Annotated in this window: 405 protein-coding genes, 43 tRNA genes, 1 pseudogene and 1 riboswitch (2 of these 450 running past the window's edge); of the genes and pseudogenes, 200 read left to right on the top strand and 249 right to left on the bottom strand. The window is 41.7% G+C overall.

Features of this window, described 5'->3' with window-relative positions; all coding sequences use genetic code 11:
• Nucleotides 1-661 carry the 3' portion of an ion transporter gene (locus ACH784_RS04855; protein ID WP_404393868.1) on the top strand. The gene continues 284 nt to the left of window position 1, outside the view, so only the last 661 of its 945 coding nucleotides appear in the window; its start codon lies beyond the left edge, outside the window; the stop codon is at nucleotides 659-661.
• 27 nt (nucleotides 662-688) lie between these two features.
• On the opposite strand, the gene ACH784_RS04850 is transcribed toward ACH784_RS04855, so the two are convergent.
• The 3 genes from ACH784_RS04850 to ACH784_RS04840 are packed head-to-tail and all read right to left on the bottom strand — an operon-like array spanning nucleotide 689 to nucleotide 5,826.
• Nucleotides 689-5,188, bottom strand: a complete 4,500-nt coding sequence (locus ACH784_RS04850; protein WP_404393867.1) for an EAL domain-containing protein — start codon at nucleotides 5,186-5,188, stop codon at nucleotides 689-691.
• A gap of 21 nt (nucleotides 5,189-5,209) precedes the next feature.
• Complete coding sequence (locus tag ACH784_RS04845) at nucleotides 5,210-5,614, bottom strand: GNAT family N-acetyltransferase (protein ID WP_404393866.1); 405 nt, start codon at nucleotides 5,612-5,614, stop codon at nucleotides 5,210-5,212.
• Between the two features lie 5 nt (nucleotides 5,615-5,619).
• Nucleotides 5,620-5,826, bottom strand: coding sequence for a DUF3283 family protein (locus ACH784_RS04840; RefSeq protein ID WP_404393865.1), 207 nt, complete (start codon nucleotides 5,824-5,826; stop codon nucleotides 5,620-5,622).
• 112 nt (nucleotides 5,827-5,938) lie between these two features.
• On the opposite strand from ACH784_RS04840, the gene ACH784_RS04835 reads away from it, so the two are divergent.
• Nucleotides 5,939-6,625, top strand: coding sequence for a hypothetical protein (locus ACH784_RS04835; RefSeq protein WP_404393864.1), 687 nt, complete (start codon nucleotides 5,939-5,941; stop codon nucleotides 6,623-6,625).
• Between the two features lie 14 nt (nucleotides 6,626-6,639).
• On the opposite strand, the gene ACH784_RS04830 is transcribed toward ACH784_RS04835, so the two are convergent.
• From ACH784_RS04830 to zntR, 4 genes are all read right to left on the bottom strand, one after another.
• Nucleotides 6,640-6,882: a DUF1289 domain-containing protein gene (locus ACH784_RS04830; RefSeq protein ID WP_404393863.1), complete on the bottom strand. Its 243-nt coding sequence runs from the start codon at nucleotides 6,880-6,882 to the stop codon at nucleotides 6,640-6,642.
• Between the two features lie 168 nt (nucleotides 6,883-7,050).
• Entirely contained in the window at nucleotides 7,051-8,151 is a 1,101-nt protein-coding gene (locus ACH784_RS04825; protein WP_404393862.1) for a 1-acyl-sn-glycerol-3-phosphate acyltransferase, read from the bottom strand.
• Between the two features lie 95 nt (nucleotides 8,152-8,246).
• Nucleotides 8,247-9,554 (bottom strand): SO_0444 family Cu/Zn efflux transporter, encoded by a 1,308-nt coding sequence (locus tag ACH784_RS04820; protein WP_404393861.1) that lies wholly within the window; start codon nucleotides 9,552-9,554, stop codon nucleotides 8,247-8,249.
• The gene (zntR, locus tag ACH784_RS04815) at nucleotides 9,538-9,951 is read right to left on the bottom strand and encodes a Zn(2+)-responsive transcriptional regulator (RefSeq protein WP_404393860.1); all 414 of its coding nucleotides are present in this window, start codon (nucleotides 9,949-9,951) and stop codon (nucleotides 9,538-9,540) included. Before zntR ends, ACH784_RS04820 begins: the two co-directional genes overlap by 17 nt.
• 75 nt (nucleotides 9,952-10,026) lie before the next feature.
• Between zntR and ACH784_RS04810 the strand changes: the two genes are divergently transcribed.
• Together ACH784_RS04810 and ACH784_RS04805 are read left to right on the top strand one after the other, a co-directional pair.
• On the top strand, nucleotides 10,027-10,974 hold the full coding sequence (locus ACH784_RS04810; RefSeq protein ID WP_404395189.1) for a D-2-hydroxyacid dehydrogenase: 948 nt from the start codon (nucleotides 10,027-10,029) through the stop codon (nucleotides 10,972-10,974).
• A gap of 163 nt (nucleotides 10,975-11,137) precedes the next feature.
• A complete protein-coding gene (locus ACH784_RS04805; protein WP_404393859.1) occupies nucleotides 11,138-11,518 on the top strand; it encodes a DUF3192 domain-containing protein in 381 nt (126 codons plus the stop codon).
• A 34-nt stretch (nucleotides 11,519-11,552) separates the two neighbouring features.
• Here ACH784_RS04805 and ACH784_RS04800 read toward each other — a convergent pair whose 3' ends face one another.
• Both ACH784_RS04800 and ACH784_RS04795 read right to left on the bottom strand, forming a co-directional pair.
• Complete coding sequence (locus ACH784_RS04800; RefSeq protein WP_404393858.1) at nucleotides 11,553-12,455, bottom strand: diguanylate cyclase domain-containing protein; 903 nt, start codon at nucleotides 12,453-12,455, stop codon at nucleotides 11,553-11,555.
• Nucleotides 12,456-12,467: 12 nt separating this feature from the next.
• On the bottom strand, nucleotides 12,468-16,193 hold the full coding sequence (locus ACH784_RS04795) for an ATP-binding protein (protein ID WP_404393857.1): 3,726 nt from the start codon (nucleotides 16,191-16,193) through the stop codon (nucleotides 12,468-12,470).
• A gap of 162 nt (nucleotides 16,194-16,355) precedes the next feature.
• Here ACH784_RS04795 and ACH784_RS04790 point away from each other — a divergent pair, with 162 nt between their 5' ends.
• The gene (locus tag ACH784_RS04790; protein ID WP_404393856.1) at nucleotides 16,356-16,739 is read left to right on the top strand and encodes a hypothetical protein; all 384 of its coding nucleotides are present in this window, start codon (nucleotides 16,356-16,358) and stop codon (nucleotides 16,737-16,739) included.
• Between the two features lie 222 nt (nucleotides 16,740-16,961).
• On the opposite strand, the gene ACH784_RS04785 is transcribed toward ACH784_RS04790, so the two are convergent.
• The 3 genes from ACH784_RS04785 to ACH784_RS04775 form a co-directional block, all read right to left on the bottom strand.
• The gene (locus ACH784_RS04785) at nucleotides 16,962-22,493 is read right to left on the bottom strand and encodes a collagenase (RefSeq protein WP_404393855.1); all 5,532 of its coding nucleotides are present in this window, start codon (nucleotides 22,491-22,493) and stop codon (nucleotides 16,962-16,964) included.
• Nucleotides 22,494-22,893: 400 nt separating this feature from the next.
• Nucleotides 22,894-23,619, bottom strand: coding sequence for a substrate-binding periplasmic protein (locus ACH784_RS04780; protein WP_404393854.1), 726 nt, complete (start codon nucleotides 23,617-23,619; stop codon nucleotides 22,894-22,896).
• Nucleotides 23,620-23,689: 70 nt separating this feature from the next.
• Nucleotides 23,690-23,827 carry a hypothetical protein gene (locus ACH784_RS04775; protein ID WP_404393853.1) on the bottom strand — a complete coding sequence of 46 codons (138 nt, stop codon included), beginning with the start codon at nucleotides 23,825-23,827 and terminating at the stop codon, nucleotides 23,690-23,692.
• Between the two features lie 209 nt (nucleotides 23,828-24,036).
• Between ACH784_RS04775 and ACH784_RS04770 the strand changes: the two genes are divergently transcribed.
• Nucleotides 24,037-24,804, top strand: coding sequence for an NBR1-Ig-like domain-containing protein (locus tag ACH784_RS04770; RefSeq protein ID WP_404393852.1), 768 nt, complete (start codon nucleotides 24,037-24,039; stop codon nucleotides 24,802-24,804).
• 124 nt (nucleotides 24,805-24,928) lie between these two features.
• Here ACH784_RS04770 and yiaY read toward each other — a convergent pair whose 3' ends face one another.
• The 3 genes from yiaY to ACH784_RS04755 all read right to left on the bottom strand — a co-directional run bounded on the left by yiaY (nucleotide 24,929) and on the right by ACH784_RS04755 (nucleotide 28,681).
• A complete protein-coding gene (gene yiaY / locus ACH784_RS04765) occupies nucleotides 24,929-26,077 on the bottom strand; it encodes an L-threonine dehydrogenase (RefSeq protein ID WP_404393851.1) in 1,149 nt (382 codons plus the stop codon).
• Nucleotides 26,078-26,249: 172 nt separating this feature from the next.
• Nucleotides 26,250-27,119, bottom strand: a complete 870-nt coding sequence (locus ACH784_RS04760) for an MBL fold metallo-hydrolase (protein WP_404395188.1) — start codon at nucleotides 27,117-27,119, stop codon at nucleotides 26,250-26,252.
• 161 nt (nucleotides 27,120-27,280) lie between these two features.
• Complete coding sequence (locus ACH784_RS04755; protein WP_404393850.1) at nucleotides 27,281-28,681, bottom strand: PhoH family protein; 1,401 nt, start codon at nucleotides 28,679-28,681, stop codon at nucleotides 27,281-27,283.
• A gap of 349 nt (nucleotides 28,682-29,030) precedes the next feature.
• Between ACH784_RS04755 and rapA the strand changes: the two genes are divergently transcribed.
• A complete protein-coding gene (gene rapA / locus ACH784_RS04750) occupies nucleotides 29,031-31,925 on the top strand; it encodes an RNA polymerase-associated protein RapA (RefSeq protein WP_404393849.1) in 2,895 nt (964 codons plus the stop codon).
• 73 nt (nucleotides 31,926-31,998) lie between these two features.
• Here rapA and ACH784_RS04745 read toward each other — a convergent pair whose 3' ends face one another.
• Entirely contained in the window at nucleotides 31,999-33,225 is a 1,227-nt protein-coding gene (locus ACH784_RS04745) for a PleD family two-component system response regulator (RefSeq protein WP_404393848.1), read from the bottom strand.
• A gap of 240 nt (nucleotides 33,226-33,465) precedes the next feature.
• Between ACH784_RS04745 and ACH784_RS04740 the strand changes: the two genes are divergently transcribed.
• The 3 genes from ACH784_RS04740 (at nucleotide 33,466) to rluA (ending at nucleotide 37,218) form a co-directional block, all read left to right on the top strand.
• Nucleotides 33,466-34,380 carry a DMT family transporter gene (locus ACH784_RS04740; RefSeq protein ID WP_404393847.1) on the top strand — a complete coding sequence of 305 codons (915 nt, stop codon included), beginning with the start codon at nucleotides 33,466-33,468 and terminating at the stop codon, nucleotides 34,378-34,380.
• A gap of 189 nt (nucleotides 34,381-34,569) precedes the next feature.
• On the top strand, nucleotides 34,570-36,438 hold the full coding sequence (locus ACH784_RS04735) for a methyl-accepting chemotaxis protein (protein WP_404393846.1): 1,869 nt from the start codon (nucleotides 34,570-34,572) through the stop codon (nucleotides 36,436-36,438).
• A gap of 126 nt (nucleotides 36,439-36,564) precedes the next feature.
• Nucleotides 36,565-37,218: a bifunctional tRNA pseudouridine(32) synthase/23S rRNA pseudouridine(746) synthase RluA gene (gene rluA / locus ACH784_RS04730; protein WP_404393845.1), complete on the top strand. Its 654-nt coding sequence runs from the start codon at nucleotides 36,565-36,567 to the stop codon at nucleotides 37,216-37,218.
• 76 nt (nucleotides 37,219-37,294) lie between these two features.
• Here the strand turns inward: rluA and ACH784_RS04725 are convergent, their stop codons facing one another.
• From ACH784_RS04725 to nudF, 8 genes are all read right to left on the bottom strand, one after another.
• Complete coding sequence (locus ACH784_RS04725) at nucleotides 37,295-38,602, bottom strand: M20 family metallopeptidase (RefSeq protein WP_404393844.1); 1,308 nt, start codon at nucleotides 38,600-38,602, stop codon at nucleotides 37,295-37,297.
• Nucleotides 38,603-38,708: 106 nt separating this feature from the next.
• Nucleotides 38,709-39,179, bottom strand: coding sequence for a helix-turn-helix domain-containing protein (locus ACH784_RS04720; RefSeq protein WP_404393843.1), 471 nt, complete (start codon nucleotides 39,177-39,179; stop codon nucleotides 38,709-38,711).
• Nucleotides 39,180-39,430: 251 nt separating this feature from the next.
• Complete coding sequence (gene parC, locus ACH784_RS04715) at nucleotides 39,431-41,731, bottom strand: DNA topoisomerase IV subunit A (RefSeq protein ID WP_404393842.1); 2,301 nt, start codon at nucleotides 41,729-41,731, stop codon at nucleotides 39,431-39,433.
• A gap of 108 nt (nucleotides 41,732-41,839) precedes the next feature.
• Complete coding sequence (parE, locus tag ACH784_RS04710) at nucleotides 41,840-43,729, bottom strand: DNA topoisomerase IV subunit B (RefSeq protein WP_404393841.1); 1,890 nt, start codon at nucleotides 43,727-43,729, stop codon at nucleotides 41,840-41,842.
• Entirely contained in the window at nucleotides 43,710-44,330 is a 621-nt protein-coding gene (locus ACH784_RS04705) for a YqiA/YcfP family alpha/beta fold hydrolase (protein ID WP_404393840.1), read from the bottom strand. Before ACH784_RS04705 ends, parE begins: the two co-directional genes overlap by 20 nt.
• The gene (locus ACH784_RS04700; protein WP_404393839.1) at nucleotides 44,315-45,088 is read right to left on the bottom strand and encodes a metallophosphoesterase family protein; all 774 of its coding nucleotides are present in this window, start codon (nucleotides 45,086-45,088) and stop codon (nucleotides 44,315-44,317) included. The genes ACH784_RS04705 and ACH784_RS04700 overlap by 16 nt, the downstream gene beginning before the upstream one ends.
• Entirely contained in the window at nucleotides 45,075-45,530 is a 456-nt protein-coding gene (locus ACH784_RS04695; protein ID WP_404393838.1) for a DUF1249 domain-containing protein, read from the bottom strand. Before ACH784_RS04695 ends, ACH784_RS04700 begins: the two co-directional genes overlap by 14 nt.
• A gap of 12 nt (nucleotides 45,531-45,542) precedes the next feature.
• Nucleotides 45,543-46,166, bottom strand: coding sequence for an ADP-ribose diphosphatase (gene nudF / locus ACH784_RS04690; protein WP_404393837.1), 624 nt, complete (start codon nucleotides 46,164-46,166; stop codon nucleotides 45,543-45,545).
• Nucleotides 46,167-46,332: 166 nt separating this feature from the next.
• On the opposite strand from nudF, the gene tolC reads away from it, so the two are divergent.
• From tolC to ACH784_RS04675, 3 genes are all read left to right on the top strand, one after another.
• Complete coding sequence (tolC, locus tag ACH784_RS04685) at nucleotides 46,333-47,673, top strand: outer membrane channel protein TolC (protein ID WP_404393836.1); 1,341 nt, start codon at nucleotides 46,333-46,335, stop codon at nucleotides 47,671-47,673.
• 121 nt (nucleotides 47,674-47,794) lie between these two features.
• Nucleotides 47,795-48,721 carry an LpxL/LpxP family Kdo(2)-lipid IV(A) lauroyl/palmitoleoyl acyltransferase gene (gene lpxL / locus ACH784_RS04680; RefSeq protein ID WP_404393835.1) on the top strand — a complete coding sequence of 309 codons (927 nt, stop codon included), beginning with the start codon at nucleotides 47,795-47,797 and terminating at the stop codon, nucleotides 48,719-48,721.
• Between the two features lie 14 nt (nucleotides 48,722-48,735).
• Entirely contained in the window at nucleotides 48,736-49,350 is a 615-nt protein-coding gene (locus ACH784_RS04675; protein ID WP_404393834.1) for a TcpQ domain-containing protein, read from the top strand.
• Nucleotides 49,351-49,481: 131 nt separating this feature from the next.
• Here ACH784_RS04675 and glnE read toward each other — a convergent pair whose 3' ends face one another.
• Nucleotides 49,482-52,277 carry a bifunctional [glutamate--ammonia ligase]-adenylyl-L-tyrosine phosphorylase/[glutamate--ammonia-ligase] adenylyltransferase gene (gene glnE, locus ACH784_RS04670; protein WP_404393833.1) on the bottom strand — a complete coding sequence of 932 codons (2,796 nt, stop codon included), beginning with the start codon at nucleotides 52,275-52,277 and terminating at the stop codon, nucleotides 49,482-49,484.
• An 81-nt stretch (nucleotides 52,278-52,358) separates the two neighbouring features.
• Between glnE and ACH784_RS04665 the strand changes: the two genes are divergently transcribed.
• The 6 genes from ACH784_RS04665 to ruvX are packed head-to-tail and all read left to right on the top strand — an operon-like array spanning nucleotide 52,359 to nucleotide 56,640.
• Nucleotides 52,359-53,252, top strand: a complete 894-nt coding sequence (locus ACH784_RS04665; RefSeq protein ID WP_404393832.1) for a hypothetical protein — start codon at nucleotides 52,359-52,361, stop codon at nucleotides 53,250-53,252.
• 34 nt (nucleotides 53,253-53,286) lie between these two features.
• Nucleotides 53,287-53,763, top strand: a complete 477-nt coding sequence (locus tag ACH784_RS04660; RefSeq protein WP_404393831.1) for a hypothetical protein — start codon at nucleotides 53,287-53,289, stop codon at nucleotides 53,761-53,763.
• A 57-nt stretch (nucleotides 53,764-53,820) separates the two neighbouring features.
• Nucleotides 53,821-54,555, top strand: a complete 735-nt coding sequence (gene rsmE / locus ACH784_RS04655; protein ID WP_404393830.1) for a 16S rRNA (uracil(1498)-N(3))-methyltransferase — start codon at nucleotides 53,821-53,823, stop codon at nucleotides 54,553-54,555.
• A 55-nt stretch (nucleotides 54,556-54,610) separates the two neighbouring features.
• The gene (gshB, locus tag ACH784_RS04650) at nucleotides 54,611-55,567 is read left to right on the top strand and encodes a glutathione synthase (protein WP_404393829.1); all 957 of its coding nucleotides are present in this window, start codon (nucleotides 54,611-54,613) and stop codon (nucleotides 55,565-55,567) included.
• Between the two features lie 47 nt (nucleotides 55,568-55,614).
• The gene (locus tag ACH784_RS04645; RefSeq protein ID WP_404393828.1) at nucleotides 55,615-56,175 is read left to right on the top strand and encodes a YqgE/AlgH family protein; all 561 of its coding nucleotides are present in this window, start codon (nucleotides 55,615-55,617) and stop codon (nucleotides 56,173-56,175) included.
• A 15-nt stretch (nucleotides 56,176-56,190) separates the two neighbouring features.
• Nucleotides 56,191-56,640, top strand: a complete 450-nt coding sequence (gene ruvX, locus ACH784_RS04640) for a Holliday junction resolvase RuvX (protein ID WP_404393827.1) — start codon at nucleotides 56,191-56,193, stop codon at nucleotides 56,638-56,640.
• A 14-nt stretch (nucleotides 56,641-56,654) separates the two neighbouring features.
• Here ruvX and ACH784_RS04635 read toward each other — a convergent pair whose 3' ends face one another.
• From ACH784_RS04635 to ACH784_RS04620, 4 genes are all read right to left on the bottom strand, one after another.
• A complete protein-coding gene (locus ACH784_RS04635; protein WP_404393826.1) occupies nucleotides 56,655-57,062 on the bottom strand; it encodes a hypothetical protein in 408 nt (135 codons plus the stop codon).
• A 98-nt stretch (nucleotides 57,063-57,160) separates the two neighbouring features.
• Nucleotides 57,161-57,571 (bottom strand): hypothetical protein, encoded by a 411-nt coding sequence (locus tag ACH784_RS04630; RefSeq protein WP_404393825.1) that lies wholly within the window; start codon nucleotides 57,569-57,571, stop codon nucleotides 57,161-57,163.
• Nucleotides 57,549-58,667 carry a PilT/PilU family type 4a pilus ATPase gene (locus tag ACH784_RS04625; protein WP_404393824.1) on the bottom strand — a complete coding sequence of 373 codons (1,119 nt, stop codon included), beginning with the start codon at nucleotides 58,665-58,667 and terminating at the stop codon, nucleotides 57,549-57,551. Before ACH784_RS04625 ends, ACH784_RS04630 begins: the two co-directional genes overlap by 23 nt.
• 11 nt (nucleotides 58,668-58,678) lie before the next feature.
• On the bottom strand, nucleotides 58,679-59,725 hold the full coding sequence (locus ACH784_RS04620) for a type IV pilus twitching motility protein PilT (RefSeq protein WP_404393823.1): 1,047 nt from the start codon (nucleotides 59,723-59,725) through the stop codon (nucleotides 58,679-58,681).
• Between the two features lie 30 nt (nucleotides 59,726-59,755).
• Here ACH784_RS04620 and ACH784_RS04615 point away from each other — a divergent pair, with 30 nt between their 5' ends.
• The 7 genes from ACH784_RS04615 (at nucleotide 59,756) to ACH784_RS04585 (ending at nucleotide 65,906) form a co-directional block, all read left to right on the top strand.
• Nucleotides 59,756-60,439, top strand: coding sequence for a YggS family pyridoxal phosphate-dependent enzyme (locus ACH784_RS04615; RefSeq protein ID WP_404393822.1), 684 nt, complete (start codon nucleotides 59,756-59,758; stop codon nucleotides 60,437-60,439).
• A 14-nt stretch (nucleotides 60,440-60,453) separates the two neighbouring features.
• Nucleotides 60,454-61,275 (top strand): pyrroline-5-carboxylate reductase, encoded by an 822-nt coding sequence (gene proC, locus ACH784_RS04610; protein WP_404393821.1) that lies wholly within the window; start codon nucleotides 60,454-60,456, stop codon nucleotides 61,273-61,275.
• Nucleotides 61,276-61,284: 9 nt separating this feature from the next.
• Nucleotides 61,285-61,818, top strand: a complete 534-nt coding sequence (locus ACH784_RS04605; RefSeq protein ID WP_404393820.1) for a YggT family protein — start codon at nucleotides 61,285-61,287, stop codon at nucleotides 61,816-61,818.
• A 12-nt stretch (nucleotides 61,819-61,830) separates the two neighbouring features.
• Nucleotides 61,831-62,265 (top strand): DUF4426 domain-containing protein, encoded by a 435-nt coding sequence (locus ACH784_RS04600; protein WP_404393819.1) that lies wholly within the window; start codon nucleotides 61,831-61,833, stop codon nucleotides 62,263-62,265.
• A 7-nt stretch (nucleotides 62,266-62,272) separates the two neighbouring features.
• Nucleotides 62,273-62,860 (top strand): XTP/dITP diphosphatase, encoded by a 588-nt coding sequence (locus ACH784_RS04595; RefSeq protein ID WP_404393818.1) that lies wholly within the window; start codon nucleotides 62,273-62,275, stop codon nucleotides 62,858-62,860.
• 2 nt (nucleotides 62,861-62,862) lie between these two features.
• A complete protein-coding gene (gene hemW / locus ACH784_RS04590; RefSeq protein WP_404393817.1) occupies nucleotides 62,863-63,999 on the top strand; it encodes a radical SAM family heme chaperone HemW in 1,137 nt (378 codons plus the stop codon).
• A gap of 80 nt (nucleotides 64,000-64,079) precedes the next feature.
• Entirely contained in the window at nucleotides 64,080-65,906 is a 1,827-nt protein-coding gene (locus tag ACH784_RS04585) for a DUF885 domain-containing protein (protein ID WP_404393816.1), read from the top strand.
• Between the two features lie 151 nt (nucleotides 65,907-66,057).
• Here ACH784_RS04585 and ACH784_RS04580 read toward each other — a convergent pair whose 3' ends face one another.
• Nucleotides 66,058-67,881 (bottom strand): ATP-binding protein, encoded by a 1,824-nt coding sequence (locus tag ACH784_RS04580; protein WP_404393815.1) that lies wholly within the window; start codon nucleotides 67,879-67,881, stop codon nucleotides 66,058-66,060.
• 308 nt (nucleotides 67,882-68,189) lie between these two features.
• On the opposite strand from ACH784_RS04580, the gene ACH784_RS04575 reads away from it, so the two are divergent.
• The 4 genes from ACH784_RS04575 to ACH784_RS04560 all read left to right on the top strand — a co-directional run bounded on the left by ACH784_RS04575 (nucleotide 68,190) and on the right by ACH784_RS04560 (nucleotide 72,038).
• Nucleotides 68,190-68,939 (top strand): SDR family oxidoreductase, encoded by a 750-nt coding sequence (locus tag ACH784_RS04575; RefSeq protein WP_404393814.1) that lies wholly within the window; start codon nucleotides 68,190-68,192, stop codon nucleotides 68,937-68,939.
• A 69-nt stretch (nucleotides 68,940-69,008) separates the two neighbouring features.
• A complete protein-coding gene (locus tag ACH784_RS04570) occupies nucleotides 69,009-69,353 on the top strand; it encodes a phasin family protein (protein ID WP_138567068.1) in 345 nt (114 codons plus the stop codon).
• Nucleotides 69,354-69,452: 99 nt separating this feature from the next.
• The gene (gene phaC, locus ACH784_RS04565) at nucleotides 69,453-71,219 is read left to right on the top strand and encodes a class I poly(R)-hydroxyalkanoic acid synthase (protein WP_404395186.1); all 1,767 of its coding nucleotides are present in this window, start codon (nucleotides 69,453-69,455) and stop codon (nucleotides 71,217-71,219) included.
• 156 nt (nucleotides 71,220-71,375) lie between these two features.
• Nucleotides 71,376-72,038 carry a hypothetical protein gene (locus tag ACH784_RS04560; protein WP_404393813.1) on the top strand — a complete coding sequence of 221 codons (663 nt, stop codon included), beginning with the start codon at nucleotides 71,376-71,378 and terminating at the stop codon, nucleotides 72,036-72,038.
• A 99-nt stretch (nucleotides 72,039-72,137) separates the two neighbouring features.
• Here ACH784_RS04560 and lpdA read toward each other — a convergent pair whose 3' ends face one another.
• The 4 genes from lpdA to pdhR all read right to left on the bottom strand — a co-directional run bounded on the left by lpdA (nucleotide 72,138) and on the right by pdhR (nucleotide 79,126).
• The gene (gene lpdA, locus ACH784_RS04555) at nucleotides 72,138-73,565 is read right to left on the bottom strand and encodes a dihydrolipoyl dehydrogenase (RefSeq protein ID WP_138482652.1); all 1,428 of its coding nucleotides are present in this window, start codon (nucleotides 73,563-73,565) and stop codon (nucleotides 72,138-72,140) included.
• Between the two features lie 179 nt (nucleotides 73,566-73,744).
• The gene (aceF, locus tag ACH784_RS04550) at nucleotides 73,745-75,637 is read right to left on the bottom strand and encodes a pyruvate dehydrogenase complex dihydrolipoyllysine-residue acetyltransferase (RefSeq protein ID WP_404393812.1); all 1,893 of its coding nucleotides are present in this window, start codon (nucleotides 75,635-75,637) and stop codon (nucleotides 73,745-73,747) included.
• Between the two features lie 12 nt (nucleotides 75,638-75,649).
• On the bottom strand, nucleotides 75,650-78,316 hold the full coding sequence (gene aceE / locus ACH784_RS04545) for a pyruvate dehydrogenase (acetyl-transferring), homodimeric type (RefSeq protein WP_404393811.1): 2,667 nt from the start codon (nucleotides 78,314-78,316) through the stop codon (nucleotides 75,650-75,652).
• A gap of 51 nt (nucleotides 78,317-78,367) precedes the next feature.
• Nucleotides 78,368-79,126 carry a pyruvate dehydrogenase complex transcriptional repressor PdhR gene (gene pdhR / locus ACH784_RS04540; RefSeq protein WP_138567073.1) on the bottom strand — a complete coding sequence of 253 codons (759 nt, stop codon included), beginning with the start codon at nucleotides 79,124-79,126 and terminating at the stop codon, nucleotides 78,368-78,370.
• A 365-nt stretch (nucleotides 79,127-79,491) separates the two neighbouring features.
• Here pdhR and ACH784_RS04535 point away from each other — a divergent pair, with 365 nt between their 5' ends.
• On the top strand, nucleotides 79,492-80,781 hold the full coding sequence (locus ACH784_RS04535) for an MFS transporter (protein WP_404393810.1): 1,290 nt from the start codon (nucleotides 79,492-79,494) through the stop codon (nucleotides 80,779-80,781).
• 14 nt (nucleotides 80,782-80,795) lie between these two features.
• On the opposite strand, the gene ACH784_RS04530 is transcribed toward ACH784_RS04535, so the two are convergent.
• The 5 genes and pseudogenes from ACH784_RS04530 to speA all read right to left on the bottom strand — a co-directional run bounded on the left by ACH784_RS04530 (nucleotide 80,796) and on the right by speA (nucleotide 85,390).
• The gene (locus ACH784_RS04530; protein WP_404393809.1) at nucleotides 80,796-81,557 is read right to left on the bottom strand and encodes a transporter substrate-binding domain-containing protein; all 762 of its coding nucleotides are present in this window, start codon (nucleotides 81,555-81,557) and stop codon (nucleotides 80,796-80,798) included.
• 86 nt (nucleotides 81,558-81,643) lie between these two features.
• Nucleotides 81,644-81,967 (bottom strand): response regulator, encoded by a 324-nt coding sequence (locus tag ACH784_RS04525; protein ID WP_404393808.1) that lies wholly within the window; start codon nucleotides 81,965-81,967, stop codon nucleotides 81,644-81,646.
• Nucleotides 81,898-82,299, bottom strand: coding sequence for an MASE1 domain-containing protein (locus tag ACH784_RS04520; protein WP_404393807.1), 402 nt, complete (start codon nucleotides 82,297-82,299; stop codon nucleotides 81,898-81,900). Before ACH784_RS04520 ends, ACH784_RS04525 begins: the two co-directional genes overlap by 70 nt.
• Before the next feature lie 234 nt (nucleotides 82,300-82,533).
• Nucleotides 82,534-83,466 (bottom strand): agmatinase, encoded by a 933-nt coding sequence (gene speB, locus ACH784_RS04515; RefSeq protein ID WP_404393806.1) that lies wholly within the window; start codon nucleotides 83,464-83,466, stop codon nucleotides 82,534-82,536.
• Between the two features lie 10 nt (nucleotides 83,467-83,476).
• A pseudogene (gene speA / locus ACH784_RS04510) lies at nucleotides 83,477-85,390 on the bottom strand (biosynthetic arginine decarboxylase).
• Between the two features lie 217 nt (nucleotides 85,391-85,607).
• On the opposite strand from speA, the gene ACH784_RS04505 reads away from it, so the two are divergent.
• A complete protein-coding gene (locus ACH784_RS04505; protein ID WP_404393805.1) occupies nucleotides 85,608-86,402 on the top strand; it encodes an RMD1 family protein in 795 nt (264 codons plus the stop codon).
• 57 nt (nucleotides 86,403-86,459) lie between these two features.
• Here ACH784_RS04505 and serB read toward each other — a convergent pair whose 3' ends face one another.
• Nucleotides 86,460-87,470 carry a phosphoserine phosphatase SerB gene (gene serB / locus ACH784_RS04500; RefSeq protein WP_404393804.1) on the bottom strand — a complete coding sequence of 337 codons (1,011 nt, stop codon included), beginning with the start codon at nucleotides 87,468-87,470 and terminating at the stop codon, nucleotides 86,460-86,462.
• Between the two features lie 65 nt (nucleotides 87,471-87,535).
• Between serB and ACH784_RS04495 the strand changes: the two genes are divergently transcribed.
• Nucleotides 87,536-88,165: an AhpA/YtjB family protein gene (locus ACH784_RS04495; RefSeq protein ID WP_404393803.1), complete on the top strand. Its 630-nt coding sequence runs from the start codon at nucleotides 87,536-87,538 to the stop codon at nucleotides 88,163-88,165.
• Here ACH784_RS04495 and ACH784_RS04490 read toward each other — a convergent pair.
• Entirely contained in the window at nucleotides 88,132-88,896 is a 765-nt protein-coding gene (locus ACH784_RS04490; RefSeq protein ID WP_404393802.1) for a TatD family hydrolase, read from the bottom strand. The genes ACH784_RS04495 and ACH784_RS04490 overlap by 34 nt on opposite strands.
• Before the next feature lie 84 nt (nucleotides 88,897-88,980).
• On the opposite strand from ACH784_RS04490, the gene ACH784_RS04485 reads away from it, so the two are divergent.
• Nucleotides 88,981-89,178, top strand: a complete 198-nt coding sequence (locus ACH784_RS04485; RefSeq protein ID WP_404393801.1) for a hypothetical protein — start codon at nucleotides 88,981-88,983, stop codon at nucleotides 89,176-89,178.
• 67 nt (nucleotides 89,179-89,245) lie between these two features.
• Here the strand turns inward: ACH784_RS04485 and pdxH are convergent, their stop codons facing one another.
• From pdxH to prfC, 3 genes are all read right to left on the bottom strand, one after another.
• On the bottom strand, nucleotides 89,246-89,887 hold the full coding sequence (pdxH, locus tag ACH784_RS04480) for a pyridoxamine 5'-phosphate oxidase (RefSeq protein ID WP_404393800.1): 642 nt from the start codon (nucleotides 89,885-89,887) through the stop codon (nucleotides 89,246-89,248).
• A 125-nt stretch (nucleotides 89,888-90,012) separates the two neighbouring features.
• On the bottom strand, nucleotides 90,013-91,755 hold the full coding sequence (gene argS, locus ACH784_RS04475) for an arginine--tRNA ligase (protein WP_404393799.1): 1,743 nt from the start codon (nucleotides 91,753-91,755) through the stop codon (nucleotides 90,013-90,015).
• Nucleotides 91,756-91,824: 69 nt separating this feature from the next.
• Nucleotides 91,825-93,414 carry a peptide chain release factor 3 gene (prfC, locus tag ACH784_RS04470; protein WP_404393798.1) on the bottom strand — a complete coding sequence of 530 codons (1,590 nt, stop codon included), beginning with the start codon at nucleotides 93,412-93,414 and terminating at the stop codon, nucleotides 91,825-91,827.
• 251 nt (nucleotides 93,415-93,665) lie between these two features.
• On the opposite strand from prfC, the gene ACH784_RS04465 reads away from it, so the two are divergent.
• Both ACH784_RS04465 and ACH784_RS04460 read left to right on the top strand, forming a co-directional pair.
• A complete protein-coding gene (locus ACH784_RS04465) occupies nucleotides 93,666-94,352 on the top strand; it encodes a 4'-phosphopantetheinyl transferase (RefSeq protein WP_404393797.1) in 687 nt (228 codons plus the stop codon).
• Between the two features lie 130 nt (nucleotides 94,353-94,482).
• Nucleotides 94,483-97,152 (top strand): ATP-binding protein, encoded by a 2,670-nt coding sequence (locus ACH784_RS04460; protein WP_404393796.1) that lies wholly within the window; start codon nucleotides 94,483-94,485, stop codon nucleotides 97,150-97,152.
• Between the two features lie 16 nt (nucleotides 97,153-97,168).
• Here the strand turns inward: ACH784_RS04460 and rimI are convergent, their stop codons facing one another.
• The 5 genes from rimI to guaB form a co-directional block, all read right to left on the bottom strand.
• On the bottom strand, nucleotides 97,169-97,621 hold the full coding sequence (gene rimI / locus ACH784_RS04455; protein ID WP_404393795.1) for a ribosomal protein S18-alanine N-acetyltransferase: 453 nt from the start codon (nucleotides 97,619-97,621) through the stop codon (nucleotides 97,169-97,171).
• Nucleotides 97,611-97,928: a hypothetical protein gene (locus ACH784_RS04450; protein ID WP_404393794.1), complete on the bottom strand. Its 318-nt coding sequence runs from the start codon at nucleotides 97,926-97,928 to the stop codon at nucleotides 97,611-97,613. Before ACH784_RS04450 ends, rimI begins: the two co-directional genes overlap by 11 nt.
• Before the next feature lie 65 nt (nucleotides 97,929-97,993).
• Nucleotides 97,994-98,070: transfer RNA gene (locus tag ACH784_RS04445), tRNA-Trp, on the bottom strand.
• A 148-nt stretch (nucleotides 98,071-98,218) separates the two neighbouring features.
• Nucleotides 98,219-99,793 (bottom strand): glutamine-hydrolyzing GMP synthase, encoded by a 1,575-nt coding sequence (guaA, locus tag ACH784_RS04440; protein WP_404393793.1) that lies wholly within the window; start codon nucleotides 99,791-99,793, stop codon nucleotides 98,219-98,221.
• A gap of 113 nt (nucleotides 99,794-99,906) precedes the next feature.
• The gene (gene guaB / locus ACH784_RS04435) at nucleotides 99,907-101,376 is read right to left on the bottom strand and encodes an IMP dehydrogenase (protein WP_404393792.1); all 1,470 of its coding nucleotides are present in this window, start codon (nucleotides 101,374-101,376) and stop codon (nucleotides 99,907-99,909) included.
• Between the two features lie 132 nt (nucleotides 101,377-101,508).
• Between guaB and xseA the strand changes: the two genes are divergently transcribed.
• Nucleotides 101,509-102,879 (top strand): exodeoxyribonuclease VII large subunit, encoded by a 1,371-nt coding sequence (xseA, locus tag ACH784_RS04430; protein ID WP_404395184.1) that lies wholly within the window; start codon nucleotides 101,509-101,511, stop codon nucleotides 102,877-102,879.
• 27 nt (nucleotides 102,880-102,906) lie between these two features.
• On the opposite strand, the gene cysE is transcribed toward xseA, so the two are convergent.
• The 5 genes from cysE to ACH784_RS04405 all read right to left on the bottom strand — a co-directional run bounded on the left by cysE (nucleotide 102,907) and on the right by ACH784_RS04405 (nucleotide 108,157).
• Nucleotides 102,907-103,728 carry a serine O-acetyltransferase gene (gene cysE, locus ACH784_RS04425; protein ID WP_390441724.1) on the bottom strand — a complete coding sequence of 274 codons (822 nt, stop codon included), beginning with the start codon at nucleotides 103,726-103,728 and terminating at the stop codon, nucleotides 102,907-102,909.
• 217 nt (nucleotides 103,729-103,945) lie between these two features.
• Nucleotides 103,946-105,136, bottom strand: a complete 1,191-nt coding sequence (locus tag ACH784_RS04420) for an amino acid aminotransferase (protein WP_404393791.1) — start codon at nucleotides 105,134-105,136, stop codon at nucleotides 103,946-103,948.
• A 120-nt stretch (nucleotides 105,137-105,256) separates the two neighbouring features.
• A complete protein-coding gene (locus tag ACH784_RS04415) occupies nucleotides 105,257-105,925 on the bottom strand; it encodes a GAF domain-containing protein (protein ID WP_404395182.1) in 669 nt (222 codons plus the stop codon).
• A 240-nt stretch (nucleotides 105,926-106,165) separates the two neighbouring features.
• On the bottom strand, nucleotides 106,166-107,830 hold the full coding sequence (locus ACH784_RS04410) for a SpoIIE family protein phosphatase (RefSeq protein WP_404393790.1): 1,665 nt from the start codon (nucleotides 107,828-107,830) through the stop codon (nucleotides 106,166-106,168).
• Between the two features lie 21 nt (nucleotides 107,831-107,851).
• Complete coding sequence (locus tag ACH784_RS04405) at nucleotides 107,852-108,157, bottom strand: STAS domain-containing protein (RefSeq protein WP_058030687.1); 306 nt, start codon at nucleotides 108,155-108,157, stop codon at nucleotides 107,852-107,854.
• A gap of 202 nt (nucleotides 108,158-108,359) precedes the next feature.
• Here ACH784_RS04405 and yciH point away from each other — a divergent pair, with 202 nt between their 5' ends.
• Nucleotides 108,360-108,689, top strand: a complete 330-nt coding sequence (gene yciH, locus ACH784_RS04400) for a stress response translation initiation inhibitor YciH (protein WP_404395180.1) — start codon at nucleotides 108,360-108,362, stop codon at nucleotides 108,687-108,689.
• A gap of 12 nt (nucleotides 108,690-108,701) precedes the next feature.
• On the opposite strand, the gene ACH784_RS04395 is transcribed toward yciH, so the two are convergent.
• Nucleotides 108,702-111,551 carry an EAL domain-containing protein gene (locus ACH784_RS04395; protein ID WP_404393789.1) on the bottom strand — a complete coding sequence of 950 codons (2,850 nt, stop codon included), beginning with the start codon at nucleotides 111,549-111,551 and terminating at the stop codon, nucleotides 108,702-108,704.
• Between ACH784_RS04395 and ACH784_RS04390 the strand changes: the two genes are divergently transcribed.
• Entirely contained in the window at nucleotides 111,550-111,753 is a 204-nt protein-coding gene (locus ACH784_RS04390) for a hypothetical protein (RefSeq protein ID WP_404393788.1), read from the top strand. The two genes, ACH784_RS04395 and ACH784_RS04390, sit on opposite strands and share 2 nt — an antisense overlap.
• A gap of 255 nt (nucleotides 111,754-112,008) precedes the next feature.
• Complete coding sequence (locus ACH784_RS04385) at nucleotides 112,009-113,160, top strand: chorismate mutase (RefSeq protein ID WP_404393787.1); 1,152 nt, start codon at nucleotides 112,009-112,011, stop codon at nucleotides 113,158-113,160.
• Between the two features lie 250 nt (nucleotides 113,161-113,410).
• Here the strand turns inward: ACH784_RS04385 and tyrA are convergent, their stop codons facing one another.
• The 6 genes from tyrA to ffh all read right to left on the bottom strand — a co-directional run bounded on the left by tyrA (nucleotide 113,411) and on the right by ffh (nucleotide 118,480).
• Entirely contained in the window at nucleotides 113,411-114,547 is a 1,137-nt protein-coding gene (gene tyrA / locus ACH784_RS04380; protein ID WP_404393786.1) for a bifunctional chorismate mutase/prephenate dehydrogenase, read from the bottom strand.
• A 360-nt stretch (nucleotides 114,548-114,907) separates the two neighbouring features.
• Complete coding sequence (gene rplS / locus ACH784_RS04375) at nucleotides 114,908-115,267, bottom strand: 50S ribosomal protein L19 (protein ID WP_058030692.1); 360 nt, start codon at nucleotides 115,265-115,267, stop codon at nucleotides 114,908-114,910.
• A gap of 33 nt (nucleotides 115,268-115,300) precedes the next feature.
• Entirely contained in the window at nucleotides 115,301-116,068 is a 768-nt protein-coding gene (trmD, locus tag ACH784_RS04370; protein ID WP_404393785.1) for a tRNA (guanosine(37)-N1)-methyltransferase TrmD, read from the bottom strand.
• Nucleotides 116,069-116,602 carry a ribosome maturation factor RimM gene (rimM, locus tag ACH784_RS04365; RefSeq protein ID WP_404393784.1) on the bottom strand — a complete coding sequence of 178 codons (534 nt, stop codon included), beginning with the start codon at nucleotides 116,600-116,602 and terminating at the stop codon, nucleotides 116,069-116,071.
• A 17-nt stretch (nucleotides 116,603-116,619) separates the two neighbouring features.
• On the bottom strand, nucleotides 116,620-116,868 hold the full coding sequence (gene rpsP, locus ACH784_RS04360; protein WP_017216164.1) for a 30S ribosomal protein S16: 249 nt from the start codon (nucleotides 116,866-116,868) through the stop codon (nucleotides 116,620-116,622).
• A gap of 238 nt (nucleotides 116,869-117,106) precedes the next feature.
• A complete protein-coding gene (gene ffh / locus ACH784_RS04355; protein WP_404393783.1) occupies nucleotides 117,107-118,480 on the bottom strand; it encodes a signal recognition particle protein in 1,374 nt (457 codons plus the stop codon).
• 167 nt (nucleotides 118,481-118,647) lie between these two features.
• Here ffh and ACH784_RS04350 point away from each other — a divergent pair, with 167 nt between their 5' ends.
• Nucleotides 118,648-119,454 carry an inner membrane protein YpjD gene (locus tag ACH784_RS04350; RefSeq protein WP_404393782.1) on the top strand — a complete coding sequence of 269 codons (807 nt, stop codon included), beginning with the start codon at nucleotides 118,648-118,650 and terminating at the stop codon, nucleotides 119,452-119,454.
• Between the two features lie 61 nt (nucleotides 119,455-119,515).
• Nucleotides 119,516-120,787 carry an HlyC/CorC family transporter gene (locus ACH784_RS04345; RefSeq protein ID WP_404393781.1) on the top strand — a complete coding sequence of 424 codons (1,272 nt, stop codon included), beginning with the start codon at nucleotides 119,516-119,518 and terminating at the stop codon, nucleotides 120,785-120,787.
• Between the two features lie 72 nt (nucleotides 120,788-120,859).
• Here ACH784_RS04345 and ACH784_RS04340 read toward each other — a convergent pair whose 3' ends face one another.
• From ACH784_RS04340 to ACH784_RS04330, 3 genes are all read right to left on the bottom strand, one after another.
• Nucleotides 120,860-121,468 carry a transglycosylase SLT domain-containing protein gene (locus tag ACH784_RS04340; protein WP_404395178.1) on the bottom strand — a complete coding sequence of 203 codons (609 nt, stop codon included), beginning with the start codon at nucleotides 121,466-121,468 and terminating at the stop codon, nucleotides 120,860-120,862.
• 124 nt (nucleotides 121,469-121,592) lie between these two features.
• Nucleotides 121,593-123,170, bottom strand: coding sequence for a glutamate--cysteine ligase (gene gshA / locus ACH784_RS04335; protein ID WP_404393780.1), 1,578 nt, complete (start codon nucleotides 123,168-123,170; stop codon nucleotides 121,593-121,595).
• Between the two features lie 71 nt (nucleotides 123,171-123,241).
• Nucleotides 123,242-124,180, bottom strand: coding sequence for an NADP-dependent oxidoreductase (locus tag ACH784_RS04330; protein ID WP_404393779.1), 939 nt, complete (start codon nucleotides 124,178-124,180; stop codon nucleotides 123,242-123,244).
• Between the two features lie 79 nt (nucleotides 124,181-124,259).
• On the opposite strand from ACH784_RS04330, the gene ACH784_RS04325 reads away from it, so the two are divergent.
• On the top strand, nucleotides 124,260-125,807 hold the full coding sequence (locus ACH784_RS04325) for a methyl-accepting chemotaxis protein (protein ID WP_404393778.1): 1,548 nt from the start codon (nucleotides 124,260-124,262) through the stop codon (nucleotides 125,805-125,807).
• Nucleotides 125,808-125,946: 139 nt separating this feature from the next.
• On the opposite strand, the gene ACH784_RS04320 is transcribed toward ACH784_RS04325, so the two are convergent.
• The 10 genes from ACH784_RS04320 to pspA form a co-directional block, all read right to left on the bottom strand.
• The gene (locus tag ACH784_RS04320; RefSeq protein ID WP_404393777.1) at nucleotides 125,947-126,804 is read right to left on the bottom strand and encodes a tetratricopeptide repeat protein; all 858 of its coding nucleotides are present in this window, start codon (nucleotides 126,802-126,804) and stop codon (nucleotides 125,947-125,949) included.
• Nucleotides 126,805-126,859: 55 nt separating this feature from the next.
• Nucleotides 126,860-128,806, bottom strand: a complete 1,947-nt coding sequence (locus ACH784_RS04315; RefSeq protein ID WP_404393776.1) for a DNA topoisomerase III — start codon at nucleotides 128,804-128,806, stop codon at nucleotides 126,860-126,862.
• A 130-nt stretch (nucleotides 128,807-128,936) separates the two neighbouring features.
• Nucleotides 128,937-129,281, bottom strand: a complete 345-nt coding sequence (locus ACH784_RS04310) for a 4a-hydroxytetrahydrobiopterin dehydratase (protein ID WP_130255287.1) — start codon at nucleotides 129,279-129,281, stop codon at nucleotides 128,937-128,939.
• Nucleotides 129,282-129,291: 10 nt separating this feature from the next.
• Nucleotides 129,292-130,089 carry a phenylalanine 4-monooxygenase gene (phhA, locus tag ACH784_RS04305; protein ID WP_404393775.1) on the bottom strand — a complete coding sequence of 266 codons (798 nt, stop codon included), beginning with the start codon at nucleotides 130,087-130,089 and terminating at the stop codon, nucleotides 129,292-129,294.
• Between the two features lie 221 nt (nucleotides 130,090-130,310).
• Complete coding sequence (gene megL, locus ACH784_RS04300; protein ID WP_404393774.1) at nucleotides 130,311-131,489, bottom strand: methionine gamma-lyase; 1,179 nt, start codon at nucleotides 131,487-131,489, stop codon at nucleotides 130,311-130,313.
• A gap of 133 nt (nucleotides 131,490-131,622) precedes the next feature.
• Entirely contained in the window at nucleotides 131,623-132,648 is a 1,026-nt protein-coding gene (locus ACH784_RS04295; RefSeq protein WP_404393773.1) for a TIGR01620 family protein, read from the bottom strand.
• A complete protein-coding gene (locus tag ACH784_RS04290; RefSeq protein ID WP_404393772.1) occupies nucleotides 132,645-134,048 on the bottom strand; it encodes a YcjX family protein in 1,404 nt (467 codons plus the stop codon). Before ACH784_RS04290 ends, ACH784_RS04295 begins: the two co-directional genes overlap by 4 nt.
• A 177-nt stretch (nucleotides 134,049-134,225) precedes the next feature.
• On the bottom strand, nucleotides 134,226-134,630 hold the full coding sequence (gene pspC / locus ACH784_RS04285) for an envelope stress response membrane protein PspC (RefSeq protein WP_404393771.1): 405 nt from the start codon (nucleotides 134,628-134,630) through the stop codon (nucleotides 134,226-134,228).
• On the bottom strand, nucleotides 134,627-134,860 hold the full coding sequence (gene pspB / locus ACH784_RS04280; RefSeq protein ID WP_130255293.1) for an envelope stress response membrane protein PspB: 234 nt from the start codon (nucleotides 134,858-134,860) through the stop codon (nucleotides 134,627-134,629). The genes pspC and pspB overlap by 4 nt, the downstream gene beginning before the upstream one ends.
• 61 nt (nucleotides 134,861-134,921) lie before the next feature.
• Complete coding sequence (gene pspA / locus ACH784_RS04275) at nucleotides 134,922-135,584, bottom strand: phage shock protein PspA (protein ID WP_349285637.1); 663 nt, start codon at nucleotides 135,582-135,584, stop codon at nucleotides 134,922-134,924.
• Between the two features lie 184 nt (nucleotides 135,585-135,768).
• Between pspA and pspF the strand changes: the two genes are divergently transcribed.
• From pspF to ACH784_RS04245, 6 genes are read left to right on the top strand one after another with little or no spacing between them, the layout of a single operon-like run.
• Nucleotides 135,769-136,851 (top strand): phage shock protein operon transcriptional activator, encoded by a 1,083-nt coding sequence (gene pspF, locus ACH784_RS04270; RefSeq protein ID WP_404393770.1) that lies wholly within the window; start codon nucleotides 135,769-135,771, stop codon nucleotides 136,849-136,851.
• Nucleotides 136,852-136,854: 3 nt separating this feature from the next.
• Entirely contained in the window at nucleotides 136,855-138,462 is a 1,608-nt protein-coding gene (locus tag ACH784_RS04265) for an ABC transporter substrate-binding protein (RefSeq protein WP_404393769.1), read from the top strand.
• Nucleotides 138,462-139,493, top strand: a complete 1,032-nt coding sequence (locus tag ACH784_RS04260; protein ID WP_404393768.1) for an ABC transporter permease — start codon at nucleotides 138,462-138,464, stop codon at nucleotides 139,491-139,493. Before ACH784_RS04265 ends, ACH784_RS04260 begins: the two co-directional genes overlap by 1 nt.
• The gene (locus tag ACH784_RS04255; protein WP_404393767.1) at nucleotides 139,480-140,373 is read left to right on the top strand and encodes an ABC transporter permease subunit; all 894 of its coding nucleotides are present in this window, start codon (nucleotides 139,480-139,482) and stop codon (nucleotides 140,371-140,373) included. The genes ACH784_RS04260 and ACH784_RS04255 overlap by 14 nt, the downstream gene beginning before the upstream one ends.
• Nucleotides 140,373-141,380 (top strand): oligopeptide/dipeptide ABC transporter ATP-binding protein, encoded by a 1,008-nt coding sequence (locus ACH784_RS04250; protein ID WP_404393766.1) that lies wholly within the window; start codon nucleotides 140,373-140,375, stop codon nucleotides 141,378-141,380. Before ACH784_RS04255 ends, ACH784_RS04250 begins: the two co-directional genes overlap by 1 nt.
• Nucleotides 141,365-142,126 carry an ATP-binding cassette domain-containing protein gene (locus tag ACH784_RS04245; protein ID WP_404393765.1) on the top strand — a complete coding sequence of 254 codons (762 nt, stop codon included), beginning with the start codon at nucleotides 141,365-141,367 and terminating at the stop codon, nucleotides 142,124-142,126. The genes ACH784_RS04250 and ACH784_RS04245 overlap by 16 nt, the downstream gene beginning before the upstream one ends.
• A gap of 34 nt (nucleotides 142,127-142,160) precedes the next feature.
• On the opposite strand, the gene ACH784_RS04240 is transcribed toward ACH784_RS04245, so the two are convergent.
• The 12 genes from ACH784_RS04240 to ACH784_RS04185 form a co-directional block, all read right to left on the bottom strand.
• Nucleotides 142,161-142,709 (bottom strand): YkvA family protein, encoded by a 549-nt coding sequence (locus ACH784_RS04240; RefSeq protein ID WP_404393764.1) that lies wholly within the window; start codon nucleotides 142,707-142,709, stop codon nucleotides 142,161-142,163.
• A gap of 170 nt (nucleotides 142,710-142,879) precedes the next feature.
• Entirely contained in the window at nucleotides 142,880-144,790 is a 1,911-nt protein-coding gene (gene ppiD / locus ACH784_RS04235; RefSeq protein ID WP_404393763.1) for a peptidylprolyl isomerase, read from the bottom strand.
• Between the two features lie 159 nt (nucleotides 144,791-144,949).
• The gene (gene hupB, locus ACH784_RS04230) at nucleotides 144,950-145,222 is read right to left on the bottom strand and encodes a nucleoid-associated protein HU-beta (protein WP_125253533.1); all 273 of its coding nucleotides are present in this window, start codon (nucleotides 145,220-145,222) and stop codon (nucleotides 144,950-144,952) included.
• A 200-nt stretch (nucleotides 145,223-145,422) separates the two neighbouring features.
• Nucleotides 145,423-147,792 (bottom strand): endopeptidase La, encoded by a 2,370-nt coding sequence (gene lon / locus ACH784_RS04225; protein WP_404393762.1) that lies wholly within the window; start codon nucleotides 147,790-147,792, stop codon nucleotides 145,423-145,425.
• 119 nt (nucleotides 147,793-147,911) lie between these two features.
• Complete coding sequence (gene clpX / locus ACH784_RS04220) at nucleotides 147,912-149,195, bottom strand: ATP-dependent protease ATP-binding subunit ClpX (RefSeq protein WP_138484083.1); 1,284 nt, start codon at nucleotides 149,193-149,195, stop codon at nucleotides 147,912-147,914.
• A 125-nt stretch (nucleotides 149,196-149,320) separates the two neighbouring features.
• On the bottom strand, nucleotides 149,321-149,938 hold the full coding sequence (gene clpP, locus ACH784_RS04215; protein ID WP_058030725.1) for an ATP-dependent Clp endopeptidase proteolytic subunit ClpP: 618 nt from the start codon (nucleotides 149,936-149,938) through the stop codon (nucleotides 149,321-149,323).
• A 144-nt stretch (nucleotides 149,939-150,082) separates the two neighbouring features.
• Nucleotides 150,083-151,387: a trigger factor gene (gene tig, locus ACH784_RS04210; RefSeq protein WP_404393761.1), complete on the bottom strand. Its 1,305-nt coding sequence runs from the start codon at nucleotides 151,385-151,387 to the stop codon at nucleotides 150,083-150,085.
• 255 nt (nucleotides 151,388-151,642) lie between these two features.
• Nucleotides 151,643-151,719, bottom strand: a tRNA-Pro gene (locus ACH784_RS04205).
• A gap of 22 nt (nucleotides 151,720-151,741) precedes the next feature.
• Nucleotides 151,742-151,818 (bottom strand) — tRNA-Pro (locus ACH784_RS04200).
• A 17-nt stretch (nucleotides 151,819-151,835) separates the two neighbouring features.
• Nucleotides 151,836-151,911: transfer RNA gene (locus tag ACH784_RS04195), tRNA-His, on the bottom strand.
• Between the two features lie 25 nt (nucleotides 151,912-151,936).
• Nucleotides 151,937-152,013, bottom strand: a tRNA-Arg gene (locus tag ACH784_RS04190).
• A 45-nt stretch (nucleotides 152,014-152,058) separates the two neighbouring features.
• Nucleotides 152,059-152,135: transfer RNA gene (locus tag ACH784_RS04185), tRNA-Pro, on the bottom strand.
• Between the two features lie 351 nt (nucleotides 152,136-152,486).
• On the opposite strand from ACH784_RS04185, the gene folD reads away from it, so the two are divergent.
• A complete protein-coding gene (folD, locus tag ACH784_RS04180; protein ID WP_404393760.1) occupies nucleotides 152,487-153,341 on the top strand; it encodes a bifunctional methylenetetrahydrofolate dehydrogenase/methenyltetrahydrofolate cyclohydrolase FolD in 855 nt (284 codons plus the stop codon).
• Nucleotides 153,342-153,399: 58 nt separating this feature from the next.
• On the opposite strand, the gene aroC is transcribed toward folD, so the two are convergent.
• Both aroC and prmB read right to left on the bottom strand, forming a co-directional pair.
• Nucleotides 153,400-154,503, bottom strand: coding sequence for a chorismate synthase (gene aroC, locus ACH784_RS04175; RefSeq protein WP_404393759.1), 1,104 nt, complete (start codon nucleotides 154,501-154,503; stop codon nucleotides 153,400-153,402).
• Between the two features lie 50 nt (nucleotides 154,504-154,553).
• Nucleotides 154,554-155,489 carry a 50S ribosomal protein L3 N(5)-glutamine methyltransferase gene (prmB, locus tag ACH784_RS04170; protein ID WP_404393758.1) on the bottom strand — a complete coding sequence of 312 codons (936 nt, stop codon included), beginning with the start codon at nucleotides 155,487-155,489 and terminating at the stop codon, nucleotides 154,554-154,556.
• 89 nt (nucleotides 155,490-155,578) lie between these two features.
• Between prmB and smrB the strand changes: the two genes are divergently transcribed.
• The 3 genes from smrB (at nucleotide 155,579) to ACH784_RS04155 (ending at nucleotide 157,442) form a co-directional block, all read left to right on the top strand.
• The gene (gene smrB, locus ACH784_RS04165) at nucleotides 155,579-156,133 is read left to right on the top strand and encodes an endonuclease SmrB (protein ID WP_058030729.1); all 555 of its coding nucleotides are present in this window, start codon (nucleotides 155,579-155,581) and stop codon (nucleotides 156,131-156,133) included.
• A 94-nt stretch (nucleotides 156,134-156,227) separates the two neighbouring features.
• Nucleotides 156,228-157,028, top strand: a complete 801-nt coding sequence (locus ACH784_RS04160; RefSeq protein ID WP_138484071.1) for a response regulator — start codon at nucleotides 156,228-156,230, stop codon at nucleotides 157,026-157,028.
• A gap of 174 nt (nucleotides 157,029-157,202) precedes the next feature.
• Complete coding sequence (locus ACH784_RS04155) at nucleotides 157,203-157,442, top strand: hypothetical protein (RefSeq protein WP_404393757.1); 240 nt, start codon at nucleotides 157,203-157,205, stop codon at nucleotides 157,440-157,442.
• A gap of 212 nt (nucleotides 157,443-157,654) precedes the next feature.
• Here ACH784_RS04155 and ACH784_RS04150 read toward each other — a convergent pair whose 3' ends face one another.
• Entirely contained in the window at nucleotides 157,655-158,260 is a 606-nt protein-coding gene (locus ACH784_RS04150; protein ID WP_404393756.1) for a peroxiredoxin C, read from the bottom strand.
• 237 nt (nucleotides 158,261-158,497) lie between these two features.
• On the bottom strand, nucleotides 158,498-159,211 hold the full coding sequence (gene fadR, locus ACH784_RS04145) for a fatty acid metabolism transcriptional regulator FadR (RefSeq protein WP_404393755.1): 714 nt from the start codon (nucleotides 159,209-159,211) through the stop codon (nucleotides 158,498-158,500).
• A gap of 619 nt (nucleotides 159,212-159,830) precedes the next feature.
• Here fadR and ACH784_RS04140 point away from each other — a divergent pair.
• The 3 genes from ACH784_RS04140 (at nucleotide 159,831) to ACH784_RS04130 (ending at nucleotide 163,069) form a co-directional block, all read left to right on the top strand.
• Nucleotides 159,831-161,708, top strand: a complete 1,878-nt coding sequence (locus ACH784_RS04140; RefSeq protein WP_404393754.1) for a GSCFA domain-containing protein — start codon at nucleotides 159,831-159,833, stop codon at nucleotides 161,706-161,708.
• A 536-nt stretch (nucleotides 161,709-162,244) separates the two neighbouring features.
• Entirely contained in the window at nucleotides 162,245-162,763 is a 519-nt protein-coding gene (dsbB, locus tag ACH784_RS04135; RefSeq protein WP_404393753.1) for a disulfide bond formation protein DsbB, read from the top strand.
• 6 nt (nucleotides 162,764-162,769) lie between these two features.
• Nucleotides 162,770-163,069, top strand: coding sequence for a DUF6170 family protein (locus ACH784_RS04130; protein WP_404393752.1), 300 nt, complete (start codon nucleotides 162,770-162,772; stop codon nucleotides 163,067-163,069).
• A 52-nt stretch (nucleotides 163,070-163,121) separates the two neighbouring features.
• Here the strand turns inward: ACH784_RS04130 and ACH784_RS04125 are convergent, their stop codons facing one another.
• Entirely contained in the window at nucleotides 163,122-163,412 is a 291-nt protein-coding gene (locus ACH784_RS04125; protein WP_404393751.1) for a ComEA family DNA-binding protein, read from the bottom strand.
• 218 nt (nucleotides 163,413-163,630) lie between these two features.
• Between ACH784_RS04125 and ACH784_RS04120 the strand changes: the two genes are divergently transcribed.
• Nucleotides 163,631-163,948 (top strand): YebG family protein, encoded by a 318-nt coding sequence (locus ACH784_RS04120; RefSeq protein ID WP_404393750.1) that lies wholly within the window; start codon nucleotides 163,631-163,633, stop codon nucleotides 163,946-163,948.
• 90 nt (nucleotides 163,949-164,038) lie between these two features.
• Here ACH784_RS04120 and ACH784_RS04115 read toward each other — a convergent pair whose 3' ends face one another.
• Nucleotides 164,039-166,918 (bottom strand): M16 family metallopeptidase, encoded by a 2,880-nt coding sequence (locus ACH784_RS04115; protein WP_404393749.1) that lies wholly within the window; start codon nucleotides 166,916-166,918, stop codon nucleotides 164,039-164,041.
• A 466-nt stretch (nucleotides 166,919-167,384) separates the two neighbouring features.
• Between ACH784_RS04115 and ACH784_RS04110 the strand changes: the two genes are divergently transcribed.
• The 3 genes from ACH784_RS04110 to ACH784_RS04100 all read left to right on the top strand — a co-directional run bounded on the left by ACH784_RS04110 (nucleotide 167,385) and on the right by ACH784_RS04100 (nucleotide 170,634).
• Entirely contained in the window at nucleotides 167,385-168,341 is a 957-nt protein-coding gene (locus ACH784_RS04110) for a methylenetetrahydrofolate reductase (RefSeq protein ID WP_404393748.1), read from the top strand.
• Between the two features lie 362 nt (nucleotides 168,342-168,703).
• On the top strand, nucleotides 168,704-169,018 hold the full coding sequence (locus tag ACH784_RS04105; RefSeq protein ID WP_404393747.1) for a hypothetical protein: 315 nt from the start codon (nucleotides 168,704-168,706) through the stop codon (nucleotides 169,016-169,018).
• Nucleotides 169,015-170,634: a PepSY-associated TM helix domain-containing protein gene (locus ACH784_RS04100; RefSeq protein WP_404393746.1), complete on the top strand. Its 1,620-nt coding sequence runs from the start codon at nucleotides 169,015-169,017 to the stop codon at nucleotides 170,632-170,634. The genes ACH784_RS04105 and ACH784_RS04100 overlap by 4 nt, the downstream gene beginning before the upstream one ends.
• An 85-nt stretch (nucleotides 170,635-170,719) precedes the next feature.
• Here the strand turns inward: ACH784_RS04100 and ACH784_RS04095 are convergent, their stop codons facing one another.
• Nucleotides 170,720-171,559, bottom strand: coding sequence for an HDOD domain-containing protein (locus ACH784_RS04095; protein ID WP_404393745.1), 840 nt, complete (start codon nucleotides 171,557-171,559; stop codon nucleotides 170,720-170,722).
• Between the two features lie 211 nt (nucleotides 171,560-171,770).
• Here ACH784_RS04095 and ACH784_RS04090 point away from each other — a divergent pair, with 211 nt between their 5' ends.
• Nucleotides 171,771-173,450 carry a Zn-dependent hydrolase gene (locus ACH784_RS04090; RefSeq protein ID WP_404393744.1) on the top strand — a complete coding sequence of 560 codons (1,680 nt, stop codon included), beginning with the start codon at nucleotides 171,771-171,773 and terminating at the stop codon, nucleotides 173,448-173,450.
• 31 nt (nucleotides 173,451-173,481) lie between these two features.
• Here ACH784_RS04090 and ACH784_RS04085 read toward each other — a convergent pair whose 3' ends face one another.
• Entirely contained in the window at nucleotides 173,482-173,877 is a 396-nt protein-coding gene (locus tag ACH784_RS04085) for an HIT domain-containing protein (RefSeq protein WP_404393743.1), read from the bottom strand.
• 129 nt (nucleotides 173,878-174,006) lie between these two features.
• Between ACH784_RS04085 and ACH784_RS04080 the strand changes: the two genes are divergently transcribed.
• Together ACH784_RS04080 and ACH784_RS04075 are read left to right on the top strand one after the other, a co-directional pair.
• Nucleotides 174,007-176,208, top strand: coding sequence for a DPP IV N-terminal domain-containing protein (locus ACH784_RS04080; protein WP_404395177.1), 2,202 nt, complete (start codon nucleotides 174,007-174,009; stop codon nucleotides 176,206-176,208).
• Nucleotides 176,209-176,351: 143 nt separating this feature from the next.
• A complete protein-coding gene (locus tag ACH784_RS04075) occupies nucleotides 176,352-176,807 on the top strand; it encodes a HugZ family protein (protein ID WP_404393742.1) in 456 nt (151 codons plus the stop codon).
• A gap of 49 nt (nucleotides 176,808-176,856) precedes the next feature.
• Here ACH784_RS04075 and ACH784_RS04070 read toward each other — a convergent pair whose 3' ends face one another.
• Both ACH784_RS04070 and ACH784_RS04065 read right to left on the bottom strand, forming a co-directional pair.
• A complete protein-coding gene (locus ACH784_RS04070) occupies nucleotides 176,857-178,632 on the bottom strand; it encodes an ATP-binding protein (protein WP_404393741.1) in 1,776 nt (591 codons plus the stop codon).
• Nucleotides 178,633-178,696: 64 nt separating this feature from the next.
• Nucleotides 178,697-179,344 carry a glutathione S-transferase family protein gene (locus tag ACH784_RS04065; RefSeq protein ID WP_404393740.1) on the bottom strand — a complete coding sequence of 216 codons (648 nt, stop codon included), beginning with the start codon at nucleotides 179,342-179,344 and terminating at the stop codon, nucleotides 178,697-178,699.
• 320 nt (nucleotides 179,345-179,664) lie between these two features.
• On the opposite strand from ACH784_RS04065, the gene ACH784_RS04060 reads away from it, so the two are divergent.
• The gene (locus ACH784_RS04060) at nucleotides 179,665-180,519 is read left to right on the top strand and encodes a LysR family transcriptional regulator (protein ID WP_404393739.1); all 855 of its coding nucleotides are present in this window, start codon (nucleotides 179,665-179,667) and stop codon (nucleotides 180,517-180,519) included.
• A 149-nt stretch (nucleotides 180,520-180,668) separates the two neighbouring features.
• Entirely contained in the window at nucleotides 180,669-181,265 is a 597-nt protein-coding gene (locus tag ACH784_RS04055; protein WP_404393737.1) for a porin family protein, read from the top strand.
• Nucleotides 181,266-181,326: 61 nt separating this feature from the next.
• On the opposite strand, the gene uvrB is transcribed toward ACH784_RS04055, so the two are convergent.
• Nucleotides 181,327-183,333, bottom strand: coding sequence for an excinuclease ABC subunit UvrB (gene uvrB, locus ACH784_RS04050; protein WP_404393735.1), 2,007 nt, complete (start codon nucleotides 183,331-183,333; stop codon nucleotides 181,327-181,329).
• Nucleotides 183,326-184,708: an MATE family efflux transporter gene (locus tag ACH784_RS04045; RefSeq protein WP_404393733.1), complete on the bottom strand. Its 1,383-nt coding sequence runs from the start codon at nucleotides 184,706-184,708 to the stop codon at nucleotides 183,326-183,328. Before ACH784_RS04045 ends, uvrB begins: the two co-directional genes overlap by 8 nt.
• Before the next feature lie 1,037 nt (nucleotides 184,709-185,745).
• Between ACH784_RS04045 and ACH784_RS04040 the strand changes: the two genes are divergently transcribed.
• From ACH784_RS04040 to ACH784_RS03980, 13 genes are all read left to right on the top strand, one after another.
• Nucleotides 185,746-185,822, top strand: a tRNA-Asn gene (locus tag ACH784_RS04040).
• A gap of 20 nt (nucleotides 185,823-185,842) precedes the next feature.
• A tRNA-Asn gene (locus tag ACH784_RS04035) sits at nucleotides 185,843-185,919 on the top strand.
• A 16-nt stretch (nucleotides 185,920-185,935) separates the two neighbouring features.
• Nucleotides 185,936-186,012, top strand: a tRNA-Asn gene (locus ACH784_RS04030).
• Nucleotides 186,013-186,035: 23 nt separating this feature from the next.
• A tRNA-Asn gene (locus ACH784_RS04025) sits at nucleotides 186,036-186,112 on the top strand.
• Between the two features lie 266 nt (nucleotides 186,113-186,378).
• A complete protein-coding gene (locus ACH784_RS04020; RefSeq protein WP_404393731.1) occupies nucleotides 186,379-188,322 on the top strand; it encodes an EAL domain-containing protein in 1,944 nt (647 codons plus the stop codon).
• A 194-nt stretch (nucleotides 188,323-188,516) separates the two neighbouring features.
• The gene (gene rsxA, locus ACH784_RS04015; protein WP_404393729.1) at nucleotides 188,517-189,098 is read left to right on the top strand and encodes an electron transport complex subunit RsxA; all 582 of its coding nucleotides are present in this window, start codon (nucleotides 188,517-188,519) and stop codon (nucleotides 189,096-189,098) included.
• Nucleotides 189,099-189,100: 2 nt separating this feature from the next.
• Entirely contained in the window at nucleotides 189,101-189,655 is a 555-nt protein-coding gene (gene rsxB, locus ACH784_RS04010) for an electron transport complex subunit RsxB (protein WP_404393727.1), read from the top strand.
• A gap of 8 nt (nucleotides 189,656-189,663) precedes the next feature.
• Nucleotides 189,664-192,483: an electron transport complex subunit RsxC gene (gene rsxC / locus ACH784_RS04005; protein WP_404393725.1), complete on the top strand. Its 2,820-nt coding sequence runs from the start codon at nucleotides 189,664-189,666 to the stop codon at nucleotides 192,481-192,483.
• Entirely contained in the window at nucleotides 192,480-193,538 is a 1,059-nt protein-coding gene (gene rsxD, locus ACH784_RS04000) for an electron transport complex subunit RsxD (RefSeq protein ID WP_404393723.1), read from the top strand. Before rsxC ends, rsxD begins: the two co-directional genes overlap by 4 nt.
• Nucleotides 193,535-194,173, top strand: a complete 639-nt coding sequence (gene rsxG, locus ACH784_RS03995) for an electron transport complex subunit RsxG (protein ID WP_404393721.1) — start codon at nucleotides 193,535-193,537, stop codon at nucleotides 194,171-194,173. The genes rsxD and rsxG overlap by 4 nt, the downstream gene beginning before the upstream one ends.
• Entirely contained in the window at nucleotides 194,170-194,868 is a 699-nt protein-coding gene (locus tag ACH784_RS03990; RefSeq protein WP_058030776.1) for an electron transport complex subunit E, read from the top strand. Before rsxG ends, ACH784_RS03990 begins: the two co-directional genes overlap by 4 nt.
• 14 nt (nucleotides 194,869-194,882) lie before the next feature.
• Nucleotides 194,883-195,515, top strand: coding sequence for an endonuclease III (nth, locus tag ACH784_RS03985; RefSeq protein WP_404393719.1), 633 nt, complete (start codon nucleotides 194,883-194,885; stop codon nucleotides 195,513-195,515).
• A gap of 180 nt (nucleotides 195,516-195,695) precedes the next feature.
• A complete protein-coding gene (locus ACH784_RS03980; protein ID WP_404393717.1) occupies nucleotides 195,696-197,606 on the top strand; it encodes an aminotransferase class I/II-fold pyridoxal phosphate-dependent enzyme in 1,911 nt (636 codons plus the stop codon).
• Between the two features lie 236 nt (nucleotides 197,607-197,842).
• Here ACH784_RS03980 and katG read toward each other — a convergent pair whose 3' ends face one another.
• Nucleotides 197,843-199,990, bottom strand: coding sequence for a catalase/peroxidase HPI (gene katG, locus ACH784_RS03975; protein ID WP_404393715.1), 2,148 nt, complete (start codon nucleotides 199,988-199,990; stop codon nucleotides 197,843-197,845).
• A gap of 118 nt (nucleotides 199,991-200,108) precedes the next feature.
• Here katG and ACH784_RS03970 point away from each other — a divergent pair, with 118 nt between their 5' ends.
• Nucleotides 200,109-200,432 carry a tetratricopeptide repeat protein gene (locus ACH784_RS03970; protein WP_404393713.1) on the top strand — a complete coding sequence of 108 codons (324 nt, stop codon included), beginning with the start codon at nucleotides 200,109-200,111 and terminating at the stop codon, nucleotides 200,430-200,432.
• 217 nt (nucleotides 200,433-200,649) lie between these two features.
• Here the strand turns inward: ACH784_RS03970 and ACH784_RS03965 are convergent, their stop codons facing one another.
• The 9 genes from ACH784_RS03965 to ACH784_RS03925 all read right to left on the bottom strand — a co-directional run bounded on the left by ACH784_RS03965 (nucleotide 200,650) and on the right by ACH784_RS03925 (nucleotide 203,729).
• Nucleotides 200,650-202,230 carry a PAS domain-containing methyl-accepting chemotaxis protein gene (locus ACH784_RS03965; RefSeq protein WP_404393711.1) on the bottom strand — a complete coding sequence of 527 codons (1,581 nt, stop codon included), beginning with the start codon at nucleotides 202,228-202,230 and terminating at the stop codon, nucleotides 200,650-200,652.
• A gap of 249 nt (nucleotides 202,231-202,479) precedes the next feature.
• Nucleotides 202,480-202,555 (bottom strand) — tRNA-Glu (locus ACH784_RS03960).
• A 161-nt stretch (nucleotides 202,556-202,716) separates the two neighbouring features.
• Nucleotides 202,717-202,792, bottom strand: a tRNA-Glu gene (locus ACH784_RS03955).
• Between the two features lie 85 nt (nucleotides 202,793-202,877).
• Nucleotides 202,878-202,953, bottom strand: a tRNA-Glu gene (locus tag ACH784_RS03950).
• A gap of 86 nt (nucleotides 202,954-203,039) precedes the next feature.
• Nucleotides 203,040-203,115, bottom strand: a tRNA-Glu gene (locus ACH784_RS03945).
• An 86-nt stretch (nucleotides 203,116-203,201) separates the two neighbouring features.
• Nucleotides 203,202-203,277, bottom strand: a tRNA-Glu gene (locus tag ACH784_RS03940).
• A gap of 86 nt (nucleotides 203,278-203,363) precedes the next feature.
• A tRNA-Glu gene (locus ACH784_RS03935) sits at nucleotides 203,364-203,439 on the bottom strand.
• Nucleotides 203,440-203,539: 100 nt separating this feature from the next.
• Nucleotides 203,540-203,615 (bottom strand) — tRNA-Glu (locus tag ACH784_RS03930).
• 38 nt (nucleotides 203,616-203,653) lie between these two features.
• Nucleotides 203,654-203,729, bottom strand: a tRNA-Ala gene (locus ACH784_RS03925).
• 614 nt (nucleotides 203,730-204,343) lie between these two features.
• Here ACH784_RS03925 and ACH784_RS03920 point away from each other — a divergent pair.
• The 8 genes from ACH784_RS03920 (at nucleotide 204,344) to ACH784_RS03885 (ending at nucleotide 206,745) form a co-directional block, all read left to right on the top strand.
• A tRNA-Val gene (locus ACH784_RS03920) sits at nucleotides 204,344-204,419 on the top strand.
• A gap of 22 nt (nucleotides 204,420-204,441) precedes the next feature.
• Nucleotides 204,442-204,517: transfer RNA gene (locus tag ACH784_RS03915), tRNA-Val, on the top strand.
• A 17-nt stretch (nucleotides 204,518-204,534) separates the two neighbouring features.
• Nucleotides 204,535-204,610: transfer RNA gene (locus ACH784_RS03910), tRNA-Val, on the top strand.
• Between the two features lie 22 nt (nucleotides 204,611-204,632).
• Nucleotides 204,633-204,708, top strand: a tRNA-Val gene (locus ACH784_RS03905).
• 16 nt (nucleotides 204,709-204,724) lie between these two features.
• Nucleotides 204,725-204,800 (top strand) — tRNA-Val (locus tag ACH784_RS03900).
• A 29-nt stretch (nucleotides 204,801-204,829) separates the two neighbouring features.
• A tRNA-Val gene (locus tag ACH784_RS03895) sits at nucleotides 204,830-204,905 on the top strand.
• A 21-nt stretch (nucleotides 204,906-204,926) separates the two neighbouring features.
• A tRNA-Val gene (locus ACH784_RS03890) sits at nucleotides 204,927-205,002 on the top strand.
• A 111-nt stretch (nucleotides 205,003-205,113) separates the two neighbouring features.
• Entirely contained in the window at nucleotides 205,114-206,745 is a 1,632-nt protein-coding gene (locus ACH784_RS03885; protein WP_404393709.1) for a response regulator, read from the top strand.
• Between the two features lie 10 nt (nucleotides 206,746-206,755).
• On the opposite strand, the gene msrB is transcribed toward ACH784_RS03885, so the two are convergent.
• The 6 genes from msrB to ACH784_RS03855 all read right to left on the bottom strand — a co-directional run bounded on the left by msrB (nucleotide 206,756) and on the right by ACH784_RS03855 (nucleotide 214,918).
• Nucleotides 206,756-207,196 carry a peptide-methionine (R)-S-oxide reductase MsrB gene (msrB, locus tag ACH784_RS03880; protein ID WP_138567009.1) on the bottom strand — a complete coding sequence of 147 codons (441 nt, stop codon included), beginning with the start codon at nucleotides 207,194-207,196 and terminating at the stop codon, nucleotides 206,756-206,758.
• Between the two features lie 3 nt (nucleotides 207,197-207,199).
• Complete coding sequence (locus tag ACH784_RS03875) at nucleotides 207,200-207,685, bottom strand: DUF2919 domain-containing protein (RefSeq protein WP_130255033.1); 486 nt, start codon at nucleotides 207,683-207,685, stop codon at nucleotides 207,200-207,202.
• Nucleotides 207,686-207,781: 96 nt separating this feature from the next.
• Nucleotides 207,782-209,800 carry an NAD-dependent DNA ligase LigA gene (gene ligA / locus ACH784_RS03870; RefSeq protein ID WP_404393706.1) on the bottom strand — a complete coding sequence of 673 codons (2,019 nt, stop codon included), beginning with the start codon at nucleotides 209,798-209,800 and terminating at the stop codon, nucleotides 207,782-207,784.
• Between the two features lie 70 nt (nucleotides 209,801-209,870).
• Nucleotides 209,871-210,557, bottom strand: a complete 687-nt coding sequence (gene zipA, locus ACH784_RS03865) for a cell division protein ZipA (RefSeq protein ID WP_390441875.1) — start codon at nucleotides 210,555-210,557, stop codon at nucleotides 209,871-209,873.
• A gap of 17 nt (nucleotides 210,558-210,574) precedes the next feature.
• The gene (locus ACH784_RS03860; RefSeq protein WP_404393703.1) at nucleotides 210,575-213,967 is read right to left on the bottom strand and encodes a chromosome segregation SMC family protein; all 3,393 of its coding nucleotides are present in this window, start codon (nucleotides 213,965-213,967) and stop codon (nucleotides 210,575-210,577) included.
• A 204-nt stretch (nucleotides 213,968-214,171) separates the two neighbouring features.
• On the bottom strand, nucleotides 214,172-214,918 hold the full coding sequence (locus tag ACH784_RS03855) for a TrmH family RNA methyltransferase (protein ID WP_404393701.1): 747 nt from the start codon (nucleotides 214,916-214,918) through the stop codon (nucleotides 214,172-214,174).
• 270 nt (nucleotides 214,919-215,188) lie between these two features.
• On the opposite strand from ACH784_RS03855, the gene ACH784_RS03850 reads away from it, so the two are divergent.
• From ACH784_RS03850 to cysZ, 3 genes are all read left to right on the top strand, one after another.
• Nucleotides 215,189-217,261, top strand: coding sequence for a TonB-dependent receptor (locus ACH784_RS03850; protein WP_404393699.1), 2,073 nt, complete (start codon nucleotides 215,189-215,191; stop codon nucleotides 217,259-217,261).
• Between the two features lie 127 nt (nucleotides 217,262-217,388).
• Nucleotides 217,389-217,685, top strand: a complete 297-nt coding sequence (locus ACH784_RS03845; protein ID WP_404393697.1) for a hypothetical protein — start codon at nucleotides 217,389-217,391, stop codon at nucleotides 217,683-217,685.
• A gap of 115 nt (nucleotides 217,686-217,800) precedes the next feature.
• Nucleotides 217,801-218,532, top strand: coding sequence for a sulfate transporter CysZ (cysZ, locus tag ACH784_RS03840; RefSeq protein WP_404393695.1), 732 nt, complete (start codon nucleotides 217,801-217,803; stop codon nucleotides 218,530-218,532).
• A gap of 83 nt (nucleotides 218,533-218,615) precedes the next feature.
• Here the strand turns inward: cysZ and ACH784_RS03835 are convergent, their stop codons facing one another.
• Nucleotides 218,616-219,944 carry a hypothetical protein gene (locus tag ACH784_RS03835; protein ID WP_404393693.1) on the bottom strand — a complete coding sequence of 443 codons (1,329 nt, stop codon included), beginning with the start codon at nucleotides 219,942-219,944 and terminating at the stop codon, nucleotides 218,616-218,618.
• A 209-nt stretch (nucleotides 219,945-220,153) separates the two neighbouring features.
• Here ACH784_RS03835 and ACH784_RS03830 point away from each other — a divergent pair, with 209 nt between their 5' ends.
• Together ACH784_RS03830 and ACH784_RS03825 are read left to right on the top strand one after the other, a co-directional pair.
• The gene (locus ACH784_RS03830) at nucleotides 220,154-222,154 is read left to right on the top strand and encodes a spermidine synthase (RefSeq protein ID WP_404393691.1); all 2,001 of its coding nucleotides are present in this window, start codon (nucleotides 220,154-220,156) and stop codon (nucleotides 222,152-222,154) included.
• An 11-nt stretch (nucleotides 222,155-222,165) separates the two neighbouring features.
• Complete coding sequence (locus ACH784_RS03825; protein WP_404393689.1) at nucleotides 222,166-222,891, top strand: SIR2 family NAD-dependent protein deacylase; 726 nt, start codon at nucleotides 222,166-222,168, stop codon at nucleotides 222,889-222,891.
• 100 nt (nucleotides 222,892-222,991) lie between these two features.
• Here ACH784_RS03825 and rlmM read toward each other — a convergent pair whose 3' ends face one another.
• From rlmM to hemA, 12 genes are all read right to left on the bottom strand, one after another.
• Complete coding sequence (rlmM, locus tag ACH784_RS03820) at nucleotides 222,992-224,077, bottom strand: 23S rRNA (cytidine(2498)-2'-O)-methyltransferase RlmM (RefSeq protein WP_404393687.1); 1,086 nt, start codon at nucleotides 224,075-224,077, stop codon at nucleotides 222,992-222,994.
• Between the two features lie 22 nt (nucleotides 224,078-224,099).
• On the bottom strand, nucleotides 224,100-224,468 hold the full coding sequence (locus ACH784_RS03815) for a DUF423 domain-containing protein (RefSeq protein ID WP_404393685.1): 369 nt from the start codon (nucleotides 224,466-224,468) through the stop codon (nucleotides 224,100-224,102).
• On the bottom strand, nucleotides 224,461-225,087 hold the full coding sequence (locus ACH784_RS03810; protein ID WP_404393683.1) for an alpha/beta family hydrolase: 627 nt from the start codon (nucleotides 225,085-225,087) through the stop codon (nucleotides 224,461-224,463). Before ACH784_RS03810 ends, ACH784_RS03815 begins: the two co-directional genes overlap by 8 nt.
• Nucleotides 225,084-225,980: a transcriptional regulator GcvA gene (locus ACH784_RS03805; protein ID WP_138480362.1), complete on the bottom strand. Its 897-nt coding sequence runs from the start codon at nucleotides 225,978-225,980 to the stop codon at nucleotides 225,084-225,086. Before ACH784_RS03805 ends, ACH784_RS03810 begins: the two co-directional genes overlap by 4 nt.
• Nucleotides 225,981-226,031: 51 nt before the next feature.
• Entirely contained in the window at nucleotides 226,032-226,886 is an 855-nt protein-coding gene (gene kdsA, locus ACH784_RS03800; RefSeq protein WP_390441897.1) for a 3-deoxy-8-phosphooctulonate synthase, read from the bottom strand.
• Nucleotides 226,887-226,900: 14 nt separating this feature from the next.
• Entirely contained in the window at nucleotides 226,901-228,151 is a 1,251-nt protein-coding gene (locus tag ACH784_RS03795) for a DUF819 domain-containing protein (protein ID WP_404393680.1), read from the bottom strand.
• A 20-nt stretch (nucleotides 228,152-228,171) separates the two neighbouring features.
• Nucleotides 228,172-228,972: a tetratricopeptide repeat protein gene (locus tag ACH784_RS03790; protein ID WP_404393678.1), complete on the bottom strand. Its 801-nt coding sequence runs from the start codon at nucleotides 228,970-228,972 to the stop codon at nucleotides 228,172-228,174.
• A 173-nt stretch (nucleotides 228,973-229,145) separates the two neighbouring features.
• Complete coding sequence (locus ACH784_RS03785) at nucleotides 229,146-229,520, bottom strand: SirB2 family protein (protein ID WP_404393676.1); 375 nt, start codon at nucleotides 229,518-229,520, stop codon at nucleotides 229,146-229,148.
• 3 nt (nucleotides 229,521-229,523) lie between these two features.
• Nucleotides 229,524-231,077, bottom strand: coding sequence for a DUF3369 domain-containing protein (locus ACH784_RS03780; protein WP_404393674.1), 1,554 nt, complete (start codon nucleotides 231,075-231,077; stop codon nucleotides 229,524-229,526).
• Nucleotides 231,078-231,108: 31 nt separating this feature from the next.
• Nucleotides 231,109-231,960, bottom strand: coding sequence for a peptide chain release factor N(5)-glutamine methyltransferase (gene prmC, locus ACH784_RS03775; RefSeq protein ID WP_404393672.1), 852 nt, complete (start codon nucleotides 231,958-231,960; stop codon nucleotides 231,109-231,111).
• Between the two features lie 2 nt (nucleotides 231,961-231,962).
• Complete coding sequence (gene prfA / locus ACH784_RS03770; RefSeq protein WP_404393670.1) at nucleotides 231,963-233,048, bottom strand: peptide chain release factor 1; 1,086 nt, start codon at nucleotides 233,046-233,048, stop codon at nucleotides 231,963-231,965.
• Nucleotides 233,049-233,052: 4 nt separating this feature from the next.
• Complete coding sequence (hemA, locus tag ACH784_RS03765) at nucleotides 233,053-234,312, bottom strand: glutamyl-tRNA reductase (RefSeq protein ID WP_058030805.1); 1,260 nt, start codon at nucleotides 234,310-234,312, stop codon at nucleotides 233,053-233,055.
• 85 nt (nucleotides 234,313-234,397) lie between these two features.
• Here hemA and lolB point away from each other — a divergent pair, with 85 nt between their 5' ends.
• From lolB to ACH784_RS03680, 17 genes are all read left to right on the top strand, one after another.
• Nucleotides 234,398-234,991, top strand: coding sequence for a lipoprotein insertase outer membrane protein LolB (lolB, locus tag ACH784_RS03760; RefSeq protein WP_404393667.1), 594 nt, complete (start codon nucleotides 234,398-234,400; stop codon nucleotides 234,989-234,991).
• Nucleotides 234,984-235,832, top strand: coding sequence for a 4-(cytidine 5'-diphospho)-2-C-methyl-D-erythritol kinase (gene ispE, locus ACH784_RS03755; protein ID WP_404393665.1), 849 nt, complete (start codon nucleotides 234,984-234,986; stop codon nucleotides 235,830-235,832). The genes lolB and ispE overlap by 8 nt, the downstream gene beginning before the upstream one ends.
• An 83-nt stretch (nucleotides 235,833-235,915) precedes the next feature.
• Nucleotides 235,916-236,863, top strand: coding sequence for a ribose-phosphate pyrophosphokinase (locus tag ACH784_RS03750; RefSeq protein ID WP_404393663.1), 948 nt, complete (start codon nucleotides 235,916-235,918; stop codon nucleotides 236,861-236,863).
• A gap of 149 nt (nucleotides 236,864-237,012) precedes the next feature.
• Nucleotides 237,013-237,624 carry a 50S ribosomal protein L25/general stress protein Ctc gene (locus ACH784_RS03745; RefSeq protein WP_058030809.1) on the top strand — a complete coding sequence of 204 codons (612 nt, stop codon included), beginning with the start codon at nucleotides 237,013-237,015 and terminating at the stop codon, nucleotides 237,622-237,624.
• A 19-nt stretch (nucleotides 237,625-237,643) separates the two neighbouring features.
• Nucleotides 237,644-238,228, top strand: coding sequence for an aminoacyl-tRNA hydrolase (gene pth / locus ACH784_RS03740; protein ID WP_404393660.1), 585 nt, complete (start codon nucleotides 237,644-237,646; stop codon nucleotides 238,226-238,228).
• Between the two features lie 43 nt (nucleotides 238,229-238,271).
• Entirely contained in the window at nucleotides 238,272-239,363 is a 1,092-nt protein-coding gene (gene ychF / locus ACH784_RS03735) for a redox-regulated ATPase YchF (RefSeq protein WP_404393658.1), read from the top strand.
• A 224-nt stretch (nucleotides 239,364-239,587) separates the two neighbouring features.
• Nucleotides 239,588-239,664: transfer RNA gene (locus tag ACH784_RS03730), tRNA-Met, on the top strand.
• Between the two features lie 47 nt (nucleotides 239,665-239,711).
• A tRNA-Leu gene (locus ACH784_RS03725) sits at nucleotides 239,712-239,796 on the top strand.
• A 43-nt stretch (nucleotides 239,797-239,839) separates the two neighbouring features.
• Nucleotides 239,840-239,914, top strand: a tRNA-Gln gene (locus ACH784_RS03720).
• Nucleotides 239,915-239,919: 5 nt separating this feature from the next.
• Nucleotides 239,920-240,004 (top strand) — tRNA-Leu (locus ACH784_RS03715).
• Between the two features lie 38 nt (nucleotides 240,005-240,042).
• A tRNA-Gln gene (locus ACH784_RS03710) sits at nucleotides 240,043-240,117 on the top strand.
• Nucleotides 240,118-240,120: 3 nt separating this feature from the next.
• A tRNA-Met gene (locus ACH784_RS03705) sits at nucleotides 240,121-240,197 on the top strand.
• A 19-nt stretch (nucleotides 240,198-240,216) separates the two neighbouring features.
• A tRNA-Leu gene (locus ACH784_RS03700) sits at nucleotides 240,217-240,301 on the top strand.
• Between the two features lie 40 nt (nucleotides 240,302-240,341).
• Nucleotides 240,342-240,416 (top strand) — tRNA-Gln (locus ACH784_RS03695).
• 19 nt (nucleotides 240,417-240,435) lie between these two features.
• Nucleotides 240,436-240,520 (top strand) — tRNA-Leu (locus ACH784_RS03690).
• A gap of 160 nt (nucleotides 240,521-240,680) precedes the next feature.
• A tRNA-Gln gene (locus tag ACH784_RS03685) sits at nucleotides 240,681-240,755 on the top strand.
• Nucleotides 240,756-240,777: 22 nt separating this feature from the next.
• A tRNA-Leu gene (locus ACH784_RS03680) sits at nucleotides 240,778-240,862 on the top strand.
• Between the two features lie 148 nt (nucleotides 240,863-241,010).
• Here ACH784_RS03680 and ACH784_RS03675 read toward each other — a convergent pair.
• Nucleotides 241,011-242,174, bottom strand: a complete 1,164-nt coding sequence (locus ACH784_RS03675; protein WP_404393656.1) for an FAD-dependent oxidoreductase — start codon at nucleotides 242,172-242,174, stop codon at nucleotides 241,011-241,013.
• Nucleotides 242,175-242,408: 234 nt separating this feature from the next.
• Here ACH784_RS03675 and miaB point away from each other — a divergent pair, with 234 nt between their 5' ends.
• From miaB to ACH784_RS03645, 6 genes are all read left to right on the top strand, one after another.
• Nucleotides 242,409-243,842, top strand: a complete 1,434-nt coding sequence (gene miaB / locus ACH784_RS03670) for a tRNA (N6-isopentenyl adenosine(37)-C2)-methylthiotransferase MiaB (protein ID WP_404393654.1) — start codon at nucleotides 242,409-242,411, stop codon at nucleotides 243,840-243,842.
• Nucleotides 243,843-243,896: 54 nt separating this feature from the next.
• Complete coding sequence (locus tag ACH784_RS03665; protein ID WP_404393652.1) at nucleotides 243,897-244,940, top strand: PhoH family protein; 1,044 nt, start codon at nucleotides 243,897-243,899, stop codon at nucleotides 244,938-244,940.
• Nucleotides 244,941-244,945: 5 nt separating this feature from the next.
• Entirely contained in the window at nucleotides 244,946-245,407 is a 462-nt protein-coding gene (gene ybeY, locus ACH784_RS03660) for an rRNA maturation RNase YbeY (protein WP_138480338.1), read from the top strand.
• A gap of 43 nt (nucleotides 245,408-245,450) precedes the next feature.
• Complete coding sequence (corC, locus tag ACH784_RS03655; RefSeq protein ID WP_404393650.1) at nucleotides 245,451-246,329, top strand: CNNM family magnesium/cobalt transport protein CorC; 879 nt, start codon at nucleotides 245,451-245,453, stop codon at nucleotides 246,327-246,329.
• Nucleotides 246,322-247,884 (top strand): apolipoprotein N-acyltransferase, encoded by a 1,563-nt coding sequence (gene lnt, locus ACH784_RS03650; protein WP_404393648.1) that lies wholly within the window; start codon nucleotides 246,322-246,324, stop codon nucleotides 247,882-247,884. The genes corC and lnt overlap by 8 nt, the downstream gene beginning before the upstream one ends.
• A 97-nt stretch (nucleotides 247,885-247,981) precedes the next feature.
• Nucleotides 247,982-248,170 carry a hypothetical protein gene (locus ACH784_RS03645; protein WP_404393646.1) on the top strand — a complete coding sequence of 63 codons (189 nt, stop codon included), beginning with the start codon at nucleotides 247,982-247,984 and terminating at the stop codon, nucleotides 248,168-248,170.
• 42 nt (nucleotides 248,171-248,212) lie between these two features.
• On the opposite strand, the gene ACH784_RS03640 is transcribed toward ACH784_RS03645, so the two are convergent.
• The 6 genes from ACH784_RS03640 to ACH784_RS03615 all read right to left on the bottom strand — a co-directional run bounded on the left by ACH784_RS03640 (nucleotide 248,213) and on the right by ACH784_RS03615 (nucleotide 255,820).
• Entirely contained in the window at nucleotides 248,213-249,394 is a 1,182-nt protein-coding gene (locus ACH784_RS03640) for a heparan-alpha-glucosaminide N-acetyltransferase domain-containing protein (protein WP_404393644.1), read from the bottom strand.
• A 394-nt stretch (nucleotides 249,395-249,788) separates the two neighbouring features.
• Nucleotides 249,789-250,013, bottom strand: a complete 225-nt coding sequence (locus tag ACH784_RS03635; protein ID WP_404393642.1) for a hypothetical protein — start codon at nucleotides 250,011-250,013, stop codon at nucleotides 249,789-249,791.
• A gap of 74 nt (nucleotides 250,014-250,087) precedes the next feature.
• Nucleotides 250,088-250,570, bottom strand: a complete 483-nt coding sequence (locus ACH784_RS03630) for an FKBP-type peptidyl-prolyl cis-trans isomerase (protein WP_404393640.1) — start codon at nucleotides 250,568-250,570, stop codon at nucleotides 250,088-250,090.
• A gap of 5 nt (nucleotides 250,571-250,575) precedes the next feature.
• Nucleotides 250,576-252,990: a Lon protease family protein gene (locus ACH784_RS03625; RefSeq protein ID WP_404393637.1), complete on the bottom strand. Its 2,415-nt coding sequence runs from the start codon at nucleotides 252,988-252,990 to the stop codon at nucleotides 250,576-250,578.
• Between the two features lie 38 nt (nucleotides 252,991-253,028).
• Nucleotides 253,029-253,487 (bottom strand): hypothetical protein, encoded by a 459-nt coding sequence (locus ACH784_RS03620; RefSeq protein WP_404393635.1) that lies wholly within the window; start codon nucleotides 253,485-253,487, stop codon nucleotides 253,029-253,031.
• 197 nt (nucleotides 253,488-253,684) lie between these two features.
• Nucleotides 253,685-255,820: a TonB-dependent receptor gene (locus ACH784_RS03615; RefSeq protein WP_404393633.1), complete on the bottom strand. Its 2,136-nt coding sequence runs from the start codon at nucleotides 255,818-255,820 to the stop codon at nucleotides 253,685-253,687.
• A gap of 269 nt (nucleotides 255,821-256,089) precedes the next feature.
• On the opposite strand from ACH784_RS03615, the gene leuS reads away from it, so the two are divergent.
• From leuS to ACH784_RS03540, 15 genes are all read left to right on the top strand, one after another.
• On the top strand, nucleotides 256,090-258,678 hold the full coding sequence (gene leuS, locus ACH784_RS03610; RefSeq protein WP_404393630.1) for a leucine--tRNA ligase: 2,589 nt from the start codon (nucleotides 256,090-256,092) through the stop codon (nucleotides 258,676-258,678).
• A 1-nt stretch (nucleotide 258,679) separates the two neighbouring features.
• On the top strand, nucleotides 258,680-259,174 hold the full coding sequence (gene lptE, locus ACH784_RS03605) for an LPS assembly lipoprotein LptE (RefSeq protein WP_404395175.1): 495 nt from the start codon (nucleotides 258,680-258,682) through the stop codon (nucleotides 259,172-259,174).
• Nucleotides 259,174-260,211, top strand: a complete 1,038-nt coding sequence (holA, locus tag ACH784_RS03600; RefSeq protein ID WP_404393628.1) for a DNA polymerase III subunit delta — start codon at nucleotides 259,174-259,176, stop codon at nucleotides 260,209-260,211. Before lptE ends, holA begins: the two co-directional genes overlap by 1 nt.
• A gap of 5 nt (nucleotides 260,212-260,216) precedes the next feature.
• A complete protein-coding gene (gene nadD, locus ACH784_RS03595) occupies nucleotides 260,217-260,846 on the top strand; it encodes a nicotinate-nucleotide adenylyltransferase (protein WP_404393626.1) in 630 nt (209 codons plus the stop codon).
• A 56-nt stretch (nucleotides 260,847-260,902) separates the two neighbouring features.
• Nucleotides 260,903-261,220, top strand: coding sequence for a ribosome silencing factor (rsfS, locus tag ACH784_RS03590; protein ID WP_058031648.1), 318 nt, complete (start codon nucleotides 260,903-260,905; stop codon nucleotides 261,218-261,220).
• A 2-nt stretch (nucleotides 261,221-261,222) separates the two neighbouring features.
• A complete protein-coding gene (gene rlmH / locus ACH784_RS03585) occupies nucleotides 261,223-261,693 on the top strand; it encodes a 23S rRNA (pseudouridine(1915)-N(3))-methyltransferase RlmH (RefSeq protein WP_404393624.1) in 471 nt (156 codons plus the stop codon).
• Nucleotides 261,694-261,703: 10 nt separating this feature from the next.
• Nucleotides 261,704-263,575, top strand: a complete 1,872-nt coding sequence (gene mrdA, locus ACH784_RS03580; RefSeq protein ID WP_404393622.1) for a penicillin-binding protein 2 — start codon at nucleotides 261,704-261,706, stop codon at nucleotides 263,573-263,575.
• Nucleotides 263,575-264,681: a rod shape-determining protein RodA gene (gene rodA / locus ACH784_RS03575; RefSeq protein WP_404393620.1), complete on the top strand. Its 1,107-nt coding sequence runs from the start codon at nucleotides 263,575-263,577 to the stop codon at nucleotides 264,679-264,681. Before mrdA ends, rodA begins: the two co-directional genes overlap by 1 nt.
• Nucleotides 264,678-265,439: a septal ring lytic transglycosylase RlpA family protein gene (locus ACH784_RS03570; RefSeq protein ID WP_404393618.1), complete on the top strand. Its 762-nt coding sequence runs from the start codon at nucleotides 264,678-264,680 to the stop codon at nucleotides 265,437-265,439. Before rodA ends, ACH784_RS03570 begins: the two co-directional genes overlap by 4 nt.
• Nucleotides 265,440-265,486: 47 nt before the next feature.
• Complete coding sequence (locus tag ACH784_RS03565) at nucleotides 265,487-266,650, top strand: serine hydrolase (protein ID WP_404393616.1); 1,164 nt, start codon at nucleotides 265,487-265,489, stop codon at nucleotides 266,648-266,650.
• Between the two features lie 131 nt (nucleotides 266,651-266,781).
• Complete coding sequence (ybeD, locus tag ACH784_RS03560; RefSeq protein WP_404393614.1) at nucleotides 266,782-267,060, top strand: DUF493 family protein YbeD; 279 nt, start codon at nucleotides 266,782-266,784, stop codon at nucleotides 267,058-267,060.
• A gap of 9 nt (nucleotides 267,061-267,069) precedes the next feature.
• Complete coding sequence (gene lipB / locus ACH784_RS03555; protein ID WP_404393612.1) at nucleotides 267,070-267,723, top strand: lipoyl(octanoyl) transferase LipB; 654 nt, start codon at nucleotides 267,070-267,072, stop codon at nucleotides 267,721-267,723.
• Nucleotides 267,720-268,685 (top strand): lipoyl synthase, encoded by a 966-nt coding sequence (gene lipA / locus ACH784_RS03550; RefSeq protein ID WP_404393610.1) that lies wholly within the window; start codon nucleotides 267,720-267,722, stop codon nucleotides 268,683-268,685. The genes lipB and lipA overlap by 4 nt, the downstream gene beginning before the upstream one ends.
• A gap of 181 nt (nucleotides 268,686-268,866) precedes the next feature.
• Complete coding sequence (locus ACH784_RS03545) at nucleotides 268,867-270,072, top strand: aromatic amino acid transport family protein (protein WP_404393608.1); 1,206 nt, start codon at nucleotides 268,867-268,869, stop codon at nucleotides 270,070-270,072.
• Between the two features lie 54 nt (nucleotides 270,073-270,126).
• Nucleotides 270,127-270,990 carry a hypothetical protein gene (locus ACH784_RS03540; protein ID WP_404393606.1) on the top strand — a complete coding sequence of 288 codons (864 nt, stop codon included), beginning with the start codon at nucleotides 270,127-270,129 and terminating at the stop codon, nucleotides 270,988-270,990.
• A gap of 25 nt (nucleotides 270,991-271,015) precedes the next feature.
• Here ACH784_RS03540 and ACH784_RS03535 read toward each other — a convergent pair whose 3' ends face one another.
• From ACH784_RS03535 to pomA, 3 genes are all read right to left on the bottom strand, one after another.
• Entirely contained in the window at nucleotides 271,016-271,522 is a 507-nt protein-coding gene (locus ACH784_RS03535; RefSeq protein ID WP_404393604.1) for a hypothetical protein, read from the bottom strand.
• 213 nt (nucleotides 271,523-271,735) lie between these two features.
• Nucleotides 271,736-272,665 (bottom strand): flagellar motor protein MotB, encoded by a 930-nt coding sequence (locus ACH784_RS03530; protein WP_404393602.1) that lies wholly within the window; start codon nucleotides 272,663-272,665, stop codon nucleotides 271,736-271,738.
• A gap of 1 nt (nucleotide 272,666) precedes the next feature.
• Nucleotides 272,667-273,434: a flagellar motor protein PomA gene (gene pomA / locus ACH784_RS03525; RefSeq protein ID WP_404393600.1), complete on the bottom strand. Its 768-nt coding sequence runs from the start codon at nucleotides 273,432-273,434 to the stop codon at nucleotides 272,667-272,669.
• 325 nt (nucleotides 273,435-273,759) lie between these two features.
• Between pomA and ACH784_RS03520 the strand changes: the two genes are divergently transcribed.
• The 3 genes from ACH784_RS03520 (at nucleotide 273,760) to dxs (ending at nucleotide 276,864) form a co-directional block, all read left to right on the top strand.
• Nucleotides 273,760-274,002 (top strand): exodeoxyribonuclease VII small subunit, encoded by a 243-nt coding sequence (locus ACH784_RS03520; RefSeq protein WP_404393598.1) that lies wholly within the window; start codon nucleotides 273,760-273,762, stop codon nucleotides 274,000-274,002.
• Nucleotides 274,003-274,011: 9 nt separating this feature from the next.
• Entirely contained in the window at nucleotides 274,012-274,899 is an 888-nt protein-coding gene (gene ispA / locus ACH784_RS03515; RefSeq protein ID WP_404393596.1) for a (2E,6E)-farnesyl diphosphate synthase, read from the top strand.
• Nucleotides 274,900-275,004: 105 nt separating this feature from the next.
• Nucleotides 275,005-276,864, top strand: coding sequence for a 1-deoxy-D-xylulose-5-phosphate synthase (gene dxs / locus ACH784_RS03510; RefSeq protein ID WP_404393594.1), 1,860 nt, complete (start codon nucleotides 275,005-275,007; stop codon nucleotides 276,862-276,864).
• Between the two features lie 81 nt (nucleotides 276,865-276,945).
• On the opposite strand, the gene ACH784_RS03505 is transcribed toward dxs, so the two are convergent.
• From ACH784_RS03505 to ACH784_RS03440, 14 genes are all read right to left on the bottom strand, one after another.
• Entirely contained in the window at nucleotides 276,946-280,041 is a 3,096-nt protein-coding gene (locus ACH784_RS03505) for a diguanylate cyclase domain-containing protein (protein WP_404393592.1), read from the bottom strand.
• Between the two features lie 22 nt (nucleotides 280,042-280,063).
• A complete protein-coding gene (locus ACH784_RS03500) occupies nucleotides 280,064-280,549 on the bottom strand; it encodes a phosphatidylglycerophosphatase A (RefSeq protein ID WP_404393590.1) in 486 nt (161 codons plus the stop codon).
• 8 nt (nucleotides 280,550-280,557) lie between these two features.
• Nucleotides 280,558-281,520, bottom strand: coding sequence for a thiamine-phosphate kinase (gene thiL / locus ACH784_RS03495; protein ID WP_404393588.1), 963 nt, complete (start codon nucleotides 281,518-281,520; stop codon nucleotides 280,558-280,560).
• Between the two features lie 44 nt (nucleotides 281,521-281,564).
• Complete coding sequence (gene nusB / locus ACH784_RS03490) at nucleotides 281,565-281,975, bottom strand: transcription antitermination factor NusB (RefSeq protein ID WP_058030845.1); 411 nt, start codon at nucleotides 281,973-281,975, stop codon at nucleotides 281,565-281,567.
• 11 nt (nucleotides 281,976-281,986) lie between these two features.
• On the bottom strand, nucleotides 281,987-282,451 hold the full coding sequence (ribE, locus tag ACH784_RS03485) for a 6,7-dimethyl-8-ribityllumazine synthase (RefSeq protein WP_138480280.1): 465 nt from the start codon (nucleotides 282,449-282,451) through the stop codon (nucleotides 281,987-281,989).
• A 153-nt stretch (nucleotides 282,452-282,604) separates the two neighbouring features.
• Nucleotides 282,605-283,717 carry a bifunctional 3,4-dihydroxy-2-butanone-4-phosphate synthase/GTP cyclohydrolase II gene (ribBA, locus tag ACH784_RS03480; RefSeq protein ID WP_404393585.1) on the bottom strand — a complete coding sequence of 371 codons (1,113 nt, stop codon included), beginning with the start codon at nucleotides 283,715-283,717 and terminating at the stop codon, nucleotides 282,605-282,607.
• Between the two features lie 23 nt (nucleotides 283,718-283,740).
• Nucleotides 283,741-284,397, bottom strand: coding sequence for a riboflavin synthase (locus tag ACH784_RS03475; RefSeq protein WP_138480276.1), 657 nt, complete (start codon nucleotides 284,395-284,397; stop codon nucleotides 283,741-283,743).
• A 5-nt stretch (nucleotides 284,398-284,402) separates the two neighbouring features.
• A complete protein-coding gene (gene ribD, locus ACH784_RS03470; RefSeq protein ID WP_404393583.1) occupies nucleotides 284,403-285,521 on the bottom strand; it encodes a bifunctional diaminohydroxyphosphoribosylaminopyrimidine deaminase/5-amino-6-(5-phosphoribosylamino)uracil reductase RibD in 1,119 nt (372 codons plus the stop codon).
• Nucleotides 285,521-285,970 (bottom strand): transcriptional regulator NrdR, encoded by a 450-nt coding sequence (gene nrdR / locus ACH784_RS03465; protein ID WP_058030850.1) that lies wholly within the window; start codon nucleotides 285,968-285,970, stop codon nucleotides 285,521-285,523. Before nrdR ends, ribD begins: the two co-directional genes overlap by 1 nt.
• Nucleotides 285,971-286,053: 83 nt before the next feature.
• On the bottom strand, nucleotides 286,054-287,310 hold the full coding sequence (gene glyA, locus ACH784_RS03460) for a serine hydroxymethyltransferase (RefSeq protein WP_390441979.1): 1,257 nt from the start codon (nucleotides 287,308-287,310) through the stop codon (nucleotides 286,054-286,056).
• Nucleotides 287,311-287,563: 253 nt separating this feature from the next.
• Nucleotides 287,564-288,847 (bottom strand): threonine synthase, encoded by a 1,284-nt coding sequence (gene thrC / locus ACH784_RS03455; RefSeq protein ID WP_404393580.1) that lies wholly within the window; start codon nucleotides 288,845-288,847, stop codon nucleotides 287,564-287,566.
• 3 nt (nucleotides 288,848-288,850) lie between these two features.
• On the bottom strand, nucleotides 288,851-289,789 hold the full coding sequence (thrB, locus tag ACH784_RS03450) for a homoserine kinase (RefSeq protein ID WP_404393578.1): 939 nt from the start codon (nucleotides 289,787-289,789) through the stop codon (nucleotides 288,851-288,853).
• A gap of 9 nt (nucleotides 289,790-289,798) precedes the next feature.
• Nucleotides 289,799-292,213: a bifunctional aspartate kinase/homoserine dehydrogenase I gene (gene thrA / locus ACH784_RS03445; RefSeq protein ID WP_404393576.1), complete on the bottom strand. Its 2,415-nt coding sequence runs from the start codon at nucleotides 292,211-292,213 to the stop codon at nucleotides 289,799-289,801.
• Between the two features lie 298 nt (nucleotides 292,214-292,511).
• Nucleotides 292,512-292,877 (bottom strand): response regulator, encoded by a 366-nt coding sequence (locus ACH784_RS03440; RefSeq protein WP_404393574.1) that lies wholly within the window; start codon nucleotides 292,875-292,877, stop codon nucleotides 292,512-292,514.
• A gap of 225 nt (nucleotides 292,878-293,102) precedes the next feature.
• Here ACH784_RS03440 and ACH784_RS03435 point away from each other — a divergent pair, with 225 nt between their 5' ends.
• Together ACH784_RS03435 and rdgC are read left to right on the top strand one after the other, a co-directional pair.
• Entirely contained in the window at nucleotides 293,103-294,866 is a 1,764-nt protein-coding gene (locus tag ACH784_RS03435; protein ID WP_404393572.1) for a sensor histidine kinase, read from the top strand.
• 115 nt (nucleotides 294,867-294,981) lie between these two features.
• Entirely contained in the window at nucleotides 294,982-295,893 is a 912-nt protein-coding gene (gene rdgC / locus ACH784_RS03430) for a recombination-associated protein RdgC (RefSeq protein WP_058030857.1), read from the top strand.
• Nucleotides 295,894-295,996: 103 nt separating this feature from the next.
• On the opposite strand, the gene ACH784_RS03425 is transcribed toward rdgC, so the two are convergent.
• Nucleotides 295,997-297,151: an iron-containing alcohol dehydrogenase gene (locus ACH784_RS03425; RefSeq protein WP_404393570.1), complete on the bottom strand. Its 1,155-nt coding sequence runs from the start codon at nucleotides 297,149-297,151 to the stop codon at nucleotides 295,997-295,999.
• 166 nt (nucleotides 297,152-297,317) lie between these two features.
• Between ACH784_RS03425 and ACH784_RS03420 the strand changes: the two genes are divergently transcribed.
• Nucleotides 297,318-298,190: an AraC family transcriptional regulator N-terminal domain-containing protein gene (locus ACH784_RS03420; RefSeq protein ID WP_404393568.1), complete on the top strand. Its 873-nt coding sequence runs from the start codon at nucleotides 297,318-297,320 to the stop codon at nucleotides 298,188-298,190.
• Here ACH784_RS03420 and ACH784_RS03415 read toward each other — a convergent pair.
• The 4 genes from ACH784_RS03415 to tkt all read right to left on the bottom strand — a co-directional run bounded on the left by ACH784_RS03415 (nucleotide 298,187) and on the right by tkt (nucleotide 303,229).
• Nucleotides 298,187-298,636 (bottom strand): GNAT family N-acetyltransferase, encoded by a 450-nt coding sequence (locus ACH784_RS03415; RefSeq protein WP_404393566.1) that lies wholly within the window; start codon nucleotides 298,634-298,636, stop codon nucleotides 298,187-298,189. The two genes, ACH784_RS03420 and ACH784_RS03415, sit on opposite strands and share 4 nt — an antisense overlap.
• A 147-nt stretch (nucleotides 298,637-298,783) precedes the next feature.
• The gene (locus tag ACH784_RS03410) at nucleotides 298,784-299,278 is read right to left on the bottom strand and encodes a hypothetical protein (protein ID WP_404393564.1); all 495 of its coding nucleotides are present in this window, start codon (nucleotides 299,276-299,278) and stop codon (nucleotides 298,784-298,786) included.
• A gap of 9 nt (nucleotides 299,279-299,287) precedes the next feature.
• Nucleotides 299,288-300,979, bottom strand: coding sequence for an LruC domain-containing protein (locus ACH784_RS03405; protein ID WP_404393562.1), 1,692 nt, complete (start codon nucleotides 300,977-300,979; stop codon nucleotides 299,288-299,290).
• Nucleotides 300,980-301,234: 255 nt separating this feature from the next.
• Nucleotides 301,235-303,229, bottom strand: a complete 1,995-nt coding sequence (tkt, locus tag ACH784_RS03400) for a transketolase (protein ID WP_404393560.1) — start codon at nucleotides 303,227-303,229, stop codon at nucleotides 301,235-301,237.
• Between the two features lie 263 nt (nucleotides 303,230-303,492).
• Between tkt and metK the strand changes: the two genes are divergently transcribed.
• Nucleotides 303,493-304,680, top strand: coding sequence for a methionine adenosyltransferase (gene metK, locus ACH784_RS03395; RefSeq protein ID WP_404393558.1), 1,188 nt, complete (start codon nucleotides 303,493-303,495; stop codon nucleotides 304,678-304,680).
• A gap of 284 nt (nucleotides 304,681-304,964) precedes the next feature.
• Here metK and ACH784_RS03390 read toward each other — a convergent pair whose 3' ends face one another.
• Genes ACH784_RS03390 through ACH784_RS03380 form a run of 3 tightly spaced genes read right to left on the bottom strand, consistent with a single transcriptional unit; the run spans nucleotide 304,965 to nucleotide 308,069 of the window.
• Nucleotides 304,965-305,810 carry an HDOD domain-containing protein gene (locus ACH784_RS03390; protein ID WP_404393556.1) on the bottom strand — a complete coding sequence of 282 codons (846 nt, stop codon included), beginning with the start codon at nucleotides 305,808-305,810 and terminating at the stop codon, nucleotides 304,965-304,967.
• Between the two features lie 51 nt (nucleotides 305,811-305,861).
• Entirely contained in the window at nucleotides 305,862-306,545 is a 684-nt protein-coding gene (locus ACH784_RS03385) for a hypothetical protein (RefSeq protein ID WP_404393554.1), read from the bottom strand.
• A 3-nt stretch (nucleotides 306,546-306,548) separates the two neighbouring features.
• Nucleotides 306,549-308,069 carry a CYTH domain-containing protein gene (locus ACH784_RS03380; RefSeq protein ID WP_404393552.1) on the bottom strand — a complete coding sequence of 507 codons (1,521 nt, stop codon included), beginning with the start codon at nucleotides 308,067-308,069 and terminating at the stop codon, nucleotides 306,549-306,551.
• Between the two features lie 164 nt (nucleotides 308,070-308,233).
• Here ACH784_RS03380 and ACH784_RS03375 point away from each other — a divergent pair, with 164 nt between their 5' ends.
• Nucleotides 308,234-308,845, top strand: a complete 612-nt coding sequence (locus tag ACH784_RS03375; protein ID WP_404393550.1) for a TIGR04211 family SH3 domain-containing protein — start codon at nucleotides 308,234-308,236, stop codon at nucleotides 308,843-308,845.
• An 87-nt stretch (nucleotides 308,846-308,932) separates the two neighbouring features.
• Here the strand turns inward: ACH784_RS03375 and ACH784_RS03370 are convergent, their stop codons facing one another.
• Both ACH784_RS03370 and ACH784_RS03365 read right to left on the bottom strand, forming a co-directional pair.
• Complete coding sequence (locus ACH784_RS03370) at nucleotides 308,933-309,496, bottom strand: phosphoribosyltransferase (RefSeq protein WP_404393548.1); 564 nt, start codon at nucleotides 309,494-309,496, stop codon at nucleotides 308,933-308,935.
• A 123-nt stretch (nucleotides 309,497-309,619) separates the two neighbouring features.
• Complete coding sequence (locus tag ACH784_RS03365; RefSeq protein ID WP_404393546.1) at nucleotides 309,620-310,330, bottom strand: tRNA1(Val) (adenine(37)-N6)-methyltransferase; 711 nt, start codon at nucleotides 310,328-310,330, stop codon at nucleotides 309,620-309,622.
• A 68-nt stretch (nucleotides 310,331-310,398) separates the two neighbouring features.
• Between ACH784_RS03365 and srmB the strand changes: the two genes are divergently transcribed.
• Together srmB and ACH784_RS03355 are read left to right on the top strand one after the other, a co-directional pair.
• Nucleotides 310,399-311,631, top strand: a complete 1,233-nt coding sequence (gene srmB / locus ACH784_RS03360; protein WP_058030869.1) for an ATP-dependent RNA helicase SrmB — start codon at nucleotides 310,399-310,401, stop codon at nucleotides 311,629-311,631.
• A 69-nt stretch (nucleotides 311,632-311,700) separates the two neighbouring features.
• Nucleotides 311,701-312,486: a hypothetical protein gene (locus tag ACH784_RS03355; RefSeq protein WP_404393543.1), complete on the top strand. Its 786-nt coding sequence runs from the start codon at nucleotides 311,701-311,703 to the stop codon at nucleotides 312,484-312,486.
• 3 nt (nucleotides 312,487-312,489) lie between these two features.
• Here ACH784_RS03355 and ACH784_RS03350 read toward each other — a convergent pair whose 3' ends face one another.
• Together ACH784_RS03350 and yaaA are read right to left on the bottom strand one after the other, a co-directional pair.
• On the bottom strand, nucleotides 312,490-313,659 hold the full coding sequence (locus tag ACH784_RS03350) for an MFS transporter (RefSeq protein WP_404393541.1): 1,170 nt from the start codon (nucleotides 313,657-313,659) through the stop codon (nucleotides 312,490-312,492).
• 96 nt (nucleotides 313,660-313,755) lie between these two features.
• On the bottom strand, nucleotides 313,756-314,535 hold the full coding sequence (gene yaaA, locus ACH784_RS03345) for a peroxide stress protein YaaA (protein ID WP_404393539.1): 780 nt from the start codon (nucleotides 314,533-314,535) through the stop codon (nucleotides 313,756-313,758).
• 246 nt (nucleotides 314,536-314,781) lie between these two features.
• Here yaaA and tal point away from each other — a divergent pair, with 246 nt between their 5' ends.
• Together tal and ACH784_RS03335 are read left to right on the top strand one after the other, a co-directional pair.
• Nucleotides 314,782-315,732: a transaldolase gene (tal, locus tag ACH784_RS03340; protein ID WP_404393537.1), complete on the top strand. Its 951-nt coding sequence runs from the start codon at nucleotides 314,782-314,784 to the stop codon at nucleotides 315,730-315,732.
• A 414-nt stretch (nucleotides 315,733-316,146) separates the two neighbouring features.
• Complete coding sequence (locus tag ACH784_RS03335) at nucleotides 316,147-316,335, top strand: DUF3545 family protein (protein WP_404395173.1); 189 nt, start codon at nucleotides 316,147-316,149, stop codon at nucleotides 316,333-316,335.
• A 45-nt stretch (nucleotides 316,336-316,380) separates the two neighbouring features.
• Here the strand turns inward: ACH784_RS03335 and ung are convergent, their stop codons facing one another.
• From ung to ACH784_RS03230, 21 genes are all read right to left on the bottom strand, one after another.
• Complete coding sequence (ung, locus tag ACH784_RS03330) at nucleotides 316,381-317,040, bottom strand: uracil-DNA glycosylase (protein ID WP_404393535.1); 660 nt, start codon at nucleotides 317,038-317,040, stop codon at nucleotides 316,381-316,383.
• Nucleotides 317,040-317,924 carry a cobalamin-binding protein gene (locus ACH784_RS03325; protein WP_404393533.1) on the bottom strand — a complete coding sequence of 295 codons (885 nt, stop codon included), beginning with the start codon at nucleotides 317,922-317,924 and terminating at the stop codon, nucleotides 317,040-317,042. The genes ung and ACH784_RS03325 overlap by 1 nt, the downstream gene beginning before the upstream one ends.
• Nucleotides 317,924-318,517 (bottom strand): cob(I)yrinic acid a,c-diamide adenosyltransferase, encoded by a 594-nt coding sequence (cobO, locus tag ACH784_RS03320; RefSeq protein ID WP_404393531.1) that lies wholly within the window; start codon nucleotides 318,515-318,517, stop codon nucleotides 317,924-317,926. The genes ACH784_RS03325 and cobO overlap by 1 nt, the downstream gene beginning before the upstream one ends.
• 10 nt (nucleotides 318,518-318,527) lie before the next feature.
• Complete coding sequence (locus ACH784_RS03315; protein ID WP_404395172.1) at nucleotides 318,528-320,000, bottom strand: cobyric acid synthase; 1,473 nt, start codon at nucleotides 319,998-320,000, stop codon at nucleotides 318,528-318,530.
• Nucleotides 320,001-320,009: 9 nt separating this feature from the next.
• Nucleotides 320,010-320,543 (bottom strand): bifunctional adenosylcobinamide kinase/adenosylcobinamide-phosphate guanylyltransferase, encoded by a 534-nt coding sequence (gene cobU, locus ACH784_RS03310; protein WP_404393529.1) that lies wholly within the window; start codon nucleotides 320,541-320,543, stop codon nucleotides 320,010-320,012.
• A gap of 17 nt (nucleotides 320,544-320,560) precedes the next feature.
• Nucleotides 320,561-321,334 carry an adenosylcobinamide-GDP ribazoletransferase gene (locus ACH784_RS03305; protein ID WP_404393527.1) on the bottom strand — a complete coding sequence of 258 codons (774 nt, stop codon included), beginning with the start codon at nucleotides 321,332-321,334 and terminating at the stop codon, nucleotides 320,561-320,563.
• Nucleotide 321,335: 1 nt separating this feature from the next.
• Nucleotides 321,336-322,397 carry a nicotinate-nucleotide--dimethylbenzimidazole phosphoribosyltransferase gene (gene cobT, locus ACH784_RS03300; RefSeq protein WP_404393525.1) on the bottom strand — a complete coding sequence of 354 codons (1,062 nt, stop codon included), beginning with the start codon at nucleotides 322,395-322,397 and terminating at the stop codon, nucleotides 321,336-321,338.
• 3 nt (nucleotides 322,398-322,400) lie between these two features.
• Complete coding sequence (locus ACH784_RS03295) at nucleotides 322,401-323,378, bottom strand: FecCD family ABC transporter permease (protein ID WP_404393523.1); 978 nt, start codon at nucleotides 323,376-323,378, stop codon at nucleotides 322,401-322,403.
• Nucleotides 323,379-323,386: 8 nt separating this feature from the next.
• Nucleotides 323,387-324,202: an ABC transporter ATP-binding protein gene (locus ACH784_RS03290; RefSeq protein ID WP_404393521.1), complete on the bottom strand. Its 816-nt coding sequence runs from the start codon at nucleotides 324,200-324,202 to the stop codon at nucleotides 323,387-323,389.
• Nucleotides 324,203-324,287: 85 nt separating this feature from the next.
• Nucleotides 324,288-324,432: riboswitch (cobalamin riboswitch) on the bottom strand.
• Nucleotides 324,422-325,024: a histidine phosphatase family protein gene (locus ACH784_RS03285; protein WP_404393519.1), complete on the bottom strand. Its 603-nt coding sequence runs from the start codon at nucleotides 325,022-325,024 to the stop codon at nucleotides 324,422-324,424. (Overlaps the previous riboswitch by 11 nt.)
• A 61-nt stretch (nucleotides 325,025-325,085) precedes the next feature.
• Complete coding sequence (gene nqrM / locus ACH784_RS03280; RefSeq protein ID WP_404393517.1) at nucleotides 325,086-325,298, bottom strand: (Na+)-NQR maturation NqrM; 213 nt, start codon at nucleotides 325,296-325,298, stop codon at nucleotides 325,086-325,088.
• 121 nt (nucleotides 325,299-325,419) lie between these two features.
• Entirely contained in the window at nucleotides 325,420-326,436 is a 1,017-nt protein-coding gene (locus ACH784_RS03275) for an FAD:protein FMN transferase (RefSeq protein ID WP_404393515.1), read from the bottom strand.
• Between the two features lie 93 nt (nucleotides 326,437-326,529).
• Complete coding sequence (gene nqrF / locus ACH784_RS03270; protein ID WP_404393513.1) at nucleotides 326,530-327,756, bottom strand: NADH:ubiquinone reductase (Na(+)-transporting) subunit F; 1,227 nt, start codon at nucleotides 327,754-327,756, stop codon at nucleotides 326,530-326,532.
• Nucleotides 327,757-327,773: 17 nt separating this feature from the next.
• The gene (gene nqrE, locus ACH784_RS03265; RefSeq protein ID WP_404393511.1) at nucleotides 327,774-328,382 is read right to left on the bottom strand and encodes an NADH:ubiquinone reductase (Na(+)-transporting) subunit E; all 609 of its coding nucleotides are present in this window, start codon (nucleotides 328,380-328,382) and stop codon (nucleotides 327,774-327,776) included.
• Between the two features lie 10 nt (nucleotides 328,383-328,392).
• Nucleotides 328,393-329,025: an NADH:ubiquinone reductase (Na(+)-transporting) subunit D gene (locus tag ACH784_RS03260; protein WP_349285502.1), complete on the bottom strand. Its 633-nt coding sequence runs from the start codon at nucleotides 329,023-329,025 to the stop codon at nucleotides 328,393-328,395.
• Complete coding sequence (locus ACH784_RS03255; protein ID WP_404393508.1) at nucleotides 329,025-329,771, bottom strand: Na(+)-translocating NADH-quinone reductase subunit C; 747 nt, start codon at nucleotides 329,769-329,771, stop codon at nucleotides 329,025-329,027. The genes ACH784_RS03260 and ACH784_RS03255 overlap by 1 nt, the downstream gene beginning before the upstream one ends.
• A complete protein-coding gene (locus ACH784_RS03250) occupies nucleotides 329,764-330,963 on the bottom strand; it encodes an NADH:ubiquinone reductase (Na(+)-transporting) subunit B (RefSeq protein ID WP_404393506.1) in 1,200 nt (399 codons plus the stop codon). Before ACH784_RS03250 ends, ACH784_RS03255 begins: the two co-directional genes overlap by 8 nt.
• Before the next feature lie 4 nt (nucleotides 330,964-330,967).
• Nucleotides 330,968-332,311: a Na(+)-translocating NADH-quinone reductase subunit A gene (locus ACH784_RS03245; RefSeq protein ID WP_404393504.1), complete on the bottom strand. Its 1,344-nt coding sequence runs from the start codon at nucleotides 332,309-332,311 to the stop codon at nucleotides 330,968-330,970.
• A gap of 390 nt (nucleotides 332,312-332,701) precedes the next feature.
• Nucleotides 332,702-333,892, bottom strand: coding sequence for an enoyl-ACP reductase FabV (gene fabV / locus ACH784_RS03240; protein WP_404393502.1), 1,191 nt, complete (start codon nucleotides 333,890-333,892; stop codon nucleotides 332,702-332,704).
• Nucleotides 333,893-334,019: 127 nt separating this feature from the next.
• Nucleotides 334,020-334,334, bottom strand: a complete 315-nt coding sequence (locus ACH784_RS03235; protein ID WP_404393500.1) for a BolA family protein — start codon at nucleotides 334,332-334,334, stop codon at nucleotides 334,020-334,022.
• 49 nt (nucleotides 334,335-334,383) lie between these two features.
• Complete coding sequence (locus ACH784_RS03230; protein ID WP_404393498.1) at nucleotides 334,384-334,971, bottom strand: alpha-ketoglutarate-dependent dioxygenase AlkB family protein; 588 nt, start codon at nucleotides 334,969-334,971, stop codon at nucleotides 334,384-334,386.
• Between the two features lie 40 nt (nucleotides 334,972-335,011).
• Here ACH784_RS03230 and ACH784_RS03225 point away from each other — a divergent pair, with 40 nt between their 5' ends.
• The 4 genes from ACH784_RS03225 to ACH784_RS03210 are packed head-to-tail and all read left to right on the top strand — an operon-like array spanning nucleotide 335,012 to nucleotide 338,758.
• Complete coding sequence (locus ACH784_RS03225) at nucleotides 335,012-336,160, top strand: methyltransferase (protein ID WP_404393496.1); 1,149 nt, start codon at nucleotides 335,012-335,014, stop codon at nucleotides 336,158-336,160.
• Nucleotides 336,161-336,162: 2 nt separating this feature from the next.
• Nucleotides 336,163-336,714 (top strand): YajG family lipoprotein, encoded by a 552-nt coding sequence (locus ACH784_RS03220; RefSeq protein ID WP_404393494.1) that lies wholly within the window; start codon nucleotides 336,163-336,165, stop codon nucleotides 336,712-336,714.
• 2 nt (nucleotides 336,715-336,716) lie between these two features.
• Nucleotides 336,717-337,346, top strand: coding sequence for a peptidylprolyl isomerase (locus ACH784_RS03215; protein ID WP_404393492.1), 630 nt, complete (start codon nucleotides 336,717-336,719; stop codon nucleotides 337,344-337,346).
• 14 nt (nucleotides 337,347-337,360) lie between these two features.
• Nucleotides 337,361-338,758, top strand: coding sequence for an AmpG family muropeptide MFS transporter (locus ACH784_RS03210; protein ID WP_404393490.1), 1,398 nt, complete (start codon nucleotides 337,361-337,363; stop codon nucleotides 338,756-338,758).
• A 26-nt stretch (nucleotides 338,759-338,784) separates the two neighbouring features.
• Here the strand turns inward: ACH784_RS03210 and ACH784_RS03205 are convergent, their stop codons facing one another.
• Nucleotides 338,785-339,027 carry a helix-turn-helix domain-containing protein gene (locus ACH784_RS03205; protein ID WP_404393488.1) on the bottom strand — a complete coding sequence of 81 codons (243 nt, stop codon included), beginning with the start codon at nucleotides 339,025-339,027 and terminating at the stop codon, nucleotides 338,785-338,787.
• 535 nt (nucleotides 339,028-339,562) lie between these two features.
• Nucleotides 339,563-339,901: an iron-sulfur cluster insertion protein ErpA gene (gene erpA / locus ACH784_RS03200; protein ID WP_058030898.1), complete on the bottom strand. Its 339-nt coding sequence runs from the start codon at nucleotides 339,899-339,901 to the stop codon at nucleotides 339,563-339,565.
• A 183-nt stretch (nucleotides 339,902-340,084) separates the two neighbouring features.
• Here erpA and ACH784_RS03195 point away from each other — a divergent pair, with 183 nt between their 5' ends.
• From ACH784_RS03195 to ACH784_RS03175, 5 genes are all read left to right on the top strand, one after another.
• Entirely contained in the window at nucleotides 340,085-341,761 is a 1,677-nt protein-coding gene (locus ACH784_RS03195; RefSeq protein ID WP_404393486.1) for a chloride channel protein, read from the top strand.
• Between the two features lie 12 nt (nucleotides 341,762-341,773).
• On the top strand, nucleotides 341,774-342,208 hold the full coding sequence (locus ACH784_RS03190; protein WP_138480189.1) for a CopD family protein: 435 nt from the start codon (nucleotides 341,774-341,776) through the stop codon (nucleotides 342,206-342,208).
• 306 nt (nucleotides 342,209-342,514) lie between these two features.
• Nucleotides 342,515-343,531 carry an aspartate carbamoyltransferase gene (locus tag ACH784_RS03185; protein ID WP_404393484.1) on the top strand — a complete coding sequence of 339 codons (1,017 nt, stop codon included), beginning with the start codon at nucleotides 342,515-342,517 and terminating at the stop codon, nucleotides 343,529-343,531.
• A gap of 15 nt (nucleotides 343,532-343,546) precedes the next feature.
• On the top strand, nucleotides 343,547-344,827 hold the full coding sequence (gene hemL, locus ACH784_RS03180; protein WP_404393482.1) for a glutamate-1-semialdehyde 2,1-aminomutase: 1,281 nt from the start codon (nucleotides 343,547-343,549) through the stop codon (nucleotides 344,825-344,827).
• Nucleotides 344,828-344,963: 136 nt separating this feature from the next.
• Complete coding sequence (locus ACH784_RS03175) at nucleotides 344,964-346,805, top strand: methyl-accepting chemotaxis protein (RefSeq protein ID WP_404393480.1); 1,842 nt, start codon at nucleotides 344,964-344,966, stop codon at nucleotides 346,803-346,805.
• A 38-nt stretch (nucleotides 346,806-346,843) separates the two neighbouring features.
• Here the strand turns inward: ACH784_RS03175 and mrcB are convergent, their stop codons facing one another.
• From mrcB to ACH784_RS03160, 3 genes are all read right to left on the bottom strand, one after another.
• Entirely contained in the window at nucleotides 346,844-349,204 is a 2,361-nt protein-coding gene (gene mrcB, locus ACH784_RS03170) for a penicillin-binding protein 1B (protein ID WP_404393478.1), read from the bottom strand.
• Nucleotides 349,205-349,428: 224 nt separating this feature from the next.
• Nucleotides 349,429-350,658: an ammonium transporter gene (locus ACH784_RS03165; RefSeq protein WP_138480180.1), complete on the bottom strand. Its 1,230-nt coding sequence runs from the start codon at nucleotides 350,656-350,658 to the stop codon at nucleotides 349,429-349,431.
• 11 nt (nucleotides 350,659-350,669) lie between these two features.
• On the bottom strand, nucleotides 350,670-351,008 hold the full coding sequence (locus ACH784_RS03160; protein WP_130254678.1) for a P-II family nitrogen regulator: 339 nt from the start codon (nucleotides 351,006-351,008) through the stop codon (nucleotides 350,670-350,672).
• 278 nt (nucleotides 351,009-351,286) lie between these two features.
• On the opposite strand from ACH784_RS03160, the gene ACH784_RS03155 reads away from it, so the two are divergent.
• The 5 genes from ACH784_RS03155 (at nucleotide 351,287) to serA (ending at nucleotide 356,033) form a co-directional block, all read left to right on the top strand.
• Nucleotides 351,287-352,792: a S10 family peptidase gene (locus ACH784_RS03155; RefSeq protein WP_404393475.1), complete on the top strand. Its 1,506-nt coding sequence runs from the start codon at nucleotides 351,287-351,289 to the stop codon at nucleotides 352,790-352,792.
• Between the two features lie 106 nt (nucleotides 352,793-352,898).
• Nucleotides 352,899-353,438: a hypothetical protein gene (locus ACH784_RS03150; RefSeq protein WP_404393473.1), complete on the top strand. Its 540-nt coding sequence runs from the start codon at nucleotides 352,899-352,901 to the stop codon at nucleotides 353,436-353,438.
• 1 nt (nucleotide 353,439) lies between these two features.
• Nucleotides 353,440-354,045, top strand: coding sequence for a 5-formyltetrahydrofolate cyclo-ligase (locus ACH784_RS03145; protein WP_404393471.1), 606 nt, complete (start codon nucleotides 353,440-353,442; stop codon nucleotides 354,043-354,045).
• A gap of 92 nt (nucleotides 354,046-354,137) precedes the next feature.
• On the top strand, nucleotides 354,138-354,794 hold the full coding sequence (rpiA, locus tag ACH784_RS03140; protein ID WP_138480172.1) for a ribose-5-phosphate isomerase RpiA: 657 nt from the start codon (nucleotides 354,138-354,140) through the stop codon (nucleotides 354,792-354,794).
• Nucleotides 354,795-354,803: 9 nt separating this feature from the next.
• Nucleotides 354,804-356,033: a phosphoglycerate dehydrogenase gene (gene serA, locus ACH784_RS03135; RefSeq protein WP_404393468.1), complete on the top strand. Its 1,230-nt coding sequence runs from the start codon at nucleotides 354,804-354,806 to the stop codon at nucleotides 356,031-356,033.
• A gap of 90 nt (nucleotides 356,034-356,123) precedes the next feature.
• Here serA and ACH784_RS03130 read toward each other — a convergent pair whose 3' ends face one another.
• Nucleotides 356,124-356,396, bottom strand: coding sequence for an oxidative damage protection protein (locus tag ACH784_RS03130; RefSeq protein ID WP_058030911.1), 273 nt, complete (start codon nucleotides 356,394-356,396; stop codon nucleotides 356,124-356,126).
• Between the two features lie 40 nt (nucleotides 356,397-356,436).
• A complete protein-coding gene (mutY, locus tag ACH784_RS03125; RefSeq protein WP_404393465.1) occupies nucleotides 356,437-357,495 on the bottom strand; it encodes an A/G-specific adenine glycosylase in 1,059 nt (352 codons plus the stop codon).
• 125 nt (nucleotides 357,496-357,620) lie between these two features.
• Here mutY and trmB point away from each other — a divergent pair, with 125 nt between their 5' ends.
• The 5 genes from trmB to arcA all read left to right on the top strand — a co-directional run bounded on the left by trmB (nucleotide 357,621) and on the right by arcA (nucleotide 362,826).
• On the top strand, nucleotides 357,621-358,346 hold the full coding sequence (trmB, locus tag ACH784_RS03120; protein ID WP_138629563.1) for a tRNA (guanosine(46)-N7)-methyltransferase TrmB: 726 nt from the start codon (nucleotides 357,621-357,623) through the stop codon (nucleotides 358,344-358,346).
• Between the two features lie 170 nt (nucleotides 358,347-358,516).
• Entirely contained in the window at nucleotides 358,517-359,554 is a 1,038-nt protein-coding gene (locus ACH784_RS03115) for a methyltransferase (protein ID WP_404393462.1), read from the top strand.
• A gap of 314 nt (nucleotides 359,555-359,868) precedes the next feature.
• On the top strand, nucleotides 359,869-361,491 hold the full coding sequence (locus ACH784_RS03110) for an ATP-binding protein (protein ID WP_404393460.1): 1,623 nt from the start codon (nucleotides 359,869-359,871) through the stop codon (nucleotides 361,489-361,491).
• Nucleotides 361,492-361,535: 44 nt separating this feature from the next.
• The gene (locus ACH784_RS03105) at nucleotides 361,536-362,003 is read left to right on the top strand and encodes a YfiR family protein (protein WP_404393458.1); all 468 of its coding nucleotides are present in this window, start codon (nucleotides 361,536-361,538) and stop codon (nucleotides 362,001-362,003) included.
• Nucleotides 362,004-362,109: 106 nt separating this feature from the next.
• Nucleotides 362,110-362,826, top strand: a complete 717-nt coding sequence (gene arcA, locus ACH784_RS03100) for a two-component system response regulator ArcA (protein ID WP_404393456.1) — start codon at nucleotides 362,110-362,112, stop codon at nucleotides 362,824-362,826.
• 287 nt (nucleotides 362,827-363,113) lie between these two features.
• Here arcA and arcB read toward each other — a convergent pair whose 3' ends face one another.
• A complete protein-coding gene (arcB, locus tag ACH784_RS03095; protein ID WP_404393454.1) occupies nucleotides 363,114-365,438 on the bottom strand; it encodes an aerobic respiration two-component sensor histidine kinase ArcB in 2,325 nt (774 codons plus the stop codon).
• Nucleotides 365,439-365,647: 209 nt separating this feature from the next.
• Between arcB and folE2 the strand changes: the two genes are divergently transcribed.
• From folE2 to ACH784_RS03075, 4 genes are all read left to right on the top strand, one after another.
• Nucleotides 365,648-366,568 carry a GTP cyclohydrolase FolE2 gene (folE2, locus tag ACH784_RS03090; protein WP_404393452.1) on the top strand — a complete coding sequence of 307 codons (921 nt, stop codon included), beginning with the start codon at nucleotides 365,648-365,650 and terminating at the stop codon, nucleotides 366,566-366,568.
• Nucleotides 366,569-366,643: 75 nt separating this feature from the next.
• The gene (locus ACH784_RS03085; protein WP_404393450.1) at nucleotides 366,644-367,240 is read left to right on the top strand and encodes a DUF2726 domain-containing protein; all 597 of its coding nucleotides are present in this window, start codon (nucleotides 366,644-366,646) and stop codon (nucleotides 367,238-367,240) included.
• 375 nt (nucleotides 367,241-367,615) lie between these two features.
• Complete coding sequence (mtnN, locus tag ACH784_RS03080; protein WP_404393448.1) at nucleotides 367,616-368,323, top strand: 5'-methylthioadenosine/S-adenosylhomocysteine nucleosidase; 708 nt, start codon at nucleotides 367,616-367,618, stop codon at nucleotides 368,321-368,323.
• Nucleotides 368,323-369,288, top strand: a complete 966-nt coding sequence (locus tag ACH784_RS03075; RefSeq protein WP_404393446.1) for a cobalamin biosynthesis protein — start codon at nucleotides 368,323-368,325, stop codon at nucleotides 369,286-369,288. The genes mtnN and ACH784_RS03075 overlap by 1 nt, the downstream gene beginning before the upstream one ends.
• 75 nt (nucleotides 369,289-369,363) lie before the next feature.
• On the opposite strand, the gene tyrS is transcribed toward ACH784_RS03075, so the two are convergent.
• A complete protein-coding gene (gene tyrS / locus ACH784_RS03070) occupies nucleotides 369,364-370,563 on the bottom strand; it encodes a tyrosine--tRNA ligase (RefSeq protein WP_349285742.1) in 1,200 nt (399 codons plus the stop codon).
• A 149-nt stretch (nucleotides 370,564-370,712) separates the two neighbouring features.
• On the opposite strand from tyrS, the gene ACH784_RS03065 reads away from it, so the two are divergent.
• Both ACH784_RS03065 and ACH784_RS03060 read left to right on the top strand, forming a co-directional pair.
• Entirely contained in the window at nucleotides 370,713-372,047 is a 1,335-nt protein-coding gene (locus tag ACH784_RS03065; protein WP_404393444.1) for a peptidoglycan DD-metalloendopeptidase family protein, read from the top strand.
• 319 nt (nucleotides 372,048-372,366) lie between these two features.
• Nucleotides 372,367-373,698, top strand: coding sequence for an IS4 family transposase (locus tag ACH784_RS03060; RefSeq protein WP_404389461.1), 1,332 nt, complete (start codon nucleotides 372,367-372,369; stop codon nucleotides 373,696-373,698).
• 44 nt (nucleotides 373,699-373,742) lie between these two features.
• Here ACH784_RS03060 and mdh read toward each other — a convergent pair whose 3' ends face one another.
• Nucleotides 373,743-374,684, bottom strand: a complete 942-nt coding sequence (mdh, locus tag ACH784_RS03055) for a malate dehydrogenase (protein ID WP_058030924.1) — start codon at nucleotides 374,682-374,684, stop codon at nucleotides 373,743-373,745.
• Between the two features lie 297 nt (nucleotides 374,685-374,981).
• Here mdh and argR point away from each other — a divergent pair, with 297 nt between their 5' ends.
• On the top strand, nucleotides 374,982-375,449 hold the full coding sequence (argR, locus tag ACH784_RS03050; protein ID WP_058030925.1) for a transcriptional regulator ArgR: 468 nt from the start codon (nucleotides 374,982-374,984) through the stop codon (nucleotides 375,447-375,449).
• Here argR and ACH784_RS03045 read toward each other — a convergent pair.
• From ACH784_RS03045 to ACH784_RS03025, 5 genes are all read right to left on the bottom strand, one after another.
• A complete protein-coding gene (locus tag ACH784_RS03045; protein ID WP_404393441.1) occupies nucleotides 375,446-376,363 on the bottom strand; it encodes a Dyp-type peroxidase in 918 nt (305 codons plus the stop codon). The genes argR and ACH784_RS03045 overlap by 4 nt on opposite strands.
• Nucleotides 376,364-376,390: 27 nt before the next feature.
• On the bottom strand, nucleotides 376,391-377,422 hold the full coding sequence (locus ACH784_RS03040) for an ABC transporter ATP-binding protein (RefSeq protein WP_404393439.1): 1,032 nt from the start codon (nucleotides 377,420-377,422) through the stop codon (nucleotides 376,391-376,393).
• On the bottom strand, nucleotides 377,419-379,053 hold the full coding sequence (locus tag ACH784_RS03035) for an ABC transporter permease (RefSeq protein ID WP_404393437.1): 1,635 nt from the start codon (nucleotides 379,051-379,053) through the stop codon (nucleotides 377,419-377,421). The genes ACH784_RS03040 and ACH784_RS03035 overlap by 4 nt, the downstream gene beginning before the upstream one ends.
• Nucleotides 379,053-380,057, bottom strand: a complete 1,005-nt coding sequence (locus tag ACH784_RS03030) for a Fe(3+) ABC transporter substrate-binding protein (protein ID WP_404393435.1) — start codon at nucleotides 380,055-380,057, stop codon at nucleotides 379,053-379,055. The genes ACH784_RS03035 and ACH784_RS03030 overlap by 1 nt, the downstream gene beginning before the upstream one ends.
• A gap of 689 nt (nucleotides 380,058-380,746) precedes the next feature.
• Nucleotides 380,747-381,415, bottom strand: coding sequence for a tRNA-uridine aminocarboxypropyltransferase (locus tag ACH784_RS03025; protein WP_404393433.1), 669 nt, complete (start codon nucleotides 381,413-381,415; stop codon nucleotides 380,747-380,749).
• A gap of 68 nt (nucleotides 381,416-381,483) precedes the next feature.
• Here ACH784_RS03025 and ACH784_RS03020 point away from each other — a divergent pair, with 68 nt between their 5' ends.
• Nucleotides 381,484-382,020, top strand: a complete 537-nt coding sequence (locus tag ACH784_RS03020) for a GNAT family N-acetyltransferase (protein WP_404393431.1) — start codon at nucleotides 381,484-381,486, stop codon at nucleotides 382,018-382,020.
• A gap of 949 nt (nucleotides 382,021-382,969) precedes the next feature.
• On the opposite strand, the gene ACH784_RS03015 is transcribed toward ACH784_RS03020, so the two are convergent.
• From ACH784_RS03015 to rplU, 11 genes are all read right to left on the bottom strand, one after another.
• A tRNA-Arg gene (locus ACH784_RS03015) sits at nucleotides 382,970-383,046 on the bottom strand.
• Between the two features lie 37 nt (nucleotides 383,047-383,083).
• Nucleotides 383,084-383,160, bottom strand: a tRNA-Arg gene (locus ACH784_RS03010).
• 37 nt (nucleotides 383,161-383,197) lie between these two features.
• Nucleotides 383,198-383,274: transfer RNA gene (locus tag ACH784_RS03005), tRNA-Arg, on the bottom strand.
• A 59-nt stretch (nucleotides 383,275-383,333) separates the two neighbouring features.
• Nucleotides 383,334-383,410: transfer RNA gene (locus tag ACH784_RS03000), tRNA-Arg, on the bottom strand.
• A gap of 59 nt (nucleotides 383,411-383,469) precedes the next feature.
• A tRNA-Arg gene (locus ACH784_RS02995) sits at nucleotides 383,470-383,546 on the bottom strand.
• 123 nt (nucleotides 383,547-383,669) lie between these two features.
• Nucleotides 383,670-383,762 (bottom strand) — tRNA-Ser (locus ACH784_RS02990).
• A 241-nt stretch (nucleotides 383,763-384,003) separates the two neighbouring features.
• The gene (locus ACH784_RS02985) at nucleotides 384,004-384,330 is read right to left on the bottom strand and encodes a DUF3718 domain-containing protein (protein ID WP_404395170.1); all 327 of its coding nucleotides are present in this window, start codon (nucleotides 384,328-384,330) and stop codon (nucleotides 384,004-384,006) included.
• 127 nt (nucleotides 384,331-384,457) lie between these two features.
• A complete protein-coding gene (gene folA / locus ACH784_RS02980) occupies nucleotides 384,458-384,949 on the bottom strand; it encodes a type 3 dihydrofolate reductase (RefSeq protein WP_404393429.1) in 492 nt (163 codons plus the stop codon).
• A gap of 58 nt (nucleotides 384,950-385,007) precedes the next feature.
• Nucleotides 385,008-386,165 carry an Obg family GTPase CgtA gene (cgtA, locus tag ACH784_RS02975; RefSeq protein ID WP_404393427.1) on the bottom strand — a complete coding sequence of 386 codons (1,158 nt, stop codon included), beginning with the start codon at nucleotides 386,163-386,165 and terminating at the stop codon, nucleotides 385,008-385,010.
• 149 nt (nucleotides 386,166-386,314) lie between these two features.
• Nucleotides 386,315-386,572, bottom strand: a complete 258-nt coding sequence (rpmA, locus tag ACH784_RS02970; protein ID WP_058030934.1) for a 50S ribosomal protein L27 — start codon at nucleotides 386,570-386,572, stop codon at nucleotides 386,315-386,317.
• 19 nt (nucleotides 386,573-386,591) lie between these two features.
• Complete coding sequence (gene rplU / locus ACH784_RS02965) at nucleotides 386,592-386,903, bottom strand: 50S ribosomal protein L21 (protein ID WP_058030935.1); 312 nt, start codon at nucleotides 386,901-386,903, stop codon at nucleotides 386,592-386,594.
• Between the two features lie 389 nt (nucleotides 386,904-387,292).
• Here rplU and ispB point away from each other — a divergent pair, with 389 nt between their 5' ends.
• Nucleotides 387,293-388,264, top strand: coding sequence for an octaprenyl diphosphate synthase (gene ispB / locus ACH784_RS02960; RefSeq protein WP_404393424.1), 972 nt, complete (start codon nucleotides 387,293-387,295; stop codon nucleotides 388,262-388,264).
• 64 nt (nucleotides 388,265-388,328) lie between these two features.
• Here ispB and lptG read toward each other — a convergent pair whose 3' ends face one another.
• Together lptG and lptF are read right to left on the bottom strand one after the other, a co-directional pair.
• Entirely contained in the window at nucleotides 388,329-389,396 is a 1,068-nt protein-coding gene (gene lptG, locus ACH784_RS02955) for an LPS export ABC transporter permease LptG (RefSeq protein WP_404393422.1), read from the bottom strand.
• Nucleotides 389,393-390,505, bottom strand: coding sequence for an LPS export ABC transporter permease LptF (gene lptF, locus ACH784_RS02950; protein ID WP_404393420.1), 1,113 nt, complete (start codon nucleotides 390,503-390,505; stop codon nucleotides 389,393-389,395). The genes lptG and lptF overlap by 4 nt, the downstream gene beginning before the upstream one ends.
• A 195-nt stretch (nucleotides 390,506-390,700) precedes the next feature.
• Between lptF and pepA the strand changes: the two genes are divergently transcribed.
• From pepA to ACH784_RS02930, 4 genes are all read left to right on the top strand, one after another.
• Complete coding sequence (pepA, locus tag ACH784_RS02945; RefSeq protein ID WP_404393418.1) at nucleotides 390,701-392,209, top strand: leucyl aminopeptidase; 1,509 nt, start codon at nucleotides 390,701-390,703, stop codon at nucleotides 392,207-392,209.
• 110 nt (nucleotides 392,210-392,319) lie between these two features.
• The gene (locus ACH784_RS02940) at nucleotides 392,320-392,766 is read left to right on the top strand and encodes a DNA polymerase III subunit chi (protein WP_130257318.1); all 447 of its coding nucleotides are present in this window, start codon (nucleotides 392,320-392,322) and stop codon (nucleotides 392,764-392,766) included.
• Nucleotides 392,767-392,788: 22 nt separating this feature from the next.
• On the top strand, nucleotides 392,789-395,644 hold the full coding sequence (locus tag ACH784_RS02935) for a valine--tRNA ligase (RefSeq protein WP_404393416.1): 2,856 nt from the start codon (nucleotides 392,789-392,791) through the stop codon (nucleotides 395,642-395,644).
• Between the two features lie 117 nt (nucleotides 395,645-395,761).
• Nucleotides 395,762-396,211, top strand: a complete 450-nt coding sequence (locus ACH784_RS02930; protein ID WP_404393414.1) for a hypothetical protein — start codon at nucleotides 395,762-395,764, stop codon at nucleotides 396,209-396,211.
• A 391-nt stretch (nucleotides 396,212-396,602) separates the two neighbouring features.
• Here the strand turns inward: ACH784_RS02930 and ACH784_RS02925 are convergent, their stop codons facing one another.
• The 7 genes from ACH784_RS02925 to ftsY all read right to left on the bottom strand — a co-directional run bounded on the left by ACH784_RS02925 (nucleotide 396,603) and on the right by ftsY (nucleotide 404,378).
• A complete protein-coding gene (locus ACH784_RS02925; protein WP_404393412.1) occupies nucleotides 396,603-397,835 on the bottom strand; it encodes an HD-GYP domain-containing protein in 1,233 nt (410 codons plus the stop codon).
• 169 nt (nucleotides 397,836-398,004) lie between these two features.
• A complete protein-coding gene (rraB, locus tag ACH784_RS02920; protein WP_404393410.1) occupies nucleotides 398,005-398,340 on the bottom strand; it encodes a ribonuclease E inhibitor RraB in 336 nt (111 codons plus the stop codon).
• The gene (locus tag ACH784_RS02915) at nucleotides 398,318-399,052 is read right to left on the bottom strand and encodes a 1-acylglycerol-3-phosphate O-acyltransferase (protein ID WP_404393408.1); all 735 of its coding nucleotides are present in this window, start codon (nucleotides 399,050-399,052) and stop codon (nucleotides 398,318-398,320) included. Before ACH784_RS02915 ends, rraB begins: the two co-directional genes overlap by 23 nt.
• Nucleotides 399,053-399,184: 132 nt before the next feature.
• The gene (rpoH, locus tag ACH784_RS02910; protein ID WP_404393406.1) at nucleotides 399,185-400,048 is read right to left on the bottom strand and encodes an RNA polymerase sigma factor RpoH; all 864 of its coding nucleotides are present in this window, start codon (nucleotides 400,046-400,048) and stop codon (nucleotides 399,185-399,187) included.
• Between the two features lie 280 nt (nucleotides 400,049-400,328).
• Entirely contained in the window at nucleotides 400,329-401,315 is a 987-nt protein-coding gene (gene ftsX / locus ACH784_RS02905; protein WP_404393404.1) for a permease-like cell division protein FtsX, read from the bottom strand.
• Nucleotides 401,312-401,989, bottom strand: coding sequence for a cell division ATP-binding protein FtsE (gene ftsE, locus ACH784_RS02900; protein WP_404393402.1), 678 nt, complete (start codon nucleotides 401,987-401,989; stop codon nucleotides 401,312-401,314). Before ftsE ends, ftsX begins: the two co-directional genes overlap by 4 nt.
• Nucleotides 401,990-402,062: 73 nt before the next feature.
• A complete protein-coding gene (gene ftsY, locus ACH784_RS02895; RefSeq protein ID WP_404393400.1) occupies nucleotides 402,063-404,378 on the bottom strand; it encodes a signal recognition particle-docking protein FtsY in 2,316 nt (771 codons plus the stop codon).
• A 183-nt stretch (nucleotides 404,379-404,561) separates the two neighbouring features.
• Here ftsY and rsmD point away from each other — a divergent pair, with 183 nt between their 5' ends.
• The 12 genes from rsmD to ACH784_RS02835 all read left to right on the top strand — a co-directional run bounded on the left by rsmD (nucleotide 404,562) and on the right by ACH784_RS02835 (nucleotide 417,405).
• Complete coding sequence (rsmD, locus tag ACH784_RS02890) at nucleotides 404,562-405,149, top strand: 16S rRNA (guanine(966)-N(2))-methyltransferase RsmD (protein WP_404393398.1); 588 nt, start codon at nucleotides 404,562-404,564, stop codon at nucleotides 405,147-405,149.
• 139 nt (nucleotides 405,150-405,288) lie between these two features.
• Entirely contained in the window at nucleotides 405,289-405,504 is a 216-nt protein-coding gene (gene rpsU / locus ACH784_RS02885) for a 30S ribosomal protein S21 (RefSeq protein WP_010362466.1), read from the top strand.
• 21 nt (nucleotides 405,505-405,525) lie between these two features.
• A complete protein-coding gene (locus tag ACH784_RS02880) occupies nucleotides 405,526-405,972 on the top strand; it encodes a GatB/YqeY domain-containing protein (protein WP_404393395.1) in 447 nt (148 codons plus the stop codon).
• Between the two features lie 74 nt (nucleotides 405,973-406,046).
• Nucleotides 406,047-407,786 (top strand): DNA primase, encoded by a 1,740-nt coding sequence (gene dnaG, locus ACH784_RS02875; protein WP_404393393.1) that lies wholly within the window; start codon nucleotides 406,047-406,049, stop codon nucleotides 407,784-407,786.
• Nucleotides 407,787-407,905: 119 nt separating this feature from the next.
• A complete protein-coding gene (gene rpoD, locus ACH784_RS02870) occupies nucleotides 407,906-409,741 on the top strand; it encodes an RNA polymerase sigma factor RpoD (protein ID WP_404393391.1) in 1,836 nt (611 codons plus the stop codon).
• Between the two features lie 68 nt (nucleotides 409,742-409,809).
• A complete protein-coding gene (gene prmA / locus ACH784_RS02865; protein WP_404393389.1) occupies nucleotides 409,810-410,688 on the top strand; it encodes a 50S ribosomal protein L11 methyltransferase in 879 nt (292 codons plus the stop codon).
• 278 nt (nucleotides 410,689-410,966) lie between these two features.
• Nucleotides 410,967-411,938 carry a tRNA dihydrouridine synthase DusB gene (dusB, locus tag ACH784_RS02860; protein ID WP_404393387.1) on the top strand — a complete coding sequence of 324 codons (972 nt, stop codon included), beginning with the start codon at nucleotides 410,967-410,969 and terminating at the stop codon, nucleotides 411,936-411,938.
• Between the two features lie 15 nt (nucleotides 411,939-411,953).
• Nucleotides 411,954-412,244 carry a DNA-binding transcriptional regulator Fis gene (gene fis, locus ACH784_RS02855; protein ID WP_005491017.1) on the top strand — a complete coding sequence of 97 codons (291 nt, stop codon included), beginning with the start codon at nucleotides 411,954-411,956 and terminating at the stop codon, nucleotides 412,242-412,244.
• Nucleotides 412,245-412,664: 420 nt separating this feature from the next.
• On the top strand, nucleotides 412,665-414,251 hold the full coding sequence (gene purH / locus ACH784_RS02850; RefSeq protein ID WP_404393384.1) for a bifunctional phosphoribosylaminoimidazolecarboxamide formyltransferase/IMP cyclohydrolase: 1,587 nt from the start codon (nucleotides 412,665-412,667) through the stop codon (nucleotides 414,249-414,251).
• A 95-nt stretch (nucleotides 414,252-414,346) separates the two neighbouring features.
• On the top strand, nucleotides 414,347-415,180 hold the full coding sequence (locus ACH784_RS02845; RefSeq protein WP_404393382.1) for a class I SAM-dependent methyltransferase: 834 nt from the start codon (nucleotides 414,347-414,349) through the stop codon (nucleotides 415,178-415,180).
• Between the two features lie 15 nt (nucleotides 415,181-415,195).
• On the top strand, nucleotides 415,196-416,479 hold the full coding sequence (purD, locus tag ACH784_RS02840; protein WP_058030957.1) for a phosphoribosylamine--glycine ligase: 1,284 nt from the start codon (nucleotides 415,196-415,198) through the stop codon (nucleotides 416,477-416,479).
• 110 nt (nucleotides 416,480-416,589) lie between these two features.
• Nucleotides 416,590-417,405, top strand: a complete 816-nt coding sequence (locus ACH784_RS02835) for a DUF2797 domain-containing protein (RefSeq protein WP_058030958.1) — start codon at nucleotides 416,590-416,592, stop codon at nucleotides 417,403-417,405.
• A 30-nt stretch (nucleotides 417,406-417,435) separates the two neighbouring features.
• On the opposite strand, the gene ACH784_RS02830 is transcribed toward ACH784_RS02835, so the two are convergent.
• Entirely contained in the window at nucleotides 417,436-419,970 is a 2,535-nt protein-coding gene (locus ACH784_RS02830) for an EAL domain-containing protein (RefSeq protein WP_404393380.1), read from the bottom strand.
• A gap of 76 nt (nucleotides 419,971-420,046) precedes the next feature.
• Between ACH784_RS02830 and ACH784_RS02825 the strand changes: the two genes are divergently transcribed.
• Entirely contained in the window at nucleotides 420,047-420,364 is a 318-nt protein-coding gene (locus ACH784_RS02825; protein ID WP_404393378.1) for a hypothetical protein, read from the top strand.
• Here the strand turns inward: ACH784_RS02825 and ACH784_RS02820 are convergent.
• The 6 genes from ACH784_RS02820 to ACH784_RS02795 all read right to left on the bottom strand — a co-directional run bounded on the left by ACH784_RS02820 (nucleotide 420,361) and on the right by ACH784_RS02795 (nucleotide 425,579).
• Complete coding sequence (locus ACH784_RS02820; RefSeq protein WP_404393376.1) at nucleotides 420,361-421,278, bottom strand: histone deacetylase family protein; 918 nt, start codon at nucleotides 421,276-421,278, stop codon at nucleotides 420,361-420,363. The genes ACH784_RS02825 and ACH784_RS02820 overlap by 4 nt on opposite strands.
• Nucleotides 421,279-421,619: 341 nt before the next feature.
• The gene (locus ACH784_RS02815) at nucleotides 421,620-423,179 is read right to left on the bottom strand and encodes a serine hydrolase (RefSeq protein ID WP_404393374.1); all 1,560 of its coding nucleotides are present in this window, start codon (nucleotides 423,177-423,179) and stop codon (nucleotides 421,620-421,622) included.
• A 22-nt stretch (nucleotides 423,180-423,201) separates the two neighbouring features.
• Nucleotides 423,202-423,702 carry a gamma-glutamylcyclotransferase family protein gene (locus tag ACH784_RS02810; RefSeq protein WP_404393372.1) on the bottom strand — a complete coding sequence of 167 codons (501 nt, stop codon included), beginning with the start codon at nucleotides 423,700-423,702 and terminating at the stop codon, nucleotides 423,202-423,204.
• A gap of 2 nt (nucleotides 423,703-423,704) precedes the next feature.
• Nucleotides 423,705-424,331, bottom strand: coding sequence for a LysE family translocator (locus ACH784_RS02805; protein WP_404393370.1), 627 nt, complete (start codon nucleotides 424,329-424,331; stop codon nucleotides 423,705-423,707).
• On the bottom strand, nucleotides 424,315-425,106 hold the full coding sequence (locus ACH784_RS02800) for a hypothetical protein (protein WP_404393368.1): 792 nt from the start codon (nucleotides 425,104-425,106) through the stop codon (nucleotides 424,315-424,317). Before ACH784_RS02800 ends, ACH784_RS02805 begins: the two co-directional genes overlap by 17 nt.
• A gap of 2 nt (nucleotides 425,107-425,108) precedes the next feature.
• Nucleotides 425,109-425,579 carry a CreA family protein gene (locus tag ACH784_RS02795; protein ID WP_404393366.1) on the bottom strand — a complete coding sequence of 157 codons (471 nt, stop codon included), beginning with the start codon at nucleotides 425,577-425,579 and terminating at the stop codon, nucleotides 425,109-425,111.
• Nucleotides 425,580-425,645: 66 nt separating this feature from the next.
• Between ACH784_RS02795 and ACH784_RS02790 the strand changes: the two genes are divergently transcribed.
• From ACH784_RS02790 to ACH784_RS02780, 3 genes are all read left to right on the top strand, one after another.
• Nucleotides 425,646-425,975 carry a 5-carboxymethyl-2-hydroxymuconate Delta-isomerase gene (locus ACH784_RS02790; RefSeq protein ID WP_404393364.1) on the top strand — a complete coding sequence of 110 codons (330 nt, stop codon included), beginning with the start codon at nucleotides 425,646-425,648 and terminating at the stop codon, nucleotides 425,973-425,975.
• A gap of 56 nt (nucleotides 425,976-426,031) precedes the next feature.
• Entirely contained in the window at nucleotides 426,032-426,736 is a 705-nt protein-coding gene (locus ACH784_RS02785) for a pseudouridine synthase (RefSeq protein WP_404393362.1), read from the top strand.
• Nucleotides 426,737-426,866: 130 nt separating this feature from the next.
• Nucleotides 426,867-428,495, top strand: coding sequence for a methyl-accepting chemotaxis protein (locus ACH784_RS02780; RefSeq protein ID WP_404393360.1), 1,629 nt, complete (start codon nucleotides 426,867-426,869; stop codon nucleotides 428,493-428,495).
• A 70-nt stretch (nucleotides 428,496-428,565) separates the two neighbouring features.
• Here the strand turns inward: ACH784_RS02780 and ACH784_RS02775 are convergent, their stop codons facing one another.
• The 4 genes from ACH784_RS02775 to ACH784_RS02760 all read right to left on the bottom strand — a co-directional run bounded on the left by ACH784_RS02775 (nucleotide 428,566) and on the right by ACH784_RS02760 (nucleotide 431,572).
• Nucleotides 428,566-429,741 carry a mandelate racemase/muconate lactonizing enzyme family protein gene (locus tag ACH784_RS02775; RefSeq protein ID WP_404393358.1) on the bottom strand — a complete coding sequence of 392 codons (1,176 nt, stop codon included), beginning with the start codon at nucleotides 429,739-429,741 and terminating at the stop codon, nucleotides 428,566-428,568.
• Nucleotides 429,742-429,749: 8 nt separating this feature from the next.
• Entirely contained in the window at nucleotides 429,750-430,517 is a 768-nt protein-coding gene (locus tag ACH784_RS02770) for a class II aldolase/adducin family protein (RefSeq protein ID WP_404393356.1), read from the bottom strand.
• A 133-nt stretch (nucleotides 430,518-430,650) separates the two neighbouring features.
• Nucleotides 430,651-430,971: a c-type cytochrome gene (locus tag ACH784_RS02765; RefSeq protein ID WP_404393354.1), complete on the bottom strand. Its 321-nt coding sequence runs from the start codon at nucleotides 430,969-430,971 to the stop codon at nucleotides 430,651-430,653.
• A gap of 58 nt (nucleotides 430,972-431,029) precedes the next feature.
• Nucleotides 431,030-431,572: a DUF2058 domain-containing protein gene (locus ACH784_RS02760; protein WP_404393352.1), complete on the bottom strand. Its 543-nt coding sequence runs from the start codon at nucleotides 431,570-431,572 to the stop codon at nucleotides 431,030-431,032.
• A 264-nt stretch (nucleotides 431,573-431,836) separates the two neighbouring features.
• Between ACH784_RS02760 and ACH784_RS02755 the strand changes: the two genes are divergently transcribed.
• Nucleotides 431,837-432,979, top strand: a complete 1,143-nt coding sequence (locus ACH784_RS02755) for an MFS transporter (RefSeq protein ID WP_404393350.1) — start codon at nucleotides 431,837-431,839, stop codon at nucleotides 432,977-432,979.
• Here ACH784_RS02755 and ACH784_RS02750 read toward each other — a convergent pair.
• Both ACH784_RS02750 and ACH784_RS02745 read right to left on the bottom strand, forming a co-directional pair.
• Nucleotides 432,952-433,467: a prolyl-tRNA synthetase associated domain-containing protein gene (locus ACH784_RS02750; RefSeq protein WP_404393348.1), complete on the bottom strand. Its 516-nt coding sequence runs from the start codon at nucleotides 433,465-433,467 to the stop codon at nucleotides 432,952-432,954. The two genes, ACH784_RS02755 and ACH784_RS02750, sit on opposite strands and share 28 nt — an antisense overlap.
• Nucleotides 433,460-433,855 (bottom strand): hypothetical protein, encoded by a 396-nt coding sequence (locus ACH784_RS02745; protein ID WP_404393346.1) that lies wholly within the window; start codon nucleotides 433,853-433,855, stop codon nucleotides 433,460-433,462. The genes ACH784_RS02750 and ACH784_RS02745 overlap by 8 nt, the downstream gene beginning before the upstream one ends.
• A 137-nt stretch (nucleotides 433,856-433,992) precedes the next feature.
• On the opposite strand from ACH784_RS02745, the gene ACH784_RS02740 reads away from it, so the two are divergent.
• Together ACH784_RS02740 and ACH784_RS02735 are read left to right on the top strand one after the other, a co-directional pair.
• Nucleotides 433,993-434,068: transfer RNA gene (locus ACH784_RS02740), tRNA-Ala, on the top strand.
• Between the two features lie 243 nt (nucleotides 434,069-434,311).
• Nucleotides 434,312-436,159 (top strand): cation:proton antiporter, encoded by a 1,848-nt coding sequence (locus ACH784_RS02735; RefSeq protein WP_404393344.1) that lies wholly within the window; start codon nucleotides 434,312-434,314, stop codon nucleotides 436,157-436,159.
• Between the two features lie 37 nt (nucleotides 436,160-436,196).
• Here the strand turns inward: ACH784_RS02735 and ACH784_RS02730 are convergent, their stop codons facing one another.
• The 11 genes from ACH784_RS02730 to ACH784_RS02680 form a co-directional block, all read right to left on the bottom strand.
• Entirely contained in the window at nucleotides 436,197-436,820 is a 624-nt protein-coding gene (locus tag ACH784_RS02730; protein WP_404393342.1) for a tetratricopeptide repeat protein, read from the bottom strand.
• Between the two features lie 120 nt (nucleotides 436,821-436,940).
• Nucleotides 436,941-438,257 carry an adenylosuccinate synthase gene (locus ACH784_RS02725; protein WP_058030976.1) on the bottom strand — a complete coding sequence of 439 codons (1,317 nt, stop codon included), beginning with the start codon at nucleotides 438,255-438,257 and terminating at the stop codon, nucleotides 436,941-436,943.
• A gap of 171 nt (nucleotides 438,258-438,428) precedes the next feature.
• Complete coding sequence (hflC, locus tag ACH784_RS02720; RefSeq protein WP_404393340.1) at nucleotides 438,429-439,310, bottom strand: protease modulator HflC; 882 nt, start codon at nucleotides 439,308-439,310, stop codon at nucleotides 438,429-438,431.
• Nucleotides 439,311-439,315: 5 nt separating this feature from the next.
• Nucleotides 439,316-440,482 (bottom strand): FtsH protease activity modulator HflK, encoded by a 1,167-nt coding sequence (gene hflK, locus ACH784_RS02715; protein ID WP_404393338.1) that lies wholly within the window; start codon nucleotides 440,480-440,482, stop codon nucleotides 439,316-439,318.
• A 99-nt stretch (nucleotides 440,483-440,581) separates the two neighbouring features.
• A complete protein-coding gene (hflX, locus tag ACH784_RS02710; RefSeq protein ID WP_404393336.1) occupies nucleotides 440,582-441,871 on the bottom strand; it encodes a ribosome rescue GTPase HflX in 1,290 nt (429 codons plus the stop codon).
• 19 nt (nucleotides 441,872-441,890) lie between these two features.
• Nucleotides 441,891-442,160, bottom strand: coding sequence for an RNA chaperone Hfq (gene hfq / locus ACH784_RS02705; protein ID WP_404393334.1), 270 nt, complete (start codon nucleotides 442,158-442,160; stop codon nucleotides 441,891-441,893).
• 74 nt (nucleotides 442,161-442,234) lie between these two features.
• Nucleotides 442,235-443,128 (bottom strand): tRNA (adenosine(37)-N6)-dimethylallyltransferase MiaA, encoded by an 894-nt coding sequence (gene miaA / locus ACH784_RS02700; RefSeq protein ID WP_404395169.1) that lies wholly within the window; start codon nucleotides 443,126-443,128, stop codon nucleotides 442,235-442,237.
• 23 nt (nucleotides 443,129-443,151) lie between these two features.
• Complete coding sequence (mutL, locus tag ACH784_RS02695; protein ID WP_404393332.1) at nucleotides 443,152-445,014, bottom strand: DNA mismatch repair endonuclease MutL; 1,863 nt, start codon at nucleotides 445,012-445,014, stop codon at nucleotides 443,152-443,154.
• Between the two features lie 6 nt (nucleotides 445,015-445,020).
• Nucleotides 445,021-446,364: an N-acetylmuramoyl-L-alanine amidase gene (locus tag ACH784_RS02690; protein WP_404393330.1), complete on the bottom strand. Its 1,344-nt coding sequence runs from the start codon at nucleotides 446,362-446,364 to the stop codon at nucleotides 445,021-445,023.
• Complete coding sequence (tsaE, locus tag ACH784_RS02685) at nucleotides 446,339-446,824, bottom strand: tRNA (adenosine(37)-N6)-threonylcarbamoyltransferase complex ATPase subunit type 1 TsaE (RefSeq protein ID WP_404393328.1); 486 nt, start codon at nucleotides 446,822-446,824, stop codon at nucleotides 446,339-446,341. The genes ACH784_RS02690 and tsaE overlap by 26 nt, the downstream gene beginning before the upstream one ends.
• Nucleotides 446,825-446,826: 2 nt before the next feature.
• Nucleotides 446,827-448,305 carry an NAD(P)H-hydrate dehydratase gene (locus tag ACH784_RS02680; RefSeq protein ID WP_404393326.1) on the bottom strand — a complete coding sequence of 493 codons (1,479 nt, stop codon included), beginning with the start codon at nucleotides 448,303-448,305 and terminating at the stop codon, nucleotides 446,827-446,829.
• 12 nt (nucleotides 448,306-448,317) lie between these two features.
• Here ACH784_RS02680 and queG point away from each other — a divergent pair, with 12 nt between their 5' ends.
• Nucleotides 448,318-449,451 carry a tRNA epoxyqueuosine(34) reductase QueG gene (gene queG / locus ACH784_RS02675; RefSeq protein WP_404393324.1) on the top strand — a complete coding sequence of 378 codons (1,134 nt, stop codon included), beginning with the start codon at nucleotides 448,318-448,320 and terminating at the stop codon, nucleotides 449,449-449,451.
• Between the two features lie 47 nt (nucleotides 449,452-449,498).
• Here the strand turns inward: queG and ACH784_RS02670 are convergent, their stop codons facing one another.
• The 3 genes from ACH784_RS02670 to ACH784_RS02660 all read right to left on the bottom strand — a co-directional run bounded on the left by ACH784_RS02670 (nucleotide 449,499) and on the right by ACH784_RS02660 (nucleotide 453,223).
• Nucleotides 449,499-450,626, bottom strand: coding sequence for a two-component system response regulator (locus ACH784_RS02670; RefSeq protein ID WP_404393322.1), 1,128 nt, complete (start codon nucleotides 450,624-450,626; stop codon nucleotides 449,499-449,501).
• Nucleotides 450,627-450,694: 68 nt separating this feature from the next.
• Nucleotides 450,695-452,647: an ATP-binding protein gene (locus ACH784_RS02665; protein ID WP_404393320.1), complete on the bottom strand. Its 1,953-nt coding sequence runs from the start codon at nucleotides 452,645-452,647 to the stop codon at nucleotides 450,695-450,697.
• A gap of 90 nt (nucleotides 452,648-452,737) precedes the next feature.
• On the bottom strand, nucleotides 452,738-453,223 hold the full coding sequence (locus ACH784_RS02660; RefSeq protein WP_404393318.1) for a GNAT family N-acetyltransferase: 486 nt from the start codon (nucleotides 453,221-453,223) through the stop codon (nucleotides 452,738-452,740).
• Between the two features lie 100 nt (nucleotides 453,224-453,323).
• Here ACH784_RS02660 and ACH784_RS02655 point away from each other — a divergent pair, with 100 nt between their 5' ends.
• From ACH784_RS02655 to ACH784_RS02640, 4 genes are all read left to right on the top strand, one after another.
• Nucleotides 453,324-453,839 carry a glutathione peroxidase gene (locus ACH784_RS02655; RefSeq protein WP_404395168.1) on the top strand — a complete coding sequence of 172 codons (516 nt, stop codon included), beginning with the start codon at nucleotides 453,324-453,326 and terminating at the stop codon, nucleotides 453,837-453,839.
• Between the two features lie 82 nt (nucleotides 453,840-453,921).
• Nucleotides 453,922-454,203: a peptidylprolyl isomerase gene (locus tag ACH784_RS02650; protein ID WP_404393316.1), complete on the top strand. Its 282-nt coding sequence runs from the start codon at nucleotides 453,922-453,924 to the stop codon at nucleotides 454,201-454,203.
• Between the two features lie 93 nt (nucleotides 454,204-454,296).
• Nucleotides 454,297-454,878 (top strand): glutathione S-transferase family protein, encoded by a 582-nt coding sequence (locus ACH784_RS02645; protein WP_404393314.1) that lies wholly within the window; start codon nucleotides 454,297-454,299, stop codon nucleotides 454,876-454,878.
• A 21-nt stretch (nucleotides 454,879-454,899) separates the two neighbouring features.
• Nucleotides 454,900-455,250: a DUF2750 domain-containing protein gene (locus ACH784_RS02640; protein WP_404393312.1), complete on the top strand. Its 351-nt coding sequence runs from the start codon at nucleotides 454,900-454,902 to the stop codon at nucleotides 455,248-455,250.
• On the opposite strand, the gene ACH784_RS02635 is transcribed toward ACH784_RS02640, so the two are convergent.
• Both ACH784_RS02635 and panP read right to left on the bottom strand, forming a co-directional pair.
• Complete coding sequence (locus ACH784_RS02635) at nucleotides 455,227-455,616, bottom strand: VOC family protein (protein WP_404393310.1); 390 nt, start codon at nucleotides 455,614-455,616, stop codon at nucleotides 455,227-455,229. The genes ACH784_RS02640 and ACH784_RS02635 overlap by 24 nt on opposite strands.
• Nucleotides 455,617-455,889: 273 nt before the next feature.
• A complete protein-coding gene (gene panP / locus ACH784_RS02630) occupies nucleotides 455,890-457,515 on the bottom strand; it encodes a pyridoxal-dependent aspartate 1-decarboxylase PanP (RefSeq protein ID WP_404393308.1) in 1,626 nt (541 codons plus the stop codon).
• A 253-nt stretch (nucleotides 457,516-457,768) separates the two neighbouring features.
• Here panP and ACH784_RS02625 point away from each other — a divergent pair, with 253 nt between their 5' ends.
• On the top strand, nucleotides 457,769-459,646 hold the full coding sequence (locus ACH784_RS02625; RefSeq protein ID WP_404393306.1) for an EAL domain-containing protein: 1,878 nt from the start codon (nucleotides 457,769-457,771) through the stop codon (nucleotides 459,644-459,646).
• Nucleotides 459,647-459,842: 196 nt separating this feature from the next.
• The gene (locus ACH784_RS02620) at nucleotides 459,843-461,168 is read left to right on the top strand and encodes an IS4 family transposase (RefSeq protein WP_404389411.1); all 1,326 of its coding nucleotides are present in this window, start codon (nucleotides 459,843-459,845) and stop codon (nucleotides 461,166-461,168) included.
• 50 nt (nucleotides 461,169-461,218) lie between these two features.
• Here ACH784_RS02620 and ACH784_RS02615 read toward each other — a convergent pair whose 3' ends face one another.
• On the bottom strand, nucleotides 461,219-461,373 hold the end of the coding sequence (locus ACH784_RS02615) for a tRNA (guanine(46)-N(7))-methyltransferase TrmB (protein ID WP_404393304.1). It continues 517 nt past the right edge of the window; only the last 155 of its 672 coding nucleotides appear in the window; the start codon falls outside the window, past its right edge; its stop codon occupies nucleotides 461,219-461,221.

Raw genomic sequence — 461,373 nt, 5'->3', positions numbered from 1 at the left:
CTTAAAGTACGCACTCTCTCCGCTTGCCGTTATCGACTTATTGGCTATTGCACCTACTCTACTGATGATGTTCTTCACCTTTGATTTAAGGTTCTTGCGCGTCATTCGATTATTAAGAATATTCAAACTCACCCGTTATTCTAAAGCCATGCAGTTATTACTGGCGGCATTTAAAGAAGAAGCCAGCAGTTTAATGGCGGCCTTTTTTATTATGTCTGTGGTGCTGATCATGGCGTCATGCGGTATTTATCTTATTGAGCACGATGTTCAACCTGATAAGTTTGGCTCAATACCCGATGCTATGTGGTGGGCAATGGCCACCCTTACCACAGTGGGTTACGGTGATGTGGTGCCAATTACACCACTAGGACGCTTTTTTGGAGGGGTCATTACCATGTTAAGCATGGGCATGGTCGCCATACCAACCGGTTTATTGGCATCGAGTTTTGCAGAGCAATTACGTAAGCGCCGCGAAGTCTTTCATGAAGCGGTGTTACACAGTTTAATAGACGGTCATGTCGATGAAGAAGAACGCGCGCATCTTGAGGCTCTGAGAGTCGAATTAGGCTTAAGCGCAGCAGAAGCTAATCAAGCAATCAAAGTCATGACAAGCAAACGGGTGCATAGCCAATATTGCAGACACTGTGGCCACAAGCTTTAAGGCCACAGTAACAAAGCCCAACACGCCCTACTGTGCTAATTCAATGTCTTCAGGTGTGAATACGTGCCACGCTTGGTTTAATAACTCTGACACATAATCTCCCGTAACCGCTTCGCCGTAAATCGGTCCTTGGAAAATATGACAACCAATTTCTATAAGCGTATTTACCTGCTCACCATTTTGCACGCCCTCTGCGATACAGCGTTTATCTAGAAGATTTGCAACACTAATTACCGCATGAGCAATGATGGCTTGTTCACCCTCTTTTTGATTGATAAGCGTGGGTGCTATTTTGAATGCATCGACAGGTAAACTTTGCAATGAAGCCAGAGAAGCAAATTCAGAGCCAAAACCATTAATGTGTAACTGGCAGCCAATAGATTTTAGCTGTGTCATAAGGTGAATCGTTTGCTCTGAATTAACCACTGTCAGCGCTTCTGTAATTTCAAACACCACATGCTTGGCACTGACATTACAACGAGAAATCACATTAGCAATACGGCTTAACAAATCACTTTGCACTAAATCCGCAGCGGTTAGATTTATCGCCAAATAAAGCTCTGGGTGTTGTAAATGCCATTGCTTTAATTCTATTAAGCCCGCACTTAAAGCTTGCAGTAATAAGCGATGACTTGCACCTATTTGCTTGGCAACCGCATTCACATCTTGCTTAGAATAATTATCAAGAGATGGCCATTTTAATGAAACCTCAAGCCCTTCTACCTGTTTCGTTTGATAGTTCAAAATAGGTTGATACTGATTTACAAAATTACCATCTTTTAACGATGTCATCAGCGTTTGTTCTATCGCAAAAATACGCTCGGCTCTGGTTTGCATAGCTCGAGTAAAGAACTGGTAATCACGGCCATGCTCATCCATGGCATGATTAAGAGCCATTCTCGCTTTTTGACATAATTCGTCTGCATTCTCAGCATCTTCTGGAAAGCTAGCAACCCCAATAAAAGGAGCAAGTTGAATGTTATGGCCGTCTATCATTTGGGCCTGTTCAAACTGCTGTTTAATTTTGGCAATACATTGAGTGACTTGAGCTGGTTCTTCTAACCTTTCTAGTAACACCATAAATTCACGTCCATTTGCAAAGGCAAGGTTAACCTGCTGCCCAAGACTCACTGTGAGTTGCTTAGCAATATGCTTTATTAAGCTTTCAAAAAACTGTTTACCGTAAATGTCGTAGAAGTGCTTTAGTCTATCGACTCTAACAGCCATAACTGCCAAGCTTTTTCCTGGTTCTTTTTGGCTAATCGCATGCTCTACCCAATCAATAAACCGTGCTTTACTCGCTAACTGAGTGACCGCATTTATATTTTCTGACTGCTGTATGGCGCGCTCAGACTCTTTTTGAGCACTGATATCTGTTAAAGCAACAACGTAGTTACTCAACTCTCCATGGCCATCAGATACCGCAGTTACCTTGATAAGTACATGACATTGCTTGCCATTAGCTAAACCAACACGCTCTTCACCAACAAAGTGCTCTGAAACCTTAAGCTGGCTGATCTTACGCAAGTAATGCATACGCGTGGCAATCGGTAAGCCAAAGTTCAATGAAGAACTCGACTTAGGCTCTTCTGCAATATTAAAAGCTTGCTGTATTGCTGCATTACAAGCTTTGATCCTAAGCTGCCTATCGAGAATAAATACCCAATCTCGTGCTTGTTCAAAAGCAGCACCGAATAGTCTTGCTCGCTCAGCAAACATTTTTTCTCGAGTTAAGTTAGTGTATGTACCTGTGACACGCTCTGGCACATCACTGGTCCAAGCCATCACTTTGCCTGAGTCTTTATACCAGCGCCAATGTCCATCTTTGTGTTGTAAGCGATAAGTGCAATTGAAATAGCCTTTATTTGTTGTAACAAATTCAAGCCATTCAAGCCTGAACATAGTACGCTCTTGCGGGTGAATTTTTTGCAGATATTCATCTAATGTGACGGCCTCGTTATGGTAGCCAAGCTCTGCAATAAGTCTTGGTTGATAGATCAAGTGGTGATCTAACTGCCAATCCCATACGCCCGAATCACTACTTTCGAGCGCGAGTTTTAGTCGCATTTCACTATTTTGGGTTTCTTTATGCGCTGCTAGAAGTATTTGTTCGATACGCTGCTTACGACGTAGCCAAAGTGCAAATAGCACTGTAATAATGAAAACATAACTCGCAATGGCTAACGGTGAACGCCAAATAGGGTAATGCACTTTTATGCTCAATGACGCAGGGGGAGTATAGTCGCCGGTGAGCGGATCTTTCGCCCATATTTTTAACTGATAGTTTCCTGGATTTAGCTTAGGAAAAACGACGCGATTGTTGCCTCGAGTCAGAATTCGCTGACCACCTGAGATTTGATATTCATACACGATACGATCTTGATAGATAAAACTCATCGCAGAAAATGAGACTTCTAACCCTATATCGTCATGTTCTAATTCGATTGACTCGAACACTTTAAGGCCACTATCAGTGAGCTTTCGGGACATTAATTCAACTGACGTAATATTTACTTTGTCTAGCAGGTTTTGGCTAGGTCGGTTTACTTTAGGGTCAAATATTGTAAACCCTTTCACCGAGCCATAAGCGATGTTGCCGTTTGCTAACTTTAACGCAGCACCCCCATTAAACTCATTGCTTAGCAAACCATCTCCGGTCGTGAATTGCTGCAAATGCAAGTTATCAGGGTCTAAACGCCAGATCCCTTTATGCGATGACATCCATATCATGCCTTCGTCATCTTCTTGCATGCCATACATCAAGGTGCCTAAATTATTTTCTTCTAGATCAATTGTGTGCACTCTTTCTGAGCTTTGAGGGTCAAGACCTATCAAGCCATAATTTGACAAAGACAACCACAGCACATTGTTTTTATCGATAATGTAAGACTGCACTATGATTGGGATATCTTCATGGGCATCGGGAACAGCATAGATTGTATGCAGCTTCTGAAAAATAGGATCGAATCGATAAAGCGTGCCACCAGTAAAAAATAATGGGTGCGTTGGATGGCTTGGTAACGGTTTTAAAAAAGAAAATGATAAGAATGGATCAAACTTCTCAAATTGCCCTTCTAATTTGTGTAACGTTTTGTCTTGAATGTTGTACTTGAAAAAGCCTTGCTCAGCATGGATAAAATACACAAATCCGTCTTCAGAGACATAAACGCCATAAAGCCTGTCATGCAATATTTTTGTATCTGAGTCAGTCAGCCCGACTAACTTAGTGGCTTCATCTTTAATCGGATCATAAACAAAAAAGCCTCTGTTGGTTTCTAACCACAATTTATCTTGATAAAGATGCAGGGTGTAAATCGAAAACTCTGGATAAACATCTTCACCCAAATGGCCTTTCAAGAAGATTTGCGTTTCATTCTTTTTAGGATCATAGCGGGTTAATCCATCATTGGTTGCAGCCCAAATATAGCCATCCAATTCAACCATTCGCCACACTGTATTATGCGAAAAGCCAGACCCTTTTACATTTAAGTTGCTGACATTTTTGAACCTATCAACTTGCTCTGAAAGATAAAATGCGCCATCGCTTTTAGTTGCTAACCACAAGCCCTGATGACTGTCTTTGACAATGTCTAAGATGCTACTATCGGCTAACGTAAATTCACTATTTAAGATCCTTTGATCTCGAACCTTTTCTCCCGTTTCAGGCCAAAAATGCAGTAACCCCTTGTCTGTCGCCAATAATAAATGGTCGTCTTGCGGCTCTATATCCCAGACATTAATATCAGCAAACAAGGTTTTATATTGCCAATCAAATACATTATCGCTGAATTGTTTCTCTAAATTGCTAATGTCGATTTCATACAACCCCTTCACAGCACCAAGCAATAAAGTCGAGCTATCTTTCAAGTAAAGACGTTTAGTATTACTTTGATACTCATGGGTAATTTCATCTATATAGTGAACCTTTTCAACGCGCTTCGAGCCTTGTTTATGAACATAAGCGCCATCTGATGTGGCAATAAACAAGAACTCTCCCACATTTAGCATTGCTCTGACTATGGTTCGCTGGTTATCTACTGGTAGTTTAATTTCATCAACAATATTACCGGTTTCGATATGCATTACCGCAACGTTGTCACCTCTTCCCAACCAGATATGTTCTGCATCTTTTTCTAAAATTTGAAACACCGAATAGCTGAGATAGTCCTCTTCGGTTTTTGGGGAAGGAAAATAACTTTTATAGCTGTCTGTTTTCACATCATAGCTGAACAGTCCAACATTCTGAGTGGCAATCCAGATCCTCTGTTGAGAATCTTGGTAAATTCTATTAAGAACGACTTCTTCCAGAACACCATCAGGCCCAGAAACATTGAGGACCTGATAGCCATCATAACGATTTAATCCGGCCTCTGTTGAAAGCCACAAAAAGCCTTGGCTATCGAGTAAGAGCGTGTTGACATAGCTTTGCGATAAGCCTTCAGCAGGAGATAAACGACTAACACTGGCTTGCGAGATATTGCTCAATATCAGTAATAGCCAAGTCATGACGATTGTACACAGTCTCATTTTAAATCCTTCAACAACTCTTTAATGCTGATATTTCATAGCTAGTATATCTCGTCCTTGCTGCTTATAAGCTGAAAACATAGACGCCAGTTCTGCTGGTAGCTTTTCTTCAATCTTAAAAGCCAATGCGCCATAAAATTGCGCAAGGTGGCAATAAGCAAAGGTATAAATAGGTTGTGTTTGCAGACTAAGTATTTCTTTGATAAGTCTTTGCGCGATACCTTGTCCACGATAATCTGCGTCTACAAACAGAGTGGACAAAAATAAAGAGCCTGCCCTATTTTGAATTCTACAAGCCGCAATGATCCCTTTATCTCTTACCACCCAAACCTGATCTTGCTTATTAGCTCGACCTCGAACGTTATGGACTTGATAAAACTTATTAACCAAAGGAATGGCGATTTGCTCTAGACGCTCAATCTTCACACAAATTAGCCTGCAAGCATGATACTTAAATAATACTCAAACTTTTGCTTTAAAATTTGCTGTTCCGAAAGTGGGCGATTATTGATAGTATCGTAGATCGTCTCGCGAGAATTCTTACCGCGCTTAATCTGGTAAGCCCAAAACGAGGCTTCATAGTCCAACTGAATTTGGTATTTTTCTTGTCTTGGTAATTTGCACAAGTTAAAACTCATAGTGGTATCGCTAAATTTAAGTACTTATTGATAAGACTGTGTACCATACTATTTTTGACTATAATTCGCTATATTTTGCCAAACCGTGAAATAAGATATTTAAGGAATGAATTTGTTTTTCGCACAACGATGTCTTCTTCTGCTAATGCTATTTTCATCAATGCTGCATGCAAGCACAGATAAAATAACTTTCAATCGTCCCGCCGATACTCCGCAGTCCAGATATATCGTTGAACTTATGACGCTTGCCTATAAAGAATTAGGGATCAATTTAGAACTCATTGAGTTTAATCAAGACAGTGCGCTCGTTGCAGCTAACGAAGGTTTATTAGACGGGCAGTTAGGAAAGATCTCAGGCTTAAAGCAAATGTATCCTAACCTTCACCGTATTCCGGTGCCTTTGTTTGAGTTTAAATTAAAATTAATCAGTTTCAGCAATAACCAAGTTTTAAATGACATGCCCACCTTGGTTATTCACTCCACCTATCCAGCCGCATCTCAATACTTAAAAACGACCCCTTACAAGGGCCAATTGTACAAAGTAAAGAGCGTTTCAACCTTGCTAAATTTATTAATGCAAAAACAAGTCGCTGCAGCATTAGTTATTGATTTCTATTTAGACCCTTACTTACAAAAACTACAGACTGCAGGTGTAAAGATGACAACCGTCAATTCGCAGTTTGTTTATCATTACATTCATAAAAAGCATCAACATTTAATACCTGAGTTAACAGCAACGCTCGAGCAATTTAAGGTTTCGGGAAAAATGCAAACTCTTCGCTCTAAACACAATTTATAAAACGCATTAAAATTTTAGAAATCAAAGGGAGTTTGTTGCTCGGTGTGCCCGTCGGATGATTTTTTCTTGCTGGCTAAGTAGCGTTTATAGCGTTGCTGGCACAAGGCTATCACTTTTCTTTTTTGTTGATCGGTTAATGTATTCCAAGCAAAACGCTCCTCTCTACTGCGATAACAGCCCTTGCAGTAGCCGCGATTATTAACTTGGCAGATCCCCTTACATGGACTAGGGATCTCAAAAATCTCGATTTGTTCCATCAACAAAAGTTAAAAATGTATGGTATTTAATCTATTTTTAGATTTTTTGACCTATGTTTGTCAACTAATACCACATCGCTTAATCAAGTGAGCTATTTTGAGATCGGCTTATAAAGCAATAAAAAAGGGAGCATTAAGCTCCCTTCTCAAAACCATGATAGCTAAAGTTTAGACAAACTCGCCTTTACGCTTTAGTGGCTCAGCGTACATGGCCAATATCTGTTGATGTAACTCACTTGGGATGGATTCAAGTTTAGTCTGAAACTCGCTTTTAAGCTCCGCAGATACCGCTTCTTCTTGGCCACCGGCAATGTAATTAGTTGAATGTAAATAATATTGGCTAATGATTTGTTTATCTATGCTCGCAGCCAATGCTTCTGGTGTATCACACTCTTCTGTAATTGGCGTACCAAAAGACACGTGTACATGACCTTTGTCTGAGCGCATGCCTTCGATGATGCTTTCTATGTCTTCACCTTGGGCTTTTACGTATGCACCGTGATTTTTCTTATGCACTAACTCTTTAGCTTTCGCGACTGCACACGGCTCATATTGATAAGAAATCGACACAGGCACAATTTTTAACTGCTTTACATAGTCTTCAAAAGACAGCTTTAAACGGCGACCTTGCAGTTGTAGCATTTTTAAAAGCGCAGGATCAGTTTGGTCCACGCCATCTTTCGCTCTACCTTCTTTTTGCGCAATCCAAATTGAATTACCCGTATCTAAAGAGTCGTAGATGTAAGCCGAAAGCTGGCTCAATGCTTTGAGCATTTCTTTTGGTGCTTTCACTGAGCGCTTTACGATAAAACTCTTGTTTAAGCGCATGAGTTCATTGATATAAGGCACTTGTAATAAGTTATCGCCGATTGCAATACGCACTGTTTGCATATTATGCGAGTGCAAACCCCAGTTCATGATGGCAGGATCTAGCGCAATATCGCGGTGGTTTGAGATAAATAAGTACGGGGTAGATTTATCGAGCTTTTCTAAACCAGAAAAAGTCACTTTACTGGTTGTACGCTTGATTAATAACTCTAAATAGCCCGCTACTTCTTGCTGAACTTGTTCAACCGTTGCGATATTGCCCCACTTCTTTCGTAGTTGGCTACGCACTAAAGGTCTTGCAATGAAAGGCCATTTATTTAACCAACTTGGCGCATTATGCTTGGCGATAACATCAATAAAGTCATTGTCTTCTAGAAGACGAGACAGCGCGGCTGGTACTTCTTCATCATTGTAAGGTCTTATATCTGCGTATTTATCCACAAAACTACTCATTGTTACTGGGTAAAAAAAACGACGTATTTTATCTTGCTAATCAGTCGGATGCTAAGGTTATCAACTCCGACCAGATAAGCCTATCATTTCATTCGTTGTTTTAACGATATCAAAACTAAACGCAACATTAAAATCAACAATATGATGCCCAAACCTTGAGTTAACCAGTTCGGCATTAGCTCATGTTCCATGGCGTGCGCAGGATTAACAGTAAAGCCATATTGTTCAACTAAATAATCAGTTAAAAAACCAAAAGCAATCGCCACACCAATCACACCAGTTAAGTAGGCGCTCACGGCTCGTTTGCCTAGTTCAGTTGCAACCACACCCAAAGTGGCAATGTTGGTTGCAGGGCCTGCCAACATAAACACCAATACTGCACCGGGTGATACGCCAGCCATCAATAAGCCCGCAGCAATTGGCGTAGAAGCAGTCGCACAGATATACATTGGAATACTCACCAAAATCATCACAACCATTGCGAGAATGCCGTCCCCCCATTGACTCAAGAACGACGTCGGAACATAAGTTTGTACTAGTGCAGCGAAAAACAGTCCTATCATTAGCCAACCCATAGTGTCACTGAGAAGCTTATTGCAGCTAAAATGCACAGCTTGCTTTACCTTCGACAAGAAAGATTCTGTTTGTTGTGCACTTTCTTTGCTGTCACAACATGATGACTCTGTGTTTGCAGGCTTTACTTGACTCGCTGTACTACAACAACTAGAAGTTGAATCCATCGCACCTTCTGTGCTTTTTAACTCCTTAGATTCTGAGCCTGTCGAACAACATGATGATTTTACTGAATTGACTGACTCAGTCGATTTACTGCTGCAGTTTGCTTGCTTTTTAGTGTCTACTTTGGGCTGCTTTGATGCACAGCAACTTGATGTAGCATGTTTCTCCACATTGTTTTCGGCTGCTGATGGTGTGGTTGCACAACAGCTTTTAGTGGTGGCTTTATTTTCGTTTTCTGAGTGTGTACTGTCAGAGCTCTCTTCTCTACCGACCAATAACCCAGCCACAATAGCACTCGATACGGCTGCAATCGGCCTGATAATAGCCATAAAAGGGCCTAGTAGAACATACGACACCGATACTGAATCGACGCCAGTTTCAGGGGTTGATACAAGAAACGCGGTCGTCGCACTTTTCGAGCCTCCCGCTCTTCTTAGCCCTACCGCTGCAGGAATAACACCGCAAGAACACAAAGGCATAGGTGCGCCAATCAAGGCTGCTTTTATCGTGGTCCAAACTCCCTCTTTACCTAAATGTTTTTGTAAAAAGTTCTTTGGAATGAAAACATTTAATAAACCAGCTAATAATAACCCCAGCATCAACCAAGGCGCTGAGACTAAAAATAAAGACCAAAAGTTAGAAAGTAGCGTCATCTGCCGTCTCCAAAGTGGTTAAAATAGAACAGTCTGTCGCAAGCTCAGAGCCGCCACAACAAGCATCAGCTAACAATGAAAGTGACTTTTCAAAACGTTGTAATTCAGCAATTTTGTCTCGAACTAACTGCCTTTTCTGTAGCGTAAGCTGTTTAACTTCACCACAACTGTGTTGCTGTTTTTCTACTTTTATCGCTAACAGCTCCTGAATTTCTTTTAAACTAAAACCGACCGCTTTCGCTCGAAGAATAAACTGCATTTGCTGTTCATGTTTATCGTTATAAATACGATAGCCCGCCTCACTGCGCTCACTAAAACTTAATAGCCCATGCTTTTCGTAATACCTTAATGTGTCGGTACTTATATCTAAACGCTTTGCTAATTCGCCTATTTTCATCTTACACTCCCAGTTCAATAAGCACAGTATAAACCTTTGAGTAAACTCTAAGGTCAAGGGATGAGATTAAATTTTATGAAAATTGCCTTACTCGATGCCGCTACACTCGCAAATACAGACTTAACACCTTTATCTAAACTCGGCGAACTCAACATTCATCAACACACAAGCGAGGAGCAAATACTTACTCACAGTGAAGGGGCTGATGTTATTATTTCAAATAAAGTGATTCTAAACGCATCAACTTTAGCCAAGCTTCCCGCTCTAAAACTCATCTGCGTTGCAGCTACTGGCACAAATAATATTGATCTTGATGCCGCTAAACAATTAGGCATAAAAGTATGTAATGTTGCCGGTTACTCTACACCGTCTGTGGTGCAGCATACCTTTACCTTGCTGGGCAATTTAATGACCAACATTCATCGCTACCAACAAGATTGTGCGAACGGCCGTTGGCAACAAAGCAATATGTTTTGTCGACTTGATTATCCTATTACAGAATTGGCGGGTAAAAACTTTGTGATTTTTGGTCACGGCAGTTTAGGTCAAGCTGTTGGCAAAGTTGCTGAAGCATTTGGCGCACAGGTTATTATTGCGGAAAGACCAAACGCCACTCACATTCGTTCTGGTCGCACAGAGTTTACCAAAGCATTGAAGGTTGCAGACGTGTTATCTATTCATTGTCCGCTGAATGATGAAACCCGAAATTTATTCAATAAAGAAACGCTAGCCTTGCTCAAGTCCACCAGCTTTGTGATAAATACTGCTAGAGGTGGCATAGTTGACGAAGTGGCTTTAGTTGAAATTCTCAATAACAATCAAATCTCGGGAGCGGGCTTTGATGTGTTATCTGTTGAACCTGCACAAGCAACAAATCCACTGGCAAACTATCAAGGCCACAATTTAATACTGACCCCGCATACAGCTTGGGCGGCGAAAGAATCAATTGAGCGATTAGTGAACGAGATCGCAAAAAATATCATTAACTTTACCCATGGCACGCCAAGTAATGTTGTTGTGTAATTCGCGAAAAGTTGGTGAATAATCCTAAAATATAGAAGTGTTTACACTTTAAAAATTGTATGAAAAACAGCATGCAATTGTAAAATATAGACTTTTAAAATTGGCAACTATTTTGCTCTAGTTAAACCAAATTATCCGAAACGAATTTTTAAGGAAATCTACAATGAAAAAATTATTACTTATTGCTGCGCTAAGTGCGCCATTACTTTCAGGCTGTATTGTGGCTGTTTCAGATGATGGCGTTGAACATGGTTGGGCGTCTGAATACAACAGTGGTAACTGGCAATCACAGCACAAAGAAAACCGCAAAACAATTGCAAAACTTGACCTAGGTGATGACTACAACCAAGTTTTAGCACAGTTTCCAACACCTGACTTCACAGAGCTGGTGAAAAAAGATGAAGCAGTCTACAAAGTCATTTACATTGCAACCAATAGCAAACACTCAGATGGCAAAGTAACAAAAGACGAGTGTACGCCATTAGTATTTAAAGATGGAAAATTGATCGGCTTTGGTCAATCTGCATTACAACAGATTTTATAAATACTGCATTAAGCCGTTAAACTAGCTTACTAGTTTAACGGTTTAAAATCGTTACCCTTTCTTGCTGCAAATGCGATTTAACCAATGCATCATCAGCTAGCCTCAAAACGTCTTGCTCACTACCACTAAAATCTTTAGCAACATGTACAATACCAATACTAATACTGACATGAGCACAGATAGGCGAACTTTTATGTGGTATTTTTAGCGCATCAATCACATCGTGCATCTGTTTAGCTAATACAGTTACCTGCTCGTTGGTTTTACCTTTTTGTAAAGCCGCAAAACGAACGCCATCATATCGAGCAACAAAACCATCGTACTTGCGACTGCATTCATCCAATGCTTGCGCAATTTTTATTAAACATTCATCCCCAGCAGCATAGCCATAGGTATCGTTAAATTCTTTAAAGTAGTCAATATCAACTAAAAATAATGACAGTGACTCATTACTTTGCGCGCTACCTTGCCAAGATCTAAGCAAAGTTTCATCTAATAAACGGCGGTTAGGGATCTCAGTCAAACCATCTATTGCTGCAAGTTTCTCGAGAAGATCATTTTTTTGCTTAATGGCTAGATGGTTTTTTACTCGCGCTCTGACAATAACAGGGCTGAATGGCTTGGTGATATAATCCATCGCCCCCATTTCGAGACCTTTTGCTTCGTCGTTATAACTATTACTTGCTGAAATAATAATAAATGGGATGGAATAGGTACTTTGATTTTCTTTTAGCTTTTCGAGTAGGTCATAACCACTCATGCTCGGCATTCTAATATCTGAGATAATCAAATCGACAGTATGTGACTCTAAAAAATCCAGTGCAGCCTCGGCGGTTGCACATAAAGATGTCGTATATTCATCCGCCAGGGTATTTTCTAACACAACACGATTAAGCGGGTCATCATCCACGATTAATATATGCGCACTTTTTGCCATTTAACACCCACTTTATCTTTTATTTAGAAACGCTCGTACTTTTAATAATTGCGTTTTAAGTTCAACTACCAGTTCTGGGTTTGCTATTTTTTGTTCTTGCTTTAAATGTAGTTCTAGCTGTTTTGCTGATTCTGCCAGCTGTTCAAACCCTAATCCAGCTGACGCTCCTTTAATACTATGAGCCAGTAAAATGAGCTCTTTAACAACAAAATCAGTTTCTAATTGCTGAAGGTACTTTTCACACATTTCAGCAAACTTACTCATCATATTATCTAAAAATGAGGGCTCATCCATCATCTGTTGAAGCGCGAACGCCTCATCAAAAAACTTCCGCTGTGGTTTTACGTGTTTAATCAAAACACTCTCTAATACTTCTAGGGTAACAGGTTTATTAATATATCCATGCATCGAAGAATGCAAATATTCTTGTTGATGGGCAATCTCAGTATTGGCTGTCAGGGCAAAAATAGGAATATGAGAAATACTATCACACTGAGAAAGTAACTCAGCAGCCTGAAAACCATCCACCTCAGGCATATGGATATCCATAAATATCAGCTCGGGTCTTAATTTATCGACAATTTCACATATGTCTTTAGCGGTATGGCTTGTAACCGTATTAACTCCCAGTTGCTGCAACATGTTTTTTGTAATTTCAAGATTCACCTCATTGTCGTCAACAACTAAACACAGCGCTCCGCGATACCAGCAATTAGATTGCACAGCTAAACCTGACTGGCTTTGGGTTTTCAAGGCTGGGAGATTGCCTTTTTCACGCTCCCAAATATACGCTAGACATGATTGAAGGTAAGCTTGGTTTTCACACACGGTTGTCATTGCCAATAAATCATTATGCTCGATTGGTAGCTCCGAATCACTCACGTAAATAAATTCGATATCTGAGCGAAGCGAATCAGTCAAAAATTGCCCTGATAGCTCAGCTAATTGCCCATTGGCAACAATTAAGTGTTTAGTCCCCTTAGGCAGGGTCGAGATATCTTGTACTAAAGAAATACCCAGCTCTTGCATTAATTTAGGCAAATAATCTCCGAAATAAACACAAGATAACTGCTCAAATGGCGTTGCGAAATGTTGTTTGCAAAGAGACAAAGAAAAGAAAAACTCACTGCCCTTCCCTAACTCACTCTTTAATCCAATAGTGCCCCCTAATAACTCAACTTCATGCTTAACGATCGCTAAGCCCAAACCAATTCCTTCATGCTCACGAGACAAACTATCATCGACCTGAGTGAAAGCATCAAATAACTTACCTTGATCACTTTCTTTAATCCCTATTCCGGTATCTTTTACAGAAAATCGGATTTGCTGAATTTCAGTCTCGCTTTTATCTAAACTAAGACTGAAGCTAACTGCCCCATGCGTCGTATATTTAACAGCATTATTTAACAGGTTTAACATGATCTGAGTGAGTTTTTGTTTATCACCCAATAAGCAAGGCCAAATGGCGTCATCAACTTTGAAAGAAATATCTAAACCTTTCTTCTTCGCCAATGGTTCTATTAACTCAAACAAATTCTCGCAAAACTGGCTCACCCCTATATCTTGGTTTTTTATGCTTACTTCATGGCTTTCAACTTTGGCAAAGTCCAAAATATCATTCAACATATCAAGCAAAGTTTGCGCTGCATGTGTCACCGTTTCTAGGCGAGTTTGTTGGTGTCGTTCAGTGACTGACTGCTTCACCATTTCCACCAGCCCCATAATTACATTGAGTGGTGTTCTTATTTCGTGACTTAAATTAGCAATAAAACGGCTTTTTGCTAGGGTCGCTCTTTCAGCCTCGAGGCGCGCGGTGGTGATTTCGGTCACATCTTGAATATGGATGACAAAATACTTAGGCATCTTGTCACTATCACACACCAAAGACACCCTCAAATCGAGAAACCGATAAACGCCTGATTGAGTAAGGCTTAGCTTTTCAACTCGCAGTTTTTGTTTGGTCAGGTATTCAAGCACTTGGGCCATTTGCTGATAATTTTCATGACCGAATAATGTCGAAACATGTTGCCCTGGACGCTTCTCACATCCCAAATACTGCTCAGCAGCTTTATTTAACATCATCACACTGCCATCCACTTTTACCAATACAACGCCATTCGGCGCATATTCAATGGCAGACTTAAAATTCGATTCTGAAACTTGTAATAGCTGAAGTGCTTGCTGATGCGCGGTTATATCTCTTAAAACACCTACACACCCCATAACACCATGTTGTTCGCTAAAAAAGGGGGCAACCGTCGTGTGATAGCTGTTGTTATCGAGGTTGATCTGCTGCGTGAAAGGTTTATGCTGACTTCTCACCTTTGTTTCGATATGACTCATTTCGCAAAAGTGCGGTGCAAAGTCTTTAAAATCTTTCCCCAAAAAGTGGACTTTACCTGCTTTAACTAATCGTTCAAAAGCCCTATTACAACCAATCAACGCCCTATCACTGTTCTTGTAGTAAATTGCATCGGGTACCGCATCTAATACCCCTTTCAGTACGGCCCCTTGGCGTTCTTTATCTTGCCCTGCAAGCTCTAAGTATTGCTGTTTTTGCAGTAGTTGATCTGATAGTGCTTGGTGGTCATCTTTAACACGTGCAAACAATTGCTCGCGATGTTTATGAATAGCCTTTACCTGTTTAAATTCATCAAGCCAAAGTTTAGGAACGATATAATTATTTTGTGTATTTTCTGGGTTTTGAATAAAAGAGAATAATTCTTTTAAGGGCCGTACAAAAATTTGCTCACATAACCAGTGCAAAGGAAAATAAGTTGCAAAAATAAATAACAAGATGAAGCTAAACTCTAGTCCTAAACTATAAATAATCGCATGTGAAAAGCCTTGCTCTGAGACGGTCATTACTAAGTCTAAAGGACGTGAATCGACACTTTTATAAAAAGTCACGCCATCATGCCAAGGTGCCAGTTCCCCAATTTCAGGATATGAAGACGCAATTAAGGCTGCTGAATTTATAAGATTTCGGTTCAATTTATCTGTTAAATAAATTTGCGCTTCTGGTAATGACTTATCGTAAAATAAGATTTGAAACTTTTGCGCATCAAAAACCATTAAAGTGTGGTCGCCCGAGCTGGAGATACGCTTATTCGACAAAGCAAAGTAGCTTTTTCCTGCAACTTCAATACGCTGGCTGGTCATTAACCTCGATAGATCTGTATTTTGCTTAAAACCACCTGAAACTATTTGACTCAGCAATTCACTGTGCTGATGATTTCTTCTTTGCACATAAACCAAGCCACTTTCACTGACATAGGCTATGGCTTCCAAGGGCTCTAACAAAGCCAATGAAGTATTGAATACTCCGCCAAGCGCCATGACTCTGCGCCAGTATGGAAGAGATAAATCAACCCCTTGTAAGTTTCCATAACCCACTAACTCTCCTGAACTTTTACCTAGTGATTGATAAAAATAATTTGAACGCTGTACGACTGGTGATAAAACGGGCCGAGTAAATTCATAGCTCAAAGGTTGCTCTAGACTAACGTTGACGGCGAGAAAGATATTATCAATTGCCGTGATGGTTTTATCTAATTGACTATTAAGTCTTTGGTAGTGGGTTTCAAACTGAGTAAAGGTTTGTTGTAACTTTAAATTATATAAATGCAACGTCAGTGTTGCTGCCAGCATAATAGTAATTGTGAGCGCAACCCAGAAGGCTCGCCGATAAAATTGCAGCGGTGATGTAGATAACTGTTCTTCCGTGTGCATCATCATGCACTAATTCCTTTGTGATAATGAACTAAGTTAATACTAGCAAGCAATTTTACTTAATGGTGACTTTTTATCATTCATATTTTTACAATTTTATACATGCCAACCTTGGATTAACTAACAGCTAGTGATACCTTGACGGTATACAATATTCAGAGGTGTCATATGAATAAAATTGTCATTCCAATTGCGTTAATGGCGGTGTCTAGCATCATTATTTTCCAACATGATCAAGATTCAAATAAGGCTGAGCCAAAGCAAGCATCAGTTGTTAAACAACAAGAAAGTTTGCCACCGAGTACCTTACCAACAGTACAGGCTGAAATAGGCCAAACACTGACCATGTCAAATGTATCAGCAGACGTCAAACAGGCTCCAGCTATCAAAGCTGTGCCAGTAAGCCCCATTATGACGGCTCCCCCTATACAGCCAAACCAGCAAACAAGAAGTCGTCATGGTCACCATGAACAGCTTACCCATGGTCATGAAGTTCATACTAAACCTGCCGTTCAGAATGGAAAAATTCCACCTACAGGTGCTAATTTTTAAATACAAACTAAGCAAAAAAGAAAGCATATGCTTTCTTTTTTTATGCCTGTTTTATACTGCTCTTCCTTAACCTCTTTGCAAACTTACATTAATTAACCTGAGCTCAGGGTAATTAATCTATCTCCATCGGCAGCTACAAAAGCTGAAAACAAAAAAGCCACTCTTGCAAGTGGCTTTAGGGACGTATCAAATAATGAAACTGATTTTACTTCTGTTGTAGGGTTACTCAACAATCTCCACTGTCATCTTGGCGCCGCCAAATTGACCGTCAAGAGAAAAGTAGTGCCAGTGTTCATTGGCATCGATTTGTAGGTCAATCGATTCTGTATTGCCGTGACCACCCGATTTAGCTGTGTAGTCACTGCGTGTTGGCCAGTTACCGCCTTTGTATAGGATATCTAGATTACCCCAACCACCTTCTGTGGTAATACGCAGCGTTAACGGCTCTGAGCCTGAATTTGCAAACACAAAGTTTGCACTCGATGTGCTTGGAGAAATACATTCCACCACAGTCACACCTTTACTTAACTGGTTGTTACTTGGATCAAATGCGTTTGCTGCATCCGTTGCCAAACACGGTGTGAAATCAGTATCAATCGTTTCTGGCTCACCTGCCCAGTTACCAGCATCACCTGAATTTACAGCCACCGAATCATCAGGGCCTCTTTCAACAATACCGCTTACGCCTTCAGCTAATGACGCAACCCAATTTGCAAACTCGTTGTCATAACGTGTACCAATGTCATCAATGTATTGCTGATAAGCTTGATATTCGCCACTACGTAAGTAAGTAAGGATTTCTGCCACATCACTTGAATGACGCTCATGCATGAATCGTACGGCTAAATAACCCCAGCGATAGATGCGATCTTGGCCTGACTCATAGGTGTTTGTGAAAATAGTAGACAGTGCTACGTTGCCCGCTTTACCAACATTAATTGCGTGGTTATAGCCGTCTTGATATGCAATGTACTCACCTAAACCTTCTGTCCACCAAGTTGTAGCAGCGGTTAAGCCCTGGGCAAAGTCACCGTATAAATCAAAGCGACCATCTAAGTAGTGAACATATTCGTGTTGTAGGTTCCATACATGGAAATAGTCATCACCATTTTGCTCATAAGCAATAAAACGCGCTTGGTTATTCGGATCATTCGGCGCACCTTCTAAATACATACCACCATTGTTGGTATCCATGTTAAAGAATGTGCCGGCATAGTCGCGATAATCTTCTGACGAGTTAAAAATAACTAACTCAAGTGCATCATTATAGTCATCTGCCACAGGGATGTTGTAAGTCTTTAATACATTATGGAAGTGCGCTTCTTGCTTACCTAATACTTCACAGATCCACTGAGCTTGATCGTTATACATCTGCTGAGCACGGATCTTTAATGTATCTGAACACTGATAGTTAAACTTTAAGGTTTCTTTTTCTAAGTAATATGCAAAGCCACAGATGTCATAGTAACCACAATCTTGACGGTCAAATGTATCTGCCATGCTGCCCGCTTTTACCCATAACGATGCAGTTTCATCATATTGACTGGTTGATGCCAAAATATTTTTAACCATTGGCTTAACCTGATCTTTTAATGACGGCACACTTAAGAAACGTGCAAGCTCATTCACCACATTTTTAATGAAGTAGTTATCGTCTGCTTGTAGTAAATAACGATTATCACGTTGGAAGCGATATAGGGTATCGAGTAAACGGTCATCTTGCATACGTGCGATGAAATCTGCATCACCATTTGGCGCTGCTTGTGAAGCACGGAAGAACGCCGTCATCATGGCATTAGCAGCTGCCATACGGCTTCGCTTAGCCGCCCATGTTTCATCAAACATCTCTAAAATATTGATGTAGTTATCATAGAATGGCGCACGTATCTCAGCTGAATCAGTCAGCGTTAATAGCTCTTGTAATGCTAATGCTTGGTCGTTTGACTCACCGTAAATGCCAGTGCTTGCAAATAAGTCCTGCATTGCCGCTTTTAGGTTTACTTCAATAGATGAAGAGTATGCCGGCACAAGATCTGGATTAAAGAACTGCACAAATAACCCACCACGTAAGAAGTAAATTAAACCTTGTACTTTATAGGCATTGTACTCATCAATAGTACGCGCTTGACGACGAAGCTCACTTATCACCGACATCATATTAGATTCGCTGAATAAGTATCTCGCCTGACCCGATTTAATGTTGAATACGGCACCCACATGTTGCGGGTTAGACGCCATAATACGCTCAACCAAAGCCTGACCATCTAAGCCTAAGAAGCGAGACTCATCTTCAGGTAGTCCATCATTTAATTCTGGGTGGTTATTTACAAATGGGTCATTTGGATCAGTTGGTGTTTGATCTGTGTTGCCACCACCTTGCTCATTACTTTGCACTAAGGCATGGAAAGTCACCCCTGTAAACTGGCCATCAAGCTGAAGCATGATCTGCTGGCCTGCATTGGCAGTAAACTGAACTGATTGAGATGTACCCGCATTGGTACTCGATAAATCAGCTGCAGCAGACGTCGGCCAAGCATTACTTTCATTGTTCACATATAGGTTTACATTACCTTCACCGCCCATAAGACCGATAGTAACGGTTGAAGCATCCCAAGGTACTGTCATTGTGAAGTACTTAGGCGCTGAGCCCGTCATACAGATCTTTTCATTAATTGCGATGTCATAGGCACTATTTGTTTCAGTATTTGGACAGTTCGCAATTGGCGTCCAAGGGTTTTCACCTGTGCCAGAACCAGTGTCTGTACCAGAGCCAGTGTCTGTGCCAGAGCCATTATCTGTGCCAGAACCATTGTCTGTGCCAGAACCATTGTCTGTACCAGAACCATTGTCTGTGCCAGAACCATTGTCTGTGCCAGAACCATTGTCTGTGCCAGAACCGTTGTCTGTGCCAGAGCCATTATCTGTGCCAGAGCCATTATCTGTGCCAGAGCCATTATCTGTGCCAGAATCTGTCGTTGGTAGCATAGCTTTCGTGATCACATAATCACTATTTAGCTCTGTTAACGCCACCACACCTAAACAGCTATTTTGACTATCCATTACTGCCATACGGTCGCCTTGAGACCAAAAATCAGCGCTATATACTTCGCCATTACTCAAGGTTGCATATGGGTTAGTTAAATCAGCCACACCTGTGGCTGGGTTAACCCAGTATAAAGTCACAGGCTCAGCATAAGGGTTAGTGATTGAAACTGTTGCTTTTGCGGTGCCGCGCTCATAAGTGGTCAATAACTCACAACCAGAGAATACACCCGCAACAGGATCTGGTAATTCGCCCGGCGCAACCGCATCGGTGTTAGCAACCATCCAATTGATAAAGTCATCGTTGTGCTCGGTCGCAATTTGGCCAAGTAATGCTTCAAACTGCGTGCTGTCACTTAGCTTCAATGCATTTGCAAGGGCCAAAACACTTTGTTTATGGTTTTCAGCCAAGTAGCGCATGGTTAAGTAGCTCCATGGATATAAGTTATCAAACCCATATTCCATGAATAAAATACTGCGCAAAGACGGAATAGTCTTGCCCACAATGGCATCAAAGTTACGCTTGTTATACTGACCTTTGGTTAAGAATTCAGCCCAGCCCTCGGCCCAAGAAACGGTGTTGTTATGGTGTGCGAACATGCCATATAAGTTGTAACGACCATCTAAGTAGTGAACGTATTCATGCTCTAAGTTATAGACTTCGCCTGCGGTGTCACATGAAAAGCCAACCCAGCTTTGTGGACATTGCATGGCATGGAAACGCGGAATATTGCCCGTTACACTTGGATCGCCTTCAAGGTAAATACCGCCATTATTGGTATTGTGACCAAAGAATTGATAACCATATGCTTCATAGTCTTCAGGCGTTGCATACACAATGACTTCAAGCTTGGTATTGTTATCGTTGCTCACTGGTTGCATATTGGTGTTGAAGAATTGATGGAAGTTGGTGCCTACCTTCTCCATTTGACTACATGCTGTTGCAAGTTGCTGGTTTGTCATCGCTTGTGCGCGAATGGTAATAGCGTCATTACATTGGTAGGTAATAGTTAAAATATCTTCTACCTTTTTCGGTACAGCGCAATAACCGTTCAGTGCATCGCTACTGTCACAGCTGCGGTTTACGGTTTCAAGATAGCTTTCTGTGATCTTCTTCTTCACTGCTTCTGCATCAACTTGTGCCGATGTTACGTCGAAGATTTCTTTAACAATTCTATCAATACGAGTCTGAACAGCAGGTTCTGCTAGGTTTGCAACATGGCCTAAGGCTAAAAACTCATGCGGAACAATCCATAGTCTATCTGCATCTGTGTTCCAGCGCATATCTAAGCCTGTTTCACCGATTGCATAACTGCGTAGTACAGACATGACAGCAAGCATATGCTCATTAAATGCCGCTTTAATCACCGCGTTTTGCTGGCCAATGTAAGCTAAATCATAAAATGCTTTTAAGATTTGATTAGTGCTATAGCCAAAGTTGTCGTTCACGTATGGGTTAGATAGACCCGCATAGAACTGAGTTAATGCCATTAAGTGTGGTAATTGCTCAGTAATTAACTGCGCGCCTTCGGCTGTAGTTAAATTAATCAAAGCAGTTGCATAGCTTTCATGAATTAAGCCTGCAGGCGCACCTGTGGTATAAAACTCGGTCATCATAGCAACTGCATGAAGCGCATCACTGATTAACTTAGCATCAGTTTGAGTAAACTGAGTAAAATCGCCATTGGCGGCAAAATTACGTAAGAAATACAGGAGTGTATCTAGGTCTTTGTCTTTTATATCATCTTGCTGCGCAAGGAAATGAATGGCTTTGGCAACATCCGCAACCACGCCTGGGGAATTTGCTGAAATCTCCCCCCACTGCGCCCAAGTCGAGGCTAGAACCTTTTTTACATCAGCAGAGAATTCTGATTTTGAACTCAGCTCAGCAGTTGGAATTGTGACGATGACAGGCTCGACTACCACAAAGTCAGCTGTTGCAGGATCTGTTGGATTGACTGGATCTGGCGTTGAAGCACCGGTTTTAACCGAGAAACTCACACCACTATTTTGCCCCATGACACTGACGTAAAATAACCCTTTATTGGCAGTTACTTTTAAAGTTTCATTGGTACCAGTATTAACTGAAGAAGCAATGTAACTGCTACGTGTTGCCCAGCTATCCCGGTTTACAAAAATATCCGCTTCGCCTTCACCACCTTGGGTTTGAATCGTCAGCTCGGTATTGTCTTCTGGTACATCTACATAATAATAGAGGCCATTACCTCCAATACACACAGTTTCGTTCAACGCTAAGGCACCACTTGGCTGTGTTTGCTCTGAGCAAGATACCGAGCCGTTGTCACCACCGCTAACAGCCTTTGTTAAAGCCAGTGAGACTTGTTCATGTGCGCCAAAAACACTGATGTACAAGCGACCTTTGTTAGCCGTTATCGTTAATTCATCGTTTGTACCCGCTGTTTCTGTGCGCGCCGAATAATTACTTGATGTTGCCCAGTTGCCAGTATTTACAAATATATCAGCTTCACCCGAACCGCCAGAAGTCACAATATTGAGTGCCGTGTTGTCTTGCTCAATATCAACATAAAAATAAAGTCCATTTCCTGAAATACACTCAGTTTGTCCAAGTGTTAAAGCATTGCCTGTTGTTGTCGTTGCACCGCACAATGCGGCTGCTGAGGCATAGGTTGGAAGAGTTGCAGCAGCAAATAGGCTTGCCCCTACAAACAACTTTTTCGATTTATACATCATACTTCTACTTCCAGATAATCAATTATTACCATTGCGTTGGAAACGGATTAAGCCAATAACCTGCTGATCTGACGCAAAAAAAAGACTGGCTCAAGTTGCACGAAAGCCAGTCCAAAAATACAACAAAGAATATTGTATGCAATAAATTCTAATTACATTTACAAATATGTAAACAAGATGAATCTTTTATGACAAGTCAATTCCCAATAAAGCGTTTATAAAAACCTTCTAATGCGCTGTTTTAGTTAAAGTAAAATCACAGAGAAGCTCGTGTAAAGAAATGTAAATGAATGGTAGTGGCGGTAGATAAATTAAGCTAATTAAATCTGGTAATACCAGGTGAATAGAAAAGAATATTTGAATATCAAAAGTAGCTGCATACAAAATGCAAACTATAAAATCAGTCAATCAACAATCCAGGATCAATTGACCACTTGTCTGCCAGCTCAATATAATCTTTTGATTTTAAAAATTGATTTAATTCGAGATTGAATGACCTTTTGATAGCTTCATCTTTAACTAATAGGCCATAAGTGGTTAGTGGAAATATTTTGTGGATATCGACTTCTAACTCATGAAATTTATTAAAATAATTAAAAATGTTTATATCCATAACCAATACTTTTACCTTCCCCCTTCTCAGCATATGAAGCTGCTGAGACTGATCTGAAAGCTCAATATAGTGGTTTGATTTTTCTACAGCTTGTTCAAAGTTTTTGCCTAATATCGTCTTTGCATTAAGAAATGTTGCTATTGAGTAGTGCTCAAGTTCAGAAAGTGTCTTAATTTTTAAGTTGTCAGCCTTTAAAGTAACAGCAATATTTTGATACTTAATATAAGGCTCACTCACCTTGCCTGATGCGTTATAAAGAGAAATGCTCGCTGTCGTCATTGCATCAATATTCTTTACATCAAGTATTTTCAAAGAGCGCCCATAAGGTGCAATAACGAATTCATGCTTCTCAACAACATTGTCTAAAACCGCACTAAGCAAGTCGATTTCGAAGCCTGTTTTTCCTCGTTGCATCGAATAAGGCGGTCTATCAACCCCTGTCACAACATTAAATGACGTTGAGTTTGCATAAAATGAAAAGAGTAAACATACAAAAAGTAATGATAGCCGCATGCAAGGATCCGCTGACTAAATAAATTTAATATTGTCACTAAGTATAATTCAAACTCAGAGTTTTGAAGGCTTAAATATCACGCCCAGCCTCAGATTGAGAAGCTTGCTCAGAACGCCTAGCCAAACACTTCTCACACATCAGCTGGTTTTCTGAATCTGGTCGAAACTCCAAAGTACACTCTGCACAGATCCGCTTTCTCTTGGTCATGCTAATTACAAGATTATATAACCATTTCATCTCGTTAACTTTCTTTTTAGATTTAACACGCAAAACAACGATTATGATTTTTAAGAAAATTTTCTTACTAAAAATCTATTAAGGACTCTATGATGAGAAGAAATTCTGTACAATAGAAAGATTGTCTCTGAGACAAATTAATGAAATCGGTTACAAAAATAAATTAAAAAGGAATAATAATGACCCCCCTTAGACGCCAAATTAAACGTGTCTCGGAGACAAAAGGACTCACTATTAAGCAAATAGTGAACTTATGTGAGTGCAGTCGCTCGCATTTTTATAAGGTTTTGGATGGTCAAAGAACACCGAGTAAAGATTTACAGAACAAGTTAATGGATGTTCTAGAATTAGATAGAACTGAATTCGATGCACTACTTAATTCGCCTGAATCGTCTGAGATTCGAAGTTCTGAGGCCGCTAGTCATGATAAGAGCACGAAAAAGAACTCTTTTATTTTAACTACCGCTCAATATTTAAAAAGCCACGCCATTCTATTCACAGCGTTAACCTTACTCACAGTTATCAGTTTAGGGGTTTACTTTAAAGGGGCCACCCTGACCAGTAACACGGTGGATCTCGAATTAAAGACTGGTTATGGAACTAAGTTCATAAAAGATGTCACTATTCCAGATGGCTCTCCCATTGCAGTAAATACGAGCTTTATAAAAACCTGGCGAGTTCAAAATGTTGGTACAATTGCTTGGCAAAATAAACGCCTGCAACGTGTTACACCTCAAGACCCCAATTTATGCTACTCAGTTAACAGTGTGGAACTTCCCACTGTAAGACCAGGTGAAGTCATTGATATATCAGTAGAGTTTACAACGCCTCCTTATCCAGGCACTTGCCGTACAGATTGGAAAATGGTTGATTTAAATGGCAACTTCACTTTTCCAAGTAAACAGGGGCTTTACAGTATTATCCATGTAGTGGAAGCAACTCTTTAAGTACACACAGAAATACTCTGCTTTTTACGTATCCATAAAAAAGCCCTAACGGTTACCTAGGGCTTTGACATCTAATTTAATAAAATGAAATCTATACTCAATCACTCAATTAAGAGCATTGGTATTACATGGCAGCACGGAAGATTTCTGAAATTTCTTCTGCAGTAGCCTGAATTGGATTGGTAAACCCACACGCATCTTTTAATGCATTTTCAGTTAAGGTTGGAATGTCATCAGCTTTCGCACCTAGCTGCTCAATACCTGAAGGAATACCCACATCAGATGCTAATTTAACGATGGCATCAATCGCCGCTTCTGCGCCCTGCTCTACAGTCAATGAACTTACATCAACACCCATGGCTTTTGCCACATCCGTTAGTCGCTCAGGGCAAGCCTTGGCATTAAAGCGCTGTACGTGAGGTAATAAAATTGCGTTACATACGCCATGTGGTAAGTCATAGAAACCACCTAATTGGTGTGCCATGGCATGCACATAACCAAGTGATGCATTATTAAATGCCATCCCCGCCATAAACTGTGCATAAGCCATTTGCTCGCGCGCTTCAATGCTTTCACCGTTTTGTACAGCTTCACGTAGATTGGCTTGGATTAATTCAATGGCTTTAATTGCAACTGCATCTGTAATTGGCGTAGCTGCGATTGATACATACGCTTCAATGGCATGTGTCAGTGCATCCATTCCCGTTGCAGCTGTCAATGACGCTGGTTTTGCTAGCATCAGCTCTGGGTCGTTTACTGAAATAAGCGGCGTAGTATGTTTATCAACAATCGCCATTTTTATGTGGCGCGCCTCATCGGTAATGATACAGAAGCGCGTCATTTCTGATGCCGTTCCTGCTGTGGTGTTAATTGCAATCAGCGGTAACATCGGCTTTGCAGATTGATCAACGCCTTCATAGTCAGCAATTTTTCCGCCATTAGCGGCAACTAATGCGATGCCTTTTGCACAATCATGCGGAGAGCCACCACCCAGTGATATAACAAAATCACATTGGTTGTCAGATAAGATTTTTAACCCTTGCTCAACATTGCCAATGGTTGGGTTTGGTTGCGTGCCATCAAAAACAGCCGTTTGCACGTCACGTTCAGTTAATAAAGCTTGTACTTGAGCCACAACACCAATTTTATTTAATACTTGGTCGGTAACGATAAGGCCCTTTTTAAAACCTTGTGCTTGAATGCTGTCGGCGGCATCCTTCAAACAACCTGCACCCATAAGATTTACTGTTGGAATATAAAACGCTGAAGTCATAATGTGAATTTCCCATTCAATTAGATTTGATCTCTTACTACTGTTTTGAGTGTGGCAGGGTACAAAGAAAAATAATTGATCTAAAACAAGGTTTTAAATTTAGGAACGTAAACTTTAGTCGTAGTGATTATAAAACATACCCATCCTGATGGATGGGTATGTTTTATTTTATTTAATGGCTGTGGATTGGCGCACTCAAGCTTCTATAAAACAAAGTGGTCACTCGCTCTTCTGGTAACCAGTTTGAATAAGTTAAATTCAACACTGAGAGCGGCTTCTCAGCAAGCACCTCTTCAAGCGATTTTCCACCGCTCATTGCTGATACCATGGCACTTTTAGCTTGTAATAGTAATGCGCGATACGTTTCGAGTGCCTGCTTGTCAGTAACTGGGCCGTGACCTGGGATCACTTTAGTATCGCTATTTATTCTTGATAAGGTTTGCTCTACCGCGTTTATCACCCCATCGAGAGAACCACCACTGTCGACATCTACAAAAGGTAAACTGCCTAAATTAAAGAAAATATCTCCCATGTGTACTGCATTGGCATTCTTGTAAAAAATAACAGCATCGCCATCTGTGTGAGCATGGGCGTAGTGCCAAAGCTGCGCATGCTCATTGTTAAAATGAAGCGTCATATCTTGGCTGAAACTTAAAACAGGCAGATATTTAGACCCTTCACCATGCTTTTCTTTCAAACGGCTATAAACATTATGATGAGCAATGACATGACTCCCAGCTTTGGCAAAGTTCTCATTTCCACCAGTGTGATCGCCATGATGATGTGTATTAATTACAAACTCAGGCGCACCGGGTTTTAACTGACTAATTTGTTTTTTAATGTCATCACTGAGCTTGGCGAATTGGTCGTCTACCAAATAAATACCATCATCGCCCGTGCTAATTGCAATATTACCGCCTCGCCCATAAAGCACATGTAGGTTTTCAGACAATGCCTCTAGCTTAAACTTGACGTTTGCGATGCTTGTAAACGACGCGCTGAGTAAAGACGCCGCGATTAATATCGGTAATGTTTTCATGATGACTCTCAGTTTTCGTTATTATTAATAATTCACTACTTAAGTTTAAGCAGCCTGTATCAAAATATAGCTACGAAATAAAAACATAAAAGGATTGATTAAAACTGCTATAAAAAATGCCCACCGAGGTGAGCATTGATTTGAATGGAAAATATTTAGTTAAACTATAAGTTTTCTTCGGCAAATGAGGCCAAACGACTTCTCACCACACCATTAAGATTGATGGTGGCGCTGCCTTCAAAATGTTTAAACCGTTCAACTAAGTAGGTCAACCCCGAGGTCACTGGGGTTAAATAATTACTATCTATTTGTGCCAAGTTACCTGTACAAATGAGTTTTGTGCCTTCACCGCATCGAGTAATGATGGTTTTCAATTGTGAAGCGGTTAAGTTTTGGCTCTCATCTAAAATCACCACCGCATTTTGGATACTGCGGCCTCGCATAAAGTTTACTGACTTAAATTGAATGTTAGCCTTTTCCATAATGTAGTTACGGCTTGAAATAGGACTTTCATCATTCTTGTGTAGCACTTCAAGGGTATCGGTAATAGCCGCAAGCCAAGGTGCCATTTTTTCTTCTTCTGTGCCGGGAAGAAAACCTATACTCTCTGCGATTTCAGGAGTATTACGAGTGACAATAACCTTGTCATAAACCTTCTTCTCAATCACCATCTCCAACGCACAAGCCAAAGCAAGGAGTGTCTTACCGCAACCGGCTGGGCCTGTGAGAATGACCAGTTCTATTTCTGGGTCTAATAAAGCATCAAGTGCCATGCCTTGATAAATATTTTTCGGTGAAACGCCCCAAGCTTGTTGATGCATAAGGCGCTCTACCCCGAGATCTTTGAGAGTAATATGTTTTTCGTCATACCCCACCACTCGCGCTGCAAAGTGATCAGTTTCATCAACGATGTACTCATTGCTGAAAACGTCTTCAATGCGCTCTTTAGGTATATGATGCAAGGTGTAGCGCCCTTGCTGCTCTGAGCTACATTCGCCAACACTTTGCCAAAAGTCACCTTGGAACTTTTTAAATCCAGAGCTGAGCAATTTAATATCGTCAATGAGTTGGTCTGTTCGATAGTCTTCTACAAACTTTAGTCCGGCCCCTTTTGCTTTGAGGCGCATGTTAATGTCCTTGGTGACCAGCACAACCTTAGTATTGCTGTACTGTTGTTGCAGATGAATTGCACAGTTAATGATCCTGTGGTCGTTTTCATTGCCCGGTAAACCAGAGACATTATCTGGGAATAAATGGTCGTTAATAATAATAAGTCGGCCACATTTTTCTATTGTGTCCTCCCCAGTGGTATTTGGCAGCTTCACCCCTTCTAACATTTGCTCAGGAGAAGCATCTCTTAAAATATCTTCAAGACCGCGTATAGCAACACGTGCATCACGGCTTACATCACGTTTTCTGTCCTTAATATGATCAAGCTCTTCTAACACTGTCATGGGGACGACTACATCGTGCTCTTGGAAAGAGAGGTATGCGAGGGGTTCGTGGAGTAGTACGTTAGTGTCGAGCACGTACATTTTTTTATCGACATCTTGAGCTTTTACCATAGCATCTTCCTATCGTTGCATTGATACCGCGACAGCCATGGCGTTTGATGACGTTGCCATCAAAAACTCATGGCCACACTGTAAGTTTAGCCTATCTGTCATAAAAGTCTGTTTTATGACAGAAATAGAGTGTGTTTATCTTTAAGGCGTAAATTTTGTTCAAACCAAAGTTCAATACACCGCTCAATTCCCTTCACTAAATCAAAAGATTTCGACTATCTTAAAAGGCAGTGATTTATCTGCGCGCTACTGGATCCTCAAAAGCATAAAATTGCCTGATAAACAAGATTGAATAGGCCCTTGCTTACGGTTAACATAGCCGCCTTTTTTCTGCTAAGTCGAGACAAACATGAATTTTTCCTTAGGTCAGCGCTGGATCAGTGATACTGAATCAGATTTAGGATTAGGTACCATCGTAGCTTTAGAGGGGCGACAGCTTACGATTTTATTCCCTGCCAGTGGAGAAAACCGCGTTTACTCAGTACAAGAAGCACCGGTGACTCGTGTAATTTTTAATCCCGGTGATGTTATTCGCAGTGTCGAAGAGTGGGAACTAGAGGTAGAAACCGTTGAAGAACAAAATGGCATTCTGAGCTATCACGGTATTCGCCTCGATACAGAAGAAAAAACCACGCTAAAAGAAACGTTTTTAGACCACTTTATTAAATTTAATAAGCCACAAGATCGCTTATTCGCAGGTCAAATTGATAGATTCGACCGTTATACCTTGCGCTATAACACATGGCAGCACCAGTTCACCCGTCAGCAATCGCATTTAAAAGGTCTAATTGGCCAACGTGCCAGCCTTATCCCACACCAGTTATATATTGCAGATGAAGTGGGCCAACGTCACGCGCCACGCGTTTTACTTTCAGATGAAGTAGGTTTAGGTAAAACCATCGAAGCGGGCATGATTTTACATCAACAAATTTTAACTGGCCGTGCTAGTCGCGTTTTAATCGTTGTGCCTGAAAACTTACAGCACCAATGGTTAGTTGAAATGATGCGTCGTTTTAACTTGTACTTCTCTATCTTCGATGAAGAACGTTGCGACGAAGCTTTTGCCGACTCTCCAAACGTATTTGAGACTGAGCAACTGGTATTGGTGAGTCTTGAGTTCATCACTAAAAAACGCCGCTGGTTTGAACAAGCCACTTTGGCTGATTGGGATCTATTGATCATCGATGAAGCCCACCACTTAACAGTAACTAAAGAAAAGCCAAGCACAGAATACCTGCGTATTGCGGAGCTTAGCCAAGATATTCCGGGTTTAATTCTTCTAACAGCTACCCCAGACCAACTTGGCCACTACAGTCACTTTGCTCGTCTGCAGCTGTTAGACCCAGATCGCTTCTACGATTACGACGCTTTTGTTGAAGAAGAAAGCCACTATAAAGAAGTCGCTGATGCCGCTAACCAGCTATTACAGCAAGGCGAGCTAGATGAAAAGAATCAGACGACTTTAAAGACTCTGTTAAAAGAAACTGACATCACTGAATTACTAGCCAAAGCGCAAAGCGGTGATGACGCAGCAAAGCAAGAAATCTTGTCGATGCTATTAGACCGCCACGGTACAGGTCGTATCTTATTCCGTAATAGTCGCAGTGGCATTGATGGTTACCCAAGCCGAAAGCTACATAGCTACCCAGTTGAATTACCTAAGCAATACAAAACCGCCATGTCTGTGATGGGTAATATGGGTGGCATTCAAACACCTGAAAAATCTGCATTACGCGCTCTGTTCCCTGAAAAAATCTTCCAAGAGTTCGAAGGCGCTGGTAGTAGCTGGGCGGGTTTCGACCCTCGAGTTGAGTGGTTAATTGCCAAACTCAAAGAGCTTAAGCACGAAAAGGTGTTATTGATCTGTGCCGAAGCACAAACCGCCATCAACCTTGAACAAATTTTACGTGAGCGCGAAGCCATTAAGTCAGCGGTTTTCCACGAAGGCATGAGCATTGTTGAACGTGACCGTGCAGCCGCTTACTTCGCCGACGAATACGACAGCGCACAAGTATTACTATGTTCTGAAATTGGTTCTGAAGGCCGCAACTTCCAATTCTCACACAACATTGTGCTGTTCGATTTACCGCTGAACCCAGACTTACTAGAGCAGCGTATTGGCCGCCTTGACCGTATAGGTCAGAAATTCGACATCAACATTCATGTGCCTTACTTTGAAAATACCGCGCAAGAAGTGTTATTGCGTTGGTACCATGAGGGCCTAGATGCATTCGAAACCACCAGCACAACAGGTCAGCTTCTTTACAAAGAGTTCAGCGATGACTTATTAGAGTTTATCAGTGAGCATAACTGTGACGAAGAAGAACTAGACCCACTTTTAGAGCAAGCGGCAAAACAAAACGCACAACTGCGTAAACAAATGGAACAAGGTCGTGACCGTTTATTAGAGCTACACTCGAGTGGTCAGGGTAAATCAGATGCATTAGCTGCTGAAATTGAACAGCTTGATGACGATGTTGTACTACCTGCTTACATGATCAATGTATTTGATATGTTTGGTGTTAACCAAGAGGATAAAGGCGAAAACACCATTATCTTGAAGCCAACAGAGCACATGCTTAACCCGTCTTTCCCATGTTTGCGCGATGATGGCATTACTGTGACGTTTGACCGTGCAACCTCTCTTTCACAGGAAGATGCGCAGTTTATCAGTTGGGATCACCCTATGGTACAAGGCACCATGGACATGATCTGTGACGATGACTTTGGTTGTGCGTCTGTGGCATTACTGAAAAACAAAAAACTACCTGCAGGTACCTTCTTTGTTGAGTTAATTTTTGTCGCTGAAGCCTCTGCACCAAAAGCGTTGCAAGTTGGTCGTTTCTTACCGCCAACACCTATTCGCGTATTACTCGATAAAGCAGGTAATAACCTAGCTGAAAATGTGGCCTTTGATGCATTCAACAACCAGCTTTCGGCAGTTGGTCGCCAAACGGGTAGTAAACTGGCAAATGCGTTACAGCCAGCTATTCACCCACTCATTACTAAAGCAAATGAATTAGCGGGTGCTGAGTTAGTAACGCTTAAAGCGGCTGCACAAGAGAAAATGCAAACCTCGTTAAACGAAGAGCAAGGTCGTCTTGTGGCACTAAAAGCCATCAACCCGAATATTCGTGATGAAGAAATTCAGGTTTTCGATAAGCAAAAAGCGCAATTAGATGAGTTTATTGAAAAAGCGCAATTGAAACTCGATGCGATCCGCTTAATTGTGGTGTCTCACTAATATCAGTGTGTTTTCATTTAAACCTAAAACGCCCAGTTTATTCTGGGCGTTTTTAAATATAACAAAAAGCCAACTAAAATAACTCTACATCCATTTGATAGCCGTCTTCATCGTCAATATCTACCTCAGCACCTTGCATAAAGCAGATGTCTTGCTGCGTTGCTGAAATGACGCCTTCTAAATCTCCAACTAATGATTTCATTTCTTTTAAAATATGCACAAAAGTAATGTTCACTTCATTAGAGTTGCTCAAGTGCTCAGAGACTTCATCAAAAGTGTCGGTTATTGAATCGATTATAAATTCCTCTTGATCTGGTTCAAGAGCCAGTTTTGGTAACTGCAACTGCATATTTGTCGCCAAACGTTCGATGCTTTCTCCCGCATCAGCTTGATGTCCGTGCAAACTTTTAACTAAATCCTGTAATGAATGGCGAATATTCGTAAAAGCAAAATGGGTTTTCTCGCCTTGTTTGACTAACATGTCATTGGTTTCCATTAATCTCATTTTTGCATCTGTGGCACCAAGGACTGTAGGTAAAACATCTTTGAAACGACCATACTTTTCTGCATTGTGCAAAGGCATGTTTTTCACTAAAAGAGTTACTTTTGGATAATTAATAATCGTACGGCAGCCAAAATCTATAAAGCGCTTATTAGTTCTACAACTCTCTAATAACTCTTGCTCAATGGGCGATAACAAGCCTGAACTACAAAAAGTATGATTTTTACCATTGAAGTCAAACAATACAGAACAGTTCAAACCAAGGTGAGAAGTTAAATCAAGCAATTGTTTTGCTAAAGAGTCTAATTGACGAATACCGTAGGTCATCTCTACAAAGCGCATGACTAAACCCAGTTCACTATTCCCTGTCATCACATCCATTGCCGTGCTGTGGACACTTTGAATCTCTGTTTTAAGTGAATCTCGCTCTGTCTTATATTTTGCAGACACTTTAAGCTTAGCAATTAGCTCAACCGTATCGAAAGGCTTAAGTTGGTAATCATCCGCTCCAGCTTCATAACCTAACATTCGCTCTCTAAGCGTGGTTTTGCCTGATAGAAATACAACGGGGATGTCTTTGGTTTCTGCCGTCGATTTTAAAATCTCACAGCATTCGTAACCATTTTGCCCAGGCATTTCAACATCCAGTAAGATCACATCTGGCAATTTCGTCTTTGCTAATTCAATCCCTTCAGGGCCATTAAAAGCGTGTGACACATTAAATACGCCATCGGCAGCTTTTCTTACTACCTTATGGATAAAATTATCATCGTCGATTAAAAGTACTTTGATATCCATACTAACTATGCCGTTTGAATATATTCTCTTTTCAGTATAGAAAGTGACCTTTAAAATACTAAACAATCCTTAAAGTGATCAGACTCTATTCGATTTAAATCAAACTTGAGTTAATAAATTCATTTTTGCTCAAAGAAAATCATGGCAACTCGTCGATTTTTACGAACGACTATAACGAAATATGTGATATAACATTTTTACAATATTTCATCTCACTTCCCCTCGCCAAAAAGGAATGTCATGCACTCTTTGCAGCAATCAGAAAATTCAAATGACGCCCCCGTGATCTTAGCGCTCGTCACTGCCATGTTATTTTGGGGTGCAAGTTGGATTTCAGGTAAAATCATTGCCGACATGGCCCCCGCTAAATTGACCGTTTTTTATCGATTAGCATTGGCATCTATCAGTATGTTGCCCATTTTGTTTTTAGTGAAAAGATTCAAACTGGTGAATATACGCTTTGCGAAACCAGCTTTACTTTGGTCTTTGCCGGCAGGCCTATTGCTAGCTGGTTACAATCAATTATTCTTCTTAGGCTTACATGATGGTTTACCGGGTAAAGGTGGTATGTTGGTGACTACAATAAACCCGATTATGACGTTTGCTTTAGCGGCTATTTTTAATCAACAAAAATTTAAACCGTTACAACTGCTCGGCATGGTGCTCGGCCTTTGTGGCGGAATGATGATGATTGAAATTTGGCACTTTGATACTGCGCAGATTTTCGCATCAGGTAATTTATTCTTTGTACTTGCCGCACTCACTTGGGCATTTCTAACTCTGGCCAGCCAACGCGGCACACAATTTGCTGATTTTATGACATTCAGTGCGTTGATGTACTTATGGGCCAGTATATTGAGCTATGTATTTGCGTTCGATTTAAATCCGTTTTCTTCAATCTCAAACTACCCTGATGTTTACTGGCACCACATGTTATTTCTATCTGTCATAGTGGTTAGCATTGCGACCAGTGTGTTCTTCTTAGCCAACCAAAAAATTGGCCCTAGCCGCTCTAGTTCGTTTATTTTTGTAGTGCCTGTTACGGCAATGGGGTTATCAGTTTGGTACTTTGGTGAAACCATACCATTAAGTGTGGCAATAGGCGGTGCACTGGCGCTTTCAGCTGTCTACTTAATTAATACCAGCAAGCAATAAATGAGGTAAAACTTTACTCACTTTGTTAGGTTGTGTTTTAAGCATTTAAACCCTAGACTTTAGTAGGACTTAGCAGCTTAACAAGTGAGTAATTGCTCCACTGAAGCGCTAAGTTCGACAACAAGCATTAATCAAAAATTCGTTGCTAATAATAATAAAATGACTGGCCCTAGGCCTTTGGAGTTATGTGTGAAGTTTAAACACAAAATCATCGTCATATCCTCACTGGTCTTATTGCTTGCGCTCACCGTGCTGTCTGTAAAGCAATATTTCTCGCTAAAAAGTAATCTTGAAAAACAAGTAGAACAAAGTGTTACTGAGATCATACAAGGGATCAGCAACACGGTTACTGCACAGATGCAAGGCAGTGCAAATTTAGCTAGCCTAACCACTGACTTAGTCGCGCAAGCGGGAAGCTTAAACGAAGCTGCGCCGCTGCTTGCTCAGCAAAAACTGCAACAAGAATTCATTCTCATAGGGTATGGTGAAGAACGTACGGGTAAGTATGTTGCCAGTGATCCAAGCTGGAACCCAGGCCCGACTTGGGACCCAAGAAAGCGCCCTTGGTATCAAGATGCTAAAAACGCAGGCAAGTTGATTGTGACTGCGCCTTATGCCGATTCAGTATCGAAAGAAATCCTCGTTTCAATTGGCACACCGGTTAAAAAGTCAGGTCAATTTCATGGTGCTATTTTCTTTGACGTGAGCTTGGCAAAGCTCAGTAACATGATTAACTCTTTTAATCTATTCGATGCTGGTTTTGCTTTTATGGTGAGTAAAGACGGCACCATTATTTCGCACCCTAACAGCACATTAAACGGTGAGAAAGCCTCTAAGTTTTTAGGTAACACACAATTTAGACAAACTATGCAGAGTATTGAACTCAATGGCAAAGAGCACATTCTGGTATTCCAACAAGTGGAAGGGTTTGACTGGTTAGTAGGTGTTGCACTTGAAAAAGACAAAGTATTTGCCGCAGTTGATAACTTAACCAGTGACTCAATCACTTTCACTGTTTTGTTCGTAATTGTTGGTGTTGTACTACTTTCTCTTGTGATTAATATTCTCCTTAAACCGCTAGAAGATATTAACGACGCCATGGCGAATATTGCAAAAGGCAATGCTGACTTAACTGTGCGCTTAAATACAGATAGTGATCCTGAATTTGCAGAGCTTGCAGAAAACTTCAACTTATTTACCGCACGTCTTCAGGGGATCATAGAGCAAATTCAAAGCCTAGGTCGCGAAATTCTGGCAGATGCCAAACAAACCTCTAACGAGGCAAACCAATCTCGACAAGAAATTTCTCGCCAAGTTAATGCACTAGGTGCGTTAGTCGAGGCGACAGCCAGCATGTCTGATACCGAACAGCGTGTTGCAAATACCGCACAAGAAGCCGCCTCTGCGATTCAAAATACAGATACAGCTGCGCAAGATGGTCAAAAAGTTGTTTCAGAAACTACCTCTTCAATTGCGCAATTATCCGAGCAAATAAGCGATGCTGTTAATGTTGTGAATGAACTTGAAGTCTCAACAAGTGGTATTGAACAAATTCTATCTGTGATCAATGGCATTGCTGAGCAAACTAACCTGTTAGCACTGAATGCGGCAATTGAAGCAGCCCGTGCCGGTGAATCAGGTCGAGGCTTTGCGGTAGTTGCCGATGAAGTCAGAACACTTGCACAGCGCACACAAGAAGCGACTACTGAAATCAAATCGATGATTGATCAACTGCAAGCTGGTGCTATGAGTGCAGTTCAAGTTATGAAACAAAGTCAGCAAGTGGTACAAACGACGGTAGGTAAAGCCGATGAAACCAAACATGCCCTTGATGCGATACGAGACTCAATTGCACATATTGTTGATTTAAATATGCAAATCGCCAATATGCTACATGAACAAAGACAAGTGGTCACAGACGTCAATGACAATGCCTCTGAAATTCGTATTATCTCAGATACCGTGCTTTCTCAAGCTGCCAATGTCGACCAAACCATGCAGTCACAGTTTGATAAAATTGCTCATCAAGAGGATATGCTTGAGCAGTTTAAAGTTTAGCGAAAATCGATAACTTTAAGGATTTAAAACAGACTCCTATGAGTCTGTTTTTGTATGCGAAGTTAACTCGCTTATTACCTTTGCCTTAGGGTAGAATAGCGCCCTTGCTAAAAACGAGGTATTACTGTGCTACTTAACTATGCTCCCCCACTAGACCCATATTTAGATATTCTGTATCAAGATGACGATATGTTGGTTATCAATAAGCCCAGTGGATTGTTAACAGTACCCGGTAAAGACCCAAAACATGCCGATTGTGCAATTGCGCGAGTAAACCGTGTTTTTCCAAGTGCGAGAATAGTCCATCGTTTAGACATGGCAACTTCAGGCGTACTGTGTTTGGCCATGCACAAAGAAGCCCATCGTTTTTTAAGCATTCAATTTCAAGATAGATTGACCAACAAGTATTACATTGCCCGTGTGCATGGTAAATTAGCGCAGCCTACAGGCTCAGTTGATTTACCGCTAACATGCGATTGGCCTAACCGACCAAAACAAATGGTGTGTCACGAAAGTGGTAAACCGTCTTTGACACATTTTGAAGTGTTAGACTATGAAGCAGCTGCAACGCGCGTAAAACTCACTCCTATCACAGGGCGCTCACATCAGTTGAGAGTACACATGTTATCACTGGGTCATGTGATCTTAGGTGATAGGTTATATGCTAAAGATGAAGCGCTAGCCGCAGCAAACCGTCTACAATTGCATGCTGAAATGCTGCAAATCGCACATCCTCGCAGCGAAGAGATGATGACTTTTACCACGCCAGCACCGTTTTAAATAAAAGCGCCGCATTTTATCTTGCGGCGCTTCTTATCATTTAGCTAGATAACCTAAGCTCAGGTTAGATAAAAAATTACTGCTTAAAAAGATCAAGGGCACTGGCCGTCATAGCGCGCACGCCCGTATGAACTGCCAATTCATAATCTGGCGCAAACTTACTAGAATGCAATGAAGGTAAAGGCTCACCACTTTGCATTGCTGCTTTGTAGCTGTTTGGCTCAACTCCACCTAACCAAAAAATGGTGATGGGAATGTTTTCTTCGGTGCGACCGAATAGGCCAAAGTCTTCACCCGCCATTACAGGCTCAGCCTTTACAACCTGAGAGTCACCTAACTCTTGTTTTATACTGCTTGTCATACGAGTTGCAAGTTCAGGGTTGTTATAAGTTGATGGAATAGACTCTGATTCATGTACCACAACTTCTGGGTAAAGCGACTCATCTAACCCTGCACTTTGTGCAATACCCGCCGTTAAGCGTTTAATCGCCGCAATTTGTTGCTCTCGCACCGCAGGGTCGTATGAGCGTAGAGTTAGCTGTAACTTCACTTCATTTGAAATAATATTATGCTTTGAGCCACCGTGAATTGAACCGACAGTGATAACAGACGGCTTAAGCGGTGAGATTTCTCGACTAGTAATGGTTTGTAGTCCTAACACAATACGAGACGCTAATACCACAGGATCTATCGTTGTGTGTGGATAAGCACCATGTCCGCCTTTACCTTTGACAGCGATATCGACCGAATCAACGTTCGCTAAAGCATAACCTGGTGCAATTGCTACTTGCCCTGCAGGAAGCGATGCGCTGGTGTGTAAACCCAAAACATAATCAGGCTTTGCAAACTGCTTAAATAGCCCCTCTTTGATCATGGCTTTGGCACCACCACCGACTTCTTCTGCAGGCTGGGCCACCATCATCAACGTCCCTTGCCATTGGTCTTTATGCTTCATCAATTGCTCGGCGGTGCCTATCATACTGGTCATATGAATATCATGAGCACAACCATGCATAACCCCGACTTGGTTATTATGCTTATCTAACACTTTTACTTTTGACGCATAAGGTTTACCAGTTTGCTCAACAATGGGTAATCCATCTGTATCAGCACGGATCATCACAGTTGGGCCGTTACCATTTTTATATAAACCAACAACCCCATAGCCCCCTACATTACTAGTCACCTCAAAACCAAGTTGCTTTAGCTCTTTCGCTAAGCGCTTGCCTGTTTGTTCTTCTTGATAAGAAAGCTCTGGGTTTTGGTGCAGGTGCAAATAGAGCTGATTTAGTTTAGGTAGGCTTTGTTGTACAGATTTATTTAAATCTAAGGCATGTAAATTAGTACTTAGCATTAACGCTAAGCCAAGGCTCAATTTTTTCATGTTGTTGTTTTTATCTAGTCTATTAAGTGAACATTAAACTTAACAGCTTGCGGTGATTAACGCCAATAGCTAACAGTCTAATGTTCACCGTGTTTTTTGCCAAAGCCTAGAGAGAGTATTGCGACGCTTCTGCATCGAACCAAATACTGTATTTATTGCCAAGCCACAGGCAGAAGTTAAAAAAGTAACCAACCCCTAACATGATGACGCCGCCAGCTAGTGCAGGTTGACTTACAAGCCCAAGTAAACAAAACAGGTAACCGCTGATGTGGCAAGTAAAGATAGCACGCAGCGTTGCCCGTTTAGAGGGCGTCAAATTCATATAATTCAGTCCAAACCACCATTTCACCCATAAAGGTGCGCCTTGCCATAAATCTTTTTGTGTTTTCATATCTAACCTCGTTTGTTGTAATGTTTCGACATTTACTTCTAAAACGGAGGCAAGGCATTTTAATGATTCAAAACTGGCATTATGGCCGCTTTCAATGCGCTGAATTGTCCGAACATTCAATCCAGACATTTCAGCCAATTGCTCTTGGGTTAGGTGACGACTCATTCTTAACTGTTTTAAAATCATTTCTGTTTGATCCCTTGCTTCCAACGAGGTCACTATGGGTAAGTCAAATAAACTAAACCACGACTTTTACCCGACTCGAAATTTTTATCTTTATAATTCATGAATATAAAAACATTATTTTCAAACTTGATAAGTTAATTTGAGAGTTATACCTGTCCTCTTAAATAAGCTACCTATTTTGGAGATTGCCATTAATATAACCTTTCAAGAAAAAAAAGCCCGCAAGTGCGGGCTTCAAATTTCAAGTTGAGCTATTCAGCGCTGTCAGAAGCAATTTCATCTTCTAACGGCTCTGCCTTTGTAAACTCAATTTCATATTCGTCTACACGCTGTAAGCCTCGAGGAAGTTTATTACCACGACGACCACGTTCACCATAGTAATGCTCTAAGTCACTAGGTTTAAGGGTTAGTTTGCGCTTACCTGCATGTAAGGTAACCGATGCACCGTCTGGCACACACGCAAGCACTTTTACAAACTCTTCACGGGCCTGCACTTTCGCACTTGGAATAGAAATGATTTTATTACCTTTACCTTTGGCAAGTTTAGGTAAATCTCGCAGTGGGAAGATAAGCATACGACCTTCATTCGAAATCGCCATACAACGATCGGTGGCCACGTCATTTACCGTAAGTGGTGCTAACAACTCAGCTCCTTTTGGCACGCTAACCAAAGCTTTACCATTTTTATTACGGCTGACTAAATCACTAAAGCTAGCTATAAAGCCATAACCACCATCGGTGGCCATTAAATAGTGTTCGTCATCATCGCCCATCACGACATGCTCAAATGTGGCACCGGCTGCAAGACTGAAACGCCCTGTCATCGGTTCACCTTGGCTTCGTGCAGATGGTAGGCTATGTGCATCCGTTGCAAATGCTCGGCCTGTACTGTCTAAGAAGACGGCTGGCTGATTGCTCTTACCTTTTGCAGAGGCCTTATATTCATCACCTGCTCGGTAATTAAGCCCTTCAGCATCAATATCATGGCCTTTTGCAACTCGCGCCCAGCCCTTTTCTGATAATACAACCGTTACTGACTCTGATGGAATTAAGTCTTTCTCGCTTAATGCCTTTGATTCACCACGCTCAATGACAGGAGAACGACGTTCATCGCCATATAGCTCTGCGGCTTCTTGAATCTCTTTTTTCATCAAGGTCGACATACGACGCTCTGAACCAAGCGTTTGTTCTAGCTTGTCACGCTCTGCTGCAAGTTCATCTTGCTCGCCTTTGATTTTCATCTCTTCTAGCTTCGCTAAATGACGAAGTTTTAAATCTAAAATTGCTTCGGCTTGTTTATCAGATAAGTTAAAGCGCGACATTAACTCCGCTTTTGGGTTATCTTCATGGCGAATAATTTCAATAACTTCGTCGATATTTAAGAAGGCAATCATTAAACCTTCTAAAATGTGTAAACGCGCTAAGACTTTATCTAGACGATACTGTAAACGACGACGCACTGTTTCACGGCGGAACACTAGCCACTCAGCGAGAATTGAACGTAAGTCTTTAACTTGCGGTCTGCCATCTAGACCAATCATGTTTAAGTTAACACGGTAGCTCTTTTCTAAATCTGTGGTTGCAAATAGGTGCGCCATCAGTGGCTCAACTTTTACACGGTTAGAGCGCGGCACAACCACAATACGAGTTGGGTTTTCATGATCTGATTCATCGCGTAAGTCGGCCACCATCGGCAGCTTTTTCGCGGTCATTTGTGCTGCGATTTGCTCTAATACTTTTGCGCCCGAACACTGATGCGGTAATGCTGTGATCACAATCTCACCGTGTTCTTCGGTATAAACCGCACGCATTTTAATTGAGCCTTTACCCGTGGTATAAATCTTTTGAATATCAGCTTTAGGGGTAATGATTTCAGCATCTGTCGGGTAATCTGGGGCTTGCACCACTTCTAACAACTCTTCAAGGGTTGTTTTAGGCTTATCAAGTAAAGTACAACAAGCAGAAGCTAACTCACGAACATTATGTGGGGGAATATCTGTCGCCATGCCCACCGCAATACCCGTTACGCCGTTGAGCAAAATATGCGGTAAACGCGCAGGTAACACCTGAGGTTCATCCATGGTGCCATCAAAGTTCGGGATCCAGTCCACAGTGCCTTGACCGAGTTCTTTTAACAGCACTTCTGAGAATTTAGATAATCGGGCTTCAGTATAACGCATTGCCGCAAACGATTTAGGGTCGTCCGCAGCACCCCAGTTGCCTTGACCATCAACAAGCGGATAGCGGTATGAGAACGGTTGCGCCATTAATACCATGGCCTCATAACACGCACTATCGCCGTGCGGATGGTATTTACCAAGTACGTCACCTACCGTACGAGCCGACTTTTTATATTTAGCTGCAGCCGATAAACCCAGCTCGCTCATCGCATAAACAATGCGACGTTGAACTGGTTTTAAGCCATCACCAATATGTGGTAATGCTCGGTCCATGATCACGTACATGGAATAGTTTAAATAGGCGTCTTCGGTAAAGCGCCCCATGGTTTGCTGTTCTATGCCCTGTAAGGACAAAGCTTGCGGATCTGTCATATCACGCCCTATTGTTATTATCTTTATACGCTCAATACATTGAGTTTAAACGTACAAAGCCGCTAGCGGATAGTCCTGATAGCGGCAACTCAATTTTAAAATCTATTCTTATACTTCGGCTTTATCGCCATGGGCTTCTAGCCATACTTTTCTGTCACCCGAGCGCTTTTTAGCCAATAACATATCCATCATTTCTAATGTGTGTTCTTCTTCATCGAGTGTTAACTGGACTAAACGGCGAGTGTTTGGATCCATGGTCGTTTCGCGCAATTGCATTGGGTTCATTTCGCCCAGACCTTTGAATCGTTGAACGTTTACTTTACCGCGCTTTTTCTCGGCTTCAATGCGGTCTAAAATACCGCGCTTTTCATCTTCATCGAGCGCGTAATAAACGTCTTTACCAATGTCGATTCTAAATAGTGGCGGCATTGCCACAAATACATGGCCAGCTTTGACTAAAGTCGGGAAATGCTTAACGAATAATGCACACAAGAGTGTTGCAATGTGTAATCCATCCGAGTCGGCATCGGCAAGAATACAAATTTTGCCATAGCGTAAACCCGATAAATCGTCCGAATCAGGATCAATACCTAAAGCCACAGAAATATCGTGTACTTCTTGAGAAGCAAGAATTTGTCCTGATTCAACTTCCCAGGTATTTAGGATTTTACCGCGCAGAGGCATGATAGCTTGGAATTCACGATCTCGGGCTTGCTTCGCAGAACCACCTGCCGAGTCACCCTCTACTAAAAATAGTTCTGAGCGCTCTGTTTCACTGCCCGAGCAGTCGGTTAATTTCCCCGGTAATGCAGGACCTGATGTGACCTTCTTACGCACGACCTTTTTCGCCGCACGCATACGCTTTTGCGCATTGCTGATACACAATTCTGCAAGTAGCTCAGCCGTTTCTGTGTGCTCGTTTAACCACAAGCTAAATGCATCTTTAACAATGCCCGAAACAAAAGTCGCACATGAACGCGAAGATAGCTTTTCTTTGGTTTGACCTGCAAATTGCGGGTCTTGCATTTTCACCGATAACACGTAGCTACATTTATCCCAGATATCGTCTGGAGTTAACTTAACGCCTCGAGGCAATAAGTTACGGAATTCACAAAACTCACGCATGGCCTCTAATAGACCTTGGCGAAGACCATTTACGTGTGTACCGCCCTGTGCTGTCGGTATTAAGTTTACGTAGCTTTCTGCGATTGACTCGCCACCTTCAGGTAACCAGTGTAGCGCCCAATCGACACCTTCTGTTGAGCCACTAAAACTGCCAGTGAAAGGCGATTTTGGTAATACTTCGAAACCACTTGCTGCGTCTTTTAAGTAATCTTCAAGACCGGCTTCATAATGCCATTCTTGCGTTTCTTTTGTTTGCTTATTGATAAAGCGAATACGTAAGCCTGGGCATAACACCGCTTTGGCTTTTAGTAAGTGATTAAGCTTAGATAAAGAGAAGTTTGCTGAATCGAAGTAACTGGCATCTGGCCAAAAATGAACCGAAGTACCCGTGTTGCGTTTACCTACGGTGCCTGTCACTTCTAAATCTTGTACTTTGTCGCCATTCTCAAACGCCATTTCATAAACTTGCGCATCGCGACGCACGGTAATTTCGACACGAGTTGATAAGGCGTTTACAACCGAAATACCTACCCCGTGAAGACCACCTGAGAATTGATAGTTTTTATTCGAGAACTTACCACCGGCATGCAGCTTTGTAAGAATAAGCTCAACACCCGGAATACCTTCTTCGGGGTGAATATCAACAGGCATACCTCGACCGTCATCAATAACCTCTAGCGAGTTATCTTCATGTAGGATGACATCAATTTTAGTTGCGTGGCCAGCTAATGCTTCATCAACACTGTTATCTATTACTTCTTGACCTAAATGGTTAGGACGAGTGGTATCTGTGTACATTCCCGGGCGACGTTTTACGGGTTCTAATCCGTTTAAAACTTCTATCGCTTCGGCATTATAATTCTGCTGGCTCATAGCTTAATTCTTTATCTTTTTTATTCGATTTGTTGTACGTGATTTTAAGAAATTTGGCAACGGTGTCAAAGTAGCGTTCAAAACCTACAAAACTATGATCACCGGCAAACTCTACATGTTGCGCGCTTTGTTTGAAATAATCAACCGCTTGCTTAAATGGGAGTACTTCATCACCCATTTGTTGCAGTAACAAAACATTGCTTGGCTGAGAAAGCGTCTCAACATAAAACGACTTTAATGCAGCAACATGCTCTAACGTCAATTCATAATGCATGTCTTGATAGGGATTATACTGCGGTCCCAAGTAATCTGCTAATAATTCAAAAGGCTTAACTGCCGGATTAATCACAACTGCTTTAATGTTATGCAACTGTGATAAATAAGTCGCATAAAAGCCACCTAAAGAACTCCCCAACAACACTGTGTGTTGATCAATTAGCTGGGTAAGCTGAATGATGGCAACTCTAGGATCAAAATGTAAGCGTGGAGAAACATACTCAATATCAGGGTAATGTATTGATATCCATTGTCCAAACTGCTGCGCTTTAAATGAGTTCTCTGAGCTATTAAACCCGTGAATGTAAATTACGCGTTTAACCATATCACCTCTGTTTTAAACGCTGAACGTGAGAACTCAATTAGCCGAACCGCTGGGCCTAAATTTTGCTGCTGCCAATCTGGCGTTTCTTTTGAAAACTGAATCGATGTTGCTGGTGTTGCTAACACAGGCATCTCTCTATAACTTTTCGAGTAATCGTTATGCACATGGCCGTGAATAAGTACCTTTACTTTTTCACTCTCAACCAAAGCATTTAATAGTTGTGGCCCATTTTCTAAAATATGTTTATCTAAATAGCCGTTGATTGGCACTGGATGGTGATGACATAGCGCGAGCACTTGGTTTTCAGTTTCATGCAAATGCGTGTTTATTTCTTCTAAATGATTTTGCGTACACCAACCTGCTGGCGTGTCGCCTTTAGAATTAAGCAGTATTACTTCAATGCCATCTGCGACTAATTTTTTATGTGGCAGTATTTGAGTGTTTTCAATCGCTGTATACTCACTCAATTCATCGTGATTACCCGGCAACCAAAATATAGGACAAGTTAAACTACTTTGCTCAAGGAGCTGTGCAAACAATCGATAAGACTCGACAGTATGATCTTGGGTAATATCGCCACCAAAAATTGCTGCATCTAATTGTTGCGTTGCGAGAAATTCAAATGTCTCCGCTAAGTTGCTGGCTGTATTTACAGAAAAGTATTCACCTTCTCTATTAGCGAATAAGTGGCAATCAGTGAAATGAGCAAGTTTTAGATGGTGGGCCTCAAAAGTATAAGTTTGTTCAAACCATGCCATTATTAACATCCCAGTTTAACGGCACTCGACCACTTTCAAGGCAAGCCATTAACCAATCACCTAAAAAGGCATTAAGCTGATACTTTTCATCTTTGTGATGCATGCTCGGATTTGGGTAACCGTAAGAGGGTTTTATACGCTGATGAAAATCATGATGAACCACTTCAGCCACCTTCGCATCGTGATAAAGGCGCACGGCAAGGTCTAATTCTGGCAAGTAATCACTGATTGTTGAGATTTGTTTGATTGAAATATCTGTGGTGTATTTGGCGCAATCATCAATATGTACTTCATAGCTGGCATTGGCCAATACAATTTGGCGCTTTTCACCCACGACTTCTTCGGGTAACACTTTCAACGCGCGCAAATAGTTACGCTCACATAAAGTAATATACTTAGGGAGTGATTGAATATACTCTTTTCTAGCAACCACAATACTCAACGATACACCTCTTTACTCTACTTGCCATTGTTCCAAAATACGGGCTTTATTTAACGCTAACCATTGTAGACTAATCACAGTCGCAGCGTTATCAATTTCTCCACTGTTAAGACGCGCAATTGCTTCATCATAAGGCATTACATGTACTTTTATGTCTTCGTCTTCATTATCCAAACCATAAATACCACCAGCATTAGACAAATCAGTTTTTGCTAAATACAAATATAATCGCTCGGTGGTACCGCCTGGACTAGATAAATAAGATGTCATAAATTCAAGTTCTTGCAGCTCTAACCCTGCCTCTTCTTTGGCTTCTTTACGAACCACATCTTCATAGTCAGTTGACCCCTCGGCCATACCGGCAATACATTCTAATAACCACGGAGACTCTTTTGTCGCCAAAGCGCCAATACGAATTTGCTCAATAAGTAGTACATTATCTGTACTCGGATCGTATGGCAAAACAGCCACAGCGTGACCGCGCTCTAGTATTTCTCTTCGCACTGTTTGGCTCATGCCTCCTGCAAAAAGTGCATGATTAAATTTATACGCATGAATTTTAAAGAAGCCATCAAAAACCGGCTCAATTGATGTGATTTTTACATCATTTTCATTAAATTGATTTATAGACTTCATAAATTTACCTTTAAAAATAGGGCTCTAGAGGCCAAAAACTAGGTATTTCAACTGTAATATATTCTGTTACACTTGAACGTAAACTTTTACGTATTTACCCCTTTGCTATTGATAAAAACACGGTAACATACTCTCAATTAAAAATTGTCTAAGGATCGAGCGACAAATGAAAAAAAGCTTATTATCACTACTTGTTGGTTTATCATGCGCTTTAACCAGCACGATTTCTCAAGCCGAAGATTTATTACAAGTTTACGACATTGCAACTGCCAATGATCCTACGGTATTAAAAGCAAAAGCCCAAGCAGACGCACAAAAGTTTGCTAAAGACCGCGCATTAGGTGAGCTACTACCAACATTAGGTTTCTCAATGAGCTATGGCGAAACAGACTCCGATGGTTACGAGGGAAATGACACACAAGGTTATGTTTTTGGTAGTTCATCATCAGACTCATTCACTAGAACGCTTTCTCTTTCGCAAACCGTTTTCAGTTTAGGTGTTTGGGAAAGTTTAGGCATTGCTGAAAAACAAGCGCTTCAGTCTGATACTCGATATGCATTAGCGCAACAAGATTTAATCATTCGCATCGCGCAAGGTTACTTCGATGTTTTAAGTAAATTAGACAACCTTGAATTCGTACAAGCAGAAAAACGTGCAATCGAACGTCAGCTTGAGCAAACAAAACAGCGCTACGAAGTGGGTCTTACGGCTATAACTGATGTTCACGAAGCACAAGCACAATTTGACCGTGCGGTTGCTAATGAGATTGTAGCTTCAAATGATGTTGAAACTGCACGTGAAACACTCAGAACAATCACGGGTAAATACCACAGCAAACTTGACGCCCTAAACACAGATACTTTTTCAACTGTAAAACCTAGCAAGAAATCAACAGACTTTGTTGAAACAGCCAAAGATCGCAATCTATCTTTGCAGATCGCTAAGGCAACTTTAGATATCGCTGAAGACGAAATCGACAGAGCGCAAGCTGGCCACTACCCAACATTAAGCTTCGATGCTTCATACACTGATAGCCTATCAAATGTTGCCGGTGCAGATGGAAAGCCTCGTGGTGATACAACTAAAGTTGGCCTAACTTTTAACGTGCCAATTTATTCAGGTGGTAAGACACAGGCTGCAACAGATCAAGCTCGTGCAAACTTCGTTGCAGCAAGTGAAGATTTAGAAAAGAGTATGCGTGATATTACGCGCTCGGTGATTACATCATACAACCAGGTCATGTCTGATGTTGCAACTTACCGAGCACTAGAGCAAGCTGTTGTTTCAGCTGAAAGTGCATTACAAGCAACTGAAGCGGGTTTTGAGGTTGGTACTCGAACTATTGTTGACGTACTTGTTAGCACGCAAAATTTATATGCTGCGAAAAAGAATCTAGCTAACTTGCGTTACCAATACGTGTTGTCTTCTTTAAAACTAAAGCAAGCAGCTGGTACGCTTTCAAGAGCAGATCTTGAAGCAATCAACAAAGGTCTTGTTGAAGGCTAAAATTAAGTTCTGTATTACAGACACTTAAACTTCATTTTTCAAAAGCCGACATTAGTCGGCTTTTGTGTTTTTAAAAGCTTATCGTTAAACTATCGTCAATTCAGTGTACGAGAGAACTTTTGTGGTCACAAATCCATCTTTTAAACTTGCTTTTTTGGCACCAAAGTATTGGTTAACCTGGCTTGGCATCCTTTTTCTTTATCTTATTTCTTGGTTACCACAAAAAATACAATTTATTCTTGGCAAGGGTCTAGGAGTATTAGTACATAAATATGTAAAGAAACGCCGCAAAATTGCCGAAGTAAATATAAAGCTATGCTTTCCTGATATGAGCGAAGCCGAACAAGCTAAACTTGTCAAAGAGAACATGCAAAATACGGGTATCGCAACTTTAGAAACAGGTATGGCGTGGTGGTGGCCAAACTGGCGAGTCAAAAACGTCATTGGCTCAATCAAAGGCTTTGAGCATGTAGAGCGTGTACAAGCCAGTGGTAAAGGCGTTTTACTATTAGTACCTCATATGCTACACCTGGAAATGTTGGGTCGAATTGTGGGCTCAATACAGCCTGGAGTTGGGTTTTATCGTCCACACAATAATGCCTTGATGGAATTCTTTATGACCCGCGGTCGTTTGCGTTCAAACGATGCGTTAATAGGCAAAAGAGATGTGAAAGGCCTATTACAGTCATTAAAAGATAAGAAAATGTGCTACTACCTACCAGATCAAGATTATGGTAGAAATCGCTGTGAGTTTACGCCTTTTTACGCCGTAAAAGACACAGCAACAACAACAGGTACCCTGCTGTTTTCAGCAAGTAAGCATTGTGAAACTTTAAGCTTATCTGGTACTCGTGATGAATTCGGTAAATATCACCTTGAGTTTCATCCGCCGCTAGAAAACTTTCCAAGTGGCGATGACAATGGTGACGTAAGACGCGTGAACGAACGTATGGAGTTATCTATAGACAAAGCGCGTGCACAATATATGTGGTTGCATCGTCGCTTTAAAACCCGACCTGACGAAAATGCACCGTCATACTACAAATAAAGTGAGTATCTTGTATGGCTAAAAAAAATAAAAGAAAAAAGTCCTCTACATTAAGCTTCTGGGGCAAGCATATCATTTTGAGTGCCATTTTAATTGCAGCAGCCTATTACGTTTTAAATGGTGCCTTACCTTCTAATATGGATATGACCAAAACGACTAACGCTGCAGCGCAAGGCCTTTCACAATTTTATGAAAGCTTTCGAAATAGAGTAAATGAAAGAAACACTGAGCGAGACCAATACGTTATAAATTTAGGTAAGCCGACCTTCCCCCTTGATGATGCACTCGCTCAGCGAGGGCTTGTGGTAAAACCCTCATCACCAAGTTGGACCGGAGAGTTAGCTGCAAGACGATTTGAATCTGGCGGTACCCTAAAAAGTGTTATGGCAAATTATGCTCGAGAAGAAGGCATTGAGTTATTTTGGTATCTAGAAAGAGATTATGTGGTTAAGCATAACTTTAGAGTAGACAGCAATTTTATTTCTGCACTCTATCAGGTTGGCCGTGCCATCAACGATGATTTCGAATTTGAAGTATATACTTTCTTCTGCCCAAATTATCGAGCAGCCGTTATTACCGAAAACCCATCGCATTTTGTACGCAACAACTGCCGTCGCTTAACAAAGTGAAGCATTGCTTAAGTTTATAGCTTGCAAAGTAGCGATACTTTCAAAAAGAAAGGGCGCTATAACGCCCTTTTTGCTTATTCGGAACTCTGTTTAATACAGCCCCTAAATCGTGAAGATTAATATGATAGGCGTTATTCGAAAAGTTGCTGCCAAATACTGTGTACTTTCTCGACTTGTGTTTGCACTAACTCTCTCGACACGCATCGCCCTTGCTGGTTTAAGCTATTAAGATGGTAATGCTCACGAAGAGAACAGTAACAATCTGTCAATGCAACTTGTTGTTCTGCATTGATCACCCCTTGCTCAGCCGCACTTTCTAAAATACGGATATTATCTGGGTATTGCGTCAGTGCTGAGTTGCTTGCTGCATGCTTTAACACTAGATATTGAGCAATGAACTCAATATCTGTCATACCACCTAGCCCTTGTTTTAAATCGAATTCATGCTCACTGTCTTTAGAAAGATGAGCTCGCATTTTTTCACGCATTTTAACCACATCTTCTTTTAGCTTAACAGCTTCACGTTCAGAACATAAAATGTCTTTACGAATGTCAGCAAAGCGACTGTGTAGTTCTGGCTCGCCGTAAATCATTCGAGCTCGAGTAAGCGCTTGATGCTCCCAAGTCCAAGCCTGCGACTGTTGATAATGGTAAAAACTCTCAATGTTAATTGCCAGCAAGCCAGAGTTGCCTTCAGGTCTTAAACGCGTATCGAGTTCATATAAAATACCCGAAGCAGTGCGAGTGTTGAATAAATGCATAAGGCGCTGTGCTAGCTTTAAGTAAAACTGGCGAGAAGATATTTGTTTATCACCCGTGGTGTAGCTATCGCCCTGCTGATTGTGAACAAAAACCAGATCTAAATCTGAATCATAGCCGAGCTCTAATCCACCAGCCTTGCCATATGCGATGACTGCAAAGCCCTTTTTCATTTCATCACAGCCTTGCGGTTCGCCATAACGACTGACCATTTGTTGCCAAGCCAAATTAACCGATTGCGAAACAATTGCTTCAGCCAGTGCGGTAAGGTGATCACTCACCTTCATTATGCTCAATACGCCTGTAGCATCTGCTGCGGCAATGCGAAGCTGATGCGCCTGTTTAAATTGTCTTAACGCTTCCATTTGCAATTCAAGATCGTCTTGTTCAATACGCAAAAAATACTGACGAATTTCTCTTTGATATTCATCTAGTGGAAGAGGCTTATATAACGCGGCAGGGTCGATAAGCTCATCCAACAAAATTGGATACTTCGCTATGTGCTCGGCTATCCACTTACTGTGACCACACAACAATACAAGCTGCTTTAACGCCCCTTGATTTTCAAACAAGAGTTCTAGATAAGTCGTTCGGGAAGCGATCATCTCGACAATATTTAAAACCCGCTGCAGTAACTTCGCCGAACTTCTTTGCTGTGCTAAAGCATGTAATAACGCAGGCATTAGCTTATCGAGTATGTCTCGACCTCGAACTCCAACATGGCGCTTATTGAGCTTGCCATCAAATTCAGTCAACACTTGTTGCCATTGCTCTAACTGAGCTAGCTCCAAAATACCTTCTAGCTGTAAGCAGTCTCTTTGCAACCAAGCATAACTAAAGCTATCGTCATAGTTACTCTGCTCTTGCGGCTCATCACCCACCACAAGCGCAAACTCCTGGCGAACAGACTCCATAACTTGATTGATATGCGGCAAACTATTTGAAAAGTCATCTTGGCCCAGCAAATAAGCTAAACGGGATTGCCCTATAGCGGTGTCTGGTAGCGTTTGTGTTTGCTGATCATCAAAGGCCTGAAGGTATTGTTCAACTCTTCTTAAAAACAAATAGCTTTTGCTTAAACTATCACTGACATCCTCAGGTAAAATGCCCAGCGAAGTGAGTGCCTGCATCGCTTCCATTATTGACGGGGTTTGTAAATCGACATCACGACCGCCACGGATCATTTGCAAGGCTTGCACAATAAACTCGACTTCTCTGATCCCCCCAGCCCCTAACTTTATATTATTTACTAACCCTTTTCGGCGGACCTCTTGCGAGATCAGGTGCTTCATTTTTCTTAAAGATTCGATCACAGAAAAGTCGATATAACGGCGATATACAAAAGGTTTAAGTAGCTGCCTGAATTCATCCCAATAAGCATTTTCTTCACCTAATGGCCTTGCTTTGAGCATCGCATATCTTTCCCATTCGCGGCCCTGATCCTGATAATAATCTTCCATAGCAGCAAAGCTCATAACCAAAGGTCCACTTTCACCAAAAGGTCTTAAGCGCATATCAACTCGGAAGACTTGACCATCAGCGGTCACTTGATTAAGCGCACTGATAAGCTTTTGCGCAACCTTGGTGTAAAAGACTTGCGCCTCAAAACTGCGCCGGCCCCCTTGCGTCGGCACGTTTCGAGGGTAAGTAAAGATCAAGTCGATATCAGATGAAAAGTTTAATTCTCCCCCGCCTAGCTTACCCATTCCTAAAACCAACATTGGAAGCGGTTGCCCTTGCTCATCAATCGGGGTACCACATTGATTTACTGTTTGTGCAAACGCCCACTGATTAGCTGCTGCGATGAGTGTTTCAGAAAGAGTAGAGATATATTTGATACTGTCTGCAATCGGGTTGTGATGAACGAGATCTAACCACATCACTTTCAGCCAATATTGCTGTCGATAGGCTCTTAACTGACGAAAACACTCTGATTCATTTAATTCACTTAAATTTTCACCTAATGGTGCAGGCACTGAACGACACTCTAATGGTTGTTGTCGTAACCAAAATCCTAATTCAGGTCGTTTTTCTAAAATTCTAAATGCAAAATCACTTAGGCCAATTAACCGTCCTAACTGCTCATTATATGGCTCAGAGCCATATAATTGCTGCCAACGCTGCTTGGCTAATTGTAAAAATGAATGAGGAAAATCGACCTGACGCATAAAAAATCTCCAAAGCTAGGTAGCTCAATGAGTTGGGAGTCGTTATAGTTAATCTATTAAAACCATAACATTACACGTTATATGTCATATTTGTCTTTACTCGATATCAATATTTTTGTGATTTTAAGTAGCTTTGTTTTAGCTTGCCTAATAGTCATTGGCCATCGGCTTATTATTCAATACAAAGCGAAAAAAGCGCTTGAGTCCGAAATTGCCAAACGCGACAATTTTGCCTTTGGTATTAACTACGCCTGTCAGATAGGTATTATCGCGATCACGGGTGCTTATATCTTCCCCGATGTGTATGAGCATTTAGTTGCAGGTCATATTGCACTTGCTGTACTCACTATTGTGATTACGTTTTGTTTTATTCTGTTGGGTCAGTACATTCATCGTAAATGGATTTTAAACCGCTTCAATGAAGAAAAAGCCATCATGAAACAAAATATCTGTGCAGCATTGGTCGATTCGGGCATGTTGCTCGGCAACACCATATTAGTCCTCGGTATATTCCATTGGCTTCACCCGCAAGGCGTCAGTGATTTACTCGTAGCCACTTTGAGCTTTATTGTTTTACAACTCGTATTTGCTATTGATAGTAAACTCAGAGAAATGCGTTTTGCTAAAGCAAACCAAGGTGCTTCTTTACAGCAAAATTTTAATTTAGCGAATACTTCTATCGGTATTCGCTATGCGGGTAAAACGGTCGGCCTTGCTCTGGCTCTATTTGCAGGTTTACAAAGTGCCCCATACCATGGTGCAACCATAGTCGAGAACATTAATAGTGTGTTATTACACTGCGGCGTTATGTGGGCCTTACTTTACATAACAAGTTATTCTTTAATTCATTTTGCATTGCCGAAAGTGAATGTCGGACTTGAGGTAGATCACCAAGATAACATTGGTGTTGCCTGTATAGAATTTGCAGTTTTCACGGCTATGGGCTATTTACTTATTAATCTCTTTTCAGTTTAGTGAATGACTTCGCTGGCTGAAGCATGGTGGAAGTATGGCGACTTGTTTTGAAAACTTTTTACTTATAGATAGTAACGCCGAGTTCAGCAGGGACTTTGTGACCTATCAAAATCAGCAATTTCCAAACAAGCCGCAGCACATTATTGTTGCAGGTGAAGACACACGTCATTTGGTAAAAATGATGTTCGACAACCTCATAAAAGACTACTGCTATTGTGACTTTGCCAACGAGATCAGTGTGACTGAGCTTGCCGCTTACCTGTTAGAACACCATCAAATCGCAGGAGTGATTATCCATGATTTGGATTTTCACTTAGCGAATGATGAGCAAAGGGCTATTTTTAATTCACTTCACCCCATAAGATTCCTCGTTGAACTGACTCCTGAAGGCTATAACTACAGTCAAATTCCAGATAGTTTTCAAGAAAACCATATGTCTTGCCATACTGAACACTTAGATGAAGAGGATAAATCCATTGCAGAGTCTTTGTGTAAATTAGAGAATGACTAGACGTCGCTTTCGCTTAGCCTTACTATTGCCGCATCTATTTTTCTAAGTCTAGTTATTATGCGCATTCCTCATATTTATCAACCTTCAGAGCTTAGCCTCAATACCCCTGTTCAGCTTTCTGATGATGCCGCTGGCCATATTGGTCGAGTATTAAGAATGCAGCAAGGCGACCAAGTTTCGTTATTTAATGGCGAAGGTGGTGAATATCTATGTAACCTGACTGAAGTAGGTAAGAAATCAGTTACTGCAATGCCAATAGAGTTCAAAGAAATAGACGTTGAATCACCTTTGAAAATTCATCTTGGCCAGGGCATTTCTCGCGGTGACAAAATGGATTTCACCATTCAAAAATCGGTAGAACTTGGCATTACCGAAATTACGCCACTTTTCACGACTCGTTGTGGGGTAAAACTAAGCGGTGATCGTCTTGCTAAAAAACATCAGCAATGGCAAAAAATCGCCATTGCCGCTGCCGAGCAGTCGGGTCGCAACTTTGTAACTAAAATTCACCCTCCCGTACAGCTCTCTGAGTGGCTGTCACAGCAAAGTGAAGAACTAAAGTTAACGCTGCACCCTCGTGCCGAGCACAGCATCAAAACTTTACCAGCTCCAGCACATGGAGTGCGTTTTGTAGTGGGGCCTGAAGGCGGCTTTACTGATGAAGAAATGGCTGCGACCTCTGAACAAGGCTTTGTTGATGTTCGTTTAGGCCCGCGTGTACTTCGTACTGAAACTGCCGCTTTAACTGTGTTAAGCGCACTACAATTGCAATTTGGTGATTTAGCACTTTAAAAGTGCTTTTCTACCCCCATATTGATTAAAACATTCAAATAACTAGGTAAACATTATGGCAATTAAACTCGGTATCATTAGCGATCCAATCAGTGGTTTCAATATTAAAAAAGACACTGGCTTTGCCATGATGCTCAGTGCGCAACAACGTGGCTATGAGCTTTACTACATGGAAATGGACGATTTGTTTTTATACCAAGGACAAGCTCGTGCAACCGCAGCTAAAGCAACCGTATTTGACGACGTAGACAACTGGTATGCGCTAGAAGATAAGCAAGACATTGCACTGAGTGACCTAGATGTGATCTTAATGCGGAAAGATCCCCCATTTGATACTGAATACATCTATGCAACCTATATTCTTGAGCGCGCCGAAGATGCCGGTACTTTAGTCGTTAATAAGCCGCAAAGTCTACGCGATGCTAACGAGAAGCTATTTACTGCTTGGTTTAGTGAGCACACACCAGATACGTTAGTAACCCGCTCTCAAGCACAAATTCGCGAGTTTTTAACCAAGCATGGCGACATCATTTTAAAGCCACTTGATGGCATGGGTGGCGCATCAATATTCAGAGTCAAACAAGACGATCCTAACATTGGCGTGATCTGTGAGACTTTAACTGAACATGGCAGCCGCTTTGCGATGGCACAACAGTATATTCCAGAGATAAAGCAAGGCGATAAGCGTGTTCTGGTTGTGAATGGTGAAGTTATCCCTTACTGTTTAGCGCGCATCCCTCAAGGCGGTGAAACACGTGGTAATTTGGCCGCTGGCGGTCGTGGTGAAGCGCGTCCAATCAGTGAAGACGACCTGAAAGTCGCTCAAGCTGTCGCACCAATTCTAAAAGAAAAAGGTCTAATTTTTGTTGGCTTAGACATCATTGGTAACAAGCTAACAGAAATCAATGTCACAGCGCCAACTTGCGTAAAAGAAATAGAAGCGGCGTTTGATATTTCAATTATGGATAAATTCTATGAGGCGATAGAAGGAAAACTCGCCCATAATAGATAAACAAATGGGGCAATCTATGCCCCACCTTCTAACCTAAGGTTATCAATATGCAATCATCATTAGAGAATCATTTCTTAATTGCTATGCCCAGTTTGCAAGACCCTTATTTTAAGCAAAGTGTGACGTATATTTGTGAGCATAATGAAGAAGGTGCGATGGGATTGGTAATTAACCACCCTGTCAATGTCACTGTTGGTGAGCTACTAGATAAAATTGATATCGAAAATAACAAGATGAGTGAGGCGGCTAATCGCCATGTATTTGCTGGAGGGCCAGTTCATACCGACAGAGGGTTTGTGCTTCACACGCCTAAATACGGTTACTCATCGAGTCAAGAGCTTAGCTCAGAGATCATGATCACCACATCTAAAGATGTGCTAGCAAGCTTAACTTATGACGATAGCCCCAGTGATTTTATTATAACGCTTGGCTATGCGGGTTGGGAGCAAGGCCAATTAGAGCGTGAGCTTTCAGAAAACAGTTGGTTAGTGATTAAAGCCGACCCTGCAATCATTTTTAATACCCCCGTTGAGCTTCGCTGGCAAAAAGCCGTAGAAATGCTAGGCTTCGATGTCTCAAAACTTGCGACTATCGCTGGCCACGCCTAACACAGAATAGAATTCATGACAGATAAAAAAGAAAAAACGCCCATTGGCCAAAGAACGGTAATGGGCTTTGATTTTGGTACTAAAAGTATTGGTATTGCTGTTGGTCAAGAGATCACAGGCACAGCTAACAGTGTTGGCGCTGTAAAGGCACGCGATGGCATTCCTAACTGGGATGAAATTGGCGCTCACATAGCAGACTGGAAGCCTGATTTATTGGTAGTTGGACTGCCTTTAAATATGGATGGCACGAATCAACAAGTCACGTTCCAAGCAAAAAAGTTTGCTAATCGCTTACACAATAACTTTAAACTGCAAGTTGAAACTCAAGACGAGCGACTAACTACCACTGACGCGAAAGCGCGTTTGTTTGAGCAAGGTGGCTATCGAAATTTAGGTAAGGGCAACGTAGACAGTATGTCTGCTGTGATCATTTTAGAAAGCTTTTTCGAATCACAATGGGGCTAGCGCTGCCCCATTTGTTATTTTTTAGTGTTTGTTTCTGGTAACTGGTTAAGCACTTTATATTTGTTTAAATCGGGTATAAAACCTGCCTGCTGATATGCTTTTAATATCACTCCTCGCTCATTAAGCATGGCCAACCCCGTTGCTAAAGCTTTAAATGCCATGGCACCATATGGATGCTTTTTAGAGACCACTAGATGTCGACTGCCATCTAATAAAACCACAAGCTTTGGATGGGCAACCAATTTAATCCCTTCTAGATTGAATTCATTATTTAAGCTAGGCATTAACGGCATCAACATAAAATCAGCCCACTTCATATTTACCATTCGCGCTTGTGATATCCACTCATGCTCAACATACAGTTTTTTTAGCGGTAAATTGTGAAGCGTTTCCCAATCTGTTCGCCAGCGCGGTGTACTCACTGATGTATAATTTACTAACTGAGAAAACTCGCTGAGTTGCTTTACCTTCTCATTATCTTGCGCATGAAAGATGCCAGCAAAGTATTGCCCACGCTTAATTAAAGGCTCACTGACATAAACAAACTCTTCAAGTGCTTTGCATCTTCAAGCCAATAGCTATCCATACTGAGTAACAATTTGCCTTGTTGCAGCAACTTGGTATTGGTGAAATTAAAGTTTCCGGTTTGATACTCAAACTCTTTCTCAAACCCACCTAAACGTAATGCCTGTTGAGTTAAAATCATATCGACCACATCACGGCGAGTATATCGTCCAGAGAAATCGCTGATCTCACTTACACTACGACCATTTAGAAAACGTTTGTAATCGTTATAGACGTCATCTCTGACATAAATTTGAATTTTGTTGTTATCAAGGGCATGAGCCGCACCGCATTGCAGTGCGCTCACTAAAAGACAGAAAAAAAGTGTAATTTTTATTAAAGAGTTATTTTGAATCCAACCCATCAACAGTCACACCTTGTAAGAAACCTGCACCTTGCTGCTCATTATTCTGCAGCTTTATCATTAAGCGTAGATCATTTGGCGAGTCTGCGTAGTGAAGTGCGTCTGCATAATTAATACGACGTTGTTTATAGAGCTCAAACAAGGCCTGATCAAAAGTTTGCATACCCATTTCTTTAGACTTTGCCATGGTTTCTTTTATCGAGCCGATATCACCTTTTTTGATAAGCTCAGCCACCATTGGCGAGTTAAGTAAAATCTCGATGGCTGCTTCACGCCCTTCCCCTTTCGCTGAAGGCACGAGTTGCTGAGCAACAATGGCACGCAGATTCAAAGCTAAGTCATATTTAAGCTTATCATGTTTCTCTTTCGGAACCAGGTGCATAATACGGTCAATCGCTTGGTTAGCGTTATTTGCGTGCAGTGTTGCCACACATAAATGGCCTGTTTCAGCAAAGCTAAGTGCATATTCCATAGTTTCTTGAGAACGAATTTCACCAATTAAAATAACATCTGGAGCTTGTCGCAAAGAGCTCTTTAGCGCGGCTTCAAAGCTCTCTGTATCAATACCTACTTCACGTTGCGTGATAATGCTTTTTTTGTGCTCATGCACGAATTCAATTGGATCTTCAATTGTTAGAATATGACCACGCTGATTACGGTTTCTATAGCCAAGCAGTGCTGCTAGTGATGTTGATTTACCCGTACCTGTACCACCCACAAACAGCACTAAGCCGCGTTTTGACATGATCACATCCGTCAAAACTGAAGGTAAACCCAAATCATTCACATCGGGAATTTGCGTCACAATGCGACGCAATACCATACCTGCACAATCTCTTTGCCAAAATGCAGAAACACGGAAACGTCCTTCATCTGTGGCAATCGCAAAATTACATTCTTTTTCGCGATAGAACTCTTCTTTTTGCCTGTCATTCATCGCAGACTCTACGATCTCCAGAGAGGCTTCAGGTGTTAAACGCTCTTCGCTTAAAGGCGTTAATTCCCCATCAATTTTGGCACTGACAGCAAGACCAGCAGAGACAAATAAATCTGATGCTTGTCGGTCAACCATGGCTTGTAAGAATTGATTAAGTAGCATGCTCGTCACTCCTACATGTTTGGACCAAATTGTGCTTTATCGTGCGCTTTAGATTGCGCATCTTGTGCCGTAATAAGGCCACGGTTAACCAAATTCTTTAAACACTGATCCATGGTTTGCATACCATGCATGGCACCGGTTTGAATTGCCGAGTACATCTGGGCAATTTTATCTTCACGGATAAGGTTACGAATTGCCGGAATACCGAGCATAATTTCGTGTGCTGCCACACGACCCCCACCTACTTTTTTAACCAATGTTTGAGAAATAACCGCTTGCAGTGATTCAGATAACATTGAGCGCACCATGTCTTTTTCTTCACCCGGGAATACATCGATAATACGGTCAATGGTTTTGGGTGCTGATGTGGTGTGCAAAGTACCAAACACTAAATGACCTGTTTCAGCTGCTGTCATAGCTAGACGAATGGTCTCTAAATCACGTAATTCACCCACTAGAATAACATCAGGGTCTTCACGCAGCGCAGAGCGAAGGGCCGCTTTAAAGCTGTGTGTATCTCTATGCACTTCACGCTGGTTAATAAGACTGAGTTTATTTTGATGTACAAATTCAATTGGGTCTTCGATGGTTAGAATGTGGTGATGTTTGCTGTTATTAATATAATCGACCATCGCAGCTAAGGTGGTTGATTTACCAGAGCCTGTCGGCCCAGTAACCAGTACTAAACCTCGAGGGTTATCTGAGATATCTCTAAAAATATCTGGCGCACCTAAATCATCTAAAGACAGAACCGTTGAAGGAATAGTACGAAATACCGCTGCAGGACCACGACTGGTGTTGAAGGCATTAACACGGAAACGCGCTAAATTAGGCACTTCAAAAGAAAAATCCACCTCTAAATTTTGCTCATAGTCCTTTCGCTGGTTATCATTCATAATATCGTAAACGAGGCTATTTACGTCTTTCGATTCTAATGCGGGAATATTTACACGACGCACATCGCCGTCAACCCGGATCATCGGTGAAACCCCCGATGATAAATGTAAATCCGAGGCTTTATGTTGAACACTAAAGGCCAATAATTCAGTAATATCCATGTATGACTCCACAACGAGCTGAAATATAATATGGTTACAATAGCAGAACGTCTGAGCTGCGCCTACGATCGCGTGATAAAAGCAGAACAAAACAGTCCATTTTCCGATACAGTGCAATTACTAGCCGTATCTAAAACCAAACCTATCGACCTCATTGAAGCAGCCTATGAAGCAGGACAACGTCTGTTTGGTGAATCTTACGTACAAGAAGCCGTTGATAAAATTCAGCAATTAAAAGATAAAAAAGACATTGAGTGGCACTTTATTGGCCCTATTCAGTCAAATAAATCTCGCCATATTGCTGAGCACTTTAGCTGGGTGCAAAGTGTGGATCGTTTAAAAATCGCAAAGCGCTTAAACTCACAACGTCCAAACAACCTCATGCCATTGAACATCCTGATCCAAGTAAATATCAGCGAAGACGAAAATAAGTCGGGTTGTGAGCTTTCAGAGCTAGATGAATTGGCTGCATTTATTGCTGATGCACGTCAATTAAACCTGCGTGGTTTAATGACCATCACTGAAAAAACTGATGATGAACAGAAACAGTTACAATATTTCCAGCAAATGCGGGCTTGCTTTGATAAACTAAAGCACCAATATCCTCAAGTAGATACCCTTTCTATGGGCATGAGTCAGGACTTAGAGCCTGCTATCATTGCTGGGGCAAACATGGTGCGTATTGGCACCGACATTTTTGGAAAAAGACAATAAGGTAAGCACAAACTATGTCAAATAAAACCATCGCGTTTATCGGAACAGGTAACATGAGCTATGCCATCATTGGTGGTATGGTAAAAAATGGCTTCGATGCGAGCAGCATCATTGCTACCAACCGTAATCCAGAAAAACTAGCAAAAGTTGAAGCTGACTTAGGTGTGAACGCCACATCGGATAACCTTGCGGCAGTTAAGCAAGCCGACATTATCGTACTCTCTGTTAAACCACAGATGATGGCTGAGCTTTGCCAAACATTCCAAGACGCAGGCATAGACATGAGTAGCAAACTATTTATCTCAGTTGCAGCAGGTATTACAGTAAAGCGCTTGCGCGAAATGCTAGGTTTTGATGCAAAACTTGTGCGCTGTATGCCAAATACACCAAGCTTATTAGGTAAAGGCGTCAGTGGCTTATTCAGCGATGCGATTAGCGATGAAGAAAAAAGCATTGTAACCAACATGTTCAGTGCAACAGGTATCGCGCTTTGGTTAGAGCAAGAGTCGCAAATTAACGACATCATTGCTGTAACCGGTTCTTCTCCTGCTTATTTCTTCTTATTTATGCAATCTATTGCTGAAAAAGCCGTAGACCTTGGTTTTAGCCATGAACAAGCGCGATTACTGGTACAACAAACTGCATTAGGCGCCGCTGAAATGGCGTTTGCCAATGATGACATTTCACTCGAACAACTGCGCGCCAATGTGACATCAAAAGGCGGCACAACACACGCGGCTGTTGAATACTTAAAATCACAAAACTTACAAACTACCGTTGCCGACGCTATGGACGCCTGTATCGCTCGCGCTGAAGAAATGGAACAACAGATCTAGGAGGCAGCCATGACTGCTATGCAATTTTTAATTGGTATTGTATTCGACCTATTTTTAATGGTCGTGTTACTGCGTTTTTGGCTGCAACTGGTTCGCGCAGATTTTTATAATCCACTGAGTCAGACCGTTGTTAAAGCCACTTCTTTTGCGATAAACCCTCTTCGTAAAATCATTCCTGGCGTCGGAGGTCTAGACCTCGCCTCATTGGTGCTCGCCTTCTTAGTTGGTTTTGCCAAGGTATCATTACTTATGGTGATGTTTTATGGCGGCTGGGAGCCTGTAGGTGCTGCAATTACAGGGGTTGTTACCGTTTTGAAAGAAGCCTTCACGCTGGTATTTTGGGTATTGATTATAAGAGCAATCATGAGCTGGGTAGCACAGGGTTATAACCCTATTGCAGCGGTATTTGATCAACTGACTGAGCCTATGCTGCGACCAATTCGTAAAGTTATTCCGCCTCTTGGCGGTTTAGACCTATCTATTTTGGTATTAATTATTGGTCTGCAATTCGTTCAATTATTAATCGTGGACTTATTAGGTTAATTAGGAGTATTTATGCGAATTTTGATTACTTTAATCCTAGCTCTAAGCAGTTTTGTTACTTCAGCTGATTCAGTACAAGGCGGACAATATAAAGAGCTCGGCCCATGGCAAGTACACTACATCGCCTTCCCTTCTACTTTTATTCAGCCAAATATCGCTAAAGCCTATGGGCTAGAACGTAGTAACTACAAAGGCATTATTAATATATCTGTACTTGCCAATAAAGAAGGCACACCAGCTCAAAAAGCCAAATTGACTGGTGAAGCAAAAAACCTACTAGGCAGTAAACAAACATTAGAGTTTAAAGAAGTCGTTGATGGTGATGCCATTTATTATCTTGCTCAGGTTGATTTTCGAAACGAAGAAATTTATCGCTTCAAAATCAACATTAACCAAGGTAACAACTTCCAAGTTTTAAACTTTCAACAAAAATTCTACGTGGACTAATTTACTGATGAGTCAACAAATCGTTCTTGCCACAGGCAACCAAGGTAAAGTGAAAGAGCTGGGTGCAATGCTTAATGAGTTAAACATTGAAGTATTACCACAAAGTCAGTTTGATGTACCTGACGTGCCAGAAACGGGCACTACCTTCATCGAAAACGCCATTATCAAAGCACGCCATGCAGCAAGAATAACAGGGCTTCCTGCTATAGCCGATGATTCGGGTCTTGAAGTCGATGCCTTAAACGGCGCGCCAGGCGTGTATTCAGCACGCTTTGCTGGTGACAATGCGAACGACCAAAACAATATCGACAAGTTACTGGCTGAGATGCAAGATAAAGAAGTACGTTCAGCGCGCTTCTGGTGTGTGCTAGTTTATATGCGTCATGCTGATGACCCTACACCACTTGTTTGCCAAGCAAGCTGGGAAGGAACCATCACAGAAGATCAACAAGGTCGTGAAGGCTTTGGTTATGATCCGGTGTTTTATGTAGCAAGCGAAGGATGCACGTCTGCTCAGCTAACCAAGGAGCAAAAAAATGCCCTGAGCCATCGTGGTCAGGCACTTAAGCAACTTGTTGCTAAATTAAAAGGCTAATTGTGCAACTTCCTCCTCTAAGCTTATATGTGCACGTACCTTGGTGCGTGCAAAAATGCCCTTACTGCGACTTTAATAGCCACGGTCAAAAGGGTGAAATTCCTGAACAAGAATATATTCAACACTTACTTCACGACTTGCAGGCTGATCTGCATTTAGTGCAAGGTCGCAAATTACACAGTATTTTTGTCGGCGGTGGCACGCCAAGTTTGTTATCGGGTAAGGCCTATCAATGGTTATTAACCGAAATAGAAAAGCTTATTCCCTTTGAGGACAATATTGAAATTACCCTAGAAGCGAACCCTGGCACGGTAGAGAAAGATAAGTTTAAGCATTATGTTGAAGCGGGTATTAACCGTATTTCGATAGGTGTGCAAAGTTTACAAGCCGACAAGTTAAAATCGCTGGGTCGTATTCACGGTGAAAATGAAGCCATTAACGCCGCCAAAGAGGCACAAGCCGCAGGCTTAAATTCTTTTAATATGGATCTAATGCATGGCTTACCGGGCCAAAGTGTCGAAGATGCGTTAAGTGATTTACGCAAAGTGATTGCGCTTAACCCTCCTCACTTATCTTGGTATCAATTGACCATTGAACCAAACACTCAGTTTGCCTCTAAACCTCCGGTTCTTCCTGAAGATGACACATTATGGGATATCCAAGAGCAAGGGCAAAAATTGCTGGCTGAAGCAGGTTATGAGCACTACGAAATCTCAGGTTATGCAAAGCCTGGTTACCAATGTAAGCACAATTTAAATTATTGGCGCTTTGGTGATTATCTGGGCATAGGCTGTGGTGCCCACGGAAAGATAACTCAACCTGAACATAGCGGCATTTTACGTACCGTAAAAGTGAAGCACCCTCGTGGCTATATGGATCTCAGCAAGCCTTATCTATATGAAAGCTGGCAAGTAGAAAAAGAAGACCGCCCTTTTGAGTTCTTTATGAACCAATTTAGACTACGTGAACCATGCAATAAGCAACAGTTCACAGACTATTCAGGCTTGTCATTGAACGAGATTGAGGCTGCAATTAACACTGCGCTTGAAAAAGAATTAATAGAAGATTTGGGTCATTCATGGTTGGTTACAAATAAAGGCCACCGTTTTTTAAATGACCTGCTAGAATTATTTGTTTAAACGGTTTCGGCTGTTTTTATAAAAATAACAATACGCCAAGGATAATCCATAGCGTACAAAAAACTCAAAGGTAGATAACAATGCGTAAACTCACCATTATTGCTGCAGCAATCAGCGCAGCATTTTTGGCTGGTTGTCAGCAAACTGCTGAAAAACCTGCTCCTGCACCGCAAGTCCAAGTTGTTCAAAGCGAAGTAGAAAAAGCCAATGCGCTATTCGAAGAAGTCTTCATGAATGGCGTAATGCGAAGCCCTGTATATCAAACTTACATGGGTATCAAAAAAGACTACGACAAGTGGGATGACGACAGTGAAGAGCGTGCACTAGAAGACTTAGCAATTGCTAAAAAAGATCTAGTTCGTTTAACTGCAATCGACCGCAGTAAACTAGATGCTAACACGCAGGTTAGTTACGATTTGATGAAGCAACGTTTAGAAGATGGTATTGCTGATTTCAAATGGCGCTACCATAACTACCCGGTAAACCAAATGTTTGGTACGCACTCAATGGTACCTGCATTTTTAATTAACCAGCACCAAATCACGAATGTTGAAGATGCGAAAGCGTATATCTCACGTTTAAATGGCGTCACTAAAGTATTCGATCAACTTATCGACTCTTTAGAGGTCCGTGCGCAAAAAGGCATTATTGCACCTAAGTTTGTATTCCCACATGTAATTGATTCAAGTAAGAATATCATTAAGGGTGCGCCGTTTGAAAAAGGTGAAGACTCTACATTACTTGCTGACTTCAAACGCAAAGTGAACAAACTAGAGATCGCTGATTCAGAAAAAGCAGCCCTTATCAATGAAGCGACAGAAGCGCTTAAAACCGCTATCAAGCCGTCTTACAACAAGCTAATTAACTACCTAGCTAAGCTTGAGAAAAAAGCAGATACCCGTGATGGTGCTTGGAAGTTCCCTGAAGGTGAAGCATTCTTTAACAATGCCCTTGCTCGCACAACAACCACAGATTTAACTGCGAAAGAGATCCACGAAATTGGTCTTGCTGAAGTAGCACGTATTCATGACGAAATGCGTGAAATCAAAGATAAAGTTGGCTTTAAAGGCGACTTAAAAGCGTTCATGGAATTCATGAAAACTGACAAGCAGTTCTACTTACCTAATACTGATGAAGGTAAAGAGAAGTATCTTAAAGATGCAACTGCGATGATCGACAATATGAAATCTCGCCTTGATGAGCTTTTCATTGTTAAGCCAAAAGCAGACATGATTGTTAAACGTGTTGAAGCGTTCCGTGAAAAAGCGGCAGGTAAAGCATTCTACCAGCAGCCTGCGCCAGATGGTTCTCGCCCTGGTATTTACTACGCAAACCTTTATGACATGGAAGCAATGCCTACTTACCAAATGGAAGCACTTGCTTACCACGAAGGTATCCCAGGTCACCACATGCAAATTGCTATCGCGCAAGAGCTTGAAGGTGTGCCTAAGTTCCGTAAATTCGGCGGATACACCGCGTATATCGAAGGTTGGGGTTTATACTCTGAGCTAGTACCAAAAGAAATGGGCCTATATGAAGACCCATATTCAGATTTCGGTCGTCTAGCGATGGAGCTGTGGCGTGCATGTCGTCTAGTGGTAGATACTGGTATTCACGCGATGAAGTGGACTCGCCAAGAAGGTATCGATTACTACGTGAATAATACCCCTAACGCTAAGTCTGACGGCGTTAAAATGGTTGAGCGTCACATCGTAATGCCTTCACAAGCAACCGCTTATAAAGTGGGCATGCTTAAGATCTTAGAGCTACGTGAAGATGCTAAGAAAGAGCTTGGTGACAAGTTTGATATTCGTCAGTTCCATGATGTGGTACTGAAAAATGGCCCAGTGCCGCTTAACGTACTAGAAAAGTTCGTTGACGAGTGGGTTGCGAGTAAAAAAGCTTAACCGCTAAAGTGACATAAAAAGCCATGATGAGAATCATGGCTTTTTTGTTTTTAAACTTGGTTTTATGGATGAATTTACTCATCTATCTAAATAATACCAATCCTCTTAATTAAGTGAGTTATTTTGAGGGGAGGTATGAATCATTTAAGCACTAATCCATTTCCTCTGAGCTCATGTCAGATAATTGTTTTTGTGAAAACTCAGTCTCTGACAATATGATGTGAAGGCAAGCACCACCATGCGCTGGGCTTTGCATTTTCACCTCACCTTTTAACTTCTGCGTCACTAAATTATAAATAATGCTCATGCCTAGACCAGTACCACCACTGTGACGTTTTGAGGTAATAAACGGCTCAAATATAACCGGTAAAATTTCTTTGTCTATGCCCATACCATCGTCTTTAAAATAGATATGCACAAAGTCATTTACAACCATTGCCGACACCACAATATGGAGTTTCTGATTGGCTATTTTGCCATGTTTAATACTGTTATGAATGCACAAGTTAATGATCTGATTGATTGCTGAGGGGTAGCTATTAATAAACAACCCTTCTGAAATATCAAAGGTGATATCATAGTCATCTGCAGTTAATAAAACGTCGTTACTTCGAAAAGCCTGCTCTACTTGATCAAGTAAATTAAAGTAGCTCAGATCATCAAAGTGCTGATTAGAAGAAATAAGTTTAAATTCTTCAATAAGTTGCTCACTGACTTTTAAATTGCTCTCAATAATATCCAGCGTACTTTCTAGATGATTTATCATTTCAGAAATGGAGGTGCTTTCATCCAGTTCATCTCTTAAATTACTTTTTAAGATAGCAATTAACTCTGCCATGTCTCCTTTGCCACTTTTAACCTCACCGAGAGGGGCGTTTAACTCTTGGGCAAAGCGATTGATGACATTACTGAAGCTTGCCACTTCAGCATCTTCTAACAGGCGCTTTTGCGCCGAAGACAAACGCGCTAATAAGCCATCAAGGTATTCTAGTAATTTATCTACATGCGTGCCTATTTGACCTAACTCATCGGTATTATTCAGGTTAGTCCTAAGTTTAAAGTTTTCATGCTCAACAACCCTGTCTAAAACATCATTAATCACATTAATTTTATTTGAGACCCTTGTATGCAATATCATCAGCAACACAAAACAGATTGAGCATATGAGAATAATCACGCCTAACAACAGTACCACTAACGTTTGTTTTGTATCGTGATCTTGCAAAATCACCGTATTACTAAGACCAAGTATTTTTGTCGTCAAACTGTTTTTCAAACGATCTAACTCACCACGCAGCCCAGTTTTATAATTCAGACCGATTTCTGATAACACCGCGATATAAGACAAAAAACCTTGCCGGTATGACTTTAGCAATAATGCTGCTTGGGTATTTTCTGTTTGTAAGCTTTTGTATAAAACGTCGTATATCGCTTCATGATTTTCTAAATAAACATGGTCGTTACGAAGTAAAAAATCTTTCTCAGCTCTGCGTAGCTCCAGTACTTTCAGTTCTAGTCTTGGCTGCTGAGCATTTTGTACAAAGTCTTGTAATTGATGGACGTTGCGCCTAAACGCACCATACACACCATTATCAGCTTCATAGCCGAGTTTTATTTGAAACTGTTCGAAGCGTGTTAAGGTGCGTTTGATATTTGAAATATCGGCTTCAATTGCAGCCAATTGCTGTAATACTTTGGGCTCGTCTAATAGCAATTTAGCAAGCTGTCCATATTCATTCTCAAATTGAAAATAATGCACATCAAAAGCACTTATTAATTCTGGCTTTCGCTCTTGAATATATTCGTTTTGGACCCCTATCAATCTAGCTGCCGCAAGTTTTAAACGGTTCAACTGCAATTCGACTTGCTGGGTATGATCAATATGGGAGTACATAAACCAACTTGCTAAACATATTAAAAATACACACGTACTCGATGCAATTTTAAAAACCAGTAATGATGACTTTACTCGCATAGCTAAACCTTTTTAATGCCTTATCTTTAGTTTAGTAAAGAAAACTAGATTTAGATCAAGTTATAAATTGTGCAAATTTCGAGCATAACGATAGACTATATGTCAAATCGCTCAGAGAGGTTTACGCTTAAATTAAGCCACAAGAGTGAGTTCTTAAAAAGGTCATGGTTTGGTTAAAAAACTGTCACTTTTTTCGCAAATAATGAAGTCACTTAACGATCACTCAAGTGAATTTCACTAGTGTTTGTTGTCACAAACAAACATGACAAATGCAGTTAAATTGTCATAAAAGATGTAGGGAAATCATCATGGATATACAAAAAACTGCCATTGTAACTGGCGCCTTTGGTGGCATTGGTACAGCCATCGTTCAATCTCTTGTAGAGAACCAATTCTTCGTTATCGCCGTTGCGAGCCAACGTCGAACCCAAGCTGACTTTGATCAATGGCTAAATGAAGCAAACATCAACCCAAAACAAGTACAAGCAGCGTTTTTAAATGTCACTGATACTCAAGCTTGTAAACTTGCTCTTGACGACCTCATCGAAGAGCATCAACACATTGATGTGTTAGTCAACAATGCGGGTATCACACGTGATACCACATTTAAAAAGATGTCGATTGAGCAATGGCGCGAAGTGATCGATACCAACTTAAACTCGCTTTTCAACATGACCCAACCTTTGTTTGCGCATATGTGTGCACAAAAACAAGGTCGTATCATCAACATATCCAGCGTAAACGGTCAAAAAGGCCAATTTGGACAAGCAAACTATGCCGCAGCAAAAGCGGGCATGATCGGCTTTTCTAAATCTCTTGCTTATGAAGGTGCGCGTGCGGGTGTCACTGTGAATGTGGTTGCTCCTGGTTATACAGAGACCCCGATGGTTGCAGCAATGAAACCTGAGGTACTAGATAACATTCGCGGACAAGTGCCTATGCAACGTTTAGCGACTCCAGAAGAAGTCGCCAAGGCTGTACGATTTTTAGCATCTGACGATGCGGCTTATATCACAGGTGAAACACTCGCCTTAAACGGCGGTTTATACATGAATTAAGTTAGTTGAGTAAGCAGTTAACGCTCAACCCATTTTTGCACAATCTCAACGACTCAAAAGGAAAACGTTATGTACACTGATTTACTAAACACGCTAACTGAACAAAACCAAAAATTTTTCGGCCCGGCAATCAAGTTCAATCAACTTGTTGCAAAGAATATTGAACAGCTAGCGAGCATTCAAATTGATGCAGTACAAAACATCTCTAACGCTTCTGTATCGCAATTAAAAGCTGCGACTGAAGTACAAGATGTGAAATCTGCAATCGACTTTAACTTAAGCCAAGTGTCAGCTATGACGCAGTTAAGCCAGCAGATGATCGAAGACGGTCAAAAGCTAACTAAACTAGGTCAAGAATTTAAAGACAACCTTGAAGCTTTAACTAAAGAGCAAATGCAAACTGCTCAAGCTTAAGACTTATTTAGGTAGCGGTATTTCTGCTGCTGCCTGCTCTTCTTGCCTCTATGCTGCGACACCCAAGCAGCGTCTAGTTGTGTCATTAGGACAATCATGATGAAGATGGATAACGACGCCTTAAATGCTACGATGCAATCTTGGTGGCAACAAAACCAAGAAATTTTTAACTCCTTTACTCAAAGCCTGAGCCAACAAAGCCCTGTTCAACAAGCTTTAAACGAACAAAACAGCAAAGACTTTAATACCTGGTTGCAAGCGCTAAGCCAGCAGCCTGAGACATTAATAAAGAATCAAACGAACTGGTGGCAGCAGCAATTACAGATAATGCAAAACGCGATGCAAGCCGGTGACGAAAACGTTGCGCCTATCATCAGTGAAGAGCGTGGCGACCGCCGCTTTAAAGACGATCAATGGCAGCAAAACCCATGGTTTAACTACATCAAACAAAGTTACTTATTATTTGGTGAGTCACTGCTGCAGAACATTCGTGATACTCAAGGACTAGACGAAAAACAAAAAGAACGCCTTGAGTTTTTTGCCAGACAAACCATTAACTCGCTTGCGCCCAGTAACTTTATCAGCACTAACCCAGAACTACTGAAACTCACCCTAGAGTCAAAAGGTGAAAACCTAGTAAAGGGCTTTGAGCTGCTTAAAAAAGACTTAGCCAAGAGCCAAGACATGCTGCGTATTAGTATGACTGAAGAGCAAGCTTATAAACTCGGTGAAGACCTAGCCACTACCCCAGGTCGTGTGGTGTATCAAAACCATTTATTTGAATTAATCCAATACAGTGCAACCACAAAGCAAGTACTCGAGACGCCGCTATTAATCATTCCACCTTATGTGAACAAATACTACATCTTAGATTTGCAACAACAAAACTCGATGGTGAAATGGGCTGTCGATCAGGGCCATACCGTATTTATGATGTCGTGGAAAAACCCTGATCCGAGTATGGCACACATCAGCTTTGAAGATTATGTGGTCGATGGCGTGATAGCTGCCCTTGATGCCATCGAAAAACATATAGGCACAAGCTATGTCAATGCTATGGGCTATTGTATTGGCGGTACTTTGCTGACCACAACATTGGCTTATTTCACAGCAAAACGTATGAAACAGCGCATCAAAAGTGCGACCTTATTAACCACATTACTCGATTTTGCGCAACCTGGAGAAATTGGTGTCTTTATTAATGAGCCAACAATCGCAGCGCTTGAGGCTTATAATACTGAAAATGGTGTCATGCATGGTCACTCGCTAGGCACCGCATTCAGTATGCTCAGAGAAAACAGCCTGTACTGGAATTATTATGTGAATAATTACCTCAAAGGCAAAACACCTATGAATATGGACCTGCTCTATTGGAATGGTGACAGCACCAACCTGACTGCAGCATGTCATAATTTTATGCTGCGTAACCTCTATTTAGAAAACAAGCTGGTAGAGCCAAAAGCGATCAGTATTCGTGGTACTAAAATTGATTTGAGCAAGGTAAAAACACCGATTTATATGCTTTCAACTCGAGATGATCATATTGCGCTATGGCAAGCCACATTTAAAGGTGTGCAAAATACCGCAAGCCCTGTGACTTTTGTGCTGGGTGAGAGTGGCCACATTGCTGGTGTAATTAATGCGCCTGAGGCAAATAAATATGGTTATTTCTATGGCCCAGAGGCCAAAGGCGAAGCGCAAGATTGGTTTGATAAAGCGCAGCATCAACCGGGTTCTTGGTGGCCTCACTGGCACCAGTGGCTTAACAATCTAAATGACACAAAAGTAGACGCCAGAGCAACGCATACTGACGAAAAGCCGGGTATCTATGATGCACCTGGAGAGTATGTAAAAGTTACCCTTTAGTAACTCGGCCCTTTAGTTTCAAATAAACTTGAAGGGCCACCTCTTGTAACATTCTACTATTTATAATCTTTTACATTCTTAGTTATGAATTTGTTTCAATTTTAACAACGATTCCATATAATCCCGCGCTCGAAAATCGAAATGGAATTAACGAATATGAAATACACTCTTAGCGCATTAAGCCTAGCGGCTCTTTTCAGCTTCAACGCAACTGCAGAACAATCTGAACAAGCAACTCAATCTCCTTTTAAGTTTTCTGTATTTGCAGGTATCACTGACGGTGGCGATAAGTTGGCATCAATCAGTTATGAAGATGACAAAGGTAAAGACGCCGGTGGCGAAAACATTAAAGCGGGTGACTTTTTAAATATTGGTGCGGGTGTTGAATACACTTTTAATAAAGCATGGTCTGTGCAATCAAATGTTGGCTACTTTTTCGATACTGACTCAGCAGATAATGCCGATATTGAAATCACACGTTATGTGCTTGAAGCTGTGCCTTACTACCATATTAATGAGAAGTTCAAATTCGGTATCGGTCTGACATTACATCTAAATCCTGAGTTTGAATTTGACTACACAAATATTGTAACAAGCAAAACTGAGTACGATAACGCTGCTGCTGCAGTCTTTTCTCTTGGCTACAAAGTTGAGCATATGAATAGCTGGTTCGAACTGCGTTATGTACCAATGGACTACACAATTAAGTCACGGAAAGTAACTCAACTATTAGGTCAGCGTATGAGCCTACCAGTAGAAATCCTAGATAAAGATGTAGATGCATCACACATCGGTATCTCTTGGCACTACCAGTTTTAATGCTCATTAGTGCCAAACCTCAATAATATTCAATCATTTTGAGGGATTAAAAACAAAAAACCCGCCGAAGCGGGTTTTTTAAAGCTTTAAATCAAAGAATTACTTCTTCTTTTTAACTGCTTTCTTGTTTGGTAGGTCAGTGATTGAACCTTCAAAGATTTCAGCAGCTAGACCGATTGACTCGTTCAGCGTTGGGTGAGCGTGGATAGTAAGCGCTAGGTCTTCACCGTCTGCACCCATTTCTACCGCTAGGCCGATCTCACCAAGCATTTCACCTGCATTGATACCAACCATAGCACCACCGATAACGCGACCTGAGTCTTTATCGAAGATAAGCTTAGTTGAACCTTCAGTACGTGCTGAAGCGATTGCACGGCCAGATGCAGCCCACGGGAATACCGCAGTTTCAATGTTAAGGCCTTGCTCTTTTGCTTCTTTCTCAGTTACACCAACCCAAGCGATTTCTGGATCTGTGTATGCAATTGAAGGAATACATTTAGGATCGAAGTAATGCTTCTGACCAGAGATAACTTCAGCAGCAACGTGAGCTTCGTGAACTGCTTTGTGCGCAAGCATTGGTTGACCAACGATATCACCAATCGCGAAGATGTGGTTTACGTTTGTCTTCATTTGCTTGTCAGTATTGATGAAGCCACGCTCGTCAACAGCTACGCCCGCTTTTTCAGCGTCAAGTAGTTTACCGTTAGGTGTACGACCTACAGCTACTAGTACTTTGTCGTAACGTACTGGCTCAGCTGGAGCGTTCTTGCCTTCGAATGATACGTATAGACCATCTTCTTTCGCTTCAACAGCCACTACTTTTGTAGAAAGCATTACGTTGAACTTGTTCTTAACGTATTTTTGGTAAATCTTGATGATGTCTTTATCAGCTGCTGGTACTAGTTGATCAGCAAATTCAACAACGTCGATTTGTGAACCTAGCGCACGGTAAACAGTACCCATCTCAAGACCGATGATACCACCACCTAATACAAGTAGCTTCTCAGGTACGTCTTTAAGCTCAAGGGCACCAGTTGAATCGATTACACGCTCATCTTCTGGGATGAAAGGTAGATTTACAGGCTGAGAACCCGCAGCAATGATTGCATTGTCGAAAGTAACAGTTGTAGTACCGTTTTCACCTTCAACAGCGATAGTGTTAGCACCTGTGAATTTGCCGTAACCGTTAACAACGTTAACTTTACGCATCTTCGCCATGCCGTCTAAGCCACCAGTTAATTGACCGATTACAGACTCTTTCCAAGAACGGATTTTGTCTAGGTCGATTTGTGGAGCACCGAAAGTAACACCGTGAGATGCCATTTCGCTCGCGTCGTCGATTACTTTAGCAACGTGAAGTAATGCTTTTGAAGGGATACAACCTACGTTCAAGCAAACACCACCTAGAGTGTTACGTGATTCGATAAGTGTAACGTCTAAACCTAAATCAGCAGCACGGAAAGCTGCAGAGTAACCACCAGGACCACCGCCTAGTACAACAACTTGAGTTTTGATCTCGTTGCTCATGTTTTAACCTTAATATTTTGCGAACGGGTTATGCCAAATTGGCGTTGCCCTACTCGTTATACTCACTGCCATGTCATCCATTTGTCAGGAGGAACAAGGGGCAGACTAAAAAAGTGTGCGTCGATTGTATCAGAGGATACAAACAAAATCCCACTGAAAATCAGTGGGATTTTTGAGTTTTACATTACCAGCTGACGAATGTCGCTTAGGTAAGCTGCAAGTGTTGCAGTAAAGCGTGCTGCTAACGCACCGTCAATTACACGGTGGTCGTATGAACAGCTTAGCGGCACCATTAGGCGCGGCTCAAACTCTTTACCATTCCACTTAGGCTTCATGTCAGACTTAGACACACCTAAGATAGCAACTTCTGGTGCGTTTACGATTGGTGTAAACGCAGTACCACCGATGCCACCTAGGCTAGAAATCGTGAAACAACCGCCCTGCATATCAGATGCAGTTAGTTTACCTTCACGTGCTTTCTTAGAAATTTCCATCAACTCGCGAGATAACTCAATGATGCCTTTTTTGTTCACATCACGAACAACAGGAACAACTAGACCATTTGGTGTATCTACTGCGATACCAATGTTTACATACTTCTTAAGAATTAAGCTTTCGCCATCTTCAGACAGTGATGAGTTAAACGTTGGGAACTCTTCTAGTGCTTTAGCCGCGGCTTTCATTACGAATACTAGTGGCGTGATCTTCACGCCCATTTTCTTCTTCTCAGCCAGTACATTCTGCTCTTTACGGAATGCTTCTAGCGTGGTGATGTCTGCTTCGTCAAATTGCGTAACATGTGGGATCTGTACCCAGTTACGGTGAAGGTTTGCACCAGAAAGCTTTTGAATACGAGAAAGTTTCTTCTCTTCAACTTCACCAAACTTGCTGAAGTCTACTTTTGGCCAAGGAATTAGATTTAGCTCGCCACCACCAGTGTTACCACCCTTAGATAGCTGACCTGATTCAACTTGCTTCACTAACTCTTTCACGTAGTTTTGTACGTCTTCTTTAAGTACACGGTTCTTGCGACCCGTACCTTTAACGCGCGCTAGGTTTACACCAAACTCACGCGCTAGACGACGAACTACAGGTGATGCATGTGCGTATTGGTCGTTCGCTACAAATTCATCTTTTTGTGCTGAAGCTGCAGGTGCCGCTGCTGGCGCTGGTTTTACCGCAGGTGCAGCTGGAGCCGCTTTTGCAGGTGCAGGCGCAGCTACAGGAGCTGGTGCAGAGCCTTGCGTTTCAAATACAAATACCAATGAACCAGTCGACACTTTACCGCCAACTTCAACCTTCACTTCTTTAACAGTACCTGCAAATGGTGCTGGTACTTCCATAGAAGCCTTGTCGCCTTCTACGTTTAAGATTGATTGGTCAGCTTCAACCACATCGCCTACCGCAACCATGACTTCAGTTACTTCAACTTCGTCACCGCCGATGTCTGGTACGTGAACTTCTTTTAGTTCTGCCGCCGCTGCTGGAGCAGGCGCTGCAGCAGGAGCCGCTTCAACAGCTGCCGGCGCAGATGCACCAGTTTCAAATACGAATACTAGCGAGCCCGTTGATACTTTACCGCCAACTTCAACTTTGATTTCTTTAACTGTACCGCCAAATGGTGCTGGTACTTCCATAGAAGCCTTGTCGCCTTCTACGTTTAAGATTGATTGGTCAGCTTCAACCACGTCGCCTACAGCAACCATGATCTCAGTTACTTCAACCTCGTCACCACCGATGTCTGGTACGTGAACTTCTTTTAATTCAGATGCCGCTGCTGGAGCAGGTGCAGCCGCTGGGGCTGCTGGTGCTTCAGGCTCGGCTGCTGCAGGTGCATCACCCGCAGCATCAAAAATCATAATTAAAGAGCCAGTTGCAACAGTGTCGCCTTCAGCTACTTTAATTTCTTTCACTGTACCCGCTTGCGCAGCTGGCACTTCCATTGAAGCTTTATCACCTTCAACAGTGATAAGAGATTGATCAACTTCAACTGTGTCACCTACGTTAACTAGGATCTCAGTTACTTCAACCTCATCCGCACCAATGTCTGGAACATGAATTTCGATTGCCATTCTATCTGCCTCTTATGCGTATAGTGGGTTAGTTTTCGTTGTGTCGATATCAAATTTCTTGATAGCGTCAGCAACAACTGATGCGTCAACTTTACCTTGCTTAACAAGCTCTGTAAGTGCAGCGACTACTACGTAACCTGCATTTACTTCGAAGTGACGACGTAAGTTTTCACGGCTGTCTGAACGACCGTAACCATCAGTACCAAGTACTTTGTACGATGCGCTTGGCATGTATGCACGTACTTGCTCTGCATAGTTTTTCATATAGTCAGTTGCAGCAATTGCTGGAGACTCACCTAATACAGTTGTGATGTAAGGTACTTTTGCATCGCTTGTTGGGTTAAGCATGTTGAAACGCTCAACGTCTTGACCGTCGCGCGCAAGCTCATTGAATGAGGTTACTGAGAATACGTCAGAACCGATACCATATTCTTCGCTTAGGATCTGACCTGCTTTACGTACTTCGTTTAAGATAGTACCTGAACCCATTAGCTGAACGTGTGCTTTGTCACCAGCGTTGTCTTCAAGCTTATAAATACCCTTACGAATACCTTCTTCCGCACCTTCTGGCATTGCAGGTTGTGCGTAGTTCTCATTCATTAGAGTTAGGTAGTAGAACACGTTTTCTTGCTCTGGACCGTACATGCGACGAATACCGTCTTGTAGGATTACCGCGACTTCAAATACGAATGTTGGGTCGTAAGAAATACAGTTAGGAATAGTACCCGCTTGAATGTGCGAGTGACCGTCTTCGTGCTGTAGACCTTCACCGTTAAGGGTTGTACGACCAGCCGTTGCACCTAGTAAGAAACCACGCGCTTGTTGGTCACCCGCCATCCACGCCATGTCGCCAACACGTTGGAAACCGAACATAGAGTAGTAGATGTAGAATGGGATCATCGGCAGATCATTTGTCGAGTATGATGTTGCTGCAGCAACCCATGAAGACATTGCACCTAGCTCGTTGATACCTTCTTGAAGTACCTGACCTGATGTTGCTTCTTTGTAGTAAGAAACGATATCACGGTCTTGAGGCGTGTAGTTCTGGCCATGCGGGTTATAAATACCGATTTGACGGAATAAACCTTCCATACCAAAGGTACGTGCTTCATCCGCAATGATAGGTACGATGTTTTTACCTACGCCTTTATCTTTTAATAAGATATTTAGCGCACGTACATAACCCATAGTCGTAGAGATATCACGCTTTTGCTCTTCTAGAAGTGGCTTAAATTGCTCTAGCGTTGGAATTTCTAGTGCTTGCGTGAAGTTAGGTAAACGCTGTGGCGTGTAACCGTGTAGTGCTTTACGACGCGCATGTAAGTATTCGTACTCTGCAGAGCCTTCTTCAAGCTTCAAGTATGGTAGGTCTTTGATTTGCTCGTCAGATACCAAGTCTTCAAGGCCAAGACGTGAACGAAGGTGTTCAACGTGCGTCATGTCCATTTTCTTAACTTGGTGCGCAATGTTTTTACCTTCAGCTGCTTCACCCATGCCGTAACCTTTAACCGTTTTAGCTAGGATTACAGTAGGACGGCCTTTTGTCTCTTGCGCTGCTTTGTAAGCTGCGAAAAGCTTAGACGTATCGTGACCACCACGCTTAAGCGCGAAGATCTCGTCATCAGTCATATCTGCAACAAGTGCTGCAGTTTCCGGGTAACGACCAAAGAAGTGTTCACGCACGTAAGCACCGTCTTTTGACTTGTAAGTCTGGTAATCACCGTCGATTGTTTCGTTCATAAGCTGTAAAAGCTTACCTGAGGTGTCTTTCGCAAGAAGTAGATCCCAGCCAGAACCCCAAACTACTTTAATGACGTTCCAGCCAGCACCTTTAAATAGACCTTCAAGCTCTTGAATGATCTTACCGTTACCCATTACTGGGCCGTCTAGGCGCTGAAGGTTACAGTTAATTAGGTAACATAGGTTATCTAGCTTCTCACGCGCAGCGAAAGAAATTGCACCACGTGATTCTGGTTCATCCATCTCACCGTCACCTAAGAACGCATAAACGCGCTGCTCATTAGTCTCTTTTAGACCACGACCTTCTAGGTACTTAAGGAAACGTGCTTGGTAGATTGATGCAATTGGACCTAGACCCATAGATACAGTTGGGAACTGCCAGAACTCAGGCATCAACTTCGGGTGTGGGTATGAAGAGATACCTTTACCATCTACTTCTTGACGGAAGTTATCTAGTTGCTCTTCTGTTAAACGACCTTCTAGGAAAGCACGTGCGTAGATACCGGGTGAAATGTGACCTTGGTAATAAACTAAATCACCACCGTCTTTTTCGTTTGGTGCACGGAAGAAGTGGTTGAAACACATCTCATAGAATGCAGCCGAAGACTGGTAAGACGCCATGTGGCCGCCTAGCTCTAAGTCTTTCTTAGACGCACGTAAAACGATCATGATCGCATTCCAACGAACAATTGAACGAATACGACGTTCAATTGTTGTGTCACCTGGGTATGCAGGTTCTTGATCTGCTGGAATAGTATTTACATAGTTTGTAGTAATACCTGTTGGCATATCAACGCCATCAAGACGAGCTTGTTCTAGTACTTGCTCTAATAGGTATTGAGCGCGTTCAACGCCCTCTTCTTTTACTACAGACTCAAGCGCTTGTAACCACTCTTGGGTTTCTAACGCGTCTACGTCAATTTTATTGACTTCAGACATATGGAGTGTTCCTTATGTTTAAAATACGAATTTAATTACTTCTGGTTAATCTTAACGAACTCGATTGTTACTGGTACGTCTTAAACTACGTGCGATCCGCGAACGTTCTTTGTCCGCTTCAAGTAATGCTTCTTCAATAAACGCTAAGTGCGCGTTACTGGCTAATCGTGCTTGCTCTGGATTGCCTTCTATAACAGCATCCATCAACAATTTACGGTGCTCAGCAAGCTGTTCACTGACGTCGTTCTTCTGCACCAAAACTTGTAAGTTTTGTAATACATTTTGCTCCAGCAAAGACTGCATGCCTTTAACGAGGTGTAGTAGCACCACGTTATGTGATGCTTCAGCCACTGCAAAATGAAATGCATTGATTGCTTGTGCTTTTTGCTCTAGGTCCCCGTGCACATCGGCGATATTGTCGAAACTTTGCTGAACTTTCTCAAAGTCAGTGTCAGTTCCGCGAAGCGCTGCATAATATGCCGCGATCCCTTCTAGTGCATGACGAAACTCCAGTAAATCAAATTGTGATTCTGGATGCTTACTGATCAAGTCAAACAGCGGATCAGTGAGCCCCTGTTCTAATTGATTCTTTACATACGTTCCGCCGCCTTGACGACGTGTCACGAGTCCTTTTGCCTCAAGCTTCTGAATTGCTTCTCGAAGAGAAGGTCGTGAAACCTCAAACTGCTTCGCAAGCTCCCTTTCTGGAGGCAACTTTTCACCTGGCATTAAAGAGCCCTCAAGGATCATATTCTCAAGTTGCTCTAAAATAACATCGGATAATTTTGCTGCTTTTATCTTTAAAGACATTGATCAAACGCCGAATTTAAGCATGTTGAAAAGACCATCTAACATCTCATTGCTAGGTAATCTTAACCAAAAGGTAAATTGGTAATACCAAATTTGCGCATTACACTATCAAAAACCCGCGATACTGTCAAAATTCTGCACGGTTTAACCACAGCTTTTCTACAACCAAAGTCTAAACTTTATACAACTTTAGGAAAAACCACAGTACAAATTAAAGTGGTCTGACCATTAGCGTTTTTTTATTATGCCACCAGCTTGGTGTACCAAAATTTAAAGCGATCATTTTTACTTAACTGACGTATTGTGGTTAAGTTAAAAAAGAAACGAGTATTTAGAAGTGTCGGCAAGGAGATTGAGGAATATAAATGAAAAACTATAAAGACAACCTCTTTAAGCTACTCAGTAATGAAGAAGATGCCAGGGCCTGTAAGCCACTTGATGATTCTGCCTGTAAAGTCGTCCCTCATAACTTCATATTGACGCTATTTAGCCAGCTGTTTAGCCAATTTGCTGATGCATTGCTCAATCCAAAAGTGACTTTGCCTTGGCTACTACAAAGCTTACAAGTGCCCGCTGTTTTTATTTCGTGGCTGGTGCCGATACGAGAATCTGGCTCACTGTTACCTCAGCTTGCTATTGCAAGTTTCATCAGAAAACTACCACTACGAAAGTGGGTATGGGTATTTGGCTCCCTGACTCAAGCCTTATGCATGATGTCATTGATTGCGATAAGCTTTACTTTAAGCGGTTATGAAGCGGGTATTGCTATTATTGGCACGCTCATTATCTTCTCTTTGGCCAGAGGTTTTAACTCAATTGCCGCCAAAGACGTACTGGGCAAAACCATTCCTAAAACACAAAGAGGCAATTTAAGTGGCTTAACCGCTAGTTTATCTGGCTTAGCAACAGTGTTGTTTGGGCTGTTTTTCATATTTTCAGACAGTCAACAAGATCAAACTATCTTATGGGCATTAGGTTTAGCTGCTGTTATGTGGTTATTAGCAGCCTTGAGTTATGGGCAAATAAACGAATATAAAGGCGCGACTGATGGCGGAAAAAACGGCTTAAAAGCAGCGTTAAGCAAGTTTCGGATGATTTATGAAGATAGCAACTTTGCGCTATTTTTACTGACGCGTACATTGCTACTTTGCTCAGCTTTGAGCGCCCCGTTTTACATAGTACTTGCCTCAGAGCAAGCATTCGATTTTGCTGTTCTGGCGATATTTATGCTGGTATCTGGCGCTGCTAGTTTAGTTTCAGCACCAATCTGGGGGCGCTTAAGTGACTTATCGAGTAAACGTGTCATGGCGTTAAGTTCTGCCCTGGTGGCAATAAATGCAGTCACCCTTTATGTTGCGCATGTATTTACACCTCAGATTTTTAGCTCCGTTTGGTTTTTACCACTGCTGTATTTTATCTTGAGTGTGGCACATCAGGGTGTGCGTTTAGGCCGTAAAACTTATCTAGTGAATTTAGCCGAGGGCAATAAAAGAACCGACTATGTTGCAGTGGGCAATACGTTTACTGGAGTTGTACTGTTGATATTGGGAAGTGCTGGCTTGTTAGCAGAGCAGCTAGGGGCGCTCTCACTTATCCTGATGTTCAGCAGCCTGTCATTGTTGGCAATTATCAGTTCATATTTTTTGAAAGATTAAAGTAGAAACACTCCTTACTCACTCAGTTTTAGCTGCCACTTTTCAAGCAACGAAGGGTAAATGGGCGAAACTTTCACCTTTTGTAAAGCGTGTTTTAATCTTGAGATAAGATCCGAATGCAAACGATGATTGGCAACAAAATGCAGTTCATTAGGAAAATCACTTAACTTCAACTTTTTCTCTATCTGCGTCGGATCTAACCCAATACTCTGCAACTCTTTTTCAAGGTGCAAAGTATTGGTTAGTACCAAATCTGTCCGATTTTTATAAAGCATCTGCAGTAAGCTAGCAGGTTCAGGGGCAAGAACTAAGTTATAGTCTGTAGAAAAACCCGCTTGTTGTAAGAAAGATTGGCTGTAATACCCCCTCACAGTACTCACTCTGAAGTCTTGTGCACTTTTTAAATTGGTTAAATTAAACTTTTTACTTTTTAGTCCAATTAAATAAGCATGGGCATAAAAAACAGTGCCTAAAAATTCAAACTCACTTGTTCGTTTTGGCGTTTTTAAAAGCGACATCATTAAGGTATTTTCGTCAGTTCGAAGCTCCTTAAAAGCGCGAGCTTGCGGCATAATTTCGACGCGCCCTTTACATTGGCATTCGAGTAATACCGCTTCGACCAAGTCGACTAAAAAACCTTGCGGGTGTTTTGCATCGTCAATGAAATGTAATGGATAGAGATCTTCGGCGACAAAACGCAACTCGCTTTCAGAGCGCACCTCAAAAGCACTTATGCTCATAAATAATAAAAATGAATAGAATGCCAGATGTTTCATACAGCCTTTACTCAGCATTGTGTGAAAAAACAACATAACCTAAATTGCAGGCGCTTTGCCAGCCTTCTAGCATGACAAAGTCAAAATTAGCATTTTAAGGTACTTAAACACTGTTTAAGCTTTTCAATGGTAAGGGGCTTTGCAACATGTATCGTAAAGCCCGACGCTAAAGCCTTTTCTCTACTATCAGTATCCGCATCGGCTGTTAAAGCAAAAACAGGTAAGGTTGCGAATTGCTTTACTAAGCGAAGTTGTTTGACCGCTTCATAGCCATCTAAAACAGGCATTTGACAGTCCATAAAAACTACGTCAAAAGCATTTTTTTCAATGGCTTCTAGCGCTAACTGACCATTTTCAATACAAACTTCAAAATACTGAGTTGATGCTTTGCCCTTAAGGGATCTCCCCAACGCAATAACAGCCAGCTACCTATATACGCCTGACTGGTTGCGCCCAGCGCGATGAGGATATTTTGCCCGGCTCGCTCAAGCGTAGACGCATTAGTGATGTAATCAGGCGTGGCAGAAAAATTATATAAAAAAGTCCCCAGTAAAGTGATAACAGCAAATGTGCGACCAAATAAATAACACCCAGCTAAGGCGAGCCCTGCAGGCAACCAGATTGGGATCACTTGTACGTAGAATGTAAATTTTGATAGGCCAAAACCTACACAAACAAATATGAGAGATAGAAAAACTAACAGGCGCTTATCGTTATTTAAAACCTGTCCATTTTCACCCATGAAAATGTCTCACCTTTTTAAGAGGAGCTATTTCAACCCGACACTGATATCGATTCAATCAGGTGAATTACTTAATTTTTAATCGGCTTTTTATTGAAGATAAGTGTAGATGGAGATCTGATCTTAGGCGAGAAATATTGCCAAAGTATTTAATTAAAACCTCAACTTAAACAAAGCCCGAATTTAATCGGGCTACTAATTTTTTAAGTAACTAAACTGCACATTAATTGCGAATTAAGCATGGTTTAATTTGTGCTTATAAGTCCATAAATGCAGTAGCTCTAGCGCAATACTTGCCCCTGCTAATGCAGTTACTTCTGAGTTGTCGTATGCTGGCGCTACTTCGACCACATCCATGCCAACTAGATTAAGACCCTTTAACGCTCTTAAAATATTTAAGACCTTATCAGTGGTTAAGCCACCGCATACTGGCGTACCTGTACCTGGTGCAAAAGCAGGATCGAGCGCATCAATATCAAAAGTTAAGTAAACCGGTAAATCTCCTACTGTGTTTGTGATAATTTCAGCAATTGCATTGGCGCTTAATTCATTACCCTGCTGACCATCAATTACAGTGAAACCATGATCTGCTTCGCTGTAATTGGTTCTGATCCCCACTTGTACTGAGCGATGTTTATCGATCAAACCTTCATTTGGCGCATGGAAAAACATGGTGCCATGATCATAGGCACTGCCATTCGAGTAAGTGTCGGTATGAGCATCAAAGTGCACCAGTGCCATTTTGCCAAATTTCTTTGCATGTGCGCGCAACAGCGGCAAAGTCACGAAATGATCGCCGCCAAAACTTAGCATACTCTTACCTTGCTCAAGAATACTCGTCGCCGCCGCTTCTACTTTTTCGGTAAAATCGCTGCTATCGCCCGACATATAAGTTAAGTCACCTGCGTCTACCACATTACAGTGTTCATTAAGCGCAAATTGCCAAGGATAACGGGTATCTTCCCAAGCCAAATTCGTCGAGGCTTTACGCATCGCGTCAGGGCCCATTCTCGCGCCTGAGCGTCCTGATGTTGCCATATCATAAGGCAACCCCAATACCACCACATCGGCTTCAACAGTGAGCGGGTTTAAAACCAAAGGACGACGCATAAAAGTCATGGCATTGCCAAACAACATGCAATTATCTTTTTCAAACACAGTATGCATTTCGTTACCTTTATACATCTTCTAAATAGGTATAACCTTTTAAGCCCATGTCTAGCTCAGCCAGTACATGTGCGCGCTCTGATTCTGGTAATTTGTTTTCTGCCAATTGGGCAAACGCTTGTCTAAATTCGTTGGCATCTAAGTGAACATAACGCAGCATGTCTTCTACGCTATCACCTTCGTTAATCTCAACAATATGACTTTGCCCTTGCTCGTCCATGGTCACAACCACACTGTGCGTATCACCAAATAGGTTGTGCATATCACCTAAAATTTCTTGATACGCACCGACTAAGAAGAAGCCCATTAAGTAAGGACTGTCTGCTTGCCAATTTGGCACTGGCAAAGTGGTCTCTATGCCTTGACCGTCAACGTACTGATCAACGGTGCCATCAGAATCACAGGTGATATCGAGTAATACCGCTCTGCGCTCTGGTTGCGCAGCTAATCCAGATAAAGGCATAACCGGGAACACCTGATCGATACCCCATGCATCTGGTAATGATTGAAATAGCGAGAAGTTCACAAAAAACTTATCGGCTAGTCGCTCACTCAGCTCATCCATGATCGGGCGATGGAAACGGTTTTTGCTATCGAGTAACTGCTTTAACTCATAGTTAATACGTAGCGATAACTGCTCAGCCCATGCTCTTTGTTCTAGGTTAAGTAAGCCCATTGCAAATTGCGCATGCACTTCTGCCAAGTCGCTCATGCAATCGTGATAGATTTCGATAAGCGCGCGCTCATCAACACGATTATTGAGTTGTAACCATGAGTGCCACATATTTTTTAATAGTTGAGGCGCTTGCTCATCAGGCGACGCCACTGTTTCGACTTGGTAAGATTCAGTGCCAATCACATTGGTGATCAAAACCGCATGGTGCGCTGTTAACGCGCGACCCGACTCCGAAATAATCATCGGCATAGGCTGTTCATACTGCTTACACACATCGCCGATTGTGTACACGATGTTATTGGCGTATTCAGCAAGCGAGTAATTCATCGAATTACTTGACTGACTGCGTGTGCCGTCGTAGTCAATCGCTAAACCACCGCCCACATCCATACAGGTTAAGTTTGCGCCTAAACGACGTAGCTCACAGTAAAAACGTGCCGCTTCACTGACACCTGTACGAACATCACGAATGTTCGCCATTTGTGAACCTAAGTGGAAATGTACGAGCTGTAATGTGCTTTGCATGTCTTTGGCTTTTAACTGCGACAATACGCTCAGCACTTGCGAAGCCGACAAACCAAATTTTGATTTTTCGCCACCACTTGCCTGCCATTTACCCTTGCCTTGAGATGCTAAACGCACACGAATACCTAAGCGTGGTGTCACGCCAAGTTTGTAGGCTTCTTCTAGCACCATCTCTAGCTCAGAACGCTTTTCGAGTACGATATTCACTTTGTGGCCTAGCTTTTCACCGATCAAAGCAAGACGAATGTACTCGCGATCTTTGTAACCATTACACACAATCACAGAGCTGACTTTTTGTGCCATCGCCAGTACCGCTAATAGCTCAGCTTTACTGCCCGCTTCTAGACCAAGCTGCTTCTCACTTTGCTCAGCTTGACTGGCTAAAATCTCTTCAACCACTTCACGTTGTTGGTTTACTTTTATTGGATAAACCAATAGGTACTTTTCTTCATAACCGTAAGAGGCAATGGCACGATTAAATGCATTACATAAGCTATGTACACGATGGTGTAAAATTTGTGGAAATCTAACCAAAGCTGGTAAAGATAACCCGCGCTGCTGAATTTGTTCGGCAATGTTAGATAAACTCACCGCGTGGTTAGGGTTTGCCGTATCTGGCGACACAGTTAACTCACCTTAGTCGTTTATATCAAAGTACCCTTGGCTCCAATGTGGTACGTTGTAACTTGCGCGAACTTGCTCAATCGCTGAGTTGTCTTTCATTTCTACCCTTAAAAAAATCAATGTATAGGACTGGCTTAATTGCGCGCATTTAACGGTATGACCCCCCTCAAGTCCAACTGTTATTTTTTGTCGTCACGACAATAAAATAAATCACTAAAAACCTCTGCTTACTATTTCTATTGCATAAATTTCAGTCTATAAATGCGCGAGAAAAGAAGCGCCATTTTGGCCAAGTCTTTGACGATGGAGTCAAGCAATGTCTGAGCAAACTCAGTTAGAAAATCGTTTGGTAATTACCTTACTAGGGCACAGTATTGATAAAGAAAAAGCCCAAATTAAATTAGTCGATCATTATGGTGCCAAACAAATAAAAGACGCCTATGGGCTAACCCTTGGTAAAAAACAAGCGTGGCTTTTTGATTATGCGGTTTTAGTGTGTTGGAACTTTAACCAAGATGAATTAAGTAAACTCATTGCTAAAATAGAAGACTTAGTAATTGAGCCTATTCATAGGCCGAGTATTGAACATTACATTTATAAGCAGACAGATACTGACTCTTTCTATATAAAAGATGATTGCCTCTATTTAGACAATACCGACAGTATGACTAAACTGGCGCTCAGTCATGCCTTTGCACAATCAGCTAAATTAGAGTTTTTTGAAGAGCAAGCACAAACTGTGATCAACGATAACGCTTACTTGTCTGAAACTCTAGCTGAAACAGGTATCGTGCCTCTTACTCGCAAGCAACTCGCTAAGTTAAGAGGCGCGTTATTTAAAACCAGTACAGATATTAACTTGCATTTTAACTTGCTCGATACGCCAGAATTTTTTTGGGACAACCCTAACCTTGAAGGGCTTTATCAGCAATTAAGTAAGTACTTAGACTTTTTACCACGCATTCAAATTTTACAGAAAAAGCTCGATACCATTCATACGCTACTGGATATGCTCAGCACTGAGCAAAACCATAAACACTCTGCTTTTTTAGAGTGGGTGATCATCGTCTTAATTGCCGTTGATATTTTGGTCTACTTTTTTGAGCCATAAAACTAAAAAACCACCGATATCGGTGGTTTTGCATTTTTCTCGCTAAGTCTTCTGCACTTATTTTGGTAGCGCAATAAAATACAACAGCTGTATTAGTGAGCCATGACAAATGGCTGCATCGGCATTTTCAACCACTTTTGGTTTGCCGTGAATGGCCACCCCTGTTCCCGCTTCTGCCATCATCACTAAATCATTGGCACCATCACCAATGGCAATGGTTTGCTGTTTCGCTAAACCAAGCTGCGTGCGCGTCTTAGCTAAAATGTCAGCCTTTTTCTGAGCATCGACCACACCGCCTAGTACTTTACCTGTTAAACGCGCATCTTTTATTTCCAGCTCATTGGCATAAAAAGCATCTAGCGACAGTGGTGCTTGCAGTGCTTCTGCAAACCAAGTGAAGCCACCTGATGCGAGTACTAGCTGCCAGTTATGAGCTTTTAGTGTGTGACACAGGTCTTGAATGCCTTCCATCAGCGGTAAGTTATCTTTAAGCTGTTGGATCAAAGACAGTTCAATGCCTTCAAGTTTCGCCACACGCTGATACAAACTTTCACTAAAGCCCAATTGACCCGCCATTGCCATAGCAGTCACACTGGCAACCTCGTCATAAACATTGGCTAAACGTGCTATTTCATCAATACACTCAATTTCTATCGCCGTAGAGTCCATATCCATTATAAGTAAACCAGGCTGGCTCAAACTGGCTGGTTTTGATAAATAAGCACCTTCAAAACCGTGCTCAGCGGCAAAACTGCGCAGCTGGTTTTTATATGTTTTTAAGTCATCAAACTGTGCTTTAACGTTAAACGCTAACGCGGGTGCTAATTGCGCTGTAGGTTGATATAGGCTTACCAGATTGATATTAGCTTCGCCAATAAACTCAATGGCATATTGCAAAAATTGTGTGTTCGCTTGGGCACCAAAAAACACGATAAAATCTTCACCTAATTGTGATGACTCAGACCCTTGCTCGACTAAGTGATCATTTTCAATCTGATACCATTTTGCTAAGGTGCATAAATCAGTGAGTGGAAGTTGCGGTGTAAGGTTAAAGCGAATACCAGCCATTGTGAGCTCCAAATTTAGTAACAATGCATTTGTAACATCATTCCAAAAGGCTGTCAGCACTCAATATGGATACTATGAAAAATACACAAGCACTTGATTTGATAACGTCTTCGAAAAACCGACGCTTGATACGTTTAGTCATTGCTGCCGCTTGCTTTATCACACTGACTTGGATTGCCTTTAATACCAGTTTTCGCTCTCACCAACTGTTACATAATCAAGCGCATCAAGCAGCACGAAGTTTGGCACAGCAAACAGCATGGAACGCCAGCTTTGCAATGCAAAGCCAAGCACTCGATGAGTTAGAAAAACTGACCAAGAACTTGGCCAAAGACCCCTACGTGTTGGGCGCTGCGATTTATGACCATCAAGGGCAACTCTTAACTAAAAGTGAAGGATTTCAAGCCGAGCCACTCAATCAAGGCATTGCTAAACAATTACCAGGGATCAGCAAATTAAAAGATGCCATCGTGCTGCCCATTCTTGATGCGGACGACAAGCCCCTTGGCTTTGTAAATATGGTGTATTTAACCCAAGATGCCATGAGTGAAAGTCACCATCACTTTCACGAGCTCGGTCGTATGGTGTTGCTAATGTTGATCATTACCTGTGTATTCACTTGGCAATTAGGGCGCGCGTTAAAACGTTGGGAAGTAAAGCGTCAAATCTTGAAAAGCGAACAAGACGACGCATAAACCTGCTCAGTAATCTCAAACTCTGACTCGCTACGAATTGCGACTAGGCAATCAAATACCGCTTTAAGACGTTCAGGTAGGTTCACCTGCCCTTGATAACCCGCAAGCGGCATAGAAGGCGCATCGGTCTCAAGCACTAAGCTATCGAGTGGCACTTGTGCCAAGGCTTGCTTGGTTTTGTTGGCACGTTCATACGTTATCGTGCCCCCCACGCCAAGTTTAAAGCCCAGTTTGATATACGCTTGCGCTTGCTGCAATGAACCACTAAAAGCATGGATCACCCCACCCCATTTTGGCTGTACTTGCTTAAATGCTTGCATGATCAAGTGATGGCTTTGCCTATGATGCACGATTAGCGGCAGCGACAAATAATTCGCAAGCTTAATATGCTCTACAAAAAGCGCTTGTTGCTTTTCAATATCTGCAATACTCGCATCAATACCACACTCACCAATCGCCACCAACTGCTCTCGATGTTCAATCGCCAACCTTTTCAGCTGTTCAAAATCACCGCCTTGATGCTCAGCCATAAAATACGGATGAAGACCGAAAGCAATATAAACACCAGGGTTGTGCTGTTTAAAACTCAGTAGAGTTTGGCTTTGCTTAAATGTGATCCCTGGTACAACAAAACCATGAATACCTAGCTGATTTGCTCGGTAAACATGGTTTTGAAAGTCGCCTTTAAACTCATCGAAGTCGAGGTGACAGTGGGTGTCTATGAATTGCATAAATGTATTCACTTGCTAATTTTCTAACCTTTTGCTAACTTAAAAACCCCATACCGGGAACAAATTGAATTTAAGGAAAAAAACATGAAACTAAAACTAAATAAAAAGAAAATTAAAAGCCTTTCTTCAGACAATAAAGCATTACCTTTAAATGCTACACCACAAATTGGGGGCGGTACTGGCCCTGGTTATAGCTGGGATTATACTTGTGATGATCATTGGAGATGTCGCACAGGCAATTTTACTAAGCAAGATTGTCAGCTTTCTGACATTTGTAATTAAGAAGCTATTATTAGTAAAAGCACTTTCTAAAAAAGTGCTTTTACTTTTGAAAATACAGTGGTAACCCTTAAGGATTTAACCTTTCAATAGCCCAGCTGCCATCGGCTTGCTTCACATACATAAAGCGATCATGTAAGCGATGTTCGCCCCCTTGCCAAAATTCAATTTTAGTTGGCTCTACACAATAGCCGCCCCAAAAATCTGGTAGTGGAATATCGCCTTTAGCAAACTTTGACTTCATGCTGTTGAAGGTTTGCATCAGTGCCTGACGCGATGATACCGGACGAGACTGCTGTGACGCCCAAGCTGCAAGTTGACTCTCTTTTGGACGAGATAAGAAATACTTTGCCACAGCGCTCGTTGGCAGTGGTTTAGCCTCACCATACACGATTACTTGGCGCTCAATAGCATGCCATGGAAAGTGCAAAGAAATCTTGTTATTGTTCTTTAACTCTTGTGCCTTGCGTGAGCCCGTATTAGTGAAAAATACGAAGCCATTTTCATCCAAATGTTTAAGCAGCACGATACGCTGTGAAGGCTGACCGGTTTCATCAACCGTTGCAACAACCATGGCTGTCGGATCATTACTAAACTTGGCTTCAACTGCTTGTTTTAACCAAGCCTCAAATTGCACAATAGGGTCATCTGCTAGCATGTCACGCTGCAAACCACCTTGGGTATACTCGCGGCGAATGTCTTCTAATTTCATATTCGTTCCTTACTAGTTAACCTGAGCTTAGGTTAATAACAATCTGCTCTTAATTAGATATAAAAAAGGCCGCAACAACATGCTGTTGCGCGGCCTATAAAAGTTCATTCAGTCAATGAAACAGATTACATCTGCTCCATTACTTCGATGCCCAGAAGGTCTAGACCGGTACGTAGCGACTTAGCCACTAAGTTACATAGTAGTAAGCGGCTTTCGCGTACATCTGCAGCCACATCATCTTTTAAGATTGGGCACGCTTCGTAGAATGTCATATACAGGCTCGCAAGCTCATATAAGTAACCACATAATACGTGCGGAGTGGCTTCGCTGATCATCAGGTCGAGCACTTCTTCAAGCTGAAGTAATTTTAACGCCAATGCTTTTTCTTGCGGCTCAACAATGTTGATGCTGCCAGCAAGGTTTGCACTGTCTACACCCGCTTTACGGAAAATGCCACTTACACGCGTATATGCATATTGTAAGTAAGGTGCGGTTGCGCCTTCAAAGCTCAACATCGTATCCCAGTTGAAGATATAGTCACTGGTACGGTGCTTAGATAAGTCAGCGTATTTAACTGCGCCAATACCCACTTTACGAGCGATTTCGCTGCGCTCTTCTTCACTTAATTCAGCTGTACGGTCAGCAATTTTATCTGCTGCACGGCTTACTGCTTCTTCAAGTAAATCTGCAAGTTTAACTGTACCACCAGTACGAGTTTTGAATGGTTTACCATCATCACCCATCATAGTACCGAACAGGCTTGGCTCGTAGCTGGTTTTCTCTTTTAACAGACCCGCTTTACGTGCTGTGATTTCAACTTGGTTGAAGTGTAAGCCCTGACGTGCATCTACAAAAATTAAGATACGGTCTACGTCTAACTCGTTTGAACGGTAGTCACAAGCTGCAAGGTCAGTCGTTGAATATAAGAAACCGCCACCTGACTTTTGAACGATGAACACTGACGGCTCCCCATCTTTGTTAGCAAGCTCATCAAGGAATACTACTTGCGCACCTTGGTCTTCAACTGCGATGCCTTTTTCTTTAAGTAGCTCAATCACGCCTTGAAGACGGTCGTTATAAGCACTTTCTGCTTTAATATCGTCACGGCCAAGGGTAACGTTTAATCTTGCGTATACTTCTTCAGAGTGTTTCACCGACGTGTCGATAAACATCTGCCAAAGTTTCTTACAATGCGCGTCGCCACCTTGTAGTTTAACGACGTAGTCTCGGGCTTTGTCAGCAAAACCTTCTTCGTCATCGAAACGCTTTTTCGCGTCACGGTAGAAGCTTTCAAGGTCAGCAAGTGCCACTTTTTCAAGATCTACGCCCTGCTCAAGTAAATCTTCAAGATGTGCGATAAGCATACCAAACTGTGTACCCCAGTCACCCATGTGGTTTTGACGAATAACAGTATCCCCACGGAACTCAAGGGCACGTACAACCGCATCACCAATGATGGTAGAACGTAAATGACCTACGTGCATTTCTTTTGCAAGGTTTGGTGAAGAGTAATCAACCACAACTTTATGCGGGTTTGAATGCTCAGCAACACCAAGTTTTGCATCTTGGTTTGCCGCTTCTAGGCTTGCAGCTAAAAACTCAGGCTTTAGGTGAATGTTAATGAAACCCGGGCCTGCAATTTCAGTTTTTGCAGCAAGATCGGCAACGTCTAAATTGTCGATGATCTTTTGTGCAAGTTCGCGCGGGTTGGTTTTTAATGCTTTTGCAGCGCCCATTGCGCCATTGATTTGATAATCACCAAATTGCGGACGAGTTGATTGTGTAACCGCTGGGTTTGTGCCTTCAGGAATGCCCGCAGCTTGCATCGCCGCGTTGGCTTTTTCAATTAATAGAGTTTTGATATTCATTTTTTATCCTGTATCCCTTGCCAGCCATCAATGCCAGCAAGGTTTAATTCGATTCAATTTAAGCGTTTATTAATGTTCACGTGTATGGTGGAACTGAACTTCAGGATAGCGTTCCATGGATAAATTTAAGTTTACACGGCTTGGTGCAATGTAAGTTAAGTTATCACCACCATCAAGGGCTAAGTTGGCTTCACACTTACGTTTAAACTCAGCCATTTTCTTATCGTCGTCGCAGGTTACCCAACGCGCAGTTTGTACTGACACGCTCTCGTAGATTGCATCTACGTTATATTCCGCTTTTAGACGGGCAACAACCACATCAAACTGCAGCACACCAACCGCGCCTACGATTAGGCTGTTATTTTGTAGTGGTCTAAATACCTGTACCGCACCTTCTTCAGATAACTGAACTAGGCCTTTTAATAACTGCTTTTGCTTCAGAGGATCTTTCAAGCGAATGCTACGGAATAGCTCTGGCGCGAAGTTTGGAATACCGCTGAACTTAAGTTTTTCACCTTGTGTGAACGTATCACCGATTTGGATTGTACCGTGGTTATGCAGACCAATGATGTCACCAGCAAACGCTTCTTGCGCACGTTCACGGTCACCGGCCATGAAAGTTACCGCGTCAGAAATACTGACTTTCTTGCCAATACGGACGTGGTCCATCTTCATACCTTGGGTATATTTACCCGATACAATACGCATGAAAGCAATACGGTCACGGTGTTTCGGGTCCATGTTCGCTTGAATTTTAAATACGAAGCCTGAGAACTTTTCTTCTTCGGCTTTTACTTCACGCTCTTCTGTTTGACGTGGCATAGGCGTTGGCGCCCACTCAGTTAAACCGTCAAGCATGTGGTCAACACCGAAGTTACCTAATGCTGTACCAAAGTACACAGGCGTTAATTCACCTGATAAAAATAGGTCGTGATCAAATTCGTTTGATGCACCAATCACTAGCTCTAGTTCTTCACGAAGTTGCTCAGCCAATTCATCACCGATTTGAGCATCTAAGTCTGGGTTATCTAAGCCCTTAATGATGCGTTTTTCTTGGATTGTATGACCTTGACCGGTTGCATATAGAATCGTTTCATCACGGTGAATGTGATACACACCTTTAAACTCTTTACCACAGCCGATTGGCCAAGTGATAGGCGCACACATGATGTTAAGTTCAGTTTCAACTTCGTCCATCACTTCCATAGGGTCGCGGATGTCACGGTCAAGCTTGTTCATAAACGTTACGATTGGTGTGTCACGTAAGCGGGTAACTTCCATCAGTTTACGCGTACGGTCTTCTACACCTTTTGCTGCATCGATCACCATCAAACATGAGTCAACCGCAGTCAGTGTACGATAAGTATCTTCAGAGAAGTCTTCGTGTCCCGGAGTATCAAGTAAGTTTACCAACGCATCGTTATACGGGAACTGCATCACAGAGGTTGTTACCGAGATACCACGCTCTTTTTCCATTTCCATCCAGTCAGATTTAGCGTGTTGGTTTGAACCACGACCTTTTACTGTACCGGCTTTTTGTAAGGCCTTTCCGAATAAAAGTACTTTTTCTGTAATGGTGGTTTTACCCGCATCCGGGTGCGAGATAATCGCGAAAGTCCGTCTTTTCGAGACTTCCTGAGGAATTGAAGCGTTTGACATCGATTAAAATCTTCTCTTAATGTGAGTACAGTACAAACCTTATGTTTGCCCTACTCATTCTGTGAATATCATTTAATCCGTTATTTTCGCTTATCTAGACAAGATACTCAATCTGTGTGCCTATTTATTCTGATCTTTTTACAACGTAAAATTCATATCCAAGACTATTTTGCCTCCTTTGAATATTTCTCCTCGCGACTTGAACTTAAAGGTGAAATAAATAACACTTGGCTGGCTTAAAGGAGTATTTAATGCAAATCACTTATTTATCAAAATTTACCAATGCCCTCCCCCTAGAGTTAATTGTTATTGAGTTTGACGCCGACAGCTTTAACCAAGATAGTTTCGAGCAATACACACAACCCTTTCCTGAACGAATAAAGAAAGCTGTTTCAAAACGTCAAGCAGAGTACTTAGCAGGCCGATTATGTGCCACTAAAGCATTAAATAATTTAAATTCAGCAAAGACCCTAGTACACACAAGCGAAAGCAGGGCTCCTATCTGGCCTGAAGGAACTTATGGTTCCATTACTCATACTAAAGGAATTGCTGCAGCTATCGCAGGTATAGAGAAAAAACCGACAGGCGTTGGCATAGACGTCGAAAAACTAATGAAAGACGACCAAGAAGTGAAACTACAGACCCATATTTTAAGAGAAGACGAGCAAAAACAATTTATCTCTCTAGGTCAGCAAGTTACTCATCCACTAAGCGTAATATTTTCAGCCAAAGAAAGTATTTATAAGGCACTATATCCGTTTGTAAAAAAGTTTTTTGGCTTCGACAAAGCCAGATTAATTTCATTTAGTGAAACTATGCTAACTTTTGAAATAATGCATTGTTTAAGCGAGCAAATACAAAATGGCTTGAGAGTTAATGTTCACTATCAAGTTATTGACGGACTTGTATTCACTCAATGTCTCTTTGAAGCACAATAATCATTTTATGAAACAAGTATGAACATAGCGCATATGACTTGTTAAAAAAGCTGCATTGTCTTAGGATTAGACTTTGGACTCAGTTCCATTATGCTTATAAGAAGAACATTTAGGACGTTATTAAAATCGCATGAAAACCAGCAAGTTAAGTATAAAATTATTGTGGTACATCACTCCGTTAGTGATTTTACCTTTGCTGTTTTTAGGTGGTTTTACCTTAACTAATGTTACAAGTTCGACACAAAAACAAGCCAAACTGACGGTAAGCCGCTTTGTTGAACAACAACACCAAAAAATGTTTAACTACATTGAGATTTATCAATCGACTACCAAATTGCTTTCTACGTCACCCGTTCTTAGCGATTTTCTTGCCAAAGATTTCGATACCCCTTTTGAGCAAACCGCCCGACTGGGCGCTTTAATGGATGTATTCGCCAGTTACAGCGATGCCTACCCAGATATTTTAAGTATTAACCTAGTTTCACCACAAGGTGAGTCAAAAGCTTACTATGCGAATAATTTAAATCAGGCACCACAAAGCTATCCGTTTTTTGACCAAGTGCAAAACAGCAGCATGCGGCAGCAGAAGTTCATGGTGCCGACAAAAAATAACACCACTCATATTTATCTAGTTCAGCAAATTTTCAGTGTTGATTACCAACTAAAAAGGCCGAAACAACAAGGCTATATTATCGTTCAAGTTGACCCTTCAGTGATACATTCCAGTATCTTAGAATCACCTTATAACAATACCCTTAACCTATTAATCACTCAGCAAGGTGAAATTTTATTTAGTTCTGATCCAAGCCTTTATGCACAATCTTTAAATGTTGAAGAAACTCAACAAATACAAGAAACGGCAGAGCGCAGTACGCTTAAGTCAATCAAGTTGTCGAGTGTAGATAACATAGAGCGTATGGTTTATGCGGTGCAATTAAGTGGTGGTTATTATTATTTATCGAGTATTCCAAAAGCACTTCTGTACCAGTCGGGTAAAGCAATTAGTTTGATCACGGCTTTAATCGTCATTTTGTCTGTGATCACGCTCCCTATTTTGATTTTTATTGTAGTAAGAAACCTACTTTTAAACCCAATTGAATTACTCGGTGCAGCGAGTCATAAAGTGGGTGATGGTAACCTATCTGTTTCTCTACCAGAGCAAAGTAACGATGAAGTTGGCCTTTTATTCAGAGACTTCAACCACATGGTGAAACAGATCAGAGATTCTCAATCTGAACTAAAAACTTATAAGTTACACCTAGAAGAAATGGTTGATGTGCGCACCAAAGAGCTAGAAGAAACGAATCAACAGCTCGAAATCGCCATTAAAGAAGCTGAACAAGCCAGTGATTTAAAAAGTCGTTTCTTAGCCAATATGAGTCATGAAATTCGCACGCCTCTGACCGCGATTATGGGCTTTACCGAGCAATTAATTATTAATCCGCAAGCGACCGCCAATCGAAACCACTTAAGTACAGTATTACGTAACTCAAAACACTTGCTAGAGCTGATAAATAACATCCTAGATTTATCGAAAATTGAAGCTGAAAAACTTGATGTAGAAAATCGCCCTTTCAAACTACAGCCTTTGCTTGAAGATGTTGAGTCGATCATCGCGCCACTGGCACAAGAAAAGCAGCTGTCCTTTTCAATGGATTACCAATTCCCGTTGCCGCGCTCCATTTACAGCGATATTACCCGTTTAAAACAGATCCTATTAAACATTACCACCAACGCCGTGAAATTTACTGAGCACGGTGGAATTCGTTTAAGTGTACGTTTTATTCACCAGAGTCAAAGTGTTGAGTTTGTTATCGAAGATACTGGTATCGGTATGTCTGACGGCGAAATTAAACGTGTATTTAAACCCTTTGAGCAGGCTGATAGCACCACTACACGCCGCTTTGGCGGAACAGGGTTAGGCCTTTGTATTTCTAAGAATTTAGCCCAGCTACTTGGCGGTGATGTAGAAGTATTAAGTGAACAAGGTGTGGGCAGTAAGTTTACCATTCGAGTACTTGCAAACTTCCCGAATGGCGACTATCAACTTATCAATAAGCTGGAAGAATCGGCACACATCCCTGATGCCTCACAAGAGCTTGCAGCAACCCAGTTTGATGCCAATATTCTACTGGCCGAAGATAACCCAGATAACCAAGAATTGATCTGCCTACTGCTTGATGCTTGGGGAATTAAGCCGGATATAGCCAATAACGGCGCTGAAGCAGTTGAGAAAGCGCTAGTTAATGATTACCAACTTATTTTGATGGATATGCAAATGCCTGTCATGGGTGGTCTAGAAGCCACAGAAATGCTCAGGCATGCGGCCTATGATGGCCCTATCATCGCCCTCACTGCGAATGTCATGAAGCATGATGTTGAGTCTTACCTTGCTGCTGGCTGTGATGCAACCTTGGCAAAACCAATCGATAAGAAGCAACTTGGCCAAGTACTTTTAGAGCACCTACAGATCCAGGCCGCGAGTCAATCTAAGTGGGACTCGCTATTAGCCAGTGAAAAATTTGTACAAATCAACAAAAATTACATGGAAAAGCTACCTGACTATCTTAAACAAGTGCAAAACTATTATGATAATCAAGAGTGGGAATCGCTCAGAGCGCTTGCTCATAGCTTAAAAGGCAGTGCCGGCTGCTTTGGTTTCATGAACATTCACAGTGCTGCAGAAGAGCTTGAGAATAGCCTAATGACCAATCAGCAAACTCAATGGCAATATACGCAGCTAAATCTCTGTGAAGCCATCAAATACACTTTGGCACAGCAAACTAAAGATAAAGATTAAATGGCGTTGGCGCTTTTTAAAAGAAGCTTCTCGCCATTAACACTGCGTGCTCTTTACCCTCTTTCGCTGGGTAATAGTTTTTCCGTAAACCCACTTCTGAAAAATCGAACTTTTGATAAACCGAAATCGCACTTAAATTTGATTCTCTTACTTCTAAAAAACAGTTTTCAGCTTGGCGTTCTTGCGCCTGCTCCAGCAAATGAGCCATAAGTCGTTTCGCATAACCCTGCCCTTGGTACTCAGGGGCAACACAAATATCCATTAAGGTGTGATCAGGCCCAACCTGCTCAGCAACATAAAAGCCAACCAATTCATCACCTAACAACAAACCCGCATTGTAGTATCGGCCTCCTAAACAGGATTGCATGGTTTTAGTACTCCAAGGGAAGCTATGACATGCCTCTTCAATATCCATAATGGTTTCAAGCGGCGTCTCATTGAGTAAGCCCGCAACTATTTTAGTTGTCATGTAATAACTTCCATAACGCACGTTTGTGCTCAACTGTGAGGTTCACAGAAGGCAAAGTAAGGACGTTGTTCTGCAGTTTGACGCTATCGCCCTTTATTATTTCAGCAAAGCCTGCGGGCTGTAGCAATAATAGATCAGCATGTAATTGATAAGGTAGGGTTAGTAACTCATGTTGCACAGTTTGCTGCTCTGAAGGCATGTCACTGTGATCAGCCAAAGTCATTTCAGACTCAGATGTCTCTGGAGCAAAATGTGAATTGAGTTTAAGTGGCGTAATACCTAAAACATCAGCATGCAATGCGCGCATAAATAAATCTTGAAGAATTTTTTTGAGAATATAAAGGTTTGTAGCAGAGAAAGCAAAGTAAGAAGTGGCAGGGGCGGCAGGACTCGAACCCGCAACCATCGGTTTTGGAGACCGCTGTTCTACCAATTGGAACTACGCCCCTGCAATGACGTCGCATTATAGAGAGGTTTTTTTAAAGGTAAAGTAAAAAATTCAAAAAAATGTTTAACTGCGGTTTAAATAAACAAAAAGGCGAATATTTTATCTATTCGCCTTTTTAATCATCAAATTAGCAATGAACTACTTGCTCATTATTCCCATTCGATGGTTGCAGGTGGCTTACCTGAAATATCGTAAACCACGCGTGAGATACCATCGATCTCGTTAATGATGCGGTTTGATACCAGACCTAAGAAATCATAAGGTAGGTGTGACCAACGCGCTGTCATAAAGTCGATTGTTTCTACACAACGAAGTGACACAACCCAGTCGTATTTACGTGCATCACCCATTACGCCAACCGATTTAACCGGTAGGAATACAGTGAATGCTTGCGATACTTTGTGGTAAATGTCGGCTTTATGTAGTTCTTCAATGAAGATAGCGTCTGCACGACGAAGTAAATCACAGTATTCTTTCTTAATTTCACCTAGTACACGTACACCTAAACCTGGACCTGGGAATGGATGACGGTAAAGCATGTCGTAAGGTAAACCTAACTCAAGACCAATCTTACGTACTTCATCTTTAAATAACTCACGAAGCGGCTCAACTAGACCCATTTCCATATCGTCAGGTAGACCACCTACGTTATGGTGAGACTTGATCACATGCGCTTTACCCGTTTTAGAAGCCGCTGACTCAATCACGTCTGGGTAAATTGTACCTTGTGCTAACCATTTCGCATTTTTCAGCTTTTTAGATTCAGCGTCAAATACGTCAATGAATGTATGACCGATTGCTTTACGCTTATCTTCAGGATCAGATAGACCTGCTAGGTCATTTAAGAACTGCTCTTCAGCATCTACTTTGATGATGTTAAGACCGAACTTATCACCAAACATATCCATTACTTGCTGACCTTCGTTTAAACGAAGTAGACCGTTATCAACGAATACACAAGTTAGTTTCTTACCGATTGCACGGTGGATAAGCATCGCTACTACTGATGAATCAACACCACCAGAAAGACCTAGAATAACCTCATCATCGCCCACTTTTTCTTTGATACGAGCAACTGCATCCTCGATGATTTGGCTAGGTGTCCATAACTTTTCACAACCACAGATATCAATTACAAAACGCTCTAAAAGACGCTGACCTTGCTGTGTGTGTGTTACTTCTGGGTGGAACTGAACGCCGTAGAAACGTTTTTCTTCCCAAGACATAGCTGCATGTGGACATGTTTCAGTCTTTGCAGATGTAATGAAACTTTCAGGGATCTCGATAACTTTGTCGCCGTGGCTCATCCACACGTCTAGGAAGTCCGAACCATTTTCGATGTGATCTTGAATGTCTTCAAATAGTTTACAGTTACCTAGTTTTTCAACACGTGCGTAACCGAACTCTTTCTTGTCTGAGCTTTCAACTAGGCCGCCTAACTGCATCGCCATAGTCTGCATACCGTAACATACGCCTAATACTGGCACGCCAGCATTAAATACATACTCAGGTGCACGCGGGCTGTTTTCTTCTGTCGTTGACTCAGGGCCACCAGATAAAATAATACCTTGTGGGTTGAATTCACGGATCTGCTCTTCCGTTACGTCCCAAGCCCAAAGCTCACAGTAAACACCGATTTCACGAACACGGCGCGCGATAAGCTGCGTGTACTGAGAACCGAAATCTAAGATCAAAATGCGGGAATCGTGGATGTCTTTGCTCATTGATAATCTCGTTGGTTAGAAAACGATAAGTTTAGTAAAGCACAAAAACGAACTTTACCTAAAATTAAGAAGGGCTAGCCTGAGCTAGCCCAATTTTTAATATGCGTTGCGCATTAACCCATACGGTAGTTAGGCGCTTCTTTGGTGATCTGCACGTCGTGAACGTGTGACTCACCCATACCTGCAGACGTTACTTTAACGAACTGAGGTTTTGTATTTAGCTCAGCAATCGTTGCACAGCCAGTTAAGCCCATTGCACTTCGGATACCACCCACTTGTTGGTGAATAATCGTTGCGATAGGACCTTTATATGCAACACGACCTTCGATACCTTCTGGTACCAATTTGTCTGCTTCATTTGATTTTTGGAAGTAACGATCTGACGAACCTTCTTTTTGGTTCATCGCACCCAAGCTACCCATACCACGGTAAGACTTGTAGTAACGACCTTGGTAAAGCTCAACTTCACCTGGAGACTCTTCAGTACCCGCAAGCATAGAGCCAACCATTACACATGATGCACCAGCCACAAGTGCTTTTACGATATCACCAGAGAAACGGATACCACCATCAGCAATCACTGGGATGTCACGGCCTTTTAAGCCTTCAACAGCATCAGAGATAGCGGTAATTTGCGGTACACCACAGCCTGTGACAATACGAGTAGTACAGATTGAACCAGGGCCAATACCAACTTTAACTGCATCAGCACCCGCATCAGCTAGCGCAATCGCGCCTTCAGCTGTTGCAACGTTACCCGCAACGATTTGTAAATCTGGGTATGCTTCACGTGTTGCTTTAACACGATCAATTACGCCTTGAGAGTGGCCGTGTGAAGTATCGATAAGTAGAACGTCAACACCTGCTTCAACAAGGGCTGCAATACGCTTATCAGTACCTGCACCCACGCCAACAGCAGCACCTACACGAAGACGACCTTGCTCGTCTTTACATGCATTTGGCTTTTCTTGTGCTTTTTGATAATCCTTAACTGTGATCATGCCTTTTAATGCAAACGCATCATCAACCACTAGGATTTTTTCAATGCGGTGCTCGTGCATCAGACCTAAGATCTCTTCACGTGCAGCACCTTCTTTTACCGTTACAAGATCCGCTTTTTTCGTCATTACTGAAGAAACAGGCTTATCTAGTTGCGTTTCAAAACGCATATCACGGCTAGTTACGATACCTTCTAGTTGATTATTCTCACCAACCACAGGGAAACCTGAGAAACCTTTCTCATGTGCAAGCTCCAGCGCACCTTCAATTGTCAGGTCAGCTGTCACAGTGACAGGGAAAGATACGATACCCGCTTCGTAAGCTTTAACCTTACGAACATTTCTCGCTTGCTCTTCAATCGTCATATTCTTATGAACAAAACCAATGCCGCCTTCTTGCGCTAGCGCAATAGCAAGACGCGCTTCAGTTACAGTGTCCATTGAAGCAGAAACAAGAGGTAGGTTTAAATCAATACCACGCGTTAAACGCGTTTTTAAATCAGCGGTATGAGGTAATACAGTTGAGTGTGCAGGGATGAGTAGCACATCATCGAAAGTTAGGGCTTCTTTTGCAATTCTTAGCATGTTTGCGGTATCTCTCACGTGGAATTGAGTAATAGGAATTGCGTGCGAATTTTATCAGCGTTGCTGTAGTGAGTAAATCTTTTTTTCAAAAAATATGCTAAAGTTTCGCGGTAATTTTTTCAGAGGCCAATGATGACATTCTCAGTTTCTTCAGCTCCACAGCACCAAGTTTATTCAGTTTCAAAGCTAAATAAAGAAATTCGCGGCATTTTAGAGCAAGGTTTTGCTTCTTTAAGGCTAACCGGAGAAATTTCTAACTTTGTTGCACCAGCATCTGGCCATTGGTATTTCTCTTTAAAAGATGACAAAGCACAAATTAAGGCCGCAATGTGGCGAGGTAATAACCGCTACAGCAAATACAAACCCAATAATGGTGCTCAAGTGGTTGTTACGGCCCGCGTCTCTGTGTATGAACCCCGCGGTGAATATCAACTGATTGTTGAGCATATGGAACCTGCTGGTGAAGGCCAACTGAAACAACAATTTGAAGCACTCAAGTTGCAACTTGCTGCTGAGGGACTATTTAGCAGTGCACATAAACAACCTCTGCCAACACAAATAAGAAAAGTAGGTGTGGTTACTTCTGCCACTGGCGCTGCAATTAAAGACATTTTGACGGTAATGAAGCGCCGCGCCCCACAACTTGAAGTCATTGTATACCCAACCCAAGTTCAAGGCAGCGATGCGCACCTGCAAATTGCAGAGAAAATTCGTTTGGCAAATATCCGAAATGAAGTCGACGTGCTGATTGTGGGACGTGGTGGTGGCTCATTAGAAGACTTATGGTGTTTTAACGAAGAACACCTTGCCCGCGAGATATTTGCCAGTCGTTTACCTATTATCAGTGCGGTGGGTCATGAAATAGATACCACCATTGCAGATTATGTTGCTGATTTAAGAGCCCCTACCCCATCCGCAGCCGCTGAACTAGTCAGCCCAGATCAACATGCGATTAAAAAACACATTATTGAAAAGTACGCACGCTTAAGTCATTTAATGCTGAGTAAAATCAAAGAAGCGAAGCAAACTAACAATGCACTATTACAGCGACTCAAGTTGCAACACCCAAATAGTCAGCTGCAGCAACAAGCACAGCGTTTAGACGAGCTTTCTATGCGATTACAACGCGGTGTAAATACTCAGCTCAATCAAAAAAATAACCAACTGAGGTTGCTGCAACAAAGGTTCCAACATCAACACCCTGAACGTCGACTTTCTCAGGCAAAAGATGCGCTACAGCAGTTAGAGCAAAGATTATTGAATGCGCAAAATAAAAACCAGCAACTGGCACAGCAACAATTAGCCATGCTAGCAGCAAGACTTGAAAGCATCAGCCCATTGGGCGTGTTAGCGAGAGGCTATTCAATCACCAAGAAAGGCGAGCTCGTGGTGAAATCGATTAAACAAGTAAAAGCGGGAGAAACGCTTGTCACTCAAGTCCATGATGGTGAAATTCACACCACGGTTAACCACACTCTAGAAACAACAAAGGCTGCACAGTAGCTGCCTTTGTCATTGTGTATAAACGCTTTATAACATCGCGCTAGTATGAGATTCATTCTCCATAGAGATTTCATCTTCTAAGAAGTTTTGGTTCATCGATTCTGCAGGACAAGGGCAATTCGGCTTACCGACTACTTTTGCTGGAATACCCACGACCGTTGTATGTGGCGCCACCGGATTCAACACGACAGAGCCAGCCCCAATACGCGCGCCTTCTCCGACTTCGATGTTACCTAATACTTTTGCACCGGCGCCTATCAATACACCCGCTCTGATTTTCGGGTGGCGATCGCCTTGTTCATTACCCGTACCCCCGAGTGTTACAGATTGTAAAATTGAAACATTGTCCTCAATTACAGCAGTTTCACCAATTACGATACCAGTAGCGTGGTCAAACATAATGCCATGACCGACTTTACAAGCAGGATGGATGTCAACGCCAAAAACTTCAGAGGTACGGCTTTGGATGAAACGTGCGAGCTCTTTGCGGTTCTGACGCCAGAGGCAATGTGCAAGTCTGTGTGCTTGGATTGCATGAAAACCCTTCAAGTTCAAAATAACAGTTAAATAACTATCGGCAGCTGGGTCACGATCTTTAACTGCTTTTATGTCATGGGCAACATGAGTCAACATTCTGTCGCAATCAACAAAAGCTTGGTCGAACAATTCACGAATTGTAAAAGCTGAAACCACCGCATCTGCAAGCTTGTTTGCAACAATAAAACTTAACGCAGAGCCTAAACACTCGTGATTTAACACACTCGAGTAAACATGACTTGCCAAAAGAGGCTCTCTACTTACTAACTCGGTTGCTTCTTGGCGAAGCTGCTGCCAAATTTCATGACGCATAAACATACCTTACAGACTGACATTAGGCGGATTGTAACGGTTACATAAACCGTACGACCAGAAAATGCTGGGAACATCTTCTACTTACTTATAACAAACTGCACTAAAACAGGCAATTTGTGAAATATTCGCTATCTACTTCAAAACAAAGGAAAGCACAATCCAGAAACAAAAATGCCACTTGTTACAAGTGGCATTTGTTAAACTTAAAGCTTAATTATTTTAGTACTTCAGCTACCGCTTTTGAGAAGTACTCAATGTTAGCTTGGCTCACACCAGCAACATTTACACGGCTAGAACCCACAATATAGATTGCGTATTCTTTTTGTAGGCGCTCGATTTGCTCTTTATTAATACCTAAGAAAGAGAACATACCGTTTTGCTTATCAATGAAAGAGAAGTCTTGTGCTACACCTTGAGCTGCTAGGCTTTCTTTAATTAACGTACGTAGACCATTGATACGGTTACGCATTTCATCAAGTTCATCATGCCACTCTTGAGTTAGTTCTGTACTACCCAAAATCGTATTTACGATGTCTGCACCATGTGCTGGCGGCATTGAGTAAATACTACGAACAACGCTTAATAATACCGAGTTAGAAATATCAGCATTTGCACTGTCTTTAGCAATGATTGAACATGCACCGATACGCTCACGGTAAAGGCCAAAGTTCTTAGAGCATGAAGAACAAATGATCAACTCATCAACTGCATCTGCTAATAAACGTAAGCCTTTCGCATCTTCGTCAAGGCTTGCACCAAAACCTTGGTAAGCAATGTCGATTAACGGAGTGAAGCCCACTTCTTTTGCAAGTTCAGCAACGATTTTCCACTGCTCTTCGTTTAAGTCCATACCACTTGGGTTGTGACAACAAGCATGTAAAAGAACCACGTCACCTTTAGGTACTTGTTTCAGCGTGTCGATCATTTCATCGAACAACAAGCCTTTATTTTCGTAGTCGTAATATGGGTATTCTTTAACTGTTAGGCCCGCCGCTTCAAATAAGCTGATGTGGTTAGCCCAAGTTGGTGTTGTTACCCATACAGTCGCATCTATGTTACAACGCTTGATGAACTCAGCAGCAACACGTAGTGCACCTGTACCACCTGGCGCTTGTGCTGTACGAACACGGTTTGCAAGTAATGTGCTGTGCTCACCTAATAGCAGGGCTTCCATTTTCTGACAAAAATCTAAATTACCAGCAAGACCAATGTAAGACTTAGTGGTTTCGTTTTCTAAACGAAAAGCTTCAGCTTTCTTTACAGCTCTTAGTACAGGGGTATTACCTTGCTCATCTTTGTAAACACCAACACCAAGATCGATTTTATTAGGGTTAGTATCTTGTTTGTAAGCAGCCATAAGACCCAAAATTGGATCAGTTGGTAACGGTTTTAATTCTGAGAACATAGGTCATCTCTTAATTTAGTTATTTGTCAGTGTGCCTTATAAACGCGCAGAGTATTTACAAGGCATAACCCGGGGTTAAAACTGCGTTAATAGTAACATAAAATTTTAAGAACTCGAGTGCTACGAACGCGGTAAATACTGAGGAATTCTAATACAGGCGGCAACTAAAACTGCCAACACCTGTTCATCAAAAATGCCAGTTGAGAATGCCTCGGCATCGATGATACCTGTGCAACCTGAAATGTTATCAAACATAGGTAAACATGCTTCAGATTGTACTTTAGGATCACAGGTATAATACTCACCACCTTGCGCTACGTATTCAGCGACATCATTCACAACTCGCCCTTTAGAAGATAAAGCAACTTGTACGTTATTACTTATCTTTGCAAAATCCTCTGTAAGCGGAAACAAAGGACGGCTTGGTGCGCCATGATAAGCCAGTTTAAGTAACTGCTCTCCTTCAGGGGTTAAGGTATTTGCATAAATACCAAACCAGTCGACCTGTGTTTTATCAACAACGAATTGCACAATCGCATTGAGCTTTTCCAATAACACTTTATTTTCTTGGTTATTATTGATGTAACTTTCTAACTCAAAAGGTGCATCTTGTAATTGACCAAATAAACTGCAGCTTCCGCCTTCCCCTAATTCAGGGATCAAATAAGACCAAACCGCATTCGCAGTGCCTTGTTCAGAATTTAGAAATACATCTAATTCTGCTAGCGCTTGCTCAACAAGTGAAGGCGATGTCGTTACGCCCGAAAGTGAAAGATAAGAAGAAATCATTTTAGCCATCCAAACATCCAGATACCCGAAACTTAACACACAAAATCAGCTTTGCAAAGGTACAAAGCCAATTCATTGAGAAACATTAAAGACCAGTGAAAGTTAGAAATAATTTCGGATAAAAATTTTTAGGTAGATATTAGCAGTGCTAAGACTTTTTTAACTTTGAGATATGACTTTTCCGAAGCAAAAGTTTCTATAACTAAACTTAAACCGCTCAGTAATCGTCTAAATGCTCAATCAAGAAATATAAGGATTGTTATTTAATGAGTATATAAGCTCAACACAGTTGCCGGTTTCATTATAAGACACAGAATGGGCTATTTCGTTTAATAAGCCAACCCCTCTGCCATGCTCTTGACACAGCGACGCTGTACTATCTTCTGTAACATGAAACCCAGTCCCAGAATCTGTAATAGCAAAGCGGATCTGTTTATTCTCAGGCTCATAATTAGCTAGGATTTCTATTTGTGCATCTTGCAGTTCAGTTAGAGCCTCTTCACGCATCTGATAAAAAATGAAAAAGCCATCTTCTTGATTTTTAATTTCTGAGTCCAGACCTAATACACCATGATCTAAGGCATTATTATACGCTTCAGAAAGAAGCAAAAATATGTTTGAACGATGATTATCTACCCCTTCGACTTTACTGAGCATATTCACCAATTCGAGTATTGGATCTGTACTCTTCATCTGCTCTGCATTCAAAACCACATGAAAATCAAAAGGCAGTTTTGAATAAGACACCACAGAATTAATTATCACAGGGTTTGCAATACAATTTATAATCGCAATGCTCAAATCATCCTGTTGCTCACTATGACCAGAAAACTGTTGCACTTGAGCAATGATATCCTCTGTACCTATATTTGCTTTACTGGCTAGCGTTGCTTTTAGTCGCGCCTCACCAAACATTTCCGCTTGTTTACTCTCAGTTTCTACAATGCCATCTGTCGCCATGACAATGCGATGATTCTCATTTACTTCAAAATGAACGATATTTCTTTCAAATTCATCTGCTTCTAATATACCTAGAGCCATATGTTGAGACTCTAATGTTTTTACCAATTCGCCACTTTTGTCGATTACATAAATATCTGGGATACCGCCTAACCAAGCTGAAACACTGCGCCCTGATTCACTTAGTTCTATAATCGCTGCAGCACAAAACATGTGACCAGGTAATAATTCAGCCAGCGCATTATTCAGCTCATAAGCAATATCGCTCACCGCCATGCCTTTCGCCACCATGGCATAGAAAATTCGTGAAGCAGGTAAGGCCCCGACCGCAGCAGCTAAGCCATGGCCAGTGAAATCTCCTAACAAACAATAAAAACCACCAAGTGGACTTTGTGCCATTAAAAACATATCACCATTAAACATTGAAGCAGGTGATAAATGGAAATCGCAGATCTTGGGAAAACTTTTTTGCTGTGATAAAGCGTTACTAAAAATATGCTCTACAATTTCATGCTCTCGCTCAGTTTGATTGTAGTGATACTCAAGTTCTTTTTTTTGCCTGTTGGCTTCTTGGCTTAAACGACGGGTTCTAGCGTGTGCTTTAATTTTGGCTGAGAGAATAATTTTATCAAATGGCTTATGGATAAAATCATCTCCACCTACCTCTAAACATTTTTCAAAACTTTGATGATCTTCAAGCGCTGTAATAAAAATAATCGGCAAATAAACATCACCGGCCTGTTTCTTGATCAGAGGTGCGGTTTCAAAACCATCCATCACGGGCATCATGACGTCTAACAGCACAATATCAATCGAATGCTCGTTAAGCTTTTCGAGTGCCTCTTGCCCATTACTGGCAAGTTCAACCAAGTAATTCTGTTGCTCAAGCATGGCTTTGAGCAAGGTGCAATTTAAAGGCTGGTCGTCAACGACTAGAATACGCAAGGCGGGTTCTTAATTACAAAATCAATCGATATCAAATTTTTTGTCGAAACGAGAAATTTGTAGAATCTTTTTCAATTGAGGGCGGCAATTACTAATTGTAATGCTAGACACTGATTCACCTAGTGTCTTTTTCATATTTAACAGCATGCCTAACGCAGAGCTATCCATATAATCAGTTTCTCGCAAATCGATAATCACCTTATCTGTTTGCCCATCTACCTCCGCATACGCTTGACGGAAAGACTGTACCAAATTGAAATCAAACTTTCCTTTTATCTGTATAGTCAACGTTTTGCCATCGGCAGAAGCGCTTTTGCTCAAACTCATTATAACCTCCTAATATGGTTCGAATTTGTTATTCATCCGTTGTTCTTAAATATAACTTGTTTAGAAATAATCGCCAAAAAATATCGAACTTATTATCACAATTTATTTTAATGCTTAAAATTCAGACTGTTAATTTGGGCTTATTCAATGCTGATTATGAAACTGCTATCATATGACTACTACATTACAAGAGCGCTTCAACATGTCTGAAAATAATTTAGTTTACTCAACTGAGTTTGGCCGCATAAAGCCGGAAAGTGAAAAAAATGAACCTGAAGTTCGTCTTTTTAAAGACGGTGCGATTCGAATTGAACGACAAACTAAAGGTCGAAAAGGCAAAGGCGTCATGCTAGTCGTTGGTATAGACCCATCTGAACATGACTTAAAGAAACTAGCCAAAACATTAAAAAGTAAGATGGGACAAGGTGGTGCTGTAAAAGAAGGCGTCATTGAGATACAAGGTGATGACCGCGATAAGCTTAAACAAATACTAGAAGCTATGAAGTTCAAGGTTAAAATTGCAGGGGGCTAATACCCCCTTCTTTTATTGTACTTCAAACACTTCAACCGCCTCTTCTGGGATCGGCGGGCTGTAATAATAACCCTGTACTACATAACAATTGTTATTCGCCAAAAACTCAACCTGCTCTTTGGTTTCTACCCCTTCTGCAACAACTTCTAAGTTTAGCTTTTGCGCCATCGCTATAATTGCTGCAGTGATCTCCATATCATTTGGATCCTCTGGTATGTCTTTTACAAATGAGCGGTCTACTTTCAGAATATCAACTGGGAAGCGTTTTAAATAACTCAATGACGAGTAACCCGTACCAAAGTCATCAATTGAAAGTGAGACACCTAACGCTTTAATTTGATGAAGTTGAGAAATTGCCGCTTCAACATCCCCCATCAACATACTTTCAGTAAGCTCTAAATGCAGTAATTTAGCAGGCATTCTAGTACGCTCTAGAACATCTGAAAGTACTCGCTTCATGTTACTATCTTTAAATTGTCGAGCTGACAAATTAACAGACACATTGCCAACTTTGCCCTGCTTTTGTAACTTAACAGAGAAGCGACATGCAGCTTCAAGCACCCATTCTCCCAATTCAACAATTAGCCCCGTCGCTTCCGCTATCGGAATAAATTTACTTGGAGGTATCGGCCCTTGTTCTGGGTGCTCCCAACGAATTAGGGCCTCATACCCAACCACTTCATTATTACGGTAATCAACCTGTGGTTGGTAATGTAAAGTGAACTGATTATCACGAATAGCCGAGCGCAGTTCATTTTCTATATACAAGCGCTCGTTTGCTGCTTCATCTAATTCTTGAGAGTAGAAGTGGAAAGTATTACGCCCTTTCGCTTTCGCCTCATACATGGCTAAGTCAGCGTGTTTAAGTAACTGTTCTTCTTCTTTGCTATCGAATGGCGCAAGCGTAATACCAATACTGGCACTAACAATGACTTCATTATTACCTAGTTTAATTGGTGCATTGAGCGTGCGCTGGATCATCTGCGCCACGTCCATCGCATTTTCGCGCTTCTCAATGCCGCTCAGTAACACTGCAAATTCATCACCACCTAATCGCGCAATCGTATCTTCAGCTCTAAGACGGGTTTTAAGCCTATCAGCCACTTCAACTAATAAACGGTCACCAGCATCATGCCCAAGTGTATCGTTGATGCGTTTAAACTCATCTAAATCGAAATAGAATAACGCAAATGCATAATGACCACGCTCAGCCAGAGCCATCGACTTTTTCAATTGCATTCTAAAAAAGGTACGGTTAGCAAGGCCTGTCAGCGTATCAAAGTAAGCCAACTCTTCCATCTTACGCTGACTTTCTTTCACAAAAGAAATATCTTGTGCCGAGGCAACATAACTTGAAATATGACCGCTTTCATCACGAATAGGAGAAATACTCAAGCTCACCCAAATTGGTTCATTGGTAATGCCCTGCAAAATCGTATCACCACGCCAGTAATTTCGACTTCGTAAATCAAGGTCTATGTCTTCAATTAAAATAGACATATCTTTAGAAATGATGCTTAGCAAAGGCTGGCGAGCAAAATGGTCTTCTCCATAACCTGTCATTTCTTGCATTTTGGGGTTCACATATTCAATTTGAAAATGCTCATTAGTGATAACCACTGCCGTTCCTGAGAATTCCACGGCCTTAGATAGCCTATCAGCTGCCTTTTGAGCCAGCTCTTTCTCAGTGATCTTGTTGTTCAAGCCATTGACCAGTTTTTTGATCTCTTTGCCCATATCATTAAATGTGGCATTTAAAAGACCGATTTCATCTTCATTATTTGGCATCGCAGGCATATCCCATTGACCACGGCCAAAATCTTTTACGGCACTCACCGTATTGTTGATCCGCTGAAGCACAAGCTTGTAAAGTACTTGATGAAGTAATAGCGCCACAAACATGGCATAGAGCACAAATAACCCAAAAAACTTAACCTTAAGCTCTTCAAGAGCAGCTAATGCCGAATCACGCTTCTTATAAATGCCGACATACCAGCCTAGCTCATTTAACTGAGTAACATTAATTAAATGAGTCTCACCTTGTAAGTCAAAAATAGACTCTCGCTCAGGTAACTTTAATTTTAACGAATCATCGACGACTTTCGCGAGTTCTGGCGTTAACTCATCTCGACTAATGGCAGAACCATTGTTAAATATTTTTTGTAAATTTGGCGCTGCAAGAATATTGCCCTGACCGTCAAAGATTAAATACCCTTGGTTTGTTGTCGGAACTGGCAAATGTTTTAATAAATCGACCATGCTAATGTCAGTGCCAATAAAACCTTGGTAATCTTCTTCAAAGTAAAGAGGCACTAAAATGCTGATGACCCATTTACTCCAAACGTCATCGTAATGTACTTTTGACCAAACAGCTTCTCTCGTAGGGTTGAGCTCTTGTTTCAATTGGGCAATGGTTTGACCATCGAATAGCCCTTTCTTTGGCGCGGCATTTAATAAAGTATTGGGTGGCGAAATTCTTACAAACTGATTGTTTGTAACCATGTAAAAATTAAAGAAATCCTGCAACAGTGGCGGCGCGATAATGTCCCACAAAGCCTCAGAACGAGCGAAAAATCGGCGCTGTTCTTCATTTAGCTCTTCACCCGTGAAATAAGCAGCTGACAAACCATTTTCGGCAGTGCTGCGATAAGCGCCATCACGAAACATAATTTGCGATGGTGAGTGATTTTGAATTGTTTTATCGTCATAGAATAAATGCTTAGTGACGACAGCACCCGTTTGCTCAGAAAGACTCTTTTTTAACTCGAGGTAATTAGAGAATTGATTAATAACTTGAACGCTAAAACGCTTTAGATCTGCATACTCTTCAAATACAAGTTGCTTTTCTTCAGACTTGAGCATGAAAGCAGCAGCGAAAATCCCCGCGACCAAACAAACCGCCGAAATTAAAATAGAGAGTTTGACACTTAAAGAATTAAAACCAAACCTTGAAGGGGGTCGACGATTGACCACTGCTAAACCCTTATTAAAATTGTTATTTTTATATCGATATCGTTTTCCCAATATATCAGAATGTTTGCCCGTTCGCCAAGAAAGGGGCTAACAATCTAGCAACAAATGAGAAAAAATTACCAGTAAAGACTAAGGTAGTGCTTGTATGCACTTACCCCCTGTGTTAATAATGTATTCAATCTATTAAGTAATTCTTAATTAAACAATGACAAATTCTATTACTCGCAAAACTTATTTCTTTTTTAGCTTCTTTTTTAGATGAAGAGGCTTACCTGTTTGCGCGTGATTACGAATAGATAAGCCTCCCAACTGGGAGGTTTTTTTTTGCCGCTGGGAGTGAGGACCTATGACAGAAAATACTTTAAATGCTTTACGCAAAGATATAAATGAGATCGATTCAGACTTAATGGTGTTACTGGCAAAACGCCGTCGTATTAGCCATAGCGTTTTGGAATATAAAATTGCGAACAATAAACCGGTTCGTGACGAAGAGCGTGAACAAGCTTTACTAGAAAAACTGATTAACTATGGTAAGTCGCTCGGTCTTGATGCGTTTTATGTAAACAGTGTTTTTCAAACTATTTTGGAAGATTCGGTTTTAAATCAACAGGCTTTATTACAAAAGAGTTTAAACCCTGATTCATTAAGTGATACGCATCGTGTTGCTTATTTAGGTGGACAAGGCTCTTATAGCCAACTTGCTTGTCATAAATACTTCAGCCGCCGCCCTGGTAAGTTAGTTGAGATGGGCTGCCAAAGTTTTGAACAAATCACTCAGCATGTTGAAAAAGGTCAAGCCGATTATGGTCTTCTGCCAATTGAGAATACCAGTTCAGGTAGTATCAATGAAGTATTCGACTTATTACAACATGCGCAAGTCACCATAGTCGGTGAAGTCACTCATTCTGTTGAACACTGCTTGTTAGCAGCACCGGGCACTGAGTTAAGTGACATTCAAAAGATATTTGCTCACCCTCAGCCATTTGCGCAATGTAGCCGCTTCATTCAAGGGTTAGATAATGTATTGCATGCAACTTGTGATTCGACATCAAGCGCCTTAAAGCAAGCATCAGAAACACCGAATGGCGCTGCCATTGGCTCAGCGCAGGCAGGTAAAAATGTCGGCCTAGAAGTTATCAAAGCAGGACTTGCAAACCAAACTGAAAACCACAGCCGCTTTATAGTTGTGGCGCGTAAAGCATTGCAAGTGTCAACTCAGATCCCAACCAAAACCAGTCTAATTATGGCAACCAAACAGCAGGTTGGTTCTTTGGCTGATGCGTTAATGGTATTTAAAGCCCATAACATCAATATGGTGAAACTAGAATCACGCCCTGTGCCTGGCAACCCTTGGGAAGAAGTATTCTATGTTGATTTACTTGCCAATACAGCAGAAAAGCATGTGCAAAATGCCCTAGAAGAGCTTAAAGATCACACTCAATTTGTACGCATTTTAGGGTGCTATCAAAGTGAGTCTATGCAAGCCGTCGAAGTTTAAAAGTAAACGATTAAGTTAACTGAAAAAGGCACTTTTCTGAAGTGCCTTTTTAATACCAATCTGCTTAACTAAGTGGTCTATTTTGAGGCTAGAAAACCTTGTTGAAAGCAAGGCAAATATTTCGTTATTTAGTTGTTCTAAATGAGAAATCTTTAACGCAGCTATCATCAGGTTTAATCCCTCAAAATGATTAAGTGTTATTGCGGATTGGTATAATCTCAATCTTTATTAAGAAGTGCTCATTTAAGCGCTATATATCTAATACCTTTGCGTCATTGGCTTTATTAAGCAAACCACGACTTTGCTTTAAGAACTGCTCTGCACAGCCCGAGAAGTATTGTTTAGCCTCTGAGAACGAATCAATCAATGCCGCTTTGTCGCCCGCTTTAAGTTTATCCAGTGTCAGCTCAAAGGTTTCTTGATAACTGGCCAACAGGCCTTCAACATCATTGAATTGCGCTAACATAATGTCTGAATATAACTCTGGAGACTGAGCGAATAGCCTGCCAACCATCATTAATTCAAGCTGATAGATAGGTGAAGAACAGCTTCGTAGCTCTTCTAAAGTATGGCATTGTTTCGCCAAAAATTGACCATAGACGAATGTGGTTAAGTGACGCATGACCTGAATGATCTGCATGGCTTGGTCATGCTTTTTCGCATCCATTTCAACTAGCTGGCAACCCCATACTTTTAACTGCTCAAGTAACCCTGAACATGCTTCAGGCATTCGCCCTTCACAGACCACAACAGTTTGCTTTACCCAATGAGAAATATCAGGACCAAACATTGGGTGAAGGCCAACAACTGGGCCTACATGTTTATTCATAAGCACTTTTAAAGGTGCTTGCTTAACTGAGGTAATATCAACTAAGACACAATCATCAGGTAAAGTTGGCAGTGACGAGACCACTTCTTCTAAGGCGTTAATTGGCACACTCACCAGCACCAATTTAGCCCCAGATAATATTGTTTCTGCATCGGCTTGTTGCGCTCGGTCCAAAATACGAATCTCATACCCAGAGCGAGTAAGCTGCTTAGCGAATAACTGACCCATCGCCCCTTCACCACCGACAATCACGACAGGAGATAACTCAGGCGCTTTACAGGCTAACTTACTTTGCTGATTTTCGTATGCTTCACGCATCATGCGCCTAAGCATATCTTCAACTAGATCTGGGTTTACGTTGTGCTCTTCAGCCTGCTGTCTTCTCGCTTCGATCAAAAGGCTTTCTCTGTCAGGGGCGTGTAAAGGTGCACCTATCTCTTGTTTGATAGCACCGATTTGAGATGTTAATGCGTTGCGTTTAGCAAGAAGTTGTACGAGCTGACTGTCGCATTCATCAATGCCGGCTCGAAGTTGTGCTAATGTTTGCTCACCCTTCATAACTGTAAACTTTTATAAACACCAGTAAATAAATAATTACAACTAGTCTAACAGGATGGTATGACAGATAAAAGTGAAGGGATGAATTAATTTTATACCAATCCTCTTAATTAAGTGATCTATTTTGAGGCAAGGAAAACTAGTCTATAGCAAGGCGAAAATTTTGCGGTTTAGTTGTTCTAAATAAGAAATTTTTAACGAAGCTAGCGTCAGTTTTAGTCCCTAGAAATGATTGAGTATTATTGAGGGTTGGTATACGTCTATGACATCACAAAGTGCGATATGGTTTTTTTGGGCATATAAACCAAAACAGGCCACTCAAAGAGTGGCCTGTTTTTAAAGCGTAGTAAAACGCGCGTATTAGTTAAGTTTTTCTTTAATACGTGCTGATTTACCTGAACGCTCACGTAGGTAGTAAAGCTTAGCGCGACGAACTGCACCGCGACGCTTAACTGTGATGCTATCTACTAGTGGGCTGTGCGTTTGGAATACACGCTCAACACCTTCACCGCTCGAGATTTTACGAACTGTGAAAGCTGAGTGTAGACCACGGTTACGCTTAGCGATAACAACACCTTCAAAGGCCTGTAGACGCTCTTTGTTACCTTCTTTAACGCGTACCTGTACAACAACTGTATCACCAGCGCCGAACGCAGGTACGTCTTGCTTAAGCTGTTCAGCTTCAAGCTCTTTAATAATATTTTGGTTTACTTTTGCCATTTTATTTCTCACATTCCTAGGTGTAACTGTCTTCTAGCCACAAGCTTGTTCATGTTCTCGCTGAAATTCAGCAAGTAACATGGCTTGCTCCTCAGTCAGAGCTAGGTTACGCAACAAGTCAGGACGTCTAAGCCAAGTTCTGCCTAATGACTGCTTAAGCCGCCATTTGGCTATCTCTTTATGGTTTCCGCTGAGTAATACAGCAGGCACCTGCTTGCCATCCAATGTTTCTGGCCGTGTATAATGAGGACAATCTAACAAGCCATCCGAAAAGGAGTCTTGCTCAGCTGATTGGTTGTGACCTAAAACACCAGGCACCAAGCGCGCAACTGCGTCGATTAGTGTCATGGCTGGTAGTTCACCACCACTGAGAATAAAATCGCCGATGGACCATTCTTCGTCTACATAAGACTCGATGATCCGCTCATCAATACCTTCATAACGACCCGCAACTAATATCAGTTTTTCTGATGCAGCCAATTCAGCCGCACCTTGCTGATCTAGTTTTCGCCCTTGAGGGGACATATAAATTACTTTGGCGTTTTCTCCTGCTGCCGCTTTGGCATCAAGAATGGCTTGTTTTAATGGGTCAACCATCATCAACATGCCCGGACCGCCACCATAAGGTCTATCATCTACGGTTCTATGCTTATCAGTTGCATAGTCTCGTGGATTCCAACTGTTAAACTCGATTAAACCGTTTTTAACAGCGCGTCCCGTTACGCCTTGCTGGGTAATCGCATCAAACATTTCAGGAAACAGTGAAATAACACCGACCCATAATGGTTTTTGCTGGCTCATTTAAAAGCCTGGATCCCAGTCTACAGTAATTACTTTTTCTTCATGATCAACACCCTTGATAACTGAATCAGTTAAAAATGGAATTAATCGTTCAGATTGGCCAAACGCATCTTTTTTATTTGCTTTCACAACTAAAACATCGTTTGAACCAGTCTCCATCAAGTCATCGACTGTGCCTAAGTTATAACCTTTATCAGTTACAACAGACATGCCGATAAGATCTCGCCAATAGAACTCACCTTCAGGGAGTTCAGGAAGTTGCGCTGAATCAACTGAGATTTCCACATTGGTCAAAGCCATTGCTTCGTCTCGGTCGTTTACTTGCGCAAACTTGGCGATAAAGCCCTTGTTGTGGCGACGCCAGTCACTCACTTCAAGAGATTGCCATTTACCTTGTTGCCCTATCAACCAGGGGCTGAATTCGAAGATCCCTTGGGGATCATCAGTAAATGAATGCACCTTAAGCCAGCCCTTAATACCATAAGGGGCACCAAGCTTACCTACTACAATAATCGAGGTGTTTTCTTGACTCATGGTTACACTTACGCCTATTAAGCCGCTTTACGAGCGTCTTTAACTAACTTAGCTACGCGATCTGAAAGAGATGCGCCTTGACCTACCCAGTGATCAACACGTGATAAATCTAAACGTACTTTCTCTTCTTGACCCGCAGCGATTGGGTTAAAGAAACCTACTTTCTCGATGAAACGACCGTCACGTGAGAAACGGCTATCCGCAACCACGATTTGATAGAATGGACGCTTTTTAGCGCCGCCACGTTGCAAACGAATAGTTACCATACCGTCCTCAATTAGTTGACTGTTTTCATTAATAAGATTTGCATCCCATTTTGGGAAGCTGGGGAATTGTACGAGTTTTTTGCCACAATGCAAGTATGAACTGAGGATAAATCGAACTTAGGTAGATTAAATGCTGATCTGAAGCGCAAAAAATCACCGTAACACGCTAATTTTTAATAGGCAATAAAAAAAGAGGCGTTAACCTCTTTTTTATAATTATTTTTAGCTCAACACTAATTTAGAACTTTGGACCACCCATCATGCCCGGTGGCATCATGTTTTTCATGTTGCGCATCATTTTCATCATGCCGCCTTTACCCTTCATCTTTTTCATCATCTTTTGCATCTGGGTAAATTGCTTAAGTAGTTTATTGACATCTTGTACCTGAGTACCAGAGCCTGCTGCAATACGCTTTTTACGAGAGCCTTTGATTAACTCAGGGCGAGTGCGTTCTTTTGGTGTCATAGAGTTAATGATGGCTTCCATTTGGTTGAAAGACTTATCGCCGACTTGATCTTTAACGGCATCCGGTAAGTTGGACATACCAGGAAGCTTATCCAGCATTCCCATCATGCCGCCCATGTTTTTCATTTGACGAAGTTGCTCTGCAAAATCTTCTAGCGTGAAGCCGTCACCTTTAAAGACCTTTTCTGCAACTTTTGCTGCTTTGTCTTTATCGACTTTCATTTCAACTTCTTCGATTAATGAAAGTACGTCGCCCATGCCTAGAATACGTGAAGCAACACGATCTGGGTGGAAAGGCTCAAGTGCATCAGTGCGCTCACCAACACCGATAAACTTAATTGGTTTACCCGTGATATGACGAATTGATAATGCCGCACCACCACGCGCATCACCATCGGTCTTTGTTAGGATCACGCCGGTTAGTGGTAATGCTTCGTCGAAAGCTTTTGCAGTGTTCGCCGCATCTTGACCCGTCATCGAGTCAACAACGAATAAAGTTTCAACTGGATTGATTGCCGCATGAAGATCTTTGATCTCGTCCATCATGTCACTATCGACGTGCAAACGACCCGCAGTATCGACAATCACAACATCAATGAATTTCTTTTTCGCATGACTTATAGCACTGGTTGCAATATCAACTGGCTTTTGTGAAATATCACTTGGGAAGAATTCAACGTCTACTTCGCCCGCTAGAGTTTCAAGCTGCTTAATCGCCGCCGGACGATAAACGTCAGCACTCACTACAAGTACTGATTTCTTTTTACGCTCTTTTAAGAATTTAGAAAGTTTACCGACACTGGTTGTTTTACCCGCACCTTGTAAGCCCGCCATCATTACAACAGCTGGCGGCTGCGCAGCTAGGTTAAGCTCTTCATTGGCTTCACCCATCGCTTTTTCAAGTTCTTCACGTACTATTTTGATGAATACTTGACCTGGACTTAGGCTCTTCGTTACTTCAACACCAACTGCACGTTCCTTTACTTGTTTTACAAACTCACGAACAACCGGTAATGCAACATCAGCCTCAAGAAATGCCATACGCACTTCACGGAGGGTTTCTTTAATATTGTCTTCGGTAAGTCGGCCGCGGCCACTGATGTTTTTTAACGTTTTACCTAAGCGTTCTTGGAGATTTTCAAACATGTATTAGGTTCCAATAAATCGTAATTAAGCGCATTATACTGATATGCAGGCGACTAATACAGTATTCAAGTAAAGACAAAGTTTCTTTTTATAACCTCTTTGCAAGAACGGTGGCTTAAAATACAATAGCCTGTAACAAGGATTCTAACCTCTGGACCATATTTAACATGTTGATCATCAGCTTGTCTTTGCTTGCCAGCCTTTTATATGTTTTTGCTACCGGGCATGTATTATCACGCCTTTTTCATAAAGAAGGCCCTAGTCACAAGCTCACTGTGCTACTTAGTACCGGTGCGATCTTGGCGCACATGTTGGTATTAGTGAATTCGGTATTCACTCAAGATGGTCAAGATTTAAGCACAGTCAATGTTGCTTTATTAACTTGCTGGGTGATTGTAGTTAGTGTTACAACCGTTTCTTTAAAATTTCCAGCAACCCTTTTACTTCCTGTTGTGTACGGGTTTGCAGCAATTTTGCTCGTAGCAAGCCTGTTTATTCCTCACCACATTATTATGCAAAGCATCAATGTGGATTTAGGGTTAGTAATTCACATTTCATTGTCACTGTTGGCTTACTGTGTACTGATTATTGCCACACTTTATGCGGTACAATTCTTTTATATCGACAAGCGTTTGAAAGAAAAAGACCTTGCCATCATGAACAGTCACTTGCCACCACTTATGTTAGTAGAGAGACAGCTTTATCAACTTCTCACCGTAGGCACTGCTATTTTTACTTTGGCTTTACTGTCTGGGTTTATTTTCCTTGATGGCATGTTTGCTAAAGAAGTTATTCATAAAACCGTACTGTCTATTGTAGCTTGGTTAATTTTTACCGTTGTGACACTTGGCCACCATCGCTTTGGTTGGCGCGGTAAACCCGTCGTATTTGCTATTTTAGGCGCCTCAGGTTTAGTTACTTTGGCCTACTTTGGTAGCAGATTCATTCAAGAAGTAGTACTTGGTAAGTTTTAACTTGACTCAGTATCTTCAGTAACGCTTAATACCTATTCAATATTAGAAAAGGGATCCTCTTTTGGACGACATATCAACCGGTACGCTCTTTGCGATTTTGGGCTTACTTATTTTGCTCTCGGCTTATTTCTCGAGCTCAGAGACTGGCATGATGTCGATAAATAAATATCGACTTAGACACTTAGAAAAAGAAAATCACAAAGGTGCAAAGCGCGTTAGCAGCTTGCTTCAACGACCGGATAGATTAATAGGCGTTATCTTAATTGGTAATAACCTAGTTAACATTGCTGCCGCCACTGTTGCTGCCATTATCACTGAAAGGTACTTTGGTGATGTTTGGGGCCCACTTATTAATACAGTAGCGCTCACGTTCGTGATTCTAATCTTTGCTGAAGTTACACCAAAAACACTTGCAGCATTACATCCGGAGAAAGTCGCCTTTCCAAGCTCTGTAATACTGAAAGGTCTCTTAAAGCTGATGTTTCCATTTGTTATTGGCTTAAACTGGATCACCAATGGCATTCTTAAACTGTTTGGTATTTCGAACCAGGACATTGAAGAACATAGTCTAAGCAAAGAAGAACTTAAAACCGTAGTAAATGAGTCCAGTGCATTACTGCCTAGTAACCACCAAAACATGCTAACTTCTATTTTAGATTTAGACCATGTTACGGTTGAAGACATCATGATCCCGCGTAATGAAATTAACGCCATTGACATTAATGATGATTGGAAAGACATCGCCAAACATTTAACCAACGCACAACACACTCGCGTATTATTGTACCGCGACCAAATCGACGATGCTGTTGGCTTTATTCATTCTCGTGATGCACTTCGACTGCTAACCAAAGAGCAGTTCGATAAGCCGTCTCTATTACGTGCAGTGCGTGAAATTTACTATATTCCTGAAGGCACTTCATTAAATACTCAGCTTTTAAAATTCCAACAAAGCAAAGAACGTATTGGTTTAGTTGTGGATGAATATGGTGACATTCAAGGTTTAGTTACACTTGAAGACATTCTTGAAGATGTTGTTGGTGACTTCACAACGACCCAAACCCGTGCAGCCAGTGAAGGGGTTGATATTCAAACAGACGGTTCAGTCTTAGTTGATGGTACGGCCAACATCCGCGAAATCAACAAAGAAATGGAATGGGAATTACCAACAGAAGGCCCTAAAACTCTCAGTGGTTTAATTGTTGAATATTTAGAAGATATTCCTCAAACACCACTAGGGATGAGGATTGCGGGTTACCCGATTGAAATTATTGAAATCAGAGAAAACATGATTAAACAAGTCAAAGTATTTCCTGAACAAAGAAAGAACTAGATTTTCTCAGCAAGACTTAAAACTAAAAAGCCGCTACTGCGGCTTTTTTAAATACAATAAACTCTTATAAATTTAACCAAATAATCTTTCAAACCAAGACTTATCTAAATCAGCTTCACACTTCTTCAATTGGGCCCCATAGCGCCCTGCACGATGTTTCACTTTATTAGCGACTGCCATGAGCCACTTTTTCTTTCTGTAAGTACCGCGTTTATAGCCGCCCCATCCTTCGTGATAATTAAGGTACTGGGCATAGGCATCCCATTTAGAAATACCGTTCACTTTATGGGTTTTATTAACAAACCAAGCCATGAAATCTATGGCATCTTCGAAATCGTCTCTATCAGCCCCTGAGTTGCCTGTTTCTCGTATGTAGTCTTGCCAAGTTGGTGTTTTAGCTTGTGAGTAACCATATGCAGAACTAGCACGACCAATAGGAATAAACCCTAAAAAATACTCCATTGGTGGTGCTGCATCATGCTTAAAAGAACTTTCTTGATACATCATGGCCATGAGCACATGTTTAGGTGATCCCCATTTATCTTGGGCATCGCGCGCATCGTAATACCAGTCTTCTTTTTCTTCAAAAATCTTACAAATATTATCGGGTTGCTTTGGAGGCGCTGTCGCACAACCGCTTAAAACAGCAGCAAAAGACAAGGTGAGAAAATTTTTTTTAATTTTTTTCATTTTTTTGTGAACTTATTTAAATCTCACGAGTCAGAGTTTATGAATACAGTGGTTTAGCATTGTTTCATCCCTGATTTAATATTTGCGCAGCTAATTTAGCTGCGCTTTTTTTTGCCTAAGCGTTGGCAAAATAATCATCTAAGAATGCCACAAAAGTCAAATTATCTTCTGCCACTTTTTGCTGCTGTGCTTCGTGAGAAGCGACTGCATCAGCATCGAGACTGGTATTTGAATAAGTAACAAATGCCTGAGACTGATGCGCTTGCTTATACTCATTAGCCAGCTCTATTGCATAGCTTCCGCCATCTTGTTGGTTTTGCTTAAGCTGAGATAAAAACTGACCTGATAGTGTTCTATTTGGATCAGAAATGCATTCACGCCAATAATTAATTGCGTTCTGGTAGACATTCGAGTCATTTGCATTGTCCATGTACTTGGCTACATTCGCTAACTCTGCAAAAATCTCGTCTGCCCATATTTGCAAAGAAACAGGCGAACCATCACGTTGTAGCTCAAGGTCTGGCTTACGACCGAAGTTCACCACAGCTTGTAAATTGGCTTCTGTTAATCTTTGATCTTCACAGCTTAATGCTGGCGCGTCTTTCAGCAGACAATAAGTTAAAAACACATCCAAGAAATGAATTTGCTCTAAGCTGATCCCCGTCTGAGAAAAAGGATTAACATCTAAAGCGCGGATCTCAACATATTCAATGCCCGCTCTTGCTAAAGCTTGAGTGGGAGTCTCACCGCTCTGAGCATTACGTTTAGGTCTGATCGGCGAGTAAAACTCATTTTCGATTTGCAGAATGTTTTTATTCAACTGCTGCGGCGTTTCAGCTTTATAATCAGCTAAATCACCATACAAGTCAGAGTGACAACCAATTGCTTCGCGTAAACCCGCAATATACTCATCTAAATTGTTATACGTCACTTTTAAAGACGACTGAGCACTGTTGGTATACCCTAAATCACCTAGTCGTAATGCCGTACCGTGCTCTAAGTAAAGCGTGCCTTTCCCCAAAGTCTCAAAAGGAAGATCACTTTTATTGCCTTGCAAGAATGATTTACACAGCGCAGGAGAAGCTCCAAACAGGTAACTAATTAACCATAGCTCTCGTTTAAAGTTTCGAATAAGGCCTAAATATTTCTCAGAAATAAAGGCTTGTTTCTCAGCACTGCTTTGCTCTATTTTTTGCAGGCTGTCCCACAAGGTATCTGGGAATGAAATATTAAAATGAACACCGGCGATAGCCTGCATCATACTACCGTAACGATTTTTTAGACCTTCACGATACAGAGTTTTCATTTTGCCAATATTCGATTCGCCAAAATACGCCAGGGCAATATCATCTTGGTTTTCGATGAAGCAAGGCATACTCATAGGCCACAATAACTCGTCGCCCATTTTGCTCAAGGTGTATTTTTGTAAATCTTGCAGTTGCGCTAACGTCTCTTTAGGATCTTCACTGACTGGGGTAATAAACTCGAGTAATGATTCTGAAAAGTCAGTGGTGATATGCGAGTTCGTTAATGGATGCCCAGCGTCTTGTGGATGAGGCGTTTTGGCAATAGAGCCATTTGGGTTGATCCTTAATGCTTCTCGCTCAATACCACGCTTGATGCCCTTAATGGCTTGCTGGTGTTCTGCTGCAGAGAGTGCTTCTAAGCGAGTCTTTAATTCTGGTGTATTCAAAAAATTATCCTCAAGCCAATAGGCAATGTTCAATCAATGGGGGCACATCCCCAATACTCAAGCAATATTTATTAACTATGACTAATAATTATCTTGCCGGCATGCTGCCCCGCTTCCATGTATTCATGCGCTTGCTGAATATCTTGCAACGCAAAAGTCGAATCGACATGGATAAATAAATCGCCACCACGATACGCAGTCACCAATTCATTTAGATCAGCTTTATTCTTTTCTACCACAATACCGGAGACCGTTATGTCACTTTGCTGTGCTGCTGCAACGATCTGCTGGGCACTGATGGTTGGTACAGTCACCACTTCACTTCCTGAGTTTAAATTCGCGACCATTCTCTCGCCGATTTCACCACCGACTAAATCGAGTAGTTGTGCTTGGCGCTTTTGTGAAAAGAATGTCTCATAATCAACAACCTTTACAGCTAACTTTTGTAACAGTTGATGTGAAGGACGATTGCTTACTGCAACCACTTCTTTACCTTGTAATTGGGCTAGTTGGATTGCTAAATGACCCACACCACCTGTAGGTGCATTAATATAAAGGGTTGACTGTGAGCTTGAAAACTTTTTCAGTGCTTGTATTGCGGTTAAACCTGCTAAACATAGACCTGCCACTTCTGATTTTTGTTGCACATCAAATGCAATTAATTCGTCTGCTTCCGCAATGACATAATCAGCGTAACAGCCCGGCTGTTTGGCAAACCCCACCATGCCTGCGACAAATTGCCCTACTTGTAGGTCAGAGACTTGAACGCCACACTGCTCTACAACACCGTATAAGTCATAGCCCAAAGGTAGAAACTCATCAGCTTCTTTTGCTTGAGCAACAAAGCCTAAACCTGCACGCGTTTTCAAATCGATAGGGTTAATTGCACTGCTATGCACTTTAATAAGCACTTGAGTGTCATTTAACTCAGGTAGAACACATGTTTTTGCCTGAATTTTATCCGCAGCACCGAACTCATCTATTCCATATTTTATTGCTTGCACAGGCATACTATATTCCTACTATTACACAAAGCATTATAGCCTTATAATCTAACACAGTTTTACACTGATCCCTATGGAGAAAATCATGCGTCGTGGCCAGTCAATTATCAATGAAGAAGTCACCTTTGATGACTCGCAACAACTTGTCTCTACCACCGATTTACGCGGTGTCACTACGTATGCAAATGCAGCATTTTGTGCCGTTTCAGGGTTTAGTGCCGAAGAGCTAGTAGGGAAAAACCACAATATTGTACGCCATCCTGATATGCCAAAAGCGGCATTTAAAGAGCTTTGGGATAAATTAGAACAAGGTCACTCTTGGCGTGGGGTAGTAAAAAACCGCTGTAAAGACGGTCGTTACTATTGGGTAGACGCATTTGTGACGCCTATTTTTGAGCATGGCCAGCTCGTTGGCTATCAATCGGTAAGAGTTAAACCTTCAGAGCAGCTTAAGAAAAGAGCACAATCTCTTTATAATGCGATAAATCAAGGTAAAAAGATTTGGCACTGGCGTGAGCAAATTGCACTGCGACAAACCCTTTCAACGATTATTGCGTTATTGCTTACCCTTGCTTGCTTTGTTTTTGCCGGTTGGCAACTCGGTGTTGCGGCTATTATCACCATGCTAGCCATTTTATTTATTAACTATGATGAACTGCTTGTGGTGCCTGCCAAACTCAAATTACAGCAACAGCAATTCGATTCGGTTTCGCGTTATGTTTATTGCGACGCGACGCCCTTTTCTATCGCAGAATTTAATTTAGGTATGCTGCAAGCCAAGCTTAGAACGGTTTTAGGCCGCATGCAAGATTCAGCGTCTACATTCAAAAATATCGCAACCGGACTTGATGAAAAGTCCTCCAATACAGAAAAAGGCATTGAAGCGCAAAGTGAACGCTTGCGTTCAATGGCTGCAGCGATGTCACAAATGAGCCAAACCATCGGTGAGATTTCAAATAACACGGCCGATACCGCCAACAAAGTCGATAGTACGCAGCATCATTGTTTAGAAATTAAAAATACCATGCTCGAAAACGTTGATATGGTTAGCTCGCTTGCTACGCAAGTGGATGAGGCCGCACAAACAGCAAACTCTCTAGCCCAAGAAGCCGATAAGATTGGTCAGGTGATGACTGAAATCGAAGGTATTGCGGAGCAAACTAACTTATTGGCACTGAATGCAGCGATTGAGGCTGCTAGAGCTGGTGAGCATGGCCGAGGCTTTGCAGTGGTTGCCGATGAAGTTCGCGCTCTATCGTCTCGTACACAAAGTGCCACCAGCCATATTTATGCGTCAATTAAAGAGATACAAGATACCTTATACAAGTGGTCTGAAGTGATGCAAAGCACCAAAGACAGAGCATCTAACTGCGCCGATGCAAGCCAAACCAGCCAACAGGCCTTAGAAGTGATTTTTGAGCAAATCAGTGAAATTGCCAATGCTGCACAGGGTATTTCAACTGCTTCAGAGCAACAACAGATGGTGAGTGTGGAGATTAACGACAACATTACCACCATTACCCATCATGGCAGCGAGAATTTAACCTTAAGTTATAAAGTCGCGGAAGATGCAGCTAAGTTGGTAGAAAGTGCAAACAAAATATCTGGTTTGTTACTGACGTTTAAAGTTTAAAAATTAAGATAAAAAGACGCGATATAAAATCGCTGCTACCTCGAGCTCAATTCGGTAGCACCGACTTTATGTCGGGTTCTTTAAAACAAAAATGGCAGCTATATCAGCTGCCATTTTTATGCTTAAAACATACTTACTATCAATATAATAAGCTGTATAACTTTCTACGATATGTGCCAGCCAAAGCATCACCATCTGGTAGGCTCGCAATCAAATCTAAGAAGTCTTTTTTCGCAGTACCAAAATTTAAGTCTTTTCTTAGCACAGATAATAATAGCTCTAGCGCTTGCTCTTTTTTACCAGCTTCAGCCAGTAGCGCTGCGAGTTGTGCTTTTAAATCTTTATTTTCAGGGTCAGCATCTAATTGCTCGGTCAGAGCAATGATCTCTGGAGATTCCTGTGCACTTTGTGCCGCATTCAACTTAGCTTGCAGGTTTTGGTAATACGGGTCACGCTCAGACTCAGCAACACTATCAAGTAACGCCTGACCATCTTCAAACTTTTGAATTTGAATGCAGATATCAGCAAGTACCAGTTTCACACGGGTATTTTCTGGGTCAATCGCATAGGCTTGCTTGGCATAGTTAAACGCCGCATTTTGATCGTCATTTGCTAGCGCTTGTTTTGCTTGCTCAAGTAATAATACTTCCGGGCTTGGTAAATGCTCAGCCAATGCCTCTTTAATTTCAGCATCGCTTTTAGGACCTGGTAATACGCCAACTGGCGCGCCATTTTTCAATAACACAATCGTTGGTAACGCTTGTAGGCCTACTTGCTGTGCTAATTGAGAGGCTAGCGCTTGTTGTGTATCACAGTCTACTGTTGCAATGAGTAAGTGCTCTTTGTAGCTTTGCGCTAGCGCAGACAAAATATTCGCTTGTTCAATGCACTCAGGTTGCTGCGCACTAAAGAACGTCATTAGAACCAGTTTATCGGCACTTTGCTCAGCCAGAACCTGCTGGATATTTTCAGGTGTTAATTGAATTTGGTTGTCCATAATTCACTTCTTAAATCTATGTATTATTCACTATATTGCGACTCTTATCGCTTTTTCAAGCCTTGCTTTTAGCGCGAGGAGATTTAGCACCGCTTTTACCTTTACCCGCACTGCGCTTGCCCTTTTTAAAACGCTTAAAACTGGCTTTGCCCTTACCTGCTAACCCTTGAAAACTCGCAATTTGTGTGTCTTGTAATAAGCGATTTAAATGCACCTCAACTGAGCCCATAAACTGATTATACGATTGAGACTTTTGATAAATCTGCTCAAGAGATTGCTCCCAAACAGCGGTCATATCAGGGCGCCCGACACTCTCTGGTAATGCTTTTATCACGCTTTGCCCAATTTCGGTAGAGTGAATGGCTTTGCCTTTACGTTGTAAATATTGTCTTTTAAAGAGTAGCTCAATGATCCCTGCACGGGTCGCTTCTGTGCCGATGCCGTCGGTCTCTTTCAATATCTTTTTAATTTCTGGGTCGGTCACATACCGAGCTATTCCTGTCATGGCTGCGAGTAATGTTGCATCGGTGAAGTGCTTTGGCGGCGACGTATGCTTTTCTATAACCTGTGCATCAACGCACTGCACTTGCTCACCTTTTTGCAGCATTGGCAACTGAGTAAGCTCAGCCTCTCCTTTTTCTTGCTTGTTGAATAAAACTTCCCAGCCTTTATCAATCAGGCTTTTAAATTTAGAGGTAAATAGCCCACCTTGAATAAGCGTATGGATCTCTCGCTCAGCGTAAACGCTTGGCTCAAAAAATTGCGCTAAGTAGTGCCTTGCGATCAGGTAATACACATTTTGCTCATTTTGATTCAGCGCGCCGCTCGACTTTTTTGAGGTCGGAATAATCGCATGGTGCGCTCCGACTTTGCTGTCGTTCCATGCAGATGACTTTATCTCTAGATTCGCTTTGCCTGTCAAAGCACTTAGTTTATCGCTAATGGCATCAATGGCGCCCACTACTGAGCTGCGCTCTTTGTAATGATCTTTTGGTAAGTAACGGCAATCTGATCTGGGATAAGTGATCAGCTTATGCCTCTCATACAAACTCTGACAGGTATCAAGTACCAGCTGGGCGTTCATGCCAAATACTTTTGCCGCTTCTATTTGTAGTGTAGATAAACTATGCGGTAAAGGGCGCGACTTTTTACTTTGGGTACTTTTATCTTTGCTCACTTCACCCGGTTGGTTTTTAACTCTGCTCGCCACATTTTCAGCTAAGCCTTTGACCAGCACGCGACCTTCTTCATCCATATAAGGTTGGCAGGCATCACTTGGTTGCCATTTGCCCACATAACTCCCACCGGTTTGGGTGTTTAACTGCGCTTCGACTTCATAAAATGGTTTTGAAACAAAGTTCGCAATTTCCCAATCACGGTATACAACCAAACCCAATACCGGCGTCTGCACTCGACCAATGGATAACACGCCTTGATAACCCGCTTGCTGCCCTTTGATGGTACTCATGCGTGTCATATTAATACCGTAAAGCCAATCGGCACGAGCACGAGACAGCGCTGAAACAGACAGCGATAAAAAATCGAGGTTAGATTTGAGGTTATTGATGGCCTGTTTGACTGCTGATGGGTTTAAATCGCTTATCAGACAACGAAGAGTTTGCTCTTTTTGTGCTTTAGTGGCGCCGCAAAAATTAATCATTTCGTCTATTAAAAGCTGCCCTTCTCGGTCTGGATCGCCCGCGTTGACAATGGTTTTAGCCGATTTAATTAACTTTTTAACGGTATTAAACTGTTTTTTGGTTTTACTTTTTGCTACTAGCTGCCATTGTTCAGGCACGATTGGTAAGTCGGCAATCGCCCATTTTTTAAATTTAGGGTCGTACGCCTCAGGCTCAGCCTGCTCTAATAAATGGCCTATACACCAAGTGACAATATCGCCGTTCGCCGCTTCAATAAAGCCATCGTTATTCTTATGAGGTTTTGGAAGCGCATTGGCAATGGCTCTGCCTAATGACGGTTTTTCAGCGATATAGAGTTTCATTGTTATATTTATATACTGTATAAATTAACAGTTATGATAGAGCAATGGCGCGCTAAGTGCCAGAGTTTAAGTTTCAGCCATAAAAAAAGCGCCCATAAAAGGCGCTTTGGTTAAATGATATGTTGAAGTCTTATAGTGCGTTGAAAACGTCGTCTGTCTTCGCTGCGCATACAAAATCGTTCTTGTGCAGACCTTTGATAGAGTGGCTCCACCAAGTGATTGTCACTTTGCCCCACTCTGTTAGAAGACCAGGGTGATGACCTTCTTCTTCAGCCATGTCGCCCACTTTGTTAGTGAACTCTAATGCCTGCTTGAAGTTTTTGAACTTGAATACACGCTCAAGTTGCATGATGCCATCACGCACTTCAGGAACCCAATCAGGGATCTGCTTAATTAATACCGCTAACTCTTCATCTGACACTTTAGGCGCATCCGCACGACACGCTTCACATTTTTGTGCACTTAAATCAGACATTACAAAATCCTTAACTTGCTAATTTTTCTTTAGGGGGAAACTTTGGCTCGAATAAGCCTAATTCTTTTGCTTCTTGTACCAACGCCATGATATCCATTTGTGAGATATCGAATAAGTCATTAATTGAATTAATTGTGTAGTACAACGGCTGCATAATATCAATGCGATATGGCGTACGTAGAACGTCTAGCACTTCTAATTTGTTGATTTCTGGCGTACCAGAGTAAACATATTGTGTTTCACCCGGGCTTGAAAGAATACCACCGCCATAAATGCGTAGACCGTCTTCAGTTTGCATTAAACCAAACTCAACCGTAAACCAATACAAGCGCGCTAGATATACACGATCTTTCTTCTCAGCGGCATAACCTAGCTGACCATACTTGTGTGTAAACTCAGCAAATGCAGGATTCGTCAGCATGGCACAGTGACCAAAAATCTCATGGAAGATATCTGGTTCTTGCAGATAATCAAACTCTTCACGAGAGCGAATAAAGGTGGCTACCGGGAACTTTTTGTTCGCCAATAGTCTGAAGAATTCATCAAAATCAATCAGTGCAGGTACAGGCTCTACTTGCCAACCTGTTTCACGACCTAGCGCTTCGTTTAACTCATGAAGCTGAGGAATACGGTCGTGTGGTAAGTTAATTTTCTCAAGGCCTTCCATGTACTCGTTACATGCTTTGCCTTCTATGCACTTTAATTGACGTGAAACCAACTCAGACCATATTTTATTTTCTTCTTCGGTCCAAGCGATGATGCCATTTGCATCAGGTTGCTTTGATACATATTTACTTGCTTTAGCCATAATAACCTTCGCTGTTAGTTCGCTCTTGCCCCAGCTTGAGCGCTTCAACTTGTTGACTTGATACTAGGGAAAAGTAAGCAAAAGATTAATAGATGAGATGTTTCAAGGAATCCTGAAAACTCGTTTTTTTGGAACCTTTTATTTACACCGCCGTACACCAAACAAAACAGCGCATACAAAAAAAGGGGCATAAAAGCCCCTTTTGTATATTTATAATTACACTAAATTTGCTTAAATGCCTGCTCTAGGTCAGCAATGATGTCGTTAACATCTTCTAAACCAACAGAAATTCGGATCAAACCATCTGAAATGCCCGCAGCTTCACGCTCTTCTTTGGTATACGGCGAGTGTGTCATTGAGGCTGGATGCTGAATTAGGGTCTCAGGATCACCCAGACTCACCGCTAACGTACACAGCTCCGTCGCGTTAATAAAACGTTCACCTTGCTCTAGGGTGCCATCGATCTCAAAGGCAATAACGCCACCAGCCCCTTTCATCTGCTCACCCAAGAATTTGTAACCCGGGTGAGAAGGTAAACCAGGGTAATACACTTCACTAACTTTAGAATGCGCATCTAAGAACTCAGCGACTTTTTGTGCACTTTGGCAGTGCCTTTCAACACGCACAGCCAGTGTTTTTAAGCCTCGGTTAATCAACCAAGCATCATGCGGACTGATGGTCGCACCAATGTCTTTTAATACAGTAAGCTTTATCAGCTCTATGTGTTCTTGCGAACCACATACTGCACCTGCGACGACATCACCATGGCCATTAAGGTATTTAGTTGCACTGTGGATCACGATATCTACGCCAAAATGTTTTGGCTTTTGCAGTAGCGGCGTCATAAAAGTGTTATCCACCACGCTGATCAAATCATGCTTTTTAGCAAACTGACCCAGCATCGCTAAATCAATCACCGTCATATTTGGGTTGATCGGTGTTTCAGCAAACACCATTTTAGTATTTGGTTTCACAGCTGCATAAAGCTCTGCTTCGTTGGTCATATCCACAAATGACACTTCAATGCCCCACTTAGGCAGCATGTGAGAAAACAGCGCAAAACTACAACCATATAATGCGCTAGATGCAATTAAATGATCGCCTTGCTCTAAAAAGCTCAGTACAGAAGCAGATACCGCCCCCATGCCTGTTGCAGTTGCTGCAGCATCTTCCATCTCTTCAAGCTGCGCGAGCTTTTGTTCAAGCTCGCGGGTAGTTGGGTTGCCAAGGCGCGTATAAATGTAACCCGCTTCTTCACCTGCAAAGCGCGCCGCACCTTGAGCCGCGTCTTTAAATTGAAAAGTAGATGTTTGGTATAGTGGCGCGGTTAACGCGCCATGTGGGTCGTCAAAATGGACAGGGCTATGGATGCAATTGGTGTTGTCATGATACTTCGTCATTTTATTGCCTATGAATTTATTATTATCAATAGACTAATAAATAATCCAGCAAGTAAAATTCCACAAGCAAGCCAGATGTTAAGACGGCTAGATGAGCAAAACCCTCTAAAAATCGTACATTTAAGTTGTCAGTTTAATCATTTTTAGACGGTTTTGTACGCTCTAATAAAGCTTTTAAAATGCCCTGTGCTGATTTCCCTAACAGCGATTGCTTTTGCTCAAGCTTTGGCAGCGGTCGACATAATTCCATGGTTTTGTAGCCTAAGCGAGCAGTAAACACGCCAGCACTGAGGCCTTGTGCAGCTCGCGCTGACAACTTACCTAACAGCTCAGCGCCCAAGCTGGTCGCCGCTAAATCAGATACCAATTCGGACGCACCAGCAAATAGCATTTGTTTAACCAATTGTTTGTACAACATAATGCGACTGCGATACGCCAGTTTGATACCATAGTGTTGGCTTATCTTTTCAATCAAGCTAATACCACGCCACAGTACCGAAAGCATATCAAGTAATGCCATCGGACTGAGAGACACCAAAAGCGCTGACGTTTTTGCATGTTGGTTAATGATTGCTTTTGCCTGCTCATCTTTACTGACCAGTAAGGTTGTTTGATATAACTGTAAAACTTCTTTGTCAGTATGGTGCGGTTTTAGGCAAGCTTTAAATTCTTTGACTTCTGCATCGGTATGTTGTTTTAGTAAGGGTTGTAGCCAGGTTTCTGCTTCACCAATTTGTGTGCTACTCATTAACCGAAGCGCATCATTTTGGCGCAGGTTTTGCTGTTTTAGCGCTTTTAATGAAACCGCTTCCTTGAATAAGAATTTGCTCAGCACTAATAAAGCAGTAGTCAGCACAAAGCCATAAAGCCCTGCTAGCAATATAGACTCTTGCATTGCCTCAATGATGGTATAACCCGTTTCAACCGCGATTAATAACAATAAGCTAATGACGAAAATGCCTTTGAAATTGAAGCGACTGGTTTTAGGTTTAAATACGGGTTCTAACTCTTGTTCAAACTCACTGCTTTCATCAATAACGTCTAGCTCTTCGACTATTTCAAAGCGCTTGCCTGTTTCTAACTCTTTTTGGGTTTCGCCGACATCACCGACATTAATTCGTCTACCCGGTTTTAATTGAGCTGATTGATTGTCTGTCATTGCAATTTATCTCCAATTAAAAACTGTAGAGCATGATCTAAACGGGTATGAGTTAACTCGCCTTTGGTACTTGGTAATGGCGCAAATGAAATAAACTCGAAGCCATGAGTTGGCCACTGACTTTGAGTAATAAAGTGGTTTGGCGGTTCTGGCGGCAAGTAAGTAAGCCATTCATCTTCATTGAGTGGCTTGCCATAGATGCAATCTAAGGCTTTATCGCCTTCTTTTATACGCTTCGCCAAAGTGCTTTGTACCGATGACATCGCCATTGTTTCAATCTGCACGCCATTAAAACGCATATCGTTGGCTTGCTCACCTACCAAATCATGCAATAACTGCGCTATGGCCAGTTGCTGAGTGCCGTTTACATGATCGCACTTATTCGCAGCGAAAAGTACTTTATCAATTTTTGGCGAGAACAAACGCTTAATTAGATTCGAGCGGCCGTAATTGAATGATTGCAAGACCGCTTGCAGCGTATGTTTTTGCTCAAGCAAAGACTGAGGGCCATCATTTAGGGCACCCATCACATCAACGAGTACCAACTGACGGTCAAATTCACAAAAATAGTTTTTATAAAAAGGCGTGATAACCTGCTTTTTATAAGCCTCAAAGCGGCTGGCTAAATGACTATATTGACTATTTTCTTTGTCGATACTCTCACGGCATGGGAAGAACAATAATATTGGGGCATCTTCTAAATCGCCAGGGATCAATTGTCTTCCTGGTTGCAGATAAGCGAGCTGCGTCTGCCCTTTTAACTGCTTCAACGCTTGCGTATAACGATTAGATAGTTGCTTAAGCACTTGCTCATCAATATTTTCTTCACTATTGAACTGTTCAAGTTCAGTTAGAAATGGCTGAGCATATTCGCTGTACTCTGGCTTTTCTAGCAAGCTGAGCATTGATTCACTCCAACTTGCATAATCTTGCTCAAGCATAGGTAAATCAATTAACCACTCCCCTGGATAATCTATCAGTTCTAAGTAAAGGGTACTTTGTGGCGACACATGCTGCTTTAAGCCATGCTTAGTCTCGTATCGAATTGCAATGGTTAAGGTATTAATGCGTTTTGTAGACGCAGGCCAACTAGGCTCTGCATTGAGTAAACAGTTAACCGCACTAGGGTAATCAAAAGTGGGAATGTCTAATGCTGATTGTGGCACTTGTTTGGCTGCGATCAGACGGTCATCCTTCACGACATCAAAAAAAGGTAAATTCTGTTTGTTGGTTTGTGTGGTTAAATGTTTTACAAGCGCTGTTATAAATGCCGTCTTGCCGCTGCCACTTAAGCCTGTAACGGCCAGCTTTACATGCTGATCTAGGCTACGATGAAGGGTCTTTTGGGCTTTTTGTTTGAGTTTATCAAGATTCGCGTGGCTGAATAAATTCGGACTCATTATAACAGTGTCACTCCCTGTTAGAGAAAGCGTGCGGCCTACATTAAGTTTCGCCGCACTCGCTTGAAGATGATGGATATACCAATTTTATTGATTAAGTGTCCATTCTAACGAACTAGATAGTCCTTTAACTTTTATTTGCCGCTAGAAGCGAACAAAACTTCAATACAATTGGTATTACAACTTATTTATCTCACGTGACACAGTAAACTCACTTGATGTCACATAGGTTTCCATACTTTGGATACGGTTGTCTAAACGGGTTAAACGATCTTTTAAATCAAATAGCGCCTGACGAGGCGGCTCACCTTTTTGCCATACTTTAAACTTTACTGAAATAGGATCTATTTCGTCAGTTTTATTCGCACTTGGGTTAAATGTAGGCTCTTTCTTATCAAGAATAAACCAACAGGCTATATAAACAACGACAAATAAAGGACCACCAGATAATAATACGGCTGTGATAAACAAGATGCGAACTAACCACAACTCCATATTAAAATAGTCACTAAGACCTGCGCATACACCTGCTATTTTTCCACGTTTCGGGTCGCGATATAACTCTCTTTTTAAATTGCTCATATCTTACGTCTCCACTGTGGTGACTCCTGATCTAATAAAGCCTCTAGGGTTTCAACGCGTTCTGCCATTTTTTCAGCTTTATTAGCAAGTTCAATTAATTGGCGATGTTCATGCTCACTCAAGCCCTGACTTACTTGCTTCTTGCTTCGATAGTGAAGAATCAGCCAAAGTGGGGCAACAATCACCATAAAAATAATAATTGGGGCAACTAGAATCTCTAAGTCCATCATCAATACTCCTATATCTCAACCTGTAGTAGCAGTGCCTGTCAGTGCAGGCACTTAATTCATATTATTCTTTGTTTGCTAGCTTTTTCTTTAGAGCCGCTAGTTCATCGTCTACTTGCTCATTTTTTTGTAAATCAGCAATTTCATCCGATAGTGATTTTTTGCCTAAATCATAAGCTTCTACTTGTGATTCTAGCCCATCGATTTTACTTTCATAGCGCTCGAAGCGATTTAATGCATCTTCCACTTTTGAGCTATCTAGTGCCTTTTTCACCTCTAAGCGAGACTCAGCTGAGCGCTGACGCAGCACAATGGCTTTTTGTCTTGCTTTCGCATCAGCTAGCTTATCTTGTAGCGTTGCAACTTCTTGCTGTAATTTCTCAATATGAGACTCTACATGCTCAAGCTCTTTTTCAACACTTGCTGCTGCATCTGAAGACTTTTGTCTTTCAAGCAGTGCTGCACGTGCTAGGTCTTCACGATCTTTAACCAGTGCCAGCTCAGCTTTTTCTTGCCATTGCTGCGCTTCTTGATTTAGTTGCTCAACACGGCGTGCTAATTCTTTCTTCTCAGCTAATGTTTTAGCTGAAGTAGAGCGAACCTCTACTAATGTGTCTTCCATTTCTTGAATGATGAGGCGAACCATTTTTTCTGGATCTTCTGCTTTATCAAGGATGGCATTGATATTTGAATTAACAATGTCTGCAAAACGTGAGAAAATTCCCATAATCTTTACCTCTTCGGTTACTCTATTTATTTAACTGAGTAAGTAGTATCAAGTTGCTTGCCAACTTTTAAAATAAATAAAAACACTAATAATCAACAACTTATTAAATTTCAAAAACTCCTTTTGTTCAAGCTTTTTTTAAAATACACTAATAGTTAGCAAAAATAACTAAGAGTTAGGCAATATGAGTCAGTTTCGCCAACAGGATAATTTACTTGGCCAATCCGACAGCTTTTTAGCTGTGCTAGACAAGGTTTCGCAACTTGCTCCATTAGACAAACCCGTACTAATCATCGGTGAACGAGGAACAGGTAAAGAACTTATTGCAGCCCGCCTTCATTACTTATCGGAACGTTGGGACCAAAACTACGTTAAGCTCAATTGTGCCGCCTTAAATGAAAATTTACTTGAAAGTGAACTATTTGGTCATGAAAGTGGTGCATTTACCGGTGCGAGTAAACGTCATGAAGGTCGGTTCGAGCGCGCCAATGGCGGTACTCTTTTCTTAGATGAGCTAGCCAACACCTCTGCCATGGTACAAGAAAAGCTTCTTCGTGTTATCGAATATGGTGAATTCGAACGCGTCGGTGGTAAAAGTACCGTAAAAGTAGATACACGCTTGGTATGTGCAACCAATGAAGATTTACCCACTTTAGCCGACAATGGTGAATTTCGTCACGATTTATTAGACCGCCTCGCATTCGATGTAATCACATTACCACCTCTTCGTGCAAGAAGAGAAGACATCGTCCTATTGGCTGAGCAATTTGCCATAAACATGGCCCGAGATCTTGAGTGGTCGCTGTTTAGTGGCTTTACAAAAAAAGCCATGGATAAGCTGCTTGATTACGACTGGCCGGGTAATATACGTGAATTAAAAAATGTGGTTGAACGTAGTTTATACCGCCATGGTAGCGAGCAACTGCCTGTTCATGAGATCATTTTCGACCCATTTGAAAGCCCTTACCGCCCAGCACAACGTATTAAAGCTCCAAGTTGTGTTGAAAGAGCCCCAGAAGCGGTAACGCCAGTCGTAACAGAAGTGCAAACTACCGTTGAACAAGTCCCTCTGACAGAACACCAATTTTCATTCCCGTGTGACTTAAAAACACTGTCAAATGAATATGAAATCGAACTATTAAAAAAAGCACTCGAACATAGTCAATTTAACCAAAAGAAAACTGCACAAATGCTCAGTTTAACGTATCATCAACTTAGAGGTTATTTGAAAAAATACAATCTGTTAGATCAGAAACAAGAGGCATAAATTGTGCAAAAACTGGTGTTGGGCACACTCTGCACTTTCTTAATTGGCTGCGTTGACGAGCAGCATGTGCAAGTGAATGAAAAAAACCAAGGGTTAGTCTATTGCGCTGAAGCAAATCCTATGTCGTTTAACCCGCAAGTCACCACCACGGGCTCGACAATAGATCTCATCGCCAACCAGTTATATGACCGCTTAATTAGTATTGATCCAGATACTGCTGAGTTTAAACCTGAACTGGCAGAATCTTGGGCTGTCTCGGATGATGGCACCACGGTTACGTTTTATTTGCGAAAAGGGGTGCAATTTCATCACACCGATTATTTTAAACCCAGTAGAGAAATGACTGCTGACGATGTAGTTTTTTCATTTGATCGTCTCTTTAATGTTTATAATCCTTACCATTTTGTTGGTGATGCAACCTATCCTTATTTTCAAAGTGTCGGTGTTGATCAGCTCATTCAAGACATCATCAAAATAGATGATTACACAGTTCAATTTAAGCTTTTCAATGCTGAGAGCAGCTTTTTATCAAATCTTGCAACCGACTTTGCGGTGATCACTTCTAAAGAGTATGCGGATAAACTTGCTGCAGTAGATAAAAAGTCTCAGTTTGATATCAAACCAATAGGCACAGGTCCTTACAAATATAAACAATATTTACGTGATAATTTGGTTCGTTATCACAAAAATGAAAACTACTGGAAGCACCCCGTTGCCATGTCGCAATTGGTGTTTGATATCACCACCAACAATACCAGTCGAATTGCCAAAATGCTGACCAAAGAGTGCGATGTCACTGCACACCCTAGTGCTTCTCAACTCGCCGTATTAAGTAAACGTGATGATATAAAAGTAGAAAGAGCTGCTAACTTAAATATTGGTTATTGGGCGTTTAATACTGAGAAAGAGCCGTTTGATAATTCGTTAGTGCGTAAAGCATTGGCTCACTCTGTCGACTTTAATAAGATCTTACAAGCCGTTTTCTATGGCAATGGGCAAATTGCAAGATCATACCTTCCCCCAGCTTCTTGGGCGTTTTCTGAGCAAGAAAATATGCCAAAGTACAACCCATCTCAAGCAAAAAAATACCTTGATATGGCTGGCTACGAAGAAGGCTTTGAAATGACGATTTGGGCAATGCCTGTATCGCGGATCTATAATCCCAATGCGCGCAAAATGGCTGAGCTCATACAAAGCGACCTAAAACAAATTGGTGTAACCGTTACAATCGTAGAGTACGAGTGGAACACATTTATTGAGCGCATAGGCAAACATGAACACGACAGTGTATTGCTAGGTTGGGTTGCTGATACGCCCGATCCTGATAACTTTTTTAGTCCACTATTAAGTTGTACAGCGACTTTCAGCGATAAAAATCCGGCTAATTGGTGTAATCCAGAATTTGATTTACTGCTAACTAAGGCACTCGACACAACAGATATTGACGAAAGAAAAGCGTTCTACGCCCAAGCTCAAGCCATGATCATTGACCAACTTCCTCTTGTGCCTATAGCACACGGCATGCGCTTTCAGGCCTCTAGTAAAGAAGTCAAGGGCATAGATTTAAAGCCATTTGGTGGCATATCTTTATCTGATGCAAGGAAAGAGTAATGCGCGAGTATTTATTTAGACGTTTAAGCCTACTGCTTTTCATGCTGCTTACGCTGACCATGTTTACTTTTTCTTTGAACTACCTGTTTCCAGGTGATGTGCTAGCCAATTTCAGTGGCCAAATTAATAACAGCTATGCACAATCTCAAAGTTTGGCTGAAAAATATCATCTAAATGAAAATATCATTGTACAATATGGGGCTTTTCTTGGTCGCGTATTTGAAGGTGATTGGGGCTATTCTCTCTCTTCAGGTCAGCCGGTTTTTGAGCATATATTACTGCTCTTCCCCGCCACCATCGAATTGTGCGTTTATGCACTAGTTGTCGCAGTCATGTTTGGTATTCCTGCAGGTGTCATTGCCGCAGTATTCCATAAACGCTGGCCTGACAAGATAATCAACTCATTGACTTTAATGGGCTTTTCTATCCCTATTTTCTGGCTCGCTTTGTTGCTAATCATGGTATTTTGCTTAGGACTTGGTTTATTCCCCATGTCTGGTCGAATTGGCTTACTCTATGAGATTGAACCTTATAGTCACTTCATTTTAGTCGATATCATTGTACAAGGCTTCCCCTATGGCGGCTTGGCATTTATTGATGCTCTCAAACATTTAGCGCTGCCAACGGTTGTTTTGGCAATGTATCCCACAACGGTTTTAATCCGCTTCACTCGAGATTCAATGCTTAATGTACTAGACCAAAACTACATCAAAACAGCTCGAGCTAAAGGCCTAAACCGCCGACAACTTATTCTTCATCACGCACTAAGAAATGCGCTATTGCCTGTTATTAAACAGATAGGTTTGCAGTTTAGTACTTTGCTGACACTTGCCATGATCACTGAAGTTATTTTCTCTTGGCCTGGGGTGGGCCGCTGGCTGATAGAAAGTATTTATCAAAGAGATTACCCTGCTATTCAAGGTGGTTTGTTAGCTGTGTCTGTATTTGTTATTTTCGCCAACATGTTTGCTGAATTTAGCCATACCTTATTGAACCCTATTTCAAGGAATCAAGCACATGGCAAAATTTAAGCTCTTTAGCGAAGAGTCGAATCGCTCGCCTCTATCGCGGTTATGGAAAAAGTTCAAAGCTAACCACCCTGCACTTGTGGGCCTATGGATATTTATTGCTTTAACTTTGTTAGCCTTATTTGCACCGCTTATTTCGCCTTATAGCATTAATCAACAACATGCAGATGCGCTACTGCTGCCTCCTTCTTGGCATGAAGCTGGCGATGTACGGTTTATTCTTGGCACCGATGATTTAGGTAGAGATATTTTATCTAGGCTCATGAACGGGGCGACTTTTACATTCGGGTTATCGATAATTGCCGCTTTAATCACAACTATTCTGGGCGTGATTATAGGCTCTCTAGCAGGAATGAGCCGAGGACTTCGTTCTAGTTTCTTCAATCATTTACTCGATATTACACTTTCAATTCCCTCGCTTTTATTGGCAATCATCATTATTGCAATCTTAGGTCCTGGTTTGTTAAACACTGTGTGGGCAATTATTCTTGCGCTGTTACCTCAATATGTGCACTCAATTCGAAACTTAGTGGTAGAAGAGTTAAATAAAGATTACATCAGTGCTTTTCGGTTAGACGGAGCCAATAAGTGGAAAATTCTTACACGTGGGGTTTTTCCTAACATATATGAACATATAGTGGTTATATTCACTATGGCGCTGTCTACAGCTATTTTAGATATAGCTGCGCTTGGTTTCTTAAAACTTGGTGCTCAGCCTCCCACTGCAGAATGGGGTGCTATTCTCGCTGAAAACCTTGGTCTAATTTATCTTGCGCCTTGGACTGTTGGCCTACCCGGCGTTTTATTATTTATTGCTGTGTTATCTACTAATCTAGTAGGTGATGGATTACGGCAGGTGCTCAAAGATAGAAAGGCCGACTGATGCATTTATTAGATATCAAAAACTTAACTATCGAACTACCAACTGAGAATGGCGTTATACGTGCAGTCGATAAGGTCAATTTAAGCTTGAAAGAAGGCGAAGTTCACGCTTTGGTTGGTGAGTCAGGCTCAGGTAAAAGCTTAATCGCAAAAGCCATCGTCGGGGTTTTAAATAAACGCTGGCGTGTCACAGCAGATAGAATGCATTGGCAAGGGGTCGATCTAATGCGCTTGCCGCCAGAGAAGCGCAGGAAATTGGTTAGCCAAGACATTGCGATGATTTATCAAGAGCCGAGTCGAAGCCTCGACCCCACAGCCAAAATCTTCGAGCAGATATCTGAATCTATTCCAGAAGAATCACTCAATGGTAATTTTTTAGTTCGCCGGCAACTGAGAAAAAAGCGAGTTAAAGCACTGCTTCACAAAGTGGGGATCAGAGACGATAAACGCGTTGCTGACAGCTACCCTCATGAACTTTCTGAAGGTATCTGTCAGAAAGTAATGATTGCTATGGCGATTGCAAGGAACCCGAAATTACTCATTGCAGATGAGCCAACAACAGCACTCGAAAGTACTACCCGAGCCCAAGTTTTTAGGTTGCTTAAAAGTTTAAACCAATTAAAAAATATGTCTGTTTTGATGATCTCTCATGAACTCGAAGAAATCACTGATTGGTCTCATGCTATGCATGTTTTATATTGTGGTCAGATGGTCGAAGCGGGACCCACTGACAAAGTGTTTAACGCGCCTTTGCACCCTTACACACAAGCACTCGTAAAGAGTCTGCCTGACTATGCACAAGGCTTAGCCCATAAAGAAAGCTTCTATGCACTAAAAGGGACAATCCCGCCTTTACAACACTTACCTATTGGCTGTCGACTGGGCCCTAGATGCCCCCAAGCTCAAAAGCAATGTGTTGTAACACCAAAGCAAAAAAAGTCTCACGGTCATACCTATGCCTGTCACTTCCCTTTGCTTAAGGATGATAAGAAATGCAACCCATCTTAAAAGTTCAGTCTTTGCATAAAACCTTCAGATTAAGAGACGGTTTGCTTAGGCGAAAGAATGTCCCTGTTTTAAAAGACATTTCATTTTGCTTAGGGAAAGGCGAAACCATAGCCGTTATCGGAGAAACTGGCGCGGGAAAAAGCACTTTGGCAAAATTGTTAGCTGGTGCAGAGCAAGCCGAAACAGGGCAGATTTTACTCGACGGCGTAACAATAGAAGATGATGGCATTAGACAAGATCATTGCCGTCACATTCGAATGATTTTTCAAGATCCAACTCGCTCTCTTAATCCAGGTCTGACAATAGGCGATATTCTGGATGATTGCTTGAGCTATAACACTGAATTAACCAGTAACCAGCGTAATAAGAAAATTGCGATTGTGCTCAATCGAGTGGGCTTGCTTGAAGAGCACTACCATTACTACCCACATATGTTCAGTGGCGGTCAATTACAGCGTGTCGCGCTTGCTAGAGCCCTTATACTTGATCCAAAAGTGTTGGTACTAGACGAGGCATTATCATCCCTTGACCCTTCAGTTAGGGCGCAAACGGTTAATTTATTGTTGGCGCTGCAAAAAGAAACAGGTTTGAGCTACGTATTAATTACGCACCATTTGAGCCTAGTTAGGCATATGAGTGATAGCGTGTTGGTACTAAACAAGGGCAAGATGGTTGAATATGGTAAAACTGCAGAAGTGTTTGCTAAACCAAAGTCAAAAGTAATGAAAAGGCTGCTTAACGTATAAGCAGCCTTTAAGAATTCAAGTCTTTATAACTAAATTACATGATACGAGAAAATAGGCGCGATTTACGGCCTTGACGTTGACGGCGCATGTTAGAGCGGATCTGCGCACGCGTACCTGCCAACCAGCTTTCACGATCAACCTTTGCATCTTCACCACGACGTGATTCTTCAGTAGATCTAAAACTACAGAACTCTGAATACGCTTTAAGGTCTAAAGACATATCTTGTAAAACCAGTTCAATCATAATTGCATCATCAATATAACCAAGACCCGGAATATGATCTGGTACCACATCTTCCGGCTCACTAAAGTACGCTAATGAAGCAATAATGTCTTTTCTTTCTTCTTCTGGGATCTGCCATTCTTGATCTTGAACTGCATCAATTAAAGTCGCCAAAGACGCCATTCTTGTGCGAACAAATTCTGGCAGCTCACTCTTTTCCATCTCATCAACAAGCTGCTGAGCTTTAGTTAAGATTTCACTTTCTGAATAGTGAGAAGTTTTACTGATAACTTTGTCCATCATGCTCTTAAAATGCGCTAAATCTGCATCTGATAGTTCAAAGTTGATTTCAATTGCCATGTTCCCAGCTCCCTGAGTTTTTATTGTTTATAAATATTATCTTAACCATAGAGCAATGGGGATTTATGTCAATAATGGAGCGAGCAAAAAACCTGCAAACTTGAAACTGTTTTGTAAATCAAAATAAAAAAAGCGCCTAAAAGGCGCTTTTTTGTTTATAAAGTGTTTACTTAGTTTTCTTCAGCCACTTGAACTGCTGGGCGAGTAACTTCTGCTTTTGCTTCTAACGCAGAAACAAAAGTAAGATAGTTTTTATTAATCGCCGACATAGTAATACCTTGCTTTTGCTGCGCATCAAGCTCAGCAGTGATCTCAGGAGTCGTTACTGAGTTCAGTTGTACTAAAGCAATGTCACCATTATTTAGCGTGACTAAGCCTTCTACCTTGTCACCTTCTACAGGGTGAGGCATTGCAAATACATTTTTCACGATAGCCGGAGCAACTGAATATGATTGACGCTGTAATGCAGCTTCAGTTTTTACTTCAGCAGCTTCTGACGCAGCGATTTCTTGTAAAGCTTTACCTGCTTTAAACTCAGTAAATAAGTTTTCTGAATAGTCAGCCAGTAAAGTGGAAGCTTTCTCATTTGTTAAAGTCGCAACGATTTGTTCTTTAACTGCTTCTAACGGCTTAGTCGCTGCTGCAACATGTTCAGTGACGCGAACAACAACAAAGTGCTCAGGTGCAACTTCTAGCACCTCTGAGTTAACTTTATCTTCAAGTAACTCTGGTGTGAAAATAACGGTAGAAACGGCTGGAGAATTTAACGGCGCAGGAAGCATCATACGACTTACTAAGCCTGTAGATTTAAGTTCAACACCCGCAGCAAGAGACGCATCATCTAGTGAATTAGCCATTTCGAATGCAAGTTCAGCAACTTCTGTTTGCTTTTGATAGAAAGCATCTAATTTAGCATTTTTCTCAAGCTCGGCACGAAGTTCATCAGCAACCTCTTCGAACGGTTTCTCAACTTGCGCTTGCAGATCTGTTAACTTAATGATGTGGTAGCCAAACTCAGTCGCTACTACATCAGTGAAATCGCCTACATTGGCAAGCTCAAACGCAGCTTCTTCGAAAGCTGGGTCCATCACATCACGTTCAATCCAATCAAGGTCACCGCCAAGTTCAGCACTAACGATATCATCTGACTTTTCTTCAGCTAAAGTAGCAAAGTCTGCGCCTGCTTTTAACTCGGCTAAGATTGCGTTAGCTTTTTCTTCTGCAGCCGCATCATCTTCGCTGTTATCAACAAGGATATGTGAAATTCGACGCTTCTCTTCTTCTTGATACTGAGATTTACTTTCTTCGTAGTATGTACGAACAGCCTCGTCTGTTACTGGTTCTGCAAGCGTAATATCATCTGCTTTTAGTTCTAAGTACTGAACTGCAACTTGCTCTGGCGCCATAAACTGTTGCTGATTAAGCTGATAATAGTCTTTCACTTCTTCATCTGACACTGACACTTGCGACTTCATTTTCTCCTTCGTCAGAACCACATAATCGATATTACGTGTTTGCTGTTGCAGTGCAGCCGTTTGCTGTAATTCACTTGGTAAAACGAAGTCAGAGCCCGCTACTGCCGAAACAAGTTGAGTACGCGTCATTTCTTCACGTAAAAACTCTCTGAATGTATCTGGCTGGAAATTCATCTGACGGATTGCACGAAGGTAAGTATCATTATTAAATTGACCCGCAATTTGGAAATAAGGCATTTCAACAATCGCTTGTTTCACTTGCTCGTCACTAACACGTAGACCTAACTGAAGTGCTAATTGGTTTTGTAATTCTTGTTGTACCAAACGGTCAATTACACCTTGACGGATCTGCGCCATGTAATTTGGGTCAGCTGCGATTTGCGCAAAGTACTCACCAAACTGCTGCTCTAAACGTGAACGTTCATTTTCGAAAGCACGTGAGAATTCAGTTTGATTAATTTTAACACCATTTACTTCTGCAACAGGTTGCTCTGTGGTTTGACCTAGGTAACCACCTATCCCTGCTAACGCAAAAGACAGGATAACTAAGCCAAGTATAACTTTGGCTGCAAGGCCCTGTGAGCCTTCTCTGATCTTTTCTAGCATTGTTGTTTCTCTTATCTAAGCCAAAGCACGCACGCGCTTTGATTTTTAGCTATTGTAAAAAAAGCGTATCTTATCAGATACGCTTTTTTACTTGAAGCTACACGAGACTGACTTAACGATTTAAACGTGAATCAGTGTAAAGCCTCGTCACTAATTAAATTAGTTTACTGCGTCTTTCAGTGCTTTACCCGCTTTGAAAGAAGGGATATTCGCAGCTGCGATTTGGATAGTTTCACCAGTCTGTGGGTTACGGCCTGAACGTGCAGCACGCTCACGTACAGAAAAAGTACCGAAACCAACTAATGCTACAGAGTCGCCTTCTTTTAACGCACCAGTAACTGACTCGATGAATGAATCTAGCGCACGACCTGCCGCTGCTTTAGAGATATCAGCATCAGCTGCGATTTGATCGATTAATTGAGATTTATTCACAATATCATCCTCTTACATTGTTATTATCAAAAGCGAGAGCATTTTTTGATAACTACCACTTTTTGTTATTACTACTAGAAAGTGAAGCACTTTCTAATTCTTAAAAATCTTTGTAAGCCTAAGCCACATAAGGCCTAGGCTTGAATCAGAGCCTAACTTATCACACCAACGTGATTTGAAAAGCCCTTTACAGCACTTTTTTAGCTATTTTCGACTTTTTTCTGAGTTTCTACAGAAAATGATTCGATTGGTTCAGCTAAAGCCAGTGATAAAACCTCGTCAATCCAAGAAACTGGGTGAATTTCTAGGCCTTCAAGTACATTCTGAGGAATCTCTTTCAAGTCTCTTTCATTCACTTTAGGAATAACAACGGTTTTAATACCACCACGATGCGCTGCCAGAAGCTTTTCTTTTAAGCCACCGATAGGCAGTACTTCACCACGTAAAGTAATTTCACCTGTCATAGCCACGTCAGAGCGAACCGGATTACCCGTTAAGCTAGACACTAAAGCAGTCACCATAGCTATACCGGCACTCGGCCCATCTTTAGGCGTCGCGCCTTCTGGTACGTGTACGTGAATATCACGCTTCTCATAAAAGTCTTCATTAATGCGCAGCTTATCAGTACGACTACGAACAACCGTCATAGCTGCCTGAATCGACTCTTGCATTACATCGCCTAAAGAGCCTGTAAATGACAGCTTACCTTTACCTGGCATTGACGCACATTCGATAGTCAATAAATCACCACCGACTTCTGTCCATGCCAAGCCAGTCACTTGGCCAATTCTGTCGCCATCTTCTGCTTTACCGAAGTCATGACGATGTACGCCTAAGTAAGATTCTAAGTTGTCACCATTGATAACTATTTGCTTATTATCTTTATTAAGTAAGATGTCTTTAACTGCTTTGCGGCAAAGCTTTGAGATCTCACGCTCTAGGCTACGAACACCCGCTTCACGCGTGTAATAACGAATAATGCCAATGATAGCGCTATCTTCGATTTCAACCTCACCTTCTTTCAAACCATTTCGTTTGATCTGCTTTGGAATAAGGTGCTGCTTAGAGATATTCAGCTTTTCATCTTCGGTATAACCAGATAGGCGGATCACTTCCATACGGTCAAGTAGAGGACCTGGAATATTGAAGCTGTTAGACGTTGCAACGAACATCACATCAGATAAGTCGTAATCTACTTCTAAATAGTGGTCGGCAAAGGTACTGTTTTGCTCTGGATCTAATACTTCTAACAATGCAGAAGCTGGGTCGCCACGCATATCTGATGACATCTTATCGATTTCATCAAGCAAGAATAATGGATTCTTCACCCCAACTTTACTCATGCTTTGAATGAGTTTACCCGGCATTGAACCAATGTAAGTTCTACGGTGACCACGGATCTCCGCTTCATCACGAACACCACCTAGTGCCATACGCACATACTTACGACCCGTTGAACGTGCGATTGACTGACCTAAACTGGTTTTACCAACGCCTGGAGGACCCACTAAACATAGGATTGGACCTTTTAGTTTGTTGGTGCGCTGTTGAACAGCTAGATACTCAATAATGCGCTCTTTCACTTTCTCAAGGCCGTAGTGATCAGCATTTAAGATTTTTTCAGCGCCAGCTAAATCTTTCTTCACCTTAGAACGTTTCTTCCAAGGTACATTGATCATAGTATCGATGTACGAACGCACTACCGTTGCCTCTGCTGACATTGGCGACATCATTTTTAACTTGTTCAGTTCGGCAGTGGCTTTTTCTTCTGCCTCTTTAGGCATTTGCGCTTCGCTGATACGCTTTTTCAACGCCTCAAATTCATCAGGCACATCGTCTAGCTCACCTAACTCTTTTTGAATCGCTTTCATTTGCTCGTTCAGATAGTACTCACGCTGTGATTTTTCCATCTGCTTTTTAACGCGAGAGCGGATCTTCTTCTCTACTTGTAGTAGGTCAATTTCACCTTCCATAAGCGCCATTAAGTACTCTAAGCGCTCTGTTACGCTTTCAAGCTCTAACACTTTCTGCTTTTCTGGTACCTTAATAGGCATATGTGCAGCCATGGTATCAGCTAGTCGAGCTGCTTCATCAATACCAGACACAGATGATAAAACTTCTGGTGGGATCTTCTTATTAAGCTTTACATAGCCTTCAAATTGGCTAATTGCACTGCGCACGAAAATATCTTGCTCTTGCTCATCAATATCTTGTGAAGCAACAAATTGCGCAGTCGCAGAAAAGTATTCATCGGTTTCAATAAATGATTCGATACGTGCTCTTTGCGTACCTTCTACTAGCACCTTTACTGTGCCATCCGGTAATTTTAATAACTGTAATACAGTCGCAATTGTACCTGTTGTATAAATTTCATCTGTTGAAGGATCATCAACCGCAGCATCCATCTGCGCGGCTAGAAAAATTTGCTTGTCTTTTTCCATCGCCGCTTCAAGACATCTGATCGATTTCTCACGACCAACAAATAGCGGGATCACCATATGCGGATACACAACAACGTCGCGTAGGGCCAACACAGGAATTTCGACTCGATCAGTTCTCTCAAGTGTCATTATTTTCTCTTCGCATTTTGGTTATTCGTTAATAATGGCAATATGGGGATTAAACCCATAAAGTTCAACCGATTGATAAAAAAAGGAGCCATTGGCTCCTTTTTTATACCGAATCTTAATTATTCTGAAACAGCTTTGTCTTGGTTGCCGTTTTCGTAAAGAAGAATTGGATCTGATTCACCTTTAATCACAGTTTCATCAATAACGACTTTACTGACATCTTCTATTGAAGGTAAATCATACATAGTATCTAGCAGTACACCTTCAACAATAGAACGTAGGCCACGGGCACCCGTTTTACGTTCCATGGCTTTGTGTGCAATCGCTTTCAGGGCATCTTCTCTAAACTCTAATTCAACACCTTCCATTTTGAAAAGTGCGCCAAATTGTTTAGTCAGTGCGTTTTTAGGCTCACTTAAAATTTGAATAAGTGCCGCTTCATCAAGCTCTGTCAGTGTTGCTACAACTGGAAGACGACCAATAAATTCAGGGATTAAACCGTACTTCACTAGATCTTCAGGTTCAACATCTTTAAATGTTTCACTTAAAGAACGTTCTGAGTCTGAGGTTTTTACATCTGCACCAAAACCAATACCAGTATTTTTGTGACTACGTTGTTCAATCACTTTATCTAGGCCCGCAAATGCACCGCCACAGATAAACAAGATTTTAGACGTATCAACTTGTAAAAACTCTTGTTGAGGGTGCTTACGACCGCCTTGTGGTGGCACTGACGCAACGGTACCTTCAATTAGCTTAAGTAAAGCTTGCTGAACGCCTTCACCAGACACATCACGCGTAATTGATGGGTTGTCTGACTTGCGAGAAATTTTGTCAATCTCGTCAATATAAACAATACCACGCTGCGCTTTTTCTACATCGTAATCACATTTTTGTAGTAGCTTTTGAATGATGTTTTCAACATCTTCACCAACATAACCTGCTTCAGTTAATGTTGTTGCATCAGCCATGGTAAATGGTACGTCAAGTAATCGCGCTAGTGTTTCTGCTAGTAGCGTTTTACCACTACCCGTTGGACCGATAAGTAGAATATTACTCTTACCTAGTTCAACTTCAGACTTTACAGATTGATTCTTTAAACGCTTGTAATGGTTATAAACAGCGACAGCTAACACTTTTTTGGCGTGCTCTTGACCAATAACATAGTCGTCTAAATGATTACGGATCTCTTTAGGTACAGGTAGTTTGTCACCAGAGTCATGCTTTGGTGCAATATCTTTTATTTCTTCCCTAATAATGTCGTTGCACAGATCGACGCATTCATCGCAAATATAAACAGAAGGACCAGCAATTAGCTTTCTCACTTCATGTTGGCTTTTGCCACAAAATGAGCAGTATAAAAGCTTTGTATTTTTGTCGCCGTCTGTTGGTGTATCTGACATTCAGCTACCTCATCGTGTTGCGTTATCTTCTCTAGATAACAATAATCATGGTGTTAACTATATCAAAGAAACTAAAAGTTAGCATAGTTAACTAAGGGCAAATTAGCATTGCCCTAATTTATAACTTATTTTAAATCTCTGCGAGTATGAACTGCATCGATTAAACCATACTCTAATGCCTGCTCTGCAGTCATAAAGTTATCACGGTCTGTGTCATGAGCTACTTTTTCGTATTCTTGGCCTGTGTGATCAGCCATTAAACGGTTTAGTTTTTCTTTGATTGATAAAATTTCTTTTGCATGAATTTCAAAGTCAGACGCCTGACCTTGGAAGCCACCTAATGGTTGGTGGATCATCACGCGAGAGTTAGGTAAGCAATAGCGTTTACCCTTTGCACCACCAGATAGTAAGAATGCACCCATGCTCGCTGCTTGGCCAACACATACCGTGCTTACATCCGGTTTGATGAAATTCATAGTGTCATAAATAGACATACCCGCCGTTACCGAACCGCCTGGCGAGTTAATGTATAAATAGATGTCTTTATCAGGACTTTCAGATTCTAAGAATAATAGTTGCGCCACAATAAGGTTTGCCATGTGGTCTTCAACTTGTCCAGTTAAGAAAATAATACGTTCTTTTAAAAGACGTGAATAAATGTCAAAAGAGCGTTCACCTTTCGCTGTTTGCTCAACAACCATAGGGACTAATGCATTAAGTGGATCAAACATACCATCATTCATTGTTATTCATTCCTTAGGAGCCGCCAAAATCTCTGGCGCTGCGTTTTGCGGATATTTTACCTACAGAAAGTAAAATGGCTCGGATCCTCAAAAAGAGTATCACGAGCCATTAAATCGTTAGCAAAGCTTTAAGTCAATGACTTATTAAGCACCTTGCTGTGGATTCATGATGTCGTCGAATGCTTTTTCAACGTCAGTCACTGCAGCTTTTGCAAGAATCGCTTCAACAGCTTGTTCTTCCATTGCTACGTTACGCATTTGCTGCATCATTTGATCATTTGCTTTGTAGTATGCAACTACTTCGCTTGGATCTTCGTATGCAGAAGCAACTGATGCGATTAGCTCTTCAACTTTAGCGTCATCAACTTTGATGTCGTTTGACTTGATCACTTCACCTAGAAGTAGACCAGTCTTAACGCGAGTTACTGCTTGCTCGTGGAAAAGCTCAGCTGGTAGCTCAGGCATGTTTTGCGCGTTGCCGCCAAAACGTTGTGCCGCTTGTTGACGAAGCGCGTCGATTTCTTGGTCGATAAGTGACTTAGGCACTTCAACTTCGTTAGTCTCTAAAAGACCTTTGATAGCTTGGTCTTTTACGTTCGCTTTAACTGCTTGAGTTAGCTCACGAGACATGTTCTTTTTAACTTCTTCTTTAAGTGCGTCAACGCCACCCTCAGCAACACCAAACTTAGTTGCGAATTCGTCGTTTAGCTCAGGAAGTTCTTGAACTTCTACTTTCTTCACAGTGATAGTGAATTGAGCAGGCTTACCTTTTAGGTTTTCAGCGTGGTACTCTTCAGGGAAAGTTACATCAGCAACAACTTCTTCACCTGCTTTTTTACCAACGATACCATCTTCGAAACCAGGGATCATGCGACCTTGACCTAGTTCTAGAGGGAAGTCTTCAGCTTTACCGCCTTCGAACTCTTCACCGTCAACAGTACCTAGGAAATCAACTGTTACACGGTCGTTTTCGCCAGCAGCTGCATCGCTTTCAGTCCAAGTAGCGTGTTGCTTACGAAGTGTTTCTAGCATGTTAGCTAGGTCTTCGTCAGTCACATCAACAACTGGCTTTTCAACAGCGATTTTCTCAAGGTCTTTTAATTCAACTTCTGGGTAAACTTCAAAAGTTGCTTCGAATACTAGCTCTTTGCCTTCTTCTAAAGACTTAGGTGCGAACGCAGGTGCGCCAGCTGGATTTAGCTTTTCAGAAACAATTGCTTCGATGTAGTTGCGTTGCATGATATCGCCAGCAACTTCTTGACGTACAGCTGCACCGTAACGCTTAGCGATTACTTTTACTGGTACCTTACCTGGACGGAAACCATCGATACGCTGAGTTCTAGACAGTTGTTGTAAGCGTTTTTTAACTTCAGTCTCAACGTTCTCTGCAGGAACGGTGATAGTCAGACGGCGCTCAAGGCCTTGAGTCGTCTCAACAGAAACTTGCATGATTTACCTCAATCTTCATTTTTGGCGCCAATGCGCCTTCCTTAGAAACAAGTTGCACTAATTAGCTTAGTTAAAAACGCAATACGTGTATTTAACCCTATTAGACAATCTTGTTGCCTGCCCTACTGGGCGCTATGTTAAACAATAGACGCGGCATTATAACCGATTCATTGCTGTAGTCGAGCTATGAAGGTAAATAAATGGTGAATAACAGACTGAGTGATTAAAAGATGACTAAAAAGAGAGAAGATAAGGTGGTCGGCGATGCAGGATTTGAACCTGCGACCCCTTGGACCCAAACCAAGTGCGCTACCAAACTGCGCTAATCGCCGACAATATATATTTTTAGAGAAGTGGTCGGCGATGCAGGATTTGAACCTGCGACCCCTTGGACCCAAACCAAGTGCGCTACCAAACTGCGCTAATCGCCGATAAAAGAGTATGTAGATGGGGCGACTGATGGGGCTCGAACCCACGACAACCGGAATCACAATCCAGGGCTCTACCAACTGAGCTACAGCCGCCACTACATAGGGACTAAAATAAGAATGGCGCACCCTGAAGGATTCGAACCTTCGACCGACGCCTTAGAAGGGCGTTGCTCTATCCAGCTGAGCTAAGGGCGCAAACTCGAAGTAAACATCATAATGCTACTTTTCTTATTTTAAAAGTGGTCGGCGATGCAGGATTTGAACCTGCGACCCCTTGGACCCAAACCAAGTGCGCTACCAAACTGCGCTAATCGCCGATACTTTTTTGTTATCTCGGAGTCTCCTCGTTGACAACGGGGTGCATAATAGTGATTTGACCGATTGAGGTCAAACATTTTTTTTAGAAAATATTTCAACTGCCTATTTTTACTTCAAAATGATGAATATTTAGCAAGAAATGATGAAAAACAAACAGTTTTCAGTAATTTTTACTTTGTGTATAAAACTATATATTACTATAAAGATGATTCTTACCTTGGCGAATTAAGGCATTTCTGAGAAAATACGCACTTAGTGTTGCAATCGAGTGATTGTGACTAGATACAAAGTAACCCCATAAATACACTTTGTATGATTCGTTCAAGTTTATAACCCCAATAAGGTCAATCATGACGGCAAACATAATTGATGGAAAGGCAATCGCCAAACAAGTTCGTACTAATGTTGCACAGCGTGTTGCTGAGCGAGTAGAACAAGGTTTGAGAGCGCCTGGTCTTGCAGTAGTTTTAGTGGGCCAAGATCCTGCTAGCCAAGTTTACGTAGGTTCAAAACGTAAAGCCTGTGAAGAAGTGGGTTTTGTCTCTAAATCTTACGATTTACCAGGCGACACCACAGAAACAGAACTACTTGAATTAGTAGACACGCTAAATAATGATCCAGAAGTTGATGGTATTCTGGTGCAATTACCTCTGCCTGAAGGATTAGATGCAGAAAAAGTACTTGAACGTATTACACCGCATAAAGATGTTGATGGCTTCCACCCTTATAATGTTGGTCGCTTAGCGCAACGTATGCCGGCACTTCGCCCATGTACACCAAAAGGCATCATCACTTTGCTCGATTCAACGGGCGTAAGATATAAAGGTATGCATGCTGTTGTGGTTGGCGCTTCAAATATCGTTGGCCGTCCAATGGCACTAGAACTATTACTTGCTGGTTGTACTACGACGGTTTGCCACAAATTCACGCAAGATCTAGAAGCACACGTTCGTCGCGCAGACTTACTTGTTGTTGCAGTCGGTAAGCCAGAATTTATTCCAGGTGACTGGGTTAAAGAAGGTGCTATCGTAATAGATGTAGGTATTAACCGTTTAGAGTCTGGCAAACTAGTCGGTGATGTGCAGTACGGCATTGCTGAAGAAAAAGCCAGCTTTATTACACCAGTACCTGGTGGTGTCGGCCCTATGACTGTCGCAAGCTTAATCGAAAATACCCTTGAAGCCTGCGAAAAATACAACAGCTAAACGCTGTTACCCTTAAAAAAACGCCACTTTTTAGTGGCGTTTTTTGTTTCTGCAAATCTTATACAGGTTTCTGAGCTGGAATTGGTCCATGCTCAAGATTGACATGCGGGTTTTGGCCTCGCTGTCTTAATAAATGATCCATTAAAGTAATGGCTAACATGGCTTCTGCAATTGGAATAGCACGAATGCCCACACACGGGTCGTGACGACCCTTAGTGATCATCTCTACAGACTCATTTTGTGTGTTAATACTTTGCCCCGGTATGGTAATACTCGAGGTTGGCTTTAATGCAATCGATGCGACAATATCTTGCCCCGTTGAAATACCGGCTAATACGCCACCTGCGTGGTTGCTAGTAAAACCTTCTGGTGTTAATTCATCGCGATGCTCTGAGCCTTTTTGCTCTATCACATCAAAACCATCACCAATCTCGACGCCTTTTACTGCGTTAATGCTCATTAATGAATGGGCAATTTCTGCATCTAGTCGGTCGAATACAGGCTCGCCTAACCCAACTGGCACATTTTTCGCGACTACAGTCACTTTCGCACCAATAGAGTCGCCCTGCTTTTTCAAATCGCGCATGTATTCATCTAGCGACTCTAATTTTGTGTCATCTGGAAAAAAGAATGGGTTTGTTTCAACCACTGACCAATCAAACTTTTCAGCTTTGATAGGACCCAATTGTGACAAGCAAGCATTGATCTCAATACCATGAAATTGCTTTAGGTACTTTTTGGCAATGGCACCTGCAGCAACACGGATCGCGGTTTCACGCGCTGAAGAGCGACCGCCCCCACGATAATCACGGTGACCATATTTATGCCAATACGTGTAGTCACCATGACCAGGACGAAATACTTCAGCAATTTTACTGTAGTCTTTCGAACGTTGATCGGTATTTTCAATTAACAAACCAATGCTCGTTCCTGTCGTTTTACCTTCAAAAACGCCCGATAAAATTTTAATTTCATCACCTTCACGTCTTTGCGTGGTATAACGACTTTGACCTGGTTTACGTCGGTCTAAGTCGAACTGCATATCCGCTTCTGTTAATTCTAGTCCTGCGGGCACGCCATCAACAACGCCCCCCAATGCAACCCCATGGCTCTCGCCAAAGGTACTGACCTTAAAAAGTTGGCCAATGCTATTACCTGCCATTATTCACCCTCATTCCAAATGACATTTAAAAAACTGATTAACAATTATATTTAATCAGCAAAATACTCGACGAGTTGTTGTTTAGAGATCATAAACACGCCTAACCCGCCATGTTCAAACTCTAACCATGTAAATGGCGCGTTTGGATATAGTGCATCCATATGTACCATAGAGTTACCTACTTCAACAAATAACAAACCGTTATCAGTTAGATGTTCCGCCGCTTCTTGCAAGATAACACGAGTTACATCTAAGCCATCTTCGCCTGACGCTAAACCTAACTCTGGCTCATGGTGGAACTCTTCTGGTAAATCAGACATATCTTCGGCATCTACATACGGCGGGTTTGCAACGATTAGGTCATACTTTTGACCCGGTACACCACTGAATACATCAGATTGGATTGCAAACACCTGCTCTTGCATCATATGCTCAGTAATATTGATATCTGCCACTTCTAGAGCATCAAAAGAGATATCAACCGCATCCACTTGCGCATGCTCAAACGCTTTTGCCAATGCAATCGCAATACATGCAGAGCCAGTACACATATCTAGAATACGCGTTACTTTTTCAGGCTCTGTGACCCAAGGTGCAAATTGCTTTTTGATCATTTCAGCAAATGGCGAACGTGGAACAAGTACACGCTCATCCACATAAAACGGCAGACCTGCAAACCACGCTTGATTAGTTAGATATGGCACCGGCGTTCTGTCATTTACACGGGCTAAGATATAACCCATTAAATGCTGCTTTTCGCTACTGGTTAAACGCGCATTTAATAACTCTTTTGGCGTGTCTAGTGGCAAGTTTAAAACAGGTAACACAAGGCTGACTGCTTCATCCCAGGCATTGTCGGTGCCATGACCGTAAAACAGCCCATTATTCACAAACTGCGTCGTTGTCCAACGTAACCAGTCTTGAATCGTGAATAGTTCAGAACACGCTTCTTGCGCCAACTCATCTGTAATTTGTAACTCTGTCATACGGTACTCAATAATTTGACAATAATTCTGCTGCCATTGTAGCCGTTTTTCAGCTAGGTTTTTATGCTTTTTTTATTTAGAATGCGCCAATGAACAAAGATAAATCACACATAAGCATGCAAGACGACGACATAGACCTATTTCGTCAGTCAATTTCTGGTGCCACAAAGATAAAGCAAGATACCGTGCAATTTAAACGTGATAACACCCCGTTTAAAGGCAAAATTGTTGCTGAGCAAACTAAGCAGCACAAAGCAGAGTTTTATTTTTCTGACGAATATATCCCAGATATCGACACCCATGGCACAGTAAATTATGTGCGTGAAGGCGCTGATAAATTCTTAGCTAAACAATTACGACGTGGCGATATTGCGCCTGAGTTAATTTTAGATTTACACGGCTTAAGCAAAGACAGTGCAAAAGAAGAGCTTGCAGCTTTGATCCATGCCTGTAAAAAGCAGCATCATTATTGCGCCTGTGTTGTACACGGTATTGGTGAGCATATCCTCAGACATAAAGTGCCACAATATTTGGTTCAACACCCAGATATTTTAGCAATGCACCAAGCACCACTAGAGTATGGTGGTAAAGGTGCGGTATTGATTTTAATTGATATTCCAGAATCTGATATCTACAGACGCTGATTTACTCTTTAAAAAGTCATTTCAAACTAGCTAATAGGATGTTAATTGGTTACATTAACGTCCTTATTTTGGTTAATTGAAAGTAGTACTAATCATGAATGAGCTTCTCAGTGCAGATCTTGCTATCCTGCTTGTTGAGCCCTCAGCAACACAAAGAAAAATTATTGCAAAAGAGCTTGAATCTGAAGGCGTAACGAATATCGACTTTGCAGATACCGTAGACTCTGCAAAAAGCTTTTTAGAGAAACATAAGCCAGACCTAGTCATCTCAAGCCTACATTTGAGTGATGGCAGTGCCCTTGATATTCAACAGTATATTGCTGAAGTCCAACCCGAACAGCCAATCCCTTTTATGTTGGTTTCAAGTGAAACTCGCAAAGCCCAGCTTGAAGCATTTAAGCAATCTGGTGTAGTAGCGATCTTGCCTAAGCCTTTTACTAAGGTGCACCTTGGTCGCGCACTCAATGCAACCTTAGACTTACTTTCTCCGCAAGAGCTAGAGCTTGAACTATACGATGTGCAAGATTTGCGTATTCTTATTGTTGATGACTCACGACTGGCTAGAAATCATATTCGTCGTGTGCTAACTAATTTGGGTGCAAGCCGTTTTACTGAAGCTGAAGATGGTGAACAAGCGATCAACTTCTTAAATGAACAGATGTTTGACCTCATTGTCACAGACTTTAATATGCCAAATGTGAATGGCCAAGAATTAGCTGAGCATATTCGTAACTCAGGTGAGCACTCTCATATTCCAATCTTAATGGTGACATCTGAAGCCAATGACACCCACCTTGCAAACGTTGCACAATCTGGTGTTAACGCATTATGCGACAAACCTTTTGAACCTGAAGTAGTTAAGCAGTTACTGCACTCAATTTTAGAGCAAGATTAACTAAAATTTAGTTTTTTTTACCATTTTATGTTGGTGAAAATAATCAACCATTATTTTCACCAATCTTCCTCGAAAATAAAACCAAATAAAAACATACACTTAAAATATTTTTATCGATTGGCACAACCTTTGTAATAGTTATTGCGACTAACTAATCATACAAAGGAGAACGTCATGAACTCACTAGTTAAAGCAACATTAATCAGCACCGTATTATTCACAGCCTCTTCAGTACAGGCTAATGAAAACCCGATTACAGCTGAAATCAGTAATCTGATCTCTAATGCAATTAGCGTAAGCATTAAAGAAGTGAAGCAAAATACACTCGAATCAGTCGCGAAAACGTTAAAGCTAGAATCAGACAAGCAAGGTAAGAAAGAAGCTAAAAAAGACAAGGAAGAAAACAATGGCTAATGAATTAACGCTAGTGAGCCTGTTGGCAACCCCAGTGATCAGCCTGTTTGCCGTCTATTTAAGTGTTGAACTATTCAAACGCGTTGGTCAGTTAAATTTATGGGGGTAAGTAAATGACTTACACACTTTACTCCCGAAGAACACCATTTCACTATTTTTCGCAGGCACAAAAAAGCCCGCAACCGCGGGCTTTTAAAAACTCAAGGGCTAAATTATAGCTCGCCTTCGTTCTCAGCTAAGAACTTAGCAACACCTTCAGGGCTTGCGTCCATACCTGATTTACCTTCAGTCCAACCTGCTGGACATACTTCACCGTGCTCTTCGTGGAACGCTAGTGCGTCAACCATGCGAAGCATTTCGTCGATGTTACGACCTAGAGGAAGATCGTTAACTACTTGGTGACGTACGTTACCTTCAGCGTCGATTAGGAAGGAACCACGGAAAGCAACACCTGCTTCTGGGTGCTCAACGTCGTATGCTTGACAGATTTCGTGCTTAACGTCAGCAACTAAGTCGTATTTAACTGGACCAATACCACCTTCGTTTACTGGTGTGTTACGCCATGCGTTGTGTGAGAATTGAGAATCGATCGAAACACCGATAACTTCAACACCACGCTTTTGGAACTCTTCGTAACGCTTGTCGAAAGCAATTAGCTCTGAAGGACAAACGAAAGTGAAGTCTAGTGGGTAAAAGAATACAACCGCTTTTTTACCTTTAATACGCTCGTGTAGGTTGTAACCTTCAACGATCTCACCGTTACCTAATACTGCTGCTGCTGTAAAGTCAGGTGCCTTGCGGCCTACTAATACACCCATGGTTTTCTCCAATTAGTTAGGGTTATATCCAATGCAAAATGACAATATCAATTTGCTTTGACACTTATTATTGAGGCTAGTTATAAAAAAACAACCCCAATTAAAAATTTTCACAAGTTTATGGGGACGCTTAAAAAATTGAAAATCAAATAAACCGATGGCACCCATCTATTTTTTTGATGGGTAGAAACTCAGGCATAAAAAAAGCCCCTAAGGGCTTTTTTCAATATATTAAATTTAGTCCATAATATCTGACGGCATATCACCACGGATCTGCTGCCAAATTTCACCACTTTGATGACCATACTTTCTTAATAAAGAAATTGAACCATCGTGGTCGCCTTTTTCAGCCAACTCAATAAGGTCTAAATAAAATTGCTTTGCCAATGCACGAGTACGAGGGTCTGAGAAATAGTGACCACCGATTTTAGAGTAAAGACCTTTAAAACCATTAAGTACTAGCACATAAATACGGTTATTGCCCGCAAGTGCTAATTGATGATGAACTTGATAGTCAAAGTCAGCAAACGCCTGCGCGTTGTCTTCTAACTCTTTGCTTTTCTCAAGCACCTCAATCACAGTTTGTGGATTTACTTTAATTGCAGCACGGGTATAAATTGCGCTGATGTTGGTACGTGCAGATAAAAGCTGATCAGTCAGTTCTGGCATTTTATCTTCGTCAAGACGCGCTAGCGTTTCAAGAATATTTAAACCTGATGTTTCCCAAAAGTTATTCACACGGGTCGGTTTACCATGTTGAATTGTCAACCAGCCATCACGCGCTAAACGTTGTAATACTTCACGTAACGTTGTACGTGTTACGCCAATCAGCTCAGAGAGTTCTCTTTCAGCTGGTAAAATTGAACCTGGTGGAAACTCACCATTCCAAATTGATTCAACAATATATTCCTCAGCAAATCCCGCTGGGCTTTTAGCTTTAAAAATTCTCATCTAACACCGCTTTTTCTTGGCAACTGCAATTTAATCCACTGATTGTACCAGATGCTTTGCAACTAACAAGTAAAGAAATTAAAGTCATTAATTTGGGGATTTTTACTTAAATTAAGATCTTTGATCTGGTTAGTTAATGAATAAATAATAGCGCTCAAAAGTGCTTTTTTGCATAAGTATTTAAAATAGTACTGCAGTGACTATCAGCATGAATCACCGATAAAAAAAACAAAAAAACATGTATATAAAGCGAACAATTTAGTTAAATAAAAACTCTAGCTTCATTGCTACTAAACTACTTGTTCTAATCTATTGTTCATCCAAAAGCGTTCTCTGAAAACGATTTTTGAATATCTAATATATTTCCTATGACAGCACACCCTATCCATATCAATCAACTGAAGTAATGGATATATGTTTTATTAAGTAATAGTCTTAAGTGCAGTATAACTATACATAGAGTAAAAACATGCAATATTTGGACTGCAATGAGTTATTAAATAAGCTTCATGAAACCAGTAAAAAGCAATTTGCTAGAGGTCATTTAGCAAGACGTAGCGCTTTAAGTGAAACTGCTTCTGTTTGGCTGAGTGACTTAGTAGATATTGGCCTATGCAAAGTGTTTGCTGAACAACTAGACAAAGAGCCCGCGGCTTTTAAGCAACCTCTTTTAATCGACAAACTAATAGACGTTACTGTTACAGAGGAGTTAGATAAACATCTAATTTCTTACTTTCAGAGTGAATATGCGATTGTAAGCTGCTGCGTTTACAAAGAATATGACGAAAGCGCCTTAAAGTGGAACTTCCATCATACATCTAATAAGCAACTAACACTTAGGCTTTATCTTCAAAGTGACCACAGTGCAAATGACCATGGAAGTTTATTAGATGCCAAAAATACAGCAAGAATAAAAGCTACAACTAACTCCGATGGCGAACTTGGAGCACAATTTGAAACTCTTTGTCAGAATAACGCTATTGATCTTGAACAAAGTATCATACCCCATATCAAAGTTGGCTCAGGGTTATTATACAATCCAACGGAATCAGCTTTTAAGGGCTCTAGTCAAGCCAAACATGCCTTTTTAGAAATTTGCTTCATACCATCTCCATATCATTATAAATACGTTAAACAGAGCCTCTCTGCCATTAGCTCTAAAAACAAGGCTCTAACGGACGTCGCGTCAAAGTTAATAGATGACTGTGATAACAAAATACACAAAATAGATGCTTTGACTTTATTTCCACCAACAAGCCAAATCACCTCTTTGCAGCAGTTAAGAGTGCTTTTAAGCAGCATTTTTCCTGATAATGACTTTGCATGGCATATGTTTACGCAATTTATCGCTTTGGACCCTGATTTGAAAGAGCTCAATAATCTTGGAGCACTTGTAAATACATTGAAGTCGTCATTTCAAAACAGCATTGATTGGTCACTTGATAGTCGCCTCGGCACAGAAAATATAAACAACTTAATGCAATTAGCGCAATTTGAGCAACGGTTTGACAATAGTACAACGCGCTATTCTAAAACAGGAAAACCAAAACCTAGTGCTATTTTTTGGCCTAATCCAAACCCGCGAAAAGAGGATAATCGCGAGCCTCTATCTCGATTTGAACAGCTTCCCTTTGTAAAGCGCTACCCAATCGTTAATAAAACAACACCTATTGGCTCTGCTGGAAGTTGTTTTGCTCAAGAAATAGCTAAAGTTTTCCAAGAGGAAGGGTACAATTATATTATAGAAGAAAGAAATGATGATCCTTCTGCTGGCATGATTGTAGATAACTATAAGATTGGAGATAAGCACGCAATTGCTTGTGCAAATTATGGCATTTTATTTAATACCCCAAGCTTTAGACAACTAGCTGAAAGAGCATTCGCAACTAAACCAACTCAGCAGATTTTGTTTCAACGAGATGATGGCTTGTGGTTAGACCCTTACAGGGAAAATGTAGGGTTTTATAACCAGCAAGCATACAAAAATGATTATCAAAACCATTTAGATGCTACACGCCGAGCACTTGAAAAATGTGAAGTTTTTATCATCACATTAGGACTAAATGAATGCTGGGAGCTTTACGATGGTTCCGTCTTATCAAGAAACCCACAGAAGCAAATATACGCGCTTGTGAAACATAAAACTCTTACCACCCAAGAAAATATCGATAATATTCAAGCTTTCTTTGATACAGTAAAGAAATACAACCCTAACTTTAAACTCATTATTACAGTATCTCCGATCCCATTTTTAGCTACTGGGCATGGTGAAGAACAACATGTGATCACTGCAAATACACATTCAAAATCGGTATTACGTGTCGCAGCACACGAACTAGTTGAGAATAATGATGATATGTATTATTTACCGAGTTACGAACTAGTCACTCAATGCATAAAAGATCCCTGGCAAGAAGATGACCGTCATGTGACCGTTGATACTGTAAAGCAAGTAGTAAACCTATTTAAGGAAATATTTGTCGAAGAATTTGACTAATCCAATTATAAGTTGAGTTCATATCGATTTATGTCTTAAGTTACTTCAAAGGGTTTGTATTTTTGCTGCCTTTATAAAAATACAAACCCCATTCAACTCAAAATTAAACAATCTAACTTTATCACTTGAGTGAAGTAAAAGTATAAAGCCCCCATGATTAAACCAAATTTTAACCATAGAAATACACATCAAATCAAATCAAATCAAATCAAATCAAATCAAATCAAATCAAATCAAATCAAATCAAATCAAATCAAATCAAAACATACAAAAAAGAGACAAGTTATTACGCCACTAAGTTATGCTAGAAGGACCTGTCTAAAACTCTTAAACGAAATAGCAATCACCAAATCTTAATTAAGCAAATATTCAGTAAAAATCAGTAACTGACGTTAATAGTTGCAGCTTCAAACTGCTGTCAGCATAATACTGACATCGTCACTCGCTAAAACGTACTTTAGGCCAACAAATTATTGAACCTATCGCCCTAGTGAGCCATCAAAGAAACAGATTTAATATAACAATAAGAGTATTTTATGAACTGGTTAAGCACCCTTCCTACCTCTAAAAAGGCATGGGGCCTTTTGGCTCTTACAGCATTTTTGCTCGAAGTAACCGCTTTATACTTTCAATACGCTATGGGTTTAGAACCTTGTATTATGTGTATTTACCAAAGAACAGCTGTGTTAGGTATTTTAGCCGCAGGCTTAATTGGTTTTATTTCTCCTAATAATAAAGCTCTTCGCATTACTGGGGCTGCAACTTGGGGTGTAAGTAGTATTTGGGGCTACATGTTGGCAAAAGAGCATATAAATATGCAAAATACCACTGATCCTTTTGCCTTTACTTGCGATATTGTTCCTAACTTCCCTGATTTTATGCCACTTCACGAATGGATACCTGCATTTTTCGCTGCGACCGGTGACTGTGGCAATATTGACTGGCAGTTTGTCGGATTAAGCATGCCTGGTTGGATGGAAGTTGTTTTTGGTTTGTACGCAATCAGTTTTTTGCTGGTTGTACCGTTTATTCTTTGGTCATTAGTGAAAAAGTAATTTTTAATGCATTTTAATCTACGTAATATTGAGCAACTGAAACCTTTTAAGCTTCGTGAAAAGCAACAAATAATCGCAATAGCAATTAGTCAGCTAGAAGCCACTGAGAGAGTATTATTAAGCTGCTGTAAACTGGCTATCTTAATGCCTTTCTTTATTTCTTTAGCTTATTTCGAAGGTTGGTATTTATTGCCTCCTTTATTGTTAGCAGGTGTTTTATACCCCTTGCTGACAACACCACTGGAAATTGCATTTACTAAAAGCAAATTAGATGCGGCAATAAACGAGTTTAAAAAACAAAAATAAAATTATAAAAGGGCGTGACCGCCCTTTTTACAACTCGACGATAAATAAGATTCTAAAACTTTACCTTACCTTCTAATTTCGCGACGATGCCTTTTCCGACTCCTTTTACAGCAAGTAATGACTCTAAATCATTAAAAGGACCGTTTTGCTCTCGAAAGCTTAAAATAGCTTTTGCTTTTCCCTTACCAATACTTGGGAGTTTAACAAGCTCATCTAGTGTTGCTTGATTAATATTTACAAGCTGCTCGGTTTGTTCGAATTGTGAAGTTTGCGGTGAAGCTGTTTCAGCTAACACACTTGGGGCTAAAACTAACGTAGTCGCTAGTAAAATTGCTTTAATCATATTTCCCTCCTGGAAAATCCTTTGAAAATTAAAACTAAAGATAGAACTCCTTACCTCTAGTTACTCGATATGAGTAACATTAAATAAAGATGACAATTATATGAAAGTCAAACTTATTTCCTACCCATACAACTAAAGCATTATTCTTCTCTCTATCACTTGCAAAAATTGCCTCAAAAGATTACTGTATAAAAAAACAGTGCAATTGGGAGTGTATCATGGCTGTTGTTGTTAAGTATGTGGTAGAAAGAAATGGAGTCGAGCGCATGACCTTTACCAGCAAAAAAGAGGCTGATGCTTACGACAAAATGCTTGATGTTGCTGAGTCTTTAGAAGAGATGCTAGGTAAAGTGGATGTGCCACTGAGTGAGCAACAAGTTGAGTCATTGGCATTAGAAATGGCGAAACAAAAAGATGACTTTATAAACGTGCTTAAAGGTTCAAAACCAAGTGCGCCAGCAAAAAAGTCAAAGAAAGAAGCTGATACGAATGATAGCGATGCTGATGAGAATGTCACCCCTATCAAACAAGCTTAGTTGTGCTAATTTCGAATTATAAAAAAGCCGCTCAATGAGCGGCTTTTTTGACACTGTCACAATACTAGCTGCGACAGTGAAAATATTTAATTACTCAAATACTTTCTTTACATCTAACACTTCGATGTTTTTCGCAGGAATGTTCAGCTTATAGCTTTCAATTTGCTTGTCTTCATTGATAAGTGCTGCAGGTTTATCTGAGTTATATTTCAGAGGTGAAACCATTTCTTTTGCCAGACGTTTTTGCATGTCTTTACCGTCACCAGTAATAAATACATATTGCACATCATCAGTTTGTAGGTTTTCACGAATAACACGGTTCACATCTTCCACAGTCAGTGATGCAAGTTGTTTACGAACGTACTCAACAAAGCTTTCTGTGTTGTAGAACTCACTATCAAGCGCATAACCTAGTTGACGATCTTGGCTTGCCACTAACTGAGGCACAAAGTTGCTCAAGAAGTTACGTGTGGCATTAAAGTCAGCTTCAGTCATGCCATCTTTAATTAGCTTGTCAAGTTCAAACAAGGCAACACGCGTTGCGAAGTGTGCATCATTGTTCGAACGAAGTGGACGTAACCACACTTGGAAAATTTGCTCTGAACGACCTAGGTTAGCATCTGGCTTAGTTTGGAACATACCACGTGGGAAGTACTCAATATACGCATAGTCACCATAGTTCATACCACGTACCTGACGAATGCGCTGATACAAGAAGCTGTTTGAACTTCTGTGTTCACCAAAGTAAGAACGCACTAACCAAAGTGCTGTCCAATCTTTAGAGCTACGGATTGTGTCGATTGGGAAACCAAATGATACAGCAGTAGATTTAGCATTTTTCTCAACAATCGTCGCATGACGACCTGCTAGTTTAGGCGCATCAGGAATGCTTAAACGCGCTTCATCCCCTTTTGGTAGGCTAGCTAAATCATTTAGCATCTGGGTTTTCACGTCATTATCTAAATCACCCGTAATACCCACGTTTAACTTAGCTTGTGTGAATTGAGATGCATAGAATGCTTTAACGTCGTCAAGTGTTAACGCTTCAAGATCTGACAAGTCACCTAAATTATAACTTTCATAAGGGTGACCTTCGTATAGTTTGTGGTAAAGCACTTCTTTACCAAGCTCTTCGTCATTTGAAGATTTCAAGCCCGCTTTAATACCGTCGATTAGCTCTTTCTTCAGACGTTTAAAATCATCTTCTCTAAAGCCAGGGTTTAACAACTGGTCGCTAACCAATGCATACCACTGCTCTGCATTGTCTTTGTGTACACGGCCACGTAAAGAAATCATTTCTTTATCTAGCTGATAACCAAAGCTACCTGCAATTGGATAAAGTGCTTTTTGAATTTCTTTGTAACTCTTAGTCTGTGAACCGCCGCTTGCGATCATAGCAGCTGTTAATGCTGCGACACCCTTTTTACCTGCCGGATCAGCTGCGGCACCAGTGTAGAATAATAAGTTCACATCAACCAATGGTGAACTATTGGTTTTATCTAATACCTTGAAGTGACGTTCAACAGGCTGGCTCGCTTGTTTAGCAAGTTCTGACACAGACACTTCTTTATCGAAACCAGAAACAGTCTCAAGTGCCGACATAGTCACTGTCGTACGGCCGTTATCAACAAAGTATTTGTTGGCAATGTCGCGAATATCTTCAGCTGTAATGGCATCTGCTGACACATATAACTGGTTGATCACTTCTGGATCACGCTCAAAATGCATGTAGCTTGCAAGCGTTGAGGCAATGGCTTGTGATGAATCTAGGCCATTGATGAAGCTGTATTTAAGGTTTGACTTTAATGCTGCTAACTTATCAGCATCCACCAGCTCAGTGCGTGCTTTAGCGTAGGTTTTTGCAATCGCATCACGAACAGTTGCTAAGTCTTCTTCTTTTTCTACTTTTACAAAGACATGCAATAAACCCGGATCTTTTGTTTCAGGGTTATAAGTAAACATTTGGCTTGCAAGCTGTTTGTCTACCACTAACTCTTGATATAACTCTGAATTTGAAGAAAAATATAGCTGAGAAATTAAATCAAGTGCTGCGCGGTCTTTTTGGTTTGGTTGCCAAGCGGTGCCTTTATAAGACACTAATAACCAGTGACCTGGCATACCTTCAAACTGTTCATGTACATATTTAGGCGTTTGTTGCTTTGGCTCTACCGGAATATCTGCTTGGTAATCGCCTTTTTTCCAATTGCCCCAATGCTTTTTAACCATCTTCATGGTTTCTTGCGGGTCAACATCACCCACAATCACAAGTGAGACATATTCAGGCTTGTAAAAACGCTCGAAGAAAGTTTGACCATATGCCATTTGATCTGGCATGGCTTCAATATCTTCGAAGAACCCCATAGTCGTATGCTTATAAGTATGTTTTTCAAATGCTTCTTTACGAACAGCCGATAACAACTTACGAATTGGACTGGCGTTGTTTTTTAAATACTCGCCTTTAACTGTCAGTGCTTCTGTTCTGAACTGCTCTTCTGAATACTTTAAGTTTTGAAAAATATCGGCCTCAATTTCTAGTACTTTATCTAAGTGCTCTTTTGAGAAGTTGAGGTGATAGTTAGTATAGTCATTTGTTGTATAAGCTCGATTATCTACCCCTGAGTTTTTCAAAATATCTGAATAGATATCTTGCGGGAATTTTTCAGAGCCTTTAAACATCATATGTTCAAAGAAGTGCGCAAAACCGGTTTTACCCGCTTCGATTTCATTGCGAGATCCTACTGATACCGGAATTTGTAGCGATACAACATCAGGGTAATCAGTTTTAACGACCATCACACGAAGACCATTTTCAAGTTCTTCTAGTACATAGTCCTGTGCAAATACTTTGTTCTCTACAGACGCAGATGCAACAGCGGCATTCGCTGTATTGCTTGTCTGTGCATTATTACTCATACAACCTGACAGTGCTAAAGTCACTGCTAGGCTGGTTGCCAAAAGTTTAAATTTCATGTGATTTCCAAATTCAGTTTTTATTTTTCATACCATTCCTCTTAATTAAGCTACTTATTTTGAGATAAAGAAAACTTGTCGATAACACCGCTCACGCATCCTGCTATCGCTGAGGTACCTACTTCCATGTAGGCAAGGCGGAAATTTTTGCTATTTAGTTGTTCTAAATGAGAAATTCCCAACGAAGTTAGCGTCAATTTTAGTCCCTCAAAATGATTGAGTATTATTGAGGATTGGTATCACATATGACATCGCTTCAATTATGCAATAAATTGCTGTGACTCGCTCATTTCCAAGCAAAATTTATGTAAATAAATATATCTGAGCTACTGAATTATCCCTTGCCCCCAAAAACAACATGAGAGAAATTCATAGTGTTTGAATAAGTTTCATGAAAAAAATCTATCTAGACGTCTAAATGGCTGCTATATTTACCTCATCAGCACAACCAATGGGAATGAGGACCATGGCTTTATCATTACAAGAGAAAATTTTGGACCCTAATCAAGGCGTATATTTAATTGGTACTACTCCGCCAAAGATGGGGACTGATGAAGCGCAAGTCAAAACCATTGCACAAAAGTTACTTGGACGTTTACACGAGATTGAATATGACGGTGTTGTGATTTACGACATTCAAGATGAAAGCAGCCGAACTCAAGTTCCGCGCCCTTTTCCATTCAAGCATACTGTAGATCCATGTGAATATAGTCAGCTCGTTAAAGAACTATCGCAACTTGATGTAATTACGTATAAAAGTGTGGCACAACGTGAAGCGAGCGAGTTCAACCAATGGCTTGACAACACCAAAACCCAGCACGGTTTAAAGAATCTAGTACTGGTAGGTAGCCCATCTTCAAATGGCGATGTGAAACTCAGTTTACCTAAAGCATACGAAACAATTGCACAGCACCAAGATGACTTTTTCTTAGGTGGCGTGACCATTGCTGAGCGCCATGCGAATAAACGAAATGAACATGAGCGCTTATTAGAAAAAACAGCACAAGGGTGTGAGTTCTTTATTTCTCAAGCGGTTTACAATGCACAAGCGACGATTGATTTAATCACCAGCTATGCACGCAGCTGTCGCCAACAAGTACTAGAACCTAAGCGTATTATTCTTACTTTTACGCCATGTGGCGGTGAAAAAACACTACAGTTTATGGAATGGTTAGGCATTTCGGTGCCAGAGGCAACTAAATGGCGCATGCTTGACTCGCAAAACCCTTTAAGTGAATCAATCCGTATTTGTCGTGAGAATTTAGATCTGATCATTCAAAGCTGTGCACATTTAAATGTTCCGCTAGGTTTAAACATTGAAAGCCTTACTAACCGTAAAGAAGAAATTGATGCGTCAATTAACTTATACCGTTTATTAAAAGCGACGATGGAGTTAAACCTAGCTGAAAAGCAAATTGCATAACCCCACAACCATCAAACAACATTAATTCTCAGTCGCATTATCATTGATAGTGCGACACTTCTATGTATAATCTGTACCTCTTTTAATATCTCACTATACATGGAGTTAGTAGTGCCATTCGTTTTTCTTACGTTTTTAGCCGCTGGTGTGTCACTCATATATGCTACCAATCGACATCAGCTTACTTTGCAAACCCCCTTACCTCATCAATTCAAATATTTGGGTTTTATATTTTTAGCCATTTCAGCAGTTTGTTCTGCTTTTATTTTCACTGGCGCTGCAATTTTATTTCTTTGGCTGATGCTGTTCATGTTGGCACTGATACTGTTGCCTATTTCTAGTTTGTTATTGAGGAAGAAATAATGAGCCTAGTTTCTCAAAAAATTCAGCCTCAATGGTGGGGTAAAACAGCGGTTGGTGTTTTTCTGGGGTTAGCATTGAGCTATGGCATTGTGGCGTTAATCGTGTGGTTTGGTCCCGACGGTATTAATAGCAACCTCAGCGACCAAAGACTATTCTGGAAAACCCAATTTAACATGTGGATTGTCACACCAATCTGGATGCTCATCGTCAGCTTTATTTATATGTTCAAAACCACCAAGCAAGCATTCATCTACCTATTATCAGCAAACGTTATCATCTACACGATATTTATTGGCTTAAGGAGCATGCTATGAAAATAAGAGCTGATATTGTCCGAACCTATCAAACGCTTCATACATGGACGGGGATAACAACCGGACTACTGCTATTTATTGGCTTCTTTGCAGGTGCATTGGTGATGTTCACTGACACCATAGATCAATGGAGCACGCCGCCAAATAAGCAGTTTGCTCAAGTGAGTGATGGGCAGCATCAAGTACTACTAAACCATATACTTGCTAACGAAGAAAAGGCCATCAATGCCGTTACTCTACACTACTCAGAAAATCACTCTCCCATCACTTGGCATGAAGAAGGTAATGGCCGTGGTGTGAATGTAAATGAACAAGTTTGGCATGCAGGCTTCAATGAAAATGGCGAGATTCAGAAAGAACTTAACCAAGTCAATCATCTGTCAGGTTTACTGGATTACTTACATCAAACGGGCGGTATTTTTGGTGAAATAGGTCACCATTTATTTGGCGGTTATATTCTTGGCATAGCCTCATTTTTGTACTTCATTGCTTTAGTGTCAGGGCTAATCTTTTTATTGCCAACTTTGGTTAAGAGCTTTTTTGCGCTTAGAAAAGACAAGTCAGCAAGCCGGTTTTGGCTCGATAGCCATAATTTAATTGGCGTGAGCAGCCTACCTTTTCATATCGTGATTGCTTTTACTGTGTTCGTGTTTGCATTCCATGACTTTTTGTATGGTGGGCTGTTTGGTGTATATGGAGATAAAAAGCTATTTCCAGAGCCGCAAAAGTCAGAGTATCAATACAATGTCAAAGAGCTTCCAAGCCTAGATGATATCAAGGCCAAGATACAAGCTTATGCCCCAGGCTATCAAATAGAGCGCATTGCATTATCTCGTTTAAATACCACCAGCCCAAGCGCCTCGGTGAATATTACCCACCCAAGAGAAATGATGCGCGGTCCAACGACTGATTTCATTTTTATGCATCCTTATACACTAGAAATCAATGTCAGTAGTATAAAAGGTGGTGATCAGGGTGTTTGGGTCAGTATTGTCTCTTCTTTATTTGCTCTGCACTTCGGGAGTTATGGCGGCACGCTTGGACAATGGGCTTATTTTATTATGGGCTTACTCGGCGCATTGCTGTTTTATACCGGTAACTTATTGTGGATTGAAAAGCGCAGAAAACAAAAGTTAGCAACACAATCTAAGTCAAGCCTAGTCCTGGCTAAACTAACGGTAGGTATTGCACTGGGTTGTATCTGTGCTATCTCACTGGCATTTGCAGTCACAAAGTGGATTAGCTTAACGTCATTAAATGTGAATATTGCTTATCTATGGATTTACTACGTTACTTTCTTTGCGGTAGTCGTCGCTTCATTTATAAAGGGCCCTTCGATTACGGCCATTTATACACTCAAAATCAGCACTATATTTTGCTTAATTATCCCATTGAATTCTATCGTCGCGCTATTAATCCCTCAACTTGGGCTTTGGTATGCAGATAGTTTTACTGAGATTATGCTAGAAATTGTAGCGCTACCATTCGCTTGGTTCTTTTTTGTATGCGCAAACAAAGTAGCAAAAAGAGCTTATAGTGGAGAGAAAAATAGTGTTTGGTACGTGCCCCAAAAAACACTTAACACAACGAGCGAAGAGCTGGCCGTTAGTAGTTAAACCTAATAGTAGCTAAGCAAAAGTCGTACTTACGAAAAAGCCATTCACTCTTGAATGGCTTTTTATTTAATTTAGGGCGGGACAATTAAGCAAACATACTCTTCACATCTTCAAGGGTTGAGATGTACTCATCACTGGTGAACATCTCTAGTGAACGAATAACTCCTTTTTCTTCATACATTTTCAGTGACGCAGCCTTATCAGAAACCTGCAAAATACCCTCTGCAATTGCACCAACGCGAATAAAGTCTACGTAACACACGTGATCAGGTTTATAGTTCGGATTTGACCAACTTTCAGCCACCTCTACAAATTCATCGGTAAAGCCCCACTCGCGCATAATTGCTCCGCCGATTTTACCTGCCAACTTTTGAATGGCATGCGCTAAAAAGCTTGGATTCGCAAATACTTCCGGATGACGTTCAGCCTCAGTCAAGATTGGAAGTACTCCAATATTGAAAACCAAAGATGCCAACGTGATAGTGTCTTTATTTAAAGAGGTGTGCTTATTAACGCGCAAATAGAAATCCATACACGTAATTGCTTGGCAGGCTACCTTTAAGGTTTTTTGCCATGCTTTATCCATGTAAGTTTTGATCAGCTTATTGTTTGAGACAAATAATTGTTCCATCGCCATAGCTGTCGCTATGTTTTTAATTTGTCTTAGACCAATGCGTGTTACTGCTTGGTTTAACGTATTCACTTTCACCGAGCGACCCATAAATGCACTATTAGCCACCTTAATCATGCGCGCGGCAAGCGCTGGGTCTTGTGAGATTACATCTGCCATCTGCATTAAATTTACATCTGGGTCGTCAGCAGCTTGTCTCACTTTCACTGCAATTTCAGGTAGAGTTGGCAACACCAAAGTGTCGTTATTAATCCTATCTATTAGAATCGTTAATAATGCATTTTCTGTAGACATAAGCTAGAGTCCCTCGAGTAACATGTGATACGCACAAACGTATTGTCTTATTTTTATACCATTAGTATTAACTAAGTTAGGGATAAAGTTAACAAATCTATATCAATAAAGTGTTATGCTTTATGAAAAATATAGTCTTATAAAAGTGCCTTTAGCAACTTTTATCTCATAACAATAAAAAATTTCACACATCAAGAAACTGAGAATAATCATGAAACTAAACAAAATCAGCCAAGCAATTGTTATTGCTTCTACTCTAGCGCTCACTGCCTGCTCTCAGCCTGAAAACAACACCAATGCAGCTTCAAAGGTAGAAACAGAAAGTGGTTACCAACTAAAAGATACTGACACTGCACGTTTAGATATTTATACCCAAGTGACTTTGAACACAGACTTATCGCATTTGAGTAAAAATCAAAAAGCCATGCTAGGTAAACTGATCGATGCATCAAAAATTATGGATGACTTATTTTGGCTGCAGAGCTTTCAAATGGATAAGCAAGCTTTCTTAAGCCAAATCTCTGACGAAAAGGTACGCCAGTTCGCTGATATTAACTACGGACCTTGGGACAGACTTAATGGCGACAAAGTATTTTTAACTGGTTTTGAAGAAAAGCCTGCAGGCGCCCAGTTTTACCCTGAAGATATAACCAAAGACGAGTTAAACAACGCAGAAGTTAAAGATAAAGCAGGTTTATATTCTGTCATCAAACGTGATCCGCAAGGCAACCTTTATAGTGCCGCATACACTGAAGTGTTTGAAAAAGAATTAAATGAAGCTGCTAAGCTACTTCGTGAAGCAAGCCAACTGGCTGATAACAAAGAGTTTGCAAACTATCTAAACTTACGCGCAGATGCACTCATCAACAACAGCTATCAGCCATCTGATTTTGCTTGGATGGATATGAAAAGCAACCCAATTGATGTAGTGATAGGCCCAATCGAAACCTATGAAGACCAATTATTTGGTTACCGTGCCGCTTTTGAATCTTATGTACTCGTAAAAGATTTAGCCTGGAGCGAACGTTTAGCTAAGTTTGCCGCCTTCTTACCTGAGCTGCAAACAGGCTTACCAGTGGCTAATGAATACAAACAAGAAGTACCAGGCTCTGACGCCGACTTAAACGCATACGATGTGATTTACTATGCAGGTCACTCTAACGCGGGCAGTAAAACTATTGCTATTAACCTACCAAACGATGAGCAAGTACAGCTAGAAAAAGGCACTCGTCGTTTACAGCTTAAAAATGCGATGCGTGCTAAGTTCGATAAAATCTTGATGCCAATTGCCGATGAGTTAATCGTCCCTGAACAGCGTAAACACATCACCTTCGATGCATTTTTTGCCAACACCATGTTTCATGAAGTGGCGCACGGTTTAGGTATTAAAAACACCATTACAGGTAAAGGCACGGTACGTCAGTCTCTACAAGAGCATGCAAGTGCGTTAGAAGAAGGCAAAGCCGATATTCTTGGTTTATACATGGTAGAACAGCTACTTAAAAAAGGTGAGATCACCGAGGGCACGCTAGAAGATTACTACGTCACCTTTATGGCGGGTATTTTCCGCTCTGTGCGTTTTGGTGCCTCAAGCGCCCATGGTAAAGCCAACATGATCCGCTTTAACTATTTCAAAGAACAAGGCGCTTTCTCGAAAAATGCACAAGGTTTATATCAAGTTAATATGGATAAAATGGCCACAGCCATTGCTAACCTTTCAAACCTGATCTTAACCCTACAAGGTGATGGTGATTACAATAAAGTATCTGAGCTTATCGATACGCATGGTGATATTAAAGCGGAGCTGCAAGCTGACTTAGATAAGCTTGCTGCTGCAAATATTCCAGTAGATGTGACGTTCAAACAAGGTAAAGCGGTTTTAGGTCTTTAATTTCATTGTTGTAGATAAAACAAAAAAGCGCTTATAACTTAAGCGCTTTTTTTAATTCAGCAATTTGCTCATCGGCGTAAGGCTTTGCAGGGTGAAGCCCCCACACTGGTTTTGGCCAAGCAATATCGTGGGTAAAGCGGGCAATATGGTGAACGTGTAACTGCGGGACCATATTACCAAGTGCTGCAACATTGAGCTTATCTGGGCTAAATACCGCTTGTAATGTGCGGCTTAGCTGTGCCGACTCTTGCCAAAACTGGGCTTGCAGTTTGTCATCTAAATCAATAATTTCACGACAGCCTTCAATACGAGGGACTAGAATAAACCAAGGGTACTGACTGTCGTTCATCAGTAGCACTTTACAAAGTGACCAATCGGCCAGTTCAATACAATCTCGCTGTAATTCAGGCGCTAATTCAAATGCCATGATTAAAATCCTCTTCAAATTATATCGCTCACTTTATCCTAATAAATTGCCAATGCCCATGCTTGGGGCTACCATCGCCCTACTTTAAATAACTAACAAGGTGATTTTGTGCGCATTACATTCAAATCAATGGCGCTAAGCTTACCGTTAATGGCCGCTGCAACCACAGCTGTTGCTCAACCATTAACCCTTGAGCGTATTTTTGATGATCCAGGCTTGGCTGGTAAAGCCCCTGTGCAACTTAAGTTTTCTCCAGACGGCAGTCGAGTTACTTACCTGCAAGGTAAAGTGGATGACTACAACCGTTATGATTTATGGGAATACAACTTAAAAGACAACACTAATCGCCTATTAGTTGACTCTCAAGCCCTTTTCTCAGGCCCTGAAACTTTATCAGACGAAGAAAAAGCACGTCGTGAACGCCAGCGTATTTTTGGTCGTGGTATTTTAGAATACAAATGGTCAACAGATGGTAAAGCATTACTTTTCCCTCTTAATGGCGACTTGTACTACTACCAAATTGCATCGGGCAAAAGCCGAAAGCTAACTAATACTGAAGCATTTGAGACTGATGCGCGTTTCTCGCCAAAAGGTAACTTTGTTTCGTTCATTCGTGAGCAAAACCTGTATGCCTTAGAGTTAAGCTCAGGTAAAGAAATTCAATTGAGCAAAGACGGTGGCGGCACCATTAAAAATGGTATGGCTGAATTCGTAGCGCAAGAAGAAATGAGCCGTATGACGGGTTACTGGTGGTCAGGTGATGAGAGCAAGATTGCTTTCACCCGCATCGACGAAAGCCCAGTACAAGAAGCCATTCGTAACGAAATCTATGCTGACGAAGTAAAGCTATTCAACCAACGTTATCCGTTTACGGGCACACCTAACGTAGAAATTGAACTGGGTGTGGTCAAGCTGAACGACCAAAAAGTAGATTGGATTGACCTTGGCGAAGACAAAGATATTTATATTGCTCGCGCTAAATGGTTAAAAGACAATAAAACACTGTCTTACCAATGGCAAAATCGCTCTCAGCAGAAACTTGAATTACGTTTCTACGACAGCAAGCGCAAAACACAAAAAGTGGCACTGACTGAAACCAGCGATACGTGGATTAACTTACACTTTGACCTTCGCTTCTTAAAAGACAAAAAGCATTTTGTTTGGGCGTCAGAGCGCGATGGCTTTAAGCACCTTTACTTATATCGCACAGACGGCACGCTTATTCGCCAAATCACAAAAGGTGATTGGATCGTTGAAAGCATTAAAGCAATCGATGAGAAAAAAGGCATTGTTTACTTCTCTGGTCGTAAAGATACGCCATTAGAAAGCCACCTTTACAGCGTACCGCTATTCAAAAAAGGTCATATCACGCGCATCACTCAACCAGGTAGCTTCCACAGTGTAGTTGTTGCAAAAGACGCGAAAACCTTTATCGATAAGAGCTCATCAGTAAACAAACCAAGTTCAGTTGCTTTACGTAAAGTAAACGGTGATTTCATCACTTGGTTAGAAGAAAACAAGCTAGATGACAAACACCCACTGACACCTTACCTAAGCAACTTAGTTGAGCCCGAGTACGGCACACTAAAAGCAGAAGACGGTCAGCTAATGCACTACCGTATCTTCAAACCTGCGAACATGGAAAAAGGTAAGAAGCACCCTGTTATGGTTAACGTTTACGGTGGTCCACACGCACAACGTGTAACTAATAGCTGGCGTAGCAAAAACTTATATTTTCAATACATGGCACAACAAGGTTATGTGATCTTCCAATTAGATAACCGTGGTTCTTACAACCGTGGTAAAAAGTTTGAAGATCCTATCTACAAGTACCTAGGCGAAGTTGAAGTACAAGATCAGATCCGCGGTGTTGAGTTCTTGCGCACACTAGATTATGTTGATGCAAACCGCATCGGTATCTATGGTCACAGTTACGGTGGTTACATGGCGCTTATGACCATGTTCAAAGCAGGCGACTACTTCCAAGCAGGTGTTTCTGGCGCACCCGTAACTGATTGGGCACTGTATGACACACACTACACTGAGCGTTATTTAGGTCACCCTGCGACAAATGCAAAAGGCTACGAAATGAGTGCGGTATTCCCGTATGCCGATGGCCTAAAAGGTCCACTGATGATCTATCACGGTATGGCCGACGACAACGTATTATTTACACACGCAACTAAGCTATTTAAGCAACTGCAAGACGATGCTAAGCCATTCGAAATGATGACTTACCCAGGATCTAAGCACAGCTTGCGTGGTAAAAAAGTACAAACACACTTACATCAGACGATCACAAACTTCTTTAATCGTCACTTCAACATGTAAGCGATGTGGTATTAATCACAACTTATCTAAGCCGTCACTCATGTGGCGGCTTTTTTATGCGCTAAGTCATTCGCTACTGTGCATTGCCCTATTAATATAAAAAGAATATAAAGGAAAATATAAATATAAAATGAAGAGACCCTATGCGCCAACAAGCCCTAATAGAAGCCAAGCAACTACTCGCCAAAGCTAAGATGGCAGTGCTCTCTACTCATTCAAATACTTTGCCAGGCTTTCCGTTTGGCTCAACAGTACAATTTTTTGCTAATACCCAGGGGCAAGTCTATTTATTCATTAGCGATATTGCCCAACACGCTAAAAATTTAACCCATGACAACAAATTATCTTTAACCGTTTTCGAGCAGCAAGATAGTGAAGACCCACAAATGTCGCGCTTAACACTCGTCGCTGAGGCCACTAAATTTGAGCGTGATGATAGTGAGGATTTAATCACCCAATTTGTAGAACACTTTCCAAGTAGCGAGCAATATAAAGATCTAACCGACTTTCATATTTGGGAATTGAATATGGTCAGAGCCCGATTTATTGCGGGCTTTGGCAAAATATTTTGGTTAGAGCAAACAGAGTGGAATTCCTAGAATGAATACTTTTGAACACATGAGCAGTTTATTTAGTTAATCTTTAAACTTACTTGTGTTTACTACGATATGTGGATAATGCTTTATATAGTTGGCTTTGCTCAATAGGTTTACCAACCACGTCATCAAATCCAGTTTCTTGATAACTTTTGATGTCATCTTTCATAACATTTGCAGTCAATGCAATGACTGGTTGCGCTACCGATGTTTCTCTTATCCGTTTGCACGCCTGTATACCATCCATAATAGGCATTTGAATATCCATCAAGATAAGATCAGGTTTACTTTGCCTAAATGAATCAACCGCATCTTGGCCATTTTCTACAAATATAAGCTCTGCCTTAGTGCCTAATAACATGGCTTTTATTACCATGGTATTAACACTATTATCTTCAGCAACTAGAATAGTGTGACCACTTAGATCTGGAACTAGGCAATTACTATTATTCTCCTTCGGCTTAGGCGTCTCGCTTTTTTTCAGGGGCAAGAAAACTTGAACGGTTGTTCCTTCACCTTCAATACTGTGAGCCGAAATCGTTCCCTTCATTAAATCGACGAGGTTTTGTGTAATTGCCATACCAAGCCCAGTTCCCCCAAACTTACGAGTTATACTATTATCCGCTTGAGTAAAACGCTTAAACAAAGTGTTTAATGCTGTTTTTGACATTCCAATACCTGAATCAATAACCTTTATTTCAACCCCTTGCTCCTCTTCATCTTGCACACTATTAATTTTTACATGAACACCTCCACTGCTTGTAAACTTAACCGCATTTGACGTCAAGTTAAGAACAACTTGTCGTATTCTTATCGGATCACCTAACCAAGCTGCTTTGGCATTCTGGGAAATGTCTATTTTTAAGAAAATTGACTTACTCTGAGCTACCGCAGACATGTCATCATAAACAGCGTCGGCGATGGTATCGAACGTAAACTCAACGTTTTCAATCGTTAATTTCTGAGCTTCAATTTTTGAAAAGTCTAAAATGTCATTTATGATAGAAAGTAAAAAACGGCATGAGAATAAAGCTTTCGAAGTGATTTTTTTATTTTGCTCAATTTTCAAATTATCTTGCAGAACTTGTAAAGATCCCATAATACCATTCAATGGCGTTCTTATTTCGTGGCTCATATTTGCGAGGAAATTAGATTTTGCTTTCGAGCCTTCTAGTGCCCTTTCAAGTAATTTAAATTCTTTCTTCTTAGCTCGAACAAGTTTGAAAAAGTAAACGCCCAAGATAAGAATAAATAAACCTACACTCAACAAATGCACAACAAAGGCAAGTCGAAAATACTCATTCACTTCATCGCTAGCTTGCTTTAATCGACTACGAGCTTGCGAATCAAATTTTACCAGAGCTGCCAATGCTGGGGTATCATCCACTTTTACAACTGCATCTATCTCTTCACTGGTTTTGTGTTTTGCAATTAAATCCAACGCGACATAAAAATTATTTTCGTATTCTTGGACAACTTTTTCTAAATCATCCAATGATTTATCATTATATTGTTTATAATTTCTCAACTGAGCAAGTATCGACTTAATCTCTGTCAGTGATTCTTCAACTTTCTTTTGATATCTGCCGGGATTTTTTCTGAGAACTAGATTTTTAAGGTTGTGGATAAACCCACCATACCCTAATTGCTGCACCAATCTATCATGCAAAGAATAGACAGTAGTCGCTTCATCTAGATAATCATGCCACTGGTCATTCACCAACTTATAAAAAAACACCGAAACCCAAGTTAAAAACAAACCCAAAAATATAACAATACTTGTATAAGCAATTAACTTTTTGAATTTGTTATCTATTGAATGGATCACAAGGCTTTTCTTACAGTTACTCAAGTAAAATAAGTTAAGTCCAACTAGTCGAAAAAAACAATATTTAACTTATCTCCTCTCCAGCCTCATCCATTTCCACCCACTCAGTTTCTTCAAGTGCTGCTTTAACCCATTTTTGCAAGGCTGGGCAATCCAGTACTTGCTGCATATAGGCGGTTGCCGACTCATTAAGCTCAATGCCATAAGTCTGAAAACGCAACACCACTGGCACATACATGGCATCCACGATAGACCAATCACCAAATAACCAGCCTTGATGCTGCTCGTATTGCTCAGTGAATATTTGCTCAATACGTTGAATATCGCGCTGCGCTTGTTCACTTAAGACAATTTGGCGCTTAGCACGGATATTCATTGGCATTTCATTACGTAAAGCGTTAAACCCTGCATGCATTTCAGAGGCAAGCGCTCTTGCTTTTGCCCTTTGACTTATTTCACTCGGCCAACCGTCCCCTGATAAATAAGTTTCACTTATATACTCACAGATTGCGAGAGACTCCCATACAAGGCTATCGCCATCTACCAAACACGGGACTTTCGCTGTAGGCGTGATATTTTTAAGCGTGCTAAAAAATTCAGGCGTTTCTAAATTGAGCTTAGTCTCTTCAAAATTAACACCTGATTTTTCTAGCATAAGCCAGGCTCTTAATGACCAAGTCGAGTAGTTTTTATTAGCGATATATAGCTGCATATATGATTTCCTTGTTAACTGCTGTATCGTGGTTTAACGTCAATGAAAATAACCTGAGCTCAGGTTAATACATCTATCTCCAGCGGCTATTTTCAACGCTAACTGCGTTGAATTTACTTACAATAGGCCAGCTATTGATGCGTAAATTCGCCTTGTTATCCCTAAAAATTTCCGGCTGCAGATTTGAAAAAACATTTACTAATTCAATATCAGTAAGATTAATAAATCTCTTAACCGAAGCTCAGGTTAAGTATTTTTATAAACCTTGACTAACTGATTATTCTTATACAACCTATAAGAAATTCGAATAGGTACTCACAATGGATATTGACGCGCTGCGCAGCTTTTTAGCTTTTATAGAAACAGGCAGTTTTACCCGCGCTGCAAAACAGGTGCATCGCACCCAAGCTGCAGTGAGTATGCAGATGAAAAAGCTCGAAGAAGATGTCGGTAAATGCCTATTTGAAAAACAAGGTCGATTATTAACCCTAAGCCAAGATGGTCGCCAGTTTAGTCACTATGCTAAGCAGCTATTGCAGCTCCATGATGAAACTTTGCAGACGATGCGTCACAGCACGAGCAATACACTGCTCAGACTGGGTTGCCCAGATGATTATGCCGACAACCTTTTACCTGAGCTGATCCAGCACCTACATGCGCAATTCAATAATCTAGACTTAAGAATCACCTGTTTACCAAGTTTTAAAATCAAACAATTATTGGATGCGGGCGATTTAGACCTTGGGCTTATTACCCGCTCTCCTGACTCTGAAGAAGGTCAGCTCATATACCAAGACAAAGGGGTGTGGGTGTATAACCCTGAGCACACGGCTCACCTTAAACCACCTTTGCCGATTGCAGTATTTCAACCAGATTGTCGCTTTCACCAAGGTGCCATTGAAGGACTCATGAAAGCAAAAACTCCTTTTCAAGTCGTCGCGAGTTGTAGCAGCCTTGCGGCTTTACTGGGTTTGATAAAACAAGGTGTCGCCATCGGTGCAATCGCAAATATATCTACCGCAGACTATAGCGTGTTAAGTAACGCTGAGTTACCCACTTTACCCGGTGCTAATATCGCTTTGATCCGCAGTCAAAGTCTGCGTAACCCTATTTCTCAAGAGATTTATGAGCAGCTAAGTCAGACTATGAGAACGTTTGCTATAAATTCGCTATAAATATAAGAAAATGACATATCTACACATCTTATCTGACACTTTTTCACATTCTCATACATTCCGCCTACAACCGCTGACATTCCTCCAACAGACTCTAACAAGCTTGCGCTCTACTATGAGCACATCAAAACCAAACAGGAATGTTCATCATGAAAACTCGCGCACTATTATTAATGGCTTTACTATCATCAACGGCTTTAATGGGCCAAGCTCAAGCTTCTGAAGAAAAACACAAAGTTGGTATTCAACTTTCTGGTGGTGGTGCAGAATATAAAGGTTCAAGTAAAGACGGCGACGGTGTAGGCCAAGCGTACCTTTACTATAACTACCAGTTTTCACCAATGTTAGCTTTAGAAGTCGGTTTAAACGGCGGCAGTGAAGCTGACGACTGGCAATGTACAGAAGAAAACGACAATAAATTTACGTGTAAAAACAACGACAAGCCACTATTTAACTTAGATGCGAATAAATTAGAGTACGGTAACCTAGTCGTTGCAGGTAAAGGTGAGTACTACCTAACAAAAAACAATAGCCTTTATGCTAAATTAGGTGCGAACTTCTACGACTATGAAATTAAACAAAACAGCAAAGTGCTAAACTCAGATGATGGCATTGGCTTATTTGCAGAACTTGGCTGGGAATATGACTTTAACAATGGTCTCGGTATCAATGCATCATATCAGTTCATGGATATGGGTGATTTAGATACTTATACACTAGGTGTAGGTTTAAGTTATCGCTTTTAATCAAAAGTAATAAAGGTCTGCAATTGCAGACCTTTATTATTTGAAGTTACTTAATTAAACGCTAAGCATCGATCAATTGCTGCTGTAATTGGTGGATTTCATCACGTAACTTGGCCGCTTTTTCAAACTCTAGCTCTCTAGCATGATGCATCATTTGTGTTTCAAGTGCGCTGATCTGCTCTGCAATTTGTTTCGGATCTAGATAACCTGCTTTAGGCTCTGCCACTTTTGCAGATACCGGTGAGCTTGAAGACTCATCGACACTTTCACCGACATCCATCACATCCGTGATCTTCTTATTCAGTGCTGTTGGTACTATGCCGTGTTTTTCATTGTAAGCTTGCTGAATTGCTCGACGGCGCTCAGTTTCTTCGATGGCCTTTTTCATCGACTTGGTGATCACATCACCATATAAAATTGCTTTACCATTTAAGTGACGCGCCGCTCGACCAATTGTTTGTATTAAAGAGCGTGCAGAGCGTAAGAAACCTTCTTTGTCTGCATCCAGAATTGCAACCAACGACACTTCTGGCATATCGAGACCTTCTCGAAGTAAGTTAATGCCCACTAGCACATCAAATACTCCCTTACGTAAATCGCGGATGATTTCCATACGCTCAACGGTATCAATGTCCGAGTGTAAATAACGCACTTTCACATCATGGTCATTCAGGTAGTCAGTTAAGTCTTCAGCCATACGCTTAGTTAATGTGGTTACCAAGACGCGCTCTTTCTTCTCAACACGTTTATAAATCTCAGAGAGTAAGTCGTCCACTTGTGACCCAACTGGGCGTACTTCTAATTCAGGATCAAGTAAGCCCGTCGGACGAATAACCTGCTCAGCCACGTCGCCATTTGATTTCTCTAATTCGTAATCACCGGGTGTCGCTGATACATAAATAGTCTGTGGTGAAATTGCTTCAAACTCATCGAATTTTAGCGGTCGGTTGTCCATAGCCGATGGCAAACGGAACCCGTATTCAACTAAGTTTTCTTTGCGGCTTCTATCTCCTTTATACATGGCGCCCACTTGAGAAACGGTCACATGAGATTCATCGATGATCATTAACGCGTCATCAGGTAAATAATCGAGTAACGTTGGAGGCGGCTCGCCCGGCGCACGACCAGAAAGATAGCGGCTATAGTTTTCGATACCCGAGCAATAACCAAGTTCGGTCATCATTTCAATATCATATTGCGTTCGCTGAGCAACTCGCTGTTCTTCAACTAAGCGATTCTCATCGAGAAGGCGCTTTCTTCTATCTCTTAGCTCATCTTTTATTTTTTCAATGGCATCTAAGATTTTCTCACGAGGAGTAACATAGTGGGTTTTCGGATAGATAGTTGCACGAACGATGTGTTTTTCAATGGCTCCCGTAAGCGGATCAAATAAGCTCAAACGCTCGATCTCATCATCGAACATTTCAACTCGCACACCAATATCATCCGATTCTGCAGGGAAGATATCGATCACCTCCCCTCTTACACGATAAGTACCCCGACTAAAATCAATGTCGTTACGAGTATATTGCAGCTCAGCCAGCTTTCTTAGGATGTCGCGCTGATCAACCGTGTCACCGACTTTCAGCAGTAACATCATCTGCATATAAGAATCAGGATCACCAAGGCCATAAATTGCCGACACAGACGCAACAATGATGGTATCGCGCCTTTCTAATAAGGCTTTGGTTGCAGATAAACGCATTTGTTCAATGTGTTCATTTATCGAGGCATCTTTTTCTATAAAGGTGTCACTTGCCACCACATAAGCTTCAGGCTGATAGTAGTCATAATATGAAACAAAGTACTCTACTGCATTTTCAGGAAAGAACTCTTTCATCTCACCATATAGCTGTGCCGCCAAGGTTTTATTGTGAGCAAGAATAATGGTCGGGCGATTCAGGTTGCTGATTATATTCGCCATGGTAAAGGTTTTACCCGTACCCGTTGCACCCAATAAAGTTTGGTGTGCAAGGCCCGCTTCTAAACCATCGCACAATTGCGCGATAGCCGTTGGCTGATCCCCATTTGGTGAAAATTCAGAGTGAAGTTTAAATACATCAGTCATGTTTTAATTCCTGCTCAGGCACAGATTGCATACGGTTTAAGCTCGCGCAGAACCAATTGTACGCGACAATGGCTGTGACCAAATTACCGATTGCAGCACCAATAAATAACCCTTTCAGACCTGCTAAATGCGATCCTAAATAAGCGAATGGTACGAAAAATACAAACAACCTGATCACGCTCAGTAACAAGGCATTCATTGGTTTATGAAGGGCATTAAATGATGAATTACTTAAGATGATCACCCCTTGAAAGCCGTAGCTCAATGGCATGATATAAATAAACAGCTCAATGATACGCTGAACTTCTTTTTCAGCACCAAAGGTTTGACTAATTAAGCCTGAGCAAAGGAGTAACACGATATAAATAGCAAACTGCCAAATCATTACGAACTTTAATGTGGTTTTATAGGCTTCTGTCACGCGTTGGTAATTCTGCGCCCCGTAATTTTGACTGACAAAAGGCGGCAATGTCATCGACAATGCAAGCACCACTAAACTCGCGATAGATTCAAGTCGGCTACCGACCCCAAAAGCTGCAACCGCTTCAGGCCCGTAAGTTGCGACAATCGCTGTCATAACAGCCATGGCGATAGGTGTCAGCATATTTGCGCCTGCTGCAGGAAAACCAATTTTTAAAATTTTCTTCACCGCCTGCATAACACCCTGCTCTCCAGGACACACGCTTAACAAGCGCTTTTTCACTGCAAGTAAATAAAGAATGATAGCCACAGCGACAGACCAAGCGATGACACTGGCAATCGCAGCCCCTTGAACACCAAGCTCAGGAAATGGGCCAATACCAAAAATGAGCAAAGGGTCGAGGATTGCATTAATCAGACCCGCAGCGCCCATAATAATGCTTGGCGTTTTCGTATCGCCACTGGCACGTAATACTGAGTTACCTATCATCGGGGTGATTAAGAACACACTGCCCAAGAACCAAATAGACATATAGTCATAGATATGTGGCATTACTTCAGCGTGAGCGCCAAGTAGTTTGAAAATCGGCTCTATCATTAAAAAACCAAATAAAGACAATAAGAACACCATAACTGCTGATAGTAAGAGTGCAATGGTGGCATCAAACTTGGCCTCTTCTACTTTATTGGCACCGAGCGCTCTGGCAATCACCGCGGATGTGCCTATACCCAGACCAATGGCTAGACTGATCACGGTAAAAGTAACAGGAAAGGTAAAACTGACCGCGGCAAGCTCTTCGGTACCTAACATACTAATAAAGAAGGTATCGACTAGATTGAACATCATCAGTGTGATCATGCCAAATATCATTGGAATGGTCATACGTTTGAGTGTGGACGGGATATCCCCTTCTAGAATGTCATTGGAGACCTTAGACTGCTGCGCTGATGTCATATTAAATAGAAACCTTAAGATAAGCCCGACCAGTGGATTGAGCATTCTAGATCATCATGAAAACTAAACCCAGAGGATCATGATCATTTATCAACATTAAATAAAATTCCAACCCTGAGATCTTCGCTTTTTACACATCAAGACCAAGATATGCACCAAAAAAGCACAAAAACTCATATCATAAGCACTTACTAACCTGTCGCATTAGTAGCCAATGAGATTTTTTTGCACAAGTATGACGCTTATTTGACTATAAAAAACACTACAGTGAATAAAAACCAACCAAACCAGAGCAAAAAACGGCAACCATATGATTTATAAGTAATAAAAAAATTTAGCAAAAAGTATTGCAATGCTTCTACAGCCCGACACATATGGCTTTGCAATACTTTTTAAATATTAATAAACAATGTTATCCACAGATTCTGTGGGTAAGTGTCACAAAGCTAATAAAATAAAGACTTATAGCGCGATCAAAAGATCAAAATTTCAGCTGTGGAAAACGATCATTCTTGCATTTATGTTACAGAAAATGATCTTAGGCCCTCTCTGTTGATAACTTTAAAGTTATAAACAGTTTTGCAAAGCAAGCTATCGGTTATAGAAATCAGCTCTAAGCCCTTATTTTTAAAGGTCTAGAAAGAAACAGCTTCACAAACTATGTAATTAAAACTGAAATACAGTCTATTTTCTGCACTGAGAATAAAAATGAAACAAACAATAGACCTTGTCATTTTACGATCCAGATCTACCTATAAAGAAATAAATAATGATCAAGATGAAAAGTTGTAATTTAGGCCTTTAGAACAAAATTTGGCTATAAACAGATAAAATGAACACTTTCTCTATATACTTAAAAAGCCTAATAAACCGTCACAATCAAAAAACAAAACCTAAAGTTAATAGAATTTGCATTAAAAAATCGGCAAATCGAATATAAAACCAGCGGATAAACGGATTTTTTAAATTTCTGTCATTTTAATTGTTGACACCTTGCCAAGGGGTCATTAATATTTCGCCCCGTTGAGAGACACGCTTCCCCCTTAGCTCAGTTGGTTAGAGCGACGGACTGTTAATCCGCAGGTCCCCCGTTCGAGTCGGGGAGGGGGAGCCAAGTTTCTTGATAATAACGATTCCCCCTTAGCTCAGTTGGTTAGAGCGACGGACTGTTAATCCGCAGGTCCCCCGTTCGAGTCGGGGAGGGGGAGCCAATCGTTATAGTGTAATTCCCCCTTAGCTCAGTTGGTTAGAGCGACGGACTGTTAATCCGCAGGTCCCCCGTTCGAGTCGGGGAGGGGGAGCCAACACTACTATCCTTTTATATTGTTCCCCCTTAGCTCAGTTGGTTAGAGCGACGGACTGTTAATCCGCAGGTCCCCCGTTCGAGTCGGGGAGGGGGAGCCAATATTCAGATTCTAATAGACTTTTCTCACACATTGCACTACCCTACTACTGCTAATTTTTTCCTTTAATAATCGCCTTTTAAACTCGTTTTTATGATTTAATTCTTGGTTTATTTTGCGATAAAAAGTTCCTCAATTTTTAAACTAAGTTGACGATAAATTACCGTACTAACTTGATTTTAATGCGCTCAAAGAATTTATGATGGTGATTACCTCTGAATGATTTGCAGATTGGAATAAAACTAAAAATAACTGAAAGACACAATAATGGCAGGCTTTAAAAAACTTATATTTGTGCAGTTGATCTCGTGGCTTCTGTTTTCACTTATTGGCGTATTTTTCTTTGCAACCAGTTTTGACTCTGCGGTGTCGAAAGCTCAGCAAAGTGCGCAAGTAATGGTGACTCAATATATTAAAGAAAAAACCATGGCTGAGGTCACCCCTCAACATATTCGCCAAGCACTTGCGAATGGCAATGTATTTTCAACCTTTATTGTCAGAGACTTCAATGGCGACACGGTATTAAACGTCAATACACATAATCCACTTCCCTTTATCGCTGACATCATCGAATCCAACATCAATGCGATTCGTCCGCAGTTTGCCGTCAATATCAGTAAAGATATTAAAATCGAATTTATCATAAATGCGCAAAGCCAAGCCCAGCTATTACAGCAAGCAGTTATACTGATGTTTATCATTACTGCCCTACTCGCATTTATTCCTGTCTTTTATATGAAAGCCATTTATAAACGCTTAAATCGCAATGTCAGTATGACAGTTGCCGATGCGGTAGATATGTACATTACTCAAAACCAAGTAACAGAAAGCATAGAAAATGACTTTAATGCAGGTAAAGTGCAAGCACTGGGTGCCGAGCTTGCTCCCTCTTTCAACCGCTTAGCGCATTTCTTAAAGAGCAAACAAGAAGATATTCAAAGCGCCGCACAAAGTATTAAGCAAGAAGCTTATAAAGATGTGGTAACTGGTTTGGGTAACCGCAACATGTTCGTTGAGTATTACGAGCAGCATATTGAATCAAGCAGCAAAAAATCATTTGGTACCCTTGCCATGATCCGTTGTAGTGAATTGCAAGTTATCAACCAAACTCGTGGCTATCAAAAAGGCGATGAATATATTAAAGCGGTGTCAGAAATCATTACCCATGTTTGCGGCACCTATACTGGCGGACAAACCTTCCGATTAAATAGCTCTGACTTTGCGGTTATTTTGCCAAATATTCCGGCAAAAGAAGCCGAACATTTCGGTGAGACATTACAAGCTCGCTTTACTCAATACCAACAAAACCAAGAGCTTAGCTCTGTCGCTAACACGGGTATTGTGCCTTACGAAACAGGTAAACCGTTAGGTGAGATATTATCTGTTGTTGATAACGCCATGAGTATGGCCCAAAGTAAGCAAGCGAATGCATGGCACATTCAGCGCGAATCGGATCTTATCAACAATGTTGGTGCAGGTTTTGGTAACCAAAACTGGCGTAAAGTGATCCATGATGTAATCGAAGCAAAACGCGTCAGCTTAATGATGCAAAACATTATGCCAATTGGTAAAAATGTTAAGGCCTATGCCGAAATTCAAGCACGCTTTAAAACCGAAGATAACCAAATGCTGCCAACAGCGTCTTTCTTGGCGATGGCGGAAAAACTTGAGATGGCCATCGAAATCGATAAATTGATCATAGATACGTCTCTAGAGCTAATAAAAACCCGTAACTTTACCGAAAAGTTCTTTGGTATCAATGTCACTGCATCAAGTGCCCACTCAGATCAATTTGTGATCTGGTTAGAGCGCCGTTTGTTAAAAGATGCCAACATTGCTTCGAAACTCATTTTTGAAGTGAGTGAGTTTGGTTTACAGCAAAATATAAAAGCCAGTAAACGCTTTATCGATATGGTCCACCGCGTTGGTGCACGTATCACCGTTGAGCGCTTTGGTGTTGGTTTAACCTCATTTAAGTTCTTCAGAGATTTGAAACCAGATTTCATCAAGATGGATGCAAGTTATACCCGAGGTCTTGAAGAAGATAAGAACAACCAATACTTCATGCGTCTGATGGTCGACCTTGCTCACCGTATTGGTGTGAGTGTGTTTGCCGAAGGGGTCGAAAACCAAGAAGAAAAACACGTCGTCGAGACACTCTGCCTCGACGGTGTTCAGGGTTACTACATAGAGAAACCCAAAGAAATATAAGGTTATTAAACCTTACTAAAAATGGGCCCTTTCAGGGCCTTTTTTGATTTTGCAGCTTATATCCTTAAATCTTTACAAAAATACCCGTTTATCAAAACAATTCTGCCGTTTTTGTTGTGATATTCAGCGCCAAACTTGTTAAAATTAACAATCGTGTAGGAACCAAATTCAAGGCGTCGACATTAGGGGCTGTAATGACTGAATATATTCTGTTGCTGATCGGCACAGTATTAGTAAATAACTTTGTATTAGTGCAATTTTTAGGCTTGTGCCCGTTTATGGGGGTATCTGGTAAATTAGATACTGCTGTAGGTATGTCGATGGCCACCACTTTTGTACTCACACTCGCTTCAGTCACCAGTTACCTTGTGAATGAATACATACTGCAACCACTAGAAATAGAGTTCTTGCGCACCATGAGCTTTATTCTTGTTATTGCTGTGGTCGTTCAATTTACTGAAATGGTGGTAAAAAAGACCAGCCCTACCCTTTATCGCTTATTGGGAATTTTCTTACCACTTATCACCACAAACTGCGCGGTATTGGGTGTTGCCCTTCTTAATATTAAAAAAGAGCATACTTTTATGAGCTCTGCCGTATTTGGGTTTGGTGCCGCGGTTGGTTTTTCTATGGTGCTGGTGTTATTTGCTGCACTGCGTGAACGTCTGGCGGTTGCAGATGTACCAACGCCTTTTAAAGGTGCATCGATTGCTATGATCACCGCCGGTCTAATGTCTCTTGCCTTTATGGGCTTTTCTGGATTAGTGAAGTTTTAACCATGACCTTGTTTTACGCACTGATTGCGCTAGGGACCCTAGCGCTGGTTTTCGGCCTTATTTTAGGCTATGCCGCGGTAAAATATCGCGTTGAAAGTAGTCCTATAGTCGACCAAGTCGATGCCATTTTACCACAAACACAATGTGGTCAATGTGGTTACCCTGGCTGCCGCCCTTACGCTGAAGCCATCGCCAATGGCGACGAAATTAATAAATGCCCACCTGGTGGTGATGCCACCATTAAAAAGCTGGCCGATTTAATGGGCGTTGAGCCTAAACCTTTAGCTGGCGGCGAAGAAGCTGAGCCAGTAAAAACCGTTGCTTATATTCGTGAAGATGAATGTATTGGTTGTACTAAATGCATTCAAGCTTGTCCGGTTGACGCCATTGTCGGTGCCACAAGACAAATGCATACGGTATTAAAAGATGAATGTACCGGCTGTGACTTATGCGTTGAGCCTTGCCCGGTTGATTGTATTGATATGATCCCTGTTGCTGAAACAAAGCAAACATGGAAATGGCAGTTAAACGCCATTAACGTCACTCAGATTGATTAGAGGTTGCCGTGGAATCGTTATTTGAACAAATAGAACGTGGAACGCTGTGGCAATTTCCTGGTGGTATTCATCCACCAGAACAAAAAACATTGTCGAACCAAGCTCCTATTCGCCAGTTACCCTTACCTGATAAGTTGGTTATTCCATTAAAGCAGCATATTGGTGCTAATGGTCAACTGCTTGTCCATGTGGGCGATCATGTTTTAAAAGGTCAAGCTCTGACAAAACCAGCGGGCAATTGGTCTTTACCCGTACATGCCGCTACTTCAGGTACCATCATCGCCATTGAGCATAGACCATCGGCACACCCGTCAGCTTTACCAGAGCCGAGTATCGTGCTTGAACCTGATGGTAAAGACACTTGGTGTGCGCTTGAACCACTTGAGCAATATACAGAGGTTTCTAAGCAACAACTGGTCGATAAGATTCATGATGCAGGCATTGCTGGAATGGGTGGTGCAGGCTTCCCGACTTATGTGAAAGCCAGCAGCCAAGCTGAGATTGATTTTTTTGTTGTCAATGGCGTTGAATGTGAACCTTATATCACAGCCGATGACATGTTAATGCGTGAATATGCTGAGCAAATCGTGCAAGGCATTGAGGTCATGCAGCACCTACTCTCTCCAAAATATGTGTTAGTTGGTATTGAAAACAACAAGCCTGAAGCTATTGCTGCGATGCAGAAAGCATCAGCACATAACGATAAAATCTTAGTTCGCTCAGTGCCAACCAAATACCCTTCTGGCGGTGAAAAACAGCTGATCAAAGTACTGACTTCTCGCGAAGTGCCCAGTGCGGGCATTCCTGCAGATATTGGCGTATTAGTGCAAAACGTCGGTACTTTATTTGCGATAAGCGACGCTGTGCTTCGTGGCAAACCGCTCATTGAGCGTGTTGTTACTGTGACCGGTAACACCATCAAACAAGCACAAAATGTTTGGGCACTGATGGGGACTGAGATTAAGCACCTACTCGATAGCCAAGGGTTCGAACCCGTTAGTGCACAGCGCGTCATCATGGGTGGGCCAATGATGGGCTTCACTTTGCCAACAGTACGCATTCCTGTGGTCAAAACCACCAACTGTATTTTGGCACCTGACAATCAAGAACTGGCTGAGCCAAACGATGAAAAAGCCTGTATTCGCTGTAGTGCGTGTGCAGATGCCTGCCCGCAAACTTTGCTACCACAACAATTACAATGGTTTGCGAAAGGCAAAGAGTATCAAAAGCTTGAAGAATATAACCTATTCGATTGTATTGAATGTGGTGCGTGTTCTTACGTGTGCCCGAGTGAAATTCCACTGGTGCAATATTATCGTGTTGCCAAGGCTGAGATCCGTGAACAAAAACTAGAACAGATCAAAGCTGAGCGCGCAAAAGAGCGTTTCGAAGCCCGTAAAGAACGTTTAGAACGAGAGCAAGAAGAACGTCAAAACCGCCACAAACGTGCGGCTAGCCGTTCTACTCAATCAGCACAAAGTAAAGAAAAAGTGGCTGAAGCTCTTGAGCGTGTTAAGAGCAAGAAAACACCAGAAAAGTCAGCTGTTGAAGCAGCAATTGCCCGCGCTAAAGCGAAAAAAGCAGCCGATGGCACACTCGAGCCTGATAATAGTGCTGTTGCATTAGAGCGCGCTAAGCGTAAAGAGCAAGCTCGTCAATACAAGGCTGAGAAAGCCACTGATGGCAGTGCCGATAAGCCTAAAGATAATAAGGCTGCTGTTGCCGCTGCCATTGCACGCACGAAAGCGAAAAAGGCCGCACAACAATCCGATGCAGATGATGTAAATACAGAAAAACAAGCAACTCAGACTGATGCATCTAACGATCCGCGCAAAGCCGCAGTTGCTGCCGCCATCGCTCGTGCAAAAGCAAAGAAAGCGGCACAAAATACTGAGCAAGATGAAGCGCCAGCTGAAACTGAAAGCACAGAAGATCCGCGTAAAGCCGCTGTTGCTGCCGCCATTGCCCGTGCAAAAGCAAAGAAAGCAGCTAAAGAAACAGAGCAAAGCGATGAAGCTGTAGCTGATAGCGAGTCTGAAGATCCTCGTAAAGCTGCTGTTGCAGCTGCTATCGCCCGTGCAAAAGCGAAAAAAGCAGCGAAAGAAGCTGAGCAAAGTGATGAAGCTGTAGCTGATAGCGAGCCTGAAGATCCGCGCAAAGCTGCTGTTGCAGCCGCCATCGCTAGAGCAAAAGCGAAAAAAGCAGCGAAAGAAGCTGAGCAAAGCGATGAGACTGTAGCTGATAGCGAGCCGGAAGACCCGCGCAAAGCCGCAGTTGCAGCGGCCATCGCTCGAGCAAAAGCGAAAAAAGCAGCGAAAGAAGCAGCTAAAGAAGCTGAGCAAAGTGATGAAACTGTTGCTGATAGCGAGCCGGAAGATCCACGTAAAGCTGCAGTTGCGGCAGCCATTGCCCGTGCAAAAGCGAAAAAGGCAGCTAAAGAAGCTGAGCAAAGCGATGAAACTGTAGCTGATAGCGAGCCGGAAGATCCGCGTAAAGCAGCTGTTGCAGCTGCTATCGCCCGAGCAAAAGCGAAAAAGGCAGCTAAAGAGGCAGAACAAAGCAGCGAGCCTGAAGATCCGCGTAAAGCGGCTGTTGCAGCTGCTATTGCGCGTGCTAAAGCGAAAAAGGCTGCAAAAGAAGCTGAACTAGCAGCTAGCGAAGAACGTGATGAGACGGATACTCAAACTGAGCAAGCAGAACAAAACAGCGAGCCTGAAGATCCACGTAAAGCCGCAGTTGCAGCGGCTATTGCGCGTGCTAAAGCAAAGAAAGCAGCCAAAGAAGCGCAGTTAAAACAAGAATCAGAAGAAGGAAATGAACCGTCATGAAATTAACCATGGCTTCATCGCCCCACAATCATAGTCATAAAGCACTGAATAAATTAATGATGACAGTGATCGCCGCGTGTGTGCCCGGGATCATCGCTCAGTGCTATTTTTTTGGCTCAGCTGTTTTAATTCAAATACTCATCGCACTCATTTCTGTCAGTGCATTTGAAGCAGCTATCATGAAGATCCGTAATAAAGCCATTTGGCCATCATTAAGTGATGGCTCTGCTTGGCTGACTGGTGTGCTGCTGGCAATTAGTATCCCACCTCTCGCTCCTTGGTGGGTCATCGTCATCGGCTGCCTTTTCGCCATTGTGATCGTGAAGCAACTGTATGGTGGATTAGGCTTTAATTTATTCAACCCAGCAATGGCTGGTTATGTCTTACTGCTTATTTCATTCCCGGTGCAAATGACAGCTTGGTCGCCAGTTTCTGAACTGTTAGTGACTCCTGTAAGTTTTATCGACCAACTTGCTTTAATTTTCACGCAAACCACAACGTCAGGTTTAACCCTAGAGCAAGTCAGAGCGGGTATTGATGGCATTACAATGGCAACACCACTCGATACAGTAAAAACAGCCGTTGCTCAGGGCTATACAGTCACAGAAGCGATGCAAAGTGCTGTGTTTGCCGATTACGCTGGTAAAGGCTGGATGTGGGTTAACCTAGCTTATCTGGCCGGTGGTATTTTCTTACTTTGGCGCGGCATTATTAACTGGCACATCCCTGTCGCCTTCATTTTTGCATTGGCATTTTGTAGTGCTGTGGGTTACATCATTGCCCCAGGTAGCCACGCAGGCCTTGTTTTCCACCTACTCAGTGGCGCAACTATGCTAGGGGCATTCTTCATTGCCACCGATCCGGTATCTGCTTGTACCACAGATAGAGGCCGTTTAATCTTTGGTGCAGCCATTGGCGTATTGGTGTATATCATTCGTACATACGGTGGCTATCCAGATGCCGTAGCCTTCTCTGTGTTACTTATGAATATGGCAGTACCATTAATTGATCACTACAGCCGCCCGCGCACATTTGGCCATGGAGTTGCACAATGATAGCCAAGTCTATGTATAAAAATGGCGCCATATTGTGTGCTTTTGCATTGGCAACCACAGGCAGTGTGGCTGTGGTTCAGAGCCTGACTGAAACACGGATCGCAGAGCAAGAAAAAGCACAACTGATGTCTTTACTGTCTCAAGTTATTCCAAGTGAGCGTTACAACAACCAACTCTATCTTGACTGCGTAGAAAGTGACGCGCCAGAGCTTGGCCCAGCAGGCCCACATATTATTTATCGTGCAAGATTAAACGGCGAGCCCGCGGCTTTGCTTGTTCGCCACATCACTCCTAAAGGGTATAGCGGTAATATCGATATCTTAACTGCAGTCACAAAACGTGGCGAAATCACAGGTGTACGTGTTACCCGTCATGAAGAAACACCCGGCTTGGGTGATAAAGTCGAGCTGGCAAAATCACAATGGATCACCACATTTAATGGTATGCAAGTTAACGGTGCGAACGATGACCGTTTCGCGGTTAAAAAAGATGGTGGCGAGTTTGACCAATTTACTGGCGCGACCATCACACCTAGAGCAGTGACAGGCTCAGTGGGTGAAGCCGCTTGGTACGCAACAACACACTTTGATGCTTTATTTGCCAAAGACAACCTGTGCGCAGGAGAAACACAATGAGCGAATATAAAACCCTCATAAAAGATGGCATGTGGGCCAACAACCCTGCCATTGTGCAATTACTTGGTTTATGCCCACTACTTGCTGTAACCAGCACCATTACCAACGCAATGGGCTTGGGGATCGCAACCTTACTGGTACTGGTTGGTTCTAATGTCACTGTGTCATTGGTACGTAATTTTGTACCAAAAGACATTCGCATTCCTGTATTTGTCATGATAATCGCCGCGTTTGTAACCATAGTGCAGCTATTGATGAATGCTTATACCTTCGGTTTATATCAAGCGCTGGGGATCTTCATTCCATTAATCGTAACCAACTGTGCCATTATTGGCCGTGCTGAAGCCTACGCTTCTAAAAATACCCCACTATTATCTGCATTTGATGGCATCATGATGGGCTTAGGGTTTATGGTGGTGCTGGTGTTATTGGGCGCAATGCGAGAGTTAATTGGCCAAGGTACCTTGTTTGATGGTGCAAACTTACTATTAGGCGATTGGGCGACGGTTCTGCGTATCGAAGTTTTCCAATTTGATAACCAATTTTTAGTGGCTATTTTACCGCCCGGTGCCTTCTTAGGTTTGGGTTTATTAATTGCCGCTAAAAATGTCATTGATGCGCAAATTAAAGCAAAAGCACAGCCTACGCAAGAAGCCGAAAAAGCGCCGAGAGCACGTGTTACTAGCTTAACTTAAACGGGTTACGAACAATGAACAAAACCAAAAGACTTGAGATCTTAACCCGTTTACGTGATGACAATCCAAACCCAGAAACAGAGTTGGATTTCACCACCCCATTTGAGTTGCTTGTTGCTGTCACCTTGTCAGCACAAGCCACCGATGTGAGTGTGAATAAAGCGACAGCAAAACTATTTCCAAAAGCAAACACCCCACAAGGTATTTTGGATATTGGCTTAGAGTCACTCAGAGATCACATTAAAACCATTGGTTTATATAATTCTAAAGCCAATAACGTCTATAAGATGTGTCAGATCCTCATAGATAAACACGGTGGTGAAGTGCCTGAAAACCGTGAAGCATTAGAAGCCCTACCCGGCGTCGGTCGCAAAACCGCAAACGTGGTTTTAAACTGCGCGTTTGGCTGGCCAACCATTGCAGTCGACACCCATATTTACCGCGTTTCAAATCGCACCAAATTTGCCATGGGTAAAGACGTGGTTGCCGTTGAAGAAAAGCTTGAAAAAGTCGTACCAAAAGAATTTAAAGTCGATGTACACCACTGGCTGATCTTACACGGCCGTTATGTCTGTGTTGCACGCAAACCAAAGTGCGGATCATGTATTATTGAAGATTTGTGTGAGTTTAAAGAAAAGACAGAGTAATACGACAAAGTACTTCCTAACTCTTAAGGGGTAAATTGCCCCTTAATTCTTTGCGCTTATAGCGACCCAGAATTACAACTTCCACAAATATATTTTAATTATTTCAAACTATTAATTTCACAAAGTAGAACTCATTCTTTATGCTAATCAAAGTTTTGAACTTTAAAAGTGAGCTTGAGTATGCTGCCAATTCTTCGTATCTTGTTAATCGAACAAGATCCTGCCGTGTTACAAGAACTCTCGGCTAACCTGTCGAAAACTATCATTAATTTTGAAAGAGAAGATATTCAGATAGACATTACGGAATGTCTCGATTTAACACAGGCGCTAGAGTTTATCACCGAAGATGGCGATATTCAGGCGGTGGTACTGAGCTGGGATGCTAATAAAAAAAGCGGCGAGCAGGTTTATAGCCGTTTCATTGAGCAGCTCAAACAAATTCGTATCGAGTTACCCGTGTATGTCATTGGTGACGATACCAAGGGCCTTGAAATCATTAATGAGTCTGAAGAGATTGAATCTTTCTTTTTTAAAGACGAAGTTATTTCAGATCCTGAAGCGATTTTAGGCTATATGATCAACGACTTTGATGACCGTTCAGAAACACCATTCTGGACCGCTTATAGGCGCTACGTTGGCGAAGCCAATGACTCTTGGCATACACCGGGGCATAGCGGTGGCTCTAGCTTTAGAAACTCACCCTATATTAAAGACTTTTATCAGTTTTATGGCCGCAATGTGTTTGTGGGCGACTTGTCGGTTTCGGTTGATTCGTTAGGCTCATTGTCAGATAGCACCAACACCATAGGCCGCGCCCAAGAATCGGCCGCCGCCACCTTTGAAGTGAAACGCACTTACTTTGTCACCAATGGCTCGTCGACCTCAAATAAAATCATCTTACAAACTCTGCTGCGCAAAGGTGATAAGGTCATTATCGACCGTAACTGCCATAAGTCCGTGCACTATGGCATTTTGCAATCAGCCAGTTACCCTATTTATTTATCGAGTATTTTAAATCCGAAATATGGCATATTCGCCCCGCCATCACTTTCTGATATTAAACAGGCGATTGAACAAAATACCGATGCCAAGTTATTGGTTTTGACTGGCTGTACTTACGATGGCTTACTAAGCGACTTAAAACAAGTTGTTAATTATGCCCACCAACATGGCATTAAAGTGTTTATCGACGAAGCTTGGTTTGCTTATTCATTATTCCACCCAAGTTTACGTCAATACTCAGCCATTCATGCGGGCGCTGATTATGTGACTCACTCAGCACACAAAGTGGTGTCGGCGTTCTCACAAGCCTCTTATATTCACATTAATGATCCAGATTTCGATGCTGATTTTTTCCGTGAGATTTATAGTATTTACGCCAGTACTTCACCTAAATATCAGCTAATTGCATCTCTCGATGTGTGCCAAAAGCAATTGGAAATGGAAGGCTACAAGTTAATCCATGCGCTGTTGAGTCATGTTGAAGAATTTAAGCAACAGATGGCGTCGCTCAAACACATCAAAGTGCTAGATAAGCAAGATTTTATAAACATATTTCCGCACTTTAATGACGATAATATGGGGCATGATCCGCTTAAAATCCTCATAGATATTAGCGAGCTACCTTATTCACATAAAGATATTCATAAGTTCTTGTTAGACGAAATCGGGCTCGAAATAGAAAAGTACACGCATAGCACGATTTTGGTATTACTAACGCTGGGCGGTACTCGCTCTAAGATCATCCGCTTATACAACGCATTAAGAAAGCTGGATAGCGGCAAAGTCAAACTATCAAAATCAACTCGACGTTCGCGTTTACCTGAGAGTTTGCCTGCCATTGATCTTGCCTGTATTCCAAGTGATGCATTTTATGGCGAAAGAGAGTCGGTGCCTATCGCCAAAGCTGGAAACCGCATTTGTGCAGGCTTAGTCACGCCATATCCACCGGGTATTCCGCTGTTAGTGCCAGGTCAGCACATTACCCAAGAGCATATTGACTATCTTAAAGAGTTAGCCGGACAAGGGCTGACAATTCAAGGCAGTTTCGATGGTGAGATATATGTTCTAAAAGAGGATAAGGCAGGCTAAACCCTGTTATTAACTATCTACCATGGCGGTGGTGTATTAAAACCACTGCCAATTTTTCAACTAGCCCCTAACCTAATTCAAACCTTGCATCACAAAGCTCTAGTTTGAAAACAGTTTATTGATCAATATGTAGTTTTATCAATAAGCACTTTCTCAGTTCAAAACTTTAAAGTTTTAAGCCCATAAAAAAGGCCGATAAAATCATTATCAGCCTTACATTAAAAGCAAAAATAAGCTTAAAATCTATCTGCGTTCATGACTTTCACCCAAGCTGATACAAAATCTGTGACGAACTTTTGTTTGTTATCGTCTTGTGCGTAAACTTCTGCATAGGCACGTAATATTGAGTTAGAGCCAAACACAAGATCCACACGAGTGGCTGTCCATTTAACTTTGCCAGAATCTCTTTCACAGATCTCATAAAGGTTTTCACCCGCAGGTTTCCAGCTGTATTTCATGTCAGTCAAATTGACAAAAAAGTCGTTACTCAAACAGCCCACATTATCGGTAAATACACCGTGTTGGCTGGCACCATAATTCGCTCCTAACACGCGTAACCCACCTATTAAAACGGTCATCTCATGCGCGCTTAGGCCCATAAGTTGTGCTCTATCGAGCAACATTTCTTCTGGGGTTACAACATAATTGGCTTTTTGCCAATTTCTAAAGCCATCATGCAAAGGCTCTAAAACAGCAAACGAGTGTTCGTCAGTCATTTCTGCGGTTGCATCGCCACGACCTTTTTGAAAAGGCACGTCAACGGAAAATCCAGCGGCCTTGGCTGCTGCTTCAATTGCAACATTACCAGCCAGTACAATCACATCGGCAATGCTGGCTCCTGCTTCTAAAGCGATTGGCTCAAGTACAGATAATACTTTTGCTAATCGCTGAGGCTCGTTACCTTGCCAGTCTTTTTGCGGTGCTAAACGGATCCTTGCGCCGTTGGCCCCTCCTCGCTTGTCAGAATACCTAAAAGTACGCGCACTATCCCATGCGGTAGCGACGAGCTCTGCCACACTTAAACCGCTGGCTGCTATCTTGTCTTTAACTATTTGCTCATCATAGTCTTGATTACCCTCGGGCACCGGATCTTGCCAAAGCAAATCTTCTTGTGGTACTTCTGGCCCTATATAACGACTCTTTGGCCCCATATCTCTATGAGTTAACTTAAACCAAGCGCGGGCGAAAACTTCTGAAAAGTACTGCGGATCGTTATAGAAACGCTCGGAAATTTTGCGATAAGCTGGGTCCATTTTCATGGCCATATCAGCATCCGTCATCACTGGATTATGACGAATGCTCGGATCTTCAACATCAGTCGGCTTGTCTTCTTCTTTGATATTTATTGGTTCCCATTGCCAGGCACCTGCTGGGCTCTTTTTCAACTCCCAGTCATAATTTAATAATAAGTGAAAGTAGCCGTTATCCCATTGAGTTGGGTTTGTTGTCCAAGCCCCCTCAATACCACTGGTTACGCTGTCTCGACCCACACCTCGCGTGGTTTTATTTAGCCAACCTAAACCTTGATCTTCTATTTCCGCCGCTTCAGGTTCTGCCTCAAGATTTGCAGCATTACCATTGCCATGACACTTACCCACTGTGTGCCCACCTGCAGTTAGTGCGACAGTTTCTTCATCATTCATGGCCATGCGTTCAAAAGTCACTCGCACATCGTGTGCGGTTTTTAATGGATCAGGGTTGCCATCGACCCCTTCAGGGTTGACGTAAATAAGCCCCATCATGACTGCAGCCAATGGATTCTGTAAGTCTCGCTCTCCCGAATATCGATTGTTTTCGCTGCCTGTTGGCGCTAACCATTCTTTTTCAGAGCCCCAATAAACGTCTTTTTCAGGATGCCAGATATCTTCTCGACCAAAGCCAAAACCAAAGGTTTTCAAACCCATTGATTCATAAGCGATTGTGCCTGCATAGGCAATTAGATCGGCCCAACTTAGGTTATTGCCGTACTTTTTCTTGATTGGCCAAAGAAGTCGTCTAGCTTTGTCTAAATTTGTGTTATCTGGCCAAGAGTTGAGTGGCGCAAATCGCAAGTTACCACTTCCAGCACCACCTCGACCATCGGCTATGCGGTACGAACCAGCAGCATGCCACGTCATACGGATCATCAAACCACCATAGTGCCCCCAATCTGCCGGCCACCAATCTTGGCTATCTGTCATCAATGCGATTAGGTCTTGCTTAAGCGCTTTAAAGTCGAGTTGTTTTACCGCTTCTTGATAATTGAAATCAACGCCGAGCGGGTTCGTTTTAACATCATGTTGATGCAAAATATCTAGGTTCAGAGACTTGGGCCACCAATCTGTGTTTGACATACCACTTGCTGTTGAACTCCCATGCATAACTGGACATTTACCTGTTGTCATTTCACTCTCCATATTGCTGTACAGCCAAAACTTCAAGGCTAGAGTTGATAATTCTAAATCGTAATTATTTTGCTTAATTACAAAAGACTTAACGGTTCTCCATTAAACCTAGTCGAAGATGCGTGAATATAGAATTAATCTCAGAAAAAAGGAGGCGGGCAAACGTTATTTTAATGCCATTAGTATTTACGAGCAGCTTATTAAGCAATATCCATATATTACTAATGCATATTTCAGATTAGCTTATTTGTATGAAGGAAAAGGTGAAGACACAAAAGCCTTACAAACATTAGACAAGGCACTCAAAGTCAGCCTGACTGAAAACGTTGATAATAATAAAATTAAGACTTTCAGGGCCCATGTGATGGCTAAGCTGCCGGAACAAAAGTGCGAAACAGCAAAAATTTATGTGGAAAACGGCAAAAAAAAATGCGCACTTTAGACTATACCAACCCTCAATAATACTCAATCATTCTGAGGGACTAAAACTGGCGCTAACTTCGTTGGAAATTTCTTATTTAGAACACTAAATAGCAAAATTTCCGCCTTGTTCCCGACTAGTTTTCCTTGCCTCAAAATAGATCGCTTAATTAAGAGGATTGGTATTTGAGGGAGCTTGCTCCCTCTCATTATTTTCATGAATGACAAAAGACTGTATTTTATCGCACAAACTTTTTAATAAACTGATCAACTAAAGCTGTTTGCGCATTGAGCGATTCTTGCGTTTTAGACATAGTTGCAATGGTTTTATCGGAGCTTTGCATTGAGTCGTTGGCTAATTGCGAGATATGAACCGCATTATTATTTAGCTCATTCGATACACCCGACATTTGCTCTGTCGCCGTGGCAATTTGATAGTTCAAACCTGAAATATCATTCACTATGGCATTGATACTTTCTAAACTCGCCTGCGCACCTTCTGCTTGGGTTACACAATCTGTTGATTTATCTACACCATTTTGAATTGCTTGTACTGCGCGCTCAGCTCTTGTCCGCAAGTTGGCAATAATGGTGTCGATTTCTTTGGTCGACTCTTGAGTACGTTGGGCAAGTGCCCTTACCTCGTCAGCCACCACTGCAAACCCTCTTCCCTGCTCTCCAGCTCTTGCGGCTTCAATCGCGGCATTAAGGGCTAATAAGTTAGTTTGCTCTGAGATCCCTCGGATCACATCCACGACACTGCCAATATTGACTGTCTGCGCATTCAAATCTTCGATATCAACCTGAGTTTGGGTCAACTCTTCTGCCAACGCATAGTTGTTTTTCATGTTTTCATTGACGGCTTCATTACCAATTTTTACTGACTCTAAAGCGGCCTCAGAGCGTTCAGCTGCATTATTGGTGTTACTTGCAACTTCAGAAATGGTTGCTGACATTTCATTGATGGCGGTAGCTAATGCATCGGTTTGCATTTGCTGACTATTCAGTAATTCTGCACTATGGTTGCACTCTTTCACCGTTTCATTGGCTTGCTCAGTTACAGTTGAACTGGCGTCTTTTACTCGACCTAGCACTGCTCTAAGCTCCGATTCTCTCGCTAACAATGCTAACTCGATTGCTGCAATATCATTTACTTTCCCTAAGTAAATCTTTTGCATTAGTGAATTATCATAGACTTTTTTAGCTTGCTCACTCAACGCTCTAACAGGAGCCAACTTTCTATGAGTTACGGCAAGGACTGCTAATAACAAAACCGTCTCTAAGATATAGTTCCAAGGCGCAGGTAGCGACGTTAAAAACATAGTAATTACGTAGAATGAGAGCACAATTGCCATCATCTGCGACGATAAAGACCATGATGGAGCCGTTAGTTTTTCAGCAGAGCTTCCTGAATTAAGTTGCTGATAAATTTTCTCGGCTCGATTAACAACAGCTCTATCAGGTTTGGTTCGCACAGATTGATATTCAACGGTTTTACCTGAAGCATCCTTAATTGGTGTAACAAAGGCGTTCACCCAGTAATGATCACCATTTTTACAGCGGTTTTTCACCATTCCCATCCAAGACTGACCACTGCCAATATAATCCCATAGATTTTTAAAGGCGGCTTTAGGCATGCTCGGGTGGCGAACAATATTATGCGGTTTATTTTCTAGTTCGTGCAGCTCAAATCCCGCGACTTCGCAAAATTGCTTATTCGCATATTTAATTTGGCCCTTGGTATTTGTTGTAGATAACAGATTGTAATGATTGGGGTAATCATACTCTCTGTTGGTCACTTGATTTCTTCCTTTAGTCATCGTCGTTCACACTTATTAAAAAAGATATGATAATTTTTTCGTAGAAAATCGCGAAAGCCTTTTCGCTGCAAAAAATTGATCAAGATCAATTTGGAGTACTGAATTAATAAAATATAGACGGTATAAAAGAGTAGATAGATAATTTATTAAGATTTAGTTCAGAGAAAAGAGAGATAAATTATCAAAATTTAATTTAATGAAAATAGAGATGACTTATAAGGAATTAATTTAGAAATACAGCAAGAAGAGTGGCGTCCCCTAGGGGATTCGAACCCCTGTTACCGCCGTGAAAGGGCGGTGTCCTAGGCCTCTAGACGAAGGGGACGCAGAAATTGTTTAGCAAATCACTGATTTGCTATTTCTGCGTTAGGTGAGTCCGAGCCAGCGAGGCGAACGGCATTATTCTTCCGCAGAATTCTGTGTCACTAGGACTGGTTATTTAAGCTCTTACCATACGAGCGTTTATCTTGAACACTTTTAGTAAAGTGGCGTCCCCTAGGGGATTCGAACCCCTGTTACCGCCGTGAAAGGGCGGTGTCCTAGGCCTCTAGACGAAGGGGACGCAGTATCATGTAGATAATGTGTCACTAGGACTGGTTATTTAGACTCTTACCATACGAGTATTTATCTGAGCACTTTTAGTAAAGTGGCGTCCCCTAGGGGATTCGAACCCCTGTTACCGCCGTGAAAGGGCGGTGTCCTAGGCCTCTAGACGAAGGGGACGCAGTATCATGTAGATAATGTGTCACTAGGACTAGTTATTTAGGCTCTTACCATACGAGCGTTTATCTTGAGCACTTTAAGTTAAGTGGCGTCCCCTAGGGGATTCGAACCCCTGTTACCGCCGTGAAAGGGCGGTGTCCTAGGCCTCTAGACGAAGGGGACGCAGTATCATGTAGATAATGTGTCACTAGGACTGGTTATTTAGGCTCTTACCATACGAGCGTTTATCTTGAGCACTTTAAGTTAAGTGGCGTCCCCTAGGGGATTCGAACCCCTGTTACCGCCGTGAAAGGGCGGTGTCCTAGGCCTCTAGACGAAGGGGACGCAGTATCATTTAGATAATGTGTCACTAGGACTGGTTATTTTAACTCTTACCATACGAGCATTTATCTTGAGCACTTTAAGTAAAGTGGCGTCCCCTAGGGGATTCGAACCCCTGTTACCGCCGTGAAAGGGCGGTGTCCTAGGCCTCTAGACGAAGGGGACGCAGTATCATGTAGATAATGTGTCACTAGGACTGGTTATTTTAACTCTTACCATACGAGTATATTTAACTCCCCTACTCCATTCGAAGAAGTAGCGGAATTGGCGTCCCCTAGGGGATTCGAACCCCTGTTACCGCCGTGAAAGGGCGGTGTCCTAGGCCTCTAGACGAAGGGGACACAAAACTGTGTTCTCTAGGACAATTGCACTTAGAAATTGGTGGAGCTATGCGGGATCGAACCGCAGACCTCCTCGCTGCCAGCGAGGCGCTCTCCCAGCTGAGCTATAGCCCCTTACCTTGGGCTTATCTAACCTTTCAGTTAGTCACCTGTATCGCTGAGTGCGGGGCGCATTCTATGCACCCGCAAAATTAAAGTCAACAATTTTTCTTTAACTTTTTACTGTTCGCTTCAAAAACCAACAAACAGGCGCATATATAACCACATCAACACTTTTTAGGCAACTAAACCCGCTCTATATCATTGCTCTAGCGTTTAAATGCCCTACTTTATTCCTTGTATCACTGAGTTATTACCTATAGTTATGGTGTTTACTATTTTGGCCCTTTATTACGAGCCGTAGAAAAAGCAGCTATACTTGGTTTTGAACAAAACTTGAAAAACAGAATCTCCAATTTTATCTACTAAATACAACCCGACATTAAATTCATAATATTTGGCACTTTAGCTTTGATTTATTTTTCAATGAATCTACTTTCCTGTCTACTTTCTTAGCTTTTTAAGTTTTTTTAGCGTGAAAATGTACTTGCTATATAATGAAGAACAATTGCAATTTGATGATAAAACCCGCAGACAGACCAAATTTGTAAATTCAGCTATTGACTCTGTTGCAAGTCTCCCTATAATACCGCTCCACAACGACACGGTAACGTGTTGTTTTTAGATATGGGTCGTTAGCTCAGTTGGGAGAGCATCGCCCTTACAAGGCGAGGGTCACTGGTTCAAGTCCAGTACGACCCACCACATATCTAAATTTATCTATAATGGGTCGTTAGCTCAGTTGGGAGAGCATCGCCCTTACAAGGCGAGGGTCACTGGTTCAAGTCCAGTACGACCCACCATTATAGAACTGTAATATGGGTCGTTAGCTCAGTTGGGAGAGCATCGCCCTTACAAGGCGAGGGTCACTGGTTCAAGTCCAGTACGACCCACCATATTACACACCATTTTCTAAATGGGTCGTTAGCTCAGTTGGGAGAGCATCGCCCTTACAAGGCGAGGGTCACTGGTTCAAGTCCAGTACGACCCACCATTTAGAAACACTTTGCGGGTTGTTAGCTCAGTTGGGAGAGCATCGCCCTTACAAGGCGAGGGTCACTGGTTCAAGTCCAGTACAACCCACCACTCTTTTGGTTTGCAAAGTACATTGATATGGGTCGTTAGCTCAGTTGGGAGAGCATCGCCCTTACAAGGCGAGGGTCACTGGTTCAAGTCCAGTACGACCCACCATATCAAGCTTAATTATTATGTGGGTCGTTAGCTCAGTTGGGAGAGCATCGCCCTTACAAGGCGAGGGTCACTGGTTCAAGTCCAGTACGACCCACCACATAATCCAATCTTAAATTCTTAATCTTACTCTGTTTTATCTCCAAACTATTTAAAAAAGCCCATTAAAGGTCTAGACTGTCATTAGCCCTTATCGTTACCAATTTATTCAATGAGCTTAAACAACTTTAGCAATATCAAGCTGTTAATTGTCGAAGAACAGCCACTCGCTCTGAGTCACCTCAGGCGCTCTTTGGAGCAGCTACAGTTTAAGCATATCTATATGGCTGAGCATGCTGTTGCAGCGATAGAGCTTTGCGCCAGTGAAAAATTTGATTTAATTATTTGCTCATTTGACTTAACTAAGCGACAAAACGGCTATCAGCTTTACGAAGAACTCAAAAATAAAAATCTCATCAAGAACACTACCGCTTTTATTTTCGTCTCTGCTGAGACCAGTGGTGAGCTAGTACATAGTGTTCTTGAACTTCAGCCCGATGACTTTCTAGTAAAACCTTTTTCCATTAAAGATCTGAAGTCTAGACTTACCCGTGTTTTGAAAAGAAAAGCAGCACTGAAACAAATTTTCACTTTGATTGATGACGGTAACGATTCAAAAGCAATTAAAGTTATCGACCAAGAACTTGATAATAACGACAACACCTACAGTCCGATCATGCTTAAGTTAAAAGGTGAGGCGCTACTTAGATTGAAGCGAGTTGACGAGGCCAAAACATTTTATAAATCAGCTCTGTCTTTACAAAAATTTGCTTGGGCTAAAATAGGGTTAGTAGAAGCCTTAATTGCCAATAAGGAGCATGTACTTGCACAGCGCATGCTAAAGACGATGTTGGAACGCTCTGAAACCAGACTAGTTGCGCTTGATCTATTGGGTCGTCTCGAAATGCAGCTTAATAAATTCGAGGATGCACAAACATTTCTACAGCAAGCCACAGACATGGCACCGCGCAATATCGAAAGACAAAAAAGCTTAGGTCGTGTTGCATCAATAAATCACGATTACGAATCTAGCTATAACGCCCATAAAGACATTGCCCAATATGCTAAACATTCGATCCATGACAACCCTGAAGTCTACTTAAATGCAGCAAGAGCAGGTATCGACTTTGCTCTGGCCACAGATCAAACAGAACAAATTAATCGCATTACACGACAAACGCAAAAATACTTGGCCGATTTAAAAAAACAATTTCCTAATGCCAATAACCAAACCCAGCTAGACGTTTTGAACGCACGTATTCATTATTTAAAAGACGAGCATCAAAAAGCGATACAGCTCATCAACCAACTCGAAGATGAGCCGACAATACGCTCAATTGATGCCGCCCTTGATAAAGCAAAAGCTTGTCATGAGCTTGGGATGCAACACAAAGCACAAGACTTATTCACGCAAATTATTAAACATTGTGAGCGTCATAAAGACATTAGTGACCCCACTACCCTGCACTATATTCGTCAGCAAAAAACTGAAAAGCAGGATATTACAATGGGTCCAAAAGAACTTAATAACCATGCTGTTACCCAGTTTAATCAGGGGCGAATCGATGTTGCACTTGAGGCATTTACCCAAGCGTTTAGGATTATGCCAAAAAATGCCAGCATAGCCTTGAACCTTATGCAGTGTTTACTGGATAAAAATCAGCGTGCTGAAAATACTATCAATACCCCATTACTCAAGAAGTGTTTTGAACTTTTAAATAATGTGGATTTAGATGCTGATCAGAAAGAGCGTTTAGGCAAGCTGAAAGTCACCTGCGATGAGCTGGGACTTTCAATAGACTAATTGTTTAAGGCTAAGCTTTTGTCATCGATAACGCATTTACACAATAGCGTAAACCTGTTGGTGGTGGGCCATCGGGAAATACATGCCCTAGGTGTGCGTCGCATACATTACACACAATCTCGACTCGCTGCATACCATGGCTGTTATCACCAATGTAAGCAATCGACTCTAAATAGGCGGGTTTGGTAAATGATGGCCAACCTGTACCACTGTTAAACTTTTCGTCTCCTGAAAACAATAAATTATTGCAACAGGCACAGTGATAGTCTCCGGCTTCAAATACCGTGCAACTACCACTGCTGAACGGCCTTTCGGTGCCTTTATTACGGGTAATATAGAAGACTTCTGGGTCTAGCTCTTGTTGCCACTGTTCAGCTGTTTTCTCAACTCGATTTTTCGGCTCTGGATTACCAGTATTGGCGTACTTTAAAACATCTTGCCAGGTCAGCATAATTTATCCCTTGTTATCTTGTTTTTCAGGCTCAGGCCAATCATTAAAAAAGTAGCTTAAATAGCGACTTTTCAGCAAATACAATATCACCCACAACAAGAGCACCATTTGTACTGCTAAAAACATCGAAAATTGGTAATACGATTGTGATGCTTGATAGATCAGCCAAGTTAAGTCTAAGCATGCACAAAGTAATAATGGCCAGCGCATATGTCGCCAAATTTTAGCTAACTTCTGAGAGCTGGTAGGTCGGCGTAGTGAATAAATCACCGTTGGTACAATGGCAATCGCCCCAATACCTAACGCCGTAAAGAAATGGAATTTAGAAACAAAAAACAGCGACATAAAATCGATATCGGGACGTCTTGCCAATGCAGAGAAAGTCCATAAAAAATAGGCCCGCAGCAAAACCACCAGCGTCAAGTTAAAAGCCAGTGGTGTTCTATACACGCCATATTTATCCCAATACTCTGGGCCGTAATGTTTCATAAATGTCCTACCCCTCTATGCAGAGGAACTACTACAAAAACGCGGCCATATTGACCGCGTTACTAGCAAGTGTATTTCTATAATTGCTGCTCGGTATTACTCATGTTCAGCGAACAAAGCAATTAAGGCATCTTCATCAAGGATCTCAATACCCAACTCTTGTGCTTTGGTTAACTTAGAGCCTGCTTTTTCGCCTGCAACAAGGGCATGGGTGTTTTTAGAGACACTGCCTGCCACTTTTGCGCCGAGTGCCTGTAAACGCGCTTTCGCGTCGTTACGATTTAGCTGGCTCAATGTACCGGTTAAAACATACGTTAACCCAGCAAGCGGCTGTGCATCCGCAGACTTCTGTTCTATTTGCGGCCAATTGATTCCAATTTCAAGTAGCGCGTTCACAACAGCTTGGTTGTGCGGCTCATTAAAGAAAGCATGAATGTGTTTAGCAACCACAACGCCCACATCACTGACTGTTTGTAAGTCATCCGTACTGGCTGCCATTACTTTCTCTAGCGTTAAATAGTGGTTTGCCAAATTCTGCGCGGTCGCTTCACCTACTTCACGAATACCCAAAGCGTATAAGAACTTTGCCAGAGTGGTTTGCTTTGCCGCTTCTAGCGCGTTAACTAGGTTTAGCGCCGACTTTGGCCCCATGCGCTCTAATGACTCAAAATGACCTTGCTTTAAGGTAAATAAGTCAGCAGGTGTTTCAATCAGCTCTCTATCAACAAGCTGATCGACAATTTTATCGCCTAGACCATCAATATCGAATGCTTTTCGCGATGCAAAGTGTTTAATCGCTTGCTTGCGCTGTGCTTGGCACACTAAACCGCCGGTACAACGGGCCACAGCTTCGCCTTCAATGCGCTCAACGTGTGAGTCACATACAGGACATGTTTCAGGGAATACGATGTCTGTAGCATCATCTGGGCGGCGATCTAACACCACTTGCGTTACTTGAGGTATTACGTCACCTGCGCGGCGTATAATGACGGTATCACCGACTTTTACGCCAAGGCGCTCTATTTCATCGCGGTTATGAAGCGTTGCGTTTGACACGGTTACACCACCGACGAAAACCGGCTCTAAACGTGCTACCGGTGTAATTGCACCGGTACGACCTACTTGGAATTCAACATCCAGTAACTGAGTGATTTCTTCTTGCGCAGGAAACTTAAAGGCAATGGCCCAACGCGGTGCGCGGGCAACAAAACCAAGCTGTTGTTGGTAATCTTTACGGTTTACTTTGATCACCACGCCATCAATTTCATAGGCGAGGCTTGCACGGCGCTCAAGAATGTCTTGATAATATGCCATCACTTCTGTGGTGCCTGTTACTAGACGCGTTTCAGGACACATTGGGAAGCCCCAATCTTTGAGCTTACTGAGTTGCTCAAAATGCGCATCTGGCAATTCTACCCCTTCAACAACACCCGTTGAGTATGCGTAAAACATCAGTGGACGCTTAGCGGTAATTTTAGAGTCAAGCTGACGTAAACTACCTGCAGCCGCATTACGCGGGTTCGCAAAGGTTTTTTCACCTTTGGCAAATGCCGTTTCATTTAACTTTTCAAAACCCGCCGTATCCATAAATACTTCACCGCGCACTTCGAGCTCAGCCGGAATATCATCACCACGTAATCGCAGCGGTACGTTACGAATGGTTTTAACGTTCTCAGTGATGTTTTCACCGACTTGACCATCACCGCGTGTTGCCGCCTGCACTAACACCCCATTTTTATACAAGATAGATACTGCTAGGCCATCGAGTTTTGGCTCGCAACAAAAATCCAGTGGCTCATTCACTAACAAGCGCTCTTGAATGCGACGATTAAATGCAGTGAATTCTGCTTCATCAAAGGCATTATCAAGAGACAACATCGGTACTTTATGGGTCACTTGAGAGAACTTACTCAAGGCTTCCCCACCGACTTTTTGTGATGGCGAATCAGGTGTAAGTAATTCAGGGTTTGCTTGCTCTAGTGCCATTAATTCACGCATTACTCTATCGTATTCTGCGTCTGGCACACTTGGGTTATCTAATACGTAATACTGGTAGTTATATTCTTCTAATTGCTGTTTTAATGCATCAATTTGCTTAACAACTGACTCTGACATCTCGACCTCTAAAAACAAAAAGCCACCAAGTGTGAGCTCGGTGGCCTAAAAAATCATAACGCGCTAATCATTAAGCAGCGAATTCGCGAACCTTTTCAACATAGCTGCGAACCGTTTCAACACTTAAAGGCTGACGTTGGTGATCTAATACCGTGGCACCAAACTCATCAGACAGTTTCTTAGCAGCACTGTGCAGCATATTAAAGGCTGCTAGGCTATCACCCTCACATGGCAGCGTCATAAATAAACTCACGCCCGCAGTGCTAAACTGCTCCATGTTATCAATATCAAATGTACCCGGGTTGAACATGTTCACTAAGCGGAACAATACAGGGCCATTACCTGAAGGCTCAACATGACGGTTAAAGAAGCCTTCATCTGAATATTTAAAACCTAGGCTCAAAACACAAGGTAATAGCTTAGAGCCCGCCATAGAAAGACCTTCTGGCATTTCAATGTGCAAGATAATAAAGTCTTGTGGCTCAGGGGCTGCTGCCGGCGCAGCATCTTGCTGTTGCTCTTCAACAACAGGCTCTGCAGTAGGCTCTTCATCTACCGCTGAAAAATTCATATCACCCAGTTCAGGCTCATTGTCTGTCGCTGGGGCCGCAGGCTCAACTTTAGGCTGTGGTTTCGGAGTATTATCAGTTTGTTCTGGTGTTTCTTTTTTTCTTACTGACCATAAGCCGTGGATCAATAAACCGCCAATAACTAGCGCACTGATCACGATTAATGCCCATCTTAATTCTTCGGCCATTACTCACCTTTATCTTGCTACGTTTGTGCCATTTGCACTGCTTGTTCTATGTCTACGGCAACCATACGCGAAACACCCGGTTCTGCCATGGTTACCCCCGTCAGTCTACCCGCCATTTCCATGGCGATTTTATTGTGACTAATATATATAAATTGCACCGATTGTGACATTTCTTCGACCAAACGGCAAAAACGCACGACGTTGGCGTCATCAAGCGGTGCATCAACTTCATCCAACATACAAAATGGCGCTGGATTTAGCCTAAATATTGAAAACACTAATGATAATGCGGTCAGCGCTTTTTCTCCACCACTTAAAAGGTGAATTGTTGAGTTTTTCTTGCCCGGTGGCCTTGCCATAATCGCCACACCGGTTTCTAACAGGTCATCTGAGGTCAACTCAAGATACGCTTGACCACCCCCAAACACTTTCGGGAACAGCCCTGCAAAATCTTTGTTTACTTGATCAAAGGTTTGCTTAAAACGCTGCTTGGTTTCTCGGTCTATTTTACGAATAGCGCCTTCGAGTGTTTCGAGTGCGGCAGTTAAGTCATCTAGCTGCTCATCTAAATAGGTTTTACGCTCAAGGGCTTGGTCATATTCTTCAATCGCAGCGAGGTTTACCGCACCTAACTCCAACAACTGTTGAGTAGTGTTTTGTAACTTTGACTGAAAGCTCACCAGCTTAGGGGTTTTAGGCAAACTTGCCAGAATATCTTTGAGTGTTTGCTGTAACTCTTCAAGGGGTTCTAGCATCAACTGCGCTTTAATCATTAGCTCTTGCTCTGCTAATTTAAGCTGCTGAAGCTGATTTTGTTTTTTCGTAACGCCCGATTGCGCGTCTTGCAAACTCGCTTGTTTATCTTGCAGTGCTTTTTGGGCTTGCGCTTTTTGCGCTTGGCACTGCTCTAACTGAATTTCGATTTCTTGATGCTGCTCGACTAATATCATCAACTGCTCTTCACACTCGAGCAGTGGCAGTTGTTGGTCTTCTAATTGCTGCTGTAAGGTTTCGAGTCGCTCTAAGGCGCTATTTAACACGCTTTGACTGTGTTGCTGTTTTGTTTGCTCAAGTTGCCACGTATTTTGTACTTTTTGTAACTCAAGCTCAGCCTGATGCAATGCTTGCTGAGCCGTTTGCGAGTGACTTGCAGCCTGAATATAGGCCTGTTCTTGTTCGTCGGCCTGAGTTTGTAACTCAATTTGCTGCGCTTGAAGTAACTCAAGGGCAGCCTCTATGTCAGCAATCTGTTGTTTTTGCTTGGCAATAGGTGCTGCTTGCTCAGTTAATTGTGCTTGAAGCGAGCCTTGCTTTTGTTGATATTGCTCGAGGGATTGCTGCCAATTAGCATGTTGCTTTTCTAATAGCTCAGAGTGAGTTTGTGCCTTTGCCATACCCTGAGCGATTTGGTGAATATTGGCACTGTTACTCTCCACGTCTTGTTGCGCTGCTTGTAATCGTTTTTGTAGTGCTGCTTTTTGCACTTTTGTTTGCTCAACGTCTGCGATTAGTTTTGGTAACTCAATGTTAAGTTCATTTAATTGCGTTTGCTGTGTTAATAAGCCTGCTGAAGTTTGTTTAGACTTACTAACTCTAAAGTTCTCACCATACAAGTTACCTTCACCATCAACGGCCATCCACCAGCCTTGCTCGGGGGTAAATCGCTGACCTTGTTCAAGTAATTGGATATAGTTTAAAAATGCTGGGTAAACCTGCCCCTGCAGTAAACTTGCAACTGAGCCCTCGCGAGGCGCTTGGGTGTTATCCCAAACACCATGCTCTGTGGTGCTTTCGCTTACAGGTAATAACGTCATGCCAAGCAGCGCACTTTCAACAATCGCTGCATCACTCGCATTGACGGATAAGGTTTGCAGTAACGTCTGCTGTACGTCCTCGGTCAGTGAGCTAAGCACATTCTCTAACGCACTGATATTTGCTTTGCAGCTACTGACCTTTTGCGCGCGCTCGCGCTCTTCAAGTTCGGCCTTTGAATAACTAGTCTGTGCATCATCTAAAGCAACAGCATGTTGCTTGGCCTGCGATTGTAGCCCAGCCATTTGTTTCGCAAGCTGATTAAACTCAGCTTTTGCTGCATCGAGCTCTTTTGTGACTGATTGGCTTTGCAGCTGTTCAATTTGCTTTGCCACATCTGCTATATTTGCCTGCAGGTGAGTCAGCGATAACTCTGCTTGCTTAAGGTTTTGTTCTGCCTGTTGCAAAGATTGGCGCTGCTCAGATATTTCATGCTGCCCTGCATTCAACTTCGCTTGTTGTGCTTTATGTGCAGCTTGTGACGATTCAAAGGCACTTTGAGCTTTTAATAACGCGTCTTTCGCTTGTTCAAGCCCTTGCTCTGCCGCTTGCTGTTGCTCGGTAAACTCAGTTTGCGCATGCTGCAGGGTTTGCAGTGCATCTTGTGCTTCTTTAAATGCTTGTTTTTGTTTATCTATATCAGCTTGTAGTTGTGTTTTTTGTTGCTGTGCACTGAGCTTTTGCTGTTCAAAGCGAATTATCTCGGTATGAATACGATGCTTTTGCTGTTGTGTGTCTTCTAGTTTATGCGTGTCTTGTTCAAGCTTTGCTTCTAGTGCTGAAAGCACATCAGCATGACCTTGATGAGCCTCACTAAAAAAGCGGATTTGTTTTTCAAGTTCAGCGATTTCAGCGGCTTTTTGCTGTTGTTGTGCATTTAGCTTTTGCCATTTAATGACTGCGACCTGGCCTTTGAGCAAACGCTCATCACGCTTAAGCTCACGATATTGTTTGGCTTGCTCTGCTTGTACCGAGAGTTTATCAAGCTGATTTTTAAGCTCTTGGCGCATATCTAGCAGGCGCTCTAAATTGTCACGGGTACTTTGAATGCGGGTTTGGGTTTCGCGGCGTCGCTCTTTGTACTTAGAAACTCCGGCGGCTTCTTCTAAAAACACTCTGAGCTCTTGCGGGCGGCTTTCTATTAAACGAGAGATCATTCCCTGTTCGATAATCGCATAGCTACGCGGACCAAGACCTGTGCCTAAGAAAATGTCGGTGATATCACGTTTACGACACTTGCTGCCATTGAGAAAATACAATGACTGGCCGTCTCGGGTTACTAAACGCTTAATGGCGATTTGATTTCGATTGGCGAGACTGCCTTGTAACACACCAGAGGTATTATCAAAGAAAAGTTCTACTGAAGCTTGAGAGACAGGTTTACGGTGTGTTGAGCCATTAAAAATAACATCTGTCATGGCATCGCCACGCAGATTTTTTGCTGAGCTTTCACCCAACACCCAGCGTACGGCGTCAATCACATTAGACTTACCACAGCCATTGGGGCCAACCACACAGGTCATCTGATCTGGAAATGGGATCTTGCTGGGCTCTACAAATGATTTAAAGCCAGCAAGCTTAATATGGGTCAGCCGCATGATTTGTTAGGGTTACTTTAGTTAATTGAAAACAATAACAAAATAATCTTCAAAGATTAATACCATTCCTCTTAATTAAGCGATCTATTTTGAGGCAAGGAAAACTTGTCGATAACGAGGCGAAAATTTTGCTATTTAGTTGTTCTAAATGAGAAATTTTCAACGAAGTTAGCGTCAGTTTTAGTCCCTCAAAATAATTGAGCATTATTGAGGGTTGGTATAATCTTGGCGTTTAATGTTATCTAGGATGATCCCGGTCGCCATGGCCACATTCAGCGACTCGGCCCCACCAAAAGCAGGAATAGTGATCTTTTGATTGATGAAAGGTGCAACTTGCTCTCGAATACCATGGGATTCGCTGCCCATCACCAACACCCCTTTTGCAGCAAACTGCGTTTTATGGACACTTTGACCACCCAGGTAGGCGCCATAAACATCGCCGTCATAGTCCGCTAAAAATGCCGCCAAGTCAGTGCGGATCACATTCACACGAACAAATGAGCCCATGGTCGCGCTGATCACCTTAGGATTAAAATGGTCAGCACAATCTTGGCTAACCACGATTTGCTTTAGGCCATACCAGTCAGCCACGCGAATAATGGTGCCTAGGTTTCCAGGGTCTGATACTCCATCTAGCGCTAACACGAGGCCTGATGTGTCTATACTGCTTGGCTCTGGCATAGTAACAATGGCAATGGCTGCATTGTTACTTACTAACGTGCTCGCTTTACTTAAACTTTCTTCATCGGCTTCGACAATGTCATCGGCAAGAATCTTATCGTTATGGGCTGCAATAAATGCAGGTGAGGCAAATAACTGTTTTACTGGCACATTGGCAGCAAACAACTCAAGGATATTTTTTTCTCCTTGCACTAAATAGCAATTATGTTGTTTACGATATTTTTTCTGCGCCAATGCACGCAATAATTTTAGTTGGTTTTTAGAAATCATAGTTACCCCACAAAAGACCTTGGCGATTATACCTGATATTTTTAAACAGAGTACGACCGTTCAGCGTCAGATATGCTTATTCTGATTCAAATCGCATTATTGATAATTATTTGCATTTACATTTAAAGACCTTGTACCTATAATCCCCGCCGTTGAATTCTCTGCACTTATATACTCAACAGTTAACTCGACGAGCTCGGCATGCGCATCCATACCAAGTATCGGTAGGAAAGCCGACCTATATCCAAAAATTATTGAGAGGATCTCATAATGTCTAAGAAGTTTACCAAGCACTTAATTGCAGCTTCACTATCTTGTGCGTTTTTAAATACAGCTGCTTTCGCTGAAGATGACAACACAACTCATGAATCAATGGAGACCATTGTTATCTTGGGTGAAAAAGCCGATAGAACGTTAAAAGATACCGCTTCTTCTGTATCAGTAATCAATGAGGAATTGCTTAAAACATTGACTCATTTAAGCGTTACTTCAGCAGTCTCTGAAATTGCCAATGTGGTTGTTAAACCAGGCGCTTTGCCTGACATTCGCGGTGTATCCGGTAATGGTGCTGCAGCAGGCTTTAATGGTGTAACAGGGGGTGCTAAGGGCCGTGTTTCAATTTTAGTTGATGGCATTTATCAACCTTACATGGCTGACTTAACCGGTGACTCTGGTATCTGGGATGTAGAACAAATAGAGGTATTCAGAGGCCCTCAGTCAACGACTAATGGCCGAAACAGCATTGGTGGCATGATCTTCATTAAAACCAAAGAGCCAAGCTTTGATTGGGAAGCTGCAGGTAGGCTTGGATACCGTAATCAAAGTGATTACATTGATACTTCTGTGATGGCGTCGGGCCCTATTATTGAAGATGAATTAGCATTTAGATTCACAGCGCAAGGTCTTCAAGGCAATGATTATGATAACAGCATCATTCACCCAACCCACGACCCTGAATTTGATTTAGACAAACTCAAAACAACACGTTATGGCACCAAACTATTGTGGAAGCCAAAAGCCCTTGAAGGGTTTTCTACTATGTTAAGTTTTGACAGCAACAGTGAAGAAGGCAACTCAGGCCGTCGTTATTTTAGAAATGACGATCCTTGGGCCTTCATACCAAATTTCGAAAGAAATATGGACACAGATACACGCACGACAAAATTAAATGTCGACTACACAATTGATAAAGACAGCAGCGTCGATGTGTTGTGGGCATATATGGATCACAGGTGGGGCTTTAATTCATACGAATTAGTTGAAGCGAGAAATCAGCTACTCATTATGAATGAAAAAAACGTGACTTTTGATGGTAAGTACAACTTTGGTTTAGATGATGCAGCGCTTAAGGGCTTTATTGGCCTGGCCTATTTTGAGCGAGAGCAGGATTACCAAAGCCATACAGGCTTCTTATATCAAGGTAACGACAGTAGTGACTCACGCGCCATCTATGGTGAAGTCAGCTACAACATCAATGAGCAATTCAGTGTGATCTCAGGTCTACGTGTAGAACAAGAATCACAGTTCCGTGATTACATAGAAAATGCGATGGAAGGTGAACAACTGGTTCATCGTTCTCGCTCTATACTTGATCAAGAAAATACCATTCGCTTACCTAAAGTGGTTCTGCAATACAAAATAAACGATCAACATACCGCAAACATCAGTGCACGCCGAGGCTATAACTCTGCCGGCGGTGCTTTTAACTGGATGACGCAGCAGTACTATTATTACGATGCTGAATATGTGAACACCTACGAAGCTGGCCTAAGAAGCTCATTGAATGATGGCAATGTTAACTTCAGTGCCAATGTATTCTTCAATGCCTACCAAGGCTATCAAGCTGTTGGACCAAATAGGAACATTGATAACCTCGCTCGCGTTGATACATATGGCCTCGAATTAGAAGTGTCTGCAATGCTCTCAGACAATTTACAGGTTACTGGTGGTCTAGGTCTTCTTGAGACTGAAATGAAAGATGGCACTGAAACCTTCAAAGACTTAGATGGTAAAGAGCTCAACTCAGCACCCAAAATCACCGCCAATGCTGGTATAAAGTATTGGATTAACGACGCCTTCAATGTAGGTCTTTCTGGTAATTATGTTGATGAGTTTTTTGGGACATTTACGAATGAACCAGAAAAAAAAGCGGGTAACTACTCTCTGGTTCGAGTGCATGCCAACTATGAGTTAGAGAATTGGCTTTTCAACGTGTTTGTGAGTAATGCGTTAGATAGGCAAGCAATAACTCACCGCTCTCCTGCAAATGCCCGAGACCCATATGGCAACGCCGGCATTATTGACCCTCGCACTTTCGGTATTTCAGCGACTTATGCGTTTTAATACCCATTGAAAGCTTGAGCTAGCACAAAGGCGGGTTACTTTACTCGCCTTTTTCCTTTCTTTTATTTGGACAGTAGATCCGCATAACGCTACACTATTCGCGTTTTTATTAAACAGTTTATCGATTATGACTCCTGAATTTACAATTATCGCGGTTAATTTTATTGTGCTGTTTGTTGCCTATTTTTATGCAAACCCAAAATATGCAGGCAATGACTTCAAAAAGATTTCTCTACAAGATTTAATCGCATCGGTGATCTCTTTGTTTGTAGTGGGTTCTGTTTACTTCGGGTCATCACAGACTTTTACTTTAGTTTTCACTGAAGTTAATTGGGTGTGGTTTACACTTGTCAGCTTCTCTGTCATCGAGCTGCCCTTCTTTTTATGGTACGCAAAACGCTACAACGTTGAATTGCCTAAATAACCTTATTGCTGATCGCAAGCTTCCACTTTGACATAGTTTGTTACCATAAGCGCTAGTCGCTGTCTCTGGAACACTTTATACTAAAAACGTGTACATATAATTGTTGAGGCTAGTTGTGCAGTTAGGCAAAGGTATTGAGTATTTCATTGCTGGGTTTTCGTTAATAACCCAAAAAGGACTAAAACGCTTTGTATTTATTCCATTGTTTATTAACGTTTTGCTATTCGGCAGTTCTTTATTCTTTTTATATGATTGGCTAGTTCAAGGCTTTGAATACATCAACAACTTGCTGCCATCTTGGTTAAGTTGGCTTGAATGGCTGATGTGGCCGATTGCTATCTTGGTGATCTTGTTCTCCTACTCCATGGTTTTCACTGTGATAACCAATTTCATCGCCGCACCTTTTAATGGCTTGCTTAGTGAAAAAGTGGAGCTCTATTTAACAGGCCAACCTATTAATGACGATAAACTGTCAGACACCTTGAAAGACGTGCCGCGTATGCTTGGACGAGAGTGGACTAAGCTTTGTTACTATCTTCCTAGGGCAATTGGTTTCTTTATTTTACTTTGGATACTCCCTGTATTCGGGCAAATCATGTGGGTGCTATTTACCTGTTGGATGTACAACGTACAGTACAACGACTACCCGTTTGATAACCACAAAATTCATTTCAAGCAAATGAAAGACGACCTAAAAAGCGAACAAGGCTTATCGTACGGGTTTGGTTTTGCAGTATTCGTACTCACCTCAATTCCTTTCGTAAACTTGATCGTAATGCCTGTTGCGGTATGTGGCGCAACCAAGCTTTGGGTTGAAAACTACCGCAAAAACTATCGCGAAGTTTAACCTATGTAATTTAAATTTCTGAAAAAAATGGCGACTTACTGGTCGCCATTTTTAGTGGGAATCTGTTAAACAAAAAGGTTTACTTAGTGATCATGCTCGTGCTCATGTTCTTCAGCTTCAAACGCACCTACCCAAGTAAGGTTCGCGATTGGCTTATCAAAGTGCTGAATTTCAGTGCTTGTTTTTGCTTCAGTGTCTACCGCATACAGGTGCTCACCATAAGCGACGTACACAATGTGGTGCGCCATGTTTGCAATGATCTTAGCCGTTGCGCCTTCTTCAATTTCTTCTAAAACTTGAATACGCGCTTCATTTTCCCAGTCGTGTTCGCCATGGAAAATATTTAAGTAACCTTGATCATCTAACACTAGTGCGTTGCCTGTCTTTGCATTACCTGCGTATGCAAGATACTTTTCAACACCTTCTGGTTGCCATGCAAAAACTTTGATTTCACCTGTCTCTAAGTTTACTGAATAAGGACCTAAGCGAGATAAACCAATGACAGTGTGGTTCTCAGGGTGGCCGATAAATTTACCTATGCGATTGCCTTCAGGGAAACCTTCAGGATAAGCAATGTGCTTAGAGGTAAATACTTCTGATGCTTCTTCAATGGCAACGATGCCATCAGTACAACCGAAAGCTACAAACTCTTCTGTTTGCACGCTACCGTGAAGTCCAGGGCACTTATGTTCGAATTCTTGCTCTTGATGGAAGTGGTCACCATGCTTTTCAAATAAAGCGATTCGGTTAGGTAATGAGTTTTCAACCTCTGTATCACGCAGTGTAGAAATCACATACTCACCGCGAATTTCACCGGTACCATGCATGAAAGTATTAAATTCATGATGAGCATCGGTTTTTGCTTCAGCAATGCCTTCATCTGAAATTAACGCAAAACCTGCATCTGCTTGAGTGTCTTTATCACCGTCAAAGAATACCAATGCATGCTCACCACCTGGTACATAATGTGTTGGCTTTGTTTCTGTTAATTCAAAACTCACAGCCTGAACATCTTCTTGTTCTAGATGGAAGTGGTCATCATGGGCTTCTAAGAAAATACCGCCATCAATAAATTCAACATGGTTATGATCACGCTGAATGGCAACTACATAGCGACCTTCAGGGCTTGCATAAAGAGCCGAAACTGGGTTAGTTAAAGTAACTGTTTCTAATAATTCGTTGTTCGTAAGGTCATAAACTGAAACATTACTTTCATCAGCAAATGAAACCGCAAGTCGACCAAGTGGATATTTGATTTCATGGTCATGATCACTACCTGAGCTTTCGCCCGAACCTTCACCAGAACCCTGCTCGACTTGTTCAGTCGGCGTGATTTCTTCAACTTTACTGCTATTACCACAGCCACTTAGCATGGCTAATAAAATTGCACTGCTTAATAATTTTAATTTCATCTAAAACACCAGAGAGATAATATAACAACACAAATGTTATCTTATATCATATCCACATTAAAGTTCCTGTTTAAGAAAATGAGATAAAATAACAATATCTACCGTTGATTAATTTAATAACTGTGATTAAACAAGCAGTGAATTTGCATCTATATGGGTAACACTCTAAAGTGCGCAGTAATTAATTTTCCAAAGAGAAAAGGCTCTGCATGCTCGCCACTGTCGTGATCTTTATAAGTGCTTTCTTGTTATTTCAAGTTCAGCCCTTATTAGCTAAATCTTTGCTGCCCATGTTTGGTGGTGGCGCACAAGTTTGGACAACCTGCTTACTGTTTTTTCAAACCTTTTTACTCGCAGGCTATTGTTATTCACACTTGCTGGTTAAATTTCTTGATATAAAAAAACAGCAAATTGTGCACTTGAGTCTCTTACTCATTAGCTTACTTGCTTTACCTTTAGGTCTATCTGATAGTGATATTAAGGAACAAGCTTCTCCAGAGCTCGCATTGCTTCTTAAACTTGCACTGAGCGTAGGTCTACCTTATTTTGTGCTTGCTGCAACTTCGCCGCTATTACAAAGTTGGCAATCTCAATCGCTCAACAGCAAAGTTTACAAACTCTATAGTTACTCAAACATTGGCTCTTTCTTAGCGCTACTCAGTTACCCGTTTGTATTTGAACCTTGGTTAACCCTGTCTGCACAATCTTGGGCTTGGAGCTTTGTTTATGGTGTATTTGTCTTATTATTTGCAGGTTTTATTGGCTTAGCACTTAAGCAAAACAATTACACTCAGGCGCAAACAAATGAAAGTACTTCGACACTGGATAAGCGTCTGCCTTTATGGCTATTGCTCAGTGCTTGTGGTGTGATCATGCTAACGGCAACCACCAGCGCGATGACACAGAATGTATCGCCTATTCCTTTTTTATGGTTGCTGCCTTTATCACTCTATTTACTGACGTTTATTTTATGTTTTCACTCGGCAAAGGTTTACCAACGCTGGTTTTGGTTAGCAGTATTCGCATTCAGTAGCTTTATTGGCTTGATGCTGTTCTTTATTGGCAGCCAACTCGATTTACTCAGTCAAATTGTGCTCTATTCAACCGTATTATTCAGTGCTTGTATGATCTGCCATGGTGAACTTGAGAAGACCAAACCACATCAGTCTAAACTGACACAGTTTTATTTAATGATGTCTTTAGGTGGGGCTTTAGGCACTGCAGCAATTACTTTCATCGCGCCTGAGATATTTACTTTGTTTTATGAGTACCCTCTGGCTTTAGGCCTTGTATTGGCACTTTTCATTTATTCTTTAATAAGTACCGAGCAGTTTGCCAAAAGCCGTAACATGGTGCTTGTCGCTGGCGGCGTGCTGGTATTACTTGCCCCGACTTTTATCTGGCTAAACAGTCAATTTACCAACCATGACACATTGAGGTTGCGTAACTTTTATGGCCTATTATCAGTCAAAGAAGTCTCTATCAATGGGCAAATGGAGCGTCGTCTAATAGATGGCACCACTTCTCATGGTACTGAGATCATTGAACCCACTTACTTACAAGGTCAGCCACAAAGTTACTACCGCTTTGAAACGGCAGTGGCTCAACTGCTTAATTGTCAAGTCAATGGTGCACAAGTGGGCTTTATCGGCTTAGGAGCAGGTACACTGGCAGCTTATGGTAAGCATCGTGATAACTATACGTTTTACGAGCTAAACCCAAATGTTGTGGCAACTGCACAAAGCCACTTTAGCTACTTAAATAACAGTAAAGCACAGGTTGAATATGTGGTTGGTGATGGTCGTGTGCAGCTTCAAAAACAAAAAGAGCAAGGCCAAGTAAACAGATTTGACGCCCTTGTCCTAGATGCGTTCAGTGGCGATGCCATTCCTATGCACTTGTTAACGCTTGAAGCCATGCAGTTATATTTATCACAGCTTAAAGAACATGGTGTTTTAGCAATACATATCTCTAATAGTCATTTAGATCTCACGCCCCTCATGCGCGGTCTTGCTGACGAGCTGAAACTCAAAGTACATTTCTTTGAAACAAAAGCCAAGCAAGCGCATGAGCACAACACACACTGGGTCACTTTAACCTTTGATGAGCAGGCAATTGCAAGCTTTAAGCATCTTCAAAGCCCTTGGCCAAATCAAAAGCCAACATTTATTTGGCGCGATGATTACAGTAACTTAATGTCAGCACTTTAGGAGCAAACCAAATGACGAAGACTGACAAAACTTTATTCATCACGGGCGCAGGCGTCAGTGCTGAAAGTGGTATTCCCACCTTTCGTGGTGAAGATGGTTTTTGGACGATTGGTAGTCGCAACTATACACCGCAGCAAATGGCGACGCGCGATATGTATATGCACAACCCTGGTGAGTTTTTAAAATGGTATTACAATCGCTTTGCCACTTACCGCCACCACGGGCCTAATAAGGTGCATCATTGGCTTGCAGACAAAACCTTGATCACACAAAACATCGATGGCTTAGACGGTAAAGCCGGTAATCCTGATTACATTTCAATTCACGGTCGATTGGATGAAGTCACTTTATTTCATCACCAAGGCGATGAGGTTGAGCGTATTAAAGCCCCTTGGGATAAGGTGGATGAAGAAAACCTAGAAAGCTCGCTGCTTGAGTTATTTAAAATCGGTAAAAATGGGCCAATACTAAATGAATCATTAAAACCTTATGTACTGCTGTTTGATGAATACTACACTGAGTTATACGAAATCAGCCGTGCTCAGCAGCAAATGTTAGACGCTGAAAAAATGGTGTTTATGGGGACTTCGTTTAGCGTCAATATCACCAATATGGCATTAGAAATAGCCCGCCATAACAACATTCCGGTGGAAGTGGTCGACCCGAACCCGGCTCATATTTTACATTCTCAGGTTGAGTACTTTGCTATGACTGCGCAGGAGTATATCTCGCGCTAAAATAACCTGACCTCAAATTAAACTATTACATTAAATACAAAAAAGCCCTGAACTTGAATAAGTCAGGGCTTTATTATTTTCATAAAAATTGCAGTAAACGTTAGCTGAACAGTTTTTGTGGGATCTTGTGTATTTGCACTTGTACCGTGATCTCCTCACGGTCATGATATAAATGCTTAGCTTGCAAAGTATATTCAATCTCGTACTTAGGTAACTCTTCACGAATTAACTCTAAGCACTGATATACCTCTTCAAAGCGTTTCTTCATGGGTAGCTTTAAGTTAAAGATTAACTCGCTAGCAAAACCATTCACCATCCAATCTAACATTAGATTTGTTACTTTCTTTGGCTTCTCTACCATATCGCATACTAACCAAGTGTTATTGCGCTTTTCTGGTAAGTACTTAAAGCCATCTTCTCTGAAGTGCTTCACCTGACCTGAATCCATTAAATTCTGATTCATCGGCCCGTTATCTATGGCTGCTACAAACATGCCTCGGCGCACTAGCTGATAGGTCCAGCCTCCCGGGCACGCACCTAAGTCAACGGCACGCATACCAGGCTGTACACGCTGTTCCATTTCTTCTGGCGGCACAAAAACGTGAAAGGCTTCGTCTAGTTTCAACGTTGAGCGACTCGGTGCATCACTTGGCATACGTAGACGCGGAATACCCATAAAGAAAGGCGAGTTATTACTCGGGAAAGAGAAACCCACAAATGCCGTATCGTTTGCTAAAAACATCACATGTAATACTGGGCGGTTCTTCTTTACTGCACGAGTCAGCTTGTTTTGCTTTTCTAGGCTTTTCGCAAGCGGCGTTGAAAACTTCTTACAGAATTTTGAAAGCTCTTTGCCTTCATTGGTATCTGGGGTTTCTACACGCAGCTCGCCACATAATGGAAAATCAGCCACCACAGCTTTTACTTCACTGACACGATCTTCTATCGACATGTTGCTGACAAATACACCTGCAAACCACTGTCTTGCGAATACTAAGCTTTGAAAGTCGATTTTCTTAATAAGCAATTCTGCATCGCTTGCTGCATAGGTTTCAAAACTCACATAACCCGTATTAGGTTTGGCTTTAACATAGCCTGCAACGCCTTGTAAGGCTGCATGATGGTTAATTTCAGCTGCGGCATCACTTTCAAAGCCACTACGACAATAAATCACAACACTCGACATAGGTGTTCTCAAATCTCTTTAATTAAAATTTATGCTTGGCTGCTTTAATCATCAAAAGCAACCAACCTAAAATGAAGCACACGCCGCCAATTGGCGTGATCGGGCCTAAAAAGCGCCATTCGGTCAGCGCCAGCAAATATAAGCTGCCACTGAATAAAATGGTGCCAAAGGTAAATAACCAACCTGAAGCATTCAGTTTTAAACCTTGTTTAATCAGCATCGCCACTAATATCAGGGCTAAGCCATGAAACATTTGGTATTCGGCAGCGGTTTTGAAAATATCGACCGCATACTCAGAGGCATGTTTCTTCAAACCATGAGCGGCAAAAGCGCCTAGTATCACCGATAACATGCAATATGCACTGCCTATCAATAAAAATAGTTTAGTCATTCAGGTGTTGCTCTATAAATTCTGCGGTGGCTTTTGCAGCGTCCAGACGATGTGCTTCTTCGCTAAAGCCACTTTTCTTTCGTGGTTTTAGTGAATGATCGCCATCGGCAAAAAATTGAAACATCGGTGCTTTAGCAAATGACATTTGCGCTAGTTCAGCTTGTGTGCCAAAGGTATCTCGCTCACCTTGCAACACTAAAAACGGGCAAGGAATATCTGCAAAATGATCTGTTCTCAGTTTTTCTGGTTTGCCTGGTGGGTGGAACGGATAACCCATAGCAATCACGCCTTTTACAGGTAAAGAGTGCTCTGTCACTAACAATGAGGCCATTCTGCCGCCCATTGATTTGCCACCTATAAATAGAGGTAAATCAGTATCGACTGATGCTAATACTTTTTCGAAGTAGGCAAGTAACTTAGGCGCTCTATCCGGTGGACGGCGCTTACCGGTTTCTTTGGCAACTTGCATATATTCAAAATCGAATAAACCAACTTGAATGCCATGCTCAGTCAGCTTATTAGCCATATCTTGCATAAACTCAGAGTCACTACCTGCCCCCGCCCCGTGGGCAAAAATAAATTGTGCTTTAGGGTTATCAGCTTTAATCCATTGGATCATTCTTGTTCCTCTTGCTCAACCATACTGAGCATCCACTCTTTAAACGAAACGATTTTACCTAACTCAGCTTGCGCCTCTCTCACGACTAGGTAAAACGCGTTTTTACTTTCTAAACTATGACTAAATGGAATAACTAAGCGGCCCGCATCTAAATCAGGTTTTGCTAATACACTGTTACCCAGTGCAACGCCTTGACCGTGGATAGCCGCCTGTAACACCATGGATGAGTGGCTAAAAATAGGCCCTTGGTTCACTGGTACATCACGTACCCCAGCGGTTTTCATCCACGCTTTCCAAGGTCGACGTGACGTATCATGCAATAAGGTGTGCTGGCTTAAATCTGATGGTGCATGGAGCGGCTTGGGGCCGGTTAGTAAAAACGGACTACATAAAGGCACCAAATACTCTTTATGAAGCTGATAGGCCTCTACCCCGTTCCAGTTACCACGGCCATAGTAAATAGCCACGTCTACATCATCCGTTAACGAGTTTTCTTCATCGTCTTGGGCTTTTATTCGCACATCAATTTCGGGATGAAGTTCATGGAACTTACTTAATCGAGGTACCAACCATTGAATAGCAAAGCTTGGTGTTAAACACACCGTCAATGACCCTTTTGCGCCACGCGCTAATAACCTATCAGTGGCATCAACGAGCTGATTAAAAATTTCTTTTATGTCTAAGTAATATCCCTGCCCTTCTTCTGTCAGGAGCAAAGAACGGTTTTTTCTTAGAAAAAGCTTTAACCCTAAATGCTCTTCAAGGGTTTTAATTTGGTGACTGACAGCAGCTTGCGTGACATACAATTCTTCTGCAGCTTTGGTAAAGCTCAAATTACGTGCCGCAGCTTCAAAAGCTTTTAGGGCGTTTAATGGCGGGAGTCTTCTAGACATAATTCTTTAAACCAAACTAAAGAGCAGCAAATTTGCTGCTCTTTATAATTATTATAAGTCGGCTGCGCTTGTATCTAGTGGTTCGAAGCTTTTCACTAAATCGTCCACCGCTTTCATTTGCTTTAAGTAGCCCTCTAACTTAGCCAGTGGTAATGCACAAGGGCCGTCACACTTTGCTTCATTTGGATTTGGGTGTGCTTCAATAAATAAACCAGCTAGACCCAACGCCATACCACTACGCGCAAGTTCAGTTGCCTGAGCACGACGACCATCAGCAGAATCAGAACGACCACCTGGGCGTTGTAGCGCGTGTGTTGCATCGAACATCACAGGTGCCATGTGCTTCATGTCATCCATGCCCAGCATATCAACTACTAGATTATTGTAACCAAAGCTACTACCACGCTCACATAAAATGACTTGGTCGTTACCCGCATCATTGAGCTTTTTGATGATATGACGCATTTCATGTGGCGCTAAGAATTGCGGTTTTTTCACATTAATCACAGCGCCTGTTTTTGCCATCGCCACAACTAAATCTGTTTGACGTGCTAAAAACGCTGGAAGTTGGATAATATCGGCCACTTCAGCAACTGGAGCTGCTTGAAATGGTTCGTGCACATCGGTGATCACAGGGACATTGAAAGTCTTTTTAATCTCTTCGAAAATCTTCAGACCTTCTTCCATGCCTGGACCACGGTAAGAGTTGATTGAAGAGCGGTTTGCTTTATCAAAAGATGCCTTAAATACATAAGGGATGTTTAGCTTGCTGGTTACTTCAACATAGTGCTCAGCAATTTGCATCGCAAGATCACGTGACTCCAGCACATTCATACCACCAAATAATACAAACGGTTTGTCGTTTGCTACTTCAATATCTGCAACTTTTACGATTTGCGTGTTCATAATTTTCCTAAAAATTAACTGCCGATAATGCGTAGCAATTGCCCGCACAACCAAGCCATATATGTACCGAGTGCATAGCCTAATACAGCTAATAATACGCCAACTGGCGCAAGTGCTGGGTGAAAGGCTGATGCCACCACGGGTGCCGACGCCGCACCACCTATATTTGCTTTACTACCCACTGCCACATAAAACACTGGGGCTTTAATTATTTTTGCTACTAAGAATAACAAGCCAATGTGAACGGCCATCCAAATTAAACCAATAACTACATATTTAGGGGCTTCTACAATCTTGGTAATATCCATGTGCAAACCAATGGTTGCAACCAAGATATATAAAAAGCTTGAACCTATTTTTGAGGCCCCCACGGCTTCAAACTGCCTTGCTTTTGTGAAAGACAAACCTAAGCCAACCGTAGTAACAAGTACGATAATCCAAAATAGTTTGCTGTGAAGAGAGAACTTTTTCAGCTCAGGAAAGTGCTCGACAAAGAAAGGAACCAACAAGTCTGCTGCGAAATGCGCAAGGCCCGTAGCACCAAAAGCAAAGGCGATTAAAATCATGATATCGCGCAGTTCTGGTTTGCGAGCATGTTCTGCTTCAAACTTTTGAACTTTATCAATTAAGCGATCAATTGAGCTAGTATCTGCCCCAGTGGCTGCATCAATTTGTTTATGTCTCGCAGCAAGGTAAAGCAAACCTGCCATCCATAAGTTGGCAACGACGATGTCAACAGTCACCATGATGGTAAAGATTTCACCACCTGCACCGTAGATTTCTTTCATGGCAACCATATTAGCACCACCACCAATCCAGCTACCAGCCAGTGCTGCCATGCCTCGCCATACCGCCTCTGGGCCTGCCACACCTAACAACTCGGGCATAAACGTGGCCGTTGCCAATAACGCGATAGGACCACCAATCACTACACCAACTGTGCCTGTCAAAAACATGATGATGGCTTTTTTACCTAAACCGGCAATCGATTTTAAATCAATACTTAAGGTCAATAAGACTAAACATGCTGGCAATAAAAAGTACTTAGCAACTGAGTACACATCGTTGTTATTACCATCTACAATACCAAAGGTATTTAATAATGATGGTAAGAAGTAACACATCAGCAGCGCTGGTACATATTTATAAAACTTACTCCAAAATCCCTCTTTTAAGTTCGACGTGTAAAACACAAACCCTAAAATGATGGCTAGGAGACCTAAGATTACCGCGTTATTGGTGATCAGCGCAGTGCTTGCTTCCATGTTAAATACCTTTGTTATTATTAATGCATCACATGGTGATGATCTGAAAGTTCTTCAATTTGATGCTGAATAATTTCGATTGTCGGATCATCCGGACATTCATCGACGAAAAACTGTAAATCTGCCTTTGCCAATTTTGGACAATTAATCTGATTTAGCAAATACCCTCTATCGCGCCTTTCATAGGGGTCGTCACCTATCAACTCCATTAGCTGCTCAACACAACTTAGCGCATGACCGAATTTATCAGCGGTAATAAACGCCCACTTTTGCTGTGCTAAATAAAGTTTAAATGCCTCGTCACCAAATAATAACTCATGTGGTTCCTCTTCTTTACTGGCATTTTCTGGGTTGATATACCAAGTCTGATTACCACCACATGGTTCAACCATATAACCTTCTTCAGCACTCAGGGCGATATGCACCATGATTTCTCCCTGATGAAAAGACATGTTCACATCAAGATGCGCGCGCTGCAGTAAATGAGTCAAAATGATCGCAAGTGACGTTGCATTACCAGTGCGCATTTTTAAGACATGATTCACACTGTTAAGTTTAAACTCAGCTTCTTCTTGATTACAGCCACTGAACAACCAGCGGGTATAAAACGCATCTAATAACGCATCAATCAGAGTATGAGTTTCGGTATGCTGATGGCATATTTGATCAACTTCGAACTCAAGTTCTGCTAGTTGGCAGTAACTTTCTTCTAAATTGATCTGCGCATCCCATTGACGCTCTGCATCAATGCATCTAAATAACGTATGCTGTGGTATGTAGTCTGCACTACTGTCTTGTTCATCGAACCAGATATCAGTCATAAATACCAAAGACCTTAACTTATTACACTTACATATTAATCGGCTAGTCTAACATTTTTTAGAGCATTTAATGTAGCGTCACAGTAAGGCAATTTACTGTTAATTGATTTCAAAAGGGTTTATCTAATAGAAAATAGACAGGAAAGGAGTAGGCAAAGCCTACTCAAAGACATTTAAAGTACCAATGAAGCCTTGCTACCGGCAAGATAACCGATGAGTATCAAAGACACCGTCACTGCAGCTAATGCGATTACCTGGGTCTTAAATTGCGTCGATTTCGCAACCACAAAACCTAGGCCAATGTACGCAATCACTAAAACGATTTTTTCGATTAGCCAAGGCTGTTGTAAGGGGTTCATGCTCGCCACAACTAGTAAAGCAACCGCTGATACTAACAATAATGTGTCTATCACGTGGCTACCAATAAATACCAATTTATTCTTTGCTAACTTACCAGACATAAAACGAGATACTGTTCTCGTGTAAAACAAAATTATACTCAATAGTGCGAACATCACATGAGTATGCTTAATTGCAATATATTCCATTTTTTAACTACTCGGTTTATCAGGATATTTTATTAAAATAGCTTCTAAATCGTCGATGATATTATTAAATACATCGACCAGTTTAGGATCAAAATGCTTACCTTTTTGAGCATTGATTTCTGTTACGACCTGCTCCAACTCCCAGGCTGGTTTATAACATCGCCTATGTCTAAGTGCATCATACACATCGGCAAGTGCTACTATACGGCCATAGATATGGATATCTTCGCCCTTCTTACCGTTTGGATAACCTGAACCGTCCCATTTTTCGTGGTGATCTTTAGCGATAATTGCGCCAGCATTAACAATTTCTCGGCGTGAATCTTTTAGGATTTCATAGCCTTTTTCAGCATGGGTTTGCATCACTTGCCACTCTTGATCTTCAAGCTTATCAGGCTTATTTAAAATCGCATCAGGAATACCCACCTTACCCACATCATGAAGTGGCGAGGCCATACGCACTAACTCGGCATCTCGCCTCGATAAACCATAAGCATCAGCAAGTGCATAACAAATGTGTGCAACACGTTTAACATGGTTGCCCGTCTCTGTAGAGCGCTGTTCTAGTGCTTCACTGAGCCTGTAAACCAGTTCTTGCTGGGTGTCTTCAACTTCGGCCTGCAGTTGCACATTCTCATAAGCCAGTTGCACGTTCTGCGAAAAGATTTCAATTAAATGTTTTTGTGTATCGGTAAGAAAATCAGGAATGCCTGATACAAACAACATAGAGCTGTGATTAAACTCACTGGTACAGTAAGCAAATAAATAATTATCTTTATAAACTATGCTTTTTTCTTGTAGTGCAGTAGAACAAGCTTGGAGTTGCTCTTGAGTAAGCACTTCGGAAATCGGTTTCCCTTCACAAGATTCAAACTCACCCCGTCCAGTAAATACCACCAGTTGATCTGCATTGTGCGTTGAATCATTGCTAGCAACGAGTGATGTGGCATAGATAGCTTCATCGACAGTGCCTAGTAACGAGGTCAACTGCTGAACTACACCTTTAATAAAATGATCAAGTGAATGGGTAGAAAAAATATCTCGAGAAGCACAAATGATCTTTTCTAGTCCTTGGCGAGACTGCTCTATGGCTAATATGTCACGGTAAGAGCGCAAACTCGACATCACGACTGTAAATAACTTCTGTGCTGTCAGTTCTGTCTTAGATTTATAGTCGTTGATGTCATAATTAACGATAACCTGTCTCTCAGGCGCTTGGCCTGGTTGACCGGTTCTTAAAATGATACGAATGTGATTGTTTTTTGCGGTTTCTCGAATGAACTTAGCAACTTGTAAACCCGCATCGTCAGTTTCCATCACCACATCAAGTAATACAATTGCAGCATCTGGATGCGCTTGGATCACTTTACGCGCTTCCTCACCTGAGTATGCACTAATGAACTCTAACCGTTTCTTTTGAAACTCGAAGTCACTTAAAGCAAGCTTTGTCACCGCGTGAACTTCAGGCTCATCATCAACAACAATTACTTTCCAAACGCCATTGCTATCGGGCTCTACAACATCGTTTGGCTCATCTGAAAACAAAAAATCATCCATACGCGGGATCCTATTTACACACAGGGCTTTATTATTGCTTGCCTTGCCATTGGGCCATGGTTACTCGATCACAGCCTGCCATATCTTTTATAGTAAGTATATTGCTATACGCCATTTGTGCAAAAAACTCTTTTAATAACAGCGCTTGTTGATAACCATGTTCAATCAGTAAATATCCATTAGGTGCCAGATATTGCCGCGCTTGCTCAATGATTAGCTTAATATCTGCCATACCATTATCTGGTGCAACTAATGCACTTTTTGGTTCAAAACGCACATCACCTTGGCTTAAATGCTCATCAAGTTCATCAATATACGGCGGATTACTGACAATAAGATCAAATTGTTGGCTTGGTACAGCACTGAACCAATCGCTTTGCATAACGGTGACATTATTTAAGGCGAGTTTTTGTTGGTTTCGCTTTGCAAGCGCAACGGCTTGCTCAGAATAGTCGACCGCAGTGACCTGCCAATTAGGCTGCTCTGATGCCAGCGATAAAGCAATGGCACCGGTGCCAGTCCCCAAATCAAGCATTTTTGTATCTGCAGGTAAATCTAAACTCAACGCTTTTTCAACTAGTGTTTCGGTATCAGGTCTTGGAATTAACGTAGAATTATTGACTTCAAGTTCTAAACTCCAAAACTCGCGCACACCGACTAAATGAGCGACAGGGTGACCTGTTTCTCGCTCTGCGATCAGCTTCTCAAATGCGCTCAATTGCACATCAGTAAGTTCGGCTTCAGGCCAAGCAAATAGATAGCTTTTGGGCTTTTCAAGAACATGAAGCAATAAAACTTCAGCGTCTAGTTTTGGTGAGTCAGAGGTATTTCGAAGAGTTTGGGTTGCCCAAGCGATTGCTTGGGCGACGGTTAGGTTTTCCACGATTACTCGTCACCCATTGCTGCTAATAAGTCAGCTTGGTGCTCAAGTAATAATGGATCAATCACGGCACCTAGTTCACCAGCTACAATCTCATTCAGACGGTAAAGTGTTAGGTTAATGCGGTGATCGGTAATACGACCTTGCGGGTAGTTGTAAGTACGAATACGCTCTGAACGGTCACCACTACCTACTAGGTTACGACGTTCAGATGCCTCAGCTGCTTGGCGCTTTTCATCTTCAGCTTGTTGTAGGCGTGCACCTAGTACAGAAAGTGCTTTAGCGCGGTTTTTGTGCTGAGAACGCTCATCCTGACATTCAACAACCACACCTGTCGGAATGTGTGTGATACGAATTGCAGAATCCGTTTTGTTAACGTGCTGACCACCGGCACCCGATGCACGGAAGGTATCTACTTTTAAATCTGCTGGGTTAATTTGAATCGCTTCAGCTTCAGGGATTTCAGCCATTACTGCTACCGTACATGCAGACGTGTGAACACGGCCTTGAGATTCAGTTTCAGGCACACGTTGAACACGGTGCGCACCCGATTCAAACTTCAATTTACCGTAAACACCTTCACCACTGATGTGCGCGATAACTTCTTTATAGCCACCATGCTCGCCTTCGTTGGTGCTAACAACCTCAACTTTCCACTTTTGCGTTTCAGCATAGCGGCTGTACATGCGGAATAAATCACCAGCGAAAATTGCGGCTTCATCACCACCTGTACCTGCACGCACCTCAAGATAAACATTGTGGTTATCTTTCGGATCTTTTGGCAGCATCAAAATTTGTAGTTCATCTTCAAGGGCCACAATGGCTGCTTTTGCTTCTTTATATTCTTCTTGCGCCATCTCACGCATATCAGGATCAGAGTCCTTCAGCATTTCTTCAGCTGTCGCCACATCGTCTTGGGCTTGCTGGTAAGAAGCAAACGCTTTAACTACGTCTTCAAGTTCTGAGTATTCTTTTGATAAGGCACGGAAACGATTTTGATCGCCAATAACTTCTGGATCACTTAGCATCGCTTGCACTTCTTCATAGCGCTCAGCTAAGGTCTCTAATTTACGATATACAGACTCTTTCATTAATTTACTTTTCCTGCTCGATTCCTAATGTTTGTTTAAGCACGGCCAATTTATCGATATCACCCTCTTGCGCCGCGGCCTGTATTGCCCGAGTTGGTGCGTGAGTTAAACGATTTGTGAGCTTGTTAGCCAATTCAAGCAACACTTTTTCGGCTGATTTGCCTGATTGTAGCTGATTTACAGCCTTTTCTACTAATTCTGTTTTTACTTCTTGCGCCGAGTCTCGATACTGTCGAATAACATCAATCGACCCTTGTGAACGTTGCCACTTTGCAAATTCATGGGTTTTTTGCAGTATGATTTCTTGCGCTTGCTCTGCCGCTTGCTCACGGCTTGCCATGTTTTCGTTGACGATGGCTTGTAAGTCATCAACTGAGTAAAGGTAAGCCGCATCTAACTCGCCTACCTGACTTTCAATATCTCTCGGTACCGCAATATCAACAAACAACATTGGCTTATAACGGCGTTGTTTAAGTGCTTGCTCAACCATACCTTTACCGATGATAGGCAACGTACTAGCCGTTGAACTAATGACAATATCAGCGTCATGTAATTTTTCTGGTAATTGCGCCAATGAAATCACATCCGCTTCGACTTCTTCAGCTAAGTTTTTAGCACGCTCAATTGTTCTATTCGCAACCGTGATGGCTTTTGGGTGTTGTTGATATAAGTGTCTGGCAACCAACTCGATGGTCTCACCTGCGCCAATTAATAACACCTTGGTTTTATCTAGTTGACCATAAATGTGTTTAGCTAAGTTAACTGCCGCATAGGCAACAGATACTGCACTGGCACCAATATCGGTTTCAGTTCTTACTTGCTTGGCGACTGAAAAAGTTTTTTGAAATAAACGCTCAAAAGTGGGTAACACACAGTCATGCTGCTTTGCACTGTTGTAAGACTGTTTGATCTGACCAAGGATCTGTGGCTCGCCTAACACTAAAGAATCCAAACCACAGGCTACGCGCATTAAATGATTTATGGCGTCTTGGTTTTGATGAATGTAGACATTATCTTCAAGTTGTTCAGTGTCGATACAGTGAAAATCAGCTAACCATTTGAGAAGCGCTTGGGAATTGCTATGCTCAAGGCTACAATACAGCTCAGTTCGGTTACAGGTCGAGACAATCACGGTCTCTTTAAACTGCTCAGAGCTCGCCAATTGCGACAATGCGTTTGATAATTGCTCAGGTGAAAACGCCACTTTTTCGCGTAATTCAACTGATGCTGTTTTGTGATTAATACCAAGTGCGATAATGGTCATAGCTACCAATAAATTGCTCGAGCCCTGCTAGAAAGCCGAGAATTTTATCAAACATCCTGCAAATATGGAAAGGAAGGAACAACATTTGAAACAAATTCATTTGATTTTGCTCATGTTTTTTTTATTTATCAGTGGCTGTGCCCAACGAATAACAGAGCAAGACGCCCCCCAGACTGATTGGCGGTCGCAATTAGAGGCACAAAAAAACTGGAAAGCCAGTGGCAAAGTCGCGTTTATAGCCCCCGATGATCGACAATCTGTCAACTTTAATTGGCAACTGAAAGAAAGTCGTCAGCATCTAATTTTATCTAGCTTTATTGGCACGCAATTACTCGAATTAGTCGAGCATGAAGATCACAGTGAAATGGCTTTTCAAGATGAGCAATATATTGACCAAAGCAGCAGTGAACTAATCACAAGAATAAGTGGCTTTCAATTACCTTTTGAGAAAGCACCACTTTGGTTAACCGGTGCCATTCGTAGTGACAATAATCAATATGATCCGCAATCACGGCTTAAGTCTGCAAAGTGGACAGATGAACAAGGTAAAACATGGCTTATTAACTACCAAAGCTACCAAATGGTTGATGGCTTTTGGGTACCAAAACGAATTTCACTTACCCAAGATAAATTAAGAATAAAAATTCAACTCAATTCATGGCAATTTAATAATGAATAATTTGACTCTAACAGCACCAGCAAAACTTAATCTGTTTTTACATATCAATAATCAACGGGAAGACGGCTATCATGAATTAGAAAGTTTGTTTACCTTTTTAGATTTTGGTGACGAATTAGAGTTCAACTTAACGAATGACAACCAAATTAGTATTATTGGTGATACCAATAATATCAAAACCGAAGACAACCTGATCTTTAAAGCGGCTCAAGCCTTGTTGCCATACAAGCAAACAGAGCAAGGCGTATCGATTGGCTTAAAAAAATGTTTGCCCATGGGCGGTGGTGTTGGTGGTGGTTCATCCGATGCAGCAACCACTTTATTAGCGCTAAATTCATTGTGGCAATGTCACTTAGACCTAAACACCTTGGCAGAAATAGGCTTAACACTTGGTGCGGATGTACCTGTCTTCATCAATGGTAAAACCGCCATTGCACAAGGCGTTGGTGAAAAACTCAATGCCGTTGAGATTGAGCACAAATGGTATTGCGTGGTGTTCCCCAACGTGCATATTAGTACGGCAAAAGTCTTCACTCATCCTGATTTACCAAGAAATACCCCTAAACTAACCAGTCAGTGGTTTATGGAAAATACCACTAACGATTGTGAAGCTCTGGTTAAAAAGCTCTACCCCGAGGTTGAAAAGACCCTGCAGTGGTTGCTAAAATACGGCCCGTCAAGAATGACTGGGACGGGAGCGTGTTGTTTTGTCGAGCTAGACTCTGAGCAAAGCGCACGGCGTGTACTCTCTGAATTACCCAATGCTTGGCAAGGGTTTATCGCCCCAAGCCATGCTGTATCACTGGCCCATCGCCAGTTAGCGTCATGGCTTAAAGAGTAGAAGTAAAATTGTTTAAGTTAGCCTGTTTTGACAACGTCATTGCATGTTAGTCCAAAAAATTTCAGTGCCTGAGGAACCCTACCGTGCCTGACATGAAGCTCTTCGCTGGTAACGCAACGCCTGAGTTAGCTCAAAAAATTGCGAAACGTTTATTCATCGAGTTAGGTGATGCTGTTGTTGGTCGTTTTAGTGACGGCGAGATCAGTGTTCAAATCAATGAGAACGTACGTGGATCGGATGTTTTCATTATTCAATCAACCTGTGCCCCTACAAACGACAACTTAATGGAACTGATCGTGATGGTTGACGCTTTGCGTCGTGCATCAGCGGGTCGTATCACAGCTGTTATTCCTTACTTCGGTTATGCGCGTCAAGACCGTCGTGTTCGCTCAGCCCGTGTACCAATCACAGCTAAAGTAGTTGCAGACTTCCTTTCAAGCGTTGGTGTTGACCGCGTATTGACTGTAGATCTGCACGCAGAACAAATTCAAGGTTTCTTCGATGTACCTGTAGACAATGTTTTTGGTAGCCCTGTGCTGCTTGAAGATATGCAATCGCGTAACTTCGATGATGTTGTTGTTGTGTCTCCAGACATTGGTGGTGTTGTACGTGCTCGTGCAATTGCAAAGTTACTAAATGATACTGATCTTGCTATCATCGACAAACGTCGTCCGAAAGCAAACGTATCTCAAGTTATGCACATCATTGGTGATGTAGAAGGCCGTGACTGTATCATCGTTGACGACATGATCGACACAGGTGGTACATTATGTAAAGCAGCAGAAGCACTTAAAGAGCATGGCGCTAAACGTGTATTTGCTTATGCAACGCACCCTGTACTTTCTGGCGCTGCGGCAGAAAACCTTCGCAACTCTGTTATTGATGAAGTTATCGTAACTGACTCAATCACGTTAAGTGATGAGCTTCGTTCAATCGATAAAATTAAAGTATTGACCCTTGCAGACATGCTGGCTGAAACAATTCGCCGCATCAGCAACGAAGAGTCAATCTCGGCAATGTTTACACACTAAACAACGCCCACTTTAACAAAAAGCACCTTCGGGTGCTTTTTTTGTTTAATTTACCATCCAGCGGTGGTATAGTAGCGCGCCTTTTTAAGGTAGAGGATTTGGTCGCGAGTCCTCTAATCATTAATTTAACTTTTATTTTGGAGACATCCATGTCTAACGAATTATACACTTTAGAAGCAGAAGTACGTGAAGTTTTAGGTACTGGTGCGAGCCGCCGCCTACGTCACGCTGATAAAGTACCAGCGATCCTTTACGGTGCTGGTAAAGATGCAGTTGCTTTAACGCTTGACCACAACAAAGTAATCAAAGCACAAGAAGATGAAGGTTTCTACACTCACATCCTTACACTAAACATCGGTGGTGAGTCTGTTGAAGCGATCCTTAAAGACATCCAACGTCACCCGTTCAAGCCTAAAGTAACTCACTTAGACTTCCAACGTGTTGACGCTGCTCACAAGATCCACACTAAGGTTCCTGTACACTTCATCAACGAAGAAGCTGCTGCGAAAGGTGGTAACACTATCGCTCACCACGTAACTGAAATCGAAATCACTTGTTTACCAGCTCAACTTCCTGAGTTCGTAGAAGTAGACGTAGCTGCAATCGAAGTTGGTGCAACTGTACACCTTTCTGACGTAGCTCTACCTGCAGGTGTTGTTTCAGTAGAACTAGCTAAAGGTGCAGACCACGACCAAGCAGTTGTTACTGTAAACGCTCCTAAAGGCGCTGCTTCTGAAGAAGCTGAAGAAGCTGCAGAATAATTTCTAAGGTGTTAGCACCTTGAATACTATTCAAATGCTTGTGGGCCTGGCTAATCCAGGCCCCGAATATGCTCAAACCCGTCATAATGCCGGTGCGTGGTTCATAGAAGAACTGGCAAAACGCTACAATTGCATCCTCAAACCTGATTCAAAACATCACGGCATCACTGGCAAAGTGATAATCAACAACCAAGAATTCAAACTGCTTATTCCTACAACTTATATGAACTTAAGTGGGAAAGCAGTATCAAGCCTTGCTAATTTTTACAAAATCCCAGCTGAAAATATTTTAGTTGCCCATGACGAAATGGACATGGAACCGGGGATCGCCAAAATCAAAAAAGGCGGTGGTCACGGTGGTCATAATGGCTTGAAAGACATTATTGCGAAAATGGGCAATAACAAAGAATTTATGCGTTTACGTGTTGGTATTGGTCACCCTGGACACAGAGATAAAGTGACAGGCTGGGTTTTAGGTAAAGCGCCTCAAGCCGACCAAGAAAAAATCGACGCTGTGGTTGATGAAGCTGTTCGCTGTATGGAAATTTTAGCAAAAGACGGTGTGTTAAAAGCACAAAACAGACTACATTCATTTAAGCCGTAAAATCGCTTACGGCAACAATTTGATTAACTGAAGGTTCAAAATTATGGGTTTTAAATGTGGCATTGTAGGTTTACCTAACGTTGGTAAATCAACCCTATTTAATGCATTAACTAAAGCGGGAATTGAAGCCGCAAACTTTCCGTTTTGTACAATCGAACCAAACACAGGCGTTGTTGCCGTGCCAGATCCGCGTTTAGACCAACTGGCTGAGATTGTTAATCCACAAAAAACAATCGCAACAACCATGGAGTTCGTTGATATTGCGGGTCTTGTAAAAGGCGCGTCAAAAGGTGAAGGTTTAGGTAACCAATTCCTTGCCAATATTCGTGAAACGGATGCCATTGGTCATGTTGTTCGTTGTTTCGAAGATGAAAACATTGTTCACGTATCTGGCAAAGTAAATCCAGCTGATGATATTGATGTTATCAACACTGAACTTGTTTTAGCAGACATGGAAGCTGCGGATCGCGCAGCTCAACGCAATGCTAAAAAAGCGAAAGGCGGCGATAAAGAAGCTAAATTCCAGAACGAAGTACTTGAAAAAGTGAAAGCGCATTTAGATGAAGGCTTAACACTGCGTTCTTTAGAGCTTAGTAAAGAAGAACTCGCTGCAATTAAGCCGCTTAACTTCTTAACAATTAAGCCAACCATGTATATTGCGAACGTTACTGAAGATGGTTTTGAAAATAACCCATTCTTAGAGCAAGTTCGTGAGATTGCTGCAAATGAAGATGCAGTTGTGATCCCTGTGTGTGCTGCAATTGAATCTGAGCTTTCAGAGCTAGAAGAAGAAGATAAGTTAGAGTTTATGGCTGATCTTGGTCTTGAAGAGCCAGGTCTTAACCTTGTGATCCGTGGTGGTTACGAGCTACTTAAATTACAGACTTACTTCACTGCTGGTGTAAAAGAAGTACGTGCATGGACTATCCCTGTAGGTGCAACAGCGCCACAAGCTGCAGGTAAGATCCATACAGACTTCGAACGTGGCTTTATTCGTGCGCAAACAATTGGTTTTGATGATTATATCGAATTCAAAGGCGAAAGCGGTGCGAAAGACGCAGGTAAAATGCGTCAAGAAGGTAAAGAATACATTGTTAAAGATGGCGATGTGATGAACTTCCTGTTCAACGTTTAATCGCTTTAACTGAGTGTTTTGAAAAGGAGACTTGATGTCTCCTTTTTTATTTTCTAAAAACAGCTCACTTTTTATCTTTTTATGGTTCATATTCAGCCATTTCGCGCAATTAATCCGCAAAAGAACTTTAATGACAACTTTTTTGCAAAAAAGGTGTTGACGAGTTTGGAGCATATCAGCATAATACGCCCCGCACCAGCGATGGTGACAAACTAAAAAGAGATGGCTATGTAGCTCAGCTGGTTAGAGCACATCACTCATAATGATGGGGTCCCCTGTTCAAATCAGGGCATAGCCACCATGCTTTTTAGAGTTGATTAGCAACTATAAAACTAACTACCTTGTAGTGCGGAAGTGGCGGAATTGGTAGACGCGCTGGATTTAGGTTCCAGTATCTTCGGATGTGAGAGTTCAAGTCTCTCCTTCCGCACCATGTTCTTAAAGTTTGAACTAAAAAAGCTTTTACTACCTTTAGTTGGAGTATCGCCAAGCGGTAAGGCAGCGGGTTTTGATCCCGCCATTCCCAGGTTCAAATCCTGGTACTCCAGCCAACATTGCGGAAGTGGCGGAATTGGTAGACGCGCTGGATTTAGGTTCCAGTATCTTCGGATGTGAGAGTTCAAGTCTCTCCTTCCGCACCATGTTCTCGATTAGAACTAAAATAATCAACTACCTTAGTTGGAGTATCGCCAAGCGGTAAGGCAGCGGGTTTTGATCCCGCCATTCCCAGGTTCAAATCCTGGTACTCCAGCCAAATGGCTATGTAGCTCAGCTGGTTAGAGCACATCACTCATAATGATGGGGTCCCCTGTTCAAATCAGGGCATAGCCACCATTTTCTTTAAAGAAAATATGCGGAAGTGGCGGAATTGGTAGACGCGCTGGATTTAGGTTCCAGTATCTTCGGATGTGAGAGTTCAAGTCTCTCCTTCCGCACCATGTTCTTGATTAGAACTAAAATAATCAAACTACCTTTAGTTGGAGTATCGCCAAGCGGTAAGGCAGCGGGTTTTGATCCCGCCATTCCCAGGTTCAAATCCTGGTACTCCAGCCATCTCTTTTGAGATAGAAATGCGGAAGTGGCGGAATTGGTAGACGCGCTGGATTTAGGTTCCAGTATCTTCGGATGTGAGAGTTCAAGTCTCTCCTTCCGCACCATGTTCTTAAAGTTTGAACTAAAAAAGCTTTTACTACCTTTAGTTGGAGTATCGCCTCGCCACGAAGTGGAAGCGGTAAGGACAGAAGAGAGAGGTTTTGATCCCTCACTCATTCATCCCCAGATTTAAGTCTTGAGACCAGCAGAAAGTTAAAATTTTGTTGGAGTATCGCCAAGCGGTAAGGCAGCGGGTTTTGATCCCGCCATTCCCAGGTTCAAATCCTGGTACTCCAGCCAATCTCTTACGAGAAAAAACATTGCGGAAGTGGCGGAATTGGTAGACGCGCTGGATTTAGGTTCCAGTATCTTCGGATGTGAGAGTTCAAGTCTCTCCTTCCGCACCATGTTTTCGAAAATTATCTAATCACCCTACCCTATAAATAAATCATCTATAATTTCCCAGTCTAAGTTTTATATCATTTTTCTCGCATACTTTTTTACACGCACAAAAAAAGCGAACCTTAGTCCGCTTCAATCAAAGAAATTGACTGATTAAAAATCACCGCCCATCGCATGCTTTAACACTTGCTTCTTCAGGACACCTGCATTGTCAGCCACTTTTAATGCTAAATTGCGAAGATGCTTTAATGGTTTTATGTCATTCGAGAAGCCAAAGTAACACGCATCCATCATGCTCATCATTGCCAAATTATCTAAACGACGTTTTTTCTCATATTTGTGCAAAGCTAAAGGGCAACCGAAATCGTCTGTCGATTCTAATGCTTCGGCTAGCGCAGCGACGTCTTTAAAGCCGAGGTTAACTCCCTGTCCTGCCAATGGGTTAATCGTGTGGGCTGCATCTCCCACAAGTACAACTCTACCTTGTGAATAAGTATTGGCATGTTGCCTAGCAAGCGGAAACACCGCCTTTTCTTCAACACTAAAGTCGCCAGGCAACGCAAAGAAGTTTGACTGAATTTCAGCTTTTAATTGTTCATTCGATAGTTGTTTCAATCTAGCAAGCTCAGCACTATCGTGATACCAAATTAAATTGGCATACGGTGCTTGCATAGGCAGAAACGCAATTGGGCCCGTCTGTTTAAATTGCTGCCATGTTTTTGTTTGCTGCGGTGCATCAATTTTTATTAGTACACCCATACAGCTTTGTTGATATTGCCAGCCTGTAACACCTATTCCAACTAAATGTCTTACCTGTGAGCGACCACCGTCAGCGGCAACAAGCAAATCAGCCGTGTAACTTTTGTTTTTATAATGCAGTGTAACGGTATCATCAACTTGCTCTATGCTCACTGGTAAACCATCAACTTGCTCAACTTGTATTTGCCATTGCTCAAATTGCGCCCATAAACTGGCTTGCGTTAAGCTGTTTTCGATAAGGTGGCCAAGGTGACTCGTACCAACTTCTTCACTATCAAATAACAATGAGTTTTTTGCTGACTCATAGGCTTCTAGCTGGGTATAAGGGGCAATTCTATTTTCTCTGAGTAAAGGCATTGCGCCTAACTCATCAAGTAAAGCTTCTGAAAAGCGGTTGATGGCAGAGATTCGAATATCAATTTTTTCACTCGCAAGCACCGCATGAGGGTCGATACACTGTTGCTCTAAAACTGTTACCGATGCGCCCTGTTTTGCTAGCTTAATTGCTGTAGCCGCACCGACCATGCCGCCACCGACTAAAACCACCTTGTTTTTCATCTATTTTGCCTCTTAAAAACAATGTCGACATTGTACCGCAAGCCACGCTAATTTGTCTGACTGTAATGTGCAAAATACGTTTCAATTTGATCACGCTTTGCAAAGTTAAAAACTATACTTGGCTAGATGTGCTTGGTCATATAAAATACGCGTCCTTTAAGTTGTGCGTATACTTTTTAGGTCTAAGCAAGTGGCCTAAATCAGAGTCCGAATTGAAAACGAGGCAATATTTCAATGAGTAAAAAATTGCATATTAAAACCTGGGGTTGTCAGATGAACGAGTACGACTCGCAGAAGATGGCTGACCTGTTAGATGCAACCAATGGTTATGAAGTAACCGAAGAAGCTGAACAAGCTGATGTTATCTTACTCAACACCTGTTCAATTCGTGAAAAAGCACAAGAGAAAGTGTTCCATCAACTAGGTCGCTGGAAGTTATTAAAAGATGACAACCCAGATCTAGTTATTGGTGTGGGTGGTTGTGTAGCTTCACAAGAAGGCGACACTATTCGTCAACGCGCACCGTTTGTTGATATCGTATTCGGCCCGCAAACATTGCACCGTTTACCTGAGATGATCAAGCAAGTACAAAGTAAGCAAGGTGCGGTTGTTGATATTTCATTCCCTGAAATTGAAAAGTTTGACCGTCTTCCTGAGCCTAAAGCAGAAGGCCCTACGGCATTCGTTTCAATTATGGAAGGCTGTTCTAAATACTGTACTTTCTGTGTTGTACCTTACACCCGCGGTGAAGAAGTAAGCCGTCCGTTAGATGATGTGTTACTAGAAGTTGCACAACTTGCTGAGCAAGGTGTACGTGAAGTTAACCTACTTGGCCAAAACGTAAATGCATTCCGCGGTGAAATGCACGACGGTGAAATCTGTTACTTCTCAGATCTACTACGTTACGTTGCTGCCATTGATGGTATTGACCGTATTCGATACACCACATCTCACCCAGTTGAATTCACGCCAGACATCATTGAAGCTTATGCTGACGTGCCTGAGCTTGTAGATCACTTACACTTACCGGTACAAAGTGGCTCTGACCGAGTTCTAAACCTTATGAAACGTGGCCATACAGCATTAGAGTACAAGTCAACTATTCGTAAGCTACGTAAGATTCGCCCTAACCTGTCAATGTCTTCTGACTTCATCATTGGTTTCCCGGGTGAAACAAACGCTGACTTTGAAGCAACAATGAATCTGATCAATGACATTGGTTTTGATATGAGCTTCAGCTTTATCTATTCAGCACGCCCAGGCACGCCTGCGGCAGATTTGCCTGATGATGTTTCAGAGCAAGAGAAGAAAGAGCGTCTTTACATTCTTCAAAACCGTATCAACCAAATGTCTCAAGATATTAGTCGTAAGATGTTTGATACTGAGCAACGTATATTGGTTGAAGGTCCATCGAAGAAAAACCCAATGGAACTGCGCGGTCGTACCGAAAACAACCGTGTTGTGAACTTTGAAGGTCCTCATTCGGTGATCGGTCAGTTCGTTGATGTACGTATTACCGAAGCTTTACCTAACTCTTTACGTGGTGAGCTAATTCGTACAGAATCAGAAATGAATTTAAGGAAAGATGTTTCACCTGCCGATATTTTAAATCGTGCGCCGTCGGAACCCGAAACCGATGAGTTAGGTGTTGCAACCTTTACACCTTAGTTAAATACAGATTGCGCCAGCACTTTTGCTGGCGCGGTTTTACAGGAAGCAATTTTGAGCAGTCAACTAAAGAATATTGAATTTTATTTAGAGCCCGCCGACAACGTTCGCCTTTCATCACTTTGCGGCCCTTTTGACGAGAATTTAAAACAAATAGAACGTCGCCTTGGGGTCGAAATCACACACAGAGACAACTGGTTTAAAGTGACTGGACAACCTGTTCAAGCTAAAGCCGCTACCGATATCTTAAAAGTTTTATACATTGATACTCAGCCTGTGCGTGGCGAAGTAAATGAAATTGAACCTGATAACGTGCACTTAGCGATCACTGAAGCAAACTGTCTAGAGCAAGATGCACCGAGTGTATGGAATGAAGAAGTTTATATTAAAACCCGCCGTGGTGTGATTAAGCCTCGCAATCCGAATCAAAGTCAGTATGTGGCTAATATTCTTCGTCATGATATCAGTTTTGGTATTGGTCCTGCAGGTACTGGTAAAACCTACCTTGCAGTTGCCGCTGCTGTTGATGCACTAGAACGTCAAGAAATTCGCCGCATCTTATTAACTCGCCCTGCGGTTGAAGCCGGTGAAAAGCTTGGCTTCTTACCTGGCGATTTAACACAAAAAATCGACCCATACCTGCGACCACTCTATGACGCATTGTTTGAAATGCTTGGCTTTGAAAAAGTTGAACGCTTAATTGAAAAAAATGTCATAGAAGTTGCACCGCTTGCCTATATGCGTGGTCGAACGCTTAATGATGCCTTTATTATTCTGGATGAAAGCCAAAACACCACCACAGAGCAAATGAAAATGTTCTTAACGCGTATCGGCTTTAATTCAAAGGCAGTGATCACAGGTGACATTACGCAAGTTGATTTACCTCGTGGAGCGCGCTCTGGTCTTCGTCATGCCATTGAAGTACTGAGTGATGTCGATGAGATTTCATTTAATTTCTTCAAGTCACATGATGTTGTTCGTCACCCGGTTGTGGCACGTATTGTTGAAGCATACGAGAAGAAAGAAGAATCTGAGCGAAAAGAAAAGGCCGAAAAAGAACGCCTTCGCAAAGAAGCGAAAACGAATCAAGCTGAGTAACGAACATGAGCGTTGAATTAGATTTACAAATTGCCTGTGAGTTTGAAGATTTACCTTCACATGAACAGTTTGAGTTATGGGCCGACAAAGCCCTATCTGCGTATCGTGAACATGCAGAGTTAACTATTCGTATTGCTGATGAAGCAGAAAGCCAAGAGCTTAACAGTCAGTATCGTGGTAAAGACAAGCCAACTAACGTGCTGTCTTTTCCATTTGATGCGCCACCAGGCATCGAACTCCCTCTTGTTGGCGACTTAATTATTTGCCCACAAGTTGTGAAAGCAGAGTCTATAGAGCAAGAAAAAAGCTTTCATGAGCACTTTGCTCATATGACAATTCATGGCTGCTTGCATTTACTTGGATTTGACCATATAAATGAACAAGACGCCATTGAGATGGAAGGCATCGAAAAAACATTATTAGCCGAATTGGGCATAGACGATCCATATCGTGATGATGCTTACTAAGTTCGACTAACAGAATTTTATTTAATTGGAGATATAAAAAGAAATGAGCGACGATAACTCGCAAAGTAGTCAGGGTTCTGCTGGCAAAAGCTGGCTAGGACGCATTACCCAGATGCTGCAAGGAGAACCCCAAAATAAAGAAGAGCTGGTTGAAGTCATCGCAGATGCGCAAGAGCGTGCACTCATCGACCCTGAGACCAAAGACATGATGGAAGGCGTATTAAGCGTCTCTGAACTTAAAGTTCGCGATATTATGATCCCTCGCTCTCAAATGATTACTTTAGATGTAGATGAGTCTCTAGAGCATCAACTACCGATTATGGTTGAATCATCACACTCTCGCTTTCCAGTGATCTGTGAAGACAAAGACCATGTTGAAGGTATTTTACTAGCTAAAGACTTACTGCCGCTGATTTTGGATAAATCTGATGCTCTACCGGCATTAAGAGAGTATCTTCGCCCAGCTATTGTGGTACCAGAAAGTAAGCGTGTTGACACCTTACTAAATGAGTTCCGACAAAAACGTTATCACATGGCTATTGTTATTGATGAGTATGGTGGTGTTTCTGGCCTTGTTACTATCGAAGACATTTTAGAAACCATCGTTGGCGAAATTGAAGATGAACATGATGATGATGAAGATCATGATGATATCCGCCAATTATCGAAGCACGTTTATACAGTTCAAGCGCTAACACCGCTTGATGAGTTCAATAACTTCTTTAATACAAGCTTCGATACTCAGGAGGCTGATACTATTGGTGGTATTATTCTTCATGCCTTTGGCCACATGCCGAGTCGTGGTGAAACAATCGACATCGAGCCACTACAGTTTAAAGTAACAAACTCTGATAATCGTCGTATTATTCAACTTCAAGTAACAGTACCAAAAACTGAAACTACCGAAGATCAAGTTGAGTAAGCTGTTTTCCCTCTTTTCTAACAAACATGCTTGGCTTGCTTTTATTGCAGGCCTTGCCATGACCTTTAGCTATGCGCCATTTAATCTATGGCCGATTGCTATTTTTTCACTCGTTGCAGCTTGTTACGTAACCGATAAACACTCTACCCGAAGCGCTGCTAAGTATGGCTTTGCTTTTGGTTTTGGCTGGTTTGCACTCGGTATTAGCTGGGTACATGTCTCTATAGCTCAATTCGGTGGATTACCTTTACCAGTTTCTTTATTACTGATGGGGTTGCTCTGTGCCTATTTAGCAATTTATCCTGCGCTGGCTTTTGCGTTCGCGGCGCGATTCAGCCAGAGCGCATGGCAAAGGATCACATTGTTAATAGTCGGCTTTGCCATTACAGAGTTCCTACGTGGCAAGTTATTAACTGGCTTTCCATGGCTCAGTTTTGGTTATGCCTTTACTGATTCACCACTTAACATCTTTGCGCCCTTAATTGGCGAGTTTGGCTTAACTTTACTGGCTGTGTTTCTTGCTAGTAGCATTTATTACAGCATTAAAGCAAAACATGCTTCTTTTTCTCTTTCAGCACTTGTTGCTCTGCTCTGTTTATACCTTACAAGTAGCTTCACAGCTTCTATTTCATACTCTGATAAGCGAATTTCAACTTTGCTTGTACAAGGCAACATCCAACAGAGTTTGCGCTGGGAGCCAGAACAGTTTTGGCCAACCATGTCAAAATACCGTGATATGACTCGAGTTGAATGGAGTGAGACAGACTTAGTCGTCTGGCCTGAAGCGGCAATACCCGAAATTGAAGATATGGCAGCACCATTTTTAGAAGGGCTAGATAAAGCTGCCGCCTTTAACAATACCGCAGTGATCACAGGCATCCCTGATTACCAGTTTGATACCAAAGCGGTCTACAACACGCTTATTGTTTTAGGTAAGAAATACCCAGACTCTAGTGAAGGCCACTACAACTACTTACATTCAAATAGGTACCAAAAGCATCAACTTCTGCCTATTGGTGAGTTTGTGCCATTTGAAGATATTCTCAGACCGTTAGCCCCTTTGTTTAACCTCGCAATGTCCTCATTTTCTCGAGGCGAGCGCGTGCAAAACAACCTCATTGCCAACGGCTTACATATTCTTCCAGCTATTTGCTACGAAATCGTATTTAGCAATTTGGTTAGAGATAACTTCACAGAGCAATCTGATATTCTCTTTACAGTCAGTAATGACGCTTGGTTTGGAGATTCTCATGGCCCCCATCAGCATATGCAAATTGCTCGAATGCGTGCCCTAGAGTTGCAAAGACCGCTTATTCGCGTGACCAATAATGGCATTACAGGTGTCTATGATCCTATCTCTAAAACTGAACAAACCATTGCTCAATTTGAAGCAAATGTACTGAAAGCAAAAGTACAACTAATTAATGGCTTCAGTCCTTTCAGTAAGTATGGTCATTCACCAATTTGGATCTTAGTATCACTGCTTACACTCACCGTATTGGCCAACAACACCAAACGCGCTTTACTTAGTCGATTTGAAAAGAATTTTTTGTGATTTATTCTTAAATTAATTTCAACTCTTTATTTACATATCAATTTAAGTTACCTTTTTAAGGTCCATTTTGGACAATGAATTAAAAGGAAAATTAGAAATGAAAATTGTATTAAAGAAAAAGCAACTTAAAAGCCTAAATAACAAAACTATTTCATCGGCAGCTACGCCAGCAATCGTTGGAGCAAATGGTGGTAACGGTGCATGTGGAACAACAGAATATTGCCACTTCGACAAACAGCTAGTTCCTGGCGACACCAATGTGAAAACAGTGCCAATTACCTTCTAAGTTGTGAAAATAAAGCGGCATTTGCGCCGCTTTATTAAAACTTTAGAGTTTAAGCCTCAACCCTAATTTATTCAGAGCGGTTACTGCAAACATCATTGCTATCGCAAAACCAAAACTCCAGATCATACCTAACACGCCGCTACTCACCATTTCAGGCCTCGCTGGTATACTAAACAGCTCAAGTAAGGCAATAATAATAAATGGAATGATATAAATTAGTAATGGGTTATTCGCTGCAGGTTCGAAAACCTTGCACCATTGCATCGACTGCTTCACTTCTACTATATAGAAAATCACGCCAAAAATAAGCGCACAGAAAAACACACTCATCAATGCCCAACTTGGTGTAGCCCAAATTTTAGAAACAGGCCAATGCCACCAGCTCAACAAGGTCAATACTGCCGCTAAAACAACATACATTAAATAGTACTTCCACTTATTTACGCTATGCTGAGTGTGATAGAAAATAAAGCTCATAATCACACCGGCGAGTACAATCATGGCATGACTGTTATTTCGATTTTCTTCAATGAGTCTATCAAGCGCGTTGTTGATACCAGACAGTTGTTCAACCAGGAAAAACAATAAAATAAAACCGAGGCATGCGGTGATTAGTTTGACTAAGTTCTGCTTACTTACCAAATAAACTGCAACGCTAATAATAAACGCCCAACCTATAAGTCCTAAAATACCCCACCACTGAGGTGTCATAGTGACATAAGGGCCTTTGTAGACAACAGCCAAAACAATCAAGCCTGCAATACCAAGAGCCTTCAACCCCTTAACTAACTGTGCTGACATATGCTTAGGATAATGACTCCAAATCAACAGCACACTCACATACATCAACAAAGTCCAAAGAGGCATCGAGATCGGCATGAGGCTTTCATCAAACCCATAAATACTGTTCACCATATAAAAGCCAATAACAATTAACCCGAAAGCTCTAAAAATGGCATCTTTGAACAGTGCTTTACTATCATTACCTTTAGACATTTTTGCTTGGGTAGAGAATGGGATAGACATACCAACAATAAATAAGAAAGCCGGGAATACCAAATCCACAAATGTCATGGCGTTTGCATCAGCTGGTAAGTGAGTCATCCATACAGGTATATTTTTAATTGCGGCCAATTCGTTCACAAATACCATGGTCAAAATGGTAAAACCACGAAACACATCTATGGCTAAGATGCGCCGATTAGGCAAGATTTGCTGAGTCATTTTATTCCCTCTAAGTAATTGACCCACAAAGCTACCCAAAGCAATTCAAGGCTGCAATTAAACACTATGAATCTCAGCTGAAAATTGGTCTCTAATGACCTATCTAAAGGCTAAATAAATGAAGTGCTTTCAAGTTATTATCAACTAAAGCTGAATAAATAGAGAAGAGAGTTAGGACTAATACAATAAATGTGAATTCAAATAATAAATTAACGTAAATTTTCTATAAATCTGAATTATAAATAAAAGTACAAGATATGATTATATACCCAACCCTGAAGGAGCGAGTTTTTACTTGATTGTTTTTCAATTAAACAAATGCAGCAATGACAAAGCCGACTAATGCAGCTAAAACACACACAATTTCAGTTTTACTGGTGTAGTGCATTAACTTTTATAGTGTTTCATCACTCGTCTGACTTAACTCTCCGTGTTGTATTGATTCTTCTAGCGCACTAATAAAAGCACGGTTTGCCCCAATTTGCATTTTATCTTCGCTTAAGCGCTTAAAAATATCGGGATAAGCATTCGAAACATAATGCTTTATAGCTTCTAGTCGCTTAAGCCTAAAATAAACATATGCAAACAACATTGATACTATTAATAAGCCTTGTAACATTGTCATCCTTCCTTTGCTTTGAAGCTAAAATTAAGCAAAAAAGGAGGCTGAGCCTCCTTTAAGTTGTTTTAACTTTACGATTCTATTTTTAATAACTCAACTTCAAAAATAAGTAGTGAGCCTGCAGGAATTTTACCAGCAGCACGATCTCCATAGCCTAAACCAGGGCTAATATAGAATTTATACTTACTACCCTCAGTCATCAATTGCACACCTTCAGTCCAACCTGGGATAACTTGGTTCAGACCAAAGCTAATTGGGCTATTTCGCTCAACTGAGCTGTCGAACACAGTGCCATCAGCAAGCGTGCCATGATAATGCACTTTTACCTTACTGGTTGCAGTTGGTGTCTTGTCACCGTCACCCTGTGTAATTACTTCATACTGTAACCCTGAGGCTGTTGTACTCACTCCCTCTTTTTTGCCATTCTCTGCTAAAAACTCAGCCGCTTTGATGCGATTCTCTGCGGCTGCCGCTTTATTTTTTTGCGAGTTACGTGAAAAGAGTGCTATCAAAATAACAATCACAATGACTAAAATCACATTAGTAGTCGACATACGTTCTACTCCTTATCTTGTTCTGTTTGTTCTTCTTTTTCATTATCGCCACTCACTACATCCGCTATTTGCTGTAACCGAGCCAATGTTAGGGCATTGATAGAGTCTTCTGGGTATTCTCCATCTACTAACTCACCCGCTTCTCGGTTCATCAGTAAGCTCAATGCTTCATCCACGTTTGAAACCGCATAAATATGGAAACGACCCAGTTTAACTTCATTTAGTACTTCGTCATCTAACACCAAGTTAACGCGGTTAGACTGTGGAATGATCACACCTTGCTGACCTGTTAAACCCCGCATTTTGCAAAGTTTAAAGAAGCCTTCAATTTTTTCGTTTACACCACCAATCGCCTGTACTTCACCATGCTGATTGATTGAGCCTGTCAGCGCTAAAGACTGGTTAATTGGTAGTTGAGTGATAGCTGAGATTAAACCACATAATTCTGCAAGCGAGGCACTATCGCCGTCGATATATCCATAACTTTGCTCAATCGCAATATTGGCGCTGAGTGTTAAGCTAAAGTTTTGCGCATACTTATTACCTAGGTAGCCTGTTAATAGCATCACACCTTTAGAGTGAATTGACTTACCTAAATCCGCTTCACGTTCAACATCAATCACACCATCAGAACCTGCGTACACAGTCGCGGTAATACGCGCTGGTGTACCAAATGCGGTATCACCAATATGCAATACCGTCAGACCATTGATTTTGGCGATGGCTTCGCCTTCCGTTTCAATCAAGGTGTGGCCTTCTTTAATATCACTCAGCATATTTTCACTAAGTTGGCCGGTGCGGTATTGTTTACCTGCAATGGCTTCATCAATGTGCTCTGCGGTAACATCTGTTACATTGTCTTGTTTTGCATAAAAGCTTGCTTCTGCAACTAACTCAAGCACATCTGCAAATCGCGCTGACAGTTTAGTGTGGTGCTCAGCTTGGCGATAACTAAACTTAAGCAAACGAGCAAGGCCGCATGCTGAAATACCGCAATTTAAAGTTTTATCGCAGTACTCAAGTACTTTAGTGATGAACTGATATTGAAGTTTATCGCTACTTGGCAAGTAGTAATCAAAATCAGCCAATACTCTAAATAGCTCTGCAAACTCTTCATCGTAATCACTGATGGCATAATATAAGTCACGTGAGCCCAACAAAATAATTTTCACATCGAGTGGAATTAACTGAGGGCGGAGCGTGAAACTGCTGCCTACTGAGCTGTCTTGATATGGCAAATCGTTCTTTATCTGGTGGGTTTTAAGCGACAGCTTTAGGCCATCCCACACTTGCGAGTTAGCCAATACTTTATCGGCATCCATGATCAGGTAACCACCATTGGCCTTATGTAACGCACCCGGTTGGATTGAACGATAACTGGTGATTAAGTTACCTTGAGAAGTGGCATACTCAACCTTACCAAAAATATTACCAAAAGTTGGGTTTGGCTCGTACACCACAGGTGCAGGCTCCCCATCTTTATATTCAACAAGAATATTTGGAGCAAAAAAGTCATTCAACATGCCGCGATGATCGAACTCGTCTTTATTTTCCTCGCTGCCGCTGTCATCAAGCCATTCGAGTACCGCATCGACAATCTCGGTTCTCACATCTTTTAAATAACGAATAACGCCAATATGGCTGGCATATTTAAGTTCTAACTTTTTCAGTAAAGGCTTAGTAGCAGTTTCAACGGTTTGTTTTTTGAGATTTCTTAGTTTTTCAGACGACTCTCGCTTCCAACGTGGTAGTTCAATTAACGCCTCAATCAGGTCATCTTCAAGCTTTTCAATGGCATCAAAAAAGTGCTCCTGCACTTTCTCATCAAGCGCGGCAAATTCTGCATCATCTAATTGTTTGCCGTCGATCACTGGCGCAAAAGCGACCTGATTACTTTCTTCTATCAGTGCCACACTTTTTTTAGCCGCAAGCTCTGCGACCGCAGTGATCGCAGCGTCATACTTGTTATCAAATTCTTTATCGATGGATTTCTTTTTACGCTGATAACCTGGGTTATCGAACGCTGCCGGAAAAGTATCGGCTACTTCATCTAAAAATTCATCGATGTCATCAGCAAGCTCTTTACTTTGGCCTGGCTGCATAAACAAGGCGATAGGCTTACGGTGATCATCGTAATTGTTGACATATAACCATTCGTTTGGAGTTGGCTTGGTTTTACTGTGAGCTTCTAGCTTATCTTTTACCATGGTAAAACGGCCTAATGCCGCTTCACCCATCACAAAGGTATTGTAGCCTGGTAAATCCATGCCTAGTGCGAAGTCTAAGGCACTTTGAGCGCGTTGCTGACCTATAAATGTCAGTGCTTCTGGGTAAGGGTTGCGCACGCATGACTCAACATGCGCAAGTGAAACGGTTGGCGCTAAGGCCTCAATAGGTAAAGGTGCTATCTTATTTGTCATTCCTAACTTCTTTTTATTATCTAACCAAATTGGTTAGACTATGGAGACAATGCTTTACGGCTAAACTCTTGGTGCTCACATTGGCTACATGCTTTAATTTCAGAGGCATAAAGTACATCTGTAGTATGGTGACAATTTTTACATACTAATTGTCCCATGGCTATCCATTCACCCGCTTTGTAAACCCCATCATGTTCAAAATCTTTTAATAGCGCCTGCCATTCTAACTGTGTTCTATCTTCAAGCTGAGCTAATTCAAACAACATACCCGCTTTGAATTCTTGCCATGCGATATCGTCTGAGTTTTTATATTCATCTTCTAAATGCTTTAAATCACGCTTCAAATAATGGCTATACGCTTTAAGCTTTTCTTCACTGAAGGTTTTTAAAGCCTGCTGTTTTTCGACAAATTGGTTTATTAAGTCTTCTACTTCATGGTCTTTTATATCTTTCAGCCAGTTAGAGAAATCATCTAACCATTGTTTATAACCTGCCATAACATCCTCTCATGCGTGTTATTTAATCAAAACACGTCTCTCGACACTGTAAACAGTCAACCAATATTGAAAATTATAATTATTACTAAGTGTAGACGATATGGGATATTTTTGGAGAGTTGCGCATATGAACGAGCAAAATATAGAAGGGTTGCAGAGCGGTCAAAGATAGCCGCTCTGCAAAGTAGTGAGTAGCTTTAGAAGCTATATTTTACACCTAACGTAATAGTTCGGCCTAAGCCTTTCACATTATAGCCACCATAAGCGTAGGCCTGCGCTCTTGCTGGGTAATAGTCATTATTTAATAAGTTTTCTATACCCATGTATGCATTGAAATTATCTGATAACTGATAGCTAGCTGATGCACTTAACACATTATAGCTATCAATCGGTCCTTGGTCGGCAACATATTGACCTTTATCGTTCATTTCAAAGCGCTTTCTATCGCCAACATATAACCAATTTAACGCCATAGAAAGTGCATCATTGGCTTGCCAGTTTAATGATGCTGTAAATTTCGGTGGCGCGATTTGTCTTCCGCCTAAATAAGTATTGTTAGCGGTATTTTTGCCTTCCACAAAGCTATACGTGGCTCTTAAATCGAGTGTCTTAGAAAGCTTGTAATCAATTAAAGCTTCGTAGCCCCAGATTCTTTGTGGTGCACGAACTGGCTCATAGACGCCAGTTTTTTCATTGAAAACACTGCTTGTGCCAAGCTCTGAGGTGCTCTTAAATAAAGCAAATTCAAAACGCAGATTTTCTAATTGTGAGTTAAAACCGACTTCATAATTATCAGTAATAGAAGCATCGGTTTGGATCAGGCCGATGTCTTTTACAGTCGCTGTTCGAAGTAACCTACCAATATCAGACACATCATAGCCCTGAGAGTAACTCGCAAATGGACTAAACTGTTCGTAGCCATTGTATTTAATAGCGAAGTTGAAAGTAGCAGCATCATAATTAATGGTATCTCCTTTCACCGACATTGGTACCGAACATTGATCTGCGCTTCGGCACAATTTTAATGTGGTGTAATCTTCGACTTCAATGTCAATACTCTCTTGTCTCACACCCGCTTTTAACACTAAGTCATCAGCAATTACCCATTTGGTTTGAAGATAACCCGCCAAGCTTTGCATATCCATTTCTGGTACCCAAATACGGCCATCAACCATCGGCTGTGAGGTCACGTCATTTAACGCGTCAATACCGTAAATAAGTGTTGTCGCTACATTGTCAAAGTCTAAAGCTGTATTAAATGTCGCTCGGGCACCTTGTTTCTCAGAAACGATGACTGATTGGCCTCCAGTAAAGCCCGCCTCTGGGTTTGCTAAGTTTGGAGAAAAGAAGAATATATTCTCAATGTCTTGCATATATGCATCGAGCGTAAGCTGAGTGTTCGTAAAGACCGCATAATCAGTGTATTTTAACGTGATATTTTCGTTACCCGCAGGGCCTTGAGGCTTACCTTTTTTCTGTAGCTCAGGTGCAACGTGTTGGGCATATGACTTTTCGCCACTATTGATATTACCAAACACATCACCTAGATCTGTTTTTTGTTGTGAGCTGTAATAGTTATAACTAAACTGCAGTTGTTTATCTTCATCAAAATCATAGCCAAGTTTAGTAAAGTAATTTTCTGTTACGGCATCTGACAAACCATATTGCAGTCCAAGGATATCGCCTTCAGCATCACGTTGTACGCCATTTTCTTCGTAACCTACAGTCGCCAGGTAGCTAAATTTGTCGGCACGACCATTAATTGCCGCAGATATACGAGCACCGCCACTTTCTGCCAGTTTAACCGCACTGAAACGACTTGAGAGACTCACTTCCCCTTCTACTTGTCCATCTGCTTGAGCTTGTTTTGTGATGTAGTTAATAATCCCGCCTGACGCACCATTACCGTAAATAGATGTTGCGCCTTTAATCACTTCAATACGTGCAATAGCGCTTGCATCTAATGTTCTGATCCCAAGCGAGCCATTACGCAGTGGTGTTGATTGTGGCACACCATCAATCATAACCAATGGCGCTCGACCGCGAAGCCCTTGACCTGTGTTACTAGAGCTGCCTGTATTAGGCGCTAAGCCTGGCACTATTTGCGCCAGTAAGCTTTGAAGCTCTGGGTTTACCTTGAGATGGTCTTCAATTTGCTTTTGTGTGATCACAGTAATTGATGCCGGTACTTCATCAATACTTTCAAAAACACGGCTTCCAGATACGATGATCTGTTCAATATCATCAATTTTCGACTCAGACTGATTAGCTTCATTAGCCATTGATGCGCAACTAACAGCCATCGCTATTAAGGAAAGCGAACTTCTAAACATGGATATCCTTGATATTTTTGGGATTATTAACTTCGCTGCGCATGTTAATGGCAAATCCCACTCAGATCAACGCAAATGATAATTAATATCAGTAAAAATCTCATTTATATAACTAAGAAGTTCTAACTGTTCTTTTTATGGCAAAAGCTAAGGTAGATAAGAGCCTAAACAGCGCAAATATTTGCAGTCTAGATGCTGTGATTAGACTGCAAATTCGGTTATGCTATCGAACAATTTTTTATTAATTTGCAAGAAGTCTGGAAACATAGATGCAAGAGCAATATAACCCGCAAGACATTGAGTCAAAAGTCCAACAATATTGGGAAGAAAACAAGACGTTTAAAGTCGTAGAAGACGAGAGCAAAGAGAAGTATTACTGTCTCTCTATGTTCCCTTACCCAAGTGGTCGACTGCATATGGGTCACGTGCGTAACTACACCATTGGTGATGTGGTATCTCGTTTCCAGCGCTTACAAGGCAAAAACGTTATGCAACCTATGGGTTGGGATGCGTTCGGTCTACCTGCAGAAAACGCGGCTATCAAGAACAACACAGCCCCTGCTAAGTGGACATACGAAAACATTGATTACATGCGCGGTCAGCTAAAACAACTTGGTTTTGGTTACGACTGGGATCGTGAAATCGCAACATGTCACCCAGAATATTACAAGTGGGAACAGTGGTTCTTCACTAAGCTTTACGAGAAAGGCTTAGTTTACAAGAAAATGTCTACCGTAAACTGGGATCCAGTTGACCAAACCGTACTGGCTAACGAACAGGTTATCGACGGTCGCGGTTGGCGTTCAGGCGCACTTGTAGAGCAAAAAGAAATTCCTCAGTGGTTCATCAAAATTACTGATTATGCACAAGAGCTACTTGACGATTTAGACAAGCTTGAGCATTGGCCTGAGCAAGTTAAAACCATGCAGCGTAACTGGATTGGTCGCTCTGAAGGTTTAGAGATTGACTTCAAACGTGCTGACAATGGTGAAACTTTCACAGTTTACACTACTCGCCCAGATACCTTCATGGGTGTGACTTACGTTGGTGTTGCTGCTGGTCACCCTATCGCACAAGAAGCCGCTAAAAATAACCCAGACGTTGCTGCATTCGTTGAAGAATGTAAGAACACCAAAGTTGCCGAAGCTGATATGGCAACAATGGAGAAAAAAGGCATCGACACGGGCTTTAAAGCGATTCACCCATTAACTGGTGAAGAAGTGCCTGTATGGGCTGCCAACTTTGTACTGATGGACTATGGTTCAGGTGCGGTTATGGCAGTACCAGGTCACGACCAACGTGACTATGAGTTTGCTACTGCTTACGGTCTTGAGATCAAGCAAGTAATTGCACCTGTTGAAGGTTCAGAGCTTGTAGTTGACCTTTCAAAAGAAGCGTTCACCGAAAAAGGTGTGCTGATTAATTCTGGCGAATTTGACGGTCTTGAGTTTAAAGCAGCATTCAACGCCATTGCTGACAAACTAGAAGGCATGAGTGCAGGTAAGCGTAAAGTTAACTTCCGTCTACGTGACTGGGGTGTTAGCCGTCAACGTTACTGGGGTTCACCAATCCCAATGCTAAACAAAGAAGATGGTTCTGAGCTTGCTGCGACTGAAGATATGCTACCAGTTCGCCTGCCAGAAGACGTGGTAATGAACGGTGTGACTTCACCTATTAAAGCAGATCCTGAGTGGGCTAAAACCACAGTGAACGGTGAACCTGCATTCCACGAAACAGATACCTTCGATACCTTCATGGAATCTTCTTGGTACTATGCGCGTTACTGTAGCCCTCGTTATGACGAAGGCATGTTAGAGCCGGGTGCAGCGAATTACTGGCTACCAGTAAACCAATATATCGGTGGTATTGAGCATGCGATCCTTCACCTACTTTACTCGCGTTTCTTCCACAAGCTATTACGTGACTGTGGTTTAGTAAACTCAGATGAGCCGTTCGAACGTCTACTATGTCAAGGCATGGTATTAGCTGAAACTTATTTCCGTAAAGATGAAAAAGGCGGTGATGTTTGGATTTCACCAACTGACGTTGAAACCGAAACTGACGATAAAGGCCGTATCACTAAAGCGTGGCACAAAGACGATGGTCAACCAGTAGAGTCTGCTGGTATGTCTAAAATGTCTAAATCAAAGAACAACGGTATTGATCCACAAACTGTTATCAAGCAGTACGGTGCAGATACAGTTCGTTTATTCATGATGTTCACAGCGCCACCAGAGCAAACACTAGAATGGTCTGACTCAGGTGTTGAAGGCTCACTTCGCTTCCTTAAACGTGTGTGGAAATACGCAGTAGACGTAAACGCGGCAGGTAAAGCTGAGCTTGACCTAGCAGCACTTAACGGCAATCAAAAAGCACTACGCCGTGAAATTCACAAAACCATTGCTAAAGTAACGGATGACGTTGAACGTCGCCAAACTTTCAACACGGCTATCGCGGCTATCATGGAACTTTCGAACAAGCTAACGAAAGCACCACTAAACGACGCACAAGACATCGCATTAGCTAACGAAGCGCTAAATGCCATCGTTATTATGCTTGCACCAATTGCACCACACATGTGTCACCAGTTATGGCAAGACCTAGGTCACGAAAGTGACGTGTTAGATGCAACATGGCCTGCGGTTGATCAAGCTGCCCTTGTTGAAGACGAAAAACTTATCGTTGTGCAAGTAAATGGTAAGCTGCGTGCTAAGTTAACTGTGGCTGCTGATGCAACAAAAGAGCAAGTTGAAGCGTTGGCTTTTGCTGAAGAGAACGTATCTAAGTTCATCGAAGGCAAAGAAATCCGTAAAGTGATTTACGTACCAGGTAAGCTACTAAATGTGGTTGCAAACTAAGATGCGTTTATCGCGTTCAATTAAGCATGGGCTAGCATTTTTGCTAGCCTGTGTTTTGTTATCTGGCTGTGGCTTTCATTTAAAGCAAGCTTCTTACTTACCCCTAGATCTGCGTACCCTACATTTAACGGGTGACGATCGGAAATCTGATTTGTTTTCACTGTTACGTAAGGACCTAACAGCATCACAGGTAACAATCAGTGAAAACAGAAGCAAACAAATACCAGAACTCCACCTTTATCGAGATTCACTGACTCGACAGACTCTAAGCTTGTTTAAAAATGGTCAGGTTGCGCAATATGAGCTGGCTTACTCAGTATCTTACCGAGTAACACGCCCAGGCCGTGATCCTGTAGATAAAGGGTTTGAAATCTACCGTAATTACCAAGATGATCCTGACAACGCTCTGGCTAAAGCCAAGGAGCTAGATATTATTCTTAACGAGCTACGCCAACAGGCAAGCAAACGTATTATTCGAGAGCTATCACAACTCTAATGCGCTGTTATGCTAACCAACTTCCCGATACTTTACGAAAAGGCCTTGCCCCATTTTATTTGGTTTTAGGTGAAGAACCTTTTCAAGAAGCACAATGTGTGCAACAAATAAAGCAAGCGGCAAAACAGCAAGGCTTCGACGAAGTCATTAAATTTAGTTTGTTGCCTGGCTTTGATTGGCAAGAGCTACTCGCCCAATACAACAGTATGTCACTGTTTAGTGCTCGTACGCTGATTGAGTTTGACCTAAATCAGCAAAAACCTGGTACTGCCGGTAGCGATGCGTTTAAACAACTGCTTGCTCAGCCCAACCCAGATGTGGTTTTAATTGTTAAAGGCCAAAAAGCCAGTCAAGAGATACAACGTGGCGCATGGTTTAAAGGCTTAGAAAAACAAGGCGTGTATGTACCTTGTTATGAGCTGACAGGTCAACACTTACAGCGCTGGCTAGATTCGCAAGCTAAGCAGTTAAAAGTCGCTCTAACACAAGATGCTAAAAAGCAACTTTTGCTGGCCACCGAAGGCAACTTACTCGCAACACATCAAGAGCTAGAAAAACTGGCGCTGCTTTACCCTTCGCAAACCGTCAATGATGAGCAAATCTTAGCGGGCCTGCTTAATCAAAGTAAATTTGATATTTTTGATCTGACTAATGCAACCCTTGCCGGCCAAGCAAAAAAAATCACCAAAGTGATGGTTAAGTTAGCAGAAGATAACACCGAGCCGAATACCCTGGTTTGGGCGCTGAATAAGCAGCAGCAAACCTTATTATCTATTAAGCAAGGCTTACAACAAGGTCAAAATATTACTGCGCTCTATAAACAGCATAATATTTGGAAAAACCAGCAGCCTTTGACTCAACAAGCACTTGATAGATTACCTTTGCAACAGCTCGAGCAAATCGGTCTGTTATTAGCAGAAATAGACAGTGGCTATAAACGCGGAGAGCTCACTGCGCCCTATCAAGCATTGTTGCACTGTTCATTGAGTTTTTGCTACCACATTCCAATTGGCCTGCCCATCAACCACACAGATTAAACAATATGATTGCTCTTTTTGGTGGTACTTTTGATCCCGTCCATTTAGGACATATAAATATGGCCCAGCAATGCGTTGCTGAGCTGGGGCTTGCTGAATTACGGTTCTTGCCTTGTGCTATACCTGTTCATAAAGCACAACCTAAGATCACTGACACACACCGTCTCAACATGCTTGAATTAGCAACAAAAGGTAATAGCGCATTCACCATTGATAAAAGAGAGCTTGAGCGACAAGGGCCTTCTTATTCACTGTTAACGCTGCAGGAATACCGTGACGAGCAGCCTAATTCACCCATCATCTTTTTGATGGGTATGGATTCCTTCAATAGTTTAACGTCTTGGTATGAATGGCAAACGATTACAGAGCTTTGCCATATCGTGGTTTATCAGCGCCCAGGCGAAATTTATGCACCAAATCCAGTGCTTGCTGACTACGTGAAACAAGCTCAAGTTGAGACAAGCGAGCTGTTACTCACGAAAAAAGCAGGTCATTGCCATTTTTTAACCGGTCCTAGTTTTGATGCCGCATCCAGCGATATTAGAAAACTAATAAATAATCAAAAACCTATGGAACAATTTCTCGCGTCTTCGGTCATAGATTACATTCGTACTCATCAGCTCTATGCTGAATAAACCAATGTGCTGTGCTACTATACGCGCCTTATTTTTTGAGCATAGAGATACAAGATTTGAATTCTGAACAATTATTAGACTTTGCATTAGACAAAGTTGACGACATGAAAGCCCGTGACATTGTTAAGTTAGATGTAAAAGAAGTGAGCTCTGTAACGGATTATTTGGTCATTTGCTCAGGTAACTCAAAACGTCACGTACAGTCTATTGCTGAGCACGTTGCTAAAGAAACGCGCCATGCTGGTGAAGACCTGCTGGGCATCGAAGGACAAGATGTGGGTGAGTGGGTGCTGGTTGATTTAGGCGATGTGGTTGTGCACGTTATGCAAGACCAAACGCGTGACTTATATGACTTAGAGAAACTCTGGGGCTAATTTTGAAAATTCAATTGGTTGCCGTTGGCACAAAGATGCCTGCTTGGGTTGAGACAGGCTTTAAAGAGTATCAACGTCGTTTTCCAAAAGATATGGCGTTAGAACTGATTGAGATCCCCGCAGGAAAGCGTGGTAAAAATGCCGATATAAAGCGTATTTTACAGTTAGAAGGTGAAAAAACCTTAGCCGCTATACCAAAAGGCAACCGAATCGTGACCCTTGAAGTAACAGGTAAACCTTGGGATACCCATCAACTCGCAAACCATATGCAAAAGTGGCAACTTGATGGTCGAGATGTCAGTTTACTGATAGGTGGCCCAGAAGGCCTTGCCCCTGAGTGTATTGCCGCTTCTGAGCAAAAGTGGTCGCTATCGGCTCTGACATTACCGCATCCACTTGTGCGCATAATTGTCGCTGAAAGTTTGTATCGCGGGTGGAGCTTAAATAACAACCACCCTTACCACAGAGAATAATAAAACTCAGATGATAAACAAAAGACCAACAATTCGTGACCACTCAGCTGAAGCAAATTTATTTGCTCGTCGCGCATTTGTTGGTTTTGTGTTTGTTACTATTTTAATCGGTGTATTACTTAGCAATGCCTACAAGCTACAAGTAAAAGAGCACGACACCTACAAAACCCGCTCGAATGATAACCGCATTAAAGTGATCCCTGTTGCCCCAAACCGAGGCCTAATCTACGACCGAAATGGGGTTTTATTGGCTGAAAACCGCCCTGTTTATAATTTAGAAGTGATCCCTGAGCAGGTAGATGATATCACCAAGCAACTTGCTGAAGTCGGCGCTTTATTAAACATTTCTGTAGAAGACCAAGAAAACTTTTTAAAGAATATTCGTCGTAAGCAACGCTTTAAAAGCCGTGTTATTAAAGCGCGTTTAAATGAACAAGAAGTCGCCTTATTTTCGGTTAATCAGCATAAATTTCCGGGGTTTAGCATTGAGGCCCGCCTTGCCAGATATTACCCCTATGGCGAAACTCTCACCCATGCGCTTGGTTATGTTGCCAAATTAAATAAAAAAGAGCTTTCTGCATTAGAGCTTACTGGTGAAGCAACCAACTATCGCGCCACTCATGATATTGGTAAATTAGGTATCGAGAAGTTTTACGAAAAAGACTTACACGGTATTGTAGGGTCACAACGTGTTGAGGTTAATAACCGCGGCAGGGTGATCCGCACCTTAAGCGTCGATGCGCCAACACCGGGGCAAGATCTGGTTTTGACCCTTGATATAGGCTTGCAACAAGTCGCTAAAAAAGCGCTTGAAGGCATGCGTGGCGCAATTGTGGTAATGGATCCTAAAGACGGCGGTATTCTCGCGCTTTATTCAAACCCAAGTTACGATCCTAATTTATTTGTACATGGGATCAGTGGTAAAGACTACCGTGCTTTATTAAACCCTGACCGCCCGCTGATCAATAGAACCACTCAAGGCCGTTATGCCCCTGCCTCAACAGTTAAACCTCATTTAGCAATATTAGGGCTTGAAGAAGAGGTTATTACTGAACAAACAAAAATTTGGGATCCTGGCTTTTTCCAACTTCCGAATGTCGAACACAGATGGCGAGACTGGCAGCGCTGGGGCCATGGGCACGTTGATGTTTACAAGGCTATAGAAGAATCTTGCGATACATTTTATTACCATATAGCCAACGAAATGGGCATTACCAAAATCAGTGACTTTATGAATAAATTTGGTTTTGGTGATTTATCAGGCATAGATATTCACGAAGAGACTACTGCTATCTTACCCACAGTTTCTTGGAAAAAAGACCGCTTTAAAGAAAGCTGGTGGACTGGGGACACCATCTCTGTCGGTATTGGTCAAGGATACTGGACAGCAACCCCTATGCAAATTGCCAACGCAGTAACCATTATGGTTAACAAGGGTGAACATTATCAGCCTCACTTAGTTCAAGTGAAAAAGCAGTTTGAAGATATAACACCTATGTATACGGAAGAACGCCCGCCTATTGTGCTCAAAAATCATGACCACTGGCGTGTTGCACTTGAAGCCATGCATAACACAGTAACGAAAGTCACAGGGACCGCGCACAAAGCATTTAAAGGGGCTAATTATGATCCTGCAGGTAAGACTGGCACAGCACAAATTGTCAGTATTGCTCAGGGTGAGCGATACAATGCTGAAAAACTAAAAGAGCGCCATCGAGATAACGCCATTTATACCGGTTTCGCGCCGTATGATGATCCCCGCGTAGTCGTGACCGTGGTAGTAGAGAACCAAGGTGGAGGTAGTAAGATAGCCGCCCCGATAGCAAGGCAATTAATGGATTACTATTTTACCGCGAACCCTTTGCCTACAGGAAATGACTAATGGTACTCGGACATAAACGAACAATCTGGCAAAAAGTCCACTTAGATATTCCTTTATTACTCGCGTTGCTATGTATGATGGTAGGCAGCTTAGCCATCGTGTATAGTGCGAGCGGCCAAAATATGGATATGATGCTTAGACATGTGGTACGCATGGGCGGCGCTTTAACTGCCCTGCTCATCTTTGCACAAATTCCACCAATCACTCTCAAGCGCCTCGTGATCCCGCTCTATCTAGTCGGGTTATGTATGCTGGTCGCTGTATTCTTTTTTGGTATCACCATTAATGGTGCTAAGCGCTGGTTAAATCTCGGTGTTACCAACTTTCAACCATCAGAAATCATGAAGTTAGCTGTGCCTATGATGGTTGCTTGGTATATTTCTCAGCACCGCATGCCTCCAAAGCTTTTAAACCTATTCATTGGTTTTGTACTGATTTGTGTGCCTACCTATTTAATTAAAGAGCAGCCGGACTTAGGCACTTCATTGTTAATTGCTAGCTCTGGCATATTTGTCTTATTTTTAGCAGGGTTGAGCTGGCGCCTTATAGGTGGCGCGGTACTTTTGATGATCCCAGCTGTTTACGCTTTCTGGCATTTTGGTATGCGTGCCTACCAAAAACAACGCGTTATGACGCTCCTCGACCCAGAGAGCGACCCGCTTGGCGCTGGCTATCATATTATTCAATCGAAAATCGCCATCGGCTCTGGCGGTGTTGAAGGCAAAGGCTGGCTTCAAGGAACACAGTCTCAACTTGAGTTTTTACCTGAGCGACACACAGATTTTATCTTCTCGGTATTAAGTGAAGAATTTGGTTTAATGGGCGTTGTACTTTTACTGAGCGTTTACCTATTTATCATAGGTCGCGGCTTACTAATTGCGGTCAGAGCCCAAGATGCTTTTAGTAAACTGCTCGCAGGCGCGCTCACTTTAACGTTTTTTGTTTATGTTTTCGTGAATATCGGCATGGTGTCAGGTTTGCTCCCTGTAGTCGGCGTTCCTCTGCCTTTAATTAGTTATGGGGGCACATCTATGGTGACGCTAATGGCTGGTTTTGGGATCATCATGTCAATTGCAACGGATAAGAGGATGTTACTCAAATCATGACTAAGTTGTACAAAGCTTATTTACTAACGCTTTTTGTCGTCATTATAAGTGGCTGTAGTTCACGCTATCAAACACGCCAAGACACAGCGCCCGTTCGCATTCCTACAGAACATGAAATGCGCGATGCGAAAGTCAAACTCGAAGCAAAAAGTGTCAGTGCCGGCAGACCTTATGTTGTTAGAGGTAAACAATACCACCCTATGTCTGACGAAAAAGGCTATAAGGCTGAAGGCATCGCATCTTGGTATGGTCAAAAATTTCATGGTTATTACACTTCTAACGGTGAAATTTTCAACATGTATGACATGACTGCAGCACACAAAACATTGCCACTACCCAGTTTTGTCAAAGTAACCAATTTAGAGAATGGTAAGTCCGCGATTGTCAGAGTCAATGACCGAGGTCCCTTTCACGATGATAGGATCATTGATTTATCATATGCTGCAGCCTATAAGCTAGGCTACCATAACCAAGGTACAGCCAAGGTTCAGATAGAAGCGATTACACTCGATCGCGTTGCGCCACGTTTAACTTATATTCAAGTTGTTGCTAGCAGCAATAAAACCAATATTGAGCACCTTGCAGGTAAACTATCATCGCAATTTGCTATCAATACTAAAATTGCCGAAGAAGATGGGCTCCATAAATTACGACTTGGCCCACTTGATAATGACGAACACGCTCAATCTTTGCTTGAAAACTTGCAACGTGGTGAATTTCGCCATGCTTTCTTGCTTTACAGCGAGCAACAACTTTAGAATAGAAAAGAGCTGACTAATTTTAATTTTATCGATAAAAGAACATAATGACTTTATTAAAAACTAAACTACTTACCAAACTTTGCGGCCTCGTGTGCTCTGCAACCATTTTTTCAGCTTCCGCTCAAATTCTACCTTCTGCGCCTCAAATTAATGCCAAAGGGTATTTCTTGGTTGACTACACCACAGGCAAAGTTATCGCCGAAGGTGAAGCAGATACAAAATTAGCACCAGCAAGCTTAACCAAAATGATGACCAGTTATGTTATCGGAGTAGAAATTGAAGCTGGTAATATTGCACCTACCGATATGGTCACTATTAGCGAAAAAGCCTGGGCTAAAAACTTCCCAGGTTCTTCTGTAATGTTTGTTGAAGTCGGTAAACAAGTTAGCGTTGATGACTTAAACCACGGTATCATCATTCAATCAGGTAATGATGCCTGTGTGGCGATGGCAGAGCATATTGCAGGCAGCGAAAGCGCATTTGCTGACCTAATGAACGCCCATGCTGAAAAATTAGGCATGACTAATTCACACTTTATCAATAGCCATGGCTTAGACACCGACGAGCATTACACAACACCACGTGATATGGCGACATTAGGCGCTGCGTTAATTCGTGATGTGCCAGATGAATATGCGCTTTATAAAGAAAAATCTTTTACCTTCAATGGTATTAAACAATACAACCGTAACTCTCTACTTTGGGATGCAAGCCTAGATGTAGATGGCATTAAAACGGGCCATACTTCAGAAGCTGGCTATAGCCTAGTAACATCTGCGACTAAAGACGATATGCGCTTAATCGCGGTTGTAATGGGTACCGACAGTGAACGAGCTCGTAAAGTTGAAAGTAAAAAACTACTAAACTATGGGTTTCGCTTCTTCGAAACAATCACACCATATAAAGCGGGAGACAGTTTTGCAGACCAACGTATTTGGATGGGTAACAAAGAAACCGTTTCTTTAGGTATTTTAGAAGACACGCCAATTACAATTCCTCGTGGACAACGTAAGAATTTAAAAGCGAACTTTGAGTTAGATAAAACTTTAGAGGCGCCATTAGCAAAAGGCACTAAAGTAGGTACGCTATTCCTAGAACTAGATGGCGAAGAAATTTCTCAATATCCGCTAGTTACCCTAGAAGAAATCGAAGAAGGCAGCTTCTTCAGCAAGATCTATGACTATTTACGTTTACAGATTATGCAATAATTGATTTAACACTCTACAACGCCTCCTCTGTGAGGCGTTTTTTTTTGCTATAAAAATGATAGAATGCCCGCCATTATTGAGCGTGTGTAAAATATTAAAAGCTACACACCATTTGCGATGAGGACACCTTCATGGTTCAACCAGTTAAAAATACTAAGTTTGATGAATACTTAGAGTTCCCTTGCCCATTCACATTTAAAATTATGGGCCTAGCAAATGTAAATCTGACTGATCAGATCCTTGCAAAGCTGCAAACTATTGCTCCTGGTGACTATGCGCCAAAAGTTAAGCCAAGCAGTAAAGGCACGTATGAATCTGTGACCCTTGTAGCAACTGTGACTTCAAAAGAGCACATTGAGCAAATCTATACCGAAATCGGCAGCTTAGAAGACGTACGTTACGTATTGTAAGGGACAGTAATGACTCAAAATACCGTGATTGTTCGCCAATTAGGATTACGAAGTTACGAACCTATTTGGCAGAAAATGCAAGACTTCACAGATACCCGTGATGATAACAGTCCCGATGAAATTTGGTTTGTTGAACATGAGCCAGTCTTTACTCAGGGGCAAGCAGGTAAAGCAGAGCATGTTTTAGCGCCGGGCGACATCCCTGTTATCCAAGTAGATCGCGGTGGTCAAGTGACTTATCACGGTCCTGGTCAGCAAATGATGTACGTACTATTCAATCTTCGACGTCTAAAAATTGGCGTCAGAGAACTAGTAACTTGGCTAGAAGAATGTATTGTCGACATGCTAAAAGAGTATGACATTAATGCCTATGCCAAACCGGATGCGCCAGGAGTCTATGTCGACGACAGTAAAATTGCATCCTTAGGCCTGCGCGTTCGCCGCGGCTGCTCGTTTCATGGTCTTGCACTGAACGTAAACATGGATATGAGCCCATTTATGCGCATAAACCCTTGTGGCTATGCGGGCATGAACATGGTGCAAACAAGTGAATTAAATGGCCCGTCGCAACTTGATGAAGTTGCGCAAGGTCTTGTTAAACACATGCTCAAACGTCTTAACGCTGAGCATGTTGAACACAAAGAAGGGTTCGAGAACGAATGAGTAAACCAGTAAAAATGGAGCCAGGGGTAAAGCTTCGCGATGCTGAAAAAATGGCATTGATCCCAGTTAAGGTAATGCCAACTGAACGCGATGAAATGCTAAGAAAACCTGAATGGCTTAAAATCCGTTTACCTAAATCAAGTGAGCGTATTGAGGGCATCAAGCAAGCAATGCGAAACCACGGGTTACACTCAGTATGTGAAGAGGCTTCTTGCCCTAACCTATCTGAATGCTTTAACCATGGTACAGCGACATTCATGATCTTAGGTGCGATTTGTACTCGTCGTTGTCCTTTCTGTGATGTAGCGCATGGACGCCCGTTAAAACCTGATGCTGAAGAGCCAGAGAAATTAGCGCTAACCATCAAAGATATGAAGCTTAAATACGTGGTTATTACGTCTGTAGACCGTGATGACTTACGTGATGGTGGTGCACAACATTTTGCTGATTGTATTAAGGCAATTCGTAAGCACAATCCTGAGATCACCATTGAGATTCTTGTACCTGATTTCCGTGGTCGTATGGAAAAAGCATTAGAGATTTTAACTGAAACGCCACCTGACGTATTCAACCATAACTTAGAGACTGCACCTCGCCTGTATAAGCTGGCTCGCCCAGGTGCAGATTATAAGTGGTCACTAGAATTACTTCGCCGTTTCAAAGAAGCGCATCCAAATGTAAAGACTAAATCAGGCTTAATGGTGGGTTTAGGCGAAGAAATGTCTGAAATCGAAGAAGTGTTGCGTGACCTGCGTGAGCACAATGTTGACATGCTAACTGTAGGTCAATATTTACAACCTTCAAAACACCATTTACCGGTTAAGCGCTATGTGCCGCCAGTAGAGTTTGATGCATTGAAAGACTATGCGGATGAAATTGGTTTCACCCACGCTGCGTGTGGACCGTTCGTACGTTCAAGCTACCATGCAGATCAACAAGCAGCTGGTAAAGAAGTTAAGTAACCATCACTTTCAAAAAAGCGCGATGCCGAGTCATCGCGTTTTTTATGTCTAAATCTCAATGCTGTGCAGCAGAATGTAAAACATATATTACAAACAAGTATCTTGATTTATAACAAAGGAGTTTCAATTTTTTGCTCTGCGTTATATCTTGCCTGCTCTCTCACACTTAAAGGGGCATAATGTGATCAAGAATAAAACCCTCGGCAGTATGCTAATTGTCGCAGGCACAACCATTGGTGCTGGTATGTTAGCACTACCCATTGCTTCTGCAGGCATTGGCTTCAGTGCATCTTTAATTCTAATATTATTAACCTGGTTGTTAATGACTTATACTGCGTTATTAATGCTAGAGCTCCACCAATTCGCCAGTTCTGATGCGACTCTTAATACGCTTGCAAAAACACTACTAGGTAAGCGTGGTCAATACATTGCCAACTTTGCAATGGTATTTTTATTCTACGCCTTATGTGCGGCCTACATTGCTGGTGGTGGTGCTCAATTACAATCAAAAATAAACGCGGCACTTGATGTCAATGTTGCACCTCAGGTCGGCTCTATTATTGTTGCGCTTTTAGTTGCGGCAATTGTTACCATGGGCACTTCAACAGTTGATAAACTAAACCGAGTTTTATTTGCAATTAAAGTGATTGTACTGGGTAGCTTATTTTTCGTTTTGACTCCTTATGTGCAAGGTCAACATTTATTAGAAATGCCGTTAGAACAAGGTTTACTTATTTCAGCAATTCCCGTGATTTTTACCTCATTTGGCTTCCACGGCTCTATTCCATCAATTGTAAAATACGTCGGTGTTGATATTCGCTCTCTAAGAAAGGTTATGATTTTCGGAGCATCCGTGCCATTAATCATTTACGTATTCTGGCAATTAATCAGCCAAGGCATGATGAGCCAATCACAACTATTACAAGCTGAAGGCCTACAAGGTTTTATTGGTAACATCTCAAACTTAGTAAATAGCACGCAGGTCAGTACGTCGATAACGATTTTTGCAGATCTAGCTCTGGCGACTTCTTTCTTAGGTGTAAGCTTAGGGTTATTTGACTTTTTTGCCGATGCATTTAAGCAAGGTGATAACAAAAGCGCTCGTGTTAAAACTGCGCTAATTACCTTTATCCCTCCTCTTGGCTTTGCTTTGTTCTACCCTCAAGGGTTTATAACTGCATTAGGGTACGCTGCGATAGCGCTGGTTGTGTTAGCCATATTCTTACCCGTTGCAATGGTGTGGGTACAAAGAACGCAACAAGAAGGTGAAGAAGGCTATAAAGTAAAAGGCGGACGATTTGGATTAAGTCTTGCAGCTTGCTGTGGCGTTGTCATAATAGCGGCTCAAGGTTTGCAAATGTTTGGCGTTATTCCTGCGCTAGGTTAATGATCAAAGATGGGTTATCACGCAGGCCTGATAGCCCAGCATCAAGGAAGTCTCATGAAATATCCATTTCTATTACTAGCATGCTCTTTTTTAGCTGCCTGTGGTGGTGGGGGCAGCGAGCCTCTTTCAAAAGACAATACTGCACCACCTGTAAATGATAGCGCTGAATGTGGCAGCAACTTCTTGGCACAAAGACACTTCAACCATCAAGAGACGAATATTGCTTACTGGCAAATTGAAGGGGATGCAATACAGACTAAGCCACAAGTTACCTTTTACCCAAATAAGTCAAGCAGCCTTGCTGAAACCAATTACAAAGGGACTGAAGCACTCTGTGAGCAAGTCGCGAATATCTTTGGAGCAGACGTGAGGGAAGCTTGGCAAGGTGCTGAAAATAGCGCTATTAAGCCAGGCCAACAGTTTAAGTACATCCCCCAATTAAGCATATCATTCTCTTTACCTGAACTTGCATCACTCGCAGACTGGCGAGCAAAAGGCAGTCCGTCAACTATGCCGACCAAGCTGACAAAAAGCTCGCTAACAGTTTGGTATGAAAATAGCGATGAACAAAAGTTCCTTCAAGGTGACTTAGGCACGAATCAAAAATCTATATCTTTGACTTGCGATAATAATGAGGTAGCACTCCAAATTGCACTCAGTGAAGTGGATGCTCAACTCAGCAGCAACTTAAACCCTGCTTTTTGTGAAGAAACTCGTATTGGGAACGAGTCTAAAACAGTTTGTTTAGAGGTCAAATTAGAGCAAGAAAGACCTCTTGAAAGCTGTCAGTTCGCACTGACAGATGTCTTTATCCCAGATAGTCAAGGCAATAAAACCATGGTTAAATTAGCCGCAAAAGTAAAAGCGGCCAATGATTTAGGGGTATTGGTTGTAGTTGACAGCATAAATATTGAATAACACTTTTTAAGGAATGTAGAGAGTATCAAGGTTTAAGCTGTAGCTGGTTCACTCTACTTTTCAGAATATAAACCACAGGTAGGAAACAAAGCAGAACCGTTAGAATATTAACAAGAGGTAAAATGCTTTTATAAAGATAAGTTGAATAGCTTAAATCTAAATAATGCCTATCGACCAGTCTAAATAACTGCATTATTGGTGCAGGCAGCACTATTAGTTGAGCGAGTATACTTTGTGATAAATAAACCTTATCTCTCAACGCCCAAACAGCTAAGATCGCCATAAATACAATGTCACTTAATGCCCAGTAAATATATCGGATCACATAAAAGTCTGCGTCAATTTTCTTAATGACTGGGTATGAAAAATACCCAACAACATAAAATGCGGCGCATAGAGCCGCATATCTAAGCGCTTTGTCATCTTTTAAAACAGCAAACAATACAACCGAAAAAAATGTCAATATGGTTGCATTATCTCTTACGAGTAAAAGAAACTGACTAAAGTGAGCACTATTTAAATCTAATGGCATATTTGGCTATTTAAACGTTAAGCACAAAACCAAAAGCGTTATTAGACACTTTTGGTGGCTCATCATTATCATCTGCACCATCACCATTATTGCCAGGCATATAAGCGAATTTATGTAAATTAGACATGGTATTTCTCCCTGATAGTTAGCCCAATTTCAAATTAGCTGAATTCGAACTATCTATCAAGAAGTACATACTAAAGAATGAAAAAATTAATTACCGCGCAGTTCTATAGGGTCAGATTCTTTTGCTTTACCTTGTAAAATTGAGATTTCTACACGGCGATTTCGACGTCTGTCAGTGTCGTTTTCATTGGGTACTAGCGGACGAGTATCTGCGTGACCAACAACAACCATTCTATTTTTGTCAAACCCTTGGGCTTTAACCATTTCACTGGCAACAGCAACAGCACGGGTTGCTGATAAGTCCCAATTATTTGAATATAGCTCGTTCGTCACTTGAAAATCATCAGTATGACCTGACACCGTTATTTCACCGGGAACGTCTTTAAGTAGATCGGCTATCTCCTGAATAATCGGCTTAAATTTGGGTTGCAAAAATGCACTGCCAGAGGGAAATGCACCATTTTCTTGAATGCGAATAATGATCTGCTGACCGAGCGATTCAAGCTCTATTGCACCATCCATTATTTGCTTTTCCATTTGCTGTGCAATTTTCTTCACCAGCTCATTCACTTGTTCTTGATCTGCAGCAGATACAGCCTGTTCCATAGATTGCTCTTGTGAGGTGCTTTGTGATTCACCTCCTCGCTTGTTACCGCGCTGCTCTTGACGTCCACCGGCTGATGCTTCATCACCAGCTTGAAACTCAAGCATTTGCTGTGTCATTTCTACTGTTTGCTGCTGAATTGTTTCAATGGGAGTCGGCTCAGGCTTACCGGGTGTAAACTCCATTGCAATTACACTGGTGCCCTTGGGGATGTCTTTTACTTCGATTTTATTTTGCACACCAAAAGCAAACTTCATCGAACCTGCAATTTGTTTAAACTTTAAAACATCCATTTCAGAGAAAGCCAACAGCAGAACGAAGAAACACATCAAGAGTGACATTAGATCAGCAAATGTTCCCATCCAAGCGGGTAGCCCGGGAGGGGGACATTTACACTTTTGTTCATCTGACATACTACTCCTCCTTGTCGCTGCCGCGCTTAGACTCAGGCAAGTAGTTCTTCAGAATACCTTCAATTACTTTTGGATTTTGTCCATCTTGAATACCTAAAATAGCATCTAAAATTAAACGTTGGTTTTGCTCTTCTTCGTCTTTACGTAATTCGAGTTTCGCCTGAATTGGGATAGCAACCACGTTCGCTAGAAATGCACCATATAACGTTGTTAAAAGTGCTACAGCCATCGCAGGACCAATCGCTTTTGGGTCATCCATGTTTGATAACATGGCTACTAGACCAATGAGTGTTCCTATCATACCCATTGCTGGTGCGATATCTGCTAGAGATTTAAATAAGTTGGCACCTAACTCATGTCGTGAGGAGGTCAATGAAATGTCTTTCAATAAAGTCGCGCGTACAACGTCAGCATCATGACCATCTACTAACATATCAACGCCCTTACGCATAAAGGCATTGGGTATTTCAGCTTCTTCCAAGGCTAAAAATCCACCTTTACGAGCAGAGTCGGCCAATTCAACCGCTTTCTCGATTAGCTCTTCTGGAGATTCAATCTTAAACATGAAAGCTTTGCCAACAACTTTACCAATGCCTAAGAATTGGCCCATAGTAAAGTTCGACAGTACGATAAATATAGAGCCACCGAATACAATGACGGTAGATGGGCCATCACCAAACATGGCCATGTCACCATTACTACTCATGAACATCGCCATGATGACCAAACCTATTGCACCTACTATTCCGATAACGGTTGCTAAATCCACTATCCCCTCCAGAGAATACTTATCATTACTTTTTATTCTGACACTCGAAGTCAATTTTTTGAGTGGCAACTACAAATATCATGCTTAATTCCAATATTTGCAAACCTTGTGCCTATGTTACAGTGAAAAGCCTAGCTTTCAGTAAGACTTTTATCGGCAACATATTGAATATCTTAACTCAATTCCGTTGTGAAAATTCGATTAAAGCCAACATAAGGCAAAAAATAAACTGATTCTCCACGATTGCCCGCAACAAACTTTGACCTGAGTCGCTAATCCCCCTAAAATTGCAAACTTTAAAGTAAATTGCTGAGCAAGATGAACTATGGCTGCAAAAAAACCAGAAAATCTAAGTTTTGAAGAAGCGATGGCTGAATTAGAAGGCATTGTTCAAGCTATGGAACAAGGTAGCCTAACGTTAGAACAATCCTTAAAGCAATTTGAACGAGGTGTTCAATTAGCTAATGCTTCTAATGACAAGCTTAGCAGTGCCGAGCAGAAAGTTTCTATTTTAATGGGTAACGATCCTGAGACACCTGTAACACCAATGCCAAATCAATTAGATTAAGACCCTGCAGTGAATTTATTCGAGCATATTAGTGCGGCACAGAGCCGCTTAGATAGTTATATTTGCAACTATTTCTCTTTGCCTCTTGATACCGATGAAACCGTAAAATCAGCGACTTTTTACAGTATAAATAATGGTGGCAAGCGTTTAAGACCTTTTTTAGTTTACACGGTTGGAAAGCTTTTAGGTGCAAAAGAAACCGACCTGGATGTTGCAGCTGCAGCCATAGAATGTATTCACAGTTATTCATTAGTTCATGATGATTTACCTGCTATGGACGATGACGATCTTCGCCGTGGTAAACCCACCTGCCATATCGCTTATGATGAAGCACAAGCGATTTTAGCTGGCGATGCTTTGCAGACTTTAGCATTCGAATTTTTAAGCGGTCATGAATTTTCAGTACCTGCCAAGCAGCAAATAAAAATGATCAATACGCTCGCTATAGCATCCGGTTTGCAAGGTATGGTTGGCGGACAAGCGCTTGATATCTCCGCGACTGATAGATCTATCACTATTGAAGAACTTGAGCGTATTCACCGTTTAAAAACAGGCGCGCTATTAAATTGCGCAATCAAATTAGGCGCATTATGTGCGCTAGATGTAGACGAATCAATCATGGCTGCGCTTGATAGCTATGGTAAAAATCTCGGTCTGGCTTTCCAAGTACAAGATGACATTTTAGATATTGAGGGTGATACCTCTGTGTTAGGAAAACCTCAAGGTTCTGACATAGATAACCACAAATCGACTTACCCAGCTTTATTGGGTCTTGATGGGGCTAAACAAAGAGCGCATCAATTTGTAGATGATGCATTATCAGCATTAGATAAAATCCCTCATAACACTGACGTACTTGCAAACTTAGCAAAATATATTATTGAGCGTGATCATTAATACACTTTCATGACGTATTAATGACGAGCATGACAAAATTTATAAAAATTAAGTAAACCTTTGTATATAATCGAACAAGGTTTGCGTAGGACACATGTTGAAAGAATGAAACTGGACAGTAGCAAGTACCCATTACTCGCCTTGGTTGATGAACCGGCGCAATTACGTCAATTGCCACAGCCCCAATTGGGTAAACTGAGCGATGAATTAAGAGATTACTTACTTAATTCTGTTTCTCAGAGTAGTGGCCATTTGGCTTCAGGTTTAGGCACAGTCGAATTGACGGTGGCTTTACACTATGTTTATAACACTCCAGAAGACAGGTTGATCTGGGATGTTGGCCATCAAGCCTACCCACATAAAATCTTAACGGGACGTCGTGATGCTATGCATACGATCCGTCAAAAAGATGGATTGCACCCTTTCCCTTATCGTGAAGAAAGTGAATACGACACCTTCAGCGTAGGTCATTCAAGTACCTCTATTTCCGCTGCATTAGGTATGTCTATCGCTGCACAGAAAGAAGGTAAAGGCCGTAAAACCGTTGCCGTTATAGGTGATGGTGCGATCACGGCTGGTATGGCATTCGAAGCGATGAACCACGCAGGAGATATCAAATCTGACATGCTGATTATCTTAAATGATAATGAGATGTCTATTTCTGAAAACGTGGGTGCACTAAACAACCACTTTGCACGTATTCTTTCCGGTAGCTTTTATACTAATATTCGCGAAGGCAGTAAGAAAATTCTTTCTGGTGTACCGACTGTGAAAGAGCTTGCCAGCCGTATGGAAGAGCATCTAAAGGGCATGGTTATTCCTGGCACTTTCTTCGAAGAGCTTGGTTTAAATTACATTGGTCCAATTGATGGTCACGACGTTAATATGCTGGTTGATACGCTAAGAAATATGCGTAACCTGAAAGGCCCTCAGATCCTGCACATCAAGACGCAAAAAGGTAAAGGTTACAAACCAGCTGAAGCAGACCCTATCGGCTATCATGGCGTGCCTAAGTTTGATCCTAGCGTGCATAGTCTGCCAAAGTCTAAGCCAGGCGCGCCGACTTTCTCGAAAGTATTCGGTGACTGGTTGTGTGATATGGCAGCACAAGATCCTAAGCTTATGGCGATTACCCCAGCCATGCGTGAAGGCTCTGGTATGGTGCGTTTCTCGAAAGAGTTTCCTGAGCAATACTTTGACGTTGCCATTGCTGAGCAACACGCTGTTACTCTAGGTGCAGGTTTCGCATGTGAAGGCCTTAAGCCTGTAGTTGCAATCTACTCAAGCTTCTTGCAGCGTGCTTATGACCAACTGATCCACGATGTCGCGCTACAAAACTTACCAGTACTGTTTGCAATTGACCGCGCAGGTATTGTTGGCGCTGATGGTGAAACTCACCAAGGTGCCTATGACTTAAGCTTTATGCGTTGCATTCCAAACATGATCATCATGGCACCAAGTGATACCAACGAATGCCGCCAGATGCTTTACACTGGTTACCAGTGTAATCAACCTGTTGCTGTGCGCTACCCTCGTGGTAGTGCAGGAGAACAAGATGTGCAAACAGAAATGCACGCTTTCGAAATTGGTAAAGGCAATGTGATCCGCGAAGGTGAGAAAGTGGCTATCTTAAGTTTCGGCACACTACTTCATAATGCTAAGCAAGCAGCCGAGCGCTTAAATACTACCCTAGTCGATATGCGATTTGTTAAGCCGCTTGATGAAGCATTACTCGTTGAGCTAAGCAAAACCCATGATCGTTTTGTTTGTATTGAAGATAACGCCATTGCCGGTGGTGCTGGCAGTGCTGTTATGGAGTTCTTAGGCGCACAAGGGATCAATACACCCGTGTCATTGTTTGGTATTCCTGATGAATTTATCAAACATGGTACGCAAGACGAAATGCACGCAGAAATGGGCTTATGTGCTGACTCAATCGAGCTGCGGATCAAAGCGCTACTCTAATAATTTTAAAGCATAAAAAAAGGAGCTAAGGCTCCTTTTTTTATGCTTCCAGTTTTTGATGAGTTATACAAATTATCTTAATTAACGCATCCAAATTTTCACATCTGCAAGCCCATTTGCCTGTAAGGTTTGTAATTGTGACTCAACGTTACTGGTTTGCTCAAATTCAAACGCATCCAATTGATCATCAAATGTAATGGTTGCAGCACCATCACCACCCCGCTGTTTCACCTGATGAAGCGCAACATCAGCCAAATTAACAGAGGCCTCCCAGCTAATAACCTGCCCACCTAGCAAGGGTAATGGATATAAAGACCAGCCCATAGAAACTGTCATATTGATCGATTTGCCATTCGGTAACTGGAAATCAAACTCAGCAATTGCTCGACATAACTCTTTTATATAGGTTTCAATGGCATCACGCTTAAAATCACGTAATAACAACAAGAACTCATCGCCACTCCAACGGGCCACATAATCAGACCCTTGGGTTCTGGTGTTTAATAAAGTCGCTAATTGCTGCAAACAACTGTCGCCACCAATTGGGCCATAAGCGTCATTTACCTTGCTAAAATTATCAACATTGATGATCAAAAGTACTAGGCGCTTATTTTGCTGCTGCAGTGATTGCGAGTTTCGTTGATAGTGTTCTACATCTTTAGGGAGTTGATCGAATAAGAAACGGCGGCTTTTAAGGCCTGTCAGCTCATCCGTGTGACTCACTAATTTCATTTGTGTATTAACTTGGTTAAGCTTGTCATTTGCTTGTCTAAGTGCCAGAGTTCGCTCTGCAACCAAAGACTCCAATGCTTGCTGCTTGCGCCGCTCTTGAGCCCTAAAAATCCAAAAGAACACATAAAACAATAAAATAAAACCAAGTGTAATGAGTAGTCTGAAATAAACTGTTTCATCAAAGCGTCTTGGGATCTCAATGCGCTGTGAAATACTTCGAGCTTGTTGCCAGCCTTCACCTTTACGCTTAACTTGTAATTCAAAGTTATAAACACCCGGTTCTAAGTTTGTGTATATGGCTTCACGTCGATTAAATACTTCTCGCCATTCGGTGTTTTCTTTGCCAGTTAGACGATATCTAAACTCGATACTTGCCGGCGCATAGAAATCAATTGCAGTGTAATTAATGGTGATATCACGTTCACTGGTATCAAGTTTTAATAAATCGGCAAATTCAGTTGCGACAATGGCTCTGTCTTGAGTGAGCACTTCTTCAAGTTTTGGTGATAAATCTTTAGAGCCAAATAGTTCCACATTTTTAGGAATTTCAACGGCGCCTTGAGAGCTTGGATACCAAATTGCACCTTGCTTTTCTAAGACGGCATCACCACCGAAACCAGAGCAGCAACGACCGACTTTGCCATCGAGTTGACGGTCAAATTGACTAATAACCTGTTCAACTTTTAGATTACTGATCGGATGCGTAAATTGCGCTGCAGGTAGACGATAGACGCCTTTTCGAGTACTGACCCAAATAAGCGCCTGTTGCTTGTCGTAATAAAGCGAAGAAATTGAGCCATGAGGTAAGCCGTTTGAAGCATCAAGCTGGTACCAATCGCCCTTTGCTGTTCGATAAAATAAGCCATCGTTCCAAGATCCAACTAAAGTGGCCACACCTTGAATGTATAAAATACTGGTGACATAAGCTGACTCAAGAGAAGTTTGACCACCAAGCTTTTCAATGCCCTTTTGATTAAATTGATAGGCTCCTTTATTAGTACCGATAAAGCCCACGTTAGGTTGGTCGTTTACATAAGTAATAAATTGGCTGCCTAGAAATGCATTGTAAGCAAATGGTGTTAAGCCAGAATATTCTAAACGGTACATTCCGCTACCGGTGCCAATCCAAATCCCACCACGTTGAGAGGGAGTAATCGCCAAGACAGGCGTCTGTCTTAACTCTCGAAATGGTAATAACTGTAATACACCTTGCTCATAAATAAGCGCACCTCGCTCAGTACCAATAAATAAACTATTGCCACTAAACTCAAGTTCGTAAACTGTGCTGTTTTTAAGTTGCTCCGAGGTAATAACAACTTGCAAGGTTTCATCTGAATCTAGGTAACCAATGCCACTTCTTGAAGCAATCCAAGTTCTGCCTTGGTTATCTAATGTCGTTGCTGTTATCCCTTGTTGGCTACTACCGTCGATCATATGACGCGCAATATTACCAGTATGCGCAAACCAAAGCCCTTCGTTTAAACTGGCAAGCCAAATATTCCCCTCGCCATCTTTAAACATATCTGAGAACCAGATTGCTTGCTCAGCATGAACTGGTTCAACATAACGCCACTCTGACACACCTTCTCTAAACATAAGTCGAGACGAAGTTGATGCCCACAATCCTGAGTCTGGATCGTACATAAACTTGTAGACTGCACCATTGCCTAACTCTGTATATCGTCTCAATACTTGGTCAATATCTAAAAAGTAAGCACCGAGCTCAGAAGCCAGATACAAGCGCCCTTCGATCCATGCAAGGTCATGAATGATGGTTTGAGCCAATTGCTCTGGTAACGCTAATCTAAACCCAAGTTCAAGACGGAATACATCACTACGATTAGTCGTTGATTTAGTAATTTTTAAAAGATTTCGTTCATTCACCAACCATAAACCATCCGTGCCTTGGGCTATTTTTGAGACACTACCGACAATTTGATTAATGCGGTTCACAGAGAGCTTTTTGTTACCTTCAGCGGCATCAAAATCACGCTGCGCTTGGCTATCGTTACCTATATAAAATAAGCCGTTACCTGCAACCCAAATATCACCTTGCTTGTCTTCAACAATATCGAGAATAGGCCCTTTGATATTAAAGGATTGAACGTCTAGTGTTTTAGGGTTTAAGCGGTGAAGGCCACGCTTAGTGCCTATCCATAACTTACCATGTCTATCTAACAGTAACTTGTGAATGGCATTGGTTTGTAAGAATTGCGTGTTTTGTGTTGTAAAATTTCGGAATTGATAACCATCAAATCGACTGAGGCCAAATTGAGTGCCAAGCCATACATAGCCCTGCTGGTCTTGAACCAAACTTTTAATTGATTGTGAGGGTAAGCCATTTTGTACATTCCATTGCTTAACAATGTAATCATTGATGGCAGCCGAAACCGAGAAGCTCGTCAGTATCAACAGCCAAAACATTAGCAAGGTTTTTTTGATCATACACTCACAATCTATTTATTGATTAAGCTACTAATAAACCAGTTTTAAACAAAGCTTGTACACAAATCAACGAAAAAATACCCGCTAAAATGTCATCCGCCATGATCCCAAAGCCACCATGCAGCTTTTTGTCTAACATTCTGATTGGACCTGGTTTGGCAATATCGAAAAATCGGAATAATAAAAAGCCAACTAGAAGCGCTTTCCAAGATAATGCTGCGCCTATCATGGTAATGTAAAAGCCAGCTACTTCATCCCACACAATTGCTGGATGATCATGAACTTGGACATCTTTTGCCGTTTGTCCGCAAACCCAAATACCAAATACACTGATCACAACTGCAAAAACACATTGCAGCCACAATGGATAACTAGCTGTAATGAAAATAAGCGGTAACGCACCTAAAGTACCAAACGTGCCCGGAGCAAATGGGGCAAGTCCTAAACCAAAACCTAAACCAAAAAATTGGTGGGGTTTACGAATATCAAATTTGTACTGCTTAGCCAAACTGACTCCTAACTAAAATGTTCAAAGCCAGTTGCGGGAAATGGCCAAGGTTTATCTTTATAAAGTAGCGATACATCGCCAGCATTTGCGTTAATTTGCCCAATGCAGGTTGGTTTCACCCCATATTCTGCCAAGCGCTTTTCTACTGCTACTCTATTACTATCAGGCACAGTAAACAACAACTGATAATCATCGCCATAGGCCATTGCCAGCATTAAACGTACTTCTTCATCTGGTAAATTTTCCAGCGCAGTTGAAAGCGGCACTTTATCAGCATGGATTGTCGCACCAACACCTGAGTGGGTCAGAATGTGATTTAAATCGGCCAGTAAACCGTCAGAAATATCAATAGCTGAATTCGCTAAACCACGTAAAACCTGACCAGCTGCAACTTGCGGTGCAGGATAATCAAACTTTTTCTGAACATAACTGCGATCTTCAGCGTTGAGCTCCCAGCCTTGTTTACGTGCTTCTATTGCCAAAGCAGCATCTCCAAGGTCACCAGTCACATATAACCAATCACCCACTTTAGCACCACTTCGCGTCAACGCTTTGCCTTTTGGCACTATGCCTTTAGCGCACACGGTAATCGTTAATGGACCTTGCGTGGTGTCACCACCAATCAGTTGCACGTTATAGTATTCAGCAATATCGTGCATACCTTCTGTGAACTGTTCCAGCCAAGTTTCATCAACATTAGGTAGCGTCAAGCCGATGGATATCCAAGCTGGTTCTGCACCCATTGCAGCCAAATCACTTAAGTTTACCGCTAAAATTCGGTGCCCTAAGGCTTTAGGAGAAATATCAGAAAAGAAATGAACGCCTTCAACCAGCGTATCTGTGGTGACCGCTAATTGGCAGCCTTCGGGGATAGTAACTAGGGCGCAATCATCACCTATGCCTAAGTCTACATCACGTCGAGTAATGCCACGGCCGGTGAAAAATCGATTGATTAACTCAAATTCCTTCATACATAAAAAAGCCGGCCTAAGCCGGCTCTCCAAATTGTTTGCCTTTATTTGCGAACTGCTTTAACTGCTTTGTCTAAAACACCGTTCACAAACTTATGGCTGTCTTCTGCACCAAAGATTTTCGCAAGCTCAATGCCTTCATTGATTGCTACTTTGTAAGGTACATCTTCACGGAACTTAAGTTCGTATGCACTTAAACGTAATACTGCACGCTCAACTTCATCTAAGTCTTCAAACGGGCGAGAAAGATGTGGCTTAACAAGCTCATCTAATTGTTTTACGTTTACTGCAACACCGCGAGCAAGATCTTTAAAGTATTCTACGTCTACTTTAGATACATCATTCTCGATCAACATTTGTTGCTCAATATCGGCAATCGGGTTGCCACTTAATTGCCAAGAGTATACGGCTTGAAGCGCTAATATACGTGCTTTACGTCTTGCTGCTGGTTTCACTGAGGATCCTCTTAAATTTGCTCTAGCACGTTCACCATTTCTAGAGCACCAAGGGCTGCTTCGCCGCCTTTGTTGCCCATCTTAGTGCCCGCACGTTCAATGGCTTGCTCAATGCTTTCCGTGGTTAATACACCAAATGCTACCGGAATATCATAGTCTAATGAAACGCTTGCAAGTCCTTTATTTGACTCGTTAGCAACTAGGTCGAAATGTGGTGTACCACCACGGATGATAACGCCTAATGCAATGATTGCATCGTGCTCTTTCTTCATCGCTAAACGCTTAGCTGCTAATGGTAACTCAACCGCACCTGGTACATATACCACAGTGATGTCTTCTTCTTTAACACCACCAACACGCTTTAGCTCGTCAACAGCACCTTCAAGTAAGCTGCTACCGATAAAATCATTAAAACGTGAAATAACAATGGCAAATTTTTTGCCAGGAGCGTATTTGTTACCTTCAATAATCTTCATTAGATGGTCCTAATCTTCTTAATGTTTCGTACTTTGCAATCAAAGTGCGCCGAGTACGCAATAAGCAATTGCCAAATTGGCGCGCATAATAGCACAGTTTTGGTTAACCCCAAATAACAAAACCCGCTGTCATCAACGGGCTTTTTCATTCAATTATTTAGGCTCTACGTATTCAACCACTTCTAGGTGGAAACCTGAAAGTGCATGATATTTTTTCGGCATACTCATTAGGCGCATTTTTTGAATGCCTAAATCAGCTAAGATCTGCGAGCCAACACCAACGGTACGAGACGTACCTTGGAATTTACGCTGATTCACAGTTTCGCCCGCATCTTGTGCAGCAAATGCTTTTACCATGTGCTCGATGTCTTCAGTTTGTTCCTGTTTACCCAGAATAACCAGCACACCGTTATTTTCGCTGATGTGCTTCATCGCACCATGTAAGCTCCAGCTTCTATCAGCGCCTCTGTCTGATAGTAAGACATCATTAAAGGTGCTTTGTAAGTGAACACGCACTAGCGTTGCATCACTTTCTGAAACTTCACCTTTGAGTAAAGCATAATGAAGCTGGTTATCAATGGTGTCTTTATAAGTAACTAAATCGAATTCACCATATTCAGTTGGCAATTTACACTGCGCAACTTTTTCTATGGTCGTTTCGTTTAAGTTACGGTATTCAATTAAATCGGCGATAGTACCAATTTTTAAACCGTGTTCTTTGGCAAATACTTCTAACTGAGGACGACGCGCCATAGTGCCGTCTGGATTTAAGATCTCAACAATGACTGAAGCGGGTTCCAAACCTGCTAAACGCGCTAAATCACAGCCTGCTTCTGTATGGCCAGCACGCGTTAATACTCCACCAGGTTGTGCCATAATTGGGAAGATATGACCTGGCTGCACGATGTCTGTTGGCACTGCACCTTTAGCAACAGCGGCCTGTACTGTACGAGCACGATCAGCGGCAGAAATACCGGTAGTTACACCTTTTGCTGCTTCAATAGACATCGTAAAGTTAGTTGAGAATTGCGCGCCGTTATTTCTCACCATTAATGGCAAATCAAGCTGCTGACAACGCTCTTGAGTCATAGTTAAACAAATTAAACCACGGCCGTGGGTTGCCATGAAGTTTATGGCGTCCGCTGAAATATGCTCGGCTGCGATGATTAAGTCACCTTCATTTTCTCGGTCTTCATCATCCATCAAGATAACCATTTTACCGGCTTTAATGTCTTCGATGATCTCTTGTGCGCTGTTCAAGTTCATAATTTACCTGTTTAATTAATTCGCTACTTAATAAAGCCTGCGTTTGCCAATAAGTTCATTGTGAGAGTAGAGCTTTGTGCAGGCTCTTGAGCTCCAAGTACTAAGCGTTCCAAATAACGTGCAATTTGATCCACTTCTAAGTTAATTTTACTGCCCACTTTAAATTCAGCAATGGTTGTCTCTTGTGCTGTATGCGGCACAATTGTCAGCTTAAACTGACAGTCTTTAATTTCATTTACAGTTAAGCTGATACCATCAATGGCTACTGAGCCTTTATATGGAATATATTTCATCAGCTCACTGGGCGCTTCTAACCAATATTCGGTAGCGCGGGCATTAGGTGAAATCGCCACGACTGTCGCAATGCCATCAATGTGACCTGAAACTAAATGACCACCTAAACGCGAAATGGGCTGTAATGCTTTTTCTAAATTCACGGTTTGCCCTAGCTTATATTGAGCAAATTGCGTCAATTTCAAGGTCTCATTTGAAACATCGGCACGAAAACCATCAGAAAATTTTTCAACAACCGTTAAACAGACACCATTTGTTGCAATGCTATCGCCTAACTGTACATCGCCCATGTCTAAATTTGGGCTACTTACACGAACCGTTAGGTCGCCTTGATTTTGTGTCAACTCAGTCAACTTACCGGTTGCTTCAATGATACCTGTAAACATAAAACTTAACCTTTTTGCGCTACTTTGCGTGCTGTTAAACGAATATCTTCGCCAACTTGCTTAATATCGTGCCATTGTAGGCTCTGTACATCTGCCATCTGAGTCAACTCTGGCACGTTAAATAAACCTCGCGCATCTTGACCCATGATTTTAGGTGCTAAATAAAGAATATAATTATCGATAAGATTTAATTCGTGAAACTTCCCCGCAAGCGTCGCGCCAGCTTCAACGAATACACTGTTGATACCATGCGCAGTTAATTGCATTAACGCTTTTTTGATATCAACCTTACCATTCATAGAGTCAACCACCAGCTCTGTGACATGTTCTGGCCACTGGTGCGTTGTATCTGCTTTTGTTCTTAAAATTATAATAGGACTATTAATTGAGAATAATGCTAAGTCTGGAGACAAACGATTTTGAGAATCGATGATCACTCGAATAGGCTGGCGAACCGACAACCCTTCCGCAAGCTCAAGCTGCTCTGCCGAAAGTCGCACATTCAATTTAGCATCATCAAACAGCACAGTATCAGCACCCGATAACACGGCGCAGTGCTCAGCACGTAAAAACTGCACATCTTGACGAGCTGCACTTGAGGTGATCCACTTACTCTCACCATTTTTTAATGCTGTTTTGCCATCTAGGCTCGCTGCCAACTTACAGCTTATATAAGGTAAGCCCGTTTCCATGCGAGTTAGAAAACCCGGATTTAGTGCTCTTGCTTCTTGCTCAAATAAACCTGCTGCAGTTTCAATGCCAGCCTCTTCTAACATACGTAAGCCGCGACCTGCAACTTCTGGGTTAGGATCGACCATGGCTGCAACAACGCGGCTAACGCCAGCGTCGATTAAGCCTTTAGCACAAGGCGGTGTTCTACCATAATGGCTGCATGGTTCTAAGGTAACGTAAGCCGTTGCGCCTCTTGCCTTGTCTCCAGCCATCTTTAACGCGTGTACTTCGGCATGGCCTTCACCCGCTTTTTGGTGATAACCCTGACCAACTATATCGCCGTTTTTTACGATGACACAGCCCACATTAGGATTAGGTGAAGTGGTAAAACGGCCTTTTGCAGCAAGCGCGATCGCCTGCTGCATAAAATCTTTATCTTGCTCGCTAAACATCAATCTCCAAGCCTCGCGATTTCCTCGCCAAACTCTCTAATATCTTCAAATGAGCGGTATACGGAAGCAAAGCGGACATAGGCCACTTTATCGAGCTTTTTCAGCGCTTCCATAATGCATTCACCAATCATATGGCTTGCCACTTCACGCTCACCCGTAGCACGAATTTGCGATTTAATTTGATGCACGACTTCTTCAATTTGCTCAGTGCTAACCGGGCGTTTCTCTAACGCGCGGTGCAGACCATTTAGTAATTTGTCTTCATTGAATGGCTCTCGAGAACCATCTTGTTTAATTACCCGCGGCATGACTAATTCAGCACCTTCAAACGTCGTAAAGCGCTCATGACATAACACACATTCTCTACGGCGACGGACTTGATGGCCTGAGCCGACTAAACGGGAATCAATGACTTTTGTTTCTTTAGCGGTGCAAAATGGACAATGCATAGATAATCACTTGTGAAAAAATATAAAAAAGGCCGCAAATGCGGCCTTAATCATAACAAAATTCTTTGATTTTGTGAGCGAAATTACGCGTAAACTGGTAATTTAGCGCAGATAGCTTTTACTTTCTCTTTTACTTCTGCTTGTACTGACTCATCGTTGATGTTGTCTAGTACGTCACAGATCCAACCTGCAAGCTCCGCTGACTCAGCTTCTTTGAAGCCACGACGCGTGATAGCTGGAGAACCAATACGAAGACCAGACGTTACAAACGGTGAGCGTGGGTCGTTTGGTACTGAGTTTTTGTTCACAGTGATATTAGCACGACCAAGTGCCGCATCAGCATCTTTACCTGTGATGTCTTTGTCGATTAGGTCTAATAAGAATAAGTGGTTGTCTGTTTTACCAGAAACAACTTTATAGCCACGCTCTTGAAGAACTGCAACCATTGCCTGTGCATTCTTAACAACTTGCTCTTGGTAAGTTTTGAACTCTGGCTGTAGTGCTTCTTTGAAGGCTACCGCTTTACCAGCGATAACGTGACATAGAGGACCACCTTGACCACCAGGGAATACTGCGCTGTTTAGCTTCTTGTAGATCTCTTCGTCATCACAAGCTGAGATGATAAGACCACCACGAGGACCCGCTAGTGTTTTGTGCGTCGTCGTAGTTACAACGTGTGCGTGAGGTACTGGGCTTGGGTAAACACCTGCAGCAACAAGACCTGCAACGTGTGCCATATCAACTAATAGGTAAGCACCTACTTTGTCAGCGATTTCACGGAATTTAGCCCAGTCAACGATACCTGAGTATGCTGAGAAACCACCGATGATCATTTTTGGCTTGTGTTCAAGTGCTAATGCTTCAACCTGTGCGTAATCGATTTCACCAGTTTCTTCGTTAAGACCGTACTGGATAGCGTTGTACGTTTTACCAGAGAAGTTTACGTGAGAACCGTGTGTTAAGTGACCACCATGTGCAAGGCTCATACCTAATACAGTGTCGTGTGGCTGAAGAAGCGCTTGGAATACTGCCGCGTTTGCTTGTGAACCAGCGTGTGGTTGTACGTTCGCATAAGTAGAACCGAAAAGCTCGTTAGCACGGTCAATAGCCAGTTGCTCAACAACGTCAACGTGCTCACAACCACCGTAGTAACGCTTACCTGGGTAACCTTCAGCATATTTGTTAGTTAATTGAGAACCCTGAGCTTCTAAAACACGTGGGCTACAGTAGTTTTCAGAAGCGATAAGCTCGATGTGCTCTTCTTGACGAGTCGTTTCAAGTGCAATCGCATTTGCTAATTCAGGATCAAAATCTGCAATGTTCATGTTACGTTCTAACATGGGGTCTCCTAGGTACACGTTTAGGGTAGTAAAAGCTGTATTGTACGCAGTTATGCGTCCGATGCCTATAATTTCGGCTTGAGCATATTTAAACAGGGATTGAATTTATTTCACAGTGTTTATGTAATGATATTTTTTTATTTAAACATTAAAAAAACAAATGAATAAGAAGGGAATAAATAAGCGTTATTTATATAGGGTGAGTTTGGTAAACTTTTTAAGTCTACAAAGGCTCACCCTTGGGGATTAATAATTACAGTAATTTAGCAAAAACAGCCGCTTTCAATTGCGTGTAATCAGCCTTCATTGGCTCAGCTAAACACTTTTTATCTAAGGCATCTTGTAACACGCTAGGCATTGCAATCTCTTGCTCAAGCACCTCTTCTACTGAAGATTTAAACTTTGCAGGGTGCGCCGTAGCCAAACAGATCCCCACAGCATCTTCAGCTTTATCTAAAGTCAGACCTTCAAGTGCAATGGCGGTATGCGGCTCCATCACGTAACCCGTTGCAGCAATCTCTTTCATTACCACTTGCGTGCGACTTTCTGAGACGCTTCTTGAATAAAACTCATGTTTATCGAAATCACCACGCTCAAGCATTGTCTCAACGCGAGGCCAGTTATTAGGTTTACTCACATCCATTGCATTAGATAACGACTCTAATGTGGCATTTGGCGACCACTCACCTGATGTCATGTAACGAGGTACAGTGTCATTTTGATTGGTGGTTGCAGACAGGTTTGCAATAGGTAAACCTAGCGCTGCTGCTATCATAGCTGCACACACATTACCAAAGTTACCACTTGGTACAGAAACATGCACTTTACCTCTTTGCTCTGCAGGTAATTGCGCAACGGCTTCAAAGTAATAACATACTTGCGCAACTAGACGACTGATATTGATAGAGTTGGCGGAGTTTAAACCCAGCTTTTCTTTCATTTCATCATCTAAGAACGCCTGCTTTACCAATGCTTGGCAATCATCGAAGCTGCCTTTAACGGCGTAACAATGAATATTTCCACCTAACGTCGTGAAGAGCTTTTGTTGAGCGAGCGAGATCTTGCCTTCTGGGTAAAGTATAACTACATCAACATTTGGTTTGTTATAAAAGGCATGTGCTACCGCTGCACCTGTATCACCACTGGTCGCAGTTAAAATTGTGACACGCTCACCTTGATTAAATAAACCAATACATTCAGCCATAAAGCGTCCGCCAAAATCTTTAAACGCCAAGGTTGGGCCATGGAACAACTCTAGGCAATATTGCTTGTCGCCAATTTGCTTAAGCGGCGCCGGAAAGTTAAAAGCTCGTGCGACCATTTCGGCTAACGTATCTTTTGGCAGTTCATCACCAATTAAGTGGCTCAATACTTCGACGCTTCTTTCAACAAATGGTTTTTCAAGTAAAGCATCGATATTTTCTAATTTGCTCAGTTGCTCTGGGAAAAAGACCCCTTGGTTTCGGCCAAGGCCTGTTTTAACGGCCGTAGTGAAAGACACTTGCTGCGTGGCATCTTTTAAGTTTACAAGTTGCATCGATTATTCTCCTTGTGAAATGGCACGCGTGCCTTTTTGGTCTAGCTTACAAATATGACTAAAACCGTGTTCATTTATATAGTGTTCGTTTAACCAAGCCTGACATTGCTCTGCTGCTTGTTTGGTTTTACAAATCGTAAAGAGTGTAGGACCTGCGCCTGAAATACTTACCAGCTCTGCACCAAGTTCAGGTAGCGCTTGTTTAGCTTGTTCAAACCCAGCAATTAAAGAGCGTCGATACGGCTCTGCCATATCATCTTTCATAAGAGAGAGCGCTAAATCGAATTGCTCAGTTTGCATAAGAAGGCAAAAGCTCGACAAACGCTGCGCAAATTCAATGGCTTCGGAGCTGCTTCTTTGTTTTGGCAGTACTGCACGTGCTTTTGATGTATTTAAGGCAAAACCCGGGTAAGCTGCAACATAGTACCAGTCAGAGTCCACTGGCACAGATAAAGCTTTGTTAGGCACAAGATCAGCAGTTAATTGTAAACCGCCTAAATAACAAGGCGTGATGTTGTCATAGTGACGCGCACCACTGACTTTCGCCTCAAAATCAGCCATTAATTCAATCAGCTCAATTTGGCTAAGATTCGTTTTCGCAAACTCATTCAAAGCAGCAAAAGTGGCCACCACAGAGCATGCACTCGAACCCAGACCTGAACCGATGGGTAAACGCTTCTCTAGCTCGAGATAGACCGACGGCATACTTGGTGCTACATGTTCACGAAAGTGAACTAGGCACTGATAGGCCAAGTTTTCGTGGGCCTCACCCGGTAATTTATCGGCATAAGGACCTGAACAAACAAACGTGTCTTGGTCTGCCGCTTTAACATTCACTACATCACCGAGTAGCTCACCATTTATTGGCGCAAGCGCAGCCCCTAAAGAGTCAAAGCCAACACAAAAATTACCGATAGACGCGGGTGCATAAAAACTTATCATAACGACTCCTTAACGCGACTGTGTTTTTAAGATGTCAGCAAATACGCCTGCCGATGTCACTTCCGCACCCGCACCATAACCGCGAATAACAAATGGGCGTGGTTGATAGTACTGGCTCAAAATTGCCAAAGCATTTTCACCATCACGGATATCATAGAGTGCATGTTGTTTATCAACCGCTTCTATACCCACTTTGCATTTACCGTTTTCGATGCTGCCGACATAGCGCAACACCTTACCTTCACTCGCGGCACTTTGAATTTTGTCAGCAAATTGCGCATCAAGTTCAGGTAGCTTAGCCATAAACTCATCAACACTTGTACCTGGCGCAAACGACTCAGGAACAACTGCTTCAACTTCAATATCTGACAACTCTAATTCAAGACCTGACTCACGGGCGATGATCAAAAGCTTACGTGCGACATCTGTTCCTGATAAATCATCTCGCGGATCGGGTTCTGTAAAGCCATTCGCTTTCGCCTTTGCAGTCGCTTCTGACAAACTTAAGCCATCTTCAAGTACACCGAACATGTATGAGAGTGAACCAGAAAGGATACCGTTAAATGACAATAACTCGTCGCCAGCACCAAAAAGTAGCTGCAAGTTGTCTAGTACCGGCAGACCTGCGCCCACGTTTGTTTCATATAAGAATTTACGCTGGCGTTTTTGCGCTGCACTCTTTAAAGACTGGTAGTAGTCAAAACTGCCCGTATTGGCTTTTTTGTTTGCAGCTACCACATGGAAGCCCGCATCTAAAAAGTCATAGTATTGATCAGCAAGTTGTTGTGACGAGCTACAATCCACCAGCACAGGGTTAATAAGGTGATTTTCTCTGACAAACTGCTCTACCTTAGCCAATTCGAAACCTGATGTTTGTTGTTCTAACTGAGCTTGCCATGCATCAAATGCGATGCCGTTTGCATCAAGTAGAAGCTTGCGCGAATTTGCCACACCATAAAGGTTAAGCTTTACATTGCGCTTTGCTAGCCAATCTTGTTGTTTTTCAAGTTGCTTAACCAGTTCTTGACCGACTAAACCACAGCCTAATAAAAACACATCAATTGAAGGCACATGAGTGAAGAAATTTTCGTGACAGACTTTCACTGCGTCATTGCACAGTGCACCATCGACCACCGCAGAAATCGCACTTTCAGTAGAGTCTTGAGCGATGGCCACGATATTAACTTGTGCTTGTGCCAGTGAATCAAAGAACTTAGCTGCAAGACCTTTGTGCGCCTTCATGTTATCGCCTACCAAAGTCACAATAGCCAGTTCACGCTGCACCTGAACAGGCTCAATCAACCCAGCTTGCGACTCAAGTTCAAATGCTTGCTCTAGGGCACTTAAAGCTAAACTTAAATCTTCTTCATGCACACAGAAGCTGATGCTGAACTCACATGATGATTGTGTGATCAAAACAATAGACACATTATCATTGGCTAATGCGCTAAAAACGCGCGCAGCCATACCGACTTTGCCTTTCATGCCGGGGCCTGACACTGTCAACATCGCCAAATTCTCTAGCGATGAAATAGCTTTGACTGTTTCGTCGCTCTGACATTCATTTGAGATCACAGAACCTGGCACATCAGGGTTATGAGTATTTTTAATTTCGCATGGCACGCCAACTTTAGCGCAAGGTAAAATCGTTTTTGGATGAAGAACTTTAGCGCCAAAGTATGAAAGCTCCATCGCCTCTTTATAAGATAGGCTGTCTACCTTGCTGGCTTTTTTGATAAAGCGCGGATCGGCATTATAAACGCCATCTACATCTGTCCAAATTTGACAGACTTCGGCTTTTAAACAAGCCGCAGCTACTGCAGCAGAATAATCTGAGCCGTTGCGACCAAGAGTGGTTAGTTCACCTAGGTTATTAACACCAGTAAACCCAGGCATTATATAAAAGTCGGCTGATTGCGATTTTAAAACTTCAGCAAAGCGTTGCTCGCTCGCGACTAGGTTTACTTCTGCATCAAGGTAACCGCCTTGCGTTTCAATACATTGCGTCGCCTCGAGATAAGCAGCCCTTTGACCTAACATGGCCACCATAAGCGCAACACTCACTCGTTCCCCAAAGCTGATCACATAAGCATTAACTTGCTCAGGGCAGTGCTTAAGTAATTTAACTCCAGCTAGTTTGTCATTAAGCTCGGCAAAGCTTGGCCAATGAGCAACAACAGAATCTAACTGCTCGACTTCACGCTTCAAACTGTCTGCGCGATTTAGCAAAGCCTGCCACTGAGCACTGTAATCAGCACCTTGCTCAGCAAGCTTGGCTAACTCAACAAGTTGGTCAGTCATGCCGCCAGGGGCCGAAAGCACCACTAAAGCTTGCTCGCCTGCTTGAGACTCGATCAATTGCTTGACCCGTTTGAGACAATCAAAGTCGGCGAGCGAAGAGCCGCCAAATTTTAAAACTCGCATAATTTTTCCTCATTCCAAAAACGAAAAAAGGCCTGTGTTCGTAGTGAACACAGGCCTTTTTCTAATGCGCAACGACCTATGCCACTATCCAGTTAGGATGGTGGTTGTAATAATGGTCGTAATTAAATTCATTGTTTTCATAATTATTAGACTGCCCGAAAATCAGACACCATGCAACCGTCTTTTCATGAAATTATTATGCAAAAAACTCAAGTTAACCTCAGAAAAAAGAGAAAATTAGACCTTGGTATAACTTATATGAAATAAATTGGAAAAATTTAGAAGTAAGAAAGTAGACTTATCTAAGGCCGTAAGTATTTAAAACGCTTAATAAAACATCAGGTTTGACTGGCTTTTCGATAAATGAGATTGCGCCGAGTTGTTCTACTCTAGCTTTCATTTCTGGTTGAATATCCGCTGATATGACTACAACAAAAGTTTCGATGACTTGAGATTTCACCGCCTGCAAAACACCCACACCATCTAATTCAGGCATGGTTAAATCGAGGCAAAGTAAATCAACCTGATGATTGTTTAAAACCTCTAATGCTTCAACGCCATTTTTTGCTTGCAAAATTGTTGCATCAAACGCAGATGACAGGCAGCGAACCACTTGCTTACGGGCAACAACAGAATCATCACAAACCAAAATAGTAAAGCTCATTTTTTAAACTCATTCACTCGAAATTTACCAACTACTAATGCTCAATTTGAAAATGCTTTATAACATATTCATCTTAAAGCACTAAATCAGACCGATATAATATCTAACCAAACAATGGCATTGTAAACAATAATGCCAGATAAATATTTATTTTTACGTCTTTATTAGCTAAGTTTAACTACAGACGTAATGTTTTGAACAAAATCAGGGAGCCTAGCTTCATTCATGCTACAAAAAAGCCTATCAAAAAAGCTACTTACGAATGTGCTATCGGTTTACTTTTTGTTAACTTTCCTTGTCACGTGCGGTCAGGTTGTTACCGAATATATAAACACTAAAAACTATATTCAAAACGAGCTAACCATGCTGCAAAAGACCTTTAGTCGCAGCTTAACCCGTGCCATTTGGGAGTTAAACACCAAGCAAACTGTCACCACAGCTGAAGGCCTGCTGGCAATCCCTATGATTGAGGGCATCATTGTTCGTGACGATAGCGGTGAAATCATTTCGCAACTCGGCCGCTCTTTGGATATTCATGAGCTGTATAGCCAACAGCTGGTCCAAGAAGAAGTCATCATTGAAGATACGCCTACTGGTTTATTCGGCTATACCTTCCCACTTATTTTCGAATTCTCTGGTCGAGCAACACAAGTAGGTGATGTCACCCTCTTCTCAAGCCGAGAAGTTGTGCTTAGCCGCATTATGTTATCGATTTACTTCTTGCTTGGTAATGCAGTCGTTAAAACCACTTTCTTAATTATTCTATTTTTAATTGCATTTAGAAGACTTCTTACCGAGCCTCTTACCGACTTAACTGAACAAATAGAGTCATTTGAATTGAATGACGATATAGATGGCCAGCGTATTGATATTGGCACCACTGAACGCAATGAATTGAAAATTATGGAAGAGGCGTTCAATAAATTAATAGATAAAGTGGGCGACTACCGAAACCAGCTCGACGAAACACAAAAAGAACTTTTAATTAGTAATGAGAAGTTAGATCAACACAATTTACAGCTCGAACAAGAAGTTGCTCGAAAAACCTCTAACCTCAGCCAAGCTATGATGGATTTGCAGCAGCAAAAATATGAGCTTGAAAAACAAAAGCTGACACTCACAGAAGAAATCGACCTACGCCGCCAAACAGAACAAGAATTGCTGACCAAGCAAAAAGAACTTGAGCGTTATTTAGATGAATTAAACATGGCTCAAGAGCGTCTTGTTGGGTCTGAGAAAATGGCTGCACTGGGTGGTTTAGTGGCTGGTATTACCCACGATATCAACACACCTGTTGGTATTGGCGTAACCGCGACATCGTTCTTACAAGAGCGTTTAGAACAAATTGAAGCGGCCTATAAAGACAAAACGCTTTCTCCAAAAGCGCTAGAAGAGTTTATTAACGACGCTAAGCAAAGTACCAGCTTACTAACCACGAATTTAGATAGAGCTTCTGAGCTGGTTGCTAGCTTCAAGCAGATTGCCGTCGACCAAGCGAGTGAGGCTGTGCGTAATATCAACCTGAAGCAATATCTTGCTGAGGTTATTCGCTCGTTACATCCTAAATTAAAGAAAACCAAGCATGCGATTAATGTTGAGTGCCCTGAAGATCTACAATTAAATTTACCCGCAGGAGCAATTAGTCAGATTTTTACTAACCTGATTATGAATTCACTTATTCACGGTTTTGACGGTATTGAACAGGGCGAAATTAATATTGAAATTAAAAATGACAACGATGATGTGGTTATTCATTACAAAGACAATGGTCGAGGCGTGAGCCAGACTCAACTTGAGAAGTTATTCGACCCCTTCTTTACCACTAAACGTGATCAAGGCGGCAGTGGCTTAGGCACACATATCACCTTGAACTTGGTGAAACAAACCTTAAACGGTGAAATTGAAGTGAGTAGCGAAGAAGGTAAAGGTTTGAGCTATATGATCCGATTCCCGAAAACACTGCAACAGCCATCTAATATGTTCGATTAAAATACAGCTTTATTTAATTGAGTTAAGCCCTGATTATTCGGGGCTTAATTTTATCCCCCAAGCAAAATAAATATTGCTATCATAGCCAACATTAAAATCAGTGGATAATAACAATATGTGGTTCAGCAACCTGATCTGTTACAGATTCAAACAAGACGTTTCATATAACCAAGAAGACTTTGAAAAAGCCTTAGAGCAAGATGTATTCCGCCCTTGTGGTAGTCAAGAAATGAATACCTTTGGCTGGACAAAAGCATTTGGCAAGCACGGTCAAACTTTATCGCACTTCTCTGAAAAAAGTATTTTGGTCTGTGCCAAGCGTGAAGAGAAGGTGCTGCCTGCTTCAGTTATCAACGACATGCTAGCTGAAAAAATTGAATTAATTGAGCGTGAAGAAAACCGCCCGGTTAAGAAAAAAGAAAAAGATGAGCTTAAAGAGAACATCTTAAGCACATTGCTTCCTCAAGCGTTTAAAAAATCGAGCCTACAATTTGCTTTTATTGATCAAGTAAATGGCTGGGTTATCGTAAACAGTGCAAGCTTTAATAAAGCCGAAGAGTTACTCGCACTACTTAGAAAGTCATTAGGCACACTGCCTGTGGTACCTGCATTTGCCAACTATGATTTAGATGTGTTTTTAACTGACTGGTTAACTCACTTTAATGCTCCTGATGGTTTCGCGATTGGCTCAGATGCAGAACTGCAAGAGCCTGACGACAACGGTGCGCAAGTTAAATTAAAGCAGCATGATTTAGCCAGCGACGAGATCAAAACTCACTTAGAAAATGGTAAGCGTGTTACTAAACTTGCGCTTGATTGGCGTGAACGAGTGAAGTTCATTTTACAAAATGACGGTACATTAAAGCGCTTAAGCTATGCTGACGCACTAAAAGAGCAAAATGCCGATATTCCAAAAGAAGATATGGCCATTAAGTTAGATGCTGATTTCATCTTAATCACAGAAGAAATTAAAGAACTACTTGAAGAACTCACAGCTGGCTTAGGCGATAAAGAAGATTTAGCTTAATCTTTTATTCAAAGTACAGAGTGAATACTTAAACGAGAAAGGAGCCAAACGGCTCCTTTTTTATAAGATAAATTAACCAAAGCTCAGGTTAAATTAAATAAGTTTACTTCGCTGCTAAAAGTATTTCTTTAACGATATCTAACGTTAGGTCACCGGTTTCGCTTAGTTGGGTTAAGCCCATTTTTTCCATATTAGCTACTACCGTATCAATACCGTCATCATCGATACCGTAGTGAGACAGTGCAGTCACAATATCTAACGAGTTGAAAAACGCTTCTGTCTTATCTATCGCTTGATTAATTTTCTCGTCTTCAGTACCGTCTGTAATGTCCCATACACGCTCAGCAAATTGTACTAGCTTGTCATGCTTTTGCGCTTTACGTGCTCTTAATAAGCTAGGAAGAACAATGGCAAGTGTACGACCATGTGCAATACCGAACATCGCAGTCAGCTCATGGCCAATCATGTGAGTTGACCAATCTTGCGGTACACCAACACCGATAATGCCATTCAGAGCAGATGTAGCTGACCACATAAAGTTCTTACGAGCCGCTAAATCATCACTTTGGTAAGTGACTGGGCCATCTTCAATTAAGGTTTTTAAAATCCCCTCAGAGAATCTATCTTGCACTTTTGCGCCGACAGGCTGAGTTAGGTACTGCTCAACTACGTGCACAAATGCATCTGCTACGCCATTCGCCACCTGCTCTTTTGGTAAAGAGAAAGTAAAGTCTGGGTCTAATACTGAAAATTGTGGATACACCAGTGGCGATGTAATCGGGTATTTTTGTTCGTTGTAGGTCACCACAGAAAAGGCATTCATTTCAGAACCTGTCGCAGGCAACGTCGCAATACAACCAAGTGGCACCGCTTTTTCAACTGGCACAGGATTAAAGCCGTGGAACAATAATGTATGATGATCTTTTTCAGCATTCGCTGCTAAGGCGATAAATTTTGTGCCATCCATCACTGAGCCACCGCCAACAGCAAGCAAAAAGTCGATGTCGTTCTCTTTCACCACATTTACGGCTTTCATTAAAGTCTCAAATTGTGGATTTGGCTCAATACCACCAAACTCTATTACTTCGCGATCACCTAAATTACTAACCACTTTTTCTAGAGTGCCAAAGCGCTTAACGCTACCACCACCATATAAAACCAGTACTTTTGCCGATGCTGGGATAAGTTTATCTAGTTCACCCAGTCTATCTTGACCAAATACGATTCGAGTCGGATTGTAAAAATCAAAGTTTTGCATAATGTGCCCCTATGTGTTTTGTTAAGTACAGAATAGCAACTCATAGCTTTATTAAAATGACTTAAACCATCAATTTCATGCCTAAAACTCTCACCAACAAGAAAACAACTCAAAAACGCTTTTGCCCTTGATATACTTACTCCATGACATAATTTGGTGAAGAACGATGCAATCACTCATTAAACAACTCGAACTATTAGCGCCCTCTGAAGGCTACAACCAGACATTTATTAACGGCGTTGGTATCTATAAAAGCAGTGAAAGCGCACAAAGAACGCCACTGTGTTACAGCCAAGGTATTATTTTCGTTCTACAGGGGCAAAAACGGGTCTTTTTCGATGAGCGAATTTATACCTATAACCCAGATAATTATTTGGTACTCACCGTGCCTTTACCTGCAGAATGTGAAACACAGCTAACAAACAACAATCCTTTATTGTCATTAATCATCGATTTTGACATGCCTGTACTTGGGGAGTTAGTAAGGGTGTTCGATGAACATGGTAAGCTAAATAGCAGCGATAAAATTAGCAATGCAAAAGGCCTATTCGTCAGTGAAAATACTGATGCTTTATCTTGCACGCTCACTCGATTAGTTGACTGTTTAGGCTCAAAGTTACAATCTGACATAATTGGGAAAGGCTTGGTTCGAGAGGTTTTTTATCACGTATTACAAGGCCCACAAGCGTCGCCTTTATTTGATTTAGTTTCACATAATACGCATATGTCTAAAATGGAGCGTACACTTAAACACCTGCATAATCACTATGACGATAAACTTGATGTTGAACAACTCGCGAGTATGGCAAATATGAGCGCCTCGACGTTTCACCGTAATTTTAAACAGATAACCGCATCTTCACCCATTCAATACGTAAAGAAGCTGAGATTATCTAAAGCGAAAGATTTACTACAAGATCAAGGGATCAAAGTAAAGCAAGCCGCTGCGCAAGTAGGTTATGAAAGCGCCACTCAGTTTAGTCGCGAATTTACTCGCTACTTTGGCATTTCACCGAGTGATTATGCCAAAGCAAATTAAAAATACTTTTCGAAGAGTAGCAACTGATGCACTCCATGCTGACAGCGTTTAAATTCTTGATAGCCAAGTTTACGGTAGATGTGTTGCCCTCTTTCATTAAAGTCGAACACATCTAACCAAATACGCTGACAAGCGAAGTGCTCAAGGCAATATTGCTCCATTGCTCGAATAGCCAACTGCCCTATTCCAGCACCGCGATGACCTATCACTATGCGCCTAAACTCAATAGTGTTATTGGGCTCCAAAGCAAGGATAATAAATCCCACCAACTGTTCATTCTGAAAAACTGACAAGTATTGAATTGTAGGCTCTTGCATACTGACCAAGTGCTGCTCTTTGGAGTTGGCCAAGATAAATTCACCTACACCAGCTTGCTGCTCCCATCCCTCTAAGATTACTAATTGTTCTGGTACTGTATTAACCAGCTTAATGTCATCCTTCTTCATCTTTACACCGCTTTCAAAGCTTGATTGAAACTTAAGTACTTTTTAATTTAATAAAATTTTTATACCTATCACAAAACCCATAATAAACACAAAAAAGACGACCATTCATTGTCGTCTTTTCTTGTTACTACTTATCAGTTAAGTAAACTACTCAAAATTTAGAGAATAACTGCTATCACCAGTGAGTTTAATCACTTTGTAGACCTCACTTATTCCAGCATCCATAGGTAACCACTCTACGGTTAAATATTCCCAGTTACCATCTACCTGCATTGATTGACTAGAGTCATTCAAAGCAAACATTGAAGTTAATCGATTCTCATAGGCAGGATAATAGATATTAGTCTTTTCATCATGAAATCCTACTCCATGATAAAAGACAAGTTTACCGCTTTCTGATTTCAATCCGGACACCGTTACTTCAACTTTCATATCAGTCCTAAAATCAAAATCTGAAGCAGCAACTAAATCCTGAGTGCTTGGCTCTTTATTTTCTTGAACAGGCGAAGAAGTACTTGTGCTCGAACTTACACTTGCTTGTGGCGCTTCTTGAACTTTATCAGCATCTGAGCCGCCTCCACATGCTGTCAAAGTAGTTATCACCATAAAACCTGATAGAGCCGATGTTAATAAACTTTTCATGTTAACCTCCTACTCTTGTTCGTATAGCTTGGTCTTAGTTGCATTTTCAAGCAAATACCAAGATTTCTCTTGCTCGCCTGATGAAGTAACCCAGTCAGCAAATTTGGGGTAAGCATTTCTAATATCAACACTCTCTTGTGGGTGTTTCCAGTCGCTGGTGATATTAATTGCCCACGGAAATTGATTGGTATTGATAAAGTAGTTCGGTGTTTGAGTGGCATCATCTACCTGACCAAACAACCCGCTGTCAAATAATTCACTACCAGAAAACTGCTTAAGATGCGCTTCCCAGTTACGTGTTCCATATGGCCCATGATATTGCCCATCAAGCGCATAAATATAAGGGTCAAATGGCGGAAGTGAGACAGTCGAAGGCATTTGGTTCGGATCAAAAGTAAGAATCACTTTGAAAAAATCCATCGCAGGCTCTATACAACTTGGCATAGTTCTATAGAACTGACAACTCGTATTTGCTAACTCTCTCGCCACATCATAAGCTTCATCAAATGTGTTATTATCATCGAGTAACTTCATGTTTAACTTATTTGTTGCCTCCAAAAAGTTACTACTGACCTCTTCACCGTTATAGGTCATAACTGCAGAGGTGACTGCGCTTATATCAACGTCTGGTATTTGAATCGCAAACCCATTATGGAATGATGCACCTGTAGCAACTAATTGATAGTCAATCACAAGTTCTATCATTCTATTTTGATTGTTAAAGGTTTGCGACATGCGATATTTAATAACAACATCGTTGAAATCATAGTCGCCCATTTTTGGCCATTTATCCTCAAAAGCCAAAGTCGCATAACCACTTTGGCTTGGGTAGTAGCTGGTATTTGTGACTGACGTATCTGTCTGTTCCAACAGCTGGTATGTACCTGAATCGACTGAACCATTTTCATTTACGCCTTGTACTGCGTAGCTTGGTGTCACTTCTACCGAAAATAACAAATCATTAAAGTCATTATCGCCTTGCGAGCGATGTTGATCGTCGAATCCGATCACAAAGAATTCATTTTGTGCATCGTAAAACACCACATTGTGTTCGTTTATTTCATCTGCTTCAGGGTTTAAAGCTGGGACACTATAGAAGGGCGTATTCCATGGCCCTAGATTGACTATGTTACCTAGACTGCCTTCCCACCCCCAACCGTTAGGAATAACAAAGAAACCAAGTGCCTGGCCTGGTTGTAAATCTATTCCGAGTTCCATCCTATCGCCTTGCGACATTTCCCCCTCACCCGGCTTTGAGCAATTTGGAAAAATTATCGTATGTTGCGATATATCAGCAATACTCTGGGGGGGATTATCAGCATCAAAAACAAAATAACCAAGCGTGTTTCTATACCCTGCACCTTCATTTAAAAATGTTACATTGGCGGTGGCCGTTACAAATGTCTCATCAAGTTCACTTTCATCTTTAATTACTATATTACTAAGCAGATTACTGTCTACAAACGCAGTATTAACATATTGCCCTTCTGGCAACATTGAGTAGATATTAGTAAGAACATCCGTAGGTAATTGTGACCCAACATTAGAAATATTGGTGAGAGGCTTACCCTTTAAACTATAGCTGAGTGTGTCTGTGGGCAGAACGCCATTTAGGTAATTAAAGTCAATCCCACCAACCGTAACGGCTAAACTGGGTAGAGAGGCAACACCGATAAGAACACTGAATATTCTTTGTTTCATCTTAAGTTCCCCAAAATAAAAGTATTGAGAAACAAGCTTAAAGTATACCAACATCCTAGCTTAATACTTTCAATAAGTTAGCAATCAGCAAGCTAGTTACTTTACCCATTTGCATCGCACTTTGCGAAAATGAAAGTACTATTCCTAACCAGCTTTTTAATAAAGAAGGGAACTTTGAGAGTTTGTACTAAGAATTTTTGAAATAAAAAACCCGCAGCAAGTGCGGGTTTAAGATTACTTTATTTGCTTTATAGATTAAGCAAATAAACGGTTAGCTTGTGCTACCACATTATCAACCGTGAAGCCGAAGTGCTCAAATAGCTCACCAGCTGGTGCTGACTCACCAAATGTTGACATACCCACTACAGCACCATTTAAGCCAACATACTTAAACCAGTAGTCAGCAATACCCGCTTCAACGGCAACACGACGTGTTACTGCTGCTGGTAAAATGCTTTCTTTATATTCAGCTGACTGTGCATCAAATACATCAGTAGAAGGCATAGACACAACACGTACCTTTTTGCCTTGTAAGCGTAACTCTTTTGCAGCATCAACGGCTAGTTGTACTTCAGAACCCGTAGCAATGAAGATAAGCTCAGGGTTACCGTCACAGCTAAGTACATAACCACCTTGCTTGATTGCAGCAACTTGTGCTTCGTCACGTGCTTGTTGCTCTAAACCTTGGCGAGTAAAGATAAGTGATGTTGGGCCATCTTTACGCTCAATCGCTTGTTGCCAAGCAACAGCTGATTCAACTTGGTCACATGGACGCCAGTTTACTAGGTTAGGTGTTAAACGCATGCTGGCAATTTGCTCAACCGGTTGGTGCGTAGGACCATCTTCACCCAGACCAATTGAATCGTGAGTATAAACAAAGATGCTTGGCTGCTTCATTAATGCCGCCATACGTACCGCGTTACGCGCGTACTCCATGAACATTAAGAAAGTTGCACCGTAAGGTACAAAGCCTTTGTGAAGTGCAATACCATTCATGATTGCAGACATACCAAATTCACGTACACCGTAGAAAATGTAGTTACCTGAAGCATCATCAGCTGTTAAGCCTTTTGAACCTTCCCATAGCGTCAGGTTAGAACCTGCAAGGTCAGCAGAGCCACCCATAAATTCAGGTAGAATTGGACCAAATGCATTCAGTGTATTTTGTGATGCTTTACGTGTCGCAGGATTAGCCGGGTTTGCTTGAAGCTCTGCAATGTACTTTTCAGTTTCAGCTTGCCAGTTTGCAGGTAATTCGCCTTTCATACGACGCTCAAACTCAGCCGCAAGCTCAGGATACGCCATTTGGTACTCAGTGAATTTCACTAACCAGTGGCTTTGTGCTTGTTGGCCACGAGAAGAAGCATCCCACTTAGCATAAATGTCTTCAGGGATTTCAAACGCATCGTGATCCCAACCAAGGAATTCACGTGCTGCTTTAATTTCTTCATCACCTAATGGTGCGCCGTGACAATCATGGCTACCTGATTTGTTTGGTGAACCGTAACCAATCACTGTCTTACAACAAATAAGCGTTGGCTTGTCAGTTTCTGCACGTGCCGCTTCGATTGCCGCTTTAATTGCATCACTATCGTGACCGTCTACGTCAGCGATTACATGCCAACCGTAAGATTCAAAACGCTTAGGTGTATCATCGCTGAACCAACCTTCGACTTCACCATCGATTGAGATGCCGTTGTCATCCCAGAATGCGATAAGCTTACCAAGACCTAGCGTACCAGCTAATGAACAAGCTTCATGTGAAATACCTTCCATTAAACAGCCATCGCCTAAGAAGGTGTAAGTGTAGTGGTTTACAATATCAAATTCGTCACGGTTGAATTGTGCTGCAAGTGCTTTTTCAGCAATCGCCATACCTACCGCATTAGTAATACCCTGACCAAGTGGGCCAGTTGTTGTTTCTACACCTGGCGCATAGCCGTATTCTGGGTGACCCGGTGTTTTAGAATGCATTTGACGGAAGTTTTTCAGATCATCAATAGAAAGATCATAACCGCTCAGGTGCAACAAAGAATAAATAAGCATAGAGCCGTGGCCATTTGACAGAATAAAGCGGTCTCTGTCAGCCCACTCTGGGTTGCTTGGGTTGTGCTTTAAATAATCGCGCCATAGTACTTCTGCGATATCAGCCATACCCATAGGTGCTCCCGGGTGACCAGACTTAGCTTTTTGTACTGCGTCCATAGACAGAACGCGAATGGCATTTGCAAGTTCTTTGCGTGACGGCATGAATTCTCCTACCTTTAATTGTGTTGCGCTGAAATGTCAGTGCCTTCATTCTGACTCATTTATGGTACTTACTGCAACGTAAATACCTGAGAAAACGAGGGCTAAACCTGCATATTTCAGGATCTGCAATTGAAAAAATCTAATTCAGACGTCTAGGCGTAAAAAAACTAGGCAAGTTAATTTGTTTTAGATAGAATACGCCCCTTATTTTTTCGCGCTATCCCCGATGTTCGTGAAGCGCAATATTTGTGAGCATAGATACAATGGCAAAACACTTATTTACTTCTGAGTCTGTTTCTGAAGGTCATCCGGATAAAATCGCTGATCAGATCTCTGATGCGGTACTAGATGCAATCATTACGCAAGACAAACACGCACGTGTTGCTTGTGAAACTATGGTTAAAACAGGCGTTGCGATCATCTCTGGTGAAATTTCAACAGATGCTTGGGTAGACCTAGAGTCAATCACGCGTAAAGTAATCACTGATATCGGTTACACGTCTTCTGATGTAGGTTTTGATGGTGACACATGTGGCATCATGAACCTTATCGGTCAACAATCACCTGAAATTGCACAAGGTGTAGACCGCACTAAGCCTGAAGAGCAAGGCGCTGGTGACCAAGGTCTAATGTTTGGTTACGCAACTAACGAAACACCAACGCTTATGCCTGCGCCACTTTACTACTCTCATTTGTTAGTAGAGCGTCAAGCTGAAGCACGTAAATCAGGTATCCTACCTTGGTTACGTCCAGATGCTAAATCTCAGGTAACTTTCGTATATGAAGATGGTAAACCTGTTGCTATCGATGCTGTTGTACTTTCAACTCAGCACAACCCAGATATCGAGCAAGATGCATTGGTTGATGCTGTAATGGAAAACATCATCAAGCACACGCTACCAGCTGAGCTATTAACTGAAAACACTAAATACTTCATCAACCCAACTGGTCGTTTCGTGATCGGTGGTCCAGTAGGTGACTGTGGTCTTACAGGCCGTAAAATCATCGTTGACACATACGGCGGTATGGCACGTCACGGTGGTGGTGCTTTCTCTGGTAAAGATCCATCAAAGGTTGACCGTAGCGCAGCTTACGCTGGTCGTTATGTTGCTAAGAACATTGTTGCAGCTGGCCTTGCTGATAAGTGTGAAATCCAAGTTTCTTACGCTATCGGTGTTGCAGAGCCTACATCAATCACTATCGACACTTTCGGTACTGGTAAAGTTTCTGAAGAAAAACTAGTAGAGCTAGTACGTGAGCACTTCGACTTACGTCCTTACGGTATCACTAAGATGCTAGACCTACTTCACCCGATGTACCAAATGACTGCAGCGTACGGTCACTTCGGTCGTGAACCGTTCGAAATGACGGTTGGTGATGACACTTTCACAGCATTTAGCTGGGAAAAAACAGACAAAGCAGACGCACTAAGAGCAGCTGCTGGCCTATAATTAAGCCATCTGTTAAAAAGGCGCTTACCTGAAAAGGAGCGCCTTTTTTAATGTTTGCAGTTAATGAATGGGGTTATACCAATCCGCAATAACACTTAATCATTTTGAGGGATTAAACCTGATGATAGCTGCGTTAAAGATTTCTCATTTAGAACAACTAAATAACGAAATATTTGCCTTGCCTACATGGATGTAGGTACCTCAGTGATAGCAGGACGCGTGAGCGATGCTACCAACAAGGTTTTCTTGCCTCAAAATAGACCACTTAGTTAAGCGGATTGGTATTAATGAATAAAATACTCTTCTACGTCTTCTTTTAAATCAACATAATCATCATCACTTAGCTCAAGTGCAACCATCACTAAATCTTTAAATGCATGCCAATCGCCACAAGGTCTAAAGTGTTTCGCTTCAAAGGCTAAATTTTCTGCCAGTTTCATGGTTGCAAAAGTCGCTTTTAATGTCTGATCTGCTTCTTCTTTTAAATATGACTCATCATGGTGGCGTAAAATCATCTGACAAATAGGCTTAGGCAAGTGCCAAGAAGAAGCTAGATAATAACCCACAATGGTATGGCTTACTGGGTAAATCTGTTCTTCATAGTAAAGTAGGCTTTGTTCACCTCGCTGAATTGCACGAGTCATTAAATCATTATAATTATTAAAGCGCATTGCCATCGCGGGTATGCCTGAATCATGGAACAAGCCAAGCAATTGCAGGTTTTCAAGTGGCACTGTAGTCTTAATTTTTTTACCAATCGCCATAGCAAGGTGAGAAATATCTGTGGCATTATCCCAGAAGCGCTGCAATGAAATACAACATTGCTCTTGAGAAAATGCGTTTTTAAGTAAGTGCCCTGTCACTAATTGGGTTATACAGTTTACACCCAAAAACATTACAGCTTGACGGATATCCGTAATGGTCCTAGACATCCCGTAAGCCGGAGAATTAATCACTTTCAATACTGCGGCGGCGGTACCTACATCTTCACTGATGATCTCTGCAATATTTCCAAGCTCGGGTTCATCGCTACTTAATTCGTTTTGCAAGTTTTGTAATACTTCAGGTTTTGAAGGCAAACTAAAACCAGATTTCAGATCTGCCAACACCTTGTCATCAATGTCGATCATATGCGGAATTTTTTAGGTCTTTGTTAGCTGAGTGTAGTTGAGGAAAAGGGATTACTCAAAAGCCGAACACAAAGAAGTGGTAAAGTTATTTTCACCTTTGTATTGAGTATTATAAATTTTATCAGCCATATTCTGAAAAGTCTTTTTTACACCTTTCAACGCCGTTTTATTACTCAGCCAGATTGGTATTTTTCCTTGAGGATCAGCATAGATTTGGTGGGTAATAAATAGCCCCGAATCTTTCTCTTCAAGTTGCCAATAACCATCAACTGGAGATACAAATATAAAAGAATCTGATAAATCCTCTGACATATAAGCAGCCCTTTGTGCTTTTGGCACCGCTCGTATAAATAATTTAGATACTGTATTGGATAATGCTTTATGGCATGAGTGAGTAAGCATAACCCTGTCTTTTACAGGCCAAGGCGCATTTAATCGGGTCAGGACGATATTTTCGGCTGAGTTTGGCTTAGCAAGTACACTGACAGATTCAACATTACTCAACCAAGTCGCTGCATTATCAATATCATTTAAAAGATTAAAGAAAGCTTGGCGATTCACATTGGGATAAAACACCTCAGCTTTTATCTCAATAAGATCTGATCCGCGTTTTTTATAACTAATAGACAGGAGATCTTTATTAAACCAATTATGCCAACTAGCATAGCTGCTATAACTGCTTAACAAACAAATAGTAAATAAGCTCCATAACAAGCATTTATAGAGCTTATTCATAGACTAACGCCAGTAAGGCATGCTATTAAGAGACGCCTTACGACTCTGTTCCATCGCCTGAACTAAAAAATCGGCTTTCTTTGCTAACCATTGCTCAATCTCTTCGAGTTCAGGCAAGTTTTGCTGCTCGCATAGCGATTTAAGGTAAGCTAATGTCTCTAGCTCATAGATACCATAAGCGATATCGATCCAAGGCGTTCTAAAAGCTTGTCGTGTTTCTTTGTCATACAAAGAGCCTAAACAGTTGCCACTAAGCAATGAACAATCAAGTAAAGCACGTAATGCTAAGTAATCCTCAGTACACAAGTCTTTACCTTCTGGCAATTCAGATTGCAACTTCTGCCAGTCTTGTTCAAAAGCAGCCATTGCCACTTCTTTAATTGGAGATTCAGCAGCAGATACAGCATGCTGATTCCACTCTTGACGCCAACCTTTATCGACTAACCAGCGAGTTAAGGTAAGTAACAATCTGTTGTAGCGCGGACTATGAAATAAATCTTCAATGTCTGTGATACTAGGCTGTTCAGATTTCAAGTCATCAATAAGCGTTGCTAATTCATCTGCATTATTAATTTTTTTATAATATGCATGGCGTTTTGAAGTATAAGTTTTCAGGTGAATAGCATCTTCAACCCAATCAAGTTCGTCGAGCAACCAATTCATCTCACTCAACAAACGCTCTGTTGAATGACCTTCGATAATAGGTTCGAACAATTTGAAAGCATGTTTGATAAGGTTTATGCCATCTATAACGCGTTTAAGCGTTTTTAGGCTTGGTTTATTGAAATAACATTGCTCATGCTTTTGCACAAATTCAATGCCGTAGTTAACACATTGAACTAGCGCTTGCTCTTGCGTCGCATGACGATTGAGTTTAACAACACCGATGTATTTATTAGGCTTTAATGGCTTATCATCAGCAAGGCGATAGCCCCTCGCCGCTTTTGAATATAAGCCCAAGCGTAGACCGCCCAAGCCAATTAAATGATCAGCCAGCAAAAATAAGTCACTGCGTTGGCCTTCTACTAATTCAATTTCTAATTCTGAAATAGCTTCGACTTGGCCTTGTGCGACAATTTCACCTTTATCAAGCACCACTTCAATTTTTGAACCTTGCTCAGTTTCAATCAACCAAGTTCGGCGAATAAAGTTAGTACTGAAAATTGGAAATAGATTGTCACTAATGGCAGTGATCTGCATGCCATGCGGCCAAATATCTTGCTTAAATGCCAAAATATTTGGACGAGGTGTATCTATCGGTAAATTATATTCAGGACGCTGGTGCAAACCACCAACAACTTGCCCTGCCAACTTGATCGTTTGTTCACATTGCTCATCACAGCAACGTGTTCTCAAACCAATATCGAGTGCTCTTAACTCTCGGTTTGGAGTATCAAAGTAGGCGTTTTTTAGGTTCTTGGAAGGTTTATTTTTTACAGTTTTTGCAAACTGCATAATGAGTCCTGGGATAAGAGGAACCTCATTGTCTGAAAGTAAAAACTTCAGTTCTATTTCAGTGTCCATTAGGGCAAGTGATTACCTATATAATTGTAGAACGGTAAAAATATACAAAGCAGCGGGTATTTGCAATCTTTTTGCAGCAAGTTCAAGGAAGTTTAGTGCTTCACTTGATATTACTCCTTGAAATTCATACTATCTCAAGAAACAACTCTCTATAAGGGTCACGGATGTTAAAACGTATCTTAGTGCCAACACTTTTCGCACTTTTTTCGCACTATTCACTCGCTGAAGACGTGCAAGCAACTGAAGTCAGTATCAACAGCGAAAATGTAGCCTATATCTCAGATAACCTTTTTGTATACGTGCATTCTGGACCAGGTAAGAACTATCGTATTGTTGGATCAGTAGATGCCGGTAGCCAAGTGGCAATTATGGCGGGCAATGAAAATGGTTTTCAGCAGATCACCGATGACAAAGGTCGAGAAGTCTGGATTGAAACACAATTCGTTTCAAGCCAACCTGGCCTCGCCCATCAATTAGATGAACTTGGGCAACAATTACAGCAAACACAGCAAGCGCTGAACGATGCGCAAACTGACCTGCCTCGTTTACAGCAGCTTAATCAAGATTTACAGGCTGAAAACCAAAACTTGCAACAAACAATACAGCGACTTGAAAAAGCGGTTGTGGATGAAAAGCAAAAAGCTCTGTCGTCCGAACAAGCTGAACAGCACTTAATGCTGACTTACGGTGGTGGTGTTGGTATTGGTGGCTTGTTAATAGGTGTTATATTGACACTATTCTTATCGCGTAGAAAACGTTACGACGGTTGGGCATAAAATAAAATTAAAACGTTCTGTACATCACCTACAGAGTTGCCATAAAAAAACCGCATATGATGCGGTTTATTTATGGCTCTTTTTTGATTACTTAGCCAGTAAATCAATGATGTTGCTTAAATCCGATTTACCCTCTGCAATTTCATCTGGCGTTAAACCTGATAACTCATGCGGGAACACTAACCATTCATCCGATTCGTGAATGAAGTAGTCAGGCTTCATAGGTACTTTGGTATTCTTTGGCTTGTAGTAAGGGCAAGCGGTACGAATGTCTTTAGGCAAGTTTAATCGCATTAGTTCAGAAAGCTTTTCTTTTAACGCGAAAATACTGCGGCCTGAATCAAATACATCGTCCACTATGAGTAACGAGTCATCTGCATTGGCATTTTCGATGATGTAATGAAGACCGTGTACTTTGATTTCTTTTGATTGTTTGCCGATACCATAGTAAGAAGATGTGCGAACAGCAATATGATCTGTCTCTATACCTTTGTAATCGTAATACTCTTGCACAGCGATACCGATAGGCGCACCACCTCGCCAAATACCAATGATGAAGTCTGGACGGAAACCATCATCATAAACTTGCGCGGCTAAACGAAAAGAATCCTCAAGCAACTGCTGTGCTGTGATATAGCACTTATCTGACATACAAACCCCGTGAAATATTTATAAAAAGAAAAGGTATCCAGCACATATAAACTGCTAGATATAACCTTGTATTCTAGCGCATCTAAATCAAAAATGCGCAAACTCCCCAATTAAGGAACAACTTTACATTTTTAAGTAAAAGCCTCGACAAAGCGCAGTAAAATCTTCGCTATATTGACCGTTTTCATGAATACATAACACCGTATTCTCAGGCTCAATCAGGCCACTATTTGTGGCAAACTCAAACTCGAGCAATAAACGGCTGGCAGCCTTGCGCTCTGTCGTTTTCACCTCGCATTTACGCACAAGATGCAAATTTTGTTGTTGCGCCAGCGCAATAAACTCTAATCCTTCTTTGTAAGGTAGTACTACCGCTAGGCGACTTCTAGGGTGAGATAATCGCTTAAATTCATTTAGTAACGCACTGAAACTCAATGAATCCGTATGACGCGCCAAATTTCGAGATGCAGAAGGCCCTTTTAAACTGTCGTTAAAATAGGGTGGATTACTGATCACTAAATCGAATTTAGTTTCAGTTTGAAAATCTTGAATGGCAGATTGGTGTAAAATTATTTCGCCCTGCCATGGGCTGTTTTGAATATTCAAACTTGCATCTTGAAACGCGCCAGATTCAATTTCAACGGCTGTCACAGCTAAACATTCAGCACGTTGCCTACACATTAAAGACAACAACCCTGTGCCTGCACCGACATCTAGCAAGCTTTTTACCCCAGACAAATTCACCCAAGCACCAAGCAAAATTCCATCGGTTGAGACCTTCATTGCGGTGTTCTCTTGCTCAATACAAAACTGCTTAAACGCAAAGCCTGCCATAATCTCGCTTTTCCAAATTCACTATCACGCGTATAATTGAGCACATTGTCCTTTATTTATGATGCACTATGCAATTTTCTGAATTTGATCTAGACGGTAAAGTCCTCTCAGCTATTGATAAAATGGGATTCAAAACCGCCACCAGCATTCAACAACTTTCTATTCCTGAAGGTCTGATGGGTCGAGATATTCTTGCCTCAGCACCGACGGGCACGGGTAAAACAGCTGCGTTTTTAATTCCTGCAATCCAATACTTGTTAGACTTCCCACGTCGCGATCCAGGCTTTGCGCGTGTATTAATTATGACGCCTACCCGTGAGCTTGCCTACCAAGTACACGAACAGTGTCAGCTACTTGCGGCAAATACCCACCTTAAAATTGGTGTGGTAACCGGCGGTATTAACTACGGCAGCCACAAAGAAATTTTCGAAAAGAACAACGATATCTTAATCGCGACACCGGGTCGTTTGATGGAATATCTTGAAACTGAAAACTTCCACGCCGAAAACGTAGAACTACTTATTCTTGATGAAGCCGACCGCATGCTAGACATGGGTTTCAAAAAAGAAATGCTACGTATTTGTGATGAAGCTAAAAATCGTCGTCAGTGTTTCTTATTCTCTGCCACCCTTGAAGGCGACAGCGTTGAGTTATTCGCAGATCGCATTCTTAATGATCCAGCCTTACTTGAAGCAGAGCCATCGCGTAAAGAGAAAGGCAAAATTCATCAATGGGTGCACCTAGCTGATGACTATAATCACAAGCTAAAACTACTTGTTGAATTACTTAAGAACGAAGAAGAAGTACAAAAAGCGATTGTCTTCGTTAAAACCCGTGAGCGACTAGAAAAGCTGGTTGGAGAGCTTTACTCTCACGATATCAAAACCACTTGGTTACGTGGTGAAATGCCGCAAGACAAGCGTATGACGGCCATGGCCAACTTCCAAGCGGGCCGTACACGCATTCTAGTTGCAACTGACGTTGCCGCACGTGGTATTGATGTTCAAGACATTACCCATGTATTCAACTTCGATATGCCGCGCACAGCAGACATTTATGTACACCGTATCGGCCGTACAGGTCGCGCTGGTAAAAAAGGCACGGCAATCTCTTTAGTTGAAGCCCATGACATGGCTATTTTAGGCAAGGTTCAGCGTTACACTGAGCAACAACTAAAATCACGCGTTATTAAAGGGTTAGAACCTAAGAATAAACCAGCGAAGTTGCCTAAGAAGAAAAAAGACCCGGCTAAAATAAAAGCCAAGAAAAAGGCAAAAGCCAAAGTTAAAAAGAAGAAATAGCTTTACAATTAACTTATAGTAAAAGGGTCCGCGAATGGGCCCTTTTTAATTTCTGATAAGGATATTGTAATGATCTTAACTGAGCAACAGCATACTGAATTAACTGAATATTTAGCACACCTGCGCATTAAGGCCGATATTGATCTGATAAAAGACTACCCGCACTTTTCAGGTAAACCTTACCCGCTTGGGCGCTGTAAAGAAATTCGTAATGCCGTATTTGATCTTTTAAAAAAAGAATTAGCTTCAAACCCTCATCACGCTTTATCACCACTGATAGAGAAATTACAAGCAGGCCATAAAATCAATCAAGTATGGGGCTCCCTAAGAGACGAATACTTTCAAAACGCCATGATAGTCGATGATCTATATATTGATGTCGCCAACGATACCGTAAACCCTAATAAACCTAGAGTTGAGATAACACCAGTTGCTAATTCAGGTTTCTCTGCCATCACCAGCTTCGAGCAGTTTTGTACTATTGCGAAAAGATATTGGCAAGTAACACTCTACAGAAATGATGTTTTTCCAGCGCTTGCGCCTTACTTCCCAATTGTATGTATTGCCGAAAACAACAGTTGCTGGTTTGCTGCTGCAACCAATGAAATGTTGGAACTTACAATGAATAGCGGGTTTAATGAGAGTAAGCATATACTGTCTGTACTGCCTTCATGCCCCGAGCATGCCATAAATAAATGGCGTGCCTTGGCGGTATGCGACACTGAACCGCTATTACAAAAAACGGGCTCGCCTGAGCAGTTTATTGAGCAATATAAAAATAAAGCCAAAGACTTACAAAACCGGGATCGCATTGTGACTGGCTTTTTTAAATTGCCAACTGCAATTTCGCTATAAACTTTATACTGCGCTTTGTGTTGTTATAAGTTTGGGCTTTAATCGCCAGATAATAGCCGCGGCCAAAAGCATCACAGGAATAGTCAGCATATTTAATAACTGCCAGCCTATTTCAGCCTCAAGCCAGCCTGCACCCAATGAAGAAACCGTCACCATACTAAAAACGAGGAACTCATTACTGGCTTGTGACTTAGCCCGCTCATGGGGTAAATAGCTCTCGCTGACCATTTGAGTAGCAGCAATAAACATAAAGTTCCAACCAACCCCTAACAAACACAAAGCGACTAAAAAGTGCCAGTGGCTCAGGCCCATTAAATTCACCAAACAACATAGCAATACAATGACGACACCTGCTTGCATGATGTTGCTCTGACCAAAGCGATTAATTAACTTACCGGTAAAAAATGAAGGTACAAACATTCCTAAAACATGCCATTCAATCACAAGCGCTGACTCAGCAAGATCATAACCATGGCGATGCATCGCCAAAGGTGTGGCGGTCATCAACAAGTTCATTGTGGTGTAGCTGATCATCGCAATCAATACGGCAAGCAAAAACTTAGGCTGCGTCATAATCTCAGATAGAGGTCGTTGCGGTTTATCTGAACTTGCTTGGCTGAGTTCATTAAACTTCACAAGCTGTAATAAACACAAAGCCAAAATATAAAGTCCCATCAAGGCAACAAAAGCATTGGCATAATTAATTTCAGGGTAATGCTTGTTCACCCACACCGCCAAATTTGGACCTAACACCGCCGCCACCACACCGCTGGCCATCACCGCTGAAATTGCAGTAGCAGGGTTGTCACTCGCTTCAATGGCAGCAAAGCGATACAGAGTTGCGAAGCCAATGCCAACGCCGATTAAGAAAGTGGCGAATGCAAACAGCCAAAACTGACTATTCAATAATGAATAAAACCCTAAAACTGTACCGCTGATACCGATTAGATTTCCCAAGCTAAAGCCTTTTTTACGGCCTATTTTCGCCATCAGTAATGAGGCAGGAACCGTTGTCAGTAATAACCCCAGCATTTGTGTTGCGACCGGTAAAGTTGTGAGTGCACTCGATGGGCTTAATGCTTGACCCACCAGCGCAGAAATCGTCACTAATAAGATATTACCTGTGGTCATTAAGCCCTGACAGATAGCCAAGAAAAGGACGTTTCTATTCATTATTACTCTACATTATGAAAAAGGTGAGTCTGTAAAAAAGGATTACAGTGCAAGCAGCCTGAAGCCCGCACTGTTCAGTACATTATGAGTTGCTAGTTAGTTTTGTTCAGCGCGTAAGAAAACCGGCTCATTTTCTTTTTGAGTTGCTTCTGCACTGAAATAGTAACCCGCGACATCAAATGCTTTTAACGCTTCAAGCGATGTCACTTGGTTTTCCATAATGTAGCGCGCCATCATACCGCGGGCTTTTTTCGCATAAAAGCTGATCACCTTATATTGACCATTTTTGCAGTCTTTAAATACAGGGGTGATGATGTCTGCTTTAAGCGCTTTTTTATTAACAGCTTTAAAGTACTCGTTCGAAGCAAGGTTCACTAATTGTGTCGCACCTTCTGCGGCTAACGCTTCATTCAGCTTTTCGGCGATCACTGTGCCCCAAAACTCATAAAGATTTTTACCTCGGGTATTTTCAAGCTTAGTGCCCATTTCTAAACGGTAGGCCTGCATCAGATCTAGTGGCTTTAGTACGCCATATAAACCAGAAAGAATACGTAAATGAGATTGCGCGTAGTTTAACGTGCTTTCATCTAATGATGCCGCGTCTAACCCAGTGTACACATCGCCGTTAAATGCCAGTACCGCCTGTTTTGCATTATCAGGAGTGAAAGGCTGAGCCCACTCACTAAAACGCGCAGCATTTAAGCCTGAAAGCTTGTCACTAATTTTCATCAAGCTGCCAATTTGCTGCGGTGATAATTCACGACACACTGTCATTAACTCTTCTGAGTGTTCAAGTAACTCAGGTTGCGTGAAAGTGTCGATATGCGCTGGCGTATCGTAATCTAAGTTTTTCGCGGGAGAGATCACTGTGATCATGGCTTACCTATTGACTTAAAAATTAATTAGTGTCAATTTCAACACTATCCCTTTGTTACTGCAAGTGAAGATTGTTAAGTAACAAGTAATGCGGGATATGTGCTCTTCTTCTTCCTTTGAATATTTTTTAATTCTCAACTTGTGAGTGTCAAATAAGGACAATTGACCTATTCATGCCATTCACGCTATTGCAACATAGGAGAAGTAGAGTTTGCCCATAAGCTGTAAGAGGAATGAGGAAACATAATGACATCAGCACTAGATAGGCTAAAACAGCATTCATCAATCGTTGCCGACACGGGCGACATTGAAGCCATTCGTAAGCATCAACCAGAAGATGCAACCACTAACCCTTCACTGCTTTTAAAAGCAGCTGAAATGCCAGCCTATCAAGCCTATTTAACGCAAGCTTGGGATTACGCAAAAGCGAACGAGTCTGACGCAGACAAACAAGTCGAATTAGCGTGTGATTACTTTGCCGTATTAATTGGTAAAGAGATTGCCAATATTGTCCCAGGTTACATCTCAACTGAAGTTGATGCGCGTTTATCTTTTGATACCGAATCGACAATTGCAAAAGCTAAAACCTTACTTGCACTGTACAAAGAGCAAGGTATCAGCCAAGACAAAATCTTAATCAAGATTGCATCGACTTGGGAAGGTATCAAAGCAGCTGAACAGTTAGAGAAAGAAGGTATTAAGTGTAACCTAACGCTATTATTTAGCAGTGCACAAGCCCGTGCATGTGCAGATGCCAATGTTTTCCTAATCTCACCATTTGTGGGTCGTATTCTTGACTGGCACGTTGCTAACGGTTTAGAAAAACCAACTGATCCATTGCAAGACCCAGGTGTGCAATCTGTTCGCAGCATCTACTCATTCTATAAGCAACATGGTTATAACACTGTGGTAATGGGTGCTAGCTTCAGAAACACCGGTGAAATCATTGCCTTAACGGGTTGTGACAAGCTAACCATTAGCCCTGCTCTACTTGAAGAGCTTGGTGAACTGACTGACGCACAAGAGTACTTACTTGATAGCGACTATGAAGTACAAGCTAAGCCTGCGCCATTAACCGAAGCGCAATTCCGCTGGCAGCATAATCAAGATGCGATGGCCACTGAAAAGCTTGCTGAAGGTATTCGTGCTTTTGCTGAGGCACAAGAAACACTAGAAACGCGCTTTAAAGCACTATAATTAATAAACATTTTCAATATAAACGCCGCATTATGCGGCGTTTTTTTATGCTTTAACTTAGACCAGCTCTGAATAATATTACTCACTTTCAGAAACATAAATTCAAAAATACCTTTGCAGCAAAATACATATTAAAAACTTATAAATATCATTACCCTAATTAAAGTGTTGTAATAAGTAGCTGTATTATTTTTTAAAAATAGTAAACCTGCCACAGCTTAAAATTTCGATTTCTTCACAAAGTCTAAGCTTAAATCATCTTCATCAAACTGTTACTTTGCTGTAACAAAAGCAACACATTATTGTTTTATTTTTAATCTAGTTGTGATATACCGAACATGCTCAAAACGTACAGCGATTGTACAGAGTAGACGTATGACGTCATTTGAGGTCAATAATCAATGGGAGAAAATCATGGATAGCCTAGACGATATCATTGCAGTATTAGAAGATCCTGAAACAAAACGCACCTCTTCAAAAAAACAAAAACGAAAATGGCGCGAGATTGAAGCTTATAAAGACAAACAACGTCTTCGTAAAGAGCTACAAGATCTCGATTATTTTGCAGACAACTTAGATCTAGAAGAACTAGATTTAATATAAAAAAATGGCTCCTTCGGGAGCCATTTTTCGTTTTTGTAAGTGTGTTTAAACTTGCCAGTTAATCGGGGATTTCCCCATACTGGTTAATAGCGTATTTGTCTTTGAAAAGTGCTGACAGCCAAAGAACCCTCTGTGAGCTGACAATGGTGATGGATGTGGCGCATGTAAAACATGATGGCGGGTTTTATCTATATTTTTACCCTTCTTCTGCGCGTGTGCACCCCACAATAAAAACACCACACCTTCGCTATGCTGGTTAATTTCGTCAATTACCCTATCGGTGAACTTTTCCCAACCTAGGTGTTTGTGAGAATGTGCTTGTCCTTGTTCAACCGTCAATACGGTATTAAGTAATAACACTCCCTGCTCGGCCCATGGCATTAAATAACCATGCTCAGGGATACTAAACCCTTCTATGTCTTGCACTAGCTCTTTATACATATTTGCCAATGACGGAGGTGGTTTAATACCCGGCAACACAGAAAAGCATAAGCCATGTGCTTGATCTGGTCCGTGATAAGGGTCTTGACCTAAAATGACCACTTTGACCTGCTCAAACGGCGTGGCATCAAATGCTGAAAATACCTGTTGCTCGGGAGGAAATACCGTCACGCCTTCAGTGCGCTTTTGAGCGACATACTCTAGCGTGTCTTTAAGGTAGGTTTGCTGGCTTTGTTCAGCGATAAAGTCTGACCAAGTCTTCATTATGATTGCTCTTGATAATAACGGCGAGATTGCGACAGTTTACCACATAAGTCAGCAACCCCATCGAGCGCTCGCACGCTAAAACGGTGTAATAAATCAGCATTAACTCTAATGAACTGCTGATGTTCTACAGCTGGGATCTGAGGCCAGTTTTGCCAATTAGTATGCTGCACGTCTTTCTTGGTTTTCTCTTCAGGCAATACAATTACTTGCGGTTTAAACTTAAGTACATTTTCGATACTAATTTGCGGGTAATCAGCTCGACTGTGAGCGAACACATTATTCACTTGGCAAATTGATAATACCTGATGGATCATGGTGTTTTTATTCACACTCATCATCGGCTCAGGCCAAAGTTGATAGAAAACATCCAGCGACTTTGCGTCTTGATATTGGTTTTGTAAATTGGCTAAACGCGCATCAAACTCCTTAGCCACTTGCTTGGCCTGTGCTTGATGACCGGTTAGCTCACCAAACTCTGTCAGTTGCTCTGATACTTTAGTTAGATCATTGGTTTCGCTATAAACCACTTTAATACCTAGTTGCTCGAGCTTTTCAAGATCGGCTTTTTTATTACCTGTTTGCCATGCGATAACCAAATCAGGTTTTAAAACCAATAACTTCTCAAGTTGAATGCCGTGATAGCCACCAATTCTTGGGATTTCAAGGGCTTGCTCTGGGTAATCTGCATATTCAACGGTGCCGACGATTTTATCACCCGCACCTATAGCAAATAAGTTTTCAACAATGTGTGGCGCTAAAGCCACAATACGTTGTGCTTTATGTTGAGTATCTGTTTGTGACACATTTTGTGATTGATTTGCTGCTACATATTTACTTGTAAGCAGCAAGAAAATGATGAATAAAGTCCTTTTTAAGCACATCAGTAGTCAAATCCTTTTAGTGCTTTAACGCCTGATTCAAAAGCATGCTTCACGTTTCGTACTTCACTGACCGTATCAGCAAGCTCAGTTAAACGACGGTGTGCACCTCGACCTGTCACGATCACAGACTGCATTTTTGGACGATTTTCGATGGCGCTGATCACTTCATCTAAGTCTAAATAATCATAACTCACCATATAAGTTAGCTCATCTAATAACACTAAATCGATGCTCTCGTCTGCTAACCACTTTTTAGCTTGCTGCCATGTCTCAACCGCTGCAGCTGTGTCTGTTTCACGATTTTGTGTTTCCCAAGTAAAGCCGGTTTTCATTACCGCAAAAGGCACGCCTACTTTCTCAAGTAGATTTCGCTCACCACAGTCCCACATTCCTTTAATAAACTGTGCTACCGCTGCATTTTGGCCGTGACCGACACAACGCGTGACAACCCCAAAACCAGACGTCGATTTGCCTTTGCCATTACCTGTAATGACCTGAAAAATGCCCTTTTCGATATTGGCAGCAGCGACCTTTTCATCAACCTTCTCTTTGACTTTTTGTTGCCTCTGTTGATGTCTATCTTGTTCGCTCATAATTCACACCCTATAAATTGATTAATGCTTTAATTTTGTTCATATCTAAATGCGCTTCACATTCATCTGCCAGCCACTCTAACTGTTTTTCACGATGCTCATCTAGACTAAAATTCGTTTCTGTTAGCTTGCCATTACTCGCCCAGTTTAAAATGGCTTCAGCCGCTTTAGGCTCATCAAATAAACCGTGTAAGTAAGTACCAACAATTTGATTGTCATCAGATATAAAACCATCTTTCAGGAAACCTTGTGGATGGTCAGAAAAATACATAAATGGCTTTTCAAGGGCGGGACCACTACTTTGCCCGCAGTGAATTTCATAGCCTCTTATATCGATGCTTTGCTGGTTGATAACACACTTACCCTGCACTTGAGTCAGGGTTTTGGTTTGCGTAAGCTGAGTTTCAAAATCAGCTAACCCCAATCCTGTGATTTCAGATTGTGAGCTTTCTACGGCATCAGGGTCACAAATGCGTTTGCCTAACATTTGTAAACCGCCACACACGCCTAGCACCTTGCCGCCATAACGTAAGTGATGCTGTATTTCGGTTTGCCATGTTTGCGCCTGTAAAAAAGCCAAATCATTGATGACGTTTTTACTGCCCGGGAGAATAATCAGATCAGTTTGCCCGATTTGCTCTGTATGTTTTACATAGCGCAAATCGATTTGAGGATTTAACCGCAAGCTATCAAAGTCAGTGTGATTACTAATGTGCGGCAGCAACAACACACTCACCGTGAGTTGTTTGTCGGTCAATACATTGTCCATTGCGACGGCATCTTCAGCGTCGATGTTCAAGCCATGCATATAAGGCAGCACACCTAACACAGGTTTTCCCGTTTTTTCTTCGAGCCAATCAAGACCCGATTGCAACAAAGCAATATCACCACGGAAACGGTTGATCACAAAACCCTTTACCAATGACTGCTCATATTCACTGAGTAACATCAAGGTGCCAACAAGGTGTGCGAACACGCCTCCTTTATCAATGTCAGCAATGATGATCACCGGGCAATCGACTTCACAAGCAAACCCCATATTGGCGATATCGTTCTCTCGCAGGTTGATTTCCGCAGGGCTTCCCGCCCCTTCTACCATAATGGCATCGAAATCAGACGCTAATCTTTGATGTGACTCGAGTACAGCCTGCATCGCAACTTTTTTATAGTCATGGTATTTCGCCGCTTCCATATTGCTAATGGCGCGGCCATGAATAATGACTTGCGCACCGGTGTCGCTATTGGGTTTGAGTAAAATAGGATTAAAATCAGTACTCAAAGGCTGTTTCGCAGCGATGGCTTGTAACGCTTGGGCACGGCCAATTTCGCCGCCACAAGGCGTCACCGCGCTATTGAGTGCCATATTTTGAGGTTTAAACGGCGCAACCTTAACCCCAAGCCTTGCAAGCACGCGGCATAAACCCGCAACCAAGGTGCTTTTACCCGCATCAGATGTGGTGCCCTGCACCATTAATGTTTTCATCTTAGTCACTTATTTAATCCTTAACGGGCAGCCAGCCATGATAAAATCAACACGCTGCGCAACTTTGGCGATATCTTGATTTAACCAACCTGACTGGTCGACAAACACCCGACTTAACTCGCCGAGGGGCACGATGCCATGACCCACTTCATTGCTGACCAACAAAACAGAGGCACATGTATGTTTTAATGCCTCGAGCAAACGTTGCTTTTGTATTTGTAATTCAAACTCTGATTTTTCACATAACCCATGTGTTAGCCATAAGGTTAAACAGTCGATTAATACGCAAGTGTCGCTACCAAAATTTTGCAATGTGTCGGCTAGATGCCATGGCTCTTCAATGACTTGCCAGCGTTTATCTCGAGTGGCACGGTGATGAGATACGCGCTCAGCCATCTCAGTATCTTTAATTTCTGCCGTGGCGATGTATACAAGCTGGCTCACTTTTCCCGATGTGTATAAATCCAACGCCGATTGTTCGGCGAAACTGCTTTTGCCAGAGCGTGCGCCACCTAAAATGAGATGAATATTATTCTTAGTCATAATTAATCTCTCACCGACTACATCCAGAGCGCCACTAAAGTTAAATAAACTATTACCTCACAACATTGTTGCGCTGCGCCCAAGCAATCCCCTGTATACCCACCGAGTTGTTGCTTGAACCAGCTAATACACAAATGGCGAGTTATAAATAAAGCAATCACTAAAATAACCACATCAATGAATGACAGTGGCATACAAAGCCAAAGCACAAATAAAGTACACAGAGAGGTTAAAACGAGAAAATCTTTTGCATGAGAAGAAAGCGACATGGCGACCGGCTTTACTTTTGATTGGGCATCTTCTTGCACATAAGCAAGCTTACCAATGATACTCGTCGCCATAGCTCGGCTTAGAGTATGACCTAACACCAGTGCGCACAATACTTGTGTAAAGCTACCACTCAGTAGGCTCAGTAATTGAAATTTTAATAACAACAACAAAATAAGTGCGCTGGCACCATACGTGCCTAGGCGGCTGTCTTTCATAATCGACAACTTTTGCGACACAGTCCAACCGCCACCAAAACCGTCCCAGACATCGGCAAAACCATCTTCATGAAATGCGCCGGTAATTAAAACACCCAGTGCAAGAGTGAGGATCACAGCAACGCTTGGCGGAAATATCAAAGACGTAATACCAAAGACTACAGCCAACGCTGAGCCCAACAACAAACCAACTAAGGCAAAATAGCCACTGGCTTCACTGAGCGCATTGTCTTCAATCTCTTGTTTAAAATGCACAGGCACACGAGTTAAAAAGCTCACTGCCAATAAAAAGTGTTGCTTATTCATGTTAAACAACTTTCGTGACATTCGCGTCATCAAAGCTATTCATGTCGTTGTAAAACGCCAGAGCACTTTGTAGCAAAGGTAAGCTCAATGCAGCCCCCGTCCCTTCACCCAATCTAAGACCAAGATCTAAAAGAGGCTTAGCATTAATTGAATTTAACATTTGCAGGTGTGCTTGCTCAGAAGAGCAATGGGCAAACACCATATAGCTTTGGCTGTTTGGCTCAATACGAATAGCCAGTAATGCCGCGGCCGTTGCAATAAAGCCATCAATAACAATAACCTGCTGTAACTCAGCAACAGCCAACATAGCGCCGACCATTTGACAGATCTCAAACCCACCAAAACAACGTAAGATTGCATGCGGGTCGTTAAGTTTATCTCTGTGTAAGTTAAGCGCGGTATTAATCAGCTCCACTTTTTTATCTACCACTTCGTTTGAGACGCCCGTGCCAAGCCCTACCGTGTATTCAGCAGAGAGCCCACTCAACGCGCTAAAAATAGCCGATGCTGCACTGGTATTGCCAATGCCCATCTCACCAAATGCAAAAGTATTACAGCCTTGCTGATATTGTTTATGAACAAGCTTCTTAGCAAACTCAAAACCTTGCGCTTCTTGAGCTTGGGTTAACGCTTCACATTCATCAAATGACCGCGTGACTGATCCCAAACGCTGTGAGGTAACACCTAAGGCCTGATCGGGTTCACCTAGAATACCGCAATCGACTATCTCGAGTTGCCACCCTAATTGTTTGCTGAAAACATTAATTGCAGCGCCCCCAGACGCGAAATTCGCTACCATTTGACCTGTCACTTCACTAGGCGCGATAGAGACTCCTTTTGCAGCAATACCGTGATCACCTGCAAAGACTGTTAGAGTCGGTTTGCTGATTTGTGGTCGAAATGCTGAAAGCTGCTCAGGTTCGATACCCTGAGAGAAAATAGTCACCAGCTGTTTAGCCAATGTTTCTAGCTCACCTAACGCACCCAAAGGCTTAGTTTTCAGGTTTATTTTTTTTTCGATAAGTTCGCGAGAACGCGTATCAAGTGCTTTAACTGAGAACATACGCTAAGGCCTTTTTTGTTTGAGAGTCAGTAAAGTTAAAAAGAACACACTGCCTATTGCAGCAGTGATAACACCAATGGGAAGCTCTTGATTATCAAGAATAGTACGAGCAAATAGATCTACCCATATCATCATCAAACCACCACTTAAAGCAGTACACAGCAGGCCAATTGAAGTTGCCTGTGAAATAAAAAAACGTACCAAATGCGGGATCATTAATCCGACAAAGCCAATGCCACCGCACATAGCAACCAATACAGCGGTCAGCAATGAGCTCAATAGCAGCATACCTAAACGCAATTTTGCCACCTGAATACCTAAGGTCGCGGCGCTTTCATCACCCAGCAATAGTGCGTTTAAACCGCGCCTATACAACAGCATACAAACCATACAAAAAAGCACAATTGAACAGGGCAACCACAACCATTGCCAATCAGCGCGACTAAAGCTACCTAAGTTCCAAAACATGATGGCACTCACAGCTTGTGGATCACTCCAATACAACAGCAAGCTGGTAAATGCGCTAAATAAGAAAGATAAGGCAACACCGGCGAGTAACATCGCTTCTACCTGCCTCGCCCTTTGTCCATAGGCAATCAGCAACAATAGGGTCATTGCCAGCGCACTACCTAAAAACGCCGCCCCTGACATCGCCCAACCAACTGTGATACCTGTAAATGTTATAAGTAACACGACGCCAAATGATGCGCCTGATGAAATACCAAAAAGGTAAGGATCTGCCAAAGGGTTACGGGTCACTGTTTGCAAAATAATGCCCGCCAATGCCAAACCACTGCCAGCAACAAATGCCAAAATCACTCTGGGAATGCGTAGTTCCATAACAATTTTTTGCTCAAAGACGTTGGCATCATAAGCAAATAATGTTTGCCAAACAGCACTCGCACTAATATCAATCGCGCCATGCTTAACGGCAACTAAAGCACTAAAAAAACAGCTTATCAGCAAAATTAACAGCGACATAAGCGGCTTCATAGTTGATATCCAAAGTGGTAGCGGATATGAGGAATATGGGTTTTATCTCTATACGGGCAAGCTACTTGCGTCACCTCAGCACAGACATCAAATACATCACTGAGTAATTGCGCATCTAGCACATCAGTTGGCGTTCCACTTTTATATAGCTCCCCCTGCTGTAGCACCAGCAAGCTATCGCTCATAGCTGCCGCAAGGTTTAAGTCATGGAAAGAAGCGATCACAGTGATCCCCATTGCCTTGGCAAGCTTCATAATTTGTATTTGGTATTTCACATCCAAGTGACTGGTTGGCTCATCCATGATCAATAGCCTAGGTTTTTGTGCCATGGCTTTAGCGATCAGTGCTCTTTGTTTTTCACCACCAGAAAGGTGAGCAAATGACTCGTTGATTTTGTGTGTCAGACCAACCTGTTCAATAGACTTTGCGATTAGTTCATGATCGGCTTTATTTAATGGTGAAAATAAACTTTTATGAGGTGTTATACCCATTGCAACCACATCATAAAGCGATAGATTAAAATGCTCAGGCATTTCTTGCAAAACCACTGCAACTTGCTGGGCATATTCGTTATGCGAGAAACTTGAAATCGTTTTGTTAAAAAGGGTTATTTGCCCGCTTGAAGGGGTAAAAAAACGGTAAAGACAACGAAGCAGCGATGACTTACCAGCCCCATTAGGACCCAATAAACCAATAAACTGCCCTTCAGTAACATCGAAAGAGATGTTTTGTAATATTTGATGATTATCTAGCACCAAATCTAAGTTTGAAACTTGCAGAGCAAATTCACAGTGCTGACAAGCTGATTGCATTGGTACCCTTACTAACTGTTGGGCAAACACAAACGCACAGTCCTAACCTAATTACGGCTAAACTTGTGTGCTCTTGAGTACGCCCGCTCAAGAGGATTTTTCTGACCTTGGTATCTGACTTTGTGCATTTAAATGCACTTCACAGTTGCGGGGACAGTTAAGCAGTTTCAGCTTATTCCCAAGATTAATCAGAAAAACCGTATTATGAAGTCTAGATGGCTAAAACACAACTTTAGGCCACGGCTTATGTGCTTCATCTAAGTAAACTTCAACCACAACCAACTTAGCATACCCTACCTCTAAACAGTTTATCGATATTGCAGAATCGAAAGGTAATGCCAATACTTCAGCTAAGATTTGTTTAATTACCCCTGCATGAGTCACCACAAGGTTATGTGTTGTTTGTCGTGTTAAAAACTCTTCTTTCCACCAGTTTCTGACACGATCACGAAACGCATCAAGCGATTCACCATTGGATGGGGTGTGTTGCCAAGGCGCTTGCCAAAACTCGCCAATACTTGGGTTTTGCGTGTTCTCCCATAGCCAGTCATAAGCGCGACCGTCCCAATCCCCAAAATCCATTTCTTGAAGCCGCTCTTCTACAGTAAGCGCAATATCTAATTGTTTAGATAGTTGTTTCGCAAAGACCAAGCAACGCTGCATAGGGGATGAGATACAGGCATCAAATTGAACTGTTTGAGGTAAAGCGAGCTTCATCGCAGCTAACCCTACCTTAGAAACAGCCACATCGGTTCTTGAGCCAGTTAGTATGCCAGTTGAAACAGGCTTTCCATGTCGAAGAAAATACCAAGTCTTAGTCATAATAGCCCCAGATCAAAAATGCGAGCCGGAGCTCGCATTTCAAAATTTGATATCAACAAACTTATAGAATTTGGTTATCTTTCCAAGCTTGCTCTTTCGCCATACGCTTTTTGCGACGGTCGCATGGGTCATCACAATCACATGACTTTTCAATACCCACGGCGCCTAAACCACCACAGCTACTCGCCATTGATTTCTTCTGCACAATTACGCCCACAGCCATTGCTGCAACAATTAAAATAAGCAACCCAAAAGTAAGAAAAAACAGTGACATGCACAGGCCCCTTAGAAACAGTTTTACGGTTCAATTTATTTGAACCAATGACGGTATTTTTACGGCCGCCATTATAACGTTAATAGCGTACTATTTCGACTACTTAATCGAAATACGTATATTACAAATAAGGCGCAAAAGCTGGACTTGAATAAGTCACTAGACCATTGTTACTTTTACTGATTAAGTACACTGCGAGATTATGCTCTTCTGCATAAGCTTTTGCACGCTCCGTTCCCATCACAGTAAGTGCAGTAGCTAAGCCATCTGCAGTCATCGCTGATGGATGTAAAACGGTCACTGACACTAAGTCGTGTTTAACAGGTTTGCCCGTTTCAGGGTCAATTAAGTGCGTATAAGTCTCGCCATCCATTTCATAGAAAATTCGGTAATCACCCGATGTCGCCATACCATTATTGCCTGGTTCAATTATTCTATGCACTTGTCGCTGTCCTAAAGGTGCATCTGGCTGTTCAATGGCAATACGCCAAGGCTGCGCTTGTGCTTTAGTGCCTGCAATACGCAACTCGCCACCAATTTCAACCATATAGCTTGTCATGCCTTTGGCTTCTAGTAGCTCTGCCACTTTATCAATACCAAAGCCTTTTGCTGTAGCTGAAAATGATAGTTCTAAACCTTCAATAGACTTTGCTAACCCTTGTTCGTTTAGAATTAATTTATCAACACCAATGCGTGTTTTCATATCTTCAAGTTGAACGTCTGAGGGCGTTTTAGTTGGCCGTTTATCCGGACCAAAGCCCCATAAATCAATAAGCGGCCCCATAGTCACATCAAGTGTTTTAGTCGACTGCCCAAGACGTATTGACTCTGCAACCACAGCATAAAAGTCAGCACTGATCGGCATAAAAGTATCAGCCGATAACGCATTAAACTTATTAATTTCTGAGTTTTTAACCCAAGGTGACATTGATTCATTAACTGCAATCAATACCTTGTCTACGTCAGCTTGGAGTGATTCAGCCGTTAAGCTTTCATCTATTGGAAAAGTTTTAATTGTGTATGTTGTGCCCATTGTTTTTCCATTAATAACAATCGGCTCAATCTCTTCTTTACTCTCAAAACAGCCTGTTAATATTAACGTTGTGAGTAGTATTAAAATGCTAATTAATTTCTTCATACTTTTCTCTTTTCCAAAAAAAACCCCAAGCTCATTGCTTGGGGTTTAATTTTATATCATTTCAGTGTGTTAATCACTGAGATAACTAACTGATTAGCCACCGAAGTCATCTAGTAAGATGTTTTCGTCTTCAACGCCTAAATCTTTCAGCATGTTGATAACTGCCGCGTTCATCATTGGAGGACCACACATGTAGAACTCACAATCTTCTGGTGCTTCATGATCTTTCAAGTAGTTTTCATAAAGTACGTTGTGGATGAAGCCAGTGTAACCTTCCCAGTTGTCCTCTGGTTGAGGATCAGAAAGTGCAACATGCCACTCAAAGTTTTCGTTATCAGCTGCTAGGCCGTCGAAATCTTCAACATAGAACATTTCGCGCTTAGAGCGTGCACCGTACCAGAAAGACATCTTACGGTCAGAGTTAAGACGCTTAAGTTGGTCGAAGATGTGTGAACGCATTGGCGCCATACCAGCACCACCACCTACGAATACCATTTCTGCATCAGTATCTTTCGCGAAGAATTCACCGAATGGACCAGAAATAGTTACTTTATCACCAGCTTTCAGTGACCAGATGTACGATGACATCTTACCACATGGTAGGCTTAGGTTGTTTGGCGGCGGAGTCGCGATACGTACGTTAAGCATGATGATGCCGTACTCTTCTGGGTAGTTAGCCATTGAGTATGCACGGATCGTTTCTTCGTCAACTTTAGACTCTAGGTTAAAGAAGCCAAAACGCTCCCAGTCACCACGATATTCGTCAGGAATATCAAAGTCTGCGTATTTAACGTGGTGAGCTGGTGCTTCGATTTGGATATAACCACCCGCACGGAAAGGTACAACCTCACCTTCAGGGATACCAAGCTTAAGCTCTTTAATGAATGTCGCTTTGTTATCGTTAGAGATAACCGTACATTCCCACTTTTTAACACCGAAGATTTCATCTTCAACTTCGATTTCCATGTCAGTTTTAACTGCAACCTGACACGCTAGACGACAACCTTCACGCGCTTCACCTTTAGTGATGTGGTCAAGCTCTGTAGGAAGGATATCACCACCACCTGCTTTAACGTGAACGCGACACTGGCCACAAGAACCACCGCCACCACACGCAGATGAAATGAAGATACCTGCGTCAGCTAGTGCACCAAGAAGTTTACCGCCTGGTGCAGAAGTAATTGCTTTATCTGCATCACCATTGATGCCAATTGTAATGTCACCGCTAGGTACAAGCTTCGACTTCGCTGCAATGATGATCAATACAAGCATTACAACGATAGCGATGAACATTCCAACGCCTAAATATACCTCAAGCATGATTTTTCCTCGCTACCTTAAAGTGAAATACCAGAGAATGACATGAAGCCAAGACCCATAAGACCTACAGTGATGAAGGTAATACCTAAACCACGAAGACCATCTGGCACGTCTGAATACTTCATCTTCTCACGGATACCAGCAAGTAATACGATTGCTAGTGCCCAACCCACACCTGAGCCAATACCAAATACCACAGACTCACCGAAGTTCAGGTTACGCTCAACCATGAATGCAACTGCACCGAAAATCGCACAGTTTACAGTGATTAGTGGTAAGAAGATGCCCAGTGCGTTGTAAAGTGCAGGGAAAAACTTGTCTAGCGCCATTTCTAGGATCTGTACAAGTGCTGCAATTACACCGATGAAAGTAAGGAACTTAAGGAAGCTTAAGTCAGCTTCAGGGAAACCTAACCATTCAAGTGCACCAGGAGCAAGTACTGCGTGATATACAAGGTTGTTTACTGGAACAGCAACACCTAGTACGAAAATAACCGCAACACCTAGACCCATTGAAGTTGTAACTTTCTTAGATACTGCTAGGAAAGTACACATACCTAAGAAGAAAGATAATGCTAAGTTTTCAATGAAAACCGCTTTAACGAATAAATTAATATAATGTTCCATCTCTCTCCCCTTATGCCTTCGCTTCTACTTGGTCTTTCTTATAAGTACGAAGTACCCAAATGAAGAAACCAATGATGAAGAATGAGCTTGGCGGAAGGATTAGTAGACCCATAGGCTGATACCAACCACCTTCAGAAATAAGTGGTAAGATTTCAACACCAAATAGCGTACCTGAACCACCTAATTCACGGATGAAAGCAACTGTTAATAATACAACCGAGTAGCCTAAACCGTTACCAATACCATCAAGGAATGACATTAGAGGCGGAGTCTTCATCGCATATGCTTCTGCACGGCCCATTACGATACAGTTAGTAATGATTAGACCAACGAATACCGAAAGCTCTTTCGCTGTTGCATATACAAACGCTTGAAGCGTTTGGTCTACCACGATTACCAATGAAGCGATGATAGTCATCTGAACGATGATACGTACGCTTGAAGGAATGTGGTTACGGATCATAGAGATAAATAAGCTTGAAAACGCGGTTACCAACGTCAAAGCAATTGACATGATCAGTGCGTTTTTAAGGCTTGATGTTACTGCTAGTGCAGAACAGATACCTAGTACTTGAAGTGCAATAGGGTTGTTCGCAAAAACAGGGCCAAACAAGACTTCTTTCATTTCTTTTGCATTAGCCATTAGTTCAATGCTCCTTTACGTACGTTCGCAAGGAAAGGACCGAACGCTTTATCGCTCGTCCAGAAGTCAACTGTGTTATCAACACCAACTGATGTTAATGTCGCACCAGAAAGACCATCAACTAGGTTTTCATTCTTACCAGCTGTACCTTTAACGATATCAATTGGTAGTTTCTTACCTTCCCAAGTTGCTGTCCAACGTGGGTTTTGGATTTCACCACCTAGACCCGGAGTTTCATTGTGCTTGTAGAAGTTGATAGCTTTAACAGTCTTTGTATCAGCATCTAGTGCTAAGAAACCGTACATAATACCCCAAAGGCCGTAACCTTGGATTGGTAGAATGATAGTTTCAACTTGACCATTTGCATCTTTAGCAAAGTAAACTGGAGATTCAGTCGTCATACGCTGAACACCTGCTTTATCATCTGCTTTGTCAAGTTTAACACTGCGCTTAGCATCGAACTTAGACGTTTCGAAATCAAAAGAGTTAGGATCAGTCTCTACGAATTCACCTGTTTTCATATTGATTACGCGTGCTTCAATGTTTTCATTGAATGTTTTTAACACGTCTGACGAGCTTTCAAAACCTGCTGCTGCAAGAATGTTACGCTGTACGTCTTGAGTCTTGTTAGCTTGTTGTAAAGGACGAAGCTGAACAGATGCCATAGAAACAACAACTGCACATACTAAACATAAGCCAACAACAACGCCTAACGTTTTGCCTATAGTTTCATTGTTACTAGACACGTGCCAATCTCCTCTTAACGTTAGACTGAACTACGAAGTGGTCGAATAATGGTGCAAATAGGTTAGCGAATAGAATTGCTAACATCATGCCTTCTGGGTATGCAGGGTTAACTACACGGATCAGAACAACCATCACACCGATTAATGCACCGTATGCAAATTTACCTTTATTAGTGAAAGACGCAGAAACTGGGTCAGTCGCCATAAAGAACATACCGAATGCGAAACCACCTAGTACTAGATGCCAATGCCAAGGCATAGCAAATGCAGCGTTTGTTTCAGAACCAATCATGTTAAGTAGTAGTGACATCACAACCATGCCTAGGAATACACCTAGTACGATGCGCCATGAAGCAATACGAACATAGATTAAGAACAAACCACCAATCATAAGTGCTAGTGTTGAAACTTCACCCATTGAACCTTGAACGAAACCGTAGAACGCATTTAGCCATAGTTCCATGTTGCTGTAATCAAGCGCACCTTGAGCAGCTAGGCCTAGGTTTGTCGCACCTGTGAATGAGTCAACAGCAGTCCAAACAGTGTCACCAGAAATATCAGCTGGGTATGCGAAGAATAAGAACGCACGACCTGCTAAAGCTGGGTTTAAGAAGTTACGACCTGTACCACCAAACACTTCTTTAGCAACTACAACACCAAAAGTAATACCTAGTGCTGCTTGCCATAAAGGAATGGTCGCAGGAAGAATTAACGCGAACAGAACCGAAGTTACGAAGAAGCCTTCGTTTACTTCGTGCTTACGGATTGATGCAAATAATACTTCCCAGAAACCACCAACGATAAATACCGTTGCATAGACTGGTAAGAAGAAACATGCACCGTAGAAGAACTTAGCGGCAACACCTGATTGCGCTGTTAGTTCACCACCTAAAGCTTGGAAAATAGCAGCCTGCCAAGTATTAGCAATTTCAAAACCATTACCAATTGCTAGTGCAGCTTGGTGACCGATGTTGAACATACCAAAGAACATTGCAGGGAATGTCGCCATCCACACTAAAATCATGATACGTTTTAGGTCGATGTTGTCACGAACGTGCGTGCCACCTTTGTTTACATAACCTGGAGTGTAGAAAACAGTTGCAACTGCTTCATACAGGGCATACCACTTTTCGTGTTTACCGCCAGGTTCAAAATGCGGCTCGATATCTTCTAGAAATTTCTTTAAGCCCATGGAATTAACCTTCCTTCTCGATAGTAGTCAGGCAATCACGTAAGATTGCGCCGTACTCATACTTACCTGGACATACGAAAGTACATAGTGCTAAATCTTCTTCATCTAGCTCTAACGCACCTAACGCAATCGCACCATCTAAGTCACGTGCAATTAAGTCACGTAAAAGCGGTGTTGGTAGAATGTCGAGTGGCATAACACGCTCATAGTTACCGATTGGCACCATTGCACGCTTAGAACCACCAGTAGACGTTGTCATATTGAACAAACGGCTCGGTGCTAAGTGTGAGATAAATGTACGTGTTACAGAGAATTTGTTACTACCTGGTGCAATCCAACCAAATAGTTCTTTCTCGCGACCTTCAAGTAATACAGATACTTGAGTGTGGTAGCGACCTAGGAAAGCGTGAGGGCCAGTTGCTGTTTTACCAGCTAACACAGAGCCAGAAATGACTCGGTTATCACCGTCTTCAAGCTCGCCAGCAACTAAATCAGTTAGCGAAGCGCCAATTTGTGTTTTAACTAAGCGAGGATTCTTAACGCGAGGACCCGCTAAAGCAACTACACGCTCAGAGTAGATTTCACCAGTAAGGAATAACTTACCGAATGCGATCACATCTTGGTAACCTAAATGCCAAACTTGCTTTTCAGCAGATACTGGATCTAGGTGATGAATGTGAGTACCTACTAAACCTGCAGGGTGTTTACCACCGAACTCATGAACTTCAACTTGTGAAAGTGAAGAACTTGGTACAGTGCTACCTGCTTGCTTACATACGAACACTTTCCCATCAGTTAGACGAGACACTACAGCAAGACCCGCTTCAAACGCTTCAACGTTTTCAGCAATGATCACAGCTGGATCTGCAGCTAATGGATTTGTGTCGATTGCAGTCACAAAGATTGAACTTGGTGTTGCATCTAGTGCTGCCACTCGGCTGAATGGACGAGCACGTAGCGCAGGCCATTGACCTGACTCAACAAGCATTTCTTTTACTTTTTCACGGTCTAGGTTGCTTAAATCAGCAGCCGCCACCTTTTCAAAAGTAACCTGCTCGTTGCCTTGCACTTCAATCACTACTGACTGAAGGACACGCTTAGCACCACGGTTGATTTCTTTAACTACACCAGCAGCTGGTGCAGTGAACTTGACGCCAGGATTCTTTTTGTCTTCAAAAAGAACTTGGCCTTTTTTGACTTGGTCATCCACGCGAACATGCATGGTTGGACGCATACCGATATATTCTTCACCTAGCACGGCAACTCGTTTGACAGCTACGCCATCATGAATTACTTGCTGAGGTGCGCCCTCTATTGGTAAGTCCAGACCTTTTTTTATGTTGATCATACGCACTTGCATTACATTAACGGAAAGAAATTGAAAAATCTTTTTTTGCCACAAGATCTAGAACGAGACCATTCAACATTTGGCGAACCCAAACAGTAAAACAATCCATAACTAACACCTTGCGGACGAGTCCTCACATATTTCTGTGATTTTAACATTAATAACCCCCACTATGCGAGTGGAATTATGAAATTAATCTATATTTACAAGGTGTTTTCGGTCATAAAATAGATTGAATTTAGTTCAATTTAGACCAAAGTCCAGTTGCTGAAAAAAACTCTGAAAGTTTTTCTATTTTCAACAAAGTTGTTAGGCAAACTTGTTAAAAGAGACTTATAAAACGACAAAGGCCAGCAAAGCTGGCCTTTAGAAAGAATTGAGTTGGAGTGATTAAACTAAGTTGTTAATTTCAACTACTGTGTCTACGTCTTGCTCGTAGTCAACACCATCTACACCGAAACCAAATAGTTTCAAGAATTCATTATGGTAGCCAACATAGTCTGTTAACTCATCAATGGTGTCTGTATCAACTGTATCCCAAATGTGCTGAATACGCGCTTGTACGTCGTCTTCTAACTCTTTGTAGTTTTGGAATAGGTGACCACCTTCGTCAAAGCGTGGTGTTGCGCCATATAGGTTTTCGTTGAATAGACCATGGATCTGCTCAATTGTACCTTCGTAAGTACCATCAGCCTTAGTCACTTTAAATAAAGCTGAGATATATAGCGGCATAATTGGAATAGCAGAGCTTGCTTGCGTCACAACAGCGTTAAGTGAAGAAACATACGCTTCACCTTTTAGATCAGCAGTTGCTTCACGGATTGCTAAAGTAGCTCGGTCTAAATCTTCTTTTGCTTTACCGATTGTAGCGTGACCGTAGATTGGCCAAGTTAGCTCTTTACCAATGTAAGTGTAAGCACTTGTTTTGAAACCTTCAGCTAATACGTCTGCATCTTTTAATGCATTGATCCAAAGTTCCCAATCTTCACCCCCCATCACTTTAACAGTGTTAGCGATTTCGTCTTCATTCGCAGCTTCTACGCTTACAGAATCGATAATACGCTTAGAAGTATTTAAGTTCTTTGTTGTGATGTCTTGACCGATAGGTTTAAGCACCGATGAATGCGTTTCACCCGTTTTAGGATCAGTACGACGCGGAGACGCTAGGCTGTAGATAACTAAATCTACTTTACCCATTTCAGCTTTAATCGTTTCAACTGTTTTAGCTTTAAGCTCATCAGAGAACGCATCGCCATTGATATTCTTTGACCAAAGGCCCGCCGCTTCCGCTGCGTTTTGGAAAGCTGCCGTGTTATACCAACCAGCTGAAGCTGGCTTTTTCTCAGTACCTTCTTTTTCGAAGAAAATACCCAGAGTTTTAGCACCAGAGCCAAACGCTGCTGTAATACGAGAAGCTAGGCCGTAACCCGTTGATGCACCAATTACAAGTACGTTTTTAGGACCGTTTTCTAATTGCCCTTGTGCTTTTACATAATCGATTTGCTCTTGAACGTGAGCGGCACAACCTGCAGGGTGTGCATTGGTACAAATAAAACCACGAATTTTCGGCTTAATGACCATGATGATTCCTATCTTTATTTAAATTTACGGAGCGTAGTTTAAAGGCTGATCTTAAAAATACAGGTCTGATCAGCTATAAAATTAGACTTAATTCGATGATAAAAGCCTCGCTTAACCCTAATTTTGACTATTTATCGAATTTAGAGCCACCTAAACATTTAGGTGACTCAGGTATTTGCCCATGCTGCTCTGAATACTCATCAGGTGTATAGGCATGGATAGACAAAGCATGAATGTATTCAGCTAATTCTTCCTTTAGAATTTCATTGATTTGTCTATGGCGCGGTAATAGGCGCTTACCCGCAAACTCTTCACTGACCACAATCACTTTAAAGTGAGACTCTTCGCCACGGCTGTGCATGTGACTTTCATTAATGACATTTAAATGCTTGCAAGCGATTGCCGCAGCGATTTTTTCTTCGATCTGAGATTGCATTGACATGAATATAAACTCTGCATTTTTCAATTGTGGCTACTATACCGAGATAGGATTATTTAACAATACTTCTAAATGTCAGGTTGATACGCCCACCTTTTACTTTGCTTTGTTTAGGTAATGAGTGCTGGAAAAGTTGCTGACTGTTACCCGACATCACTAAACAACTACCGTGCTCGAGCATTAACTCCCACTGCTGCCCTGTCGTTTTATGTTTGATCTTAAATTTACGTGCTGCGCCTAAAGAAATTGAAATGATTAAAGGCTCAGCGCCTAACTCAGCCTCATCATCACTGTGCCACCCCATAGTGTCGTGACCATCTCGATACCAATTTAACAACAAAGCATTAAATGGCTGATTATAGTGGCTCTGAAGTTTACTGCGCATCGCAGCCAATGGTTTCGTCCAGCTTTGATTAGCTAGTTGATGATTTGAATAGGCATAATGTACTCCTTCATCAGCCACAAAGCTCTGCAAACGAGGAATAGGGTGATACTTACCAAAAACCTGAATACTAGGCTGTTGCCACTGCAAATCGCCAGTTAGGTGTTCGTACAAGTCGAGCCCTTTTTGAAATGAGATCAAATTTGGAAAATAAGCAAACCCCTCGGGCAACTCTGGTTTAGTGAGTTTTGATGTCATGCTATTATTCACCTCATAAAATGACTACTTATAAAAAACTATGACGACTGAAGCTGTATTGGGCGGCCACTCGCTAACTTTACATCGATTTCCCCTAGATCAAAAAAACAGAAGCCTACAAGCGTGGGATTCAGCCGATGAGTATTTGATCGAGCATATTCAAAACGAACACGCCAACGCGCAACATATTTTGGTATTAAACGATGGCTTTGGCGCCTTAAGCTGTGCTTTACATGCTTTAGATACGCAAAATTCTCGCAAAGTGACCAGTTTTAATGACTCTTATGTAAGTCAGCAAGCATGCCTTTATAATCTTGAAGAAAACGAGTTAGAAAATCGTCAAACTGTATTACTTGATAGTCTCTCAGATTTACCTTGTGACGTTGACCTTATTGTTATCAAAATTCCAAAAAACGCAGGCTTTTTGCAGTACCAACTAAGCTTGCTTAGTCAATTTGAGAATGATGTACCGGTGATCGCTGCGGGTAAAGCGAAAGAAATCCACACTTCTACCTTAAAAAGCTTTAGTCACTTTATTGCTGAGCCTTCAACCAGTTTAGCGGTGAAGAAATCTCGTCTTATTTTTAGTCAAACTAAACACAAAAAGCAGACTTGTAAGTTTCCGGTGAGCTGGCCTTTAGAGAAAACTGATTTCACTGTCTTAAACCACGCCAATGTATTTTCTCGCGATTCTCTTGATATTGGCGCGCGTTTTTTTAGCAATTATTTACCTCAGGGTAAGAAACCATTAAGGGTGATTGATTTAGGCTGTGGAAATGGAGTCATCGGTTTGCAAACATTGGCAAAAATGCCCAATGCAAAAGTCACTTTTGTTGATGAGTCCGCCATGGCTGTAGCGAGTGCCAAAGCAAATATCGAAAATAACTTACCTGAGCGTTTGCAAGATTGTGAGTTTGTTCAAGATGATTGTTTAACTGGTTTTGCACCTAATAGCGCAGACTTGGTTTTGTGTAACCCGCCATTTCACCAAGCACAAGCAATTACAGATCATATTGCGTGGCAGATGTTTGTGCAGGCAAAGCAAACGCTCAGATCAGGTGGCGAATTACGTATTATTGGCAACCGTCATTTAGACTATCAAGAAAAATTGCTCCGCTTGTTCGGAAACTGTAAAGTCATTGGTAACAATAAAAAATTTACTGTGCTAAGCACCACAAAGAGAGGCTAAAAATGAAAAAAATTGCACTTGTATTGTGTGGTATGTTGCTGGCAGGCTGTGCCAGCCAACCAAAATCTGTGATCTTAAACCCAATATATAAAGCAGGCAAAGTCGCCGACTTTAACGTGCCACTGACCTTAGCTGTCGAAGATCACAGGATCAGTAAATTCACGATTAAAGTGGTTGAGCAAGAACCTGCCGCTTATTTGCCGGATGCAGCTTTAAGCGAGCGAGTTCAAATAGCGCTTGAAGAGGCACTCAAAACCAATGGCGCACAACTGATTTCAGCGTCAAATAACACACTAACCTTACATATTGACTCTTTTCATTCCAAAGTAACTGAGTCTTATACACAGCATGAGAGTAATGCTGTAGCTAAATTCAAGGTGTTGGCAACGCAAGGGCAACGCACTTTCGAAAAGACTTATTCTGGTCAAGCCCAAATGATGGGCCCATTAACACATGACCAAGCGAAAGTAGAAGGCCAGCTTAACGAATTAAGCGAACAAGTCATAACCCGTATTATTTCGGATCCTGCTTTAATTAACTTCTTCAAAGGATAAGTATGAAAAAGTTACTTCTTGCCCTTTTTGTTCTTTGCTTAGCTAACCAAGTTTTTGCAAGTAATAAGGAAGGCCGTTTTGTTCAAAAAGATAACCTATTCCCTCGTGTTAAAATAATTACCAGTGAAGGTGATATTGTTGTTGAGCTAGATAGATCTCGCGCGCCACTCACTGTAAATAACTTTCTGACTTACGTGGTTAATGGCGATTACAAGAATTCTGTATTTCACCGTATTGAAAAAGATCAATATTCAGAAACTGACGAATTTTTTGTGATCCAAGGCGGTGGTTATGACAAAGACTATGATGGCCTTTTTCAACGTAAACCTATCTTTAACGAGAGTGGTAATGGCTTAAAAAATGATATGTATACCATTGCCATGGCTTATCAAGATAACGAACCCCATACTGCCACTCGTCAGTTTTTCTTTAATATGAAAGACAACGACCATTTAAACCCTGGCAGAGGCTGGGGATTCGCTGTGTTCGGTAATGTGATGGAAGGGTATGAAACCTTGGATAAAATTACCGAAGCTGAAACAGGCTATAACGAAAAAATTGGTTATAACTTCGTACCAAAAAAACCAGTGATGATCTTTAATGTCGAGATCCTCGAAGCCGTAGCCCTTTAATTGGCAGAGTCGTCATGCAAATCAATACTAGCCTAAGTGAGTACTTAGGCTACTACAAAGACAAACGCCTTCTTACCATCTTTTTGTTTGGTCTAAGCAGTGGTTTTCCATGGGTGCTTATTGGCTCAGTGATGTCTGCTTGGCTAAAAGATGAAGGGCTAAGCCGCAGTATGATTGGCTTATTCGGCGTAGTATTTAGTGCTTATACTATCAACTTTCTTTGGTCTCCGTTACTCGACCGTTTAAAGCTACCTTTTTTAGGTAATCAGTTGGGTCAGCGTCGTAGCTGGATTTTACTTGGTCAGATGGTCACTTTCATCGCAACGTTGAGTCTTGGCTTTATAACTCTCAAAGAGCAACTATTCTTAGCTGCCTTGTTGTGTTTTTTAATAGCACTTGCCAGTGCCACACACGACATTGCCATAGATGCATTTCGAATCGATTCTCTAGATACAACTGAGAGTGAAAAAGCCACAGCTGCAGCAGCCATGGCAACCTCAGGTTGGTGGTCTGGATATGCGCTTTTAGGTGCATTGCCTTTCTTTTTAGCTGACTTACCAAGCTTTGATTGGTCGCAGATTTATTTTGTACTCGCAGGCATTGTTTTACTGCTGATGCTAGTTACCCTTTTTGCAAAAGAGCCAAAGTCACACCGTGAGCTCACTCACGCTCAACTAGAACGAGAGTATCAAAGTAAACTATTTGCGAACGGCAACTCTGTGTGGCAGCGACTATTAGCTTGGTTGGCAGTGACTTTAGTTGAACCTTTTAAAAGCTTCTTCACTAAAAATGGCGTAAAAACCGCTTTTGCCTTACTCGCTTTTATTTTCTTATTTAAAGTAGGTGAAGCATTTTTAGCACGAATGTCGATTGTGTTTTACAAAGAAATTGGTTTTACCAACACCCAAATTGGTCAGTATTCAAAACTAGGCACTGGCCTAATCACTATAGTGTTTGCTTTCTTGGGCAGTATTTTCAACCACAAATATGGCATAGTAAAAGGGCTATTTGTCAGCGGTATCGCCATGGCAGCCTCTAATTTAATGTTTTCTTGGATTGCCATAGCGGGCCCAAAAGAGCATTTATATGCACTGGCTATAGTTGTAGACGGCTTTACCCAAGCTTGGTCTTTAGTTGCTATGGTGGCATTTATCTCAATGCTGTGCGATCGCGCCTTTAGTGCGACACATTATGCGTTATTGGCTTCTTTAAGTAGCTTAAGCCGTACTTTATTATCAGCTTACAGTGGTGTGGTAATTGATGATTGGTTGGATGGAAACTGGGCGCTATTCTTTGCGATAACAGCAATAATGGTGAGCCCTTCGTTACTGTTTCTTTACATGATTAGGCACAAGTTATATGCCATTGAAAAACAGTTTCATCAAAATTCAACTGCAGCTAAAGGTGCGTAACTCTACGCACCTTTAGTCGTTAAAACTTATGCTTCTTCTTTAAGTAAGCTTAAGCCTTCATACGGATCCACTTCTAGTGCTTCACAGTAACGAAGAAACTCAATCACATCTAAACGACGCTCTTGGTTTTCAATCTTGCCAATAAATGAATGTGGAGTACCTAAAACCTGCGCAAGGCTACGCATTGTGTGGCCTTTCTCGTGACGCTTGCTTTTTAGCCACTTAGTTAACTTACCGTTTTCTTCAGAAGAAACCGTTTTACCCATCATAATGTTACATCTCCTACTCGATGATTTTATTGTTTCTTTAAGTTGAAATATGCCCGTCTCAACTTAACATGTACTGTATATCACAGTGCGATGTGGGAAATCTAGGGTTTGTACCCATGTCCCAAAATAGGTATAGACTATATTTTAAGTCTACACTACTAAAAATAATAAATTTAATGATAAATATTAGAGCATTAACTTTACACTTAGTACAAATTAATTAACTTTTTATTCTAAAAAAGTGAATAAGTAGGTTTTCTTATAAGATTATTGACTAAAGCTAAATTAAATTAGTTTTAAAAGGATGACTATGATCAGAGTACTTTTTTTACTACCCGTTGTGTTATGCATACTTTGGTATTGGTTTTTAAAAAGCCAAGGTATTCCAATAAAACAAGGAAAAAAAGGGTTTATTTACATCTTATCTTTCAGTGTGTTTGTGCTGAGTTTTTTTGTATTAATGATTTGGGTTACGCAAAGCACATAAAAAAAGCCACGCAACAGCGTGGCTTTTTTAAATTATTTAATACTGTGTTTAAACACTGAAACTTGCGCCACAGCCACAAGTTGTCGTGGCATTTGGGTTGTTTACGAAGAATCGTGCACCTTCTAACCCTTCAGTGTAATCAACGATACCATCAACTAAATATTGAATACTCATTGGGTCAACAACCATGGAAACGCCATTTTTCTCAATTTCCAAATCACCCGGATTCACTTTCTCATCGAAAGTAAAACCGTATTGGAAACCAGAGCAACCACCACCTGTCACATATACACGTAGTTTTAAATCTGGGTTTTCTTCTTCTGCAACAAGCTCTTTCACACGCTTTGCTGCAGCGTCGCTAAATTGGATTGGTAACTGATCAGACATGCTCTCGACCCTTAATTCTGATAATGGCGCGATTATCTAATACCCGAGTATTTTAATCAAGTAATCCGTTTGTAGAATACCCAGTGACAACTTGCTAGAAAAGCCATCTTCTTTGCGCTAAAACAAGACGAAAACCAATTTATTTGATAGACTTAGAGGTCTGTTTTTTGTGGGAATAAAGCCATGTCTCTGGACGCCCTTAGGCGCCAATTAGCCAAGCCAAAAACCTCTGTTCAGTTATGCTTATTAGGTGTCGCTGCAGGTTTAATCGCTGCAATTTTAATTATCTTATTTAGGCTTACGATTTATGGCGTACAAAGTTTATTTCTCGACTCTCCTGATGACTTTACACAACTACCAGAGCATTTAAGAGTTAGCCTACCCGTTGTAGCCGCTTTTTTGATTGCTTTATTTGCTGCCATAACTGGTTTCAAGCATTACCGCCTAGGTATACCTTTTGTTATTCACCGCATTAAACACCACTATGGGCAAATGCCGATTTGGAATACTGCAAACCAATTTTTTGGTGGTGCACTGGCCCTTATTAGCGGTTTTTCGGTTGGTCGAGAAGGCCCTTCTGTACATATGGGCGCAACCGGTGCCAGTGTGTTATCAGAGCGACTACATCTTCCCTGGAATGCAGCAAGAACCCTTTCTGGGTGTGGCGTCGCTGCAGGTATTGCGGCCTCATTCAATACGCCTCTTGCTGCCGTTATCTTTGTAATGGAAGTCGTACTGCGTGAATATAAAGTACATATATTCGTGCCTATCATGCTTGCTGCTGTGACGGGCGCGTTAGCCACACAATTTGTATTTGGTCACGATACTGAACTCGCCCTTATTAGTGTCACCCCTTTAAGTTTTTGGCATTATCCTTACTTGGTGATTTGTGGTGTTATCTTAGGTGCAATTGCCTTTGCTTTTAACCAAAACCTAATGATGATCATCCGCACATTTAAGCCTTTAAGCATGTTCCCGCGCTTAATGCTAGCCGGGTTAATTGCTGGTTTAATAGGTAATCTAGTGCCACAAGCGATGGGTTCTGGTATGAGTGCCATTACGCTGGCTGTGACTTCACCTGAAAATATTCAATTACTCACGACTATTTTAATAGCCAAGTTATTGGCAACTTTATTTGCGATTGGTTTAGGTATCCCAGGTGGGTTAATCGGCCCTGTCATTGGTTTAGGTGTTGTAATGGGCACCTTGATGTCTTATTTCGGGCAATTTATTAGCCCTGACCAACACATTGCTGGTACATATAGCGTACTAGGTATGGCGGGCTTGCTAGCTGCGACTTTGCATGCCCCACTAGCAGCCCTGACAGCCGTAATGGAGTTAACTGCCAGTCCACAAATTATCGTCCCTGCGATGTTAGTGATTTCAACCGCATACGTGACCGCATTACAAGTATTCGGCAATCGTTCTATTTTCTTACAGCAACTTGATTTCCAAGGCTTGGCTTACCAAGTATCACCCGCCAGTGAAGTACTGCAAAAAGTGGGAATTGTTGAAGAGATGAATGAGCAATTCAAACTACTCTACTCTGATGATAAAGAGCAAATTAAAGAGTCGCTGTCTGCGGTAAATAGCCACACGCCACTTATCGTATTTGATGAACAAAATGGCTATCGACTGGCAGAATACGATTTAAGTTTGATGTCTGACGACTCTATGAATATTTCTTACATTCCGATGCAAGGCTTAAGTAGCCAAGCAACCATGTCAGACGCTTTTGATTTATTAAACGATAAACGAAGTGGCGCCGTATATGTTTTTAATCAAAAAGATGAACACCATGTTATGGGTGTGGTCCGCTGGGATCAGATCCGTCAAATTCTAACAATAAGAACCAGTTAAACTGGAGGCCAAATGACAGCATTACTCGTATATAAAGCACTGCATATTTTCTTTATGGTGGCATGGTTTGCCGGTATTTTTTACCTTCCCCGCTTATTTGTATATCACGCCATTAATCAAGAACCACCTTGCAGTGCCATGCTAAAGGTAATGGAGCGCAGATTACTGTTCTTTGTGACGCCTTTTGCTGTACTCACTTTGGTTTTTGGCCTGTTAATGATCTTCGAGTACGGCCGCGAATGGTTTAAATATAACCTCTGGCTTCATTACAAATTTGTCTTAGTGATCATCCTTTATATTTACCACGGCTACTGTTTTAAACTGCTTGCTGATTTTAAACATGATAGAAATACGCGCAGTGACCGCTTTTATCGGATCTTTAATGAATTTCCGGTGTTATTGCTTTTAGCGATAATCATGCTCGCAATACTCAAACCTAGCTTTTGATTAACCTGAACTTTGGTTAAGAGATTTACTAACGTATTGATATTGAAATGATAAGTGATTTTTCAAGTCTGCAGCCGGAGACTTTTAGCGATAACAAGGCGAATTTACGCGTCAATAGCTGGTCTATTGCAAGTAAATTCAACGCAGTTAACGTTGAAAGTAGCCGCTGGAGATAGATTTATTATCCAGAGCTCAGGTTAATTATGCTATTATGCGGCGCCAAGTCAGCCAGTCTTGGCCTGCTAAATATATTGGTTGAAAGCCTCGCTTTTAATCGCTCGTCATTTTCTGATTAGGGATCGCCTCATGTTAAGTTTCCAAGGTGAAAATATTCTCTCTGTAAATCAATTAAACAGAGATGCCATTGAACAGATCTTTGCTGTAGCAAAGAAAATGGAACCATATGCTAAAAAACAAAAACGTACCAATGTGCTTGAAGGTGCTGTTCTAGCTAACCTATTTTTTGAGCCAAGTACACGTACGCGTGTCAGCTTTGGTACTGCGTTCAATTTACTAGGTGGTTTGGTTCGTGAAACGACGGGCATGCAAAGCTCAGCCCTTGCAAAAGGTGAATCTTTATACGATACCGCGCGCGTTATTTCAGCTTATGCTGATGCGGTCGCAATGCGTCATCCAGATGCAGGTTCAGTAGCTGAATTTGCAACAGGCTCTGACGTGCCAGTTATCAACGGTGGTGACGGTCCAAATGAGCACCCTACTCAGGCATTACTTGACCTTTTAACCATAGATAAAGAGCTACACCGCTTTGAGCGTGGCATCGATGGCATGCACATTGCGCTAGTAGGCGACTTAAAATATGGTCGTACCGTGCACTCTTTGTCAAAACTACTGTGCCACTATAAAGATGTTAAATTCACTATGGTTGCACCTGATGGCTTACAAATGCCTGACTATATTCTTGATACTGTATCGAACGCGGGTCATCAAATCGAACTTGTTTCTAAGATGGAAGGTAACCTAGCCGCTGATATCGTTTATCAAACACGCATTCAAGAAGAGCGCTTCCCATCACAAGAAGAAGCCAATAAATACCGTGGTGGCTTTAGAATTAGCCAAGCGATTTATAATGCACACTGTAAACCTACTTCTGTGCTTATGCATCCACTACCTCGCGATAGCCGTAGTGATGCAAATGAACTAGACAATGATTTAAACAATAACGACAACTTAGCAATCTTCCGCCAAGTACAAAATGGCGTCTTGATCCGTATGGCGTTATTCGCGTTAACTTTAGGTGTTGAAAACCAGGTACAAAACTACGAAGTAGAAGTACCTTGGTTCAGCCGTAAACGTAACAGTTAAAATAGGACTATATACATGACAATTAGCCAAGATTTATTTTCTCGTGCTCAAGAATCAATTCCTGGTGGCGTTAACTCACCAGTGCGTGCATTTAATGGTGTAGGTGGCACGCCGCTATTCATCACCAATGCTGAAGGTCCTTATACTTACGACGCTGACGATAAAAAATACATCGATTACGTGGGCTCTTGGGGTCCTATGATCTTAGGTCACAACCACCCTGAAATTAAGCAAGCAGTTTTAGAAGCTGTTGAGCGCGGCCTTAGTTACGGTGCTCCAACTGAAACTGAAATCTTGATGGCTGAGAAAGTCAAAGAGCTAGTACCATCAATCGAAAAAGTACGCATGGTAAGCTCTGGTACTGAAGCGACAATGAGTGCGATTCGTCTTGCTCGTGGTTTCACAGGCCGAGACAAAATTCTAAAGTTTGAAGGCTGTTACCACGGTCACGCTGATTCACTATTAGTTAAAGCCGGTTCCGGTGCTTTAACTATGGGTGTGCCTAACTCTCCGGGTATTCCTGCTGATTTCGCTAAGCACACATTAACGGTAGCGTTCAACGACATTGAGCAAGTTAAAGCTATCTTCAATGAATTCAAAGACGAAATTGCTTGTATTATCGTAGAGCCAGTTGCGGGCAACATGAACTGTATTCCGCCAGTTGAAGGTTTCCTTGAAGGACTTCGCGCAGTCTGTGATGAGCACAAATCAGTACTTATTTTTGACGAAGTAATGACAGGCTTCCGCGTGGCACTAGGCGGTGCACAGGCTTATTACAACATTCAGCCTGATCTAACCTGTCTTGGTAAAGTGATCGGCGGCGGTATGCCAGTGGGTGCTTTCGGTGGTAAAAAAGAAATCATGGATTTCATCGCGCCAGTAGGTCCAGTGTATCAAGCTGGTACGCTATCAGGTAACCCAATCGCGATGGCCGCTGGTCTAAAAGCACTTGAGCTATTAAGCCAAGGTAACTTACACCAAGAGCTTGAAGCAAAAAGCAAAGCACTGTGCGAAGGTTTTCAACAAGCTGCTGATGAAGCGGGTATTCCACTGACTACAAATTATGTGGGTGGCATGTTTGGTTTCTTCTTCACAACTGCTGAGTCTGTAAATAGCTATCAGCAAGCAACTGAATGTGACCTAGAGCGCTTTAAAAAGTTCTTCCATTTAATGCTTGAAGAAGGTGTTTATCTTGCTCCTTCTGCTTTTGAAGCAGGTTTTGTAAGCTCTATGCACACAGATGCAGATATTGCAGAAACAATTGCCGCAGCAGCTAAAGTATTTAAAAAGCTATAAACATTAAACGTTTATAACTGTTAGTCAGAAGCCCACGTTTGTGGGCTTTTTTGTGTTTTTAAGAAAAAAATTATTTTTGAACTAAAATTGAAACTTGTTCGGTCTATTTAATACACACAATTAATAAGTGACGCACATGCAAGGATCAAAAACGCTTTTCTCACCCGCTATTTCTTTAATGGCCAATTTGAAATACAAAAGCAAAATAAGTCTAATTTTTGGTATTTTACTTGTTCCACTTAGTGTCAGCTTATTCTTCTTAAGCTCTATTCTCAGCCAAAACATTGCACTTACACAACAGCAACAAAACGGTTTAGCGCTCTACCCTACGCTCTTACAAAATATTATGTCTGAAAATAAGCAGGCAAATCGACAACTAGCCAGAAGTAATGGCTTTGTTATCACAGATAGCGCCCAACAACACGCGCTAGAACAAGTCTCTATTCAATCAAAACTCGCCATTGATGGCGATATTGCCCGCTCTTATATAAATCGCTCTTTAGTTGAATCTGTTCCGAGCTTAATTGAACAAATAAATCTCACTTCGGAGCAAGCATTATTGGTGATACAAGCGGGTTCATTTACCCCAGACACCTTTATTGCACTCTCGAACTATAATAAATCATTGCCCAGTTACGCTGAACGTTTAGAAGGTAAACTGGCTGTGGCTATCGCAGATAACCAAACTGTAAAATCAGAACTATCAAAACAACTAGATAAAGTAACACGATCTGTACAGGCTTTTAAAAATAGTATTCAAAACAATCTACTCGATCCCGATGACTTACAATTATCACAAAACCAATTCAATAGTTTAAAAAGTGATACGCTTGAACAAGTGAGTATGCTCATCAATACGGCAACACCTCTTTTAAAAGCATTACTAAACGAACGTTTATCATCTCAACAAATGATCAGAAACAGTGTTGTGCTTGCTGCGATTGTGTCACTGCTGCTTGCAAGTTACCTTATGTTCGGCTTTTACTTTGCTGTGGTAGACAATATTCGTGCGTTTGAGCACAACGCAAGTAAAGCTGCACAAGGTGATTTAAGCGCCAAGGCAACGGCGATTGGTAATGACGAAATGAGCATTATTGCTTACCAATACAATCAAGTACTTGATGCTATGGTTAATCTGCTCGGCGATGTGAGAAGTACCAGTGGCAACTTACAAAATGCCACCAGCAAACTAAATAAAATCAGCCAAAGTACCCGTGAAGATGTCAGTCAGCAACAGCAAAATATTGGCACCATTGTAGAAGCATTAGAGGCGATGAATACTGCTGCAACCTCTGTAGAGCATTCGGCTCAAGAGGCTACACAACTGGCAAGCACAGCGGCTGGCCATGTAAAACAAGGCAGTCAGAACACCACAGAACTTGCTCAGCACATGACCATGTTACAGCAAGAGTTTGAAGAGAGTCGACAAGCGCTTGATAAGCTCGCACAAGATAGCCAAGATATCAGCAAGGTCAGTGTTGCTATCAGTGAAATTGCCGAACAAACCAATTTACTAGCACTCAATGCAGCTATTGAGGCCGCTCGAGCTGGTGAGCAAGGACGTGGTTTTGCCGTGGTTGCTGATGAGGTGAGAACTTTGGCTAAACGGACTCAGCAGCAAACCGAAGAAATTCACACCATAATTAATGCACTACAGCAGGCTTCAAATACCACACAAGATAAAATGCGCCGAAGTGTTGAGCAAATGGAGCAAGGCGTGCTCGCAGCAGAAAAAACCAATCAAGTTTTACAAGAAGCGCAAACCAGCATGGTCGACATAGATAATCAGGGCCAGCATATTAGTGTGCTTGTGCAGCAGCAATCTCAAGCCACTCAACAAGCTTTGAGTGATGCGACAACCATTAATAATGTTGCCCAACACACCCTTGAGTCTGCAATAGCGACTCAAGATGATGCTCACGCATTAGCTGCAATGAGCTCTCAGCTTGAAGATGCGGTTAAAAAATTCCAGTTTTAGTGATGTTGTTTAGCACTTTTATAATAGGTAACGCCAATTTATGAACATGTTGGCGCAGGGTTAAACATCTCTCGCCTAATAGGCAACTGAATAACCTTACCGCAACTTGGTGCTGCTTGACGCCCTGTTTTTGGGTTTACAAACGCCCAGCGCACACCGTCCGGTCTTTGATCGGCTATTGCCTGCGGATTAAGCGGCTTCAAATAACGAATATATAACTCAAGCGCACCGCTAGAACCCGTCAACCCTGTTGGCTTGTTATCATCTCGTCCGAGCCAAGTAACCGTCACTGTATTGTGATCGAACCCTGCGAACCAGCTATCTCTGAGATCGTTACTGGTACCCGTTTTGCCTGCAAGCTGGATAGATGGGTAATGAAGATTAATGCGTTTTGCAGTTCCGTCCTTAGTGACCCGCTTTAAACCGTAATTGGTCATATAAATCGACTCTCTTGAGAAGCGCTGTTCGGCACGAGGTTGATGCTCATACAAAACTCGACCGACCGAGTTAGTCATGGCTGCAATACTGGTCATCGATTGGTAGCGCCCCTGTCTCGCAATGGTGCTATACATCTGTGCTACATCGAACGCCGATAACTCTAAAGCCCCGAGTAAAAGCGATGGGTACTGTTCAATATCTTGTTTTATTCCAAGCTCATTTAGAGTGTTAGCAACCTTATGCACGCCAACATCAAGACCCAGATTAACAGCAGGTATATTTATACTTTTACTAAAAGCTTGGTATAGGGGCATTTCACCTCGAAATTTATGGTCAAAATTCTCTGGCGTCCAAACATCACCTGAGCCGTCTTTGACTTCGAGAGGACCATCATCTAATAATGTCCCCAAGTTATGTGTATTTTGCTCAAAAGCAGTGAGATAAATCGCTGGCTTCACCAAAGAGCCGACTTGACGCTTTGTATCTAACACTCTGTTAAAACCACTAAAGCGCATATCTCGACCTGCAACTAATGCTGAGATCCCTCCTTTTTCAAGGTTTACCGAAAGCATGGCTGTTTCTAGCTTTTCAGTTTGATATTTTCGCTCTAGATAAGGCAAACCTTTGCGCACAGACTCTTCCATCGCGGCTTGTTTTTGCAAATCAAAGTAAGTAAAAATTCTCACACCTGCGTTAATTACTTGCTGATCAGGTAGCAATTCTTTTAGCTCTCGATTTACCAATTCAAGGTAACCAGGATAATTTTGCTGGCGGTCACGACTCAATGGCTCAACTTTAATAGGCCTTTCTAGTGACTGACGATATTCATTGGTACTTAAATAACCATTTTCGGCCAAAAGTCTGAGTACCAGATCTCGACGCTCACGAGTGCGTTCTGGGTAGCGTCTCGGATTATAATAAGAAGGCCCTTTCACCATGGCCACTAACAATGCGATTTGGTCGAATTCAAGTTCATCGACAGGCTTTGCAAAGTAAAACTCCGCAGCCAAGCCCATACCATGCACTCCTTGATTGTATGCCTGCCCTAAGTAAACCTCGTTTAAATAGGCTTCTAAGATAGCATCTTTGCTGTATCTGAAGTCTAAGATCATCGCTATCAAGGCTTCATTGATCTTACGCGTAAGGGTACGTTCTCGGGTTAGATAAAAGTTTTTAGCCAACTGCTGAGTCAATGTACTCCCGCCTTGTACCGTTCTACCCGCTCTAATGTTGGTATAAAGCGCTCTAAGAATAGACATGACAGATACACCGTGGTGTTCGTAGAAGTTTCTATCTTCAACAACCAGTAAGGCATCTTTTAAAATAGCAGGGAATTTATCGAGCGGCACAAACTCTCTGTCTTGTTTAGAGTCATTACCAATACGAGCTATTTGTACCGGCTCTAAACGGGCTTTAGGTATGCGGCGGCCTGCTTCATTAACGATAGTAACCAGCTTTTTGCCAGCAAAATTAAGTGTAAAGATTTTGCCTTGTTCAACACCATCATAAAACTCAAAAGCACGCCGATAAATTCGGATAGTTCGCCCTTCTACCACATACTGGCCTGTACGGCTAAGTTGGTTTACTTCTGAATAATTTAAGCGTTTTAATTCCCAAAGCACTTCTTTTTCGGACAAGTACTGATCGGGGTGGAAATCCATGGTGCGTGCGTATACTTGCACGGGCAATTGCCATTTGTTTCCTTCAAATTGCTTCGTGACTTTAGCATCAAGATAAAGCACATAGAAAGCTAACACTGCTGTCACTGCAATACTGCCTTTCCAAAATAAACGCCAGAGCCCTAATAAGGTTCTTTGTTTGATTTGGGCTAGTTTGCTGTTTGACTGTTTTGCCGTCTTATCAGTTGTGTTTTTTGTATTTTTAGATTTAGGCGCAGCGTTTTTTTTCGGTGTTGCTTTTTTTGTAGACGATTTTGGGGTAGGAGTCTTTTTTTCGGCCATGCCTTTATTCACGAATGGTTAATGCCAATTAATTCAGCATAGAGTACCTTAGATTAACAAGACCTGAAAGCCTAACTCATTGCTAAGTTAGGCTTGATTTTATTCAGTTTTCAAAATGCACACAGTGAATAACTCTCATCACATGAACACCACTCAGTAAATCTTAACTCGATACTTCTGATATTTGTTCTTCACTCACTGTGTGCAAATTGAAACTTTGATAACTATTGACCGCGAACCGTAACAAACTCAGGGTAAGCATCAACACCACAGTCATGTTGGTCCATACCTGACAACTCTTCTTCTTCGCCAACTCGAATACCCATTGTTGACTTTAAGATAGCCCATACAATGTAAGAAGCGATGAATACGAAAGCAAAGATACTGACTAAACCAATTAACTGTGTCACAAAGTTCGCATCACCATTTGAAAGTGGTACTAACATAATACCTAATGCGCCACAGGTACCGTGTACAGAAATCGCACCTACTGGGTCATCAATCTTAGCTTTATCAAGGAATACGATGCTGAATACCACCAGTGAACCACCTAATGCACCCAGCAGTACTGCCAGTGTTGGTGATGGTGAAGCAGGCTCTGCCGTGATTACAACTAGACCCGCTAATGCACCATTTAAAATCATAGTGAGATCTGCTTTACCCCAAAGCACTTTACACACTAGCAGTGCAGCAATCGCACCTGCCGCTGCCGCAGCATTGGTATTCACTAAAATTTGACTCACTGCCACCGCATTTGCTTTATCTGCAATGAATAGTTGCGAACCACCATTAAAACCAAACCAGCCCATCCACAGAATAAATGTACCTAGTGTTGCAAGTGGCATATTTGAACCAGGAATTGGATAAACTTCACCGTTCTTACCATATTTACCTTTACGAGCACCTAGCAGTAATACGCCCGCTAATGCAGCTGCCGCACCAGCACCATGAACAATCGCAGAACCAGCAAAGTCTACAAAACCCATTTCAGATAAGAAGCCACCGCCCCAAGTCCAGAAGCCTTCAATTGGGTAAATTAAACCAGTTAAAACAACAGTGAATGCTAAGAAAGCCCATAACTTCATTCGCTCTGCAACTGCACCCGATACAATTGACATTGCCGTTGCCACAAATACAACTTGGAAGAAGAAATCAGCTTCTAATGCATGAGTTGCATCATCTGCGGCACTACCAATGAGCGCACCAAAATTCGGCACTATGCCACCGGCTGTATTATCGACGTACATAATGTTGTAACCCACCAGCAAGAACATAGTACAAGCGATGGCATAGAGCGCGATGTTTTTTGTTAGAATTTCAGTGGTGTTTTTTGAGCGAACTAAACCCGCTTCAAGCATGGCAAAACCCGCTGCCATCCACATAACCAATACGCCAGAGATCAGAAAGTAAAAAGTATTTAAAGAGAACTTGAGTTCTATGATGCTGTTTTCCATTGTTATTGCTCCTAAATCGCTTCTTCGTCGAATTCACCAGTACGGATACGTACAATTTGGTCTAGGTCATACACAAAAATCTTACCGTCACCGATTTTGCCGGTGCGAGCCACTTCGCTTAAGGTGTTAACAATACGCTCTGCATTTTCGCTTTGTGTTGCGATTTCAACTTTGATTTTTGGAATAAAATCAACTTGATATTCAGCACCTCGGTAAAGCTCGGTGTGACCGCGTTGACGACCAAAACCCTTTACGTCAACAACTGTCATACCTTCTACACCTAGCTCCGATAATGCTTCTCTGACTTCATCAAGTTTGAATGGCTTGATGATAGCGCTGATCATTTTCATATTGCCCCCTTCGACATTGTGATGCGTTATGTTGACAATGAATAATCAAGCTCTATACCAAAATTAAAACTTTAAAAAATACATAAAGTTAATAATTTAAGAACATTTAAAATTAGATAAAATGCACCAATTAAGTGCGTAGTTATGCAAATTGAACTGAGCTGGTGCATAAATTTCAATCACTTTTACACCCATCTCAATTTGCCCTTACTTGGACTCATAAACTTTGCATATTCAATAAGAGCAGAACATTATTTAGTTTCGGAGGACATCAAAAAATGAAACTAAAAACCATCATCATCAGTACAGCATTGCTGATCGGCCAAGCGGTTAATGCAAGTGAACATAACCGCCAAATCGACATAGACAACCAAGTTGTCACAAAACATAAAACTAAAATTCTTGGTGAGAGAATTAATTACACTGCGACCACTGGGACTCAGCCAGTATGGGATGAAGAAGGTCACCCGATCGCCACTTTGCATTACACCTATTACAAAAAAACCGATATTAAAGACTTGAGTAAGCGCCCACTACTTATCTCTTTCAATGGTGGTCCTGGATCTGCGTCAGTGTGGATGCACATTGCTTACACAGGCCCTAAAACTTTAAATATCGACACTGAAGGTTACCCGGTTCAACCGTACGGTGTACAAACAAACCCTTACTCAGTTTTAGACGTCGCTGACATTGTTTTCGTAAACCCAGTGAATACTGGCTATTCACGTGTTTTACCAAACAAAGATGGGAAAATGCCTAGTAAGGCAGAGCAGAAAAAACGTTTCTTTGGCGTTAATGCTGATATCAAATACCTCGCTGAATGGCTAAACACTTTTGTAAATCGCAACAACCGCTTTTTATCGCCTAAATTTTTAATTGGTGAAAGCTATGGCACTACACGTGTATCAGGTCTTGCTCACGAACTACAAAACAGCCAATGGATGTACTTAAATGGCGTAGTTTTGGTTTCGCCTACCGATATTGGCATTAAACGACAAGGTCCTGTAAAGGCTGCTAATCGCTTACCTTACTATGCGGCGGCGGCTTGGTACCACAAAGCGTTAGCGCCAGAGCTACAAAATAAAGACTTGTTAGATGTATTAGACGAAGTTGAAACTTACACCATTAACCAATACCTACCAGCATTGGCAAAAGGTGCATTTATCAGCGATTCTGAAAAGCAACAAACAATTAAACAAGTTGCTAAGTTCAGTGGTTTATCAGAAACCTTTGTCGCTCAGAACAATTTAGATATTCCAACCAGCGCTTTTTGGAAAGAGCTGCTAAGAGACAGAGGGCAAACACTTGGCCGCTTAGATTCTCGTTATTTAGGTATTGATAAACGCGATGCAGGCAGCCGCCCTGACTACTGGCCTGAGCTAACCTCATGGCTACACTCTTTCACGCCAGCTATTAATTACTATCTACGTGAAGAGTTAAACTACAAAACCGATATTAAATACAATATGTTTGGTTCAGTGCATCCATGGGATCGAACAAACAATAATACCGGTGAGCAACTACGTTTAGCCATGGCGCAAAACCCTTACCTTAATGTGTTAGTGCAAGCGGGATACTATGACGGTGCAACCAATTATTTCGATGCAAAATATACGATGTGGCAACTCGACCCGAGTGCAAAAATGCGAGACCGTTTAAGCTTTAAAGGTTATCGCTCAGGTCATATGATGTATTTACGTCGTGCTGATTTAGAGCAATCGAATCAAGACTTACGTGAATTTATTCAAAACGCCCTACCTACAGGCAAGTCAGCTAAGTACTAAAAACTTATTCCATGGCCTTATATCTTGCTTATAAGGCCATACCTTCATTCGCATGTCTTTAAAATTTGGGTATACTCAAAGCATTAGCGAATTTAAGGATGTTTCCATGACTGACAAATACCGTGTTGTATTTGCCGGCTTCGATAGCAGCGTGAGTGAATCAGCCGCCATCGAGCAGCTCAGCTTAAAACTTAAAACAACGCCGCAAAAAATCACAGCGTTCACGCAAGGCAAATCTTTATTTGCCCCCAGTGAAAAAGCCAAATGCCTTAAACAAGTAAAGTTATTGGCCAGCTTCGGTTTGCATGCCAAGCTGCAATCAGCTGAGAGCAATGCAAATAGCGCCAGCTCAATTCAAAATTCTAAAGATGAACGTATTCTAGAAGCCCTTGATTACATTACGTCTAGCCTTATTCGAATCGAAGAACGCTTAGAAGAATTAGAGCAACGTTTACCTACACAAGAGATCGTGAAAGAAAATAAAGTCGAAGATGATTGGCAAGAAGACGACCTTTTTGATGAACTTGAGCTTGATCCTCCCCCTAAACGCAGTAAAAAAGTGCAATATGGTCTTGGTGTTGTGCTCATCATTCTGTTGATTATATTAGCTATCGCACTTGCTTTCCCTGAACTAGTCGCTTTTTAACATGAGTAAAATTCACGATTCAAAAATATCGCGTTCTGAAATCAGGAAAAAAGTGCGTGAAGCTAGAAGAAATCTAACCTCATCATTTCAAAATCAAGCTGAAGAAAATTTAACTATTAATTTTTCTCAACACATAAACCTCCCTAAAAAGGCCAAAATAGGGCTCTATCTAAGCAACGATGGTGAACTCAACACAAGCAAGCTAATTCAAGAGCTTAGGGTTAAAAATCATCAGGTTTACCTACCTATAATTCACCCTTTCAACGGCGCCTCATTGCTATTTCAGCAATATGAAGAAAACTCACCCATGGTGGCTAATCGCTATGCTATCTTGGAACCTAAGCTGAATTGCAGCCAAATTTGCCCGCTTCCAGAATTAGATATTTTGCTGATGCCCTTAGTGGCATTTGATGAGCAAGGTAATCGATTGGGAATGGGTGGTGGCTACTACGATAGAACATTGGCAAAGCACTATGCTGAGCAACGTGAAAAGCCCAAGTTAATAGGCCTTGCTCATGATTGTCAGAAAGTAGAAAGCTTACCAATAGAAGCATGGGATGTGCCTTTACAGCAGATTTTAACACCGACGAAGTTTTACCAGTGGTAAAACTTCAACGTTAAACGCTTAAAACACGTCACTTTGCCTACGATTTCGGTATACTTGCGTTGACAACTTTTGACAACAACCTTGGAACTGAGATGACTCAAGACGAAATGAAAAAAGCAGCGGCGTGGGCTGCACTAGAGTTTGTAGAAGAAGGCACTATTGTAGGTGTTGGTACAGGCTCTACGGTAAATCATTTTATTGATGCGTTAGGCAGCATTAAAGATGACATTAAAGGCGCGGTATCTAGCTCAGAAGCTTCTACTGAAAAGTTAAAAGCATTAGGCATTGAAGTTTACGAATTAAACGATGTGGCTAAGCTAGACGTGTATGTTGACGGCGCTGATGAGATCAATGCACAAAACGACATGATCAAAGGCGGTGGCGCAGCATTAACCCGTGAAAAAATCGTAGCGGCAGTAGCTGATAAATTTATTTGTATTGTTGATAACACCAAACATGTAGAGACTTTGGGTGCATTCCCACTACCAGTTGAGGTTATCCCTATGGCACGCAGTTATGTGGCAAGAGAACTTCTTAAACTAGGTGGCGATCCGGTTTACCGTCAGGGCGTGATCACTGACAACGGTAATGTGATCTTGGATGTTCACGGTTTAGAGATCAACGATGCAAAGCAGCTTGAACAACAAATTAACCAAATTGTCGGCGTAGTTACCAACGGCTTATTTGCTGAGCGCGGCGCAGACATCGTTATCACAGGGACACCAGAAGGTCCTAAAATTGTAAAATAGGAATGAGTCATGAGTAAGGTTTCTTTAGCAAAAGAAAAGATCAAAATACTGTTGTTAGAGGGCGTACACCAAAGCGCTGTTGAAACTCTTAAGCGTAATGGGTATAGCAACATTGATTATGTTAAGACTTCCTTACCTGAAGATGAACTCATCGAACGTATTTCAGACGTTCACTTTGTGGGTATTCGCTCGCGTACCCATCTAAATCAGCGCGTCATTGAAGCTGCAGAAAAACTAGTTGCGGTAGGTTGCTTTTGTATTGGTACAAACCAAGTTGACCTTCAAGCGACTAAAGAGCGTGGTATTGCGGTATTTAACGCACCATTCTCAAATACACGCTCAGTGGCAGAGCTCGTATTAGGCGAAATTCTTTTATTACTACGTGGCATTCCACAGCGTAATGCTATGGCTCACCGTGGTGAGTGGTTTAAATCAGCAATCGGCTCTTATGAAGCCCGTGGTAAAACTTTAGGTATTATTGGTTACGGTCATATCGGCACTCAGCTTGGTATTATGGCTGAAAACATCGGTATGAAAGTTGAATTTTACGACATTGAAGATAAACTGACGCTAGGTAATGCACAACAAATTCAAAACCTAACGCAACTTTTACAGCGCGCCGATGTAGTAAGCTTGCACGTTCCTGAAACACCATCGACTAAGAACCTTATCGGCATGGCTGAGCTTGAAGTGATGAAGCAAGGTGCGATTTTAATTAATGCTTCTCGCGGTACGGTAGTCGATATCGATGCTCTATCTGAGTCTCTAAGAGATAAAAAGCTAGCAGGTGCTGCAATCGACGTATTCCCGGTGGAGCCAAAATCTAACGACGAAGAGTTTGTTTCTCCATTGCGCGAATTTGATAATGTGATCTTAACGCCGCACGTTGGTGGTTCGACACAAGAAGCACAAGAAAATATTGGTATTGAAGTCGCGGGTAAACTGGCTAAATACTCAGATAACGGCTCTACATTGAGTGCCGTAAACTTCCCAGAAGTATCGCTACCTGAACTTGCGAATCGTAGCCGCTTATTACACGTTCACGTTAACCGCCCGGGTGTACTTACGCAAATTAACCAAGCATTTGCTCAACACGGCATCAACATTGCAGCTCAGTACCTACAAACCGACGACAAAATTGGTTATGTTGTTATTGATGTTGATACCGACCATTCTGAAGTAGCGCTGAAAGAGTTGAGCGCAGTTGAAGGTACTATCCGAGCGCGTATTCTTCACTAATCGCAAATAGGCCCGAAAATAAGAAACAAATAAAAGCCCCGCAAACTCAAGCTCGCGGGGCTTTTTAAATTTAGATAAAGATTACGAAGATTATTTCTCAGGTGGACGATAGCCTTCGATTTCTACTTCTTTACCCTCAAATAAGAAACCGACCATTTGCTCTTCTAGCAACTGACGGTGATCTGGATCCATCATGTTTAGGTGCTTTTCATTGATCAACATAGTTTGTTTATGCTGCCACTGTTGCCAAGCTTCTTTAGAGATATTATTGAAAATCTTTTCACCCACTTCACCAGGGTAAAGTTGAAAAGCAAGGCCTTCAGCCTCTTTTTGTAATTTCTGACAAAACACTGTGCGTGCCATAGTTCATCACCTAATTAAATGCTCGATTAATGACGTTAGTCTACCCCATTGTGCCTAGGAGTTTAACTAACTTTTTCGTTGGTGCTGCAAGCCCAACTTCTGGATGCTCTGTCAAATCAAACCAGATAAGCGGATTGTCATGAACACAATCTGGAATAGTATCTAACTTTAAAATTTGCGGATGTATCGTCAGTTCAAAATGAGTAAAAATATGCACAAACGATTCTATAGATTGTACTTTTCCGTTTAACCCCTGCTGAGCAATAAAAGTCTCAACGTCTTGTAATGACTCAAATTCAAAGAAACCAAACAACCCCCCCCAAATGCCCGAACTTGGGCGCTTTTCCATTAGCACCTTGTTATCTGCGTTGATTATCAAATGATACGCCTGCTTTTTTGGCTTTTCTTTCTTCGGTTTAGGGTTAGGGAAAGCTTTAACTTGGTTGTTAGCATAAGCTTGACACTGACTCACTAACGGGCACGCTTCACAATTAAAATTACTGCGTGAACAAAGGCTAGCACCTAAATCCATCATGGCTTGGTTAAACTCAGTGACATTGTCTTTTGGCGTAATAGTATCACTTAAGGACCAAAGTAAATTTTCTACTTTTTTAACCCCATACCAGCCTTCAACCATAAAGAATCGAGCTAGGACACGCTTTACATTACCATCTAAAATCGGATGCGGCTGACCTAGTGAAAGCGACAAAATCGCGCCTGCAGTCGAGCGGCCTATACCAGGTAAATCGACAACTTGTTCAAAAGTTTCAGGAAACTTACCCGCATATTGGTCTCGAACAATTTTTGCTGTTTTATGTAAATTACGCGCTCGGGCGTAATAACCTAAGCCAGTCCAGTGATGCAGTACTTCATCTTCAGGTGCATCAGCTAAATCGACAATCGTCGGAAAGCGCGCCATAAAACGCTCAAAATAAGGGATCACAGTAACAACTTGTGTTTGCTGCAACATCACTTCCGACACCCATACCTTGTAAGGCGTTTTACCCAATTGCCAAGGTAAAGTCTTACGACCATGAAGGTGGTACCACTCTACTACTTGCTCGGCAAACCATTTGGCTTGCTGTTTTGAAACCTGCATATCACCACGACTATGATTACTTTACTCGGCGCACAGTGTAGAGGCCTTTTATATCCAGTCAAGTATTGTACTTCGGCCGAGGAACAGGGATAATATGCGCCCATTTTTACTGCACAGAATTGATTATGAACGAATCGAGTAAAGCCAATTTAGAAGAAGCTCTAAATGAAGGTAAATACATCCGCAAAGTCCGTAGTTTTGTAAAGCGCGAAGGCCGTTTAACAAAAGGACAAGCTGCTGCCATTGAAAAATGTTGGTCAAGCATGGGCTTAGAGCATAGCCAAGGCTTACTAGATTTCTCTCAAGTATTCGGCAACGACAACGACGTCGTACTTGAAATCGGTTTTGGCATGGGTAAATCGTTAGTTGAAATGGCTAAGAACGCGCCGCATTTAAACTTCATCGGTATTGAAGTACACCGCCCGGGTGTTGGTGCATGCTTAATGGAAGCCGACGAAGCGGGTTTAACGAACCTGCGCGTATTTGAACATGACGCTGTTGAAGTGCTTGCTGATTGCATCGCTGATGGCAGCCTAACTACCATGCAGTTATTCTTCCCTGATCCTTGGCACAAAAAGCGCCACCACAAGCGCCGTATTGTGCAGCCAGAGTTTGTTGAAAGCCTTCGCCAAAAGCTAAAAATTGGCGGCGTATTCCACATGGCTACTGACTGGGAAAACTACGCAGAGCATATGTTAGAAGTAATGACTGCAGCACCTGGTTACGAAAATATCTCTGAGACACAAGATTACGTGCCTCGTCCAGACAATCGTCCACTGACTAAGTTTGAGCAGCGCGGCCATCGTCTAGGTCACGGCGTTTGGGACTTAATGTTCAAACGTAGCAACTAAAAGTAAATTCTAATTTTTAGGATTAATGTTTAGTTAGTTAAAAGAGCCTGATGGCTCTTTTATCTTAATGGTATTAGGTTAATACCTCTCCTCAATAATTCTTAATGAATTAGAATTGGTATAATTTTGCTTTTGCGCAAAATTAAGTAGAGATTTTAAATAGAGTATTTATGAGTCGATTAGCAAACCCAAGTTTATTGCTTCTTCGTAACGAAGAAGAACTGACAGGCGAACGCATTTTAGTGATTAACACCATGCGTGACGGCTTTCTTCGCGAGTTAAAGCAATTAAACCCAAATAGCGATATTCACGCTTTTAGCTACAACGTGGCTGATCATCAAGACTCACAAAAACACAAAGGCATAACTAGTCATGTTGGTCATAGTTTGCCTGTTCTCGAAGAGCTCGATTTAGTTATCTATTACTATCCGAAATCAAAGCCTGAAGCATTAATGATGCTTGATAATATCCGAGCCATCGCTTCACCTAAAACACGTGTATTAATTGTTGGAGACAACAAAGGGGGTGTTAAATCTGCTGAAAAGCAGTTTAAACAATTTGCAGGCGAGTTTTATAAATTAGAAAGCGCAAAGCACTGCGTGCTATTCGAATTTGCTGACTTAACCTTATTAGATGGTTTTGATATCAGCAGCTACCAAACCACATTCACTGTGAGTGTCAACGACCAAAGCTTCGAAGTAGCAAGCGTGCCAGGGGTTTTCAATCACGGAAAATTAGATGATGGTACACGTCTGTTACTAGAGCAAATCGCCGTGCCTTATAAAGGCAAAGTGCTCGATTTTGGCTGTGGTGCAGGCATTATCGCCACTTACCTAGGACTAAAAACACCAGAATTGAGACTGAACTGTTTAGATGTCAGCGCTTTAGCTGTATATGCTACCGAACAGACGCTAAAGCGAAACAACCTCGAAGGCAATGTGATTTTGAGTGATGGCATGCAAGCTGTGTCAGGGCAATTTGATTTAATCATCAGTAATCCGCCATTCCATACGGGTATTTCAACTGATTATCAAATTGCTGAAGACTTTTTAGCGCTTTCTAAGCAATTCTTAAAACCTAAAGGCAAGCTCACCATAGTTGCTAATAGTTTCTTAAAATATCAGCCAATCTTAGAAGCACAGTTTGGCGAATATGAAACCATTGCGAAAAATAATAAGTTTGCTGTATATCACGTGCAAAAATCGTAAGCGGCTCTAACTGAGGGCCATTCATAAAAATGACGATATGAATGGCCTTTGTGGCTCCCAACTTAACAGGCGCTACTTTTTGTGAAAACAACAAAATAGTACTTCTAAGAAGAAAGAATGAAATTATTCAAACTTAGAGAAAAATAGCATAAGCCGCACCGCAATTTTTAGTTATTTTTATTTTTTCCCTTTGCTACACTAAGTTTATTAAAGTTATAAATAACGTTTTATTTTTGTAAACTTTTCAAAAATTTGAGTTTTATATCTACTAACCTAACCCTAATGGTCAGTATGTAGGTGGCAAAGGCTAGCGAATGGCTAAACAAATAACAAAAACAAGTATCAGAAAAGTATTGATCAGTGCAGTTATGCTAGTAACTGCGCTGTGCTTATCGCTATCGATTTCTATCTCAACCTACCTAGATGTAAAAGAGCAAAAGCAACTTATAATCAACAAGCTAGATATGATAGCCGATATCATTGCTTTTAACGCGCAAATTACACTTATTTTCGAAGACAGAAAAACAGAAGAAAAACGATTAAGATCTTTTAGCAAAGTAGACTTAGTAAAAAACATACACATCTATGACATAGACGATGTCACCAAAAAACCTGTATTTTTTACCAGCTATAACGCCAGTAAAACCCCTCCTGTACCATTGAAAGTGGGCAGTATTGAAGAGCTCAAAATACCACGTATCACTGACGATCATATAGAGCTCATAAAGCCTGTTGAATATGAGGGAAAAATTGAGGGTTATGTTTATATCAGAGGTTCTTTAGAGAGGCTAAATAAGTATATAAACAACAAAATCTTAGTTGATATTTTACTGACCTTATTCGTCTTATTATTGGTACTTCTGGTTGCTCGAAGTATTCAAAAACGCATAGCTGCGCCAATTGAAGATTTATCTTTATTACTTCAGGATGTATCAAAAAACCATAATTACAGCACTCGTGCATCGAGCAGTCATATTGAAGAGTTAAATACTCTTTCAAATAACCTCAATATCATGCTTTCTCGTACGCAAAACCAAATTGAACGTCATGAAGCTGATAAACAAGAAATTAATCAACTTAACCAAAGCTTAGAAGAAAAAGTAAACCAAAGAACAATTGCCCTTCGTGAAGCAAACCAAGAGTTATTAAATACCCTTGAACGTATGCATCAATATCAGAATCAAATTGTTGAAAGTGAAAAAATGGCATCTTTGGGTCAAATGGTGGCGGGTGTTGCTCATGAAGTTAATACACCAATTGGTCTAGGTGTAACCGGCTCAACCCTACTTAGAGATAAACTTGCCGACATTCAGGTAGCGTTCGAGCAGAAAACTCTTACCTCTAAACAATTAGAAAGATTTATTGTTGATGGTGTCGAAAACCTAGATCTCATTTACAGAAATCTAAACCGAGCAGCCGATCTTATCTCAAACTTCAAACGTGTTGCCGTAAGTCAAGATACAGAAATTAGTGCTGATGTTAATGTGCAATCGTTGCTTAGTAATATTCTTATGGCGATGAATGCAGAGATATCCATAAAGTCACCAGAGATAGAACTGAACTTACCAGACAACTTAACCATCTCAAGTAAAACTGGGCCATTACAGCAAATTTTTGAGCAACTTATTTCAAACTCTCTCATTCACGGCTTTGAAGATGAGCAAGATAATAAGATTTGGATTGGAGCTGAGAAGAAAGGTAATAATTTAGAAATCACTTATCTAGATAATGGTTCTGGTGTGCCAACATCCATTAAAAAACGTATTTTTGATCCATTTGTCACCACCAAACGTGGAGAAGGTGGCAGCGGCTTGGGTATGCACTTAGTTTACAACCTTGTCACTCAGGCTTTAGATGGTTCTATTACTTTAGATGAAGACTATGCCGAAGGCACAAGGTATGTCATTTCTTTGCCTATTGGTGAATTGACATCATGAAGTATTGGCTAGCCCTTGCCCTAACTATGTGCTCTTTAGGTGTAATGGCTAAAACACCAGAGCAAATTAGATCGGCATTTTTGTATCAAATGGCTAACTTTATTGAGTTTCCTGCGATGGATGAAGCTGGTATTCGTTTTTGTTTCTATGATCTAAAGTCTGGCCCTGGTGCAATATTAAATAAAAATAAAAGTCTAAAAATAAAAGGCTTACCCATTCTTATTCAAAAAGTAGAAAAAAACACGGCAATTAAGGAACTTTCAGAACAATGTGATATCACATACTTTGATGGAGCCTTAGGCAATGATATACTGTCCTCTTATAACAAGAGTACGCCCCTAGATATGTTAATGGTTAGTGATAACCTCAGTTTTTTAGATAATGAAGGAATGGCGGCTCTTGTTCAAGAAGGCAATAAAATCAGGCTGTATGTAAACAAGCAGCAAATTGCGAAACATAATTTTAAAGTACTTTCTCGGCTACTCGCCGTGGCAAAGTTTCACCCTAACTGATTTTACTTGTTAACATTTGGATATACTCCTATAATCGTAATATTCGGTTTTTTCTTCTAGTACCGAATAAAATGTAAATAACATATTCCTAAAAGGTTAAATGATAATGCAAACGCCAGTCATTCTGATTGTTGAGGATGAAGACGTAACTCGCTTGAACCTCGTTAGTTTATTTGAGGCAGAAGGTTACAAAGTAATTGAAGCCATTGATGGCGATGATATGCACGACAAGCTAACGACTCATGATGATGTCAATCTGGTAATAATGGATATTAACTTGCCAGGTAAGAATGGCTTAATTCTAGCCCGCGAACTTCGTCAGAAGAAGAATGTAGGTTTAATTTTCTTAACTGGTCGTGACAACGATGTCGATCGTATTCTTGGTTTAGAAATTGGTGCGGATGATTACATCACAAAACCTTTCAACCCAAGAGAATTAACTATCCGTGCTCGTAACCTGATCTCTCGTACAGGTAATAATCCTGAAGAGTCTGCTATCGAAAGCAGCGGTGTTATTACATTTAATGGCTGGGAGCTTGACGAAAACAGTCGTTGTCTTACATCACCTGCAGGTGAAGCGAAGCGTTTACCAAAAGGTGAATACCGTGCATTACGTTTAATGCTTGACTCACCAGGCCGAATTTTCAGCCGTGAGCAATTAATCAAGCATATGACTGGTCGAGAGCTTCGCGCAAACGACAGAACAGTTGACGTTACTATTCGTCGTATTCGAAAGCACTTTGAGAGTGATACAAATACTTCTGAGCTAATTAGTACTATTCACGGTGAAGGTTACCGCTTCATCGGTAAGATTGATAGTTAATTAATCCTACAAAAAAAGGGCCTTTAGGCCCTTTTTTAATGTCTCAAATTGATTATCAATTACACTATTGTAAACGACTAAGGGCAATTCTCTTAATCAAGTGAGCTATTTTGAAGGAAGGAAAACTCGCTGCTAGCCCCTCTTAACCGTCCTGCTATCACTGAGATCTTACCTCAGTATAAGCTAGGCGAAAATTTTGCTATTTCGTTATTCTAATCTATAAATTTTCAACGTGGTTATCGTCGGTTTTAAACCTCAACATGCTCGAGCATAATTAATAACTGCTATTATTCATTCCAACCATCAACAACTGTTTTTAGCTCTCTTTGTCCAGCTTCAAGTAGCCCATACAATTCGTCTAACCAAGTTTGAGCGACTTCAGCTCCAACCTCAGCCACTTCTTTTTCCATCTTTTTGGCGTGTTCTTGAACTTGCTTCAAGCCAACTGAACCAGATGCGCCTTTAAGTTTATGAGCCACAGAACTGTATTCATCGAAGTCACTGTTATCAATAGATTGCTGTAATTCTTCACAATATTTCGGACTTAATTTAGCAAATAAATCTGAACTTCGTTTAAATACATCTACTCCCATTGAATCGATAAAATCACAGATAGTTTCCATTTCAAGCAAAGTAAATTCAGCTTGCTTATCTGAGCAGTTAGCTTTTGTTTCAATAAGTTTTGGCTTAGTTGCTCTGGCATTAATACCAAATAATTCTGCCAGCATTTTATCAAGCTTAATGGTGTTGATTGGTTTAGCTAATGCACCTTGAATACTTATGCCTTCTAGCTCTTCTTCTGCACTTCGCACATTAGCCGTTAAAGCAACGATAGGTAATTTATCAAAATGGCTGTCGGCCCTTATTTCTCGAGCTACCTCGTCACCATTAATATCAGGTAGTTGCATATCGAGTAAGACTAAATCAAGGTCATCTTCGGTTGCGACAAACGAAAGTGCGTCTTCACCGGTTTCAGCCCAGATGACTTCATGTCCTCGCTGCTCAAGTAAGTTAGTCGCGATTTCTGCATTCAAAGGCACATCTTCAACTAACAGAATATAAAGGCTACGACCGGCATAGCTTTGCTCTTTTGGAGCAGCGGTCAGTGTTAATGGAATTTCAACCTCAAAGCGACTTCCTTGACCAACAATACTGCTCACTTGAATACTGCCCTGCATTGCTTCAACAAGCGCTTTAGTCACTGCTAGCCCAATGCCTGAACCTATGGCATTCGAACCGTTTGCACTTGGCGCTTTGTAATACATTTCGAAGATTCGAGCGAGTTGATCTTGTGCAATGCCGGAGCCTGTATCAGTAATACTCATAACGAGCCACACTTCACCGTCACGATTTTCACGCTTACAATCAAGTGTCACACTACCTCTGTGGGTGAATTTCACGGCATTATTAATTAAATTCCAAAGCACTTGTCTTAAGCGAGTGGGGTCTAATAAAGCGTAGACATCTAAGATCCCTTGCCTGTTAATATTGAATTCCAGCCCCTTTTGTTCAGCTATAAGCCCAGCAAAGTTCACCACGTCATTAATAAAATCCGAGACATTGATACTGTCGGCAGCAATATCCAACTGCTCTCTATCGATTTTATCGAGATCTATGATGTCATTGAAAATATTACCAAGCGTTTCTGCACTTGAGAAAATGGTATTACACCAGCTTTTTTGTTGCTTACTCAGCTCTGTGTCTAGCATCATGCGGGTTAAGCCAACAATGCCATTCAGCGGTGTGCGAAGCTCATGGCTTAAGGTAGCAATAAACTTACCTTTATCTTTATAGGCTGTTTCAAGCTCCTGCTCAGCCTCTTTACGCGAAGTAATATCACGGCCAAACGCAAGTAAACCAATATACTCGCCCTGCTCATTAATAAATGGCAACTTGCGCATCTCAAACCAACGATTTTCGTCATTTACAGGGTACTCAACATCAAGCGTGAGCGCTTGATGTGTTTTCGCAACTTGCTCGTCTGTTTTAAGCACTTCAGGAATGTAACTTTCAGGGTAAATGTCAAAGACACTTTTACCGATAAGCTCGTTACTGCTCTTACCCATGACTTTTTCAAACATCTTGTTGCAGCCGGCAAAAATACCTTGCTCATCACGGTAATAGAATAAATCGGGAGAAGAGTCGACAATCGAGCGCAATAACATACTTTGTTGCGCAAGTTCTTGCTGTGTTTTTTTACGCTCTGCGATTTCACGACGTAATTCTTCAATGGCTCGATGCTTAGCATGTAAAGCGATTTTACGTTCGTCAATTTCGCTGTTTAGCCGGGTTATATTGTCTTTTAAGCTCTGATTTAAAAGCTTTTCTTGTTGAGTTGCGGTATCTAAATAGGCTCTAGAGGCTTCAAGTTCTTTGAGTGCTTGAATGCAAATAACCAATAATGCGGGAGAAGTCACAGCAGCAAAAAACATAATTGCCAGTACATCAACAATCATTATCTCGCCAAATGCTACATAGTAGAACATGCATGACAGAATTAATGAGGCCAGTAGGATCAGGCAATAACAAAGCACTCCAGCTTGTTTTTCGCCGTATTTGTTAATCACGTTGGCAAGGACTTTCAGCCATGACCCAAATGAAGAATCTATCATATTAACCAATTTGCTCCCATAACCGCCTTATTATACGCAAGCAAGTGCCTAATACCAAAGCGTTAAAAATCCAAAAAGCTGCAATAGACGTATAAAGTTCTTAACAGTTCTTAAGAAACGTCTTAATTGATAATGCGAACATATACGCATTCGTACTTTAAATAGTGTAATATGCGCGACTCAAAAATGTCGTGAAATAGAGGGTTAACATGCAGACTACAATGCCAGATATTGCTCATTCAGCCGATGCACTTCAAACCGGCAAATTAGATTGGGTAGGAATGGGTAACATCGAGCTACCTTTAATGCTTGCAACAAAAGGCTTGCCGGAGCAACCTGTAACAGCAAAGGCTGACGCATTCGTAAACCTGCATAAAGAAGATGCCAAAGGCATTCATATGTCTCGCTTGTTTTTAGCCCTAGATACTTTGTCGTGTGAACAGGCCCTTTCACCTAATACTCTAAAACAACTTCTCGACGAATTTGTAACAACTCACCAAGACATCAGTGATGCAGCAAAAGTGGTTATTAACTTTGAATTACCACTACGCAGGCCTTCTTTATTAAGCAAAAAACAAGGTTGGAAAAGCTACCCTGTTAGCATTACTGCCTCATTGGTTAACCAAACGTTTTCTATAGAGCTTGCATTAGATGTTACCTACTCTTCAACTTGTCCTTGCTCTGCAGCGTTAGCACGTCAACTTATTCAAGACGCTTTCGCAGCAAAGTTTAAAGATAAAGACATTTCTCATGAAGAAGTGCATGCTTGGCTTGGCACTACCGAGGGCGTACTGGCAACACCGCATTCGCAACGTAGTATTTCTAACATTAAGGTTAAACTTGATGAAAACTGTCAAGAATTCGACATTGTAGGGTTAGTCAACTTAGTTGAAGATGAACTAAAAACCCCGGTTCAAGCGGCAGTGAAACGTGAAGACGAACAAGAGTTTGCTCGTTTGAACGGCCAAAACCTGATGTTTTGTGAAGATGCGGCAAGAAAGCTTAAAGCACTGTTCGAAAACGCAGGGTTTGCCGACTACTATATCAAGATTAATCACTACGAATCTTTACATGCTCACGACGCTGTAGCCTATGCATTCAAAGGCTTACCTGGCGGTTATTCAGCTTAAGCCTGCTTTCACTCCACAATTGGCAAGAACTTTGCTTATAAACATCAAAGTCAAATTGTTGTTGTGGAGTGTTATATGGAGTTCGCTTTATTATTAGTTTTTGCATTGGTCGCTGGCGCATCAATCGTCATTGCAAAATATACCGATGCAGGTGGCAATCCATACCCTTTCAATCGAAAAGAATCTGTCTTCAGCACTGTTGAAGCTACTTTCCTTAGTCTACTAGAACGTGCTGTGGGCGATAAATTTAAGATTGTCAGCCGTGTTAAGTTGATTGATTTAATCGAGTGCAAGCCAGGTTTGTCAAAAAAAGCACGCCGAGCTGCTTTGGCTAAAGCTAAAAATAAACAACTCGATTACGTGCTCATTGATAAAACCACACTAAACATTGTTGCTGCTGTCGACCTTGTCAATAATTCGAACAAGAGCGGCCATAAAGCGCAAAAAGATTGGTTTGTAACCGGAGCTTTAGAGTCAGCGAATATTCCGCATATTCGTATGAAAGTTAAAACAGGCTATAAAGCCAATGAAGTACGTAGCGCCATTTTGTATAAAATTGGTCAACAACCGCAACCAGTTCGCAAACCCAGAACACGTAATGAGAAGCCTGCAGTGCTTTCACCTTCGCAAGCAAAGGCGCATTCAACGCAAACCCAGCTTGCTGAAATTTAACAGTTTCCATATGTCACAAAAGCCCTTTGAATACTCAAAGGGCTTTTTTCTTTCTAAATAACCTGAGCTCTGGATAATAAATCCATCTCCAGCGGCTACTTTTAACGTTAACTGCGTTGAATTTACTTGCAATAGGCCAGCTATTGACGCGTAAATTCGCCTTGTTATCGCTAAAAGCCTCCGGCTGCAGACTTGAAAATTACTTATCATCTCAAATCAATAAGTTAGTAAATCTCTTAACCAAAGTTCAGGTTAAATAGACGCTTTACAATCAACACTATGATGATAAAGCTTTATATCATCACTGATATGAACAAGTTTTTTATAAAAGTGCGATAGGCTATACTAGCGAAAATTTTTTGAGGAATAGAAATCATGAAAGTAGGTATTATCGGTGCAATGGAGCCTGAAGTTGCAATTTTGCGTGAGGCTTTACAAAACAAAGAAGAACTAACTAAGGGCGGCTTCACTTTTTATACTGGCGAACTTGCTGGGCATACTGTGACTTTAGTTCAATCTGGCATTGGTAAAGTGGCAGCAACCGTTGCGACAACGCTTTTAATTGATAATTTCAACCCTGACTGCGTCATTAATACTGGTTCTGCTGGCGGCTTTGATCCTGAATTAAATGTCGGTGATGTGGTTATTTCTGACGAAGTTCGCCACCACGATGTTGATGTGACGGCTTTTGGCTACGAGATTGGCCAAGTACCACAAATGCCTGCAGGCTTTGCGGCACATACAGCATTAATTGATGCTGCTAAAGCGAGTGTTGCTATCCTTGAAGACACACAAACAAAAGTTGGCTTAATTTGTACTGGTGACTCTTTTATGTGTGATCCTGTTCGCATTGACAAAACGCGTCAAGATTTCCCATCAATGTTAGCTGTAGAAATGGAAGGTGCTGCAATTGCTCAAGCATGTCATGTACTTAATACGCCATTTGTGGTGATCCGCTCACTATCTGATATTGCAGGTAAAGAGTCTCCACAATCTTTTGAAGAATACCTAGAAGTTGCTTCTGTAAATTCTTCTAAACTAGTGACTGAACTACTTGAGCAGCTAAACAACACTAGCTTGTAATGATAGAAAATCAGCAGTTTGAGGCTTTTCAAAGCCTCATTATTTTTATCTGCGCGATAGCAGCGGCTCACTCATTACCGCTGCTGAATAGCTACAACCCAATTACTTTCTTTTCGCTTATTTTTGAACGCATAGGTGCTCGTGTCTTTAAACCTGAAAGAAGTGCCTCATTACAAAAAATAGCCGGCACCTTAGGTTTCTTTCTACCCATTTTTACCATTGTACTTATTGCCGCACTGATCAGTCAGTTTGCATTTTACCCTGCTTGGCTCGGGGGATTAGTGCTCTACTTTTGTTTAGATACCCGCGTATTACAAAGAGCCAAACGCATAGCTGCGCTATTACAACAAAAACAAAAAGCGACAGCGAGACAATTGTTAGCACAAAACGTAGTCCGTGAAGTCAATGAGTTATCAAGCATAGGCATTGCCAAAGCCTGTATAGATAGCACAGCCTTAAGAACGGTACGCCACTACTATCTTGTTATTTTCTTTTACTTATTACTCGGCCCGCTCGCTGCATTCTCTTTTAAATTACTACTAGTGTGTGATCATGCTTGGCGAAAGCGCGTGCCGCCTAATAGCGCTTTTATAAAACCATTGCAGACAGCCATTTTTTATATTGAATTTTTACCACTCAGAGGCTTTATCTTTTTATTGGCCTTGTTTTTACAAGGTAAGAAAACTTTTCATTACTTCAAGCACTATGCAAGGCACTGCTATCAAACGAATACTGGCTGGATCTTATCTCTATTTGCCGCAAATCTATCAATCCAGTTAGGTGGCCCGTGTAAATATCAAGGTGAGCGATTTGCGAAAATGCGTATTGGCGCTGAGCGTCACCCTGAGCCTGAAGATATAAAACAGTGTTTAACATTTTTAGAGAGAATTAAGTGGTTTACTTTCTCTTTGATCGCACTGATTTGGCTTTTAGATTGGTTTATTGATCTTTATTTAAATACTTAAACAAATAAGCATGAAAAAAAGACATAAAAAAAGCTGGTTTAAAACCAGCTTTTTAATATTTGAAATAGAGAGTGTTTAGCTTACTGTCACTTTTGCAAACTTACGCTTACCAACTTGATAAATCTGTGTAGAGCCTTTCTCAATCACAAGCTTACTATCAGTCACTTTCTCTTCGCCGTTTAACTTAACAGCGCCTTGCTTAATCATACGCATGGCTTCTGAAGTACTAGCTACAAGACCTGCTTCTTTAAGCAGCTGAGAGATCATCGTAGAATCTTCATCAATTGTGATAGTCACTTCTGGGATCTCATCAGGTAAAGCATTTTTCTGGAAACGCTTAATGAAATCTTGGTGTGCAGCTTCAGCATCAGCTTCACTGTGGAAGCGTGCAATCATTTCTTTGGCAAAATCAATCTTAATGTCACGCGGGTTACGACCATTAGCAACCTCTTGCTTAAGGCCTTCAATTTCTTCAATTGAAAGCGCACTTAATAACTCGTAATAACGCCACATTAATTCATCTGAAATTGACATGACTTTACCAAACATGTCGTTTGGTGCATCAGTAATACCAATGTAGTTGCCTAGAGACTTAGACATTTTTTGAACGCCATCAGTACCTTCAAGTAACGGCATCATTAATACGGTTTGCGGCTTTTGACCTTCATCTTTTTGCAGCTCACGACCCATTAGTAGGTTGAAGCGCTGATCAGTACCACCTAGCTCTACGTCAGCTTCTAGTGCAACTGAATCCCAACCTTGTACTAAAGGATATAAGAACTCATGGATTGCAATCGCTTGACCGCCAGCATAACGCTTTTTAAAGTCATCACGCTCTAGCATACGCGCAACCGTTTGGCGTGCAGCTAGTTTGATCATGCCTGCACTACCTAGCTGTTCCATCCAAGTAGAGTTAAATGCTACTGTGGTCTTTGCAGGATCTAGGATTTTGAAAACTTGCTCTTTATAAGTTTCAGCATTTGCTAACACGTCTTCACGTGTTAGTGGTTTACGAGTGACGTTTTTACCCGTTGGATCACCAATCATACCGGTGAAATCACCAATTAAGAAAATAACCTCATGACCTAAGTCTTGGAAGGTTTTCATTTTATTAATTAGAACAGTGTGACCTAAATGCAAATCTGGTGCTGTTGGATCGAAACCCGCTTTAATTTTTAACTTTTTACCAGATTTCAATCTTTCCTTTAATTCATCTTCAATAAGAATCTCTTCTGCACCGCGCTTAATCTCGGCTAATGCAGTTTCAAAGTCCACCATTCGTCGCTCCAAAATATACAGTTTATCGCACGATTCTAGCCTATATTCAGATCAGTTTAAATGCACAAAACACTGGTATTCACGCTTTATTGCGTATATCCTGCAATATTATTACCGATTTATCTTGACAGCAGAAAAGGCGCGTTATGGTTCACGTTGTTCATAAGCTTCCTAAAAAACACAAACTGCTTATTCTTACCTGCATTTCTGTCATGCTGATAATTGCTTTATGGCCGTCAGAAAAGGCAACTGCATCAAGAGACAGTGACAAAAAAGCACTCGAAGTTGGCAAGCGTTACGAATTACCCGTAAAAGTTTCTGAAAATGAAGAGCAACTTACAACTTTAAGTGCCCCCGCAGAAGTTCAAGCACCAGAAAAAACCACAATTGATACCCTTGAATTCAATGACTTTGAAGTAAAGCATGGTGACAGCCTTGCGGTACTGTTCAAGCGTGCAGGTTTTTCAGCGCAAACTTTACATAAATTAGTTAACACCAATGCTGAAACACGCAAACTGACTAAAATCCACCCAGGTGAAGTGTTGAGTTTTTCAAAAAATGCCGAGGGTGAGTTAACACATCTTAAGTATGTACTTTCGAAAACTGACACCTTGTTGGTGTTTTTAGATGAAGAACAAAAATATCAAACAGCGATCCACAGCAAAGAAATCGAAACAGTCAATCAAAGCGCTGGCGGTAAAATTAAGTCAAGCTTCTGGACGGCTGGTATTTCGGCAGGCTTATCTGAACGTCAAATTATGAACTTTGCTGATATCTTTGGCTGGGATATCGATTTTGCCAACGACATTCGTAAAAACGACACCTTTTCTCTGGTTTACGAAACTCATTATGTCGATGGTGAGCTGATCGGCAATGGTAAAATCATCGCCGCTGAGTTTATTAACCAAGGTGAGCGTTTCAGTGCTATCCGTCACACTGACGGTAATTTCTACACACCAGAAGGCCGCAGTATGCGTAAAGCCTTCTTACGTGCTCCAGTTAACTTTAAATATATCAGCTCTAACTTTAACCCGCGCCGTAAGCACCCTGTCACAGGTAGAGTATCGGCGCACCGAGGCATCGATTATGCTGCACGTGTTGGTACACCTGTTGTTTCATCAGGTAATGGTAAGGTGACTAAATCTGGGTATAACAAACTCAATGGTAACTATGTGTTTATCCAACATGGCAGTCAGTATGTCACTAAGTACCTACACTTGAACAAGCGTATGGTTAAAACAGGCCAGAAAGTAAAGCAGGGTCAAAAAATTGGTACTGTCGGTGCAACAGGCCGAGTAACTGGTGCGCATTTACACTATGAGTTTTTAGTGAATGGGGTTCACCGTAACCCGAAAACCGTTAAGTTACCTAAGTCTGAACCGCTGCCGAAAACTGAACTGGCTAAGTTCAAACCAGTTGCCAAAGACTTACTTGCTCAGCTAGAGCGCTCAAGAGAGCTTAGGTTAGCACTGAATAACTAACTCTTTATGTCTTTACCGAATTAAAAAAGCAGCGTCGTAGCTGCTTTTTTAATGCCATGAAATTACCTAACCTAGGTTATGGCTTCAGTTTCTCGCTTCTCGCTTCTCGCTTCTCGCTTCTCGCTTCTCGCTTCTCGCTTCTCGCTTCTCGCTTCTCGCTTCTCGAGTTTACAACCAGCATAGTGATGTCAAACAAATTTCAGGCATAAAAAAACCCGCCGTAGCGCAATGCTGATCAGTTAAGAAACAAATAGATCAGTTGACCGATCTTTTAAAGGGTTCAGAATCCGATATTAGGAAACTAATATCGGATTTTTTTATGCCTCTTTCTAATCACTGTGACGACCTAACTTCGTTTTTAGATGATGTACACACCCTGGATAAACTAAAGAATGTCCTTGATGCCGATATACTTGAACAGGCGTTCGAATATGCTGGAGTTGCAACCGTGCGTCGAAGAAGGTTGCCGTTAGAAGCTATAATGTGGTCAGTCATTGGTATGAGCCTATTTCGTAACGAAACAGTATGGGATATCGCAAGCCGATTAGATATTACGCTGCCGGGGAAAAATAAACTGGTTGCGCCCAGCGCTTTGGTTCAAGGCCGTCAACGTTTAGGGGTTGATGCAGTGTGTCACTCGTTTCGATTGTTGGCCCAAAGAGCATTTTACAAGCATGCCTTTGAGCAGTGGTGTGGACTGAATTTGTTAGCTGTTGATGGAGTGAGCTTTAGAACTCAAGATAACGAAGAAAATCGTATTGCGTTTGGTAGTGACAGTAATCAATTTGGTGAAGGCAGTTATCCTCAAATCAGGATGTGTAGTTTGATGGAGGTATCAAGCCATCTATTACTGGATAGTAGCTTTGATGCACGCCATGTAGGGGAAATGACACTTGCCAAAAGACTTTTATCGTCTGTCCCAGATGACTCTTTAACGCTATTTGACCGTGGCTATTACTCTTTAGGCCTTTTATATCAGTGGCAAAGACAAGGTAAAAATACACATTGGATGTTACCAGCTCGCAAGGATTTACAATACCAAGTTGAACGTCATATCAGCGATGAAGATAAAATAATCTCTTTACATACTAGCCCTCAAGCTAAAAGTAAATTTAAAGATTTACCAGAGCAAATAACCGCCCGACTCACTACGTATAAAGTTGATGGGAAAAGCTACCGTGTACTGAGTTCATTAATCGATCCCATGCGTTATCCATATGATGAATTAACAGAAGTCTATACTCAGCGTTGGGAAATAGAGTTGGGCTTTAGAGAAATGAAACAAGGGTTGCATCAGTCTAAACATGCATTACGAAGTAAAAAGCCAGATATGGTACGTCAAGAGTTATGGGGACTACTGTTAGCTTACAACTTAATCCGCATTGCAATGATTGATGCAACGAAAGCGGAAGAAATCCTGATACCCAGACAACTTAGTTTTAGTTTATGTATGCGCCATATCATCGCATTTTTTATGCTCACTCCTATCCACAGTGCGAGTAAGTTGCCAGTACATTATGAAGAGCTGCTGACAACACTAAGATTGTTTGTATTACCAGACCGGCTTCCTGATAGGAGATACCCAAGAGAGGTTAGAAAGAAACCAAGGAAATATCCGTATAAAAGAAAATGCCAGTCAATTCTTAACTGACTGGCATTACGCCGTAGCGGGTTTTTAAAACTTTCAGATTGCGATTATTGCGCAGCCATGAAGTCGATACCTTCTTGGATATCTTTGTTTAATGTTTCTAGCATGTCGTTCTTCGCTTTCTCTTCGAACGCGCTTAGCTCGCCGTAAGAAAGAATTTCTTCAACACCGTTAGTACCTAAACGTACTGGGTGTGCGAAGTATGCTGCGTCACCGTTCTCAACTGCAACATATGCATAGTCAACAACGTTTTGCTCACCTTGAAGACCTTTAACTAGTGAGAAGCAGAAACGTGCTGCTGCTGCACCCATTGAAAGTGTCGCTGAACCGCCGCCTGCTTTAGCGTTAACAACTTCAGTACCCGCGTTTTGGATACGTGGAGTAAGTGCTGCAACTTCTTCTTCAGTGAACTCAACACCTTCAACTTGAGAAAGTAGAGGAAGAATAGTAGTACCTGAGTGACCACCAATAACTGGTACTTTAACTTCAGATACGTCAACACCTTTCAGTTCAGCAACGAATGCTTCTGAACGGATAACGTCTAGTGTAGTTACACCGAATACACGTGATGCTTCATAAGTACCCGCTTTTTTGAATACCTCAGCAACAATTGGTACAGTGCCGTTTACTGGGTTAGTGATAACACCAACTAGAGCTTTAGGACAGTTACGTACGATACCTTCAGCAAGTGTCTTAATGATACCAGCGTTAACATTGAAAAGGTCAGCACGGTCCATACCAGGCTTACGAGGCATACCAGCTGGGATAAGAACAATGTCAGCACCCGCTAGCGCTGCGTCAAGATCATCTGCACCAAAACCTGCAACTTTAACTGCAGTTGGGATGTGAGATAGGTCTACAGCAACACCAGGAACAACTGGCGCTACGTCGTATAGAGATAGCTCAGAACCTGCAGGAAGGCCATTTTTAAGAAGTAAAGATAGAGCTTGACCGATACCGCCAGCGGCACCTAATACAGCAACTTTCATGTGGAATTCTCCATAATTTGAAGGTGGAATTGTGTGTGCTGTAAAGATAATGAAAAGTGCAGGTAAAAACAAATTTATCGACGCTATTTTAAGGTTTTTTTCGACTATAGTTGTAAAATATTGCTTTCAGCGTGCAAGCTCGCTTTACACTTTAAAATATTCATTCCTGTGTTTCTAAAAATGCCCTGCCACTTAAGCAAATCTTGCAATCAATTCACTTTGTTTTTTAATTGCAAAGTTGGGTCTGGATTCAGAATTGTGTAAAATCTAAGTAATATTTAATAAACGAGTTCAATTATGCAAGCAAACGAGAAGCAAGAAGCGCTGATAAAAGCATTCAAAGCACTATTAAAAGAAGAAAACTTTGGCTCGCAGGGTGAAATTGTCGATGCCCTGAAAGATCAAGGCTTTGATAATGTAAGTCAAAGCAAAGTGTCACGTATGCTGAGTAAGTTTGGTGCGGTAAGAACTCGTAACGCAAAACAAGAAATGGTTTACTGCTTACCGGCAGAAATGGGTGTACCAACAGCTAAAAGTCCTTTGAGACAATTAGTGATTGATATCATGCACAATGAAATGATGATCATCATCCGTACCAGCCCTGGTGCAGCTCAACTGATTGCCCGCTTACTAGACTCATTAGGTACTGCTGATGGCGTATTAGGTACCATTGCCGGTGACGATACTATTTTTATTGCGCCAGCTAAAATCTCAGAGATAGATGTAACGCTTGAGAAAGTAAAAACCTTATTCGACAACGTTTAACTTTCGGCTATTTGCGCCATGTTTTGCAAAAACTGCACGGATGGCGCAAAAAACGCAGCCCCCATATCGGCCTGACAATAATCCAACCATGCATCATAGTGCTGATCGTTTCCTACTCTAGTCGTTAACAGCTGCTCAAAAGCATTCCCCTTTGCGGCACAACTCACCCATAAAGAGCCCTGCTCAAACACATCTCCAAACGGCATACTTTGCTCAAGCAATAAAGGTAAGTTGTCTGCATTTTTAAGCTCTGTTAATTCGGCATGGCTATTTGTTAAGGCATGTTCTAGCTTTTTATTCTCTAAACGAGAACGCCCCATAATGGCTTCTTGGTCATTCAGACTTAATTGTTGCCAACGGTTTAGATCAAACTTCACTCGCTGTACATGAATGTAGCTACCTTGATCTTCAAAGCTTTCAGGGTCATGAACTAAAGCCACTTGGCGTTTGAAACGTCCATGAGGCGTATTAGCACCATAAATAAAGCCATTAAAGTCTCGACCGTCTAAAAATCGGAAAGTACGAATATGTGCGACCAATTCCACTTTACCCGCCAACATATGCCTAACACTTTGTGCAAATAGGTGATTCACATCTTCTCTGTCAGAGCGGATCACATACAACAAATCAAATGGCTGAGTGTGCATAAGATGCTCATGAGAGCGAATATGCGGGAAGCTTTTTAACTCTTTAGGAATACACTCGGGATATATATGTGGCCAATACTGCGCACCAATAGCCACAAAGCTAGATACCATAGATTCAGAGAAGCGGTCACTCAATTCTGATTGTAAGCGTTCACATTGCCCTAATGCTGCTCTAACGGCTTCATCTTGACCGTCGAGCACATTAAAAAACAAATGTAATCCATGCAGATTTGCCTCTGCACACACTCCTGACTGCGGCTGAGCCATGGCACCCCAAGTTATAATAAGTAATGACTATGAAAAGAAATTTACCGCATGTGGCTTAATTTTAAAAGTCACTGGCTCATTAATATTCAGGGCATGTTCACTTTCGACGGGCACTTCTATGACTTGCTCTGCCACTTTTATTTGATAAATAAACTCAGTCCCGATAAAGCGCGATTGCAGAATTTCGACGTCATTTGTCTCGCCATTTTCTAGCTGTATATGAGCTGGTCGAATATAAATTTGCCCGGTACCTTGCGCATTTTCACACGCTTTTGTCGAAGTGAATCTACCAAATAAAGTAGTAAATTCTCGCTTATCTTCAGCTTGGGCTGGAATATAAATGCCCTGCCCCAAAAATTCTGCCACTTCTTTACAAGCTGGCTGCTCAAACAACGTTTTAGCATCGCCTAATTGGGCTATTTTACCTTGATGCATCACAGCCAGTTTATCAGCAAAAGCAAAGGCCTCTTCTTTTGAGTGACTAACAAAGATAGCTGAGACCTTTTGATCTTTTATAATCTGTCGAATGTCATTGATAAGTTGGAAGCGCACTTGCGCATCAATATTCGAAAAAGGCTCATCAAGCAGTAACAAGTTAGGTTTATAAGCAAGCGCTCTTGCAATGGCGACACGTTGTTGCTGACCACCTGAAAGCTCATGAGGATATCGCTCAGCAAATTCAGATAAATGCACAAGCTCCAGCATTTCATTTACACGTGCTTGTTTGTCAGCCTTACTAAACTTACTTAAGCCAAACGCGATATTTTGGGCAACGGTTAAATGAGGAAATAACGCATAATCCTGAAACATCATGCCAATATTACGATGCTGCGGCGCTGTAAACTGCGTATTGTCACTCATGATTTTACCATGAATAATGATTTGACCTTGCTGAGGTGTTAATAAACCTGCCACGGCTTTTAAAGTGGTCGTTTTACCGCAGCCACTGGCCCCCAATAAGCAAACAATTTCATTTTCGGCGACTTCTAAATCTAAATTTTCAATCACTTTTTGGCCATCATATTGATAGCTCAAGTTTTTTAAAGACAAACTACTCATGAATTGTGCTGCTCCATTGAGCGATTAACAAAATACAAAGGCACTAAGCCAACAAGAACAATAAATAATGCAGAAATGGACGCAAGCTCTAGTTGCTCGTCACTCACATATTGGAATACATGGGTTGCCAAGGTTTCAAAATTGAAAGGACGAAGTAATAAAGCGGCAGGAAGCTCTTTCATACATTCGATAAACACCAATAACCCAGCAGTTAAAATGCCCCCGCGTAAAAGTGGGATATGCACACTACTGAGCATTTGCGCAAAATTCTTACCCATACTTTGGCTTGCCATATCAAGTGACGGACTAATTCGTACATAGCTCGCTTCAACAGCGCCTTGAGCAATGGCGTAAAAACGTACCACATACGCAAATACCATGGCAAAAATAGTACCGCTAAATAGTAGCCCAGGTTCAAATGTAGTACCTTCTAACCACTCATTCAGCTTAGTATCAAGCAAAGTCAGCGGCAGTAAAACCGCAATTGCTAATACTGTCCCTGGCAGTGCGTAGCCTGTACTAGAGACTCGTCCAGGCAAGGCCTTAGACTTTTGTTCACCAATGCGCTGATAAAACAACACGATAATACTTAAAGCGATTGCGATGACACTCACCCATAAAGAGATCTTCAAGCTTTGCCAAGCATATAAGAAAAACTCAGCGTTCCATGCTTGGTCGAAATAATCTATTGAATAACCGACAAGTACACCAACAGGTAAGGCAAAAGCAAAAAACAACACCACAATACAATAGATACTGGCAAGCCATGCGTACTTACCTGATAGCACATATAAATGCGTGTCGTTTACGGCACTTTGCCTTTCATGCACTGTGGTATTTTTACGGCTAATTTTTTCTAGTGTGATGGCCACAAATAAGAACAACAACATGATCCCAGAAATTTTCGCAGCCGCAGTCAACGAGTAATAGCCGAGCCAAGTATCATAAACGGCCGTTGTAAGTGTGCTGACAGCAAAATAATGCACTGTGGCAAAGTCTGCCATGGTTTCCATACTGATCAACGCAAGCGCCGCAACAATCGCACCTCTTGCAAGGGGTAAACTCACCTTGAAGAAGCTTTGTAGTGGGCTCATGCCCATTAGCTGGCTAGCTTGCAATAACTTAAATGACTGCTCGCGCAAAGCAGTTTTGAAAATAAGGTAAAGATAAGGATATAAAACTAATGCAATCATCACGATTGCACCGCCTAACGTACGAATATCAAAGAACCAATAGTCATCCGGCGATTGCCAACCAAACCACTCTCTTAAGGCAATTTGTACTGGCCCTGCATAATCAAATAAATCGGTGTAGACGTAGGCAATAATATAGGTTGGCATTGCTAAAGGGAGCATCAGCGCCCATTCGAAGTATTTTTTACCGGGAAATTGACAATAAGCAGTAAGCCAGCCGAGCGGTAATGCAATTAAGCAACTTAAGAGGAGCACGCCGGCAATAAGTACGAGGGTGTTATAAATATAATCCCAAAGCACAGTATCCCAAAGGTGGGTAAAAACATCAGAGTCGCCTTGCAGCGACTCGAAGATTAAAAATGCCAATGGTGCTGATAAGCAAGCGCCTATCAGCCAAGCAAAAACCTGCCATCTAGACAGAGAAAGTAATGATTGCATTAAAGATCAAATTTTACCTCATCGATTAGCTTAAGTGCTAAAGGACGGTATTTACTAATTTCTGACAATGGTAAGTTGTCTTCCTTAAACTCACCCCAAGATGCCACAAGTTCAGAAAGCGCCACGCCTGGTTTAACTGGATATTCCATATTCATTGACGCATACATATTTTGCGCCTTATTGTCCGTCATAAACTCGATAAGTTTCAAGGCGTTTTCTTTATTTTTCGAATATTTCGTTAGCACAACACCTGAAACATTTAAGTGCGAGCCGCGATTTGTTTGGTTCGGGAAGTTGATATAAACAGAATCAGCCCATGGCTTTTGCTTTTCATCTTGTAGCATCTTGCCAAAGTAATAGCTATTGCCTAATGCAAGATCACATAAGCCCTCTTTTACTGCTTTAACTTGCGCTCTGTCATTACCTTGTGGTTTGCGAGCTAAGTTTGCTTTCACGCCCTCTAGCCATGATTTAGTTTCAGCTTCGCCATGATGCGCGATCATAGACGCAACTAGTCCTAGGTTATAAGGGTGCTTACCAGAACGTGTACATATTTTACCTTTGTACTTTACATCAGCCAGTTCTTCGTAAGTTAAGGCGTCTAATTTACCTAAACGCTCTTTGGATGAATATACGTTACGAACACGTTTAGTCAGTGCAACCCACTGACCTTCTGGGTCGCGAAAGCTTGCAGGTACATTTTTGGTCACAACATCGCTCTTTATCGGCTGTGTTAAATCCATCGATTCTAACTGCATTAAAGCACTGAAGTTTGATGTTAAAACTACATCAGCACGGCTATGCTTACCTTCACGCTTAACTCTTTCGATTAACCCTTTTTTTGCAAAAACCACATTCGTTTTAATGCCTGTTTGCTTGGTAAAATCATCAAGAATAGGCTGAATTAGAAAAGGCTGACGGAAAGAATAAATGTTGATTTCTTCGGCTGCCACAGCAGGCAAACACGTGACGGTTGAGAGTAGAATAGCCAATGCTTTTTTCATAAGGCCTCCAAAGCCAAACAATAATTATTATCAACTAATTTTAACTATTCTATTTCTAAAGTACACCCTTTTACTGATTAAAAACTGTAACTTGATTTTCTATTAACGCCTAATTAGCAATTGATTATGTAAGAGATCTCTTACTTTAGGTGTCGCTTTAAAGTAAAACGCAGCTCAACAAAACAACAACTAGAAAATTAGTCATTATTAATCATGAGCTTGAATCCTTATTCTCAATTCAGCTCTTCAGACGATTTAATTTTTTACCTTTTAATACCGCACCACTCCATTAAACTTATTACATCTTTTGGAAGCCAGTGATGGCCGAAAATCACATGATGTGTAATGGACTGTAATAGTTAATTATTGCCAAATACGGTTTAATTACCTTATGGAACAACAGGATGAGCGCTCAAGGTGAGCCATACAGGATGTATATAGGATTTAATGGAGCCATGGTGGCCAAATTTGTTATGGATAACGGCAGGAAGCTCGGATAAGGGCATATGGATGTTTGGCATAAAGCCAATGAAGGACACTACAGGAAGTAGTACTCGCTAAATCATAAAGAGCGAGTGAAAGGACATTGATTGTATGGAGTTGATCAGCTCAAAACCAAAGCAGGACGCTTAGAAGATTCCGTCAACGCGGCTCATAGAGCCGCGTTTCTTCGTTTAAGGGTTCAAAATTTAACTTAAACTTCTTTTTCCCTTTAAGTATGCATCTCTAAAATCAATAAAGTGAGCTGTTAGTTTTTCTGCAGCAGAGCGCTCTCCTGCTTCAGCCAAGACAACACAGGCGACTTCTGCAGTACCTAGCTGATGGGCATGCGGTGCAACCCTAAGTTTATAATCTGATAAAGAATCTGGTGACACAGAAAGCACCGGAAAAGCATCTAAATACTCACTTTTTCTGAACATTTTCTTCGCTTCACGCCATGTTCCATCTAAAAAAATAAATAATGGCTTTTTAGATTCAATTCGTTCAACCTTAGTAATAACGCGTTCAGGCTCTGCGCTATCAGCGGGGAAAACAACAATAGGTTGATAGCTTGGATCTTTTAGAAGCGATAGCAATGCTTCATCTGGCTCAGTCCTATCCCAACGAAAAGCATGATTATCGGGCACCACATCTGCGATTAAACGACCCGTATTTGAGGGCTTGAAGCTTTCATTGTGATACATTAATAGGCACACTGCACTTTGACAATCTTCGGCAACTTGAAGGTTGTCGCAGATACACAAATGCTCAGAAAGCAAACAAGCTTCACAGCGGGATAATTTCGAACCACGCGCTTTAAACTCTCGCTTGGCCGCAGCAATTTGCTTTTGACGTAGAATTAATACTGAATTTTTCACTAATGCCCCTTAGGTTATAAGCCTCATATTGTAATCAACTAAGTCCATAAAAGCAGTAAGGAACTCAAATGAAGATACAAAACTCGCAAAGATTAGTTTATCGACTCATGGATAAAAATGATGCCGATTTACTATTCGAATTAGACCAAGATCCTGCAGTCATGAAATATTTAACGCATGGTAAGCCTAATTCAATGCAGACGATTAGAGAGGTTTTTATCCCTCGTTTAGAGCAGTTCACAAATTTAGAAAAAGGTTGGGGTTTATGGCAAGTGAATACCTTAAAAGAGAATCAATTCATTGGCTGGATATTAGTTCGACCGATGGGCTTTTTTACAGGTCAACGTAACGACAACAATTTAGAGCTGGGCTGGCGCTTTAAGCAAATGAGTTGGGGCAAGGGCTATGCAACGGAAGCCGCACAACATATTGCAAATACACTCGCTACTGACAAAGCATACACCGCATTTTCAGCCGAGGCCCTTGAAGGCAATTTAGGCTCCATCAATATTATGAAGAAGCTCGGCATGCGCTATATAAAGCATTTCATTCATCAAGATGAACAAGGTCAGCATAGCGCTGTGCTTTACTCTAAAGAGTTGTAAGCTCTCCGACGAGAAGCAAATTGGCTACGGCTAAGGGGGAATACTTGATCCAGAGTGAACCTTCTACAGCTTGGCTAGCTAAAACAGGGTAAGAGCTAAATTTCCAGGCATAAAAAACGACGCTCAATGGTTATTTCTCACATCAATAGTTTGATGTGGCGGACACGGGACTTGCTTTATGGGGAGTGAACCTCAGAACATCTGGTTCATGTGCCCAGTAGATATAAAAATTTTAGGCATAAAAAAACCGACTCTCAATGGTTATTTCTCACATCAATTTGTTTGATGTGGCGGACACGGGACTTGCTTTATGGAGAGTGAACCTACGACAGCTTGGCTAGCTAAAACAGAGTAAGAGCTAAATTTCCAGGCATAAAAAACGACGCTCAATGGTTATTTCTCACATCAATAGTTTGATGTGGCGGTCGCGGGACTTGCTTTATGGAGAGTGAACCTTCGATAGCCTGATTAACTAAAACGGAGCTAAGTCTAAACTTCAGGCATAAAAAAACGACGCTCAATGGTTATTTCTCACATCAATTTGTTTGATGTGGCGGACGCGGGACTTGCTTTATGGGGAGTGAACCTCAGATCATCTGGTTCATGTGCCCAGTAGATATAAAAATTTTAGGCATAAAAAAACCGACTCTCAATGGTTATTTCTCACATCAATTTGTTTGATGTGGCGGACGCGGGACTTGCTTTATGGGGAGTGAACCTCAGAACATCTGGTTCATGTGCCCAGTAGATATAAAAATTTTAGGCATAAAAAAACCGACTCTCAATGGTTATTTCTCACATCAATTTGTTTGATGTGGCGGACACGGGACTTGCTTTATGGAGAGTGAACCTACGACAGCTTGGCTAGCTAAAACAGAGTAAGAGCTAAATTTCAGGCATAAAAAAACCGACTTTCGTCGGTTATTTCTCACATCAATTGTGTTTGATGTGGCGGACGCGGGAGGATTCGAACCTCCGACCGCCTGGTTCGTAGCCAGGTACTCTATCCAGCTGAGCTACGCGTCCGTATATCAAATTCTCTAGTTTAACCATCTGAGAAAGATGGCGGACGCGGGAGGATTCGAACCTCCGACCGCCTGGTTCGTAGCCAGGTACTCTATCCAGCTGAGCTACGCGTCCGTATATCAAATTCTCTAGTTTAACCATCTGAGAAAGATGGCGGACGCGGGAGGATTCGAACCTCCGACCGCCTGGTTCGTAGCCAGGTACTCTATCCAGCTGAGCTACGCGTCCGGAACAAGTTATTTTACATCTTACTTTAGATGCTCATTTATTTAACCACTTTGAGAAAGTGGCGGACGCGGGAGGATTCGAACCTCCGACCGCCTGGTTCGTAGCCAGGTACTCTATCCAGCTGAGCTACGCGTCCGGAACAAGTTATTTTACATCTTACTTTAGATACTCATATATTTTACCACTTTGAGGAAGTGGCGGACGCGGGAGGATTCGAACCTCCGACCGCCTGGTTCGTAGCCAGGTACTCTATCCAGCTGAGCTACGCGTCCTTTATTGAGTTTGTTTTACATCTTAACATCTACGATGCGAACACTGTTCGTAGCCATTATTGCTAAATAAACTATCCAGCTGAGCTACGTATCCGTAATTACAAGAATACCATTAAATATTAATGGCGGAGAAGGAGGGATTCGAACCCTCGATAGGGCTACAAACCCTATACTCCCTTAGCAGGGGAGCGCCTTCAGCCACTCGGCCACCTCTCCGTCTTGTGGATGCGTATAATAAAGGCTTACGAAAATAAGTCAAACACTTTTATAGTAAATTATTGTCAAATGCTCATAGAATATGCAGCTTTGCTCAATTCTCTTAACTTATGTTTATCTTTTAAACTAACTGTTTGAAAAGCACACTGAAATAACAGCTTCGCGTTTTTTAATGTTATTAAAAGCAAAAAAGCCAGAAGGTAAACCCTCTGGCTTTTTTAATACTAATAAGAGTTGAGGTTTATAAACCTGCACGCTCTTTGATAGCACCAATTAATGCTGAACCACCATGACCGTTACCTTCAGCCCAAGCAATATCAGCTCCATCAGCTAATGTGCTTTTTGGTAAGTTCTTAATAATATACTCGCCGGCATCTACCGCATTGCTTGCAATCGCATGGCGTAAAAGGTTATTACCATTACATAATACGCCATCGAAAATATTCCTTATTTTGATACGAGAACTTTTAAGCTTACTACGCAAACCACCTTTATCGTTTGCTGCAACATATTCACACAATGAAACAGCTAACTGATCATTTGCACTTGCTGTAGAGCTAAAAGACATAGATGCAACAACCAGAGATACTGATAATAGTGCGGTAGATAATTTCATTTCTTCGACCCTTTAATACTTTGTTCGTAACAGAATACGCATATAATTGTAGCAATCAATATAATTGACCGCAACAAACTCATAACTTTTTATGTAATGTTACAAACTTATAGCCATACTTATTTCTTTCATCCGGCTGATTAGTTTCGGACTCAATTTCTGCCCATTGATAATCTTTTTCATAATCAGGGAATTGAGTATCTCCCGGAACAGCTAAATCGATAAAGGTCAGATATAAACGTTCAGCTAAAGGTAAAAATTGATTATAGATATTACCGCCACCAATAATCATCACCTCTTCTGTACCTTTTAGTATATTTAGCGCTTCTTCTGGACTTGATACAACCTCAATACCTTCAGCTTGATAGGAGGTATTTCTAGTTATCACAATATTACGGCGACCGGGTAATGGGCGACCTATTGATTCAAATGTTTTACGGCCCATAACTACAGGCTTATTCATAGTAACGCGTTTAAAATGTTGCAGATCGGCAGGTAAATGCCATGGCATCTGATTATCATCACCAATAACTCGATCGCTTGCCATTGCTGCAATCATTGAAATAATCATGCACACTCCCTCAGTATTTAGTATTAAAAAAGGGCTATAAAAGCCCTTTTAATTTAAGTTATCTCTCGTAGATAACTTCCACATCATAATCATCTTCGTCCCAGTCGTCATCCCAATCATCATCCTGAGCATTTTTCTTCGCCTCACGATGGTAGGTATCCCACTTGAACTCCACCTCTTCATCAGTTTGCTCTTCTTCAAACTTATCTTTAGGCATACTTTCAAGCAGCGTCATGATGTCATAGCATAACGGTTGAGTATTCTTTTTGTTTGCAGCTGAGATGCGATATACAACGTCTGCGCCCAACTCTTCAGCGATGCGTTCGCAAATTTCTTCTACTTCGTCTTCTGGAAGTAAGTCAATCTTATTAAGCACTAACCAACGAGGCTTATCAGCTAACTTTGGACTGTACTGGTGCAATTCATTAATAATAGAAAACGCATTATCAACCGGATCTGTTCCATCTACAGGCATCACATCAACAATATGCAATAATACACGACAACGCTCTAGGTGCTTTAAGAAACGAATGCCAAGGCCAGCGCCATCTGAAGCGCCTTCAATCAGACCAGGGATATCCGCAATCACAAATGATTTACTTGCTTCAGGGCGAACAACACCAAGATTAGGAACTAGTGTTGTGAACGGGTAATCCGCGACTTTTGGCTTAGCAGCAGATACGCTTCTAATAAACGTTGATTTACCAGCATTTGGCAGACCAAGTAAGCCTACATCTGCAAGAAGCATTAGCTCTAACTTCAGATTTCGGACTTCCCCAGGCGTGCCTAATGTTTTTTGTCTTGGCGCTCGGTTTACACTCGATTTAAAACGTGTATTGCCTAAACCATGGAAACCACCTTTAGCAACCAGTAACTTTTGACCATGCTGCGTCAAGTCACCTAAACACTCTTCAGTGTCTTCATCTGTTACACGTGTACCTACAGGAACTTTTAAGAAAAGGTCTTCACCTTTCTTGCCAGTACAATTTCTAGACTGCCCGTTTGTGCCACGCTCAGCTCGATGGAATCGCTCAAATTGATAATCAATTAATGTATTCCAGTTTTCATCAGCAACGAGATAAACGCTACCGCCATCACCACCATCACCGCCATCAGGGCCACCATCAGGAACATACTTTTCACGGCGAAATGACACAATGCCACTGCCGCCGTCGCCAGCTTCAGCTCTAATTACAACTTCATCGACAAACTTCATGGTTTCTCTCTGTTTTGGGAGGTCTGATAGCAAATTATAACCCAAGCACTTGTTTCTTGCTTACCGAGTTATGTTGCAGATAAAGACCAAAATAATTTACATACAAAAAAAAACCCCGCCGTAGCGGGGTTTTTCTAAATCTTTACCGATTACTCAGCAACGATGCTAACGTATTTACGGTTTAAAGGACCTTTAGTTTCGAAAACTACTTTACCATCTGCTTTTGCAAAGATAGTGTGGTCTTTACCGATACCTGCGTTAGAACCAGCGTGGAACTTAGTACCACGTTGACGAACAATGATGCTACCCGCTAAAACTGATTCGCCGCCGAAACGTTTAACACCTAGGCGTTTACTTTCTGAATCGCGACCGTTACGAGTACTACCAGCTGCCTTCTTATGTGCCATCTTTCTGTACCTCTAAAAATTAAGCGCTAATGCCAGTGATTTTAACTTCAGTGAACCACTGACGGTGGCCCATCTGCTTACGAGAATGCTTACGACGTCTAAATTTAACAATCTTAACTTTCTCACCGCGACCGTGTGAAACAACTTCAGCTGTCACTTTACCACCGTTTACGAACGGTGCACCGATCTCGATTTTCTCACCATCAGCAACTAAAAGTACTGAATCGAACTCAACTGCTGCACCAGTCTCAACGTCTAATTTTTCTAGACGAATTGTTTGACCTTCAGTCACACGGTGCTGTTTACCACCACTTTGGAAAACCGCGTACATATTTAACTCCGTTGTGCGCCCTCAAATCGACGCAACTTAATATTCTTCAATAGGGCGCGAAGTTTACGCTAATGTTAAACATCACGCAACCCCATTTTTATAGAAATTGCATAAAAACTAGCTACGATGAGGGCGAATTACTATTTTGTGACAGTCTATCGAAAAAACACGCTAAACCAAAGCGATTTTTCTGAGTTTTACTGAGATTTTTTAAGGAAAAACCCTACTCATAAAAAGTACAATTTACGCACTAAAAAAGCTGTTCAAAAAACTAGCAACTCGCTAATTTTATGGTTTTTTTGATCTCATTCACGACTAATTATCGAGCTTAAGCATTTTTTGTAGTACAATTCGCGCGTTTTATTTTACCGACCTTGGCTTGGAGCAAGATGGATATCAAAGCTATCCAGACGTTAATTGCAGATGACATGCAAGACGTCAATCAACTCATTCATGCGCAAATGCAATCAGATGTGGCTTTAGTAAACCAGCTAGGCTTATACATTGTGAATAGTGGCGGAAAGCGCATTCGACCGATGCTAACCCTACTTGCAGCCCGTGCGCTTGGTTGTGACGACAACAAGCATATTACTTTAGCTACGATTGTTGAATTTATTCACACCGCGACATTATTACATGATGATGTGGTTGACGAATCAGCGCTGAGAAGAGGCGAGCCAACTGCAAATGCAGAATTTGGTAATGCCGCCAGCGTATTGGTTGGTGACTTTATTTACACTCGCTCATTTCAACTTATGGTTGGCTTACAGAATATGCAAGTAATGCAAATACTTGCAGATGCGACAAACGTTATTGCTGAAGGCGAAGTGTTGCAACTGATGAACTGTAATGACCCTGACACAACTGAGCAAAGTTATATGCAGGTTATCTACAGTAAGACTGCAAAACTGTTTGAAGCAGCTACTCAGTTGCCGGCAGTTGTACTTGAGCAAAGTATTGAAGTACAGGACGCCTTAAAGTTGTATGGTATGCACTTAGGCACAGCCTTCCAACTTGTCGATGATGTTTTAGATTACAGCGCAAACGCTGATCAAATGGGTAAAAATTTAGGTGACGACTTAGCCGAAGGCAAACCTACATTACCGCTTATTTATGCGATGCAAAAAGGCTCTGAGCAACAAGTAACGCAAATTAGAGAAGCCATCGAAACAGGTAATGGCATGCAGTTTTTAGATGACATTTTAGCAACCTTATCTGACACCAAAGCGCTTGATTTTGCGATGGATAAAGCGCGTGATGAGGCACAAAAAGCAATCAACTATTTAAGTATTTTACCTGAGTCTGATTACAAACAAGCGCTCATAGCTTTAGCTAACTTATCTGTTTCTAGAGACCACTAAACAAAAGTCTTTTAAAGTAAAAAGCCAGCAAATGCTGGCTTTTTTCGCTTTTAAATTCAACCCTTTACTGTTGACGTTTCAATAAAACAGTTGCCACCAATACAAACAATACGGCCGGCATCGCAGCACCTATAAATGCGGGCACGCTGTAAACCATAACAATAGGGCCAAAAATTTCATTGCTTAAGTGAAATGCCAATCCTGTGACCACCCCCATAATGATCCTCGCTCCCATACTCACAGAACGCAAAGGTCCAAAGATAAATGACAAAGCAACCAAAAGCATCACAGCAATCGTGACTGGCTGCATCACCTTTCTCCAAAGCGCTAAATCGTATGTACTGGTATCTTGATCATTTTGCTCAAGGTAAGACAGATATGACACCAACCCCTTAAAAGATAAAGACTCAGGGTCAACAGAGACAACATTCAGTTTTTCAGCAGTCAATTGTGAAGGGTAAATCATTGACTCGCTGTATTGTGTAGTTATTGACTCCTCAGCGACATTCATTTCTTCTATGCCTTGAAATTGCCACCCCTGAGGCACACTTTTAGCCTGCTCTACACGGGTAACCTTTATCAATGCTAGGGAGTCATCAAAATGGTAAATACTGACATCTTTTAAATCGCCGTTTTGTTCAACATTTCCTATATTGATAAAATTATTACCATCTTTAGCCCAAACACCTTTTTGAGCATTGAAAACTTCTCCACCATAAATGGCATTGTTACGTATTTGCTGCGCCATTTTTTCAGATTGAGGTACCCCCCACTCCCCCAACCCCATCATAAACAAGGCTAAGAAAATAGCAGTTTTCATCACTGAGCCAATAATCTGTAAACGTGACCAACCAGCAGCTTGCATAACCACCAACTCACTACTTGACGCGAGCGTTCCCAGTCCCATCAACCCACCAATTAAAGCAGCCATAGGAAAGAACACCACTACGTCAGCAGGCATACTATATAAGGTATAAAGTAAGGCTGTTAGTAAATCATAAGAACCTCGACCAACAGACTTAAGTTGCTCAATAAACTTAATCAGCGTATTTATCCCCACAAAAACCAGCAAGGCAAAACTAGTTGTCTGTAAAATACTGCGGCCTAAATACCAATCCAACGTTTTCATCATGCTGTTTGTGCTCGCTTAGCAAATAAAGAACGCAACCACACACCAAACGGGCGGCCTTTTGCAATTAAGTATGCACCGATAAACAGTGCACTAATGTGGATCCACCAAAGTCCCACCGATGTCGGAACCTTTCCTTCAGCAACTAAAAACTTGCCTGCATTAAGCATAATAAAGTAGCCAAGATACAAACCGATCGCTGGCACTAATTTAGCAAACTTACCTTGACGAGGGTTCACAACGCTCAAAGGCACAGCCATTAAGGTCAGCAAAATAATAGATATAGGAGTAGACAAGCGCAGTTGAAATTGTGCAACCGCCTCAGGAGTATTCATAGTTAATAGTTGAGCAGTTGGCACGGCTTCAAGCTTGCGTCGCTGATGTTCTATTTCTTGCTCTTGGATCTGAACTTGATAGCTACCAAATTCGGTTTTGCTTAGCGCTTGGCTTTGCCCATCGGTTTCAAATCGATAACCGCTATCAAGCTGCAACTGTTGCGCCCCACTTTCTTGTTCAATAACACGCCCTGTTTGTGCATACACCAAACGCGCAGCTTGATTAGACTCTTTATCAGGCAATTGAGCTACAAACACTTTATTCAACTCTTTGCCCTGCTGATTGATGTCGTGAATAAAGACCACGGCTTTTTCGTTGCCAGTTTGTTGAAAACGCCCAGCCCTTAAACTCGAGAGTCCCGCATCAGCTTCAGCTTGTTCTTTTAACTGATACTCTTTTTCATTAGCCCAAGGTGCCACATACATACTCAATGCACCCGCTAATAAAGCAAATACCACACTTGATATCAATGTCACACGCACTACATACCATTCGCTCACACCACAGGCTTTGAGTACGGTCATTTCACTATCTGCGTATATACGGCTGTATGCCAAGATTATTCCTAAGAATAAACTTAACGGAAGAATGTAAACCGCCAATTGAGGTAATTTGAGTGCCAAATATGAAAGAATTAAATCGCTGGGAGTGCCACCATCACTTGCATCACTTAATATCCTGACAAATTTTTGTGAGACAAAAATAGTCATTAAAGTGAGAAAGACAGCAATTTGCGACTTCAAGACTTCAGCTGTTAGGTAGCGAAAAATTAGCAAAATATGCCCCTATAAAACATCGTGTTTCACTGGAATAGTAGGAAAAATTGAGTAAACTGATTATTTTAGTCAGTTTATTATATGTCATCAAAACCAAATATCATACTAAGCATATTAGATAATCATGCATTTATGATATGGATTAGCGAAGACAGATAAAGTTCAAAAAGACATAATTTAGACTCAGGAGTCACAATGGAATTCAGCGTAAAAAGTGGTAGCCCCGAAAAACAGCGCAGTGCCTGTATTGTAGTTGGCGTTTATGAACCGCGTCGTTTGTCTCCAATCGGTGAGCAGCTGGATAAGATCAGTGAAGGTTACATTTCAAATTTACTACGTCGTGGTGATTTAGAAGGCAAGCCTGGTCAAGTATTACTACTTCATCACGTTCCAAACATTTTAAGTGAGCGCGTACTACTTGTTGGTTGCGGTAAAGAACGTGAACTAGATGACAAACAATATAAACAAATCATCTCTAAAACGATCAACACATTAAATGAAACAGGCTCGATGGAAGCAGTGTGCTTCTTGACTGAGCAACATGTTAAAGGCCGTGATACTTACTGGAAAGTTCGTCAAGCAGTAGAAACAACACAAGACTGCTTGTATACATTTAATCAGTTAAAAAGCAAAAAGACAGATCCACGTCGTCCGCTACGTAAAATCGTATTCAACGTACCAACGCGTCGCGAGTTAACCATTGGCGAAAACGCCATTGAACATGGTCTTGCCGTTGCTGCAGGTGCAAAACTGTGTAAAGACGTCGCCAATATGCCACCAAACATCTGTAACCCTCGTTACTTAGGTGAGCAAGCGAAAGAGTTAGAGTCATTTGACAACATTTCTGTAAACCTAGTTGGTGAAAAAGAAATGGAAGAATTAGGTATGCACTCATACCTAGCAGTTGGTCGTGGCAGTGATAATGAATCAGTTATGTCAGTGATCCACTACAATGGCGCACCTGAAGAGCAAGCGCCAGTTGTATTTGTCGGTAAAGGTCTGACGTTCGATTCAGGTGGTATTTCAATCAAACCTGGCGAAGCCATGGACGAAATGAAGTACGACATGGGTGGTGCTGCTGGCGTACTAGGTTTAATGCGCACAGTTGCAGAACTTCAGTTGCCGATTAATGTTATTGGTGTTCTAGCAGGCTGTGAAAACATGCCAAGCTCAAACGCCTACCGCCCGGGCGATATCCTCACTACTATGTCAGGCCAAACAGTTGAAGTTTTAAACACAGATGCGGAAGGTCGCCTAGTATTATGTGACGCACTGACTTATGTTGAAGCATTCGAGCCTGAAATCGTGGTGGATGTAGCAACCCTGACAGGTGCCTGTATCGTTGCACTGGGTGCACACGCAACGGGTTTACTGTCAAATCACAACCCACTTGCTCATGACTTATTAAAAGCATCTGAGCAAAGTGGCGACCGTGCGTGGCAACTACCACTGTGGGATGACTACCACGAGCAACTTGAAAGCCCATTCGCTGATTTCACAAACCTAGGTGGTCGTGCAGCTGGGACTATCACTGCAGCATGCTTCTTATCTAAGTTCACCAAAAAATATAATTGGGCACACTTAGACATCGCAGGTACAGCTTGGAAGAGTGGTAAAAACAAAGGTGCGACAGGTCGACCTGTACCTATGTTGACACAATACCTATTAAATCGTGTTGGACCAACTGAAACCCAAGCAGATTAACCGCTGTGAGTGATTGATGGTCAGTTCGTTCTGTGTCAAAATGCGGGTTTATTTTGAACGCTTATTTTAACCCTGTAAAACCGTTAAAATATGTAATTTGAAGCGAATTTATGACCATCAACGCACGATTTTATGTGTTAAAACAAAATAATGAGCCGGAAGTATCTATCCCGGCTCATTTTGATCTTGCCGCTCGCGCTGCTGCTAAGCAGTTTAGAGCTGGCCATCGTGTGTTTATCTACGTCGATTCGATTGATGACGCCCATCTGATTGATGAGCAATTATGGTGTTTCGAACCCGACAGTTTTGTGCCCCACAACCTGCAAGGCGAAGGCCCCAAAGGCGGTGCCCCTGTTGAGATTGGCCAAACACCTCCCGTTGGTAGACGCAATGTGCTAATTAATTTAGCCACCACCCTACCCGACTTTATAAGACGCTTCAGTCAGGTATATGATTTTGTACCGACGGAGCAAAACGCCAAGCAAGCCGCGCGTCAGCGCTTTGTGCACTTACGTCAGCTCGGCGCCAATATTTCAACTCAAGAAATTGAAAATTAAGCACTAATTAAGGTTCTGTGAAATGGATAAAACCTATAATCCACAAGATATAGAACAGTCTTTATACAAAGACTGGGAAGACAATGGTTACTTTAAGCCATCAGGTAAAGGCGAAGCATACTCAATTATGATCCCGCCACCGAACGTCACAGGTAGCCTACATATGGGCCACGCTTTCCAAGACACAATCATGGACACGCTGACTCGTTATAAACGCATGCAAGGTAACAACACGCTTTGGCAAGTAGGTACAGACCACGCGGGTATCGCAACACAAATGCTTGTTGAGCGTAAGTTAGCTGCTGAAGAAGGTAAAACACGTCACGACCTAGGCCGCGATGCATTTATCGATAAAATTTGGGAGTGGAAAAACCACTCTGGCGGCACTATCACTAAACAATTACGTCGTTTAGGCGCTTCTGTAGATTGGGACCGTGAGCGTTTCACTATGGACGAAGGCCTTTCTGAAGCGGTTAAAGAAGTATTTGTACGCCTGCACAAAGAAGACTTAATCTACCGTGGTAAGCGCCTAGTTAACTGGGATCCTAAGCTACACACTGCGATTTCTGATCTTGAAGTTGAAAACAAAGACAAACAAGGTCACATGTGGAACCTACGTTACCCACTTGCTGACGGCGTAAAAACCAAAGACGGTAAAGACTACATCATTGTTGCGACAACACGTCCTGAAACCATGCTAGGTGATACAGGTGTGGCAGTAAACCCTGATGATGAGCGCTACCAAGACTTGATCGGTAAAGAAATTTTACTGCCTATCGTAAACCGTCGTATCCCAATTGTTGCCGATGAACATGCAGACATGGAAAAAGGCACAGGTTGTGTGAAAATCACACCTGCCCACGACTTTAACGATAACGAAGTAGGTAAACGTCACCAACTACCTATGATCAACATCTTCAACAAAGATGCTGCGGTATTAAGCGAAGGCGAAAGCTATACATTCGACGGTAAAGAGCTTGAATTAGATGCGCCAATTCCTGAGCGCCTACACGGCCTTGACCGCTTTGATGCACGTAAAGCAATTGTGAGCGAATTTGAAGAACTTGGCCTATTAGAAAAAATTGAAGATCACAGCCTAACTGTACCTTACGGTGACCGTTCTGGCGTAGTGATTGAACCGCTTCTTACTGATCAGTGGTACGTGCGTGTAGCACCTCTAGCTGAGCCTGCGAAAGAAGCCGTTAAAAATGGCGACATTAAGTTCGTACCTCAACAATACGAGAACATGTACTTCTCGTGGATGAACGACGTACAAGACTGGTGTATTTCACGTCAGCTTTGGTGGGGTCACCGCATCCCAGCTTGGTACGACAACGAAGGCAACGTATATGTTGGCCGTGACGAAGCTGAAGTACGCCGCGATAACAACCTTGCTGATGATGTTGCACTTAAGCAAGATGAAGACGTTTTAGATACCTGGTTCTCATCTGCGCTTTGGACTTTCTCAACGCAAGGCTGGCCGGCAAACACAGACGATTTAAAAACTTTCCACCCATCTGACGTATTGGTAACAGGTTTCGACATCATCTTCTTCTGGGTTGCGCGTATGATCATGATGACCATGCACTTTATCAAAGATGAAGACGGCAAGCCGCAAGTACCATTTAAAACCGTTTACGTAACTGGCCTTATCCGCGATGAAAACGGCGATAAGATGTCTAAATCGAAAGGTAACGTACTTGATCCTATCGACATGATTGACGGTATCGACCTTGAAAGCCTAGTTGAAAAGCGCACTGGTAACATGATGCAGCCACAACTAGCTAAAAAGATTGAGAAGAACACCCGTAAAACATTCGAAAACGGTATTGAAGCACACGGTACAGACGCACTGCGTTTTACACTTGCTGCAATGGCTTCAACAGGACGTGATATCAACTGGGATATGAACCGCCTTGAAGGTTACCGTAACTTCTGTAACAAACTATGGAACGCAAGCCGTTACGTATTAATGAATACAGAAGAGCAAGACTGTGGCTTCGCTACAGATGCTGAAAAACAGTACTCACTCGCTGATCGTTGGATTTTAGGCCAATTTGAAGCAACTGTTAAAACCTATACTGAGCATCTAGAAAACTACCGTTTTGACCTAGCTGCAAACACCATTTATGAGTTCACTTGGAACCAATTCTGTGACTGGTACCTAGAACTTACTAAACCAGTGTTGTTTAAAGGTAACGAAGCACAGCAACGTGGTACTCGTCATACCCTAATCACGGTATTAGAGAGCCTACTTCGCTTAATGCACCCGTTAATGCCATACATCACAGAAACGATTTGGCAACGTGTTGCACCACTTGCCGGTATCGAAACTGCGGGCACTAGCATCATGGTTCAAGGTTTCCCTGTATATAATGAAGCAAATGTTGATAACCAAGCGATGGACGACCTTGAGTGGGTTAAGCAATTCATTCTTGCTATTCGTAACATCCGTGGTGAAATGGATATCAGCCCAAGCAAACCATTATCGGTATTGCTTGCTAATGCGTCTGACGAAGACAAGCGCCGCTTAACGGATAACGAAGCATTCTTAGCATCTCTTGCTAAGCTTGAAGCGTTCACGCTTCTTGATAACAAAGACGATGCACCAGCGTGTGCAACATCTTATGTAGGTAACCTTGAGATCATGATCCCAATGGCTGGTCTAATCGATGTTGAAGCTGAATTAGCTCGTATCGCGAAGCAGCTTGAAAAAGCAGAAAAAGGCTTAGCACAGGTTCAAAACAAGTTAGCTAACGAGAAGTTCGTAAATAATGCACCTGAGGCTGTACTTGCTAAAGAGCATGCTAAGCTGGCTGAGTTTACCGATGCGAAAGACAAGCTATTAGCGCAAAAAGCGAAAATCGAAAGCTTGTAATCACTTACTCGTCACGATTTAAGCAATAAAAAACGCGAGCTTTAGCTCGCGTTTTTGTTTCCAAAAAAAGGACGCACTGATACACTCATCAGCAATAAAAATAAAAACGGATTTATCATGCTTAGACCTATATTTTTGGCTTCGGCTCTTTTAATTAGCAGTATTTCATCTTTTTCAATTTCAGCTTCAGAGAATAGTAATTGGGCCGTCGGCGGTCTATATTACGAATTTGGTGGACTCATCGGTGCCAAATACACGCATCAATTTGATGAAAAGCAAGCCGTAACCGCAGCACTCGGCTTATTTGGTTATTCACTAGGTTATGAATATACACTCGACGATCACGTCAAAATAGGTGGTATGTTTGGCCAAGATTTATTCTATGCAGACGATGGCTACTTAGTAGGTAAAGCCAGCTATTATTTTTCTGGTGTAAACTCGAGTGGCTTTTACTGGGGAGCCAGTGCGGGTTTTAAAGAAGATGTGTGCGTCTGGTGCGGACAAGACAATAGCGATACAAAGGAAATACAATTTACCGGAGGTATTCACTTCGGATATCAATTTTAAATCACAAAAAAACAATTGATATTAATTCTCATTTAGATTGACAATCTTTAGGCTCCTTCTTAAACTAAGCCCTATCTTTTTAAAGGAACATAAAACGGAGCCTTTATCATGCTCGTCATGCTTATTCTCGTCTCTTTGATGTTTGCAGGGCTAAGTGTTTATTGCTTTTGTAAAGCCAACTACTGTGCCTGTAATAAGGCAGGACAATGCGATAACCCAATCAACCTTTTCTGGTTAGGCACTATTATAGCTGCGCTTATTTCCCTAGCCTTCAGTTGCTTTGCACTTCACACTGAACAGGGCACTATTCTATGGCTTATTATGATGACAAGCTGTCAACTCGGCGCGGTATTATCTGCAAAATGGCAAGGGCTAACACGCTCTGAGACAGCTAAACTAAAAGATGAGACCTTAACAGGCGGGATAAATTAAGTTCATAATCACTCGGTCTAACACTGGCAACGACTTTAATTTCATCTTCTAGCGCATGTAAATCAAGATCTTTTCCTGTTATGTGATGCTTATGCTTAGTGTTATAAAAGACTTTAACTTTAGGTTTCATAGGCGATTGTTTATTGCCTTCCAACACGAGTGCCAGTCTATCATTGGTTAATCGTACTATAGTACCGACAGGATGGACTCCTAAGCACTTTATAAACTTCTGCACTAACTGTGCATCAAATTGATGTTTATTCGCCAGTAAATAACGTAAAGCGTGTATAGGCTCTTCACCGCTTTGATGAGGCCGCTCTGAGGTCATCGCATCATAGACATCCACAATGGCCATCATTCTTGCTGGCTTACTGATTTTTGTACCAGATAAACCTCTAGGGTAACCAGAGCCATCTATTCTCTCATGATGGTTCAAGATCATATCCATAATCAAGTTGCTTATCCCTGCTTCGCCTTTTACTAACCCTAAAGACTGCACGACATGTTTCTTTAACGCCTTAAACTCAAATTCATTCAGGTTTTCAGTTTTATTAATTAGGCCTTGAGGCAACTTGGTATGGCCAACATCATGTAACATTGCACCAAGCGCTAGTTGTTGGATCTGCTCGCTCTTAATTCCCAGATACTTGGCAAATACACTCATCAAGATGGTGCAATTGATCATATGACGCCAATTGTAACCATCTTTATCTTTCAGGCGGCTTAATATTGCCATCGCATTACTATTTCGTAAAACTGAATCAACAATGTCATTACTCACTTGATTAAGTAATGATACGTCTAACTTGGCACCGATTGTCAGTTCACCATATAAATTTTTTAGCTGCTGTGAGTGTTGGTCAAATTGTTGGCTTGCCTTCGCAAACTCTTGCTCGAGGGATTTTTCTTTAACTGTCGGTTTAACTGGTTTACTAGAAGAAAGTTTTATTTTTGGTTCGGCTTTTTCTTCTGGCTTAGGTTGAGGGCGGTATTTTTCCGGAACTTCTATCTCACTTTGAGAAAAATCAATTTTTAGCTCTAAAACGCCTTTAGATAAAAGCTGAGCAATAATCGCTTTGTCTCGGACCATGCCACGAGATTTGATTTTTATCTTAGCATCGCTGCGTTGCTTGCATACACTATCAACAAACATCCCAGGCTGTAATTCAGAGATTGGCAACGATACCAGCATAAGTACAATTTTTTAACAACATAGAAACAAGATTGCTTTGTATCATTTTTCAACGCTACTCGTCTATCTTTTAGTCTAAATTTAATACATTCTCACTATTTAAATAGAGTAATTACTCATAAAAAAAGGAGCTTTCGCTCCTTTTCATGTATTTTGTGTTGTTCTAAACCTACTCCTGGAAGTAAGTGCCCCAACCGTCATATTCTACTCTGCATTCAACTGCAAGCGCAGCTAGCTTATCAACGTCTTCCATAATAACGTCAACATCTAGTTCAGCTTCAACAACAACATCGAAGCCCCAGATTTTGCTACCATCTTCAAGCTCAAGCTCTGCTGGATCTTCTACGTCATAGCCAAGTTTGAATGCAGCTAGTGCCGCTTCTTCTAATTGCTTAAAATCTTCACTTACAAAGTGGTGCTCAACTTCGTAAAGTTTTTCAGTTGAAGAACCGTCTTCAATTAAAGACTCTACGATGTCTTCACTAATTTCGCGCCAGTTTTCCATTATCTTCTTTTACCTTGTCATCAAGTTGTGCAATACGTTCTGCCATTAGCTTATGTGTTGCACTAGCATGGTCTCTGGCACTGATTTCTTTATCAAGGGTGATCGGTGCCAATACATCAATATAGATTGTACCATTGTCCCAACGATTTAGCTTAATACTATCATGAGTTGAATTCATACAGACCGGTACGACAGGCACCTCAGCATTCATTGCGGTATGAAATGCGCCGGTTTTAAACGGTAACAAGCCTCGTCCATAGCTTCGAGTACCTTCCGGAAACATCCAAACAGATAAACCATTTTCTTTAATTTTTGCTACCGACTTACCCAAGGTGCCCATTGCTTTAGAGCGGTTACCTCGGTTAATAAGAATATTACCTGAAAGCCAATATAGCTGACCAAAAAATGGGATCCACTTTAAGCTGTGTTTACCCATACTCACGGTGTTTTCAGGAACCGCCGCAGGTAGAGTAAATAGGTCATAGTTGTTTTGGTGGTTTGCTACATAAATGGCAGGGCCGACTTTTTGAGCACTGGGATCGACATTAATTTCTAACTTAACCCCTACCACTGTCGACATTTTGCCAAACCAGCTGGCAATAATATGCACATTGTTTCTATGAAACGGCCTAATGATTGAGAGCAATAAACCAAAAACACAACTCAACACAATAAATAGCGCCATAGCTATTACACGTAAAACAGCTAACAAAACCCATACTCCTATTTAAATCAGCACGGCATTATAATCAATTAGCGAACACTTGTAAGCTCAATTGTAATTTTATTGTGGGCATAAAAAATGCCGCTAAATTTAGCGGCATTTTATGAAACTTTTTGTATTTTAGTGCATTGCTGACTGCAGCTTCTTCATTGCTGATTTTTCAAGCTGTCTTACTCGTTCAGCTGAAACACTATACTTAGCGGCCAAGTCTTGTAAAGTTGCTTTTTCATCAGCTAACCAACGTGCGCTGATTATATCTTGAGAGCGTTCATCTAGTGTTTTTAATGCTGCAAATAAGCGGTTTTGAGATTGCTCTTGCCATTGCTCTTCTTCAACAACATCAGCTAAATCGCCACTTTGATCGGTTAAGTACTGTACTGGTGAGAAGCTGCTCGCTGGCGCATCATCATTATCATCAGATGTTAAGTCGAAGCCCATGTCTTGACCACTCATTCGTGATTCCATCTCACGAACTTCTTTTTCACTTACACCTAGCTCATTAGCTACTGTTGCTACTTCGTCTTGGTTAAACCAGCCTAGACGCTTTTTATTCTTACGTAGGTTGAAGAATAATTTACGTTGCGCTTTAGTCGTCGCAACTTTAACGATACGCCAGTTTTTTAATACATATTCATGGATCTCAGCCTTAATCCAGTGAACAGCAAATGAAACTAAGCGAACACCCACTTCAGGGTTAAAGCGTTTTACTGCTTTCATTAAACCAATGTTTCCTTCCTGGATTAAATCTGCTTGCGGCAGACCATAACCCGCATAGCTTTTAGCGATGTGCGCTACAAAGCGAAGGTGAGAAACAATAAGTTGCTTAGCAGCTTCTAAATCACCATCTTGATGTAAGCGAGTCGCTAGTGCTTTCTCTTGCTCTGCATCAAGCATAGGAATTTGGCCTACAGTTTGTAAATAGCCATCTAAACTTGCGCTTTGTTGTCCTGTTGTCAGAGCCATTGCGTAAATATCGTTACTCATTTTTCACCTCAGTGATAAACATTTTAGCTGATTTTAGCACTCTCACTTCAAGAGTGCTAACACCTATATAATACTTTTCTGTTCTTAATTGCAAGGAGTTTTATTCAATTTTGGAATTAAAAAAATAAACCAATGAAAAGTAAAGAAAAAGTGATTATTGAAATAAATTTAAAAGTGTTTCAAGTTGTGAATCTAACGCAATGATATGACAGATAAATGACAATTAAGTTCATAAAAGTTGCTGAGAGCGCTAATTTTAGCACTCTCAAAAATCAAATAATTAAACTTTATCTGGCTCTATGTCTTTTATATATTTTCTGACCGAAATATAAGAGCCACTAAAACCTAATCCAATCGCCAACGAGAGTAGAATCAACAACTCGTTGCCATTTAAACCGGCTAATACAAAATTACTTTGATAAACGCCTGCAACCATAGCCACTGCAGACTCTAACCACCAAAGCATCATGACCACACTCATAAATGCAACAAATCCACCTATTACGCCATACCATATGCCAGTCCAGATAAATGGCGTATGAATGAACGCATTTGTTGCACCAACCAGTTTTAGTACTTGGATCTCTTCCTTTTTATCCATAATAGATAAGCGAATGGTATTACCTATGATAAGTATCACTGCACTGAGTAATAACAGTCCCACTGTAAACACACTTTCTTTTAATAGGCTTAAAAGTGCGTTTAAACGTTCTAACCAGGCAATATCTAACTTACCGAATTCGACCTCTCTTTCAGCTTCAAGTTTAGTTAGGAGTTGCTGGGCTGCTTGAGGTTTTCTATAACGCACGGTCGGCGTCACTAATACCACATTCGGCAATGGGTTTTCATCTAAGTAGTCTAACGCCTGCCCAAAACCTGATACCTGTTTAAATTCTTTTAGCGCTTGGGACTTCGAAATATAGCTGACGCTCTCAATCTCTGGATAGAGTGCTAAACGTTTTACCAATGTCTGAGTTTGCGCATCATTGAGCTCTTCTTTTACGAATAATGATATCTCAGCAGCATCACTAAAACCGCTGCTCACTTGTTGTACGTTTTTCACTACCACATATAAAGTCGCAGGCAGGGTTAAACTTAAGCCTAATACTAAAATTGTCATTAAAGAGGCTATGGGTGTTCGCCACATTTCACCGAGGCTATTAACACCTTGACGAATAAAATTTAGCATCGCGAAATATATAGCACTTATGCCATGACGATTATTACCAGCCCCCTGAGTATTGCGGCTTTTAAAAAGTAAACTCATAACACCTCCTGTGCTAGTGGGTCTGTGATCAAGCGGCCATGATCTAAAGTAAGGCTTCGGTATTTCATGCGCGCGATTAACCCTAGATCATGGGTGGCGATTAATACCGCAGTGCCATGGCGATTAAAATCTTCGAACAGCTTGAGGATTTCCATAGAAAGTTCAGGGTCTAGGTTTCCTGTCGGTTCATCGGCAAGCAATAAAGGGGGAGAATTAACGATGGCTCGTGCAATACCTACACGTTGTTGTTCACCACCAGATAATGTACTCGGTTGACATTTTACCTTGTCTAGCAGGCCCACCTTGTCTAGCGCAGCATGAACTCGCTTTGTGATATTTTTGTGGTGCATGCCATCTATCACTAATGGTAGAGCAACATTATCAAATACACTGTATCTGTCTAACAGACGGTGATTTTGGAAAATAATTCCGATGTCACGGCGCACATAAGGGATTTGACGGTTTTTAACAACGTTCAAGTTAACGCCATTGATATAAACATGACCCGCCGAAGGTCTTTCCATAACGCTTATAAGCTTTAGCAGCGTACTTTTACCTGCTCCACTATGCCCTGTTAAAAACGCTAGCTCACCATCAGCTAATTCAAAACTGACTTTCTCTAACGCTCTGTGACCGCCGGGGTATGTTTTACTTACATTTTCAAATCGGATCATGTTAGGCCTACGCTATGTTTTGTTATTTTGAGACCAAAAAGGGAGTGTCCTACTCCCTTTTAAATTGTGTGTGTTAATCGTCTTGGCTAAACAGTGCCTCGATAAAGTCATCACTTTTGAAAGTTCTTAAATCATCAATACCTTCACCAACACCAATATAACGAATAGGGATCTGGAACTTATCTGCAACGGCAAAGATCACACCACCTTTCGCTGTACCATCTAGCTTAGTTAAAGTGATACCTGTTAAGCCGACCGCCTTATTAAATAGATTGACTTGGCTAATGGCGTTTTGACCTGTACCCGCATCAATCGTTAACATCACCTCATGCGGTGCATCTGGGTCAAGCTTTTTCATAACACGCGCAATTTTTTCAAGCTCTTGCATCAGGTTATCTTTATTTTGCAGACGACCCGCGGTATCAGCAATTAACACGTCGACATTACGTGCTTTTGCGGCTTGGAAAGCATCAAACACCACAGATGCACTATCAGCACCTGTATGTTGCGCTACAACTGGGATATCGTTTCGTTCACCCCAAACTTGTAACTGCTCTACAGCCGCTGCACGGAAAGTATCACCAGCTGCCAACATCACTGACTTGCCTTCTTGTTGGAACTGCTTGGCAAGCTTACCTATTGTCGTTGTTTTACCAACACCGTTTACGCCTACCATTAAAATCACAAATGGTTTTTTATCAGCATTAATTTCTAATGGCTTCTCTGCAACTTTTAGCATTTCTGCCATTTCTTGCTTCATTAAGTCGTAAAGAGCTTCACCATCTTTAAGTTGCTTTCTGTCAGCAGCATCTGTCAAGTTGTCGATCAGCTTCATGGTGGTATCGACACCTAAATCAGCGGTAAGCAGTTGCGTTTCTAGATCTTCAAATAGGTCATCATCAATTTTCTTTCCTTTGAAGATAGAAGCAAAGCCAGAGCCAATATTTGCTTTTGTCTTTAAAAGACCTTTTTTAAGGCGAGAGAAGAAACCTTCTTTTTTAGGCTTTTCCGCTTTGGCTTTTTCTTCAGCTAGTTTTTCTGCTTCTTCACGTTCGGCTTGTTCTTTAGCAATTCGCTCTTGCTCTAGTCTTTCAGCTTCTAATCGTGCTTGTTCTGCCGCTTCTGCTTCACGTGCTAAACGCTCAGCTTCTTCACGTTCGGCTTGTTCTTTAGCAATACGTTCTTGCTCTAGCCTTTCAGCTTCTAAACGCGCTTGTTCTGCCGCTTCTGCTTCACGCGCTAAACGCTCAGCTTCTTCACGTTCGGCTTGTTCTTTAGCAATACGTTCTTGCTCTAGCCTTTCAGCTTCTAAGCGCGCTTGTTCTGCCGCTTCTGCTTCACGCGCTAAACGCTCAGTTTCTTCGCGCTCGGCTTGCTCTATAGCAATGCGTTCTTGCTCAGCTTTTTCTTGCGCTAATTTCTCAGCTTCTAATCGAGCCTGCTCAGCCGCTTCTGCTTCACGCACCAAACGCTCTGCTTCTTCACGCTCAGCTTGTTCTTTGGCAATGCGCTCCTGCTCGGCTTTTTCTTGCGCTAATTTCTCAGCTTCTAAACGTGCTTGCTCTGCCGCCACTGCTTCACACGCTAAGCGCTCGGCTTCTTCACGCTCGGCTTGTTCTTTAGCAATTCGCTCTTGCTCTAGTCTTTCCGCTTCTAAACGTGCTTGCTCTGCCGCCTCTGCTTCACGCGCTAAACGCTCGGCTTCTTCACGCTCGGCTTGTTCTTTAGCAATTCGCTCTTGCTCTAGTCTTTCCGCTTCTAAACGTGCTTGCTCTGCCGCCTCTGCTTCACGCGCTAAGCGCTCTGCTTGTTCTTTAGCAATGCGTTCTTGCTCTAATCTTTCCGCTTCTAAACGTGCTTGCTCTGCCGCTTCTGCTTCACGCTCTAAACGCTCAGCTTCTTCACGCTCGGCTTCTTCACGCTCGGCTTGTTCTTTAGCAATTCGCTCTTGCTCTAGTCTTTCCGCTTCTAAACGTGCTTGCTCTGCCGCCTCTGCCGCCTCTGCTTCACGCGCTAAGCGCTCTGCTTGTTCTTTAGCAATGCGTTCTTGCTCTAATCTTTCCGCTTCTAAACGTGCTTGCTCTGCCGCTTCTGCTTCACGCTCTAAACGCTCAGCTTCTTCACGCTCAGCTTGCTCTTTTGCAATGCGCTCTTGCTGTAATTTTTCTGCTTCTAAACGCGCTTGTTCTGCCGCTTCTGCTTCACGCGCTAAACGCTCAGTTTCTTCACGCTCGGCTTGCTCTATTGCGATGCGTTCTTGCTCGGCTTTTTCTTGCGCTAATTTCTCAGCTTCTAATCGCGCTTGCTCTTCTGCTTGTTGAGCCTTTTGTTGCTCTTCGTCTTTTTTGCCAAAGCCTAACCAAGACAGAAATTTATTCTTTTTTCCCATACTCGCTAAATACCATGTAGATAAAGTCTGATAAACTAACTCGCTCTGGTAGAACAAAGCTTTTCGTTAGCTAATAAGAGTTGTACTGAAAACTTTGCCCAGTGTATCACGTAACATTAGGTAGTAAAAATGCTGCCTAGGTTAATTTAAGCGCCAAATAACAATCAGTTTGATGTCAAAAGCATGAAAAGAAAACCTTCACCTCAACGCGCCAGTAATAGCGGCTTTATTCGGATCATTAGTGGCCAGTTTCGTGGCCGTAAATTACCAGTCAATGATTTAGAAGGGTTGCGCCCGACAACAGACAGAATCAAAGAGACTGTTTTCAACTGGTTAATGCAAGATACTCGCGAAGCAAAAGTACTAGATTGCTTTGCAGGCTCTGGGGGGCTAGGTTTTGAGTGTTTATCTCGTTTCGCAAAAGATGCAACTTTTATAGAATTAAATAAACAAGCAGCAGAGCAACTTAAAAAGAATATTTGTACACTAAAGCTTGAAAACGCTCACGTAATTAATAATAGCGCGATAGATTTTTTAAATAGCCAAAACCAAGGCCTTAATTTTGATTTGGTGTTTGTAGATCCGCCGTTTAGAAAAGGGCTTGCTGAGCCTAGTTGCCAATTGCTTGAGCAAAATAATTGGCTTTCTGATAATGCATTAATCTACGTCGAAGTCGAAAAAGAGTGCACTTTAAACGCTCCAGAAAATTGGCATATATTGAAAGAAAAACAAGCAGGACAAGTACTTTGCAGGCTTTACCAAAGAAATTAAAAACCAGCTTGTTAATTTGCTATAATTTAGTCTTTACATGCGGTAATGCTTCGGCTTACAATACCGCACCATTTTTGAACCACGTGGTCATTATTTGATCAGATGAGCATAGCTCATAAATTAGGTAGGTGAATTTTTAATGCCAGTAATTAAAGTAAGAGAAAACGAACCGTTTGACGTAGCACTTCGTCGTTTTAAGCGTTCATGTGAAAAAGCAGGTATCCTTTCAGAAGTTCGTCGTCGCGAGCACTATGAAAAGCCAACAGCTGAGCGTAAGCGTAAAAAAGCTGCTGCAGTAAAGCGTCACATGAAGAAGCTTTCTCGCGAAAACGCACGTCGCGTTAAATTATACTAATCCGTTTTTGGTCTTGTATAAATGAGCCTTTTAACAAAGCTAAAAGACGCACAAAAAGAATCAATGAAAGCAAAAGACAAGGTTCGCCTTGGTGCTATTCGTATGGTTCTTGCTGAAATCAAACAGCGTGAGATTGACAATCAAACGACACTAGATGATGCAGGTATTACCTCTGTTTTAGTGAAGTTAGTTAAACAACGCCGTGATTCATACACCCAGTACAAAGATGCGGGTCGTGATGATTTAGCCGAAATTGAAGCCAATGAAATTGAAGCGCTTGAAGCTTTCTTACCTCAGCCTTTGACTGAGGAAGAAATTTTAGCTTTGATTGATGCTGCAATTGCCGAATCAGGTGCAGCAGGTATGCAAGACATGGGTAAAGTTATGGGGTTAATCAAAGCAAAAGCAGAAGGCAAAGCCGATTTAGGCAAAGTTTCTGGTTTAATTAAGCAAAGATTAAGCGCATAATCCCACATACTGATAGTATGTTTAAGTAAACCGAGCCATGCGCTCGGTTTCTTCGTATAAGCTCTAGAGTATTTATGGCAGGAAAAATCCCCAGACAATTTATCGATGAATTACTCGATAGAACTGATATTGTTGACTTGATTGATAACCGTGTAGGCTTAAAAAAAGCGGGAAAAGATTATCAAGCTTGCTGCCCTTTTCATAACGAAAAATCCCCTTCTTTCACCGTCTCTAGAGATAAACAGTTCTATCATTGCTTTGGCTGCGGCGCCAATGGTAACGCCATTTCATTTATGATGGATTACGATAAACTCGAATTTGTCGACGCCATTGAAGAACTCGCTGCTCTTTTAAATCTCGAAGTGCCTCGAGAACAAGGTTCTGGTAAACCTGAGCGAAGTATGCAGGAGAAAAAGTCTGATTATGACTTAATGTTGCAAACCGCAAAGTTTTTTCAGCACCAACTGAAGCACCATAAAAATGCAACGCAAGTTATTGACTATGTTAAAGGCAGAGGTTTATCTGGTGAAACGGTTCAAAAATACCTCATTGGATACGCCCCGGACGAATGGAATGCATTAGGTGACCAACTTGCTCGTAACCCTGCTCAAAAGCAACAATTACTAGAATTAAAACTCGCATCCGAAAAAACACCAGGTAAACAATTCGACTTCTTCCGCAATAGGTTGATGTTCCCTATTCGTGATAAACGAGGCCGTGTCGTTGCTTTTGGTGGGCGAGTGATGGGCGATGATCAAGGCCCTAAATACCTAAACTCGCCTGAAACACGTATTTTCCATAAGAGCCTAGAGCTATACGGCTTATATGAAGCAAAACAAGCGAATAGTAAACTTGAAAAAATGCTCATTGTTGAAGGCTATATGGACGTTGTGGCATTGGCCGAACAAGGTATAAGTTACGCAGTAGCAGCACTTGGGACAGCTACAACACCTGAGCATATGCAGACCCTATTCAGAACAACCGACCTAGTTATCTGTTGTTATGATGGCGATAGGGCGGGTCGCGATGCGGCTTGGCGTGCACTCGAGAACGCACTAAGTAATTTGAAAGACGGAAAATCTTTGCGCTTTGTATTTTTACCAGATGGTGAAGACCCTGATTCATTGGTGCAAAAAGAAGGCAAAGACACTTTTGAATCACGACTAGATCAAGCTGAAGACTTTTCAAAAGTACTGTTCCGCAAGTTACTAGAAAGTTGCGATGTCACATCCGACTCTGGTAAAGCCAAATTAATGAGCGATGCATTACCGCTTATTTCTAAAGTACCCAGTGAGTTCTATCAAGAAAACCTGCTAGAAACATTGGCAAAGCTGATCGGGCGAACCAAAGAGCAGCTCGCTAAAAAAGTAGATAATCCAAACGAGCAACTTTCAATAGAAAGAAAGTTTAAAGTTACGCCTATGCGTGGCGCAATCGGTCTATTATTACAACACCCTAAACTCGCAAGCTGTGTTGAGTATATGCCTGAACTTGCCGAAATGGCCATTCCCGGTATTAAATTATTGCTCAATATACAAAGCTTATGTCTGAACAATAGTGATATAACAACGGCACAGCTGCTCGAACAATACCGAGATACGCCTGAGTTTGACGCTTTGAAAAAGCTAGCTGTTTGGCAACATGGTGTTGCTGATGAAAAACTCGAAGACTATTTTAAAGATTCTTTTCAATTTATAGAAAACCAGTGTTTAAATTACCGACACGAGACCCTATTAATAAAAGACAAGACCGAAGGTTTAAGTAGAGATGAAAAACTCGAGCTTGCGTTATTAACTCAGGCACTTAAACGTTAGAATGACTAGCGAACATTAATCATTGCTGTTATAATGTTCTATTCACGTGCGCCTAGCTTAAAATGCTGTAGTGCTAGCGCCTGTTGTATCAACTTATCAGAGTGGAAGCATAATTCTCTATGGATCAATCTCCTCAGTCACAACTCAAACTTCTGATTCAGAAAGGTAAAGAACAAGGTTACTTAACGTTTGCAGAAGTTAACGATCACCTTCCACAGGACATCATAGATTCAGATCAAGTAGAAGACATCATTAGTATGATCAATGACATGGGTATTAAGGTTGCTGAAAATGCACCAGATGCCGATGAACTAATGATGCAAGAAACTACGACAGACGAAGATGCTGCTGAAGCAGCCGCTGCCGCACTTGCAACTGTGGAAAAAGAAATCGGTCGTACTACCGATCCGGTACGCATGTACATGCGTGAAATGGGTACTGTTGAACTACTTACGCGTGAAGGTGAAATTGAAATCGCCAAACGTATTGAAGAAGGTATCAACCAAGTACAAATCTCAGTTGCTGAGTACCCAGAAGCTATTACTTACCTTCTTGAGCAGTGGGACAAATTTGAAGCAGAAGAGATGCGTCTTAGCGACATCATTTCTGGTTTCTTTGATCCTGATGCTGAAGAAACACAAATTTCAGCCACACACATCGGTTCTGAATTGAGCGAAGAAGAGCTTGATGATGAAGATGATGATTCTGATGACGAAGACGAAGAAGAAGCGGATACAGGTCCTGATCCTGAAGAAGCACGAGAAAACTTCGAAAAACTTCGTGAGCTTTATAATGCTGCACGCGTTATCTTTGAAACAAAAGGTCGTGCTCACCCTGATGCACAAGTTGCTATCACTGAAATTGGTGACCACTTCCGTACTTTCAAACTAGTACCTAAGCAATTCGACCGCATGGTTAATAACATGCGTGAAATGATGGACAAAGTACGTGTTCAAGAACGTATTGTCATGAAGCAAGTGGTACAAATCGCTAAGGTACCGAAGAAGACTTTTGTTAAGCACTTTGCAAACAACGAAACTGACATGGCTTGGGTTGACGCAGAAATTGCTGCTAACGAAAAGTACTCAGTAAAATTACAAGAAGTTAAGCCTGAAGTAGAGCGCTGTATCAACAAGCTGAAAGCAATTGAAGAGAGCACAGGTTTAACAATTGAGCGTATCAAAGACATCAACCGTCGTATGAGTATTGGTGAAGCTAAAGCTCGCCGTGCGAAAAAAGAAATGGTTGAAGCGAACTTACGTCTTGTAATTTCAATTGCGAAAAAATACACCAACCGTGGCCTACAGTTCTTGGACCTTATCCAAGAAGGTAACATTGGTCTAATGAAAGCGGTTGATAAGTTCGAATACCGCCGTGGTTATAAGTTCTCAACTTATGCGACTTGGTGGATCCGTCAGGCAATTACACGTTCTATCGCTGACCAAGCACGTACAATCCGTATCCCTGTACATATGATTGAAACGATTAATAAACTAAATCGTATTTCTCGTCAGATGCTACAAGAAATGGGTCGTGAGCCAAGCCCTGAAGAGCTGGCAGAACGTATGATGATGCCTGAAGACAAGATCCGTAAGGTATTGAAGATTGCGAAAGAGCCAATCTCAATGGAAACACCAATTGGTGATGATGAAGATTCGCACTTAGGTGATTTCATCGAAGACACAACAATTGAGTCTCCGATTGATTCAGCAACGATGGAAAGTCTTCGTGGCGCAACAAACGAAGTATTAGCGGGTCTAACTGCTCGTGAAGCTAAAGTACTTCGTATGCGTTTTGGTATCGATATGAATACTGACCACACATTAGAAGAGGTAGGTAAACAGTTTGACGTAACACGTGAGCGTATTCGTCAGATTGAAGCAAAAGCGCTTCGTAAGCTTCGCCACCCTTCTCGCTCTGATTTATTAAAGAGCTTCTTAGACGTTAAAGGCTAAGAATAAAAAACTTATTTTGAAGGCCGCTATAAGCGGCCTTTTTATTAACTCATTATTTAGGAATACCCATGGCTTGGATCCAAATTCGCATTCACGCTAACAAAGAAAGCGCTGATCAAATCAGTGATTTACTTTTAGACGTAGGCTGTCCATCGGTCACTTTTATGGATGGCAGTAATAGCCCTGTCTATGAACCTAAGCCGGGCGAGGTCATCTTATGGCCTGAAACCATGGTGATTGGCTTATTCGATGCCGCACACGATATGGACGTGGTTGTCGCGTATCTAAAAGCCAATGTTGCTGATACGCTTACTTACAAAATAGAACAGCTAGAAGACAAAGACTGGGAACGCGAATGGATGGATAACTTCCACCCAATCAAGTTTGGTGAACGACTTTGGATCTGCCCTAGCTGGCGTGATATTCCAGAACCAGATGCCGTAAACGTACTGCTAGATCCAGGCCTTGCATTTGGTACTGGCACACATGCAACAACCGCCCTTTGTTTAAAATGGCTAGAAAGCCAAGATTTGACGGGTAAAACAGTGGTCGATTTTGGTTGTGGCTCAGGTATTTTAGGTATTGCTGCAATCAAACTTGGTGCTGAACGTGTGATTGGTATTGATATTGACCCGCAAGCATTGATAGCTTCTAAAGATAATGCAGAGCGTAACGGCGTAGCCGACCAACTTGAAGTATATCTACCTGAAAACCAACCGGAGTTTCATGCAGATATTGTGGTAGCAAATATCCTTGCTCAGCCACTTCGAGAATTGCATGAAATCATTCTTGGCTTCTTAAAGCCAACAGGTGCGATTGCTATGTCAGGTATCTTAGAAGAGCAAGCACAATCTGTTGCCGATGTTTACGCGCCATTTATTGACCTTGAAGCCATTGCACAAGAAGGAGAATGGACGCGCGTAAGTGGTCAAATGAAAGCAAGTTAAGCAAAATACTCTATCTGTAGAGTTAGTAACTTGTAACAGCTAAAGCCTGTGTTTAACAGGCTTTACGAATTTTTCACTTTCATGACCTAAATTATTTTTCTTCATACACGCTGTTTTTGCTCAAAAATCCCCCAATAAGAAAGCCCCTTCAAACTGTTATCAAAAGTCAAGATATAAAGTTCAAAAAAAAAGCAATAATGTTCAATTATTAGCCTTTGATTTTTTCAAAAAAAACCGTAAACTTAGCGCCCCTTGAAACGAGGCAGATTTGGATAGCAGTGCGTATAGGTCCATACCAACTTGAAAACAACTTGATTGTAGCCCCGATGGCTGGGATCACTGATAGACCATTCAGACAATTATGTCGCCGAATGGGTGCCGGTCTTGCGGTGTCAGAAATGATGTCTTCAAATCCAAAAGTATGGAAAACAGATAAATCGATGAACCGTATGGATCATTCTGGTGAGTCTGGTATTCGCTCTGTGCAAATTGCAGGTGCCGATCCTGAGTTGATGGCACAGGCAGCTCAGTTCAATGTAGATAACGGTGCGCAGGTCATAGATATCAATATGGGCTGCCCCGCTAAGAAAGTGAATAAGAAATTAGCAGGCTCTGCATTATTGCAGTATCCACAACTGGTTGAAGAAATTGTTCAGGCAGTTGTCGCAGCCGTTGATGTACCGGTGACATTAAAGATCCGTACTGGCTGGGATACCGATAACCGCAATGGTGTTGAGATTGCAAAGATAGCTGAACGTAATGGAATTGCTTCTTTGGCTGTGCATGGTCGCACGCGTGCTTGCATGTACAAAGGGGAAGCTGAATATGCCACGATTCGGGATATTAAACGTTCAATATCAATTCCTGTGGTTGCCAATGGAGACATTACCTCTCCAGAGAAAGCGAAGCAGGTACTGGAATATACGGGCGCAGATGCCATTATGATTGGTCGAGCCGCCCAAGGTCGTCCTTGGATTTTCCGAGAGATAGACCATTATTTGCGAACCGGAGAGCATATGCCTGCACCAGCATTGTCTGAAGTGCAAAGCATATTGATGGAGCACTTAGTGAACCTTCATCAATTCTATGGGGAGCCAATGGGAGCGCGCATCGCACGCAAGCATGTATCTTGGTATTTGCAGGCCCATGACCAAGAAGGTCAATTTAGGCGAGTATTTAATGCCCTTGAAACGCCAAATGAGCAAATCGAGGCATTAGAGCAATACTTTAAAACACTAGCAGCTAACTAAGAAAGAGACATAAAGATGTTCGAACAAAATGTGACTTCTCCATTTATTACTAACGCTCACGTTCAGTCACAAGAGAAACCGCAACCTTTGCGCGATGCAGTAAAAAAAGCTGTACACCATTATTTAAAACAGCTTAACGGTCAAGACGTACAAGACGTTTACGATCTTGTTCTTTCTGAGCTTGAAGCACCACTTTTAGAAGAAGTAATGACTTATACTCGTGGTAACCAAACTCGTGCTGCGATCTTACTAGGTATCAACCGTGGTACTCTTCGTAAGAAGCTTAAAAAGTACGGCATGAACTAATTTCAGTTTCTGCTTAATGCTTATACCAATCCACAATAATACTTAATTATTTTGAGGGACTAAAACTGACGCTAGCTTCGTTAAAAATTCCTTATTTAGAACAACTAAATTGCAAAATTTTTGCCTAGCTATCGACTAATTTTACTTGCCTCAAAATAAATCACTCGATTAAGAGGATTGGTATTAATAAAAAAGCGCCTTAGGGTGCTTTTTTATTGTCTAAATTTTAATAATTTAGCGTTTCGATACACTAGCAGTTAAATTTCAAACAAACACACTTTGTGCAAAATACCAACAGCATAAATTCAGTTTTTCTCACCCTCTTCTCTGCCTTTTTAATCGTTTTCTCATTCATTTTAGGCTAAAATAGCGCACTTCTAAGCTAGCCCTTAAGTAATCATTGAGGAAACCCAAACCATCATGGATATACATCGTCCAATTCGTCGCGCGCTACTAAGCGTGTCAGATAAAACCGGTATTGTTGAATTTGCCCGCGCACTAAGTGCACAAGGCGTAGAAGTACTTTCAACTGGCGGTACGTTTAAACTACTAACAGAGAACGGCATTGCTGCCACGGAAGTATCTGACTACACAGGTCACCCAGAAATTATGGATGGCCGAGTAAAAACCCTTCACCCGAAAGTACATGGCGGGATCTTAGGTCGTCGCGGCCAAGACGAAGGCGTGATGGAAGAAAACAACATTTCGGCTATCGACATGGTTGTTGTTAACCTTTACCCATTTGCACAAACTGTTGCCAAAGAAGGTTGTACTTTAGAAGATGCGATTGAAAACATCGACATCGGTGGTCCAACTATGGTTCGCGCTGCGGCGAAAAACCACAAAGACGTGACAATTGTTGTAAACGCTTCAGATTACGATCGCGTGATTGCAGAAATGCAAGCAAACGAAGGCTCAACAACGTATCAAACACGTTTCGACCTTGCGATTGCAGCATACGAGCACACAGCACAATACGACGGTATGATTGCCAACTACTTCGGTAAAATGGTCCCTGATTACACTGAAGAAGCCGCTGTTGAGACTAAATTCCCTCGTACTATCAACATGCAATTCACTAAGAAGCAAGATATGCGTTACGGTGAAAACTCTCACCAAGATGCTGCTTTCTATGTTGAAAACAACCTTGAAGAAGCATCAGTTGCAACTGCAAAGCAGCTACAAGGTAAAGCCCTTTCTTACAACAACATCGCTGACACTGACGCAGCGCTTGAGTGTGTAAAAGAGTTCGACAAGCCAGCGTGTGTTATCGTTAAGCACGCTAACCCATGTGGCGTAGCGGTAGACGAAGACATTCTTGCAGCTTACGACCGTGCTTTCAAAACAGACCCTACATCTGCATTCGGTGGCATCATTGCATTCAACCGTGAACTAGATGCAAACACAGCGGAAGCGATTGTGTCACGTCAATTCGTTGAAGTAATCATCGCACCAAGTATCTCTGCTGAAGCGACGCAAATCGTTGCAGCTAAGAAGAACGTACGTCTTCTTGAGTGCGGCGAATGGTCAAGCAAAACAACGCAAGCTGATATCAAGCGTGTTAACGGCGGTATCTTAGTACAAGACCGTGACCAAGGCATGGTTGAAATGGGTGACCTTAAAGTGGTTTCTAAGCGCCAGCCTACAGAGCAAGAACTAAAAGATCTAATGTTCTGCTGGAAAGTGGCTAAGTTCGTTAAATCAAACGCAATTGTATACGCAAAAGACGGTATGACAATTGGTGTAGGCGCAGGTCAAATGAGCCGCGTTTACTCTGCGAAGATTGCTGGTATTAAAGCAGCTGACGAGAACCTAGAAGTTAAAGGTTCTGTTATGGCTTCAGACGCATTCTTCCCATTCCGTGATGGTATTGATGCCGCTGCTGAAGCGGGTATCACTGCGGTTATCCAACCAGGTGGTTCAATGCGTGACGAAGAAGTTATCGCGGCAGCTGATGAAGCTGGCATGGCGATGGTATTTACTGGCATGCGCCACTTCCGTCACTAATCGAGATGCGCGAAACATTCATCGTTTCGCGCTTTTTCTTTCTCCCAATTTCAAGTAGTCTGCTTAAAACACACTCAAAGTGAAGGACATAAAAAATGAAATTCGGTTTAAAAACACTTCTCGCTGCTAGCATTGTTACTGCTATTGCAGGTTGTTCTGCAACAGGTTCATCTACATCATCTAGCTCTGCACAGTTAACATCGGCAGTTGCTGATAGCGCACGTTCTGAACAAAACCGTGCCCGTGACCAATATCGTCGCCCTACGCAAACTCTTGAGTTTTTTGGCCTTAAGCCAAATATGACAGTGGTTGAAATTGCACCTGGTGGTGGTTGGTACTCGGAGATCTTAGCACCTGCTGTTAAGGGCCAAGGTACTTTCTATGCAGCGCACTTCCCTGCTGATTCAAAAGTAGGTTATTACCAGCGCTCACTGGCTGGTTTTAAACAGAAAGTGGCTGAAGATGCACGCTTTAGCGAAGTAAAAATTACCGAGTTTGCCCCTGTCACTCACTCAGACATTGCTCCTGCAGGCTCTGCTGACATGGTTTTAACCTTCCGTAATGTACACAACTGGTACATGCGTGGTGGCGAAGACAGTACTTTAAGTGCATTTAAAGCATTTAATAAAGCGCTTAAAACGGGTGGTATCTTAGGTGTTGTTGAACATCGTTTACCTGAACACCGTGCCGACGAAGACCAAAAGTCATCAGGGTATATGAAGCAAAGCTATGTTATTGAAGTTGCTAAAAAAGCAGGTTTTGAATTGGTAGAAGCAAGCGAAATTAACGCTAACCCACTTGATAGCGCTAATCACCCGAAAGGTGTTTGGACATTGCCACCACGTTTAGCTTTAGGTGAAGAAAAAGCTGAACAGTATAAGGCAATTGGGGAAAGCGATCGCATGACCCTAAAATTCAAAAAGTTATAATAGGATAAATACGCCATGAATGTACTAGTCATTGGCAGTGGCGGCCGTGAACACGCGCTTGCGTTTAAAGCCGCTCAAAACCCTTCTGTAAGAACCGTTTTTGTTGCACCTGGTAATGCAGGTACTGCACTAGAGCCTAAGTTAGAAAATGTGGCGATTGGTGTTGAAGACCTAGATGCACTCGTTGCATTTGCAAAAGACAACAACGTCGAGCTAACTATTGTTGGCCCTGAAGCACCATTAGTTATTGGTGTGGTTGACCGCTTCCGTGAAGAAGGTCTAGCTATCTTCGGCCCAACAGCGGCAGCAGCGCAACTTGAAGGTTCTAAGTCGTTCACAAAAGACTTCTTAGCGCGCCATGACATTCCAACTGCGGAATATCAAACGTTTGAACAAATCGAACCTGCTCTTGCTTACTTAAAAGAAAAAGGTGCACCGATTGTTGTTAAGGCTGATGGCCTTGCTGCAGGTAAAGGTGTAATTGTTGCAATGACAGAAGCAGAAGCGGAAGAAGCAATCCGTGATATGCTTGCTGGAAATGCATTCGGTGAAGCGGGTAGCCGTGTAGTTATCGAAGAATTCCTTGAAGGTGAAGAAGCCTCTTTCATCGTCATGGTTGACGGTAAAAACGTGCTGCCATTTGCAACAAGCCAAGACCACAAACGTGCATACAACGGCGACCAAGGTCCTAATACAGGTGGTATGGGTGCTTACTCTCCTGCACCGGTTGTAACCGCTGACATTCATGAGCGCATCATGAACGAAGTGATCAACCCAACGGTTGAAGGTATGGCTAGTGAAGGTGCTCCTTACACAGGTTTCCTATACGCAGGTCTGATGATCACAGCTGACGGTACACCTAAGGTAATCGAGTATAACTGTCGTTTCGGTGATCCTGAAACTCAACCTATCATGCTACGTTTACAGTCTGACTTAGTAGAGCTAATTCAAGCGGCAAACCGTGAAGAGCTAGATCAAACTGAAATTAAGTTCGATTCACGTGCAGCGGTAGGCGTCGTACTTGCAGCAAAAGGCTACCCTGGTAGCTATCCAAAAGGTGATGCTATCTCAGGTCTTCGTGTTGATTACGCTGAAGGCGAGAAAGTATTCCACGCAGGTACTAAGCAAGACGGCGAAAACGTTGTAACAGCAGGCGGTCGTGTACTTTGTGCAACTGCACTTGGTCACACTGTGACTGAAGCGCAAAAACGCGCTTATGCCCTGGTAAACGAAATCAATTGGGACGGTGTTGAGTTCCGTACTGATATCGCTTATCGCGCCATTGCTCGCGAACAGTAATCTCACATCTATTTAGATGATTAAAGGCCCTTTATAGGGCCTTTCTTTTAACTAGCCACCAGCTTTGCTAGACTGCGCACTTAAATTTTCACATCTTTAGGGGCGTAAAGATGCAAGGTACACTGCGTAAACTAAAAGCAGATCACACTCAACCGATTCAATATCATCTTCCACTAGGCGATGAATTGGTTAATCTAAACCAATATTTTGGTAAAGCGATTAAGCTAACTTTCACAGGTAATATTTTCTGTTGTAGCTGTGGTAAAAAAACCAAAAAAAGTTACTCACAAGGTCACTGCTTTGTGTGTATGAAAAAACTGGCTAGCTGTGACATGTGTATTATGAAGCCTGAAACTTGTCATTTTGATCAAGGTACCTGTCGCGAGCCTGAATGGGGTGAAGCAAATTGTATGATCCCGCACTATGTTTACCTTGCTAATACGTCAGGGTTAAAAGTCGGTATTACTCGTCATACACAAATTCCTACGCGCTGGATTGACCAAGGCGCAACACAAGCTCTGCCTATTTTTAAGGTGCAAACACGCTTGCAGTCAGGTCTCGTAGAAGTCGCTTTAGCCGAGTTCATTGCCGATAAAACCAATTGGCGCAATATGCTCAAAGGCGTTAGTGTCGATGTCGATTTAAAAGCCGCGGCTGCTGAGCTTATTCCACAAATTCAAGCTAAATTAGATGAGCTGGCTGAGTTGTTTGGCGCCACCGCCATTGAACAATTAGACGAAGAAGTCGTTGATTTAGATTTCCCTGTGACAGAATACCCGACCAAGATCAGCTCGTTTAACTTCGACAAAGATCCTGAAGTGTCTGGCGTACTTGAGGGTATTAAAGGTCAGTACTTAATCTTTGATAAAGGCGTTATCAACATTCGTAAATTTACCTCTTACGAAGTGGCTTTCGAAGCACTGTAAGTTAACTATTTGAATAAAGTACCGATGCATTTAATGCATTGGTGCTTCTAAATTTGAACGTATATGCTCTTGGTAAAAACTCAACCATTGCGATTCACTTAAAGGCCGACAGAACAAATAGCCTTGCAAGTAATGGCAGTCTAGCTGCTTTAAGAACTCCTTTTGAACTTGCTTCTCTACCCCTTCAGCCACTACTTTCAACTTTAAGGCTTTTGCCATGGCCACAATGGCAGTCACAATCTCACTATTGCCATATTCATCAGGAACTTTCGCGGTAAAACTAGCATCTATTTTAAGTACATCAATGGGTAACTTAGTTAAATAGCTTAAAGCTGAATACCCAGTACCAAAATCATCTAGCGCAATCGAAACCCCTAACGCTTTCAACTTTTTCAGCTCACTCTTCGCTTCATGTAAATTACTGATAAAGCTACTCTCTGTTAACTCAACTTCAATACAGCTGCCAGGTAATTGATGGCGCTCTAAGGCTTTGGCAACGGTCTGAGTTAGCTCTCCTTGGTGCAAGTGCTGTGCAGAAACATTTATCGCAATTCGCTCTAAATTTATACCTTGGTGACGCCATAACGCCATTTGCTCACAGGCTCTGTTAATGACCCACTGATCCAACTTAGTGATTAACCCAAGCTCTTCAGCCAGTGGAATAAACTGTGCTGGAGATATCATCCCCAAATTTGGGTCTTGCCAACGTAATAAACATTCCACACTGGTTATCTGCTCTTCATTTAGGCATTGTACCGGCTGGTAGTGAAGTTCAAACTCATTGCACTCTAAAGCACTTTGAAAGCGGCTTAACATAGACAAACGCTCTAACGAGCGCGCATTCATAGAGGCTTTATAGAGCTGAAATGAATTCCGTCCAATTTCTTTTGAGCGATACATAGCAACATCAGCGTGTTTAAGTAGCGACTCACTATCTAAACCATCTTCAGGATAAACAGCAGCGCCAATTGACGCCGTTGCACCAACATTCATATTGCCAATTTCAAATGGCTGCCCTAACAAATCTAGTATTCCATTCGCAAACGACACCACATCGGCCAAATCTTTTACTTCGGTCAGTAACACAACAAATTCATCGCCACCCAATCTTGCCAGCGTATCTCCTTCTCGAAGTTGCCCTTTAATACGCTCACTGACTTTGACCAACAACTCATCTCCGGCACTGTGACCAAGCGTATCGTTCACTTCTTTAAAACGGTCCAAATCAATAAACATCACAGAAATTTTTTGATTATCTCGATGCGCCGAAGCTAAAGCCATAGACAGGCGGTCGTTAAACAAGCGTCGGTTTGGTAACCCTGTTAACTCGTCAAAATAAGCAAGGCGAACAATTTTTTCTTCGGCATTTTTACGCTCTGTTATGTCACTAAAGATAGCGGCATAGAGCACATCGTCGCTGTATGGCTCATTGATCTCAATAATGGTCAGCCACTCTACATAAATGTCGCCATTTTTTTTACGATTACAAATCTCCCCCTGCCAAACTCCCTTACCGTTTAACTCTGCCCACATTTTTTTATAATATTCTGGCGGATGTATACCCGAGCTAAGCAAACTTGGTGTTTTACCCAAAACTTCATAATCTTTATAGCCCGTAAGCGCACTGAAGGCTGGATTGATTTGAATGATCTCTCCACTGCTACGAGTGATCATAATGCCATCTAAAGATGCATCGATAATTCGATTTGCTAAATAAAGATTCTTCTCTGATTTTTGTAATGCTAGATCACGTTGTGCGAGTACTTTTTCAAGCTCACTGCAGTAAGCCGTTTCGATTTCAGTCAGTACATTTTTTAAAGCCAATAAGCCTATAACTTGCCCCGTTAATGGCTCTTTAACCACAAGGTGCCTAATCGAATTCACCGTCATTAAGCGATAGGCGTCAAACAAGCTGTCTTTGGGTTCAACTGCTTGCATAGGGTAGCTGGCCAGTTCCCAGCAAGGCATGCGCCAATCAGGATGCAGTATCATATATGCAATATCTCTTTGCGTGATAATGCCGTACTCACCCATATCTTTATTAAACACCAGTACTGCTGTCACACGTTTTATTCGCATCACATCAATGACTTTCGAAATACAGTCTCGACTGTCTAAGATAGTTACTTTTCTATCAAAATGATCATCAATGGGTCGAAAGTGGAGGTAATGGTCTAACCCTTGGTTGCGTACAATATCAGAAAGAGAGACCACTCCAACGGGCTCAAAGTGCTCATTTTTCACCAATAAATGTCGAATACCTAATTGGTGAAACTTAATCGTTGCTTCACTGAGACTTTTATCAACCTGCACACTTTGCACTGGTGTTGCCATCAGCTGCCCAATGGGAGTTTGCTGAAAGCCTTGCTCTGAAAAATTAAGCTTAACGCAATCCGACTCAGTCCAAATACCAACAATTTTGTCATTTTCAGTGACAAAAATAGAACTGACATTGTGTGCACGCATTTTTGTAACAGCACAGAATAGCGATGTGCTTTTATCACAAGACAAAAGTTGATTGGTAAAGATATCTTTGACTTTAAGTTGACGACTTTCAGATGTCATTAAGCACTCCTCGCATTGAGTCAATCTTTGCCAGTATAATAGTGGTTAAGAAACAAACTTTGATTAAGGACAAATTTTGCCAATAAAGCCCTTTCCCCTATTGTTAATAACAGAACAAAGCATTGAATTTATCAGCAATGAAGAAGCCTTATATGATGCGCTGTTTTATTACAGTGACGAGCAAAAAAAACAGCTCAAATACTTACAAAGCGATGGTGGAGCTTACCTATTAGAAAGCAAACAACCTACCGAGTTTAATATCAATACACTCACAGCATTGTTGCAGCAGCAACTGCAACTAGATGGGCACTGCTGTATTGCTAAACTTAGCTTCAGTTCACTTCAGGAGTTATTTCTATTTGCAGAACAAGTTTATAGTGACTCTCAGACTTAAGCTTCGACTAGTGCTTTGATATGAGATACTGCACTTCGCCCTAAAGCCGATAACGCATACCCGCCCTCGAGATAAGATATAATCCCCTTGCAGCCTGTATTTTTAACAAGTTCAGCGACTTGCTCAGTAAGCCACTGATAATCGGCTTCTGTGAACTTTAAGCTCCCCATATCATCTTCTAAGTGAGCATCAAAGCCTGCACTAATAAAAATCAATTCAGGATTAAATGCCTGTAGTTTAGGTGCCCATTGTTGCGAGTAAAGGGCTTGTAGATCTGCCCCATCACTGGCAATAGCTAAGGGCGAGTTAATTACTGAGTTCGTATTTTCTATTGCCGTGTTGGGGTAAAACGGATACTGAAACAAAGAGCAAAACAGCACACTTTCATCATCTCTAAAAATATCTTGGGTGCCATTACCGTGATGAACATCAATGTCGAGAATAGCAATGCGTTTTATGCCTTTTTGCTTAGCATAAGTCGCCGCAATAGCAACGTTATTGAATACGCAAAAACCCGATGAGGTTGTTTGATTGGCATGATGCCCAGGCGGTCTGACGTTACAAAAAGCGGCATCAATATTATCCGATAAAATCTCGTCTACCGCTAAGATACCCGCTCCAACAGCTCGCTCTATGGCTTTCATAGAATCAGGGCAAAGCCAAGTATCACCATCTAGTTCAGTTAACCCCTCTTGTGGGATCGCACTTAAGACTTTATCTATGAGTGCTTTATCATGAACTAACGCAATATGCTCTAGCTCTGCTTTAGGAGCCGTTTTGTGAGCCACCGCAATATCTAACCCAGAAGCAAGCAATCTATCAGACACGGCATCTAAACGCTCAGGGCACTCAGGGTGCTCTGCTATCATTTTATGTTTTCGACAGTGTGGGTGACTGATAACTGCGGTACGCATAACGGTTCCTTGCCAAGGTAAATTCACGTTCAGTTTAACAAAACTATCTTATAACGCCTTTGCGACTTTGGTGCTAGTTAGAACATATAATACCAATCCGCAATAACACTTAATCATTTTGAGGGATTAAACCTGACGCTAGCTGCGTTAAAGATTTCTCATTTAGAACAACTAAATAACGAAATCTTTGCCTTGCTACCAACAAGGTTTTCTTGCCTCAAAATAGACCACTTAGTTAAGCGGACTGGTATAACTGACTACGCTCTAAACTTTACCAATGCTAATACAAAAAAGCCCGACCAAGTTAACCTGATCGGGCCTAAAACTGCTACAGCAAAAAGCTATTCTGCGCGCTTCGCTTTTAAATCCAAATTATGAAAATCAAAGCTAAAGTCAGTAATGTGTGGGTTTACATACTCCATACTCGCTGACTTTACTTGCTGTGCTTTATCCATTTCAAAATGAATGTACGCATCTGCTTCTAATAGTGTGTCATCCCAACGCACAATAAAAGTATTGCCAGTGTGATGTTCTAATTTACCTTTGAGCATTTTAGTATGAGTGAAATCAATACGCAGCTCATCAGCCACATACTCGACAATCACATCACCATACCAATCGCTGGTTAACGTACCTGTATAGTTTTGTACAGGTAACGCAGGCTGTACTTGTTCAAGTTTCACCGCCCCTGCTTTGGCATAGGCTTCTTTTTTAGCTTTATGGAAACGTTCCGCCGCTTTTGTCACATAGTCTTGTTCTTCAAGACCTAACGCATCTTCGAACACTTCATTGATGATAGCCGTTAATGCAGGATAAGCTTGCTGGTTAGATAAAACCACCACACCCAGCTTTTTCTCTGGGATCATCGCAACCTGCGACACCATGCCTAAAATACCACCACCGTGGCCGACTTTCTTGAAGCCATTATAATCTTCAATTGCCCAGCCTAAGCCATAGCCTCTAAACTGCTGACGATACGCTTCAAAGGCATTTTTAGAGGCAACTCGCATAATATGAGGATGCCACATTTGCACCTGCTGCTCAGTGCTAAACAATTGCTTTCCGTTTGGCATTTTACCGCCATCAAGCTGTGTTAATAACCACTGGCTCATTTCATTAACGTTAGACGCAATGGCGCCTGCACCACGGAAATCTTCTAAGTAGTTCACAAAGAAAGGCGTTAATTGACCTTCCATCGGAATATGACCTGTTGCCCAGTTTTGATTGCCTTTAGCAATGCGAGAAAAACCCGCACGCGACGTGGTCATCTCAAGTGGTTTCATCATTCTTTGCTCGACAAACTCTTGCCAGCTTAAACCACTTACACGGGCAACCACCTCACCGGCCATCACGAACATCAGGTTGTTGTAAGCGTATTGGCTACGGAAACTTGAAACTGGTTTTAAATGGCTGATACCGTCAATAAGCTCAGACACTGATTTATTGGTATCTGGCCAGATCATCAAATCACCCGCACCTAAGCCCAAACCACTGCGATGACTCAACAAGTCGCGAATGGTCATTTCTCGAGTGGCATATGAATCATGTAATTTGAATTCAGGAATATGCTTGATGACTTTGTCGTCCCAAGTGATTTTGCCCTCATCCACCAGCATAGCCAGCGCCGCAGCAGTAAACGCTTTTGAGTTAGAGGCGATACCAAATAACGTATTCGCATTAACTGGCTCTTTTGACTCTAAATGACGTACACCAAAGCCTTTTGCTAACACAACTTTGTCATTCTCTACCACTGCAATGGCAATACCCGGAATGTTAAATTGCGACATAGCGTCGTTGACGGCTTGTTCCACATCTTGTGGTTTTACTTGTTGTGCAAATGCATTAAAGCCGCTCGTTGCAGCCACTAAACACATGGCTGAAAATAATGCCTTGAGTTTCATACTGTCCCTTATTGTTGTTCTTTTATAATTTGTAAATAGCCCATTCTCTGGCAGCGCGTTCAATATTACTATCGCTTTGCGATGTTTGTGCTGAGATTTGAGTTATATAATCAGAGTTAAATTGATGCTCTTGCGCGCCTTTTAAAACATGCTCGACGTACCAATCAAAAGGCAGATGCGTATCTACAAAGGTGTTAGCAATATAACTCTGAGCGATGAGTATTTCTCCGCATGGACGGACAATCTCAACCGCTTCACGGTCGTATCGTTCACCTTCAATTTCATCTAGTCTCGCAAGCTCTTCGTCATCGAGCGCATACAGAACACCGTGAACAAACACCTCGCGCTGTTTTGTTGGCACAATATTACACTTTGCTGAGCCGTCAGTAGAAAGCATATCAAACGTCAGTTGATAAGCGTGTAAAGTGCCCACACCGAGCAATTCTGCATTGGGTAAACGCGCAAACAACCTCGAGGTAGACATATTAGAGCCATAGGCAAAATTAATGTGCTTTTTACTCATTGCTACACCACAACCCGAATTGCTAAGGCAATCAATACCACCCCGATACCTCTATCAAACCAATGCCCTGCTCGGTGAAAAAAGGCACGCACAGACTGCTTACTTAATACGACACTCAAAAAAGAGAACCATGCCCAAGTCGCAAAGGCCATATAAACACCATATACCGCTTGCACGGAAGTGGGTGTTGTTGGTGCTATCACGAGTGTAAACAAAGACATAAAGAATAAAGTCGCTTTAGGGTTCAGTGCATTGACTAAAAAGCCGCGCTTAAATGCTTTAAACGCCGACTCCGCCTGAACATGCTCTGACGTTTCTACATTACCTTCATCTGATGCTGGTTTCGCTCTGAGCGCCTGAACTCCCATATAGGCTAAATACGCGCCCGCCACATACTTCAAAATAGTAAATAACTCAGGAGAATTTGCTAGCACCAATGCCACACCCAGGAGGCAATATGCGACATGAACAAATATACCCAAGCCAACACCTGCACTGGTCCATAAGGCGATATTACGCCCTTGTTGAATACTTTGTTTTAGTACAATCGCAAAGTCAGGCCCTGGGCTTGCCACCGCAAAAAAGTGCGCGATGGCAATTAATAAAAATTCATCAAGATAACTGAGCATGACGCTTCTCTTCTAATGCTAACAAATACGGGTTCGCAGATTCATTTAACAGCACTTTAATTTGCTTTTGTGCCTGTTTATACATACTGCGTAAATGTGGTTTTAAGTGCTTTTTACCGTCTACTTTTGGTTTAAAGTGACAAATCAATGCATGCATAAACACCGTCTGAGGCTCGGTAAGTGCCGCTTGCCTGTTGGCGTACGGGTTATAACAAGAGCCACAGCCACCTTTAAATTGGTATACGGTATTGCTCATCATCACCCCAAACCCTAAATAACACGCCAGTGCATCACTGGCTGCAGGAATTTGCTCTTTTCCACCCGGTGGCATAACGCCTTTTTGATAAACCATCATCAAAGCTAAACTTCCTGCCAAGCTGGCAACAAGATCTTGCGGCTGATTGATCTGATTAGGGTTATAAGACAAGCTCATTGGCATACTAGGCGGGTTAACGATCTGCGCATCCGCCCCACGGTTAGAAGTCACAAATTTAAAAGGCGCAATCTGCTGAGGCATCATTTGATTCGGGTTAACCAATTGTACAGGCCATACTTGTAAGCCCGCGTAATCACGCACGCGCTTAAACACGGTTTGCGCCATTTGCTCAACACTTGAAACTTGATCAGGAAAAAACTGCCCTGTCGGCTCAATCACTTGTGTATGCTCTAAAAAATATTGGCCATCAAAGTTATCGCATGCCCAAATAAAGGCATCAATTAACCAACTTTCTTCTTCTTTTGATACAAGGGGTTTTGTTTTAAATAACGACAACATATTTATTTTTCTTTGTTAGTCCAATTCCAAGCCTGAGTGTTATACAAAGGCACACTCGATAGTGCATGATGGTGACTACCGCTGGTTTCTTTGGTTGAATAAGACAAATACAACAGGGTTTGAGTATCTGCATCATAAATACGACGCACTTTGAGAGATTTAAACAAAATACTCTTAGAAGCTTTAAAAACTACTTCACCGTCTTTAGACAAATCTATCTGTTGTAACTGCGCCGCTGTAATCGGCCCAGTTTGTCGACACGCGATGGACATATCCGAAGGATCTGAAAAATCTAAATCCGCTTCTATATGACTTATATGACAAGTCACCCCTGTCACTATAGGATCTTGCTTCGCTTTAACCACCACATCTTTGGTAGTAAATAGGCCCAAACTTACTTTTGCAGCATCATCACTACAACCAACTAAAGTAAAACCAACTAATAATGTAACCAACGCACGCTTTAAAAACATCTGACAACACATCTGTATTCACTTAACATACCGTTATTTACGCACAATTAAGGACTGAAGTCATCTATGCCACACTTAATCATCGAGCACTCAAACAACTTACCAATAAAGACCGAAGAATTGGTTACATCCATTCATCAAGCAGCAATCAGTACTGCATTATTCGACTTAACCACGGTAAAGACTCGCGCGAGCAGCTTTTCACATTTTCAACTAGGTAATGGCAAGGCAGGATTTGTTCATATTCAAGCTCATATAATGGCAGGACGCGAGATTGAGCAAAAGCAGCGCCTAAGTGACACCTTACTTTACGCACTAGAGGATATAGTAGGAGATGATTATCAGCTCAGCGTTCATATCTACGATTTAATGCCTGAGATTTATAGAAAGAACTGATTTAACCGAAGAGCTTGCGTATAATCTGATTACAATGCATTACAGAGCGATTTAACATGAAATTTCCTTGTCGTTTAGATAAATTTATTAGTCACATTACTGAACTTCCTCGTACCAAAGTCAAAGCAGGTATAAAAAAACGTAATGCAGTCGTAAACGGGGTACAAATCACTAAATTTGACCACCAAGTGCAAGCAACAGATCATGTCGAATGGCAAGGTGAACACATAGCTTATCTTGGTCTTCGCTATTACATGTTGAATAAACCACAAGACTATATTTGTGCCAATAATGATGACATGCATGCAACAGTGTTCGACTTACTTGATGAACCTAACTTAAAAAACTTTCATGTTGCGGGTCGCTTAGATATAGATACCACAGGTTTAGTGCTTATTACGAATGATGGCGATTGGTCTCATAAAGTAACTTCTCCTAAGCAGCAGAAATTTAAGACCTATTTAGTCGAAACCCTAGAGCCTATCAGTGATGAAATGCTTTCTCAGCTAGAGGAAGGTGTCATGCTACATGGTGAAAAACATGCAACTTTACCTGCAAAAGCAGAGCGCTTAGCGACTTACAGCTTAAGACTCTCAATTTGTGAGGGTAAGTACCACCAAGTGAAGCGAATGCTCGCTGCGGTTGGTAATAAAGTTGTTGAATTACATAGAGAAAACATTGGCGGAATTCAACTTGATGACTCTCTTTCTAGCGGTGAATACCGCTTATTAAGCGAACAAGAAGTTCAGTTAATTGGCTAATAACCACATAAATATGCAGGGTTTATGAAAAAATATCACCTCATAAATCCTGCTTATTCGCAATCCCCGCTTAACATCTACCCTATAATCATGATAGACATGAAAGACTGAATTTTGTTAGGAGTCCGTCGTGCTGTCAGGTATTACTTTAAGAATAAAAATAATTTTATTTACTGCAGCTATCTTCTTATCGCTTTTAATTGTTGCTGTGTTTGGTTTACAAGCCTTAAAACACGCCAGTGAAAACGATAATGTTGCACGCATCAATCAGCTCATGAAAAGCACGGTAAACATCGTAGAGCAATTTGAATATTACGTAGAAAAAGGCGAATTAGATGAAGCCCAAGCTAAAAAGCTGGCCACCGAAATGCTACGTGAAAATAAATACCACGATTCTGAATACGTCTATGTAGTAGACAACAATTTAGACTTTCTCGCAGCGCCTCATGACCCCGAATTACATGGCACCAGTTTTCATGAATTCAGAGATACAAAAAATCAAAGTATTGGTTCATTAGTACAGCGACAAGTAGGCAATCAAACAGGTAAAATTATCACCTATCACTGGGATAGAATTGAAGGGGGTGAAGTTGTTGATATTACCTCAGTGGTGCAAAAAACACGTTTGTTTGGCTGGTATATTGGCACAGGTATCAGTTCAAAAGAAACCGAAGCGCGTTATTGGAATACTGCGCAATGGCTGTTAACAATTTCACTGATTATTGCCACAGCGATTTCATTTGCCCTAGCTAAATTCGGTCTAGGACTTTCAAATAAATTAGGTGCTGAGTTAGACCAAGTACTCGCAATCGTTAAACGAGTGTCTAGAGGCAACTTAAGTACTGAGATTAAAACTAATAATGCAAACGAAGAGAGCATTATCGCCGCAATGCAATACATGCAACAAGGCCTTAAAGGCGTTGTTGATGGTATTCAACATGTGAGTAATGAGTTGCAATCTCAGAGTCATGACGGAGAAGCCCGCTCTGAAGAGCTAGAAAAACTGACCAGAAGTTTAAGTGAAGAAACGCAAATGGTTGCCTCAGCAATTACCGAGCTAACCGCCTCAGCACAGACCGTTGTTGAACACGCAGAACAAGCCGCATACTCAGTACAAGAAGCTGAGCAGCAAGGTCAAAATGCAGATAAGAAGACTTCAGAAGCAGCGCAAGCTATTGCTTTATTGGAGCAACAAATTGACAGCGCTGGTAATAACATTCGTATTCTTGACGATGAAGTTAAAAATATTGCCAATGTACTCAGTGTTATTCAAAGCATTGCCGAGCAAACTAACCTACTCGCTCTTAATGCGGCCATCGAAGCAGCCCGAGCTGGAGAACAAGGTCGAGGATTTGCCGTTGTTGCTGATGAGGTGCGACAACTTGCCCAGCGCACCCAGTCTAGCACCGAAGAAATTCATACTATGATTGGCAACCTCCAGTCCGCAACACAAGAGGCAAAAAATTCGGTAAGTCTAAGCATTGAAACTTCTGAGAAAACAGTAAGCATGTCAAAAGACGCCAGTGATGCATTGCAAATGGTCGCGCAATCGCTCGGGGCAATATCACAAATGAGCCACCAAATCGCTCATGCAGCAAAAGAACAGCTCGCAGCAGGTGAAGATACAGCACAACGTGTGGTCACCATTTCTGATACAGCAGCACAAACAGCGAATGTGTCACATCATGCGCACAGCTCTACCGATAGCATTAAAGGGCTAACCAAAGATCTAGAACATGAAATGGCGAAATTTAGTTAATTCATACCAACTTAAGCCATTAAAAAAGGGTCACAAATGTGACCCTTTTTTAATTTAAACTTTTAAGCCGTTATTTAATTTCAACACGTGTTGAACGCATAACCACTTCATCATTTAGCTCAATACCGATACCCGGCGCTTCTGATACTTTGAATACACCATTTTTAGGCTGTGGATCTTGAATACACAGTTCACGGTTCCATTTCTTAATGGCATAAGTATGGTGCTCATGAATTAAGAAGTTAGGGATAGCGGTTTCTAAATGCAGTGATGCAGCCGTTGCAACAGGGCCACCGCACACGTGCGCTTGAATACGCACATCAAAGATATCCGCATAATCACACACTTTCTTCGTTTCAGTAAAACCACCGCACAAGCCAATATCTGGCTGTAATACATCAATGCTTTGGTCTTCTAAATATGGACGTACACCCCAACGGTTATATAAACGCTCACCACCAGCAATTGGCACTGCTACTTTATCGGCAACTTTCGCATGTAAAGAGTGGTTTAAGTAATTCACCGGCTCTTCGTAGTACATACAGTCGAACTCTTCTGCAATCTCACCAATTTGAATGGCTGATGTAGCACCTGGCAAACTATGACACTCAAAAATAATGTCCACTTCGTCCCCTACCGCTTCGCGAATCGCCGCCATACGCGCACGGTATAACTTCATTTCAGCTCGAGAGATAAGCTTAGTACGGTCGTAATAGGTATTACCGTCTTTGTCATACATGATAGGGTCAACTTTAACCGCGTCATATCCTTCAGCAATCGCTTTATGTGCCGCTTCCGCATACTCATGAGGTTGCACAAGGGCTTTAAATTCATCATCCCAGTCAAACTGTAACTGCGACGCATAGGTGCGGAGTTCTGGGTTTACCTTACCACCAAGAAGTTGATAAACAGGCAGATTTAATGCTTTGCCTTTAATATCCCAAAGTGCAGTATCAATGGCACTCATCGCAGCGTAAACAACTGGACCACCACCTAATCCCCAGAAACTTTCACGTAGCATACGTGACCAAAGCATTTCTGTTTGAAATGGGTCATGGCCGATAAGAAACGCTTCTGCCATTTCTTTGATCATACTCGCTGCCGCACTGTGACCTAAATCATAGGCAAGGCCTGCTTCACCTACCCCACTGATACCTTCATCAGTGTGAATGCGAACAAAAACTGGAGTCCAAGCTGGTCTGTCTGGACAATGGATATCAAAAACTTCGACGCGAGTTACTTTCATGTTAGCTCCTATTCAGCAAAGCTAGGATCAAGGCGGTATGCTTTTCTGAGCATTGCAGGCCAGGCTAGCTGACCGCCAGTGCTACCGCTATGAACGACATTTGCTTGATTATAAATATTGTCAATAATTGGTTGAGGCACAGGCACGGCTTTTTGGCCTGTCGCTTGGATCGCAACTTGTATTTCACAGGCGCGTTGTAAATCATAAAAACGCATAAAGGCATCACCCACCGTCGGACCCACAGTTAGACCACCATGGTTAACTAACAGCATATGATTGGTGGTGCCTAAATCATTCTGTAGGCGCGCTTTTTCATCTTCATTTACCGCTAAGCCTTCATAATCGTGATAAGACAAAGATGGCAATGAAAACATAGAGTGTTGGCTTAATGGCAATAGACCACACTCAAGGCTAGCAACCGCGATGGTTTCTTTTGTATGTAAGTGGATCACACAGTGTGCGTCTTCTCTTACTTCGTGAATAGCGCTGTGAATAGTAAACCCAGCAGGGTTTATCTCGAATGGTGTGTCATCCAAAATGTTACCTTGTAAATCAACCTTCACAAGATTAGATGCCGTCACTTCATCAAAACTCAAACCAAACGCATTTACTAAGTAATGATCAGTACCCGGTAAACGTGCCGACATATGCGTATAGATTAAATCGCCCCAACGCATGTGCTCAACTAGGCGATAACAAGCAGCTAAATCAACTCGAAGTTGCCACTCTTGTTCGCTCACTTTGCCTTTTAAGTTGAGTTTTGGTAGTTCAAACATAATTTGCCTTAAAGATATTCAGTTGGCTCAACCTGCCAATTTAGAAGTTTAGAAGTCTAAATGACTCTCGTTCGATGTTCAATAAAATAAAAACCACCGACATGCGGTGGTTTTTTCAAGAAAACAAAAAGCGCTACTGAACTTTAGATAAGTAGTCCGCAATCGCTTCTAATTCTGCATCAGAAACGTTAGCAACCATGGCTTTCATTGCCATAGACATACCATTAGCACGCGCGCCTGATTTGATGTCTTTCATTTGGTTTAGAAGATACGTTTTGTTCTGACCATTAAGCTTTGGATAAGTATCCATGATAGGCGCTTTACCTTCGGCACCGTGGCACGTTTGACACATTTTAGCTGTGTATAGCGCTTTACCATCTGCAGCTTCAGCGTTGTTTGCAAATGCAGTGAACGCAATGCCTGCACCAAGAACAAGATATTTTACTTTACTCATAATTTTCTCTTTTTGTGTGACTATATGAATTCTTAAATCCCTGAAGCCATTGTCAGACTTACCAAGTTAGGTCGTCCGGTACTTCATAGCCTGCATAAGGGTCGTCTTCATCGCTTTCTGTTATCTCATCAGCAACATGGAAAACAATGTACTTTTCATCAACTTCAGCAATCTTTCGCGCAGGCTCATCTTGCAGAACATAAAATTGCTCTTCGAGCACACAGATTGCTAAACGCCCTTTTACTAGCGCTTGTTTAGTTTGTTCGTTCACATCCAACTCTTTTACTTTATTGTTATACGTAAAGTTGAACGTGACTTCACCACGAATTTCGTCTTGGTTGTGGTGCTCTAAAATTTGCTTAACACGAGCAACTTGCTCGCGCTCTTTTAACTCTGCTTGCTTCGCTTGGTTTAGCTCTTCAGCCTTGCGCTGCTGCTCAAGCTTCGTTTGTTCAATATGCTTTTGTAAGTCAGATTGATCACTTGTCGCGCCTTTTTTCTTTTTCTTCTTTTGCGCTTTGCGTTTTTCGGTTTTAGCAACTTTGGCTTTATGCTCAGTCGTTAAACCTGCTTTTAGTAATTGGTCTTGTAGAGAACCCATGCTGAAACTCCATGAAAATACAATTACCAATATAGTAACTCAGATACACAACACGACAAAGAGAGGTGCAACTGCAATCTAACTAAAGTAAAGCAAATAAAGTGTGATTTAGCGCAAAAAATTACCAACTAATTGATAAAGCTTTAAACTTAACGCGCTTATTCAATTAAGCTACCCCTATATTGTTGCTTTAGTGTGCACCGCTTGCCTAATAAGGTTTAGCACAATAGTTCCTTTTTTGCGCTGTTTTAGGTTTAAGACACCATGCCATTATTAAAATTGCTACTTTGCTCTGTCTGTACATTTTTAGTCTTATACGCCCCCCAACCACTACTGCCACTATTCTCAGAGTTATATCGGGTGTCTATCGCCAACAGCGGTACCTTAATGACTGTGACTATGCTACCGCTAGCCATCGCCCCGCTTTGTTATGGCGTCATGTTAAGTCAATTTAATCCTTTATCCATTTTACGCATCGCTTTGCTTATACTTGCTGTAAGCAATCTAATATTCGCCACTTCAGACTACTTTGCTGGCTTATTAATCTGCCGTCTTATTCAAGGCCTCACTCTGCCCGCAGCCCTGATCGGAATGACAAGTTATATAGGCATGACTTACCAAGGTGATGCGCTGCAAAAAAACATGACTCTTTATATCGGAAGCTCTATTGTCGGAGGGTATTTAGGGAGAATGCTAGCGGCAAACTTTGCAGCTTTTTGGCAATGGCAAAGCTTTTTCTATTTGGTGAGTTTTAGTTTAATCGTACTCGCGTTATCAATTCCTAAACAGTTTAAAAGCGACCATAAATGTCAGCAAAAAATCGCTCCTTGGTTACATTTATCGCACTTAAAACAAGCGGCAATAATACGCTTATTTATCGCGGTATTTTTTATGTTCTTTTGCTTTGCCGCACTCTTAAACTTTTTACCTTTTATAGTCAAAAGTCAGTATGGCATTACTGACAACAAACAAATTGGCTTTATCTACACTGGTTACCTGATAGGTGCAATTCTCTCAAGCTGCACACCTTGGTTAAATAAACGCTTTAAAAATACTTGGTGGCTGTTAAGTATGGTTTTTGTGCTCTACTGCTTAAGTCATTTTATGCTAGCCAGCAGTTCATTAAGTCTGTTTATTCTGAGCTTTACACTGTTTTGCGCCTGCATGTTCGTGATCCACGCCACTGCGGCACCTTTGGCAAATAAAATCAGCACTGCTCCTGCGTCTGTCACCAACGGGGCATACGTCTCTTTTTATTACAGTGGCGGAGCTTTGGGATCGTTCTTACCAGGTTTTATCTTCGAAAAATATGGCTACACTGCGTTCTTGGTTTGTTTATTAATTTGTTGTTTGTGTGGGCTAGCGGCCTGTTTATTAAACTACAAACAGGGTACATCAATAACTTGAGGCACATGACCTGTATGCTCAAAAAAACGCAATAAGTCGGCTTTATTTAACACCCAAGTTTTATCATTAAAAAATGGGTGGCACTGAAAATGTTCGGCTTGCCATAAACTTGACTCAATCCATACGTTCACAGCTTGATCGCTATCATTCAAAACTGCGAGCGCAGAAACACAGCCAGGTTTTACTCCTAAGTACTTTTCTAACCTTTGCGATGAAGCAAACCCCAGCCTAGAAAGCTGTTGCTGTTTTGAGAGTGCTTTTAAGTCAACTTGATAATCTGCGGGTACAAGCAATAAAAAATGCTGTTTGCCGTAATTGTCTCGAAGAAATAGGTTTTTAATACGAGTACCAATACGGTTTAAACTCAACCTATCAGCGTCTTGGCAGGTCTGTAATGGCGGGTGCTCATATTTAACAGCATCTATATTAAGTTGTTCAAAAAGCGCCTCTAGCTGTGCTAACTGATTATTCTCTACCCCTTTAGTCACGACACTTGCCTCTCAACTGTACTTTCCGCTCTTTCCAATATACCTCTGCTATATCATAGCCTTGCTGGCAGTAGCTTCGTTCTTTTAAGGCCACTTTTAAAAGTTTTACTGCACGCTCTTCTAAGGCTAATTTTAATGCTGGGGAATCTTCAATATGCTCTTCATTTAAAAACATCTTAAATTCAGTACGTGAGATCTCTTTTCTCGTATCTAACTTGACCCGAGCTTGCTTCTCAACTGTCACAATAAAAGCAAATAACTTTTCACCATTGTCAGCGAGTCGAGTATGAAGTTTTTTATCTGCAATTGTAAAAGGCTCATCAGGTTGAGAAGCACAACCACTGATAACTAGAAGACTAAGAAAAACAAAAAAAGTGAGCTTCTTCATATAAATAAAATCAAAATTAAGTTCTTTAGATAACTCAGTTTATCAAAGCCATTAAATATTTTGTGATTTTTTTAAACACAGTATTGACGACGAAATAAAAAAAATATAAATTTCTGCTCGTATCCAGTACGGAATGTGGGGCTATAGCTCAGCTGGGAGAGCGCCTGCCTTGCACGCAGGAGGTCAGCAGTTCGATCCTGCTTAGCTCCACCACTTTCCTTTCTCTTTCATTATTTTTTCATTTCTATCACATATTCTTTTATTCAGGTCTATGTTTAAGTTATTAGCTTTTACCACTTATGTTGAGCGCTTTAACTGTTTATTCATTGACCAAATAACTAATTAATACGTATAAAACCGCTATAAATTTGTTTTTTACTATACCAATCCTCTTAATTAAGTGTTCTATTTTGAGGAAAGACCAATTTGATGGTCGTTGTATCAATAGGAGAGTCCATGTCGGCTATTTATATTGCTGGAATTGCCGTTTTTTCAGTGTTTGCGCAGTGGTTAGCTTGGATATTTAAAGTACCTGCAATCTTGTTTTTATTGCTAGTTGGCTTGGTGCTTGGCCCTATCAGTGGTCAGCTTGATCCCGATTTATTGCTCGGTGATTTATTATTTCCTGTCGTCTCTCTGTCTGTTGCGATCATCCTCTTCGAAGGTGCACTTACACTTCACTTTAAAGAGCTTAAAGGAATAGGGAAAATAGTCAGAAACCTATGTTCTATAGGTATGCTAGCTACCTTTATAATAATTGCCTTAGCGGGCTACTACATATTAGAACTAGATTGGCGTGTCGCTGCTATTTTGGGTGCCGTATTAGTCGTGACAGGTCCTACCGTAATCGCGCCCATGCTCAACGCAATGCGGCCAAATCAAGATATTGACCGAGTATTACGTTGGGAAGGCATTGTCATCGACCCCATAGGCGCATTATTCGCAGTATTAGTCTTTGAAGCCGTAAGTTTAGTTGGCAGCGGCGAAGTCTTTAGCCATACCATGTGGGCATTGTTTTCAACGTTAGGTGTGGGACTAGGTATAGGGATCTTCTGTGGCTGGCTCACAACGCTATTAATAAGAAAAGAATGGCTGCCTTATGAGTTACATAAATTTGGTATTTTAGCTCTCGTATTATTCAGCTTTACACTCTCAAACCACTTAAGCCACGAGTCAGGCTTATTAGCTGTCACCGTGTTTGGTATTTGGCTAGCTAATCAAGACGACCTGGAAATTGATTCAGTGCTCGAGTTTAAAGAAGATCTATCGATGATTTTAATCTCGAGTCTGTTCATTTTATTAGCTGCGAGGTTGGAGATTAGCGACTTAATGTTACTTGGGCTAAACACTGTCGTATTTATCGCTATTGTACTTTTTGTCGCGCGCCCTATTTGCATTGCTGTTTCGACATTTAATTCTGATTTGTCTTTCAAATCTAGAGTTTTATTATCATGGATAGCACCAAGAGGTATAGTCGCAGCAGCTGTCGGCTCAGTTTTTGCCTTAAGCATGATTGAAAAAGGTATACCTGATGCAGAGAAAATAGTCCCCCTAATCTTTACTGTCATTATAGTGACAGTGGTTTTACAAAGCCTAACCGCGACACCATTTGCCAAATTTTTAGGTGTACGTCAGCCCAGTCCAAATACATTGCTTATTATCGGCGCTAATCATGTTGCTCGTGCAATAGCCAAAGGTTTGCAAGAGCAAAATATCAGTGTGCATCTATCAGATCCTGCATGGGAGAACTGCAAAATGGCTAGGATGGATGGCCTGCAATGTTACTATGGCAATCCGCAATCAGAACATGCTGAACGCTACTTGCCTATGACGCAGCTTTGTAAAGTCCTCGCTTTATCTCCAAACCGACATCATAACGCGTTAGGGGTACAATACTTTTCTCACTTACTCAATGAGCAAAATGTATTCTCTTTACGTTCGTCAACGAACCATGCAAAAGCGAATAAAGACAGTGCAACCTTTTTATCACGACAAATACTGTTCGGTGAACAAGGTAGCTTTGCAAAGCTCAGTAGCTTAATTTCAAAAGGTGGCAAAATTAGCTCTACTAAGCTCACTGAAGAGTTTAACTGGCAGCAATATCAAGAAGTGAACAAAGAAGCCGTGCCTTTATTCATCATTGAAGAAAAAGGCAAAGATGAAGATAAGATTGATATTAGGCCTTTTATTAGCGAACAAAAGTATGTACCTAAAGAAGGTGACAAAATCGTGGCCCTTCAGCCACCTAAAATGAGTGTGCTTAAAGAGTCTTACCTACAAAATGAATCTGAAGCAGTGAGCTAATTAACTGCGCTTAATCGAGTTGCAATGGCTTCCATAGTTACATTGGAAGCCTAGCTCGACGTACAACACTCGCGGGCATCTTTTTAGCTAGATTCGCCAAAGCGAGTTCTATTTGCTTGTGCATTTTCTTATCTGCAACTACCGAATGAAATAACCATCGATAGGCATCTTCATAATCTCGAGGACTTCCATGACCCTCATTAAACAAGCGCACTAAACGCATTTGTGCTTTTAAGTTACCTTGAGCAGCCGCTTCTCTTAGATAGGTGATTGCCAGTGCTTTATCGGCTTGTACCAACTGCCCGATATCATAATATCGACCTAGCTGCTCTAGTGCGCTTGCAAGCCCTTGCTCAGCAGCTTGTTTCATATAATGTAAGCCAAGCTCTACATTGCGGTCTACACACACAGCATAGGCAAGCATATCACCGTATAAAAATTGATATGAGGGCAAAGCCATGGTTTCAGCGCGCGCTTCGATATCTTGCACCAATTGGCACTCATCATCTTTAACGCGTTTTAAATGCTGATTCTTTTTGATTAGTTCAATAAGTTCAGCCTGAGTGTAAAGCGGCACCGCTTTTAGCTCTTCTTGCACAGCAAAAGAAAACTGACTGACCGAGGCTAATAACAAGCCGATTAAATGACGCTTTTTAAACATAAACACTCAACCCAAACAAATAACAGTCAAATCATTCAATAAATATACCAAAGTTCAGAGGTCATGAAAGAGCAGGCACAAAAAAAGCTGCCGAAGCAGCTTTTTTTAAACAAGATTGAATTACGCACCAAATGGGTTACGAACAATCATTGTTTCGATACGGTCTGGACCTGTAGAGATAATATCTACTGGTACGCCTGTGATCTCTTCGATACGCTTGATGTAGTTGATAGCCGCTTCAGGAAGCTGCTCTACTGACGTTGCACCGAATGTATTTTCAGACCAACCTGGCATTTCTTCGTAAACAGGTGTTACTTTCTCGTAGCCTTCAGCCGCAAGAGGTGTAACGTTTGTTACTGTGCCGTCTTCTAACTGGTAACCAGTACAGATCTTGATCGTTTCAACACCATCAAGTACGTCAAGTTTAGTTAAACAGAAGCCTGAAATTGAGTTGATCTGTACAGCGCGACGCATTGCAACCGCATCAAACCAACCAGTACGACGTAAACGACCTGTAGTCGCGCCGAACTCGTGACCTTTATCACCCAAGTGCTTACCTACTGGATCTTGCTTATCAAGACCATCGTAAAGCTCTGTAGGGAATGGACCTGAACCTACACGCGTTGTGTAAGCTTTAACAATACCAAGTACGTAGTCTAGGTTAAGTGGACCAAAACCTGCACCAGTCGCAACACCACCAGCAGTCGTGTTTGACGATGTTACATACGGGTAAGTACCGTGGTCGATATCAAGAAGTGTACCTTGAGCACCTTCAAATAAGATGTTGTCACCAGCTTCACGAGTTTGATCAAGTAGCTCAGTTACATCTACAACCATTGCTTTTAAGATATCAGCAACAGCCATTGCATCATCATAAGTCTTCTGGAAGTCAACAGGATCTACTTTGTAGTAGTTAACTAACGTGAAGTTGTGGTACTCAAGAATTTCTTTAAGTTTTGCAGCAAACTGCTCTGGGTTGAATAAATCACCTACGCGAAGACCGCGACGAGCAACCTTATCTTCGTACGCTGGACCAATACCACGGCCAGTTGTACCAATCGCTTTTTCACCACGCGCTAACTCACGCGCTTGGTCTAGAGCTACATGGTAAGGCAAGATCAGAGGACATGCTTCACTGATAAGAAGACGTTCACGAACTGGTACACCACGCTCTTCAAGCATACCAACTTCTTTCATTAATGCATCTGGTGCTAGTACTACACCATTACCAATTACACACTTAACGTTATCACGTAAGATACCTGATGGAATTAAGTGTAAAACTGTTTTCTCACCATTGATCACCAAAGTATGACCCGCGTTGTGGCCACCTTGATAACGCACAACAAGAGAAGCTTTATCTGTTAGTAGATCAACTACTTTACCTTTACCTTCGTCACCCCATTGGGTGCCTAGTACAACGACGTTTTTACCCATTGCAATATCACTTAGAAAAAATTAGGCGAGGATTTTACCAGAAAATGACAACGAAGATAACCGTAAAAGTGGTATTTTTTCTGTACTGTGAGCTCGAAAAAAACAATGTTTTGAAATGCAACAAAAAAGCCCTGAAAATTTCAGGGCTTTTTATTTAGAAAGTGACGGAAATTACTTCGCGCCTTTCGCATCCTTCATGTAATCAAAGAACTCACTATCTGGTGACAACACCATAACATCGCCTTTGTTATTGAAGGTTTTCTTATACGCTTCTAGTGAACGAACGAAACCGAAGAATTCCGCATCTTTGTTGTATGCATCAGCATAGATTTTTGCTGCTGTTGCATCGCCTTCACCTCGTACGCTTCGCGCATTACGTTCAGCATCAGCCAACATAACCGTCACTCGACGATCTACTTCTGCACGAATGGTTTCAGCTTTCTCTTGACCTTCCGAACGGTGCTCTTTAGCAACTGCTGTACGCTCAGCACGCATACGACGGAAGATAGATTCACTGACTTCGTTAGGTAAATTGATTTGCTTAACACGCACGTCTAACACTTCAATACCTAACTCTTTGGCACTTTCAGATGCTTGAACTAACGCTTCTTCCATTAATTCACTACGCTCGCCAGAAACAATTTCTTTAATTGTACGGTTACCGAAGTTAGTTCTTAGGCCGTTGTTCACTTTTTGCTTAAGAAGTGTTTCAGCATATTGCTTATCACCACGGGCACGCAGATAGTAAGCGCTGAAATCATTCACTCGCCATTTTACAAACGAATCAACGATTAAGTCTTTTTTCTCGCTTGTTACGAAACGGTCAGGTGAACCATCTAAAGTCTGAATACGCGCATCTAAACGACGTACTTGACTAAAGAATGGTACTTTAAAGTGTAAACCTGGACCGTAAACAACCGCATTGTCATCACTGTCTTTTTGTACTTTACTGAAAAGTAATACAATCGCGCGCTGACCCTCTGTCACCACAAACACTGATGAAAACGACATCAATACGGCAACAATCAAGAGGATAGTACTAAAATTTCTCATTATGATTATCTCCCGTTATTGAATCTGTCGTTTGAGAAACGATCGTTAGTGCTATTTACCGAGCTATTGTTACGCGAATTGCCTAACGTCTGGCGAAGCTGGTTAATATCGTTTGCACTCGGTAAAGTTACCGTATTTTGACGACCACTATTTTGCATGATCTTATCCAGTGGTAGATACATCATGTTGTTACCACCTTTTACATCAACAAGTACTTTGCTGCTACTGCCAAGTACTTCTTCCATCATGTCGATGTATAGACGCTGGCGCGTGACTTCTTTAGCAGCTTGATACTCAGGTAGTAACTGTTCGAATCGAGCTACTTCACCCTGCGCTTCAAGAATAATACGCTCTTTATAACCTTCAGCTTCTTGCGTCATACGAGTAACTTGACCACGTGCACGCGGCTCGATTTCTCTTTCGTATGCTTCAGCTTCACGAATGAAACGTTCTTCATCTTCTTGTGCCGCAATCGCATCATCAAATGCATCTTTTACTTCAGCCGGTGGACGAGAGTCCTTAAAGTTCACATCAGTAACGATTAAACCAAGATTATAAGGTTCAATAATCTTGTTAAGCTCGTCCCATGTACGCTGACGAACGACTTCACGACCTGTCGTTAATACTTGGTCCATGCGAGAATGACCAACAACATAGCGAAGTGCGCTGTCTAGAGCCTGCTGTAAGCTATGATCAGCATCAGTCACACTGAAGCGATAAAGCGTTGGGTCAATAACACGATACTGAACTTCAAACTCAACACTCACTACGTTTTCATCTTCTGTCAGCATAAAACCTGATGCAGATAAAGAACGAACCGCTTCAATATCAATTGGAATAACTTGCTCGATAAATGTTGCTTTCCAACGAAGGCCCGGCTCAGCAATTCGATCGAATTTACCAAATTGCAAAACGATGCCTCGCTCAGCTTCTTTTACGGTATAAATACCACTAAGCGCCCAAACGACAATAGCAATTAGCAGAACAAAAGTAATACCCGCACCGCCTAAGCCGCCGTTACTACCACCAGGTTTGCCGCCAAAAATACCGCCAAACTTATCGCCGAATTTACGGAATACTTCGTCAAGATCGGGTGGGCCTTGATCTTTACCACCGCGGTTTTTCCACGGATCGTTATCATTGCCATTCTTACCCGGCTCATTCCAGGCCATAGCTATACTCCATTGTTATCTAAAATGAATTAAGTTAAATCTAACAAATATCTCGCATTACTCATACATTTATGCGAAGAAAATCGTAACAGTCTTTGTTTAATCCGAAACGATGAACTGCTCGATGATTGCGCCTTGCTCTTTTTTCAGCTTTTCCCAATCGACTTGAGGAATACGCACATCTAGCAACCAATTACCTTGTTCATCAAAGTTTTCTTGCTTTACGCCATTTAAATTAAATAGTGCACCACGTAACTTACCAGACGCCGGGGGCAAACAAAGCGTGTGAGCAAACACTTTTTTTGCCAATAACTTAGAGATAGCCTCTAATAGTAGCTCAGTGCCCTCACCTGTTTGCGCTGACAACCAAACTCGGATTGGTACGCCTTCGTCATTAAAATCGATCCGAGGTTTCACATCTTCGAGTAAATCAATTTTGTTATAGACTAAAAGTTGTGGAATTTCATCTGCTTCAATCTCTTTGAGAACCGATTGTACCTCTTCTATGTTCTCTTTTCTTCTGCTGTCTGCAACATCAATAACATGTAATTGAAGATCGGCCTCACGCGTTTCAGTTAATGTTGCTTTAAACGCTGCAACTAAGTCATGAGGAAGATGGCGAATAAATCCAACTGTATCGGCAAAAATAGTCGGCCCAATATCTTCTATCTCTAACTTTCTGAGAGTCGGATCTAGCGTCGCAAAGAGCTGATCAGCCGCGTAAACCTCAGCATTGGTAACAAAGTTGAACAAACTTGATTTGCCTGCATTGGTATAACCAACTAGCGAAACTGTAGGTACTTCATTTCTACTGCGAGCTCGACGCCCTTGTTCACGCACCGTGGCAACTTTTTCTAGCCGCTTACGGATACTTTTAATACGCTCTCTAAGCAATCGACGGTCTGTTTCTAATTGGGTTTCACCCGGGCCCCTTAAACCGATACCGCCTTTTTGGCGTTCAAGGTGGGTCCAGCCGCGGATCAGTCGAGTTGAAATATGTCTGAGTTGAGCAAGCTCAACTTGCAGCTTACCTTCATGCGTACGTGCTCTCTGCGCAAAAATATCTAAGATCAGCGTAGTTCTGTCTAAAACACGACACTTACAGATGCTCTCTAGGTTTCTTTCTTGAGAGGGGCTGAGTTGGTGGTTAAAGATGATGACATCTGCATTGTGGATTTTGACAATCTCAGCAATTTCTTCTGCTTTACCTGTTCCGACAAAAAGCTTGGCATGCGGTGCTTGGCGACTGCCTTGCACAACCGCCAAACTTCTAACACCAGCAGAAGATACCAACATTTCTAATTCTTTGAGATCTTCTCGATCTCCTTCATTTTGAAAGTCGATATGAACTAAGATTGCCTGTTCGCCGGCTTCATAACGGTCAAACAAGCATTACGCTCCTAATAAATTAATAATTACCTTCTTCGCTACCTGAGTTATCTGAGCTTTCACCGCCTTGAGCAGATTGAAAGTTTACTGCTCTAGCAGGTACAACTGTTGAGATAGCGTGTTTGTAAACCATTTGGTTCACTGTATTTTCAAGTAAGATTACGAATTGATCGAAAGATTGGATCTTACCTTGTAATTTGATGCCGTTAACTAAAAAAATTGAAACAGGAATGCGTTCACGACGTAATACATTCAAAAATGGGTCTTGTAAAGATTGGCCTTTTGCCATTGTCTTATCCTTCGTTTTAGGTGTTATTATATTTTCTTTGTTGAGAAAACTCGAACAGCTTGATTTATCAACTACTAATAGCTTAGCGAAGTTAGAACACGTTGCAAGTTTTCTTGCGAATCTGTCTCTAACCAAGTCACGTTTGGCCATCCCCTCAACCAAGTTAATTGTCGCTTTGCTAATTGTCTAGTTGCAGCGACTCCTTTAAATAACATTTCATCGTGATCGTATTCGCCGGCTAAGTGTTCCCACATCTGTCGATACCCAACACAACGTATCGACGGTAGATCTAAATGCAGGTCTTCTCGCTGATATAGGGCCAAAACTTCATTTTTAAACCCCTGATCTAGCATTATTTTAAATCTTTTTTCGATTCTTTCATGTAATACTTTACGGTCACTCGGCGCGATAGCAAACTGATGAAAAGTATAAGGTAGCTCTGGTTGCTTTTGTTGTTGTAACTCCGTCATAGTTTTACCTGTTAAGCGGTAAACCTCTAACGCTCTATTAATACGCTGAGAATCATTTTCACTGATCTTTGCTGCAGCTTCTGGGTCAACTTCAGTCAAAAGTGCATGAAGTGCAGGCCAACCAAGTTCATTGGCCTCTTTTTCAAGCTGCGCACGCACCTTTTCATCGGCTTCTGGCAAAGGTGATAAGCCTTCAATTAAGCCTTTGAAGTACATCATGGTGCCACCAACCAATATAGGCACCTTGCCTTTTGCGTGCAATGCATCGATACATGCAATGGCATCGCGTCTAAATTCAGCCACCGAATAACTTTCTTTTGGATCGATTAAATCTATTAACTTATGCGGTGCTTGTGCTAATTCATCGGCATTGGGTTTTGCCGTACCAATATCCATGCCTTTATACACAAGCGCAGAATCAACACTAATAATTTCTGTATCTAAATGCTGGCACAACTCAATGGCCAGTGCTGTTTTACCAGCAGCTGTTGGCCCCATAAGGGTAATAACCGGTAACTTACTCACTTTGAGCCTTGTTCTAAAATTGTTTTAAACATACTGCTATCTAGTTTAACCGCTTTTGCCTGCATTGCTGATAGACATTCTGAATTCTGTTGTAATTTTATTTGTACTTTCGCAAAGCTATCAGTGGCAAAATAGCCGTTTGGTGTTTGTTCACACAACCATTCTAACCACATATCAAGACTATTGGGTGATTTTTCACAACAATCAATCACTCTGTTTATCAGCTCAGCCACATCAATGCTATAGAGGTTTAGTGGTAACTTTTTTACCATCGCATATTTTTCAAAAAACTGAATATCAAAACCTAACAGAGTTAACCAAGATTGATGTTGTTCGAGCTGTTGCTTTGGCTCAATGCCTAGATTCACTCGCACAGGTAATAGCAGAGCTTTCCCTGCTAATGCCGCGTCTTGTTCTATTTCTGCTTGCCAGTAAGCTAACAAAGCATACTTGTAATGGCTTAACAGAACCTGACTTTGCTTTCTCAAGATAACCATACCTTCAGCTAAAGGCATCAAATCAACCACCGCAAGCGCGACCCCACTTTCTGGTTGTGTAAGCTCATTACCTTGCGAGGTGACCTGACTTTGCGGCGCAAGAGCTTGATAAAACTCATTCGCATCATACTGATGTTGAACCTGTTCAGATGAGCGTGATGATGAGCCAGAATTGCCTCCACTCGCTGAACCGCCCCTTGCACCCGAATCATAGCTGGAACTTGCACTTCTCCTGCCTTCAGAGCTTGGCGTAAAATCAAACCCAGCAGGCGCAGAAACGAGCGGGTCGTACACTGGCGTCAATTCTGAGCGGTAATTATCATTGTGAATATCAGTGACTTTATTTACTTCAGGCTCAGAAGAAAAAGCGCTCTGCTCAGGCATAAATACAGCCTGCTTAACCGCCTGGACAATAAAGTCATGAACCAGACGGGCTTGATGAAAACGTACTTCATGTTTTGCAGGATGAACGTTTACATCGACTTGCCTTGGGTCTAATTCTAAATAAATCACAAAGCTTGGTAACTCAATTTGCCCAACCTGCTCTTCAAACGCTTGACGAATGGCATGCAAGATAAGCTTATCTCGCATCATACGACCATTCACATAAGTGTATTGCGAACTACCATTATCACCACAGGGTAATACCCAACCGTATAGCTTTAACCCTTCTGCACCAGATTCAATATAAGCCGCATCAGTTGCAAATGCTTTTCCTGCCACTTGTGCAACCCGATCTGTACCTTGCTCAGGCGTTCTAGCTCGGTATTGTCTCACTACTTTTTTGTTATGCGTTAAAGTAATCGCTATATCAAAACGACTTAAAGCAATGCGCTTCACAAGCTCATCAATATGACTGAACTCCGTTTTTTCAGTGCGCAAAAATTTACGGCGAGCTGGGGTGTTAAAAAATAAATCTTTAACTTCAATTGTGGTGCCGTTCGGGTGTGCTGTAGGTTGAACTTGCACTGACATATCTCGACCTTCAGCAAAGGCTTGCCACGCAGTTTCTTGCTCCGCGGGTTTTGAGCTCAAAGTCAGTCGCGACACCGAACTGATAGAAGCCAATGCTTCACCACGAAACCCTAACGAAGATATACACTCTAAATCGTCCAAGCTTTTTAATTTACTGGTTGCATGGCGTGAAAGCGCCAAGGTCAGCTCATCTTTAACAATACCACGCCCATTGTCGCGAATACGGATCAGCTTATGACCCCCGCGCTCAATATCAATGGTGATCCGAGTAGCTCCCGCATCAATACTATTTTCTACTAACTCTTTTACGACAGATGCAGGTCTTTCAACTACTTCACCAGCAGCAATTTGGTTAGCTAAACGAGCGGGTAAAATTTCAATATTCATCAACAGCTACACTTTTGGGATCATCAAAACTTGACCGATATATAAGGTATTTTTATTTAGCTTATTGGCCTTTTTCAGCGCCGAGACAGTGGTGCCATAACGCTTGGCTAATAAACTTAAAGACTCACCACTTTTAACTTTATGTTGCAGCGGCTTATTTTCTTTTAGTCGAGCAAATAAAGAGTCATCTGGGGGATTCTTTTGGTAGTAACCGCGAATTGATTTAAAAATTGCCCGAGCCAATCTCTCTTGGTGTCTTGCTGATTTTAATAGCTTTTCTTCTTTGGGATTTGAAATAAAACCCGTTTCAACCAAAATAGAGGGTATATCAGGTGACTTTAATACCCCAAAGTTCGCTGCTTGCGGTGTCTTTTTGTGTAGTTTTGATACTTTTTTCAGCTCTCTGACCACCTCTTCCGCAACAGTAAAACCGGTTTTCATCGAGTGATCCATCGACATATCTAACAGTGCTTTTGCTAGATAACGCTCATTCGCTGTATCTTTTATCAAATCAGCGGCACCACCCAAAAGCTGAGAATGCTTTTCTCTATCTTCTAACCATTTACCAATCTCAGAATTCGCACGACGCAATGATAGCACCCAAACTGATGTACCGTTCGGCTCTGGACGAGTGAATGCGTCCGCGTGAATAGACACGAAGAAATCTGCACGTTTTTGTCTTGCCTTAGATGTTCGCGTATTTAGTTTTAAGAAGTAATCACCTGTACGGGTTAACCTTGCTTGCATGCCTGGCTCAGCATCGACCATACGTGCTAGCCTCTTTGCAATTGGCAGGGTCACATTTTTTTCATAGGTGCCTGACGGGCCGATTGAGCCCGGATCTTCGCCACCATGGCCTGCATCAATAGCAATAATGATATCTCTATCACTCACTCGTTCTTTTTTCTTGCGATTGTCTGTCGCTTCTATGCTTTTTTGTTTACCGTATAGGTCAATAACCAGACGGTTTTTATAAGGCCCCGTGGGAGCGAGCGCAAAAATAACGGGTTTAGCTGAGCGAGTAAGGTCAAAAACTAATCGTGTGCTTTTCGAACTTTTAGGTTTGCTGTAACGAAGCTTCGAGAGCACACGGTGTTCTTTTGGAATACTAGGTAGCTTGTTGTGTTTTTTCGTATCCTCTAAATCAACCACTAAGCGCAAAGGGTTTTGCAGCATAAAATAGCTGAATTCAGGTTTAGCCGACATATCAAGTACCACTCGAGTACTCTCTGGAGAAGGCCAGACTCGGATCCCATCTATGCTGTTTTTTGCCCACGCCGAAACACTCAGCAACAGGCTAAAAATAAGACTTAACTGTATTGTTTTAATTATTCTTAAGTTGTTCATCATTTTGTAGTGTATTTAACAGCTCAATACCACGTTCAGATCCAGCCTCTATACTGATCTGTCTTTGTTCCCCTTGGTACTGCATCGTAATATTAAAATCTGGCTTCGGAATAAAACCTTCCCCCTTTTCTGGCCATTCAATCACGCAAATAGCCGCAGGGTCGAAGTAATCTCGTATCCCCATGTATTCTAATTCTTCAGGGTCACCCAGGCGATATAAATCGAAGTGATAAACCGAACACAGTTCAAGCTCATAAGGTTCGACTAGCGTATATGTTGGACTCTTAACCTTACCTTGATGACCTAGGCCCTGCACAATACCGCGGGTTAGGGTGGTTTTTCCTGCCCCTAAATCGCCATGCAAAAAAATCACAGCGCCTTTTTTTACCACCTTAGCAAGCGTGCCACCCATAGCAACCGTTGCCGCTTCATCTTCTAACAATAAAGTAAACGTATTACGCATGTTTATCCTAATAAACGTCGAATATAAACGAATAAATCACTGGCCAATAACCCTTTCTCACCATCTTTGGCTGCCATTTGAGCTGCCAAACCGTGCAAATACACACCAAGCTGTGCAGCTTTGAAAGGAGTCATACCTTGAGCAATCAAAGCAGCAATCATACCAGATAATACATCTCCCATCCCAGCACTGGCCATTGCGGGTGTTCCTGAGCGATTAATTGTTAGACAATCGTCATTGAATATCAGACTTCCCGGCCCTTTTAATACGATAGACGCCGTATATTTCTCATGGAGAGATTTAACAACATCAAAGCGGGCAGCTAGATTACTCGAGCCGCCAAGCAAGCGCCGAGCTTCGCCAATATGCGGTGTTAGCACACTGTTTGATAATTGCATTGGTCGCTCAGACAAAAGATTTAAACCATCAGCATCAATCACCTTAGGTCCAGTAAACATGCTTGCAGTAGCAAACAACATTTTTGCCCAAGTAGACTGACCTAACCCCGGTCCAATCACTAAGACATCAACTTTTGCAATTAGTGCCTTTAAATCTTGTTCACTTTCAATACCGTGAACCATTAATTCGTATCGGCCTTGCAATACTATGGCAACGTTATCAGGATGAGTTGCAACACTCACTAATCCTGCACCCGCTCTTAAGCATGCTTCTGCAGCAAGCCTAATCGCACCTGCCATCCCTTGACCGCCACCGATCAAAAGCACATGACCACATTGATTTTTATAGCTATCAATGGCGCGAATAGGCCGCAAAGCAAGTTGATTTTGTTGACTAGGATAATTTGCGGTTGGCTTTACAAGTTCAGAAAATGCCTCTGCAATCCCCAGCTCAGCTAAGTAAAGTCGCCCGCAGTGCGCGACCGCTTTACCTGTTAAAAGCCCTTGTTTTAAAGCGATAAAAGTTAATGTTGTATCAGCTTTAAAAGCCCCTTCTGCTACTACAGAGGTGTTAGCATTCACACCACTCGGTACATCAATACTGACTTTATGGGCTAAGCTTCTCTCGCATTGTTTGAAAATAGCTAAAAGTGGCGAACTTAACTCCCCTTTAAATCCGGTGCCAAAAACACCGTCAACAATCACGTCAAACTCATCTTGCTGAGGCCAACCTGCACTGAATTCAACTTCACATGATTTAGCATGCTGGTAAGCTTTTAACGCATCGCCTTGTAGCAAGTTGGTAGGAAACACACTGTAAACCACAACTTCTCGACCAGTTTGGTGCAAATGCGTCGCCAGCAAATATGCATCTCCCGCATTATTGCCTTTGCCGGCCAAAATCAAAATGCGGTTAGCTTCAACAAATTCTAAATCAAATAAGTTGAATAACGCCTCTCCGGCTCGTTGCATTAATTGCCATAACGATAAGCCTACTTTCTCCGCGGCCTGTGCTTCGTGTGCCTGCACTTGTTGGGCGAGATACGCGTATTGTGGTAAATTAGCGGTGTATTTAGCTTCCAAGATTATGATTCCGTGACTGCCACTAAGATTGATTATATTGAACTTGCTGCAAAAATTAAGCAATGGGGAAAAGAATTTGGCTTTGCCGAAGTTGGGATCACTGATATTGACCTCAGTGAGCATGAAGCCCAATTACAGCGTTGGCTGGATAAAGGTTACCATGGTGAAATGAGCTACATGGCTGCGCACGGCATGAAGCGAGCTAGACCAGCCGAATTGGTACCTGGAACGCAGCGCATCATCAGTGTAAAAATGAACTATTTACCACCCGAAGCAAGCTTTGCTAAGGCACTCGCAAATAAAGACACCGCATACATTAGTCGTTATGCACTAGGCCGCGATTATCATAAAGTGATCCGCAATAAATTAAAGAAGCTAGGACAAAAAATTGAGCAAGAAGTTGGACAGCTTGGCTTTCGCCCTTTTGTTGATTCTGCGCCTGTCTTAGAACGCCAACTCGCCGAAAAAGCAGGACTCGGTTGGCGAGGTAAAAACAGTTTATTAATCAATAAGCAAGCTGGTTCTTGGTTTTTCTTAGGTGAGCTATTTGTTGATCTCCCGCTGCCTGTTGATGAGCCAAATAACGAAGAAGGCTGTGGAAAATGCACAGCCTGTTTAACACTGTGCCCAACGGGTGCCATTGTTGAGCCTTACGTCGTCGATGCGCGAAAGTGTATTTCATATTTAACCATTGAACTGCAAGGCCCAATACCAGAGCAATATCGCCCATTGTTAGGGAATCGCGTCTATGGCTGCGATGATTGCCAATTGGTTTGTCCTTGGAATCGCTTTGGCCAACTCACTTCAGAAGATGATTTTGCGCCACGTAAAAATCTTAAAGATCAAGAGCTCATAACATTGTTTAATTGGAACGAAGAAACGTTTCTCAAAAATACCGAAGGCAGCCCGATCCGTCGTATTGGATTTGAGCGCTGGCAAAGAAATTTAGCGGTTGGCCTAGGGAACGCGCCATTCAGTGCAGTCATTATCGAGACCCTTGAAAAAGCAAAGAGCGACAGTTCTGAGTTAGTCAAAGAACATATTGAGTGGGCATTAAAGCAACAAAGACAAAAACAGAATGAAATAGATAGAAAGCAAGCGCGGCTGATCCGTATTATTGAAAAAGGCCTACCGCGCGATGCTTAGAGAAATAAGTAGTGAGTAGTCACTAGTCACTTGAGAGTGCAGACTCACTACTTCTTATTAATTAAAGATAAGTCTGCTTCGATCTCAGAAAAAGCCGCGCGTACTTTCGTAATTGACTCTTCGCGCGCCACTGAATTTTGAATAGCCTCATCAACGTTGCTAAAAATAAACACTTCTTGGTCTTCATCTAAGCCCATGGTTGGAATGCGGTTTTCAAACTGCTCTTGTAAAGAACGAAACACCTCTTCATTGTGCTTACGATTATCGTCCAGCAAAGTCATCAAGCCCGTAAATTTACTGTGCACCATTGAAATGACTTCAGACAAATTACGCTGCTGATCTTCTAACTCTTTTCTAGTTAAGATAGACAGCAATTGCTGTTCGGTGACACTCACAATAAAGCAAATATGATCACGAATACGACCATGCTTAGCCTCATCGTCTTCAGGCATGTTGAGGATCAATAAACTCAAATTTTCGTAGTTAACTAAAATTCGGTTTTGGAATTCGTGTAAGCGGCCTTTGGATTTTAGAATTTCGAATAACTCTAAAACAATTGGAGAGCATAACCCAGAAGACGCAAAGTGATTTCTTTCACCGCCAATTCTAAGCTCCATATTACAGTTCAAGCCGAAACTAGACAGGCAACTGATCAGTGCTTGGGCAAGCTCTGTTACGTCATCAATTTGGCCAATTTGCTCAATATAATTAACGATTTGGCCCATTTCGCTGCTGGTCGCCATAGCGCTAAAAGCAGTACTGGTCGCATCTTCTACTTGCTGCTCAAGACTTTCTTTTTCAAGTAATATCTGGCCTAAATTACTTAATTTACTCTTGAGCTCGCCATGAGCAAATGGTTTAACAATATAATCTTCTGCGCCAACCGAATACCCTTCCATACGCTCTTCCACAGAACCACGTGCAGACACAAACATGACGACAATGTCTTTGGTTGCTGGGTTGGCTTTAATTTTACGACAGACTTCATAGCCATCCATGCCCGGCATACTCACATCTAGCAAGACCACTTGAGGAGAAAATGACTCTAAGACTTCCAAACATTCAGGACCACTCTCAGCAGTCACTAATTGTAAATCTAGGTCTTCTAATATTTCTTCAATGATCTCTAAGTTAAATGGTTCGTCATCTACGGCCAAAATTCGCTGTAATGCCATTGTCTATTCCCTTTTCTGAATACCGTTAGAATAGTTATAGTCTTGGTTTTAAAAGTTTGCTAAACCAATCATGAGTTTTGTTTCTCTAATGGTAACTCAATCAATACCGTCGCACCGCCATTTTTATTGTTCTGCGCGCAAATATAACCCTTATGTAGTAGTATAAATTCTTTACAAATAGCCAAACCAAGGCCCGTCCCGCCTGCACCACTATTTGTTTTACTACTCTGCACAAATTTAGAGAATACTTGCTCTAGCTCTTCTTCAGGAATGCCAACACCGTGATCACTGATGGCAATACTGACTTTGTCTTCATCTAAATTAATAGATACACCGACTTCACTATCATGTGGGCTAAATTTAAGCGCATTGCCTAATAAGTTCCTCATAACTTGATTCAACTGTTCTTGATCACAGAAAAGCGGTAACCGATCAACAGGAGAATTCACGCGTATTTGTATGCCTTTTTCCATTGCCGAGCCAGCAACATCCTCAATCCCCGTTTTAATAATGGTCATCAAATCATGATTACCCGGGTTGAATGGAAAGTGGCCAGCATCGAGTTTAGACAAGTCTAATAAGTTATTGAGTAAAAGCAGTAGCCGCTCACCACTGGTTTCTATCCTAGATAAGTATTTAGTGAGCTTATCAACAGGGGTTTCACCTGCGCTTAATTTATCTAACCCAAAGCGAGCAAAACTTAAGATAGAATGCATAGGTGTACGTAATTCATGAGACATATTAGCTAAAAACTCAGACTTACTTTGGTTCGCAGCCTCAGCGTCATCTTTCGCTTTTTGTAATTGTGCAGTACGAGCTTGAACCTCTGCCTCTAGTACTTCTTTCGCTTCTTCTAATAACTGTTGTTTTTTCTTTAACTGGGTAACATTTTTTAAGATAACAGCAAATGCCATCTCACCATGATGGTCTATCTCAGTGAAAGTCCCCATTAGAGGAATGGCGCCATTTTCTCTTGGAAGGAGTAACTCAAAATTAAAATGACGATGCGCCCCAACATCTTTAATGGCCTCTTTTAACCCAGAAGCTGTTTCAGCGTCAAACAACTCAAAAATAGAATGCTCTGGCAAGTTCTCAGGCGATAACTGCAATAGCTCGCCACAAGCGTCATTGGCTTCGATTATTTTGCCAGAACGTGAAAAAAGCATGATTGGGTCTGGCGTATGTTTATAAATCACTCTGAGTAAGCTATCACGTTCAATTAACGCGTCGACCGTATCTTGTAATCGCTCTACTAACTCTTGATTATGTCGCTTGAGTAACTCTGTCTGCCAAAGCTTATGAAGTGATTGTAACAACTCACTTTCATCAAACGGCTTGATAAGTACATCTTCCACGCCTTGACGAATGGCTTCCATCATATCCACTTGATTGGCTCTTGAGGTAAACAACAAGCAACGACAATTAGGATGATTCACTTTAAGCGCATTAAACACTTCAAGGCCTGTCCCCTGCTCTAAGTTAAAGTCACTGATCAACAAATCCACTTCATTAGATTGCGCTAAGGTCAATGCTTCTTGCTTATCATGGGCTGTAATTACCGATAGCTGCGCACCGCGCAGGCTCGTCGCCAGCATTTCCAAACGCTCATGATAATGATCAACCAGTAGCACTTTTGGCAGTACTAAACGAGAGTCAATGCCCACTTCAAGAACACGTTCAAGTAAGTTGGTAATTTCTTTGTTGGCAAAAAACGGATAAATGACAATCCCATTCGGTAACGCTCTATTAAACTGGCTGAAAACTTGAAGGTGTCCGGTGTTATCAGGCTTAGGCGCGAGTAAAATTAACTTGGGGTGGGCTCTCAATACAGAGAGTGAATCTAAATACTCACTTGGGATCCCATGAGCAATTGCCACTACAGCGTATTGGTTAAAGTCAAAATCGTCATTTAACATGCGATAATGAATATGCTCAACCTCACCACCCAAAAGTTCAAACAACACCTTTAGGCGCATTGCTAACACGCTATTACTGTCAATAATCAGAATTTTATTCGACATATATTTTTCTTAATTTCACACACCAATTTATCTAAAAGATAGAAATTGACTGAACTCAAACCTGAGCAAATTATTGATCGTAACGGTCGATCACAAATGCTTCCCTAGAATAGTCAAACTATAAGTCTGATCATCCATTTCTGCCACTTCCGGAAATTCCCCCCACACAGTAAAGTCTTGCTGCTCAAATAACTTGATACTAGGAATATTATGAGAAAAAACAAATCCAAGAAGTACTCTTAAACCAATCTCGCGAGCATGACTTTGTGCAAACTCTAATAATATTTTGCCCAGTCCCTGCCCTCGGGCTTTTTGCGTTATATAAATGCTGATTTCTTTACACTTTTGATAAGCTGGTCGCCCATAAAAATCTTTATAACTCAGCCAGCCAAGTACTTTATTTTCATCGCAATATACAAAAATAGGCGACGATGTATTGTGACTCGCAAACCAAGCTCTTCTAGACTCAACAGTGACAGGCTGTGTATCGGCTGTCACCATCCGACTGGCGACCGTTTCGTTATAAATTGCAACTATGGCCTCTAAATCAGATGCTTGTGCATAGCGAATATTCATTACTTTTACTCTACAATGATCGTGGCTGACTAAAAAAACGTATCTTAAACCAGCCAAATTAAAAAAGGGAAACCCTATGTGTAAGTATTTATTAAGCCTTATGATTTTTTTCAGCTCACTCTTCTCGATCACCGTTCAAGCTGAAACGTGTGATGATTTTACGAATGTATCAATGAGAAAGTTACATTCTGAAGAGTCTGTTAATTTTTGCGAATTTAAAGATAAGCCATTACTGATAGTTAACACGGCAAGTAATTGCGGTTTTACTGACCAATTTAAAGACTTAGAAGCTTTGCATAAAAAATATAAAGACCAAGGCTTAGTTGTCATTGGTTTTCCGAGCGATGACTTTTTTCAAGAAGAAAATGATGAAGCCGATACTGCAGAAGTTTGCTTCGTGAATTATGGGGTCACTTTTACCATGTTAGCGACTACAGCTGTACGTGGGGATGATGCGAACCCAATTTTTAAACACCTGAATGCTCAAACTAGTTCACCTAATTGGAATTTTTACAAATATTTAGTTTCAGCTGATCGCAAAACTGTGCAGAGATTTAACAGCCGCACAAAGCCACTTTCGGCTAATTTAACGCAAGCAATTGAAAATTCGCTGTAATCGTTGCACCAGAAAAAATAATATCTATACTAGAATAAATTATGAGTAAAATTCGCTCAGATTCAAAAATCACGGAGAATTTATGACAGTTGCATGCGCAAGACATATTTTAGTTGAAAGTGAAGCACTTTGCTTAGAGTTGAAATCAGAAATTGAGCAAGGCGCAGACTTCGCAGAACTTGCAAAAAAACATTCAAGCTGTCCATCAGGACAAGATGGAGGAGATCTGGGTGAGTTTGGTCCAGGTATGATGGTACCTGAATTTGATAAAGTTGTTTTCTCAGCACCAGTCAATGAAGTTCAAGGCCCGGTGCAAACTCAGTTTGGCTATCATTTACTTGAAGTCACCAGCCGAACAGCGTAAAAAATAAATGTATGACAAGCCGCTGATGCGGCTTTTTTTATACCAATTTCTAAGGTATTTTCTCAATAAGCATAAAAAATAGGAGCCAATTTTATGCATTTATATGGTTCTGATACCTCTCCATTTGCGCGTCGTATCCGCATGTTTGCCCATTATCACCAACTCGATTTACCTTATACTTGCTTAGATATTTTTGCGGAGGAAGGGCGTAATACCCTTGTTCAGCATAATCCTACTCGTAAAATTCCTTTTTTAACCCATGATGATCTTACAATTGCAGACTCAGGGTTAATTATGCGTTATTTAACAGAGCATCAGCAGCTACCTGAAATGACTTGGTGGCAAGCAAATCAACTCGTTCAAATTGACGCCTGTAATGATTCTTTAGTTGAACTACTGATTTGCCATCGCTCTGGGTTAGACACCTCTGAAGATAGACTATTTTTCAACCTTCAATATGAACGCATCGCGGCTCTTTTGAGTTATTTAAATGAACAATGTGTGAAAGAGACGTTTTTAGAAAGCAGTTATCTGAAGATCAGTTTATACTGCCTGCTAGATTGGATCTTGTTTCGTGATCTCTATAATTTGCAAGACTTTGCTGCCTTGGTCGCTTTTCATCAAGTGCAAAGTAACTTGCCGGGTGTAGCACAAACTGATCCCCGACACTCTTGATAGCTTAAACAGGAAAAGATGATGAGCGAAATCGAAATTGAATCAGAATTAGTCACATTTGTAGAGCAAGTTCGCCTAGGTGCTCAGGTTTGGGCGTTAGGCTCTGAAGATGGTGGCGTTGTTGTATGTGAGTCAAATCAGTTTGAAAACGCAGATGTACTTTTGCTATGGGACAGTGAAGAAAAAGCAAAGGCACAGTGTAAAGACGAATGGCAAGAATACACGCCTATGGCTATCGACCTAGATGAGCTGTTAGACGAGTGGGTTGAAGACTTAAATGAAGACCAAGCACTATTTGGTTTAAACTGGAACGATGAGAACGTCTGTGTAGAAATCGAGCCTACTGGCTTAGCACGCGCTTTGTGTGACTAACGCAATCAAAGTTCCTTCGATAGCACGCACATAAGCTTGTGTGTGCTCTCCTCTATGAATTGGTGGCATCAGCGGCTCAGCGCCCGCAGCCACTGCTCTATCATAACTTTCAGCCACATTTTCACATTCAATACATAACTCAAACCCCAGCGCCGGCTGCTTTGGATGGCTACGAATATAACTTTGCTTAAACTGTGCTTGTGCCAAAGGATGAGAGGCAAACCCCAGTGTCACCATACCTGTATCTAATTCACCATAATCGGCCGCTTCTGTCAGCGCAGTAGTCGCAAAACCAAAAGCTTGGTAGTAAAAATCTAACGCCTCTTCAACAGAGTCGACATAAATTATTGTTTTTAAATACTGCATGTTTAGATGTTAGTTAAAAGCGCATAAACTAAGCATACTATTTGAACAGCAAAATACCAATCCTCAATAATACTTGATCATTTTCAGGGACTAAAGCTGTCGCTAACTGCGTTAAAAATCTCTTATTTAGAGTAACTAAATTACAAGATTTTTGCCTTCTTATCGACAAGCTTTCCTTGCCTTAAAATAGCTCACTTAATTAAGAGTATTGGTATAAAAAAGCCAACTTATTCAGTTGGCTTTAATTTATAAATAGCGTTTAGTTATATAAAGTTAAATATATTTAGCTAAGTACTTTTTAAAGATTGGGTCGGTTTGCGCTAATTGCTTTTGCTCTTCTAAAATTTCTTTTAGCATCGCTTCAGAGGTTAATGGGTTGGCTAGTACTACTCTGAAAACAACCGTAGGCTGATTATCATATTGTGCTGGTGTTAGACGTGTACGAGAAACAAACGAGCGGCCCGCCTCACGCTGACGTTTTTGCATGCTTGCCGTAAATCGGTTTAATGCAGCATAAATGTCTATTTTCTCGTCTTCATTCGCATTCGCTATCGCCTGTTTGATAGCCTTAGGTACATAACGGTAAGTTAATAAACATAGCTCAGGCTCAGACACTAGCTCAAAGTCTTCATCTTGTTTGATAAGCTCAGCAAAGTATTTTGCTTTCGCAATCCCCTTATCAATCAGCATTTCATAACCTTGGCGGCCAATAACACGTAAACATGCATGCACGAGCATAGCCATACCTGGACGGCTGCCTTCTAATGTGTGGCTGCCCAAGTCTTTAGAACCTTTACGAAGAATGTATTCAGCGTGATGCTCAATTGCATCTGTGGCATGAGGGTCTTTGAACAACACCATACCAGCGCCCATAGGCACATACATTTGTTTGTGTGCATCGATGGTGATAGAGTCCGCTCGCTCAATGCCATCTAATAACACTCTTGCATTGCTAGAAAGTAAAGTCGCCCCACCCCACGCTGCATCAACATGAAAATGACAGTTTAACTCATGTGCTAAATCAGCCATCTCATTTAATGGGTCAATATTGCCTGTTTCGGTAGTCCCAGCAACACCCACTAACGCCATAACTTTGATACCTTGCGCTTCAAGCTCTAGCGCTTTCTCTCGCATGGCTTGAACATCAACCTTGTTGTTATCACTGGTCTTAACGGCAATAAAGTTGTCGCGGCCAATACCTAACACATCTGCGGCTTTACCCAGTGAATAGTGACCTCGTTCAGAGACTAAAACCGCCAGACCTTTGTAGCCATAGTGCATCATAGCTGCAACTAGGCCTTGGCTATTAATGCCTTTAAAGTCACCTTGTGGTTTTAACAAACGGTTTCGAGCGATCCAAAGTGCGGTGATATTAGCAACGGTACCACCAGAACAAAACGCACCTAAAGAGGTCTTTGCGCTGTGCATCCATTTGCTATAGAAAGATTCATCAGCGCCATAAGCAAGATGATGCATCATGCCTAATACTTGGCGCTCTAACGGCGTAAATGCTTTCGAGGTTTCAATTTTTACTAGGTTTTGATTTAACCCCACCATCAATTTTGATAGTGGTAAAACAAAATGAGGAAGTGCTGAGGTCATATGACCTATAAAACTAGGTGAAGCCGTATGCACTGAATGCGCAACTAGCTGCTCCATAATGTCTTGAGCATAGTCAGACACAAACATAGGCTGTTCTGGAATAGCAGCCGACTGAAAATCTTTTTCTACTTCATGCAAAGGTTTTTCAATTGCTGCAATATTCTCGTTTAAAAAGCCCACCAAATTATTGGAGATTTCCAGTTCAATCTTACTTAAAGTTGAATCTGGCGCTTCCGGCACCGTAAATATACGCATTAAAGTTTCATCAGAAGCTACAGCACAACGCTTAGGACCCATGTTTCTACCTAGTTAAACAAACCAATACCAGAACAAAGTTCTTTACTGGCCTTATAATTCTTATATGACTAAACCGCTAACTCTACTTTAAGTTTTCATTAAAGTCTCGTTTTGCACCTATAAAACTTAAACTCGCTTTCTATACTAGTGTAAAAGAGGTGATCTTGAAGTGGACTTAAGTGATATATTTGCCTAATATTTGAAAAAATGATCAATCTAAGAGCCTGATATTTTCTTAGAATAAGGATTAACAATGATCAGAAGGACCTCGCCAGCAAATATTCTCTTTGCAGGCTTTTTTATATTTCTAACCTGTTTAGTAGGTTATGTTTATTATACCTACGAAACCACTCGCCAAGCGATTATTAGTGATATTGACCAGCAACTGCTTCATGCGGCTCAAAGTGCGCAATTAATCATTGATGAGCATTATCACGATAACTTAACGACTATTAGCCCAGAGCAATATAAAGTGTTGAGTAAAAAATTATCAAAGCTCGCCGACACCTTAGGCGTAGAATATGTTTATAGCATGGTCTACGAAGTGCCTTTTGTGCTCTTTACTTCATCGAGTCACACCAAAGAAGATTTACAGGAAAACAAGCTAACTCGCTTTCTCGATCCATACCCCGAAGCGACCGTAACAAATAAAAGTGCGTTTCGCTCTACAGAGCCTGTTTATGAAGTGTCTGAAGATCAATGGGGTCACTTTAAAACCATCTTTGTGCCCTATCTTAGTCCAAATGGTAAAACCTATTTAGTCGGTGCCGACATGACCACTGACTCTGTTCAAGCCCAGTTAAATGCTAGCGTCACGCGCGCAGTCCTTAGTGGTAGCTTCTTCTTTTTTATCGCCGTACTTGTTGCTAGCTTTTACTTCATTTTATATCGCAGATCGCTCACCACAGATCCTCGTACTGGTTTTGGTAATCGTATTGCTTTAGAGCATGATATTAAACATCACAAAAGTGAGCATCTAAGCCTTGCTATCGTTGAAATACATGAGTTAGAAAATATCGTCAGTTTTTATGGTGCGAATGTAGGCGATCAGGTTATGAGTCGGATAATGGAGTACTTTGCATCTCAATCTAGCTCTGTATATGTCTACCGATTAGCAACTTCAAAATTGGTATTACTTTGTGATAGCGAACGAGGTGAGCACTTTTTAAGTAATCTAATTCAACAGTACCCTACCAGTTCGCCTATTTTAAAACGCCCGCATTTGTATATTCAGCTCAATGCTGGCATTGCTGAAGGCAATAAATCTCTGTTACTAGAAAATGCCTACGTAGCATGTCGTCAAGCCATTCAACAAAAAGAGTTAGTATGTATTTACAGCATTGATAAGCATGAAGCAAAACAACTACAACATTCTCGTTTGGCAATGGCTAAAACGCTCAATGATGCCTTCTCTCAAAATCGCGTGGTTGTCTACTTTACCCCTCGCTGCGCCCCGAATCATGAGATGGTATGCCAATATTTATGTAACGCGCGCGTGCTAGATGAACAGGGCGGCCTGATCACCGATGATGCATTTTCTGAAGTCGTTAAGCAATCACGTATGGAAGGGCAATTAACCCGCCACATTTTCTCTCAATGCATTACTCGTTTTAGAAAGTCTCGCACAGCATGGTCAATTCGTCTTAGTTATCAAGATGCTTCTGATCCGCAGTTAATTGATTTTATTACTCAAGAGTTGCGTCGCTATCCACAGCCAAGCTTGATCACCTTCGAGCTCGATGAACAAGATATACTCGATAACTTTAATGCCATGGCCGTTGCCATCAATATATTGAAGAGTAAGGGCGTAAAAATTCTAGTGAATTCGGTTAGCAGTGGTTTACTTACGGTCAGCCGAGTGATGAAGCTGAGTATTGATGCTATAAAACTCGATGACGGTATTTCGTCACATCTAGACAGTGATGAACAGGTGCTATCTTTTATTGAGCATTTAGCGCGATTGTGCAAAGACAGAGAAATGCATTTAATCGTCGGCAATGTAGAAACCGAAGTACAGTACGAACTACTCAGTGCGGCTGGCGTTAGTTACTTACAAGGCCCCTATATTGGAAAAGCAACGCCACACATAAAGTGTCCAGAAGAAAGCATAGATTACCTGGTCAGTGCATAATACCAATCCTCAATAATACTCAATCATTTTGAGGGACTAAAACTGGCGCTAGCTCCGTTAAATATTTCTTATTTAGAACAATAAAAAAGGGCCTCAAGGCTAATGCCGATCAGTTAAGAAATATTTTAATGATCAGTTGACCGATCTTTTCAAAGCTTCACAATCCGATATCAGTTTACTGGTATCGGATTTTTTTATGGAATTGTCTGAAGCACTTGCGCGCACATCTATTTCTCGTCTCACTGAATTTCAAAGCTTGGCCGATGTTTTAGAGCCAGAGATTATACAAGCCTGTTTAGATTCCAATGGTGTAGCAACATTACGTAAACGCAAGCTCCCAATGGATGCCATGATTTGGGCTGTTATTGGCATGTCTTTGTTCCGAACGGAGTCCGTTCGTCAGCTAATTAACAAATTAGACATTGTTTTACCTCAAGACGTGGATTATGTTGCCCGAAGTGCCGTCACTCAAGCCAGAAAAAAGTTAGGCAGTAATGTAGTACAAGATGTTTTTTACCGTACAGCCCAAACCTGGCATGACCGTGCGGAACATCCACATTGGAACGGCCTTAATATTTACGGTGTTGATGGTGTCGTTTGGCGAACGCCTGATAGCGCTGCAAATAGTGCAGTCTTTGCTCGAACTGCCAACAAAGCCAGTTATGCTGGTTATCCGCAAGTCCGAATGGTCTGCTTAATGGAGTTAAGCAGTCACCTCATACTGGGGAGCGCCTTTGATAGTGTAAGTGAAAACGAGATGAATCTAGCGAGCAAACTCATAAGTCATGTGCCAGATAACAGCTTGACGCTATTCGATAAAGGGTTTTATTCACTTGGCTTGCTACATGAATGGGAGCAAAAGGGAAATAATACGCATTGGTTGCTCCCCCTCAAAAAAGGCACTCAGTATGAAGTTGTAGATAGCCTAGGCAAGCAAGATAAGCTGGTTCGTCTAACAACGACGCCGCAGGCTAAGAAGAAGCGCCCTAACTTACCCGACTCTATAACAGTGAGATTATTGACTAGGCGAGTGAAAGGGAAAGAAGTAAGCGTACTCACATCAATGACTGATGCAATGGAATATCCCGCTTCGGAGATTGTAGATTTATATGCGCATCGCTGGGAAATTGAAATGGGCTATCGAGAAATGAAGCAATATCTATTGGAAAGTCGATTCACCTTGCGCAGCAATTTACCGGAGCTAATTCACCAAGAGTTATGGGGCTTGTTACTGGCTTACAACCTTATCCGTTACAAAATGATATTGATGGCTAAATCACTAAAAAGTGTTTACCCAAATCAACTTAGCTTCAGAGATGCTTCATCACATATCATCTACAAACTTACTCAAATGCCAATATATGCTCCAGGAAATGTCCCTAAAATCATTCTAGATATAGAAAAAAATGCTAGTCAGTTTAAGCTTGAGGGAAAGCGAGAACGAAGTTACCCGAGGCTATTGAAGGTGTCTAAAAACCGATACCCAGTTGCTAAACGTAATAATGCCGTTCACCTTAAGTGAACGGCATTAGGCCTCAAGGCCCTTTTTTATTGTTTAATTGTAACCCTAGCCTAGCGAGATAAGTCTAGTTTCAAACGCGTACTTGATTGCCCGCTCGCCCAGTATTTACGCTCAAACGGCGTGATAGCAGTGTCACTTTCATAAGCTTCAACCGCAACTGGGTGGCCTGCTAATTCTAGCGCTCGTGCAAACTCTTTAACGTAAA

The sequence above is a fragment of the Pseudoalteromonas phenolica genome (assembly GCF_044788725.1).
GTDB classification, from domain to species: domain Bacteria; phylum Pseudomonadota; class Gammaproteobacteria; order Enterobacterales; family Alteromonadaceae; genus Pseudoalteromonas; species Pseudoalteromonas phenolica_C.
The sequence above is the reverse complement of the archived record's forward strand: the minus strand, read 5'-3'. Positions and strand labels throughout refer to the sequence as shown.

Coding starts and splice junctions, on each gene's coding strand:
- fabV (WP_404393502.1), bottom strand. CDS start 333,892: ATGGTCATTAAGCCGAAAATTCGTGGTTTTATTTGTACCAATGCACAC.
- ACH784_RS04595 (WP_404393818.1), top strand. CDS start 62,273: ATGAGTCAACAAATCGTTCTTGCCACAGGCAACCAAGGTAAAGTGAAA.
- ACH784_RS02735 (WP_404393344.1), top strand. CDS start 434,312: ATGTCGGCTATTTATATTGCTGGAATTGCCGTTTTTTCAGTGTTTGCG.
- ACH784_RS02640 (WP_404393312.1), top strand. CDS start 454,900: ATGAGCGAAATCGAAATTGAATCAGAATTAGTCACATTTGTAGAGCAA.
- nqrF (WP_404393513.1), bottom strand. CDS start 327,756: ATGCTTGAGGTATATTTAGGCGTTGGAATGTTCATCGCTATCGTTGTA.
- ACH784_RS03380 (WP_404393552.1), bottom strand. CDS start 308,069: ATGGACACTGAAATAGAACTGAAGTTTTTACTTTCAGACAATGAGGTT.
- pspC (WP_404393771.1), bottom strand. CDS start 134,630: ATGAGCAATTTAAAAAGAGAGTTATATCGCGACCCGAAACGTGGAAAA.
- uvrB (WP_404393735.1), bottom strand. CDS start 183,333: ATGACTGATGTATTTAAACTTCACTCTGAATTTTCACCAAATGGGGAT.
- ACH784_RS03065 (WP_404393444.1), top strand. CDS start 370,713: ATGGTTCACGTTGTTCATAAGCTTCCTAAAAAACACAAACTGCTTATT.
- ACH784_RS04405 (WP_058030687.1), bottom strand. CDS start 108,157: ATGAGTTTGAGCAAAAGCGCTTCTGCCGATGGCAAAACGTTGACTATA.
- ACH784_RS04075 (WP_404393742.1), top strand. CDS start 176,352: ATGCGCCAACAAGCCCTAATAGAAGCCAAGCAACTACTCGCCAAAGCT.
- ACH784_RS03130 (WP_058030911.1), bottom strand. CDS start 356,396: ATGGCACGCACAGTGTTTTGTCAGAAATTACAAAAAGAGGCTGAAGGC.
- rodA (WP_404393620.1), top strand. CDS start 263,575: ATGGTACTCGGACATAAACGAACAATCTGGCAAAAAGTCCACTTAGAT.
- hemA (WP_058030805.1), bottom strand. CDS start 234,312: ATGACCATTATCGCACTTGGTATTAATCACAAAACAGCATCAGTTGAA.
- ACH784_RS04460 (WP_404393796.1), top strand. CDS start 94,483: ATGAAAACCAGCAAGTTAAGTATAAAATTATTGTGGTACATCACTCCG.
- ACH784_RS03305 (WP_404393527.1), bottom strand. CDS start 321,334: ATGAATAAGCAACACTTTTTATTGGCAGTGAGCTTTTTAACTCGTGTG.
- clpP (WP_058030725.1), bottom strand. CDS start 149,938: ATGAATGATGGTATGTTTGATCCACTTAATGCATTAGTCCCTATGGTT.
- lpdA (WP_138482652.1), bottom strand. CDS start 73,565: ATGAGCAACGAGATCAAAACTCAAGTTGTTGTACTAGGCGGTGGTCCT.
- ACH784_RS04090 (WP_404393744.1), top strand. CDS start 171,771: ATGAAACTAAACAAAATCAGCCAAGCAATTGTTATTGCTTCTACTCTA.
- rplS (WP_058030692.1), bottom strand. CDS start 115,267: ATGGCAAAAGTAAACCAAAATATTATTAAAGAGCTTGAAGCTGAACAG.
- ACH784_RS04615 (WP_404393822.1), top strand. CDS start 59,756: ATGGTTACAATAGCAGAACGTCTGAGCTGCGCCTACGATCGCGTGATA.
- ruvX (WP_404393827.1), top strand. CDS start 56,191: ATGACAGATAAAAAAGAAAAAACGCCCATTGGCCAAAGAACGGTAATG.
- gshB (WP_404393829.1), top strand. CDS start 54,611: ATGGCAATTAAACTCGGTATCATTAGCGATCCAATCAGTGGTTTCAAT.
- ispB (WP_404393424.1), top strand. CDS start 387,293: ATGGATATCAAAGCTATCCAGACGTTAATTGCAGATGACATGCAAGAC.
- cgtA (WP_404393427.1), bottom strand. CDS start 386,165: ATGAAGTTTGTCGATGAAGTTGTAATTAGAGCTGAAGCTGGCGACGGC.
- ACH784_RS04830 (WP_404393863.1), bottom strand. CDS start 6,882: ATGGAACAAATCGAGATTTTTGAGATCCCTAGTCCATGTAAGGGGATC.
- ACH784_RS03520 (WP_404393598.1), top strand. CDS start 273,760: ATGGCTGCAAAAAAACCAGAAAATCTAAGTTTTGAAGAAGCGATGGCT.
- serA (WP_404393468.1), top strand. CDS start 354,804: ATGAGTAAGGTTTCTTTAGCAAAAGAAAAGATCAAAATACTGTTGTTA.
- katG (WP_404393715.1), bottom strand. CDS start 199,990: ATGACAACAGGTAAATGTCCAGTTATGCATGGGAGTTCAACAGCAAGT.
- ACH784_RS03405 (WP_404393562.1), bottom strand. CDS start 300,979: ATGAAACAAAGAATATTCAGTGTTCTTATCGGTGTTGCCTCTCTACCC.
- mutY (WP_404393465.1), bottom strand. CDS start 357,495: ATGCAGGTTTCAAAACAGCAAGCCAAATGGTTTGCCGAGCAAGTAGTA.
- ACH784_RS02820 (WP_404393376.1), bottom strand. CDS start 421,278: ATGCGTACCGCAGTTATCAGTCACCCACACTGTCGAAAACATAAAATG.
- ACH784_RS04705 (WP_404393840.1), bottom strand. CDS start 44,330: ATGGTTAAACGCGTAATTTACATTCACGGGTTTAATAGCTCAGAGAAC.
- ACH784_RS04080 (WP_404395177.1), top strand. CDS start 174,007: ATGGCGCTAAGCTTACCGTTAATGGCCGCTGCAACCACAGCTGTTGCT.
- ACH784_RS03440 (WP_404393574.1), bottom strand. CDS start 292,877: ATGAGCTTTACTATTTTGGTTTGTGATGATTCTGTTGTTGCCCGTAAG.
- lipA (WP_404393610.1), top strand. CDS start 267,720: ATGAGTAAACCAGTAAAAATGGAGCCAGGGGTAAAGCTTCGCGATGCT.
- panP (WP_404393308.1), bottom strand. CDS start 457,515: ATGGGTCCTAAGCGTTGTGCTGTAGCTTCTGATGAAACTTTAATGCGT.
- ACH784_RS02795 (WP_404393366.1), bottom strand. CDS start 425,579: ATGTTTTTAAAGCGTGCGTTGGTTACATTATTAGTTGGTTTTACTTTA.
- ACH784_RS03350 (WP_404393541.1), bottom strand. CDS start 313,659: ATGAATAGAAACGTCCTTTTCTTGGCTATCTGTCAGGGCTTAATGACC.
- ACH784_RS04645 (WP_404393828.1), top strand. CDS start 55,615: ATGCAATCATCATTAGAGAATCATTTCTTAATTGCTATGCCCAGTTTG.
- ACH784_RS02845 (WP_404393382.1), top strand. CDS start 414,347: ATGAAATTCGGTTTAAAAACACTTCTCGCTGCTAGCATTGTTACTGCT.
- ACH784_RS03075 (WP_404393446.1), top strand. CDS start 368,323: ATGATAGAAAATCAGCAGTTTGAGGCTTTTCAAAGCCTCATTATTTTT.
- ACH784_RS02770 (WP_404393356.1), bottom strand. CDS start 430,517: ATGTTTGAACTACCAAAACTCAACTTAAAAGGCAAAGTGAGCGAACAA.
- arcA (WP_404393456.1), top strand. CDS start 362,110: ATGCAAACGCCAGTCATTCTGATTGTTGAGGATGAAGACGTAACTCGC.
- ACH784_RS02925 (WP_404393412.1), bottom strand. CDS start 397,835: ATGCTGGTATCGTTGCCAATCTCTGAATTACAGCCTGGGATGTTTGTT.
- ACH784_RS03190 (WP_138480189.1), top strand. CDS start 341,774: ATGACAGCATTACTCGTATATAAAGCACTGCATATTTTCTTTATGGTG.
- ACH784_RS03375 (WP_404393550.1), top strand. CDS start 308,234: ATGTTAAAACGTATCTTAGTGCCAACACTTTTCGCACTTTTTTCGCAC.
- ACH784_RS04325 (WP_404393778.1), top strand. CDS start 124,260: ATGCGTCGTGGCCAGTCAATTATCAATGAAGAAGTCACCTTTGATGAC.
- ACH784_RS04310 (WP_130255287.1), bottom strand. CDS start 129,281: ATGTCTGATTTAAGTGCACAAAAATGTGAAGCGTGTCGTGCGGATGCG.
- ACH784_RS04800 (WP_404393858.1), bottom strand. CDS start 12,455: ATGGCAAAAAGTGCGCATATATTAATCGTGGATGATGACCCGCTTAAT.
- ACH784_RS03245 (WP_404393504.1), bottom strand. CDS start 332,311: ATGATCAACATAAAAAAAGGTCTGGACTTACCAATAGAGGGCGCACCT.
- rapA (WP_404393849.1), top strand. CDS start 29,031: ATGAATTTTTCCTTAGGTCAGCGCTGGATCAGTGATACTGAATCAGAT.
- ACH784_RS03615 (WP_404393633.1), bottom strand. CDS start 255,820: ATGTTTAGAAGTTCGCTTTCCTTAATAGCGATGGCTGTTAGTTGCGCA.
- aroC (WP_404393759.1), bottom strand. CDS start 154,503: ATGGCAGGTAATAGCATTGGCCAACTTTTTAAGGTCAGTACCTTTGGC.
- miaA (WP_404395169.1), bottom strand. CDS start 443,128: ATGGGGCCAACAGCTGCTGGTAAAACAGCACTGGCCATTGAGTTGTGC.
- ACH784_RS02670 (WP_404393322.1), bottom strand. CDS start 450,626: ATGGCATTACAGCGAATTTTGGCCGTAGATGACGAACCATTTAACTTA.
- ACH784_RS02790 (WP_404393364.1), top strand. CDS start 425,646: ATGCCACACTTAATCATCGAGCACTCAAACAACTTACCAATAAAGACC.
- ACH784_RS04785 (WP_404393855.1), bottom strand. CDS start 22,493: ATGATGTATAAATCGAAAAAGTTGTTTGTAGGGGCAAGCCTATTTGCT.
- mrdA (WP_404393622.1), top strand. CDS start 261,704: ATGATAAACAAAAGACCAACAATTCGTGACCACTCAGCTGAAGCAAAT.
- ACH784_RS03060 (WP_404389461.1), top strand. CDS start 372,367: ATGCCTCTTTCTAATCACTGTGACGACCTAACTTCGTTTTTAGATGAT.
- cobT (WP_404393525.1), bottom strand. CDS start 322,397: ATGTTCTCAGTTAAAGCACTTGATACGCGTTCTCGCGAACTTATCGAA.
- ACH784_RS03230 (WP_404393498.1), bottom strand. CDS start 334,971: ATGACATCAAAACTCACTAAACCAGAGTTGCCCGAGGGGTTTGCTTAT.
- rsxA (WP_404393729.1), top strand. CDS start 188,517: ATGACTGAATATATTCTGTTGCTGATCGGCACAGTATTAGTAAATAAC.
- ribBA (WP_404393585.1), bottom strand. CDS start 283,717: ATGAACTTGAACAGCGCACAAGAGATCATCGAAGACATTAAAGCCGGT.
- ybeD (WP_404393614.1), top strand. CDS start 266,782: ATGGTTCAACCAGTTAAAAATACTAAGTTTGATGAATACTTAGAGTTC.
- ffh (WP_404393783.1), bottom strand. CDS start 118,480: ATGTTTGAAAATCTCCAAGAACGCTTAGGTAAAACGTTAAAAAACATC.
- ACH784_RS03620 (WP_404393635.1), bottom strand. CDS start 253,487: ATGGCAGGTTATAAACAATGGTTAGATGATTTCTCTAACTGGCTGAAA.
- ACH784_RS04675 (WP_404393834.1), top strand. CDS start 48,736: ATGGCTAAAAAAAATAAAAGAAAAAAGTCCTCTACATTAAGCTTCTGG.
- ACH784_RS03410 (WP_404393564.1), bottom strand. CDS start 299,278: ATGAAAAGTTTATTAACATCGGCTCTATCAGGTTTTATGGTGATAACT.
- ACH784_RS04600 (WP_404393819.1), top strand. CDS start 61,831: ATGCGAATTTTGATTACTTTAATCCTAGCTCTAAGCAGTTTTGTTACT.
- purD (WP_058030957.1), top strand. CDS start 415,196: ATGAATGTACTAGTCATTGGCAGTGGCGGCCGTGAACACGCGCTTGCG.
- speB (WP_404393806.1), bottom strand. CDS start 83,466: ATGCATACTGTGTTTGAAAAAGATAATTGCATGTTGTTTGGCAATGCC.
- ACH784_RS03675 (WP_404393656.1), bottom strand. CDS start 242,174: ATGAAAAACAAGGTGGTTTTAGTCGGTGGCGGCATGGTCGGTGCGGCT.
- ACH784_RS03855 (WP_404393701.1), bottom strand. CDS start 214,918: ATGATTTCTAAAAACCAACTAAAATTATTGCGTGCATTGGCGCAGAAA.
- ACH784_RS02765 (WP_404393354.1), bottom strand. CDS start 430,971: ATGAGTAAAGTAAAATATCTTGTTCTTGGTGCAGGCATTGCGTTCACT.
- nudF (WP_404393837.1), bottom strand. CDS start 46,166: ATGAAGTCTATAAATCAATTTAATGAAAATGATGTAAAAATCACATCA.
- ACH784_RS04395 (WP_404393789.1), bottom strand. CDS start 111,551: ATGCTCAAGTCTGAAGAAAAGCAACTTGTATTTGAAGAGTATGCAGAT.
- ACH784_RS04490 (WP_404393802.1), bottom strand. CDS start 88,896: ATGCAATTCATAGACACCCACTGTCACCTCGACTTCGATGAGTTTAAA.
- prmB (WP_404393758.1), bottom strand. CDS start 155,489: ATGACAGAGTTACAAATTACAGATGAGTTGGCGCAAGAAGCGTGTTCT.
- tkt (WP_404393560.1), bottom strand. CDS start 303,229: ATGCCGTCACGCAAAGAACTTGCAAATGCCATTCGCGTTCTGTCTATG.
- ACH784_RS03640 (WP_404393644.1), bottom strand. CDS start 249,394: ATGACTCAGCAAATCTTGCCTAATCGGCGCATCTTAGCCATAGATGTG.
- thrB (WP_404393578.1), bottom strand. CDS start 289,789: ATGATAAGTTTTTATGCACCCGCGTCTATCGGTAATTTTTGTGTTGGC.
- ACH784_RS03250 (WP_404393506.1), bottom strand. CDS start 330,963: ATGGGCTTAAAGAAATTTCTAGAAGATATCGAGCCGCATTTTGAACCT.
- ACH784_RS03990 (WP_058030776.1), top strand. CDS start 194,170: ATGAGCGAATATAAAACCCTCATAAAAGATGGCATGTGGGCCAACAAC.
- ACH784_RS04790 (WP_404393856.1), top strand. CDS start 16,356: ATGAATAAAATTGTCATTCCAATTGCGTTAATGGCGGTGTCTAGCATC.
- ychF (WP_404393658.1), top strand. CDS start 238,272: ATGGGTTTTAAATGTGGCATTGTAGGTTTACCTAACGTTGGTAAATCA.
- pepA (WP_404393418.1), top strand. CDS start 390,701: ATGGAATTCAGCGTAAAAAGTGGTAGCCCCGAAAAACAGCGCAGTGCC.
- nth (WP_404393719.1), top strand. CDS start 194,883: ATGAACAAAACCAAAAGACTTGAGATCTTAACCCGTTTACGTGATGAC.
- ACH784_RS04585 (WP_404393816.1), top strand. CDS start 64,080: ATGCGTAAACTCACCATTATTGCTGCAGCAATCAGCGCAGCATTTTTG.
- ACH784_RS04290 (WP_404393772.1), bottom strand. CDS start 134,048: ATGAGTCCGAATTTATTCAGCCACGCGAATCTTGATAAACTCAAACAA.
- ACH784_RS02930 (WP_404393414.1), top strand. CDS start 395,762: ATGCTTAGACCTATATTTTTGGCTTCGGCTCTTTTAATTAGCAGTATT.
- yiaY (WP_404393851.1), bottom strand. CDS start 26,077: ATGACTTCAGCGTTTTATATTCCAACAGTAAATCTTATGGGTGCAGGT.
- ACH784_RS04240 (WP_404393764.1), bottom strand. CDS start 142,709: ATGGCAATTGAAATCAACTTTGAACTATCAGATGCAGATTTAGCGCAT.
- ACH784_RS04315 (WP_404393776.1), bottom strand. CDS start 128,806: ATGAAACTCTATATCGCTGAAAAACCGTCATTAGGCAGAGCCATTGCC.
- ACH784_RS02650 (WP_404393316.1), top strand. CDS start 453,922: ATGACAGTTGCATGCGCAAGACATATTTTAGTTGAAAGTGAAGCACTT.
- ACH784_RS04570 (WP_138567068.1), top strand. CDS start 69,009: ATGTACACTGATTTACTAAACACGCTAACTGAACAAAACCAAAAATTT.
- ACH784_RS04575 (WP_404393814.1), top strand. CDS start 68,190: ATGGATATACAAAAAACTGCCATTGTAACTGGCGCCTTTGGTGGCATT.
- dnaG (WP_404393393.1), top strand. CDS start 406,047: ATGGCAGGAAAAATCCCCAGACAATTTATCGATGAATTACTCGATAGA.
- mdh (WP_058030924.1), bottom strand. CDS start 374,684: ATGAAAGTTGCTGTATTAGGTGCCGCTGGCGGTATCGGTCAAGCTCTA.
- ACH784_RS03860 (WP_404393703.1), bottom strand. CDS start 213,967: ATGCGGCTGACCCATATTAAGCTTGCTGGCTTTAAATCATTTGTAGAG.
- ACH784_RS04250 (WP_404393766.1), top strand. CDS start 140,373: ATGCATTTATTAGATATCAAAAACTTAACTATCGAACTACCAACTGAG.
- ACH784_RS04745 (WP_404393848.1), bottom strand. CDS start 33,225: ATGGATATCAAAGTACTTTTAATCGACGATGATAATTTTATCCATAAG.
- ACH784_RS02760 (WP_404393352.1), bottom strand. CDS start 431,572: ATGGGTTCTCTACAAGACCAATTACTAAAAGCAGGTTTAACGACTGAG.
- ACH784_RS02645 (WP_404393314.1), top strand. CDS start 454,297: ATGCATTTATATGGTTCTGATACCTCTCCATTTGCGCGTCGTATCCGC.
- ftsE (WP_404393402.1), bottom strand. CDS start 401,989: ATGATCCGATTTGAAAATGTAAGTAAAACATACCCCGGCGGTCACAGA.
- ACH784_RS04160 (WP_138484071.1), top strand. CDS start 156,228: ATGAATGAGCTTCTCAGTGCAGATCTTGCTATCCTGCTTGTTGAGCCC.
- ACH784_RS03385 (WP_404393554.1), bottom strand. CDS start 306,545: ATGAATAAGCTCTATAAATGCTTGTTATGGAGCTTATTTACTATTTGT.
- nrdR (WP_058030850.1), bottom strand. CDS start 285,970: ATGCATTGTCCATTTTGCACCGCTAAAGAAACAAAAGTCATTGATTCC.
- ACH784_RS03260 (WP_349285502.1), bottom strand. CDS start 329,025: ATGGCTAATGCAAAAGAAATGAAAGAAGTCTTGTTTGGCCCTGTTTTT.
- ribD (WP_404393583.1), bottom strand. CDS start 285,521: ATGTTTAGCGAGCAAGATAAAGATTTTATGCAGCAGGCGATCGCGCTT.
- ACH784_RS04255 (WP_404393767.1), top strand. CDS start 139,480: ATGGCAAAATTTAAGCTCTTTAGCGAAGAGTCGAATCGCTCGCCTCTA.
- yciH (WP_404395180.1), top strand. CDS start 108,360: ATGTCTGAAAATAATTTAGTTTACTCAACTGAGTTTGGCCGCATAAAG.
- lon (WP_404393762.1), bottom strand. CDS start 147,792: ATGACACTTGAGAGAACTGATCGAGTCGAAATTCCTGTGTTGGCCCTA.
- ybeY (WP_138480338.1), top strand. CDS start 244,946: ATGAGCGTTGAATTAGATTTACAAATTGCCTGTGAGTTTGAAGATTTA.
- cobO (WP_404393531.1), bottom strand. CDS start 318,517: ATGAGCGAACAAGATAGACATCAACAGAGGCAACAAAAAGTCAAAGAG.
- ACH784_RS03805 (WP_138480362.1), bottom strand. CDS start 225,980: ATGTCTAGAAGACTCCCGCCATTAAACGCCCTAAAAGCTTTTGAAGCT.
- tsaE (WP_404393328.1), bottom strand. CDS start 446,824: ATGCGTAATACGTTTACTTTATTGTTAGAAGATGAAGCGGCAACGGTT.
- rplU (WP_058030935.1), bottom strand. CDS start 386,903: ATGTACGCGGTTTTCCAAAGTGGTGGTAAACAGCACCGTGTGACTGAA.
- ung (WP_404393535.1), bottom strand. CDS start 317,040: ATGAAGACTTGGTCAGACTTTATCGCTGAACAAAGCCAGCAAACCTAC.
- folE2 (WP_404393452.1), top strand. CDS start 365,648: ATGCAGACTACAATGCCAGATATTGCTCATTCAGCCGATGCACTTCAA.
- pdhR (WP_138567073.1), bottom strand. CDS start 79,126: ATGTCTTTAAAGATAAAAGCAGCAAAATTATCCGATGTTATTTTAGAG.
- phaC (WP_404395186.1), top strand. CDS start 69,453: ATGAAGATGGATAACGACGCCTTAAATGCTACGATGCAATCTTGGTGG.
- ACH784_RS04105 (WP_404393747.1), top strand. CDS start 168,704: ATGAGCCTAGTTTCTCAAAAAATTCAGCCTCAATGGTGGGGTAAAACA.
- aceF (WP_404393812.1), bottom strand. CDS start 75,637: ATGGCAATCGAAATTCATGTTCCAGACATTGGTGCGGATGAGGTTGAA.
- rsxD (WP_404393723.1), top strand. CDS start 192,480: ATGAAATTAACCATGGCTTCATCGCCCCACAATCATAGTCATAAAGCA.
- ACH784_RS03825 (WP_404393689.1), top strand. CDS start 222,166: ATGACGAAGACTGACAAAACTTTATTCATCACGGGCGCAGGCGTCAGT.
- ACH784_RS04065 (WP_404393740.1), bottom strand. CDS start 179,344: ATGCAGCTATATATCGCTAATAAAAACTACTCGACTTGGTCATTAAGA.
- mtnN (WP_404393448.1), top strand. CDS start 367,616: ATGAAAGTAGGTATTATCGGTGCAATGGAGCCTGAAGTTGCAATTTTG.
- ACH784_RS02935 (WP_404393416.1), top strand. CDS start 392,789: ATGGATAAAACCTATAATCCACAAGATATAGAACAGTCTTTATACAAA.
- proC (WP_404393821.1), top strand. CDS start 60,454: ATGTCAAATAAAACCATCGCGTTTATCGGAACAGGTAACATGAGCTAT.
- ACH784_RS03150 (WP_404393473.1), top strand. CDS start 352,899: ATGACTGACAAATACCGTGTTGTATTTGCCGGCTTCGATAGCAGCGTG.
- ACH784_RS03185 (WP_404393484.1), top strand. CDS start 342,515: ATGTTAAGTTTCCAAGGTGAAAATATTCTCTCTGTAAATCAATTAAAC.
- ACH784_RS03235 (WP_404393500.1), bottom strand. CDS start 334,334: ATGTCAATGCAATCTCAGATCGAAGAAAAAATCGCTGCGGCAATCGCT.
- ACH784_RS04725 (WP_404393844.1), bottom strand. CDS start 38,602: ATGAAAAAATTGAGCCTTGGCTTAGCGTTAATGCTAAGTACTAATTTA.
- ACH784_RS04330 (WP_404393779.1), bottom strand. CDS start 124,180: ATGCCTGTGCAAGCAATAAAATATGGAATAGATGAGTTCGGTGCTGCG.
- ACH784_RS02800 (WP_404393368.1), bottom strand. CDS start 425,106: ATGTTGTCGTTATTTAAAACAAAACCCCTTGTATCAAAAGAAGAAGAA.
- ACH784_RS03110 (WP_404393460.1), top strand. CDS start 359,869: ATGGCTAAACAAATAACAAAAACAAGTATCAGAAAAGTATTGATCAGT.
- ACH784_RS03370 (WP_404393548.1), bottom strand. CDS start 309,496: ATGTCAGATAAGTGCTATATCACAGCACAGCAGTTGCTTGAGGATTCT.
- ACH784_RS03030 (WP_404393435.1), bottom strand. CDS start 380,057: ATGAAAAAAGCATTGGCTATTCTACTCTCAACCGTCACGTGTTTGCCT.
- ACH784_RS03220 (WP_404393494.1), top strand. CDS start 336,163: ATGAAAAAAATTGCACTTGTATTGTGTGGTATGTTGCTGGCAGGCTGT.
- ACH784_RS04450 (WP_404393794.1), bottom strand. CDS start 97,928: ATGCGCGCATTGCATGCTGATGTTTTAGGTATTACGCCACTTAAACTC.
- ACH784_RS03965 (WP_404393711.1), bottom strand. CDS start 202,230: ATGACTAAAGGAAGAAATCAAGTGACCAACAGAGAGTATGATTACCCC.
- ACH784_RS04085 (WP_404393743.1), bottom strand. CDS start 173,877: ATGGCATTTGAATTAGCGCCTGAATTACAGCGAGATTGTATTGAACTG.
- ACH784_RS03970 (WP_404393713.1), top strand. CDS start 200,109: ATGCGTGAATATAGAATTAATCTCAGAAAAAAGGAGGCGGGCAAACGT.
- rpiA (WP_138480172.1), top strand. CDS start 354,138: ATGACTCAAGACGAAATGAAAAAAGCAGCGGCGTGGGCTGCACTAGAG.
- ACH784_RS03165 (WP_138480180.1), bottom strand. CDS start 350,658: ATGGAAAACAGCATCATAGAACTCAAGTTCTCTTTAAATACTTTTTAC.
- ACH784_RS04120 (WP_404393750.1), top strand. CDS start 163,631: ATGGCTGTTGTTGTTAAGTATGTGGTAGAAAGAAATGGAGTCGAGCGC.
- ACH784_RS03390 (WP_404393556.1), bottom strand. CDS start 305,810: ATGATCGACATTGATGACAAGGTGTTGGCAGATCTGAAATCTGGTTTT.
- ACH784_RS03145 (WP_404393471.1), top strand. CDS start 353,440: ATGAGTAAAATTCACGATTCAAAAATATCGCGTTCTGAAATCAGGAAA.
- tolC (WP_404393836.1), top strand. CDS start 46,333: ATGAAAAAAAGCTTATTATCACTACTTGTTGGTTTATCATGCGCTTTA.
- rpoD (WP_404393391.1), top strand. CDS start 407,906: ATGGATCAATCTCCTCAGTCACAACTCAAACTTCTGATTCAGAAAGGT.
- rlmM (WP_404393687.1), bottom strand. CDS start 224,077: ATGTCGAGTGTTGTGATTTATTGTCGTAGTGGCTTTGAAAGTGATGCC.
- ACH784_RS03160 (WP_130254678.1), bottom strand. CDS start 351,008: ATGAAAATGATCAGCGCTATCATCAAGCCATTCAAACTTGATGAAGTC.
- ACH784_RS03420 (WP_404393568.1), top strand. CDS start 297,318: ATGCAATCACTCATTAAACAACTCGAACTATTAGCGCCCTCTGAAGGC.
- megL (WP_404393774.1), bottom strand. CDS start 131,489: ATGACGAAGTATCATGACAACACCAATTGCATCCATAGCCCTGTCCAT.
- ACH784_RS04660 (WP_404393831.1), top strand. CDS start 53,287: ATGGCGACTTGTTTTGAAAACTTTTTACTTATAGATAGTAACGCCGAG.
- ACH784_RS03205 (WP_404393488.1), bottom strand. CDS start 339,027: ATGATGGGTAAAACGGTTTCTTCTGAAGAAAACGGTAAGTTAACTAAG.
- rraB (WP_404393410.1), bottom strand. CDS start 398,340: ATGGAAAACTGGCGCGAAATTAGTGAAGACATCGTAGAGTCTTTAATT.
- ACH784_RS04115 (WP_404393749.1), bottom strand. CDS start 166,918: ATGAAATTTAAACTTTTGGCAACCAGCCTAGCAGTGACTTTAGCACTG.
- ACH784_RS03530 (WP_404393602.1), bottom strand. CDS start 272,665: ATGTCAGATGAACAAAAGTGTAAATGTCCCCCTCCCGGGCTACCCGCT.
- metK (WP_404393558.1), top strand. CDS start 303,493: ATGGCAAAACACTTATTTACTTCTGAGTCTGTTTCTGAAGGTCATCCG.
- hfq (WP_404393334.1), bottom strand. CDS start 442,160: ATGGCAAAAGGCCAATCTTTACAAGACCCATTTTTGAATGTATTACGT.
- corC (WP_404393650.1), top strand. CDS start 245,451: ATGAGCGACGATAACTCGCAAAGTAGTCAGGGTTCTGCTGGCAAAAGC.
- ACH784_RS03325 (WP_404393533.1), bottom strand. CDS start 317,924: ATGTGCTTAAAAAGGACTTTATTCATCATTTTCTTGCTGCTTACAAGT.
- ACH784_RS04260 (WP_404393768.1), top strand. CDS start 138,462: ATGCGCGAGTATTTATTTAGACGTTTAAGCCTACTGCTTTTCATGCTG.
- rimI (WP_404393795.1), bottom strand. CDS start 97,621: ATGACAACTAAAATAGTTGCGGGCTTACTCAATGAGACGCCGCTTGAA.
- ACH784_RS04605 (WP_404393820.1), top strand. CDS start 61,285: ATGACTGCTATGCAATTTTTAATTGGTATTGTATTCGACCTATTTTTA.
- ACH784_RS02830 (WP_404393380.1), bottom strand. CDS start 419,970: ATGACATCTGAAAGTCGTCAACTTAAAGTCAAAGATATCTTTACCAAT.
- ACH784_RS04130 (WP_404393752.1), top strand. CDS start 162,770: ATGCATTTTAATCTACGTAATATTGAGCAACTGAAACCTTTTAAGCTT.
- ribE (WP_138480280.1), bottom strand. CDS start 282,451: ATGAAGATTATTGAAGGTAACAAATACGCTCCTGGCAAAAAATTTGCC.
- ACH784_RS04620 (WP_404393823.1), bottom strand. CDS start 59,725: ATGGATATTACTGAATTATTGGCCTTTAGTGTTCAACATAAAGCCTCG.
- ACH784_RS03885 (WP_404393709.1), top strand. CDS start 205,114: ATGAGCTTAAACAACTTTAGCAATATCAAGCTGTTAATTGTCGAAGAA.
- dsbB (WP_404393753.1), top strand. CDS start 162,245: ATGAACTGGTTAAGCACCCTTCCTACCTCTAAAAAGGCATGGGGCCTT.
- ACH784_RS03155 (WP_404393475.1), top strand. CDS start 351,287: ATGAAACTAAAAACCATCATCATCAGTACAGCATTGCTGATCGGCCAA.
- thiL (WP_404393588.1), bottom strand. CDS start 281,520: ATGAAGGAATTTGAGTTAATCAATCGATTTTTCACCGGCCGTGGCATT.
- ACH784_RS04485 (WP_404393801.1), top strand. CDS start 88,981: ATGAAACTAAAACTAAATAAAAAGAAAATTAAAAGCCTTTCTTCAGAC.
- argS (WP_404393799.1), bottom strand. CDS start 91,755: ATGAATATCAAAACTCTATTAATTGAAAAAGCCAACGCGGCGATGCAA.
- prmA (WP_404393389.1), top strand. CDS start 409,810: ATGGCTTGGATCCAAATTCGCATTCACGCTAACAAAGAAAGCGCTGAT.
- ACH784_RS03365 (WP_404393546.1), bottom strand. CDS start 310,330: ATGGCAGGCTTTGCGTTTAAGCAGTTTTGTATTGAGCAAGAGAACACC.
- lipB (WP_404393612.1), top strand. CDS start 267,070: ATGACTCAAAATACCGTGATTGTTCGCCAATTAGGATTACGAAGTTAC.
- erpA (WP_058030898.1), bottom strand. CDS start 339,901: ATGTCTGATCAGTTACCAATCCAATTTAGCGACGCTGCAGCAAAGCGT.
- ACH784_RS04155 (WP_404393757.1), top strand. CDS start 157,203: ATGAACTCACTAGTTAAAGCAACATTAATCAGCACCGTATTATTCACA.
- ACH784_RS02730 (WP_404393342.1), bottom strand. CDS start 436,820: ATGTTTAAAAAGCGTCATTTAATCGGCTTGTTATTAGCCTCGGTCAGT.
- ACH784_RS03745 (WP_058030809.1), top strand. CDS start 237,013: ATGTCTAACGAATTATACACTTTAGAAGCAGAAGTACGTGAAGTTTTA.
- ACH784_RS03085 (WP_404393450.1), top strand. CDS start 366,644: ATGGAGTTCGCTTTATTATTAGTTTTTGCATTGGTCGCTGGCGCATCA.
- ACH784_RS03810 (WP_404393683.1), bottom strand. CDS start 225,087: ATGATCCAATGGATTAAAGCTGATAACCCTAAAGCACAATTTATTTTT.
- ACH784_RS03980 (WP_404393717.1), top strand. CDS start 195,696: ATGCTGCCAATTCTTCGTATCTTGTTAATCGAACAAGATCCTGCCGTG.
- ACH784_RS03630 (WP_404393640.1), bottom strand. CDS start 250,570: ATGTCGACTACTAATGTGATTTTAGTCATTGTGATTGTTATTTTGATA.
- ACH784_RS03625 (WP_404393637.1), bottom strand. CDS start 252,990: ATGACAAATAAGATAGCACCTTTACCTATTGAGGCCTTAGCGCCAACC.
- ACH784_RS04665 (WP_404393832.1), top strand. CDS start 52,359: ATGTCATATTTGTCTTTACTCGATATCAATATTTTTGTGATTTTAAGT.
- holA (WP_404393628.1), top strand. CDS start 259,174: ATGCGCTGTTATGCTAACCAACTTCCCGATACTTTACGAAAAGGCCTT.
- rdgC (WP_058030857.1), top strand. CDS start 294,982: ATGTGGTTCAGCAACCTGATCTGTTACAGATTCAAACAAGACGTTTCA.
- xseA (WP_404395184.1), top strand. CDS start 101,509: ATGACATTCTCAGTTTCTTCAGCTCCACAGCACCAAGTTTATTCAGTT.
- ACH784_RS03295 (WP_404393523.1), bottom strand. CDS start 323,378: ATGTCGCTGTTAATTTTGCTGATAAGCTGTTTTTTTAGTGCTTTAGTT.
- rpoH (WP_404393406.1), bottom strand. CDS start 400,048: ATGAGTAACGATATTTACGCAATGGCTCTGACAACAGGACAACAAAGC.
- ACH784_RS04850 (WP_404393867.1), bottom strand. CDS start 5,188: ATGAGACTGTGTACAATCGTCATGACTTGGCTATTACTGATATTGAGC.
- ACH784_RS03035 (WP_404393437.1), bottom strand. CDS start 379,053: ATGCAATCATTACTTTCTCTGTCTAGATGGCAGGTTTTTGCTTGGCTG.
- ACH784_RS03850 (WP_404393699.1), top strand. CDS start 215,189: ATGTCTAAGAAGTTTACCAAGCACTTAATTGCAGCTTCACTATCTTGT.
- ACH784_RS04795 (WP_404393857.1), bottom strand. CDS start 16,193: ATGATGATGCACACGGAAGAACAGTTATCTACATCACCGCTGCAATTT.
- ACH784_RS02815 (WP_404393374.1), bottom strand. CDS start 423,179: ATGAAACTCAAGGCATTATTTTCAGCCATGTGTTTAGTGGCTGCAACG.
- ACH784_RS03225 (WP_404393496.1), top strand. CDS start 335,012: ATGACGACTGAAGCTGTATTGGGCGGCCACTCGCTAACTTTACATCGA.
- trmD (WP_404393785.1), bottom strand. CDS start 116,068: ATGAGCCAGCAAAAACCATTATGGGTCGGTGTTATTTCACTGTTTCCT.
- leuS (WP_404393630.1), top strand. CDS start 256,090: ATGCAAGAGCAATATAACCCGCAAGACATTGAGTCAAAAGTCCAACAA.
- ACH784_RS04720 (WP_404393843.1), bottom strand. CDS start 39,179: ATGATTTTAAAACAGTTAAGAATGAGTCGTCACCTAACCCAAGAGCAA.
- ACH784_RS04125 (WP_404393751.1), bottom strand. CDS start 163,412: ATGATTAAAGCAATTTTACTAGCGACTACGTTAGTTTTAGCCCCAAGT.
- miaB (WP_404393654.1), top strand. CDS start 242,409: ATGAGTAAAAAATTGCATATTAAAACCTGGGGTTGTCAGATGAACGAG.
- ACH784_RS03210 (WP_404393490.1), top strand. CDS start 337,361: ATGCAAATCAATACTAGCCTAAGTGAGTACTTAGGCTACTACAAAGAC.
- ACH784_RS03835 (WP_404393693.1), bottom strand. CDS start 219,944: ATGAAATTAAAATTATTAAGCAGTGCAATTTTATTAGCCATGCTAAGT.
- ACH784_RS04060 (WP_404393739.1), top strand. CDS start 179,665: ATGGATATTGACGCGCTGCGCAGCTTTTTAGCTTTTATAGAAACAGGC.
- ACH784_RS03475 (WP_138480276.1), bottom strand. CDS start 284,397: ATGTTTACAGGTATCATTGAAGCAACCGGTAAGTTGACTGAGTTGACA.
- rsxB (WP_404393727.1), top strand. CDS start 189,101: ATGACCTTGTTTTACGCACTGATTGCGCTAGGGACCCTAGCGCTGGTT.
- msrB (WP_138567009.1), bottom strand. CDS start 207,196: ATGCTGACCTGGCAAGATGTTTTAAAGTACGCCAATACTGGTAATCCA.
- ACH784_RS04820 (WP_404393861.1), bottom strand. CDS start 9,554: ATGACGCTACTTTCTAACTTTTGGTCTTTATTTTTAGTCTCAGCGCCT.
- ACH784_RS03435 (WP_404393572.1), top strand. CDS start 293,103: ATGCTACAAAAAAGCCTATCAAAAAAGCTACTTACGAATGTGCTATCG.
- pdxH (WP_404393800.1), bottom strand. CDS start 89,887: ATGAAATTAGAAGACATTCGCCGCGAGTATACCCAAGGTGGTTTGCAG.
- ACH784_RS03830 (WP_404393691.1), top strand. CDS start 220,154: ATGCTCGCCACTGTCGTGATCTTTATAAGTGCTTTCTTGTTATTTCAA.
- rsxG (WP_404393721.1), top strand. CDS start 193,535: ATGATAGCCAAGTCTATGTATAAAAATGGCGCCATATTGTGTGCTTTT.
- ftsY (WP_404393400.1), bottom strand. CDS start 404,378: ATGGGAAAAAAGAATAAATTTCTGTCTTGGTTAGGCTTTGGCAAAAAA.
- pspB (WP_130255293.1), bottom strand. CDS start 134,860: ATGATGGACTTAGAGATTCTAGTTGCCCCAATTATTATTTTTATGGTG.
- ACH784_RS02985 (WP_404395170.1), bottom strand. CDS start 384,330: ATGTCTTTTAGCTCTACAGCAAGTGCAAATGATCAGTTAGCTGTTTCA.
- ACH784_RS04295 (WP_404393773.1), bottom strand. CDS start 132,648: ATGACAGACAATCAATCAGCTCAATTAAAACCGGGTAGACGAATTAAT.
- ACH784_RS02835 (WP_058030958.1), top strand. CDS start 416,590: ATGCAAGGTACACTGCGTAAACTAAAAGCAGATCACACTCAACCGATT.
- ACH784_RS02625 (WP_404393306.1), top strand. CDS start 457,769: ATGATCAGAAGGACCTCGCCAGCAAATATTCTCTTTGCAGGCTTTTTT.
- pspA (WP_349285637.1), bottom strand. CDS start 135,584: ATGGGAATTTTCTCACGTTTTGCAGACATTGTTAATTCAAATATCAAT.
- ACH784_RS02755 (WP_404393350.1), top strand. CDS start 431,837: ATGCCATTATTAAAATTGCTACTTTGCTCTGTCTGTACATTTTTAGTC.
- ACH784_RS02725 (WP_058030976.1), bottom strand. CDS start 438,257: ATGGGTAAAAACGTCGTTGTACTAGGCACCCAATGGGGTGACGAAGGT.
- ACH784_RS04805 (WP_404393859.1), top strand. CDS start 11,138: ATGAAAAAATTATTACTTATTGCTGCGCTAAGTGCGCCATTACTTTCA.
- zipA (WP_390441875.1), bottom strand. CDS start 210,557: ATGGCCGAAGAATTAAGATGGGCATTAATCGTGATCAGTGCGCTAGTT.
- ACH784_RS04780 (WP_404393854.1), bottom strand. CDS start 23,619: ATGCGGCTATCATTACTTTTTGTATGTTTACTCTTTTCATTTTATGCA.
- ACH784_RS03795 (WP_404393680.1), bottom strand. CDS start 228,151: ATGGAAGCAAGCACTGCGCTGATCACCAATAACGCGGTAATCTTAGGT.
- ACH784_RS03290 (WP_404393521.1), bottom strand. CDS start 324,202: ATGCAATCAGCTTGTCAGCACTGTGAATTTGCTCTGCAAGTTTCAAAC.
- mrcB (WP_404393478.1), bottom strand. CDS start 349,204: ATGGCCGAAAAAAAGACTCCTACCCCAAAATCGTCTACAAAAAAAGCA.
- ACH784_RS03815 (WP_404393685.1), bottom strand. CDS start 224,468: ATGACTAAACTATTTTTATTGATAGGCAGTGCATATTGCATGTTATCG.
- tyrA (WP_404393786.1), bottom strand. CDS start 114,547: ATGAAGGGTGAGCAAACATTAGCACAACTTCGAGCCGGCATTGATGAA.
- ACH784_RS04245 (WP_404393765.1), top strand. CDS start 141,365: ATGCAACCCATCTTAAAAGTTCAGTCTTTGCATAAAACCTTCAGATTA.
- ACH784_RS04350 (WP_404393782.1), top strand. CDS start 118,648: ATGTTGATCATCAGCTTGTCTTTGCTTGCCAGCCTTTTATATGTTTTT.
- ACH784_RS02805 (WP_404393370.1), bottom strand. CDS start 424,331: ATGCTCAGTTATCTTGATGAATTTTTATTAATTGCCATCGCGCACTTT.
- ACH784_RS04755 (WP_404393850.1), bottom strand. CDS start 28,681: ATGGTAAAAGCTCAAGATGTCGATAAAAAAATGTACGTGCTCGACACT.
- guaB (WP_404393792.1), bottom strand. CDS start 101,376: ATGCTAAGAATTGCAAAAGAAGCCCTAACTTTCGATGATGTGCTACTC.
- tal (WP_404393537.1), top strand. CDS start 314,782: ATGACATCAGCACTAGATAGGCTAAAACAGCATTCATCAATCGTTGCC.
- ACH784_RS04045 (WP_404393733.1), bottom strand. CDS start 184,708: ATGACATCAGCGCAGCAGTCTAAGGTCTCCAATGACATTCTAGAAGGG.
- ACH784_RS04625 (WP_404393824.1), bottom strand. CDS start 58,667: ATGCTACTTAATCAATTCTTACAAGCCATGGTTGACCGACAAGCATCA.
- ACH784_RS03045 (WP_404393441.1), bottom strand. CDS start 376,363: ATGGCTCAGCCGCAGTCAGGAGTGTGTGCAGAGGCAAATCTGCATGGA.
- ACH784_RS02880 (WP_404393395.1), top strand. CDS start 405,526: ATGAGCCTTTTAACAAAGCTAAAAGACGCACAAAAAGAATCAATGAAA.
- ACH784_RS03635 (WP_404393642.1), bottom strand. CDS start 250,013: ATGTTACAAGGCTTATTAATAGTATCAATGTTGTTTGCATATGTTTAT.
- serB (WP_404393804.1), bottom strand. CDS start 87,470: ATGGCTGGTATTCGCTTTAACCTTACACCGCAACTTCCACTCACTGAT.
- srmB (WP_058030869.1), top strand. CDS start 310,399: ATGCAATTTTCTGAATTTGATCTAGACGGTAAAGTCCTCTCAGCTATT.
- ACH784_RS03040 (WP_404393439.1), bottom strand. CDS start 377,422: ATGAGTAGTTTGTCTTTAAAAAACTTGAGCTATCAATATGATGGCCAA.
- tig (WP_404393761.1), bottom strand. CDS start 151,387: ATGCAAGTTTCTGTTGAGACGACTCAAGGCCTTGAGCGCCGTCTGACT.
- rpsU (WP_010362466.1), top strand. CDS start 405,289: ATGCCAGTAATTAAAGTAAGAGAAAACGAACCGTTTGACGTAGCACTT.
- glyA (WP_390441979.1), bottom strand. CDS start 287,310: ATGTTAGAACGTAACATGAACATTGCAGATTTTGATCCTGAATTAGCA.
- ACH784_RS03535 (WP_404393604.1), bottom strand. CDS start 271,522: ATGCCATTAGATTTAAATAGTGCTCACTTTAGTCAGTTTCTTTTACTC.
- lptE (WP_404395175.1), top strand. CDS start 258,680: ATGCGTTTATCGCGTTCAATTAAGCATGGGCTAGCATTTTTGCTAGCC.
- ACH784_RS02690 (WP_404393330.1), bottom strand. CDS start 446,364: ATGATGAACAACTTAAGAATAATTAAAACAATACAGTTAAGTCTTATT.
- ACH784_RS03415 (WP_404393566.1), bottom strand. CDS start 298,636: ATGAAGAAGGATGACATTAAGCTGGTTAATACAGTACCAGAACAATTA.
- folA (WP_404393429.1), bottom strand. CDS start 384,949: ATGATTATTTCAATGATTGCAGCAATGGCAAGCGATCGAGTTATTGGT.
- fadR (WP_404393755.1), bottom strand. CDS start 159,211: ATGAGAATTTTTAAAGCTAAAAGCCCAGCGGGATTTGCTGAGGAATAT.
- ACH784_RS03285 (WP_404393519.1), bottom strand. CDS start 325,024: ATGACTAAGACTTGGTATTTTCTTCGACATGGAAAGCCTGTTTCAACT.
- ACH784_RS04700 (WP_404393839.1), bottom strand. CDS start 45,088: ATGGCATGGTTTGAACAAACTTATACTTTTGAGGCCCACCATCTAAAA.
- ACH784_RS04840 (WP_404393865.1), bottom strand. CDS start 5,826: ATGAGTTTTAACTTGTGCAAATTACCAAGACAAGAAAAATACCAAATT.
- ACH784_RS03875 (WP_130255033.1), bottom strand. CDS start 207,685: ATGAAACATTACGGCCCAGAGTATTGGGATAAATATGGCGTGTATAGA.
- ACH784_RS03115 (WP_404393462.1), top strand. CDS start 358,517: ATGAGTCGATTAGCAAACCCAAGTTTATTGCTTCTTCGTAACGAAGAA.
- ACH784_RS04810 (WP_404395189.1), top strand. CDS start 10,027: ATGAAAATTGCCTTACTCGATGCCGCTACACTCGCAAATACAGACTTA.
- ACH784_RS03790 (WP_404393678.1), bottom strand. CDS start 228,972: ATGACTGATATCTGGTTCGATGAACAAGACAGTAGTGCAGACTACATA.
- ACH784_RS04770 (WP_404393852.1), top strand. CDS start 24,037: ATGACCCCCCTTAGACGCCAAATTAAACGTGTCTCGGAGACAAAAGGA.
- ACH784_RS04150 (WP_404393756.1), bottom strand. CDS start 158,260: ATGGGTGTATTAGTAGGCCGCAAGGCACCTGACTTTACAGCAGCAGCA.
- lptG (WP_404393422.1), bottom strand. CDS start 389,396: ATGATGAAAACGTTGGATTGGTATTTAGGCCGCAGTATTTTACAGACA.
- mutL (WP_404393332.1), bottom strand. CDS start 445,014: ATGAATATTGAAATTTTACCCGCTCGTTTAGCTAACCAAATTGCTGCT.
- ACH784_RS04095 (WP_404393745.1), bottom strand. CDS start 171,559: ATGTCTACAGAAAATGCATTATTAACGATTCTAATAGATAGGATTAAT.
- nqrM (WP_404393517.1), bottom strand. CDS start 325,298: ATGTCACTGTTTTTTCTTACTTTTGGGTTGCTTATTTTAATTGTTGCA.
- clpX (WP_138484083.1), bottom strand. CDS start 149,195: ATGTCAGATACACCAACAGACGGCGACAAAAATACAAAGCTTTTATAC.
- ACH784_RS04390 (WP_404393788.1), top strand. CDS start 111,550: ATGAAAGCAGCAGCGAAAATCCCCGCGACCAAACAAACCGCCGAAATT.
- ACH784_RS03505 (WP_404393592.1), bottom strand. CDS start 280,041: ATGATCAAAAAAACCTTGCTAATGTTTTGGCTGTTGATACTGACGAGC.
- pspF (WP_404393770.1), top strand. CDS start 135,769: ATGAGTCAGTTTCGCCAACAGGATAATTTACTTGGCCAATCCGACAGC.
- ACH784_RS02745 (WP_404393346.1), bottom strand. CDS start 433,855: ATGAAGAAGCTCACTTTTTTTGTTTTTCTTAGTCTTCTAGTTATCAGT.
- ACH784_RS02635 (WP_404393310.1), bottom strand. CDS start 455,616: ATGCAGTATTTAAAAACAATAATTTATGTCGACTCTGTTGAAGAGGCG.
- phhA (WP_404393775.1), bottom strand. CDS start 130,089: ATGGCTAAAGCAAGTAAATATGTATCAAAGCAACCTGATGCAAATGGC.
- argR (WP_058030925.1), top strand. CDS start 374,982: ATGCAAGCAAACGAGAAGCAAGAAGCGCTGATAAAAGCATTCAAAGCA.
- fis (WP_005491017.1), top strand. CDS start 411,954: ATGTTCGAACAAAATGTGACTTCTCCATTTATTACTAACGCTCACGTT.
- smrB (WP_058030729.1), top strand. CDS start 155,579: ATGAACAAAGATAAATCACACATAAGCATGCAAGACGACGACATAGAC.
- prfA (WP_404393670.1), bottom strand. CDS start 233,048: ATGAAAGAGTCTGTATATCGTAAATTAGAGACCTTAGCTGAGCGCTAT.
- parC (WP_404393842.1), bottom strand. CDS start 41,731: ATGACAGATCCGCAAGCTTTGTCCTTACAGGGCATAGAACAGCAAACC.
- ACH784_RS03645 (WP_404393646.1), top strand. CDS start 247,982: ATGAAAATTGTATTAAAGAAAAAGCAACTTAAAAGCCTAAATAACAAA.
- ACH784_RS04580 (WP_404393815.1), bottom strand. CDS start 67,881: ATGCGAGTAAAGTCATCATTACTGGTTTTTAAAATTGCATCGAGTACG.
- ACH784_RS02665 (WP_404393320.1), bottom strand. CDS start 452,647: ATGTCGAATAAAATTCTGATTATTGACAGTAATAGCGTGTTAGCAATG.
- ACH784_RS03785 (WP_404393676.1), bottom strand. CDS start 229,520: ATGGAATATATTGCAATTAAGCATACTCATGTGATGTTCGCACTATTG.
- hemL (WP_404393482.1), top strand. CDS start 343,547: ATGACAATTAGCCAAGATTTATTTTCTCGTGCTCAAGAATCAATTCCT.
- ACH784_RS03355 (WP_404393543.1), top strand. CDS start 311,701: ATGATCTTAACTGAGCAACAGCATACTGAATTAACTGAATATTTAGCA.
- kdsA (WP_390441897.1), bottom strand. CDS start 226,886: ATGAACACGCAAATCGTAAAAGTTGCAGATATTGAAGTAGCAAACGAC.
- ACH784_RS03425 (WP_404393570.1), bottom strand. CDS start 297,151: ATGCAAAACTTTGATTTTTACAATCCGACTCGAATCGTATTTGGTCAA.
- prfC (WP_404393798.1), bottom strand. CDS start 93,414: ATGTCAAACGCTTCAATTCCTCAGGAAGTCTCGAAAAGACGGACTTTC.
- ACH784_RS02655 (WP_404395168.1), top strand. CDS start 453,324: ATGATTTTTTTCAGCTCACTCTTCTCGATCACCGTTCAAGCTGAAACG.
- ACH784_RS03195 (WP_404393486.1), top strand. CDS start 340,085: ATGTCTCTGGACGCCCTTAGGCGCCAATTAGCCAAGCCAAAAACCTCT.
- aceE (WP_404393811.1), bottom strand. CDS start 78,316: ATGTCTGAAGTCAATAAAATTGACGTAGACGCGTTAGAAACCCAAGAG.
- ACH784_RS03780 (WP_404393674.1), bottom strand. CDS start 231,077: ATGGATGATTTTTTGTTTTCAGATGAGCCAAACGATGTTGTAGAGCCC.
- ACH784_RS03335 (WP_404395173.1), top strand. CDS start 316,147: ATGGATAGCCTAGACGATATCATTGCAGTATTAGAAGATCCTGAAACA.
- ACH784_RS04020 (WP_404393731.1), top strand. CDS start 186,379: ATGGCAGGCTTTAAAAAACTTATATTTGTGCAGTTGATCTCGTGGCTT.
- ACH784_RS02620 (WP_404389411.1), top strand. CDS start 459,843: ATGGAATTGTCTGAAGCACTTGCGCGCACATCTATTTCTCGTCTCACT.
- ACH784_RS04740 (WP_404393847.1), top strand. CDS start 33,466: ATGCACTCTTTGCAGCAATCAGAAAATTCAAATGACGCCCCCGTGATC.
- ligA (WP_404393706.1), bottom strand. CDS start 209,800: ATGTCAGAGTCAGTTGTTAAGCAAATTGATGCATTAAAACAGCAATTA.
- ACH784_RS03570 (WP_404393618.1), top strand. CDS start 264,678: ATGACTAAGTTGTACAAAGCTTATTTACTAACGCTTTTTGTCGTCATT.
- ACH784_RS02775 (WP_404393358.1), bottom strand. CDS start 429,741: ATGAAAGTAACTCGCGTCGAAGTTTTTGATATCCATTGTCCAGACAGA.
- ftsX (WP_404393404.1), bottom strand. CDS start 401,315: ATGAGTTTACTTTTTAAAAGCCGCAATACTCAGGGGGCTGGTAATAAT.
- nadD (WP_404393626.1), top strand. CDS start 260,217: ATGATTGCTCTTTTTGGTGGTACTTTTGATCCCGTCCATTTAGGACAT.
- ACH784_RS03540 (WP_404393606.1), top strand. CDS start 270,127: ATGAAATATCCATTTCTATTACTAGCATGCTCTTTTTTAGCTGCCTGT.
- arcB (WP_404393454.1), bottom strand. CDS start 365,438: ATGATAGATTCTTCATTTGGGTCATGGCTGAAAGTCCTTGCCAACGTG.
- ACH784_RS02940 (WP_130257318.1), top strand. CDS start 392,320: ATGACCATCAACGCACGATTTTATGTGTTAAAACAAAATAATGAGCCG.
- ppiD (WP_404393763.1), bottom strand. CDS start 144,790: ATGCTAGAAAAGATCAGAGAAGGCTCACAGGGCCTTGCAGCCAAAGTT.
- rpsP (WP_017216164.1), bottom strand. CDS start 116,868: ATGGTAACTATTCGTTTGCAACGTGGCGGCGCTAAAAAGCGTCCATTC.
- thrA (WP_404393576.1), bottom strand. CDS start 292,213: ATGCGAGTTTTAAAATTTGGCGGCTCTTCGCTCGCCGACTTTGATTGT.
- ACH784_RS04520 (WP_404393807.1), bottom strand. CDS start 82,299: ATGGGTGAAAATGGACAGGTTTTAAATAACGATAAGCGCCTGTTAGTT.
- ACH784_RS04530 (WP_404393809.1), bottom strand. CDS start 81,557: ATGAAACATCTGGCATTCTATTCATTTTTATTATTTATGAGCATAAGT.
- hflC (WP_404393340.1), bottom strand. CDS start 439,310: ATGAGAAATTTTAGTACTATCCTCTTGATTGTTGCCGTATTGATGTCG.
- ACH784_RS04420 (WP_404393791.1), bottom strand. CDS start 105,136: ATGTTCTCAGAATTAAAACCGTTACCAACTGATCCAATTTTGGGTCTT.
- hflK (WP_404393338.1), bottom strand. CDS start 440,482: ATGGCCTGGAATGAGCCGGGTAAGAATGGCAATGATAACGATCCGTGG.
- ACH784_RS04320 (WP_404393777.1), bottom strand. CDS start 126,804: ATGGACAACCAAATTCAATTAACACCTGAAAATATCCAGCAGGTTCTG.
- thrC (WP_404393580.1), bottom strand. CDS start 288,847: ATGCAACTTGTAAACTTAAAAGATGCCACGCAGCAAGTGTCTTTCACT.
- parE (WP_404393841.1), bottom strand. CDS start 43,729: ATGAGCCAGCAGAATTATAATGCCGAAGCGATAGAAGTTTTAAACGGA.
- rsmD (WP_404393398.1), top strand. CDS start 404,562: ATGAAAAGAAAACCTTCACCTCAACGCGCCAGTAATAGCGGCTTTATT.
- ACH784_RS02660 (WP_404393318.1), bottom strand. CDS start 453,223: ATGAATATTCGCTATGCACAAGCATCTGATTTAGAGGCCATAGTTGCA.
- ACH784_RS04055 (WP_404393737.1), top strand. CDS start 180,669: ATGAAAACTCGCGCACTATTATTAATGGCTTTACTATCATCAACGGCT.
- ACH784_RS04110 (WP_404393748.1), top strand. CDS start 167,385: ATGGCTTTATCATTACAAGAGAAAATTTTGGACCCTAATCAAGGCGTA.
- trmB (WP_138629563.1), top strand. CDS start 357,621: ATGAACGAATCGAGTAAAGCCAATTTAGAAGAAGCTCTAAATGAAGGT.
- glnE (WP_404393833.1), bottom strand. CDS start 52,277: ATGCGTCAGGTCGATTTTCCTCATTCATTTTTACAATTAGCCAAGCAG.
- ACH784_RS04535 (WP_404393810.1), top strand. CDS start 79,492: ATGAAAAACTATAAAGACAACCTCTTTAAGCTACTCAGTAATGAAGAA.
- ACH784_RS03275 (WP_404393515.1), bottom strand. CDS start 326,436: ATGAAGAAATTAATTAGCATTTTAATACTACTCACAACGTTAATATTA.
- ACH784_RS03020 (WP_404393431.1), top strand. CDS start 381,484: ATGAAGATACAAAACTCGCAAAGATTAGTTTATCGACTCATGGATAAA.
- ACH784_RS03315 (WP_404395172.1), bottom strand. CDS start 320,000: ATGAAAACATTAATGGTGCAGGGCACCACATCTGATGCGGGTAAAAGC.
- yaaA (WP_404393539.1), bottom strand. CDS start 314,535: ATGATCACAGTGATCTCTCCCGCGAAAAACTTAGATTACGATACGCCA.
- ACH784_RS03845 (WP_404393697.1), top strand. CDS start 217,389: ATGACTCCTGAATTTACAATTATCGCGGTTAATTTTATTGTGCTGTTT.
- ACH784_RS04100 (WP_404393746.1), top strand. CDS start 169,015: ATGAAAATAAGAGCTGATATTGTCCGAACCTATCAAACGCTTCATACA.
- ACH784_RS03215 (WP_404393492.1), top strand. CDS start 336,717: ATGAAAAAGTTACTTCTTGCCCTTTTTGTTCTTTGCTTAGCTAACCAA.
- ACH784_RS04385 (WP_404393787.1), top strand. CDS start 112,009: ATGACAGAAAATACTTTAAATGCTTTACGCAAAGATATAAATGAGATC.
- rimM (WP_404393784.1), bottom strand. CDS start 116,602: ATGAGTCAAGAAAACACCTCGATTATTGTAGTAGGTAAGCTTGGTGCC.
- ACH784_RS04415 (WP_404395182.1), bottom strand. CDS start 105,925: ATGATTTCTTCTTATCTTTCACTTTCGGGCGTAACGACATCGCCTTCA.
- ACH784_RS04775 (WP_404393853.1), bottom strand. CDS start 23,827: ATGACCAAGAGAAAGCGGATCTGTGCAGAGTGTACTTTGGAGTTTCGA.
- ispE (WP_404393665.1), top strand. CDS start 234,984: ATGAATAATTTGACTCTAACAGCACCAGCAAAACTTAATCTGTTTTTA.
- folD (WP_404393760.1), top strand. CDS start 152,487: ATGACGGCAAACATAATTGATGGAAAGGCAATCGCCAAACAAGTTCGT.
- nqrE (WP_404393511.1), bottom strand. CDS start 328,382: ATGGAACATTATATTAATTTATTCGTTAAAGCGGTTTTCATTGAAAAC.
- ACH784_RS04495 (WP_404393803.1), top strand. CDS start 87,536: ATGGATACTATGAAAAATACACAAGCACTTGATTTGATAACGTCTTCG.
- zntR (WP_404393860.1), bottom strand. CDS start 9,951: ATGAAAATAGGCGAATTAGCAAAGCGTTTAGATATAAGTACCGACACA.
- ACH784_RS03175 (WP_404393480.1), top strand. CDS start 344,964: ATGCAAGGATCAAAAACGCTTTTCTCACCCGCTATTTCTTTAATGGCC.
- ACH784_RS03105 (WP_404393458.1), top strand. CDS start 361,536: ATGGCTAAAACACCAGAGCAAATTAGATCGGCATTTTTGTATCAAATG.
- ACH784_RS03565 (WP_404393616.1), top strand. CDS start 265,487: ATGACTTTATTAAAAACTAAACTACTTACCAAACTTTGCGGCCTCGTG.
- guaA (WP_404393793.1), bottom strand. CDS start 99,793: ATGAGCAAAGACATCCACGATTCCCGCATTTTGATCTTAGATTTCGGT.
- ACH784_RS04560 (WP_404393813.1), top strand. CDS start 71,376: ATGAAATACACTCTTAGCGCATTAAGCCTAGCGGCTCTTTTCAGCTTC.
- ACH784_RS02810 (WP_404393372.1), bottom strand. CDS start 423,702: ATGAGTAAAAAGCACATTAATTTTGCCTATGGCTCTAATATGTCTACC.
- cobU (WP_404393529.1), bottom strand. CDS start 320,543: ATGACTAAGAATAATATTCATCTCATTTTAGGTGGCGCACGCTCTGGC.
- rpmA (WP_058030934.1), bottom strand. CDS start 386,572: ATGGCACATAAGAAGGCAGCTGGTAGTACTCGTAACGGTCGCGATTCA.
- ACH784_RS04465 (WP_404393797.1), top strand. CDS start 93,666: ATGCAAATCACTTATTTATCAAAATTTACCAATGCCCTCCCCCTAGAG.
- ACH784_RS04505 (WP_404393805.1), top strand. CDS start 85,608: ATGTCTGAGCAAACTCAGTTAGAAAATCGTTTGGTAATTACCTTACTA.
- ACH784_RS02785 (WP_404393362.1), top strand. CDS start 426,032: ATGAAATTTCCTTGTCGTTTAGATAAATTTATTAGTCACATTACTGAA.
- dxs (WP_404393594.1), top strand. CDS start 275,005: ATGAAACTGGACAGTAGCAAGTACCCATTACTCGCCTTGGTTGATGAA.
- cysE (WP_390441724.1), bottom strand. CDS start 103,728: ATGCGTCATGAAATTTGGCAGCAGCTTCGCCAAGAAGCAACCGAGTTA.
- purH (WP_404393384.1), top strand. CDS start 412,665: ATGGATATACATCGTCCAATTCGTCGCGCGCTACTAAGCGTGTCAGAT.
- rsmE (WP_404393830.1), top strand. CDS start 53,821: ATGCGCATTCCTCATATTTATCAACCTTCAGAGCTTAGCCTCAATACC.